Source organism: Geomonas azotofigens (genome assembly GCF_018919395.1).
Classification (GTDB): domain Bacteria; phylum Desulfobacterota; class Desulfuromonadia; order Geobacterales; family Geobacteraceae; genus Geomonas; species Geomonas azotofigens.
Map to the genome: position 1 here is coordinate 115,343 of NZ_JAHLME010000004.1, position 360,298 is coordinate 475,640.

A 360,298-nucleotide genomic window follows, 5' to 3' on the forward strand; every position below is an offset into this window, starting at 1 on the left:
TGGGGAGCTCGGTGTTCTGCTCGAAGAGGAGCGCCGTCGCCTGCTGCTGGAAATGGAGCAGTTCCCACAAGAGCGCCGGCCGCCTCTGTTCCCCCTCCAGGACGTCGAAGCATCCCGCCTTCACGAGCCGCTCCGCATCCGCCCGCTGCACGTTAGCCCGGCGCAGGAAGTCCCGAAACGACGTGAACGCCCCGTGCTCGCGGCGCTCCTTGAGAAGGCGCTGCGCCCCCTCCCGGGTCAGCCCGTCGATCTGCATCAATCCGATGCGCAGCGTTTTCTCGAAGCCGGTGTAGTGGTAGTCGCTCTCGTTGACGTCCGGCGGCAGGATGGCGAGCCCGAGCCTTCGCCCCTCCGAGATGTAGGCGAAGGGGGAGTAGTAGCCACCCTGGTTGGAGATGACCGCGGCGATGAACTGGGCGGGGTGGTTCGCCTTCATGTAGGCGGCCTTGGCGCTCAACAGTGCGTAACTCGCCGAATGCGGCTTGCAGAAGGAATAACCGGCGAACGATAGGATCTGGTCCCAGATCGCGTCCAGCACCGGACCGGTGACGCCGCGCTCCTTCCCTCCCGCCATGAACTTGGCGCGGAAGTCCTCCAGCCGCTTGCCCCGGTGCTTCTTGGTGATCACCTTCCTGAGCTGGTCCCCCTCGCTTGCCGAGAAGCCCGCGAGCTCCATGGCGATCTGGGTGATCTGCTCCTGGTAAATGGCGATCCCCAGCGTCTCCCCCAGGACCGGCTCCAGGAGCGGGTGCAGGTGCGCCCATTTCTTTCCCTGCATGCGGGCGATGTATTCCTGGATGAAGCAGTTCGCGGCCGGCCGGATGATCGAGGAGGCCTGCACCAGCACCTCGAAGAGGTCGATGGCGAAGGTCTCCGCCGGCGCGGTGGAACTCCAGATCTTTCGCAAGAGCAGGCGCACCGAGGGGGATTCCAGGTAGAAGCAGCCGATGGTGAGGCCGCGGCGCATCAGGCTCTGCGTCCTGTCGTCCTCAAGCGGGCGCCAGCTCGCGTAGTCGATCTCTATCCCCTTTTGCTCCTGCACCGCCGCCATCGCGTCGCGGATGACGGCCAGCGAGCGGTTGCCCAGGATGTCGATCTTCACGAGCCCCGCGTCCTCGGCCTGGTCCTTTTCCCACTGGATCAGCGGCAGCCCCTTGTGCGAAATCTCCACCGGGACGTACCTGCGGATCTCGTCGGGGACGATGACGAGCCCCCCGCAATGCAGCGAAAGGTGGCGCAACTGGCCGTTCAGGCGGCGCGCCGTGGCAAGGATCTCCTGCCAGTCCGGCGAGAGCGTTTCCCCCTGGAACAGCGGGTGCGCCGCCATCGCCGCCGCGGTCTGCTCCGCCCGCCAGAAACCCGAGATCCGCTCCGTCATCTCCTTGATCTCGAAGTCCGGCAGCCCGTACACCTTGGCCACCTCGCGCAGGGCCGATCTCCCCTTGAACCCAACCTGGTTCGCCACCATCGCGGCGCGTCTGGCGCCGTAGCGGGCGAAGGCGAAATCGAGGATGGCGTCCCGCTCGTCCCACGGGAAGTCCACGTCGATGTCGGGCGGGTCGCTGCGCCCCTCGTTTAGGAAGCGTTCGAAGAAGAGGTTGTGGCGGATGGGGTCGACGTGGGTGATGCCGAGGCAGTAGGCGACCAGGGACGCCGCCGCGCTCCCCCGGCCGCAGGTGCGTTGGGACTGCTTGGTGATTTCCTCCACCACCAGGAAGTAGTGGGCGAACCCCTTGTCGCGGATGATGGCCAGTTCCTTTTGCAGGCGCGCCTCCACGTTGGGGGCGATCGAGCCGTAGCGCCAGAGCGCACCTTCCCGGGCGCGGCGGTTGAGCGTCGTGAAGGCGTCGTCGTTGCCCAGTCCGCGGAAGGCGGGGAAGATGGTGCGGGAGAAATCCCACTCCCTGCGGCACATCTCAGCTATGCGCCGTGAGTTTGTCAGCGCCTCCGGGCAGTGCGGGAAGAACTCCGCCATCTGCGCCGCGTCGTAGAGCGCGTCCGATTCCGAAGCCGTCTGTTCCGGCGTCAGCCGTGACAGTTTCGTGTTGAGGTCGATGGCCCGCAGCACCCGGTGCAAGTGGAAGTCGCTGAGTAAAGGGGACTGGCTCCGCCAGGTGCCTGTCCCCTTTCCCTCTTGGGCTATGGCGTTGGCGTCGGCAGCATTGGAGTGAGGGGGACAGGCACCTGCGGAGCCAGTCCCCTTCGCAGCGCGCAGCAGTGCCCGTGCCGTCGCCACCGCCGGCAGCCTGAGTTCCCGCGATACCGCCAGTGCCCGGTGCATGTCGTGTCCCGGCGACAGCTCCACGAAGAGCCCCTCCGCGGAGGTCCTCTTGAGGTGCGAGAGCAGGCGCCGGTCGTCGCTCAAGACGATCACGCCGTGCCGGTAGCGGGAAAGCGCGTGGCAGAGGTCGAACGACTTGTCGCAGTGGAGGTCGGACAGAAGCCGCGAGATGTTGGCGTACCCTTCCTGGTCGGCAGCCAGGAGCACCGCGCGGTTTTGCTCCGTCACCGCCTCACAGCCGATGAGGGGCGAGATCCCCGCCTCGCGCGCCGCGTTGAGGAACCGCGGCACCCCGTAGAGCCCGTTGCGGTCGGTTATGGCGAGCGTGTCGAACCCCAGCCGCACCGCCTCCGCGCAAAGCGCCTCCGGCGGCAGCACCCCCCAGTTGGGGGAGAGGGAAGAATGTACGTGGAGATGGACGAACATCAGGAAACCTAATTGACAGGGATAAAAGGGATACAAGGGATGAACACGGGCTCCGCCCCCGGAGGGGGAGGGCCAGGGAGGGGGAGGTTTAAGGACTAGGCCGTTAGGTGTTGACCAGACGTCTGGTTCTTGCCGTTATCCCTTTTATCCCCTTTATCCCTGTTAATGCCTTAGTTTTTAGTGACGGTCATGTACTTATTCTGCTCCGGATCCCATTTCGGCGGCGCCTCGCTGGCGAGGGTCACTTCCCGGCGCGCCGCCAGTCCCTTCCCCCAGCGCACCGCGTTCCGGCCATGCTTATCCCTGAGCTGATCCAGCGTCTCCTGCAGGTCGCTCTCCTTCCTGGACACCTGCGTCGGCTCGGCCGCGAAGAGATCCATCTGCCCCGCATCCTGTGCCACCTCGTCGCAGCTGAGCCGCAACCCCTTGACCCGCTGACGCCTCTTGCAGGTGGCGAAGAACAACTCCTCCACGGCCGCGAGCAGCGGCAGATCCAGTGAGACCGGCACCGGCAATACCTTCTTTCCCTGCTGACTGACCCCGTCCGCGTACATCACCGAGAGCGTGATCTTGCGCGCCCCCTTGCGCAGACGCCGCAACCTCAGGCCGCATCCTTCCACCAGCCGCAGCAGCTCCGAAAGCAAGATGGCGTCGTCGTTCTCCTCCTGCTCCAAAAGCCCTTCCTCGACGATCTCCGTCGACATGCGCGGCGGCTGCACGGGAGAGCGGTCGATGCCGCAGGCCCGGTCGTGCAAGAGGGGCGCGAACGGCCCCACGGCCAGCCGCAGTTGCGGTACCGAGAGCGCCGCGACCTCTTGCACCAGTTTCAGGTTGAGATCGCGAAAGAGGAGCGTCTGCCGCGACTCCCCCACGCCGGGCAACACCGACACCGGGAACGGCGCCAGGAAAGGACGCTCGGCGCCGTGGAAGACGTCATATACTCCCGGCTCCCGCATGGTGTCCGCCGCGACCCGCGACACCAGCTTGTTGCCACCCGCGCCGGCCATGGCCTCCAGCCCCAACTCACCCGCTATCGACTTCTCCAGGCGCGCCGCCACGTCGCGCGCCGGGCCGAAGAGTCTTCTCGACGCGGTCACGTCCAGGAAAACGCGCCCCGCTCCTAGTTCCACGATCGGAGTAAACTCCGCCGATAGCTCCATGAGGGCTTGACTCCCCTTGGCCATCAGGTGCGGATCCGGCGCGATGACGATGAGCGACGGACAGGACCTGCGCGCGTGATAGATCGGCGTCCCCACATGCACCCCTTCGGCGGCAGCTTCCGGCGAGACCGCTTGCAGCAGCGCGCGTTCCGAGTTGAGCGGCGCCACCGCGACCGGGCGCCCGCGCAGCTGCGAATGGATCACCCGTGCCAGCGCGATGGGAAAGGCGGGCACCGTTATGTGGAGGATTTCCCGGTCCACTTGCGATAAAACCTCATGGAGCCCACCAGCACTCCCCTGATATGAAACTCATCCTCTTCGGTAACCGTGATAGGGCTCATGGCCGAGTTGGCCGGCAGCAGCTGGATCGTGTTCCCCTTGCGCAGGTACTTCTTGATGGTGATCGAGCCGTTCACCTCCGCGATCACCGTCTGGCCGTTCTCCGCGACCGCCTGCGGATGCACCGCCACGTAATCGCCGTCCATGATCCCCATCTCCACCATGGAATCCCCGCGCACCTCGTAGACCACGTTTCCCGGTCCCGCCATGGCCGAGGGAACCTCGATGGCGTCCGCCAGTTCGTAGGCGTGCACCGGTTGCCCCGCCGCCACGATCCCGACCAGCGGCAGTTCCATCCGTTCCGACGGCGCAATGGCCGATCCGGCGATTTCCGCCGCCGGATGCGCCGGAGCCGACAGTTGCAATCCTCGTTTCGCGTTCGAGCGGCGCGCCAGGTGCCCGTGTCGCTCCAGCGAGCGGAGGTAATGCTGCACCGTTCCCAGCGACTCGAAGCCGCACCCCTGCGCGATTTCCAACTGCGAAGGCTGGTACCCGTGGCGACTCACGAAATCCAGAATGAAATCAAGCACCCTCTTCTGTTTAGGTGTCATCCCCACCTCCATCCCATTGCACTTATATCAACCTCTTTGAGGGACGATTGCCCCTCGATCAGGAATGGGAGGATACTCGCAAGTTTGTCGTAAGTCAAGGGGCAGCCGAAGGCCAGCAGGAGGAGGAGGGGGGGGAGGAGGAAGAGCAGATGGTAGATGGTAGATAGTAGGAGAGGATGAAACTCCGTACGAGTCGACGCGACTGGGAAGGAGTGAAATGTGTCAGCGGCAACAGAGCGCGGGAAGAAAGCTCATAAGAGGTTGGATACGGCAGTTCAACGCTTTACGGACGCGGGAGCCCGAGCCATTTCCGGATCGCATCCAGTCATCCAGCGGGAGATCATCTACCGCCTCCTGACGGGGGACCAGGGAGAACGGCTGCGCCAGATAGCATCTACCGGCAGCCAGAGCAGTCAAATAGCGCGTGCCATTGATTGGCTAAAGGGCAATTTCAGCAACCCTCTGCGGATCGAAGATCTGGCGAACAAGGTCAACATGAGCACCTCGACATTCCACCATCATTTCCGGACCCTGACCGCCATGAGCCCGCTGCAGTACCAGAAAATGCTGCGCCTGAACGAGGCCCGGCGCCTGATGCTGGCTGAGCGCCTCGATGCTACAACGGCAGCTTTCAACGTGGGGTACGAGAGTGCTTCCCAGTTCTGCCGCGAGTACGGCCGTCTCTTTGGTGCACCTCCCTTGAGGGACATCAACAGGCTGCGGCAGACATCTGCCGCAGCCTGAGAAATTCAGCGGGAGCCGATGCGTCTTTTGTACCTGTAGAGCAGCAGACTCAGCAAGTCTCTATGCTTCCGCGTTGAACACGCAAGCGGTCCCATTCGGCTTGAAACATCTGTTGCAGGAAATGCAAAGCGCGCGACGGCGGTCTCCTCCTTGCCAGCGTTCAACCAGGTTGGGCTCGCGGATCAGCGGCCGGGACAGGGATACTGCGGTGACCCCCGTGCGCTGGATAAATTCGGTCATGGCGTCGAAGTCGCGGTTTCCCCCAACCGCGATCACCGGAACCGGGAGCTCCTGTGCGAGGTGCTCGGCAGACGAGCCAAAGTACCCCTCTTCCTTTCGGCAGGGACCCGCGCTCGGCGGTGACGCCGCATATCCTCCGCTGACCTCAATGGCGTCTATCCCCAGTTCGACGAGCCTTCTGCAGACAAACCGGCACTCATCGAAGGTCATCCCCTGTTCAATAAAGTCTTCGCTGTTGATCTTGATCAGTACTGGGTACGCCGGTCCCACCTTTTCGCGTACCGCGCAGTAGGTTTCGAAGAGCGCCCGCCCCCTGTTCTCGATGGAGCCGCCGTATTCGTCGCTGCGGCGGTTGTAGTAGGGAGTCAGGAACCGGCTCAGCAGATACCCGTGCGCCATGTGCAGCTGAACCCCGTCGAATCCGGCCTGCTTCGCTCTCAGGGCCCCCGTTGCGAAGTCCTCCTGCATGCGGGCGATCTCCTCCCGGCTCATTTCCCGTGGCGTTTTCTCAAAGGCAACATCTTTGACGGCACTGGGACCCCAAATTTTTTTGTCCCCTGCAGGGGAGTAGCACTGTGACCCCAAAAAGGCGAGTTGGAGGATAATTGCGGCTCCGTGGTTGTGCACCGCGTCCGTCATGGTCCGGTACTCGGCGATGAAAGAATCGTCGCGGAAGGACATCTGGCCGCTTTCCAACTGCTCCGCATCGCTCACCGAGGTGAGACCGGTGATGATGGTCCCCACCCCCCCCTTAGCGAGATCCTCGTAAGTCTTGTAGAGTCTTGCAGTGGGGTGCCCCTTGTCGTCGGAGAATCCGTCGTAGGTGGCTGAGCGAAAAAAACGGTTCTTCAGCTTCATTCCGGCAATGGTGATCGGGTCGAACAGAGTCTTCATTTTTCCCTCCTGGGTTCATTGTTCCGTTAACTTTGCCGGCACATGAACCTGGCGTTTAATTTCTGAGGCCAATCGGGCACACCGAGAAGCAGCGAAAGCAGTAATATTGATAGCCAATGGAACCTGCCTGGTACAGGCTTAAGTACTCCGGACTTTGGAGCATCGCCTTCTGCTCGTCGCGGGTCGCATCACCATAGCGGGACCAGAAAGCGATATTGGCCCCCATTCCGAATGGCTGACTCTTTCCTAGACATTTCCGCACATCAGTCTTTCCCGCATCGTTGAGTGCACCTGCAGGGCAGTTGCTCACGCACAGTCCGCAGTCGGTGCAGGAATTGATTTCCACGGGCACATCCGGCGCAAGTTCAAGTTTGGTAAGTATTGCCGTGAAAATCACCCTGGTCCCGAAGCGAGGATGAACAACCAAATTGTGGCGGCCAAAGGTGCCTAGTCCCGCGGCGACAGCGGCATGACGCAACGACACTTCACCTACTCCGATCTTTCCGGGGGTGTTGAAATCCATCGGATATCCGACTGGAACGGTCATTGCGGGGCTGCCGAGCGTACCTTCCACAAAGCGGCCCATACGGTAACAGGCGGAACGGGAAAATTCCATGAGATCGAGCCTGGCGCTCATTGCCATCTGCGGACTTGGGCTTTCACATGCCGCGAGTTCCCGAAACGCCATGACGATCATGGATCTGGCGCCGGGGAATAGAGACTCAATTGAAGGAGAGTTGGGACTGCGATAGTCACAGACCGATGCGAACCCAACATCATCTACACCCCACCCAAGGGCTAAATCGCGTATGCGTTCTTTCATCTCTACTCCTCTCAACTATTTAGACCGGTCTATGTAGTGGTGGGCGCAAAAAAAACTTATTATCCTTCTCGCTGAGAGAGAAAGACATTGAAATATAAGTGGATGAAATCTTTTAATGGCTGTGCGGACTTTTTCACCTTTGAGCGAAGCAGTGCTCCCTGGAATGACGAAATCAGGTTTTCCGCCAGCATTTCAACGTTTATTTCTGCGGGAATGGTATGCGCATCCTGTGCTTGCAGGAGTAATTCTGACAACCCCTTTGTCCAGTTTTGCAGAGATTGCTCAAGGCGTTGCCGAACGTTCTCGAAATGGTCGGACATCTCCAGGCCCAGGTTGCCAAGCAAGCACCCCTTGGAGCAATCATTACTTTCAAATATGGCGATGATGGTTTCGAAGCTCTTTTTGACACGTTCCAGCGGTGGTAAAGAGTCGTCGGCCAAAATGGGATAGAGGACTTCCATCCTGTCCTCGACAAATTTATCGATAATGGCAAGGCCGAATTCTTCTTTGCTGGAGAAGAAGTTGTAAAAAGAACCCTTTGGGATCTTCGCCTGCTTCAGAATCGTCTCAACACCGGTAGCACTAAACCCCTTGCTTAGCACGAGGTCGAGCCCGACCTGGACGATGTCATCTTTGTTGTGAATTCGTTTCATGGCATCGGACTTTAGACCGGTCAGTCTAATGTGTCAAGAAGTTTTCCTCAGGGCGGTTTGACTGTGCCTCACACATCACCTCAAGAAACAGCAATCACCGCCCTTTAGGTCTAGCCGATGGACCGGATTTTCTTTTCCCTCCCCGGTCCAATGAGCAAATATCATTTCCCCGCCCACCGGCAGTGGTATCCATGCCTGCACCAGCGCTCTCGTGGATATTTAGTTGTTTGCCCACAACACACCTCCTATCCGTTGCCGTGGCGCCCCCTTGTCCCGATACACCACTTTTTTGTATATCCAGACGATCAGGCAAAAATAAGACAGGATCTAACTACCTCCTTTTATTGCACGGGTGTACGATTCAATCACCAGCACGCTCCTGCAAACAGTAAACGGAGGACAGTATGAAAAAGCGAAAATTGGGGAACAGCGGTTTGGAGGTATCGGCCATCGGCATGGGTTGCATGAACTTGAGCTTCGGTACCGGCAAAGCGGTCGACATAAGCGAAGGGGTCGAGGTGATCCGGGCCGGCTATGAGCAAGGCATCACCTTCTTTGACACCGCGGAGGCGTACGGCCCTTTCACCAACGAGGAACTGGTCGGCCATGCGCTTGAGCCATTCCGCAAGGAAGTAATCCTCGCCACCAAGTTCGGCATGATTTCCGAGGATGGCGGACTCAACAGCCGTCCTGAACACATCAAAAAGGTCGCGGATGCTTCGTTGAAAAGGCTGAGGACAGACTACATCGACCTGTTCTACCAACACCGGGTCGACCCGAACGTGCCGATCGAGGATGTGGCCGGGGCAGTAAAGGAGCTGATCGACGCAGGGAAGGTCAGGCATTTCGGTCTTTCCGAGGCAGGAGCCGACACGATTCGCCGCGCTCACGCGGTGCAGCCGGTGGCCGCAGTGCAGAATCAGTATTCCATCTGGACCCGGGAGCCGGAAGCCGAGGTGTTGCCGGTGTGCGAGGAGTTGGGGATTGGCTTCGTCCCCTGGGGGCCCCTCGGCACTGGCTTTCTGACCGGTGCCATCACCCCCGACACCGAGTTCGACAGTGCGACCGACCTGCGGGCCACCTTCCCCCGCTTCACACGGGAAGCGATGAAAGCCAACATGCCCCTGGTGGAAATGCTAAATGACATTGCCCGCGGCAAAGGGGTTTCTACGGTGCAAATCGCCCTGGCATGGCTGCTGGCACAAAAGCCGTTCATCGTACCCATTCCGGGCATGGATAAACTCGAATACATCGAGGACAACATAAAATCCGCCTCACTGGAGCTGACGCCGACCGACCTGCAAGAGATCGAGAGGCGGCTTGCGGTGATCGCCATCCAGGGAGACCGACTCTCCAAAGAACTGCTGTCCCTTTCGGAGGAATAGCAGAGGAGTCTCGCAAAGCATTTGATAGGAGCTAGTTATGAGCAACGTAATCGTAGTTATCGGTGCCGGATCGATCGGTCAGGCTATAGCGCGACGGGTCAGCGTCGGCAAGCACGTCCTGCTGGCCGATCTGCGCCGGGATAATGTCGAGGCGGCTGCGAAGGTCCTCGGCGATGCCGGATACAAGGTGAGCACGGCAATCGTCGATGTATCCTCGCGTGACTCGGTTCACACCCTGGTCGAGACGGCCACCGCGATCGGCCCCGTCTCCGGTGTCATTCATGCCGCTGGTGTTTCCCCCTCTCAAGCAGCACCGGCTACCATCCTCAAGGTTGATCTGTACGGCACGGCGCTGGTGCTCGAGGAATTCGGCAACGTGATCGTGCCTGGCGGAGCAGGGGTGGTAATCGCTTCCCAGTCCGGTCACCGCCTCCCGGCTCTGACTCCCGAGCAGGACAAGGCGTTGGCGACAACCCCTACCGAGGAACTGCTCGCTTTGCCGATGCTCCAGCCGGACCAGGTGACTGACCCCCTCCACGCCTACCAGATTTCCAAGCGCGGCAACTCGCTGCGGGTCATGGCTGAGGCCGTGCGGTGGGGCAAGCGTGGCGCACGGGTCAACACGATAAGCCCGGGCATCATTATCACTCCTCTTGCTAATGACGAACTCACCGGTCCGCGTGGCGAGGGCTACCGCCGCATGATCGAGCTCTCTCCGGCCGGGCGTGCCGGAACCCCGGATGAGGTGGGGGCGGTTGCTGCTCTGCTGATGGGGCCGGACGGGACCTTCATCACCGGTAGCGATTTCCTGATGGACGGCGGGGTCACGGCCTCTTACTGGTTCGGCGATCTGGCGCCGAAGTGAGCGCAGGGCTCGCTGCCCTCGCAACCGAACGACATCTTCATTACTGCATCTAAAAAAACTTTCAGGAGAACCAAAGTGAACAATTTCATTTTCAGCATTCCCACCACCGCTTACTTCGGAAAAGGGCAAATTGAGATCCTCGGCGAGACCATCAAGACCCATGGTGGCTCAAAGGTGCTGTTGGCGTATGGCGGCGGGAGCATCAGGCAAAACGGCATCTACGAGGCGATCCTCCAGCAGTTTCGCAAAGCCGGTCTCGCCCATGTGGAGTTGAGCGGGATTCAGCCGAACCCGCGGATTGAAAGCGTGGAAGAAGGGATCGAAATCTATCGTGCAAACCGCTGCGATTTCATCCTGGCGGTGGGAGGCGGATCGACACTGGACGCCTGTAAGGCCATTGCAGCCGGCGTGAAATATGACGGCCCGGTGACCGATCTCTTTGTCGATGAATCAGGTATCTCATCCAAGATCGCTGCCGTAGCTCCCCTGGCGACCATTCTGACCATGGCCGGAACCGGCTCGGAACTGGACATGGGGGGTGTCATCACCGTCGGCAACGACCATAAGAAAAAAGTGGTCCTGCACCCTCTTCTCAATCCCAAGTTCTCGATCCTCGATCCCGAGTACACCTACACCGTCCCGGAATATCACTCCATGGCCGGCGTAGCGGACATCCTCTGCCATCTGATGGAGCAGTACTTTACCCCGGACGTCGCCACCACCGTTCAGGACCGCATGAACGAGGGGGTCATGAAGGCGGTGCTGGAGGAGGCCCCGAAAATTCTGGCCGACCCTAAGGACTACGACGCTCGTGCCAACATCATGTGGGCCAGTTCCATGGCCTTGGCCGGATTCCAGTTTGTGCTCGGTAAGCCGGGATTCCCCTTCCCGCTGCACGGCATGGGGCACGAACTTTCCAGCAAGTACGACATGACCCATGGAGTGACCCTTGCGTTGCTGACGCCTTCCTGGATGCGTCACACCATGGCTTCCGCTCCTGAGCACCTGCCGGTCTTCGCCAGATTTGCTAGAAATGTCATGGAGGTCCGTGAGGGGGACGATGCCAAAGCGGCGGAAGAAGGTGTTAAGAGGCTGGAAGCCTTTTACTCAGCGATCAAGATGCCGGCGAACTTGCGCGAGGCGGGCGTCAAGGAAGATGACCTGGAAGTCATGGCAGAGAAAGCTGTGGAAAACGGGAAACTGGGCATCTTGACCTCCATTGGTAAGGACGAGGCGCTTCAGATCATGCGGATGGCATTTTAAAAACAAGCCAGAGGACAATAGAATGAAAGCAATTGCGATAAACGGCAGCCCAAGGCCGGGCGGCAATACGGAAATCCTTCTTAAGAAAACCCTCGAACCGCTGGAGGCCGCCGGTTGGGACACCGAGTACCTGCGGATAGGCGGGAAACCGCTGCGGGGCTGCGTAGCCTGCATGCAGTGCGTCGAACGGCAAAACGGCAAGTGCGCCATCGAGAGCGACGCCATGAACGAGTATATCGAAAAGATGTTCGCCGCCGACGCTATTATCCTCGGCTCGCCGACCTACTTTGCCGATGTCACTTCGGAGCTGAAGGCACTGATCGATCGGGCCGGCTTTGTAGCGCTGGCAAACGGCGGCGCTTTCAGCGGCAAGATCGGGGCTGCGGTCGTGGCGGTCCGCCGCGGCGGTGCGACCCACGTCTTCGACACCATCAACCATATGTTCCTCACCTCCTCGATGATCGTCCCCGGCTCCCTGTACTGGAACCTGGGTGTGGGGTGTCTCAAAGAGGAAGTGCGAGGTGATGAGGAGGCTCTGCACAACATGGAGCATCTGGGGCGGACCATCGCATGGCTCGGCAAGGGCCTGGCGTCGGCCGACCCCTTTCCCAAAGTTGCCGTTGAACTTCATTAAATACGCGCCAAAAGCCGCAGCGCCTATGACCGCGTCCTGCAGGATCGTGGGGGAGGCCCTCGCGCCTCTCCGGGGGCAGGTGGTGATCGCCACCAAGTTCGGGTTTGAGCTTGGGCGCACTGACAAGCAGCAGGTTCTGTGCATGGCGATAGGTATCCTCCCCATCTGCAGCAGCGGGTGGGGCGCTGAAACAGGGAGAGAGACATGCCTGATACGTCAGGCCGTTAAAGAAAAGGAGCAAGGCATGAGCAAAGACGATTTGAGTAAGAGTGTGATTTTCCCCGTCGGAGAAAAACTGGACAGTGACAAATTCAAAGGCACGGTATGGCTTAATATGCTGACTCCGTTCAATTCGGCCCTCCCCATCGGTAACGTGACCTTCGAGCCCGGATGCCGCAACAATTGGCACAAGCACGCCGGTGGCCAGATCCTGCTGGTGACAGGGGGGCGTGGCTATTACCAGGAGTGGGGCAAGCCGGCCAGGGAGCTAGGTGCCGGAGACGTGGTCGAAATCCCGGCCGACGTCAAACACTGGCATGGCGCGGCCAAAGATAGCTGGTTCGTGCACCTTGCCATCGAGGTCCACCCCGAAAAGGGACCAGCAACCTGGCTGGAGCCGGTAGCGGACGTCGAATACAACAAATTGAGTTAACGAGGATCATATGGCTATCAGCGAGACTGCAGAAAAAAACCATGAGGAACTCTTTCCAAATCACCAGTCGACCCTGAAGGTCACCGACCCGGAACTGATCGAGGTGTTCGACAACTTCGCCTTCGACGAGGTGCTCAGCCACGGGAGCCTCGACTCCAGGAGGCGCCTGATGATCATCCTGGCATCGATGATCGCAAGCCAGGCTTTGGGGGAATACCGGGTGATGGTCGGCGGCGCCCTTAACATCGGGGTCACACCCGTCGAGGTGAAGGAAATCGTGTACCAGGCGGTGCCCTACGTGGGGATCGCGAAGGTTTTCGACGTTCTCTTGGCGACTAACGAGATCCTGCAAAGCAGGGGAATACCGCTGCCGCTGGAGGGCCAGTCGACCACGTCGCCCGAGACGCGATTCGACCGAGGGCTGGCGCTCCAGAAGGAGATCTTCGGAGAGGCCATCGAGACGATGTACCTGCAGGCGCCAGAAGGGCAGCGCCACATTCAGGAGTTCTTGTCGGCGAACTGTTTCGGCGATTATGTCGCCAGGGGCGGGCTCGACATCAACACGCGGGAGCTCCTCACCTTCTCGATGCTGCTGTCACTCGGCGGGTGCGAGCCGCAGTTGAAAGGACACATCCAGGGAAACATGAACATCGGCAACGGTAAGGAACTCCTGCTGGAGGTCATCACCCAGCTCATCCCCTACGTCGGGTATCCCCGCGCCCTTAATGCTTTGCGCTGCCTAAATGAAGTCGGATAGCGAACAGGTGAGACCATCCACGTAAACTGAATACTCCGAGAGAGGGCGAACACAATGAGTCAGACTTGTACTCCGTTACTTTCAGCCTGGCAGAGCTTCTATGTCATGGTCGGTTCTGCTGCGGCAGCGGTCATCGCTATCCAGTTCGTGGTGATTACCCTGATTGCCAATCTGCGCCGATCCGTCCCGTCGGAAACCCTCAGCGCCTTCGCGACCCCCACCGTGGTTCAGTTGGGAAGCGCCCTGCTGGTCTCCGCGATAATGAGCGCTCCGTGGCCGTCTCTATGCTCTGTGGGAATTGTGCTTGCCCTGTTCGGTTTGGCTGGACTCGTTTACAAAGCCACAGTCATCCGTCGGGCACGCAGCCAAACCTACTACCAACCGGAGAGGGAGGATTGGATATGGTATGCGCTGCTTCCCGGCATTGCGTATGTGACCATTGCAATCGCTGCGTTACTCCTGTGGACCTACCCCTGTACCGCGCTCTTCGCAACCGCAGCCGGTGCCCTCGCCCTGCTGCTGATCGGTCTCCACAACGCATGGGACACGGTCATACACATCGTTGTGGTCAGGCTCCCCGGCGAGGCCGAGGAGTGAACCGCTGGGTCTATAATTGGTGGAACAACCATACTTGGATTCTCGCGAAAACAAGTGTAGAATGCGCCAACCTGTAGAGATCCGCAGGCTTCCACTCCAGTACAGTAGGCGGGGGAACCATGAAACTGTTTCGGCAAGTGGCAATCACCCTTGCACTGGCATCGGTGATCTGCGGGCTGACCTATACCGCGGTTTCCACATTCGTGGTGCACAAGGCCGAGGAGAATCTCCGCAGCATCATGCTCTCCCACCGCGGCTTTCATGCCTATATCCAGCGCGTCATGCACCCTACCTACTACAAGGCGCGCGAAAACGGACTTATCGATCAGGATTTCTACGCACCGGAGATCCTTTCTTCCTCTTTCATCACGCGCGTCATGCACGACTTCTTTAACGAGGCACGGGTCAAGGACGGTCTCCCTCCCGTCTATTACAAGCTCGCGTCGAACAACCCGCGCAACCCCGTGAACCGGGCCGATGAGCAGGAAGCGGCGTTGATCAAGCTGTTCAATTCCAACCGTAACCTCAAGGAATACAGCAAGGTGGTCTCCGTGAACGGCCATCGACAGCTTATCTATGCCAAACCCTTCCTGGAAACCAACAACGCCTGCCTGCGCTGTCACGGCAAGCGCGATGATGCCCCGAGCGGACTGCAGGCGCTCTACCCGGGTGAAGGCGGGTTCAACGAGAAGGCCGGCGTCATTCGCGCCATCGAATCGATAAGGATTCCCATCGACGACGATCTTTTGGCCGCACTGGTCGCCGCCACCTTCTCGTTGTCCGTGGTGGTAATCCTTGCATTGCTCTACCTGTTCAACGTGAACTTACGCCAGAAGGTGCGGGCGGGAACGCAAGCGCTCCATGACGAAATCGAAGAGCGCAAAGCGGTACAGGAGGCGCTGGCGATAAGCGAGGAGAATTACCGCCAGTTCTCAAACCTCACCTCGGACTACGTGCACAGGTGCTCGCGCAAACTCGGCACTCCCTACCGGATCCAGTGGATTGGCGGGGCGCTTGGCAGCATATCTGGTTACAGCATCGATGAGGTGTGCCAACTGGGGTGCTGGATGCCCTTGGTCCACCCCGAGGACCGGGAGTCGATCGCGACGGCGCTGGAGAGCCTGCATCCAGGCGATACCAGGAAACTCACCTTCCGGATCATCGCCAAAGACCAGAGCGTGCGCTGGATATCAGACTCCTGCCGCTGCGAGCGTGGAGCAGGCGATGACGAACTGATCCTCTACGGCGCCGCTTCGGATATCACGGAACGGGTGCTGGCCGAAGAGATGCTGCAGTTCACCCGGGTCACCGTAAACGCCGTATCCGACGCCATATTCTGGGCCGCACCGGATGGCCGTCTCGTCGACGTCAACGAAGCGGCCTGCCGTAAACTGGGCTACTCCCGCGACGAGTTGCTCGGCATGACCGTTCCCGACATCGACCCGGGGGAAAGCTCGGAGCGACTACAAGAACAGTTTCAGGTGTTGCGCGAGGTACGGACGGCCTGTTTTGAATCCACCCACCGCGCCAAGGACGGGCGGCTCTTTCCCGTGGAGGTGAGCGCCAACTACGTACGACACGGGAACGTCGAGCGTAACTGCGGCATTGCGCGCGACATCTCGGAGCGCAAGGCGATGGAAGAGGCACTGCGTCAAAGCGAGGAGAATTTCCGCAGCATCGTGGAGTCCTCCCCGCTGGCGATGCATTTCTATCGACTGGAGCCAACCGGCGCACTGGTATTCATCGGTGGCAACCCCAGTGCCGACAAGATGTTAGGGATCTCCCACCACGAACTGGTGGGTAAGACGATCGACGAGGCGTTTCCCTTTTTGGCGGGTACCGACCTGCCTGAGCTCTGCCTCAAGGTGGCAAAGGGCGAGCTGGGGCAGCAGTCGTTCGAGCGCAACTTTGACGACGGCGTCATCAAGGGCAGCTTCAGCGTGCAGATGTACTGCAGCGGCGCCAACACGCTTGCCGTCGACTTCATGGACATAACGGAGCGTAAGCGCAGCGAAGAGGAGCGCTTGAACCTGGAGAAGCAGCTCTTGCATGCCCAGAAGCTTGAGAGCCTTGGTGTTCTCGCCGGGGGGATCGCCCATGATTTCAACAACCTCTTGACCTCCATCATTGGGCATACGGACCTCGCTCTGCTGCGCCTAAACCGTGAGTCGCCGGTGCGCGAGAACCTGCATCAAGTGGAACTGGCGGCCACGCGTGCCGCCGATCTCGCCAAGCAGATGCTGGCCTATTCGGGGAAGGGGAAATTCCTCGTGGAGCCGATCGAGCTGAACCGCCTGGTCGAAGAGATGACCAAAATGCTGGAGATCTCGATCTCGAAGCACTGCGTGCTGCGCTTCAACCTTGCCGCTGCACTTCCCTTGGTGGATGCCGATGCGACCCAATTGCGCCAGATCATCATGAACCTGGTGATAAACGCCTCGGAGGCGATAGGAGAAAAGAGCGGCGTCATCGCGGTCAGCACTGGATGCATGCAGTGCGACCGGCGGTATCTGAACAGCTTTTGGCTCAATGAGCAGATACCGGAAGGACTCTACGTCTGGTTCGAGATCGCCGACACCGGCTGCGGCATGGACAAGGAGACCGTGGCGAAGATCTTCGATCCGTTTTTCACCACCAAGTTTACCGGACGCGGCCTGGGGATGGCGGCCGTGCTGGGGATAGTACGGGGGCACAAGGGGGCCATCAAGGTCTACAGCGAACTGGGACAGGGGACTACCTTCAAGGTGCTCCTCCCCGCAGGGGAGCGGTTTAAGGAGTTTCTGGATTGCAGCGCTAAGCAGGAAGACAGCTGGAAAGGGACCGGAACCGTGCTCCTGGTGGACGACGAGGAGACGGTGATCGGGATCGGTAGTGAGATGTTGAAGGAGCTCGGTTTCGAGGTCCTCACCGCGCTGGACGGCAGGGAGGCCGTGGAGGTTTTCAAGGAAAACCGTGGTCGGATTTCAGCCGTGCTCCTCGACCTCACCATGCCACACCTGGACGGGGAGCAGACCTTCCGGGAACTGCGCCTGCTTGACCCTGAGGTGAAGGTGATCATGTCCAGCGGCTACAACGAACAGGAGGTAACCCAGCGCTTCGCCGGCAAGGGGCTGACCGGCTTCATCCAGAAGCCTTACAAGTTCTCAACGTTAAGAAGCATGATCAGCACGCTGCTCCCGTCGCAGCGTTAGGCTGCGGCGTCTAACCGGTGCGCGCAAGGGCTGCGTCCCGGGAATTTCAGGATCAGGACCCTCCCTCCCGGGTCCTTGACCAAAGCACGCTGTCTCATCCTCAGAAGTAATAGATGTGCCCGCCTTTCATCGGGGCGGCAGACCCCTCAAGGGCGCGCCGCTCCTTTCTTACATGTTTCCTAAGAGCGGTTCCTTCCCCATTGAACGGCATCACGGTGTCCTCCATATCTGCTCCTTTCCGCGCGGCCGTTTTCGGTCCCCAGCGATTTGATTAAACCTTAAAGAGTGGTATATAACCCGGTTGATTAGAATAAGCAAATTATGGAGGTCGGTATGGACGAGAGTACACTTATCATGATCGTGGTAGGCGTCGTCGTAATTGTCCTGGCAATTGCATTGTTCGCCCTGTTTCAGCAGCGGCAGACTGCTGGGCTGCGCGGTCGGTTCGGCTCCGAGTACGACCGTACCCTTAGGGAAACAGGCAGCCGGGCCCGCGCGGAGGCCGATCTGAAACAGCGCGAAAAGCGCGTGGAACGGCTGAATATCCGGCAGCTCAGCTCGGAGGATAGCTTCATATTTTTTCAGCCTCACTTCCGCTCTCCGGCGGCCCCTCCCCATGGTCATGGCAGCTCCTTAGGATAAGTTGTTTTACCCCTAATGACCATTTACACAAAATCCTTTACACGCCCTTTTTTCATCCCCCCACTGGCGGACGTACCGTTTGAATCATCGGACGAACCATTTGAATCGTCCGTCGCACCGTATGATTCATCTGACGCCCTGTTTTAATCATCTGCCGCATCGTATGAATCATCGGTCGCACCGTTTGATTCATCTGACGCACCGTTTGATTCATCTGTCGCATCGTATGAATCATCTGCCGCACCGTTTGATTCATCTGCCGCACCGTATGAATCATCGGACGCACCATTTGAATCATCGGTCACACCATTTGAATCATCGGACGCACCATTTGAATCATCGGTCGCACCGTATGATTAATCTGACGCACCATTTGAATCATCGGACGCACCATTTGAATCATCGGTCGCACCGTATGATTCATCGGTCGCACCGTATGATTCATCGGACGCACCGTATGATTCATCGGTCGCACCGTTTGAATCATCGGTCGCACCGTTTGAATCGTCAGGCAGGTAGGTTGCTTATGTAACTATTAATGTGCGGGGCGCGGAGGAAGGGATTCCTATAAAAAAGTTGGACCGACAACTTCCGGCAGGTGAACTTCCAGCCGTTGTACGGGATAATTAAATCCACTGCAATACGACTCTACCCGGATTAAGACAAAGAGGGCTGGACCATGAAAAACGAACAGGTGGTGCCTGAAACGAAAGGGGTTACGGTGCAGTTGCTTGCTACGGTGGACCTAGGTCCGGAGATCGAGGGGATGTCAGGGCGCCAACTGCGCATGCGCAAGGTGACTATCGAGCCCGGAGGCGTTTTCGGCCCGCTTCACGACCATAAAGACAGGCCAGGCACCGTCTATATCCTGCAAGGAACCATCACCGACCATCGAGATGGAGTCGCTACGGAGTACGGGCCGGGAGTGGGCTGGCCCGAGGACCGGAACACCACGCACTGGCTTGAGAACCGAGGATCGATTCCGGCAGTTGAGATCTCGGTGGATATCGTGAGGCAGGAGTAGGCTTCAGTCAAAATCCGAAGCTTTCGGTCAGCCCGCGCTACCGCACCCGGCACCGCCGCACCCACGGGGCGCAGCCAGAGCCGCTGTCGAGCCAACCGCCAGGACCAGTGCAACCAGAACTGCCGCCCTTTGTACTTTCTGCATGACCTACCTCCATTGTTTAGGGGTTGCGATTGCCCCCGAAGCCGCCAACAGCTCCGAGGTGAAGACACTACATGCTTTTCAGCCTCCCAGCCTCAGGCTGGAGGCGAGGATCTTCCAGGTTACTGCGCCGCTGCAGATAAGCAGTGCCGTCAGCGCAATCAGCGCAAGCCTGTGCTGCAGGGTGGGCAGGAGCTCACGCAGACTGGTACAGTGGCGGAAGGGATGCAAAACCCCGACGCCAATACCAGAGAGTGCCGCTGCCAAGATTACAAGATAAAGCGGGTAGCCGGCGTATCCATACTCCCTTTGCAGCAGGCAAAACGGGCAGTGGTGCGACGGCAATTCGTAAAAGTAGAGCGATATGACGGACACGACAGCCACGAGGGTAATCACGAGGTGGGCCGCGCTCATGCCCGCAAAGAGGTATCCCCCCCTTTTCCTCATGCAAAACCGCACCCCTGCTGCCACGGTTACGCTGGCACTGGTGTAGAACAGCGCCAGCATCGGGAGGGGAGGGGGCGAGGCGACCCCTGGCCCGATGCCGGACGCGCTGCTGTTGAAGAGGCTGCCGCAGCACGAGGTGATGGTGTCGGGCCGCAGCCCCGCGAAATAAGCAGCCTGGGCCACTGTTTCAATCATGATGAGCGGTGCCATCAGCAACAGCAGGAGGTACTTGGGCCTGATCAGTGGGTAGTCGTACCCCTGCTCGTCGGCGTGATTCAGGATCAGCCAGATCCCCCCCAGGAAGAACGAGGTCAGCTTCAACAGGAGGACTGGGTAGCCCAACCAATGGGCGGACAGGGCGCCGGCCGCGCACATGGCCCCCGTGAACAGGGGATAGATGCTGTCCGCCGTCCGTAAATAGAGAAACAAGGATACTGACTGGAAGGCCAGGAGGTAGCGGACCATGGTCGTGATCAGGTAGGTGCTGCGCTCCAAGCCAAGTTGCAATTCGCTGCCGTTGGTGATGTCCCACCGGCGCAGGATGAGGACGCCGTATCCGCACGCGTAGAGGGTGACCAGGCTGATCAGCAGCGAGGAAACCAGTAGCGCCAGGATGCTCGGGTGGAGAATCATGGCGCCGCTCCCCCGGCGACGATACGGCCGTCGCGCAATTCCACCACCTGCCCGGCCAGGCCGGAATCGCAGACGATGGGATCGTGGCTGGCAATGATGATGGTGGTCCCCCTGGACTTGAGTTCCCTCATGATGCCGATGAACTCAAGCGACAGCTTGGTGTCCAGATGCGCGGTCGGTTCATCGGCGATGACAACCGCCGGGTTGTTGATGAGGGCGCGGGCAATCGCCACCCGCTGCGCTTCCCCCCCCGAGAGCCATTCGATCTTTGCCTCCGCGCGTTGTTCGAGACCGAGCATGGCGAGCGTTGCCATCGCTCTGCCGCGGAGCCTGGAAAACTTCTCTCCGGTAGGGTAGGCGGGGAGCATCACGTTTTCCAGGGCCGAGACCCCCTTGATCAGGTTGAACTGCTGGAAGATGAACCCGAACGTGGCGCGGCGGATGTCGGTCAGGAAGCGCTCCGGCAGGCTGGTGATCTCTCGCTCGTTGAGGAATATGCGGCCCGCGCTCGGTCGGGCCATGCAGCCAATCAGTCCGAGCAGCGTGGTTTTCCCGGAGCCGCTCGGTCCCTTGAAAAGGGTGGTTTCCTCCATGCGCACATCAAGGGAAACACCGCCTACCGCGGTGACCGCGTTGGGGCGTCCGGCGTTGAAGACCTTGCTGACGTTGCGTACGGAAATCACACGGCCTCCTTTAGCGCATCACCACGTCGGGATCGATGGTTGCCGCCCTCCAGGAGGGGACGATGGTGGTTATGGTGTAGGGAACCACGGTCAGCAGGAAAAGCGTGGCCACCTGCCGGAAATCGAGCCAGGGCGTGAGGCGGAAGTAAGGGTAGAGGGTGGACCACCCTTTGAGTACCGGTGCAAAAAGGGTCGCTGAGGTGAGGAATACATGCACATAGGCGAGGATGGTGCCGACCATGAAGGCGGTAAGAGATATGGCGGTCCCTTCCCAGAATTTCATCAGGAGGATGTCGGACGACTCCCAGCCCACCGCTTTCAGGATGCCGATCTCTGTGCGCTCGTCGGCCGAAAGTCCGGTCGCCTTGTCCCAGGCAAAGATCAAAAACGCCAGTGCCGCGGCGCTGAAGATGACGATCATCACCCCAGAGCGCCAGTCAAAGACCGCGTCGTAGGTGCGCAGGATCTCGCTGCGCAGGATCGGGCGGGCGTCGTGGTGCATCCTGGCGATCTTCTCGACGATGGTGGCGTACTCCCGTTGATTGCGCACCTGCAGCACGAGGTCCGTGGCCTGGCCAGCCGGAAGACCTGAGAAATCGCGGTAATCGCGTTCCGAGATCAGGATCAAATCAGCCGTCAACAGTTGCGACTCGCTTTCCAGGACTTTCCTGACCGTGAAAGCGCGGGGCGCGCCATCGTGCCCCTGGAGGGCTATGGTGTCCCCGGCCGTGGCGCCCTGAATGCGTGCGACTGCAGAGCCGAGGTCCACGTGGCCTGATTGAGGAGGGGCTTGGGCTGGCACCATGAAGGTGTAGTTGGCACGCCGGGTTCGGTCGAAGTGGTAGCCCCATAGACGTGGTTGTACCGAACTGACTCCCCTGATGCTGCCTATCCCGTCGCACCAGGAAATGGGAACGGTCTGGTAGCGCCCGGCCAGGGTGCGCTGAACGATTATCTCGGGAGAGTCTCGAAGCACCAGCATCGCCTCGCGCTTGATCGCCTCGGTGAAGAAGATAACCGATGCGAGGACGAAGATGATCAGGGTGTAAACCAGCAGCAGCCCGCCATTTTTCCCCTTGCGGCGCAAGAGCGTGGCCAGTGTGAAATCGATGATATGCCGGTGCCGTTCAATCATGTGCGCCATGTCGTGTCACCAAATGCGGAGGAGGTTGGATCACCGCGCCGGTCGGGAAGTGCTCAAATGACATCGGCGCGTCCTGGAAGGGCGTCGGGAAATCCGTCATGCTCGGATGCCGGGTGTAGCTGGCCTCGGTGCAAAGGCAGAGATCGGTGAGATGCAGCTGTCTCACCAGGGCCCCCTTGCGGGCAAGCGCCTGTCGCGCCCCCCGCTCCTGGGCCGCGGCATGCAGGAGCATCCCTGCCAGGCCCAGCGACAGCCCGGCAACCGTCCCCAGGAAAATGGTGGAGCGACGCGGTGCCATCAGTCGAGTTGCTTCAGCAGGATCGGGGTGACGTCGCGGAGGCGGATTGTCCTCTTGCCCCGGTGGTCCTTCCGGAAGTCGCCCGCCTTGGACTCGCTGCCGAAGGGAATGAGCTCACGTCCCATCGGGCCGTAGACATCGCTGCCCACGACGTAATGGGCGGAGAGCCCGTCCACCTTGGCCAGGTCATAGTAGTCGGTGACGAAGACCGCCCCAATGTCGGCCGTTTTCCTGCCGGGTGCGTAGCGGGACAGGTTGAGATAGTACGTGAACATGTCCTTGGCTCCGTCGAAATGTACGACTGCTCCGTCTTTGAACTGGATTTCCGCGGCGAAATCAGGGAATTTCGAAACGAACATGCCGCAAACCGGGCACTTGTCTTTGGGGCCGATTTTGTGGGGCTTCAGGTCGGCGGTACCGGCAAGCGCTGCTCCGGCAGAGATGAGGGCGAGAAGCAAGGCCAGCGTTGACGGGAGCTTGCCAACCATCACTGCCCACCTTTTTGCATCTGCGACCTCTTCATCTTGCGCCGTTCGCGGATCTGCTTGGTGTCGCGGTACATGTCTTCGTACGCTGCCTTTATTGCTTCATCGAAGGTCACCACAGCTCCGCCGTTCTCCTGGATGAACTCCTCCGCGGCGCCTTTTTCCGCGAAGGCCCATTTGGCGTTCCCAGTCATGACTCCCGCTTTCTTGCCGCCAAGGACCCACACGGCTTTTTCCGCATCGATCAGCGTCTTCGTGCGATAGTCCCCGACCGTTATCGTCTTTGGCGCCTTGTCGATCTTGTTGGCAAGGTCCACCGCCGCACAGTGCAGGCTGCAAGCGCCAAACGAGGTGCCGTCGTCGTATTCTATCAGGACCCTGCTGTGGGCGAATTTCCCCCTATCCATACCGCAATAGGCACAGGACGGATGGCTCTCTATATCGAGGTGGGACGCAGAGGCTGCACCGACCAGGTTGAGTAACAGGATGAGAACGAAACTAAGCTTTTTCATGACTGCCTCCATGCAGTTGAGAAGGTCGACAAAAGATGCTGAGCGCAGGGACCGTTAGCCGTTGCGCATCACCGCGGATTGGCCTTGTCATGGCCGGCGTCGACGGCCTTCCGGATACGGAACTGCCGATCGACGAGTTTTTGAAGCGTCTCAGTCCGGACTGCACCCAAAATTTTCTCCCGGATGATACCGTTGCTGTCGAGGATGAAAACTGTCGGAAATCCAAGAACCTGGTACTGCCTCGACATGCCTGCCCCTTCGTCTGCCAGCATAGTGAAGGTAATGGCGTGCTTCTTGGCATAAGCGGCAACTTCTTCTTTCGAACACAACCCGGCGATAGCCACCATTGCGAACCTGTCGTGGGAGTACCGTTGGTAAAGAGGCTCAAGTTGCTTCACGTTGTCGCCGCAGCAGGAATTGGTCCAGAAATAGATGACAACGATCTTGCCCTTGAGCCGGTGGAGGTGCACCGGCTCAGCATTGATGTCAACGCCTGCAATCGCTGGTGCGAATGCTCCGATTTTTGTGTCGACGGTACTCTCGCATCCGGTTAAAAAGGCGAGGCACGCCGCCACTAAAATCACGATTCTCATCAGGGGCCTCCTGCGGAATTATGACGTAAGTCGCCGGCACCTGGACCAACTCCCGGATCTGCTCACGGGACGAACTGGTACAACCAGTGTCTTTGTTGGGGCGTGCGGAGAATGGCGCACCGGTGCCCTGTGGCGCCGTTCCGCGGGTATCAGCGGAGGAGCGGGCATAGCGGGCGGCATACTCAACGGTCAGAAGTACGGTAAGGATTATGCCTGTCGCGGAGGGTGATCGGGCGGGTCAGAAAAACGCGAATAAAATTGCGCGGGGTGGCTCGGGTGTCGGTGCTCTGCCAGGAAAATAACCGAATGCCCGGTGAAGTAATAGGGGAGCACCTCATTGCAGGAAAGGGTCGACTCAGCGACAGCCTGGTCGTCCCCGCAGGGGCAGCCGCATGAGGCTATGAACGTTCTTTTGCTGACGGGCTTTTTTTTGCAGCAGGCGGGGGTGGCATCTTCTTGCGCCTGCAGCTGCCTTTTTTGACTGCAGCAGCAGGTCTGCGCTGCTCTGCTCTCGGGCGAGCATCCGCAGATGGAGCAGTCGCCCGAGCATTCACCGGTACGGGCATGGACCGCTTGATTGGAAAGCATGGCGAGATTGCCAAGCGGACCACAGGCTATCAGCAGGTAGATCACCGACAGGAACGTCGCTAGCAGGCGCCGCGCGCGAGGCATGGAGGTATGTCTCATAACCATTGTCATAACGGTCACGTTCTCTCAGAGGGTAACTCAGTGCACCCCTTGCAATGGTCCTGCAGGTTCGCTCTTCAGGTGGCTCAATATACATTCAGAGGGTTGAATGTCAAATCCTTTTTAGTAACACGTCCTCATGCTGGTTCGTCTGGTGCGGAAGTAATGACAGGGGGCGGTTGAATGTGTGAGCGCGTCGCGCCGGCGTTGACGCTTGCAAACACCTTGGTAATATGACCCCTTGGTGTCAGGGAGGTTCACATGGTAAAGCCAGTGGGGCGATGGGGGGCGGTGACATGGCTGGTGTTGCTGGCGTTGCTCCTGAGCGGATGTGCCGCAGGGAGAAAATGGAACTACCTGCCGGCGACGAGGGGGGAGGAACGCTCCATTTACGTGATCGCCCACGGCTGGCACGCGGGGATCGCGCTCTCCAATGACGACCTGGGCGAGGAGTTGGGCTTCGTCAGGGAGTACCTGCGGCCTGGCCGCTACTACGAGTTCGGCTGGGGGGAGGCGGAGTTCTACCAGGCTGACAAGGTCACGGCCCCCATCTTCCTCAAGGCGGTGTGCTGGAGAAACCCTAGCGTCATGCATGTCTTCTCCATGCCGGCCGAGCCGGCTGGGCAGTTCCCCGGTGCCGACCTAGTCGAACTCAAACTGTCGCCAACCGGGTTGAAGCACCTGAAGGACCAACTGCGCGCCAGCTTCAAACTCGACGCGGCGCGCCGCCCCTACCCGTTGAAGGGAGGGGCGCACCGGGAAAACAGGTTCTTCAAGGGGGAGGGTTCCTACCTCATCACCCATACCTGCAACACCTGGACCGCGAAGGTGCTGGCAAGCGGCGGGGTGCCCATGGACACGGTCTTCACCCTGCGCTCGGCCGGCGTGATGAGGCAGGCGAAAGACGCCAGGAAGGAGTACCTGAGGCTGCGGCCGTCAGAGTAGGGAGGCGGGAAAGTAACCTTTCGAAATTCCACACCTTGTTCTTTAGAGAAATCTGGTAATATTTCTGCAGGCGGCGTCTCCGGAAAACTCTCTGAAAGGCCGGGAGGTAACCCCGAATTCACATGCCATTTAGTCTGAGCGATGGAGCGTTGAATGGCTAAAAGAATCCTGCCGTATCTCACCTTGTGCCTTTGTCTATTGTCTCTTCTGTTTATACCAGTCACCGCCGATGCTACCGCAGTCCAAAAAGTGCTGGTGCTGCATTCGTACGATCCGCACTTCAGGGTAACGGCTGAAGAAACCGAGGGGATGCTGGCGGTATTCAACGCGCATCCCGGCCAGGTCCAGCTCCAGTTCGAATACCTGGACGCGAAGCAGTACTCCGATCCGGTCTACCTCACCGAAATTCTCGACACCGTCTTTCGCCACAAGCTCGCCAACAAAAGGTTCGACCTGGTCCTCGCCGCCGACAACGACGCTCTCAATTTCGTCGAGCGCCACAGGCGCGACTTCTTCGCCGGCCTCCCCGTCGTCTTTTGCGGCATCAACGACTTCACCCCGGACATGATCGCGGGAGATGCCGACATCACCGGCGTCACCGAGCACCCCTCCTTCCTGCAGACCATCGACATCGCGCTCTCCCTCCACAGCGGCGCACGGGAACTGATCTTCGTCGGCAGCCCCCAGAACGAGACCGGCAAAAGCGTCCGCAAGGAGCTGAAACTCCTGGAGCCGGGGTACGCGAAGCGGGCGCGCTTCACGTTCTGGGACGACGTCCCCATCGAGGAACTGACGGCCAGGTTCCAAAAGCTCCCCGCCGACCGCCTCGTGTTCATCTACAGCTTCGTCAAGGACAAAAGCGGCTTCGCGCTCCTCCCCGACGACAGCATCAAGCGGATCCGTGAAGCCACCGCGGCGCCGATCTATTCCTTCTGGTCCTTCTTCATCGGCAAGGGGATCGTCGGCGGTCAGTTGATCAGCAACAAGGCCCAGGGGGAACTGGGGGCGGAGCTGGCGCTGCGGGTGCTGAAAGGGGAAGCGCCGAGATCGATCCCCGTACAGAACCACCAGGCCAACAAGCTGATCTTCGACTATCAACAGCTGGAGAGGTTCGGCATCAGCGAGAAGAAGCTGCCGCCCAACAGCACCGTCATCAACCTCCCCAAGAAGGCGTACTCGATCAACAAGCGGGCCTTCTGGTCCATACTGGGGTTGCTGTTGCTGTTCGCGACCATTTCCGCGCTGCTCGCCAACGCCATCATCGGACGCCGCAGGGCCGAGTCCAGGCAGCACGAGAGTGAGACCCTTTACAAGACGCTGGTCGACAACGTCCCCCTGGGGATCACCCTGATCGGCCCCGACAACCGCATCCGGATGATAAACCGGGCCCAGGCCGAGTTGCTGGGGCAGCCGGCCGAGTGGTACGTGGGGAGGGTCTGCTACGAGGAGTTCGAGCATCGGGACACCAAGTGTCCCCGCTGTCCCGGCAGCATCTCCATCGAGGAGGGTGGCGTCGCCGTCGCTGAGTCGGAAGGGGTGCGGGGTGACGGCAGCCCGGTCACGGTGAGGATCCATACCGTCCCGTTGCGGGGAGGGGGGAAGCAGTCCGGATTCATCGAGGTGGTCGAAGACATCACCAGCGCCAAGCGCGCCGAGGCCGAACGGCAAAAGATGGAGCAGCAGTTGCTGCATGCCCAGAAACTGGAGAGCCTGGGTGTGCTGGCCGGCGGCATCGCCCACGATTTCAACAACATCCTCACCACGATCATCGGCAACGCCGACCTGGCCCTGATGCGGATTGCCCCTGAGTCGGCGGTTTTGGAAAACCTGAAGCGGATCGAGCAGGCCGCGCTCAGGGCGGCGGACCTGGCCCGCCAGATGCTGGCCTACTCCGGCAAAGGGACGTTCGTCATCGAGCCGACCGACCTGAACCACCTGGTCGAGGAGATGGGGCACATGCTGGAGGTCTCCATCTCCAAGAAGGCGTCCCTGCGCTACGACCTGCGCCGCCCCCTGCCGCTGGTGGAGGTGGACGCCACCCAGATCCGCCAGATCATCATGAACCTGGTCATCAACGCCTCCGAGGCCATCGGCGACAACACCGGGGTGATCTCGGTGAGGACCGGCAGCATGGACTGCGGCACGGAGTACCTGCTCGACGCCTGGCTGACCGACCCGGTCCCGGCTGGGCGTTACGTGTTCCTGGAGGTTTCCGATTCGGGCTGCGGCATGGACAAGGAGACCCTCGCCAGGATCTTCGATCCCTTTTTCACCACCAAGTTCACCGGCCGGGGACTCGGCATGGCGGCGGTGCTGGGGATCATCCGCGGCCACCAGGGGGCGATCAAGGTCTACAGCGAGCCGGGCAAGGGGAGCAACTTCAAGGTACTCCTGCCGGCCAGCGCGCGCTCGGTCGGGATGGCCGCCGACCGCGAGTCGTGTGCGACGCGGGACGAGACCTGGCGCGGCGAGGGTATCGCCCTGCTGGTCGACGACGAGGAGACGGTCCGGGGTATCGGCAGCGACATGCTGCGCGAGCTCGGTTTCGAGGTGGTCACCGCCGCGGACGGGCGCGAGGCGGTGCAGCTCTACGCTTCGAGAGACGACATCGACGTGGTGGTGCTCGACCTCACCATGCCGTTAATGGACGGCGAGCAGTGCTTCAGGGAACTGCGCCGGATCGATCCCGACGCCCGCATCATCATGTCCAGCGGCTTCAGCGAGTACGAGGTGACCCGGAAATTCATGGGGCAGGGGGTGGCCGCTTTTGTCCAGAAGCCGTACAAACTCTCGGCCCTGCGCGACGTCCTGAGGACCACGCTGGCCAAGGGGGGTGAGGGGGGCGACCATGTGGGACGAGGCGCGGGCATGAATCACCCCTTTTCCGCCCAGCCGCGATAGGTATATCCAGCCAGCCTGGGCACCCCCTCCATGTAGCGCGCGTCGAGCGCGACCACCCGGAACCCCGACCCTTCGATCAGCTGCGGGATCGGGCGGTCCAGGCGGCAGCCGCCGGCGACGCGCCGCCACCAGGGGGTGATGCGCCGCTGCCAATGCAGCACCCTCGCGTCGGGGGCGGCGCCGTGCTCGCAGAAAAGAAGCCTTCCTCCCGGCGCGAGCACGCGCCGCATCTCCGCCAACGCCCCACGCAGGTCAGCTATGCTGCACAGGGTGAAGGTCGACAGCACCGTGTCGACGCTCTCATCTTCAAGCGGGATGGCGCCGGCCGGCAGGTCGAGCCAGCGCACCGGCATGCCGCTTTGCCGCACGTTGGTCCGCGCCGCCCTGCGCATCCCCGGCGACGGCTCCAGCCCCCACAGGCAAGTCACCCGCTCCCTGTCGTAGAAGGGGAGGTTCAAGGCGGTTCCCATCCCCACCTCCAGCACGCGACCCCGTGCCAGCGGGACGATCAGTTCCCGTTGCCGGTTGAGCGGCTCGAGCCCGCAGACGCAGTTGGTGAGATGCGGCAGACAAAACTCAGTGTAGATGTTCATCATGGCACCTCGCGCCGTGGGGCACAGTGTTGGCGTGTGCCGTTATTGACAACGCGGCCGGCGCAGACTGGTTGATCCCGGCGCGGGGATGACATCTGGCAGCGTCTGCTTCGCAATGTCACATGCGTGGTTGCTTTAATTTCTGCTAAGATAAATACGGCTTTTTCTATTGCTTTGTCAATGACCGTATCCTTGAATGAAGAGAGGCCTGATGTTCCGTCCATCCTCGCTATCGATCCGCTTTTTGCTGCTCCTCATCGTCTTCGTCGTCGCCTTGCCCGCTGCCGGGGTCATCCTCTATTCCGGAATCGAGTTCCGTAACGCCATGCTGGTGGAGGCCCGGCATGAGACCCTGCAGCTGAGCGAGAGGATCGCGGCCGAGCAGCGTAACCTCGTGGTGGCGGCCGAGCAGCTGATGACCTCCCTGGCGCAACTCCCCGAGGTGGGGGACCGGGACAAGGCCAAGGTGGAGCCGATCCTGAGGGAGTTGCTCAAGCTGAACCCGATGTACGGCAACATCACCATCTCCGACGCGCGGGGGAGGGTGTGGGCGACGGCGGTCCCGATGAACCAGCCCCTCGACGTCAGCGCCAGGCGCTTCTTCATGGCGGCCATGGCCAGTGGCAGGCTCTCCTCCGGCGAGTACATCGTGAGCCGGATCATCACCAAGCCCATCTTCAACCTCGGCTACCCGTTGAAGGACAAGGGGGGGAGGGGCGCGGGGGTGATCGGGGTCAGCATCAACATCGGCAACTACCAGCACTTACTGCAGCAGATGAACCTCCCTCCCGGGGCCACCTTCGTGATACTGGACCACAAGGGGATCATCCTGGCCCGGGGGATGGACCACGAGCGTTACGTCGGCAAGCCCTACCCGCCGGCCCCCTTCCGCAAGATCCAGCAGGGACCGGAGAGCGGCACCGAGATCAGGGCGGGTCTCCAGGGGGACCGCAGGATCATCTCCTACTGGAAGCTGCGGCTGCCGGGGGAGGCCACCCCCTACATGTACGTAACCGCCGGCATCCCGGTCGATACCGCGACCCGCCAAGCCAGCCGCGCGCTGACCTACGGCATCGGGTTGCTTTCGTCGGTACTGTTGCTGGCCTGCGGCTGTGCCATCCTGATCGGGAAACGCTGCATCGGGGATCGCATCCGGGTGCTCGAGGACGCCTCGGAACGGCTGGCCGGCGGGGACACCGAGGTCAGGATCGCGACCCTGGTGGTGGGAGGAGAGCTGGGAAGCCTGGCGCGGACCTTCGATGCCATGGCCGAGCAGCTGCGCGCCCGGGAGGACGCCCTTGCCCGCAGCGAAGCGTTTCTGAACACCATCATCCAGACCGAACCCGAATGCGTGAAACTGCTCGACCACGAGGGGCGCCTGCAGATGATGAACAGCGCGGGGCTGGGCATGATCCAGGCGGATTCGTTGGCCCAGGTGCAGGGGGAGTGCATGTATTCGCTGGTCACCCCCGAGTACCGGGAGGCCTTCATCGAGCTGACCCGGAACGTCTTCGCCGGCACCCCGGGGAACCTCGTGTTCGAGGCGACCGGGCTCAAGGGGGGACGGGTCTGGCTGGACACCCATGCCGTTCCCTTCCGTAACGACCGCGGCGAGATCGTGGCGCTGCTCGGGATCACCAGGGACATCACCGAGCACAGAAAGATCGAGGAGGAGCGGCGCGAGAACCTGCTGCTGTTCGAGTCACTGATGCGCTACTCCCCCATGGGGATCCGCATCTTCGACGGCGAGTCGGGGCAGTGCATCCTGTTGAACCAGGCGACGGCTGATATCGCCGGGGGGGACGTGGAGGCGATGCAGGCACAGAATTTCCGCGAGCTCCCCTCGTGGCGGGAAAGTGGCCTGCTTGAGGTTGCCGAACAGGTGCTGGCGGACGGCGCGGCCCGGGTGCGCGAGGTCGACCTGCGCACCAGCTTCGGCAAGGACGTGGCCATGTCCTACAGTCTGTCCCGGCTGCTGATCAAGGAGAAGAGGCACCTGCTGGTGGTGGGGCGCGATGTCAGCGACGAGCGGCGCCTGGGCCAGGAGAAGAAGCAGATGGAGGCGCAGATCCTGCACGTGCAGAAGCTGGAGAGCCTCGGGGTGCTGGCGGGGGGGATCGCCCACGACTTCAACAACATCCTGATGGCCATCATGGGCAACGCGGAGCTCGCGCTGCTCAGGCTGCCGCAGGAATCGCCGCTGCGGACCCACCTGGAGAACATCGAGAAGTCGTCGCGGCGCGCGGCGGACCTGGCCCAGCAGATGCTCGCCTACTCCGGGAAGGGAAGCTTCGTGATCGAGGTGCTGGACGTCAACGCCATCATCAGGGAGATGAGCCACATGCTGGAGGTCTCCATCTCCAAGAAGGCCCAGATGCGCCTGGAGCTCGCCCCCGAACTCCCCCCGCTGGAGGTGGACGCGACCCAGATCCGCCAGGTCATCATGAACCTCGTGATCAACGCATCGGAGGCGATCGGCGACCGCGACGGGGTGATCTCGATTCGGACCGGCAGCAGGGAGCTCGCCGGCGCCGACCTGTCCCGGCTGTGGCTCAACGACCGGCTCCAGGAGGGGGTCTACGTCTTCTTCGAGGTCGCCGACGACGGCTGCGGCATGGACGAGGAGACCCTGGCCAAGATCTTCGACCCCTTCTTCACCACCAAGTTCACCGGGCGCGGCCTGGGGATGGCGGCGGTCCTCGGGATCGTCCGTGGGCACCGGGGGACCATCGAGGTGCACAGCGCGCCCGGGCGCGGCTCCCTGTTCAGGGTGTTCCTCCCCGCGTACCCGGCCAAGACCCGACCGCCCGAGGGACAGGAGCTCGGCCCGGTGCCTGCGTGCGGTTCCGGCACGGTGCTGTTGGTCGACGACGAGGAGGCGATCCGCAGCCTCGGACGGGAGATGCTGGAGAGCCTCGGCTACAGCGTGCTCACCGCCGAGGACGGTTTCGCCGCCGTGGAGCTGTTCCGACAGCGAAAGGACGAGGTGGACTGCGTTATCCTCGACCTCACCATGCCGCACCTGGACGGGGAACAGGCCCTGCAGCTCTTGCGCTCCCTGGACCCGCAGGTGCAGGTGATCCTCTCCAGCGGCTTCAGCGAACAGGAGATCACCGAGAGGTTCACCGGCAGGGGGTTGGCCGGTTTCATCCAGAAACCGTACCGGCTCGTCGATTTGAGCCTGAAACTGCAGCGGATCCGGACCAAGGAGCGGCGCGCCCCCTGACCGGACGGGGTCCGGCGGGAGGCGTGCGGGGGTAAGGGGGGGCAGGCGCGGCCGGCGCGCGGGAATCGGGCGGGTGGGGCGACTAGCGGACCATCTCGGTGATGCTGGTGATGGGGATGGCATCGGCGTGGATCCCCCGCTGGAGGGCGTGGAACTCGTCGACATGCGCGGAGAACAGGCCGAGCAGGTGCGGATCGAACGCCTTGCCGCATTCGTCCATCATGATACTCATGGTCTCCTCGATGCTGAAGGCCCTCTTGTAGACCCGCTCGGTCAGCAGGGCGTCGAAGACGTCCACGATGGAGACCACCCTGGCGAAGATGTGGATCTCCTCCCCCTTGAGTCCGTACGGGTAGCCGGTACCGTCCCATTTCTCGTGGTGGTGCAGCGCGATGATCCTCCCTGCCTCGATGACCGGGTAGTCCCTGGCCCCGGACATGATCTTCCCGCCGATCACGGTGTGCTCCTTCATGGTCGTGAACTCCTCCGGCGACAGCTTGCCCGGCTTGAGCAGTATCGAGTCGGGGATGCCGATCTTCCCCACGTCGTGCAGCAGCGAGGCGAAGTACAGGGTCTCGCACTGCTCCGGCGCTATCCCCGCCAGCTGCCCCAGCCGCTTGGAAAGCTGGCTGATGCACTTCAAGTGCGACCCCGTCTCCTGATCCCTGAACTCCGCCGCCCGCCCCAGGCGCAGCGAGATCTCGTATTCGGTCTGCAGCGCCTTGGCCAGCGCCTGTTGCAGGGCGGCCGTTCTTTTGGCCACCTCCACCTCGAGGACGGCGTTGGTGTCGCTGGCGAAATCGGCGAGCCTTTTGTTGCGGATCTGGTTCATGACCCGGTGGCGCAGTTCGCACAGGTTGAACGGCTTGGGGATGAAATCGTTGGCGCCCAGTTCCAGGACGCTCGCCACCTCCGTGCCGTCCGTGGTCACCACGACCACCGGTATGTCGTGCCAGTGCACGTCCTGCTTGATCCGGCGCAGCACCTCGTAACCGTTCAGCACCGGCATGTTCAGGTCCATGACCACCAGGTCCACCTGCGGGTGGGCGGAGATGGCGTCGATCACCTCCTGGCCGTTGCCGACCTTGATCAGGGTGCACTCGAACTGCTGCAGCATCTTCTCGAGCATGTCGAGGTTGACGGGGTCGTCGTCCGCCAGGATCACCTTCACGTTTTCGAACATCTTCTTCTCCTACCTTCCAGGATGCTGTGCGCCGGATAATGAAGCAAGTTTTCCGCCCATGCACCGTATCGGACGATTTTCATTTCCCTTGAATAGGCATGGCCCCCGCTCGGGCTGGCGAGGGGGGGGGGAGCGCCGTCGTCGTTGATCCTGGCGTCGGCGCCGCCGGCAGGAGGCGGCAATGGGGGTTATAGACCCCATTTCGCCGCTAAGCTCCAGAAAGGACGGCAAATTTTATTGTTTTGCGCATGAATCTGTTTGCCATGGAAACTGTTTTTGTATATAAAGCGATACTCACGATACGTGCGGAGGCCCGCCGTGATGACGGCAAGACTCAAGCGGGAGCCGCGGACCTGCTGTGAATCTTTGAGACGTACTGGTAGTGCTTTTTTGAGAAGCATCATTAAATGAGCGGACGATGAGGAGGGAGTTCGATGTTGAAGCAAGTCGGTAAAATTTCGGTTGTGTTGTCATGTCTGCTTTCATTGGGGTGCGCGAACCATGTCAAGGTGAGCACCATCACGGAGAGCCAGGTGATCCGGGATCTGAAGAACCACACGGTCGATATCGATGCCAACACGGGGTCGCTGGTGACCACGCCGCAGATCAGCGTGGCGGTCCAGGATTCCAAGGCGTTCAGGGTGAAGTCATACGAGATGAAGACCGACTACGATTTCTCGACCCCCTACCAGGGGCTGCGCGAGTTCTACGAGGTGCCCCTCGGGATCGCGCTGCTGCCGGTGGGCGTCACCGTCAACGTGCTGGATTTCGCCCTGCTGGGGTTGATCCCGAACAGCATCACCGACTCCATCCTGGATACGAGCTTCGCCGGCCTCAACCCTTTCATGAACATCGAGTCCGACAGCCGCGTCGAGCGTACCGAGATCAAGTCCGAGAAGAAGCTGCTTGACGAGAAGGACGAGTTCATCAAGCTGCCCCTGGCCAGCAAGGAGATCACCGTCAGCTCCGGCGACGGCGCCTCGATGCCGGTCATGCTGGATGAAAACGGCAAGGCCGAGATCAGCCTGGTGCGCCTGAGCGCCGTCAGCGACGACATCGAGAAGATCATCATCACGGCCAAGTCCGAGGATGTCGTCAGCAAGAGGGACATCGACGTCTCCAGGATGCTGAGAAGCCAGCTGCAGCAGGCGAGTGCCATCACCAAGAAGTACGCGAACCTGGTCAAAAAGGAAATGAAGGGTGACGACGTGAAGCAGATGGACATCGCCATCTTCGCCAACGACCTGATCAAGCTGAACAAGCTTGGCTTCGAAGGGGAGTCCCTGAAGATCGAGCGCAGCGTGATGTCCGTGATGTCGGAGGACCAGAAAAGCCTGCTCAAGAAGGAGATCGACAAGCTCCTGAAGTCGGAGCTGGCCAAGGCGCCGGCCGCCGGTTAAGAGGGCGACCGCGACGGATGTTGAGACGGGCCTTCCCGAACGGGGAGGCCCGTTTTTTTGCGCCCAAAGCTCAGAGCAGCATCCAGATCGTGACCGGGAGCGTGACGAAGGAGAGGCAGGTCTGCGCGGTGATGATGGAGGCCATGCTGTCGTGATCGCCCCCCATCTGGCGGGAGAGGATGTAGGAGGCCGGCGAGGTGGGGACGCTGAAAAGAAGCAGCACCGCTCCCGCCGCCGCGCCGGTCAGGCCGTTGGCCGTCGCGAGCCACCAGGCGAGCGCCGGTTTGCAGAGAAACTGGATGCCGCAACTCACCGCCATGGGGCGCCAGTGCAGGGCCAGGTTGCCGGCCCGGTAGGCCGCTCCCACGGCCATGAGCCCCATCGGGAAGGCCGCTTTCCCCGCCAGGTCGATGGTCCCGTCGATGGCGGCGGGAAGCTGCCAACCCGACGCGTTGATGCCTATACCCAGGACGCAGCCGATGATGAGCGGGTTGCGCGCGAGATCGGCGCCCAGGCGCCTGAGGTCGAGCCGGGCGGTGCCGCCGACGGTCAGGGAGAAGGCGGAGACGCAGAGGACGTTGATGAGCACGATCATGAAGCCCGCGCCCAGGGCCGCCAGGAAGAGTCCCTCCTTGCCGAACAGGCTCTCGGCCAGGGCCAGGGCCACGAAGGTGTTGAAACGGACCCCTCCCTGGAACAGCGAGGTGAAGACGCCGCCTCCCATGCGCCGGTTGGCGGCGCCCCACGCGACGACGAGGATGGCGCTGGCGGCGACGACGCCCTCGACGGTGAGGAGGATGCCGAACCAGGGGAGGGCACCGATCTTCTTTCCCGCCAGGCTGTGGATGAGGGCGGCGGGCATGAGCAGGAAATAGGTGAGCCTCTCCGCGGAGGGCCAAAAGGAAGGGGCGAGGAATTCGCCGCGCCTGATCAGGAAGCCGACGAGGATCAGGGACAGCACGGGGGTGAGGGCGTTCACGATGGTGATCAAGCTACTCTCCTTCTCGTGGTGGTGGGACGAGAGTAGCACGTGGTCACGTGAGTAAAAAGTTCATAATACTGTGGTGACGTTCAAGTATTTTTTACGTATCCGCACTCCCGGCACAACCCGTCCAGCACCAGTTGGGTCAGCGCGAGACGCGGGTGGTGGCGCTTTTGGTACATGCCGACCCTGCGCACCAGCTGGGGGGTCCCAAACGGCGTCAGCAGGAAATACCTGCGCGCCTCCTGGAGCCGTCGTCTGTTGAGCGGCACCACGGCGATCCCGAGCCCCTCGCGCACCAGGGTGGTGGCGGCCTCCAGCGAATCGACCTCCATCACCTCGCGCGGGGCGATCCCCTGCGCCAGCAGCTGCGCGTCGACCAGGGCGCCGGCCCACGCGGTCTTGTCGAAGCGCACGAAGGGGTAGGTCGCGAAGAGTTCCGCTGCCGTGGCGGCTTGGGTCCCCTTGGGGGCGACCACGAAAAAGGGCTCCTCGTCGTAGACCCGCCACTGGTGCTGCGCCGGTACGGCGAAGGGGGGCTCGGTGGTGAGGGCCGCATCGAGGTCCCCCTCCTCCACTTGCCGCACCAGATCCGCCGACAGGCTCGAGACAAGCCGCACCTGCATCTGCCGGTGCTCCTCGCGCAGGCGCCGCAGGACCGGGGGGAGCGCCCCGGTGATCACGGTGGGGACCGCGCCGAGGGTGAGCACTCCCCTGATGGCGCCTGCCGGTGACAGTTCCGTCCTGATGCCGTCGTAGAGGTCGAGGATCTCGCGGGCGCGCTCCACGACCAGCTTGCCGTTCAGGTTCAGCTTGGTCCCCCTGCCGGTGCGCTCGAAGAGGGGGACGCCCAGTTCCTCCTCGAGGTTCTTCATCTGCAGGCTGATGGCGGATTGGGTCAGGCAGAGCTGTTCCGCCGCCGCGGCGAAACTTCCCTTGCTGGCGATGGCGGTGAGGGTGCGAAGGCTGCGCAGGGACATCATTGCCTCATGTGTTTAATTTGATGTGCTTTGTTGTACACGTAATCAACTTTTCCTGCAATACGTGATGGCGGTGGGCATCCGCCTGGGGGAGGTTCACATATTTACATTGATAGTAGTTAACGCCGCGTGGTATGCTGCGCCTGCCGAAGGGCGGTGAACCGTTCCGCGCCAAGCGCGCGATGTCAGGGGGAATCATGGGAAGGTGGATGCTCGACGTTGTGATGGCGATTATGCTTACGCTCGCCTTGTCTCCGTGCGCAGGTGCGGTGACGGCGTGGTGGCTGGAGCCGGGGATTTTAGTGCAGGCGGACCAGGCGGTCACTCCCGCGGCGGCGGGCGGCCAGCCGATGACCGTCACCACCGCCAACAACTCGTTCGGCACCGCCCGTGCCTTGCCGGTGGGAGGAGCGCCCGTGGACGGCGTCATCGTGACCGGCATGAAGAGCTGGTACGTTGTCGCGGCCGGGGACGGCCCCGGCTACATCCGCATCGGGGCGACCGGCCCGCTCCTGATAGAGGACGCCATCGAGCTGCCGGGTAGGGAGGCGGGTCCCTGGTCCCGCAAAAGCGTGTCGCCGCGAAATGGAGCCCAGCTCGTCGAAACGTCCATGATCTCGATAACGGACCTCGCCCGGATCCGGAAGGCTCCACGCGGCTTTATCCGCCTCAGTACCGACAGCACCACGCCGGTCGCGTTCCGGATCTCCTTCGTATCGGAACTTCCGGAGAGCCGGATCGGATCCGCTTACGGACCGGGGAGCGCCGCCAGTCAGTACATCACCGCGCTTGCCAACGGCGGCCCCTTGAACGATCTGTACCGCACCACCCGTATCCGTTACACCAAGGAACAGGCGACGGCGCTTCGGGAAAAGCTGTTTGGCAAACCCGGGCCGGCTGTGCAGTTTTTCCGGGTGCACCAGAAGGATCCGTCCCTCGACCCCAATGTCAGCGACGGCCTTCCCGTCCAGCACATGATCCTTTCCGACGACCAGTCCCGTCACTGGGCCTTCCTGATCACCTGCGAGCAGCGGGATGGCCTTTGGGTGGTGGTCGATGCCCGCAAGGACCCGGAGTTGAGCGATGCGGAGGTTGCGGCCATCGTCCGTCGCGACCAGGAGGCGAACGGCAATTTCAGCACCGGCGAGCCGACAAGGGGTGCCGGCGCTCCCGCCGCCAAGCCGCTGTCGGCAGGGAAGGGGAGAGCGAAGTAACGGCCGGGAGCAGGGAGAGGGGGTCCCGCCACGCCGCGATTCCAATGAACAGGAGGAGTCATGGAACAGCACATGTCCCGTTTCAGCCGCTTCGCCACCTGGGCTTCCCACACCTCCGGGCACCCGTCCTCCTTCATCTTCGCCCTGGCGATCATCGTGGTCTGGGCGGTCACCGGCCCGCTGTTCAAGTTCAGCGACACCTGGCAGTTGGTCATCAATACCGGCACCACCATCATCACCTTCTTGATGGTCTTCGTGATCCAGAACACCCAGAATCGCGACTCGGCGGCGATTCAGCTCAAGCTGGACGAGATCATCCGGTCGCTTGACGGGGCCAACAATGCGCTCCTGAACATGGAGGAGCTGGACGAGAAGGATCTTGAGGTCATCCGGGAGAGCTATCTGAAACTGGCTGAGGATGCGCGCGCCAACCTGCGCAAGGGGAGAAAACAAAAATACGCGAGTCCCCCCGCCGTGTGACGGGTAGCAGTTACCGGCGGCGGACGGACCAATTAACTTGTTGGGAGGGACATTATGTCGACACCACTAATTGCCGTGGCGGCGATCCTGGCGTTCTTCGCCGTCGTCATCATTCCGTTCATGTTCATGAAAAGCGATCAGCAGCCGACCGTCGAGCCGCAGCACGATCATGGCGATCAGGTGAAGAGGGGCCGGAAGAAGAAAAAGAAGCGGTAGTTTCTTCCGAGAAAGGCCGTGGCCGCGGCAATAAACGCCCGGGTCGTCACCTCGCGATGGCGTTGAATTCGACGCGGCTGCGGCTCGCGGTATCTTTCTCCGGTGCCTTGTAGATGTTGTCGCTCGCCTGGAACAGCTTTTCCGGCGGCAGCCCCCCCTTGGCAACCAGGTACTTGATCACGGCGGCGCTGCGCTCCCGCGCCAGCGACTGCAGTTCGTTCTCCCCGACCACCGTGTTGGCGACGATCAGTTTTTTCATCTCGTTGTCAGGCAGGTCCTTGACCATTCCCAGGGCGTTGCGCGGCTTGGGAAACTTCTCCTTCTTGTAGACCGCCTTGAGGAACTTCGAATACTCCTCCGCGGAGAGTTGAACGTTCTCGCTGCTGTCGCCTTCCTTGGTCCGCTGCTCCTTGACCAACTGGAGGAATTTTTCGTTCTTCACCTTGTGGGTCAAAAGTTCCTGCCGATACCCCTCCGGGTCTTTCCCCTTGTCGACGAATCCCTTGATCTCCAGTTTGAGCCCGGGGCGGTCGGCGACGACCTTGGCCAGTTGGGTCAGCTTCTTTTCCTCGTCTGCCGGCAGTTCGCTGGAACCGGGTTGGAAATTGATGACGCTGAAGTCCTGACCGCCGCCGCCAAGCGAGGAGAGCAGGGCGAACGGGGAGGTGGCCGCCTTCACCAGCAGGTTCTTCAGCACCTGTCCGATCAGGCCCCAGATGCTGAACTGCGGGTCATCGGTGCGGCCGGTGACCGGGAGGTCGAGATGGATCTCGCCGTTGCGGTCTTTGAGCAGGGCGACCGCGAGCCGAACCGGAAGGCTGGTGGCCTGGCTGCTCTCCACTTTCTTGCCGAAGGTGAACTGGTCGATGAACACCTTGTTCTCTGAGGTGAGCTGCTTTCTCTCGATCAGGTACTTGAGGTCCAGGAACAGTTTCCCCTTGTCGATGGCGTAGCCGAGGTAGGTGCCGGAGTATGGTGTCACCGGGGAGAGCTCGATGTCGCGGAAGGAAATCTTGAGGTCCACGAAGAGGTCGTCACGCAGCGGGTTGAGCCTCCCCGAGATCTGCATCGGCGAGTGGTTCTCCAGGTTGCCGCGCAGGTCCACGTCGGCGAACTTCGATTCTTCCGACGTCAGCCCGCTGACCCGTCCCCCCAGGTTGTAGAAGGTGGAGTTGAACGTCTGGGGCAGGTGGTTGTCGGTGAAGGCCAGGGTGCCGTTTTGGATGGTGACGCTGCCGACGGAGACCTGACGCTGCGGTGCCGGCGCCTTCGCTGCGGCAACGGTCGCGGCCGGCACCGGTTTCCCCCCGGCTGGGGCGGCCGGTGCTGCTGCCGGGAGGGGTGCCGGAAGCGTGGTTGGTTCCTTCACCAGGTCCTGGAGGTTCAGGGTCCCGTCCCTCCTGATGATGATGCGGGAGTAGACGTCGTTCAACGCCACCTCGCGGATGCTCAGCGTGAAGGGGTCGAAGTTCCCCTGGAACTCGTCGAACTGCAGGCTCTCCCATTTCAGGAGGTCCTGGTCCCCTACGGCGTCGATGCTGTGGAAGTCGCGCACCCCGGCGTTGCCCCGGAAGTTCCCCTTGGCCTTGCCGTCTTTCAGGGCGAGGTCGAGGTTCATGTTCGTGTCCAGCGAGCCTCCGATCACCGAGAAGTTGAAGGTGTCGGGGAAGTAGGGCTCGAAATCGGAGATGGGGAGCCGGGATATGGCGACGCTCCCCCGGTAGCGGAAGGGAGCCGGGGTGACCGTGCCGTTCAGCTTGAGGGCCGCCCCCTTGCCGTAGGTGGCGGAGAAGCGCAGGGGGGCCGGTGCGAATTTCGGGCCCTGCAGGTTGGCAAGGGTGAGGTTCGTGTTGCGCAGGGTGAAGCGCGGCGGCTCCTCGAAGGTCTTGTCGGTGAAGGCGAAGTTCAGCTTTTCCAGTTGGATCTGCTTGAGGTGGTACGTCATCTCCCTTCGCGATACCGCCGCTTTGCTGGGCAGGCTCCCCTTTCGCGGTGCTGCCGCTACGGGTAAGGCCCCCCTTCGGGAGGAGGACGTTACGGGGGAGACCTCCTTTCGCTGTGCGGCGGCTTGATCGACGAACAACGATTGGAGCGACAGCTTGCCGTCGGCTTCCTTGGACAGGGAGAGGGACCCCCGGGACAGGCGGACCTCGCCGATCTCGATGTGGTTGTCGCTTTGGCGGAAGCCGGCGTCGTTCACCTGCAGCGAGGCGAGGTCGAAGCCTTCCTTCTGGCCGTAGCGGGCGGCGAGACCTGCGACCGAGAGGTTGCTTTTCTGGAGCGTCAGCCCGGCGGGCTCGCTGTAGCCGACCTCGCTGGCCAGCGCCACGGTGCCCTGAACCGGCGCGGTCAGGTAGGGGCTCAGGTAGGGCCAGGCGCGCTGGATCCTAAGCCCCGCGAGCTGGATGGTCGAGGTGACGGTCAACGGAGCGGTGGAAAATTTCCCTTCCGTTTTAAGGGTCACCCCGTCGTCCGGCTTGAGGGCAAGCTGGTAGCTCGCCGCCGTTCCCGGTGCGGTGCTGAAATTTCGTACCGTCGCTTCTATGTCGGCAACGGTGGTCTGGAAGCCTCCCTTGGGCAGGTCGTCCCGGAAGTGCACCGCGGCCCCCTTGCAGGCGAAGTAGGGGAGGACGACGGTGGTCTTTTGCGCGGGTTCCGCCGGCTTCTTGGGCTCCTCCGGCTTCTTTTGCGGCGCAACCAACCGGGAGTACATCCATTCCCCCCGCTGGTCGCGCTCGACGAAAAGCTCCAGCCCGTCCGCGGTGATGGACTGGAACTGGAAGTTCCCGGCCAACGCCTCCAGTCGGGCCGCTTTCACCTCCAGGGAGGGGAGGCGGAGCAGCGGCTTGCCGCCCGGGAGATCGACCGCGACGGCATCCAGCCGGGTCAGTCCTTTCAGGGTCAGCTCCGGCTTGCGGTCGGCGGAGATGCGGTAGGCGAGGTCGAGGTCCGCGGTCAGTTTGCCCGAGGTAAGCTCGGCGGGAGGCCTGACCGGGTAGTAGGCCACGTATTGGGGCAGGCTCAGCTGTTTCAGCCCGATGTGCACCGAGGTCTCCAGGGACTTGCTGAGCGGCTTCAGCTTTCCGGCGAAGCTGAAGGGGGCGCCGTTGACCACCGCGGAGATCCGCGGGTCGATGTACTTCTCCGCCAGGTAAGGGCTGTTGCTGATGAACGGCAACGCGATGTCGAGGCTGCGGATGCTGTGTTTCCTGCCCCCGACGACGATGCGGTCATCGAAATCGATCGACCCGTTCTTGAGGCGGATGTTGTTGAGGGAAAAGCGCAGCGGGGCCTTCTGGTCGTTCTCCTTTTCCTTGGGCTGCCTCTCGAGGATGTCGCTGAAGTTGAAGCGGTTGGGGGCGGTCCGGACCAGGTTGACCGTCGGGGTGTCGAGGGTGATCTCCGAGAGGATCAACGCCCTCTTGAAGATGGATGCCGGCGCGACCGAGGCCTCCAGGGTACGAAAGGCGATCAGGGGCGGGCCCGTCTTCTCGGCCACCACGAAGTCCCTGACGGCGACGTGCAGGGTGAGCGGGTTGAGGCTGACCGAGCCGATGCGCGTGGCGCGTCCCGTGGCATCCTCGATCGCCGCGATGGCCTTGTTTTTTACGATGATAGGCAGTACCGCGGCAGTAAAAAGAATGAGGGCGGCAAGTACTGCGATTGAAATGAGGAGATATCTATTGAGCTTTGGCAAGGGAAACCTCGATTACCAGTCTTGTCGTTTCACTTACTATAACTTAGCACGTTTATGACAAAGCGCACGCTGCCTCGGCGCCTGTGCTGCCGACTCGTGAGGATACACACAGACTGAAACAGGCATAACCTGAATAAAATGGGTGGCAATCTATATCTAGTCAGCTAGAATCGTATTCCGGCTGTCATTAGGAAAGAGAAACGTGGACTTGGATGATTGAAAGTTCTGCTTAGAGGTAGAGTATGCCTTGGATAATCATTGCCGCTATAGCGACTGCCAGTTCGGTGACGATACTGGCGCTGGTTAATGTCTACCTTTACTCCCGTTACAAGCAGCGCTTCATGAAACTATGGGCCCTCGCCTGGGGGGTCCATGTCTGCAGGTACCTGTTCCTCATCCTCTCCGTGCTCTGGCCCGCGAGCCTCGTCTTTAAGCAAATCAACCACCTCTTTATCATCGCCAGCGCCGTCATGCTTCTGGCCGGCACCAGGAATTTCATCGGCCGCCCCCCCGCGCACGCGTTCGCCGTCACCGGCGCCACCCTGGCGCTCTGGAGCACGGGCGTGCTCTGGGCGGGGCTGCCGGCGATGTACGCCATCATCCCGATCTTCGCCTTCCTCGCCTTCACCTACATCCGCATCGGCATGGAAGTGCTGAAACAGGTGGAGCCGGGTGAGACCGCAAGCCGCGTGGTGGGGTGGCTCTTCATCGCTTGGGGAATCCACCAGGCAGACTACCCGCTGCTGCGCCCCATCGAGTGGTTCGCCCCCTGGGGCTTTCTCATCGGCAGCGTCCTCGCCACCAGTATCGCCATCGGGATGATCCTCATCTACTTCGAGCGAACCCAGCGGGGGCTGCAGGAAAAGGAGGTCCGTCACCTCAACCTGATCGAGTCGTCGCACAACTGGATCTGGGAGGTCGACGCCGATGCCCGCTACACCTTCGCCAGCCCCCAGGTGCGGGAGCTCCTTGGCTATGCACCGTCGGAGGTGATCGGCAAGACCCCTTTCGACCTGATGCCGGACGAGGAGGCCGCCCGCATCGGCGCCATCTTCGCCGGGGTCAGCTCTCGGCGGGAGTCCTTTCACAGGCTGGAGAACGTCAACCGGCACAAGGACGGTCGCCTGGTCGTGCTGGAGACCAGCGGCGTCCCGTTCTTCGACGCGCAGGGCAATTTTCTGGGTTACCGCGGGATGGACCAGGATATCACGGAACGCAAGCAGGCGGAGACGCGCCGGGAGGTGAGCCGGGAGGTGCTCCAGGTGCTGAACGAACCGGGCGACCTGAAGGGGGCGGTGGACCGGGTCATCGACCTGCTCAAGGCGAAGCTGCATTTCGCCGCCGTCGGTATCCGGCTGCAGGAGGGGGAGGATTACCCGTACTGGTCGGAGGCGGGATTTCCACCGGGGATGCTGGAGACGGAGCGGTCGCTGGTGGATCGCCTCCCCGACGGCGCACTGTGCAGGGACCAGGACGGCAACGTGCGCCTGGAATGCACCTGCGGCATGGTCATCTCGGGCCGGGTTCCCCAGGGGCATCCCAACACCACCCCGGGAGGAAGCTTCTGGACCAACGACTCGTTCCAGCTTCTGGAACTCCCCCCCGGCCAGGACCCGCGCCACAACCCGCGCAACGTCTGCATGCACCGGCAGTTCGCCTCCATCGCGCTGGTCCCCATCCGCTACAAGGACAGGATCGTCGGGCTTATCCAGTGCAACGATTATCACAAGGACCGCTTCACCCCGGAGTCGCTGCAGCACCTGGAAGGGATCGCGGCGTACGTAGGCGCGGCGCTGATGCGCAAGTGGTCCGAGGAGGAGCGGGTCACCCTGGAACACCAGCTGCAACAGGCGCAGCGGATGGAGTCGATAGGGCGCTTGGCGGGGGGCGTGGCGCATGATTTCAACAACATGCTCGGCGTCATCATCGGGCATGCCGGCCTCGCGCTGATGGACACCGCGCCCGGGGAGCCGATCCAGGTCCATCTGCAGGAGATCAGCAAGGCCGCGGAGCGGTCAGCCGACCTGACCCGCCAACTGCTCGCCTTCGCCCGCAAGCAGGCGATCAAGCCACAGGTGTTGGACCTGAACGAGACCATCGCAGGAATGCTGAAGATGCTGCAGCGGCTTATCGGCGAGGAGATACACCTGTGCTGGCAGCCGGGGAGCAGGATCTGGCCGGTCCGGATGGATCCGTCCCAGATCGACCAGATCATGGCCAACCTCTGCGTCAACGCCCGCGACGCCATCGCCCACGTCGGCAACATCACCATCAAGACCGGCATCGTCAACGTCGATGACGCCTACCGCGCCCAGCGCCCGGAGGCGGTCAATGGAGAGTACGTCTGGATCTCGGTGAGCGACGACGGCCAGGGGATGGACAGCGAGACCCTGGGGCACATCTTCGAGCCCTTCTTCACCACCAAGGGGGTCGGCGCCGGAACAGGACTCGGCCTGGCCACCATCTACGGCATCGTCACCCAGAACAAGGGCTTCGTGAACGTCGTCAGCCAGCCGGGACGGGGGGCCACCTTCACCATCCATATCCCCAGATATGCCGGCGCCTTGGAGCCCGCGACGCCCGAAGAAGAACGGGACCTGCCGCACGGCCGGGAAACGATCCTGCTGGTGGAGGATGAAGCGGGCATACTGCGCATGACGTCCCTGCTCCTGGAGCGCCTGGGGTACGCGGTGCTGACGGCGGGTTCCCCGAGCGAGGCGATACGCAGGGCGGCCGACCCGGACGTCTCCATCGACCTGCTCATGACGGACGTGGTGATGCCCGAGATGAACGGCCGGGAGTTGGCGAGCGAACTGATCGTCGGGCGCCCGCGCCTGAAGTGCCTGTTCATGTCCGGTTACACCGCCGACATCATCGCCCACCATGGGGTCATCGACGAGGGGCTCTCCTTCATCCACAAACCCTTTTCGCTGCCGGTTCTGGCCGCGAAGCTGCGCGAGGTACTGGAGCAGGCATGACGGGGCACCGGATCCGTCGTGATCCGGGCTGTAATCGCGGACGTGGGATGTGGGGGGCTCTGGATGCACTTCCTGATAGTACTGCCGGTCGCTTTTTTCGCCTCGCTGCTCAGTTCCATGAGCGGCGCGGGCTCCGCCATGCTCACCACGCCGGTCTGGCTCGCGCTCGGGTTCCCGCTGCCGGTGGCCATCGCCTCCAACCAGTTGAACGGCGCCGGCTGGACCCTCATCGCCGCGCGTAACTACCTCAAGGGGCACCGCATCGACTGGGTGCTGATGCGGGCGATGATCCTGTGCGGTCTCGCCGGCGCCTATGCCGGAACCGTGATCGTGCGGGGCGTCGATCCCCGCCTGCTGCAACGGGTCATCGGAGCCATCATCCTGTCGCTGGTGGTCGTGGTGGCGTTGAACCCTTCCCTGGGGCGTAACGAGAGCGAGCCCGCGCTGTCGCGAACGGTCACGGCGTTGCTCGCCTTTCCCCTGGGCGTCTACGAATCCTTTTTCGGTTCCGGCAACGGGCTCTTCACCTCGCTGCTCCTCGCCAAGGGGCGCGGCCAGACCCTGGTGGTCTCGCTGGGGTGCTACTACCTGGTCGCCTTCTTCTGGAACTGTTTCGCCGTCGCCGTCTATGCCACGGCCGGACTGGCCGATGCCCGGCTCATGATCCCTTCCACGGTCGGCTCGGTGGCCGGCGCTTACCTCGGCTCGAGGATCGGGCGGCACAAGGGGCACGACTGGGTCCGCGCCCTGTTCGTGCTGCTCGGCGGGGTCCTGGGGCTGAAACTGGCGCTCGGGTTGTAGATGACGGCGGCTGGCTGGTTATCCCACCTGGACCGTCAGCATGGAGATGGAGCCGCCGCTCCCCCTCCGTGCCGCTCAGGTCGCCTTGGCGTAATCGATCATCCCCTGGAAGTCGACCACCACGGCCGGTTCGTCTCCGACCACCCAGGCATCGTGCCCGACCGGCAGAAGGGAGACGTCGCCCGGGCCGCAATCGAACTCGCTGCCGTCATCCATCACCACATGCAGCTTGCCGGAGACGTGGTACTGGAAGTGCGGTGCTTCGCAGCTCTTCGTGTGCACCAGCGGCTGCACTGATGTAGACCAGCGCCAGCCGGGAAGGAAGGTGGCTCTGCCCACCAGAGCTCCGCCGATCATGATGACCTCGACCTTGCCGTCGGGAAATTCCCTCACTTCCGAGGGGGTGGTGAAGCTTTTTACCTCTGCTTTGTCGCCCGATATGACTTTCATAGCTGCCTCCTTGTAGGCTGCCTCCAACTTATTGTAAGTCCTATTTTATCCGGCGGTCAATGACGCCTTGCCGACTGTACCTCCCCCTTTTGCCAATCTTAGGGGCACAGCCGTGCCCCCCCCTCGACCTTGATGCTTTTCGAAGTCCTTGCTGCCAAAACAGCCGCGCTCCTCGCTAACCCCTCGTCATGACAAGGGGTATAGCCGCAGGTTATATCGATAACCTGGGGTTATGGTCGATGGTAAGTCTTTGAAACGACGGCCATTTTCTTAATGAGCGATGGTCGCCCGATAACCTGCGGTTATCGTTCATTGTTGTTGTCATGCAACGCCCTGCGGCTAAAGTTATCATTAATTCGGCACCTTGGCCTGTTGCACCGGTATTGGCATCACTCGTGCTCATGGGAAGAGGTCGCGGGAGGGCTTCATGATGCCTTCGTTGTGGCCATTCCGGGAGCGAAAACGGGTTCCACCCGAGACAAAAAGAAAGGAGAAAGATGATGAGTTCGAGGATAGGCGTTGTGTTGGCGGCGCTGCTGGTACTGGTGTCCGCCACGGTCCTGTGGGCAGGCGGCTCGGAGCCGCTGGCGAAGCTGCACCAAGGGAAGGCCACCTGCGCCGACTGCCACGGCAGCGGCAAGAAGATCAGCGTCGACGACAGCGAGCAGGGCGTCAACAAAAACTGCGTTGGCTGTCACGGCACGCTGGCAGAGATGGGGAAGAAGTCGCAGGAGGAGGTTAACCCCCACAAGTCGCACCTGGGCGACATCAACTGTACCGCCTGTCACCACGGCCACACCGCGTCCTGGGCCTACTGCCTGAGCTGCCATCCCTTCGACATGAAGATCGCCGGCGGGGGCGCCACCCCGACCAAGGCGACTCCGGTTGCCAAGGCCAAGAAGCGCGCCGAGAAAGCGGACGTCGTGGTCATCGGCGCCGGTGCTGCCGGCTTTACCGCGGCCATCACCGCGCACGACGCCGGCGCCACGGTGGTCATCATCGAGAAGCAACCGATAACCGGCGGCAACAGCATGCTCGCCGCCGGCGGGATGAACGCGGCCGAGACCTCCTTCCAGAAGGAGAAGGGGATCGCCGACTCGGTCGATCTCATGTACAAGGACACCATGACCGGCGGCGGCAACCTGAATGACCCCGCCCTGGCGATGATTCTCGCCAGGAACTCCGCCGGCTCGGTCGCCTGGCTCACCGGCCTCGGCGCCGACCTGAGCGACGTCGGCCGCATGGGGGGCGCCAGCGTCAACAGGACCCACCGTCCCAAGGGGGGCGCCGCGGTCGGTGCCCACATCACCGAGGTGCTGCGCAGAAACGCGGCCCAGCGCAACATCGACATCCGCGTCAACAGCAAGGTGGTGAAGATCCTCGAGGACAAGAAGGGGCGCGTGACCGGCGTCCGCGTGCTGGGCAAGCACAGCGGCGAGTACACCATCAACGCCAAGGCGGTGATCATCGCGGCCGGCGGCTTCTCGGCCAACCCGGAGCGGGTCGCCTACTATCGCCCCGAGTACAAGGGAATGACCACCTCCAACCAGCCCGGCGCCACCGGTGACGGCATCGACCTCGGCACCGCCGTGGGCGCGGATCTCAAGGACATGAAAGAGATCCAGATCCACCCCACCGTTGCCGCTGGGAGCCGTACCCTCATCACCGAGGCCGTGCGCGGCAACGGCGCCATCCTGGTGAACCACGAAGGGAAGCGCTTCGTGAACGAGCTCACCACCCGCGACAAGGCTTCCGCCGCGATCCTGGCCCAGAAGGGGCAGTCGGCCTACCTCGTCTTCGACGACGGCGTCCGCACGAGCCTCAAGCAGATCGACGGCTACTTCCACCTGAACCTGGTGCAGCAGGGGGCCACCCTCAAGGATCTCGCCGCCGCGATCAAGGTCCCGGCCGATACCCTGGAGGCGACGGTCGCCTCCTACAACAAGGGGGTCGATGAGAAGAACGACGCCGAGTTCAAGCGTCCCGACCTGCCGCGCGCCCTGCGCACCGCCAACTACTACGCTATCGAGGTGAAGCCGGGCGTGCACTACACCATGGGCGGCCTGAAGATCACCACCGCCAGCGAGGTGCTGGCTAAGGACGGCAAAACCATCGACGGGCTGTTCGCGGCGGGCGAGGGTACCGGCGGCGTCCATGGCAAGAACCGGTTGGGCGGTAACTCCATCTCGCAGACCATCACCTTCGGCCGGATTGCCGGCGAGAACGCGGCCAAGCTCGCCAAGGGGACACGGTAGCCGGTGCGCCGAAGCCATTCGGATCACAAGGAGGAGACGCCGGACGGCGTCTCCTCCTTGTTTGCCCCTGGGGCATCGTGTCAACTCCAACGGGCTTTTGAGCACGAGGCGGGTATGTATAACACCAGCTTCACATTGTTGCGCGACGGCAATTACCGCGTCTTTTTCATGGGACAGGGTCTCTCCTGGCTTGGGAGCGTGATGCAGTCGGTGGCCCAGGGATGGCTGGTCTGGTCGCTGACCAGGTCACCGGCGCAACTGGCCCTGGTCGCCATCATGCTCTCCCTGCCGGTGCTGCTGTTGAGCGTGCCGGCAGGGGTGGCCGCCGACCGCTTCGACAAGCGCGCCCTCCTCATGATCACCCAGGGGGGCTCCCTGATCCCGACCCTGTTCCTGGCCATCCTGGCCCTGCGCGGCGAGGTGACCGCTCCGGCCATCATGTTCCTCGCTTTTTGCCAGGGCGGGCTGAACGCCCTCGAGATGCCGGCGCGCCAGGCGCTGCTGGCCGAGCTGGTGCCGCGCACCAGCCTGAGCCAGGCGCTGGCGGCCAACGCCGTTGCCTTCAACGCCACCCGCCTGGTCGGACCGGCCGCCGCGGGCTGTATCATGGCCGCCTTTGGCCCCGCCCCCTGCTTTTTCATCAACGCCCTCAGCTATCTGGCCGCCGTCCTCGCCCTGCTCCGGGTGCGCCTCCCGTACCGGCTGCAGGAGCCGCTACGGCGCCAGGCGCTCCCTGCGGCGGAGCTGCACGAAGGGCTCCTCTTCGTCGCGGCCCGGGGGGAGGTCCGGCACCTCCTCCTCTCCGTGCTCCTGGTGAGCCTTTTTGCCATCCCCTTCGTGCCGCTGCTGCCGGTCTTCGCGGACGGCTTCCACTCGGGCGCGCGTGGACTCGGCCTCATGTCCGCCTGCCTTGGCGGCGGTTCGCTGCTCGCGGCGCTCTGGCTCGCCTGCGGCGAGAAGGCGCCCCGGTCCCCTTCCGATGGCACCGGCGCCGGCATGTTGTTCGCCCTGGCCCTACTGTGGTTCTCGCGGTCGCCCCATTATCCGATGGCGCTTTTGGCCCTGTTCGTTGCCGGGGGAGCTGTGGTGCTCTTTCTGACCCGGGTGAACCGGGCGCTGCAGCAGGCCTGCCCGGACCGGTTGCGGGGGCGCGTGATGGGGGTGTACACCTTGTCACTGCTGGGGATGGCCCCGGTGGGGAGCGCCGTCGTGGGCGGGGCCGCCACGACTGTCGGCGCCTCCTCGGCGGTCGGCCTCGGCTCCATGCTCTGCATCACCGGCCTCTTGTTGCTGCAGGGCACGGCGGGGCGAGTCCCGCGGGGCATACCGGTGCGGGTCGGTTCCCTGTGGGGGCGCGACGCTGTTGGTGATGAAGGCGCTGGTACTGGTAAAGTGGCGATTCCGCGCACTTTGTGACCTGGGTCACGCCTGGGTGATGCCGTGTGCGGTATGGTTACTCCACGTTCGCCATTCCAGCTCCGGGAGCCCATAACTGCATGTCGCACCGCTTGATTGCCTGCGCAGGAGCCGCCCTGCTCTTTCTGACCTCCGCCACCGCTTTGTTTGCTTCGGATACGGCTTCTTGTGAACTGAAGGTGAGAGAAGGCTACCGTTTTTATGACATAAGCGGCAAAACAGTGGACGACCTGGTACAAGAGATCAGGCACAATGGAACTAAGTGGAACGACGGCAAAGTGTACTCCGCCATGACCAACTGGGACATCCACTACAAGTACGAAGTCGCCTGCCAAAACGGCCGTTACTCGGTCAAGTCCGCCGCGACCCGCGTGGACATCCTCTACAACATGCCCCGTTTGAACCTCGCCACCTGCGCCCCCGACCTGGTCGGTGCCTGGAGCAACTACGTGACCCGCCTGCAAAGTCATGAGTTCGGTCACAAGGACCTGGCCGTGAAGGCCGCCTCCGAGGTGAACGAGATGTTCGGCACCCTCCCGAGTTTCGGCAGCGAGGAGGAATTGGCCGCCGAGATCATCAAGCGCACCGAGGAGAAATTCAAGAAGTTGAAAGAGATCCAGGTCGAGTATGATCATGACACCCGGCACGGCGAAACCCAGGGCGCCGTCCTGCTGGCCGGGTCGCAATAAAAAGGGGCTACAGGCCCCGCCCGTAACCCCTTTTCCTCCTGCCTTGCTTCCCTTTTAATTTCCACTACCTGCCGGTTCCGCCGGTCCCGGTGCCGGTGCCCATCGAACCGCCGGCGCCGCCAGTACCGGTGCCGGTGGTTCCGCCGGTGCCGGTGCCCATGTTACCGGTTCCCATGGAGCCCGTGCCGGTTGTGCCGGTGCCCATGTTTCCCGTACCCATGGTGCCGGTACCGGTCGTCCCGGTACCCATTGTTCCCGTACCGGTTCCGGGTCCGTAGTAGCTGCCGCCGGTCCCCTGGTTCAGGGTGCCGCCGGTGCCCCGGTCCATGGTGCCGCCGCTACCCCTGGTGCCCTGGTCATAGTAGCTGCCGCCGGTCCCCTGGTGCAAGGTGCCGCCGGTACCACGGTCCATGGTGCCGCCGGTGCCCTGGTTGTAGTAGCTACCGCCGGTACCCTGGTTCAGCGTGCCGCTCGGGCCGCGGTCAAGGGTGTTGCCCCTCCCCGGGGTCCCCTGTTCGAAGTAGGTGTTACCTGCGCCCGGGTTTAGTGTGCCGCCGGCGCCCCGGTCGGTGGTGCCGCCAGTGCCCCTGGTGCCCTGGTTGTAGTAGGTACCGCCGGTGCCTCTATCCAGAGTGCCACCCATGCCGCTGCCGGCGCCGGTGCCATAGTAACTGCCGCCGCTACCCTGGTTGTAGGTGCCGGTACCTCTCTGGTCGTAGGTCCCGCCGGTGCTGCCACCTACAGCGCCGCCCGCGCCGGTGCCCATGCTGCCACCGGATTCAGGTCCCAACCGTTCCACGGTGAAATCCTGCCGCACCGTGGTCCTGGCACCCACGCCGCTGGGGAGTGCGGTGCTGCTGAAGCTTTCCACTCTACCGCCGCCCGAGGAACCGGATACCGTCCCGCCCCGGTGCGACATTTTCGCTTTGTGGGTAGACCCGGCTTTGTGCGTCCCCGACTTGTGGGTCATCTTGTGGGTCTTGGCGGTGTGTGTGCCTGTGTCTGCCGCATAGCCCATGCCCGTGGTCATTCCCATCATGCCGAGCATGGCGACGACGGTGAATACCAACCTTCTCGCTGTTCTCATAGTCCGACCTCCGTTCCCGGTCTCCAGTCCGGGAGACACCGCCTGCGTCACTTGCAGCAGGGGCCTCGGCTGGGTCCTTACGGTGTCACTTTGGGTTGTATACCGACTTGCTGCTACTGAACCCAACTTAGCACATAACATTAAAAAAAGTCAATTTTGAGCCGTGGCGGCTGGGGTTGCAACGTGCTGAAATCGTGTCTGTTTTTACGAATGCAACCCTTGTCGCATATTTTCAACACCTTGACAATGTGCCCAAAAAGAGGCGCTGCCCAGCGGCGTGAGAGGCTCATGAGGACAGGGTGGACAGGGTGGACAGGGTGGACAGGGTGGACAGGGTGGACAGGGTGGGGCGACCCAACTCAGGGGGCGCGCTCGCGGTCCCTGCCGGAGGAGTGGCCGGTCGGCTATCTGGGAGGGGAGGCGCGCAGGAATGCGAAGAAATGGAACCGGGCTACCGCGCCCCTCGGCCCGCATGCGGTCACGCAACTGACTGTGAGGACGGCGGATCTGTCGGCCGGGGCGCCGGCGCGGGCGAGTTGCACCGGCAGGCCCTGAAGGCGCTGGATGAGCATCAAAGCTCGACCAGGTAGTCCGCCTCGCTCGCGCCGGAATTGCCACTGTTGAGATAGGGGGTCTCGGGGAGGATCACGGTCCACTCCAGCCGGGTCCCCAGGCGGCGCAGCTGGTCCGGAATCCCGTACTTGACCGCGTGCCAGACGCCGGTCAGAACGACCAGCTTGCGCCGCGGCTCTTTGTCGAGGTAGCGGGTGATGGCGACGGCCATGCCGCTGTTGCGGACGGTCTGGGCCTCGCAGTGCTCGGCGCGTCCGGTCGCGATGGAATGTTGGCAGGTGCTAATTCTAGCAGGTGGGGCAGATGGAGCCAGTCCGGGCGGAGATATTTCCGCAGGGGGGGCGGGAGGAGGATGGCGCAGGAGGGGGGAGAGGGAGAATGCGTGCTAGCGCTAGCTGTCGACGCCGGAGCGGCTCAACAGTCTTGCCAGCGACTCGCGCATGAGCCCGGGGTGGTACGGTTTCGCCAGGAAGGCCGCACGGGGGTCGCTGTCGATGAAGGGTGAGACCTCTTTCTTGCCGTAGCCGCTGCAGAAGAGGATGGGAAGCGAGGTGGTCTCCCTGCGCAGTTCCTGGTAGGCCTCGACGCCATCCATCTCGGGCATGGTGAGGTCCATCAGGACCAGGTCGATCTCCTGGGAGTGCTGGCGGTAGACGTCCAGGGCTTCGCGGCCGTTGCGGGCCGTCATCACCCTCAATCCCAGCCCGTTTAGGAGGACGGTGCCGAGCTGGCGCAGTTCCGGCTCGTCGTCAACGAGCAGGATGGTCCCCTGCAAAGGTTCCAGGGACGGCCGCGGCGGCTTTGCATCGCTCACCGCGCCGCGCGGCAGGTCCGTGGCGGGGCAGGTGGGAAAGAAGATCTTGAAGGTGGATCCTGCGCCGGGGGCGCTCGCGAGCTGCAGGGCCCCGCTGTGCCCCTTGATGATGCCCATGGTGGCGGACATCCCCAGGCCGCGCCCGGTGAACTTGGTGGTGAAGAAGGGTTCGAAGAGCCGCTGCCGCGTCTCGTCGCTCATGCCGCAGCCGTCGTCGTTGACCTCCAGACAGACGTAGGATCCAGGGGGGATCTGGTTGCCGAAGACGTCGCGGTCCGCCTCATCAGCGCCTATGGGGTGCTCCGAGAGGGCGATGCCGACGGTTCCTTTCCGGTCGCCGATCGCCTCCACCGCGTTGACCACGAGGTTCATGATGATCTGCTGCACCTGTCCCTGGTCCCCCTTGATCAGGGGAATGTCGGGCTCGATCAGGTACCGGAAGGAGACCTTCTTCTTGAAGGCGGGCTGGAGCATGCTCACCACCTCGCGCACCTGGACGCTCAGGTCTATCTCCGTCTGCACCAGGGGGCTTTTGCCGGCGTAGTTGAGCATCTGTCGGCACAGGTCGGCCGCGCGGTTTCCTGCCAGCTCGATCTGCTCGAGGTGCTGCTTCACCTGGTCGGAGGAGGCGGTGCGGGCCATGGCGCAGTGGCCGAGGATGATGGTCAGGATGTTGTTGAAGTCGTGTGCGATGCCGCCGGAAAGGACCCCCAGGCTCTCCAGTCTCTGGGTCTGCTGGAGCTGCTGTTCGAGCGCGAGCCGGTATTCCTCCGCCTTCTTCCGCTCAGTGACGTCCCGGGCCACGTGGACGCAGGCGGTGATCTCGCCGAGCTCGTTGTACAGGGGGGAAACCGAGATCTCGAAGAACCCGCCCAGGTGCTGTTCCTCCATCTCCACGTTGGGCGCCTCGCCTTCCTGCAGCAGTTTCAGGAAGGGGCAGGTGTCCGGGGCCTGGCCGATCTCGTGGAAAAGGTCGTAGCATTTGCGCCCGGGGAGTTCAGACGGGCGCATGCCGAGGCGGTCCGCCATGGCGCGGTTGGCGCGGGTGATGGTGTGCTGGGTGTCGGTGATGAAAATGAGGTCGGGGACGGCGTCGAAGGTGAGTTCCCATTCCCTCTTGCCGCGGCTGAGCGCTTCGTACAGAAACTGTTTGGTTAGATCGCCGTCGACTAGCATGCCGTCACCCCCAAGGTGCTACTATATCGTTCCGGGAGCGGCCAACCTTCCCGCGCGCCGCGCTGCAGGTGCATGCCGGGTTCCAGCGGTATCCTCAGGCTGTCGCAGGCGATCTCTGGTTTCATGGGGGCTCCCGTGATGTGGCGCCAGCCTGCGAGTGGGGGGGAGGCCGTGACCAACCCCGAAATCAAGCGATGCATGATCTTTCTCTCCTCCGGGGTGCATTGCGGTATTCGCGCCGGACGCAAAAAAGCCGGGTGCTGAATATCGAATGATATTTCGGCAACCCGGCTGTCTCGGAGAGACCCAATAGGCTTTCCGCCCCATCCTCGCGGATGGTTGAGTATTATCGTGTATCTTGTTGATGTATTAAGTTTTAGGTCATTATCCTCTTTGACCCATGTTAAGTCAATGAAATGACGGCACTTGTTCGGTCCTTGCTTGTGAGGTGAATCACTAAAAGACAAGTTTTGTCAGAAATAAAAGTTCCAAAGCAGGCTTTCTTCAGAAAAAGTGTGCCCTGAGACATCGGCGAGGCTCAGGCTGAGCGTCAGGCTTTGCTGCTGTGCCAATCGGAAGTTTTGTGCCACTGTCGCTTTGAGAGAGGTGCGGTCGTCCCCGACGACGTAGAAAAAGGCGGAACCTTCCAGGTGCACCTTCCACCAATCCCGAACCTGTTCCAGCGCCCCCAGGCTCACGCCCGGGGCCGCGGCGACCGTCCCGCGCAGGTGCTTGCCGCCATCCACCGCCACTTCGGCGAACCCGTACAGGATTCCCCCGAGGGGAGACCTGCGGGCCATGCCGCCGCCGCTGTTGAGCCGGAAGACCAGGGAGTCCCTGCCGTCCCGCATGACCTCGGTGTCCCAGCCGGCGGCGACCTTCCAGGAGAAGGGTTTGAAGAAACGGTCGCGCGGGGCCGTGGAGACGATGTCAAGGAGGTGCAGGTCGCGCAGCCTGGGGCGCCCGGTTTCCGGAACATAGTCAACCAGCGTGTCGAAGAACTTGATCTGGGCGCCCTTGAGGTAGCCATGGTCCGGATCGAGCAGGCTGTGGAATTCGGGCTGCAGGTGCAGGGCGGCGTACCACACCTCGCGACGCACCCCTCCTCCCAGACCGGCCATGGAGGTGTGGTGCCCGGCGTCGGGTGGGGCGGGCGGCGTGACGGCGTAGTCGGGTTCGCTCCCCGTGCCGAGGGCGCTCCGCTCGGCGAGGATCTTCAGGTAGAGCTTGGAGTAGGCGTCCTGCTCGAGTTCCTTGCGGGCCAGCCGCAACTGCACGAGCTCCGCGGCGAGGTCCAGCACCTCCCGCTTCTGCTGTTCCGTCGCGGATGCGGTGCCGACGCTCCCGGGGGCGCGCTTCCCCTGGGCCAGTTCCAGGGCCATCTGCTGCCGTTCGTCGTCAAGCAGGGAAGCGATCTTGACGATGCGCGCGCCCTGGGACGGACGGTAGACCGCCTCCTCGAGGATGCCGCTTCGCTGCGCGATCTCGATGGTGTTGGTTGGGTGCACCAGCAGGCCGGTCTGGTCGGAGAGGTGCAGCGTGGGGCGCGCCGCCTCGATCAGGAACAGCAGGTTATAGGAGCAGTTCTCGTCCAGGAAGTAGTAGTCGGAGGCGATCCGCTGCAGTTCCAGGGCGTGCAGCAGCAACCGGTCCACCTCCTCCCTGGAGAGCTTCAGGCGGTACTCCCACATGTCCCGATGCTCCAGGTCGCTGTACTCCTTCACCTTCTGGTAGTACGGCATCAGGGAGTAGTACCCCTTGTACAGACCGGTGAGCCCCTTGAAGGCGTAGAGCACACCGTTGGCGTCGTAGGCGTCGGCCGCGTAGTTCACCGCGTAGGAGATGAGGTTGCTCTTGCTGGGGCCGTCGATCCTGATCAGGGTGTGGCCGAACATGGAGGCGGGGCTGTTGATGTGCCCGACCGGGAACACGAGCACCGCCGAGCGGGCGTCGACGGTCCTGAGCTGCTCCTGCTGTTCCGAGCAGACGGCCACCGTGAGCCGGGCCGGGTCGATGGCGAGTTCCTCGCTGAGCCAGGCCAGGCGCGCCGGGAAGCGGCAGATGGGGTGTTCCCCGTCCGGCGCCTCGGGGCGGAAGAATGACGCGAGCGTCGCGGCAAGCTCGGCAGCCGGATCGGTCCTGCCGGTGGGGGAGAGGAAGAAGTTGGGATCGGAGATGCGGCTTATGGTGCCGCCGGTGAGCGTCCTCTTGTAGTGCAGCAGGATCTGCCAGGGGCGCCGCTCCCAGAGGCGCAGACTTTCAGCCTCCTTGATGAGCTGGTCGCGGTAGGCCAGGTCCGCGGCGGCGGCCGGGAGGCAGGGGAGGGTGAACAGCAGCAGGATGCAGAAGGCGCGGCGCAGCAGGGACATGTTCATTCCAGTGCTCATCACAGGTTGGCGGAGGGGTGCTCCGGACATTAAAAAGGGTGCACAGTTTTCGCTGTGCACCCTTGTAACACACTTCCCGGGAAAAATCAGTTGTTGGTTACGGTGACGACGTTGTCGATGACCTCGGCCATCACGATCTTGTCGGAGGTGAAGATCTTGTTGAAGTTGGCCTGCAGTTTCGCCTTATAGGCGTCGCTCTGGATGGCGGGGACGCCCATCATCTCGACGAAGGTGTCGAGGGTCTCGCCCTTACCCATGGCGATGTCCTTGGCCAGGTTGTCGATGTTGGCGCGTACGAACTGGTTCAGCTTCTCGTTCTGTACGACCTTGCCGGGTTGCTGGCACTCGGAGGTGCCTGAGGTGATGCCGAAGGTCTGGGTGCCGGAGGTGCCGTTGGTGGTGGATTGCAGGATCTCGAACAAGATCGAGCCGTCGGCTTTGTTCTGCCACAGCATGGTGCCGAGACCGCAACCCGTGTTGGTGTGGGCCTGGCCAGCGGCATAGGCGGAACCGGTAATCAAGAGAGTGAGTGCGAATGCCATCAGCAGCTTTTTCATGGTTGTTCTCCTTTTTAAGGAAATTTTCACCTAAGTATAAGATGGCCTTCGTCACTGTCAACCGTAACGCTGAAAAAGATGGAACTGGCGGCTCAAAGTTCCCGAATCTTCGGCAATACTTTCTTCCGGATGGGCGCTGCCAACAGCGCGCGCGAAAGCCAGCCTCCCCTGTGAAAGGGGAGGCTGGCGGGTCTATTTTTACTGGTGGGCGTGACCCAGATCCTGCTGGAGTTTCGGTTTCTGAAGCCGGGCTGCCGGTGCGATGGGGCGGATCTTGGGAGCGGTGGTCGACTATGCCAGTTTGAAGCGCCCCACGATCTGTTGCAGTTCAGTGGCGAGGGCCGACATGTGAGTAGCCGCCTTGGCGGTCTCGTGGGCGCCCCCCGCCGTCTCCGATACCACGTCGGTGATGGTGCCGATGTTGGCCGTGATCTCGCCGGTGACCGCCGTCTGTTGTTCGGCCGCGGTGGCGATCTGGTGGATCTGCGAGGTGAGCTCGCTGATGGCGTTCATGATGTCATCGAGCGCTTCGCCCGAGCGACGCGAGCTTTCCATCCCCGATTCGACCTCCTGCACGCCGAGCCTCATGCTCCCCACGGCGCCACTGGTGTCGCTCTGGATCGCCTTGATCATGGCGCCGATATCCTTGGTCGCCCGCGTGGTCCTCTCCGCCAGCGCGCGGACCTCGTCAGCCACCACCGCGAAGCCCCGCCCCTGGTCTCCGGCCCGGGCCGCCTCTATGGCCGCGTTCAGTGCGAGGAGGTTGGTCTGGTCGGCGATGTCCTCGATGGTCCCGACGATGGCGCCGATCTCATCGGAGCGGGTCCCCAGGTCCTGCACGGTCTGCGCGGATTCTTTCACACGCTCCGCGATCTTCTGCATGCCGACCAGGGTCTGCTGCACCACCTGCGCGCCGCCGCGGGCGGTGTCGCTAGCACGGTTGGAGGATTCCGCCGCCTGGGAGCAGTTGCTCGAGATGTCGTTGGAGGTGGCACTCATCTCCTCGCTGGCCGTCGCCACCGTCCCCGACTGCGCGGCCACCTCCTCGGCGGCGGTCGCGATCTGCACCGCGGTCGCGCTCAACTGCTGGCACGAGACGGAAAGCTGGCCGGTGTTTCGGGAAAGTTGTGAGACGATGCCGTGCACGTTGTCGATGAAGCGGTTGAACCAGGTGCTCACCTCGCCCAGTTCGTCCCTGCGCCCGACCTCGAGCCGCCTGGTCAGGTCTCCCTCCCCCTCGGCGATGTCCTTGAGCATGCCGAGCATGCGGTTGAGCGGGCGGGTGATCCCCAAAGAGATGAAGACGCCGAGAAGGCAGGTGCCGAGGCTCGCGACGCCGGCGAAGACCAGGCTTAGAACCAGGGTGAGCCGCGCGTCGTGGGCCAGCCCGCCGGCGGTCGCCAGGATCTCCTTGGTAAGCACATCCTCGACCTGTTTCATGATGTCGATCTTCTCGGTGATCACCGGGAACCAGCTTTCGGCAGGGATGCCGAAGTGGCCGGAGAGCCCCTTGGAGAGTACGGCGCCCCTGATCTCCTCGACCTTGCCGAATACCGGGGCTTTCGCTTTCTCCTCGTAGGCCGCGACCGCCTGTGGGGAGGCGAATTTGCGGAACAGGTCGAGGTAGTCCTGCTGGGCAGCCAGGATGGTCATGGTCCGCTGCAGTTTCTCCTGGTCGAGGACATCCGCCGCGAGCACCGCGTTCAAGGCCGCCCGCTCCTTCCCGGTCTCCTCCTTGGCCTTCACGAAGCTGTAGTAGGCGGTGGCCTGGCGCATCACCTCGCGCTTTCCGCTGGTGGTGGCGACGGCGGCCACCACGTCCATGTACGAGTTGATCAGGCCGGTGTAGAAGGTGTAGGCCTGGGTCCCGGTGACCTGGAGGGTGTCAATCCCGGCGCGGGTCTCCTTCAGCCTCGCGATGGCGCCTGCCGCCGCGTCAAGGCTCGTCTGCACCACCGTCACCGACCCCTGGTTCTTCTCCAGGAAACCTGCCACCACCTCGATCTCCTGGTCCACCTTGGTGCGCTGGCCGGCGAGTTCCTCCTTGAATTTGCCACCCCTGGCGTTGAGGTAGCCGGAGGTGTAGCCTCTCTCCTTCTGGATCTGGTGCGACAGTTCCCCTACCTGGACCGCGAGGGCGGTCAGCTTCTGGGTCTTGACCAGCCCCTGCAGGGCGGCATAGTCCTTCTTCGCGTTGTACACCGAGAACACCACCATCCCGAGCACCGGGACGGCGATCATCAGCAACAGCTTGGTGCGGATTTTCAGATTCTGAAACATGGTCATTCCTTCCTTCGCGAGGGGTTCTCCAGCCTCTATTCCCGCGCCAGGGCGCGACTGGCGGCGCATTGGGGGGCGGCATGTCTGCCTGCGTTTGATTTTCGTTTTCAACCTATCGACGGGGCGGGCGTGGGACTTTAGCGGAATTTGTCCGGGAGCGGCTACGGCGATGGGAATGATGGGAATGACGGGAGTCGTGGGAATGATGGGAGTCGTGGGAGTCGTGGGAGTCGTGGGAGTCGTGGGAGCTGGAGATGGCCCAGACGGCAGATGGCAGGCGGTTGGCGGTTGGCGGTTGGCGGCAGTAGGGGGGCAGGGGAGGGCAGGGGGGGGCAGGGGAGGGCCGAGTTGGACTGCGGTTGCGGTTGCGGTTGCGGCGGGGCTACAAAAAAAGCCGCTGCTCCCGGTCAGGGGGCAGCGGCTTGATGAGACGGTGGACGGCGGGCTTACTTGGCGCCGAACAGGAAGTAGGAGAGCGAGAGCAGGGCGAGGACCCACATGCCGCCTTTCATCTCCTTGATACGGCCGGTGGCGCCCTTCATGAGCGGATAGGCGATGAAGCCGGCGGTCATCCCCACGCCGATGTTGTAGGTAAAGATCATCAGCACCACGGTCAGGAACGCGGGGATCAGCTCGGTGAAGTCGTCGAAGTCGATCTTCGCCAGCGGGCTGATCATGTAGGAGCCGATCACGATCAGGGCGATGCCGTAGGCGTGCGCCGGGACGATGGTGAACAGCGGCGCGAAGAAGAGCGCCAGCAGGAAGAACAGCGCGGTGACCAGGGCGGTGAAGCCGGTGCGGCCACCTTCCTCGATGCCTGCCGCGGACTCGATGTAAGCGCCGGTGGTGGTGGTGCCGAGCAGCGGGGCGGCGACGGTGGCAAGGGCGTCGGCCAGCATCGGCTTCTCGATCTCGGGGAGGTTGCCGTTCTCATCCAGGAGGTCGGCGCGCATGGAGAGACCGAGCAGGGTGCCGACGGTATCAAGGAACGCCATGATGAAGATGGTCAGGATGATCGGGAAGAAGCTCGGGTTGAGCGCGCCGGCGAAGTCGAGCTTGAACAGGATCGGGGTGATGTCCGGCGGCATGCTCACGAAGGATTGCGGCAGCGGGGTCACCTTGAGGATGATGGAGGCGATGGTGGTGACCACGATGCCGATCATCATGGAGCCGAGCACCTTGCGGGAGATGAGCACCACGGTGAAGAGGAGGCCGAAGACGGCCAGGAGCACGGAGGGCTGGGACAGGTCACCAAGTTTCACCGGCGCGCCGGGAACCCCCAGCACGACGATCCCGGTTTCGTTGAGGCCGATGAAGGTGAGGAACAGGCCGATGCCGGTGGCGAAGGCGCATTTGAGCGACAGCGGGATGGACTCGGCGAGCCAGCTCCGGACCTTGAACAGGGTGAGCAGGGTGAAGATGACGCCGGCGAAGAAGACGGCGGCCAGCGCGGTCTGCCAGGAAAAACCCATGACCTTGACCACGACGAAGGCGATGAAGGCATTCTCGCTCATGTAGGGGGCGATGGCGAAGGGGCGGTTGGCGAAAAAGGCCATCAGCACGGTGCCGAAAACGGCGGCGATGATGGTCGCGGTGGTGGAGGGGCCGCGCGGGATGCCGGCGTTCTCGAGGATGGCCGGATTGACGATGATGATGTACGCCATGGTGAGGAAGGTGGTGAGACCGCCGATGATCTCGCGCTTCATGCTGGTGCCGTAGCGTTGGAACTGGAAGAACGTGGCTATACGGGAGGTCATTGCTCGTTTTGCTCCTTCATTGCGTAGAGTGCGGGCAGATTGCGCCAGTATCCCGCTATGTCCATGCCGCACCCGAACAGGAAGCGGTCTTCAACCTCGAGCCCGACGAAGTCGGCCTTGGCGCCGGGGGCCTTCCTGTCGTGGATCTTGTCCACGAGGACGGCGGTGTAGACCTCGGCGGCCCCCTCCTCCCGGCAGTACTTGGTGATCTCGGCGAGCGTCACCCCTTCGTCGAGGATGTCGTCGATCAAGAGCACCGTGCGCCCCTTCAAGGAGCGTTCCGGCTTCACCTTCCAAAGCAGGTTGCCACCGAACATCTCCGCGCCGTAACGGGTGGCATGGAGGTAATCCAGCTCGAGGGCAAAGGGGAGCTTATCCACCAGTTTGCCGGTCACGAACAGCCCGCCGTTCATGATGCAGAACGCGACCGGGTCGCTCCCCGCCAGGCGCTCCGCGATTTCCCGCGCCATGCGTGACAGCGCCTCCTCGACTTCCTGCTCCGACCTCAGACAATCCGCCTTCTGGCGAATGTCCTCCATGTCTTTGAGTACCATTTCCGCTCCTTCGGAACATTTGTTTAAAGCCGCCGAACCATATCAGATTTGTGCTGTGAAAACAAGTAATTGTGCTTTCATTAGCTGGGCCTGCCCGTATACGGGTTGGGAGGGGGCGCCGCGTGGGCTCGAGGCGGGTTCAGGGGAGAAATTCGCGTTCCAGGGCCTTGCGGTCGATCTTGCTGTTGGAGGTGACCGGGAGGGTCGGGCGGCAGATGATCCGCTCCGGAATCATGTACTTAGGGAGGTGCGCGCCGCACAGGCCGATCAGGTCGGCCGTCTCCAGGGCCGCGCCCTCTGCGTGGGAGACATAGGCCACGATGCGGCTGCCGGTCAACTCGTCCGGGATGGCGATGACCGCCGCCTGCCTGATGCCGGGGTGACTGTTGAGGACAATCTCGATCTCGTCCAGCTCCACCCGGAAGCCCTTGCTCTTCACCATGTGGTCCTTGCGCCCGGCGAAGACGAAGTTGCCCTCGGCGTCCAGGCGCACCAGGTCGCCGGTCCGGTAGACGCGGGCGTGGCTGGCGGGGTTGCGCGGGTCGGGGCTGAAGTGGGCCGCCGTGCGCACGGGATCGTTCCAGTAGCCAAGGGCCACGGTGGCGCCCAGCACGTGCAGTTCTCCCTCGCGCCCCGGCTCGGTCACCACCTCACCCGCCTCGTCGACGGCGAAGACCTCGAAGTTGGGGAAGGGGCTCCCGATCGGGATCTTCCATGCCTCCCGCGGCAGCTGCTCCGGCACCCGGAAGAAAAGCGAGGAGTTGGCCTCGGTCTGGCCGTAGATGTTGTAGAAAGCGGCCGCGGGCATGAAGCGCTTCAGGACCCTCAGGAATTTGACCGGCATGATGTCGCCCGAGAAATGCACCAGGCGGAGCTTCGGGAGGGTGAGCCGGTCCAGCGCCCCCTGGTCGGCGAGCTTGGTGAGTACCGAGGCCACCGAGTTCCATACCGTGATCTCCTCGCGCTCCAGGAATTCGGCCAGCCGCACCGGGAAGGCCGAGAGCGCCTCCGGCACCAGCACCAGGGTGGCTCCCCCCCTGATGGCGCAGAAGATGTCGAATATGGAGAGGTCGAAGTGCAACGGCGCGTGGTTGGCGAGGCGATCCGCCGCTGCGATGGCGAAGAACTCGCTCGCCATCTCGACGAAGGTGAGCGCGTTCAGGTGCGAAATCACGACCCCTTTGGGAGAACCGGTGGAGCCGGAGGTGTGCAGGATGTAGGCGGGGGAGGCGCCGCAGACCTCGGGCGCGGGGGGGGCGCAGCCGTGCCGCTCCAGGTCGTGCCAGGGGATCTGCTCCACCCCGAAAATAGCGTCGCCGGCAAGGGTCACCACCGCCTTTTTCAGCGGCAGGGCGTCACCCCCTTCCGCGAGCAGCCGCTCCAGCTGCGGGCCGGAGGCGATGGCGAGGCGTATGCCGCAGTGGTTGATGATGGAGCGAAGCCGCGAGGCGGGGGAGGCGGGGTCGAGGGGGACGTAGACGCCGCCGGCCTTGAGGATGCCGAAGAGGGCGACGATGCCCTCGATGGACTTGTTCAGCAGGATGCCGACGCGGTCGCCGCGCCTGACGCCGTGGGCCGCCAGAAGGGCCGCCAGGCGGTTGCTCGTTTCCTCCAGCTCGCGATAGGAGAGCCCCCGCTCCTTGCACAGAACCGCCCGCTTGTGCGGGAACGCCGCCGCGCTTTGGGTCAGCAGCTGCTGCAGCAGGTACATGAATCCCTCCGTGTCGCCTCTAGAGCCCGAGGAAGGTCGCGATGATGTTTCTCTGGATCTCGGAGGTGCCCGAGTAGATCTTGCCGGCGATGGCGTCGCGCAGGTTGCGTTCGAAGTCGAATTCGGTGGAGTAGCCGTAGGCGCCGTGTATCTGCAGCGCGTCGGTTGCGTTTTGCACGTAGCTCTCGCTTATGAAGAGCTTGGCCATGGCCGACTCCAGCGGCGCCCGCCGACCGGCGCTCTTCAACCCCGCCACCCGGTGCAGCATGAGGCGGGAGAGCTCGGTACGCAGCTTCATGTCGGCGATCTTGTGCGATACCGATTGGCACTTGCCGATGGCCTGGCCGAACTGGCGCCGTTGCCGGGCGTACTCCACGCATTCCTCGAGGATCTTCTCCATCGCACCCAGGTGGGCGGCGAAAAGGCAGCTTCTCTCCCATTCCATCTCGGCGTTGAAGATGGCGGCGCCGCTCCCCTCGGATCCCAGACGGTTTTCCTCGGGGACCTCGCAATCCGCCAGGAACACCTCGCCCAGAGGGCAGGTCCTAAGCCCCATGGTATCGAGGGGGCGTCCCACCGAGAAGCCGGGCGTCCCCTTCTCCACGATGAAAGCGGAGATGCCGGCGAACCCCTTGCCGGGGTCGGTGACCGCGAAGACCAGCAGGATGTCGGCGATGGGCGCGTTGGTGATGAAGGTCTTGGAGCCGTTGAGGAGGTAGCGGTCCCCACGCTTCTCCGCCCGACAGCGCATGCTGAAGGCGTCCGAACCCGCCTCGGGCTCGGTCATGGCGTGCCCACCCTTGATCTCTCCGGTGATGAGCCTCGGGAGGTACCGCTGTTTTTGCGGCTCCGTTCCAAAGCGGTTGATGGGGGATTCGCAGGTCCAGATGTGGGAGTTGAGCGAGAAGATGAGGCCGCTGTCCCGGCAGGCGTAGCCGAGCCCCTCCATGGTGGCCACCGCGGTCATGGTGTCCAAACCGAGCCCGCCGTACTCCTCGGGCATGGTGATGCCGGGGATGCCGAACTCGGCGCACTTGCGCCACCCCGCCTCGGAGAACTCCCCCCGCCGCTCCCGCTCCTTGGCGCCCGGGTTCAGCTCCCGGCGGGCGAACTCGATGGCCATCCGCTTGAAGTTTTCCTGCTCGGTGGTGAAGGTTGTCGGCTCCATGTGCGCCTCGCAGGGCCGGTGCCGGCCCGCTACAGGGTGAGCAGCAAAGAGGCGGCGCCGTAATGGGAGGGGACGCCCGCCTCGAGTTTCAGCACGTCGAAGGTCAGTATCGAGATGCGCTGCAGATCCTTGACCCCCTCGATGTAGGCCCGCCGGGTCGGCTCGTCCAGGGCCTTTCTCATCCCGGAACAGGCGTAGAAAAGACATTTCAGGGGGCGCTGCTCGGCCGGCAGCAGGCAGCCCCGCTCGCCCAGGTGCCCGCAGCGGGAGTCCGTCGCGCTCGCCGGGGCCGGGGGGGAAGGCCGCGCCGTGGCCAGCCGCCACGCCGAAGCGAGCCTGGCCCCGTAGTAACGGTGCAGCGGCGGCGCGCTCCGCGTGGCGAAGTCGCGGACCTCGTGAGGGGTATGCCGCCGCAGCCAGTAATCTATGGCCGTGAAGTAACGCTCGGAAGGTTCACGACAGCAGGCGCCCCGGCAGTCGAAGCAGCGGGCGAAGCCGGGGAGGTTCAGCGCCACGATCCGCCCCTGGCAGGCGATGCGGTCGCGGTTGAGCCGGTCCAGGGCCTCGCGGGCCCGCTCCGAGAGCTCGTGGTCGCGCTCCAGCAGCGGGTGGCTCAGGCTGGAGACCCGCTGGAAGATCCGGTACCGTCGGGAAAAATGCCAAAAGTCCTCGAGATCCCTGTACATGGCGCGCCCCCGCCGGACGGTCAGGCCCGGTCCCTCTTGCGCTGGGCGACGCCGGAGAGGGCGTAGATCAGGGCCCAGGCTGCCAGGTGCGAGGAGTAACCCTGCGGGTCCTGCCCGGGGTAGACCTCGACGAAGTCCAGCCCGTCGATGCCGGAACGCCCTATGGTCTGCAGCGCCGGCAGGAGCTCGTTGGGCAAAAGCCCGTTGAAATCGGCGGGGCCGCCGGGATTGTAGCCGGCATCGATGCAGTCGCTGCAGATGGTCACGAAGACGTGCCTGGTTTTCTCGTGGGCGATCGCTATCGCCTCCTCGGTCACCTCGGTCATGCCGCGCTGGTGGATTTCCCTGGTGGTGAAGATGCGCGCACCCATGCTGCGGGCATACTCGTACTGCGCCGGGGAGTTGCGCGGCCCCCTGATCCCCATGTGCACGATGCTCTCCTTGCGCACGTGGGGGAGTTGCGCGATCCGGTGCAGCGGTCCGCAGCGCGCGAACATGTCGGCGCCGAAGGACTTGGCGTTGTCGAGGTGGGCGTCGAAGTGGATGATGCCGATTTCCCCCCGGCCCGACTCGCCGAGCGCCTTGACGATCTCGGGCGTGAAGGAGTGGTCGCCGCCCAGGACGAAGGGGATGCTCTGGCTGCGGTAGACCCCGAGCATCGCCCTGTGCACGTTGGCCATGGTCTCCGCCGGGTCGTTCGGGTTGACCGGGATGTCCCCCATGTCCCCCAGTTGCAGGTGGTCGAACAGGTCGATCTCGTACTCGGGGAGGAAGCCGCCGTAGCGCGCCGAGGCGTGCCTGATGCTGCGCGGCGCCAGCTCGCAGCTGCTGAAGGAGCCCCAGGTCACCGTTCCCTCCCAGGGGACCCCGGCCACGATCACGTCACGGCCCGACGGCAGGTTGCGGGCATCGACCACCGGGACGCCGAGGAAGGAAGGGGTATCGCCGTAGACCCTGGGGAGCGAGGCTTTCCGGTTGGGAACCATCGGGATCTCTTTGCTGTTCATGGCGGCTCCTTTGGCCTTTCGCGCCTATGCCGGGCGTTGGCCGGTAACGTGCAATTTCTTTGTCAGCAGCAGGCGGGTAGCCCTGACTCGGTCCAGTTCGCGCCAGCGCAGGGTCCGGTGCACCCAGAGCGCCGGGAGGTTGTCGGCCCAGAAAAAGCCGTAGGCTTTGGTGATTCCCCTTTTTTTCAGCAGGTGCAGCGCGCCGTTTTGCAGCGCCGCGGCCACGTTCCCTCCGCGGTGCGCGGGATCGACGAACATGTCGAAGGTGTAGGCCTCCCCGCAGCGGCACTCGATGCCGAGCCACGCTTCGTCGGGATGGTTGCCGGGTGCCCCGCCCTGCCGGCTGTCGGCGCACCAGATGTCCCCGGCCACCGTGGCCCCCTTCACCAGCGCGAAGCCGCGGTACCCCCGCCCGAGATAGCTGAGCGCCTTCAGGTACCTGCTCTGGAACCGGTACACCAGGCGCCGCTCCGCGAGCAGCTGCGCGCTCAGCTCCACGACCGCCTCGTCGGCCGGACGGTTGAAATCGGACACCGGGCGCAGGGAGTCGAGCGCGATCTCCACCGGCACCGCGACCCGGTTCAGGTAGAACATGTCGCGCAACAGGGTGCGCCACCCGCCGATCTGGACCATGTCGCGGGCCTGGACCAGCCGCATCTTGCAGTACTGAAGCATCGTTCCCCCAGCGCCCGCCCCGCTATACCTTGGCGCCCAGTTTGAAGTTTATGAACTGCGCCACGGCCGATATGGTCTCAAAGTGCTCCGGGACTATCTCGGTGTCCGCGATCTGCAGGTCGAATTCCTTTTCCAGGTAGGCGATCAGTCTCTGCACCCCCAGCGAATCCACGATTCCCTTGTCTATGAGGGAGTCGGATGGGGAAAGGCTGGCTTTGCCGCCGGGACCCGCCATCTCCTTTTCTATGAACGACCTGATGGTGTCGGTGTAATCGGCCATCTTTTCCTCCTTTGTCAGGTGCGTGGGGGCGCCGGCTGTATCGGCGGTGCAGCCGCGCGGCCTGGGAACTGCGCTCGGGGGAGCTCCGGCGCCGAGGTGAATGGTTGGTGTTCAATAATGACAGAATTGTAATTTTTGGCACGCCCCCTAGTGTACAATTGCACCTTTGGCTGTCAAGGGCGCCGCGTCAGGCTTCTTTTTTGTTCCACAGGCGCGGTCAAAGATGCTACCTTGGCGCAATGTCGTGGAAGATCATCGAAAGAAAGCGGACCCTCCTCTCCGGCGAGAGCGGCCCCGGGCGCGCCAAAAGCGGCGGGAGACTCTCCTGCTGCCTGGTCTACCCCAACCGCTATCACTCCGCCATGAGTAACCTCGGTTTCCAGGCCGTTCACGCGATGCTCAACGCGCAGGCCGAAGTCACCTGCGACCGCGCCTACCTGCCGGACCGGGATGAACTCGAGGAACTGCGCCGGACACGGGGGACGCTGCTGTCATTCGAGGGGGAGCGCCCGCTTTCCTCCTTCGACCTGGTCGCCTTCTCCATCTCCTTCGAGAGCGATTACCTGAACCTTCCCGCCATCTTCAGGCTGGCCGGGATCGATCCCTACGCCGCGCAGCGGTCCCCCCTGCAACCGCTGGTCCTGGCCGGTGGCGCCGCCCTTTTTCTCAATCCCGAGCCGGTGGCGCCGTTTCTGGACCTGGTCTGCATCGGCGAGGCGGAGCCGACCCTTCCACCCCTGCTGGAGCTGTTGAAGCGGGGCGCGGCGTCGCGGGAGGAGCTGCTCCTCGAGGCGGCGCGCCTTCCCGGGATCTACGTCCCCTCGCTCTACCGGCCGGAGTATGACGGTGCCCGCCAAGTCGCCTTCACCGCTTCTCCCGGTGCCCCCGCCCGGGTGCGCCGCGTCTGGGACCCCGATCCCGACAGCCGGCCGACCGTCACCGAGATACACACCGATGCCACCGAGTTTTCCGGGATGCACCTGGTGGAGATCTCCCGGGGCTGCCCGCGCGCCTGCCGTTTCTGCGCCGCCGGGTTCATCTATCTCCCCTACCGGACCCGCTCGACCGAACTCGTGCGCAGCGAGGTGCTCAAGGGGGTGGCTCAGGGAAGGAAGGTGGGGCTCGTGGCGGCGGCGGTCTCCGACTACGCCGGCATCGGCGAACTCTGCTGCGACATCGTCGCCGCCGGGGGGAAGTTCTCGGTCTCCTCCTTCCGCATCGACCACCTGGACGGGCGCATGATCGAGGCACTGAAGGCGAGCGGCCAGAAATCGGTGGCGCTCGCGCCCGAGGGGGGCTCGCAGCGGTTGCGGGACCTGGTCAAAAAGGGGATCGACGAGGATCAGATCCTGGCGGCCTGCGACATGCTGGTGAGCCACGACATCCTGAACCTGAAGCTGTACTTCATCATCGGGCTTCCCACCGAAACCGCCGAGGACCTGGAGGAACTGGTGGCGCTGGTGAAGAAGATCCGCGAACGGGTCGTGACCGCGGCCAAGGAGAACCGGCGCCTGGGGGAGATCCAGCTCTCGGTGAACCCCTTCATCCCTAAGCCGTTCACCCCCTTCCAGTGGTGCGCCATGGAACCGGTCAAGTCGCTGGAGAAGAAGTGGAAGTTTCTGCAGAAGGAGCTGGGGCGGCTCTCCAACCTGAAGCTGCAGATGGAGAGCCCGCGCGAGGCGTTCCAGCAGGCGCTCCTGTCTCGCGGCGACCGCAGGCTGGCGGAGCTCTTGGTGGCGGCCGACCGGTTGGAGAACTGGAAGGAGGCGCTGCGGGAGTGGGAGCTTGACGCCGAGGCGCTGGTGAATCGGGATATAGCGCTGGAGGAACTCCTTCCTTGGGACTTCATCGATGGCGGCGATACGGAACGGTTGCGGCGGGAGTACCGGAAGGCGTTGGGGGAAAACGTTGGCGGGTAATACCTCCCTCTCCCTTTGGCAGTGGGCCGGGTGAGGGAGATGGAGACGGCCGTGGAGCGAGGACTTACTTCGTGGCTACGCCCTCCCCCCTGACCCCTCTCCCGGGGGGAGAGGGGAAGGGCGGGAAATTGATCCTGCTTTCGCGTTGGTTTAGTTGAAGAAGAACCTCGCGCCGACCGTGAAGGAAAGGGCCGAGGGGTCGAACTTGCCGGTCCCGTTGGGGCCGTCCACATCCGCCTTGAAGGCCTCGACACCTTTCACCTCGAGGTTCAGGGCCACCTGGCGGTTCATGAAGCAGTCGATACCGCCGCTTACGTGGGCGCCGACGGCGGTGTTGGTGTACTTCTTGTCCAGGTCGTTGATGAGCACGTCGATACCCGCGCCGACGTAGGGGACCACGTGCTGCCGGCCGGGGAAGCGGTACTGCGCCCCGACGGAGACGTCGGTCACGTCGGCGTCGCCGAAGCTGGACGCGTCGAAGGTGGTGCGGCTTACCTCCATCTCGACGGCGACGTTGTCGTCGACGCCGAACAGGAAGCCGAGCCCGCCGGTGAGACCGGCGTCGGTGGAAACCACCATCCTGCCGTTTATGGTGTCCACTTCGGACTCGGCCGGGTTGCTCACGCCGATCTTGCCGCTAACGGCGATCCTGCCTCTGAGATCTTCCGCGGAGGCGTTCCCCGCCAGGGGTGCCGCCAGGAGCAGCGCCGCCGCGCAGAGCAGTAACATCTTACGCATAATCTGTGTTCCCTCCCAAAAAAAGCGTTCATGAAACAGCGGCATCTTAAGTGAAAACGGCGCACTGTTCAAGCCCTAATGAACGCTTCAAAGGGGAGTGATCGCTACTTGATCAGCTCCAGGGTGGCCTTGATGGCCTTCTCGATCCCCTTGCCCGCCTCGGCGATGCCTCCGGCCAGCATGTAGGCGGGGGTCGAGACGATCAGGTTGTCGCGGTCGATGACGCACTCGGTGGCGGCGCAGTCGACGTGGCTGCTGCCGGTGCCGTTGATGGCCTGGGCGGTGCCGGCGTCGTTGCCGATGGTGAGCTTCGGGGCGAGGTCCTTGCCCAGCGCGAGGGCCACCACGGCCGGGGCGATGCAGATGGCGCAGATCGGCTTTTTGGCCGCAGCCATGTCCCGGATGAGCTTGAGCACGTCCGGCTGGACGCTCCCCTTGGAGCCATCGAAGGCGAAGCTGCAGAGGTTCTTGGCGGCGCCGAAACCACCGGGAAGGACGATGGCGTCGAGCTCTTCCGCCTTGGCGGTTTTCACGTCGGCGATGTCACCGCGCGCGATGCGCGCCGCCTCGACCAGCACCCTCCGCTTGGCCCCGGTGTCCTGCATGGTCAGGTGGTTCACCTCGTCCAGCTCGATGTCGGGGGCGAGGCAGACCGCCTTCGCGCCGCTGTTGTCGATGGCGAGCAGGGTCAGCACCGCCTCGTGGATCTCGCTTCCGTCACGCACGCCACAGCCGGAAAGTATTACGCCTATCTTCTTCATGCAGAGGCCTCCTGTCTTGTAGTTTGGGGTTCGATTGCGATATTCTATGCGGGAACTTCGCACTGTGCAAGCGGTTTGAGCGTCCGCTAATAGAGGGCCTGCGTCATAAAGTCACCGTGGCGGCCGCCGGGATCTCGACTCCTCATGCCAGTGCCGTGGCGCCACACAGCCAGTGATGAAACCTGCCTATGACAAAAACGAGAAAACCTGACATAGACGTCGCCCGCTGCACCGGCTGCGGCCGCTGCGTCGCGGCCTGTCCCGGCCGGCTCCTCACCCTGGAGGTCGCCGGTTATCGCAAGCACGCCGTGCTGGTGAGGCCGCGCGATTGCGACGGTTGCCTCGCCTGCCTCCCCGTCTGCCCGGTGCGCGCCCTCTCCTGACCCCGCCTCACTGTCCCAGCTTGTCCACCCGCAGTAGCCTCGGAAAGAACTTCATCCACAACAAAACGACGACCATGGTGCCGATGCCGCCGATCAATACCGCCGGCACCGTGCCGAAGAGCGCCGCCGTGACTCCGGACTCGAACTCCCCCAGTTGGTTCGAGGTGCCGATGAACATCGAGTTGACGGCGCTCACCCTGCCGCGCATTTCGTCCGGTGTCGTGATCTGCACCAGGGAGGCGCGGATCACGACGCTCACGATGTCGGCCGCGCCGAGCACCATCAGGGCCGCCATGGAAACCGGGAAGGAGGTCGAGATGCCGAAGACCACCGTGGCGATGCCGAACAGGAAGACGCTTAGGAACATGGCGCGCCCGACCCGGTGCCGCAGCGGACGGCGGGCCAAAAATAGCGAGACCCCGAGCGCCCCCATGGCGGGTGCCGCGCGCAGGAATCCCAGGCCAAGGGGGCCGGTGTGCAGGATGTCCCGGGCGAAGACGGGGAGCAGGGCGGTCGCGCCCCCAAGGAGCACGGCGAAGAGATCGAGCGAGATGGCCCCCAGAATCTCCTGGCGGCTCTTGATGAAGGCGATCCCCGCGAAGAGGGAGCGCACCGTGGCCGGTTCGCGCGGGGCGGGTGCGCGGTCGAGGCGGATCCGGGAGAGGAGCAGGCTCGCCGCGAAGAAAAGAAGGGCGGCGCTCGCGTAGACCGTGGTGGGGCCAAGGGCGTAGAGAAGGCCGCCCAGGGCCGGGCCGGCAATGCTGGCGGTCTGGTTGGCGGAGGCGGACCAGGCCGAGGCGCGCGGGATCAGTTCCTGCGGCACCAGCCACGGTACCAACGCCAGCATGGTCGGTCCCTCGAAGGCGCGCAGCGCCCCCGCCACGAACACGATGGCCAGGATGGCGTCCTTGCCGAGCCAGCCGCCGTGGGAGCCGAAAGCGAGGAGTGCCAGCGCGAGACCTTCCAGCACCTGGCAGGCGCGGGCGATGCGCCTTCTGTCGTAGCGGTCGGCGACGTGGCCGACGGCCAGGGTCAGCAGGAACATGGGGAGAAACTGGGCGAGGCCGACCAGTCCCAGGTAGAAGACCGAGCCGGTCAGGGCGTAGATCTGCCACCCCACGGCGACCGCCTGCATCTGCAAGGCGATCGAAGAACAGACACGCGCCAGCCAGAAAAACCGGAACGGTCGGTGCCGCAACACCGATTGCTGGAAGTTTGCCGCCTCAACGCTGGATGTCATAGCAAGGGGATCCCATTGGTTACTGGCAGTGCGCCGGGCGCGTGACAATATCTCGTTTCGCACCACTCTTGTAAATGACTTTGGCACTGTTGACAACAGGGTTGTTTACCCTACTCTTCAATTGGTGGCGCTGTCACCGGAAATCTGTTGCAGGCAAAGGAGGAAGGTCATGCTTTACTTCATCAAGCACAATACCATCCACACCTACCCGGTAGCCAAGGGATGTGCAGCTGTCCGCGAGCAGGAGCAGTTGCGCGACACGGTGCCGTACGAGGTGCAGGAGTGCCCCTACTGTATGAAGGTCTGGCCGGGCAAGAAGGAAGAGTGAGGCTGGAAAGGATAGGAGCCGAAGGCAGGAATGAGAAAAGGCCGCTTCCCTTGGGAGAGCGGCCTTTTCCGTTGATGGTGATCCCAAGGGGACTTGAACCCCTGTTACCGACGTGAAAGGCCGGTGTCCTAACCACTAGACGATGGGACCGAATTGTTGCATCCCGTCCCGTCAGGGCTGGGGGGCTGTCGCAAGGCCCAGTCAAGCGACAGTGAAGAAAGGGTGGTGAGCCGCGTTGGGATCGAACCAACGACCACCTGATTAAAAGTCAGGTGCTCTACCAACTGAGCTAGCGGCTCGCTTAAGCTTTGTGCCGAGGCACAAGCGCTGTTTGTTTGAGTGGCGTCCCCAGCCGGATTTGAACCGGCGTCGCCGCCGTGAAAGGGCGGTGTCCTGGGCCGGGCTAGACGATGGGGACGTGGTGAGCCGCGTTGGGATCGAACCAACGACCACCTGATTAAAAGTCAGGTGCTCTACCAACTGAGCTAGCGGCTCAAACAGTGCAGCGAAGCAAGAACAACCTTATAGCAAATCGATTTCTGCCAGTCAACACTTTTTATTAAAAAATCAGACGCGCTCGAACGGGTTCCTGAGCACGATGGTTTCGCTGCGGCGCGGGCCTACCGAAACCAGAACCACCGGGGCGCCGGAGAGCGCCTCGACGCGCTTCACGTAGTCCTGGGCGTTCTTGGGCAGCTCGGCGATGCTCTTGGCGCCGGTGATGTCCTCGCTCCAGCCGGGGAGTTCCTCGTACACCGGGGTGCACTGCTCCATCACCTCGAGGCTGGCCGGGATCTCGTCCAGGATCTGATCCTGGTACTTGTAGCCGGTGCAGACCTTGATGGTGTCAAGGCCGGTGAGGACGTCGAGCTTGGTGATGGCGATGCCGGAGAGGCCGTTCACGCGCACCGCGTAGCGGGCTACCAGGGCGTCGAACCAGCCGCAGCGACGCGGACGGCCGGTGGTGGAGCCGAACTCGCGGCCGGCCTGGCGCAGCGCCTCGCCGGTCTCGTCGAGGAGCTCGGTCGGGAACGGGCCGCTCCCCACGCGGGTGGCGTAGGCCTTGGAGATGCCGATTACCTCGTGGATCTCCCTCGGGGAGACGCCGCTCCCCGTGCAGGCGCCGCCTGAGCAGGTGGAGGAGGAGGTGACGTACGGGTAGGTGCCGTGGTCGACGTCGAGCAGGGTGCCCTGGGCGCCTTCGAATAGCAGGCTCTTGCCCGCCTTGATGTCCTTGTGCAGGATGAGCGAGGTGTCGGCCGCGTACTTTCTCAGCGTCTCCGCGTACCCCATGTACTCGGTATAGATCTCCTCGAAGGTGAAGGGCTGGTCGCCCAGGAGCTGGGTGAGGATCAGGTTCTTCTCGTCGAGCACCTCCTTCACCTTGCGGGTGAAGGCCTTCTCGTCCAGAAGGTCCATGAGGCGGATGCCCCTGCGGCCGATCTTGTCCTCGTAGGCGGGGCCGATGCCGCGGCCGGTGGTGCCGATCTTCTTGGCGCCGGAGTTCCTTTCGCGGGCGATGTCGATCCGCTTGTGGTACGGCATGATGATGTGCAGCGCCTCTGAGAGAAGCAGCATGCTGTCATCTTTCAGGTAGCCGTTGCTCTTGAGACGGGTGATCTCCATGATGAAGACTTCCGGGTCGAGCACGACGCCGTTGCCGATCACGCAGCGCTTCCCCTCGTGCAGGATGCCGGACGGGATCAGGTGCAGGATGACCTTCTCGTCGCCCACCACCAGCGTGTGGCCGGCGTTGTTGCCGCCCTGGTAACGTACCACGTCGTCGGCGTACTCCGTATAGATGTCGACGACCTTGCCTTTGCCCTCATCGCCCCACTGGGCACCAATTACAACGACGTTAGCCATGATTCTCCCCTTGCAGATCGAATTTCAAATCGAGTCCCTTATCGAACAACTCCTGCTTGCCCACGGTTATGGCGCGACGGTCGGCGACCCTGACCAGGTAAAGCTGGTCGGCCGCGCACTGTTCGGCACCGATCACCAAAAGCATCCGGATGTCCATCTTCTTCGCGTACTCAAGCGAGCTCTCGAAGTCGCGCTTGATGATGTCCCTGGCGCAGGTGAAGCCGAGGCTTCTCAGTTTCTGCGCCACTTCCAGCGCCTCGCGGCGCTCGTCTTTCCTGTTGAAGACCAGGAAGTCGCGGCTGCTGGATGCCTCGACCTCCGGCCGCTTGGCCATGCTGGCCAAAAGAGCGAGGATGTTGAAGGCGAACCCGGTGGCGTGCGCCGGGTAGCCGTACTTGGCGGTGAGGTCGTCGTAGCGCCCGCCGCTGCAGACCGCCTCGCCGATACCGGGGACGAACCCCTCGAAGGTGATGCCGGTGTGGTAGTCAAGGCCGCGGATCTCGCCCAGGTCGATGGTGAGGTGGTCCGCGACGCCGTAGATGTCGAGGATCTCCACCACCTGGGTGATGTTCTCCAGGGCCTTGCGCGAACGCTCGTTGCCGGCGATGCGGGCGGCTTCCTTGAGCACCTCGCGGCCGCCGTAGAGCCTCGGGAGGAGCGCGATCTCTTCCTTGACCCGGTCGGGAGCGCCGGCCGCCTCCAGGATGGAGCGCACGGCGGTCACTTCCTTCTTGCTGATCGCTTCCTGCAGCTGCCGCTGCACCTCGCGGGAGAGCCCGGAGGCGTCCATGATGCCGCGGTAGAAATCCACCTGCCCGAGGTCGATCTTGAAACCGGTGAAGCCGAGGTTCTTGAGAACCTCCACGGCCATTGCCACCATCTCGGCGTCCGCCTCGGGCGAATTGAGGCCGATCAGCTCGACGCCGGACTGGAAGATCTCGCGGCTCCTGCCTGACTGCATCTGCGCCTGCCTGAGCACGCGGCCGGAATAATAGATGCGGTGGGGCAGGGGAAGCGAGTGCATCCTGGTGGCGACGATGCGCGCAACCTGCGGCGTGATGTCGGGCGGGATGGCCAACAGTCTTCCGGTCTGGCGGTCGTCGAAGCGGAAGGTCTTGCTGCGCAGTTCGTCGCCCATGCCGAGGGCCAGTACGTCCTCGAACTCGAGCAGCGGGGTGATCATACGCCGGAAGCCCCAGAGTTCGAAGACTCGGTGGATGCTGTCGGCGATGAAGGTGATCTTGTCGGCAGTTTCCGGGAGAAAATCGCTTACCCCTTTGGGGAGGGGCGCTTCAATGCATGCGGGGTTGGTCACGGGTCGTCCTAACGTCCGGGGGTACCGGCAGTCCGGCAAAAGGTGGCAAAAAACGAGGAATCGTAACAGTATGGCGGGGGGAAGTCAAGACATTCCCCCCGCCTTCAGGCTATTCGATGCCGAGCAGCCGCACCACGGAGCCACCCTTGCCCCCGAAGGTATCCTTCTGGGCCACCTCGAGCAGGACCAGTTCCTTGGAGGCCGGGTTGTAGGAGTAGTCGGCCAGGTAGTTCTGGCTCTGCTTGGTGCGCCACTTCTCCTCCAGGGAGGAGCCGTTCCAGGCGAAGTTCACCACGGAGTACTTCGAGTAGGAGCGCAGGTTCCCCAGTACGAAGAAGCCAGAGTTCTGCGGCACCAGGATCTCCCCCTTCTCGGTCACCGTGATGCGCTGCTCGATGAAGCGGGTGCGGAACGGGGTCATGTTGGTTCTCTCGTTCTCCCAGTCCCTGCGCTGGAAGTAGGTCTCGGAGCCGCCGAACTTGTCGGAGCTTCTCCAGAGTTCCTCGCCGGTGTCGGAGTAAACCAGGAGGTAGCCGCTGTCGCTGAAGGTGGCCAGGTAGCTCTTGCCGGACTGGTCGCGGAACAGGTTGAAGTTGAAGATGTTGGCGAAGCGCGGCATCTTGATCGGGTTGCTGAGCTTCACCCCCTTGTCGACGATGCTCGCCTCGTAGACGTCGCCGTAGAAGTCGTCGTTGCGCCCCATCTGCTGGGCGTAGAGTTTCTTGGCGCCGCCGTAGGGGGCGATGGTGCGGAACATGTAGGGGATGTCCTCGGCGACCACCTTCAGCGTGTCGTTCTGCAGGGCATAGATCCTGGAGGAGATGCTCTCGCGGTCCATGATGGTCACGAACACCAGGACCCGTCCGTTGGCCTCCGGTCCCATGGCGTCCAACGCCAGTATCTTCATGCGGTCGGGGAGGATGACCTCGGTGACCAGATCAAGCTTCCCGCCGGGACGGTACAGGTGGATGCCCTTGTCGTCGGCGGTCACGAAGTCCTTGGTGCCCCAGGTGGCGACGCCGCTGTACACGCCGGGAAGGCGCTGGCTGATCCAGCCGGCGGTTGCCTCGCTGCGCACGATCTCGGAGGAAGCAGGCGCCTTGATCACCTCCTGGGCGACCGACGGCCTCACGATGTCGGCGCGCGGGGCCTTGGCGGGCGCCTCGGGGAGCGCTGCCGCTGCGGGCTGGAACTGCTTGACGATGTCCCCCTTTAGTTTGCCGGAAACCTTGCCCACGGCGGGAATGAGCACGTCCATGCTCTCGCCCTGTTCGAAGGCGGTGCCAAGCTGCTTGCCAGCGGCGCTTTTGGCGATGGCGTCCAGGCTGAACATTTTACCCAGCGTGGTGTAGCTGCCCGAGACGATGACATCGGCCTCGGCGGGGGTGTCGACGGTCACGATGCCGTCGCCGGCCAGGCGCGTAGCCAGCAGGCGCTGCAGGGTGTTTTTCAGGTTGCCGTTGTCGGCGGGGGAGACGGTGAATTCGGCGATATAGGCGCGGATGGTTGAGGCTGAGGCCGCAGCGGCCGCCAGCAGCGTGCCCAGGAGAATCAGGGTCGCGACGAGTGATCTTTTCATTGATTGCTCCGCTTTTCGGTGGGGATTTAAGACGCCGAATTATCGCAGAGCGGTCCTCATTAGTCAAACGGTTTCAGCTGCCGCGGAGGCGCTTTCAGCGCAGTTTCCGGCAGGATGCTCCCACAAAAAAAGCGGACCGTCGGTCCGCCTCTTTTTTCGGCTCATCCCGGGCAGGCAGAGGTGTCAGCGCCCGGGTTTTTCCATGTCCCGGAGCATCTCCTGGGTTTCAGCGAGTTTCTGGCGCAGCTGTTTAAGTTCCTGCGGGGTGTAGACCCTGGTTCCCTTTTGGATCTCCTTGTCCAGGCGCTGCATCCGCGTGAAGATGTCGTCGACCTGGTCCTTGCATTTTTGCGACAAGAGCAGGCACTCGTCCTTCTCGGCCGGTGTCTGCTCGGCGTACACGCCCGTGCTGGTCGCCATCAACAAAGCTCCCGTAACTACCAGTATCGCCCTTTTCATGGTCCGCTCCTTTACCGACGGGTCTCTTGTGGCCGTTGCGCTTTGGCGGGACGCTGCCTGTTAGCTGTCAGGCCTTTCCAGGTTGCGCAGGATGTCATCCGCTTCCTTGAGCTTGTCCTGCAGTTTTCTCAGTTCCTGGGGGCTGTAGACCCTGGTTCCCTTCTGGATCTCCTTGTTCAGCTTATGGATGCGCTGCTGAATGTCGTCGACCTGGTTCATGCAGTTTCGCGACGCCAACAGGCATTCGTCCTTCTGGTCCGCCGCTGTCTGGGCGTAAGCCGGTACCGAAGACAGCATAAAAAGGCCTGCAGCCAGCATCATTGCCATCTTTCTCATACGTTAGCTCCTTTTGGTAAGGTGATTAGAAAGGCATAATGATTGAACCATAGAAGGTCTTCTTGTCAACACGGCGGTGAAAAATCCTTTGAAGCAGGCGGGGACTGGCTCAGCTGTTTGATGAGCCATTGCGGGGGGAGGCTCGATGGATGTCACAGAGGCGGAAAGAGGGGCGGGGCGGCACAGGCACCCGAGACGTTGAAAAAAACAAGCCGGAGAGTCGCCCCTCCGGCTTGCTGATTCAGCTGTTTGCGCTCCCGCCATGAGGCGGCGGGACAGGATGTTTAGAACGCGTAGCTCAGCTGCACGTTGAACAGGTACGGGTTGTCAGCGTCGGCGGTCTGAGCGTAGCCTGCGATCCTGTCGGCAGTGGTTTTGCTGCTCAGGGCGTCGCCGAGGAAGACGTAAGCGGCAGCAACGCTGGCGCTCAGGTTGTCGTAGATCTTGTAGCCGACCTGGGCGTTGACCTCGGTGCCGAGGGACTTCTTCTCGGTGCCGCGCGCCTCTGCGGTCCTCAGGTAGCCAACGTTGGCGTTGTAGAAGGTCTTGCCCATGGCGCCCTCGTAGCCGCCGAAGACGCCGATGGCGCCGCGGCCGCCAACGGTCAGGTCGTTGCCGGTGAGGGAGGTGGAGGTGTTGATAGCCTGGTTCGGGCGAACGAGGATCCACATGTTAGCCGGGTTGAAGTAGGTGGTGCTGGCAGCGATGGTCTGGAATGCGTTGTTGTTGGTGCCGCCCTTGTCGCCGGAGAGGTAGAAGCCGGAGAGGTTGACAGCGCCCGGGCCGGTCTTGACCTTGGCTACAGCACCAGCCATGTAAGCGCTGATGTCTTTAGCCGAGTTCTGATCGCCCCACTGATAGGCGGCGAACGGCTTGATGTTGGCCGGACCGACGTTGAGGTCAGCGTTGACGCCGACCATGTGCAGCAGTTCGTATGCCGGAGCGAGGCCGGTGTCGTTCTGCACGTTGTAGTAGGTGGCGCCTACGGTGATGTCCTTGTTGACGGCGAACTTGCCGTCGGCGACGATCAGGTCGGCAGTGAACTGGCCCGGGCCGGTCTTGTCGTTGGCGAGGGTGTTGTCGTCGAAGCGGAACCAGCCGAGCTGGCCGGTGAAGTTGTCGACCTTCTTGGTGCCGATGGCGCCGGTCATGTCGGCGAGCAGGAAGAGGCTGCCGTAGGCATCGGCCCAGGGCTGCATACCAACCTTGAAGTTGGCGCCGGTAGCCGGCTCGTTGAAGTCGAGGTAGATGTTCTTGGTCTCAAGGGTGAGGGAGTCGGCATCGAGCTGGCCGCCGTCGTTGCCGGTGGTGCCCTTGTAGCTGGAGGTACCGGTGTGGCTGTTTGCGATGCCGCCGAAACGGGTGTCGAGTTCGAAGTGGGTGACGAGCTTCAGGTTGTCGTTGGCTTTGGCGATGTACATGATGCGGGCGCGCTGCTCGGCGAAGAAGCCGGAGTGTGCATCCTTACGGAGGATATCCCCAGTGTCGCCGCCGGCGAGGGCGTTGGTCTGGTAGCCCATGAATTTGAACATACCGTGGAACTCGTTCTCCAGCGCCATTGCCGGAACGGCGGTTGCTGCGCTCAGAGCGCTGACTGCTGCGAATGCAAGCAATTTCTTTTGAAAGCTCATCGTCTACCTCCTGGTTTGTTTGTTACAACGCGATTGAAGTTCCTGCTGTACTGTCAATTCGCCACACGGCGAAGGCGCAGTCTCACTATAAAGAAAGAGCTCTTGAGTCAGCCGCTGCTAATGAACAGGGTGAAGTCAAGAGCTCCTCTTCGTGGTCCTCGGGCTGTTTTGAGTCAGCAATGATTGTCTCCTCGACATTTGCGTAGAAGGTCACGCAGATCAGCCTGTACAGCCTATCCCAATGAGCAAACCGGTGTTATATAAATCTGAGGCCACTATATTATTTTTCAAACAAATGTCAACAGAAAAAAACTACACTCATTAGATACAGGAAGGCGCATGTTTTAGTGACTGTCCTCGTGCGATTCACACAGTTCGGTGAGGACGCCGTTGCTGCTCTTGGGATGAAGGAAGGCGATGCGCGCCCCGTGAGCGCCATTTCTGGGGGTGGCGTCGATCATCCTGGTGCCCCCGGCGATGAGTCTGGCGATGGTGGCTTCGATGTCCTTCACTCCGTACGCCACGTGGTGCACCCCCGGGCCGTTTTTCTCGAGGAACTTGGCGACGGGACTGTCCGGGGAAGTCGGTTCCAGAAGTTCTATCTTGGATTCTCCTATGGAGAGAAAGGCGACTTTCACTAACTGGCTAGGTACTTCTTCGATGCCGGAGAAGTTCATCCCCAGCGTGTCCCTATAGAATGGGATTGCTTCTTCGATGGAAGTTACGGCTATACCCAGGTGGTTGATCTTCGTGAGCATGTGCGGTCCTCTGATAGGTGCGTCAAAAGCTATCTGACGGTGACAGATAATATCGAAGAATCATCAAAATGCAAGCAACGGTAATGAAAAAGTTACGTTACGGGCAGGTGACAATTCGTGAAGAAACTCTATGACAAAGTGTAGAGGGATGTGATGCGGCAAGTTGATATGCTGTGACCGAAACAGTACTGCCGTTGAAAAGAACGAAGCTTTGCGATGTTACGGTTCCTGCCGGAACGAACTGCGCCGTTCCGGCAGGAACTTGCCGCGTCGTATTTTAAAGCACCACGGTTTCGCGGTGCACGCCGAAGACGCCGCGCATGACGTTGGCGATCTCGCCCAGGGTGGCGTAGCTTTTCACCGCGTCGAGGATGTACGGCATGAGGTTGTCGGTACCCTTGGCCGCCTGTTCCAGCGCCTTGAGCGTCTTCTCCACCTGGGCGCTGTCGCGCTTGGCCTTCATGGCGGTGAGGGCCTCCTTCTGCTTCACCTCGACCTCGTCGGTGACCTTGAGGAGCCCCTGGGGAGCGCCCTCCTCGACAGTGAACTTGTTCACGCCGACGATGATGGTCTCGTCCTTCTCGATGGAGCGCTGGTAGGCGTAGGCGGAATCCTGGATCTCCTTTTGCTGGAAGCCGCGGGAGATCGCCTCGACCGCGCCGCCCAGCGAGTCGATCTTCTCGATGTAGGCCATCGCCTGTTGCTCGATCTGGTCGGTGAGCGACTCGACCAGGAAGGAACCGGCCAGGGGGTCGATGGAGTCGGCGACGCCGGACTCGTAGGCGATTACCTGCTGGGTCCTGAGCGCGATGCGCACCGACTCCTCGGTGGGAAGCGCCAGCGCCTCGTCGCGGGAGTTGGTGTGCAGCGACTGGGTGCCCCCAAGGACCGCGGCCAGCGCCTGCAGGGTGACGCGCATGATGTTGTTGTCGGGCTGCTGTGCGGTCAGGGTGCAGCCGGCGGTCTGGGTGTGGAAGCGCAGCATCTGGGAACGCGGGTCCTTCGCCTTGAAGCGCTCGCGCATGATGCGGGACCACATGCGGCGGGCGGCGCGGAACTTGGCAACCTCCTCCAGGAGGTTGTTGTGGGCGTTGAAGAAGAAGGCGAGCCGCGGCGCGAACTCGTCCACGTCAAGACCGGCCTTGACCGCCGCCTCGACGTAGGCGATGCCGTCGGCAAGGGTGAAGGCCACTTCCTGCACCGCGGACGAGCCCGCCTCGCGGATGTGGTAGCCGGAGATGGAGATGGTGTTCCACTTGGGGACGTTGTCCTTGCAGTAGGCGAAGATGTCGGTGATGATGCGCATCGACTCCTTGGGGGGGTAGATGTAGGTGCCGCGCGCCATGTACTCCTTGAGGATGTCGTTTTGGATGGTGCCCGAGATCTTGTCCGGGGTCACCCCCTGCTTCTCGGCCACCGCGATGTACATGGCGAGCAGGATGGACGCCGTGGAGTTGATGGTCATCGAGGTGGAGACCTTGTCCAGCGGGATGCCGTCGAAGAGGACTTCCATGTCCGCCAGGGAGTCGATGGCGACCCCGACCTTGCCCACCTCGCCGCGGCTCATGGAGGCGTCGGAGTCGTAGCCCATCTGGGTCGGGAGGTCGAAGGCGATGGAGAGGCCGGTCTGGCCGGCGGAAAGCAGGTACTTGTAGCGCTCGTTGGACTCCGCCGCGTTGCCGAAGCCGGCGTACTGACGCATGGTCCAGAACCTGCCACGGTACATGGTCGGCTGCACCCCGCGGGTGAACGGGAACTGACCCGGGAAGCCCAGGTTCTCCTCGTAGCCCGGGTAGTCGAACTGCGGCGCGTAACAACGCTCGAGTTCGTTGTCGGAGCTTGTTTTAAAAGAGCTCCTGCGCTCCGGCGCCTTGGCCATGCTCTTCTCTACGGTTGCCTGCCATGCCTGTTTCTTTTCAGAAATGCTCATGTTGCTCTCCTGGCGGTACAAAGTTGTGATAACAGAATGAAGCTTGCGAAAGACGTCTTTTGTTTACGCTAAATTTTCGTGAAAGTGAATTATTTTTTCTTAACCGTGCTGCCGAGATGCTGCCGAATGGAGAGTCGGCGTTGTTCTATTTTTATAATGCTGATTTAAATCAAAGCTACTACGTAAAAACAGTATGTTAGTGACGCAGTCTCGCCCCGGGGTGTTTTGCCGTGTTTTATTTTCGCGGCAAATTTTAAAATCCCGATTTGTCATACAAAACAGTAAAAACCGGATAACATAATGTTTTACCAGCGCTTTTGCGGATTTTTCACTTGTAAAACAACTGCGGCGCCCATATATTTCTTGGCGACCAAAAAAATCATGAGCGCCCCGCAGAGGGCAAGAGGAGAACCCCAGATGCAATGCCCGGTATGTAAGAACCACGAACAAAACGCCATGGACCTTCGCTCCGGCGCCTTCAACGAGGACTTGAAGGAATGCCCCACCTGCGGCACCACCTGGTCCGTCAACCACGGCATGATGGCCATCGTCAAGGATCCGCTGGCCGACTCGTTCCTGGAGGCTCTCTCCTCCGACAACATCTGCTTCGCCGCGGCATAGGCGGCCCGAAAAAAAACAACTGACCCTGCCTCGTGGGCGGGGTCAGCGGATGATCAGAGGGCTCCGGATAGCGACATCCGGAGCCCTTTTCGCGTCCTGCCTTAGAGGACCGCCTTCAGGTAGTCGGAGGTGACGGCGCGCTTCTCCTTCTCCACGGCGTTCACGTCGACTTCGACGAACTTCTCGTCCGGGGTGACCTTGAAGAGCGGCTGACCTTTCGAGACGATGGTGCCGTCGCCCGAGGTGACCAGGATCTTGTCGATGGTCCCGGCGAAGGGCGCGTACACCTTGTTGAACATCTTCATGACCTCGATGATGTAGAGCGGCTGCCCCTTCTCGAAGTGCATCCCCTCGCTGACGAAGGGGGGCATGCCCGGGGCTTCCTGCCCGTAGTACATGCCGCCGCAGGCGGCGACGATCTCGTCGGCCTTGGTGGCCGGCGGCGGGACCAGGATCTTCTTCATGCGGGCCTGCAGCTCGGGATCGTTCAGGTACTCGGGGATGGTGATCTCCAGGTCTTCCTCGACGCGCAGATCCCAGAACTTGGTGTTCTGCCCCACCAGGAACAGCATGCCCAGGAGCTCGAGGCCCGCCTCGTAGCCGAAGTGGGCGGAGCGGATCTGCTGCCAGGTGTCGGCGTCGAAGCCACCCTGCGGCTCCTCCTTGTTCACGATCTCGTTCAGCGTGAAGTACTCGTCGCGGGCGAGACCGAAGTGCTCGCGCAGGGTCTTGGAGAAACTAAGCGCCTGCTGCAAGAGCTCGTTGTCGTGGCTCCAGATGATTTCGGCGGCCGGCTTGTGCGGCCTGTGGTTCATGTGCAGGTACTCGTAGGTCTCGTTCAGGACACCCACCGGGTTTCTCAGCCAGACCACCTTGCCGTTGTCGATCCTGAAGTTCTTGGTGTTGATGGAGAGCCAGCCGGAGAGCAGGTGCGGGTCGCCCAGGAGTCGCTCGATGGGACGGATGATCAGGGTCCCCTTGCGGTCCAGAAGCGAAGCCATGTTCTTGGATTCCTTGGCCTGGACCTCGGGCTCGGCGTACGCCTCGGCGACACGCTTGGCGTAGTGCTTCTTCATCTGCAGGAAGGCGTAGACCGGGTCGAGCTTGTTGGCCTCTTCCTTGAGCGTTCCCACCAGGGTCAGGTAGGGAACCACGAAGCGGGTGGTGGGCTTCGCCATCACGTTCCTGCCCAGGAACCAGTTCACCAGGCCGTAGTGGAACTCAAGGTTGGTGGCGAGGTCGGAGCCGCGCAGGGTGGTGGCGCGCAGCACCTCGGACATCTTGTCGTAGCTCGTTTTCCTGTCCTCGCCGGTGGTGAGCAGGAGCGCGATGTTGGAGTCATAGGCGCCGGCCACCTTGTATTTCATGAAGATGCCGGTGTCGGGGTTCAGCATGCTGATCCCCTGGTCGTCGCGGATCTCCCCCTCGATCGGCTTGGACCAGTAGCGGATCATGCCGCCGGCGTGCGGCGAGAGGGAGGCGTCGGTTGCGTTCAGACGCGCCTCGACGGCCGCGTTCATCCGGACGAAACGCTGCGGCTTGGGAACCCGTTTCCGGTGCCGGGCAAGGATGGCCATCGCCTCGACCAGGCTCTCCACCACGAAGAAGTCGTTCGGGTCCTCCGGGTTGACGAACTTGAGCGCGTAGCAGAGCTCGGTGACGCGGTGCTCCACCTGGATCCTCGTGTTGACCTCCATGAAGTAGTGGCGGTCGCGGTCCACGATGCACTCGAAGGTGGAGGCGGAGTCAAGACCTACCGCCTTGCCGAAGCGCTCGGATTCCTCCTCCATCCTCTTCAGGACCTTGAGGTCGCTCTCGAGGGCCTTCACCTCGGCCTTGCGGCCGGCGGCCTTGGCCTCCTCGATGGCGGTCATGAGCCCTTCCTGGGTCACCGACACCTCGAGGAGCTTCTGCTCGTGCATCTGCAGGGAGCAGTCGCGGCCGCCCAGGGCGATGCACCAGTCGCCGTTACCCAAGAGCTGGATCTCGTTGTGCCTGGTCTGCTCGATGTTGAGCTCGACCAGGACGTTCTTGTTGTCGCCCACGCCGTTGGCCTTCACCTCGTTGAGGATCTCGCGCACCAGGCCCGGGGCCTCGGAAGCCGCCTTGGCGATATCGGCATCGGAGGCGTTCTTCTTGTTCAGCAGATCGGCCCCCAAGAGGCGCTGCCCCTTGCCGCCGCCGCCGCCGATGGCTTTGAGGCGGACGCGGGACTGCGGGTGCTTCTTCAGCATGGCGGCGCACTCGGCCTCGACCTGGGCGCAGAGCTCCTCGATGGAGAAGAGGTCGATCCCCTTGTTGTAGGAGGCGTACAGAATGTGGTCGGCGAGGTCCTCCAGGGAGAGCTTCTCGTCGGCGAGCACCTTGGCGTCGCACTCGAGCCCGTCGGAGGCCACCAGGGCCAGGAGCTTCTCGCGGCTGCCGTGCTTTTTCACCAGGGTGCGGGCGGTGACGTTGTCGATACCGGGGGTGACCGAGACGTTGACCGAGAGGGCGGTACGCTTCGCCTCGTCCTTCTTGCCGGCGCCGGTCTGGGTGGCGGCGCAGGGGCCGATGAAATTCAGCCCCGCCTTCTCGATGGCGCCGACGAACTCGTCGTCCTCGGCCATGAAGCCGTAGCCGGCGAAGATGGCGTTGTAGCCGTTATCGAGCGCGATGCCGATGATCTGGTGGATGCGCTCGACGCGCTCCTCCTTGCTGGCGCCGGTGTAGTCGGGCACGCGGTGCACGCGGGTGGAGTCGGTCAGGGTGCGCAGCTCCGGGGCGAGCGCGTTCGGGTAGACGATGGAGTCCTTCTCGGAGAGGAGGATGCCGTAGTGGGTGATCCCCATCTCCTGGTAGACGTCCATGGCCTCCTTGCGGATCGGTCCGCGGCAGACGATGAGCGGCTTGAGATCCTCGCAGGCGAAGGAGCGGACCCAGGCGGAGGGCGACAGGGAAAGCCTGCGGTCCCGGTGGATCATCGGGTTCTTGGTGTATTGGTCGGACGTGTGTGCCATCGATTTCATCTCCGTTACGTTATAAAGCGCGGACGAGGGGCGGGCACCCTGGCGCGCCAGCGCGCCCTGCCCGAATCCAGCCGTCTCGGGAGCCAGGCTCCCCCCCTGCGCGATTCCAATTCCCATATCAGTAGTCGCCATTAGTGGAACTCCCTTTGTACGGACTGCATCGGGCCCGGTTTGTAGTGACGCAGGAAGAAGTTGATGTTCTCACCGAGCACCTTCCTCAGGTCGGTCGGCATGACCAGCGAGGAGATGGAGCCCAGGGAGAGGGCCTCTTTCGGGTTCATCAGCTCTTTCTCGTAGCGGCTGTTGAGGAGCGCCTCCTCGGCCTTGAGCCAGTCGGCGGCCTCCTTCTCGGCGTCGGCCTTGGCGAGCTCCGGCTTGACGCCGGCTTCGACCCTCTCCTGGGTGCCGCGCTTGACGCGCTCGATGACGGCGTTCCTGATCTTTCTCAGTTCGTCCTTGTAGACGAACTCCTTGCCTGCCGGCCCCATGACCGCGAGGCGGGTGGTGGGGAGGGCGAGCACCAGGTCGGCGCCGGTCGGGTAGTTGTTGTAGGAGGCGTAGGCGCCGCCGTAGGCGTTCCTGAGGATCAGCAGGATGCGCGGGGTGCGGATGTCGACGATGGAGTCGAGCATGGCGCGGCCGGCCTGGACGATGCCGCGGGCCTCCTGCTCGCGACCCGGGAGGAAGCCGGTGGTGTCCTCCATGAAGATCATCGGGATGTTGTAGATGTTGCAGAAGCGGTTGAAGCGGGCGATCTTGTAGGCCGCGTCGCAGTCGATCTGGCCGGAGTCGACGGCGGAGTTGTTGGCGACGAAGCCGACCACGTTGCCGCCCAGGCGGCCGAAGGCGGTGACGACGTTGCGGGCGCGGTCCCGCTGCATCTCGAAGTAGTCGCCGTGGTCGCAGATCTGCTGGATGATGATGGAGACGTCGAACGGCGTGTTGAAGCCGGTCGGGGAGTTGAAGGCCTTCTTGAGGAGCGTGTTGATCTCCCAGGTCTTACGGTCCAAAGGATCGCTGGTCTCCTGGTAGGGGGCCATCACGGAGTTGTTGTCCGGGATGTAGTTGAGCAGCATGATCGCGGTCCTGAGCGCCCCGACCTCGTCCTCGACGGTCAGGTCGGCGACGCCGGACTGCCCGTGCACCTTGGGTCCGCCGAGATCTTCCGGGGTGACGTCCTCGCCGAGCACGCTTTTCACGACGCCCGGGCCGGTGAGGCCGAAGAAGGTGTCCTTGGGCTGAATCACGAAGCTCCCCTGGCGCGGCAGGTAGGAGCCGCCGCCGGCGTTGAAGCCGAACATGCACATGATGGAGGGAACCACGCCGGAGATCTTCCTGAGCGCGGTGAAGGCCTCGGCGTAGCCGTCCAGGCCGCCCACGCCCGCCGGAACGAAGGCGCCCGCGGAGTCGTTCATGCCGATGACCGGGATCCCCTTCTCGCCCGCCATGTAGAAGAGGCGGGCCAGCTTGTTGCCGTTGGTGGCGTCCATGGAGCCGGCGCGCACGGTGAAATCGTGGCCGTACACCGCGACGTCGCGGCCGTGGATGTTCAGGATGCCGGTCACCAGCGAGGCGCCGTCCAGGTTCTTGCCCCAGTTCTGGAACAGGATGTTGGGCTCGGCCTCGGTCAGGACGCGGATCCTTTCCCAAACGGTCATGCGCTTTTTAAAGTGCTGTTTCTCGATCTGGTCGATGCTCACCGACTTGATGGGGCGCTGGATCAGGTCGTAACCTTCCTTCATCGCCTCTTCGTAGCCGCCCGTGGCGCGGGAAATCTCGCCGGGGATGTTGAACTCGACCTTCTCCGCTACGTCAAACGGATTCTTCAATGAGGGCTTGATCATTTTATTCGACATTGTTGGCATCCTTCCGGGCTGTGGGATTTTGCATCTGTTTGGGGGGTGCTGCGAAGTTCATCTACTTCCTCCTGGCGTTGATATTAAAAAACTGTTACGAAAGTTCGTCAGTTATCGAAAACGTCAACCTCCGGACGGTGAAAAACGCCGTTCCTTGTGGAGGATTTTTTTAGTCTCCCTTAAAGCGGAGGGCAAGGAGACGGTGTCCGCCGGCTGCCGAGGTATGCGGGGTCCTGGGGGCGCCGGAGGGTAGATGCTGCTCTATTGCAGGTATTTAGCGAATCTGAAGGGGGTGTGACGCTAAGAGAGGTACGTTTTGGCCGGGCAGGTGGATCTTCCTTAGTCTATCGAACAGTTCCCGAAATTTCATTTTGGCTAAATGAGATTTCGGGCTGATTTAACCTGGCCTGGGTGCGCCGCAACGGCTAATGAGACTTAGTAAAACGAACTATTGTTTTACTTTTTAGGCGCGTACCTTTCATAAGGTTTTGCTTGGCTTTTGTCAATAAGAAAAAGAATGTATACAGGCAAACTGTCGGAAATACGTAGGGTTCTAAAGTGGGGCTAAAAAGGAGGGGGGAGGGGGCTGACAGGGGTTTCCTGTCAGCGCCTGATTTTGCGGGCCAGAAGCTCGACGGTATGCAATACCCTCGTTTTATCTCCTGCCTGTTTTAGGCCGTCGGAGAGCTGCATGATGCAGCCGGGGCAGCCGGTGACCACGGCGTCGGCGCCGGTGTCGATGATCGCCTTGCTCTTGCCGGCGTTGATGTCGAGGGAGCTCTCGTAGTGGTAGACGTTGAAGGTGCCGCCCAGTCCGCAGCAGCGGTCGGCCCCTTCCATCTCCACCAGGTCGAGCCCGGGGGTCTCCTTGAGCAGGGCGCGCGGCTGCTTCGCGATGCCGGCGGTCCTGTGGTGGCAGGGGTCGTGGTAGGTGACGCGCAAACGCTGGCCGGTGCCGGTCTCTTCCGGGTGCAGTCCCAGCTTCTGCAAGAGGACCGCCGCATCCACCGTTTTATCCGCGACCGCCTGGAGCCGCGCCTTCAGTTCCGGGTTCCGCTTCCCTATCACCAGCGGGTAGAGCTTGTGCAGCGCGCCGCCGCAGGTGGCGCAGGCGGTCATCACGTAATCCGCCTCATGTTTCTCGATGGCGGCAAGGTTCTGCTCGGCCAGTTCGCGCACCGTCTCCAGGTCGCCGCCGGACATGCCGGGCAGGCCACAGCACTGCTGCCCCTGGGGGATGATCACGGTGCACCCCAGGTGTCGGAACAGCGCGAGCGTCGCTTCGCCGATCTCGGTATAGACGAAGTTGGTCATGCAGCCGACGAAGAAGACTATCGTGGGCTTGCCCGGCTCCCCCTTGATGATTTCGGGATGCCGTTTCATAAACGGCTTCTTGGCGATCTGCGGGATGTGACGGCTGCCGCCGATGAACGGCATCGGGAAACGGAGCCTGAGGCCGGAGGTGCTGGGGACCTTTCTGAAGAAGATGGGGCCGAGCACCGCGGCGGCGAGAGCGCCGAAGTTCATCAGCTTGCGGTTTCTGATCACCTGGCCCACGGCCTTGTGGAAGGTGGTGAGGCCGCGCCGCTGCGCCAGGGCCTCGCGGGCCGCGATGACGATCTCGTCGGTGGGGACCTGGTTCGGGCACTTGTCCACGCAGCTGCCGCACAAAAGGCATTTGGACATGGCCGAGTAGGTGCCGTCGTCGAGGGTGATGTCACCTTTCACCAGGTGCTGGGCCAGGGCCACCTTGCCGCGCGCCGTGGCCGGCTCGCGCTGGAAGGTGCCGAAGGCGGGGCAGTTGGCGCGGCAGGCGCCGCACTTGACGCATTTCTTCATCTCTTGAGCTACCCGCTCGAGCGGGTCGATGTGCTTCTTGGTCATGCCTTGGTCTCTTTCTAAAAGCAATGGGAGCTATGGGAGGTCTGGGAATGATGGGAGCCCCATAGCCGATCGTCCATTGTGGGTTGTCAATTGCCGTTACGGCAGCATCTTGCCGGGGTTCAGGATGTTGTTCGGGTCCAGGGCGGCCTTGATGGATTTCATGGCGGCTATCTGGGCGGCGTTCAACTCCAGGGGAATGTAGGGCTGCTTGGCAAGGCCGACGCCGTGCTCGCCGGACATGGTGCCTCCGAGGTCGAGCGCCGCCTGGAACACTTCCTTGATCGCCTCGTGCGCCTTCTCCAACTGCCCCGGCACGCTCTTGTCGATCATGATGTTGACGTGGATGTTGCCGTCGCCGGCATGACCGAAGTTGACGATGGGGATGTCGTAGCGCTTCTGGATCACCTCGATGCGCCGGATCACGTCGGGCACCTTGCTCCTTGGGACCACGATGTCCTCGTTGAACTTGTCCGGGTTCACGTCGCGCAACGACGGCGACACCAGGCGCCGCACCCGCCAGAGCTCCTCGCTCTCGGCGGCGTCCTTGGCCACCCGGAACTGCACCAGCCCCAGCGGTTCGATCAGCTTGTGGATCTGGCCCGCCTGCTTCTCGATCAGGTCGCGGTCGCCGTCCACCTCGATCAGGAGCACCGCCCGCGCGCTTTCCGGCATGCCGAGGTTGAAGCGGCGCTCGACGCAGGTAAGGGTGGCGTGGTCCATGAACTCAAGGGTGGTCGGGATGATCTTGTTCTTGATGATGGTGGAAACCGCGCGTGCCGCGCCGTCGATGGAATCGAACACGGTGAGCATGGTCTTCTTCGAGTCGGGGTAGGGGAGGAGCTTGAAGATGATCTTGGTGATGATCCCGAGCGTCCCCTCTGAGCCGCACAGGAGCTTGGTCAGGTCGTAGCCGACCACGCCCTTCACGGTCTCGCCCCCGGTGCGGATGATGGCGCCGGTCGGCAGCACCACCTCGAGCCCCATCACGAAGTCCTTGGTGACGCCGTACTTGACCGCACGCGGGCCACCGGCGCACTCGGCGACGTTGCCCCCCAGGGTGGAGAACTTGAGCGACGCGGGATCCGGGGGGTAGAAGAGCCCCAGCTTCTCGACCGCCATCTGGAAGGTCTCGGTCACGACACCCGGCTCCACCTCGGCCACCAGGTTGTCGGTGTCGATCCTGAGGATGCGGTTCATCCGGGTGGTCACCAGCACCACGCCGCCCCCCTTGGGGAGGGCGCCGCCGGTGAAGCCGCTGCCGGCTCCCCGCGGGAAGACCGGGAAGTTCTCCTTGTTGGCGAGCTGCAGGATGCGGGAAACCTGCTCGGCACTGTCCGGGTGTACCACGGCGTCGGGGAGGAACTCCATCTGGGTGGCGTCGTAGCCGTAGCAGATCAGGTCCTGCGCGCCGGTGGCGATATTCTCGGCCCCGACGATGTCGGTGAGTTGCTGAAGGGTGCGTGCGTCTAGCATTCAGTTGTCCTTTCGTTCGTTATCTCTAAGCCTTCATTACCGGCAGCACCGTCCCGCCTTCGGGGATCAGGTAGGCCCGGTAGTCATCGGAAAGCATGGGGGCGGCGAGCGCCAGCGCCTCGTCGAGCGTCGACGCCGGGATCATCCCCATGGTGCGCACCTCTTCCGCCGGGAGCTTGGATACCAGCACGATCCTGAAACGCTCGGCCTTTTCCTTCACCGACCAGGCGGTCTGGCCGTTGATCTCGTAGCGCTTTCGGAGCGCGGACTCCAACTCGGCGCAGGTCTCGTAGCCGAACCAGTTGAAGAAGGTGGCGTTGCCGTAGCCGTCGCGGCATTCGGCGAGGAGGATCATGGCCCCTCCGGGCTTGAGTGCCCGACTGCCGTACTCCATCGACTTGTGGGCCTGGATCAGGTTGATGTCCTTGGGGTACCCCCCGCAGGAGACGATGACCAGGTCCCCCTTCTCGTCGATGGGAGCGGAAAACGTGTCGTTGTAGAAGCGGCACCCGGCCAGGTGCGCGGCCCGCCAATCGCCGGCGAAGGCGGCGATGATCTGCTTGTCCGGGCCGAGCACCGTGTTCAGGATGAAGTCGGGGGCGACCATGCCGCACGCCTCGAGCATCGCTTCGTGCACCGGGTTCCCCTCCAGGCTCCCGGCCACGGCCTTCGGGTGCCTGCCGCTCCCCTCGTCCGGGTTCAACAGCGCGAAGTGGCTCGCCATGCAGCTCTTGCGACTGGAGACGCCGGGGAGGATACTCTTGCGGCCGCCGCCGAAGCCCGCGAAGTAGTGAAAGGTAACGGCGCCGGTGAGGATGACCCGGTCCGCCTCGGTCACCCTGCGGTTCACCTCCACGGGCACGCCGCGCGCGGTGTCGCCGAGGTAGACCAGTGCGCCGGGGTCGTCGCAGTCGTGATCGGTGACCTTGATCCTGCCGTACAGCTCTCCCACGATTTTCTTGTGCTCGGCCGGGGTCTGCTTGCGGTGAATCCCCAGGGCGACGACGATCTCGATGTCCCGGTCCCTGATGCCGATGGAGTTGAGCCGTGAGACCAACAGGGGAAGGTAGACCTCGCTCCCGGTGGGACGGGTGACGTCGGAGGTGACGATGACCACGCGGTCGCCGGGGGCAAAGCTCGCCAGGGAACCGGTGCAGCCGTCGAGCGTGCGCTCGACCAACTCGACCGGCGTTCCCAGCCGCTGGAAGGGGCGGGGGCTCAGCACGGAGAGGAGACGTTCCGGGGGCAGCTGCAGAGGATAGTTGTGATCGCCGCATTTAAGCTCAAGCATCGGGTTATGATACATATTCGACCTCCGATACGCAACTGTTTACCAGATCCTGGTGGCTGGATAAGGAATTGAAGTGACTGGCTTAGATGCTGACATGTCTGCCGGCTGGCACAGAGGAGAGGCGGGCGAATGATTATTCGCCCCTACAGGGATCAGAGGTGCCCCCCCATCGCTCAATAGCGCTGCATCAGGTTCTGTAGGGGGCGACGGATGTACGGCCGTAGCGAAGTATACGGCAGCTTTATAAAAATATTCCAATAAACGGTCTGCCGGAGTATGAATTAGATTGACAAAATGGGGCGTTTTCGATAACAATCACCCGTTTTTATGACTGTGTTGGAAGGCACGCCTTTTTTGAGGCATATCCAAATAGGAGGAATTTTTTCAATGGAACAGTATGCAGTAGTCTTCGCCCTGGTCTGTGCCGCGGCAGCAGTTGCCTACGGCCTCATCTCGGCCCAGTGGATCCTGGGGCTGCCCCAGGGTAACGAGCGGATGAAGCAGATCGCAGCCGCGATCCAGGAAGGCGCCGGCGCCTACATGAAGCGTCAGTACACCATCATCGCGGTGGTGGGCGTTGCCATGTTCGTGGCTCTCTTCGCCTCCCTCGGCTGGATGACCGCAGTCGGCTTCCTGGTCGGCGCCGTGTTCTCCGGTCTCACCGGCTTCATCGGCATGTTCGTGTCGGTGCGCGCCAACGTGAGGACCACCGAGGCTGCCAAGTCCGGCATCCACAAGGCTCTCAACGTCGCCTTCAAGGGCGGCGCCATCACCGGCATGCTGGTCGTCGGTCTGGGCCTTCTGGGCGTGGCTGGCTACTACATGTTCCTGCAGCAGGTTATGCCGGGCGCACCGGTGAAGGATGTTGTCAGCCAGCTGGTCGGCCTCGGCTTCGGCGGCTCGCTGATCTCCATCTTCGCACGTCTGGGCGGCGGTATCTTCACCAAGGGCGCTGACGTCGGCGCCGACCTGGTGGGCAAGGTTGAGGCCGGCATCCCCGAAGACGACCCGCGCAACCCGGCCGTCATCGCGGACAACGTCGGCGACAACGTCGGCGACTGCGCCGGCATGGCCGCCGACCTCTTCGAGACCTACGCCGTGACCCTGATCGCCGCCATGCTGCTGGGCGCCATCAGCTTCGGTAACCCCGGCGCGGTCAGCTACCCGCTGATCCTGGGCGGCATCTCCATCATCGCTTCCATCATCGGTACCTACTTCGTGAAGCTCGGCTCCTCCGGCAAGATCATGGGCGCCCTCTACAAGGGTCTCATCGCTTCCGGCGTGATCGCCTGCATCGCCTTCTACTTCGTGACCGTGCAGATGTTCCCGCAGGGTCTCGCCGAGGCTAACGGCGCGGTGATCTCCTCGACCAACATCTTCATCTCCGCCATCGTCGGTCTGGTCGTTACCGGTGCCATCTTCTGGATCACCGAGTACTACACCTCCACCGAGTTCGCCCCGGTCAAGCACATCGCCGAGGCTTCCAAGACCGGCCACGCCACCAACATCATCGCCGGCCTGGGCATCTCCATGAAGTCCACCGCTCTTCCGGTCATCGTCATCTCCGCGGGCATCATCGTCGCCTCCAACTGCGCCGGTGTGTACGGCATCGCCATCGCCGCCGTCTCCATGCTCTCCCTGACCGGTATCGTCGTCGCCATGGACGCTTACGGCCCGATCACCGACAACGCCGGCGGCATCGCCGAGATGGCCGAGCTGGACGATTCCGTTCGCGCCGTCACCGACCCGCTCGACGCGGTCGGCAACACCACCAAGGCGGTCACCAAGGGCTACGCCATCGGCTCCGCAGGTCTCGCGGCCATCATCCTGTTCACCTCCTATGTCCAGGAGCTGACCATCGCCGACAAGACCTTCTCCCTCTCCGATCCGAAGATCATCGTCGGTCTCTTCATCGGCGGCATGCTCCCCTACTACTTCGCCGCTATGTGCATGGAAGCCGTCGGTAAAGCAGGCGGCGCGGTCGTCGACGAAGTCCGTCGCCAGTTCCGCACCATCGCCGGGATCATGGAAGGCACCGGCAAGCCGGACTACGCTGCCTGCGTCGACATCGTGACCAAGACCGCTCTCAAAGAGATGGTTATCCCGGGCCTCATCCCGATCCTCGCCCCGATCGTCGTCGGCTTCACCCTCGGCCCCAAGGCTCTGGGCGGCGTCATCGTCGGCTCCATCGTCACCGGTATCTTCGTGGCAATCTCCATGACCACCGGCGGCGGCGCTTGGGACAACGCGAAGAAGTACATCGAGGACGGCTACCACGGCGGCAAGGGTAGCGAAGCCCACAAGGCTGCCGTTACCGGCGACACCGTCGGTGACCCGTACAAGGACACCGCCGGCCCGGCGGTCAACCCGATGATCAAGATCATCAACATCGTGTCGCTGCTCATCGTTCCGCTGCTGAACAAGATGTAGCACCGGCTTGTAGCTGAAACGAAAAAGGCGTCCCGGATTTCCGGGGCGCCTTTTTTCATGCCGCTGCCTGTACCCCCTCTGACTTGGGGAGGGGGGAGAGGTCCCTGCCGAGCGAAAAGCCAGTCTCTCCCCACATGCGAGTCCCCCGGTCGGAAATAGCGCTATCGCGCGTGGAAATGGCGAAATTTCATTCCGAACAGTGCAATTCCAGTCGGCTTAGGGGGGGGCATGGCAGCAGGGCGGTGCGGTTACTCGCGATACCGTGCTGCCCGGCAGTTGCCGCGAACGGCTTCCAGCGTGGCGAACGACCCGGGGCTGTTGCGCAATTCGGCGGGAGTTACGACGAAACCGTTTGGTCAGGTCGCTAGGCCTGCGGCTGATATGCCTCGGTTTCCTTGCGGGGCCTTTTTTTTCTTGGCGGGAGTCCTCTCTTCCACCACCTGCCTGAATCTCTCTTCGCCCAGTTTCCTTCTCATCCCCTCCAGGTAGAGCCGCTCGTACTTCTCGGCGGCATCCTCCCAGGTGAAGCGTTTGGCCATGGCGTTTTGACGCAATGCCACGATCGCTTCTGGATCGTGGTACCAGGTGTGCACCGCCCAGCCGACCGTGTCGAAGAGGGCCCCCGCGTCCAGGTTCCAGAACTTGAAGCCGTCTCCGGTGCGTCGGGCGGGGTCGAAGTTCTGCACCGAGTCGTCAAGTCCGCCTGTGGCGCGCACGATGGGGAGGGTCCCGTAGCGCATGCTGTACATCTGGTTCAGGCCGCACGGTTCGAAAGCTGAGGGCATCAGGAAGAAGTCGCAGCCGGCCTCGATGCGGTGGGCCAGGCTGTTGTCGTAGCCGATACGGCAGGCGAAACGATCGGGCCGGTCCGCGGCGATGCCGCCGAAATAGAAGTGGGCCCAGGGCTCGCCGGCCCCGAGGAGCACCAACTGGATGTCGAGTTCCAGCAGCCGCGGCAGCGCCTGGGCGAGGACGTCGATCCCCTTCTGCTTCACCAGGCGCGATACCATGCCGATGAGCGGCACCTCGTCGCGCTCGGGGAGTCCCAGGGCGCGCTGCAACTCCTTCTTGCAGGTCGTCTTTCCGGAGAGATCGCTGGCGCTGTAATTGGCGGGCAGGAGGCGGTCCTCCTCCGGGTTCCATTCGTGGTAATCGACGCCGTTCAGGATGCCGGAAAGAACGTCCGCGCGCTCCCGAACCGCCCCTTCCAGCCCCCAGCCGTACTCCGGCGTCTGGATCTCGCGGGCGTACCCTTCGCTGACCGTGTTCAGCATGGTGGCGTGGTAGATGCCGCCCTTCAAGAGGTTTACCTGGTTGTCCATCTCCAGTTCCAGGAAGTTGAAGTGTTGCCAGCCGATGCCGAGGACGTCCATGGCCCCTTCGTAAAAGCTCCCCTGGTGCTGCATGTTGTGGATGGTGAGCAGCGAGGCGGCCTGGGCGAGGTGGTCGTCGGAGCGGTACCAGGTGTTCATCAGCACCGGGACGGCGGCGGTGTGCCAGTCGTGGGCGTGCACCAGGTCGGGGCTGAACTGGATCATCTTGCACAGTTCGAGACTCGCCTTGGACAGGAAGATGAAGCGGTTGTCGTTGTCGAGGTAGCCCTGGTTGTCCCTCTCGTAGAGGGTGTCACGCCCGTAAAAGTCTTCGTGTTCCAGGAAATAGATGGGGACATCGGAGCCTGGCATGGTGCCCTGGTACACGCCGCAGTACATGTTGCCGATGATCCCCATGGGGACCACCAGGACACCGGGGAGCAGGCGCAACTGGTAGCGCTCGCGGTCCACCTTGTAGTAGCGGGGCATCACCACGCGGACATCGTGGCCGCGTGCCTGGAGGTATTTGGGAAGGGCACCGACCACGTCGGCGAGGCCGCCTTCTTTCGCGAACGGGACTGCTTCCGAGGCTGTTATCAGGATGTTCAGACGCATTTCGATCGGCTCCTGTTGCTGGTCTTGTGACGTTAGGCCTCAGCAAAAATACCAGAACAAGATGTGAGACGCAATGAGGTGGTGTTAATTATTCCGACGCCTCTTTGCTCTTCATGGCGCGCAGTGCCGCGACCCGGTCCACAACCGGAGGATGGCTGTAGTAGAAAGCGGCGTAAAGCGGATGCGGGTGCAGGTTGGAGAGGTTCTCGGTAGAGAGTTTCACTAGGGCCGAGGCAAGGGCCTCCGGGGTGCCCGAGAGGTCGGACGCGAAGCGGTCGGCTTCCCACTCGTTGCGGCGCGACAGCCATGAGCCGATCGGCGTCAGCGGGAAGGAAACGATGGAGAAGAGGAAGCTGACCATGAGGACCTGGGCCAGGAACGAGGCTTCGCGAAGGCCGAAGAGGAGCGGCAGCCCCCCCCACGCGATCACCTGGTGCACCAGGAAGAACAGCGCCAGCGCGGCGACCTCCATAAGGACCAGCCGTTTCCAGATGTGCCCCCTCTTCCAGTGCCCGGCCTCGTGCGCCAGTATGGCCAGGACCTCCGGGCGCCGCATCTGTTTCAGCAGGGTGTCGTAAAGGACGATGCGTTTGACCCGTCCGATGCCGGTGAAATAGGCGTTGGAGTGCAGGCTCCTGCGGGAGGCGTCCATCTGCTGCACGTCCTTCACCTGGAGCCCGGCCTTTTGCAGCATGGCGCGGATCTCCTCTTCCAACTCGGGGTCGCCCAGCGGCTCGAACTTGGAGAAGAGCGGCTCGATAATGTACGGCGAGACGTAGATCATGACGATGGAGAAGAGGGCGAAGAAGGCCCAGACCCAGAGCCACCAAAGGCCGGGCGAGTGCCGCACCAGCAAAAGGGCGGCGCTGATGACGATGGCGGTGAGGGCCGCCGAGATCAAGGTCGACTTGAGGAGATCCGAAAGCCACAGCCCCGGCGTGGTGGTGTTGAAACCGTAGCGGCGCTCCAGCCGGAAGGTGCTGTAGAGCGAGAAGGGGATGTCGAGCACCTCCTGCGCCAGGGTAAGGATCAGCATGAACAGCACGCCCCGGAGCACGAAGGAGTCGGTCAGCGATGCGATCCAGGCATCGTAGAGCGGCAGCAGCGGGGTGAACATGAAGATGAGCAGAAGGGCGCTGTCGTAGATGGAGTCGATGAAGGCGAGCCTGCTTTGCGCCAGGGTGTAGCTCGCCGACTTGGCCAGCGTCTCCGCGTCGACGGCGTCGGCGAACCCTTCGGGCACGGTGGCGCCGTAGCGGCGCAGGTGGCGCAGGTTCAGGTAGCGCAGCAGGCAGACAGCGGCGAAGCGCGCGAGGTAGAGGACGATCAGCAAAATAGTGGTGGACATCTCATCTCCCTCGCGCCGCAGTTGTGAAAACGATTTCCTAGCCGGTCCGGATACTTCATCCCTCGCCCTCCGGGAGAGGTCGGCCGAAGGCCGGGTGAGGGACGTGTCACGTTACTTCCAGGTCGCTTCCTGGCGACTCCCTCACCCCGCCCCTCTCCCCGTGGGAGAGGGAGAGTTCGCCTACTAAAAAAGGCCCTCCGTGTCGACGGAGGGCCTTTGCCTTGTTTAACCGCGGGGCGTGCTACTTCTTCACGCTGCCCTTCTCGATGATGGCGGTGTACTTGTAGCCGCCGCCGAAGTCCTTGTCCTTGGCGAGGGTGCCGGAGACGGTGATGACATCGCCCTCTTCGGCGTTCTCGGTGGTGGTCACCACGAGGTCGTTGGTCTTCTTCTTGGTGTCACCGGTGCCGTCCTGCAGGTGCAGCCAGTTCTTGTTCATGATGCCGTTGGCGACCTTGACCACCTGGCCGCGCACGACGACTTGCTTGCCGTTCAGGGCACCGCGCTTGGCGAAGATCTCCTCGACGGTGTAGGCGTTGGCTCCGCTTGCCTTCTCCACCTTGATCTTCTCGCCGGGAGCGGCCTTCTTGGCCTCCTTGGCGGCGGGCTTGGCCGCGGCACCTTTTACTTCCGGCGCGTTGCAGAACAGGATGGTGTCGAACTTGCGGTTCAGGGTTTTGCTCTGGAAGTTGTTCATCGGCATGCAGCCCTGGAAGGAAAGGGTGTCACCGACACGGGTCTCCAGAACCGGGTAGGCAACCCAGGTCTTGGTGCCGCCGGTCACCTCGAGGTTGGCGTAGGTGTAGCCGCCGCCTTCCATGGTCTCGACGACCTTTCCTGTCGGGTTGGTGTTCACTTCGGCTCCACCTGCTTCTGCGGGAGCCGCGCCACCCATCATCATGGAATGGCTGCTTTTGGACATGCTCTTTTGGATCGCCTCGACCTTCGAGGCGGCTTTTTCGGGCGCCTTGACAGCAGCGTCGGTTTTGGCATCGGCCTTCTCGGCCGCTTTAGGTGCGGTGACCGCTTCGACTTTGGTGTCTGCCTTCTCAGGCGCCTTGGGTGCGTCAGCACAGGTCCCGGCCACCGGCAGCGCCAGCGTGACGAGGACGGACATAATGGTGGAATAACGCTTCATCTAAGACTCTCCCCCACATCGAATTGCCGCCTGGGCGGCGCAAAAGCCTAGCTTTGCGCCGCGTACAATAGCAGCTTAAAGACAAAATATCAATTTGTTAATTTTCGCTTATCGTATTCGTTACTTCCTGGCGATGGCCAGCGAGTTCCCGTCTCCCGCCACGTCGACCTGGACGGTGTCGCCGGGACCGAACTTCCCTTCCAGCAGCATGAGCGCCAGCGGGTCCTGGATCTTGCGCTGCAGGGCGCGCTTCAGGGGACGCGCGCCGTAGGCGGGGTCGTATCCTTCCCGCGCCAGGAACTCGCGCGCCTGCTCGGTGACCTCGAGGCCGATGCTCTTTTCCTCCAGCCGTTTGGTCAGGGAGTGCAACTGTATCGAGACGATCTCCTTGATCCGTTCCAAGGGGAGCGCGTGGTAGATGACGATCTCGTCGACCCGGTTCAGGAACTCAGGCTTGAACGCCTCCCTGAGCGTCTCCATGACCTCGCCCTGCATCTTGGCGTAGTCGGTGGCGCCGTACTGCTGGATCCACTGCGAACCCAGGTTGCTGGTCATGATGATCACCGAGTTCTTGAAGTCGACCGTCCTTCCCTGCCCGTCGGTCAGTCGGCCGTCATCGAGGATCTGCAGGAAGACGTTGAACACCTCGGGATGCGCCTTCTCGATCTCGTCGAAGAGCACGATGCAGTAGGGACGACGCCGCACCGCCTCGGTGAGCTGCCCTCCCTCCTCGTAGCCGACGTACCCCGGGGGGGCGCCGATCAGGCGGGCAACCGTGTGCTTCTCCTGGTACTCGCTCATGTCGATGCGCACGATGGCCTGGTCGTCATCGAACAGGAAGGAGGCGAGGGCGCGGGCCGTTTCGGTCTTGCCGACCCCGGTGGGGCCCAGGAAGATGAAGGAGCCGATGGGACGGTTCGGGTCGGAGAGGCCGCTTCGGGCGCGACGGACCGCGTTGGCCACCAGGGTGAGCGCCTCGTCCTGGCCGACCACCCGGCTTTTCAGGCGCTCTTCCATGCGCACCAGCTTCTCGCTCTCGGTCTCCAGCATCCGGTTCACCGGGATGCCGGTCCACTTGGCGACCACCTCGGCCACCATCTCGGCGTCCACCTCCTCCGGTAGCATCTTCCCTTCTTTCTGGATCTGCTCCAGGGTGAGGCGCTTGTCCTCGATCTCCTTCTCGATGGCGGGTATTTCGCCGTAGCGGATCTCGGCGGTGCGGGCCAAAAGACCGTCCCGCTCTGCGCGCTTGGCCTCCTCGGCCTTGTCCTCCTTGCGCTGCTTAAGCTCGCCCAGTTCGGCCAGGAGGTTCGTTTCCCTCTTCCAGTGGCTGTTCAGTTCATCCGACTGGGCCTTCAGCGTTGCCAGCTCCTCTTCCAGTTTCTTGAGCCTCTCCAGCGCCTTCGGGTCGTGCTCGCGCAGCATGGCCTCCCGCTCGATCTGCAGCTGGATGACGCGCCGGTCGATCTCGTCGATCTCGGTCGGCTTCGAGTCCAGTTCGATCCTGAGCCGGGATGCCGCCTCGTCGATGAGGTCGATCGCCTTGTCGGGGAGGAAGCGGTCCGTGATGTAGCGGTCCGACAGCGTTGCGGCGGCGATGATGGCCGAATCCTTGATCTGGATCTTGTGGTAGTTCTCGTACTTTTCCTTCAGGCCGCGCAGGATGGAGATGGTCTCCTCAACGCTTGGCTCACCCGCGTAGACCTGCTGGAAGCGCCGCTCGAGCGCCGCGTCCTTCTCTATGTGCTTTCGGTACTCGTTGAGCGTCGTGGCGCCGATGCAGTGCAGTTCGCCGCGGGCAAGCGCCGGTTTGAGCATGTTGGAGGCGTCCATGGCGCCCTCCGCCGCGCCCGCGCCGACCAGGGTGTGCATCTCGTCGATGAAGAGGATGATCTTCCCCTCCGAACGCGCCACCTCCTTGATCACCGACTTCAACCGCTCCTCGAATTCACCCCGGTACTTGGCGCCGGCGATGAGGGCCCCCATGTCGAGCGCCATGATGACCTTGTCCTTGAGCGTTTCGGGGACGTCGCCGGAGACGATGCGCTGGGCGAGCCCCTCGGCGATGGCGGTCTTGCCGACCCCGGGCTCGCCGATCACCACCGGGTTGTTCTTGGTGCGGCGCGACAGTACCTGGAGCACGCGACGGATCTCGTCGTCGCGCCCGATGACCGGGTCCAGTTTCCCCTGGCGGGCAAGGTCGGTCAGGTCGCGGCAGTATTTGGCCAGCGCCTGGTATTTCTGTTCCGGGTCCTGCTCGTTGACGGCCTCGCCGCCGCGTAATTCCTTGAGCGCCGAGAGAATGCCGTCGCGGGTCACGCCGTTTTGGCTCAAGAGCCGGCCGCTCGGCGTGTCCTTCGATGCCACCAGCGCCAGCAGCAGGTGCTCCGTGGATACGAACGTGTCGTGCATACCGTCCGCTTCCTTCTGGGCCTGGTCCAGGATGCGGTTCAAAACGGCCGAGAGCCCGACCTGGGCCCCGCCGGTCACCTTGGGCAGGCGCTTGAGCACCTCGTCCACGCTGTCGCGCAGCCGGGGCAGGGGAGCGCCGATCTTCTTGATGAGGTCGGGCACGAAGCCCCCTTCCTGGTCGATAAGCGCGAGCAGCAGGTGTTCGGCTTCGATGGCGGGGGCCGACATGGCGAGGGCGTTTTCGTGCGCCGTCGCTACCGCTTCCTGGGTCTTTACGGTCATTTTCTCAGGTCTGATCATGGCTTACCTCCTAAGTCATAGAAGAAGATAGGGAGGGGAGGAAGGTGTGTCAAGGTGGGGGACGGTTTTTACCTCAAAGGTGGGCGGGCATGTCGCGGTGGTGCCACCGCGGCAAGGCTTGTAGTGCGCGACAAGATATGGCATTATCCGGCAGCGGAATGTGGAGCCGGGGCCCGCACTGGTCGGGACGCGAATCGGTGGCTGTTATAGCCACGTAGTGGGGCTTGCAGGGGAGCTGAGGTTGGCAAAGTTGAAAAGCGACGATAACGGGATCGGTGCCGTAGACCATCCGGATGCCGAGGTCGAGCTCGACCTGGCGGCCGAGGACGATCTGGATGACGACCTCGACCTGGCGGCGGACGAGCATCTTTTCTACGGAGATGATCCGGACGAACCGCTCGATGATGATGCCGATGACGGCGAGGAACTGGTCTGGGACGCCGAGGAACTGTCGAAACCGGTCGTCGCCACGCCGGGATGCGCGGTCAGCTTTTTCGTGGACAACAAGCGCCATCACGCCATCTGCCTCGCCGTGATCGGCGACGAGGTGCTCCTCGAGCACAAGGACGCGACCCGGTGCTTCCTGTTCATCGGCAAGATAACCGAGATAGTTCCGCGCATCCGGCGCGGGGTCGTTTCCGCCACCATCACCGTTGGCGCCCTCAAGCGGTGCCGTTACCGCTCGGTTCCCAAGAAGTGGCTCCAGGAAATGATCAAGGCCGGGCTGTCGTGGAAGGGTGTCGAGGGGCCGGGGAAAGTCGCGCCGGCTCCCGGCGAACTGCTGAGCGGGCAGATGGAATTATTCTGACACTCCGTCGTTGCCTCGGAGCGAAGTGATTGCAGCTGGCGATGCCCTCACCCTTGCCCTCTCCCGGAGGGCGAGGGGATGTGGTGGAAGGTTGCATGTCAGGAACCTGACTTCGTTGCGCACGGGGAGGGGGGACCCCCGGGGAAAAACAGAAGGGGACAGGCACTTTTAAAGTAGCCTGTCCCCTTTTTAGTTCCCTTGTCAGGTTGTATTACTTCACTTTCCTCATCCAGCCGAACTTGTCTTCGATCTTGCCGGTCTGGATGCCGGTCAGGGTGTCGTACAGGGTCTGGGTGTGCTTGCCCACGCCGCCGTTGCCGACCTGGACGGTCTCGCCGGCATAGCAGAGCGTGCCGACCGGGGTGACCACCGCGGCGGTGCCGCTACCGAAGGCCTCCGTGATCTTGCCGCTCTTCAGGTCCTGCATCAGGTCGTTGACGTCGATCTTGCGCTCCTCGACCTTGAGCCCCATGGACTTGGCCAGGGTCAGCACGGAGTCGCGGGTGATGCCGTGCAGGATGCTCCCCTCCAGCGGCGCGGTGACGATGGTGTCGCCGTAGGCGAAAAACATGTTCATCGAGCCGACTTCCTCGATGTAGCGCTTGTGCACGCCGTCCAGCCAGAGCACCTGGTCGTACCCTTTTTTCTTGGCCTCGAGGCCGGCCTTCAAGGAGCTGGCGTAGTTGCCGCCGGTCTTGGCTTCGCCGGTGCCGCCCGGGGTGGCACGGACGTACTTGTCCTCGACCATGATCTTGACCGGGTTGAAGCCGGCGGCGTAATAGGCGCCCACCGGGGAGAGGATCACGTAGAAGTAGTAGTGGTCTGAGGGCTTGATGCCGACGTGCGGCTCAACGGCGATCATGGCGGGGCGGATGTAGAGCGACGTCCCCTCGCTGCCGGGAACCCATGCCTTCTCCTGGGCCACCAACTGCTCGATCCCCTGGACGAAGAGCTCTTCCGGGACCTCGGGCATGCAGAGCCGCTCAGCGGAATGGTTGAAGCGGCGGGCGTTCATCTCCGGGCGGAACAGGGCGATGGTGCCGTCCTCCCACTTGTAGGCTTTCAGCCCCTCGAAGATTTCCTGCGCGTAGTGCAAAACAAGCGCCGCGGGGTCGATCTGGAACGGTTCGTACTTCTTGATGCGCGCGTCGACCCAACCCTGGCCGGCTTTCCACTCGACCAGCAGCATGTAGTCGGTAAAAATCGTGCCAAAGCCAAGCTTCGACTCGTCGGTGTACTTGACCTTCTTTTCCCCCTCGCTAATCGGTATTACCCTGATCTCCATGTGGCAGAACCTCCGGTTATTCGGCGCCAGGCGTCGCTTATTTCGATCTTTTCGTTTACCACATTCGCCGCGGCAGGCGCAAGTAATTTAACCCCCGTAATTTAGGGGGCATCCCCTTGATTTTTTGCGGGCGGCTTGTTATATTTATTAGCGCTCAAGAGTGGAGAGTGCTAACAAGCATGAGGCAAAACCAGCACTCACAAGGGAGAGATCGACATGACGCACGCAATGCCGGTACCTATAGATAGCCTTACCCTGTACCTCACGGAGATCAACCGTTTTCCGCTTCTGTCGGCGGATGAGGAGATGGATCTGGCTTGCAGGTTCCGCGACGAGGGGGACCTGGAGGCGGCCCACAAGCTGATCACCTCGAACCTCAGGTTTGTCGTGAAGATCGCCGGGGAGTACCGCTCCTATGGCATGAAGATGCTGGACCTGATCCAGGAGGGGAACGTGGGACTCATGATGGCGGTGAGGAAGTTCGACCCCGCCAAGGGGGTCCGTCTCATCTCCTACGCCGTGTGGTGGATCCGGGCGTACATTCAGAACCACATCATCTCCGCCTGGAGCCTTTTGAAGATCGGCACCACCCAGGCGCAGAGAAAGCTCTTTTTCAAGCTGAACCAGGCCAAGCAGGCCATCATCAACATGACCGGCGAAGGCGACCTGCACGCGGCGGCGATTTCGCTGGACGTAAAGGACACCGAGGCGCAGGAGATGGAACAGCGCCTGAGGGGCGAGTTGTCGCTGGACGTGGAGATGTTCGAAGGGGAAGGGGCGACCTTCCTGGAAAGCCTGCCCGACCTGCGCCAGAACCAGGAGGAAATGCTGGCCGAGCGCCAGGAGACCACCATTCTGGAGCGGACCGTGGCGAGCGCGCTGGAACAGCTGAACGAGAAAGAGCGCTTCGTCATCGAGCACCGCGTCTCGGCGGACCAGCCGCTTACCCTGCAGGAGATCGCCGACCACTTCTCCATCTCACGGGAGCGGGTACGGCAGATCGAGGAAGGGGCCCTCAAGAAGATGAAGCGCTTCCTGACCCCGCTGGTCCTGGACCAGGCGGCCTGAAACCCAAACCATTGGCCACCGAGAACATCTGAGGACATCTGAGAAAGCAAAGAGCGATAGCAAAGGGCGGCTTCCCTGACGGGAGCCGCCCTTTTTTATACTTCCCCCTCCCCCTGGCGGGTGGGGGAAGGGCCATCGTCACTGCTCGTTGCGGCTTCACTCACCTGCGCCCCCTTCTGGTCAAGGGAGGGGGAGGGGGGAGCACGGGTGTCATCGCCTCACGGCCGGCTCCAAACGGGCCTTGCCGCGCAACTCGGCGACGTACGCCGCGACCAGCGGGGCCATCTTCTCCTTCTTGAGGCAGGCATACACCGCGGGCTTGGCCTCCTGGTAGTTTTCCAGGCGCGGGGCGCGCTTTTCGGTCAGCTTCAAGATGTGGAAGCCGTAGGAGGTCTGCACCAGGTCGCTGATCTCGCCCGGCTTCAGCGCGAAGACCGCCTGTTCCAGGCGCGGGTCGAGTTCGCCGCGGTTGAAGAAGCCGAGGTCGCCTCCGCGGGCTTTGCTGGGACAATCGGAGTGCGACTGCGCCAGGATGCTGAAGCTCTCCCCCTCCCTCACCCGGTGCAGCAGGATTTCCGCCCTTTCCCGCGCCCGCTCCTTGTCCCGCTCTTCCCCGGATCCCGCCACCACGAGGATCTGGCTGGCCCTGGCACTGCATCCCGTCTTGAACCGGTCCCTGTTCGCCGCGAAGAAGCTTTTCGCTTCTGCCGCATCGATCTGGATCCGCCTGCCGAACCTGCTTTCGATGAACGTGTCGATCACCAGTTCTTTGCGGATTAACTGCTCCAGTTGCGGCAGGGTCAGCCCCGCCTCCTCGATGCTACGGTAAAACGCGGCATCGCTCAGGTGCCTGGCGCGGTCGCGGGAAATCACCTGGGCTACCTGCCGCTCCACCCCCTCGGTCGCGGCCACCGTCCCTTGCGCTGCCTGGTACAGCAATTCGGCGGCCACCAGTTGTTCGAGCGCCTCACCGGAAAGCTCGCGCAGCTTCGCGGCCGACAGCGGCGCGCGCAGCAGCCTCTTCTCCATAAGCGCCTTGACGGCGCGATCCAGTTCGGCGCGGGTAATAGTCCTGCCGTTGACCTTTTCAACGGGATCGGTGGGGGAGCCTTGCCGGAGGGGGGGCGGAACCTGCGGTTGTCGCTTTTGGTCTGATTGGTTACAGGCGAACAGGGGTATCAACAGGAGTGGTATCGCGATCGCCAGGGCGACCGCTCTTCTCCGAAGGGACATCCATTTCCTCCAGTGCCGGCGTAAGGGTTCCTCTGCAGCTCCACGTAAACAGCAAGAGATGTACCGTCGCGGTCGCGGTCTGAGGCGAGGTATCGTGATTCCAGGGTGTTACCGGGCGGGGGTGGGGGCAGTGCCGGGGGGGGGCGTGGGAAAGGGAGATGTTACGGTGCAAATGACCCAGTCGCGGAACGGGGCGCAGGGGTATTTACCCCTGCGCCGACGGGGTTGTTGGGGGGCGGTTATCAGGCCTTGAATTTGTTCTCGGTGCCGGCCCGGAGCCTGCCGATGTTCTCGTGGTGCTTGAGGATCACGATGACGGCGATCAGGAGCGCCATGACGACGGTTTCGCGGGGGGCGCAGGTGGCCCAGGCGAGCACGGGGATGCCGGCGGCCGCGGTGATCGAGGCCAGGGAGACGTAACGCCACTTGTAGAGGACACCGGCGAAAATGAGGATGCCGAAGAGCACGGCCAGCGGCGCGGTCCCCAGCAGCACTCCCAGCGCGGTGGCGACCCCTTTTCCTCCCTTGAAGCCGAGAAAGACGGTGTAGACGTGGCCGAGGAAGGCGGCGAGGCCGACGGCGGCGATCCATATCGGGAAGAGCCCGAGCGCCTGCGCGATCAGGACCGGGATCAGTCCCTTGAGGCAGTCCCCGACCAGGGTCATGATGCCGAGCTTCTTACCGGCAGTGCGGTAAACGTTGGTGGCACCGATGTTGCCGCTGCCACATTCCCTGATATTGATGCCCATGCTCCGGGCCAGAAGCAGGCCGGTCGGTACCGAGCCGAGCAGGTACGCGCCGACCAGAAGCAGAATCTCGATCTTCAAAACGTTCTCCCCGTGCTTAATGAAACAACGGCGCATCGTACAGTATTTCGGTCAAAACTGCAAGTCGCCGGCGGCGCGACGCCGGCGGGAACCGCGGGGCATGGGGCAGGTGGGGGCGCTTCGGGGGGGCGGGTTACCGGGCGCGCAGCCGTTCGTGGCGGAGCACGACCACGGTCATGGCGAGGAAGAAGGCGTCACGCAAAAGCGCAACCCAGGGGGAGGTTTTGGCACCTTCCTGGCGGAAACAGCCGCAGTCGATGTCGAGCCCCCGGACCATGGCGGCGGAGAGCGCGGCCATGAAGACGACGTTGAGCGCGCCGATGATCAGGGCGCCGCTTCGGACCCGGATGCCGCAGATGAGCAGCACTCCGCAGGCAAGCTCCAGGAAGGGAAGCACGGCGGCGGTGACATAACTCCAGAAGTAGGGGAGGATCCGGTAGGCGGCCACGCTGCCGGCGAAGGCGACCGGGTCGGCGATCTTTGGGATCGCGGCGTAGATGAAGATGGCGCCGAGGGCGATGCGGAGCGCCAGGGGGATCATGGGGGTGCGCACGGTTTTCATGGCGTGCCTCCCGACGTCGGGAATCCCGCGTCGCGCCATTCGGGGAGTCCTCCCTCGAAGACGTACACGGAACCGTAACCCGCCTTTATCAACAGTTTGCCGAGTTCCATGCTGTCGTGGCAGGAAAAGCCGTTGCAGTAGACGACGATGACGGTGTCCTTGGCGACCCCGTCGAGCCGCGGCGCCGCCTGCCGGCTCGCTTCTTCCAGCGGCAGGGAACGGGCACCGGCGATGTGCTCCTTGGCGAAACTCGCGCCGCTTCTGGCGTCCACCAGCACCGCCTGTCCCGAGTCGTGCAGTTCCTTCACCTGCGCAAGGGCGATCGGCATGGGGAGCGTCTCCGCCTGCTGTGCCGCCTGGCCGGCCGGGCCCACCGTTGCAGCGGATGCAGCGGATGCCGCCGGTGTGGCCGGTGTGGCCGGTGTGGCCGGTGTCGTCGGTCCGGCGGGGGCGCCACGCCAGGCGTCGGCGAGGAGGGTCCTGTTCCAGACGATGCCCAACAGTGCCGACGCGAACACGATCACCGCGATCTCAACCGAGGTTTTGAGCCAGCTTTTTTGTCCCATGTGAAAACCCGGATGCGAGGGAGGCGCTGCGAAGCGGCGGCGCTCCCGGTTGAAATGGATACCAGAGAGATGTTACGCAAAAGCGGCGCCCGGGTCAACGGGCGCCGCTTCGGATGCTAGAACCGTTCGGGGGGGTAGATGTCGTGCTCCTCCAGCCAGTGGGCGGCGCGGTCGGTGAGGAAGGCCTCGCGGATGGCCTGGAAGCGTTCGTGCTCCTCCGGGTAGAAGGCCAGGATCTCGTGCAGTCTGCCGTGGGACTGCTGGCCGCTGAAGGCTCGCGTCAGCATCGCCTTGAGCCCCTCGTTGGTCAGTCGCTGGATGAAGGCGTGCACCAACTGGCGCTCTTGCCCGTAGTCGAAGGGGGGAATCTCGAGGAAGCGCTCCTCCTGGGACGCTACTTCATCCCAGAAACTTTCATCCTCGTACTCGGCCGGAACCGAAAAAACCTCGCCGGTCTCGCGGTCCAGGAAGAAGATGAGATCCTGGTCGCCGTTCTCGAAGGCCTCCATCAGGTCTTCCCAGACGATCTCCAGGTTGCGTAGTGCGTGCATCGGTACCTCTTGGGAACGGGGTTGGTCAAGGTTCCCTTTACCAACCCCGTATTTTTGTATATATTGCGCAAATGCGCAAGATTTTCATCGCCGATGCCCACCTCAGGAACCCGCAGGACAAAAACTACCAGGCCCTGGTCCGTTTCCTGGACATGCTCCCCGTCGACACCGACACCCTCTACCTCCTGGGTGACATCTTCGAGTTCTGGATCGGAAATCCGCAGCCGGTGTACGGGCATTATCGCGAAGTCGTGGAGTGTCTGAAGCGGCTGAGGGCGCGCGGGGTGCGCATCGTCTACTTCGAGGGGAACCACGACTTCCACCTGGGGGGCTTCTTCCGAAACGAGCTACAGGCCGAGGTTCATACCGGTGGCGCCGAAATGGAGATCGGTGGGAGGAGGGTCTGCCTGTGCCACGGGGACCAGGTCAACCGCTCCGATTACCACTACCGGGCCTTGCGGTTTCTGCTGCACGGCCCCCTGGTCAAGGCGCTGGTGCCGGTGATCCCGCGCCGGCTGACCGACCGGATCGCGGCCAAGCTGTCGCAGCGCTCGAGCCGCCAGCACGACTCGCGCAAGAGCCGCTGGGACTACGCCCGCATCCTGGAGGGCTTCGCCCGCGAGCGCTTCGCGGCCGGGTGCGACCTGGTCGTCACCGGCCACTTCCATCTCCCGATGGAGCTAAGGGAGGGCGAGCGGGTTTTCGTCGCCTTGGGGGACTGGATCACCCACTACTCCTACGCCCAGTGGACCGAGGCGGGGCTCACCCTGGAGCGCTTCGACTAGTCCGGCCGCAACCCGAAGAGGGCCAGGTACTTCTCCACCCGCTCCGGCAGGGTCGGCGCCGCGATCATCCCGCAGATCCGGTCCGGTCGGTACCCCCGGCACACGGCCGGCCGCTCCTCGTAGATCTGGCAACGCTGTTCACCGGAGAGGTGGCGGCACCGCTCTCCCACCTTCTTGTTCAAAGAGCTGATGTCCGGCGCGACGCAGCAGGTCCCGCATCCTGAACATTCCATTTCCACCTACCTGAAGAAGGCCTCCAGGGCCTGCTCGCCCACCGAGGTCGCCTTGATGCGCCACTTGTTCTCGTTGATGACCAGGGCGGCCAGGGCGATCTGCGGGTCCTCCATGGGGGCGTAGGCGGCGAACCAGCTGTAGTGCCCGGCGGGGTCGGTGCCGTCGATGGAGCCGGTCTTGGCGGCCACCCGCACCGAGGCGAGCATCCTTCTCCCCCTGCGATCGTGGAAGGCGCGACGCGAGGTGCCGCTCTCCACGGTGGTGGAGAGCATGTGCGCCAGGGCGCTGGCGGTCTGCGGCGTCATCACGGTGCGCAGCACCTGCGGCTTCTGGGTGAACACCACGTTCCCTTTGGCGTCGCGGATCTCGCTGGCGAGGGACGGCGCCATCATGACGCCGCCGTTGGCCACCGTGGCCATGATGCTCGCGGCATGGAAGGGGGAGATCTTCACCTCGCGGTTGAGCCCCGCGCCCATGCGCATCAGCTCGTCCACGGTGCCCGGGACGGGAGCGGTGCTGGCAAGAATCGGCGAGCCGGGAACGATGGGCTGGTTGAAGCCGTACCTCCCCGCGTAAAGAAGCAGCGGGTCGCGTCCCACCACCTCGCCCGCCAACCGCCCGTACACCGGGTTCACCGATTTCCCCATGGCAAGCGACAGCGGCATCTGCTGGTTGCCGCGGCCGGGGCGCACGCGCCAGTATTTCGGGCTCTCCGAGGTGAGCTTGCCGTTGAACGCGAACATGGTGTCCGGTCCCACCTTCTTCTCTTCCAGGGCCGCCGTGGCGGTCACGATCTTGAACAGCGACGCCATGGGGTAGAGGTGGTAGTTGGCTCCCTTTTCCCACCCCGGTTGCGAGGAGGAGTGCGAGACGGCGGCGAGGATGCGCCCGGTCTTGGGCTCGATGGCGACGAAGAGGCCGTAGGGGACCTTGTAATCGCTGAAGAGTTTCTCGATCTTCTTCTGCACCTCTTCATCGATGCCGTAGATCACCTGTCCCCCCTGCGGCAGGGGCGCCGTGAACTTGCCCCCCTGTGCCTGCGCGTTGGAGTAGGCTTCGGCGGCGAGCTTGAAGGCGCTTCCCTGGTCCAGCTTGGAGAGGGACACGGGGGCCGGGACCTCTGCCGCCGGCGCGTTTTTGGCGCGGGGGGATCCGAAGAGGGAGATCAGTGGGTAGGAGGCGAGCAAAAGCGCGATGGCCGGCAGGATGATCTTCAGCCTCCGCTTCTGGGGCTTGGTCTCCTCGATCTGCCGTAAAAAGACGTTGCGTCCTTCCTGTGCCTTTGCCTTGCGGAATCGTCTGCTGCGTTTTTCTTTGTCGATGTCTTTTAAGTCTTGCATATCCCGCTTCTGGCCGTCTGTTGAATCGGGCCACTATATGTCAACTGCGTCCCCTTTGTCAACGCCGCGGGACCGCATTTCCGGGAAGGCGAGATCCTTGAGGGTGACCGCGCCCAGAGCCGCGGTGACGGCCTCTTCCGACTCGTTCAAAAGCCCCTCGGCCAGCTCCTCCCCGGAGATGACCGCTGAGGCGCCGCGCCTTCTCAGGGAAAGGAGCACGTCGGCGATGGAAACCTGGTCCAGGTCGCGTGCGGGATAGTAGCTGCCGCGCCCCTCGACGGCCATCACCACGAAGCCCTGGTCGCGCAGGTGCTCCAGCGTGGTGCGCACGATGCGCAGGGGGACACCGAGCTTCGCCGCCAGGTGGTTCTCTCCCCAGGCGGGCTCGCCGCGGTAAAAGGCGTCGGCTATGTGCCGCAGCGCCGCCAGCGCCACCAGTTCCCGCAGCTCATGGCTGATCTCCCGCCCACGGATGTCGCGCCGGAAGGTGCCGCGGTTCTGGTGCGCCTGGACCACCTCCATGCCGAACAGGACGATGATCCAGCTCACGTAGATCCAGACCATCAGTATGGGGAGCGCAGCCAGGGTGCCGTAGATGGCGTTGTAGTTGCCGGCGCCGACCTGGAAATGGATGTAGGCCCACTGGGCGAACTGCCAGAGCGTGCCCGCGAGCACGGCCCCGATCAGCGCGGAATCGAAGCGGACCCGGGTGTTGGGGATGAATACGTAAAGGAGGAAGATGGCGATCCAGACCACCAGGTACGGGGTGAGCCCCAGGGTGAACAGGAACAGGTCGCCCAGGTAGGTCCACTCCATGATCCAGCCGGTCAGCCACTTGCTGGAGAGCGTGGTGGTGATGCTGGTGGCGGCCAGGAGCAACAGCGGCGCGCTGACCAGGACGCTCAGGTAGTCGCTGAACTTGCGGTAGAAGGTGCGGGTCTCCGGCACCCCCCAGATCACGTTGAAGGCCTCCTCGATGCTCCCCAGCATGCTGATGGCGGTGAACAAAAGCGCGGCGAGGCCGATGGCGCCCACCGATCCCATGTTGGTGTTGCCGATGTAGGAGATGACCCGGTTCACCACCTCCTCGTTGCCGGCGGTGACCTGCTTCAGGATCAGGGGGACCAGGCGGTTCTGCGCGCCCAAACCCTTGAGCACCGAGAAGGCGAGGGCGAGTAGCGGCACCAGGGACAGAAGCGTCGTGAAGGAGAGGGCCGTCGCGCGCAACAGGGCGTTGTTGGCCATGAAGTTGGAGAAGGCGAAGCCCGTGAACTGCAAAAGCGTCAGTCCCTTCCCCTTCCAGCCGCCGACGGCTGCCGGGTCGTACTGCCAGATGAGACCGGGGGAGAACTTCTTTTTACCGTTACCGTTGCTGTCGTTCATATGCTGTGGCACCGCTGCCGCTCGTAAAGAAAAAAAGCCCACCTGCTGGTGGGCTTTCGAAGTGGGGACAATGGCGTTTAGACTTGGGTTTTCTTCTCCCGCTCCCGCTCCATCGCCTCCTTGCCGGCCTCTATGGCGGAGGAGATGATGTTCTTCTTCTCCAGCACCAGGTCCTTGCCATCCTCGTAGCTGGACCTGATCTTGTCCTGCGCCTCGCTGGCGTATTCCTTGATCTTGTCCACGGCGTCGTCGGCCAGGTCCTTGATCTTGCCGCGCAGTTCCTCGCCGGTGTTGGGCGCGAGCAGCAAGGCTGCCCCGATTCCGACGGCAGCACCGGCCAGGAAGGAAAGCAGCATGGTACCGGTTCCGATATCTTTATCTTTTGACATGGCAGTCACCCCCTAATTTTGGTTTTGATTATTCTATCAGCAATGTACTTGCCCGCAACCTTGGCCCCCGTGATCCAGACCGGAGCGTTGGCTACAATCTCGGTGGCGATGCCTAATACCTTGTTGATCATGCGTATGTTGTGTCCGGCGTGGCCGAGCTCGCTCAGAAGCATGTTCACGCCGTCCGCGTTGGCTGCCGCAGCGCCGGTGACTACCTGTACATCGGAGACGGTCTCGCGCAATTCCTTGACCAGCGGGGTCACTTCCTTTTGTAACAGGTCCGCGGCGCCCTGCAGTGCGAGTGCCGCTTTTTTTACTTCAGTGAGGACCGGAATCAGACACAGCGCCAGTATCACGAGGGCCAGCGCCGTCACTGCCGAGGTTATCTGTAGAAAGAGCATGCGATCCTCCTGGTGCTACGCGAACTGGTTTGTCAAAGGCTTGAAAACAGGGGAGGGGTAAAAAGATCGGGGAGGCCGCGCAGGGCCTCCCCGATTCGCTGCGGGTAGTGTTACTTCTTCGCCGGCTTGGCCGGTTTGGCCGGAGCTGCCGGCTTGGCCGGGGCTGCCGGTTTGGCCGGAGCTGCCGGTTTGGCCGGAGCGGCTGCCGGGGCCGCTGCGTCACCCCAACGGTTCAGGTCGTGAGCGATGCTGTGGCACTCGCCGCATTTCGGGAATTTCGCCATGATGGCGGCCGGGTGCGGTTTCACGTGGCACTGGGTGCACTGCGGCACCATCTTGTGCTTGGCCTGGTGGCAGTAGACGCAGGCGAGCTTGCTGTGCTTCGCGGTGCTCGCGGTCAGGAGCTTGAAGGCCTTGCTGTGGCAGGCTGCGCACATCTTGGACGGGGTGTCAGCCTTGTAGGTCACGTCGGCCGGCTTGTGGGCCTGGTGGCAGACCTTGCAATCCTTGGCGACCATGTCGCTGGAGTGGGGCTTGTGGCACTGGGTGCACTCCGGAATGCGGCCGTGGACGTTGTGGCAGAAAGAGCAGTTGAGGGCGGTGTGCTTGCTCTTGAAGGTGCGCAGCTGCTCGATCTGGCCGGTGTGGCAGGTCAGGCACGGATCGGTGACGTTGTTGCCGAACTTGATGACCTTCGGAGTATGGGGGTTGGAGTGGCAGCCGAGGCAGCCCTGGAGCTTGAAGTGCGGCTTGCCTTCGTGGCACTGGCTGCACTGCGGGATCGGCTTCTTAACCTTGGGCGGGTGCCCGACGTGACAGTCCTGGCAGGTCACCTCGGTTTTGTGCTTGCCGCCTGCAGCGGCGATATCCTTGGGCGGCTGCTCATGACACTTCACGCAGTCCGCGCTGGTCAGCACCGCCGTAGGTTGTGCAGGACCGGCAGCGGCAGCGGTTCCCACGAATGCGAACAGCGCCAGGGCCGATACAAGGTTGAAAAGTTTTGCTACTCTCATTGCCCCCTCCTTGGTATTAAAACAGAGTTAATTATAAGCATGGATTTATATAACGTCTTGAGGTGAATTGTCAAGGGTTTAGGCACTAAAACAACCCCCTCGATCCAGCGTCGGCGCCGCACTAACTACAGTCGATCCTGATCGATAACGGCGAAGGTACTGTCGGGGGGAGCGGCGACAAAGAGAGATGCGTGGATAAAGAACCAGCGTAGCGTGCTTTTTACACAGTTTCTTGAGCTGAAGTCGTTGATTTGGCGGCGGGGGCGGCGAGGTTCGGCCTCCCCCGGGGAGGGGGAGGCCGCGGGGGAGGTTACTTGTCAGCCGTGATCTTGAAGGTGCGCTTGAGCGGGGTGGTGGTTTTGGGGCCGAACCACTTCTCGAAGATCTTCTTGGCTTCGCCGTTTTTCTCCATCTCGAGGAGGGTCTTGTTCACGAAGGCGACGAAGTTCTTGTCGTCCTTTCTCATCCCCAGGCCGTAGGGCTCCTCGGAGATCTGCAGGTTGGGGATCTCGAACTTGTTCTTGTTGGGGGCCTTGCCCAGGATCCCGGCGAGGATCGACTCGTCGGTGGTGACGGCGGCAACCTTGCCCTGCTGCAGCGCCAGGAAGGCCTGCGGGTAATCGTCGAAGGAGAGGATGGTGGCGGTGGGGATCGCCTTGGCCACGTTCTGCTCCGAGGTGGAGCCTTTGGCGGTGCCGATCTTCTTCCCTTCCAGGTCCTTCAGGCTCTTCACCGCGCCCTTCTTGGTGATGAACTTCTGCCCGGTCAGGAAGTAGGTGTAGCTGAAGTCGATCTGCTTGGCGCGCTCGGGGTTCTTGGTCATGGTCGCCGCGATGATGTCGATGTTCCCTTCCATGAGCTGCGGCATGCGCGATGCCGAGGTCACCGGTTTCACTTCGAGCTTCACGCCGAGCTTCTTCGCGATGTACTTGCAGAAGTCGATGTCGTACCCCACGATCTCGCGGGTCTTCTCGTCCACGTAGCCAAACGGGGGGAGCGAATCCTTCACCCCGGCGACGAGGACCCCTTTCTTCTTCACCTCGGCCAGGGTGTCCCCGGCCGCAAGGGCGGCGTGAGCCATGATGCCAACCAGGGCGACAGCAGCGAACAGCGTCCACAGTTTCTTCATCAGTGTTCCTCCTTAGGAATAAAATCAGTTCTACGTTCTATGTTCTAGGTTCTACGTTTAAAAGCCTATCGGATTATAGCAGAGGTCATTGACTCCGCATCCTGGGCAGCAAAAAAAGCGGCGCAGCCACAGGCAGAGGGACTGTCAACGTAGAACGTAGAACATAGAACGTAGAACTGCAGTTATGTTTAGTGCATGGGAGAGAGCAGCTGTTTTAGGAACTGCTGCGCCCGTTCGTGTTGCGGGTTCTTGAAGAACTGTTCGGGAGCGGCCTGCTCCAGTATGGTCCCCTGGTCCATGAAGACGACGCGGTGGGAAACCTCGCGGGCGAAGCCCATCTCGTGGGTGACCACGACCATGGTCATGCCGCTTAGGGCCAGCTTCTGCATGACGTCGAGCACCTCGCCGATCATCTCGGGGTCGAGCGCGGAGGTGGGCTCGTCGAAGAGCATGATGCGCGGCTTCATGGCCAGCGCCCGGGCGATGGCGACGCGCTGCTGCTGACCGCCGGAGAGCTGGGCGGGGTAGGCGTCCCGTTTCTCGGCGAGACCGACGCGCTCCAAAAGGGCCATGGCCTGTTCCTGCGCCTCAGCTTTCGAGGTCTTGCGGATCTTGATGGGTGCCAGGGTGATGTTGGCGAGTACGGAGAGGTGAGGGTAGAGGTTGAACTGCTGGAAGACGAAGCCGACTTCGGCTCGCAGCTTGTTGATGTCGAGCTTCTTGTCGCTCAGGTCCTTGCCGTCGACGATCAGCGTCCCCCGGTCGATCGGTTCAAGCTGGTTCACGGTCCGGATCAGGGTGGATTTGCCGCTGCCGGAGGGGCCGCAGACGACCAGCACCTCGCCAGGCTTCACGTGGAGGTTGATGTCGTTCAGCACGTGCAGCTTCTTGAACCACTTGTGGACGCCTCTGAATTCGATCATTGGTTGCTCCCGCTCGGTTAAAACCTGCGCGACCGCGCTCTCATTACCTTCATCTTAAGTAACGAATGCGACAAATGCAACCCAATTTTCGATTTCTTCAAACCGCGTTTTGGGAAAGTTACAGCGATGGGTGGGCGAGGGTGCCGCCGATGGGGATCTTGAAGGCCCCGGGGGAGCTCTGGTACTTGGTGAGCAGTAAAAACACAAACTTCTGGCGCTCCAGGAAGGATGGCTTGGGCATCATCTCCATGGTCAGGTTGAGCGGCGAGGCCCCCACCGGATTGCCGAGGACGGTGTCGCCGGAGAGGCGCACGTAGATGCCGTCGCCGTTTAGGGTAAAGCTTTTTAAAACGGCGCGACCCTTGTCGATCTTCAGGACGCCGCGCACCTCGCGGTAGGCCGCGTCGGGAAGCGGCATGGAGCCGATCTTCACCCCGGCAACCTCGGCGGCGCGCACCTCCAACTGCAGGTCGCCGGTGCCTCCCCCCTTGTTCGCCTCCATTTTGCCGGAAAGCTTCAGCTCCCCCCCCACCTTGGCCTCGGCGACGGTGCTGAAGAAGGGGATGTCCTCGAGCCGCACGCCGCGGCACTGCATGCTCCACCCCTTGGTCTTGCCGAGGTCGAGCTCCCCCAGCGCCTCGCCGGCGCCGATGCCGCAGCGGTAGGCGACGCGGACCTTGCCGGTCAGAAGAGGCAGCAATTCCAACCGCACCTTCACCCGGTTCAGCTTCAAAAGCGCACCCTTCTCGGAACCGAGTTCGACCTTGTCCGCCTTCACGCCCAGCGGGAAGCTCTTGCCGAAGCCGGTGCACTCCAGGGTGTAGCCGGCGTTCTCGGCCGCCCGGACCAGAACCCCCTTGATGGCGTGGTTCGGGGTGAACAGGAGCGTCAGGAGCAGGAACAAAACGACCGCGGCGGGGACGCCGCAGGCAAGGTAGAGGGCGCGTCTGTTCATCTATTTCCCCGCCGGTGCCGGCTTGATGAGGGCAATGGTGAGATTGAGGTCGAGCTTGGACGGATCGTCGAAACGCTGCTTGATCAACGCCTTCTTGACCGTCACCGGCCGCGCTCCCTTTTCCAGCCGGTACATCAGGTTCACCGCTTCATTGGCGGAGAGCCCTTCCATGCGCAGTTCCGCGGCGTCCTCGACGTAGCCGGGGATGTCGTCTCCCTTGACCGACTTGATCTGGTTGGCGCGTCCCTTGATGCCGGTCTCCTCGACGATCTTCGCGGGGGAGTCGTCCGGCTTGGTGGCCATGAGCCGGTTGGCCAGGCGCTGGGCGCCCTGGTTCGCCTCCTGGTAACGGAGCTTCAGGCGCATCATCTCGGCGATGTCGGCCTCGCGGGCGGTGCGCTTCTTCTCCAGGGCGGAGATCCTGCTGTTCACGGCGGAAAGGAGCACCACGATGGCGAGCACGACGGCGATGGCGATGCCGATACGCTGCCGGGTGCGCTGGTCCAGCCCCTGCAGGAGGGTGATCATCTCGTCGCGGTTCATCGGGTCACCCCCTTCATCTTGCCGCTCAGGGTGAAGGTTACGCTGCCGTCGGGGCGGGACTTGGTCTCGCCCACCTCGGCGCCCTCCAGGATGGCGGCGGCTCGCCCCTTGAGGTCGTTGGCGGCCTGCGCGCTCTTCGCATCCCCCTTGAGGCGCACGTCCGAGCCGGTCACCTCGGTTTCGTAGATGCCGAACACGTCTTCCCCCTTGACCATGGCCACATCGCTCAAGAGCTTCAGGACGTTGCTCGAGGTCTTGGCCCCTTCCAGCCGCTTGATCTCCGAGCGGAGTTCCGCCACCTCGTCCACCGCCTTCTTACGGCTCGGGAAGACCTCCTTGTAGATGCCGGTGATGGTGCGGTCCAGCGAGGCGAGGTCGCGCTTCACGAGGTAGTAGCGCACGCCGCTCTCGGCGAGGATGAGGAGCACGAGGGCAGCGGCCAGCATCATGCTCACCCTGAGGCGCTGGTACAGCTTTTCGGTCGCCGCGGTGTAGGCGAGCGGGCCGCGGCGCAGGTTGACCGCGCTATTGTCCGCCACTGCCGCCGCCAGCGCGTAGGCCCCGGCCAGGTCGTGCGCGGCGCGCGGGTCGTCGCCGAAGGCCTCGAAAAGCCCCTTGGTCGAGGGGGCGACGGTGGCTTCTTCTTGCTTGCCGGGATTGTGCGAGATCACCCGTTCCACGTGCAGGTCGCGCGAGAGCTCCAGGGCGGCGACGGTGCGCCGCAGGTCCGCGTCGGTGGCGTTGGGGGGGAGGGCACGGAAGTAGAGGGGGGCTCCGTCGCTGTAGGCCGCCAGCGCCTCGCCGTCGCTCACGGCCACGGTCCCGGCGGCGGGCGCCAGCTTGTCCCAGTGGAACAGGGAGGCCGTCACGATTTCCGGCTCGAGCCCCGCGCCCTTGAGGAGTTCGATTTTCCCGGAGAGTTCCTGGACCCTGCCCCAGACGGCCAGCACCTTGCCGCCGGCGAGGGGGAGGGCGTCGAAGGCCAACTGGTCGGTGTCCAGCGCGGTCTCCCCCTTCAACTCCAGCGGGAGGAGTTCGCGCACCTTGGCGCGGTCGCTGATGGGGAGCTCCAGCTCCCTCATGAACAAGGTGGAGGGGGGGAGGGCGAGGACCACCCGGTGCTCCCCGGTCGCGAGCGAGCTGCCGCCCAGGATGCGGGAGAGTTCCCCCTCCTCACCCAGAAGCGGGTGCCGTTCGGCGGAGAGGAAGGTGGCTCCACCCTTCTTGGCCCTGAAACTGGCCAGGACCAGCTCGGTCCTTTTCAGTTGTACGATCAGCATGTCCATCAATATTCTCTCCAGTAAAGCACTTTAGGACCCGTGATGCTCTGGGTCAGATCAATCACGGCCTCTGCCACGGCAATACTTTCTCCCACCTTGCCCTCGGCATGGATCCGGTAGATGCTCCCTTGGCAGTTAAGCCTGATTTGGACATCGGGGGCGATGTCGAATTCTGCCAGTGACTTGATGGGGCGGGCTTTGCGCGTGTCTAAAATGCTGTCCACCTTGTCCTGGCTTAGCCCTATGGCAAGGAGCACGTCCTTACTTGCCGTGTTGACGTTGATTTTTTGAATGTCACCATACACAGTGACACACGGCTTGAGCTTCGCGACCACCTCGGGGGTGAACCCTTTGACCAGAGCAAGCTCTTCAACTGTTTCCAACGGTGCGTTCTTGGCGGCGTAGGGTGGGGTGAGTGACCGGTAATAGCCGGTTTCCGCGGCCCCGACGTCGCCTTCGTCGATCCAATCCATCAGGGCACTGGTAAGGTCGGTGCCACTGTTCGAGAGTTTCAGGTTCTCAAAGAGTTTACGGGTGATGGGCGTGAACGCGGTCTCTATTCCTGTCGGCAGCACCACCCAGTTGAGGTTCAGCTTTCCGCTTTCCTCCTCGATGATGACGGTGAGGGTGCCGTTTTCGGTCTCAAAGGACTGCGGCTTGGCCCATACCTCCAGGGGAGAGCTGTACTGTTCCGAGCCTCTCTGTAAGCTGGAGAGTTCGAGCAGCTTTCGCCCCCCCTCGATGCCCGACTCGGCGAGCACTCCCGCCTGTTGCGACGCGACGAAGTTGTGGCTGTGCGAGGTGTCGACGTAGACTTCGTTGACGAACTCGGCCAGAAGCGCCACGAGGAGCGTGGTCACGATGAGCGCTATAACGAGGGCAAATCCCTTCTCCCCCCTCATTCGCCGAGCCTCTGTGTCGCGATCGTGCTGAGCACCTCCCCTCCCTTAAGCGTCACGGTCACCCTGACCTGCTTCGGAATGAAGGAGTTCATCGGAATACCGTTAACCTTCCCGGTGTCCCATACCTTTACCCATTTGGCTCCGTCCCAGCATTCCACAAGAAATCCCTCTATCTCGTCGATGACAGGGTAGGGGGGCGACTTCACACTGACATCCAGGTAAGGGGAACGGGCTTCCCGCATCAACGTCAGGCGCTGCCCGTCGTTTTGCTCCCGCACGAAATAGTCCACCAGCATGACATCTGAGACCGGAGCAGGGTCTACCCGGGGAGGAGCCAAGGTCGTGAAAGCCAAACGGGATTTAGGTTTTCCGAAACTGTCCTGGTTCTCGACGACGAAGAGCAGCCGCTCGTTCTTCTTGTTGAAGAAGGCTGAGGCCAGTTCGTTGTGCAGCTTCCCCAGCGTCGTCGAGATTTCCCGGCGCTCCTCCATCCGGATCCCCCCTTTTTCGCGGGCGGCCACAACGGAGAAGTAGGTGCCGTACAGGGCGCCGGCGAGGATCACCAGGAGCGCCAGGGCGACCAGGAGCTCTATGAGCGTGAAGCCCTTGTTATTGGACATCTTGCGGTGCGTATTGCACGAGCGAAAGCCTCTTGCTGTCGTGGGCCCAGGTGACGGTCAGTCGGATCATGTTGAACCCGGGGATCTCGGTCTTGGTGATCTCGCGCTCCCACTTGTGGTCGGGATGGTCGGGGGCGAAGTCCCCCTTCTTTTCGGCTTTCTTGGCGAACTCGGGATCTTCCAGCTTGGCGCGCCCCAGGAGGACCGCCGTGGTCTCCTCGGTGTCGGCCGCGATGCGGGAGAGGTGGTAGTTGACCGAGGAGATCACGGTCAAAAGGACGCCGGCGGTGATGGCGAGCGCGATCATCACCTCGAGCAGGGTGAAACCCCTCACGAACTCACCTCCTGGTAGCCGTCCTGCACCGTCACCTTGCCGCCGGAAGGGTTCGCCGTCACCGTGTAGTGCTTCTCCCCACCCTTCAGGTGGATGGTCACCCCGTCCGCCACCCCGCCCGGGCCAAAGGGAACAATGACCTCCCCCTCCGTCACCACGCCGAGAGTAGGCAGGTTCACGTCTTCGATGTCGATCCCTTCCTCGATCAGGCGCCTCCCCATGAACTGGTCACCCGGTTGCAGCTCCTCGCCTGAGGGGGAGAGTTCGGTGATGCGCGTGGTGTTCTCGCCCAGGTGCAGGTGCAGGCGGTACACCTTCTTGGTGATGATGGCCTGGTCGTTGAGGAACCTGAGCCCGCTGGCCAGGTTGCGCGCCGAGCTCTTCAGGCGGGTGCTCTCCGGCTCGGGGAGCCGGGGGAGCACGATGGCCGCCGCGAGGGCGATGATGAAGATCACCACCATCAGCTCCAGGAGGGTGAAGCCGGCTTGGCCGCGGCCATGGTTTTTGGTGTTATTCATCGATACCAAGTGCGGTCGTTCCTCTTGCGCAGCATGAAGACGGGCGAATGATTATTCGCCCCTACAGTGCGGACACCCCGGGGGGCATTCCGCTCGACCTACTTCATGCTCCAGCTTTCGATGTCGGCATTCTTCCCTTCGCCGCCGCGGGCGCCGTCGGCGCCGTAGGAGGAGAGATCGTAGTCGCCGTGTTCGCCGGGGGAGAGGTAGATGTAGTCGTTGCCCCAGGGATCCTTGGGCACGTTCTTGTTCTCCAGGTATCCTTCGGCCTTGTAGTTGTTGGGGATCTTGCCGGTGGTCGGCTTGGTGACCAGCGCCTGCAGCCCCTGTTCGGTAGTGGGGAAGCTGCCGGTGTCCAGCTTGTAGAGCTTCAGCGCGGTCTCGATGTTGCGGATCTGGACCTTGGCGTCGGCCACCTTGGCGTCGTCGCTGCGGCCGATGATCTTCGGCCCGACCAGGACCGCCAGAAGGCTCAGGATGACGATGACCACCATCAGTTCGATCAGGGTGAAGCCGCGGCTGTCTTTCATTGTCTTCAGCATGGATGGACCTCCCAAAATATGGAATGGATCATTGCAGTTATTTGACCAACTGGTTCAGTTGCATGATGGGGAGCAGCACGGCGATGACCATGAAGCCGATGGTGAGACCCATGCCGAGGATCAGCATCGGCTCGAGGAGCGCCATGGAGCGGGTCACCTGCGCGTTGAACTCCTTCTGGAAGGCGTCGCCGGCCTTGATCAGCATGGCGTCCAGCTCGCCGCTCTTCTCCCCCACGGCGGTCATGTGGGTCAAAAGCGGCGGGAAGAGCGGGCTCGCCTTCAGCGCTGCGGAGAGGCTGCCGCCCTGGATCAGCGATTCGCGCGCCTCGGAGAGAAACGACTTGTACTCGCGGTTGACCACGGCCTCGCCGGTGATCTCCATCGCCTTGATGATGGGGACGCCGCTTTGCAGCAAGAGGCCGAGCACCTTGGCGAAGCGCGACAGCACCAGGCGTCGCCAGAGCTGGCCGGCCATGGGGAGCCCCAGCAGGAACCGGTCGCGCTTGTGCAGGAACTCCTCGTTCGTTTTCGCCCGCTTCCAGGCCGCGACGGCGCCGAAGGCCAGCGCGCCCATGACCCACCACCCCTTCCTGACCGCGGTGCTCGCCTTGATGAGAAGGACCGTCACCAGCGGGAGGGTCGCCTTGTTGCTCTCGAAGACGGCGGAAATCTTGGGTACCACGAAACCCAGAAGCACCATCATGACGGCGATACCCACCACCACCATGATGGCGGGGTAGATGAGCGCCGTGATGACCCGGCTTCTCACCTCGGCCTGGTCCTCCTGGAACTCGGCCAGGCGCTCCAGCACCACCTCGAGCGCGCCGCTGGCCTCGCCGGCGGAGACCATGCCGACGTAGCTCTCGGAAAAGACCTGCGGCTCCGCGGCGAGCGCCTGCGCGAGCCCCTGGCCTTCGGCGAGACGATCCCGTACCCGCCCGAGCACCCGCTTCAACTCGCCCGGCGCCTCCTGTTCCCACAGGGTCGCGACCGCCTCGTAGACGGGCACCGCGCTTCCTAAGAGGGTGGCGAGCCTCCTCGTGGCGAGGGAAAGGTCGGGGACGCTGACCCCGGACTTGAACGCCCAGCGCGAACCGGCGTCGGCGGCGGGGGCGATCTCCTTGGCGAAGAGCCCCTTCTGCTTCAGCTGGAGCCGCGCCTCGTTCTCGGTGGCGGCGTCAACCGTCCCGGCGACCTCGGCCCCCTTCTGGTTGAACGCGCTATAGCGAAAGGTCGGCATAGTCGTCCTGGGTCACCCTCAGGACCTCCTCGATGGTGGTCAGCCCCTGGGCCGCCTTCATCAGGCCGTCCTCGCGCAGGGTGCGCATCCCCTTGGATACGGCGTATTCCTTGATGGCGCCCGACGAGGCCTGGCGGATGATCATGGAGCAGAGCTCGGCGTCGATGGGGAGGAGTTCGTAGATCCCCATCCGCCCCATGGTCCCGAGGTTGAAGCACTTGTCGCAGCCGCGGCCGCGGTAGAGGACCGGCGGCAGTTCGACGCCCGGGTAGCTCCGGTCCGGAGTGTAGGATTCCTTGCAGTGCGGGCAGATGACGCGCACCAGGCGCTGCGCCAGCACCGCGGAAAGCGACGAGGCGACCATGAACGGCTCGATCCCCATGTCGATGAGGCGGGTCACCGCGGTGGCGGCGTCGTTGGTGTGCAGGGTCGAGAGCACCAGGTGGCCGGTGAGCGAGGCCTGCATGGCGATCTCGGCGGTCTCGGCGTCGCGGATCTCGCCGATCATGACGATGTCCGGGTCCTGCCTGAGGATGGAGCGCAGGCCGTTGGCGAAGGTCAGGTCGATCTTCGGGTTCACCTGGATCTGGCCCACCCCCTTCAGCTGGTACTCGATCGGGTCCTCGACGGTGATGATGTTCTTCTCCGGCGAGTTGATCTGGGAGAGCGCCGCGTAGAGCGTGGTGGTCTTGCCGCTGCCGGTCGGGCCGGTGACCAGGATGATGCCGCTGGTGCGGGATAAAAGCCGCTCCATGAGGAGGTCGTTCTTGTCGGAGAGCCCGATCTCCTTCAGGGAGAGGACGCCGCGCTGTTTGTCCAGAAGCCTCAAAACCACGCGCTCGCCGAAGAAGGTCGGGATCAGCGACACGCGGATGTCCACGTCGCGGCCGGCGACCTTGACCCGGATGCGGCCGTCCTGGGGGAGCCTCTTCTCGGCGATGTTGAGGCCCGACATGATCTTGACGCGGGAGGTGAGCGCCTCCTGGATCACCTTCGGGGGGGAGAGCATCTTGTAGAGCAGGCCGTCGATCCGGAAGCGGACCTCGAGCTCGCGCTCGAACGGCTCGATGTGGATGTCGCTGGCCCGCTCCTTGACCGCCTGGAACAGGATCGAGTTCAAAAGCCGGATCACCGGCGCCTCGTCGGTCAGCTCCATCAGGTCGCGCGGTTCGTTGAACGAGGTGGCCAGGGTGGAGAGTTCCTCCCCCTCGAGCTCCTCGACCACCTCCTGCGCCGACCCGGAAAGGCGGGAGTAGAGGCGGTTCACCGCGTCGATCAGGACCGGCTGGGGCACCACCACGGTGGCGACCGGGAGCTGGAACAGTCCCGCCATCTCGTCCACCGCGAGCAGGTTGGCCGGGTCGGCGCTGGCCGCGATCACGGTGCCACCCTCCTCGCGCAGCGGCAGGAGCAGGTTGTTGCGGGCGAAGTTGAGCGGCACCCGGTTCACCAGCGCGCCGTCCACCTTGGAGTCGTCGATCTCGGCCTGGAAGGGGAGGCCGAGCCGTTCCGCTATGCTTTCTATGTCAAGCGTTTCTGCCATGGGAGTCTGTCCGCCGTTACTGGTTGCGAATTTCGGGTTTGTCCGCGGTTACCGACTTCGGCTTCTCCTCGAGCGCGCGCTCCAGGTTGAAGGGGGCGTCGTTCTTGACGGCTTCCGAGAAGTTGTTCCTCTGGGTCACCGAGACCTCGGCCAGGTCGCGCGCGTCCTTGATGATGCGCGGGGTGAGCATGATCAGGAGGTTGGTCTTGTCCCTTTTGGTGGTTCTGGTCTTGAAGAGCCAGCCGAGCCCCGGGATGTCGCCAAGGAATGGAACCTTGCTCTCGGTCACCTGGTCGGTGTCCTGGATCAGGCCGCCGATCAGCACGGTGTCGGTGTTCTTCACCACCACCGAGGTCTTTGCGGAGCGCTTGGTGCTCCCCAGGTTCGGGGTGGTAGCGGTGCCGAAATCCTTCACCGCCGAGATTTCCTGGTAGATGTCCAGCTTGACGTATTCACCCTCGCTGATCTGGGGCTTGATCTTCAGGATGATACCGGTGTCCTTCCTCTCGATGGACTGCTGGGAAAGTCCGGTGGAGGTGAGGTTGGTGCCGGAAAGGAAGGGGACGTTTTCGCCCACGAAGATCTCGGCTTCCTTGTTGTCGCTGGTCATGATGTTGGGAGTGGAGAGGACGTTCAGGGCGCCGTTGGTCTGCAGCGCCTGCAAGACGACCGGGATGTTGATCTTGCTGAGGGTCACGTCCATCCCCAGGGTCTTGGCCGCCGCGGCCGTGGTGGAGAGGCCGGCTACGGTGCCGAAGGGGTCGAAGGTGCCGATGGTGCTCACGGTGCCGTTGGACGCGGCGCCGATGACGCCGATCTGCACCCCGAGGTCCTTGGCCCGGTTCACCGACACCTCGGCGATCATCGCCTGCACGAACACCTGGCGGCTCCTGCGGTCCAGCTTCTGGATCACCTGCAGCAGGTTCTGGTAATCGGTCGGGGAGGCCATCACCACCAGCGAGTTGGTGGCCTTGTCCGGGGTGATGGTGATCTTGCCACCTTCGAACACCGCCTGTTGCGGCGCCGCCGCGGCGCCCGGAGCGCCGGGAGTCGCGGTGCTAGTACCCTTCACCAGCCCTTCCAGTACCTTGGCCACCTCGGTCGCATCGGCGTTTTCCAGGTAGTAGACGTTCACCTTGCTGCTGGTGGTGGGGGGGACCACGTCGACCAGCGCGATCAGTTTCTTGATGTCGGCCTTGTCCTTGTCAGAGCCGAAGATGATCAGGGCGTTGAGCCTCGCGTCGGCGACCACGGGGACGTTGCCGGTGGAGGGGGCGGCGCCCGCGCCGGCCTTGCCGCTTTGCTTGCCGGAGAGCCAGTCCTTGACCATGGTGGCGACGCTGTCGGCGGCGGCGTTTTTCAGGAACACCAGCTCGGCCCCCTCGCGCACCTGGTCGGTGTCGATGTGCTTGAGGAGCCCCAGGATCTTCTGGATGTTGTAGGCGGAGTCGACCACGAGGATCAGGTTGGCGGCGCCGAAGGCGGAGATCTGCCCGTCCTTGGAGACCAGCGGCTGCAGGAAGGTGACCGCGTCCTGGGGGGCGACGTGCTCGAGCTGGATCACGCGCGCCTGGTAGCTGTCGTTCACCACCCCCTTCTCGCCGTCGCTGAAGACCTTCATCCCCGCCTGCTTGGCGGCCGCGGTCGGGACGATCTTCATCACCTTGCCCGCCGGCACCACGGTGAACCCTTTCAGCTCCAACACCGACGTGAAGACGTTGTAGGCCTCCTCGTTGGAGAGCTTGGCCGGGGAGAAGACGGAGATCTTCCCCTTGACCCGGTCGTCCATGATGAAGTTCTTGCCGGTGAGGTCGCTGATGAATTTCACCATGGTGGCGATGTCCACGTCGGTGAAGTTGAGCACCACCCCTTTGGCGAAGACCAGGGTCGGAGCGGCGACCAGGAACATGAGCAAAGCGGCGATGCGGGCGATTCTAATTTTCAAGGAAAAACCCTCCAGGAGGCAGATTGAAATCGAACTGCTTCACCTTATGTCATACGTGAATGTCGTCGGGCGGCCGTCGCGGATCAGGTCGAGCTTGATCCGGCTCTGCCCCTTGAGCGAGGCGAAGGATTGGATCGCCTTCTCGGGCGAGTCGATGGGGAAGTCGTTCATCCTCAGGAGAACGTCGCCGTTTCTGATGCCGACGGTGCCGAAGATTCCCTGCGGCTTCACCTCGGAGGCGCGGAACCCCTCGACCTTGCCCTCCTTCATGCTGGGAAGCAGGCGCGCGTCGGTCATGGCCTGCCCGATGTTGTCCAGCGCGGCGTTCAAGGCGCGCTGGTCGATGACGAAGTTGCCTGCACCGGCGGGGGCGGCCAGGCCTGCGCCGGCGACAGCGGCCGGCGCCGCCGCGGGAGCGGCCGCCGCCTCGGCTTGGGCCGCCATCGGCGTGAGGATCTTCACCCGCTTCCCGCCGATGAGGATCTCGGCCACGTCCTTCTTCACGGCGACCAGCGGGCCCGCGGAGAAGACCGTATCCCCCAGCTTGAAGACCCGCTCCTCGTGGGTGGAGTTCTTCAGCACCAGGGCGAAGGTCTCACGGAAGGAGCCGACCGCCGTTCCCAAAAGGACCAGGTCGCCGACCGCCACCGGTGGGGGCGCCGCCGCCGCGGGGCCAGCGGCCGCCTGCTGTTGCTGCAGCGGGGTGAGTTTCCCCTGGGTTGCCTTGCCGAACAGTCCCCGCTCCAGGATCGGGGCGAAACTCATGAGGTCCTGGCTCCCTGCCGGCGCCGCCGCGGTCTGTGCCGCGACCTGTTTCTGGGCGTTTCTCGGGTACAGCGCGGCGATCTTGACGCTCAAGAGGTCCGCAGCGATGAGCGCCGCGACCGCGGTGATGGCGAGGCCAAGGGTTATGTTCAAGGGGAGAATCCAGCGCGGCATGAAAGACCCTTCTTTGCGAGTAGTTGGAACTGAGCGAATATATTAGATGCCTTTGTGTTATGCAACAAAAAAGGGGGTGCGGGCGGCGCCGGTTCTGGCATCCCGGCGGCTCTCCTTTTCCCCCTTCTCGTCCCGGTCTCGACATGGATTCCGGTGCGGGCACAACCGTCGCGACGGCTCACGTGGGGAAGACTGGATAATGAGAGCCTGCGGTACCCGTGCCTTAACCAAGCGCCACTGTATCAGCAAAAGCTGTGCCGCCGCTTCTGGAGCGAGAGTACGGGTACCCAAGTGTACCAAGTGGGGCTTGATTTGCCGCAGTTTTTCCAATGAGGAGCCTCGCCGGGCCCGAAGCTGCCGTCGGCCGTGGCCGGAAACGGCCCCGCTCCCGGCACCGTTATTTTGACGTGTGACGGTAATTTGACGCCGGGGTGGCGCTAGGCGTTGAAGTCGGCTTCCCTGCTGTGCTACACTCGCGCACCAACCTTCGCAGGGAGTAGCGCATGAGCCGCATCATCGTCACCGCATCGACCCCCATGGAACTCTCCGAACTGCTGGCCGCCACCTCGGCCCGTCCGGTGCCGGGGGGAGCCCACCTGCCGCTGCACCGCGCCGAGATGGGGACGACCGAGATCCTCTTCGCCCAGACCGGGATCGGCAAGGTGAACGCGGCCTGCGCCGCCACCCTGCTTTGCGAGCGCTACGCCCCGGATCTCATCGTCAACACCGGTTGCGGCGGCGCCTTCGCCGGTTCCGGGCTGGCCGTTGGCGACCTCGCCGTCGCCGACAGCGAGTGCCTCGCCGACGAGGGGGTAGAGACCCCCTCAGGGTGGCGCGGGCTCGACCTGATCGGCATCCCCGTCTACGAGGGAAGGGGCGAGCGGCTCTTCAACCGGATCCCCCTGGACGAGGAACTCGCCCGCCGCGCTTTTCATCGCGCGACCGCCGCCGGCTTCAAGGCGGTCGTCGGCCCCTTCCTCACCGTCTCCACCTGCTCCGGCACGGCCCAGCGGGGGGAGGAACTGCTGCGGCGCTTCCCGGGGGTGTGCGAGAACATGGAGGGGGGCGCCGTGGCGCAGGTCGCCCTCGTGTACGGCGTCCCCTGCCTGGAAGTGCGCGGCATCAGCAACATGGTCGAGGACCGGGACCTGTCGCGTTGGGACCTGAAGCGCGCCCTGGGCGAGGTGCAGCGCTTCCTGGCCCTTCATCTCGAACAGGCCGCGGTCAATCGCCCCGGCATGCTCTGAAGAAGTTTCCGCTCCTCTTTTCCCGGCTCTTCTAAGGCATCTTCCCTCCAGAAGTTCTAATTGTACTATGAGAATCACGTGAGGTTTTCTTGCACGGCAGGCGTGCTGGTAGTATATTGGTGAGTCCTAAACTTGCACGCCGTGCCGCCAGATTCAGGCAGCGGCGCGGCTATGGCTGTAGAGCGGGAGTCAAAGCGACACATGGATGCGGTAATGTCAGTTACACATGATCAAGAGTCGGCATCGGTGCTGACCCTGGGGTTTTCACCCTGTCCCAACGATACGTTCATCTTTGACGCCCTGATCCACGGGCGCGTCGACTGCGGTTTTTCGTTTCAGGAGCGGCTCGAGGACGTGGAGACCCTGAACCGGATGGCGCTGGCATCGGTGCTGGACGTCTCCAAGGTCTCCTACCACCTCCTGGGGCACATCCTCAAGGACTACCTCCTCTTGAGAAGCGGGGGCGCCCTCGGGCGCGGCTGCGGTCCGCTGGTGGTGGCGCGCGACCGGATCGAACCGGACGCCCTGGCCGGCAAGCGGGTCGCCCTTCCGGGGCGGTACACCACGGCGGCGCTGCTGCTGCGGCTCTTCAACCCGTCCCTGACCGACTTCGTCTACCTCCCCTTCCACGAGATCATGGCCGCGGTGGCCGACGGCTCGGTGGCGGCGGGGGTGATCATCCACGAGTCCCGTTTCACCTACCAGGGGTACGGCCTGCACAAGGTGGTCGACCTCGGGGAGTGGTGGGAGCGTGAGACGGGACACCCTATCCCCCTGGGTGGCATCGCGGCCAAAAGGTCCCTGGGGAGGGAGGCGCTGCTGCGGCTCGAGCAGGGGATAGCGGCCAGCGTCGATTACGCCTTTCGGCACCCCGGCGCGGCCCGCCCCTACATCCGCGCCCACTCCCAGGAGATGAGCGACGAGGTGTGCGACGCCCACATCGGGCTCTACGTGAACGATTTCTCCCGCGGTCTGGGGAGCGAAGGGGAGGCGGCGGTGCGCCTGCTGCTTGGCCGCGCGGCGGCGGCGGGGATCATCCCCCCCTGGCTGGAGCCCCTGCTCATTTTCTGAACAGGAACTCTCAAGTTATCTCTTTTTTCGCCGAAAGGTGCAGAAGCTGTCCTAGCATCGTGGAGGATCCTGGATGACCAAGCCGTTCAACTGGAAGCGGCATATAGGGGTGGCCCTCGCCTTCATCGCCACCTTCTGGCTCGGCGACGCCCTGCTGGACGCCACCATCATGGGGCGGGACCCCTTTCTGCATCAGCTCCACCATCCCAATACCTATGAAATCTGGATGCGGACCTTCTACGCCTGTCTGCTGGGCGCCTTCTTCGCGTCCCTTTCCGTGGTGTGCGAGCGCGGCCGCAGGGTCGAGGCCGCGCTGCGCCATTCCGACGATCTCTCCCAGATCTTCCTTGATTCATCCCGTGACGCCATCTGCGTGGTCAGAACCACCGATTACACCATCACCAACTGCAACAGCGTCTTTCTCGCCGATTACTCCCTGACCGAAGAGGGGGCGCCGGGGGCGAGCTTCGCGGAACTGGTGGCGCGCCAGGGGCTCGCCGACCAGATCATGAGCCTCATCTCCGACTGCGCCTGCAGCGGGACCTCGGTCAGCAGCGAGATCTGCTACCGTGCCGATGACGGCAGGAACCGGTACGAGGATATCTCCGTGCACCCCATCGGCGACCTGGAGCAGGGGGTGCGCAGGGTGCTCTTCGTCGCGCGCGACATCACGGTGCGCCGCACGTCGCAGGAGCGGCTGGAAGAGTCCGAGGCGAGGTACCGTGCCATCTTCGAGGACACCGGCACCGCCATGGCCATCATCCTTTCCGACGGGACGCTGCAGATGGTTAACCGCGGCTTCGAGGCGGTGGTGGGACTCTCCCGCGAGGAGCTCGAGGGGAAGCGGCTATGGACCGAGTTCATCGGCCGCTGCGACAGCGACGGGGTCTCCGTGCCCGACGACGACGCCCTCCCCGGGTCCCCGCGCCGCAGCTTCGAGGTGCGGCTTGCCGCCAAGGACGGCACCCGGACCATGGCCGGCAACTGGGCCGTCATCGAGGGGACCGACCGCTCGGTGCTCTCCTTGGTGGACATCAGCGCCCACAAGGAGGTCGAGGAGGCGCTCAGGGAAAGCCGGGCCACCCTCGCCGTGGCGCAGCGCATCGCGCGCCTGGGCAACTGGGACTGGGACCTCGGCAGCGACACGCTCGCCTGGTCCGACGAGATGTACCGCATCTACGACGTCGATCCCGCCTCGTTCGTGCCGACCCACGAGTTCGTGCTGCAGGCGGTGCACCCCGAGGACCGGGAGCAGGTGATCCGCTCGGTGAACGACGCCATCTACAACCGCAGGGCCTACCACATGGACTACCGGATCGTGCTCCCCAACGGTTCGCTGCGCACCCTTTCCGCCCGCGCGGAAGTCACCTACGACGCCCAGGGACGGCCGCTGCACATGGTCGGCACCGCCCAGGACATCACCTGGCGCCTTGAGGCGGAAGAGGCCCTCAGGACCTCCGAGGAAAAGTTCTCCAAGGCCTTCCATGCCTCCCCCGACTCCATCGTCATCACCCGCGCCGAGGATGGCACCTACATCGACGTCAACGAGGCCTTCCAGGAGATCACCGGGTACACCAGGGAGGAGGTGATCGGCAAGACCTCCACCGAGCTGCTGCTCTGGGCCGACCCGGACGCGCGCATGGTGATGCTGAAGCTGTTGAACGAGCACGGGCACGTGCGCAACCTGGATGTCCGCTTCCGGGTGAAGTCGGGCGAGATCCGCGAGCTGCTGTGGTCCGCCGACGTGATCGAGTACCAGGGGGAGGCGTGCCTGATCGCCATCTCCCGCGACGTCACCGACCAGCGCCAGATGGAGCGGGAACTGCTGGAAAGCGACGCCCGCCTCTACATGAAGCACGAGGAGCTGAAGAACGTCTTCCACCAGATGGAGGGGATCCGTCGCGAGTGGGAGGAGATCATGGACTGCATCTCCGACATGTTCATCCTGGCCGACCAGTTCGGCAAGATCCGGCGCTTCAACCGCGCCGTGGAGACCTTCACCGGCATGGCGCACCGCGACATCGTCGGCAGGGACTGCCTCGCCTTCCTGGAGCAGCACGGCCTCAAGGAGCACCTGGAGTCCCCGGGGATCGAACTGCTGCACAAGCCCAGCGGCAAATGGTTCGTGGTCAAGCGGCACGCCTTCCCCCCCGAGGTGGACGGCTCGGCGCGCGAGGTGGTTATCATTAACGACACGACCACCATCGGCAGGCGTCAGCGAGGGCCGCAACCCGTCGATGACGTGCCGGCGCAGGTCCAGACGGCGGGGTGACAAACCCTCGGCAGATTAAAGGGTTACCTCCGTTCGGGCTCATTGGAACTTGACTTTGGAGGTGGGGCATGTTATACGAATGCCTCGCCCAACAAAGGAGGTGCGCATGGCATCATCCGAGCGGAGCCGCAGGCTGGTGCGCGTAGTCGTGCTGGCCCTGATGCTCCTCCCGATCCACACGCTTCCCCTGCTGGCTGCAGAACAAGTAGCAAAACCGGTAACACCCGCAGTAGAAAAGGCAGAATCGCAAGAAAAATCGGTGGTGAAAAAGCTGGTCGGCATAGCCTCATACTATGCCAAGAAGTTCCACGGAAGAGCGACCACCTCGGGAGAGCGGTATCATCCGGAAAAGATGACCGCCGCCCATCAGAGTCTTCCGCTGGGGACCAAGGTTCTGGTCCGGAACCTCGCCAACGATAAGGAAGTCACGGTTGTCGTCAACGACCGTTGCCGCAAGAAGGGGTTCCCCTTCATCGACCTGTCTCGGGCCGCGGCAAGGAAACTGGGTTTCCTCGGGGAAGGCAAGGCCAAGGTGGCCATCATCCCGCTGACCGAGGACGAATCCTAGCAAAATCCAAATACAATCTGGGCGAACAGAGAAAAAGGCCGGGGGCATTCCCCCGGCCTTTTTTCTTTGCTCACGACGCGGCCCGTTCCTGGCTCCTGGTCTTGCCGCCTCGTCGCCTGGCCAGCACCGGGGCGAAGGGCAGGAGCATGGCGGCGATGATTGCCGTGCCCGGAACGCGGAGCGCAAGCCAGGCGCATAAGACCAGGGGGGACAGTAAAAGACGCACCGGCGTCTTGAGCCAGGTGTGCTTTTCAATGAGTGCCGCCGCCTTCGGCGACTCGCGGTAGTACCAAGAGACGAAGCTGCGGCCGGCGGCATTGGTGAGGAGGTAGCGATCACGGAACTCGCGCAGCAGCCCGACCTGTGGCGCGAAAGGAGTGCCGTAGGCTGCGGTGGCGATGAAGCAGCCGCCACCCTTTAGGGAGACGTAGGGTTGGGGCGCAACCGGTGTCCCGGTCTGACGATTCGAGAGCGCGCTCAGTTGCAGGGGGCCCACCCCCTGGTGCACCTCCTCCGAGTAGTCGCTCTCGTTGAGGCTGCCGGGAGAGGAGGCGATGTTGGGGTCGACCACCGCGGTGACGACTATATAGTAGGTACGCTGTGCCATTGCGGATACGGCGACCGTGTAGCGGACCCCCGGGGTCAGGCCGGTGGCTTCACTGAGAATTCCTGACGAGGCGATCACGAATGGGGTCGCCAAGGTGTCGACGAAGGTAGGGGGGCGGTTGTCGTCCGCGAAATCGTAGGGGCTGTAATAGAGGCGGTAGCCGGTGGCGCCGGGCACCGTGCTGAAACCGACCATCAGGGCGCCGGCCAGCGGGTCGATCCCCTGGAGCACCGGGGCGACTGGCACCGGCAGTGCGGTGGTGGGGAGCCCGCTCAGGGTCGCGGTAACAACGCTTGCCGGCACGGTCAGCGGCGAAGTGCCTTCACCCGCATCAGTGCCGTCGTAGGTTCCGGAGAGGAGACCGTAGTAGATGCGGTAGGCCGTTATCCAGGTCGTCGGGGAGGGATCCCACCTGAGGGTGATGGTGTCGGGGGCGCTCAGGGTCGCGCTCAAGCCGGTGACCCTGTAGGGGGGACTCCCCGCGGCAAATGAGGTCGTGGGGGGGAGAAGGAGAGACAGGGCCAACAGTGCCGCTGAAAAAAAGGACGTCCGGGGAAGCTTCATGATCCCTCCTTCGCCTCGTCACTCCAGCTGCCTACCAATGAGAAAGAGAACGCGCCCTCCTTAATACTAGGCGAATCCCCGTTCGGCGCAAGCAACAGGACCCGCCCAAACAAAATAAGGCAGCCCGGAGGCTGCCTTATTGCTTTATACGACCTGCCAGGTAGGCGGGCTATTCTTCCTTGTGCTTCTTCTTGGAGGCGGACTTCTTCTTCGAGGAACCCTTTTTGGAGGACTTCTTCGAGGACTTCTCCTCCTTATCCTTGGACTTCTTCCCTTTCTTCCCCTTCTTGGACTTGCTCCCGCTCGATCCCTTGTGCTTGCGGAAGCTCCTTGGCTCGGGGTTGAACTCGTCCTTGATGTTGCTCAGAAGAACCTGCGCCTCTTCCAGTTCCGGGTCGGCCTTTCTGGCCGCCTCCAGGGATTCCTTGGCCTCGGCGATGTGGCCGTCCTTCATCTGCACGCGCCCCATGGCGTTCAGGGCCTTGGCGTGGTCGGGTTTCAGCTTCACCGCCTCCTTGTACTCGTCGGTGGCGGCGGTGTAGTTCTTCTGGAACTCGTAGACCAGCCCCAGCTTGTAGTGGGCGTTGGCGTCGTTGGGGGAGAGCTCCACCCCTTCCTTCAAGAGCTTGGCCAGGGAGTCGTAATTCTTGTTCTTGACGTAGATGGCGGTGAGGGCGGTGCGGGCCTCCTGGTCGTCCTTCTTAAGGCGCAGCACCTCCTGGTACTCGTTGGCCGCCTGGTCCATCTCGTTACGCTTGCGCAGGAGGTTGGCCAGCTCGCGGTGGGCTTCCAGCGACTCCGGGTCCAGCTTGATCGCGCCCTGGTAGGCGCTGATGGCGGAGTCGAGGTCCTTGGTGTTCACGAAGGCGCGGGCCAGTTTGAGCTGAGTCGCGGCGTCGCCGGGGTTCGCCTTGATGAGCGCCTGGTACTGCTCCAGCGCCTGCGGGAAGCTCCCCCTCAGCGTGTAGATCTCGGCCAGGCGCTGGCGTGCCTGCTGGTTGTCCGGCGTGCTGGCGAGCACCTGGCGGTATTCCACCACCGCCTCGTCAAGGAGCGCCTTGCGCTCGTAGATGCCGGCCAGGTTCAGGTGCAGCTGCGGGTTCTCACCCTTGTTCCGGATGGCGTCGCGGTAGTAGGACATCGCCTCGTCCTCGCGTCCCACCGACAGCAGGCAGTCGCCCAGGCGCTGCTGCGCCGCGGCATCGGCCGGCTCCTCGGCGATCCTCAGGCGATACTCGCTGATCGCCATCTCGTAGTCCTTGGCGTTCTTGTACTGGTCGGCGAGGGCCATGTGGTCGACCTTGGGCGTCTCCTTCACCTTGGGGGCGATGCCGGCCAGCACCCGCTCGTACTCGGCGCTCTTCTGGTCACCCTTGCGAAGGTACCCCTCGGCGAGCAGGCGGTGCACCTCCTTGTTGCCCGGCTCGGCGATGGCGGCCTGCTTCAGCTCGGTCACCGCCTTGTCGACCTCGCCCCGGGCGAGGAGCAGCGCCCCGAGCCCCAGGCGGGCCCTGGCGCTGCCGGGCTGGATGGCGAGCGCCTTTCTGTATTCGTCCTCGGCCTTTTGCTTCTGTCCCACCGCGTCGTAGGAAACGGCCAGGTCGTTGTGCAGGGAGGCATCCTCGGGGAAGGCGGCGAGCGCCTCGGTATAGTGGAAGATGGCGAGCTGGTGCAGCTCCTTCTGGGCCAGGATGCGGGCCAGTCCCCCGTGGTAGCGCGGGTCGCCGGTCTTGAGCCCCTGCGAGAGCTCCACGGCGGCCTCCTCGCTGGCACCCTTCTGCAGGTGCAGGAGCCCCAGGTTGCCGCTGGCGGGGTAGAACTCCGGGTCCAGCGCCAGGGTCTCGCGGTACTCCTGGATGGCGGCGTCAATGTTGCCGCTGCGCTCGAAGGCGAGGGCCTTGAGGTATCGGCCGGGGGCGCCGGTGGGGCAAAGCTCCGCCACGCGCTTTTCGGCATCCTTTTTCTTTTGCTCGCTCGCCTGCGGGGGGAGTTCCAGGATGATCTTCTTCGCTTCCAGGCAGCTGTTGGTCGCGGGAAACGGCCAGCTGAAGCCGGTGCTGAACAGGGTCACCGCGAGAAGCGACGACAGTGCTGCGTATCTTTTCATGTAGGGCCCTTTTGCTTCGAGAGAACGTGTGGTGGGGGGCGCACGGCGCGGCGCCGGTGACTCGGCCCGGTGCAGCCGGGCACTGCCGGACACAGCGGCCCGGTGAGGTTGCCGGATTATACACATCGGAACTAATAAATTCAATTCCAAAACGATAATCATTAAGGATCCCGAGATCTTGAGGCCGCGAAGCCGCACGGGAAGAGGGGGGCTCCAAGGTTAAGGCGGATTACCTTGACTTTCATGATAAAGATGGTTAAATCATCTGCACCGGCCACGGGGCCGGTTTTTCATTAAAAGCAGGGTAACAGAGGGGCGCGATGGCGGTAATTCCCAAGGAACCTTTGGAATGGCTGAACCTGTTCCGCCAGCAGATGGACGAGATTTTCCGATTTCTCTCCACGCTGGAGGGGCGGGAGGGCTTCACCGACAAGGAACAGTCCCCGCTGGTCGACATCTACGAAACGGACCGCACGTTCGTGGTGGAGGTGGAACTTCCCGGCTGCGCCCGCGGCGATATCACCCTGAGTCTATGCTGCTCCACCCTGGTGGTGGAGGGGACGGCACGGGATGAAACCGACCCCGGCGCCACCTACACCTGCCTTGAGCGCGGCACCGGCCGCTTTTGCCGGGCCATCGAGGTTCCTCCCGGCGTCGACCTGGAGGGGGTACGGGCGCAGTACCGGCGCGGTCTGCTCACGGTGGAGTTCCCCTGGTGCAAGGGGGAGAAGCCGCACATCCGCGAGATCCCGATTCAGTAAGGAGAGGTAAATGGAAAACAGGCAGGAGACTGAAGAACTTAATATACCGGATATTCTGCCGCTGCTCCCGGTACGGGACGTGGTTGTCTATCCCTACATGATTCTGCCGCTTTTCGTCGGGCGCGAGATCTCCATCGCGGCCGTTGATCACGCCCTTTCCAAAGACCGCATGATCTTTCTGGCGACGCAAAGGGACGTGGGGGACGAGGACCCCGCTCCCGAGGCGATCTACGAGGTCGGCACGGTCGCCATGATCATGCGCATGCTGAAGCTTCCCGACGGCAGGGTGAAGATCCTCGTGCAGGGGCTCACCAAGGGACGCATCACCGAGTACCTGGCCGAGAAGCCCTTCTACTCGGTGCGCATCGACCGGATCATCGAGCCGGCGGCCCCGGAGAACACGCTGGAGTCCGAGGCGCTGATCCGCACCGTGAAGGAGGAGCTGGCGAAGATCGTGGCGCTTGGCAAGGCCGTTTCCCCCGAGGTCATGGTCATCGTCGAGAACATGCAGGAGCCCGGTGCGCTCGCCGACCTGGTGGCTAGCAACATCGGCCTGAAGGTCGAGGAGGCGCAGGGGCTGCTCGAGGTGATCGATCCGCTGGAGCGCCTGAAGAAGGTGAACGACCTCCTCAACAAGGAGAGCGAGCTCCTCAACATGCAGGCCCGCATCCAGTCCGCCGCCAAGGAGGAGATGGGCAAAAGCCAGCGCGAGTACTACCTGCGCGAGCAGCTGCGCGCCATCCAGCAGGAGCTGGGCGAGACCGACGCCAGAAGCGAGGAGATGGCCGAACTGAGAAAGGCCATCGAAAACGCCAAGATGCCCCAGAACGTCGAGAAGGAGGCCCTGAAGCAGCTCGGGCGCCTGGAGCAGATGCACCCCGACGCCGCCGAGGCGGGGATGCTGCGCACCTTCCTGGACTGGATGGTGGACATCCCCTGGGGCAAATCGACCAAGGACGCCCTGGAGATCAACCGCGCCTCCGAGATCCTCAACGAGGACCACTACTTCCTGGAGAAGGTGAAGGAGCGCATCCTCGAGTTCCTGGCGGTGAGAAAGCTCAAGAAGAAGATGAAGGGGCCCATCCTCTGCTTCGTCGGACCTCCCGGCGTCGGCAAGACCAGCCTGGGCAAGTCCATCGCCCGCGCCATGGGGAGGAAGTTCGTGCGCATCTCGCTGGGCGGCGTGCGCGACGAGGCCGAGATCCGCGGCCACCGGCGCACCTACGTGGGGGCGCTGCCGGGCCGGATCATCCAGGGGCTCAAGCAGGCGGGCTCCAACAACCCGGTCTTCATGCTGGACGAGCTGGACAAGCTCGGTTCCGACTTCAGGGGCGATCCCTCCTCGGCGCTTCTCGAGGTGCTCGACCCGGAGCAGAACAACAGCTTCTCGGACCACTACATCAACCTCCCCTTCAACCTGTCCAACGTGATGTTCATCGCCACGGCGAACCAGATGGACACTATCCCGGGGCCCTTGCGCGACAGGATGGAGGTGATCAACCTCTCAGGCTATACCGAGGAGGAGAAGCTCGGCATCGCCAAGCGCTACCTGGTGCCGCGCCAGGTGAAGGAAAACGGCATCACCGAGGAGACCGTGCAGTTCTCCGAGGAGGCGCTCAGGACCGTCATCGCCAAGTACACCCGCGAGGCGGGCTTGAGGAACCTCGAGCGCGAGATCGGCTCCATCTGCCGCAAGGTGGCCAGGAAAGTCGCCGAGGGGAAGGGGGAGAAGTTCGTCATCAGCGCCGGCACCGTCGCCAAGTACCTCGGGCCTCCCAAGTTCCTGCGCGAGGAGGAGATGGACAAGAACGAGGTCGGCGTGGTCACCGGTCTCGCCTGGACCCCGGTCGGCGGCGAGGTGCTCTTCGTCGAGGCGACGGTCATGAAAGGGAAGGGGGGACTCACCCTCACCGGACAGCTGGGCGACGTCATGAAGGAGTCGGTGCAGGCGGCGCTCTCCTACATCCGCTCCCGTACCGCCGAGTTCCAGATCCCGGAGGACTTCAACTCCACCACCGACATCCACGTCCACGTCCCGGCCGGCGCCATCCCCAAGGACGGCCCCTCGGCCGGCGTCACCATGGCGACCGCGCTGGTCTCGGCGCTGACCAGGATCCCGGTGCGCAAGGAAGTCGCCATGACCGGCGAGATCACCCTGCGCGGCAAGGTGCTCCCCATCGGCGGGCTGAAGGAGAAGATCCTCGCCGCGGCGCGCCTGGGCGTCACCACGGTCATCATTCCGATCCAGAACAAGAAGGACCTCGAGGACGTCCCCAAGACCATCCTCAAGAAGTTGAAGATCGTCACCGCCGCCAACATCGACGACGTGCTGGCGGTCGCCCTGGAAAACTACCCGCCTCCGGCCCCCAAGCAGGCCAAGCCGGAGCCCCCTAAGAGCAAGGTCAGGACCCGGGTCCCGGTCCCGGCCCCGGTGAGGGGCAAGGCTTGAAACTAGCCGAACTGGGCGAATTCGGCCTGATAGACAGGATCAAGGCAAACGTCGCCGCGTCCCCCTCGGTGCTTCTCGGCATCGGGGATGACGCGGCGGCGCTGTCTCCCACCCCCGGGCAGGTCACCCTGATCACCTCCGACATGCTGCTGGAGGGGGTCCACTTCGACCTCTCCTTCTGCGACCCGCACACCCTGGGCAGAAAATCCCTCTCCGTGAACCTTTCCGATGTCGCCGCCATGGGCGCCCGCCCGCGCCACTTCCTGCTCGGCGTGGCGCTCCCCAAGGATGTCCCGCTTGAATTCATGGACGGCTTCATGGCCGGAATGCTGGAACAGGCGCAGCGCTACGGCGCGACCCTGGTGGGGGGGGACACCTGCGCCTCCAAGGGGGGGGTCGCCATCTCGGTGACCGCACTCGGCGAGCAGCGCCCGGAGCTGGTAGTGACGCGAAGCGGCGCGAGGCCCGGGGATCTCGTCTGCGTGACCGGAACGGTCGGGGACGCGGCGGCGGGACTGAAGCAGTTGTTTCAAGGGGTGCGGGACGGTTTCCTGGTGGCGCGGCAGCTGGATCCGACGCCGAGGGTGGAGGCGGGGGTGGCGCTCGCCGAGGCGGGCGTGGTTACCGCCATGATCGACGTGAGCGACGGGGTGCTGCAGGACCTGGGGCACATCTGCGAGATGTCGGGGGTGGGGGCGCGCCTGGAATTGGCCCGGCTGCCGCTTTCCGAGCACTACCTGGCCTACTGCGAGGGCAGTCATGCCCCCCTTGCCCCTTGGGAGAGGGACGGGGGTGAGGGCGCTGCTACCGGCAAGGAGTCTCCCGGTGACGATCCTTTCGCGCTGGCGCTGTCCGGCGGCGAGGACTACGAACTCCTCTTCTGCATACCCGCCGACAAGGAGGCCGAGGTGGCGGCGCTCTGCGCGAAGGTCGACCTCCCGGTCTCCGTGATCGGCGCGATCACGGCGGAAAGCGGGATACAACTTGCCGCGCCGGACGGCTCACCCTACACGCCGCCGCGGCGCGGCTTCGATCACTTCGGCGCCGACTAGCTAGTCCGCGCTGATCCTCACCGCCACCTTCCTCTCCCTCGGCCCATCGAACTCGCAGAAGTAGAGCGCCTGCCAGGTGCCCAAAAGGAGCCTGCCCCGGTCGATCAGGAGCCGCTGGCAGCTCCCCACCAGGGTCGACTTGACGTGGGCCGCCGAGTTCCCCTCGGCGTGGGTGAAGTAGTGCGCGTCCGGCACCAGCTGGTCCAGGCAGTTGGCGATGTCCCTTTTGACCGCCGGGTCCGCCCCCTCGTTCACCGTGACCCCCGCCGTCGTGTGCAGCACGAAGACATCGCAGCAGCCGCTCCCCACCATGCTGGCCGCGATCAGCTCCTCCACCCGCGCGGTGATGTCGATCAGCTCCGTTCTCTCCCTGCTTTTCAATGTCAGGTACTGGATCATCCTTCCCCCCCCCCCACGTCAAATTCGCAATCCACCAACCACGCCACGGGGACTGGCTCCGCAGCTGCCTGTCCCCTTACCCCTGCTGACTATTTTCTAAAGAGGCTGTTCCGGATCTTGCCCAGGTACTTGTTGAGCGGGTTGCCCCTGGAAAGGAACGGGATGACCGGGGATTCGCGGTGTCCGAGCGTCTGCAGCAGCTTCATGATCGCCTGGTTCTTGCCGACCCTGAGCCCGAGGTTGAGCGCCCTGATGGCCTCCTTCTTCCGACCGGCCACCAGGTACACCGTGCCCAGGCGCAGGAAATGCTCGGAATTGCGCGGCTCCCGCTTGATCGCTTCCTGGCACATGGCTACCGCCGTCCTCACGTTGCCCGTCGCCTGGACCAGGGCCAGGGCGTAGAGCGAAAGGTGGTCCGGGGTGCGCTGCCGCTCCAGGGCGGCCTGCAGGTAGCGCATCGCGGACGGGAAGCGCCGGGCGTCCAGCTCCTCCTGGCCGATGTGCACCAGTTCGCTTGTTTCCATTTGGGCAAGTTCGGGATTCACAGGGCTCTCCTGTCTGCTGCGTCAACATTAAGATGGGATACTATACCATTTAATTTGTGGCATGGGAAACGCGCAAGTTGCACCGGTGGTGGCTATGTACGCGTTATCCTTGGCTGCGGGCGACTGCGCCGCCGCGGCGGGCAGGGTTGAAAAAAAAAGGGATTTGTGTTCTAATCTGCGGCTGTGGAACATATCGCGTACATAGGGCTTGGGAGCAACATCGGCGACCGCGAGCTGAAGCTCCTGATGGCGATAGCCGAGCTCGGCAAGCTGCCGCAAACCAAGGTCACCGCCGTTTCCCCCTTCTACGAGACCGAGCCGGTCGGAGGGGTGCCCCAGGACAACTTCTACAACGCGGTGGTGCGCCTCAACACGGAACTGGCGCCGCTGGAGCTCCTGGATCGGCTGAAAAAGCTTGAGACGGAGGTGTTTCGGCGGGTGCCGTCGCAACGCTGGGGCGCACGCAGCATGGACCTCGATATCCTCCTCTACGGCGAGCTGGTCTTTGACTGCGCCGAGCTCACCGTCCCGCACTCGCGCCTGGCCGAGCGTCGTTTCGCCCTCCAGCCGCTGTCCGACATCGCACCCGACCTGGTGCACCCGACCCTGGGCAAACGCATCATAGAACTGTTGACCGAGCTGACCTCCCCCGAGACGGTGGTCAGGATCTAGGGGGACGAGTGAAGTTTCTGATCTGGGCGTTGCTGGCGTACCTCGTGTACCGCATGTTCGTCGGCAAGTCGCCCCAAAAGATAGCGAAGCAGGAACCCGCCGCCGCCGAGACCTTCCAGGATCCGGTCTGCGGCGTGTACATAGCCGAGGCCGACGCGGTGGTCGGCAGGCTGGAGGGGAAGCGCTACCACTTCTGCTCCATGGACTGTCTGAAAAAATTCGAAGAGATGCAGCAGCGGCACTAACAACTCAACCGGAGGAAAGATGAAGTTTTTTATCGACACAGCGGACGTTAAAGAGATTCGGGAGGCCAACGAACTGGGACTGGTGGACGGCGTCACCACCAACCCCTCCCTGATCGCCAAGAGCGGCCGGCGTTTTGAGGAAGTGATCAAGGAGATCACCGAGATCGTGGACGGTCCGATCTCCGCGGAGGTCATCTCGCTCGAGCACGACGGCATGATCGCCGAGGCGGCCGAACTGGCCAAGATCCACCCCAACATCGTCATCAAGCTCCCGATGACCCCGGAAGGGCTCAAGGCGACCAAGACCCTGCACAAGCAGGGGATCAAGACCAACGTCACGCTGATCTTCACCCCGATGCAGGCCCTGCTCGCCGCCAAGGCCGGCGCCACCTACGTCTCCCCGTTCGTCGGCCGCCTGGACGACATCTCCCAGGACGGCATGGGGATCATCGAAGAGATCAGGACCATCTTCGACAACTACGGCATGGACGCCCAGATCATCGTGGCCAGCATCAGGAACCCGGTGCACGTGCTCAACTCGGCACTGATCGGCGCCGACGTCTGCACCATCCCCTACTCGGTCATGCTGCAGCTCGCCAAGCATCCGCTCACCGATGCCGGCATCAAGAAGTTCCTGGAAGACTGGGAGAAGGTTCCCAAGTAGACCGCGGCGCGGGAGGCTCTCTCCCCGCGCAGTTCGGGTAACAAAGGCGTTACTGAGGGCGGGTCCTGGACCCGCCCTTGCTTTATTGGTGGGGGTTATTCGACGGGGTCCGCGTTCTTGCCGCGCTGCAGGCGGACGTAGACGGCGATGATCACCGCGCTGACGGCGAGGACGCCGATGACCGCCTGGTGCGAGTAGCGCATGATCAGCTCCTGGTTGGAGCCGATGAAGTAGCCGATGAAGGTGAGCACGGTGACCCAGATGCCGGCGCCAAGCAACGTGTAGAGCGAGAACTTGACGTGGTTCATGCCGGCCAGGCCGGCCGGGAGCGAGATCAGGTGGCGCACCACCGGCAGGAGCCTCCCGATGAAGGTCGAGATCTCGCCGTGGTCCTTGAAGAAGCGCTCCACCTTGGCGAATTTCTCCTCGGTGATGAAGACGTATTTGCCGTATTTGAGGACCAGCGGGCGGCCCAGGTAGTGCGCCGCGAAGTAGTTGGCGTAGGCGCCGATCAGGCTCCCCACGGTGCCGCAGACGATGGCCACGACCATGCTCATCTGCCCCTGCTGGGCCAGGTACCCGGCCGGCGGCATCACCAGCTCGCTGGGAATGGGGAAGACGGAACTCTCCAGGGCCATCAGGAGAAAGATCCCGGGGTACCCCAACGCTCCTATGGTTTCGACCAGCCACTGTACCGCTGCATGCATGCCTTACTCTCCTTTATCGCTTTCTTTGCCGGCGCCATTCTATACGGCGCGCGCCAAAAAAACGACTAATTTAATTTTTTTCCGTCTCGCGCTGAGGCGTCAGGGGTGAGCCCCGGGCCGCGCGGGACGCGCATGAAAGGAACCATGGACAAACAGATTTTCGTTATCGGCCACAGAAACCCGGACACCGACTCGATCGCCTCGGCTCTCGCCTACGCCCACCTGAAGCGGGCGCTGGGAGACGAGCGGGTCACTGCCGCCATGGCCGGCAACTTGAACCCCCAGACCACCTGGCTCTTGGGACGGCTCGGCATCGAGGCGCCCTTGTACCTGGCCGACGTGCACCCCAAGGTGCGCGACGTGATCCACCGCACCCCGGTCACCGTCGCCGCGGACGCGCCGCTTTTGACCGCGCTGGAACAGTTCCACCACAACTCGATCAGGGTGCTCCCCGTGCTCGACGCCGCCGGCGTTCCCAAAGGGGTCATTCCGCTGAGAAAGATCGCCGAACGCTCGCTGGTGACCGGCGCCGACTCGCTGCGCCTGGTCTCCGCCTCGCTCGCCTCCTTGGCCGCCTGCCTCTCCGGGAGCTTTCTCTCCGGCAGCGCCGATACCGCCGTGGAAAGCCTGCACCTCTTCGTCGGGGCCATGGCCGAGGAATCGTTCGTGGACCGCATCTCCGGTTTCGATCCCGCGACGCTGGTGGTGGTGACCGGCGATCGCACCTCGATCCAGACGGCCTCCATCGAGCGCGGCGTGCGCCTCTTGGTGGTTACCGGCGGGCTGCCCGTGGCCGGGGACGTGGTGCGCCTGGCGCAGGCTCGCGGGGTCGCGCTCCTCTCCACGCCGCTGGACACCGCCGCCACCGTTTCCCGCTCCCGCCTGGCCGCTCCGGCGCTGGAGCTGGCCGTCCCGAACTTCGAGAGCGTCTCGGTGGGGGAGCCGCTGGGACGGCTGCGGGACAAGCTCCTGCACTCGGGAGAGAGCGCGGTGCTGGCGCTCGAGGAGGACGGCACCCTGGCGGGCGTCGCCACCAAGTCCTCGCTGTTCGCGCCGCTCCCCTATGCCTTGATCCTCGTGGATCACAACGAGCTTTCCCAGTCGGTGCCGGGCGCCGAGGACCTGGAGATCCTCGAGGTGATCGACCACCACAAGCTGGGGAACCCTCCCACCAGCAACCCGATTCCCTTCATCACCGCGCCGGTCGGGAGCACCTGCACCATCGTCGCCTCGCTCTACGAGGATCACGAGGTGGAGCCCCCCGCGCAGATCGCGGCGCTCCTCTTGGCGGGGATACTCTCCGATACCGTGATCCTCAAGTCCCCGACCACCACGGCCAGGGACCGTGCCACCGTGGCGCGGCTGGCCGCCGTCGCGGGGGTGGACTGGGAGTCCTTCGGCGCAGAGATCTTCGCCGCATCGGGGGCGCTTTCCGGGTACGGCAGCCCCGAGCGGGTGGTCGGTTCCGACTTCAAGCTCTTCAGCCAGGGCGAGCTGACCTTCGGCGTGGGCCAGGTCGAGGTGTTCGGCTTCGGCGAGTTCAACGAGATGAAGGCCGAACTGCGCAAGGCCCTCGCGGCGCGGCGCGAGAAGGAGGGGCTGGAACTGGCCGGGCTCATGGTCACCGACATCTCCAGCGAGAGCACCATGTTCATGATGGAGGGAGGTCAGGCCTTCACCCGTTTCATGGGGTACCCGCAGCCCGAGCCGCACATCTTCGAGATGAAGGGCGTCATGTCGCGCAAGAAGCAGCTGGTGCCGCACATGATCAAGGTCCTGGGAGGTCGCTAGATGAAGAAGTTCCTGGATCGGATCGCGCACGGGGTGCTGATCGGCGACGGTGCCATCGGGACCATGCTCTACGCCAAGGGGGTGGCCCCGGAGGCGAACTTCGAGCACCTGAACCTGGTGCGCCCGGAGCTGGTGCTGGAGCTGCACCGCGAGTACCTCTCCGCCGGCGCGCAGGTCATCGAGACCAACACCTTCGGCGCCAACTGCGCCAAGCTCTCCGCCATCGGCCTGGGCGCCAAGGTTGCCGAGATCAACCGCAAGGGCGCGCAACTCGCCAGGAGCGCCGCCGACGGGCAGGACGTGTTCGTGGCAGGCTCCATCGGGCCGCTCGGGCGCGGCAAGAGCGAACTGTCGCCCGAGCAGATAGCCGAGTGCTTCCGGGTGCAATCGGCCGCCTTGGCCGAGGGTGGCGTTGACCTCCTGATCCTGGAGACCTTCTCGGAGCTGGACGAGCTCCTGGCCGCGCTGGCGGCAGCCAAGGAGACCGGGCTGCCGGTGGTGGCGAACCTTGCCTTTGGCGAGGGGGGGCGGCTGCCGGGAGGCACCTCCGCCGAGGGGGCCGCGCGTGCGCTCGCCGCCGCCGGTGCCGATGTCGTGGGTGCCAACTGCGGCGCCGGTCCGCTGGAACTGCTTGCCACCGTGAAGCGCATCGCCGCCGCCTGCTCCCTGCCGGTGGCCGCCTACCCCAACAGCGGCTTCCCAGAGTACATCGACGGTCGCTATATCTACCGCACCACCCCCGAATACTTCGCCGATCGCGCCGAAGAGCTGGTTGCCGCCGGCGCGACCCTGGTGGGCGGCTGTTGCGGCACCACCCCGGAGCACATCCGGGTCATGGCCGCCAGGCTGCAGGACGCCGTCAGCGTACCGGCTCCCCCCCGGCAGCCAGTGTCCGAAGCGGGACGTGAGGAACTTCCGGTTCGACCTCTGCCGCAACCCGCGGTCAGCTTCCTGGATCGTTGGGGGACAGAGCCCGTGATCACCGTGGAGCTCGATCCCCCCAAGGGGCTCGACTGCGCCAAGGTGCTGGCCGGGAGCCGCGCGCTCAAGGAGGCCGGCGCCCACGCCATCAACCTGGCCGAGAACCCGCTGGCCCGCGTGCGCATGGGTAACCTGGCGCTCGCCTCGCTGATCCGCCGCGAGGCCGGCATCGAGGTGATCGCCCACGTCACCTGCCGCGACCGCAACCTGATCGGCATGCAGTCCGAGCTGATGGGGGCGAGCCTTTTGGGGGTAACTTCCATCCTGGCCGTCACCGGCGACCCGGCGAGCCTCGGCGACGAGGCGGGCGCGTCATCGGTCTTCGATCTCAACTCCTTCACGCTGATCAAGCTCCTGAGCGACCTGAACAGCGGGGTGAACGCCCTGGGCAACCCCATCGGATCCGGCACCGGTTTCACCATCGGCGCCGCCTTCAACCCGAACACCCAGAGCATGGAGGTGCAGGTCCGGCGGCTGGCGAAGAAGGTGGGGAACGGCGCCCGCTTCGCCCAGACCCAGCCCATCTACGACATCGCCCGTTTCCATGACATGATGGAGCAGACCGCGCACCTGGGCATCCCGGTTCTCCCCGGCGTGCTGCCGCTCGTTTCCGGCAGGAACGCCGAATTCCTGCACAACGAGGTCCCCGGCATCGTCATCCCGGATGAGATAAGGAAGCGCATGGCAGGCAAGAGCGGCGACGAAGGTGTCGCCGAAGGTCTCGCTATCGCCAAGGAATTCATCGATGCCGCCAGTACCCGGGCCGGTGGTTTCTACATCATGCCGCCCTTTGGCAAATACGAGATCGCGGTAGAGCTGGTGCGTTACATCAAGGATCGGCGCACGCCGCGCCCATAGTTCCCATAATTCCCATAATCAAAGCTTTTTGACCTGTATCAATTTCAATGGAGACAAAGGAGCAGAAGATGAACACCAAGGACATCCTGGAAAAAGGCGCCATCCTGCAGCGTGACCGCGAGACCTACGCCATCGCCCCGCACATCCCGGGCGGCTTCACGGACACCGCCACCCTGAGAAAGATCTGCGACGTGGCCGACAAGTACAGCCTGGAAGTGAAGCTGACCTCGGCCCAGCGCATCGCCATGTTCGGCGTCAAGGAAGAGGATATCGACGCGGTCTGGGCCGATCTCGCCCAGACCCCCGGCGCGGCCATCGGCCTGTGCGTCAGGAGCATCAAGATCTGCCCGGGCACCCAGTGGTGCAAGCGGGCGGTGCTCGATTCCGCGTCGCTCGGGCTCAAGCTGGACAAGATCTACCACGCCATGGAACTCCCCAACAAGATGAAGATGGGCGTTTCTGGCTGCCTCCTCGCCTGCTCCGAATCCGGCGTCAAGGACATCGGCATCGTCGGCCACAACAAGGGGTGGCGCATCCTGGTGGGGGGCAACTCCGGCCCCAGGCCCCGCCTGGCAGAGCTGTTGGTGGACAACATCCAGACCGAGGAAGAGGTGCTGGAGATCGTGGCCAAGGTGGTGGAAGTCTACAAGAACGACCCGCAGCAGGGACGTCTGGGCAGGCTGATCGAGGAGAAGGGGATCGAAGCGTTCAGGGCAGCCGTGCTCGGCACCCAGGACGCCGCGGTCGGGAAGTGATATGAACGCGGTATTTTTGAATGAAACAGGACTGCGCGCGGGAGGTACCCGTGGCGCTTATTGAGGACGCGCTCTTCACGCGCATCAAGAACCGGGTCGGCAGGGCCATCCACGACTTCGACCTGATCTCGGAGGGGGACCGCATCGCCGTCGCGGTCTCGGGGGGCAAGGACTCCTACTCCATGCTGCACATGCTGGACACGCTGCGCCGGCGCGCCCCGATCCGTTACGAACTGGTCGCCATCAACATCGACTCCGGCTACCGCGGCTACCGCGCCGATATCATCGAGGAGCACCTGAAGGAGCACGGCTTCACCTATCACATGGAGAAGACCGAGCACTACGACATCATCTCGGAGAAGCGGCGCCCCAACTCCTCCTACTGCTCCATCTGCGCAAGGCTCAAACGCGGCACGCTCTACACCCTGGCCCAGCAGATGGGGTGCAACAAGCTGGCCCTTGGTCACCACATGGACGACTTCATCGAGACGCTGCTTTTGAACCAGTTCTTCGTCGGCTCTCTGAAAGCGATGGCCCCGAGCATGCTGGCCGACAACGGCGTCACCACGGTGATCAGGCCCCTGGTCTACGTCCCGGAGAAGGAGATTATCCCGTTCTCCCGCAACAACCGCTTCCCCGTGGTCTGCTGCTGTTGTCCGGTCTGCGGCACGGCGGACTTGCAGCGCAAGAAGATGAAGGAGTTGTTGGAGACCTTGGAGCGGGACAACCCCCTGGTGAAGAAGAGCCTTTTGAAGGCCTTGTCCAACGTCCACCCGCGCCACTTGCTGGACAAGGGCTTGACCAGGATACCTTCCTGACGCAGATCGGCGATGATGTCCTTCACCGTCAGGTGTCCGCAGTAGACGACGATTCCCACAGCTCCTATGACCATCGGTTCCATATGCTACCTCCGCTTTCCTTGATGATACGACGGTAGCATGTGGTCGCGACAAAATAAGTCGCAACATATACGCAAGGCGAAACAGGTGAGGTTCATGGCGGAAAAAAAAGTGCAGCAGGTCAGGATGGCAGTACAGTGGGGCTTTCTTCTTTTCTCTCTCTACCTGGGAGTGACCTTCTACCGCTTCGTGCTCCATTTCAGAAGCGGCGGCGCCACCCCGTTCGTGGCGCGTCCCGACGGTGTGGAGGCGTTTCTCCCCATTTCCGGTCTGGTGAGTCTCAAGGGGTGGATGACCCTCGGGAGCATCAATGACGTGCACCCGGCGGCGCTGGTGGTGCTCCTGACCGTGATCGCCGTGTCGCTGTTGTTGAAGCGTTCCTTCTGCTCCTGGGTCTGCCCCGTGTCCACCATCACCGAGGTGTGCTGGAAGGTGGGGACCAAGCTGTTCGGCAAGAACTTCAAGGTCTGGCTCTGGCTGGACTGGCTGCTGCGTCCCATCAAGTACCTGCTGCTCGCCTTCTTCCTGTTCTCGATCCTGGTGATCATGGCGCCCGACAGCGTCGCCTCCTTCATCACCGGCGACTACAACAAGATGGCCGACGTGAAGATGCTCGACTTCTTCGTGAACCTGTCCGGTACGCCGCTCGTGGTGATCGGCGTGTTGCTGGCCCTTTCGTTTCTGTTCAAGAACCCGTTCTGTCGTTTCCTCTGCCCGTACGGTGCGCTGCTCGGCCTGGTGTCGCGCCTGTCACCGGTCAAGGTGCAGCGCAACCAGAGCGCCTGCATCAACTGCGGCGGCTGCACCAAGGCCTGCCCCTCCTACATCGACGTCATGCACCAGGAGAGGGTCTGCTCCGAGGAGTGTGTCGGCTGCCTGCGCTGCGTGAGCGCCTGCCCGAAACCCGAGGCGCTGCAGATGAAGGCGAAGAACGGCAAGGTGATACCGGGCATGGTCTACGCCGCCCTGGTAGTGGCAGTGTTCATCGGCGGCACCCTCATCGGCCGGGCCACCGGCCACTGGCACAGTTCGATCACGAAAAGCGACTACCAGCGTCTCATCACCGCGCCGCCGGTGGACCACCCGTAAGGTAGATCCAAGAGAGAGCGGGAGCGTTCGCCCCCGCGGAGCACAAGGTACCCTCCCCCGGAGGGGGAGGGACAGGGAGGGGGACGCGCAGCGGCTCTTACAGTCTTCCCCCCTCCCAACCTCCCCCCTCCAGGGGGAGGAGCTGGAACAACAAAAAGAGGGGACGGTATCTCTACCGTCCCCTCTTGGTATTTCTAGCACCGGCCGGGTAAAAAAGGCTAATGCCCGATTAACCCGCCGCTGTTACTGTCTTGCCTGTTACCCTTCCTCTTCCTCGCCCAGCGCGATCTCGCGGTAGGCGCGGTCCTCTTCGAAGCGCTTGGTCTGTGCCTGCTGCTTCTCCAGGTCCGCCTTGCACTTGACGCAGTGGCGGGCAAAGGGGACGATCTTCAGCCTCCCGATGGGGATTTCTTCCTCGCACTCCTCGCAGATGCCGTACTCGCCTTCTTCCAGACGCAGTAAAGCCTCGTCGATATTGCGCAATTTCTCGCGCTCCCGGTCGCCCAGCAAAAGACCGAGTTCACGGTCGCGCTCGCTGGAAGCCTGGTCATAGATGTCGCCGCTCGGCTCGTTGATCGGTGCATCGGAACCGGACTTGACAGTCTTGTTAATCTCTTTAAGCGTCTCCTCTTTCATTTTGAGGAGCATCGCTTTCATTTCTTCGGGTTTTTCGGTCATGTATAAACTATCTCCGTTTGAGTCATTGTCCCGCAAAGCGACGCAATAATACAGCAATAGCGGTCGGTGTCAAGACTAAAAGCCTAGTCGATGATCTCCCCAATCAGGTCGTAATCAGAGGAATCAGTGATCTTCAATCTCACTATGTCACCGACGTTGGCGTTGCCTGCGGTGATGTACACTTGGCCGTCCACATCGGGCGCCTGACGGGAGGAACGTCCCTTCAGGAGCAGTTCGGTTTCCTCGCTGTACCCCTCGACCAGCACGTCCTCCTCGCTGTCGACCAGGGTGCGGTTGTGCTTGAAGGAGACCCGGGCCTGGGTGCGCATCAGCTTCTTGTGCCGCTCGCGCTTGACCCGCTCGGAGACCTGCTCCGGCATGTCCGCCGCCGGGGTCCCCTCCTCGCGGGAGTAGCAGAACACGCCGAGACGGTCGAAGCGGGTCTCCTCGACGAACTGCAAAAGCTTCTTGAAGTCGTCGTTGGTCTCGCCGGGGAAACCGACGATGAGCGAGGTGCGGATGGCGATGTCCGGGATCTCGCGGCGCAGCTTGGCGATCAGGGTGCGGATCTCCTCCTCGCCGCTTCTCCGTTTCATGTTCTTCAGCACCGGGTCGGAGATGTGCTGGATGGGGAGGTCCAGGTACTTGCACACCTTGGGCTCGTTCTTGATCAGCTCGATCAGCGAGTCCCTGACCCCGTCCGGGTAGGCGTAGAGGAGCCTGATCCACTTGAGCCCTTCCAGCTTGGCCAGTTCCTGGACCAGGAGCTCGAGGCTCGGCTGTTCCGGGAGGTCGCGGCCGTAGGCGGTGATGTCCTGGGCGATCAGGTTCAGTTCCTTCACCCCGCCGGCCACGAGCGTCTTGGCCTCGGCCATGAGCGTCGCGAAGGGGCGGGAGCGGTGCGCGCCGCGCAGGGACGGGATCACGCAGTAGGAGCAGTTGTTGGAGCACCCTTCCGCGATCTTCAGGTAGGCCGTGTAGTGGGGCGAGGACTGCAGGCGCGGCAGTTCGTCGTTGTAGACGAAGTTGGGGTCGCCGGTGTAGCAGAGCTGGGTGTCGGTCCCTTTCTTCTCGGCGATGATTTCCGCGATGCGCGGGTAGTCGCCGGTGCCGATGAAGATGTCCACCTCGGGGAGTTCCTTGGCGAGCTCCTCCTGGTAGCGCTGCGGCAGGCAGCCGGTCACGATCAGGAGCTTGCAGCGCGCGTCGTGCTTTCGGTCCGCCAGGTCGAGGATGGTGTCGATGCTCTCCTGCTTGGCCTCCTTGATGAAGGAGCAGGTGTTCACCACGATGATGTCCGCCTGCATCTCATCGGTGGTGACCTCGTACTCGTCCCTGGAGAGGTAGCCCAGCATCACCTCGGCGTCCACCAGGTTCTTCGGGCAGCCCAGGCTCACCAGGCTCACTTTTTCCTTAATCTTCTGGTTCAAAAAATTCCCCTCTTGATCAGCTTCTGAAGTTGACGAACTGCATGTCGATGTCGAGATCCTTCCCTTTGAGAATCCGGATCACTTCCTGGAGGTCGTCGATGTTCTTGCCGGTGACCCGGACCTGGTCGTCCTGGATCTGGCTTTGTACCTTGAGCTTGGTTTCCTTGATGACGGCGCCGATCTCCTTGGCCTTCTCCTTGGAAATCCCCATCTGCAGGGTGATGATCTGGCGCACCATGCCGCCGGAGGCCTGCTCCACCTTGCCGTACTGCAGCGCCTTGGGCGAGATGTTGCGCTTGACGAACTTGGACTGCAGGATGTCGATCACCGCCTTCAGCTTGAAGTCGTCCTCGGACAGGACCTTGATGCTTTCCTTCTCCAGGGTCACCTCGCTCTTGGACCCCTTGAAGTCGTAGCGCTGCCCGATCTCCTTCACGGTCTGGTTGATGGCGTTGTCGACCTCCTGCAGGTCGACCTTGGAAACGATGTCGAATGACGGCATAAAACCCCCTATCTCTTTATAACCTGGACCCCCGAGGGGATCTTGAAGCTGAACTTGCCGCTGGAGATGCCGCGGTTGGTCTTCACGTTGCTGAAATCCATCCGGGTGGTGTTGCCGGTCTGGTCCACCACGGTGGAGGAGAGCACCGGGAACGGCGTGCCGGGGTGCCCCTTGGCGACGAAGCTCTCCACCGCGTCGCCGGAAATGGTCAAAAGGAGCTTGGCCATGGCCGGGCTCTTCTTGTGCGGGGTGAGCTCCAGCTGATAGTTGCCGTTCTTGTCCTTTTGCTCCGCGGCGAAAGCGATGCTGAAATCCTTGGAAACCTGCCCCAGGCCGGAGAGGTAGTTCATGGCGATGCCGTTACTCGCCTCCATGAGCTGCGCCAGGTCCATCACCATGACCTGCTTCTGGTCCGGGATGTAGTACCAGACGGTCTTGCCGTTGGAGACGATCTGCTGCTTGGGCTTTGAGTAGTTGAAGCGGAACATGGACTCCTTGCCCCCGCCCTTCTTCAGCAGGAGCTCGCCGGCACCCTTCTCCTCGCGCTTCATGACCTTTATGCCGCTTCTCTGGCTGAAGTCGGCCTGCAGGTCGTTGAGCGAGCCGTACCCCTGCTCGATGGTGCGCACCACCTGGGCGAGTTCGGCGCAAAGGGCGGCGCCGGCGTTGAGGGCGATCAGGGCGAGACACAGGACGGCGGTTCTGGCGATTTTCATATCTTCGACCTCTGAAAGTAGTGAAGGTCTCGGGCTTGGTGCTCGGGACCCTCAAGGTGCCTAAGTGGCGGCAGTTTGACCGGGCATTCTGACATACAACCGGGTAAGGTGCAACCTTTTCATTGCTCCAGCGCGCCCAGCAGCGCCCCCAGCGACGCGGGCGCGGGAATGAGGAAGATGCTCCCGCCGCACAGGGAATCGGAGACCGAGAACATGGCGTCGATCATCACCACCGCATCGTCGCCGTCGGCGCGGTCCAGGGCGTGGGTCAGGACGTCGCTGCCCAGGCCGTTACTCAGCGCGGGGACCGAGGGGAGCAGGGTCATCTTGAGCGAGTTGCCCAGCGCGTTCAGGCAGGCCGATGCCAGGATGTTGCCCACCTCCATCAGGGTGGCCCGCTCCATCTCGGAAAGCGGTTCCCCCTCCTTGGGCCCTTTCCCCAGCAACAGCTCCAGGATGCGCTGCGCGTTCTCCCGGATGAGCAGGATCAGGATGCTGCCGCGCACGTTGCCCAGGATCTGCAGCTGCAGCGCGATCACCTCCTGCGAGCCGAGCAGGTGGGAGACGCCTGAGCCTTCCAGCACCTGGATGCGGGGCACCTGGATGCTCACCCCCTTGCCCATCAACTGGGACAGGGCGACGGCGGCGTGCTGCATGCCGGTGCTGCACACGTGGGTGAGGGCGGCCATTGCGCCGTCGTGCAAGTCGTGATGGGCCATGCTAGCCTCCGCAGGTAAGCCGTTGCCGGTGCGGGCGACGGCGGCTAAGAGTCGGGAAACGGTTCACAGCAATCCGGCCAGGTCGAGTATGGCGACGATCTCGCCGTCGCCCAGGGTGGCGCCGCCGGCGACGCCGGCCATCTTGGCGAGCGGCCGCCCCAGTTGCTTCACGAACAGCTCGTGCTGGCCGAGGAGCCGATCCACCACGATGCCGACCCGGCGTCCGCGCGCCTCGGTGACGAAGAGGGGGAGGATGCCGTCCGGGAAGCGCCCCAGCGGCAGCCCCAGCACGCGGTTCAGCGACAACAGCGGGATCGCCTCGTCGTCGAGCTGGAATATCTGCCGCTTGCCCATGGTCTCGATCTGGCGCCGGGACAGCTCCACGGTGCGCTGCACCGCGTTCACCGGAATCGCCGCCTTCACCTGGCCGACCTGCACCACGAGCGCGTGGATGATGGCGATGGTGAGCGGGAGCCTGAGCGTGATGGTGGTGCCCACGCCCGGCTCGGACTCGATGCCCAGGGTCCCCCCGAGCTTCTGGATGGCGGCGTTGACCGCGTCCATCCCCACCCCGCGGCCGGAGATGTCGGTCACCTCCTTGGCGGTGGAGAAGCCGGGGATGCAGGAGAGCATGAGCGCCTGGCGCGGCGACAGGAGCTCTCCCTCTTCCGGCGTCAGGATACCCTTGGCGATGGCGGCCGCGATCATGGTCGCGGGCTCCATGCCCCGGCCGTCGTCGCGCACGGTGATCTGGATGCGGTCGCGGTCCCGGCTCACGGCGAGCCGCACCGTGCCGCGGACCGGCTTGCCGGCCCGCTCCCGCTCGCCGCTCTCCTCGATGCCGTGGTCCACGGCGTTTCTCAGGATGTGGTTCAGGGGATCGACGAGCTGCTCCAGCATACCGCGGTCCAGGCCGATCTCGCGGCCGGTCAGTTCGAAATGGATCTCCTTGCCGCTTTTCTTGGCCACCGAGCGCACCGAACGCTGGAAGCGGTCGCTGATCGCCTCGAAGGGCATCAGGCGCACCTTCATCACCTCGTCGTGCAGGGAGCGCAAAAGCTTCGCGGTCTCGGAGATGGCGTCGTTGAGCGCCGGGGAGGCGAGCTCGCCGGCTATGTTCAAGAGACGCTGCTTGTTGGTGACCAGTTCGCCGGTCAGGTTGATCAGGTGGTCCAAAAGCTCCGTCTTCACCCGCACCGTGCCCCCCGCCTCGCCGGCAGGTTCCTTGGCCCGTTCCGCCTCGGCGGCGGGGGGAGGGGGGAGGTCGGGGGCGGGGGGAGACGGCTCCGACCGGGCGCCCCGCTTCTCCTTGGGGGGCGCGGGGGTGTAGATCGCCAGACGCTGGGCGTAATCGTCGGTGGGAAGGGCGGAGGGGCGCTCCTGCTCCACGTCCTTAAGCAGCACGTCGATCAGGTCGACCCCCTCAAGGAGCAGGTCGGCCACGCCGGCGTCGAAGGCGACGGCGCCGTCACGCACCCGGGCCATCAGGTCCTCCATGCTGTGGGCCACCACCACCACGTCGCCGTACTCCATGGAGGCCGCCATCCCCTTCAGCGAGTGCGCGCCGCGGAACAACGCGTCCACGGCGCTGCGCTCCCCGGGGGACTGCTCGAGGGCCACCACCTGCTCCGCGATGGTACGCAGGTACTCCCGGGATTCCGAGAGAAACAGCGCCTTGTACTGCGACATGTCCATTCGGTTACCCCTGGGCCACTTCCCTGAGTACCCGGGTCACCAGCTCCGGGTTGAACGGCTTCAGTATGAAGGCCTTGGCGCCGGCCTCGGTAGCGGCGGCGGTGAGCGCCTCCTGGCCGATGGCCGAGCACATCACCACGCGGGCGGCGGCGTCGTAGGCCATGATCTCCTGCAGCGCCTCGATCCCCGTCTTGTTGGGCATCACGATGTCCAGGGTGACCAGGTCGGGGAGGCACTCCTTGTATTTCTGCACCGCCTCCACGCCGTCTGATGCCTCGTCGGCTATCTCGTAACCCTCCTCCACGAGGATGTCGCGCAGCATTTTCCTCATGAAAAGGGAATCGTCAACTATCATGACCTTCAAGGCCATCAGGTACCTCCTGGTTTGGCATTGTTGGGGGCGCATTCCTGCAGTTCCTGCTCCAGGCCGCTTAACAGCGTCTCCAGCCTGAGCAGCCGCACGTTCCCCTGCGGCGTCTCCAAAAGCGCCTCGGTGAGCGGATCGTCGTGGCTGCTGGCGCCGGTGATACTGCTGGCGTCAAGGATGGACCCTACCGCGTCCACCTTGAGGGCAAGGTGGGCGAGCCTGGTGTCGATCACCAGGAGTTTGCCCGGCAGCGGGCGGCTCTTAAGGCGCAGGTACCCGGCCAGGTCGACCAGCGCGGTCAGGTTGCCGTGGAAGTTGATCAACCCCAGGTAGTGCGGCGGGGCGCCGGCGACGGGGTAGCACTGCTGCGGCTCCATCACCTCGCAGACCTCCTGCAGGTTCAGGGCGAAGAGTTCCCGCGCCACGCTGAAGAGGAGCAGGCGCTGGGCGGTCACGCCTCGGGCTCCGGTGCCGGTTCCGGCCCGACCTGGAAGCGCTCCACCGAGCGCAGCAGCTCGTCGGCGAGTTTCGCCAGTTCCTGGGTCTGGTACACCATCTCCTGCATCGCCGAGTGCTGCTCCTCGGTGGCGGCGGAGACCTCCTCGGTGGAGGCCGCGTTGTCCTCGGCCACCTTGGCGATCTCGTCCACCATGCTCACCATCTTGGCGGCGCCGGTGGTCTGCATCTGCGACAGGTCGGCGATGGAGTTCGCCTTCCGCTCGGTTTCGACGACGGTGGCCAGGATCTCCTTGAAGGCGTCCGCGGTGGTGTCCAGGTTCTTCTTGCCGACGATGATGCCGCGCGAGCTGTCGGTGATGGTCTCCTGCACGCGGCGGCTCTCCACCTTCACCAGGTCGATCAGTTCTACGATGTCGGTGGCGCTTTTCGCGCTGCCGTCGGCGAGCTTTCTCACCTCCTCGGCCACCACGCCGAACCCCTTGCCGTACTCACCGGCGCGGGCCGCCTCGATGGAGGCGTTCAGGGCGAGCAGGTTGGTCTGGCGGGACATCTCCACGATGAAGTCGGCGATCTTCCCCACCTGCTGCAGCTTCCCGTTCAGGTCCATGAACTGCATGCTGATCAGCTCGACGGAATCGAAGAAGCTCTTCAGCCGCTCCACCGAGTCGTTGGCGAGCTCGCCCCCTTTTTGCGCGGTGAGGCTCGTCTCCCGCGCCGCCTTGGCGGTCTCCTTGGCCCGGCGCGCCACCAGGTCGACCGAGATCGCCATCTCGTGGATCACCTTCGCGCTCTTGGAGAGCATTTCCGCCTGGTTCTCGGCCCCTCCCGAGATGCTCTCGATGGCCTGCGCCACCTCCTCGGTGGAGGCGTTGATCTCGAGGGCGCTGGAAGAGAGGGTGCGTGACGACTCGGAGACCTGCTCGGAGGTATGCCGGATCTGGCGCACCAGGGTGCGCAGGTTCTCCTGCATGGTGTTGATGGAGAGCGCCATGGAGTGGGTCTCGTCGGGGAAGCGGGTGGCCGGGAAGTCCAGGTCGCGGGAGAGGTCCCCCTGGCTGATCGACTCGGTGGCCCCGGTCAAAAGCGAGATGTTCTTGGTGAAGCTCTTGGAGAAGAAGGAACCCAGGATGAGCCCCACCGTGAGCGCCACCACGTAGGAGAGGACGCTGCTCAGTTCGGGGGAGTATTGCAGGTGCTGCACCGCGGAGGGAACGAAGGCGACGGCGGCGACCACGGCCAGAAAGCCGAGGATGAACTTGTAGCCGATCTGGATGTACATGGGGGATTGCTCCTTTTCCTGCTCGAAAAATCGGTGGGGCTATAGGGCCCGGTAGATCCGTTCCACCGGACAGATGGTCCGGAAGCGCTTGCGGGCCGTGCCGAAAAGGGTCTCGGCCTTGCCCAGCACCAGGTAGCCTCCGGGGGAGAGGGCGTCGGCGAAGCCGTTCAGGATGGTCTCCTGCCGCTCCCTCTCGAAATAGATCAGCACGTTGCGGCACAGGATCAGCTCGCACGGGTCCCACCCCTGCCGGTGGTTCAGGTCCGCGTGCTCGAAAAGGACCTGGCCGCGGATCTCGTCGCACAGACGGTAGCGCCCCCCTTCCGGCGCGAAACAGCGCTCCCGGATCCCCGGGGGGACCTCGGCCAGCCGGTCCGGGTGGTACAGCCCTTCCCGCGCCTGCTCCAGGATGGCGTTGTCCACGTCCACACCCACGATGGAGACGCGACCCGCGGCGACCGCGTTGGCGAAGCGATCCTTCATGAGCAGCGCCAGGGTGTAGGGTTCCTCTCCGCCGGCGCACCCGACGCTCAGCGCCCGCAGCCGTTCGCGCTCATCGAGGAGCTGCGGCAGGATTTCCTCGCCCAGCTTTGCGAAGACCGTGGGATTTCTGAAGAAGTGGGAGACGTGGATGGTGAGCACCCGGAGCAGGTGGTCCTGTTCAGCCGTGCTCTGGGTGAGGAGTTCGCCGTAGGCCTCGGGGGAGGGGGAGTGGGTGGCGCGCACGCGGATGTGAATGCGGCGCTTGACGCATTTGTCCTTGTAGCCGTCCAGGGTAAACCCCGAGCGAGCCTTGAGGATGCGCCCAATGACCTCGAAAGTGTCAGGGGCGATATCCGGTTCGACGCTGCCGGTTATGCCGCTAAGCATGTGCCGCGCCGCGGGCGTTTGCCGCCGACCGCCTTCTTTCCGGTGCAACCGAGGCCATCTGAACCCCTAAGGTGATGAGGATGCTGCCCAAATGGAGAATGGATAGCATAAGTGCGGCTCAACAGTCAATGAGGACGTCCACTTGCGCTAAAAAAGGAGTGCGCCGAAGGGGCGAAGGGCAGGTGAAGGTGAAGGTGAAGGTGAAGGTGAAGGTGAAGGTGAAGGTGAAGGTGAAGGATGCCACCTGCGCCGCCGAGGGGGGCGCGACAACGTTCCCTCCCCCCGGAGGGGGAGGGACAGGGAGGGGGGCGCCGACCCCGCTAGGAGGCGAGGTAGGCGGCGATGTTCTCGGTCAGGGTGCGGTAGATCTTGCGGCACTCCTCCTCGTCGCGCTCGAGGAGCGTCACGCGGAAGCCCAAAAGCTCGGTGTTGAAGGAGGAGAGCGGCACCACGCAGATGCCGGTGTGGGCGAGGATGTAGTAGACGAAGCGCTTGTCGGGCGCGACGCCCGGCTGGTTCACGATCCCCTCCACCAGGGCCTTAATCTCCGGGTTCTGGATCGGCAGGCTCTGGGTGTGGTTCAAGACGCCCGGCTTGAAGGGGACCGCCATGTAGAAGGCGCCGTTGGTGCGGTTCACCGACAGCTCGGGGACCTTGGACAGCGCGTCGTACATGATGTTGCTCATCTTCTCGTAGCGGCCGATGCGCTCCTTGAGGTAGTTGTGGTACTCCGGGTGCTTCATCACGGCGGGGAGGCAGCGCTGCGGCAGCGTGGTGGAGCAGACCTCGTTCATCTTGGAGGAGAGGATGGAGTTGACGAACTTCTTGAAGCGCGGGTCGCGCTCGCCGTTGTAGACCTCGATCCAGCCGCAGCGCGAGCCGGGCCAGGGGAGTTCCTTGGAGATCCCCTTCATGGCGATGGCCGGCACGTCGCCGATCACGTCGGAGATGGGGACGGTGTGCTCGCCGTTGTAGACGATGTTGCTGTAGACCTCGTCGGCGATCAGGAACAGGTCGTACTTCTTGGCGATGGCCACGATCTGCTTGAGCACCTCGGGGGGGTAGACCATGCCGGTCGGGTTGTCCGGGTTGATGATCATGACGCCCGAGATCTGCGGGTTGTACTTCACGTGGCATTCCAGGTCTTCCATGTCCGGGTACCAGTTGTCCTCGGGCTTCAGGCGGTAGCAGACCGGGACCGCGTTGGCGTGGGCCGCTTCGCCGATGGAGTGGGTGGTGTAGGTCGGCGACGGCATCAGCACGCGGCTCTCGGCCCTGAGGTTGCCGTACACCTTGGCGATGGCGTCGCCCAGGCCGTTGAAGAAGATGATGTCGTCCGGGGTGATCTGCGCACCGCCCCGCTTGTTGGTGATGCTGCAGATGAACTCGCGGGTCTCCAGGACGCCGCGGGTCGGGCAGTAGGCGTAGCTTTCGTCGTGCATCGCCTCGGCCGCAACGATCTCCTTCATCCAGAGCGGGATGGTCTCTCCCTTGACGATGGGGTCCCCGATGTTCTCCCAGTTGATCTTCACCCCGAGGCGCTGCACTTTTTCAGCCACGGTGACGATGTTTCGGATTTCGTAGGTAAGTTCTCCCGCGCCGGGAGTGACTATCTCGTTGCGCATTCTTTTCCCCCTGATGTGTATGTATCTGCCGGACTAAAGCGAATTTTGTATAAAAAAAGGCCGTGGGGGTCCCCCACGGCCTTCAGTAGAAATCTAATTTTCTAATCAGCAGTGGCGGCTCTAGAAGTGTCTGGCCGCTGCTGCCGCGTGGACGGTGCCACGTGATGTAACGTTGTTAGTATACATGACGCCTCAAATAACATGCAGGGATTTCAATGTCAATGCTTTTTCTGTTTGGCGACCTACTTGAGCGACACGGTGAGCCTGCCGTCGGGGTCGCGCCAGCGCAGCCACCCTGCCGGCGCCTCGATCCTGGCCCACTCCTTTTCCACCTCCACCACCCTGACCTCCCGGTCCCGGGACAGCGGCGCCAAGGTGCTCGCCTCGCCGCCGGGGGAGAGCCGAAGCTGGTACCATTCCTTCTTCAGCCCGGGGAGGAGCCGCACGGTCCGTCCGGGGAGAAAATCGCGCCACTCGCGGTATTCCCAGCCGCGCGCCTGCGCGAGCCACCCCTGGCGTCCCGCCTCGTCCAGCGCCACCCTGACCCAGGCGCCGCGCCGCTCGTTCGCCGCCAAAAGCGGCTCCGCGTCGTCCCCGGCGAGCCGCGGCAGCGCCTGCGGCGTCGTGTCGGCCACCCGCTGTACCCCCGGCTCCTGGTACAGGGCCAGGCTCTCCGGCTGCCACCCCGCCCCCTGCTTGAGGATCAAGACGCCGCACCCGCTGTAGGGGCGCGGCACGGGGAGGGCGGCCAGGGCCGCCGTCGCGGCGCCGGCCAGAAAGAGGGCGCAGATCAAAAATGCTTTCACATCTCCACCAGGGCGAACTCGTTGCCGTCCGGGTCGGCGACAACCGCCATTTTGCCCCACGGGCTCTTCTCCAGCGGCTCGGTGAAGCGTACCCCCTCCCGGGTGAGCCGGGCGTAGAGCTCCTCCAGCCCCTTCACCGTGAAGGTGATGCCGGTGTGGCGCCCGACCAGTTTCTGCGCCGCCTCGTGCATGGCCAGCGACACGCCCAGGGCGGTCCCCTCCGTGGGGAGGAACTCCATCATGTACTCGGTCTCCTGCCCGGCGGGAAGCCCCAGCTGCTCCCGATAAAAACGGCGCGCGGCCTTGATGTCCTTGACAAATACAACAATATTCTTAATTTTTTCTACCATGAAAACCGCCTTGAGTGATATGTTGTGACAGCGTTCTAATACATAGCAGAGTGGGCGGGCGCTGGCAAGGCTATTCAATGCCGCACGGCGGCGGGACGCCCCTTGCAGGAGGGATCCGTGACGCAGCAATTCAAACCCAGGGAGGTCTACGTCGCCTCCTCGTACGCGGCGCCGGTGGGGCGCTACAACGGCCGGGAGCGCGAGGCGCTGAGCTTCCTGGAGATGGCCGAGAAGGCCGGCGAGGTCTTCGCCGGGAGCCGGATCCGCCGCTCCGAGGTGGGCGCCGTCGTGGTCGGCTGCCAGAACCCGGTCGCCTTCTCCGGCGTGGACAACACCGCCGCCAAGATCGCCGGTGTGCTCGGCATCTCCGGGGCCAAGTCGGTACTGATCGATACCGCCTCCTCCTCCGGCGCGTCGGCGCTTGAGTACGCCTACCTGCAGATCGCCTCCGGGCGCTGCGACCACGTGCTCGCCATCGGCATCCAGAAGATGAGCGACGTCTCCACCGGCCAGGCGACCCGCATCGTCGCCGGGGTGATCGACAGGGAGGAGGCCGAGTTCGGGCTCTCCATGCCCGCCTGCGGCGCCCTGGTGGCGCGCTCGCTGATCGAGCGGCTCAAGCTCTCCACCGAGGAGTGGACCGCCTTCTCCGCGCTGTTGACCCAGCGGGCGCACCGCTTCGCCGCCAGAAACCCCGACGCCCACCTCAATTTCGAGATCCCGCTCGAGGAGTACTACCGCCAGATCGTCACCGGCAAGAACTACCGCTACTGGTGGCCCCTGCGCTACCACGACTTCTGCCCCATGTCCGACGGGGTGGCCGCGGTGCTCCTCTCCGCGACGCCGCACGAGGTGATCGTCTCCGGGGTGGGGAGCGCCACCGACATCCCCACCATCGCCGACCGCCCCTACTTCCACAGCTTCCCCGCCACGGTGCGCGCCGCCGCCGAGGCCTACGCCATGGCCGGCATCAGGAAGATCACCGACTTCGCCGGCAAGATCCACGTCAACATGCACGACCCCTTCAATGGCTTCGGCCCGATCAACATGGTGGACCTGGGCTTCGTCCCCCGGCGCCGCATCCTCGAGGCGCTCCTGAACGACGAACTGACCGGCGAGTTCGGCAGTTTCCCCACCAACATCACCGGCGGCCTCAAGGGGCGCGGCCATCCGCTGGGGGCCACCGGCATGATCCAAATCGTGGAGAACCACCGCCTGATCACCGGCGGCCGCTTCCAGATGGGGCTCGCCCACTCCATCGGCGGGCCGATCAACAACAACGTGGTGACGCTTCTGGAGCGCACCAGCCATTACCGCCAGCGCTCCCGCCCCGAGCTCTCCCCCTGGGGACTCCCCCCGCTGGGGCGCATGAAGCCCAAGAACCTGAGCGTCAACGAGCTTTTAAACGGCGAGCCGGTGCAGGGGCGCTTCGTCGCCGCCACCACCCGCTTCGACTTCAAGACCGGCGACCCGGAAGGGATCATCCTGATCGTCTCCTGCCTGGCCTACGGCCAGCGCTACTCCTTCCTGTTCGGCGTGGGGGGGGAGCACTACGCCGAGATCGTGCAGCTGAAGTCGGGCGAGCCGGTGAGCCTGGAGCGAAGCGGCGAGGAGATCCTGGTGAACCGCATCCCGGTCAAGAAGTTCTACCGGCGCACCATGGACGGGGTGCTGGAGCTGGCCGGCAGCGGCTGGAAGAAGCTCACCGGCAACGGCTAGCGGGTTTGCCTTGACACCCTGATCCGGATCGGTATAGTAGCCAGCCGGTCCGGCTCCCCGGGCGACCGCAAAAGGTAAGGAGCACCTGCAACATGACCCTGCTGTTCAAGATCCTGGGCGTAATCTTCGCCCTTTTCATCGTGCTGTTCGTTTTCATCGTGATCGAGGAGTCCTTCCTGGGTGGTCGCCGCAGAAGGAAACTGGAGCGCAAGGCGCGGGCCGAACAGGCCGCGCGGGACGAGGAAGTAAAGTAACTAGTACCCGTAGCCGGTCCCATTTCCCCTCGCCCTCCGGGAGAGGGGCAGGGGGGAGGGCGCTGCCGTGAGCGGGATGTCACGCGTGGCACCTCCCTCACCCGCACTTCGGGCGCCCTCTTTCGGGGGGAGAGTGAACACGCTGGCCTTTCTCCCTTCTTCTGGGGCGTGCTGCGCTGGAGTGGTTCGGGGACGCAGGCTTTCCGGGCTGTCGGAGGCGTTATGGGTGACGCGGTGAAGGTGGTCGCCATCGTGGGGAGCTACCGCAAGGGAGGGATGGTCGACCAGGTCGTGGACGAAGTCCTCGCCGGTGCGGCCCAGGCCGGCGCGGAGGTCGAGAAGGTCTACCTCCTCGATACCCATGTCGAGTTCTGCACCAACTGCCGGCTCTGCACCCAGACGCCGGGAGGCGCGCGCGGCATCTGCCCGATCGCCGACGAGATGGCGCGGGTACTCGACCTGGTGGAGGGGTGCCAGGCGCTGGTGCTCGCCTCGCCGACCAACTTCGGCTCGGTCACCGCGCTGACCAAGCGCTTCGTGGAGCGTCTGGTCTGCTACGCCTACTGGCCCTGGGGCGTGCCCGCTCCCACGGTGCGCAGCAAGGAGAAACCCAGGCGTGCGGTGCTGGTTGCGGCGAGCGCGGCGCCTGGCTTACTGGCGCGGCTCTTCACGCCGGTCGTGAAGACGCTCAGGCAGAGCGCGGAACTGCTGGGGGCGAGTTGCGTGGGGACCGTCTTCGTGGGGCTCGCGGCGAAGGAAGAGCGCCAGGGGGCGGGGCGGCGGACGCTGGAGAAGGCGCGCCTGCTCGGACAAAGGCTGGTGACGCGGCGCTAGCGCACGGGGTTGTCTCGGGAGGGACTAGCGGGGAGCGGACATGGTGAAGCCGTCCGCGCGTCCCCAGAGGTGGCGCGGGCGCCTGGCCTGCACGCGGGACGGCGAATCGGCGCGCCCCCGGGCCAAAAGGTGCGGCAAGGCGGCTGCGGCTGCAAGAAGGGGTGCCGGGGCTGCGGCTGTTGCCGGGTTCAAAAATGTCGATGCTGCCACTGTTTTCTGCCTCATGTCTTCCTCCCGCTACGGCCTGTCGAACCTTGGGACAAGCAAGAGGCGTTCCCTGCCGCTAACCGCTTGAAATAGTTGCATCGGACTCGGCGGGAGCGGCTTTTTTGACCGTCGTTTTTTTGACTTTTGGTCCCCGGGAGGCGGAAAATTGACGCGCGGAGGCTCCGGTCGGTGCGTCGGGAACGCCTCCTCCCTCATGAGTATCTCGTTGATTTTTTCCCGACAACTTTAGTATAGTGACCCGGATAGCCCCCAAGCCAAAGGAAGGACATATGGTACGAAAAATATTGACCTATCCGGACCCGGAGCTGAAGAAACGCTCCCTGCCGGTTGCCGTGATCACTGACAAGACCCGCGAACTGGTGCGGGACATGGCCGAGACCATGTACGACGCCCCCGGCGTAGGCCTGGCCGCTCCGCAGATCGGGGTGCACCAGCGCATCGTGGTGATCGACGTCTCGAGCCAGGAAGAGGACCCCGAACTGATCGTCGCCATCAACCCCGAGATCGTCCACGCCGAAGGCGAGGCCTACGAGGAGGAGGGGTGCCTGTCGGTCCCCAAATTCTCGGCCAACGTGCGCCGCCACGCCCGCGTGGTGGTGAAGATGCTGAACCTCGACGGCGAGGAGGTGGTGATCCGCGCCGATGACCTCTTGGCTATCGCCTTCCAGCACGAGATCGACCACCTGGACGGCGTCCTCTTCATAGACCACCTCTCCCCGCTCAAGAAGGGGCTTTTCCGCAAGCGCTACCAGCGCGCCCTGGAAGAGGCAAAGGAGCAGCTTCGATGACCGGTTTGCGCATCATCTTCATGGGAACTCCCGAATTCGCCTGCCCGACCCTGCGCACCCTGATCGAGCGCGGTGAGAACGTCGTGGCCGTGGTCACCCAGCCCGACCGTCCCAAGGGGAGGGGACAGCAGACCCTGCCGCCGCCGGTGAAGGTGGTGGCCCAGGAGCACGGCATCCCGGTGCTGCAGCCGGTCAAGGTGCGCCTGCCCGAGTCCATCGAGGAGATCCGCGCCCTTGAGCCGGACCTGATCGTCGTGGTCGCCTTCGGGCAGATCCTCCCCAAGGCGCTTTTGGACATCCCCAAGCACGGCTGCATCAACGTGCACGCCTCGCTTTTGCCGCGCTACCGTGGCGCCGCGCCGCTCAACTGGTGCATCATCAACGGCGAGGACGAGACCGGGGTGACCACCATGATGATGGACGTCGGCCTCGACACCGGCGACATGCTCTTGAAGAGCGCCACCCCGATCGACCCGGACGAGGACACCCAGAGCCTGCACGACCGCATGTCGCAGCTGGGCGCCAAGCTCCTCGCGGAGACCCTGGACCGCCTGGTCGCCGGCGAGCTGACCCCGGAGAAGCAGGACGACTCGCTCACCTGCTACGCCCCGATGATGAAGAAGGAGGACGGCCTCATCGACTGGACCAGGAGCGCCCGTGACATCAAGAACCAGGTGCGCGGCATGACCCCCTGGCCCGGCGCCTTCAGCTTCCTCGACGACAAGCTCTTGAAGGTGTACAAGGTGCAGACCGCCGCCGGAACGGGCAACCCGGGCGAGGTGGTCGCCGCCGGCCGCGACGGCATCGAGGTCGCCTGCGGCGAGGGGAGCCTCCTGATCCGCGAACTGCAGCTGGAAGGGAAGAAACGGATGGCGGCCGGGGATTTCCTCGCCGGCTACAAGGTGCCGGCGGGCTCGCTGCTGGGCAGGAAGGACTGCGCAGTTGGGGCGTAAGGGGTCTTACCAGAAGCCGCCCCAGAAGCGGCTCTTCGTGGCCCTGATGGGGGTGACCTGCCTGTTGGTGGTCGGGCTCATCTACCTCGGGTGGTACATCCCGACCATGGGACTCGCCAACATCCACCCGGACCTGCCGCGCGTGGTGGGGACCATCTTCGCGGTCCTCTCCGGCATTGCGGTCCTAGGGACCGCCCTCTTGGTGCTCACCACGGCCCTTGGCAAGGACATCCTCGGCACCAGGTTCATGCGCGGGGTGGTGATCAAGTTCCTGCTCCCGCTCATCGAGCAGATCGGCAAGCTGTGCGGCATCTCCAAGGACACCATCCGCCAGTCCTTCGTGGCCATGAACAACTCCCTGGTCATCTCGCAGCGCCTGAAGATCAAGGCGGACCGGATCCTGATCCTGCTCCCCCACTGCCTGCAGCTCGCGGAGTGCGAGATCAAGGTCACCGGCGAAATCGACAAGTGCCTGCGCTGCGGCCGCTGCGACATCATGGGGCTCGCCGACCTGGCCCGCAAGTACCATGTCGACATCTCCGTGGCGACCGGCGGCACGCTGGCGCGCAAGGTGATCATCGAGAAGCGCCCCAAGCTGGTCCTGGCGGTCGCCTGCGAGCGCGACCTCACCTCCGGCATCAAGGACTGCTACCCCCTCCCGGTGATCGGGGTGCTCAACGATCGCCCCTTCGGCCCCTGCTTCAACACCCGCGTCGACGTCGACAAGATCGACGCCGCGCTCCGCTCGGTGCTGGCCTAGCCGCCGCCCCGGCGGCCACCGCACTGAGCCCAGAGTCCGCCATGCGTCTTTTCCGCTTCCTGCTTATTTTCCTCCCGCTGCTCACTGCCGCTCCGCGCGCCGCCAACGCCCAGCAGATCACCGAGTACCGCGCGCTGCGCGAGCCGGTCGCCGACCGCTCGGGGCGCCCGCTTTGGGCCGTGCGAAGCTTCAAGGAGGATGGGGTGCCGCACCGCCTGGTGGCGGATCCGGCCACCCTGCAGAACTACGATATCCCGGCGGCGGAACTGGTTGCCAGGAGAGACGGCGATGCCGGCTTCTCTGCCACCCGGCTGGGACGGGCGGTGCAGCGTTATACCGCTCCCCCGTACCGGCTGCAAAACGGCGGTGCCACCCGCGCCGATACCGGCGCCGACGGCTTTTTCCTCACCGTCGATCTCTGCCCCTCGAAGCGCCCCTTCGAGCGCGAGCTGTTCGAGGCGGCCGAGGCGCTCGTGAAGGGGAAGGCGGTCCCGGTGGCGGTGATGGTCTCCGGTCTCTGGCTCGAGAGCCACCCCGAGGAGGTCGCCTATCTTAAGGGGGAGGTCGCCGCGGAACGGTTGGCGGTCACCTGGGTGAACCACTCCTGGCATCACCACTACGACCCGAAGGTCCCCCTGGCCGGGAACTTCCTGCTCGCCCCCGGAACCGACCTGCGCGCCGAGGTGCTGCAGGTGGAGCAGGAGCTGCTCTCGCGCGGCCTCGTCCCCTCCCCCTTCTTCCGCTTTCCCGGGCTCGTTTCCGACGGCGCCGCCATGAAGCTCTTGGCCGAGCTCTCGCTGGTGCCGGTCGGTGCCGATGCCTGGCTCGCCAAGGGAGAGCCGCCCCGGCGCGGCAGCTTCATCCTGGTGCACGGCAACGGCAACGAGCCCAAAGGGATCAAGCTGGCGCTGCCGCTCTTGAAGGGGACGGGGGTGCACCTTTTGCCGCTTGCCGCCGCCTTCGCCGACTGATCGCGCTCCCGCTCGGCGCCATAACCCGCGGCCCCCGCCGCACTTCCGCCGGCCGGCCCCGGCCTTGACGCCGCTCCAGCCGGTCCTGACACGAGGTAGGTCATGAAGACTCTTCTTCTTGCAGTCATAGCCCTCGCCCTGGTCGTCATCCCGCTCTCCCCCCGCTACGCCGCCGGCGCCTCCCCCAAACGGGCGGTCGCCGTCTCCTTCGCCCCCGTGCTCAATACCCCTGATTTCGCCGGCAGCTTCGGCGGCAAGATCCAGCTCGATCCCTGCCGCGGGGTGCGCCCCATAGAGTTCATCGCCCTGCCGGGCACGCTCTTCACCGTGGAGGGGGAGCTGGAGCAAAACGGCGTCAAGGTGCTGCGGGTGACCAGCAGCGATTACCCCTACCCCTCCAAAACAGGGTTGTTCGTGGACGCCCGCTTTGTTGAGATGGCGGGGGGCGACGCCAAGGAGCGCCGTCCTCACCTCCCGGAGTTGGCGGAAATCCAGAAACGCCTGTTGGCTGCGCTGGGCAAGCCCTACGTCTGGGGCGGCAACGTGAAGGACGGCGTTCCGCTTGTGCGCACGTACTACCCGCAGGGGGACCCGCTGGCGGGGGTGGACTGCTCGGGTCTTCTCTACCAGGCTACCGACGGCTTCACCCCCAGGAATACCTCCACCCTGATCGGCTACGGCGAGGCGGTCCCGGTGGCGGGGCTCTCCGCCGAGGCGATCGCGCGCAAGCTCAAGCCACTGGACCTCCTGGTCTGGAACGGACACGTGATGGTGGTGCTCGACGACGAATCGATCATCGAAAGCAGGATGGGGTGCGGCGGGAAGCCGAGCGGGGTGATGATCACGCCCAGGCAGGAGCTCGTCAGGCAGATCATGAAAACGAGAAAGCCCGCGGACAGCTTCCCGAAAGGGAGCGCCGGGGCGAAGAGTTTCGTGGTGCGGAGATGGTTCCCCGCCGGGGGGAGATGAGGCGCCCTAGGCCAGGGCGCGCACGAGGTTGAGGTCGATCCGCTTCGGGTCGGGATGAGCGAGCGGGGCGTCCCCGAGTACTTCCTCGGAAGAGGGGAGGGGGCCCTGCGGGACCACCTGGAGGAAGACCTCCACGATGCCCGGGTCGAGCGCTGCGCCGCTCATGGAGCGGACCATCTCCCGGGCCTCGGCCAGGGGGTAGCGCTTGCGGTAGGAGCGGTCCATGGTGAGCGCGTCGTAGATGTCCGCCACGGAGACGATGCGCGCCTCCAGGGGGATCTCCTCCCCTTTCAGTCCCAAGGGGTAGCCGGTGCCGTCGTACTTCTCGTGGTGGTGGCGGATGATGTTCTTGGCCAGCTCCGAGAGCCTCGCCTTCTCGGCAAGGTCGGCGCCCCAGTCCGTGTGCAGCTTCATGGTCTCGAACTCGTCGTCGTTCAGGCGCCCGCTGCCGTTTAGGATCACCTCGGAGATGCCGATCTTGCCGCAGTCGTGCAGCCAGCTGCCGTACTTGATCTGGCGCAGGGTGTCCTTGGAGAGCCCCATCGCGTCGGCGATCAGGAGGGCGTAGACCGCCACCCGGTCGCAGTGCCCCTTGGTGCTGGGGTCCTTGAGCTCGATGGTCTGGGCGAGGGAGCGCAGCACCGCCTCGTCCTCCCGCCTCATGGCCTGCACGGTCCGGTAGCGCCTGAGCCCCTCCCGTACCACGTCCAGGATCTCCTGCTCCTTCCACGGCTTCAAGAGGTAGCGGAACACCTCCGAGTTGTTGATGGCGGCAAGCGCGGTGGCGAGGTCGACGTAGGAGGAGATGAGCACCTTGACGGTGTCCGGGGAAAGCTGGCGCAGTTCGGAGAGAAAGTCGAGGCCGGACATGCCCGGCATGCGGTTGTCCGAGACCACCACGGCGATCTCGTGCTCCCGGAACAGCTCCAGGGCCTCAGCCGCGTCGCCGGCGGTGAGCAGCTCGATCCCCTGTGCCTTGAACAGGTCGACGGAGGCCTGCAGTATCAGCTTGTTGTCATCCACGAATAGTACTTCAGCCGCCATCGACATATCCCTCGCTCACAAGTCATCGCACAAAAGCAGGTCCACCGGCAGGTCGCGCCACGAAGGCGTCGTCCAAAGCCGATGCATGGTATTCCTTCATGAATTTCTTGTCAAGGGGCGTCGCAGGCGGAGCGGTTCATCGAGCGGTTCCACCCTGGCTCCACGTGGGCCGGCTCCGACGACAGGCGGCTTCTGCTTGAGAAGGATGCGGCTGGCCCGAGGCGGGCACCGTGAGCGGGTTACTCCGAAGCATCCATGTTCATCCGGTACGTCCCGTATTTGATCCGGGTCAGCACGTTCTTTTCCAGCATGATCTGGAACGTCGCGACGACGGTCGGCTTGCTGGCGCTCAAGGCCTCCGCCACCTCGTCGTAGGTGCCATGGAACGTGTTGTCAGCGTCAAGATGGTTGAGCACGTACTCCATGATTTCGGCACGCCTGCCGCCGAGGGTATCGAGGATCTTGAGGACGAACTCCTTCTTTTCCACCCCGTTGTTCGACTCTTTGCCCTCGGTCACCTTCTTGGTAGCTATGTCGGAGAGGAGTTCCAGCATGTCGTGGAAGTTGAACGGCTTCAAAAGGTAGCCGTCAGCCTTGTAGCGAAAGGCGTCGAGCAGGTACTCCGACTCCGAATGGGCCGAAACCATGACTACCGCAACGGCTGGGTCTTTCTGCTTTATGGTGCTGAGCAGATCAATCCCGGACAGGCCGGGCATGCGGATGTCGGTGAGCACGATGTCCGGGTGATGCTCTTCCAGCGCATGCAGGGCCTCATCGGCGCTGCCGACACAGACCGTGTTTTTGCAGAAACTGCTCAACACCATTTTCATCTGCTCCCTGGCAGTCTCCTCGTCGTCCACAAAAAGAATCGTCATTTCCTGCAACGCGGTTACGTTCACACTATCCCCCTTCGGTTATTCTGGCGAATTGAACACAGATGCAGGCTCCCTGCAGCACGTTACCCTGCAGTTCAAAGGAGCGATTCTCCGCCCAGACCTTGCCCTGGTCAAGATTGCTGACAATCTGGTGGCACAGGTAGAGCCCGAGCCCGGTGCCGTCGCCCTTGTCCTTGGTTGTCACGTACGGCTCGAAAACACGCTTGAGCAGATGCTCCGGAATCCCCCCACCGTTGTCCTGGAAGGTTACCGTCACCAGGCCCCCCGCCTCCTCCCGGCAGGAAAGCAGGATGAACCGCTCACCCGTCACCAGGGATAGCTGGTCCCGGGCATTCAGCAGCACATTGATGGTCAGCTGCACCAGGTCGTTGACGAATCCCATGGTCTGCACCGGCGTGGTGATCCGGTTTTCGATGGTGATCTTGCTTTGTTCCATGACGGGTGCCACCATCGAGATGGCCCGCTCGACCGAGGCTTGAAGTTCGATCACGGTCCGGCTGCTGCCCGACATCAGCAGGGAGCGCCAGTCATCTATGATGTTGGACATGTACTGAATGTTCTGGTTCGCCAGGGTGATCTGGCTGGCGAGCAGGGCGTCGTCCAGTTTCCCGAACTGGTTCTGCAGCCCGATGTTCTGGACGATCAGCGAAAGGTTGTAGAGTGGTTGCCGCCACTGATGTCCGATATGTCCCAGCATCTCGCCGAGGGCGCACTGTTTCGAGCGTTGGGCCAGCATGGTACCCTGCTCGGTGATGATGCGTTCGTACTTTCTGAACCCGACCATGTTGATACACAGCATCACGCATGCGGTGATGGCGAAGAACAGCAGCCAGACGTAGAAATAGCCCCAGTGCCGAAGCCGCAGTTCGGTCATGTCGTAGGCGACCAGGTACTTGCCGACTTCGCGGCCTGCGTTGTCGCGCAGGACCTGAGACGTACTGACCAGGTAATACCGGTCTCCGATTTGTATGTCGTTTCTGGTTCGCCTGAAATCGATCCTGTCTTTGAACTGGCTGAAGAACTCGGCGTCGTTGGCCTTCAGCCTCCGGTAGTAGTCATACACGAACTCGGCAGAATTTGTCTTATATCCGTTGCTGGAGTCGAGTAGTTTCCCCTTGGAAAAGATGGCCGTCCTGACGTCGTTGAAGAACCATTTGAGGTTGTAGTGGAAAAATGACACGTCCACCCCTACCTCGATGGTGCCGACCACGTTGGCAAGGGCGTCCCTCACCGGAAGCACCGTGCAGAAGTAGAGGGGGACGATATTCGTCTCATACCCGTACGAGTATTTCTTAGTGGTGAAGACTTCCTTGCCGACGCTCGGATGGAATTTGGTCGGGTCATGGGAGATCGATGGCGGTGTCATGTGAAATCTGAGGTTTCCGTTGCCGTCATAGATAAGCACTGAAATGACGGGGACGTACCGTTTGCCGAAATCTTGAAACACCGGCTCGGCCGCCTTTTGGAGGGACTCCTCGTCGCCTGCTTTCAACAGTTCGGCAAAGTGCTTCTCCTGTGCGATCGCGGTTACGTAGTTGACCAGCCGCGAGCAGAGGTACTCGGACTCGCTGTCGTGCGCATTCTTGATGAAACTGTTGATCTTGTTGGCGAAGTAGGCGTAGTCGGAAGTCCTTTTGTGCAGATCCATGAGGGAAAAGAAGCAGAACATGCAGAAGAGCAGGACGTAGGTGACGATCACGATGCGCTTCTTGCTGGCTTCCAGAAACCTTTTCACTGTGGCGTCCCCCCTTTACTCCCGAGCGCGACCCGGTCCCCCTGGCGTGCAACCCGGATTTCCAGTCGCAGCACCCCGCCTCAAAATCGGTTTAGTTTACTTCAGTATTACAAACGATGTAAACCAAAAAGTAGGCAAAGGTTCACCTCTCCCTGAAAGCCCCCCCTTCCCGGCTATTTTGACCCATCCACGGTGCTGGAAGAGTGTCATAGCCATATTTCATCCCACTCATAGCCACACCATGCCGCCTTCACAATTCTTTGTTTTTACTGGGCTGAGACAGGGCTTTCAGCCCCGTTGCCAGTAGGGATAGGCCCTGTGAGACACGGTGTCGCGGTCTGTGCGAAAATAATTTTACAAAACTGCTTGACAGCGTGCTTTTGGTTTTGTTAAATAAACTAAAAACGTGTTTATGACTTTAATCAAAACCAAATCCAGGGTAAAAGCGTACTTTGCGCGGACAAATCAGCTTTAGGTGTATTTAACGAAACCAAAAGCGACAACACACCAGCCAGCATGCAGAGAAAGGAGGGACGCTACGGATCGGATGTCACACGAGAGGAAACGGGGCCAGGATCAGCAGTAACAACCATACGCTACAAAGGAGAGAGATCATGTTCAAGTTCGCAAAAACCATCGTCAAGAGTTTCGCGCTGGTAGCCCTTCTCGCCGGCACCAGCTTCGCCTTCACCGAGGGGACCGACTACGTCAAGCTGGCCAAGCCGATCCCGAACGCCCAGGGGACCCTGATCAAGGTGTTCAGCTACGACTGCCCCTTCTGCTACAAGTACGACAAGAAGATCACTCCGAACCTGGTTCCCAAGCTGCCGGGCGATCTGAAGTTCCGCCCCTTCCACCTGAAAACCAAGGGCAAGTACGGCGTCCAGGGGAGCGAGCTCTTCGCCGTGCTGCTGCTCAAGGATCAGAAGGCCGGCCTCTCCGACCGCGATCTTTACACCGAAAAGTCCCTCCTAAAAAAGGCCAAGATGGCCTACTACACCGCCTACCACGACAAGAAGGAGCGCTGGGATGCGGGCCCCGACGCCTACCTTAAGACCGGTCTCGACGCAGTCGGCATGACCAGGGCCGATTTCGACAAGGCGAAGAACGACCCCCAGGTCAAGGCGCTGCTCAAAGAGTGGGACCAGTCCTATGACGTCGCCAAGGTTCAGGGCGTACCGGGCTTCGTCGTCAACGGAAAGTACCTCATCATGACCAAGAGCATCACCTCGATAGACGGCATGGTTAAGCTCATCAACGAGTTGAAGACCAAATAAGGAGACTCGTCGTGAAACTCTCAGAAATGATAGGCAACTTGAGGTCGGACCCGGTACGAACCATCAGCCAGTGGCAGGACAGGCGGTTTCTCTGGGTGTTCATGGCGGTGCTCAGCCTGTTCATGGTCATCCTGGCCCACTCCGTGTTCCAGATCTGGCTCTACATGAGACCCTGCGAACAGTGCGTCTACATAAGGCTCGCCTTCTTCGCCATGGCCTTCGGCGGCATCGTTGCCGCCATCAACCCCTCGAACCCGGGCTTGAAGATCGTCGGCTACCTGTGCGCCATCTGGGGGAGCTTCAAAGGGGTCCTCTACAGCATAAAGCTCAACAAGATCCACCATGCCGCCCACAGCGACGACCTCTTCGGCGTGCAGGGGTGCTCCCCGGAGCCGACCTTCCCGTTCCACCTGCCGCTGGACAAGTGGTCTCCGGAATGGTTCAAGCCGACGGGCGACTGCGGTTACGACAATCCCATCATTCCCGACGGAGTCCAACTGAGCTCCATGCAGAAGGCGATCACCGACTTCTATGCCGACGGGTGGTACCTCTGGCCCCCCGCCCACTTCGGGAACATGGCGCAGTGCACCGTCATCACCTTCGGCGTCATCCTCCTCTTCCTGGTGGTGGCGGCGGCCTGCTGGGTCGTGACACTGGTGCGCAAGCGCCAGGCTGCAACGCAGGATGCAAGCTCCACATGCCCCGGCAGATTGGCATAACGACAAAGTTCCCGGAAAGGCGGCATGTCCGCCTCACCCAACGACAAAAGGAGAACAGTATGAACTGTCGAAAAGCAGCAGCAGTGAAAACCGGAAGAATGGCGCGACTCGTTTTGTGCTCTGCGATGCTCGGAGCTGCAATCCCGACCATGGCTTTCGCAATCGGTGGGGCGAGCGGCGCGAAAGTCGACTACCAGGTACAGGGGAAACTGGGCGAGGTGGTCATGAACCCCTATGACCTCGCCCCGTTGACCGCGGTCATCAAAAATGGCGGCTACGTCATCAAGGATGTCACGGTCCGCATCGTCCCGAAAAAAGACGGGCAGGAAATCAAGTACCAGGTCGCCAACAAGCACCTGCTGACCCACGGCGGTATCCCGGTATTTGGCCTCTACGCCGACTATGTCAACACGGTGGAGATCGAATACTCAAAGCTGTTCAACGGGAAATGGGAGCAGGCCAAGGAAAGCTACACCCTCTACGCCCCTCCCGTGTACTCGGAGCCGAACGCGACCAAGACGCTGAAGGCCGCCCTCTTCTCCGGGGCCGAGGTCAAGAAGGTCGACAAGAAGTTCAGCGACCGGCTCTATTTCGTGAACAACTTCCTGCACAAGGCGGGCAAAGGGACCAGGGCGGTCTGGAACAACCCCACGGGCGGCGCCCTGGAGTGGAACTACTATCCGCAGAACTTCATCGTCGACACCAAGGGTGAAGTCCGCTGGTACATGAAGGCCGATACCATCTATGACCTAAAATCGATCTACAACGCTGGCGTCATGATGGGCTTCAAGCAGAACAACGACGGCGCCATGAGCTGGGGCTTCGGCCAGCGCTACGTGAAGTACGACATCATGGGCAAGGAAGTCTTCAACCGTGAGCTGCCCGCCGGTTACAACGACTTCTCCCACTCCATGGACAACTCCCCCAACGGCAACTACTTCCTCCGCGTGGCGAGCTCCAACCTGAAGCGGGCCGACGGCAGAAACGTCCGCACCGTGCGCGACGTTATCATCGAGGTGGAACCGGCAACCGGCCTGGTCAAGGACGAGTGGCGCCTCTTCGACATCCTCGACCCATATCGCGACGTCAACATGAAGGTTCTCGACCAGGGGGCTGTGTGCCTCAACATCGACGCCAGCAAGGCAGGCCACACCATGACCGCCGAGGAACTCGCCAAGCAGGACGCAAGCGACAAGTTCGGCGACATCGTCGGCGTCGGACCGGGCAGGAACTGGGCGCACGTGAACAGCGTCGACCATGACGCCGAGGACGACTCCATCATCATCAGCTCCCGCCACCAGTCGGCGGTCGTGAAGATCGGCCGCGACAAGCAGGTGAAGTGGATTCTCGGCAGCCCCGAGGGGTGGAAGAAGGAATACCAGGGCAAGTTCCTGACCCCGGTTGACTCCAAGGGGAACAAGATCGTATGCGAGGCCGGCGGCTCCAAGTGCCCCGGTTACGAGAACGACGAGGGTGGTTTCGACTGGACCTGGACGCAGCACACCGCGTTCAAGATCGACAGCAAGTCCAAGGGCGACATCCTCTACCTGAGCGTCTTCGACAACGGCGACAGCCGCGGCATGGAGCAGCCGGCCCTGCCGAGCATGAAGTACTCGCGCGCCGTCATCTACAAGATCGACCAGAAGAAGATGACCATCGAGCAGGTCTGGGAGTTCGGCAAAGAACGCGGCAACGGCTGGTACAGCCCGGTGACCTCACTCACCGAATACCAGACCGACAAGGACTCCGTGTTCGTCTACTCGGCAACAGCCGGCGCCGATTTCGACATCACCACCGGTGCGTTCAAGAGCGACCCGAACCCCTACATCATGGAGTTCAACTACGGCTCCAAAGAGCCTGCCGTTGAGATCCAGCTGAAGGACACCACCGGCTACCAGGCCATGCCGTTCAGCGTGGACAAGGCCTTCACCAAGTAACCGTCCTGCAAAAACGCCTCAGGTTGAAGGATCTCCTTCAGCCTGAGGCGCCGCACGATTCCACCGCCCGGGAAAACGCATCAGAGAGGTTGTCACCATGAAACGATTGGTCCGCTACATCTGCGCCTGCCTTATGACCCTGATGGTACTTGCCGTGTCGGCGCCGGGCAAAGCCCAGGATGATACCGCCCCGGTCCGGATCGGCGCGCCGGCCCCGGAGTTCAGGCTGCCCGCGCTCGCGGGCGAAGGCAAAAGTCTCGCCCAGTACCGCGGCAAGATCGTCCTCGTGAACTTCTGGGCTTCCTGGTGCCCCTACTGCCGCGACGAGATGCCCTCCATGGACCGGCTGGTCAAGGCCTTCCCCAAGGGGGACCTGGTGGTCCTCGCGGTGAACGTCGAGAAAAAGCTCCCGGAAAGGTTTCGCAAGCTCCCGTTCACCTTCGATTTTCTCAGCGACGCCAACGGGTTCGTGCAGCAGCGGTACGGGGCAAACCGCCTGCCCGACACCTTCATCGTGGACCGCAAGGGAGTCCTGCGGCAAAGGGTGACCGGCGGGATCGCGTGGGATTCCCCACAAATTGTCAGTTATCTGAAGTCGCTGTAGCGGAGGGACCGTCATGACCTTTTTCGGCTCGGACATCACCTTCTGGATCGCATTCTCGGCGGGCTTTCTCTCCTTCTTTTCTCCTTGCGTGCTGCCGCTGATCCCCTCCTACATCACCTACATCACGGGGCTCTCCTTCGGACAGTTACAGGACGCCCATCCGGCGAGGAAGGTGCGCCTGACCGTCCTCATCCATTCGGTCGCCTTCGTCCTCGGATTCTCCGTGGTCTTCATCGGCATGGGGGCCCTCGCCGGGGTTGCCTCCTCCACCTTCCAGTCGGTCATGAAGGACGGACTGGTCTGGCTGCAGCGCGCGGGCGGGGTGCTGATCTTCCTCTTCGGCGTCCACATGTCCGGCCTATTCCATTTCGGGCTCCTGCTCGGGGACAAAAGAATCCAGCTGCATAGCAAACCGGGCGGAGTTGCGGGGACCTTCCTCGTCGGGATCGCCTTCGCCGCCGGCTGGACCCCTTGCATCGGCCCGATCCTCGGTGCCATCCTCGCCATGGCTGCCGGCACTTCCGGTTCCGCCGGCAAGAGCATGTTCCTCTTGGGGAGCTACGCGGCGGGACTGGGTATTCCCTTCATCGTCTCGGGCCTGCTCTTTCATGGTTTTCTCGATTTCTTCAAACGCTTCAGGGTTCATATCAGGAAGATGGAGTTCTTCACCGGTCTGCTGCTCATGGTCGTGGGGAGCCTGCTCTTCTTCGGCCTCTTCAATGCCATGAGCACCGCGCTCTACCAATGGCTCCCGGTCGGCGCCTGAATTGATACGCGAAAAGGTACATCACCATGAAAATTCTGATACTTACCGTCTCCCTCCTTATCCTCGGCAGCCTGGCTGCCCTAGCCGCCAGCCAGGTTCGCTACGCCCCGCTGACTCCGGAGCTTGTTTCGTCAGGGGTGAAAATCATCGACATCCGCACGGAAAAGGAGTGGCGGGAAACCGGCGTCGTGAAGGGCACCCTCGGCCTCACCTTTTTCCGGGAGGACAAGAGTTACGATGCCGACGCCTTTCTGGCGACGCTGAAGCGACACGTCACCCCCAACGAGAGGATCGCCATACTCTGCAGGACTGGGAATCGTTCCGACAAGGTCAGCCGGTACCTGGTGCAGCACGGCTTCACCTCCGTAACGAACCTCGGCGGCGGGGTGACCAGGGCGAAAGAGGCAGGCATCAGGCTGGTGCCTTATACGCAGGACAACGTCTTATTCACCGCGGTTCGGTAAGCAACCGACGCGACACAGATCAAAGGAGCACGTCATGAATTTCAGCAAGCGTATCATTCCGCTTTCCCTCGCGGCACTTTGCACCTGCGCCGGTCTTTCCTGGGGTGCTGATGCCCCTGCCGTCCCCCAGCCCTTCGGGCCGGCCATCTCCGCCTTCGGTCCCGCCGGCACCGGTTTTCCGGTGGGGAAGCTTGGTCTCCTGCTCAACTATCAATACTGCGAGACGGACGGTGTGCGTAAGGGGGGGAGCGAGGTAAACGAAAATGTCAGGCTGACCAAGAATGTCGGGGTGGTGAAACTCCGCTACGGCATCACCGAGGGGCTCGACGTCCGTACGGCGACCCCCCTCTATGACGTCTATAAAAAGAGCCTGGTTACCGGCAGGGGGGAGCACCTGGGCTGGATCGGCGATACCGCGATCGCCCTGCACAAGGTGCTCTTGAATCAGGCTAAGGGCGCACCGTTCGACCTGGCGGTGGACGTCGGCCTCGTGGTGCCGACGACTGATGTCAGCAGCAAGAGCGTCGATTTCGTCGGCAACGGCGCCTGGGGTACCGGCGGTGCCGTCGGTCTCACCTACTCGACAGGTTCGCACCGCATCGACCAGGAGGTCCATGTCTACACCTTCACCGAGGGGGCTCACGACTACCGTAAGCCCATGTACGTCCGGAGTACGACCGCCTGGGGCTACGCCGTGAACAACAATTTCGACATGGGGGCTGAATCCCAGTTCGACTGGAATGACCAGAGCGAGAAGAACGGCAAGAACCAGAAGGATTCGAAGAACGAGTGGTACGCAGGCCCGAAGGTGGCGTTCAAGTACAAGCCGGCCGGGTTCGCGGCGGGCTTGGCGGCCATGTTCCCCATGGCGCGCTGGTACGAGGCCAATACCCCCTCCGAGGGGTTCCGGATCGAGTTGAAGTTGAGCAAGACCTTCGACCTGTTGTAGAGGGGTACCTGGTGATGGCGTCGCGCAGCGGTGGGCAAATGGTGACGGGAAACGTGAGCGAACAGGAGTGGCAACCGAGTCGGAACATCGAGTGCGGACATGACAGCAGGTACGTCAAGGTCGTGGCCGTGCTGGACCGTCTGCTCACCGACGCCGACCATGGCCGGATGCAAAACGTCGGGAAGGGGCTCCAGCATCTCCTTGCCAACACACTTGACTTGGCCGAGTCGGAAAACAGGGCTATGCGCGAGATCGGCTACCCCGAGTGGGTGGAGCACGAACAGGATCATCATCTGCTTTGCACGACCATCGCCAGTCTTTGCTGGCGATGGTCCCGATCCCGCCACTGTGGGCAAGGCCTCCATGAACTGCGTGCTCTCGTGCTCCGTCACATCCGTAGTCATGACCAGAGGTTTGAGCGGTACCTGCGTGGCAACGCAGCTCCCGGCGAGAGCCGTCCACGCGGAGCCGCGGCATCGGACCCGGGTATGACGGCAAGGGCGTGACCGGCGCCAGGCCCGTGCCGTATCCCGCCGTGGTAAATCGCAGCTGTGGTATTACTCGGCGCAGCAGGAGAGTTGGGTCAGGTCGCGGTTGAAGGCCTGGGCGCACAGGCGCAGTCCTTCGCCCATGGAGGGGTAGACGTGCAGGGTGTCGGCGAGTTCGGCGACGGTCATGCGGCAACGGATGGCCAGCGCCGCCTCGTTGATGATGTCGGCGCCGCGATGCAGGCAGAGATGGACGCCGAGGATGCGGTCGGTGCCGCGGTCGGCGACGATCTTCACCACGCCGTCCAGTGCCCCGGTGACGTGGGCCTTGGGGATGGCGGAGGCGGGTATGGTCTGGCTCTCGACATCGAAGCCGGCCTGCCGCGCCGCCTCCTCGCCGTACCCCACCATGGCCACCTCGGGGTCGGTGAAGATGGCCATGGGGAGGCTCTGGTAGTCGAGCCGGCAGTGGCAGCCGGTTTCCAGCATGTTGTCCACCGCGGCGATCCCCTCGCGCGCCCCGACCGTGGCGATCTGCATACCGCCGGTTACGTCGCCGGCCGCCCAGATGCCCGGCGCGGAGGTGCGCATCTCGCCGTCTACCTTGATGAAGCCGCGCGGGTCGAGTTCCACCCCGGCCCGCTCAAGGCCGATCCCTTCGGTGGCGGGGGCGGTGCCCACCGCCAGGAGGAGCTGCTGCGAGAAGAACTGGTGCGGCTCGCCGTCGATGAGCGCCTCGATCCGGACCCCTTCGCCCTCGCGCGCCACCGAGCAGATGGCGGCGCCCACCACCACGCGCATCCCCTCGGTCTCAAGTGCCTGTTGCAGCGCCAGTGCCGGCTCCGGCTCCACGGCGGGAAGCACGCGGGCGCCGTGCTCCAGGATCGTGACCGGAACCCCCAGCCGGTGAAACATCTGCCCCAGTTCCAGCGCGATGACGCCGCCGCCGATCACGATGAGCGACTGCGGCAGGGTCTTCAAGAGGAGCGCGCTCTTGCTGGTCAGGTGCGGGGTGCGCTCCAGCCCCGGGATCTTCGGCACGCGGGGGTGCCCGCCGGTGGCGACCAGGATGCGGTCGCTCTCGATGACCCGATCCTCCACCTGCACCTTGCCCGGCGCGACGAAGACCGCCTTCCCCTTAATGAGCGACAGTTCCGGGAGCTGCGCCAGCACGTCCAGGTATTTCTTCTGCCTAAGTTCCTGCACCACGGCGAACTTGTGCCCGTCGAGGGTGGTGTAGTCGACGCCGTCGCGCCTGACACCGAGCCCCAGGCGTTCGCCCAGCTCTGCCTCGTGCCGGAACAGGGCGCAGTGGATCAGGGTCTTGGACGGGATGCAGCCCCAGTTGATGCAGGTCCCCCCCAGCACGCTACGCTCGATCATGATGGAGCGCGCCCCCCGCTCCTTGGCCCTCAGCGCCGCGGCGAAAGCGGTGGAACCCGATCCTAATATGACAATCTCCCCTGTCGTACTCATGTGAATCACCCCACTGCTTAGTTTACCGTTCCGGGGGCGACCGGTAAACAGAAGAATTCACCGGTTTTTTCCAGCCCCCCATTCCGGCGTCCCCGCCGTGAGCCTCCTCCGCACGCCCGTTTTTTCCCGTTTTTACGGGTGATATTCCTTGACAGCGCCGTGCGCGCTGTTGTAATCTGGCGAGCCTAACTGTTTGGATACAGTAAACTTTTTTATCCAAAAAGCTGCACCACTTGAAATATACGATTTGATCGGAGGCGGCGTGTTGACATTTCAGGATCTGATCCTCTCCCTGCAGGGGTATTGGGCGGGACAGGGGTGCGTCATCCAGCAACCCTATGATACGGAAAAAGGGGCGGGCACCTTCAACCCGGCCACCTTCCTGCGCGTGCTCGGGCCCGAGCCGTGGAAAGTTGCCTACGTGGAGCCCTCCCGGCGTCCCACCGACGGGCGCTACGGCGAGAACCCGAACCGCCTGCAGCACTACTACCAGTTCCAGGTGATCATGAAGCCTTCGCCCATGAACATCCTGGACCTCTATCTCGATTCCCTGCGCGCCTTCGGCATCGACCCGAACAAGCACGACATCCGCTTCGTCGAGGACGACTGGGAGTCGCCGACCCTGGGCGCCTGGGGGCTTGGCTGGGAGGTCTGGCTGGACGGCATGGAGATCACCCAGTTCACCTACTTCCAGCAGGCCGGCGGCATCGACCTGAAACCGGTCTCCGCCGAGATCACCTACGGCTGCGAGCGGATCGCCATGTACCTGCAGGGCGTGGACAACGTCTACGATCTCGAGTGGGTCAAGGGGGTCAAGTACGGCGACATCCACCACGAAAGCGAGGTCGAGTTCTCCACCTACAACTTCGAGGAGGCCGACGTCGACATGCTGCTCGCCCTCTTCAAGATGTACGAGAAGGAGTGCGTCCGCCTGGTCGAGAAGGGGCTGGTGCTCCCGGCCTACGACTACGTCATGAAATGCTCCCATACCTTCAACCTCCTGGACGCCCGCGGCGCCATCTCGGTCACCGAGCGCGCCTCCTACATCGGCAAGGTGAGGAACGTGGCGCGTCTGTGCGCGGAAGGGTACCTGCAGATGCGCGAGCGGCTCGGCTTCCCGCTCCTGAAAGGAGGTCGCTAATGGCTAAGGATCTGTTCCTTGAGATAGGTTGCGAGGAGATTCCGGCCGGCTTCGTCCCCAAGGCGATGGCCGACATGGAAGCCCTCATGAAACGCGAGCTGGAGACGGCCCGCATCGAGTTCGCCGAGATCGTGACGCTGGGCACCCCGCGCCGCCTGGTGCTGGCGGTGAAGGGTATCGCCGAGCGCCAGCCCGACGCGGAACTGACCGCGATGGGGCCGGCCAAAAGCGCCGCCTACGACGCCGACGGCAACCCGACCAAGGCCGCCCAGGGCTTCGCCCGCGGCCAGGGTGTCGAGGTCGCCGACCTGAAGGTGGTCATGACCCCGAAAGGGGAGTACTTGGCCGCGGTGAAGAGCGAGGTCGGCCGCGACACCGCCGAACTCCTCCCCGAGATGCTGCCGCGCCTGATCGGCAACATCCCCTTCAAGAAGTCCATGCGTTGGGCCGACTTCGACGTCCGCTTCGCCCGTCCGATCCACTGGATCGTGGCGCTCTACGGCGGCACCGTGGTTCCCTTCGCCTTCGGCAACATCGAAAGCGGGAGCGCCTCGCGCGGCCACCGCTTCATGGCCAATACCACCTTCCCGGTGCGCGACTTCGCCCACTACCTGGAGGAGTGCGAGCGCCACTTCGTGATCCCCGATCCGGAGAAGAGAAAGGCCATCATCCGCCAGGAGATCGACCGGGTGGCGCGCCAGGCCAAGGGTAACGTGCTCCCCGACGAGGCGCTCCTCGAGCAGGTCTCCTTCCTGGTCGAGTACCCCTCCGCGGTGCACGGCACCTTCTCCCCCGACTTCCTGGTGGTGCCGCGCGAGGTCTTGATCACCTCGATGCGCGAGCACCAGCGTTACTTCTCCCTGGTGGACGACCAGGGGCGGCTCCTCCCCGGGTTCATCACCATCAACAACACCCTGACCGAGGACCCGCAGGTGGTGGTGAAGGGGAACGAGCGCGTGCTCCGGGCCCGCCTCTCCGACGCCCGCTTCTTCTTCGACGAGGACCACAAGGTGAAGCTCGAGACCCGCGTGGAGAGCCTCAAGAGCGTGGTCTACCAGGCGAAGCTCGGCACCTCCTACGAGAAGATGGAGCGTTTCCGCGAACTGGCCAAGGGGCTCGCGCAGCGGCACAACCCGGCGGTTGCCGACAAAGCCGCCCGCGCCGCCACCCTGTGCAAGGCCGACCTCGTCTCCGGCATGGTAGGCGAGTTCCCCGAGGTGCAGGGGATCATGGGGCGCGAGTACGCCCTGCATGACGGCGAGGACGCCGCGGTCGCCAACGCCATCGCGGAGCACTACCTGCCGACCCAGGCTGGCGGCGAGCTCCCCGCTTCCGACATCGGCGCCTTCGTGTCGCTGGCGGACAAGACCGACACCATCTGCGGCTGCTTCAGCGTGGGGCTCATCCCCACCGGTTCCGCCGATCCCTACGCCCTGCGCCGCTCGGCGCTGGGGATCATCAACATCATCCTGGACAAGAAGTATCGCGAGCCCCTTTCCGGGCTGATCAAGGCGTCCCTGGACCTCTTGGCCGGCAAGGCCAACCGTCCCGTGGAGCAGGTCTACCAGGACGTGCTCGACTTCTTCCGCGGCCGTTTCGTGAACCTGATGGCGGACCGCTACCCCTCCGATGTGGTGGACGCGGTGGTCTCGGTCTCCTTCGACGACCTGGTCGAGGCGGCGGCCAAGATCCAGGCGCTCGCCGAGTTCAGAAAGCGCGACGACTTCGCCGCGCTGGCAGGCGCCTTCAAGCGCGTCGGCAACATCGTCAAGGAGGGGGTCGATACGCAGGTCTCCACCGCCCTGTTCCAGGAGTCGGCCGAGGGTGCGCTCTACGAGGCGCAGCAGCAGGTAAAGCAGAAGGTTGACGCGGCGCTTTCCGGCGCGGACTACCTCGCCGCACTGACCGAGATCGCCACCCTGAAGCCGGCGGTCGACCTCTTCTTCGACAAGGTCATGGTCATGGCGGAGGACGAGAAGGTGCGCGGCAACCGGCTGGCCCTGTTGACCTCGATCGCGCGGCTCTTCGGGAGCCTGGCCGACTTCGCGAGGTTGTCGGCATGAAACGACTGCGACAGCTGAACCCGGGATGCAGCACCCTGGAGCAGGCCGTCGCGGCGAAACCACGCAAAATCTGACGCTCACGTAAACAGCCGTCCGGGTGCAACTCCCGGCGGCTGTTTGCCTTTTTCGGTTTATGTGTATACTTTAAGCTCCAAATTTATTAACAACATCTAAGGAGGGTGCACATGGGAACGCAGTACGTCTACTTTTTTGGCGCGGGCAAGGCTGACGGCAACGCCAAAATGAAGGAACTTCTGGGGGGCAAGGGGGCCAACCTGGCCGAGATGACCGCCATCGGTCTTCCGGTTCCGGCCGGCTTCACCATCACCACGGAAGTCTGCACCGAGTACTACAAGAACAACCAGCAGTACCCGGCCGCGCTGGCCGCCGAGGTGGAGGCGAACCTGGCCCGCGTCGAGGGGCTCATGGGCAAGAAGTTCGGCGACCCCCAAAACCCCCTTCTGGTCTCGGTCCGCTCCGGCGCCCGCGCCTCCATGCCCGGCATGATGGACACCATCCTGAACCTCGGCCTGAACGACACCACCGTGCAGGGGATCATCGCCCAGTCCGGCGACGAGCGCTTCGCCTACGACGCCTACCGCCGCTTCGTGCAGATGTACTCCGACGTGGTCATGGGGATGCACAAGGACGAGCTGGAGCACCTTTTGGAGCACAAGAAGGAGGCGCGCGGCGTGCACCTCGACACCGATCTGAAGGCGTCGGACTGGAAGGAGCTGGTCGGCGAGTTCAAGGTGAAAATCAAGGAGCGGCTGGGGGTCAGTTTCCCCGAGGACCCGAAAGAGCAGCTCTGGGGCGCCATCGGCGCCGTGTTCGGCTCCTGGATGAACCAGCGCGCCATCACCTATAGAAAACTCAACAATATACCGGCCGAGTGGGGCACCGCGGTCAACGTACAGTCCATGGTGTTCGGCAACATGGGCGACGACTGCGCCACCGGCGTCGCCTTCACCCGCGACCCCTCCACCGGCGAGAACTACTTCTACGGCGAGTACCTGGTCAACGCCCAGGGCGAGGACGTGGTGGCCGGCATCCGTACCCCCCAGCCGATCAACCGCGCCAAGTACAAGCCGGGCGACCTCCCCTCCATGGAGGAGGTGCTCCCCGAGTGCTACCAGCAGCTGGTAGGGATCCGGGACATCCTGGAGCGCCACTACAAGGACATGCAGGACATCGAGTTCACCATCGAGAAGGGGATCCTCTACATGCTGCAGTGCAGAAGCGGCAAGAGGACCGCGAAGGCGGCCCTGAAGATCGCCGTGGACATGGTGGCGGAAGGGTTGATCGACGAGAAGACCGCCGTCCTGCGCGTGGCCCCCTCTCAGCTCGACCAGTTGCTGCACCCCTCGCTCGACCCCAAAGCGCCGAGGACCGTGATCGCCAAGGGGCTCCCCGCCTCCCCGGGCGCCGCTTCCGGCGAGGTGGTGTTCACCGCCGACGAGGCGGAGAGCGCCGCGAAGCTCGGTCACCGGGTGATCCTGGTGCGCGTCGAGACCTCACCTGAGGACATCCACGGCATGCACGCCGCCCAGGGCATCCTCACCGCCCGCGGCGGCATGACCTCGCACGCGGCGGTGGTCGCCCGCGGCATGGGCAAGTGCTGCGTCGCCGGCTGCGGCGACATCAAGGTCGACTACCACGCCGGCCAGTTCGTCGCCAAGGACGGCACCGTCATCAAGAAGGGTGACGTGATCACCCTGGACGGCTCCACCGGCGAGGTGATGAAAGGGGCGGTTCCCATGGTCGCGGCCGGCGTCGGCGGCGACTTCGCCACCGTCATGGCCTGGGTCGACAAGTTCCGCAGGATGAAGGTCAGGGCCAACGCGGACACCCCGCACGACGCCAAGACCGCCCGCGAGTTCGGCGCCGAGGGTATCGGCCTGTGCCGCACCGAGCACATGTTCTTCGAGGCCGACCGCATCGCGGCCGTGCGCGAGATGATCCTTTCCGCCGACCTGGAAGGGAGGAAGAAGGCGCTCGCCAAGATCCTCCCCATGCAGAAGGGTGACTTCAAGGGGCTCTTCCGCGAGATGAAGGGGCTGCCGGTCACCATCCGCCTCCTCGACCCGCCGCTGCACGAGTTCCTCCCCCAGGAGGACAAGGACATCGAGGCGCTTTCCGCCACCATGGGTGTCTCGGTGCAGACCCTGAAGCACAAGGTCGAGTTCCTGCACGAGTTCAACCCGATGCTCGGCCACCGCGGCTGCCGCCTGGGCGTCACCTTCCCCGAGATCTACGACATGCAGGTCCAGGCCATCATGGAGGCCGCCTGCGAGCTGGTGAAGGACGAAGGGTTCCAGATCGTCCCCGAGATCATGATCCCGCTGGTCGCCGTCACCAAGGAACTCGCCATCATGCGCGCCAACGCGGTCGCGGTCTGCGAGGACGTGCAGAAGCGCTACGGCGTCAAGGTCGACTACCTGATCGGCACCATGATCGAGCTGCCGCGCGCGGCCATCACCGCCGACAGCATCGCCACCGAGGCGGACTTCTTCTCCTTCGGTACCAACGACCTGACCCAGACCACCTTCGGCCTCTCCCGCGACGACGCCGGCAAGTTCCTCCCCTTCTACGTGGAGAACGGCATCCTCGAGGACGACCCGTTCGTCACCCTGGACCAAAACGGCGTCGGCGCCCTGGTCCGGATGGGTTGCGAGAAGGGGCGCCAGACCCGCCCCAACATCAAGCTCGGCATCTGCGGCGAGCACGGCGGCGACCCGGCCTCGGTCATCTTCTGCGACTCGGTCGGGCTCGACTACGTCTCCTGCTCGCCGTTCCGGGTGCCCATCGCGCGTCTTGCGGCGGCCCACGCCACGCTCAACGCGCAGGCGGCCGCCCCGGCCAAAGGTCCCGCTGCGGGAAAGGGGAGTGACGTCCTGGAGCAGCCCGTGGCCAGCGCCTAGTCCGGCAGGCGCCACGGCAGGGGCGTCGCAAGGCAGCCGGAGAAGCCTTGACACGCTGAATGTAAACGTGTAATAGCGAATAGCGCGTTCTTAAGACGCCAAGAGGGGCGGCCGGGACCCCGGCCGCCCTGAACAAGACAACGAGCGGTACAGGAGAAAAGTAATGGCAAACGGTGTGGTGAAATGGTTCAACGACGCTAAGGGGTTTGGCTTCATCGAGCAGGAGAACGGTGCGGATGTCTTCGTGCACTTCTCCGCCATCCAGGGGGACGGCTTCAAGTCCCTGGCCGAGGGAGACTCGGTGAGCTTTGACGTGGTCCAGGGCGCCAAGGGGCCCCAGGCCGCCAATGTGGTCAGGAACTAGCTTCCCTGCCGAGCTTTGATCCGGCCCCGAATCCGTTCGGGGCCTTTTTAATTCCGCCCCCCGGGGCGACCGGTGCCAGCGCATGCGTATCAACGAAAAATCGGACTCCCGCAGCATAGCCAAGAAGGAGAAGGGACCGGCGCCCAAGAGCGTCGCCGGAGCCGGCGCACCGCTGTTCGCCGGCCGGCTGACCGCCGTCGCCAAGGCGAGCGCCGAGTACCAGGGCGAACTGCAGCGCCTGAAGGACGAGATCGACAAGGCGGGGGACGTCCTGGAGCAGGAACCGACCATCGCCAACTTCAAGGTGTTCCGGGAACTGATCGGCACCATGGCCCGCAAGGTCTCCGCCGAGGCCTACCGCATCGAGATGCTGAGCGGCGGGGTTACCGGGCGCAGCCACGAGGTGATCGCCGTCGTCGACAAGGAGGCCGACCTCCTCTACCACCTGGTGATGCGGGAGCAGAAGGACCACATCCGCATCGTGGCCCAGATCATCAAGATCAAGGGGCTGGTGGTCGACTTCCTGCTCTAGCACCGGTCCGTTCGATCCCCCGTAGCTACCCGTTTTCCGCCGTACCCCCGCTCCCGCTTTTACCGATAAAGTACTCAAGATCACACCCCGAAAACCGATAAAACAGTAGGGTTGACGGTGGCCGTTTCGCCACCCCTCTCGCATTCCCGTGCAGGTCCCCCACTTCCATCTAGTTTGACAGGAGAGCAACCATGGCATCTTTCGTCAAGGCAGTTTTGGCCGTCGCGGCCGTCCTCGCCACCCTCGTGTCCCCCCCGACTGCCTCCGCAGCGGAAACCCTCAGGATCAACGGCACCGGCAGCGGTTTGGTGGTGATAAAGCCGCTGGCTGAGGCGTTCCAGAAGGAAAACCGCGGCATCGTGATCGAAATGGAGAAGAGCCTCGGGAGTTCCGCCGCCATCAAGGCGGTATCCCACCACGCGCTGGACCTCGCCGTCTCGGGACGCGCGCTCAAGCCGGCCGAGAGCGCCGAAGGGCTCATCCAGCAGGAGTGGGGCAAGACCCCGCTGGCGGTGCTCGCCAACCGCGGGGTGCGCTCGAAGGATGTGACGCTGAAGGAACTGGCGGCGATGTATGCCGGCAGCACCCCCAAGTGGCCCGGCGGCGAACTGGTCCGGGTGGTGCTGCGCCCCAACGAGGACACCGACACCAAGCTGGCCCGCTCCATGTCGCCGGAGATGGACCGTGGCCTCAGCGCTGCCCAGGGTCGCAAGGACATGCTCCTCGGCATCACCGACAACGAGGCCTACGACTTCGTCAAGAAGACCGAAGGGGCGGTGGCGTTGATGGCGCTGACGCTGGCGCTCGCCGAGCCGAACTCGGTGAACGTCCTAAAGCTCGACGGGGTGCAGCCGAGCGTCGCCAGCGTCTCCTCGGGCAAGTACCGCTTCGTCAAGGAGATGCACCTGGTCACCCGGAAAGATGCCCCTGCCGCGGTCGCCAAGTTCGTCAAGTTCCTCAACTCGAAGAAGGGGCGTTCCATCGCCGCTAGACACGGCCTGCACGTCACCGGGGTGAAATGATCAGGCACAGCCAGTCCATACGCCGCAGCACCACCCTGACCGCGGGGATCCTCTCCGCGGTGCTGACCGTGGTGCCGCCTGCGATCTACTTCGTGATGGCCTTCTCGCACATGACCGGGGTCATCGAGACGGAGGGGGAGATCAATGCGCGCGTGGTGGGGACGCTGGTGGTGGCCAACCCGAGGATGTGGGAGTTCGAGGAACTGCGCCTGAATGAGCTCCTGGCGCGGCGCTCCACGGAGACCGCGGAGAAGCGGGTCCTGTACAACCTGAAAGGGCAGGTGATCGCGGAGAGCTCGGACAAGATGCTGCCGCCGCTTCTTTCCAAGACCTTCCCGGTGCACGATGCGGGGCACCAGGTGGCCAACCTGGTGGTGTCGCGCTCGCTGGCCCCGACCCTCATGGTGACCGCGCTGCTCTTCTGCCTGGGGGCTCTTGCCGCCGGCTTCACCTTCTTCCGGCTGCGTACCGTGCCGCTGCGGGCCATCGAGAATGCCTACCGCAGCCTGAAACAAAGCGAGGAGAAGTACCGCTCGGTGTACGAGTCCCTCAACGAGGGGCTGGCCCTGTACCGGACCGTCCCCGGCAGCGGAACCGACATCGACCTGGTCCTGGCGGACATGAACCCGGCCGCCTCCTCCGTCTTCGGCTTCGGACGGGACGACATCGGCAAGAGCATCCTGCAGGTGCAGGGGGGGCTTTTCGCGCCGGTCCGGGAGGCGCTTCAGGGGGCGCCGGCCGAGGTGAGCCTGGAGCTGACACAGGAAGGGGCGGGTCGGGTCTTTGTCGTGAACGCCTTCCCGATGGGGGATGGCATGGTGGCGACCCTTTTGGAGGACGTCACCGAGAAGAAGCGGAGCGCGGAACAGCTCGAGCATCTCGCCTACTACGACAGCCTCACCGGGCTCTTGAACCGGCGCATGCTGCTGGACCGGATGGAGCACACCATCGGCATCGCGCAGCGCGAGGGGCTCAAGATGGCAACCCTCTTCTTCGACTTGAACGGCTTCAAGCCGATCAACGACACCATGGGGCACGAGGCGGGAGACCAGATCCTGATCGAGGTCGGGCGGCGCCTGAAGAGCTCGGTGCGCAAGAAGGACACCCTGGCGCGGCTGGGGGGGGACGAGTTCGTGGTGGTGGCGACCCTCGACACGGAGGACAACGCGAGCTGCATCGCGCAGAACCTGCTCAGGAAACTCTCCCCGGTGTACGAGGTTGGCGGGCGGGAGGTCTACGTTGGCGCCAGCATCGGCATCTCGGTCTACCCCGACGACGGCACCACCCCGGAGACCCTGCTCAAAAATGCCGACATCGCCATGTACAACGCCAAGAAACCGGGCGTCGAATTCTGCTTCTACAGCGCCCAGATGAACCAGAAGCTGCAGGAACGGACGCGGCTTGAGTTCGAGCTCTGGATGGCGCTGGAACGGGAGGAGTTCTTCCTGGAGTACCAGCCCATCATGGATGCCCGTACCGGCAGGATCGCCGCGGTGGAGGCGCTGGTGCGCTGGATGAGCCCGGAAAAGGGGCGGGTGATGCCCGATTCCTTCATCCCGCTCGCCGAGGCCACCGGGATCATCATCCCGCTGGGGGAGTGGGTGCTGAAGACCGCCTGTACCAAGCTCAGGCAATGGCTCGATGCGGGGTGCCTGCCGCTCAGGATGTCGGTGAACATCTCGGGGTGTCAATTCATGCGCAGCGAGCTGTGCCGGCTGGTCGAGGAGGCGGCAGAGCAAACAGGCGTGGACCTGGCCCTCCTGGAACTGGAACTCACCGAGACCTGCCTGGTCAAGGACGTGGAGGAGACGGCCGCCAAGCTCTGGCACCTGAAGGGGCTCAACGTCTCCATCGGCATCGACGATTTCGGCACCGGCTATTCCTCGCTGCAATACTTGAAGAACTTCCCCATCGATCACCTGAAGATCGACCGCGCCTTCATCAGGAACGTCTGCGAGCTACCGGACGAGCGCGCCATCGTGGACGCCATCATCGGCATCGCCAAGGCGATGGAACTGCACGTGATCGCCGAGGGGGTTGAGACCCTGGACCAGGCAGAGTACCTGGCGCACCGGGGCTGCGACGAACTGCAGGGGTACTACTACCACCGCCCGCTCTCCGAGGAGCGGCTGCTCGAGGTGCTGCGGCAGGAGCGGGAACGTTTCGAGCAGGGATCGGGGGCGGGTGATGCCGTCATCGTCGGGGCGGTGCCGACGCAGCCGGTGTGAGCCGGCGGAGGGGAAAACGAAAAAAGGGGGCTCGCAAGAGTCCCCTTTTTTTTTCTGGTTAAGGCTGATCTCACGCCACCCCCTCTCCCGGGAGAGGGGAGGTGGGAGGTGTGTGGTGGGATCTTCCTTTACTTGCAGCCGCACCCTTTGGAGTTGTCTCCGCTCAGGGGAAGCTTCTTGCCGCACTTCTGGCACCGCCAGAAGAGGCCACCTCAACCGGGCATGAGGATCATGAGCCCCTGGCAATCGGGGCAGCTTTTCTCGTTGCTCATATGCAAACCTCCTTTGTTGGCTAAAGCCTCTCTAGCGGACCGAAACGGCGATGCTCCCCACCCCGGCGATCTCGGCCACGACGCGGTCGCCGCTCTTGATCGGGCCGACCCCCGCGGGCGTGCCGGTCAGCACCAGGTCCCCCGGCTCCAGCGTGAAGATGGAGGAGAGGTAGCTCAACAGCTCGGGGATGCGGTGGATCATGAGATCCGTACCGCCATCCTGGCGCTTCTCGCCGTTCACGGTGAGCGTGATGCGCAACTGGTGCGGGTCGGCCACCTGCGCTGCCGGGACGAACGGGGAGAGGGGGCAGGCGGTGTCGAACCCCTTGGCGATGTCCCAGGGAAGCCCCTTCTTCTTGAGCTCCGCCTGCACGTCCCTGAGGGTCAGGTCGATGGCGACGGCGTAACCCGCCAGGTAGGAGAGGGCGTCGGCGGCGGGAATGTCGCGTCCCTTCCTGCCGATCAAAAGCGCCAGCTCGGCCTCGTGGTGGCAGTCGCTGGAATAGGCGGGGATCACGATCTCTTCCCCCGCGCCGATGACGCTGGTGGCGGGCTTGGTGAAGATCACCGGGCGTTCCGGGGTCTCGTTGCCGAGCTCCTTGATGTGGTCCGCGTAGTTGCGCCCGATGCAGAGGATCTTGCCGATCCGTACCGGCTCCGCGCTTCCGATCAGTTGTGCCGTCTTCATGGTTCTCCTCTTCAGGCCGCCCTGACCTCGCTGGCAAGCCGGCATCCCTGCCAGCTGCCGCGCCTTCTCAGCTCGTTGATCACGGCGTACCACATCTGGTTGTTTTTCAGGTTCCAATTGGGGGCGACCCGGATGGAAAGCGGCGCCGACCCGTACAGCCTTTGCACCGCGACCCGCGCCGGGAGCTCCTCCAGGAAGTCGCAGGCGGTCGCCACGTACTCGTCGATGCCGATCGGCTGCCAGCTCCCGTCCCGGTACATCTCGGCGAGCCTCGTGTTCTCCACCGCGTGCAGCTGGTGCAGCTTGACGGAGTTGACCGGCAGCGACGCGATCAGGCGCGCGGTCTTCAAAAAGCCGCTCCTGGTCTCCCCGGGGAAGCCGTAGATCAGGTGGGTGCAGATCTCCAGGCCGCGGCCGGAAAGCCGCTCCACCGCGTCCAGGTACTCGGCCAGGGTGTGCCCGCGGTTGATCCGGGAGAGGATGGCGTCATCCATCGACTGCAGCCCGAGCTCCACGCAGACGTAGTGCTCGCGCGCCAGGTCGGTCAGAAGCTCGATGGCGCCGGGGGAGAGCGAGTCGGGGCGGGTCCCCACCGAGATGCCGAGCACGTCGGGGTGGGCCAGGGCGCGCCGGTACAGCTCCGCGAGCTTCTCCACCGGCCCGTAGGTGTTGGTGTACTTCTGGAAATAGACGATGAACTTGTCGCTGCCGAGGCGTTCGCGGTGGTAGGCCATCCCCGCGGCCATCTGCTCCTCGACCGGGATCAGGGCCTGGGTCTCCTTGGGGGAGAAGGAACTGTTGTCGCAGTAGATGCACCCGCCGGTGCCGCGGCTGCCGTCGCGGTTGGGGCAGGTGAAGCCGCCGTCGACGTTCACCTTGCTGACGCGGCAGCCGAAGCGGCGCCTGAGGTAGGAGCCGTAGGAGTTGATGCGCAGTTCGCTATGGATCGGTTCGCCGACGGTCATCTAGTCGTTGTGCTCCTCGAGCGGGGGGAGCAGGGCCAGGAGCTTCTTGGCGGCCTCGCGCGGCTCCGGCGCGGAGAGTATGGCGGAGATGAGGGCGATGCCGCGCACATCGCCGGCGACGGCCTCGGCACAGTTGTCCAGGTTCACCCCCCCCAGGGCGAACACCGGGATCTGCAGCATCTGCGCCACCTTGTTCAGTTTCTCGATCCCCACCGGCTCGCCGTACTCGGCCTTGCTGGGGGTGTAGTAGACCGGGCCGAAGGTGATGAAATCGGCGCCCATCTCCTGGGCGGTGATGGCCTGGGTCTGGTTGTGGCAGGATACCCCGATCAGCTTGCGCTCGCCCAGAAGCCGCCGCACCTTGTACAGCGGCAGGCTGGAGCTCCCGATGTGGACGCCGTCGGCGTCGACCGCCAGCGCCACGTCCACCCGGTCGTTCACGAAGAGCTTGGCGCCGTAGCGCGAGGTGAGGCGGCGCAGCTCCTGGGCCGTCTCGTAGAGTTCCTTGGTGCTGGTCCCCTTGTCCCTCAGCTGCACGGCGCGCACGCCCCCCCTCAAGGCCTCCTCGACCACGAACTCCAGGTTGCGCCCGAGGGTCTCGCCGCGCCCGGTGATCAGGTAGAGGTTGAAGTCTATCCAGGGGGAGTCGAGTCCTCTCACGCGATCAGCCCCGCCAGCGGGGAGGATGCGGTGGCGTAGAGCTTCCTCGGGATGCGGCCGGCGCGGTAGGCGAGCCTGCCTGCCCTGACCGCGAGGTTCATCGCCTCGGCCATGGCGACCGGGTCCTGGGCACCGGCGATGGCGGTGTTCATGAGTACGCCGTCGCAGCCAAGCTCCATGGCGATGGCCGCGTCCGATGCGGTGCCGACGCCGGCATCCACGATCACCGGGACCTTGACGGTCTCCAGGATGATCTGGATGTTGTACGGGTTGCGGATGCCGAGGCCCGAGCCGATGGGGGCCCCCAGCGGCATCACCGCGGCGCACCCCATGTCCTCCAGCTTCTTGCAGATGATGGGGTCGTCGCTCGTGTAGGGGAGCACGGTGAATCCCTCGGCGATCAGCACCTTGGCCGCCTTCAGGAGCTCCTCGTTGTTGGGGAAGAGCGTTTTCTCGTCACCGAGCACCTCGAGCTTGACGAAGTCGGAGAGCCCCGCCTCGCGGGCGAGCCGGCAGGTGCGGATGGCGTCCTCGGCGGTGTAGCAGCCGGCGGTGTTGGGGAGCAGGGTGTATTTCTTCAGGTCGATGTGGTCTAGGAGGGATTCCTTGCTCCGGTCCGAGATGTTCACCCTTCTCACCGCCACGGTGATGATCTGGGCGCCGGAGACCTCGATGGCGCGCACCATCTGCTGGAAGTCGGCGTACTTGCCGGTCCCCACCATGAGGCGGGAGTCGAATTCGCGTCCTGCGATGACGAGCTTGTCACTTGTTAAAGGCATCACTGTTCTCCAATCGGTAGCGTCTTGTCAGATGGTCGGCTCGGTCCGGCGGCAGCGGGACCGGAAGGTGAGCGGGAGACGAGCGGACGGCCCGCGGCGGGAGATCTCTAGCCGCGGACGGCGCCCCCTCCCACGAAATGGACGATCTCCAGGGCGTCCCCCTCCTTGAGCCGGGTGGTCTCGTACTGCGCCTTGGGGAGGATGTCCAGGTTCAGCTCGACCGCGACGCGGCGCGGGTCGATGCCGAGGGAGACCAGGTACTGCTGAACCGTGAGGGGATCGATCGATACGGCTTCGCCGTTGGTGGTGATGTTCACTGCGGCTCCGGTACTGCGTGACGTTGAGGCTGGCCGGGCCGGACCGCGGTAAGAGCCGGGCCTGACCCGACCGTAAACTAACAATACGGCCCCTCGCTGTCAATCGTTTTCTTCCGCGCAGTTAAGCTCCGTGCGGGGTCCCGGGAGGGGGAGGGGGGAGGGGAGGGGGGAGGGGAAATGCCGGGTTTGTATACGGCTTCAGGCGCTTGCCGGTCCGGCCGGGTGTTGCCCCGTCGCCGGGGTCGGCGGGGAGGACGCGGCGGCTTCCGCCTCCGGCATGGGAAGCAGGATGGTGAAGGTGGTCCCGGCCCCCTCCTGGCTTTGCACCTCGATATGTCCGCCGTGCTCCTGGATGATGCCGTAGGATACCGACAGCCCGAGGCCGGTCCCCTTGTTGGACTTGGTGGTGAAGAAGGGGTCGAAAATCCGGTCCAGGTTGGCCTCCGGGATGCCGCAGCCGTTGTCGCTGATCTTGATGAAGGCCTGCCCCTGCACCGGGTCGATACCGGTCACCACCATGACCATCCCCTCGCCGCGCAGGGCGTGCCCGGCGTTGACCAGCATATTCACCAGGACCTGCTCAATCTGGTTCGGGTCGATCAGAAGCGACGGGATGCGCCCCGAGTAGTTGCGGGCGATGGTGACGTCCTGGAAGAGGATCTGGTGCCGGACCAGTTCGAGCGCGGCGTCCGAGATCTCGTTGAGCGAGCAGGGGGTCTTCTGGGGCGGTGCGCAGCGGGCGAACTCCAGGAGCCCCTTGACGATGCCGGCACAGCGCTTGGTTTCCCTGAGCACGGTCTCGATGTCGTTTTTGAGGACCGGGTCGAGCTTCGGGTTGCTCTGGATCAGGGAGGCGAACACGAGGATCCCGGTCAGGGGGTTGTTGATCTCGTGGGCGATGCCCGCCACCAGCTCCCCCAGCGAGGCGAGCTTTTCCGAGCGGATCAGCTGCGCCTGCATGCGCGTGATCTCCTGGGTCCTTTGCTGCACCATCAGCTCAAGGTCGCGTCCCCACCCCTCCAGTTCCTCCCTCGCCTTCTTTAGGTTCACGGTCATGGCGTTGAACGAGTCGGCCAGCTCGCCCAACTCGTCGTGGGCGAAGCTGTGCACCAGGCCGTCCAGTTCCCCCCGCGCCAGCATCTGGGTGTGCTCCAGGAGCTCCCGCACCGGACGGTTCACCAGCTTCTGGGTGAAATAGGTGAGGCTCAGCGAGGTGAGGGTGATCAGGAGCAGGGTCAGGAGCAGCATGCGACCGCGGTAGGCGTCCAGGAGGGAGTGCATCCGGTCCAGCGGGACCACCACGTCCAGCACGCCGAGCACCTTGAATTTTTCCGGGTGAAAGTGGCAGCTCGCCGTGTAGCAGCTCTCCTCGTTGTAGATGGCATTGGTGATGCCGAGGAACTCGGCGCCGGATTTGCCGTAGAAGCGGCGGCTGCGGTTCTTGGAGGGGGCGGTCAGGAGCAGTTCGGGGCCGCCGTGGCAGACGGCGCAGACCTCGGAGCGCTTGCCGAGCACGGTCCCGGTCTCGGCGTCGTCGGTGGAGAAGATGATGCGGCCGGTCTTGTTGATCAGGCGGATCCGCTCCACCCCCTGCTGGTTGCCGATCTCCTCGATGGTTTTGTAGAACAGGGGACGGTCGTCCCGCAGCATCTGGTTGTGGGTGGTGCGGATGATGGTCTCGGTGATGCGGTCGGCCTCGGAGATCGCCTCCTGCAGCAGGAGCCCCTTGAGGCTTCTCAGGTTCAGGTAGGCGAACAGGGCCATGGTGCACAAAAGCACGAGCCCCGTGGCAAGGGCAAGCTTGGAAATCAGGTTGAGGCGCACAGTCGCTCTCCGCCGATTCGCCGGCGCCGATGCCCCGGCGCCAGACCATCAAGATCGCATCGCTGCGAACGTCTTGTTGCTTGACATTTCTAGAACATAATTCTATATTTTTCGTGTATGACACTATCTGCAGCCGCATCCTGCCGACTTTACCAGTGGAAGCTGTTTTACCGCTTCTCTCATGGGGCGGGTTTCGGGGCGGAAGCGGTACGGCGAGTTTAAACACATTAAAAGGGTTTATCAAGAGATTAATTTTCTTGACACGGCTTATCAAATGGCCTAGTTAATATTGTTTGAAATTTTTCCTGATATTTATAGGTGCAGCCAATGGCGAAAAAAGAGAAATCTGAGTACATCATTCAGGCCGTCTCCCATGCACTCGACCTCCTGGAGCAGTTCCACGACGAGGTGGACGAACTGGGTGTGACCGAGCTGAGCAAGAGGCTGAAGCTTCACAAGAACAACGTTTTCCGCCTCCTGGCTACCCTGGAGTCCCGGAACTACATAGAGCAGAACAAGGTAACGGAGAACTACCGGCTTGGGCTCAAGACCCTGGAGCTGGGGCAGACCTTCATCAAGCAGATGGGTCTCTTGCGTCAGTCCCGCCCGGTGCTCGAGGCGCTGGTCAAGGAGTGCAACGAGACCACCTACGTCGCCATCCTCAAGGAGTTCCACATCGTCTACCTGGACGTGGTGGAGACCGACCTGACCGTCAGGGTCGTGCCGCGCGTCGGCGCCCGTCTGCCGGCCTACTGCACCGCCGCCGGCAAGGTCCAGATCGCTTACATGACCGACGAGGAACTTGAGAACTACCTCCCCACCAAGGAGATGAAGCGGTACACCCCGAAGACCGTCACCGACCGCGAGGAGCTCAAGAAGCACCTCAAGGTGATCGCCGAGCAGGGATACGCCATCGACGACGAGGAGATGGATGTCGGCGTCAAGTGCGTGGGCGCCCCGATCCGCGACTACACCCGCCGCATCATCGGCGCGGTGAGCATCTCCGGCCCCTCGATGCGCTTCACCGACGAGCGGCTCGAGAAGGAGCTGATCCCGCTGGTGATCCGCTCCGGCGAGGAGATCTCCCACAAGCTCGGCTACCACAAGTAGCGATTAGAAAAGGCCCCCGCCGCAAGCGGGGGCCTTTTTCGTCGTACCTCTTTTTTAGATCTTCCCGCAGCTCTTGCCTGCCGACCTGGCTCACCTCTCGGTGCGGTCCACTATCTCCTCACGCCACAGCTTGCGCACCTGCGCCTCCAGGTCCTCCTTGCTGCCGCGGTTGTCGATGACGACCTTCCCCAGTTTCTTCTTCTCCTCCATGGGCATCTGCGACGCGATGCGCGACAGCGCCGCCTCCCGGGAGAGGCCGTCGCGTGCCATCAGGCGCTGGAGCTGGGTCTCCCGGTCCAGGTAGACCACCCACACCTCGTGCACGCGGGAGGTGATCCCCGCCTCGAAGAGCAGGGGGGCCACGTAGAAGGCGGTGCCGGTCCCCGCCTCCCGAAGCCGCTCCAGCTTCTCCTCCGCCCGCTTTCTGATGGCGGGGTGGGTGATTTCCTCAAGGGTGCGCCTGGCCGACGGGTCGGCGAACACGATCTCGCCGAGGGCGGCGCGGTTCAGGGTGCCGTCGGGGTTGAGCACCTGCTCCCCGAAGCTCGCCGCGATCCGCGCCAGGGCCTCCTCGCCCGGCTGCACCACTTCCCGTGCCAGTTGGTCGGCGTCGATCACGGCCGCTCCCAACTCTTCGAAGAGCTGCGCCGCGCTGGTCTTGCCCGAGGCGATCCCCCCGGTGAGTCCTATGATGCGCATGCCGTTTCCTTGTTTTTCAATATGCGATGCCCTCCTCGCCCAGGGTGAAGGTCGGGTTGGTGAGGTCCTCCTCGACGAGAAGGGTGCTGGAGCCGATCCTGATCTGCGCGCCCAGGAAGGCGTCGCGCTCCACCTCGACCCGGGCCAGGGCATTGATCTCCATCCTCTTTTGCAGCCGTTTCTTTTCGCCGGTCAGCTCGGCCAGTTCTCCCTGGCACTTGGTGTAGATGCGCTGCTTCAGGTTCAAAAGCCCCGCCTCCATGCTGCCGGGGTTCTCCTTGACGTAGGCCAGCGTCTTGGTGAGCTCATCCAGCTGGCGCTGCTTCTCGGTCAGGTTTTCCTGCACCATCTCGAGTTTCCGGTTCAGTGCGGGGTCGACGCCGACCTCGATCACGGTGGGGACCCCGGCGTGGGAGCCGATGACGACGGCGTGCACCAGGGAGATGGCGCGGCATACCCCGCCGATGATGTGTCCCTTGCGCCCACCTTTCTCGCCGACCAGGATGCTCCCGCCGGAGGTGAGGTCGCTCTGCATGGCCAGTTCGCGGATGACGATGTCTCCGCCGGCGCTGATGGCCGCGTTCTCGGCGAACTGCACCGTCACGGTCCCCCCCGCCTCCAGCTGGGCCATCTCCTGGCGGCTCACCATCTTGCCCGGCTGGCTGGCGTGGCCGTGGCCGATCACTCCCCCCTGGATCACGATGTTCCCTCCGGCCTTGACCCGGGCGGCCTCGACGATCCCTCCCACCGTGATGTCCTCGGTGGCGGTCACCTCCATCCCCTCGCTGACGTCGCCGGCGATCTCCAGCGATCCCTTGAAGCGGAGGTTGCCGGTGGAGAGGTCGACCCGCTTCACCTTGAAGACGGGATCGACGTTGACGCCGCGCGGCACGATCGACGGGTAGCCGGAAATGGCGGCGACCAGCAGGTCCGGGTCGGTCAGGTCGCAGGCGATGCCGGTCAGGTTGTCCGCGAAGGGGAGATCGACCCCGTCGGTGGTGGGGAGTTCCACCCCGAGGAGGTTGATCCCGGGGACGCCGGTGGTGGGGCGGGTGCGCCGCAAGAGCGGGTCGCCCAGGCTCACGCTGACGATATCCCCAAGGTTGCGGTAGTCGGCGGTGTCGTCGTCGGAGAGTTGCGGCATCTGGGTCGCCATCTCCGGGATCAGGCTGATGAACTGGCTGTCCTCCCCGGGGACGGGCGGGGTTCCCTGGGCGATCGCCACCTTGCTGGCCTCCCCCGCCTCCAGCGCGGCCTTGATCTCGTCATAGAGGATGCCGCAGACCACGCCCTCGCGGGAAAGCGCCTGCTCCACCTCTTCGAGCGTGATGCGGTGCCCGCCATGGGCCGGCTGGATGGTCATGGTGGCGGTCATCATGTCGTCGGAGAGCTGCAGGGCGAGGGTGGCGTCGCGCCGTTCGCCGATCTGCAGGGTGAACGTCACCGGGGAGACGGCACAGCGGGCGAGCACCTGCGCCAGTGCGTCTTCGGACAGGAACAGGTCGCCGTATCCCAGCGCCTCGATCGCCTCGCGCAACTGCGGGACGTCCAGCGCGCGCCGCTGGGTGACCGGGGTGTACTGTGCCAGCAGGGACTTCTGGTCCGGGCTCAGTTGCAGTTTTAGGCCGGTGCCGTCGAGAATGTCGGTCTCCATGACCCCTCCGGTGACGCCCACAGGGTCTTCATGGGCGCGTCCCTATTAAGTATCGGCGTCTCCGGGGAAAAGTTGAATTCTTTGAGAGGGCGCGTCGCGTCGTGCCGCAGCGATGTTAGGGCCTGTCGCCGACAAAAACAACCATTAATTGCAGCTATGCGGAGGAGCGCCGCGCGCCGCGGTCGGTGCTTGCTGTATACGCCCTACCACAGCGATAATCCGCATGATTTTTCGCTTGATTAGAGCTGAGTGATGTGGTAAAAACTGGATACTGTATACAATGTGCACCGGACAATTTACTTAATAAATGTAAATATTTAGCCGATAATGCGGCCAATTTTACAGCTATTTCGGAGGCCTAAGTGGCAGAGGTAGTTTTTTCCAGCTGGGGCAGAAACATAGTTGATAACCGCAAGGGGGGCGAGAAGAAGGATGTCTCCTTCAAGCTGCCCGCCACCTACGACGGAGAGCGGCCGCTTTCGGCTTTCATCGGCTGGGATGGCATCATTTTGTACAACAAGGATGTCGATATCCCCGCCATGGTCGCCGAGTACATGAAGCGGGTGCAGACCAAGTACGTCTGCGGCAAGTGCACCCCGGGCAAGAAGGGGACCCGCGTCATCATGGACGCCCTCTCCGGGATCATGGAGGGGCGCGGCAAGGAGGAGGATCTCGACACCATCCTCGACGTCGGGAGCGTGCTGTCGCACTGCAAGTGCACGCTCTGCCCGAGCTCGGCGGTGCCGGTCATCGACGCGGTCACCCACTTCCGCGACGCCTTCGTGAACTACATCCGCGGCGCCAAGAGCCTCTCCTCGGAATTCCGGTACATCGAGAAGTACACCGCGCCCTGCATGGACAAGTGCCCGGCCCACATCGATATCCCCGCCTACATCGAGTCGGTGAAGGATTACCGTTTCGGCGATTCTCTGGAGACCATCCGCGAATCGATGCCGCTTCCCTCGGTCTGCGGCCGCGTCTGCCCGCACCCGTGTGAGACCGCCTGCCGCAGGAAGAACGTGGACGAGCCGATCAACATCATGGTGCTCAAACGCAGCGCCTCCGATTACGAATGGCAGCACGGTCACCTCCCGCCGATGGCTCCCAAGGGGAAGCAGTCCAAGAAGATCGCCGTGGTGGGAGCGGGGCCGGCAGGTCTCGCCGCCGCCTACTACCTGGCCCTGGAAGGGTACCCCGTCACCATCTACGAGGCGCTTCCCTTAGGCGGCGGCATGGTCGCCGTGGGCATCCCCCCCTACCGCCAGCCGCGTCACCTGCTGCAGCGCGACATCGACATCATCCAGGGACTGGGCGTCGAGATCATCTACAACACCCGGGTGGGCAAGGACATCACCCTCGACGAGCTGAGGAAGAAGTTCGACGCCGTGCTCCTCGCGCCGGGCGCACACCGCTCAAAGCCGATGGGGGTCGAGGGGGAGGACAAGGGGTACAAGGGCTTCCTGACCGGCGGTATCGACTTCCTGAGAAACGTCTACCTGGGCCTTCCCACCGGGATGGGCAAGAAGGTCTTCGTGGTTGGCGGCGGCAACACCGCCATCGACTGCGTCAGGGTGGCGCTGCGCGAGGGGGCCGAGGAGTCGGTGCTCGTCTACCGCCGCTCCCGCAACGAGATGCCGGCGGATGTGTGGGAGGTCGACGGGGCGGACGAGGAAGGGGTACGCTTCGAGTTCCAGGTGCTCCCGACCAAGGTCATCGCCAACGAGAACAACGAGGTCACCGGGGTCGAGCTGATCAGGATGGCCCTGGGCGAACCGGACGCTTCCGGGCGTCGCCGTCCGGAACCGGTGCCGGGCTCCGAGTTCATCATCGAGTGCGACACCATCATCCCGGCCATCGGCCAGGACGCGGACCTCTCCTTCATCCCGGCCGACGCGGGGATCGACACCACCAAGTGGAGCACCATCGTCACCAAGTACGTGCCGCTCAAGGGGCACGACGGCAAGGACCTGAAGGACGGCATGGGCAACATGCTCTCCAGGACCCTGATCACCGACTGCGACGGCGTCTTCGCCTCCGGTGACGCCGAGATCGGCCCGCTCACCGTCGTGGCCTGCGTCGGCAACGGCCACCGCGCCGCCAAGGTGATCCAGCGCTACCTCGAAGGGAAGGGGGTCGAGCTCTCCGACGACGAGCGGATGGAGGACATCCTCACCTACTTCGGCGTCTACGACAAGAACGAGGACGTGCAGTGGCTGGACAGCGCCTCGCGCGAGCACCAGAAGGAGGTGCACGGCAAGGAGAGGGCGAGCTTCAAGAACTACTGCGAGGTGGAGCTGGGGTACGCCAACAGCCAGGCGGTGCGGGAGGCCGAGAGGTGCCTGCGCTGCTACCGGGTCGCCATGGTCGCCGTCTAGGGCGGCAGCGCCGGGACCTATTGCAATTCATTACACCGAATACTGAGGGTTTTATATGGTCAGCTTAACCATTGATGGCAAAAGCGTGCAGGTCGAGAAAGGTACCACCATACTGGAGGCCGCAGCCACGGTAGGGATCACGATCCCGACGCTGTGCTGGCTCAAGAAGGTCTCCCCCACCGGCGCCTGCCGCGTCTGCGCGGTAGAGGTCGCGGGTGTGGAGCGTACCATGACCGCCTGCAACACCCCGGTCAAGGAGGGGATCGAGGTCACCACGGACACGCCCGCCCTGAGGGAAGCCCGCCGCAAGATCATGGAGCTCATGCTGGTGAACCACCCGCTGGACTGCCCGGTCTGCGACGCCGGCGGCGAGTGCGACCTGCAGGATTCCTGCTACGCGCTCAACGCGACCAAGCAGGATTACTCGGCGATCCTGGAGCGCAAGGAGATCCGCTACGACTGGCCGCTCATCGAAAGCGACCCCAACCGCTGCATCCTGTGCGAGAAGTGCGTCAAGGTGGACCACGAGGTGGTCGGCTGCGACGCCATCATGGTGGTCAACAAGGGCGAGGACGCCATCATCGACACGGTGGACGGCAAGCCGCTCAACTGCGAGTTCTGCGGCAACTGCGTCGCGGCCTGTCCGACCGGCGCGCTGATCACCAAGCCCTTCAAGTTCAAGGGGCGCCCCTGGACCTTCAACCGCATCCCCAGCGTCTGCGCCTTCTGCGGCGCCGGCTGCCAGATCGAGTACCACGCCAAGGACGGGCGCGTGGAGCGGGTCACCAGCGAGGACGACAGCTACAACAACGGCAACCTCTGCATCAACGGCCGCTTCGGCTACCGCTACCTGCACTCCCAGGAGAGGCTCTCCGAGCCGCTTTTGCGCGGGGACTCCGGGACCCTCGCCAAGGCCGACTGGGACACCGCCCTGGCCACCGTGGCCTCCAGGCTCAAGGAGATCGTGGCGCGTGACGGCGGCAAGGCGGTGGCGGGTCTGGGCTCACCCAGGCTCACCAACGAGGAGAGCTTCCTGTTCCGCAAGATCTTCAGCGAGGGGCTCGGCAGCTCCAACCTCGACTCCGAGGCGGGGCTCGGCTTCGCCCAGGCCCAGGCCCAGATGCAGCGGCGTTTCGGTTTCACCGGCGCCAGCAAGCAGCTGGACGCTCTCGACGAGGCGCAGGCGATCCTGGTCTTTGGCTGCGACCTGAACGCCGAGGCGACCGGCGCCGAGTACCGGGTCATCAAGGCCGCCACCAAGAAGGACGCCCGCCTGGTGCTCGTGAACATGCGCGACGTGAAACTCCGGAAGTTCTCCAACGCGCACCTGAAGCACCTGCCCGGCGCCGAGCTCCAGGTGATCTACGCCCTGATGAAGGGGCTCCTCGACGCGGGTGTGGCGCTTCCCGCCGGGGCCGAGAACATCAAGGACGGCCTCGCGCAGCTCTCCATGGACGAACTCTGCCAGCAGGCCGGCGTCACCGTGGCCGCTGTCGAGAACGCGGTGCGGCAGCTTGCCGGCATGACCCGCGTCGCCATCGTCTTCGGCGCCGACCTGATCAGGAGCGCCGACGCTTCCGCCAAGGTCGCCGCACTGGCCGACCTCGCCGTCCTCACCGGTTCGGCGAGCGAGCAGGGGGGCGGCATCTTCCCCGTCGACGCCAAGAACAACACCGTGGGGCTCTTGGACATGGGGGTCACCCCCGGTGCCGACGGCAAGGACATCTGGGGCATCGTCGAGGGGATCGAGCAGGGGAGCATCAAAGCCCTCTACCTCCTGGGATGCGACCTGGCCGGCTTCCCGGACAACCAGCGCATCCGCAAGGCGCTCGGCAAGCTTGAGCTCTTGGTGGTGCAGGACGTCTTCCAGGGGGATTCCCTCGATTACGCCCACGTCGTGCTTCCCGCAGGCGCCGCCGCCGAGAAGAGCGGTTCCTTCACCTCGCTCGACAACCGCGTTCAGGCCATCTTCAAGGCGGTGGACGCGCCCGGGCAGGCCAAGGAGGATTGGGCCATCCTGGCCGGCCTGTATGACAGGCTGACCGGCAACGTCCAGAGGATCACCCCGGCGAGCCTCATGGAGGAGATCAAGGGCGCGGCCAAGGGGTACCAGCCTTTCGACGGATCCCGCGGCGGCGCCATCAAGGGGGGGAGCGCGGTGCGTACGGATGCCCCGCTGGCACCGATCGCCAAGCCCGCGGCGCCCGCGCAGCCGAAGTTCCAACTCCTGGTCGGCCCCATCGGGTTCCATAACGGCACCTCCACCACCCGTTCCGACGCCAACCTCGACGTGGCGCCGGCCGGCTTCGTGGAACTGCACCCCGCCGACGCGGCCGCGCTCGGCATCGCCCAAGGCGGCAGCGTGAAGCTTTCCTCGGGCAACGGTACCCTCACCGCGGCGGCCAAGGTCAGCGCCAGCGTCCAGCCCGGGCTGCTCTTCGCCCCGTCCCACTTCCGCGACCTCAACGCCAACGCGCTCCTCAAGGGGAACTGCAACCTGGTCGAGGTGAAGGTGGAAAAAGCGTAACCCGCCGTCACGGCGTGACTGACGAAGAGGCCCCGTCCACCGGCACGGGGCCTTTTTTTTATGGCGGGCCGAAGCGTATGATGCTAGTCTTCTGGCTCAGCGGCGGTCCAATAACCAGCTACTTCTCAAGGGGAGATGCCCATGGACGATAAACTTGCGCAGATAGCGGCGCTGGCGGGAAAGAACGACAAGATCGCCGAGAAGCTGGACCAGATGCTCACCGGTCCCAACGACCGTGCCTACGTGGTCTGCAGTTTCGAGGACTGCAAGCTGCACCAGAAGGGGCGCTGCACCATCTACACGGTGCTCGATGTGCCGCGCATGAAGACCGGGCAGCCCTGCAGCGGCTATGAAAAGGTGAGCGCGGCGGAGAACTGAGGCGGGAGGTTAGTAGAGGGATTCTTCGTTTTCCTCGGGAGGCATCCTGCCGTTTCGTTCCAGGAAGGCGAGTTGCTCGCTGCGCTTGCCGATCTGGTCGTTGCAGAAGGTCCAGATCCGGTAGCTTTCCAGGCATAGGATGGTGAAGCCGGCGCCGAAGACGGCCCAGTAGTTGTCCTGGAGCCCCTCGGCGAAATAGTAGAAGAGGTAGAAGCCGGCCAGGTAGCCGACGTGGCAGAAGCTGCTTGGATGGCGCACGCCGCTCATCATGCGCGACAGGCTCAGTATGATGGCGGAGAAGGTGTAGAGCACCAGCACCAGGCTGATCATGAGCGGCTTGGGCGCCGCCCCCAGCGTCGCCACCACCTCCTGCGGCCTGGGCAGAAACCAGAAGTCGCGCCAGGCGACGGTACTCAAAAGCAGAAACAGGGAAAGCGCCCACAGTCCCCGGTTCGAGAACCGTTTCAGGCGCCCTATCTCGTCCAGAAGTCCCTGGCGCAACTGTCCCTGCGCGTCCCGCGCCACGTTCCCCATGGTCCCCGTCTCGTTGTTTTCCGCCTGCTCCATCGCTCGCTCGATTCTCTGAAGGGGCGGGCACCTGCGGAGCCAGTCCCCCATCTAACGAAAAAAGTCACTTGTGCTGGCAGACGGGATCATGCTCCGTCGCCTGGAAAGGCTTTTGCTCAATTTCGTTTAATTTGGCCCTGATAAAGTAGTAAGATTGTGCGATCTTGTCAAGCTCATAGGGAAGGTTCGGCGGCCGCGAAGTGCCGTTTTCTTCCTCGCCCCTCTCAGTGTACTCCTGCAGCTTCCTCATCGGAACCAGTACGATCATCTTTAACAGCGTGATAACGCCGGCGATGGTGAGGAACAGGGTCAGGATGGAAAAGATCAGCATCTGCATCTTGATCAGTGCCAGAGAGTGCAGCGTCGCTTCCTGTGACAGTCCGATGTCCAGCGTTCCCAGCACCCGCTGTTCGGCCGGGTGGAAGTGGCAGGCTGCGTTGGCGCATTCCGGCTCGTTGTAGATGGGCGCCGTTATGGCGAGGATCTCGTCGCCTGAGGCGTTCTTGAAGGTGCGCGCCTTCTGCATGGTCCCAAGCGTGGTGATCGGCGCCGCCTTCTCGTGGCAGACCACGCACCCCTCCGCCTTCTTGTCCACCTGGCGGTTCACCTCCTCGGGCTTCGAGGAGAAGGCCACCACCCCACGCTTGTTGAAGATGCGCACGTGCTGCACCCCGTTTTGGGCGCTGATGTTGCGGATGATGGCGCGGTTGAGTTCCGAGTCCGATTTCATCATCGCGTAACGGGTGGATTTGAGCACGATGCCGGCCAGGTTGTTGGCCTGCGTGATGGAATCCCGGATCACCACCTGCTTGATGGCCCCGTACAGGAGCACGAAGCAGACCACCAGAAATCCGGTAACCACTATCCCTACGGGAACCAAGGCCCTTCCTGCGATCTTGTCGAACATGGCTCCATCTCCAATCTGGGTCGCCGGCTTACCGCCGCCGTCAGCCCCGCTGTGCTGCATCTTACTTCCCTTGAAAGACCCTGCGAGGGCGCCGGCCTCGCGGGGACTGGCTCCGTCAGGTGCCTGTCCCCTTGAGAACCGGCTCGCCCCCTGCACCTGCTAATCGAGCTTGGTCATGCTGCTGTAGCTTGCCACCGGTACGCTGCTCGCCTCGCGCCGGCCCAGCGCCGCTGCCGGCACCGCCTCGGGCACGGTCTCCTCCTGCTCCTGACGGCGCCATTTATAGAGGATCGGGAGCCGGTACAGGATGAAGCGGTAGACCACGATGTAGGTGGCGAAGATGGTCAGGCTGATGATCACCTCGCGCCAGGGCGGGATCTCGCGGTGCGGCAGTTTCCAGTTGAAGGTGATCATGGCGGTGTTGACCCGGTTCAGCACCACGCCGAACACGGTCATGAAGGCGCCCATGCGGACGATGGCCATCTTCCTCGTGTGCACCCCGTAGGTCATCAGGGTGAGCGGAAGCATGAAGCCGACGATGATCTCGAACATGAACCACTGCCCCCAGCCGGTGTCCAGGTAGGCCCACTTGTTGTCGTGCGCGATGCCGATCAGCTTGATGGTGATGTAGGTGGCGATCCCCATGCAGGCGCCCTTGGCGAGCGACACGGTCACCTTGTCCAGTTTCTCGTGGAAGCGGCTGTCGCCGCGCCACGCCATGGTCTTGGCCACGATGGTGCTCACCGTGATCACCATGCACAGGCCGCCCGGCAGCGAGGATACGAAGAAGTGCAGCCACTGGAACGAGGAGGAGTACCAAAGCGGGTGTACCTTGCCCGGCGCGTAGGTGAAAAGCGCGCCCAGCGCCCCCTGGTGCAGGGTCGACAGGATGATGCCGGAAACGGTGAGCCCCAGGGTGATCTTGCGGACGGCGCGCTTGCCAGCCGGGAAGCCGATCCATTCGAAGAAGGCGGTCGACACTTCGGCGACCTGCACCGAGAGGTAGGTGGCGACGTGCCAGGCCACCAGGAAGAGCACCGCGGCGGGACCGAAGGAGACCACCATCGGGTAGGGGAGGCGCCAGGGCTGCCCCAGGTCGGCCAACAGGTACATGACCGCGAAGAAGTATCCTAAAAGCCCGTTCAAAAGCGCCAGCCGCTCGATCGGCTCCAGGTCATGCCTGCCGAAGATCTCGCAGGCGGTACCAAGCTGGAAGCCCGAGGAGGAGAGCGGCACCATGGCGAAGAGGCCGAAACCCAGGAACAGCCCCCAGGGGTAGTCGTTGGAGCCGCTGGTGGCCCAGGCCAACCCGAAGAAGAACCGGCCGATCAGGATCGGGATGCCGACAGCGAAGATCGCCGCCAGGATCCAGTTGAAGGGGTTCCGGAAGGCCTGCAGCAGGTACTGGCTCGGGGTGAGCCCCAAAAGGAGCTTGTTGACCAGCGTGCGCTTCTTGCCGTCATCGTCGTAGGGTGAGTCCACTATTGCCAAACCGTGCTGGATCATTTTTTTCATGGCTTGGTATCCTCCTGGTTGGAATCGGTATCATGCCCATGCTCACCGTGCTCCTGGTTCTTGCAGAGCAGGTGGATGCCGGAGAACAGCGCCGGCCAGATGGAAAGCACCATCGGCACCATGCCGAGGAAATCCTTCACGTTGGAGATGATGGGATCGTTCGAGAGCGTGGTGTCGAAGCCGAGCTTGTCGAACCCGACCGGGGCCAGGTAGAGCCAGCTGGTGCCGCCGACTTCCTTCTCGCCGTAGACGTGGTCCACGTAGCGGTCGGGGGTGGCGCGGATGCGCTCGTGTGCCAGCTTGAGCAGGTCGGCGCGGTGCCCGAAGGTGAGCGCTTCCTGGGGACAGATCTCGACGCAGGCCGGCGGTTTGCCGTACTTGAGCCTGGTGTCGTAGCACAGGATGCATTTCTTGACGACCGGGTTGGTCGCGCTGTCGTAGTCGTAGCCCGGCGCGTTGAACGGGCACGCGATCATGCAGTTGCGGCAGCCGACGCAGACCTTGGAGTTGTAGATCACCGCCCCTTCCTGGGTCTTCGTATAGGCGTTCACGAAGCAGGAGGTGAGGCAGGCGGGCTCGTTGCAGTGGTTGCACTGCACCTTGCGGTACACGGGGCCCGACGGTTGCCCCTTCTGGTAGCTGTTCACCACCGTGTAGGCCTTCGCGGTCGGGCGCCGGTCGTGTTGGAATACCGACGGATCGTCGAAGGAGGTATCCGGTTCCGGCAGTTTCTGTTCCTTGTTGCAGGCAGCCTCGCAGCTGCGGCAGCCGATGCAGCGGGTGGTGTCGACCAGGACGCCCATGGCTTCGGGGTATCCCTCAAAGGAACCGCTGGCCCAACCCTTGTTGGTCTTGCCCAGCGCTATCGTGGTCCCGCCTATCAGGCACGCCTTCAGGAAGTTTCTTCGTTTCATCAGCGTTCCTCCTCAATTCATGATGAGCTGCTGTAGTTGGTGCATCTCATTCCTCTTCTGCATGGGCGGGTTTGGCTCCCTTGCGGTTCGTACTGTAGAAGGCGGCGCCCTCTTTTGTGCGCGGATGGCAGTCCTGGCACCCGGTCGGGCCGTTGCCCACCTTGGCGTGGCAGCCGATGCAGTTTTGGTGCATGGCCCCCTTGAGCCCCATCTTGTCGAGGTGGTAGCGCTGCTTGTCGGCGCGCTTGGCGGCCAGGGTCTCCGGGGAGAACGGGGTGGCCGAATGGCAACCCTTGCAGGAGACCACGGCGGTCGGGCTCGAGTTCTGATGGCAGCGGGCGCAGTTGGGGTCGAGGACCAGGGTGCCGGTGGTGTGGTGGTGGCAGTCGGCGCACTCCTTGATGGACTGGATGTGCTTTGCGTGGTTGAAGGTGAACGGGCTGAACAGCTTGCCGCTCTGGTTCAAGGTGATGGAGTCCGGCACCGGCGCGCACTGCAGCGCAGCAGGGGAGGACACCGATATGGCGCCTATGGAAAGCGCGGCAACTATAAGATGTTTGTAAGAGGACATGTCATGTTCTCCTGGCTCTGTAGTAGTGGGGAGTCGGACTCCCTTGCTGCTCGATTCGATGCTAGTGGCGCGCCGCTTCCTTGGTTTCATCCTGTTCTCTTTTGTGCAGGTAGCGGTAGAACATGGGGAAACCGATGAAGAAGGCTACGCAGATCAGGTATTCCACCCCTTTGATGTACTGGTAGAAATCCACCAGCGTGAAGACTTCCTTTATCTGTCCTATGGCGTCCAGTGTCATGGCTTGGCTCCTTTGCGATCAGGTTGAATTCCATCGCCCCTAGTGGCTCTTGACGCGGGAGGGGGCCTTTTCCTGTTCCTTGCCGATCCCCTTGAGCATGCCGTAGAGCGTGATCATGGCCGGGATCAGCTGGACCACCAGCACCAGGGCGCAGAAGCCGAGGAAAAGCAGGATGCCGAGCTTGCTGACGAATACCTTGCTGGTCGAGGCGGCGAAAGCATTGGCCGTCGTCATGAGAAAGACAATACCCGTGTTCGCTAAAGCTGACAGACGCATCGTGGTTTTCATAATCTCCTCCTTTTGGGCTTTGATGTGAAAGACTCGGTCGTTTTATCTTCGGGGCCTCCCGGTGCCTGCCCCCTTTGTTACCCTTAGGCCATCTGCAACTTGAGGCTCTCGAAGGCACACTGCACTGCCTGTCTGATCTCGGCGCGGTCCTCGGCGTTGACCGGTTTCAGCGCGTGATAGAAGATCCCCTCGCTCCTGAGCTTTCTGGAGAGCGGCAGCGAGGTGCCGGCGGCTATGAGGATGATGGACAGCTTGCGGTTGCACTGTTTCAGCAGCGGGATGATCTCCGATGCCGAGAACTCGTCGAACTTGGTCCCCAGGAGCACCACCTGCGCGGTTCTTTTCAGGATCCCGGAAAGGGCGCTTTCTATGGAGTTGGTGACGATCACGTTGTAGCCGGACTCGATGAACATCTCGGCCATCTGTTTTCTGCAGTCCATGTCTTCGTCCACGATGAGAAGTCCTTGCATAGCTTTACCCTCACACGGCTGGGAGCATCGGTTCCGCTGTAGCCTGGCTGCGCACCGCCGACACCGGGGGCGCGCCGGCGGAAGTCCCGCCCCGCCAGCCGGCCAGCGGTCATAGGCTGGTCCTGTTGGTCTTGGCAGCCTCTTTCGCGCGCCGCTCGGCTTCGGTGGAAAAGATCCCTTTGAAGATACGGAAAAACATCGTGAGGCCGGGGACCAGCTGAAACAGGATCACCATGGCTACGAATGCGATAAAGACGATCGCGCCCAGCCCGAGCCCCGCGGGTTCCGTTGCGGCGGGAGATGCCATAGCCTGGGTTCCGTCCATCACCAGCGAGGCTGTCGTTACGGTTAGAACCTTCATGATAGTCTCCTTTCCTTTGGTGTGCCTGCGAACCTGGTCAGCTAACCTGCCTGATGACCTTACTAAGCATCCAACGTGCCATCCGTGAGAAAAAGTTATAAGTTGCTGGTTTTCCGTATGTTTGTTGGCGGATGCGTTTCCTCTTGGGGGCGTCCGGGGCGGTCCAATGTATAGCCGCCCTATACATGCCGCGGCTCCCCCGTGAGCGGGCTTGTTGCGGCGGTCAGGAAAAACGCAATGATTTCGGCGTACAAGGGGGCGGGGCGCGGTGTATTGTTCCGGCATACACCAATAAATTCGGGTGCATTGGCGCGCTCAAGGTCGGTCGTCGGCCGCAGTCGGAGCCGAAACGGCAGGTCAGTCACAGGCAATGCAGTGAAAGTATTTTCATGTCTTTTTGTTGACAGAGGACCCTTTGTGGGCTATTGATACAGCGGGCGGACTCCGTCGTGGGAGCCTCCCAATGGCAGAGGATGACGCGTGGGGCCGTCCTGCTTCAGCGGGCTCGAAAAACCGATAGGCACGGTGCATCTATAGCTGGATTTAACATGGTGATTCTATGCATATTCTTGTCGTTGATGATGAGTCTGTTATTAGGGATGGCCTGGCACGAATTCTCGAAGGAGATTCCTTCACCGTAGATGCCGCCAAGAACGGGCATGCTGCCATAGAGCTTTTGCAGCAGAAACAGTTCGATCTGATAATCACCGACCTCAAGATGCCGGGCATGAGCGGGTTCGAGGTGCTGAACGCGGTCAAGATACTGCAGCCGGACACTCCGGTGATCATGATCACGGGGTTCGCCACGGTGGAGACCGCCGTCGAGGCGATGAAAAACGGCACCGTCGATTACATCGTCAAGCCCTTCACGCCTGAGCAGATCCTGGAGAAGGTGCATCTCGCGCTGGAACAGAAGAAGACCACGGTGGAAGATATCGTGGTGAAGAAGGAGATTGACTGCCACCACGGCTTCGACGAGTTCGTCGGGGAAAGCCGGGAGATGCAGAAGGTCTACCGCCGCATCATCCAGGTCGCCTCCACCGACAGCACCGTCCTCATTACCGGCGAGAGCGGCACCGGCAAGGAGCTCGCCGCCCGCGCCATCCACAAGCACAGTTCCAGGCGCGACCAGCCCTTCGTCGCCGTCGACTGCACCGCCCTCGCCGAAAACCTCCTGGAAAGCGAACTTTTCGGCCATGTCAAAGGCTCCTTCACCGGCGCCGTCCAGACCAAGATGGGCCTGTTGATGGTTGCCGACGGGGGGACGCTCTTTCTCGACGAGGTCTCCAACATCAGCCTCTCCACCCAGGCGAAACTCCTGCGCGTGCTGCAGGAGCGCCAGGTCACCCCGATCGGCGGCACCCAGCCGGTCTCCTTCAACATCCACCTCGTCGCCGCCACCAACCGCAACCTGAAGACCATGGTGGCCGAGGGGAAGTTCCGGGAAGACCTCTTTTTCCGTCTCAACATCATCCCCCTGGAACTCCCCCCGCTGCGCGAGCGTAAAGGGGACATTCCGCTCCTGATCCGCCATTTCATGCACAAGTTCGTCGAGGAGGTCGGCAAGGACCTGCGGGGCATCTCCCCGGAGGCGATGCACTTTCTGGAGAACTACGCCTACCCGGGCAACGTCCGCGAACTGGTGAACACCATCGAGCGCGCGGTGGTCCTGTGCGAGGGGGACGTGATCCAGAAGGAAAATCTGGAACTGGGCGAGGCGGCCGAGGTCTGCAGCACCGGGTTCGACGGCTTCGTCCCGACCAGCGCCGAGGCCCTCAAGGAGATGAAGCGCCACATCCGCGACCGCTCCGTCGAGAACGTCGAGAAAGCGTTCGTGATCCAGGCCTTGAAGCGCAACAACTGGAACATCTCCCGCGCTGCCGAGGAAACCGGCATGCTGCGCCCCAATTTCCAGACCATGTTGAAGCGGTTGGGCATCTCGGTTAAGGATTATTTCGGGCGGTAGGGTAGCCCCGCCGGTCTCCCGTCGCTGCACGAGTCGCTCCCCCCGACGGCGACCACCGCGGCCGATACTGTTTCTGCGTCGCCCTTTTTCCCCTGACTTCCTCACAACTCCTCTCTTTAATTCTGCGCAGACTCATGGCGAGCTTTTTCCAATGTGTTAAACTCAATGCGGGTTTCTCTTAACGGCCGCGAACGGCAGGGGAGAGCGTGCATGAAACAGATCAACAGTGAAAGAAAGCTGACCCCCCTCAATATCTCGATCGTCTATGCCGTGGTCGGTGTCCTCTGGGGCGCCGCCTCTTGTCTGTTCCCCGCCGTCCTGGCCCATAAAAGCTTCATGTACACCTCAGTGGAGACCTTGAACCACGCCTTCTTCATACTTGCCACGGCTGCGCTTTTGTACCTCCTGATCAGTCGCAGCGAAGGGGACGTGGTGCGCGGCAGGGAGTCGCTGTTCAGGGTGAACCGGGCCTTGAAGACCTTCAGCGGCTGCAACCAGGCCCTGGTGCGGGCCACGGATGAGCTGCAGCTGATGAAGGACGTCTGCCGCACCATTGTCGAGACCGGGGGGTACAAGCTGGCCTGGGTGGGGATGGCCGAGCATGACGACTGGAAGACGGTGCGCCCCGTGGCGCAGTGGGGCGACCGCGGGGGCTACCTCACCAAGCTGGACATGAGTTGGGCGGACATCGACCGGGGGCGCGGCCCCACCGGCACCGCCATCAGGACCGGCACCACGCGCATCGCCCAGAATATCCGCTACGATGCCAGTTGGACCCTGTGGCGGGAGGAGGCGCTGAAACATGGCTTCGCCGCGTCGATATCTCTGCCGTTGATAAACGAAGGGCGCCCCCTGGGAGCGCTGGTGATCTTCGCAGGGGAAAAGCGGGCCTTCGGCAAACAGGAGGTCAAGCTCCTGGAGCAACTGGCGGACGATCTCTCCTTTGGGATCGCGACCTTGCGCATGAACGTGGAGCGCAAGAAGGCGGAACAGGAAATCATGCTGCTCGCCTCGGTGATCGAACAGTCCAAGGAAGGGCTCATCCTTTTCGACAGCGACGGGCTGATACAGTACGTGAACCCGGCCATCGAGACCATCACCGGGCACGACGCCCAGTGCGTGGTCGGGCGCAACGTCGCTGCTCTGGGCGACGGCGACGGCGGCGTGGAGCTCTATCGTTTCGTGTGGGCCGACCTGACCAAGGGGGAGCGGCGGACGGGGGGGCACTTTATCCAGAAGGGCAAAGATGGGGAGTGCTACGAGATCGACATTACCTTCTGGTCCATCTCCGATACCGACGGCGCGGTGAAAAACCACGCCGCGCTGGTCCGCGACGTGACCCACGAACTGCAACTGGAGCGGCAACTGCGCCAGGCCCAGAGGATGGAGGCCATCGCCACGCTCGCCGGCGGCATCGCCCACGATTTCAACAACAACCTGGCTTCCATCATCACCTGCACCGAGATGGCGCGGGATGACGTGCCTCTGGAAAGCCCCCTGCGCGAGCTTCTGGACGTGGTGCTGAAGTCGAGTTACCGGGGGCGCAAGCTCGTGAAGCAGATCCTCACCTTCTGCTGCAAGGGGGAGCAGGAGCGGCAACCGGTCCAGGTCGAGTCGATCATGAGCGAGTGCCTGAACCTGATGCGCCCGTCGATCCCTTCCTCGATAACGGTGCACGCGCATCTGGAACCGGATCTCGGCATGATCATGGCCGACCCGACCCAGATTCACCAGATCATAATGAACCTGGTGACCAACGCGAGCCATGCCATGAGGCTCAAGGGGGGGACCCTCGAGCTGGCGCTGGAAAACGCCAACCTCGACGCCGATTCCCTCGGCGCGCCCGATCTCCCTCCCGGACCGTACTTGAAGTTGACGGTCAAGGACTCGGGGCACGGCATGGACCAGAAGACCATGGAGCAGATCTTCGATCCTTTCTTCACCACCAAGGGGCACAACGAGGGTACCGGGCTCGGCCTGTCGGTGGTGCACGGCATCGTCAGGAACCACGGCGGGGGGATCACGGTAAGCAGCAGGCCAGGGCTTGGAGCCACCTTCGAGGTGTTTCTGCCCCGGACCGCCGCCGTTCAGAAGGATTGCCTGCTGCAGCCGGAGGAAGTTTCGGTGGCCGGCAGTGGCAGGATCCTCTTTGTCGACGATGAGGAAGACGTCGTCTTTGCCGGGAAGAAGATGTTGGAGCGGCTTGGGTACCAGGTGGTTACCGGCCGCGACGGCATGGAGGCGCTGGAAATTTTCCGCGCGGACCCGGGAGGTGTGGACCTGGTCATCACCGACCAGACCATGCCGCGCATGACGGGGATCGAGCTGTCCCGCGAGCTCGTCGCCGTCCGCTCCGACCTGCCGGTCATTCTCTGCACCGGGTTGGGATCGGGGGTGGACCGTACCGCACAGCGCGAGGAGGCGGAGCAGGCGGGGGTCCGCGAGGTGGCCTACAAGCCGCTGGACCGCGAGGAGATGACGGCGATGATACACCGGGTAATGGCACCGGCCGGGGAGGCATGAGGAGATGGCGAAGATCCTGATCATCGACGACGAGGAGACTGTCTGCCAGTCCATGTCCCTGGTGGGCAAGCGTGCCGGGCACGAAACGAGCTGCGCTATGACGCTCGTCGCCGGCTGTCAGCTGGCGGCCGAAGGGGAGTTTGACCTCGTGTTCCTCGATGTGCGGCTTCCCGACGGCAACGGCCTGGAGATGCTGCCGCGCCTGGCGCAGGCGCCGTCCAAGCCGGAGATCGTCATCATGACCGGCTACGGCGACCCGGCCGGCGCCGAATTGGCCATCAACAGCGGCGCGTGGGACTACATCGAGAAGGGATCCTCGGTGAAGGACATCACCCTTTCGCTGGTGCGGGCCCTGGAGTACCGCAAGCAGAAGCTCTCCCTCTCCGGGCGCCAGGAGGTGGTTGCCCTGAAGCGGGAGAACATCATCGGCAACAGCCCCGCCCTGACCGCCTGTCTCGATGCCGTGGCGCGCGCGGCGGTGAGCGACGCGGGTGTTCTCATCCTGGGGGAAACGGGGTCGGGCAAGGAGCTTTTCGCCCGGGCGGTGCACCAGAACAGCAAGCGCAGCGACAAGCCATTCGTGGTGGTGGACTGCGCCAGCCTGCCGGAGACGCTGGTGGAGAGCCTTTTGTTCGGGCACGAGAAGGGGGCCTTCACCGGCGCGGAAAAGGCGCGCGACGGCCTGATCAGCCAGGCCCATGGCGGGACCCTATTTCTGGACGAGGTGGGCGAGCTCCCCTTCGCCACGCAAAAGGCTTTCCTCAGGGTGCTGCAGGAGAGGCGTTATCGTCCGGTGGGGGGGCAGCGCGAACTGGAGAGCGATTTCCGTCTGGTGGCGGCCACCAACCGCAAGCTGAACCAGATGGCGGAGGAGGGGACCTTCCGCAGCGACCTCCTCTTCAGGTTGAGCACCTTTGTCATCGAGCTCCCCCCGTTGCGGGAGCGCAGCGAGGACATCAAGGAGCTGGCCCGCTATTACATGGACAAGTTCTGTGAGAATAACGGCCTGTCGCCCAAGGGGAGCTGCCCGGAATTCATGGAGACCCTGCAGGCCTACAGCTGGCCCGGCAACGTGCGCGAGTTCATCAACACCATGGAGCGCACCGTGCTGACCGCCCGGGAGCAACCGGTCCTTTTCGCCCAGCACCTGCCTACGCAGATCCGGGTACAGGTTACCCAAAGCGCCGTCAACCGCCACGAGACCGCAGCCGCGCCCCCCGCCCAACTGGCGCCGCCTACCCGACTCCCCAAGTTGACCGACTTCCGCGACAGCATCTATACCCAGGCCGAAAAGCAGTACCTCTGCGACCTGATGGTACTGGCCCAAAATGACATCGCCACCGCCTGCAACCTCTCCGGCCTTTCGCAGTCCCGCCTCTACGCCCTCTTGAAGATCCACGACCTGCACCGCTTGACCTAGCCCCCCGTATCGCTTCCCTGTCGCCCTCCCCCTTTTTTCCTGTCCCGCAAGAACGTTCCTGCCCGGCAGGAAATTAATTCGATGATCCGCCTAAATAATCCTGTGGTGTAAACAGTTGTAATGAAAAGAGATTATCCGTGCGGCACGCTGGTTCTCTTGTCCGGAAGGGTGTTGCCCCTCAAACCCATTTTTTGGCCGACTCTCTTTGTAAATGTCTGTTTTTGTTATGTTTTTCGGTTTTATGCGCGTTTCGGCACCGTGGTTGCTAAGTATGGGTAACCCTTCGGGGAATAATGCGGAAAAAGGAGAGGGCCATGACAAAGGAAACGCGCGAATCATTGTCCGGGAAAGTGACAAGTTGGTCGATCATCGGGGTGGTAGTGGCCGGGACGCTCCTCATATCCGGCATTGCCGACGTCTCCGAGGGGAGCGGGCTGATGGCGAAGATATTCCTTCTCTTCATCGGCGCCATCATCGTCGTGCAGGTCATCCCTGGCATCATGCTCTTCAGCGCGATGCTCAAGGGTATTTACGGGCTGTTCGGCAAGAAGGTAAAGGTCCCTCTGGAAGATGACAAAAAGTAGCTGTTCGTGAGACGCGAGGTGGCTTATGGACGAACGGGGAATCATCATAGCGGACCGCGACGCGGATTTCCGCAGGCAGGTAGCCGAATACTTCCGCAAGGCGGGGTATGAGGTTGAGACCACTGATTCAACAGTCCACGTGCTCTGCAGCATCCTGCAGAAGAAGACACCGGTGTTGTTGTTGGGAAGTGACTTCGACCAGAAGGTTTCGTCTTCCGACCTGATTCACCTGCTGAAAAAGTGCAACCGCCATCTGAACGTCATCATGGTCTCCGACGACCTGCCGCTGAGCCAGGCGAGGCAAGTACGCAAGGAAGGGATCTTCTACCAGGCCATGAAGCCGGTGGAAAACGGTGATACCGAGGAACTTGGGCTCGCCGTCGAATGCGCCTTCAAGACCTACCGCGCGAGCCGGCAGCAGGAGCGCATGGAGGCCGCGATGCGGCGCCGGGCACATCGGCGGGAGTCGGTGGAAAAGCAACCCGCCAGTGTGCCCAGGCGCTTCTCCTGGCTGATCGCGCTCTCCGTTCTCGTCTTCGGCACCAGTTTCCTGGCACTTTCGGCCGCCCAGAGCACCGATCGTGGCGGCAACCTGGGTATGTGGCTCTTCCTCGGATTCTGTGCGCTTTTGCTCGTGGCGCAGTTCTTCCCGGTGTTCAGGATCAAGTTGCCGCATCGCATCTCGGCGCAGCATGCCGCCAAAGAGCAGGCTGCCTCATTCGACAAAAAATCATCCTAAAGGACGTGCTCCTTGAAAGGAGGGATACGTGAAACCAGCCGACCTACAAAAGATGAGTTTGCTCGCCAAGCTGGCGTTGTGCGCCTGGGCCCTTGCCGGGCTTATCGCTCAAGCCAACGCCTGGGGCTTCTCTTACGGGGACCAGACCGCCAACAACCAGGCCTGCCTGTCCTGTCATGGTAAAACCGGCGAGGTGCCCAAGGGGACCTACATCGACCCGCAACGCTTCACACAGACCGCCCACGCCAACCTCGGGTGTGAAGCCTGCCACGCGACCGTCCCCGCCAACCACCCCGACGGTAACAAGGTGCCTAAGGCCGACTGCCGCGAATGCCACTCCGGCATCAGCGAGGAGTACGCCAGGGGGCTGCACGCCTCCAAGACCGCCTGCAATGGCTGCCATAACCCGCACCTGGTGCAGAACCCCAAGGACGTTTCCGGACAGGAGATCAACATGATCTGCTCCAACTGCCACAACTCCTTGGAGATGACCGCGAAGCATGGCGAATGGCTACCCCAGTCGGAACTGCACCTGCGCATGCTGCCGTGCATCACCTGCCATACCGGTGCCCGGGACTACTACATCAGCATGTACATCGTCAAGAGCAAGGGTGACAGCCGGTTCGGCAAGCGGGAAGTCGCCGAGTACGACGAACTGAAAACCATGGCCGGTGGCCGCCCCATCGTGTCCCTCATCGACACCAACCGGGACAACTACGTTTCTCTCGAGGAATTGCGCGTCTTCAACCGGACCCAGACGTCGCTCCACCTGTACGGGATGATGACCCCCGCGACGGTCTCACACAAGTTCGAGATTCTCGACAGCAGGCGTAACTGCAGTTTCTGCCATACCTCGGGCTCCGGGCCGATGCAGACGAGTTTCATAGCCGTGCCGGAAGCAGATGGCACCTTCCTGAGAGTGCCGGTGGAAAAGGGGGCGGTCCTCGATGCCCTCTACGCCGCTCCGGATTTCTACATGATGGGGTCCACCAAGAACGCGAAGCTGAATCAGATCGGGCTCGCCATCATCTGCTGCGGTCTCATCATGCCGGTGGGACACGGGTTCGTACGGTTCCTGACCCGTAAAAATAGGAAACAAAAGGAGCATCAGTCATGAGCGAGAAAACGAGGATCTACCTACAGCCCTGGCCCATACGCATCTGGCACTGGATCAACGCCTCGGGCATCATCATCCTGATCCTGTCCGGCGCCCAGATCCGCTTTCCTGAGACACTGAGCATCTTCAGCAGCTACAAGAGCGCCATCGAGGTGCACAACACCGCCGGGATCATCGTTGCCATCTCCTTCTCGTTCTGGTTCTTCTACTACAAGATGGTGAAGAACACGCTGGACAAGCTGTACATCCCGGACGAGGAGGACATCAAGCACGGCCTGGTACGCCAGCTCCTTTATTACTGCTTCTGGTACTTCCTGGGGCGCCCGAGCCCGTATCATGCCACGCCTGATCACAAGTTCAACCCGATGCAGAAATCGGCCTACCTGGCAGTCATGTTCGTACTCATGCCGCTGGTGGGGCTCACGGGTATCCTGCTGCTGAACGTGACCCCCCTGCGTGTGCTGGTTCTCATGTGGGGCGGCATCAAGGTCATCGTCGCGCTCCATTTCCTCCTGGCCTGTTCGCTGCTCGCCTTCCTCTGCACGCACGTCTACCTGGCGACCCTGGGGGACTACATCAAGCCGATGCTGATCGGGTGGGAGGACGTGGAAGAGCATGAGGAAGCTGAGCCGGCACCGGAGGTGGTCATACCCGGCTACCGCCCGGTACGTCACTACCCGGAATACGAGCGGGAACTACTTGAGCAGCGTCACAGCTGAGGGGACAGGGTTGCTAATTCCGGGAAAGGAGAACGGCCATGTCAGGACATCATCTTATCGAGCATATCAAGGCGAAACCGATACGGGAATCCGCCCAGGTCGCAACGGGAAGCGAACTTCCCTGGAGCCGCGAACAGGTGGCCAAAAATGTCGAGCAGCTTCATGTCCTTTCCCGTCGCGGGCTGTGGGGGGTGGTGCTTTTCCTGGGGCTGAGCAGCGTTGCGCTGGCACTTAGCCAGGGGACCTTGCCGTGCGTTGCCCAGACGGAGCTTGAGCAAATCATCGGCCCTCTGCCGTCCGCCGACCTGCTCAACCTGGTGCTCGGTGTCTCGTGGCTGTCCGCCCTGGTGTTGATCGTGGGGCGGCGCGGGAGCGACGGCAGACCCGGGTACCGTTGGCACAACGTCGGCCTTCCCGCCGTTTTCTACCCGCTCTATGCCTTCTGTGACACGACCGGCAGCTACTTCCCCGTCGTTTTTCTCGCCGGCCTCGTTTTACTGCTGTTGGAACACGCTTTCGTCGTATGCTACACCGCCAAGGCGATCAAGGAGGAAACGACCCGCCTGGAACGCCTGCGCGATTGATCTTTCTGTGCAGGAACGGCCCTCCATGCACAACCGGCCACTCGATCTCGAGTGGCCGGTTTTTTTGTTTTAGGGACTGGAGCGGGGCTTCGTTAGCCGTGCGAGTGGCAGGAATCACAGTTGCCGTTTACCGTGAACGCGGACTTGCCGTCGTGGCAGGCCCCGCACGATTTGGCCTTTTTCATCTCGTCCATGGAGACGGCCTTGCCGCCGCGCTTGGTCGGGAAGGTGCCGGTGTGGCAATCCTTGCACTTGTACATGCCCAGATGGTTGCTGTGGCTGAACTTCACGTCACCGACGTCCGCCACCTTGAACTTGATCTCCTGGACCGGATGGCACTTGTCGCATTGCGAAACAGCAAACGCTTCCTTGGCGTTGTGGCAGGCCCCGCAGGATTTCCCCTTCTCCATCGCCGCCATGGTGACCGGCTTACTCGACCCCAGCGGGAACAGCTTGGTGTGGCAGGAACTGCAGCTGTAGATCTCGACATGCTTGCTGTGGCTGAAGACGGTGGGGCCGGTCTCCTTCACCTTGAAGACCACCTGCTTGGGCGAGGGATGGCAGCCGTCGCACTTGGCGACGCTGAACGCCTTCTTCCCGTTGTGGCAGGCGCCGCACGATTTCCCTTTCTCCATCTCGGCCATCGACACCGACTTGTTGGGACCGGTCTTGTAGAGGGAGTTGTGGCAGGCGTTGCACTGCATCGTTTTCAGGTGCTTGTTGTGGCTGAAGAGGACCGGCCCGGTCTCCTTCACCTTGAAGGTGATGTTCTTCACCTGGTGACAGGCCGTGCATTTGGCGACGCTGAAGGCTTTTTTCCCGTTATGGCACCTGCCGCAGGATTTCCCCTTCTCCATGTCGGCCATGGTGTATTTCGCTTTGGCCGCGCGCGGATTCTCGTGGCACGACTTGCAGCTCACGTTCGGACTCTTCTCCGATTTCTTCTTCAGGTGCACTTTGTGGCTGAAGACGACCTTGCCTCCCCCGTCGGTCTGGTAGGTGATGTCCTTCAGCTCGAGGGCGTTTGCTGCGGAAGATCCTACGGCTAGCGCGGCCAGGACGATGAACGCCGATTTGAATCTCATGGTTTCCTCCTTTGACGGTGTAGTGGTTTGGCTTGCTTATGATCGCCTCTTTGAGGTGCGTTCTTGTGTGTTGGACGACTCCGGCCGGCATGCCGCTGACTGCCACGGATAAACCGGCACGTGATCTCTTTAGCATTAGCCGTGCCTGATTTTTGATGATCACTTAAGTGGTCGAAATTCATTAGGTTTGTGTGGGTGCGCTCCCGGGTCGCGGCGGGCGACTGTATAAAGCTGCTATACAGCGCGTCGGGGCTTTTGCTAGCAAGTCATCGAAAAGACATATGTTTCTGACGAGGACCTGGCGACGCCTGATGGCGGTTGCTGTATAGCAAACATATACGAACCGAGGCGGTCCACCGTAGCTTGAAGAGGCGACAAAAAAGGCCGCGGGTGCAAAGCCCGCGGCCCCCATTCACGGTTGGGGAGGTGGTGTCAAAGCTGTCCCGTGGCGACGAGGATGATGTGCACCAGGATGATCTTGCCAATGGTGGCGAACGGGAACACGCAGGCATAGCCCTGGTCGGAAAGGTCGTTGCCGGTCTGCTCCTTGATGTAGCCCAACCCGGGCGTCGAGGTATGCATCCCGGCGACGATGCCGACCGCCAGGGTCATCGGGAGCTTCATGATCTTGTGCGCGATGAACAGGCCGAGAAAGGCGGTGACCGAGGTGACGCATACGCCGGTGATGAAGATGCTGCCGCCGCCACCGTGGCTTAAGGTGGTGAGCAGGCTGTAGCCGGAACGGGTACCGATGCCGGCCAGGAACAGCACCAGCCCCACCTGTTTCAGGACCATGCTGGCGCTGTAGGGGAGGCTCCAGACCATCTTCCCGGTCCTTCCGAAGGTGCCGAGCAGGATGCCGACGATGAGCGGGCCTCCGGCAAAGCCCAGCTGCATGCTGCCGCCGCCGGGGAAGGGGAAGGGGATGAGCCCCAGGACCAGCCCGATCACGAGCCCCAGGCTGAAGGTCATCACGTCGACCTCGCTCACCCTGCGGTAGGAGTTGCCGAAGAAGGCGGTGACGTCGTCCATGCAGGTCTTGTGGGCGAGGACCCTGACCACGTCCCCGAGTTCCAGGACCATCTCGGCCTCGGGCAGGAACTCGTTGTCGCCGCGGCGCACCAGCGTGATCACCTCGCCGAAGCGCTGGTCCTGGTGCAGTTCCCCGATGGTCCGGCCGATAGCCTGGGGACTGGAGACGAAGACCCTGCGGTACTCGTACTCGGTGCGGTCCAGCCCGAGACGCTCCTTGCTCCTTCTTTCCCCGAGCACCGTCGCGATCTTCTCGATCTCGTGGGGTGCCCCGGCCACCATCGCCAGGTCCCCAGGCTGCAGCACGGTTGTGGGGCCGGCATAGAAGAACTCGTCCCCCCGTTTGATCCGGCTGAAGATGACGTCGCAGTTGTTGGACTCGTTCAGCTTCTGAACGGTGGTTTCCGGCGGCTCCACGTGCTGGACCTTGATGGTGCAGTGCACCAGCGAGTTGCGGTCCTCGGGTTTGCGCAGCACCTTGAACTCGGCCTGGTAGTCCACCTTCCAGATCTTCTGGCAGACGTTGATGGTGAGCATGAGGCCGATGACGCCGATCGGGTAGGCGACCGAGAAGCCGACCACGGGCTCGGCGAGCAGCGCCTCCAGCATGTCCGCCGGTGCGGTCTGGCGGATCGATTCCAGCGCGCCCCCCAGCGCGGGCGAGGCGGTCATGCTGCCGCAGAAGATGCCGGCCGCGATGCCGGGCTTGATGGCGAAGTACCTCTGCATGGCGACGCAGAGCGCGGCCGAGGCACAGAGGACCCCACCGGCGAGGACGTTGTTCATCACGCCGTTTCTGCGGAAGGTCGAGATGAAGGAGGGGCCGGCGGAAAGTCCGACGGTGTAGACGAAGAGCGCCTGCCCCATGATGTACACGATGGCCGGCGCCTTCATGTCGGGGTGGAGCATTCCGAAGGCGAGCCCGACGAAGAGGACGGCACCGACGCCGAGGGTGATGCCGTACACCTTGATCTTGCCCAGTGGATAGCCCAGTGCCGCGACCATGAGCAGAAGCATCAACGGGTTCTCGAGGAGTATCTTGATCATGATTGCCACCTCTGTCGCCGGCAGGCGCCGCCGCACCCGCCCCAGATGAACCTCACGCCGCCATGATGAGTCCCACGCGTCCCTCTATTCGCTCAGCTTGAACTGTCCCACGAGTTTTTTTTGCTCTTCCGCCAGCCGAGACAGCAGCAGCGCCGACGAGGCCGATTCCTGCGCGTTCTTCGCGGTGTCCTGCACCACCTCGTTGATGCTCTGGATGTTGTTGCTGATCTCCACGGTGGTGGCGGTCTGCTCCTCAGCCGCCGTGGCGATCTGGTTCACCTGCAGGGTGACGGAACCGATCTGCTGCAGGATCTCCTCGAGCGCCGCGCCGGATTTCGCCGCCTCGACCGTGCCCGCCTCGACCCGGGTCACTCCCGACTGCATCACGCCGATGGCCCCCTTGGTCTGCTGCTGCACCGCCTTGATCATCTCCCCGATCTCGCGGGTGGCGCTGGCCGTCCTCTGCGCCAGTGCGCGCACCTCGTCGGCCACCACGGCGAAGCCGCGTCCCTGTTCTCCCGCGCGCGCCGCCTCGATGGCCGCGTTCAAGGCCAACAGGTTGGTCTGGTCGGCGATGTCGTTGATGGTGTTGACGATGGCGCCGATCTGCTCCGACTTTTGTCCCAGGTCCCCGATGGTGACCGCGGAGGCGCGCACCTGTTCGGCGATCTGGTTCATGCCCCGGACCGTCCCCTTCACCACGTCCGCGCCGGCTACGGCGGCGTCGTTGGCCTGCTTGGAGCCGGCCGCGGCCTGGGTGCAGCTGACCGCGATGTCGTTGGAGGTGGCGGCCATCTCCTCGCTGGCGGTCGCGACCGTGGCCGCCTGCTCCGCGACCCGCGCCGCGCCCGCGGCCATCTGTTCGGCGGCGCAGGAGAGCTCGGTCGAGGTCGAGGCGACCTGGGTGGTGTTGTGCGACACCCGCGAGATCACCTCGTGGAAGTGCACCACGATGTTGTTGATGCTGTTGCAGATGTCGCCGATCTCGTCACGGGAGCCGATCTTGATCCTCCTGGTGAGGTTGCCGTCGGCGATCTCGGCCGTGACCAGCTTGGCGTGGGAGAGGGGCTTGGTGATGGAAGCGATGATGCGCAGGCTGATCACCAGCGAGATCACTACGACGGCGATGGAAACCGCGATCATGACGTAGGAGAGGAGGGTGGCGTTGTCGACCGCGTTGCGCACGCCGGTCAGGATCTGCTGCTGGTTCTCGCCGATGCTCTTCACCTGCTCCTCGCTTCGTTGCGCCTGCTCCCGCGAGATGCCGCGCGCCGACTCCAGCGCCCTCTGCATGGCCCCGTTGCTCCTGATCACGCCGAGCTTGGTGGTTTCTATCTTCTGGATCGAGGACGAGGCGCGCCGCACCGTTTCCGAGACGTCGGAGATCTTCTGGGCGAGTTCCTTCTGGCCTGACTCGAGCAGCACCTTGCGAGCCAGGGCGATGTTGGTGTCGATCCTCTTGCGGGTCGCCGATAGGGTGGCGGCAAGCCTCCCCACCTCCGCGTCGGTGGAGCTCAGCATGATCTGGCGCACCCCGGAGTTCAGCTCCTTCACGTCGACGCTGATGTTGCTTCCCGCCTCCATGACGCTGTTGGCCGCGTTCTGGAAGCCCAGCGACGAGACCACTTTGCTGCGATCCTTCACGATCTGCAGTTCCAGTGCGTCGATGGTGTTGAAGATCTTCTTGCTGTTCTCTTCCAGCGGCTTCAGGATGTCGCGCGCCTTGTTGGCGTACTGTTCGGCGTCCGCCTTTTCCGGGTTGTTGAGCATCTCCAGCTTGAGTGCCACCAGCCCTCCCTCCTCGGCGCCGATCTGGTTCAGGATGTCGGCGGCCACCCCCTTGACCTCCTTGATGGCCGGGTTGTCCCCCTGGTCCACCTCGATGTTGCGGGTCAGCTCCACCGTGTTCTTCAGGCGCTCCCTGAGGGGGGCCACCTTGAACTTGTTCTTGACCAGCTCCAGGTCGCTCAGGATGATGTTGATGTCCTTGAGCCGGCTTTGCAGGGTGAGGAGCTTCTTGATCGAGCTGTTCACCTGGAGGTTGGCGGCCTGGGACGAGTTGATGTTGGAGAGGGCGCTGCTCCCCATCGCACTGATCTGCTTGCGCAACCCCGCGACACTCGCCTCGGCCTTTTGCAGCTCCGAATTCACTGTGGCGATCTCGTTTTTGAAGAGCGTCATGTCCTTGAGCCGTTGCGAGGCGACCTGGACCACGGTCTTCTCGATGTCGCGCAGCACCGCCGTGTCCACCCCGCTGGAGGCGGCTCCCCCCTGGACGATCTGGTCGTTCAGCTCCTCCATCCTCTTGATGCGGGTGGTGATCGCCTCCGAGAGATGGGCTACCTCGGCCGGCTCAGTGGTCATCTCCAGCCGCATGAAATCCGCGGAGACCTTTTCCACCGTCTGCTGCAGCTCCAGCATCTTCAGGTGCAGCGGCGTCGATTTGCCGGTCAGGATCTCGATGCTCGACTTCACCTTGGCGATGGAAAAGAGCCCGATGCCGGCCAGGACGGAAATGCCGACGATGGTCAGCGCGATGTTGCCCAAAAGCTTGCTCTTGACGGTCATTGCCACCCCCCGAGTCAGGTTGCGGTACCAACAAAACCGGCGCCGCGCGGGGCACGGCACCGGTCATCGGCTCTTCACGGCCCTGCGCCTACTTCAGGGAGACGAGCTTGTCGCCCTTCACCACTTGCAGGTAGACGTTGTCCTGCCCCTGGTGGTTGTTCGGGGAGAAGGAGAGCTTGATCCCCCCCATGTCGGCCCCTTTCATGCTCTCGTAGGCCTGGATGAAGCCGGCCTGGGTCGGCGGGTTGCCCGCCTTCTCGAGGGCCATGATCATCGATTTGGCCGCCATGCACCCCTCCATGCTCACCGAGTTGAAGCCGACGTCCTCCGGGTTCTTCTCGATGGCCTCCTTGCATTCTTTGGTGATGGGAAGGGACAGGTCATCCAGTTCCGGCACCACCTGGCTCATGATGACCCCCTCCGCGGTCCCCGGGCCCACCGCCTTCACGAGGTTCATGCCGCCGGCGAACGAGCCGGAGGCGAGGTAGGCGCTGACCCCTTCCTTGCGTGCCAGCTTGATGAATTCCGCGCCCGGCTTGTAGACGGCGCCGACGATGATGGCGTCGGGCTTGCCGGCCATGATGCTCGCCAGACCGGCGGTGACCGCCACCGTGTTCCTCTCGAAGGAACCCTTGGAGACGAGGCTCAGTCCGTGGCGTTTGACGGCGTTCTCGGTCGAGGCGAGGATGTCGGTCCCGAGACCGTCGTTCTGGTAGAAGACCGCGAAACGCTTCGCCCCCTGCTTGACCAGCTGGTCGACGATGCGGTCCACCTCCTGCTGGTAGCTCGCCCTGATGTGGAACACCTCCCGGACCACCGGCGTGCGCAGCTCGGTAGCGCCCGTCCTCGGGTTGATGTAGGGGAGCCTGTACTCCTTGACCACCGGGAGGCTCGCCACGCAGTTGGAGGTGCCCACGGAGCCGACCACGGCGAAGACCTTCTGCTCGTCGGCGAGCTTCAGGAGGCAGTCGATGGTCTTGTCCGTCACCATCTGGTCGTCCAGGGAGACCAGTTCCACCTTCCTGCCGTTGACCCCCCCCTTGGCGTTGACCGCCTTGAAATAGGCTTCCACCCCTACCTTCATCCCCCTCCCGGACCCCTTGTTGGCGCCGGTCTGGTCGTTCACCATGCCGATCTTGATCACGTCGCCCACCGGCCCCGCGGCATGCGCCGTCGGAGCGAGCATCATCAGCACCACGGTCAGGAACATCATCCTTTTCATGACATCCTCCTTCACTCGGGTAGGGCCTGCCGGGGGACGAGCGGGGCGGCGGACGGGACCAAATTCCCAGCTGGCTTGCCGCCTTAGCCGCGCGGTTCCCCGGAGCGGGGCCGTATTAAAAAACTTTAAAATAATATCCGCTAATGATTGCTTGGCAAGCCGATCTCTTAGCCGGGATCAGTCATTGTCCCGGTGCAGTCATGGCGAGGAGCGGGAGTGGTCGGCGCGGGGCGGGAAACACATGAGGGAAAAAAAGAAAAGGCCTCATGTGACTGAGGCCCCGGACGTGGTCAGGATGGTGGAGGACGGCGGTGTGTCAGCCGAAGATGCGTTTGAAGAGTCCCTTCTTCTCCGCTTCCCGGCGTTCCTTGATCAGGCGCATCCCCCCCATGGCGTGCGGCTGGTGCGGGTTGAGCTTGAGGGCCTTCTGGAATTCGCCCTCGGCCAGCCCGTCCCTCCCCTCGTCGAGCAGCATCCAGCCGCGGAAGGCGAAGGCGTCGGCGTTGCGCTCGGCCTGCAGGCTCTTGGAGAGAAGCATGCGGCACTTCTCAAGGGCGCCCTGGGAGCGCTGGTTGCCCGGGTTCTTGTAGATGGACCAGGCCAGGAAGGCGCTGGTCTGGGCGTCGTTGGGGTCGAGGGTGTAGGCGTCCTGCAGGGCCCGCTCGGCGTTGCCGTAATCCTCCATCTCCAGGAACACCTTGCCGGACTGGAACTGGATGCGCGCCTGCAGTTCGTCCTCGCGCTTGCCCCCAAGGCCCACGGTGTCGGCGTTGAGCATCTCGTCGTAGCGCTCCTTGGCGATGACGCTGGAGAGGGTGTTGTAGGCGTTAGCGTAGTGGGAGAGGACGTCTTGGGCCCGCCCCAGGGTGTCCCCGGAGAGCTGCATGAACTTTTCCGGCGAGTACTCCCGGGTCTTGGCGAAGTACGCCTCCTTGAGCGTGGCGAAGCTGAAGGTGCCGGGCGTCATGCCGAAGATCTCGTAGTAGTTCTTGTTCTGGATCGCCGCGTAGTCCCGCTGCACCTCCTGCTCGAAATCGATCTCGGAGGGGGACAGCGGAGCCGCCATCCCCTTCTTGCCGACCACCAGCTCGATCGAATCCGACACCTCGTCCACCAGGTCGTCGAAGTTGACCGCGTCGGCCCGCCGCTCGGCGACCTCCTCGATGGGGCGGTTGAAAAGGAGTTTCTGCGGGAAATCCGGCTGCTGGTCGGCAACCGGCGCGGCGGACAGGGACAGCATCCCCATGCGCACCATGAGGTCGATGAGGGCGGCGCCCCGGGCCGGGGTGCCACAGTCGGAGAGGATCGCCTGCACCGTTTTGCCCTGGCCCAGCTGCTGCAGCAGGTCGACCTCATCCGGCCCCATGTTGAGCAGGTTCACCATCCGGAAGTAGTCGGTGGTGCGCACCGGGCAGAGGGTGCCGCGGCTGGTGAGGTAGGGGGCGAGGTCGAAACTGGCGGCTCCGGCTGCCTGGTGCAACAGGCGCGGGACGGGGATGGGGGTAAGGGGGAGCTCCATGCCGGCGAGGTCGGGGACGAACCGGGGGGACTGGTTCTGCAGCAGCGCCTCGACGAGGGAGCGGAACAGGAACGACCGGGACTGCTCCAGCAGGTCGTCGTAGCCGATCAGACCGGCTTCCACGAGTGGCAGGCGCCCCGGGCGGGCCGGCGGGAACTCCTGCAGGTCGCCGCGCTGCAGGTGGTTGGTGGCGACGAGGAACGGTACGAAGCCGGGCGAGGAGAAGCTGGCGGGTTCCCCGCCGACCACGAAGGTCCTGGTCCCGCCGCGCAGCTCCAGCGTGCCGCTTCTGCCGTCGCGGTACAGCTCCAGGAGGAGCCGGGAGATGTCCTTGCGGGCCGGGCCCTGTTCCAGGGCGCTCTGGACCGCCTTCAGGAACTCCTCCTTGCCGAAGGGCTTCTCGAGGTAGGCCATGACCCCCAGCTTGGCGGCGGCGCGGGCGTACGCTTCGCCCCGGAACACGCCGGTCATGATCACCACCGGGAGTTCCTTCAGCGCGGCGCTGCGGCGCACCCGCTGCAGCAGGTCCACCCCGTTCATGCCGGGCAGTTTCAGGTCGAGCACCAGGAGATCGAAGCGCTGCGCCTGCAACAGCGCCAGCGCGGCCTCCCCGCTGCCGGCGCTCTTCACCTGGTGCCCACGCGCTTCCAGTACCGTGCGCAGCATCACGGCGAGCCGCTCGTTGTCCTCAACCAGCAGGATGCTGCCTGTCATCTAGCTTCCCCCTTGCGACGTCGTCGCGGGTGTCTTCAGATACTTGCGCACCGCCTCGTTGTGAGCCGCGAGATCCTTGGAGAACTGGTGGCTGCCGTCACCGCGCCCCACGAAGTAGAGGTAGGGGACGGCGGCGGGATTGAGCACCGCCTCGATGGCGTCCTTGCCGGGGTTGCCGATCGGCCCCGGCGGCAGTGCCGGAATCAGGTAGGTGTTGTACGGGGTGGGCTTCAGGATGTCCTCCCGCCGCACCTTGCCGGCGAAGGCGCGCACCCCGTACAGCGCGGTGGGGTCGCTCTGCAGCCGCATGCCGAGCCTCAGGCGATTCTGGAACACGGCGGCGATGAGGGGCTTCTCCGCGGGGAGCACCGCCTCCTTCTCGACCATCGAGGCGAGGGTGAGGAGCGTACGCACCGGGACCCCCTTGGCCTTGGCCCGGCTGTCCACCGACTCCTTCAGGTACGCCTGCTGGCGCAGCACCATCTCGCGCACCACCTCGCGCTCCGTCTTGCCCGGCAGGATGTTATAACTCCCGGGGAAGAGGTATCCCTCGGCGCTGGCGGCGTCGATGCCCAGCTCCCTGAGCAGCGCCTGGTCCCGGCACGCGGCCAGGAAATTCTCCTTCGGGTAAATGGCGCGTTTCTCAAGCATCTCCGCCACCTGGTAGCTCGAGTACCCCTCCGGCAGCGCGAACATGCGCTGGTAGACATCGCCGTTGATCATCTTGGCGAGGATCTGGCTCGGGCGCATGCCGTCGTCGAACTGGTAGTAACCGGCCTTCAGCCGCGCGTCGCCCCCCTTGAGGCGCGCGTAGAGGGTGAAGAGGCGGGCGCTGGAGAGGATGTGACGCGCCTCGAGGTCCGTCGCCAGCGCTTTGAGCGGGCGACCCTTGCCTAGTTCGACGATCTCCACGCGCTTGCCGTCGCCGGGGGGAGACAGCAGGAAGCGGGAAAAGCGGGTGATGGGTACCAGGGTGACTATCAGCAGCAGCGCGAGGAAGAGTTTGCGCTGTCGCCGGAAGATATCTTTGAGGCTGGAAGCTACGATGGCACTATCCTATGGGAAACGGTGCTTTTGCTAACTCTGCACTAGGTTTAGGTGAAATCGGCAACTGTGTCAAGGCCAAATGCCAGAGCGGGCGGAGGTAGTGAAACCGGTTGGCTTAGTTTAATAATATTTTTTTTAAAGACAGTGGGGCAATTCCAATGTATCATATTTAGCCGTGCCGCTCGGCCCGGAGCGGTCCACCACTACAGTTGGGCAGACGAGGTGCTTGATGAAGCAGAGGTTTATTAACTCCGACTACTTCCCGTTTCAGATCCAGATTTCCGCCGCCTGCGGCGACCGGATCGCCCTGCGCGACATCCTCGAGGAGCTCGGGGACGTGCCCGGCATCATCTACGCGCGCCGGGTCGCCACCAAGCTGAACAAGCAGCTCTCGCCGCACGAGACCGCCATCATGCCGGGGCTGCTGCACCTTTATTCCATCCTGAGCCGCGTCTACCGCTACGTGATGGGGCAGTACTGCGCCAAGCAGCAGCCCGGCGTGATCGCCGCGCTCATGGCCCAGGCCGGTTATCCCGACTTCGGCGGGGACGCCGTGGCCACGCTGCAGCGTTTCATGGAGCTGTTCCCCTCTCAGCGGATGGTGCTGGGCAACGACACGCCGCTTGCGTTCCTGGCCGGTGACGACGATGACCGGACCCGCCGCCAGGCGCTTTCGGCGGAACTGCTGCTCATGCTGTTAAACGGTGAGAACCGGGCCCTGGACCAGTTCCGCCGCCTCTTCGACGCCACGCCACTGGCCGAATCGTCCCCGTACCTCAAGGTGACCTCGGAGCTGGACCGTCGCCTGGCCCAGGCCCCCCCCTTCGAGCCGATGGGCATTTCGCTGCCGGAGCTCTTGCGGGCGCCGATCAAGGCCTCTCCGGACTCGCTGGCCGGGCAGATCGCCTACATCAGGGCGCACTGGGCCGCCATTCTCCCCCCTGAGCTGCTCACCGAACTGGTCACCGCGCTGGACATCGTCTCCCAGGAGGGGCGCGCCTTCTTCGGCGGCCCCGGCGAGCCCAAGGTGCTCCGCTTCGGCCGGGGCGCCCGTGGCGGCGACGAATATCCCGAATACGAGCGCTTCTCTCAGGACGCGGACTGGATGGCCAACGTGGTGATGATCGCCAAGATGGTGTACGTCTGGCTGGGACAGCTCGCCAAGACCTACCAGACCGAGGTGCGCACCCTGGACCAGATCCCGGATGCGGAGCTGGACCGCCTGGCCCGCTACGGCTTCAGCGCGCTCTGGCTGATCGGCATCTGGGAGCGCTCCCCCTCCTCTCAACAGATAAAACGCATCGCCGGCAACCAGGAGGCGATCTCCTCGGCCTACTCGCTCTACGACTACGTGATCGCCAACGACCTGGGGGGCGAATGGGCCCTGGACAACCTGCGCCAGCGCTGCGCCGCCCGCGGCATTCGCCTGGCGAGCGACATGGTCCCCAACCACACCGGCCTCTACTCCAAGTGGACCGTGGAGCACCCGGACTGGTTCATCCAGCTCGACTACCCGCCGTACCCCGACTACCAGTTCAACGGTCCCGACCTCTCGCCGGACGGGCGCATCGGCCTGTTCATCGAGGACGGCTACTGGGACAAGCGGGACGCGGCGGTCGTCTTCAAGCACCTGGACCGCGACAACGGCCGGGTGCGCTACATCTACCACGGTAACGACGGCACCTCGACCCCCTGGAACGACACCGCGCAGCTGAACTACCTGATCCCGCAGGTGCGCGAGGCGGTCATCGGCACCATCCTCCACGTGGCGCGCCAGTTCCCCATCATCCGTTTCGACGCAGCCATGACGCTCGCCAAGAAGCATTACCAGCGCCTGTGGTACCCGCTGCCGGGCCACGGCTCCGGCGTCCCCTCCCGCGCCGAGTACGGCATGGACCGCGCCAGCTTCGACGAAGTCTTCCCGACCGAGTTCTGGCGCGAGGTGGTCGACCGCGTGGCTGCGGAAGCGCCCGATACCCTTCTTTTGGCGGAGGCGTTCTGGCTCATGGAAGGGTACTTCGTCAGGACCCTCGGCATGCACCGCGTCTACAACTCCGCTTTCATGAACATGCTGAAGATGGAGGAGAACGCCAAGTACCGGCAGACGGTGAAGAACGTGCTCGAATTCGAGCCGGAGATCCTCAAGCGCTTCGTGAATTTCATGAACAACCCGGACGAGCGCACCGCCGTGGAGCAGTTCGGCAAGGAGGGGAAATACTTCGGCGCCACCGTGCTCCTGGTCACCATGCCCGGCCTCCCCATGTTCGGCCACGGGCAGATCGAGGGGTTCCACGAGAAGTACGGCATGGAGTACCGGCGCGCCTACTGGGACGAGCCGGTGGACCCGCACCTGGTCGCCCGCCACGAGAGCGACATCTTCCCGCTCATGCGCCGGCGCCACATCTTCTCGGGGAGCGAGCAGTTCACCCTGTACGACTTCTACGCGGGGCACAGCGTCAACGAGAACGTCTTCGCCTATTCCAACAGAAATGACGGCGAGCGCGGCCTCATCCTGTTCCACAATGCCTTCGCCTCCACCGCCGGCTGGATCCGCACCTCCTGCGCCGTGCTCAGGAAGAACGCCTCCGGCGGCACCACGCTCGCGCAGACCACCCTGGGGGATGCGCTGGGCTTCAAGGGTGACGGGCGCCACTACTACAGCTTCCGCGACTACGCCTCGGGCCTTTGCTACCTGAGAAATGGCCGCGACCTGTGCGACAAGGGGATCTACGTCGAGATGGGCGCCTACGAGTACCACGCCTTCCTCGACTTCCACGAGATCTACGATGACGACTACGGCACCTGGGGAACGCTCTGCCACCGGTTGAACGGCGCCGGAGTGGAGAACCTGGATGAAGAGGTCAAGAAGGTGCGCTATGGCGCCCTGCACGAGTCGTTCAGGTTGTTCCTCTCCAAGGCCGCCGTGGTGCTGCAGGAGCCGGACGTTCTCTCGCGGACCCGCGTTGAGCCGCTGGAACCGCTGCTCGCCTCCTTCTACAAGGCATTGGCGCCGCAGGCGCCGGAAAAGGCCCAGCGCGCCCTGCTCGGCGTCTTCGGCACCGAGTTGCCGCGGGCCCTGCAATCGGTCGGGGAAGGGGGCCTGCTTCCCGCCGAATGGCTTGTTTTCACCGCGTTCTTCGCGCTGCACAAGGCGGGCGGGCTGAAGGAGAGCGAGAGCGCGCAGCTCTTCGAGGAGTTGGGGCTGGTGCACCCGCTGGTGCAGGTCCTCCAGGGCCTTCCGCCGGCGGACCCGGAACAGGTCGTCGATCTCCCCCCGCGCGCTTTCGGGAAGCTGCTCGGGCTACTGCTACGGCACGAGGCTTTCCTGACCGATTGCCGCGCCATCGGGGCGACCCGCTGCTCGGCCGCCCTCTTCTCCGATCCGGCGGCGGCCAAGTTCCTGCTCCTGCACGAAAGCGACGGCGCGCAGTGGTTCAACAAGGAACGCTTCGAGCTGCTGGTGGACTGGCTGGCGCAGGTGGAGCCGTACGGGGCGCCTAGCACCGAAGTCAAGGCCGCCAAGGGACGGGAGCTCTCCGCTGAGGCCGTGGCCAGGCTGATGAAGGAGAGCGCCGCGGCCGCCGGTTACCGGCTCGACCAGCTAATGAATGTTTTGCAGACCGGCTTCTGATTTTTCCGAGTTACCTGTTAGAATCAGAGCTGGCGCTTGATCATCCGGAGCGCCCGTATCTATCGAATCATGAAAGAGAGGGGGAAGCAATGGCGGTCATCAATACGGCACTGCAGGACAACGTAGGGACCATCACCTTCAACGACCCCGAGCACCGCAACATGCTGAGCGGCGCCCTCATCGACGAGATGCTGCAGTCGATCGGCGCTCTGCAGAAGGGGAGGATGAGGGTTTTGGTGATCAGGGCCCCCAAGGGGTCCAAGGTGTGGTCGGCCGGGCACGACGTGCACGAGCTGCCGCTGCCGGGACGCGATCCCCTTTCCTACCACGACCCGCTGGTCACCGTGCTCCGTTCCATCCAGAGCCTCCCCATTCCGGTCATCGCCATGATCGAGGGGAGCGTCTGGGGGGGCGCCTGCGACCTCGCCCTTTCCTGCGACATCCTGATCGGCTGCCCGACCTCCTCGTTCTGCATGACCCCGGCGAAGATCGGCGTCCCTTACAACGTCTCGGGGATCCTGCATTTCATGAACATCATGGGGGTGAACTTCGCCAAGGAGATGTTCTTCACGGCGGAGCCCCTCTCGGCCGAGCAGGCGAGCAAGGCGGGGCTTTTGAACCACCTGGTCGAGGCGGAGGAGCTGGAAGAGTTCACCTACAACATGGCCCACAAGATCACCAGGAACAGCCCGCTTTCCATCGGCGTCATCAAGGAGCAGATCCGGCTTCTGGCCAGCGCCCATCCCCTTTCGCCGCTCACCTTCGAGCGGGTGCAGGGGCTCAGGCGCACCGTCTACGACAGCAAGGACTACGCGGAGGGGATCAAGGCCTTCCTGGAAAAGCGCCCGCCCGTCTTCACCGGCGACTAGCCCGCCTCACTCCGGCCAGCCTGCTGTCACTCCCTCCAGCGAGGTTTCCCTCCCTCTCCCGGAGGGAGAGGGCAGGGGTAAGGGCGCTGCACCGGGCGAATCCTTCGTGGCGCGCCCCTCACCCGGCCTTCGGCCACCCTCTCCCGGAGGGCGAGGGGACGTACCTGCAAAAACGCCCGACCGGCTGCAGCCGGTCGGGCGTTTGGGTTGATGCTGTAGGGGCGAATAATCGTTCGCCCGCCTCTGGCTATTCCTCAGCCTTCTCGAAGTTCCCCTTCTCCTGGCACTGCGGGCACTTCTGCGGCTTGCAGCGTCCTTCCTTGGTGAATCCACAGCTCTTGCATTTCCATGTCGCCATAACTTCCTCCTATTTGTTGTTGTTCAGCTTTATTTCGCGCACCTCGCCGAAGACGGAGAGCGGCTGGTCGAACTTCTTCTCGTCCCCGACCACCACGAGCTTCATCGCGTCGGGGCGAAGGTACTGCTTGGCCACGCGCAGCACGTCGGCGCGGGTGACGCGGGCGATGTTGTCGCGGTAGTTCTCCAGGTACCCCTTGGGATACCCGTAGAATTCCAGGCGCGCCTGCTGCGCCACCACCGAACTGCTCCGCTCGAAGGCGAAGATGAAGGAATTGATGATGGACTCCTTGGCGAGCTGCAGCTCGGCCTCGGAGACCTCGGCCTGGGTCATGCCGGTGATGATCGATTCCAACAGCGTAATGGTGCGCGCCGTCGACGCCACCTTGGTCTCGGTCTCGGCTATGAAGGTTCCCTTGAAGCGGCGCCCCGGATCGAAGTAGGCGTCCACGTTGTAGGCGAGCCCCTGGTTGGAGCGGATCTCCTGGGTGAGCCGCGAGGTGAAGCCGCCGCCGAGGATGTAGTCCATCACCTTGATGGCGTAGAGGTCCGGGTTGTTTTTGTCGATGCCCAGGTGCCCCATGCGGATGACCGACTGGTTCACCTCCTTCTGCACGTGCAGCACCGCCGGGGTCATCTCCTCGCCCGGCTTGGGCACCACCGGGAAGGGGGCGCTCTGGTTGGGCCAGTCGCCGAACAGCGCCTCGAGCTTCTTGAGCAGCTCCGCCCGATCGAAGTCGCCGGAGACGGCGAGGATCATGTTGGCCGGGTAGAAATAGCGCTTGTGGAATGCGATCAGGTCGTCGCGGGTGATAGCGTTCACGGTGGCGACGGTCGGGATGCGCCCCAGCGGGTGCCCGGCGTAGATGGCGCGGGTGAGCTCACGCCCGGCCACCGCTTTCGGGTCGTCGTTCTGGCGCCGGATCCCTTCGATGGCGTGGCTCTTGGCCAGCTCGAAGCGTGCCGGATCGAAGGCCGGCTCACGGACCACCTCGGCGAAGAGGGTGAGGGTGCGGTCCAGGTTCCTGGACAGCGTGGAGAAGGAGATGTTGGCGTTGTCCGCGTTCATGCCGGACTCGATGGAGGAGGCCATGAACTCCAGCTCCCGGTCCAGCTTCTCGGCGGGGGTCTTCACGGTGCCGCCGCTTCTCAGGGTGGCGCCGGTCAGGGAGGCGAGCCCCACCTTCGCGTCCGGCTCGTAGAGGCTGCCGACGTTCAGGTAGCTGGTCAGGTTCACTATGGGGAGCTCGCGGTCCTGGAGGAGATAGACCACCATGCCGTTTTTAAGCTGTACGCGCTCGCTCTTGGGAAGCTGGAATTTGAGCGGCGGGAAGGTCATGGTGCGCGGATTTGGGGGTGCCGCCGCCTGCACTCCAGGGATCGCGTCGAGCTTGGCTTCTGCAATGGCGCTGGACCTGAAGGCGTAGGCCTCGGGTATGGCGAAGGCGAGCAGGAAGCCGAAAGTGGCCAGGCGGGCCAGGCCGGATTTGCTGAACAACCGTTTGCTGATTGAAATCATTACTTACTGTCCCCCTTCAGCCTTGGTGAGGTAGCCGACGTTGCGGTTTTGGCGCGTGAAGTACTGCTTGGCCACGCGCATCACATCCTCGGGCGTGATCTTCGCCACCTTCTGGCGGTGTTCGATCAGGTAACGCCAGGTCCCCGCTATCGCCTCGTACTCGGTGAGGTTGCGGGCCAGGCCGCCGTTGGATGCCATCTGGCGGGACTCTTCGAACTCGAGCTGGTTCAGGATCTGCTGCAGCTCCTCGTGGGTCATCGGCTCGGTCTTCAGGCGCTCCAACTCCTTGTAGATCGCCTGCTCCACCTCGGCCACGGTGTGCGGCGCGCGCGGCGTCGCGTTGATGATGAAGAGGTTGGGGTAGCGGCTCCCGGGCGCCCCGAACGAGGAGACCGAGGTGACCAGCTTCTGCTCCAGGACGAGCTTCTTGTACAGCCGCGAGGTGCGGCCGCTGGTGAGCAGCATGTCGATCACGTCGAAGACGTAGTCGTCCGCCGACGGGAGCGTCGGCTTGTGGTAGCCGATCATCAGTTCCGGCTCCGCGTCGCCGATCACCTCGGTCCGCTTCTCGCCCCCCTGCTCGGGTTCGGTGACCGCCACCGGCGGCACCGGGGTTCCCGGCTTGATGTCGCCGAAGTACCTCTCGACCAGGGCGATGGTCTTGTTGGGATCGATGTCACCGACGATGGCCACGATGGCATTGTTCGGCGCGTAGTACTTGTGCAGGAAGTTCTCCGCCTTGGTCCGGGTCAGGTTCTCGATGTCGGACATCCAGCCGATGGTGGGCTGGCCGTTGGGGTGCGCGTTGAAGGCGTCTGCCAGGAAGGTCTCCCAGAGTTTCCCTTCCGGTTCCGCGTCATAGGAGCGGCGCCGCTCCTCCATGACCACGCTCCGCTCCGTGTAGAACTCCCTGAGCACCGCGTTCTGCATCCGGTCCGACTCGATGGCCGCCCAGAGCTCCAGCTTGTTGGCCGGGATGTTGATCAGGTAGGTGGTGCCGTCCTTGCTGGTGAAGGCGTTGTAGCCGGAGCCGCCGTTACGCGAGTAGATGTCCGCGAACTCCTCCTTGACCACGTACGTCTCCGCCTCCTTCTCGAGGGCGGCCAGTTCGGCCGTCAGCTTCTCGACCAGCTTGGCATCGGCCTGCTCGCGCTTGATCTTCTCGGCCATGAGCTTTTGGGCGGTCGCCTCGATCTTGTCCAGGATCGGTTTCTCCGCTGCGTAGTCCCTGGTCCCCAGGGTCTTGGTTCCCTTGAAAAGCATGTGCTCCAGGAGGTGGGCGAGGCCCCGCTCGTCGCTTCTCTCGTCCACGCTTCCTACCTTGAAGCGGATCCAGGCCGCGACGGTGGGCGAGTTGTGGCGCTCCACCATCAAAAGCTTCATCCCGTTTTTCAGGGTGTGCTCGTGCACCCGTTCGGCCAGCCCCTGGGCGAAGCAGGTGGCGGCGTTGACGAGGATGGCGATGGCGACGACGCATCTTGCTACTGACTTCATGACTACCTCGGCTCGATGGTTTTAATGTGAAACGAGGAAAAAGGATAACATTTGTCCTTTTGAAGCGCAAGGGGGTGGAGACAAGAAACCCCGCGGGGAGGAACTCCCGCGGGGATCTGGGGATACGGCGACCGGTGCGGCGTGACGCGGCAAGCTACTTGAGGGCCTGGGCGAACACCTCGCGGATGTCATCGACGAAGAAGAACTGCAGCTCCTCTTTCACGTTTTCCGGGATGTCGTCCAGGTCCTTCTTGTTCTTGGCCGGCGCCAGCACCTTCTTCACCCCGGCGCGCCTCGCCGCGAGGACCTTTTCCTTGAGCCCGCCGATGGCGAGCACCCGTCCGGTGAGGCTCATCTCGCCGGTCATGGCGACGTCCCGCCGGGCCGGGCGCCCGGAGAAGAGCGAAACGATGGTGGTGGCCATGGTGATCCCGGCGGAGGGGCCGTCCTTGGGGATGCTCCCCGCGGGGACGTGGATGTGCAGCGTGGTGTCGTCGAAGGCCTTCTTTTCGATGCCGAGTTCGGTGCAGTTCGCCTTGACGAAGGAGAGGGCGGCGCGGGCGGATTCCTTCATCACCTCCCCCAACGACCCGGTCAGGATCAGGTCCTCCTTCCCTTTCATCTTGGTCGCCTCGACGAAAATGATGTCGCCGCCGCTCTCGGTCCAGGCGAGCCCTGTGGCCACGCCGATGCGGTCCTTCTCGGAAGCGACCTCGTCAAAGAACTTGGGCGGACCGAGGAGCTCCGCCACCGTGTTCGGGTCGACCATGGTGCGTACCGGTTTACCCTGCGCCACTTCCTTGGCGATCTTTCGGCAGACCGATGCGACGTTGCGCTGGAGGTTTCTGACCCCGGCCTCGCGGGTGTAATCGTGGGTGATCCGGTAGATGGCCTCGTCGGTGAATTCGGGCGCCATCTTGGCCAGGCCGTTCTCCTCCACCTCCCGGGCGACCAGGTACTTCTTGGCGATGTTGAGCTTCTCCTCGTCGGTGTAGCCGGAGAGGATGATCACCTCCATGCGGTCCTTAAGGGGCGCCGGGATCGGGTCGAGCTGGTTGGCCGTGGTGATGAACATCACGTTGGTCAGGTCGAAGGGGACGTCGAGGTAGTGGTCGGTGAAGGAGAAGTTCTGCTCGGGGTCCAGCACCTCCAAAAGGGCGCTGGCGGGGTCGCCGCGGAAGTCGGCGCCGATCTTGTCCACCTCGTCCAGCATGAAGACCGGGTTGTTGGAGCCGGCGCGGTTGATCTCCTGGATGATGCGGCCGGGGAGGGCGCCGATGTAGGTGCGCCGGTGACCGCGGATCTCGGCCTCGTCGCGCATGCCGCCCAGCGAGATGCGGATGAACTTGCGCCCCAGCGTGCGGGCGATGGACTTGCCCAGGCTGGTCTTGCCGACGCCCGGAGGCCCCACGAAGCAGAGGATCGGGCCCTTCATCTTGTCTTTCAGGGTCCGCACCGCCAGGTACTCGAGGATCCGCTCCTTCACCTTCTTCAGGTCGTAGTGGTCCTCGTTCAGTACCGATTCGGCCTGGTTGATGTCCTTGTTGTCGGGGGTGCTGGTCTGCCACGGGATGGTGGTCAGATAGTCGAGGTAGGTGCGGGAGACCGTGTACTCGGGGGACGCCGGATTGATCCGCTCCAGCCGCCTCATCTCCTTCTCGGCGATCTTGCGGACGTCGTCCGGCATCTTGGCGCTCTCGATCTTGCTCCTGAGCTCGTTGGTCTCGCCCTGGCGCGAATCCTCCTCGCCCAGCTCCTCCTGGATCTGCTTCATCTGCTCGCGCAGCAGGAATTCCTTCTGGCTCTTGCCGACCTTCTTGGTGACCTCCGCCTGCACCTCACCCTTGATCTGCAGCCGCTGCACCTCGTTGGTGAGGTGCATGTAGACCTTCTTCAACCGCTCGAGCGGGTCGATGGTCTCCAGGAGCTTTTGCAGCTCGTCGATGGGGAGGTTCAGGTAGAGCGCCACCAGGTCGGAGAGGCGCGCGGGGTTGTCGATGAAGTCGATCATCTTCATGACGTCGTCGGGAAGGGGGCGGCCGTAGGAGAGGGCGATTTTCAGAAGGGCGTTCAGGCTCCCCACCAGCGCCTCCGAGACCATGGACTTCTCGGCGAACTCGCGTACCGGCTCGAGGCGGGACAGCGCCACTGGCGTCTGCTGCACGATGGCCAGCACCCGGACCCTGATAACGCCTTCGAGGACCACCTTGGCGCCGCCTCCGGCCAGCTTGTTGATCTGCATCACCTTGCACAGGGTGCCGATCTCGTGCAGCGCCGAGTGCAACTCCCCGGTCGGTTCCTGTTTCAACTTCACCAGGGCCACCAGGTTGTTGAAGAGCACCGCCTCCTCGAAGGGGGGCATATCTTCCTGTTTCAGGAAGATGGTGAAGACCATGTACGGGAAGGCAATGATCTCCCGCAGGGGATACAGCGGGACGATCTCCGGCATGTTGATGGTGATGTTCTCTGTCATGGCAGTATTTCCAGATACTTGGTTGAGGGCGCGAATTTAGAAAGATTACTGGAGAAGCGCCCCCTGTCAACCTGGAGCTGCCTGTTTAGATGGCCTCCCATGCTTGGTACAACGCGGCGATTTCCGCGCTGAGCTCGGCGTGACGTTCGCCGGCGACGCGGGCGGCCTCGTGGTTGGCGAAGAACTCGGGCGCCGCCATTTCCTCCTCCAGCTTGGCGAGTTCCCCTTCCTTCACCCCGATCTTTTCCTCGATCTCTGCCAGCTTGCGCTCCCGGGCCCGTTCCTCCTTCTGGCGCTGCTTGTCCATGTCGCGCTGCTGCTGGCGGGAAAGGCGCTGATCCGGTTGCTCGTCAGCCGGCGCGGACGGCTTTTCCTCCCCCTTGGCGGGGGTGAGCCGCCCCAGCCCGTCCTGTCCCGGCGCTCCGGCCGCTCCCGCGGTCTTCTCCAGGTAGTATTCGTAGTCGCCGTAGAAGCTCTCCAGCTTGCCGCCGCCGACCTCGACCACCCGGGTGGCCAGGCCGTCGATGAAATGCCGGTCGTGCGAGACGAAGACCACGGTGCCGCCGAAATTCTTGAGCGCCTCGAGGAGGACGTCCTTGCTGAACAGGTCGAGGTGGTTGGTAGGCTCGTCCATCAACAGCAGGTTGGTGGGCCGCAGTAACAGCTTGGCGAGCGCCAGGCGGTTTCTCTCGCCGCCGGAGAGGACGCCGACCTTCTTGTGGATGTCATCGCCGGAGAAGAGGAAGGCACCCAGTATGTCGCGCAACTGCGGCACCATGTCGTAGGGCGCGTCGGCCAGCAGTTCGTCGTAGACCGAACGGGAGGCATCCAGTTCCTGGGCCTGGTCCTGGGCGAAGTAGTCCTTGATGACGTTGTGCCCGTCCTTGACGCTGCCGGAGGTGACGTCGGCGTTGGCCAAGACGCGCATCAGGGTCGATTTGCCGGCGCCGTTGTGACCGACCAGCGCGATTCTCTCTCCGCTTTCCACGGTAAGGTCGACCTGGTTCAGCACCACGTTGCTGCCGTAGGCCTTGACCACGCCGGAAAGCTCCATCACGGTCTTGCCGCTTTTGGGAGCGCTCGGGAAGCGGAAATGGATCTTCTTGCGCTCCGGCGGGAGCACGATGCGCTCGATCTTTTCCAACTGTTTGATGCGCGACTGCACCATAGCCGCCTTGTCCGCCTTGTAGCGGAAGCGGGAGATGAAATCCTCCATCTTCTCGACTTCCTCGTCCTGGCGCCGCTTGGCCTCGCGCAGCGCCGAGACCCGCTCCTCGCGCTGCACCAGGTAATTGCTGTAGTTGCAGTGGTAGTCGGTGATGGCGTGGTTCCAGACCTCGGCGATCCGCGAACAGACCTGGTCCAGGAAGAAGCGGTCGTGGGAAACCAGCATGACGGAGTAGGGGTAGCCCTGCAGGTACCCTTCCAGCCAGTTGCGCGCCTCGATGTCCAGGTGGTTGGTGGGTTCGTCCAAAAGGAGCACGTTCGGTTTTTTCAGGAGCAGCTTGGCGAGGGCGATGCGCATCTGCCACCCCCCCGAGAACTCGCCGCATTCCTTTTCCCAGTCAGCGGGGGAGAAGCCGAGACCGGTGAGGACGTTGCCCACCTCGCTCTCCATGGCGTAGCCACCCTTCAAGCGGAACTCCTCCTGGAGGTGGCCGAAGCGGTCCAGGAGCTGGTCGTGCCCCGGTGCGTCGTGCGGTTCGTGCTCCAGGCGGGCCGTCAACTCCGCGATCTCCCGCTCGATATCCTGCAGCTCGGACAGCGCCGTCATCACCTCGGCGAAGAGCGGTTGCCCCTTGGCGACGATGCCGTCCTGCGGCAGGTAGCCGACCGTGCCGCCGCGGGTGATCTGGATCTCGCCGCTGCTACTCTCGACCTCGCCGGCGATGATGCGCATGAGCGTTGATTTGCCGGCGCCGTTTTCGCCGACGAGGCCCACGCGCTCGCCCTTTTTCAGGTGCCAGCTGATCTCGGTGAAAAGCGGTTTACCCGCGAAATCCTTGGACAGTTTCTTCAGGTGCAGCATGAGTATTTCCTTCCTTCTAAAACCGTCAGCCACGGAGAAAATCCGAGGACATCTGAGAAAGTCAAAAACAATAAGTCCCGGTTTTCTCCGAAGTCCTCAGATGTTCTCCGTGGCCAATGGTTTGGTTTTACTTCTTGTCCTTCCCCTCGAGGTAGTCCGCGAGGATGGTGCGGCTGTGCTCGTCGTCGTGGCAGTAGACGCAGAGGTTTTCCCAGTTGCTGCCGTCGGGCGGGTTGTAGTTGTGGTTGCCGTCCTTGTGGTGCACGGTCAACAGGTGCAGGTTGGAGAGCTCGAACTCGCGCCCGCACTTGGCGCAGATCCAGCCATGCAGCTTGAGCGATTTCTCCCGGTAGTTCTCGGGGCGCTGCTGCTCGCCACGCATCTTGCGCACCAACTCGTCGATCTCCTCGGCGCTCTTGGGCGGGACGTTTCTTGGGCCGCGCGGGCGAAATGCAGACATGGGTGATCCTCCTGTTGTTAGTGCGGCGAATTGCCAGCGCTCCCCCCTCCGCGGCACGGGACCTGTAGGGGCAAATATATTTGCCCGGCGCTCTGGCCCTGACCACCGCCGGGGCGAGAGCACAGGGGGGCGGCAAAGGGGGGCGAATGATTATTCGCCCCTACAGGTGCCGGCCGGTGATTCCCTCCGCAGGGTAACTTAAAGGTTCCCCTTGAGCCCGATGGCTTCCGCCTCGGTCTTCATCCCCTCGATGGTGTCGGCGATCAACTCGTTCAACTCCACTCCCATCATGGCCGCTCCCTTCTCGATGATGGAACGGTCGGCGCCGGCGGCGAACGCCTTGTCCTTCCACTTCTTGGTAACGCTCTTCACCGGGAGGTCCAGGATGCTCCTGGAGGGACGCACTAGCGCGGAGGCGGCCACGAGGCCGGTCAGTTCATCGATGGTGAAGAGGGTCTTCTCCAGGTTGGAGAGGGGCTCGACGTCGCTGCAGATCCCCCAGCCGTGGGAAACCACCGCCCGGATATACTCCTCCGGCCATCCGGCACTTTTCAGGATCTCCGGCGCCTTGTGGCAGTGCTCCTCGGGATGGCGCTCGTAGTCGATGTCGTGTGCCAGGCCGATCAGGCCCCACATCTCCTCATCCTCGCCGTACTTCTTCGCCATGTGGCGCATCACCGCCTCCACCGCGAGGGAGTGTCTTCTCATCTGGTCGCTGGGCAGGTATTCCTCGACAAGTTTCCAGGTCGCTTCCCTGGTCGGTTTACTACTCATAAACGCGTGCCTCCCTGATGATTGATACAGCCTTGGGATCGTAGTCAAAACAGCCAACGATGTCAATTAGCTAAGCCTTGGGCTCCAGGCGTGCGATCTTGGGTTCGTGCCCCTTCTTGTACACCATCAGCGTCCGCTTGAAGCTAATCACGATGTCGCCGCCCTGGGTGAAGCCGGTGGTCTTCACCGTCACGATGCCGATGTTCGGCCGCGACTTCGATTCCCGCTTGGCAAGGACCTCCGACTGTGAGTAGAGGGTATCCCCCTCGAAAACCGGGTTGGGCAGGGTGACCTCGTCCCAGCCGAGGTTCGCGAACACGTTCTGGGATATATCGGTGACGCTCTGACCGGTGACGATGGCCAGGGTGAGGGTCGAGTCGACCAGCGGCTTGCCGAACTCGGTCTGCGCCGAGTAGTGCTGGTCGAAGTGGATCGGCGCCGTGTTCTGGGTCAGCAGCGTGAACCATATGTTGTCCGTCTTGGTGATGGTGCGCCCCAGCGGGTGCGGATAGACGTCGCCTACTTCAAAATCCTCGAAGAACCTGCCGCGCCAACCTTCCTTGATTGCCATCTCGACCTCCGGTCTATAGTAGGAGCGGCGTCCGCCGCGGATCATCTCAATCGGCTGCCGTCTGGGAGCTCACGTAGAGGACCAGCCCGACCAGCGAAAGCGTTATGCCGATCATCCCCGCCGCGCCCGGCCAGGCTCCGCCAAGGAACACGATCTCGCCCAGCAAGGAGAAGATCACCTCGGTGGACTGGGTGGCGTCGACGGCGGAAAGCTCGAAAGGCGTCGCGGCGATGTGGCGCGCCTTGTAGAAAAGTGTGGTGGCTATGACGCCGGAGAATACGGCGACCACGGCGGTGTTGAGCAACTGCCCGCCCGAAGGCGCGGGAGGCTGCACGCAGAGCGTCAGCACGATCCAGAACGGGATCGAGCCGAGCACCATGATCAGCACCCGCGCCACGCTGTCGTCGAGGATTGCCGTGCTGGCTTCCGGGATCCTGGCGATCTTGCCGTGACGCGCTTCCCAGATCAGCTGGTTCCCCAGCGGGTAGGCTGCCGCCGCCACCAGCACGGGCACCACACCCAAGATCGTTTCCCGCATGGATGCGGCCGACGCCTGTTCGCAGGTGACCAGCACGATGCCGATAAAGATCAGGGCGGTGAACATGATGCCGCGCATCGGGACGCGCTTGCCGAACAGCAGCAATACCAGCGGCGTCGCGAGGATGGTGGACTGCCAGGTGGTCGCCACCACCCAGCCGGGGGCGAAGGAGGAGCTGAAGGTAAGCAGCGAATAGAAGACGCCGAATCCTGTGCTGCCGGCCATGGTCCAGAAAAACCAGTTGCTCCGGAACGCGGTGAATACTCCCTTGAGCAGGCGGGACTTGCCCGCGAGTACCAGCCAAAGGCTCAGCATGAAGAACATGTAGAAGTAGCGCAGACTGGCCGTCCAGATCCAGTGACCGCCCTGCAGGCTCATGGCGCGGTTGAGAACGAAGGTGCTGCTGAAAAATAGGGCGGAACAAATGCCGATGAGAATAAGACGTGTCATTGGTACCCGGACTGGATGAGTTATCCCTGCTGCTGGATTGGCTAGATCTCTGTAGCTGAAATCGTCTTACAGGTAAAGCGAAAACGGTTCAGCTCAAAGCCTGTCATCATCCTCTCGTCACCTCCGGAGGGGGCTGTCTCTCTGCACATGGTAAACGGTCCAAAGTAGCGCAAACACAGGTTTGACAGGGATTCGGAGTGGGGCCATTCTGCGTTGACAATAGTTGTCTATGATGATACTTTCCGACACGTTCAACGCTTTATACCTTATGCCCGGAAAGGTTCAACACGTGCATCTTTATAAGATTTTCCGTGCCTCATTCTCGAAAATTCCAGCAGTCCTGCTTCTCATAGCGCTCCTTCTGCCCGCGCCCGCCTTTTCTCTCGATTCTGACGACTCACAAATCTTCATCACCGGGTTCAACGCCTATCAGAAAAGAGACTATAAGACCGCGATCGACAACATGTCGGGGCTGCTCAAGAAGTATCCGGAAACGCCGCTCAAAGACATGGCGATTTTCTGGCTCGCCAGGGCCCACTACAAGGTCGGCAACAACGCCGAGGCCGGCAAGTACATGGCGCAGTTCCTCCATGACTATCCCGAGAGCCCGCTGAAAGCGACCGTCGAAGACGAGTTGCTCCAGCTCGCTGATAAATATCAGAAGGGTCAGCCTATCGCTGCCGCGCCGAAACCCGCTGCGCAACCGGCGATAGACAAAGCCGTCATAGAGAAAGCAGCCGCTGAAAAGGCCGCAGCAGCGAAAGCCGCAGCCGACAAAGCCGCAGCCGACAAAGCCGCCGCCGACAAAGCCGCCGCCGACAAGGCTGCTGCAGAGAAGGCTGCTGCAGAGAAGGCTGCTGCAGAGAAGGCTGCTGCAGAGAAGGCTGTCGCAGAGAAGGCTGTCGCAGAGAAGGCTGTCGCAGAGAAGGCTGTCGCAGAGAAGGCTGTCGCAGAGAAGGCTGTCGCCCAGAAGACCGAGGTGAAGAAAAACGCAAAGGCGAAGAAGGCCTCTGCCGAGAAAGGGAAGTCGGCCGCTCTTCGCAAGAAGGCCATCGCAGCTTACAAGGACGTCATCGATCGCTATCCCGGCACCCCGGCCGCGTCCAACGCATCGGCGAAACTGCTGCAGATGGGGATTCAGTATCCGGTAGTCAAGGGGACGGGCGCGACCGCATCGTCGGGAGAAGTGACCCAGGTCTTCGAAATCGAGGTGGCCCAGTTCGCCGATCTCGATGTCGAGCTCGGAGCTGCCGCGGAGACGCTGGAGGCAGGCAAGCAGTTTGCCATTCCCATGGTGGTCGTCAATACCGGGAACGGCAGCGACAGCTTCAATCTTGAATCCGGCTTCCCGCCGGAGTACGGCTTCCACTTCGCCGCCGCGTCCACTCCGGATGTCGCCATCGCCAAGACTCCCACCCTCGCCGTCGGGGAGAAGTTCCGGTTGCTCGGAGTCGGCACCGTCCCGCGCGCCAATATCGACGGACAGAAGAACAGCTACCCCGTGAAGGTCACCTCCTCCTTCGCCAGGGAGGCGTCGCAGACCCGGGAGATCGCTATGACCACCTCCGCGCCGCTGCTCAGGGGCGTGGTGAAGACCGATAAGACCAGGCTGTTGCCGGGCGAGAAGGTTTCCTACCGCGTCTCCCTGCTCAACATAGGCAGCGCGGCGGCTCGCGGCGTAACCTTCCGCCTCAACTACCCGTCGCAGTACGAGCCGGTGGCATTGCCGTCGGGATTCAAGCAGGAAGAGGGCGCCCTGGTCATGGACGCCATGCGGCTCAAGTCGGGCGAGAGCCAGGACCTCAACGTCACCTTCCGTCTCAAGGACGAGGCGCTCGCGGACCAGGAGCTGCTCGTCAGGGCGGACCTCCTCAATGGCGAACTGGACAAGAAGGAATCCTTCGTATCCGCCACCACCGTCGTGCAGAGGGTGAGCGGCGTCACCGCCAGGGCCGGCGCCGGCAAGCTGGTCGTCATCCCCGGCCAGACCGTCTCGGTGCCGCTGGTCGTCACCAACACCGGCAACGTCCGCGAAGTGTTCTCCATCAAGGCGAACGCTCCCGCCAATGCCACCTACAACTTCTACGAGGACGTGAACCGGGACGGCAAACGCCAGACCAGCGAACCCATCATCAACCACGTCGGCCCCCTCTCTCCCAAGGAAGAGGCGTATGTCGTCCTCGAGATCGAGACACCGGTCAGCGCGGCCGATGGTGGTGCGGCTTCCGCTTCGGTCCGGTTCGAGTCGGAGAATGCACCGGACCGCTCCGCCGCCGTCCACCTGCAACTGGCCTACTCCCGCCCGGTGCTGGAATTGAGCCTGGCCGCGCGCGGCGGCAAACTGAAGCCGGGCGAGGTCTCCTCGCTGGAAATCAACTGCGTCAACCGCGGCTCCAACCTGGCCAAGCAGGTCACCCTGCAGAGCGTCCTTCCGGCGCAGCTCGAACTGGTCGCGGCGGATCCGTCCTTCAGCAGGTTCGACAACGGTGTCTATGTCTGGCGCTTCGACGAGCTCGGCGCTGGCGAAAAGCGCAACATCAAGGTAACCTATCGCGTGAAGCCGGGCATCGCCGTCGGCACCAGCGTGCAGATGAAGAACTCGCTGACCTACCAGGATCTTCTCGGGAACAGGTACTAAGATGGCTAACCGCCGCATCGTCATCCTTGGCAGCCTCGTTTTGCTTGTCTGCGGCACCGCCGGGCATGCCGAAGAGATGCTGCTCTACACGCCGAAGGAGGCCACGAGTGCTGAGGCACCGGCGTCTCCCAAGGATGGTGTCCTGGTTCGCACGGTGACGGTCAAGCGCGGCGACACGCTCGCCAAGCTCTCCAGGAAGCACATCGGGGTATCCGACTACTTCCCGCAGATGCTCGTCTTCAACAAGATAAAGAATCCCGACCTGATCCATCCCGGCGAGAAGCTGCTGGTTCCGGTGCCGGCGGGACAGGCGGTCAAGCCAGCCAGGTCGGCGAAGTCGGCGAAGTCGGTGCCGGCCGGGGAGGCCAAGCCCCGAACTGCGGCACGCCGGTCGGCGACCCGGAAGCATGCCGCCTCCGTGGAAAGCACGTCCGTCAAGCCGGGCGAACAGGACCTGTTCCAGAGGAGCCAGCGCTCCTATCTCGACCGTGATTACCGCGAGGCCCTGGCCCGCTTCAACGATTTTTTACGCAAGTTTCCCCGTTCCAGGTTCGCCGCGGATGCCTCCCTGTACCGCGCGGACTGCCTCCTGCACTTATCCGGGGAGTAACTACCACCTCTTCCGCCCGCTTCCAGACCCACACCGACACCGCGACACGCGCGCGGGGGCACCAGTAGCCGAAGCGCCAAGCTCCGCTACAGACCCTGCCGCTACAGGTGCGAACTGGACGGGCAGAGGTGAAACCTTTTGTAATGATATGTATTTATGACGTTTTTTGAATAGGAGGGTTTTGAAATGCAAGAAGCGATGGCGTTCCGTGTGGCGGCAGGTGCGGGGCAGGTCTTGGGGGTATGCGAGAGGGCGGAGTTCACCTGCGCCGAGCTCTATCACTATTTCGCCAACCTGTTCAAGGACGAGCGGGAGATCTTTTACATCTGGCTGAAGAGCGCCCTGGAGCGGGAAAACCGGGCCAGGCTGCTGACCCTGGTCGGCAAGCTCGCGCTGGACGATGTGATCGCGGGGGTGCACCTGGAGTTGGCGGAGGCCGAAGAGATCCTCGCCAAGGTGCGCGCCTCGCTCGAGCTGGCAAAAGAAGAGCCCCCCGAGGTCCGGGAGGCTCTCCAACTCGCCATGGATCTGGAACGGACCCTGGACCGCATCACCATGGAAAAGGTGGTGCAGTTCACCGAGTCGTACCAGAAGTGGTTCTTGGCCATCATGAATCGCGACCAGATGGAGCTTCTGCAAAACGCCTACAAGCAGCTCGGCCGGGACTAGCCCGGCTACTGAGAAGTCACCACGCGGCTACCGGGTTTCCTGACGGTAGCCGTTCAATTTCGCCAGCTCCCGCACCAGCGGATCGACCTTGCGGTCGGTGATGAAGATCCTCCCCCCCTTGGCGTCGTTGAGCATGACGCCAGGCATGCGCACCCCGTATCCCTTCTCCCAAAGCGACCACAGTTCCTGCTCGCCATAGCGCCCGGCGACGTCCAGCCGGTTCAGCAGCTTGTCGGACAGGCTCTGCAAATCGTCGTGGTCCTGCACCGGGATCACCTGGTAACCCTTCCCCTCCAAGAGGTTGGTGAGCGAGTCGCCGAGCGGGTCTCCCTGGAAACGCGCCAGCACGTAGCGCTTGCCGTTCTTCTCGAAGTAGCGGTACACGGGGATCTCCAGCCGCACGCCGTTGTTGTCGTCGGCGTAGAGGTCGATGCTCTTGTCGGCCTGGAACCGGATGCCGAGGGCTTCCAGGAGCGCGTCCGCGATCCCCCTGGGATCCTTCTCCGGGATCTGGTACAGCACGCTGTCGTCCGGCCTCCCCGTGATGATGGGGGCGGTCGAGGGCGTCTCCACCAGCTTGAAGCCGTGCGAGGCGAGCAGGCGTACCAGAGCCTGCGGCGTGGCCGGGCGCTTGCCCGGGACCTTGAGCAGGGTGATGTCCTGGCGCAGCAGGCTGTCCTGGCTCTTCTCGATCTTGAAGTCGGCCTGGACGATCACCTTGCAGTCGGTGCCGAAGTCGACCAGGAAGTCCTCCTCGAAGGAATAGAAGCGGGCGGCGTTCAGCAGGGCGCGGTAAAAGGCGCGCGGATTGTCGGGACGCTCGGAGACCACGGTCAACTGCGGGTTTTTCTCCTGGAGCAGCGACTTGATCAGCGGCGGCAGCGACGCGCCGGCATCGACCAGGATGGTGCCGCCGTCCTGCGCCGCCAGCACCGGGTACCGCTGCGGATCGAGCGAGAGGGAGAAGGCGCTGGAAAGGTAATCGAGCTGGGCCTTGCTGGAGGGGGCGTTCGGGACCAGCTGCGGCCAGACTTTCGCCGCGTCCTGCACCGTTTCGGGGTTGTACGTCGCGCTCTGCAGACCCTCCGGCCGCGACACCGGGGCCTTGAAGAACATCATGGTGCCGCCCTTGCCTTTCGCCTCCGGCGCGGCACCCCGGCCCGACTTGGCGGCGACCTTGACTGCACGACGGGGCTTCGACTTGCCGATATGCTCGGTCGCGTCCAGCGGGATCAACAGCGTGGTCCCCACCCGCAGCCTGCGGATGTCCGTGAGGTGGTTGGCCGACTTGACCCGGTAGGCCACCGCGTCGGCGCGGTCGCCGGTGATGCCGTACTCCCTGGCCAGCACCCGGTACAGGAAGTCGCCGCGCTTCACCTTGTACGTCACCGTGCCGGACGGCTTTGGCGCCGGCTTCGCTTTCTGGGCGGGAGGCGCCGGCATGGGGTACTTCTTGGCCAGCGCCGCAGGTTCGATCTCGAACTTCTTGTCGATGGAGTAGGAGGTTAACGGAAAAGCGCCCAGCAGGATAAGGGCCAGGCCCAGTTGTTTCTTGTCGAGACTAACCAGCATGCAAACTCCCAAAATGGTTACCGCCGTAGGCGATAGCATGACACTACAAAGTGAGGTGGATGTTTTAAAAGCGTTCGATGCGCCTACTTGTGACCGCTGTCCGGCAACTGCAGCACGAGGCCGCGGATGCGCCGCTCCGAGGCGTCCCGGTAGATCGCGATTTCGGCACCGTTGCCGGCCTTTCTGGTCTCGATGACGAGCCCCTTTCCTTCGCGCGCCTCGCCCTTGCCCGGGAGGTTGGCTCCGGTCGCTTCCTTGAAGTAGCTCCCCATCAGGCTCTCGTCGAGCTCGCGTCCCCCCTCGGCCAGCACCTGGATGGCCCTGAGCTTGCCCTGCTCCCGGTAGATCCTGAATTGCTTCCCGTCCCCCCGGTACAGCTCCCACCCCGGGTGGGCGGCGGCGTAGGCGGCGTCGGCGGGAACGGCGGGGACAAAATGGGGCAGGCTGTCGCGTCCCTGCCGCGCAGTCGGTGCGGGTTGGGCTGTCGCCGGTGCCGGTTGGGGCGTCGCAGCGGGTCGGGGCGTCGCGGCGGTCGGGGGGGGCGCTGCCGGTGCGGGTGCCGTGGCCGCCGTGGTGGTCCCGGGCGAAGGCCGCGCCGGTTCCGGCTTCGATCGCTGCCAGACCACCACGCCCAGGGCGAGCGCCACGACGCCGAAGATCGCGAGCCCCTTGACGAGGGTGCCGCTGTTCCTGCCGTCGGCCGCCTCGGGGGCTGGCTCGGTGTCATCTTCTTCCAGGGCTTCCCCGCAGAGTTCGGGCGGCTTACGGTAGATCTGGTCGGGGGTCGGGTACAGAGACTTCGGGTGTTTGGACGCTTTGGCGGGGGGCTCAGCGGTCGCTTCCTGACCCGCCTGCGGCTCCTCGGCTGCCGGGATGACCGGCGCCGTCGGAGCTTCCTGCCGCGACGGCCGCGCAGGCGGGGGGGGCGGTGCCGGCTCCGATACGAAGAAGCCGATCTCCTCGGTGGGAGCGGCGTCCGCCTCTTTGGCCGCACGCGGGGCTGCCGTCGACCCCTTTGCCGCGTCACTCACCGGTCGGGTCTCGGGTTGGACCGGCCACAGCGGGGCGAGATGCGGCTCGAAGGCGCCGTCGTCGAAGTCGGGTATCTCGAACTCGGGCCTTTCCTCCATGGTGAAAAGGTCGGGGATGTCGGCAAGGTCGGAGAGGTCGGAAAAATCGGTTGGGGACTTGGGTGATATTTCGGCGACGACTTCCATCGTCAGCAGCTGCAGCACCTCGGCGCTCAGGCGCGAGGTGGGGAGGGCGAGGCTGAAAGAGCGGTCAAAGCCGGCGGGGAGGCGCCCCGGCGTCCCGTTCTCGTCGAGAAGGATCAACTGCACGGAGGGGTCGGTCACCAGCTCCCGGGTCTGGGTCGCGATCTCCTCGCAAGGGATCCCGTCCAGGCTGCTCTGGATGAAAACGTAGCGGGGGTGCTCCTTGGGCAGCCTCCTGATGGCACTAGGAAGGTCCGTCTCAAAGGTGAGGCTTTTCGGAGACTGGATCCGCAGGCTCTCGATAAGATCAAGTGCACGTTCATCACTGGCAATGAAGAAGATCTCGGCCATTCAATATCCATGTTTATGAATGAGGGTCAATATATCATGTTTCAAAAAACTGGATGTAGCCATACCGCCTGAATCTGAAGTGTTGGACGCTGTTTGTTTTTAATACAAATTCCTGCAAACGTCAAAATTATTTTGGACTAATACGGTAAAGAAGGGTTAATTATTCGGCGCCGCTTTACTGGAAGCGGGGCGATAGAACTCGATCGCGTTTTGGCAAAGAACCTTCCGGGCCTGATCGATGTCGAGCGTGTCGAGTATGAGACGCAGGTCCTGGTCCTGGTAGGGGCGCGGCGCCCGGGTGGAGGGGAGGTCGGTGCCGAACATGAGGGCGTCGGGGTTGACGCGGCAGATGTCCCGGAGGGCGCCGGCGACGCCGAAGTCGACCCTGCCAAAGCCCGTGGCTTTGACGCGGACCCCGCGCTCCACCAGTGCCAGCAGGGCGGGGAGGCCGCTCCCGGAGAGCCCGAGGTGATCGATGCTGACCGCGGGAAGCGCCGCCAGGATGGGGGCGAGCCCGGGGAGCTGCCGGGAGTCGACGTAGAGCTCGACGTGCCACCCTGCCAGTTCATGGACCCGGCGCGCCATCCGGTCCAGGTGCTCCACCTTTTCCGATCCGCCGCGCTTGATGTTGAAGCGCACCGCGCGCACCCCGAGGTTGTCCAGGCGCAGTATTTCTTCGTTGCTGACGCCGGCGGGGAGCTGGGTCACCCCCACGAAGCGCGGTCCCAGCGTGGCCAGGGCGTCTTCCAGGTAGGTTTGGTCAAGGGCCTGGAAGGAGCCGGAGACGATGGCGCCGCCAGCGAGGTTCATGGCCGCCGTGCGGCGCAGGTAGTCATGGCAGGTGAAGTCGTCGGGGAGGTAGCCCTGGTTCTCCACCAGGGGAAAGCGGCGGTCGATGATATGGAAGTGGCTGTCGAAGACGGGAAGGTCCATCTGCTCCCTCCTCCGGCGCTTTCAGTGGCGCCGGCTGATATCCTGGTTCGGGCCGATCTGGAGGCTCGCCTTGGCGATGAAGATCTCGCGCAGGAAGCAGACCAGCCCCGACACCATGAGGATCATACCAATGATGAAAAAAAGCGCGACCGGAAGCGAGATGTCGTAGCGCAGGTAGTCGCCGATGAAGAGCATGGCGATGACGGTGCAGACCAAGACGGCGGTGGCGGTGCACAAAAAGATCGCGTGGCCGATCAGGTCGGCGCGGCGCTTGAGGACGGCGAGGGCGGCATGCAGCCGGGGGGCCGCCTCGGGCTCGGCGTGCTCCAGTTTCCCCTCGTGGAAACGGGCGCGGTCGATGACCCGCGCCAGCCGGTTGGTCATCACGCTCAGCATGGTGCCGATCGCGGTGAGCAAAAACACGGGGGCGACCGAGAGCTGGATGACGTGGGCCATGGTGCCGATGGTTTGGGAATCGCGCAGCATCAATCTTCTCCTTGTGAATCCTCTTCAGGTCTCGAATCGTTGTTCCAGCTCCGTCCTGACCTGGTCCATGTCTATCCCCTTCAACCTGATCAGGTCCTTCATCACCGGATCGAGCATGGCGTTGGCGGTGTTGAGCTGCGACCTCTTGGCGCGGATCTCCCGGAGCGCCTTTTCGCGCCCCTCGTTGGTCAAAAGCAGGTCGGAGCGCTCGTTGTAGAAGCGGTGGATCAGGAAGTTCCTCGCCTTCAAGGCCCTTCGGAGCGCGTGCACCGAATCGTCGGTGAAACCGACCTTCTGCTTGATCTCCTCCATGAGGCGCCCCATGGTCTGGGCCCCGAGCGACTCCATGGAGCCGCGGAACTCCTCCTCGGTAAGGTCGCCGTCGCTCAGATCGATCAGGAGCGTGACGATGAAGGAGATGTAGAGCTCGATCCTCTGGCAATCCTGGACCGCGGCACCCATTTCCAGGTAGATCGGGTTGAGCGCTGTGGCGTCGATTCTGGTTTCCTGCATGGCGCTACCTCGGCGTGATCAGGCCGGCAGTGGCCGGCAGAGGAATCCATAACACAATTCTTGAGCGCCATAAACAGGTAAATGCGGGAGGCGGTCCCGTGATGTGGCATGGGGGCGCGTTCGCGGCGGAGGTGTGCGGCGCCGCGTGCCCCTCCTTTTTCGCACACCGCGGCCGGCGTCGCATTCCTTCGCGGCCGCTCCGCCGGGTGGCCGCACCCGAAGGGGCCGGTCGCGCTAAGGGGTTGAAACGGCGGAGTATTTCATGTGCGCCGCCGCTTCCGCGTCCTCATGGGCAAAGGGGCGTCAGGGCGCTAAGGCGCGCGGGGACGGACCGGCGCGGTACAATGCCGCGTGGTCACTATGCTTTTTTATGGTGCGGGAGAAAAAAACTCTGCTATAATCACTCGGTTTTCATTAATCTTGCCAGCCCCGGCTCCTTATCGGGGATGCATATAAGAGAAGACACGACCGGCCCTGCCGGCGTGATCACAAACTGGGCGTGATGGGTGCCGTGGTCCTGATGGGACCGGCTCCCGCGACCCCTAAAGGAAAGGGAACAACGTATATATGTCAAAGAAGATGCTGATCAATGCGCTTCACGCAGAAGAGGCGCGGGTGGCGATCGTCGAGGACGGTCGCCTTGTGGACCTGGATGTCGAGATTGCCGGCAACGAACAGACGCGCGGCAACATCTACAAGGGGGTGGTGGTCCGCGTTGAGCCGGGACTGCAGGCCGCCTTCGTGGATATCGGGCTCAAGAAGCTCGGCTTTTTGCAGATGGGCGAGCTGCACCCGGAGAACTGGAAGTGGCGTGAGGACATCCCCGAGGAACAGCGCCATCGCCGCCCGCGCATCCAGGAGGTGCTCAGGAGGGGGCAGGAACTGATCGTCCAGGTGGAGAAGGGAGAGCGCGACAACAAGGGCTCGGCCCTCACCACCTACATCTCGCTGCCGGGGCGCTACATGGTGCTCATGCCGGGGAGCGATTCCTCCGGCATCTCCCGCAAGGTGGAAGCCGAGGGTGAGCGCAAGAAGCTCAAGGAAATCATCGCCGAGATGACCATCCCCGAGGGGTACGGCTACATCATCCGCACCGAGGCGATGGGGCGCACCCGCGACGAGCTGCAAAAGGACCTGGACAGCCTGATCGCCCTGTACGAGGGGATCCGGGCGCAAGGGGCGGGGATGAAGGGGGCCGGCATGGTCTACCAGGAGTCCGCGCTGATCATCCGCACCATCCGCGACTACTTCTCCGCCGACATCGACGAGGTCCTGGTCGACAGCAAGGACGTCTTCAAGGACGTGCGCGACGCCTTGAAGGAGATCGATCCCGCCTTCGAGAAGCTGGTCAAGATGCACCAGGAGAAGCGCCCCATCTTCTCGCGCTACCAGTTGGAGGAGCAGATCGACCTGATCTACGAGAAGAAGGTGCCGCTCAAATCCGGGGGCTCCATCTTCATCGAGCCGACCGAGGCGCTGGTCTCCATCGACGTCAACTCGGGCAAGTCCACCGGCGAGAAGGGGGTCGAGGACACCGCCTTCAAGACCAACCTGGAGGCCGCCGAGGAGGCGGCGCGCCAGCTCAGGCTGCGCGACCTGGGGGGGCTCATCGTCATCGACTTCATCGACATGCGCGACAGAAAGCACAACGCCGAGGTGGAGAAGACCCTCAAGAACGCCCTCAAGGCGGACAAGGCGCGGGTGAACGTGGCGCGCATCTCGGAGTTCGGGCTCCTGGAGATGTCCCGCCAGCGCATCCGCCAGACCCTGAACCAGGCCAGCACGCTGGAGTGTCCGCACTGCGACGGCAGGGGCAAGGTGAAGTCGGTCGAGGCGATGGCCCTTTCCTTCCTGAGGAAGGTGCACGCCGCCGCCGCCAAGGGAACCATCGGCGAGGTGGTGGGGAGCCTGCCGCTCGAGGTGGCCTACTACCTCCTGAACCGCAAGCGTCACGAACTTTCCCAGATCGAGAACGACTACGACATCGAGGTGACGGTGAAGGGGAAGCCGTCCTACCTGTTGAACCAGATGGAGCTCGAACTGGTCAAGCGGGAGAAAGTGTCGCAGGAGGAACTGCCGCAGGAAAAACCGCACCAGGTGAAGGCCCTGGCCAAGGAGGAGCAGCCGGCCGCGGAGCCCGCCGACGGGCGCAAGAAAAAGAAGAAGGGGAAAAAGGCCCAGGAGCCGGAGGCCGTAGCGCACGCCGCCGAGGCGGTGCCGGTCGCGCTGATCGAGGAGCCCACCGGCGCGTCGCAGGTGGTGACGCTGGAGGCGGAGCCGGAGGAGCACAAGAAGAAGCGCCGGCGCAAGCGCAAGCGGGGCAAGGGTGGAGCCGCCGAGGGGGGTGCCGAGCACGCCGCGGAGGCGACCGTCGAGCTTCACGGCGGAGCTCCCGCCGAACTGCCCGAAGAGGGCGCGGTGGTGGAGCAGGCTGCGGCGCAGGGCGCAGATCATGAGCATCATGAGCATCATGAGCCGGGCGAAGAGGTGAAGAAGAAGCGCCGCCGCAAGAGACGGCGCGGCAAGGGTGGCCACGAGGCGCTGGCGGGCGAGCAGAAGCAGGGCGAGTTCCCGCAGGACGCCGGCGAGGTGCCGGCGGCCGCCGCACCGGTGCAGGCCGTGCCGGTCGCCGAGGCTGGCGAGGCCGCCGAGAAGAAGCCCGCGCGCAAGAGAAGGGGCCGTGGCAAGGGTGCCGCGACCGAGGGCGCGCCCGAGGTGGTTGCCGCCAGCGTGGCGGCCGCGACCGCTCCGACCGAGGCGGCCGCATCGCACCACTCGCAGCCGGGCCAATCCGCGCCAGTCGAGGCGGCCAAGCCCGAGAAGAAGGCCCGTGCTCCACGCAAGGCGAAGAGCGCCGTGGAGGCCACCGCGGCACCGGCGGCACCCGCCGCCACACCGGCCGCCGAGCCGGCAGCGCCGCAGGAAAAACCGGTCCAGGCGAAAAGGAAGAAGAGCGCCAAGCCTGCGGCGAGCGAGGCGACGGCAGCGGCCGCCGAAACACCGGCTGCGAAACCCAAGGCCGCCAAGGCCGCCGGGAAACCAAAGGCGGCGAAAGAGGTGAAAGAGGCGGAGCCCAAGGCCGCGCCGGCGCCCAGGGAGGCGCAAGAGGAGAAAGCGGCCAAGGCGCCGAAAGTGGCCATGGAAGCCAAGGACGCCAAGACAACCAAGACGGCCAAGGAACCGAAGCAGCCAAGGGCCGTCAAGGCGTCCAAGGAAACCGGCGCCGGCGCCCCCGTTGCCGAGTCGAAGCCCGCCCCGGCGGCAAAGGACAAGGAGAAGGCTCCCGCCAAGCGCGCCAGGAAAGCGGCTGAACCCGCCGCGGCGACAGAGGAGAAGCCCAAGAAGACCAGGGCTCCGCGCAAGAAAAAAGAAGAGACACCCGCCTGACCGTGAGGATGCAATGAGGACACTCCTGTTCGTCGTCATCGTCCTTTGCTGCGCCCTGCCAGCCGCTGCGGCAACGCTGGAAGAACTGACGCCGTATTTTTCCACGCAGTACTTCACCTGGCAGGAGCGCATCAACGGCAGGAGGCTGTTGAAGGAAGAGGGACCGCTCTTCTCCGTGGGCGCGCGGGTCGGGTCCGTGACCGATGCCTCCCTCACCCTGAGAGGGAAGGGGGAGCTCTTCGGGGCGGAGGTCGGCTATCGCGGCGAGACGCAGGCGCCCGATCCGGCCCCGGTGCGCACCCATGTCACCTACCTCGGCGCCAACGCGGAGGTGGATGTCGGCTACCGCCTGCGCTCCGCGGCCCTGGTCGTCGAGCCCTTCGGCGGCCTCGGCTATCGCTATTGGCTGAGGGACCTGCAGGATTCCAGCACCCCCGACGGCACACCGGTCTCCGGCTATACCGAGGCCTGGACCATGGGGTACGGCCGGGTGGGAGCCCGTGCCGCGACCACCGCGGCCGGGGTGAAAATGACCGCCTGTGGCGGCGCCAAGTACCCCTTTTACGTGGGCAACACCGTCGACTTCGCCGGCAGCGGCGAAACCACCTTCCGTCCCAAGGGGAGGTGGAGCGGGTTCGCCGAGGCTGGCGCCTCCTATCGCTCCTTGAGCCTCAACCTTTACTACGAGGGGTTCCGTTTCCACCAGTCCGATCTCAAGATGGTGCAGGGGACCGCGTACTTCCAGCCCGACTCCTCCTCCGACATCTTCGGGATGAGGCTGGGCTGGACCTTCTAGCCTACGGCACTACGGTTTTTCAATGGAGCAGGTGATCTACATAGCCCTTCTGGGCGCGCTCGGCTGTCTGTCTCGCTATTTTCTCTCCGGCTTCGTGTACCGGGTCTGCGGCAACGCCTTCCCCTATGGCACCCTTGCCGTCAACGTGATCGGCGCCTTCCTGATCGGACTCATCATGGAGTTTTCCATCAGGAGCGCCCTCGTCCCCCCCACGCTCCGTTTCGCCCTCACCGTGGGCTTCCTCGGCGGGCTTACCACCTTTTCGACATTCAGCCTGGAAACCTTCCGTCTCATCGAGGAGGGAGCGCTGCTGCTGGCCTTTGCCAACATCATGCTGAGCGTGCTGTCCTGCCTTCTCTGCACCTGGCTGGGCATCATGGTGGCGCGCTGGCTGTAGCTTCAGGCCAAGAAAGCCAAGCCTTAGGCCGCCTGTGCGGCCCCCAACACCACCGGCATCTCGCGCGGGGCCGCGCTGCGGAGCTCCTCCCGGCGCAGCTGCCGTGAAGCACCGCTTTGAAACATACTATTCCCCAAGGAGCGACATATGAAGGACAGGGACATGAGCCAGGAGAGTGACAGAAAAGGGATGCTCGGTGAGCAGGTGCTGCTGAGGATCTTCATTGGAGAGCGGGACAAGTACAAGCACATCCCGCTGTACGAGGCGCTGGTGGAACTGTTCCGCACCGAGGGCTTCGCCGGGGCCACCGTGCTGCGCGGCGTGGCCGGGTTCGGGGCGCACAGCATGTACCACACGGACCGCCTGTTGCGGCTCTCCACCGACCTCCCCATGGTGATCGAGGTGGTCGACGCGAGGGCGCGCGTGGAGGCGGTTCTCCCGACCGTGGAGACGATGATGGACGGCGGCATGATCACCCTGGAGAAGGTACAGGTCTGGCGCTACGCCAAGAAGCGCTCGGCTTGAAACGAGGACCCCATCTGCTACACTCTCACCTTGTTCATGAAAAGGAGCGGATAGATGGGCATATTAGAAAACCTGACCCCCCAGTGGATCGAGAGCCAGTACGAGCTGTGGAGGCGCGACCCGCAGCAGCTTTCCGAGGAGTGGCGCGCATTCTTCACCGGCTTTGAACTGGCCGAGGCGCGGCCTGCCGGCGCCTCGGTGGCCCCCGGGGGGGACGAGGCGCTGAAACAGTCCGCCGTCCAGTCTCTCATTTACCGTTACCGGGACATCGGGCACCTCCTCGCCTGTACCGATCCGCTTTCCCCCTGCCAGATCGAGCATCCTCTGCTTTCCCTTTCCGCCTTCGGGCTGGAGCCCGCCGACCTCGACACGACCTTCGTCACCAGGCGCTTCATGAGACGCAGCGCCACGCTCAAGGAGATCCTGCAGGTGCTGCGCAGCACCTACTGCGGTTCGGTCGGCGTCGAATTCATGCACATCCAGGACCCGGACGAGCGCCAATGGCTCATCGACCGCATGGAGCCGGGCGGCAACCGCGGCTTCTTCACGCCCGAGCAGCGGCTGCTCTTGCTCAAAAAGCTCAAGGAAGCCGCGCTCTTCGAGCGTGAGCTGCACAAGAGGTTCCCCGGCCAGACCCGGTTCTCCCTGGAAGGCGGCGACATCCTCATTCCGCTGCTCGATGCCGCCGTCGCCAAGGCCGCCTCGCTCGGCGTCACCGACGTCATCTTCGGCATGCCGCACCGCGGCCGCCTGAACGTCCTGTGCAACATCTTCGGGATGCCCTACGAGAACATGTTCGCCGAGTTCTCCGACAACGCGGAGTACGGCGTGGTGGGCGAGGGGGACGTCAAGTACCACAAGGGCTTCTCGGTCGACCTCCCCGTCGAGGGGGGCGGCACCGTACATCTCACGCTCACCTCCAACCCGAGCCACCTGGAGGCGATCGATCCGGTGGTGCAGGGGAAATGCCGCGCCCGCCAGGACCGCATCGGCGACGAGGGGGAGGGGAGGGTGCTGCCGCTGCTGATCCACGGCGACGCCGCCTTCTCAGGGCAGGGGGTGGTCGCGGAGACGCTGAACCTCTCCCAGTTGGCCGGGTACCGGACCGGCGGCACCCTGCATATCGTGCTCAACAACCAGATCGGCTTCACCACCAGCGCCGCCGATGCCCGCTCCACCCACTACGCCACCGACGTCGCCAAGATGGTCCAGGCCCCCGTGTTCCACGTCTACGGGGACGACGCCGAGTCGGTGGTGCACGTCACCGAGCTGGCGGTCGCCTACCGGGATCGTTACCGCAAGGACGTGGTGGTCGAGGTGATCTGCTACCGCAGGCACGGGCACAACGAAGGGGACGAGCCCTACTTCACCCAGCCGCTCATGTACCAGCAGATCAAGCTCCGTCCGCAGCTGCACTCGCTCTACGAGATGGAGCTCCTCGCCGAAGGGGTCCCCGAGGAGGAGCTGAAGGCGATCGAGAACGAGGTGGTGCAGCGCCTGGCGCAGGCCGGCGAGCGGCAGGCCGCACCGGTCGAGTCCGCCTTCCTGGCCCGCTGGAGCGGGATGAAGCCCGGAGTCGCCAAGGTGGCCGTTCCCACCGCCGTTGCCGCCGCCACCCTCCTGGAGCTTGCCGAGCAACTGGCGCGGATCCCCGAGGGGTTCCAGCCGCACCCCAAGGTCGCCGCGGTGCTGCAAAAGCGCCAGGACGCCGCCATCAAGGGGGGACCGCTGGACTGGGGTAACGTCGAGACCCTCGCCTACGCCTCGCTTCTTTCCTCGGGCGTCTCGATCAGGCTTTCCGGCCAGGACGTCCGTCGCGGCACCTTCAGCCACCGTCACTCAACCCTTTTCGACCAGCAGACCGGGGAGACCTACCTGCCCCTTTGCAGCGTGCTGGAGAAGGGGGCGCGCTTCTGCGCCTTTGACAGCATGCTCGCCGAGTTCTCGGTGCTCGGTTTCGAGTACGGCTATTCCCTCGAGGCCCCCGACGCGCTCACCATCTGGGAGGCCCAGTACGGCGACTTCGCCAACGGCGCGCAGGTCATCATCGATCAGTTCCTGGTGAGCGGCGAGGCCAAGTGGGAGCGCTCCAGCGGATTGGTGCTGATGCTGCCGCACGGTTACGAGGGGCAGGGGGCGGAGCATTCCAGTGCCCGCATCGAGCGCTTCCTCGAGCTCGCCGCGGCGGGGAACATTCAGGTGGTCTACCCCACCACGCCGGCGCAACTTTTCCACGTGCTGCGCCGCCAGATGCTGCAGCCCTTTCGCAAGCCGCTGGTCCTCTTCACCCCGAAGAGCCTGTTGCGTCATCCCGATTGCGTCTCCCGGCTCGAGGAGCTCAGCTCCGGCAGCTTCCGGGAAGTGATCGCGGAGCCTGCCGTGGGCGAGGCGGTGCGGCAGGTGCTGATCTGCAGCGGCAAGATCTACTACGACCTCCTGGGGCGGATCAGGAAGGACCAGTTGCAGGGACACGCGCTCTTGCGGATCGAGCAGCTCTATCCGCTTCCCGTCGAGCAGTTGCGCGACGAGCTGCAGCGTTACCCCTCCGGCGCCCGGTTCACCTGGGTCCAGGAGGAACCGCGCAACATGGGTGCGTGGCGTTTCATTCACGAGCCCCTCTACGAGCTTTTGGGGACCGTGCCGAGGTACGTCGGCCGTCCCGATGCCGCAGCGCCCGCCTCCGGCTCGCACCGTCTGGACCGCGTCGAGCAGGAGCGCATCGTGGACGAAGCTCTCAAAATCTGAAACACGTTCTATGTTCTACGTTCTAAGTTCTACGTTAACCCCGCAAACCATGACTGTGCGGTGTCTTTCAATGTAGTACCGCGACACGCAGAACGCCAACGAGTTAAAGCCGTCAACGTAGAACATAGAACATAGAACGTAGAACGGCTTTTAAAGAGAAGGGAGAAGCGCATGGATATCAAGGTGCCCGCGGTTGGCGAGTCGGTGTACGAGGCGGTCATCGCCAGGTGGCTCAAGAAGACGGGGGACGTCGTCTCCAAGGACGAGCCGCTCTGCGAGATCGAGACCGACAAGATCACCCTCGAAGTGACCTCGGAGGCGGACGGCGTGCTGAACATCACCGCGGCGGAAGGCGAGACGGTTAAGATCGGCGCCGTCATCGGCACTGTCGACGCGCGCGGCCAGGCCGCCGAATCGGCGCAGGCGGAAGGAAAGGGCGCCGCTGCCGTGAAACCCGCCGGCAAGCCCGCCGCCACCGCCAAGGCCGAGGCGAAGCCGGGGACGGCCGCACCCATGTCACCCTCGGGAAGAAAGCTCGCGCGCGAGTTGGGGGTCGAGCCGGGCGCGGTCCAGGGGAGCGGGCGCGGCGGCCGCATCACCAACGAGGATGTCATCAAGGCCCAGGGCGCACGGGCTGAGGCCGCCGAGCCCGAGGCTCCGGCTGCGCCGGTCGCCCCGGCCGCACCCGTCGCGGCGCCCAAACCGGCCGCGATCCCCGAACCCGCCCAGCAGGCCACGGCTGCCGTGCCACCCGCAGACCAATCCGGGCGCGTCGTGCGCAAGCCGATGTCGCAGATCAGGAAGCGGATCGCCGAGCGCCTGGTCTCGGTGCGCCAGCACACCGCCATGCTCACCACCTTCAACGAGGTCGACATGAGCGAGGTGATCAAGCTCAGGAAGAAGCACGGGGAGCACTTCCAGAAGCGCCACAACGTGAAGCTCGGCTTCATGTCCCTCTTCGTGCGCGCCTGTTGCGCCGCGCTGCAGGAGTTCCCCGACGTCAACGCCAGCATCGACGGCGGCGACATCGTCTACCACAACTACTGCGACGTCGGCATCGCGGTGGGGAGCGAGCGCGGACTGGTGGTGCCGGTAGTGCGGAGCGCCGAAAAACTGAGCCTGGCGCAGATCGAGCAGGCCATCGCCGGCTTCGCGGAAAAGGTCCGCACCAACCGCATCGCCCTTGCCGACCTCGAGGGGGGGACCTTCACCATCTCCAACGGCGGCATCTACGGCTCCATGCTCTCCACCCCCATTCTCAACCCGCCCCAGTCCGGCGTGCTCGGCATGCACAACATCCAGGAGCGCGCGGTGGTGGTGGATGGCCAGGTGGTGGTCCGCCCCATGATGTATGTTGCCCTTTCCTACGATCACCGCATCGTCGACGGCCAGGGCGCCGTCGGTTTCCTGAAGCGGGTCAAGGAATACATCGAGGACCCGGAGGAGATGCTGCTGGAATGCTAGCGGCAACGGATTTGATTCAACATCTGGAGGGAAAAGATGTCAGAAGAAACCTTTGATCTCATCGTCATCGGCGCCGGCCCCGGCGGATACGTCGCCGCCATCAGGGGCGCACAGCTCGGCATGAAGGTGGCCGTGGTGGAAAAACGCGACTCCATGGGTGGCGTCTGCCTGAACGAGGGGTGCATTCCCAGCAAGGCGCTCCTCGACTCCAGCGAGCTCTATCACCTGGCCAGGGACCGCTTCGCCGCCCACGGCATCGAGGTGCAGCCGCCAACGCTCAACCTCGGCCAGATGATGGCCCGCAAGGACGACGTGGTGAAGAAGCTCACCGACGGCATCGCCTTCCTGTTCAAGAAAAACAAGATCGTCAGCTTCCTCGGCACCGGGACGCTGCTCTCCCCCGAGAACGGCACGCACCGGGTCGAAGTGAAGGGCGAGGAGACCAGGGTGATCAGCGCGAAGAAGGTGATCCTTGCCACCGGCAGCGAAGCGGTGCAGATCCCGACCCTTCCCTTTGACGGCGAATCGGTGGTCAGCGCCCGCGAGGCGCTCTCCTTCCCGGCGGTCCCGGAGCATCTCCTGGTGGTGGGTGGCGGCTACATCGGCTTGGAGCTCGGCTCGGTCTGGCTGCGCCTGGGGGCCAAGGTGACCGTGGTGGAACTTCTCCCCCGGCTGGTCGCCGGCAGCGACGGGCAGGTGGCCGAGGCCCTGCTGCGTTCCCTGAAGAAGCAGGGGATGACCTTCATGCTGGGCGCCAAGGTGGCCGCGGTCGAAAAGAAAGACGGCAAGCTCGTGGCGCGCGTCGAGGCCGAGGGGGAGACCCGGGAGATCTCGTGCGACAAGGTCCTCGTGGCGGTGGGACGCAGGCCGCTCACGGCAGGGTTGAACCTCGAGGGGCTGGGCATCGCCATGGACGGCAGCCGCATCCGCGTCGATGCCGATTACGCCACCAATGTCGCCGGGATCTACGCCATCGGCGACCTCATCGCCGGTCCCATGCTGGCGCACAAGGCGATGGAAGAGGGGGCGGTCTGCGTTGAAAGGATGCACGGCGAGCCGAGCCAGGTCGATTACGGCTGCATCCCCGGCGTCTGCTATACCTGGCCCGAGGCGGCCTCGGTGGGCAAGACCGAGGAGGCCCTCAAGGAAGAGGGAATCGCCTACAAGACCGGCAAGTTCAGCTTCATCGCCAACGGCCGCGCCAAGTGCATGGACGAGACCGAAGGGTTCGTGAAACTCCTCACCGAGGCGGAAGGGGGACGGCTCTTGGGCGTGCATATCCTGGGGCCGCGCGCCTCGGACATGATCGCCGAGGCGGTCACCGTGATGGCTTTCGGCGGCAGCGGCGAAGACATCGCCCTCACCGTGCACGGCCATCCCACCCTCTCCGAGGTGATGAAGGAGGCGGCGCTCGATCTGGACAAGCGCGCCATCCACGGCTGACATGGTCGTCCGCGATGCCGGCCTGATCGAGTACCGGGAGGCGCTCGCGCTGCAGGATCACCTGGTGCTCGAGGTACAAAAAGGAGGGGCGGAGACGCTGCTCCTGCTGGAACACCACCCCGTCTATACCATCGGCGCCGGAGGCAATCCCGGCAACGTGCTCGACCCGGCGATAGAGGCGCACCGCGTCAACCGCGGCGGCGACGTCACCTACCACGGGCCGGGGCAGCTGGTGGGTTATCCCATTCTCGACCTGGGGCGGCGCGGGCGCGACCTGCACCGCTACCTTCGTTTCTTGGAACAATTCCTGGTGGAGCTTTGTGCCAGCCTCGGCGTCGCGGGCTTCACCGTTCCGGGCAAGACCGGCGTCTGGACCCCCCACGGCAAGATCGCCGCCATCGGCGTCGGCGTCAGACACTGGGTCTCCATGCACGGCTTCTCGCTCAACGCCGCTGCAGACGTGTCAGCGTTTGGTAATATCAACCCCTGCGGCATGCCCGAGTGCCGCATCACCTCGCTCACCCTTGAGCGTCGGCAGGAGATCACCGTAAAGGAACTGAAAGCCTTGGCCGGGGAACGATTCGCAGCGCTGCTCGAATCGCACCTGCCGCGCAGTTAATCGTTGCCGTTGCTCGCAAGGAGGCTCCCGTGTCCGAAACCGATTGCCGAGTCCCCGTAGAGAAGCTCCGCTGGGTCTGCGATCCCGCCCTCTTCAATTTCAAGACCACCGAAGACATAGCCGGCCTGGAAGGGAACATCCGCCAGGACCGGGCTCTCGCCGCCATCGAGTTCGGCCTGGGCATGTCCAACAACGGCTTCAACATCTATCTCGCCGGCGACCCCGGTACCGGAAGGACCTCCACCATCCGGCAGATACTGAAGAAGTTCGTCAAGGGCACCTGCCCCCCAAGCGACTGGTGCTACGTCAACAATTTCCACACCCCGGACGCGCCCCTGGCCATCGCCCTCCCCGCCGGGATGGGGCGCGGCTTCGCGGCGGACATGCGCGAGCTTTTGGACTACATGCGCGCCAACGTCCCCACCGCCCTGGAAAGCAAGGAGTACGAGACCAACCGCGTCTCCATCATCGAGCGCTTCCAGGAACGAAACGGCGAGATCTTCTCCGACCTGGAGCAGGAGGCGGGCGAGAAAGGGTTCGCCCTGCAGCGTACCGTCTCGGGCCTGGTGATCGTGCCGCAGAAGGAGGGGCGCAACTTCACCCAGGAGGAGTACGAGGCGCTCGAGAAGGAGGAGCGGGAAAAGCTGGACACGATGGGGCGCGAGCTGACCGAGAAGTTGAACGACGCGCTGCGCCAGGTGCGCGAGAACGAGAAGGCGCTCAGGGACGCCCTGGCGCTGCTGGACCGCGAGCTCGGGCTCTCCGCGGTCGGGCACCACCTGAATCCGCTCAAGGAGAAGTACCAGGGCTTCGCCAAGATCCTGCAGTACCTGGAGGACGTCCAGGAGGATCTGCTCCTGAACCTCGAGGACTTCAAGCCGCAGGTCGCCCCGCCGCAGATCCCCGGATTGAAGATCCCCAAGCAGGAGCCGACCTTCGAGCGCTACGAGGTGAACGTCCTGGTGGAGAACAACCCGGACAACGGCGCCCCCATCGTCTTCGAGTCCAACCCCACCTACAACAACCTGTTCGGGCGCATCGAGAACATCATGCAGATGGGAGGGGTGGCCACCACCAACTTCACCCTGATCAAACCGGGCGCCCTGCACCGCGCCAACGGCGGCTACCTGATCCTCGACGCGCGCGAGGTGCTGATCAACCCCTTCGCCTGGGAATCGCTCAAGCGCTGCATCAGGAACATGGAGATCAAGATCGAGGACGTCCTGGAGCAGTACCGCTTCATGACCGTGGTCTCGCTCAAGCCCGAACCGATCCCGCTCAACGCCAAGATCGTCATGATCGGCTCGCTCTGGATCTACTACCTGCTCTACTACCTGGAGCCCGACTACCGCAAGTTCTTCAAGGTCAAGGCGGACTTCGACAGCCAGATCAACCGCACCCCCGAGGTGATGCAGGATTACGCCCTGTTCGTCGCCGCCCATTGCTGCAAGGAGGGGCTGCTCCCCTTCGATCCCACCGGCGTCGCGGCGCTCTTGGAGCACGCCTCGCGCCTGGTGGAGGACCAGGAGCGGCTTTCCTCCCAGTTCATGGAGCTCTCCGACCTGATCCGCGAGTCGAGCTTCTGGGCCAAGCGGGAAGGGGCGCAGGTGGTGGACCGCGCCTGGGTCAAGCGGGCGATCCACGAGAAGACCTACCGCTCCAACCGCATCGAGGAACGGATCCAGGAGTACCTGGCCCAGGGGATCATCCTGTGCGACACCAAGGGGAGCGTGGTGGGGCAGATCAACGGCCTCTCCGTGATCACCATGGGTGACTACACCTTCGGCAGGCCCTCGCGTCTCACCATCCGCGTTTCCCAGGGGCGCGCCGGCATGGTCAACATCGAGCGCGAGGTGAAGCTCTCCGGCCCGATCCACGACAAGGGGGTGCTGATCCTGACCGGTTACCTGGCCGGCAAGTTCGGGCAGGATCAGCCGCTCTCCTTCTCCGCCCACATCTGTTTCGAGCAGTCCTACGAGGGGGTCGAGGGGGACAGCGCCTCCTCGGCCGAGCTCTACGGGCTCCTCTCCGCCTTCTCCGGGCTTCCCGTCAAACAGGGGATCGCCGTCACCGGCAGCGTCAACCAGCACGGCCAGATCCAGCCCATCGGCGGGGTGAACTACAAGATCGAGGGGTTCTTCGCGGTCTGCAAGGCCAAGGGGCTGACCGGGGAGCAGGGGGTGATCATTCCCAAGATCAACGAGCACAACCTGATGCTGAGCGACGAGGTGGTGCAGGCGGTCTCCGAGGGGATGTTCCACATCTGGAGCGTGTCCCGGGTCGAGGAGGGGATCGAGATCCTGACCGGCGTCCCGGCCGGCAACCCGGGCGAGGACGGCAGCTATCCCGAGGGGAGCGTCAACTTCCTGGTGCAGAAGAAGCTCAAGACCATGCTGGACAACATGCGCCGGCTGCAGATGCAGGACAAGGACGGCAAAGACGAGCCGGCGAAGATGCTGGAATAGCGTGCGGCGAACTGCCGGGCTTCCCCTGGGCCTGCCAACTCCTCCCCCCGGAGGGGGGACGCCTGCCGGGCCGCGGAAGGAACTCCCCCTCCCTAGCCCTCCCCCTCCGGGGGAGGGGACGAGGCTAAAACTGTTGTAACCTTTGCGCCTTTTTGCTACCTTCCGAGGGCCGCGACCGCGGCCCTTGCCATTTCCGCATTTCCGCACCGCCGCAACGAGGTGACCTCTTGTCCAGACGCTGTTTCCTGATCGTGAACCCTACCTCGGGGACCTACTCGCAGCAAAAAGTCGAACGCATCATGACCGGGCTCGCCGGGCGGGGCCTCGCCCCGGAGCTCCTCCCCACCCAAAGCGCCGCCGACCCGGCCCGCTTCGCCGCGCGCATCTGCGCCGAAGAGAGCGATCCCCTGATCGTGGTGGCGGGGGGGGATGGCACCATCAACGGTGTCCTAAACGGCCTCACCCCCGGAGCGGCCACCCTCGGCGTGGTCCCCCTTGGTACCTCGAACGTGCTGGCGCGCGAGCTGGAGATCGACTCCGTCGACGATGCCCTTAACCGCCTGGCCCGTGGCGAGGCGCGCCCCATATCCGTCGGCGAGATCGTGCGCGGCGGGGAGCGCCGCCGCTTTTTGCTCATGGCCGGTGCCGGTTTCGACGGGGCGGTGGTGCGCGACGTGCGGCTGTCGGAGAAAAGGACGCTGGGGAAGGGGGCCTACGTGTTGTCGGCGCTGCGTACCCTCTGGAACTGGGACGGCTCGCTCCTGTCGGTGACCGGAGGCGGCAAAAGCGTCTCCTGCCACGGCGTGATCGTCTGCAACGCCTCCAAGTACGGCGGCAACTTCGTGCTCGCCCCGAAGGCCGACCTCTTCGCCCCCGGCTTCGAGGTGCTCTGCATCTCAGGGGGGCGGCTGGCCTACCTGGGGCTCGCCCTGGGACTTTTGAACGGCACCGCCGTCTTCAGCAGCCACGTCACCTCCTTCAGCGCCGCGTCCCTGGAGATCACCGGTGAGAAGGCCGTGCAACTGGATGGAGACTACGTCTGCCCCACGCCGCTTGCCGTCCGGACCGTGCCGGACCTGGTGCGGCTGGTGGTGTGACATACCCGACTTTTTCCGTTGACAAAGCTGAGGCGATATTGATTAATGTGCGAGTGTGACCCGTTCGGCATCATCCCGCGTGAACCATCTATTACTACCTGAGTGGGGGAAGTGGCGTGGCTAAAGCTAAGATCATGTTGGTGGACGATACCAGGCTGATTCTTGAACTGGAGAAGAGCTTTCTCAAGGTCTCCCATGTTGACGTCATCACCGCCGGCGACGGCGTCCAGGCGCTGGAGCTGGTCCGCAAGGATCCTCCCGACCTGATTTTCATGGACGTGAACATGCCGCTCATGGACGGCATAACCTGCTGCAGGCTGTTGAAGAGCGATCCCTTCCTCTGCACCATCCCCGTCGTCATGCTCACCACCGCCGGCAACGATGAGGACCGCCAGCGCGCGCAGCAGGCCGGTTGCGACAACTTCCTCACCAAGCCGATCGATCGCCGCCTCTTCCTCGATATGGCCCACAAGTACACCGATGTCGTCGACCGGCGCGACGTGCGCGTCCCCTGCCAGTTTCCCGTGCTGTTCCTGTTGCGGCAAAGCTCGGTCGCGGCCCACGCCCTCGACATCGGCGACGGCGGGCTTTTCCTCGCCAGCCGCGAGGAGGTGCACCCCAACCAGGAGCTGAGGCTCGCCTTCTTCCTCGAGACTGAACCGGCGCGCTTACTGGAGATAAAGGGGAAGGTGGCCTGGGTCAACCAGGAGGGGAAACGGGTGCACGGCGGTCTTCCCACCGGCTTCGGGGTGGAATTCCTCGACCTCGAGCAGTCCCAAAAGGACGAGCTGTCCCGCTTCGTCGAGGCGGCGCGCGCGGAGCGCGGCTAGGGCCAGGGCGCGGCCAGAAGCGTCAATCGGAACCAGAGCCAGGTCAGCAGGGCGGCCGCCAGGTCGCCCGCTTTGTTGTCGATGAGCCGCCCCAGAAAGCGGTCGTAAAGGTCCAGAAACCTCCCCCCCCTCCCGTCTTCCCGTATCCCGCCGCTCACCACATCCAAAAAGAAGGGGATCTGCCAGGCGTTGCCCCGCACGTAGGCGCCGGTGCGGTACCACAAGGAGCGCCGTTGTCCCGCGTCGAGGTCGCCGATCGCCCGGTGCAGCGGTACCAGAAAGGGGGCGAGCTTCAGCTTCCCCGTGGCATCCTGGCTGCGGTAGCTGCCGCGCAGGCGGGCGATCAGGGGCAGCTGCCCGATGTGGGCCAGGTTCATCAGGATGGCGTTCAACGTTTGCCTGGGGAGGAGCCCTTCGGCCAGGAAGCGCCGGGGCGACGTGGTGATGGTGGCCGGCAGGAGGAGCCAGCGTCCCTCCCGTCGCACCCGCTCCGCCAGGAAGGTGTCTTCCATGAGCGGCAGCGAAGTGTCGTAGGGGCCGACCTGTGCGAAGAAGTCGCGCCGGATCAGGAAGCCCTGGTCGCCGTGGGTGCATCCGGGGCGGTCCAGTGAGGCCTTGGCGCCGTAGAAACGGTACGGGAGCGGGATGGTGCCGGGGAAGTCGAAGCGCAGGGCGAAGCGCCCCGCCGCCCGGTCTCCGGCGCGAAGGGCGGAACCGAGCGCGTCGAGCGCTTTCCTGAGTGCAAGCGGATCGTCGAAGCCGGAATCGATGTGCAGAAAGAGAAGGGTTTCGGCGCGGGCGGCGTCGGCGCCGCGGTTCAGCTGTCCCCCTCTCCCCTTGGCCCCCTCGAGGAGGATAAGCGGGAAGGGGAGCCCGGCGCGCATTCGCTGCGCGATCTGCAGGCTGTGGTCGCTGGATGCGCCGTCGGAGAGGATGACTTCCAGGCGTACCCCCTGCTGCCGGGCGAGTGCCGTGAGGAAGGGAGTCACGTTCCCCTCCTCGTTGTGGATCGGCACTACGACCGAAAGCTCGGGGTACGACTCATAGGGCAAGGGTATCCGCCTTCTCGACCAGGTTGGGGAGGTCCGGCTTGGTGAGGATGTCGCTGGCGCCCAGGTTGCGCCATTTCATCTTGTTGTCGTCGCTGGCGAGCGACGAGAAGATTACCACCGGCAGGCCGCCCAGGTCCGCCTCTTTCCTGATCAGCGCGGTGAGGTGCAGCCCGTCCATGCGGGGCATCTCGATGTCGGTGATCACGAGGCTCAGCAAATCCTTGAGCGGCTGCCCGCTCTCCGCGCATTTCTGACGTACCGCCTGCACGTGCTCCCACGCCTCCTCGCCGTTCTCCGCTTCCACCACCTGGTACCCCGCTTCGCGCAGGGATCCGCACATGGTCCTCCTGATAAAGGCCGAGTCGTCGGCGACCAGGATGGTCCTGGTGCCGCGGTTCAAGGCGGAGTTGGCCTGCATGAGCTCTTCGCCCGGTGCCGCCAGCGCCATGGTCGAGGAGAGTTCCCCGATGATCTTCTCGAAGTCGAGGATGAGGATGATCCTGTCCTCCATCTTCACCACGCCGGTGATGTTGGCGTCGTGGATCGCCTTGACAGGGGGCTCCACGTTTTCCCAGGAGATGCGGTAGATGCGGGAGACGGAGTGGACCTGGATGCCGACCACGATCCTGTTGAACTCGAGCACGATGACCCGGTCCGCCGGGATTCCGTCCGTGTTCTTGTTCAGCGAGCGGGAGAGGTCGATCAGGGTGATCACCTGGTCGCGCAGTTTGATCATGCCGCTCACGCAGGGGTGGGAGTTCACCACCTTGCGGGTTTCGGGCAGTCTGATGATCTCGCGCACCTTGGCCACGTTGACGCCGAAGTAGCAGGGGACCACGTTCCCTTTGCCGTCCACCTCGTCGATCCTGAATTCGACTATTTCCAGTTCGTTGGTGCCGCTTTCCAGCAGAATCTTGTTGTTCGGTTCCATACGCCCCCCGATTGTTTAATGCCGTTGCTTCTCATTACATCGGCAGCCGGTGGGAAATCATGAGGCAAAAACTGCAGGGCGGCTCCGCATCGGACCCGGATTAAAACCCTAACGCCAAGGCGCCAAGGCGCTAAGGCGCAAAGAGAATCTTCCCGGGACTTCCACGTGTTTCAGTTTTTCTTTGCGCCTCCGCGGCTCCGCGTCTTTGCGTTAAAGCTTTTGTTGTTAACGCAAAGACGCAAAGGCGCTAAGAAACCTAGTTGGGGGACCGACAAAGGCAACCCTAACGGACTCTTTGCGCCTTTGCGGCTTTGCGTTGAGTGCGGGGGGGTGTCCATTGTCAATTATCAATCGGCCAAGCGCACATCGACCCTGTTGTCGTAGAACGTGCTCCCGCCCCCCTGGTCGGTCAGGCGCTGCGAGGTGAGGGCGTTCACCGAGCGCTGTCCCGGCGCGTAGGCGAGCCACCACACCCCCTCGGCCACCACCACGCCCCGCGGCACCTTGGGCGTCACCTGCAGGGCGAAGGTCACCTCCCCGAGCTCATTCCAGGCGACCACCTCCGCGCCGTCGCCAAGCCCCTTGTCCGCAGCGTCCTGCGGGTTCATCTTGAGCTGCATCCCCCCTTGGCTCTGGCGCAACTCCTCCCGCTCGTAAAAGGTCGCGTTCAGCGCGTACGGGTTGGGCGCCGTCATGAGCCGGAAGGGAAGTCGCCCCTGCTCCTCGTGGGTGGGGAGGTAGCGCGGCAGCCGGTGCTCGAGCCGATCGTTCAGGATCTCGATCTTGCCCGACGGCGTCAGGATCCCTCCCGGCCTTGGTGCCAGGGTGACCGGGCGGCCCTCGGCGAGCGCCTCCTCGTCGATCCCCTGGCGCAGCGGCTTGGGAACCGCCAGCAACCGGTCGATCATCTGGTCCGCGCTGAGGGTGAAGATCTCCTCCGCAAAGCCCATCGCTTTCGCCAGCAGGGAAAAGACCTCCCAGTTGGACTTGCTCTCCCCCACCGGGTCGACCACCGCCTGGGCCCGCTGGATGCAGTAGGTGCCGTAGGAGCGGTAGATGTCGCTGTGCTCAAGCGACGAGGTGGCGGGGAGCACGATGTCGGCGTGGCGCGCGGTGTCGGTCAGGAAACGCTCGTGCACCACGGTGAAAAGGTCCTCGCGGCAAAGCCCCTTGAGCACCGCGTTCTGGTCCGGGGTTACCGCGGCGGGGTTGGAGTGGTAGACGTAGAGCCCCATGACCCGTGGGGAGTCGAGCTGGTTCAGCGCGTGCCCCAGTTGGTTCATGTTGACGAGCCGGGTGCTCTCCGGGCTCAGGTCCTCCCTGGTGAGGATCTCCATCGGAAAGGCCGCTCCGGTGGCGGTATCAGGGAAGCATCCTCCCCCCTCCTTGCCGTAGGCGCCGACCAGGGCCGGCAAGCAGCAGACGCAGCGCACGGTCATGGCGCCGTTGCCGTAGCGCGACAGGGCGCTCCCGAGCCGGATGAAGGGTGCTTGCGCGGCGGCGTAGGCCCGCGCCATCTCCTCGATGGTCCCGGCGTGAAGCCCGGTGATCTCGCCGCAGCGCTCGGGGGTGAATTCCGGCAGCACCTCGGCCGCGATTTCCTCGAATCCCAGCACCTGTGCGGCAATGAACTCCCGGTCCACGAGACCCTCGCGCGCCAGGACGTGCATCATCCCCAGCGCCAGGGCCCCGTCGCTCCCCGGGCGCACCAGGAAGGTGCGGTCGGCGGCGGAGGCGGTCGGGGTCTCGTAGGTGTCGATCAGCCACACCTTGCCCCCCTTTTGCCGCACCTCCTGCGCCTGGTTCAGGAAGTGGATGCTGGTCGCGGCGGCGTTGATGCCCCACAGGATCAGCAGGTCGCTCTTTCCCGCCGATTCCGGCGGCGGGGTGGCCGTCTTGCCCATCACCGCCTCCCACCCCGCTCCCTTGGCCGGGGAGCAGATGGTGCGGTCCAACCTAGAGGCACCCATGCGGTGGAAGAAGGGGTGCCCGGCGTTTCTCTGCACGATACCCATGGTCCCGGCGTAGGAGTAGGGGAGGATGGCCTGCGCCCCGTGTTCGGCGATGATGGCGCGCCAGCGCTCGGCGATGGCGGCGATGGCCTCGTCCCAGGAGATGGGGGTGAACTCTCCGCTTCCCTTCGCGCCGCTTCTCTTGAGCGGCGTGGTGAGGCGCAGCGGCGAGTGGACGCTTTTCTCGTAGTGGCGCATCTTCGGGCAGAGGGTGCCGCGGCTGAAAGGATGGAGGGGATCCCCCTGCACTGCCACGGCCTTGCCGTCTTCCACCTGCACCAGCATGCTGCAGGTGTCCGGGCAGTCGAAGGGGCAGACCGATCTCCTGGTTACGACGCTCATCGTGCTCTCCTGGGTTCGTGGAAACGGGTGGGGCAATCGGTGCGGCTGCTTCTTTTTAAATTTTTTGGCGGCTTAGATCAACAGAAAACGAGCGGGGGGAGAGCGGGGCCGCGCCCCGGGGATGGAGCGCGGCCCGGAAAAGCGGTGCCGCTACTTCTTGTGGCACTTGGCGCAGTTGCCGGCAGGCTTGAAGGCCTTCTTGCCGTTATGGCACTCGCCGCAGTACTTGCCGGCGTTGATGTCGGCCATCTTCATGGAGGCGGCGCCCTTCTTCATCTTGAAGATCTTGGTGTGGCACTCGTTACATTTGAGCCCCTTACCGGCGTGGTCAGCACCCTTGAAGGTCACCTTGCCCATCGAGGTCGGCCATTCCAACGTCTTCCCGGCCGGAACCGCCATCACCTGTGCCGCCGTCATCACCACCGCCAAAGCCGTCGCTGCAATCGCAATACGTTTCATATTCGCTCCTTCTTCATTAGTAAAAACCCTTTCTGTGATAGCACAGGTGAGGGCGATGTCAAGAAGTCACCACGGCGCCTGCCGAAAAGACCCATGCTTTCCGGCGGGGTTCCCCCTTGCAATTCTGCGGAGTTGCAGTTTAATGTGATGGTCGGCATCTTTTCTTATTAAAGCGGGCACGGACTGAGATGGAAGACGACTACAGCGAATACCGAGCGGCCCTCGCGCCGGGGATGCGCATCGAGATCGGGATACCGCTCTCCGGCGGCGGCGTGTTCCGGGACTGGGGCGTCATCAGCGAGTCCCAGGGGGACCAGCTGCAGGTGCAGATCTCCCGAGACGTTCTGCCCGCCAACGTGCGGGTCGACGTAGGCTTCATCCTGGACGTGAGCATCCGGCTCGGCAAGGACAGCTATACCTGCAGCGGGATCGTCACCGACAGGCTGGGGGGACGGGTACTGCTGATCCGGCTTTTCGGCAGGTTCACCCTGAGCGAACGGCGCCAGTTCTTCAGGGCGGACATGGCCTTGAAGGTCCGCTACGACATCGTGGACGAATCCAACAGCAGGGAGGTGGAACGGGACTGGGAGGTGCGCAAGGAACGCGAGCAGATGAAGTTCCAGGGCTACGACGATTTCGTCATCGCGGCCCAGATGGCCCGCTTCCAGCCGGCCAAGCCGATCGCCTGGCAGGATCTGCTCAGGGCCCAGTTGAACCTTGGCGGCGGGGGGATCTGCCTGCGCATGCCGACCACCGCCCGCCCCGAGCAGCTGGTCAACATGGAACTGTACCTTCCCCTCGAACCGCCGCGACTGGTGCACGTGGTCGGGCAGGTGATCCACATAAAGCCTCCCCTGACGCTGCGCGACGGCTCCAGCCGTTACGACGTCGGCATGGAGTTCCTCTTCCTGGACGAGCGGGACCGCGACCTCATCTTCAAGCAGATCTCCTCGGTCCAGATCGCCCACCTGCGCAAGATTGCCGACAAGCGCGAGGTCGAGGAGCGGGAGGAAACGCAACCGGGTTTCCCCTCCAGGAAAAAGCTCATCACCCGCCTGGCCTGGACCCTGTTATTCCTGCTGCTGGCCGGCCTCGTCGGCCGCTACCTCATCTCCTACAGCAAGGCCCCCCCGGAGAACGAGATCCAGAAAACCTACGAAGAGTCCATCCGAAAGTACCGCCACCTGGATAAGAACCCCTGACCCACGCTACCGTATTGCCTTGGGGGGCAAAGTCTACTATGATGCGCTCTCCCAGAGATCCGCCCCGTCGATGCCGGGAGGGGATCATGGGTGAGGAGCGAACTATGACCAACATGATCAGCGCCGAAGGGCGTAGAAAATTGCAGGAACGCTACGACTTTCTCTGGGAAACGGAGCGGCCGCGCATGGTGAAGAACATGGCGGACGCCGCCGCCGAGGGTGACCGCTCCGAGAACGCGGAATACATCTACTCCAAAAAGAGGCTGCGCGAGATCGACCGCGAACTGAAACACCTCGGGGACCGCCTGAAGGTCCTCAAGGTGGTCTACCCGCCGCTGAACCCCACCTCGGTCAGTTTCGGCTGCTGGGTCAGCTACGAGGACGAGGATGGGGAGGAGCGCTGTTACCAGTTGGTCGGGCCCGACGAGTTCGACGTGAGTCTGGGGAAGATCAGTATCGACTCCCCGGTGGGCAAGGCGCTGCTCGGCAAGAAGGTCGACGACGAAGTTACCATAAAGAGGCCGGCGGGCGACCTTACCGTCACCGTGCTCGCCATTACCTCCAGGAAACCGGAGTAGCCCAAGTCACAGGGGACTCGAAAACCGTTTGACCTTCTTTGGCGAGCGGTTATAGTGTAGCAGACCCGTCTCCGAAGCGATTTCCATTGAGTCAAGGACCGTCCCAAGTATACATGTCAGACGTCAAGATCCTTATAGTGGTAAAAGATGATGAAGCAGGTGCCGCCTATTCCCATGCCGTGACCGAAGTCGGGGTGGCCTGTGACATCGCGCGGTCGTTCGCCGAGATGTCGCAGATGGCCACCGACAACCGCTACAACGGTTTTCTGGTGGACATCCTGACGCTGGTACGTTGCAGCAAGGAAGAGAAGGTGATCGCCTATGAGTGCATCAACCTCTTCCCCGTGCTGCGGGTGAAGTGGGAGGCACGGCAGAAGAAGATCAAGCTGAGCCCGCTGGAACAGAGCTTTTCCCCCGATACCGGCTCGGCGCTGCGCTTCTTCATCGAAAACCGTTGCCGCAACTTCCCCGCGCGATCGTTGCGCCGATCGCCGCGCCGGCAGATCAACCTGAACCTCTACTACAGCACCGACCCCGACTTCCCGGCCGATAACACCCACAAGTCCTTTACCATCAACCTCGGCAGCCACGGGCTCTTCCTGCATACCATGCACGACTTCCTGCAGGGGGAAACCATATGGATCCGCTTCCTCGAGTTCGCCGATCAGACCCCGATTCGCGCCACCGTGCGCTGGTCGCAGCCTTGGGGGGTGACCCGCTGCATTCCCGGCGCAGGGGTGATGTTCGAAGCGATGACCAAGAAACAGGAGCAGGAGATCGCCAAGCTGCTCGATCTCTAGCCCCCTTGCCAGGAAATCCCCATGTGCACGCTGTTACTCGCCTACCGGGCCCACCCCGAATACCGGCTCGTCATCGCCGCCAACCGTGATGAGTATTACCAGCGTCCGACGCGTCCCGCCCATTTCTGGGAAGACGCGCCGCACATCTTCGCCGGGCGGGACCTGGTGCACGGCGGCACCTGGTTCGGCGTCACCGCGACCGGCCGCTTAGCCGCGCTCACCAACTACCGCGATCCCAGCGATCTGCACCGGCACGGTCCTTCATCACGCGGGCAGCTGGTGAGCGGCTTCCTGGCGGACGAGGCGGGCGCCGAGGAGTACCTGGCCCGGCTGCGGGAGTCCGGCATCCCCTACGGCGGCTATAACCTCCTGGTCGGCGACAGCGAGCGGCTGTTCTGCTACTCCAACAAGAGTGACCGGGTGCTCCCGATCGAGCCGGGCATCCACGGTCTCAGCAACCACCTGCTCGACACCCCCTGGCCCAAGGTGTGCCGCGGCAAGTCAGGCCTCGCCCGCATCCTTGCCCGTGGGGAGGCCGTGCCGGAGGGGCTTTTCGCACTCCTCGCTGACGAGACGCACCCCCCGGACCGGGAACTGCCGGACACGGGCGTTGGGCTCGAGCTGGAGCGGATGTTGTCGCCGGTCTTCATCAGGAGCGCGCAGTACGGAACGCGCTCATCTACCGTTTTGCTGGTGGATCACGGGGGGAAGGCGACCTTCATCGAGCGCAGTTTCGACATGGGCGCCAGGGAGAGTCAGGCGCAATTCCAGTGGTGAGAGGCTGATTCCCCCCTCGCCCCCCGGGAGAGGGCGGGGTGAGGGCGCTTTGCAACGGGAAACATGAAAGGGGCGAACCATGCTGGTTCGCCCCTTCTCTTGTTCCTACGGACGGGGTCCGTAGGGGCGAATAACCATTCGCCCGGACCTTGCCCGCTCCTCTATGCCCGCGTCTACTGGTACTGGATGTACAGCGGTTTCGGGTTCAGCATGAGCACCTCTTTCGGGGTGAGCAGCGGATCACCCTTCTTGGTGTCGTTGTGGTAGAAGAGCTTGAACCCGGTGAACTCGACCGGTTCGGCCACGACGTAGTCCTTGTAGGAGTCGCGCTTGAGCCAGGGAGCGCCCCAGCCGTCCATGTTCATCACGATCTGCACCTCGGGGCGAAGCTGGATGTTCTTCGCGTTGGTCACACCGTTGCGGGTGAAGCGGTGCACGATGAACACCTTCGGCGGGAGGTTGTACTTCTTCACCAGATCCTTCAGGTAGTTCGAGGCGTAGTTGATGTCGGCCGCGTCGTAGGTGCCGATCTTGGTGCCGGGCTTCTTGCCGCTCTTGATCAGGTTGAACTCGGGGTCGATGCCCAGGTGCACGTCGGGGTTCTTGAGGATCCACTCGAAGCGGGGCAGCACGTTGCGGATGTTGTCATGCCCGGTCTGGATGTCGATGAACATGATGGCGTTGATCGACCTGGCCCAGCTGTAGACGTCGTTGATGATCTTGTCGGGCATCACCATGCGGTAGAGCCCGGCCTTGCCCGGCTCACCCTGGGCCACGACGGCGATCAGGTGCAGCGCGGGCTGTACCGGGTGGGACGGATCCGCAGCCTGCCACTTGGCGGCTTCCCGCTTCAGGCGCTGCAGCATGTCGTCCTTCTGGTACTCTCCAAGAGCCCCCATCCTCTTGGAGAGCGGGTTGCCGTAGTAGGCCACGATCCTCTTCTGGGGCAGGATGGAGCCCGGCAGCGGCGCGGGATATTTCACCGGCCAACCCTTCTTGGCGGCGAAGTCCGGGTCTTCACCGGCGCGGTAATTCACCTTGGGGGCGGCTGCCTCTGTTCCTTTGGCCCCTTTGCCCTTCCCCTTTTTCCCGGCGCTGGAGTGCGCGTCGAACTTGGCGGCGCCGGCCGGTGCGGCCGCTTCGGTTGCCGCTACGGGTGCCGCCGGGGTGGCGGTTGCGGGTGTGGTGGCTGCAGGGGTAGCGGCCGCCGGTGCGGCCTGCGCCGACGAGGGCTGCCCTTGCTGCACGGTTGTGGACACCGTGGTGGCGGAGGCCTTTTTATCCTTGCATCCCATGAGCGCCAGCGGCATGGCCAGCAGGGCGATCAGCAGCAGGGCAGGGCGGTGGTTCGAGTACAGGTGCTTCACGTTGACGTTCTCCTTATGGTGGTGCAGCCTGGACCGGCCTTGGCCTATGCGGCAGCTTGAAACGGGCGGCGCCGGGCGTGCTTATTTCCTGATTGTGCGGAGTCTGGTTTTGGCGGTAACGGGGGAGATATCGGGGCGGGCCTTAGTGCCTTACACCTGTGACAAAACCGACAAGCTCGTCCGTACTTATACCTTTTTTGCATTTGCGGTGTCAACAACCTGTGACCGGTTTTGGTGAGAAAAGTTTAAGTTGTGATTCTTTTTGCCCCTTAGACCCGGTATTTTTTCGTTTCTTCAAAGAATTGTTCCTATTTAGCGCCACTATGGCGTTGACGATAGCTCTTTGCCGGTGGTATGCTCGGCGGTCGAAAATAGGTCCGACCTTTTCACCGGTCGGCGGCGATAGATTACAGCTTGGCAGTACCAGCAGCAGAAATTCAATTCAATGTTAACCGGAGGTATCTGTGCGCAAGAAGATCGGTATTCTGTTGGCTCTCGCTTTGTCCCTGTTGTCCGCGGCAACCGCTTTCGCGGCGGCTCCCGCCAAGCCGGTGACGATCGGCATCTCCAAGATCGTTTCCCACCCGGCGCTGGATGCTGTCGTGAAGGGCATTCAGGATGAACTGAAGGACTCCAAGATGAACGCCACCTTCGACGTGCAGAACGCCAACGGCGACATCAACACCGCGGCGTCCATCGCCACCAAGTTCCAGAGCCAGAAGGTCGACCTCGCCGTCGGCGTCGCCACCCCGACCGCCCAGGCGCTGGTGAACACCCTGAAAGGGATCCCGATCGTCTTCTCCGCCGTTACCGATCCGGTCAAGGCGGGCCTGGTTCCCTCCCTCGCCAAGGGGGGCAAGAACGTCACCGGCGTTTCCGACATGACCCCGGTGAAGCAGCAGATCGAGATGCTGCTCAAGATCAAGCCGAAGACCAAGCGTATCGGCCACATCTACACCAGCTCCGAGGAGAACGCCGTGGTGCTGGCCGGCATGGTGAAGCAGGTTTGCAAGGAGAAGCACCTCGAGTTCGTTGAGACCACCGTCACCAAGTCCGCCGAGGTGAAGCAGGCCGCCCAGACCATCGCCAACCGTGTCGACGCCATCTACATCTCCACCGACAACACCGTCGTCTCCGCCATGAGCGCCGTAGCCGAGGTGGCCGCCAAGGCCAAGATTCCGGTCATGTCCGCGGACCCGAGCTCCTCCGAGACCTATGACGTCCTCGCCGCCTGGGGCTTCGACTACTACAAGATGGGCCGCGCCACCGGCAAGATGATCATCGAGATTCTCAAGGGAAAGAAGCCGGAGCAGATCCCGACCCGCTTCATGACCAAGGCTAGCGACGTCGACCTTCTGATCAACCTCGACGTAGCCAAGAAGCTCGGCCTGACCGTCCCGGCCGACATCGTCAAAGCCGCCAAGACCGTCCGTCAGAACGGCAAGATCACCAAGAAGTAGATAAAGCGAAAAAACCAGAAACCATTGGCCACGGAGAAAATCTGAGAACTTCTGAGAAAGGCTAGAAGCGAGCTTTTGGCTTTAAACCTTTAAAAGATTCTGGTTCTCTCCGATTTCCTCAGATTTTCTCCGTGGCCAATGGTTTTGACTATGGGTGTAAGAAGGGTCTTATGATCGAAGGTATTTTTGTCGAAGGCTTGATCTATGGCATCATGGTCCTGGGCGTGTTCATCTCGTTCAGGATCCTTGATTTTCCGGACCTGACGGTTGACGGGTCCTTCCCTTTGGGCGCCGCACTCATGGTGCAGTGCCTCCTGTTAGGCATGAACGGCTGGCTCGCGCTCCTCGTCGCCTTTGCCGGCGGCGTGCTGGCCGGCGTGGTCACCGCGCTCATCCACAACCACTTGAGGGTGCCGAACCTCCTGGCCGGTATCCTCACCATGACCATGCTCTACTCGATCAACATCCGCATCCTGGGTAACCGCGCCAACGTCCCGATCCTGGATCAGACCACTCTCCTGAAGCAGGTCACCGAAAAGTTCACCGGCATCATCCCGGACGAGTACATCCTGCTGGTGTTCTTCCTGATTGTCGCCCTGGTGGTGAAGGTGCTGTTAGACCTCTTCTTCCGCACCGACCTCGGCATGACCATGGGGGCCATGGGGAACAACGAGCAGATGGTCATCTCGCAGGGTGTCAACCCGAAGACTCTGAAGACCATCGGCGTCGGCCTCTCCAACGGCCTGGTAGCCATCTCCGGCGCCTTCGCCGCGCAGTATCTCGGCTTCGCCGACGTGGGCCTTGGCCAGGGAATCATCGTTTCCGGCCTCGCTTCCGTGATGATCGGCGAGTTCCTCGTGCTGAAAAGCAACAGGATCGGCGTCCTCACCCTCTGTGCCCTGGCCGGTTCCGTGTGCTTCTACGCGGTCATGTACGTCGGGCGCTTCTACGGCTACGTGATCCACATGACCCCGAGCGACCTGAACCTGATCAAGGGGGTGCTGATTATCGCCCTTCTCATCGCGACACAGGCCAAGAAACTGAAGGTCCCGTTTAAGGTGGCAAAATGATAGAGCTTAAAAACGTTTCCATCGTCTTTGGCCAGGGGACCGTGAACGAGAACAAGGCCCTTAACAACATCAACCTCAAGGTGAAGGAAGGCGACTTCATCACCATCATCGGCTCCAACGGCGCCGGCAAGTCGACCCTGTTCAACACCATCGCCGGGACCTATCTCCCGAGCGAGGGGGCCATCTTCGCCAACGACAAGAACGTGACCCGGGATCCCGAGTACAAGAGGGCGAAGTACATCGGCAGGATCTTCCAGAACCCGCTGCTCGGCACCGCCGGCAACATGAGCCTGGAAGACAACATGACCATCACCCACAAAAAGGGGATGAAGTGGTTGCGCCGCAGCCTGAACAGCAAGACCCGCGAGATGTTCAGGCAGCAGCTGGTGCAGCTCAAGATGGGGCTCGAGCACCGCATGAAGGAGAACCTGGTCATGTTCTCCGGCGGTCAGCGCCAGGCGCTCACCCTGCTCATGATGGTCCTCTCCAAGCCGTCCCTGATCCTTCTGGACGAGCACACCGCGGCGCTCGACCCGAAGAACGCGGAGATCGTGCTGGAGCTGACCAACAAGTTCATCAGCGAGTACAACCTGACCGCCATGATGATCACCCACAACATGACCCACGCCATCGAGTTCGGCAACCGTCTGCTCATGATGGACGGCGGCGAGATCATCTTCGACATCGAGGGCGAGGAGAAGAAGGCCCTCACCGTGGAGAAGCTGATCCAGAAGTTCCACGAACTGCGTCACAAGACCTTCGAGAACGACAGGACCCTGCTCGCCGAAGACTAAGCGACGGAGAAGAGAAGAGACACGGGAAGGCCCGGCAGAGAATCCTGCCGGGCCTTTTTGTTTAAAGTCTAAAGGCTCTAACGCAAAGGCGCGAAGCCGCTGAGACGCAGAGGTAGGCCATAGTCTTTTTTGGGGGGGTACGGTTTTCTTAGCTCCCTTGCTGCTTGGCTTTGCGTTGGGGTCTTACGTTTTTGTCGTTTCACCCCCAAAAGCCTTCCTTGCGTCTTTGCGCCTTTGCGTTACCAATGGTTTTCGTGTTTAGAATCCGTTTGTCTCAACTGCCCTCAGGTGTTCGGGTTTTGCTGTTCTTGGCGACTTGGCGGCTTTGCGCCTTTGCGTTAAAGCCTTTGGGGTTCCGCGTATCCCGTCTACATAATCATTGACACAACTCGCACGAGGGGTGTATTAAAAGACACTTTTTTATCACTAACCGCAGTAGAAGGACTGAGAGAAGCCATGATAAAGATCGATTTCGAGAAGATGGGTGGACTGATCCCTGCTGTCATCCAGGACAATGAAAGCGGGGAAGTGTTGATGGTCGCGTTCATGGACGAGAAGACCCTGAACCTGACCCTGGAAACCGGCAAGACCTGGTTCTTCAGCCGCACCAGGAACAAGTACTGGATGAAGGGCGAGGAGTCCGGTAACACCCAGGAAGTGATCGAGGTGTTGACCGACTGCGATGCCGACACCGTGGTGATCAAGGTGAAGCAGAACGGCCCCGCCGCCTGCCACACCGGCAACCGGAGCTGCTTCTACGTCAAATACGAAAACGGCACCTGGGTCGAGCACTCCAACCCGCTTTTCGATCCCAACACCGTTTATAAAAAGTAAAAAATCAACCATTGGCCACGGAGAAAATCTGAGAACTTCTGAGAAAGTCATGAACCAAAAGCTTTTGGTTTTGACCCCTTCAAGCTTTTTAGGTTCTCTCAGATTTCCTCAGTTTTTCTCCGTGGCCAATGGTTTTTGTTTTATGTTTTTGCCTTTATCTCATTCTTAGTCGTTACAGGGAGGAATCATGGAAAAGTTGAAACTCGGCATTCCCAAGGGAAGCCTTGAAAACGCCACCGTCGACCTGTTCAAGAAAGCCGGCTGGCAGATATCGATCTCTTCGCGCAGCTACTTCCCCGGTATCGATGACGATGAGATCAAGTGCTCCCTCATCCGTCCGCAGGAGATGGGCAAGTATGTCGAGCGCGGCACCATCGACGTCGGCATCGCCGGCCGCGACTGGATCCGCGAGAACGAGTCCGACGTCGTTGAAGTCTGCGAGATGGTCTACTCCAAGGTCTCCCGCCGCCCGGCCCGCTGGGTGCTGGTCGTCAACGGCGACTCCAAGATCCAGGGCCCCGAGGACCTGAGCGGCGCTACGATTTCCACCGAACTGGTCGGCTTCACCAAGCGTTACTTCGCCGAGAGGAACATCCCTGTCACCGTCGAGTTCTCCTGGGGTGCCACCGAGGCGAAGGTCGTCGAGGGGCTGTGCGACGCCATCGTTGAAGTCACCGAGACCGGCTCCACCATCAAGGCCAACGGTCTTCGGATCGTCACCGAGCTGATGGAGTCCGTCCCGGTCATGGTCGTCAACAAGGCCGCCTGGGAAGATCCCTGGAAGCGTGCCAAGATCGAGCAGATCGCGACGCTGTTGCAGTCCTCGCTGCGCGCCGAAGGGATGGTTGGTCTCAAGATGAACGCGCCGAAAGAAAAGGTTGCCGAGATCACCGCCGTCATCCCGAGTCTCAAGAGCCCCACCGTTGCCAACCACTACAACTCCGAATGGGTATCCATCGAGAGCATCATGCCCGAACAGGAAGTCCGCCGCATCGTCCCCGAACTCATCAAACTCGGCGCCGAAGGCATCGTGGAGTACTCGCTCAACAAGATAATCTGAAGCTCGAGGATTAGCACATGCGGCTGGGAGCAATGGGCTGAGGAGGTTCGACCCTCTCGTTGCGACCTTATAGAAAAGGCCCTTGGCGTTGCCAAGGGCCTTTGTCGTCTGCTTAACCGGGTCCATGCCGGGTAACCACCTTCCGCTTCATTGGGAATGATTTCGGACCAGCCGAAAAATGTCACTTCGAGGGGCGAACTGTCATTTCCGACGTGCACGCCACCCGTGGCAGCGTTATTGGAGAGCACCTCCAGAGAGGGGGATGGCGGTGAGAACCCTGTATGTCTTCATCTTCTCTCGTGGGCCTTCTTCCCGTGCACCCGTTCGTAGGCGCGGCAAAAGGGGCAGACGTCCTCCTCTATCTTGTTGACGAAGTTATAGACGAGGCCTTTTTGGTGATAGCGGGCGTGAAGGCACACGGGGCAGAGCTCGCATGCCTTTGCCATGGCTCTGTCGAGTGCGGTGAGGTTCTCCGTTGGGGACATGATCAGGTCCTTTCCACGTTTTCGATAGGTCTACAGCTAGGGGCGTCAAGGGGGAGGCAGGCCACTATTCACTGCTCTCCGGGAATGTATGCGGATTCACATCCTTTGTCAATGACGGCCCCTTGTCTTTGCCGACGACATCTTCTCCCTTCATGATTCGTCGCAGAGGGTCAACCAGGTTTTTGCGGGGTAATTTTTTGACATCGGCTAACCTCATCACCTCCTCCCACTGCAAAAGACCGTCGATTTCGCCCGTGATGTCCTTTAGCCGTATGGAGGAGGTTTGTTGACAATACTCCATGTAATACCATCTGCTGGGAATGTCGGGGCATATTACCGAGCTCACGTTGAACTGGCTGCTAAACTGGTTGGTCTCCAGGTTGTAGAAAAGACCGCGCCCCTTTTTGAACGTCAAAAGAAGAGTTGAGGTTTCAGGGCAGATGCCGCGGACGGCGCTTCCGGAATACATGCCGATGCTGAGGGCATGGGTGTAATCCTTGACCAGGCCCCACTTGAAGTCGCACGCTTTTAACCTGGGGGTGTCAATAAAATAGATCATCCTGTTGCGCTGGTCGAAACCGAAAACGTGCCAGGGTCTCGGGAACTTGTTGGGTGTCCTCAGGTTCCGGTTGCTCAGCCACATATCCGTTTGGGTCCCGAGCGCAAAATAGTCAGGATCGGACGAAGCCCGTGCGATCCCCTCGATAGTCTCCGTGCGAAAGTTGCAGGCAGGGCCGCTATTCCTGCCCAGCCCAACGGTCATCCTGCCCATGCACAGGACCTTGTCGTTGTCGACATTCTTCAAGGCGTAGAAGTACTCCGTTTCCTTGCTGGAAGAGAGATATGCCCGGGGAACCGTGGTGTTCTCCGGTAGGCACAGGGCCTGGGAAAAATCGATGAACGCCGTGAACCTGCTTTCCCTGCCTTTTATGATGGCGCGCCAGTACCTGCTGGTGCCGACCTCGAGAAACAGAAAGAGGTGCCGGTCGGCAATCGCATCGGCCAAGCACAGTCCATGAAATCTCGGGCTTCGCAGCCGCCAGGCCGTCATCTCCACAAAATCGATAAAAAGGACCGATGTCTCGGTTTCATACAGGAAAAGGTGGCGCTCGGTGGAACCGACCGGCTTCAGTCCGGCATTGTCCCTGGTCATGTCGACTTCCATCTCGGGTGAGAGCGACAGGGCCACGGGTACCACATCGATGCTCATCAACACGTTTATTTCCGCTTCGACTGCCGCTACGGCTGCCGGGTCGACCACCAGTTCTCTCAGCGCTGCCGCCCTGGCCGTCTGGCCCGTCATCAGCGCTTCCCGATACTCCTCGAGAAGGGCCTCGCCCCCCTTGTGCGGCCTCAGTTGCTCCAGCAGTTTGTCCATGGCTGCTACATACGTGGATCGCTGTCGTTCCGTCAGGATGTCCAGGGTTGCACGAGCGCTATTCCAGCGGGTGAGAGCCTCGCCATATGCCAGTGCACCTGTCCCAACATCCGCCAGTAATCTGTCAGTCTCTTCGGTTGCCTCGGCTCGAAGTGCTGTGAGTACCGCTTCGTATTCCCGTCCGAAGCTGAGGGCGGTGCGAAAGACTGGCCTCACCTTCTGCAACAGGAGAAACGCCTCGCGGTCACGACCGGCGGCCAACAAAGACTTGGCTTCGACATAGGAAAGCCATGCCTCCTGAGCGTCATGGCGCGAGAGTCTGTCGATCTGGCTGTTGCGATACAGTACCGTAAATAGCGGCGACATGGAGACCGCGTTACGGTACTCCTGGGCGGCGTCCTTCTGGCGCGAGAGCCACAGGATTGCCTCCAGGCACTCCGGCCACTTTTCGTCTCGCAGAGCCTGTTTCAGTGCCTGCAGTCTGTTGTCAATGGTCTCGCGCCTTTCTCTGCTCCTCTCCAGCTGTAAAAGGGCGTTGATTCTCGCGCTGCTGCTTTTATCCTGCTCAAGAAGCTTCGTCAGCAGCCTCTGCCGCTCCTTTGATTCACTGCTGCGTTCGAATGCCTGCCACAACGCGGTTACCTCGGCCTTCTCCTTCATATCTTCGACCAGAGCGATGATCCTGCGCGCCTTTGGGAGGTCCACGCGTGCTGTCAAAGCCTCGCGCGCAAGCGTCAATGCCCGATCCAATTCCCCTCGGGAAAGTTCGGCCTCCGCCCGTTGCAGTACCGGCTCAACCTTGCGGCTTAGCACCTCTTCGATCTCCTTACGAAGGACGTCGAGTCCGGGAATGAGGCCATCTTTTCCTTCGGCCATCCCGACCAGGTGCAATGCGAACGAGGGGTTGCCGTCCTTGAAGGAGAGGCAGGCGTAGGCGTGGAGTGCCTCCTTACCAAGGTCCGAGGGATGCAGAGAATCAAAAACCGCCCCGGCTTCGGCGGGCATCGCATTGCGGTGATAGGCGAGTGCGAGCAGTTCCCGGACCCCTTTCTCTTTCAGTATGTGGGGAGGTTGTGCGAGCAAGGTATCGATGGCAGTCTGGTAGGCGCCAATATGGTGGCACAGGATCAGGATTCCGCTGCAAAGGGTGGGGACATCTCTGCTGGTGTTGGCCCGCATCGCTGCGACTTCCAGCTCCGCGCCGATGTAGTCGTAGTCGTCGAGCAATTGCTGGGCACGCTTTAGACAATCCCTTGGCGAGGTCGGCGAGGCTGTGGTGGCAGATCCCTTGTGCGCCCGTTTGCGCTTGCCGCTCGTCTCCGACACTACCGGACCCAATGTCGCGACCGTGTCAAGAGCCGGAGCCGACAATGCGCCGAGATCGGCATGGCAGGCGTCGACGGTAGGGAGAAACAGGTGTTTGATAAGGACCACGTTCGGAGAACAGGGGTGCGGGATGAGTTGGAACACCTCCCCATAATGCTCCAGCAGCAGGTTTTGCAACTGACTCTTGAGGCGATATCCCTGCTTCTTCTCCGGATCGGGCAGGCAAAGACGGGTGGGGTTAACTTTTTTGATCGCAGTAATGATCCTCTCAGAGGATGGGATTACGGTAGACCGCAAAAGCAGCTCCGCGTTATTCACCTCAAGTTCCCACTCCATAGGGCACCCCTTTCACGAGACTGCAAAGCGAGTTGAATTGCCATTGAATATAGTATTAGATTTTACAAATAATTCAATTGAGGAGTGGAGGCATGTTGACCATTCACCGCCGCGGTTGGTAGTGAATGGTTAGGCCGATGATTGCTGTCCGGAACGTGTTGTGCGGGGTGGTGAAAGGCGGCTGTTCAGCCGGCAGGAGCGTGGGTGGGACATGCGGCTGCAGCAGGGACCTGCAGCCGCGTCAGCTATAGGTTAACTCAAGGCCAAAAGAAGCCTCGTCTTTAGGTTGGTTGCCGGCCGTGGCCTGGTTCCTTTTCTCAGTCGGCAATCAGGATGGTCGAGCCGGTGGTCTGGCGCGCCTCCAGCTCACGGTGGGCCTGGGCCGCGTCCTTTAGCGGAAAGCTCCGGTTGATCTCTATCTTCACCTTGCCGGAGGTGACCATCTCGAACAGTTCAGCGGCAGCCTCCTCCAACTCGGTGCGCTTGGCGATGTAGGTGGCGAGCCCGGTGCGGGTAAGATACAGGGAGCCAAGCTGCGAGAGGAGCAAAAGATCCACCGGCGGCACCGGGCCGGAAGCATTGCCGAAGCTCACCATCAGGCCGCGGGGGCGCAGGCACTTCAGGGAAGTCTCGAAGGTGTCCTTGCCCACCGAGTCGTACACCACCGCTGCGCCGTCTCCGCCGGTGATTTCCTTCACCCTCTCCAGGATGTTTTCGGTGCGGTAGTTGATGCAATAGTCGGCGCCGTGCTGCCGCGCCAGCGCGCATTTCTCCTCCGAACCAGCCGTGCCGATCACCTTCGCTCCCAGCGCCCTCAGCCACTGGCAGGCGATGGTGCCGACGCCGCCGGCCGCGGCATGAAACACGACCGTCTCCCCGGCCTGCACCCGGTAGGTCCTCCGGACCAGGTACTGTACGGTGAGGCCCTTGAGCATCATCCCGGCGGCCTGTTCGAAGGAGACGGCATCGGGGAGCAGGCAGAGCCGGTCCGCCTTGATGATGCGTGACTCGCAGTAGCCGCCGCCGGAAGTGCCGGCATACGCCACGCGGTCTCCTGGCGTAAACAGAGTAACCCCCTCGCCTACGGCCTCGACCACGCCGGCACCTTCGTTGCCGGCGATGGCCGGCAGCGGCATCTTGTAGAGGCCGCTGCGCTGGTACACGTCGACGAAGTTGACCCCGACCGCCTTGTGACGTATCCGGACCTCGCCCGGTCCCGGCTCCGGGACCTCGACCTCCATCCACTTCAGCACCTCGGGCCCGCCGAATTGTTCAAAGCAGATTGCTTTTGACATGGATTGCCTCCCGCGGCGTCATTTGCCGCTAACAAAAAGGCCGCCCATCACAGGACGGCCCTTCATGTTTATGCTTGCTGCCACGGCGGTTGCCGGAGTCGGCGAAGGTTTCGCGTTTCTGCCAGCCGCCCCGTGACAATGGGTTACGAAATCATCTCGCAGTCGTCTTCGGGCCAGCTGTCCAGGCTTCCGTCGGAGAGTTCCACCTGCACGGTGTCCCCCTCGATGGTGCAGCCGTAGCTCAAGCCGATCTCGCCGGTCTTGGTGTTTTTCACCTGGACCCGCTGCTCCTTCCTCTCGGTCGTGTCACATATCTCTGAATGTACCCTTTTCATGGTAACCTCCTGAGCTCTGCATTAATGATAGCAGCGTCGTTTTCCAGCGCAACTAGAGAACTGCGGCGATCTCCGGCGATGCGGTGTCCTTGAACTGCTCGAAGTTCTTGCGGAACATCTCGACGAGCCTTCGGGCCGCCGCGTCGTAGGCGGCCTTGTCGCTCCAGGCGTTTCTCGCGTTCAGGATCTCCGCCGGGACTCCGGGGCAACTGGTGGGGATGTCCAGGCCGAATACGGGGTCCTTGACGAAGCTGCCGGCGCTCAGCATCCCGTCCAGCGCCGCGTTAACCAGGGCGCGCGAGTAGGCGATCTTCATCCTCGCGCCAACGCCGGGACCGCCGCCGCTCCAGCCGGTGTTCACCAGCCAGCAATCGACCTTGTTGGAGCCGATCTTCTTGCCGAGGAGGTCGGCGTACAGGGAAGGCCTGAGCGCCATGAAGGGGGCACCGAAGCAGGCGGAGAAGGTGGCCTGCGGCTCGGTAACGCCCGCCTCGGTCCCGGCCACCTTGGCGGTGTATCCGGACAGGAAGTGGTACATGGCCTGCTCGGCGGTGAGTCGCGCGATCGGCGGCAAAACCCCGAAGGCGTCGCAGGTGAGCATGATCACGTTAGTCGGGTGGCCGCCGGTGCCGCCGGGGATGATGTTGGGGATGTGGGTGATCGGGTAGGAGGCCCGGGTGTTCTCGGTGAAGGAGGCGTCATCGAGATCGATGCGGCGCGAGATGGTGTCGATGGCGACGTTCTCCAGGATGGTGCCGAACCTCCGGGTGCACTGGTAGATCTCCGGCTCACTCTCGGCGGAGAGGTTGATCACCTTGGCGTAGCACCCTCCCTCGAAGTTGAAGACGCCGGCCTCGTCCCAGCCATGCTCGTCGTCGCCGATCAGCAGGCGGTTCGGGGCCGCGGAGAGCGTGGTCTTGCCGGTGCCGGAAAGGCCGAAGAAGATGGCCACGTCGCCGTCGGGGCCGGTGTTGGCCGAGCAGTGCATCGACATCACGTTCTTTTGCGGCAGGAGGTAGTTGAGCACGGTGAAGATCGACTTCTTGATCTCGCCGGCGTAGCTGGTGCCGCCGATGATCACCATCTTCCTGGCGAAGTTGATGATGATGAAGGCTTCCGAGTTGGTGCCGTCGACGCTGGGCTGGGCATGGAAGGCGGGGAGGTCGATGACGGTGAACTCGGTCTGGTGGGTGAGGAGTTCCTCCTGGGTCGCGCGCAGGAACATGTTGCGGGCGAACAGGGAGTGCCAGGCGCGTTCCGTTATGATGCGCACCGGGATGCGGTGGTCAGGGCTCGCCCCGGCGAAGCAGTCCTGGACGAAGAGGTCGCGCCCCTGCATGTAGTTGCACATCTTCTGGTAGAGCGCATCGAACTTGTCGGCGGGGAAGGGGCGGTTCACCTTGCCCCAGTTGATGTGGGCGCTCGAGGAGGGCTCGTCGACGATGAACTTGTCGTTGGCCGCGCGCCCGGTGTAGTGCCCGGTCTTGACCGCGAGCGCGCCCAGGTGCGAGATGAGCCCTTCGCCGCGGCGCACCACCTGTTCGTAGAGGACGGAGGTGGGGGAGGTCCAGTAGATCAGGTTCGCGTTGTGTATGCCATGCTGCTCCAGCCCGTTGCCCCTGGTGATATCGTTTAATCTCACTGCTCCCTCCCTCTCTCATTGGATCCGCGCCAAGTGTAAAAGATATCAGGGGCAGGTAGCTTTGCAACCGGCGCGGCAAAGCAAAAGGGCCCCGGTCATTAAGACCGGGGCCCTTGCTTGTTTCATTGGTACAAAAGCGACTCGTTAGTCGTTGAACCCTTCGGCGGAGGCCGGGTTGTACTGCTCCCAGTGCTCCGGGGAGCGCCACAGGCCGGAAAGGATCATCTCGCGGATGTGGAGGAACTCCTTCGGGAGACGGTCGTACATCTTCACGAACAGCTCCTCGTGGGAGAGGATCTCTTCCTTCCAGACGTCGCGGTCGATGGACATGAGCTCCTGGTACTGCTCGCGGGAGACCTCGTTCAAGCCGGTCCAGTCGAGGTCCTCGTAGCGCGGCATCCACCCAAGCGGGCTCTCCACGGAGGCGCCGCGGCCGTTGGCGCGGTCGGCGATCCACTTCAGGACGCGCATGTTCTCGCCAAAGCCCGGCCAGAGGAACTTGCCGTTGGCGTCCTTGCGGAACCAGTTGACCGAGAAGATGCGCGGCGGGTTCGGAGTGGTGCGGCCGACCTGGAGCCAGTGGTTGAAGTAGTCGGCGACGTGGTAGCCGGTGAAGGGGAGCATCGCGAACGGGTCGCGACGGACGTTGCCGATGGCGCCCACGGCGGCCGCGGTGGTCTCGCTCCCCATGGTGGCGGCGAGGTAGACGCCGTAGCTCCAGTTGAAGGACTGGTACACCAGCGGGATCACGTTGTTGCGGCGGCCACCGAACACGAACGCCTTCATGGGCACGCCCTTCGGGTCTTCCCAGGCCGGGTCGATGGAGGGGCACTGCGAGGCCGGGGAGGTGAAGCGGGAGTTCGGGTGCGCGGCGTTGCGGCCGCAGCCCGGGGTCCACTCGTTACCCTGCCAGTCGGTCAGCTTCGCCGGGAGCTCGTCGGTCATCCCTTCCCACCAGACGTCGCCGTCCGGGGTGAGCGCCACGTTGGTGAAGATGGTGTTCTTGGCGCAGGAGTGCATCGCGTTCGGGTTGGACTTGAACGAGGTGCCCGGGGCCACGCCGAAGAAGCCGGCTTCCGGGTTGATGGCGTAGAGCTGGCCGTCGGGGCCGGGCTTGATCCAGGCGATGTCGTCGCCCACGGTGGAGATCTTGTAGCCGCTCTTCGCGAAGTGGTCGGGCGGGACCAGCATGGAGAGGTTGGTCTTGCCGCAGGCGCTCGGGAAGGCGGCGCCCAGGTAGGTCTTCTCACCTTCCGGGGTCTCGATGCCGAGGATCAGCATGTGCTCGGCCAGCCACCCCTCGTCCTTGGCGATCTTGGACGCGATCCTGAGCGCGAGGCACTTCTTGCCCAGGAGGGCGTTGCCGCCGTAGCCGGAGCCGAAGGACCAGATGGAGCGCTCCTCGGGGAAGTGGACGATGTACTTCTCCTTGTTGCACGGCCAGGGCACGTCTTTCTGGCCCGGGGCGAGCGGTGCGCCGACCGAGTGCAGGCAGGGGACGAACTCGCCGTTCTCGCCGAGGATGTCGACGACCTTCTTGCCCATGCGGGTCATGATCTTCATGTTGACCGCGACGTACGGGGAGTCGGAGATCTCGACGCCGATCTTGGCGATGTTGGAGCCCAGGGGACCCATGGAGAAGGGAATGACGTACATGGTGCGCCCCTTCATGCAGCCGGTGAAGAGGCCGGTCAGGGTCTTCTTCATCTCTTTCGGGTGCACCCAGTTGTTGGTCGGGCCGGCATCCTGCTTGGCGATGGAGCAGATGAAGGTGCGGTCCTCGACGCGCGCTACGTCGCCGGGATCGGACAGGGCCAGGTAGCTGTTCGGGCGCTTCTCCGGGTTCAGCTTCCGGAAGGTGCCGCCTTTGACCAGCAGTTCGCAGAGGCTGTTGTACTCCGCCTCGGTCCCGTCGCACCAGTGGATCTGGTCCGGCTGGCACATCTCGGCCACTTCCTTAACCCAGGCCAGCAGCTGCTTGTTCTTCACTTCGTAATTCATGGATATTCCCTCCTTTGGGTATTGCTTCATCGCATTTTTAGAAGAGACCAACCCCTCCGCGGTGCTGCTAATCTCACAGGTTTCCATAGTTGTCCTCTCTGCCGTGATGGCGGTGGACCGGAACAGGACCGACGAGACCCATGCTGGGCCGCTCGATGCGGTGCCGGCCTACGGTTGATGTTTCGTTAGCGTCGGTTAGATGGGTTTATGTTGCCGTGCCTTGGTTATTTGGGTACGTCGTACGCGGGGTGCTGGGAAGTGAGGCCCTCGCCCTGACTGACGATTCGCTCTGTGAGATCGTGGCGTGTGTTCTTTGAGAGACATGCACCAACTGATGTCATCGAACGACTCTCCGCTCTCCTCTCTGAGCCATGATTTTAATGATCACAAAATAACACAAGGGCTTTTAAAAGCAAGAGCAAATGTATACAGCCGCCCAATTGACACGCAGTGTCAGTCTGTTAGACTTTTGCCGGACTTCAGGCTGTCTGTCGTTCCTGCCGAGTCAGTCCCGCCGAACATTAAACAGTCAGACTCTTCGCCGACCGAGCATCGGCCTCACCTTGAAAGCACAGGGGGTATTCAATGGAGCCTTACATCTGCACCGTCTGCCAGTACGTCTACGACCCCTACCTGGGGGACCCGGAGAACGGGGTGCCGCCCGGAACCCCCTTCGCCGACCTGCCCGACGACTGGGTCTGCCCCATCTGCGGGGTGGGCAAGGAGGCGTTCGAGCCGGAGTAGCGCATGCAAAAAGGGGGGGAGCTGAACTGCTCCCCCCCTTCGCCTTTAGAGACCCTGCAGCAGTCCCTCCAATTCGGTTGTGATCTGTTCGAGATCTTCCAGCCTCATGTCGCCCATGTGCGCGACGCGGAAAGTCTTCCCTTTCAGTTTCCCGTAACCGTCGTCGAACGCGATGCCGCGCTCGCCCAGCTGTTTCTTGATCAGGGCCAGGTCCACGCCGCGGTCGTTGGTGGCGCAGGTAAGGGTCACCGAGCGGTACGGCTCGGCCGGCAGGATGCCGAAGCCGTGCTGTCCAACCCAGGCGCGCATGAAGTCCGCCATCTCCTGGTGACGCTGGAAGCGCCGCTCGAGCCCTTCCGCGAAGATGCGCTCCAACTGCAGGTTCATGGCATAGATGAGCGAGATGCACGGCGTGGACGGGGTGTTGTCCTTCTCGTCGGCCGCAAGGAATTCCAGGAAGTCGAAGTAGTAGCCGCGACCGGGGACGGTCTTGGCGCGCTCGAGCGCTTTTTCACTGGCGGTGAAGACGGCGAGACCCGGCGGGAGCGCGAAGGCCTTCTGCACGCCGAAGACGCAGCAGTCGATGCCCAGCTCGTCGATGGGGATGTCGAGTGCGCTCATCGAGGAGACGGTGTCGATGATCGAGACGACGTCCGGGTACTTCTTGAGCACCGCCCCGATCTCGGGAAGCGGGCTCATGGTGCCGGTGGAGGTCTCGTTGTGGATCAGGGTGATGGCGTCGTACTTGCCGGTGGCAAGCGCCGCGTCCACCATCTCGGCGGTGATGGGCTGGCCCCACTCGGCCTTGAAGGGGTCGGCCTCCTTGCCGCAGGAGAGGGTGACCTTGTGCCACTTGTCGGAGAAGGCGCCGTTGCAGAAGTTGGCGCAGCGCTTGCCGACCAGGTTCCTCACCGCACCCTCCATGGCGCCGAAGGCGCTCGAGGTGGAGAGGAAGACCTTCTCCTTGGTGGACATGAGTTGCTTCAGCTTGTCGGTCACGCCCTTGTGCAGGCGCGCGTACTCCGGCATGCGGTGGCCGATCATCGGCGTAGCCATGGCCTCGAGGATCTCCGGGCTCACTTCGATCGGCCCGGGGATATACAGCTTCTTGTGCATGTAGGCTCCGTATCAAGCTTTTTTTGCCGGCAGCGTGCGGCGGGGAGGGGGTGGGAAAGGGGCGCGGCGCCAAGGTGCGAGCGGTCCGCAAGCCTGCTGCAGGCGGATCGCCAACCTAGCAGATTACGCCTTCGATGTCAATTCTCACGTCCCTGGTTTGCAAGACAAAATGGGCGGGTCAGGCCGCGCGGGGAAAGGTGGCGGGGCGCTCCTTCCTGCAGACGGTATATGTTGCTTATTATGAAGCAAAATGTTACACATACCGGTTAGCTGTCAAATACATTAAAACGGAAAGCTGCGCCATTTTAGCCGGTTACGCTTGGCCCCTTCCCGCTAGGAAATCATGAAACCTATTATTGCCATCGTCGGACGCCCCAACGTGGGTAAATCCACCCTTTTCAACAGGCTGGTCGGGCGCCGCAAGGCGATGGTCGACGACATGCCCGGGGTGACCCGGGACCGCAACTACGCCGAGGTGAACCGCTTCGACATCCCCTTCATCCTGGTCGACACCGGCGGCTTCGAGCCGGAGACATCGGACAAGCTGTTGCAGCAGATGCGCGAGCAGTCCCGCTTCGCCATGGAGGAGGCCGATCTCATCCTGTTCCTCATGGACGCCCGCGGCGGACTGACCCCCGCCGACCGCGACGTGGTGGAGATGCTCAGGCGCATCAACAAGCCGGTCTTCTACATCATCAACAAGGTGGACGGCGAGAAGCAGGAGGCCGACGCGGGGGACTTCTACTCGCTGGGGGTGGACCACATCCACACCATCTCCGCCGAGCACAACCGCGGCGTGGGCGACCTGATGGACGAGGTGCTGGCCGCGCTCCCCTACAACCGGGACAAGGACGAGGACGAGGAAATCACCAAGATCGCGGTCGTGGGGCGCCCGAACGTGGGCAAGTCCACCCTGGTGAACCGTCTTTTGGGCTACGAGCGCGTGGTGGCCAACCCCACCGCCGGCACCACCCGGGACGCGGTCGACACCCGCTTCACCGTCAACAAGAAGCCCTACCTGTTGATCGATACCGCCGGCATCCGCAGGAAGGGGAAGACGGTCCAGAAGATCGAGAAGTATTCCGTGGTGGATGCGCTGCGCTCCATCGACCGCGCCGACGTCGTGCTCATCGTTTTGAACGCCGAGGACGGGGTCACCGAGCAGGACACCAAGATCGCCGGCTACGCCTACGAGGCGGGGCGCGGCTGCATCTTCGTGGTCAACAAGTGGGACACGGTGCAAAAGGACAACTCCACCATCGGGAAGTTCACCGACGATATCCGCCGCAACTTCAAGTACCTTCCCTTCGCGCCGATCCTGTTCGTGTCGGCCCAGAGCGGGCAGCGCACCGGCAAGATCGTCGCCGAGGTGGACCAGGTGATGGAGCAGTACTGCAAAAGGGTGAGTACCGGCGAGTTGAACCGCATCTTCAACCAGGCCGTGGATGAGAACCACGCTCCGCTGGACGGCGGCAGGCGGGTGAAATTTTACTATGCGACGCAGGTGGGTATCAAACCTCCTTCCTTTGTCGTCTTTACCAATCGCCCGGAGGGGATTCATTTTTCCTATGAGCGGTACATCATGAACCGTTTTAGAGAGGCGTTCGGCTTCAGCGGTACTCCTTTAAAGCTTATTTTCCGCGGCAGAGACAAGAAAGATACCTAAATCATTCTTTACTTGGCCGATACGATGGTTTAGTATGATGCCTATTTCTAACCCACCCCCTACCAACAGCGAGCGGCATCAATGAGTCTAGTCGGCAATTTGGAAGATCTCGGCTTAGGCGAGATCCTGCAGATCGTAAGCCTGAGCAGGAGGTCCGGCGTGCTCGCCCTGCAAAGCAGGGGGCGGGAGGCGCGGGTGATCTTCCGCAACGGGCAGGTGATCCGCGCCACATCCTCGACCTTCCAGCAGAATCTGGGCGAGGTGCTGATCCAGCAGGGGGTCATCGACCTGGGGGTCCTCAAGCGGGCGCTCAGCATACAGGCCGACGAGGGGTACACCCAGCTTCTGGGCGTGATCATGGTGGAGCGCTTCGGGGTGAGCGCGGACGCCATCGAAGCCGTGGTGCGCGAGCAGATCGAGAACGTGGTCTATTCGCTCTTCGCCTGGGCCGAGGGGACCTTCGAATTCGAGCTGCAGGAGATTGGGGACGGCGACAACGCCCGCCTGGACCCGGTGCAGTTCATGCTGAAACAGGGGCTCAACCCGCAGTACCTCGCCATGGAAGGCTCCCGCATCATCGACGAACAGCGCCACCGCGGCGAGGGGGAAGACGAACAGGGCGCCCACCACGACGACTCGGTCGACTTCGCCTTCGACCTGCTGCAGGAGCCCTCCGCCGCAGCACCGGCCACTCCCCCCCCCGCACCCGATACTCCATCTCTTTCCGCCCATGCACAACCCGAGGCCTTCCCGACTCCGTCGCCCGCCGCGGCCGCGCCCGCGGGCTCGGCGCAAGGCAAGCCGCTGGTGCTCGTGGACGACGACCCGACCACGCTCACGGCCCTGACCTCGCTCCTTGCCGGACAGGGGTACCGCTTGGAGCCCATGGAGCGCGGCGAGGACGCGCTGATCCGGGTCGATTCGCTCTACCGCGACGGCGTGCGCCCGACGGTGCTGGTCGACCTGATCATGCCGCGCATGGACGGCACCGGCCTCCTGGGCGGTCTCGAGCTCATGGAGCTTGTACGCAACAATTTCCCGGAGTTGCCGCTTCTGGGGCTCTCGGACTTCGAAAACGAGGATGCGCAGCGCAAGATGCGCGCCTTGGGCATCCCGCTGCTCATGAAACCTCTGAAGAGCGAGATCCACGATTCCCTCGACAGCTTCGGGCCGAGGCTGCTCGGTGCGCTGGAGAGCGTGGCCGCCGGCGAGGATGCGGGTTTCACCAGCGTCAACATCGGCGACGAGTTGAGGCTGGAGATGGGCGAGGAACCGGCCCTCTCCGCGCCGCACCTGAACCAGAGCACGGGGATCTCGCAGTTGCGCGGCATGCTCGAGGAGCTCAACAACCCGCAGCTTGGCGGTGGCATCATCCTGCTGGTGCTCCGCTTCGCGGCCGAGTTCGTGAACCGCGCGGTGGTGCTGCTGGTCAAGAAGGAAAGTGTCCAGGGGCTGGGGCAGTTCGGACTTCAGGATGGACGGGCCGACTCGCGGGTCCGCAACCTCTCCATTCCCAGGGGGGAGCCGTCGCTGTTCACCCAGGTGCTCGAGAGCCGTTTCCCGGTGAAAGGGGAGGTCGACGCCTCGGTGTGGACCCACTACTTCCTGGAGCAGTTGGGCGGCGGGCGTCCCGCGGAGTATTTCGTGGGGCCGATAGTGAGCGAAGGCAAGGTGGTCGCGATCCTCTACGGCGACAACCTGCCCGAGGACCAGCCGATCGGCGACACCGATTCGCTGGAGATATTCCTGTGCCAGGCCGGCATAGCCATGGAAAAAGCCCTGTTGCAGCGCAGGCTGCAGGAGCAGGGACGGGGAGAAATGTGACGTGAAGAGGATACTGATTGCGGAAGATTCCAACACCATGCGTTCCATGCTGGTTTCCACCATAGACGAACTGGAAAAATACACCATCGTCGAGGCCGCCAGCGGCTTCGAGGCGTTGCGCCTTTTGCCGCGGGAGCAGGTGGACCTCATCATCACCGACATCAACATGCCCGACATCAACGGGCTCGAACTGATCAGCTACGTGCGCAACAACCCCAACTACCAGTCCATCCCCCTTTTCATCGTATCCACCGAGAGCGGCGAGAAGGATCTCGAGAAGGGGCTCGCCCTGGGCGCCAACGAGTACCTGGTCAAGCCCTTCGACCCGGTGAAGCTGCAGGAGCTGGTCTCCAAGTACCTGGGGGACTAGGAACCGGTTCTACGTTCTGTGTTCTACGTTGACCCACAAGTAGGGAACTAGGAGTCGGAACATAGAACTTGAGAACTTAAAACTAGAGCTTTGAACGTAGAACGTAGAACGTCTTCTTAAAAAAGAGAGTCTATGAGCGTCGAGGATAACATAGGGAAAGCGTTGAAGGACTTTTTGGCCGAGGCCGAGGAGATCCTGGACCAGTTGAGTCTTGACCTGGTCTCGTTGAGTGACTGCGCCGACGGCGGTGAATGCAGCCCGGACCTCGTGAACTCCGTGTTCCGCGGGGCGCACTCCCTCAAGGGGCTTGCCGGGATGTTCGGTCTCTCCGACATCGCGGAACTGGGGCACCACCTGGAGAACCTGCTCGACGCCCTGAGGCTGGGCAAGGTGGAGTTGGACCAGGCGGTGGTGAGCACCCTGTTCGAGTCCACCGAGCTCTTGGCGCACCTGGTGCGCAGCGCCGGCGAGACCGGCGGCGAGGGGACCGACCTTTCCGGCGCCATGCAGCGCATCAACGATTGCCTGACCCGCGGCCCCAAGGCGAACCAGGATTCCCCCCTGGCACGGCTCAACATCCCCGAACGGGTGCTCTCCTCGATGACCGAGTACGAGGAGCATCGCCTGCTGGAAAACGTGAAGAAGGGGCGCCACATCCACTCGATCCGGGTGTCGCTGCTTCTTGCAAGCTTCGACTCCGACCTCATGGAGCTGACCGACGCGCTGAAGCAGGCGGGCGAGGTGATCAGCACGCTTCCCTCCGCCTCCAGCGGGCTCGACGCCGGCATCGACTTCGAGATCCTCTTCGGCTCCGAGCTCTCCGCCGGCGCACTCACCCCCATCATCGACCGCGAGCACCTGAGCATCACCACCTTCGGCGAGCCGGCGCGGGAAGAGGGCGCGGGCGGCGGCGCTGAGGCTGCGCCGGTCGCGGAACCTGCCGGTGCGGAAGGGGACTTCCCGGCCCCGGCTGCCGGCGAGGCGGGCGCCATCAGCGCCAAGAGCATGAGCCGCACCGTGCGCGTCGACATCGGCAAGCTCGACCTTTTGATGAACATCGTGGGGGAACTGGTGCTCTCCCACTCCATGATCGCCGACGTCGCCGCGCGCATGCGCCGCGACGGCCTCATCGTCCCCTCACAGGAGCTGAACAAGGCGGCCAAGGGGCTCGAGAAGAAGCTCTCGGAACTGCAGAAGGGGGTCATGGAGATCAGGATGATCCCGGTCGGGCAGCTCTTCGACAAGATGACCCGCATCATCAGGAAGATCGCCCGCGAGCAGGGAAAGAAGGTCGAGCTGAAGCTCTACGGGGTGGACACGGAGCTGGACAAGCTCATCATCGAGGACATCTCCGACCCGGTCATGCACATCGTCAGAAACAGCATCGACCACGGCATCGAGACCCCCGAAGAGCGGCGGGCGGCGGGCAAGGACGAGAAGGGGACCATCACCCTCTCCTCCTACCAGAAGGGAAACCACGTCGTCATCCAGATCGACGACGACGGCGGCGGCATCGACGTGGCGCGCGTGAAGCAGAAGGCGGTGAAACTCGGCATCATCTCCTCCGTCGACGAGGTGAGCGACCGCGACGCGCTCGACTTCATCTTCCGCCCCGGGTTCTCCACTACCGAGACCGTGAGCGAGATCTCCGGGCGCGGCGTGGGCATGGACGTGGTGCGCACCAACATCGCCGCCCTGTCCGGCCTCATCGACGTCGAGAACTTCCCGGGGCAGGGGGCGCGCTTCATCATCACCCTCCCCATCACGCTGGCCATCATCAAGGCGCTCATCATCTCCACCGCCGGGCGCACCTACGCGCTCCCCATCACCTCGGTGCTCGAGAGCATCATCGTGGAGCAAAAGGAGATCAAGACGGTCGAGCGCAAGGAAGTGATCCAGCTGCGCGAGTCGACCCTGCCCCTGTTGCGCCTCTCCGAGCTCTTCGAACTGAAGGGGGCGACGGTACCGGAGAGCTGCTACGTGGTCGTGGTCGGGGTCGCCGAGAAGAGGCTGGGACTCGTGGTGGATGACCTCCTGGGACAGCAGGACATCGTCATCAAGTCCATCGGCGACACCTTCGCCGGTTTCCGCGGCATCTCCGGGGCCGCGGACCTGGGCGACCAGCGCACCATCCTCGTTCTCGACGTCGGTAGCGTCATCGCCGAGGCCACCCGAGGGAGCGCCTGATGTACAAGGAATTTTACGGCCTCACCGAAAAGCCCTTCAGCAAGACCCCCGATCCCCGCTTCCTCTACATGAGCTCGGGGCACCAGGAGGCGCTGGCGCGGCTGGAGTACGCGGTCGAGGAGAGCGAGATCGCCCTCCTGACCGGTGACATCGGTTGCGGCAAGACCACCATCTCGCGCGCCCTCATGGACCGGATGGGGGACGGTTACCATTTCATGTTCGTGTTCAATCCGCGCCTGACCGCCGACGAGCTGCTGCGGGTGATCGCGTCCGGGCTGCAGGTGAACGAGCCGTCGTTGCAGAAGGACCAGCTCCTGAAGGAGATCACCACGGCGCTGTACCGGCTGCACGGCGAGGGGCGGGTCCCGGTGGTGGTGATCGACGAGGCGCAGATGATCCCGGACCGGGAGCTCTTCGACGAACTGCGTCTTTTGACCAACTTCCAGCTCGACGACCGCAACCTGGTGAGCGTGATCATCATGGGGCAGCCTGAGCTGCGCGAGATGCTGGCCTCCCCGGTGTACGAGCCGTTCCGGCAGCGCATATCGCTCAACTTCCACCTGGCGCCCCTGGGACTGGAGGAGACGCTGGAATACCTCGACTTCAGGATCGTGGCGGCCGGCGGCGAACCGGGCCTTTTTTCGCCGGACGCCGTGCAGCGGATCTACGAGCTCTCCGGCGGGGTGCCGCGCCGCATCAACGCGGTGGCCACCAACGCGCTCCTGATCGGCTACGGCAGGGACGCCGCCCTGATCGACGCCTCGATCATCGAGGAGACCGCGGCGGAGTTGCTGGCTTAGGACCGGTTCTCTGTTCTACGTTCCAGGTTCTACGTTAACTGACAGAACCGCCTTTGCGCTTGCCGCGTCGCTGGGATTGCCTGGAGAGCGGACACCGGAAACAAACGTAGGACATAGAACATAGAACGTAGAACGGATGTTGAGGTTTTATGAATCTTGCAGAGATCAGAAAGAAGGCGGCCCGGGGAGACGCGCAGGTACCGACGCCCCGCGAAGCGGCTCCCGAGCGGGACGTGCAGGCGCCGGATGCGGCATCCTGGCCGGCGCCGGCGGAGCCCGAGGTGGTCGCCCCCGTCGAGGAGTTCACCGCTCCCCAGCCCGTGGTGCCCGAGCCCTTCGCGGCCGTGCCCGTTGATCCCGACCCGCTGCCGCGGGCCTCGACGCCGGCCTGGCAGGCCGAGCAGTTCGACGCCCCGTTCGAGGATCCGCAGGATCCCGAAGGGTTCGACCCCGTCGCCGTGATCCTGCGGGGACGCGAGTCCGCCTCCTTCGAGGCCGAGACCTTGCAACAGGAAGTGGTCGAGGCGGCCAGCGTCGAACTCCTCTGCTTCCGGGTGGCCAGCGAGGAATACGCCATCAGCATCATGGACATCAAGGAGATCATCAAGCCGCGCGAGGTGACCGAGGTCCCCCGGGTCCCGTCCTTTGTGCGCGGCATTCTCTCGTTGCGTGGCAACATCATCCCCGTCTTCGACATGAAGACCAGGCTCGGCCTCGCCGACGGGGCCGTCTCGGAGCGCGAGCGCATCGTGGTGGTCAAGCGCCAGGGTGGCTACGCCGGCGTCCTGGTGGACGAGGTGGTGCAGGTGGTCCGCATCGCCGAGGGGGGGATCGAGCCTCCGCCGGTGGTCCTCGAGGGGATCGATCGCGAGTTCGTGCTGGGAATCGGCCGGGTCAGCGGCAGGATGCTGATCCTGCTCGACATGGAAAAAGTCTTGGACGTGGGTCTCTTGTAGAGTCGGGGCGCAGGGGGGGGAGCATGGAGAAGAACAGGATCCTCGTGGTCGAGGATGAAGAGAGCCTACTGAAGCTGGAGAGCATCCTCTTCACCTCGAAGGGGTACCAGGTCACCGGCGTGCGCGGTGGCAACGACGCCCTGAAGGCGATCGCGCAGGACGCACCGGACCTCGTGGTCCTGGACCTCATGCTGCCGGACATGGACGGCTTCGAGGTCTGCCGCAGCATCAAGGAGAATCCGGCCACCAGCGCCATCCCCGTGGTGATGCTGACGGCCAAGAAGAGCAGCCGCGACCTGGAGCACGGCAGGCAGGTCGGCGCCGACGCCTACATCACCAAGCCCTTCAAGTCGGTCAAGGTGCTCGAGGTGATCGAGGGACTTTTGGGCAATGACGCCGCGGCCAAGGGGGACGCTGTCTGATGACGCAGGAGTTGCAGGAAATTCAGGTTGCCTGCCTGCGCATGGATGACGGGCTCTATGCCGTCGACATCATGCGCATCAGGGAGATCATCAGGGTCCCCAAACTCGCCCCGCTGCCCAGGGCGCTCCCCTTCGTCGAGGGGGTGATCAACCTGCGCGGTTCCGTGATACCGGTGGTGGACTTGAGGAAGCGCTTCGGGCTTCCCGCCGCCCCGAACAAGGAGAGCGCGCGTCTTCTCATACTCTCCATTTCCGGGCAGCCGCTGGCCCTCATGGTCGACGAGGTGACCGAGATGATCACCATTCCGCTTCGGGAGCTGAAGGCGCCGCCGCGCGGGGTGCGCATCGTGGGAGGGGAGTACATGGTGGGGCTGTGCCTGGTGCGCGACGTCCCGGTGATGCTGCTCAACATCGACGCCCTGCTCACCTTCCAGGAGAAGGCCCAGTTGGGCTACCTTACCCCGCAGGGGGAGACCACTACCACGACCAAAAAGAGCCAAGCATGCTGATAGTCTGTCCTAACTGCAAGAAACGATTCAACGTTACCGCCAGCAGCTCCGACGAGCCGAAGAAACTGCGCTGCTCGAGCTGCAAGGCGGTGTTCCGGCTGGTGCGCAAGAGCGAGCGCCAGGCCGCGCCGCCGACCAAGGTGAAGGTCGTGGTGGCCAACGAGAGCGCCGCCTTTTGCAAGGCGGTCGAGAAGGTGCTCGCGGCCGAGCCGTTCGAGCTCTTCCTCTGCACCGACGGCAAGCAGGCCCTGGAGACCGTGCAGCGGGTGACCCCCGATGTGCTGCTCCTGGACGTGGCGCTGCCGACCATGTTCGGCTTCGAGGTCTGCGAGCGGGTGCGCCAGGAACCGGCCCTCGCCAAGGTGAAGATCGTGCTGATCGCCTCGATCTACGACAAGACCCGCTACAAGCGCTCCCCCAATTCGCTGTACGGAGCCGACGACTACATCGAGAAGCACCACATCCCGGACTCCCTGGTCGCGATGATCTACCGGCTGACTTCCGGCGACGTCCCCCCCGTGGTGCGCCCGACCGACAGCGAGCTCGCCGCCCAGGAGGAGAGCCGCAGCGAGATCAGGCAGGTGGAAGTGGACGAGACCTCGATGCCGGAGGCCGCCGTCCCTGCGCCCGCCGCGCCGGCACCCGAGGCGCCGGCGCCGCTCATGACCGCCGCCGAGCCCCCGGTCGCACCGGCCGCCGAGCCCGCCGTCGTGGCGCCCCCGGAGGCCCCGGTAGCTGCGGCCCCGGTGGTCGAGGCGCCCAAGGCCCCGGCATTGATGGCCGAGGCGCCGGCGCAGGCCCTGGAGGCACCGGTCAGCGAGGCGGTCGAGGCGCAGGTCCCCGCGGCGGCTGCGCCAGCTCCCGCCGCTCCCGTGGCCGCCGCCGAGCCCGCCGCCGCTGCCCCGGCCCAGCTCCCCGAGGAGCAGGTGAAGGCGAGGCGCCTGGCCAGGATCATCGTTTCCGACATCGTCCTCTACAACCAGGCCAAGGTGGAGCAGGGGGTGCGCGAGGGGAGCTTCTACGAACTCCTCGCCGACGACATCCGCGAAGGGGAATACCTGTACCAGCAGCGGGTGTCGCAGCAGGTGCGCGACACCACCTCGTTCCTGAAGGATGCCTTCGAGGAGCTCCTCGCCAAGAAGCGGGCCGAACTGAGCGTTTAGGAGAAAGACCCTGTCCAACGATCTGCTTGAAATCTCAGAGAGACTTGCCGCCGATGACGAGGAGCAACGCCGCCTCGCCGTCATGTCCCTGCGCCGCCGTCCCTTCCCCGAGGTGATGGAACTGCTGTTCCGCGCCATGGGGGATGACAGCTGGCGCGTGCGCAAGGAGGCGGTGAGCGTGGTGCTGCAGGCGCAGCCGCTTCAGGCCGGCGAGCTCGAGGCCCTGATCGCGCTGCTTCGTTCCGCCGACAACGCCGGCTTGCGCAACTCGGCCGTCGAGTCCCTGGAGCGGATCGGCGTTCCCGCCGTCGAGCAGCTCTGCGCGCACCTGGGCGATCCGGATCACGACTTCCGCAAGTTCATCATCGACATCCTGGGCAACATCCGCTGCGCCACCTGTCTCCCCCTTTTGGTGCAGGCGCTGGACGACGAGGACATGAACGTCCGCGTCGCCGCCGCGGAGAACCTCGGCAAGATCGGCGACGGCCGCGCGCTGCCGCACCTGCTCAAGGTGCTGGACGGCGGCGAGGTCTGGCTGAAGTTCACCGTGCTGGACGCCCTCGCCTCCATCGGCGCGCCGGTGCCGCTCGCCAAGCTCGAACCGCTGTTGCAGGAGGGGCTGCTGCGGCGGGCCACCTACGACTGCCTGGGGGTGCTCGGCGACCTGAAATCCTTGCCGCTGCTGCTGGAGGGGCTGCACGACAAGGCCAAGAACGCCCGCGAGGCCGCCGCCATCGCGCTGATGCGTCTGCGGGGGCGCCTGAACCCGCGGCAGCAGGAAGAGCTGGTGGATCTCCCCCTGAGGGAGCTGGCCGGCGGTGCCACCGCCAAGAAGCTGATCGATTCGCTGCACGGCGAGGAGCCGGTGATGATCTCCGCGCTGGCCCAGCTTTGCGGCATCATGGGGGACGAACGTGCCGCCTTGCCGCTGGTGCGCGTGGCGCGTGCCGAGCGCCTGCGCGGGATCTGCCTGGAGGCGTTGCGCCGCATCGGCGAGCCCGTGATCCCCATACTCCTGGAGCACTTCCCCTTCGCCATCGCCGCCGAGCGCGCCGTGATCGTGCACCTCATCGCGGAAACCGGGCGCCCCGGCAACGACGATCTCCTCTTCGCCGCCTTGGAGGACGAGGGGGCCGAGGTGAGGCGCTGCGCGGCGCTCGCCCTGGGGCGGTTGGCGCCGGAGGGGGCCGCGGCACGCGTGGCGCGGCTGCTGGACGATGATGATGCGCAGGTGCGCGAGGGGGGGCTGGAGGGGCTGCAGCGCCTGGCCGCCGCGGACCCGGCGGGGGTGGGCTCGATCTGCTCCGAGCTTTTGCGCGGCCGCGAAGCGCGCAAGCGGCGGGACGCCGCCATTATCCTCGGCGCGCTGGCCGACGGCGAACGGCTCGCCCGGTTGGTGAAGGACGAGGACGCCTCGGTGCGCCGGGCGGCGGTCGCATCCCTGGCGCGCGTCGACCTGCCCCAGGCCTTGGGCGCGCTGACCCTGTCGCTCTCCGACGAGGAGCCGGAAGTGCGCGTGGCGGCGGCGCAGGCCCTTGCCGAAAGGGGAGGTCACGAGGTGCTGGCGCCGCTTTGCCTGGCGTTGAGCGACGCCGATCCCTGGGTCCAGACTGCGGCCCTCAAGGGGCTCTGCTCGGTGGGTGACCCCGAGGCGCTCCCCGGGGTCACCGCGCTCCTCGGGCAGGCGCAGGGGCCGGTCCTGATCGCGGCCCTGTCGACCCTCGCGGCCCTGGGGGGGGAGCAGGCGCTCGGTCCGGTGCGGCAGGCGCTTTATCACGCCGACGAGGAAGTGGTGGAGGCCGCCATCGGGATCCTCGCCGCTCACGGCGGGGACTGGATCGACGAGCACGGCCAGGCGCTGCTGGAACACCCGCACTGGATGGTGCGGCGCTCCTTCGTGCGCGCCCTCGCCCAACTGCAGGGCGCCGACTCGTTGGCGGTGTTGGATCAGGCGCTGGCCCGGGAGTCGGACCCGCTGGTCAAAGGCGAGATTGTTGAACTGCTCGACAGGCTGCGCTAATGCCATACTTCGAACCTGAATTGCAACTGACGGCAGAGGAATTCCGCCTGATCAGGGAGCTGATCTACAACCACTGCGGCCTCTTCTTCGACGACGACAGCAAGTACCTGCTCGACCGTCGGCTCGGGCAGCGGGTGACCCATCACAACCTGTCCGGCTTCCGCGAGTACTACCAGTTCCTGAAGTACGATCGCAGGAGGGACGAGGAGATCGCCGACATCATGGATCTCCTCACCACCAACGAGACCTACTTCTTCCGCGAGGCCTTCCAGTTGCGCGCGTTCACCGACGAGATCGTGCCGGAACTCATGAAGGCGAAGCAGCGCGAGCGGACCCTGCGCATCTGGAGCGCGGGATGTTCCACCGGCGAGGAGCCCTACACCATCGCCATGCTCCTGCTGGAGATGGGGTGTCTGCACGGCTGGCGCGTTGAGATCGTCGGCTCCGATATCAGCCATCGCGTGGTGCAGCACGCCCGCAAGGGGATCTACACCAAGGCCTCCTTCCGCGCCACCGAAGAGCGTTACCTGAAGCGGTTCTTCACCGAGACCGACGAGGGGTACCGCATCTGCGACGAGGTGCGGGAGCTGGTCACCATCAGCCAGATGAACCTGTTCGACGCCAATCGGCTGGCGCTTTTGGGCAAGATGGACGTGATCTTTTGCCGCAACGTGATCATCTATTTTGACCAGACCTCGAAGAAGCGGGTGATCGAGTCGTTTCACAACACGCTGCGCGGCGGCGGTTACCTCCTTTTGGGGCACTCGGAGTCCCTGATGAACCTGTCCACCGCCTTTGCGCTGAGACACCTGAAAAACGACATGGTCTACCAGAAAACGGATACGACCGGCGGCGGAGTGGCCACGTGAAAAAGATACGGGTAGTAGTCGTAGACGATTCGGCCTATAATCGGCGCGCCATCACCAGGATGCTGGAGGAGCTCCCGGGGGTCCAGGTGATCGGGTACGCCACCAACGGCGAGGAGGGGATCCGGCGGGTGATTGATCTCACCCCCGACCTGGTGACGCTCGACCTCGAGATGCCGCGCATGGACGGTTTCACCATGCTGCGCATCCTGATGGCGACCACGCCGGTCCCGGTGATCGTGATCAGCTCCACCTCCGGCGACGAGAAGGTCTTCAAGGCGCTTGAGCTTGGTGCCGTCGATTTCATCGCCAAGCCGACCAGCGTCATCTCCGACGAGCTTTTGAAGATCCAGCAGGACCTGCACCAGAAGGTCCAGGCGGTGTTCAAGCTGAACATGGCACGGGTGCAGAAGCAGGCGGAGCCTGCCCCTCCCGCGGCCGAGGTCGCCGTTCCCGCGGCTCCGGCCGGCGCGCCCAGCAACATAGACATCGTGGCCATCGGCTCCTCGACGGGTGGACCGCCGGCCCTGCAACGGATCTTCGCCTCCTTTAAGGAGGCGCCCCCCTTCGCCATGGTGATTTCCCAGCATATGCCGGCCGGGTTCACCACCGCCTTCGCCGAGAGGTTGAACCGCAGCACCGGCTTCGAGGTGCGCGAGGCGAAGGATGGTGACGAGGTGGTTCCGGGGCGGGCGCTCATCGCTCCCGGCGGGCACAACCTGGTCTTCGCCCGCGTCGGCGAGAAGGTGGTGGCCCGCATCGTCCCCCCCGGGCCGAAGGACCGTTACGTCCCGTCGGTGGACGTGATGTTCCGGTCCTGCGCGGAACTGTACCGTAGCCGTATGCTGGCCGTCGTCTTGACCGGCATGGGCAACGACGGGGCTCTTGGGGTGCGCGAGGCGAAGAAGGTGGGAGCCCAGGTCGTGGCGGAGTCCGAGGAATCCGCCGTGGTCTTCGGCATGCCGCGCGAGGCGATCGCCACGGGCGTGGTGGATCGGGTGGTGCCCATGGACGGCATGGTGCGTGAAATAGTGCTTCGTTGCGGCCTGTTGCCGCGATTCGGTTGATCAACTAGACGTAAATTCGGGGTGCGCATGCAAAAGGACGATGAACGACTGGTTCATAGCAGGGGTGAGGAGTTCCTGCAGGTTTTCAAGAAGGGGGCGGAGTTCACCCAGGAGCTGTTGAGGGAGAACGAGCGTCTGCGGTTCCGTCTGCTGGAACTGGAGAAGTCCCAGATTTCGGGCGAGCCGGCGCCGGCCGCGGAGCTGAAAAAGCTCAACGAGCGGATCGCCGATCTCGAGCAGGAGAAGCAGGAGATCCTGGACCGCATCAGGCACGTCGAGGAGGAAAACCAGGATTTCGCGGCACGCTACCTGGAGATCGAGGATGAGAACAACAACCTCGCCAACCTCTACATAGCGAGCTACCAGCTCCACTCCACGCTCGACTTCAAGGAAGTGCTCCAGATCATCACGGAGATCATCATCAACCTGATCGGTGCCGAGGAGTTCGCCATCATGCTGCTCGACGAGAAGAGTGACGAGTTGCAGGCCGTCTCCACCGAAGGGATCGACCGCAGCGAGATTCCCGCCTTCCGTCTCGGCAAGGGGATTATCGGGACCGTGGCGCAGTCCGGCGAGAACCACTTCGCCAGCGACTTCGACAGCTACGAGCGCGATTTCAGCGCGCCGATGGTCTGCATTCCGCTGAAGATCAAGGAGCACGTCATCGGCGTGCTGGCCATCTACAAGCTGTTGATGCAGAAAAAGGAATTTGCCGCCGTCGACTACGAGCTTTTCACCCTGCTGGCCGGTCATGCCGCCACCGCCATCTTCAGCTCGCGGCTTTACAGCGACTCCGAGCGCAAGCTCTCGACCATCCAGGGGTTCATCGATCTATTGACGAAATAGTCAGCTGTTGCAATGGGGGATACAGGTCAGATGTCAGATTACAACGTATTGATAGTTGAAGATTCACCCACCATGAGGCAGCTCATCGCGTTTGCGCTGAAGCGGATCAGGGGGGTGCGGATAGTCGAGGCCAACGATGGTGTTGACGGGTTGAAGAAGCTCTCCTCGGAGCGTTTCGATCTGATCCTGACCGACATCAACATGCCGATCATGGACGGTCTGAAGTTGGTCAGTCTGGTGCGCAACGATGCCAACTACAAGGCTATACCGATCGTGGTCATCACCACCGAAGGTGCGCAGGAAGACCGGGAACGTGCCTTGGCGTTGGGAGCCAACGACTACATCACCAAGCCGATTCAGCCGACCAAGATTCTGGACGTGGCCAAGAACCTGCTTCGGATCGTCTGACCGGTTTCCGGTTGTGCTCCTCCCCTTGAGGGGGGAGGCAGGGGGGGGCGGTGCCTGCGGGCGCCCCGGTGCTGAACCGTCCCATGCGTCCCTGAGTCTCCAGTTCACGACCGTGGCCTCCACCGGGCCCGCCGGGTCCACCAGGTCCACCGTGTCCACCGTGTCCACCGTGTCCACCGTGTCCACCGTGTCCACCGTGTCCACCGTGTCCACCGGGTCCACCGGGTCCACCGGGTCCACCGGGTCCACCGGGTCCACCAGGTCCACCGGGTCCACCAGGTCCACCGGGTCCACCAGGTCCACCAGGTCCACCAGGTGGTGCCGTTCAAACACACCATCCGCAACCGCAGCGTTGCCGACATTAAAATATTGCGCGTCCCGTTTGGGGCGCTGGAAGGCGGGGTTTAATGGAAGAAAAATACGTTCCCTCAGCAGTAGAGGGCAAATGGCAGCAATTCTGGGCTACGCACAACAGCTTCAAGGCGACTGAAGACGCCGCTCGCAAGAAGTACTACCTCCTGGAGATGTTCCCCTATCCCTCCGGCAAGATCCACATGGGGCACGTCAGGAACTACTCCATCGGTGACGTCATCGCCCGCTTCAAGAGGATGCAGGGGTACAACGTGCTGCACCCGATGGGTTGGGACGCCTTCGGCATGCCGGCGGAAAACGCCGCCATCCAGAACAAGAGCCATCCCGCCAAGTGGACCTACGAGAACATCGCCTACATGCGCGGCCAGCTGAAGCGCCTGGGCCTTTCCTACGACTGGGACCGCGAGCTCGCCACCTGCGACCTCGACTACTACAAGTGGGAGCAGAAGATCTTCCTGGAGATGTACCGCAAGGGGCTCGCCTACAAGAAGTCCTCCGCCGTCAACTGGTGCCCCAAGTGCGAGACCGTTCTTGCCAACGAGCAGGTCGAGGACGGCTGCTGCTGGCGCTGCGATTCCATGGTCCAGCAGAAGGAGCTGGAGCAGTGGTCCTTCCGCATCACCAACTACGCGCAGGAACTCCTGGACGACACCTACAAGCTCACCGGCTGGCCGGAGCGCGTGCTGACCATGCAGCGCAACTGGATCGGCCGCTCGGTCGGCTGCGAGATCGACTTCCCGCTCGAGAACGGTCTCGGCAAGATCAAGGTCTTCACCACCCGTCAGGACACCGTGTTCGGCGCGACCTTCATGTCGCTGGCCGCCGAGCACCCGCTGGCGCTCGACCTGGCGACCGCCGGGCAGCGCGCCGCCGTCGAGGCCTTCATCGACAAGGTGAAGAAGACTGACCGCATCAAGCGCTCCGCCGAGGACCAGGAGAAGGAAGGCGTCTTCACCGGCTCCTACTGCGTCAACCCGGTCACCAACGTGAAGATGCCGATCTATCTGGCCAACTTCGTCCTCATGGACTACGGCACCGGCGCTGTCATGGCCGTTCCGACCCACGACCAGCGCGACTTCGAGTTCGCCAAAAAGTACGACCTGCCGCTCAAGGTCGTGATCCAGCCCGAAGGGGAAACCCTCGATCCCGCCACCATGACCGAGGCCTACACCGCCGACGGGATCATGGTCAACTCCGGCCGCTTCGACGGCATGGGCAACGCCGACGCCAAGGAAGCCATCGCCGACTTCCTTGAGAAGGAAGGGATCGGCAAGAAGACCGTCAACTTCCGCCTGCGCGACTGGGGCATCTCCCGCCAGCGCTACTGGGGCAACCCGATCCCGGTGATCAACTGCGATCTCTGCGGCGTGGTCCCGGTCCCGGAAGCGGACCTTCCCGTCGTGCTCCCGATGGATGCCGAGTTCACCGGGGAGGGGGGCAACCCGCTGGCGCGCGTGGACAGCTTCACCACCTGCACCTGTCCGCAGTGTGGCGAGGCCGCCCGCCGCGAGACCGACACCATGGACACCTTCGTGCAATCCTCCTGGTATTTCCTGCGCTACTGCTCCCCGAAGTTCACCTCCGGTCCGCTGGACCGCGAGCAGGTCGAGCACTGGATGCCGGTGGACCAGTATATCGGCGGCATCGAGCATGCCGTTTTGCACCTGCTCTACGCCCGCTTCTTCACCAAGGTGCTCAGGGACCTCGGCTACTGCAACGTCGACGAGCCCTTCTCCAACCTCCTGACCCAGGGGATGGTGATCAAGGACGGCGCCAAGATGTCCAAGTCCAAGGGGAACGTGGTCGATCCCAACGCACTCATCGAGCGTTACGGCGCCGATACCGCCAGGCTCTTCTCCCTCTTCGCGGCACCCCCGGAGAAGGACCTCGACTGGAGCGACCAGGGCGTGGACGGCAGCTACCGCTTCCTGAACCGCGTCTGGCGCCTGGTGTACGACGTGCTCCCGGCGATCAAGCAAGCCGGCAGCGTGCAGGTGGACAAGCTCTCCGCGGACGGGAAGAAGCTGCGCCGCGCGGTGCACAAGACCATCAAGAAGGTTTCCGAGGACGTCGAGGACCGCTTCCACTTCAATACCGCCATCGCCGCGGTCATGGAACTGGTCAACGCCATCCAGGGCTTCGCCGGCAAGGACGCCCCGGAGAACGTGGCCGTGGTGCGCGAGGCGGTGGAGTCGGTGGTCCGCCTCTTGGCCCCCTTCGTGCCGCACTTCGCCGAAGAACTCTGGGCCGAACTCGGCCACGAGGTGGCTCTCGAGCAGGCCGGCTGGCCCGGTTATGACGCCGACGCCGTGGTCGACGAGGAGATCACCGTGGTGATCCAGGTGAACGGCAAGCTGAGAAGCAAGCTCACCGTCGCCCCCGACGCCAAGGAGGACGATGTCCGCGCCGCCGCGCTGGCGGATGACAAGATCCTTCCCTACCTGGAAGGGAAGAGCGTCAAGAAGGTCGTCTACGTCCCCGGCAAGCTGGTCAGCATCGTCGTCGCCTAAGCCCGTGAGGAAACGTCCCATGACAGCCACCAGGCTCTTCACAACACTCCGCATGCTGGCCCTGCTCGCGGCACTTCTCGGCGGCGGCTGCAGCTACAGCCCCGTCATCCAGCACGGCCCGCTGGCCGGCGCCAACGGTGTCAACGTGGTTCTTTTCGCCAACAAGAGCTACCGCGCGGGGGTGGAGGCGGTGCTCGCCCGGGAGATGATCGACGAGTTCGCCTTCCGGACCGGCGGCAAGGTCCTTCCTGCTGACCGGGCGGAACTGGAGCTCTCCGGCGTGGTCCTCTCCTACAACAGCGTGCCGGTCTCCTATAGCGCCGCCGACGCCATCAGGGAGTACAACGCCATCCTCGCCGTCCAGGCCACCCTGCGCGATCAGAAGTCGCAGAGGGTGCTCTGGAAGGGAGATGTCACCGAACAGCAGGTCTACCCCGTCAACGCGAACATCGCCCTGCAGCAGGATGCCGAGGAAGCCGCCATCGAGAAAATCAGCCGGCGCATTTCCGAGCGGATCTGGCAGAAGCTTGGCGAGCGCTTCTAGCGTCACGACGACAATTGCGAGCAATGACGCCGCCCATTCAGCATCAGGCTGGTGGGCGGTTTTTTTGAGACGAGGTCACAGATGAAACCGGAAGAGTTCAACAAGGCTGTGGAAAAGGGAGAGCTGGCATCGCTGTACCTTCTGTTCGGCGACGAGCCATATCTCGTGGAGCGGGCGGTCAAGAAGCTGCTGGACCGGGCCGTGGATCCAGGCTTTCGCGACTTCAACCTCGATGTCTTCTACGGCAACGAATGCAAGGGAGAAGAGGTTTTCGGCGCAGCCCAGACCCTCCCCATGTTCGCCGAGCGCCGCGTCGTGCTGGTGAAAAAGGGAGGGGATCTTTCCGCCCACGCCATGGAGGTGCTGCTCCCCTACCTGCAGGACCCCTCGCCCGGCACCTGTCTCGTCCTGCAGGCCGAGAAGGTGGATGGTCGCAAGAAGTTCTACGCCGAGTTGAAAAAACGTGGCGAAGCTGTCGAGTTCAAGCGTCCCTACGAGAACCAGCTCGGGCCCTACGTGCGCGACGAGGTGCGCGCCGCCGGGAAGAAGATCGAGCCCGCCGCGGCCGAACTGCTCGCCTACCTGGTGGGGAACAACCTGCAGGAGCTCGTCTCGCAGATCGAGAAGCTGTGCATCTACTGCGGCAAGAAGGAGACCGTGGCGGTCGCCGACGTCAAGGCCATCGTCTCCGACACCAAGGTCGAGAGCGTCTTCGAGTTCACCGATGCCCTTGGCAGCAAGGATCTCCCCCGTGCCCTGAAGATGCTCACCTCGCTGTTGCAGGACGGCGAGGTCCCGTTGCGCATGCTGGGTGCCGTGGCGCGGCACTTCCGCCAGCTCTGGCAGGTGCGTGAGCTTTTGGACCGGAAGGTGCCCCAGTCCGAACTGGCCAAGGCGTCCGGGATCAACCCGTACTTCCTGGGCAAGGTGACGGCGCAGGCGAGGAACTACACGGTAGCGGAGCTGAAGCTGATTTTCGAAGGGATGTTGGAGCTGGACCTGGCCTTCAAGTCCGGCGGGTTGGAAGAGCCGCTCTTCGAGCGTTTCGTGATGGAGGCGTGCCGGCGCTAGGCGTCCCGGTTCCCTCCCCCCCGGGGAGGTGAGGGCTTGGAAGGGGAGATGGGTGCAAACTAGAAAAGGGAATCCCCTGGTGGGAATTCCCTTTTTGCTTTCATGTAATCCGCTACCGACTAGGCCAGGGTGTTGACCAGTTTGGTGAGGCGGGAAACGTTCCTGGAAGCGTTGGAGGAGTGGATGATCCCCTTGGTTGCGGCACCGTCGATGACCGGGATGGCGGCAGCCAGAGCGGCCTTTGCAGCATCCTGATCCTTGGTGGCAACCGCTTCGCGGACGCGCTTGATGAAAGTGCGCAGGGTAGAACGCTCGTGCTTGTTGCGCTCAGTCCTCTTTGCGGTCTGCTTGATCCTCTTCATTGCCGATTTATGATTTGCCAAACTGCACCTCCGGTATTTTAAATGTAGCTTTTAGGTTTTTTTGAAAGAGGGATTATATAACACCCAGGCGGAGTAGAGTCAAGCATAAAACCGCCCGTAGCCGAAAATATCTCCCGCCACGCGAACAGGTGACCATACCATTGTTTCATGCGCAAGGCCAGTAAAAACTCACCCTGGTCACCCCGTGTCCATCGTGTCCATCGTGTCCATCGTGTCCATCGTGTCCCCGTGTCCACCGTGTCCACCGTGTCTGTCCACAGCACAGGGTCCCCCAGTCCTCCAAGTCCCCGTGTCCACCCTAGCGTAGTCGCTTGACATTCTACTATCTGAATATTATGCTGCCGTACACCCAGGGCGCAGCCCCATCAGGAGGAAAAGCCATGTCCGCCGAGAACAAGCGTGACTTCGATGCCGTAGCCGACCAATGGGACCAGGAACCGCGCCGTCTGAAGCTGGCGCAGGATGTCGTTGCGGCCATGCGCAAAGCCCTCCCCCTTGGCCCCGACATGGATGCCCTGGACTACGGTTGCGGCAGCGGCCTGGTCACCCTGGGCCTGCGCCCCTTCGTCCGCCGCATCACCGGTGCCGACAGCTCACCCGGGATGCTGGAAGTTCTCAACAAGAAGATCCACGCGCGAGGGTTGACCAATGTCGTCACCCTGCCGCTCGACCTTGAGCAGCAGCGCCTGGAAGGAAGCTTCGACCTTATCGTCAGCAGCATGACCCTGCACCACGTCCGGGACGTCCCCCCCCTCATCGGGGCCCTCGCCAAGGCCTTGAAGCCCGGCGGTTGGCTCGCCCTGGCCGACCTCGAGACCGAGGACGGCCGCTTCCATGACGATCCTACCGGCGTTTTGCATCACGGCTTCTCCCGCGAGTTCCTCACCGGCGAGTTCACCAGAAACGGCCTTGCCGATGTGGCCGTCATCACCGCGGCCTCCATCGAAAAGCAGGGGGGCGACGGCGCCCCCCGCCGCTATCCCGTCCTCCTCTGCGTCGGCCACAAGTAGTCCGCAGGCCGCCATACGTCGCAATGTCTCGGGGGAACTCGGTGAGCGGCCAAACGACATCGCCCACCTAAGCCCCGCACCTGAAGCCGCGTCTCCCTTTGTGATGCTTCAACAAAGAACCATGGGAAGGTAGAGTGCTGTGCCCACGCAGCGTCGCACTCGAACCCTTACTCCCCCTTCGCGAAGGGGGAGCAAGGGGGATTTGTCTGTAGTAAATGCCTAAAAAAAGCCCCCCTCGAGAGAGGGGGGCTTTCCTGTGTCAACATCCTGTAGCAGCGGCTGTCGCCGCTACCAATCTTCCTTCTGCTTCTTGGCCAGCTTCTCCATGAAAAGCTCCGGAGAGGTCAGCTTCAGGATCTCCTTGTCGGTGTAGCCCAGGTCCTTGAAGTTCAGCACCCCGTTGGGTGCGTGGCAGTTGGCGCAGTAGAGTGCCTTGGTCTTGGTGACCAGGTGGTTGCTGCCGAAATAAATGGTCTGCCACCCCGGCACCGCCTCCTTGGCGATCTTCTCGGGGTTCTTGAGCCCCAGCGTCTTGGCCGCCGAAAGAACGCCGGCGCGGGTGTCGCCGTCGGACATCGGCTGGGCGAAATCCATGGAGAGGAGCTCGCCGGTCTGCTTGTTGTAGTAGGCCTTGCCCTGGAAGATCTTGAACGGCGTGATCTTGCTCTTGCCGTCCTTCTTGCTCCCCTTGGGGCCGATGAAGTGCGGGGTGTTCTTCACGGTGCCGTTGTACCAGGCGTAGACCGGCGCGGTCTCGTTGGCCTCCTTCTTCAGCGTGGTCGGCTCGTAGAATTTGTCCGGCGTCTGCTCCCACACCGTGAAGTCCTTGGCGAAGGCGCCGCCGGTGCGCGGGATGTGGCAGGTCTGGCAGGCGATCTTGGCACAGTGGCGGTTCAAGTCGGCGTCCTTGTGCGGCTTGACACCGTGGCAGGAGGTGTCGGCGCAGGAGACGAAAACGCCGTCGTTGGCCCAGTTGTTGGGATCGTGGCCGGTCGGCATCTTGTGGTTCTTCGCCTTGTGGCAATCGACGCAGACGAGGCCCTTGGCGGCGTGGGCATCGGTCTCCCTGGTGAAGGTGAAGCCGCGCTTGACGATGACGCCGCCGCCGGCCGCCTCGTGACAGACCATGCAGTTCTTGACCGTCGGCTTGCCGATGGCGAGGGCTGCCTTGACGCTACGGTCCTGCCCCATGACCACCTCGCCCTTCTCGTTCTTGAAGGGCTTTCTCTGGCGGAAATCGTAGTCGGTGGAGTGGCAGACCAGGCAGTCGACGGCGGCCTCGGCCGCGGCGCCGGTACTGCCGACGTCGGAGAGGTGATTGCCGGGGTGGCAGGTGTTGCAGCCGGAGAACTTGCTCTTGCCCGTCACCGGGCTCTTGGGGATCTCCTTCAGGTTGTTGACGATGTCGTTGCCGTTGCACATGACGTAGATGCGGTTCTTCATCCCGTACTCTTCCTTGGGATTGAGCCCATCGACGTTGGTCACCTTGGATGCGTGCTTCCAGTGCACGGTATCCAGGAACCCCTTGGCGCTGCCGGGGTGGCACTCCTCGCAGGTCTCCGGCCCCTTGTAGCCGCTTTTCTCGATCGATTCCTTGCCCGGATGCGCGCCTGCCGCCAAGGCGGTCGTGGCCGCCAAGGCGAGGCAGAACACTGCCGCTGTCACACGTATCTTACTCATCGAAGCCCCTCCTGTTGTCTTTGGTGGCTGTCCCTTACTCATTCATCGTTATCGGCACACCAGGATAATAGTTTAGTGTTTTGCCGAGGTATGTCGAGCACTTCGTCGCGACAATTTTCCGGCTCGTCTTGTGTCAATGCGCCTGCCGCTGAGACAACGGCATCAACGGCTGATTCACGCCGGTCCGCGTTACCATCCCCGTGGCGACTCAAAAGGAAAGAGGGACGGAAAATACTCCGCCCCTCTCTTGATGCCATCGCGCTTACTTTTTGGCCACCTTCTGCGCCCTGGAGAACCTGCCGCCAGTTTGCATCGGGTCGCCCTTGTAGCCGAGCGCCTTCCAGTCCAGGCGGTTGCCGCCCATGTGACACTCGCCGCACTGCAGCGCCTCTTCCTTGGGTGACACCTCGTGCTGCGCCGCGATGTAGGCCTCGGTGTTGACGAACTGGTACTTCCCGCTGTAGGGGAGGCCGCACCCCTCGGCGCCCAGGCGGCATGCCTTATCCCAGTCGTAGTCGACCCACAGGGACTTGTACTGCTGGAAGATGATCAGGTGCTTGTACTTGGCGTCCATCGGCTGGTCGCCCTTGTAGAGCTTGTACGGGTAGATCTTGGCCTTCTGGTCCTTGATGTCTCCCACCGGACGCATCATCATCACCGGTTTCTTGGGGTCCTTGATCTTGTCGCCCACCATGTAGCGCTCGACCATGCCGTTGCTCCAGGCGTAGACGGGCTTCACGTTCATGCCCCAGACGAAGGTCCCCTTGTGCTTGGCGTAGGTCTCCTTGTCGAACTGCTCTTCGGCGGTGATGTTCTTCCCCACGTCGGACCATTTCCACGCCATCTTGGTGGCCTGTCCCTTGGCGAAGAAGGGGATGTGGCAGGTCTGGCAGGCGACGGTGGCGAGGTGCCGGTTGATGAGCGCGCCGTTTTTCGCCTTCTGGTGCGGGGCCTTGGCGCCGGAGTGGCACTGCTCGCAGTTCACGCGGGTGTCGTAGTGGGCCATCATGCTCGACGCACCGCCGATCTTGTGGTTCTTGGTGACGTGGCAGCTCTGGCAGCTCATGTCCTGGCCGCCGCTTTCCTTGCTCCCCATGTGCACGTCCTGGGACTTCTTGGTCTTCTCGAGGGTGGAATCAAGCCCCGCGTTCTTCACCGCATCGCCCCCGCCGCCGTAGAAGTGGCAGGCGCCGCAGTTCTTACGGGTGGGAAGGCCGACGCTCTGGGCGGCGACGTTCAGATCCATGCTCTTTTTGTCGATGCTCTTCTTGTCGATATCGCAACCAACCGTGGCCCTGGTGTAGTTCCCTTTCTGGGCATGGCAGATGAGGCAGTCGACCTTGCTCTTGTCGGTGAAGTCGAAGTCGGTGCGGGTCCAGCCGTACCCTGCATGGCACTTGCCGCAGGACTCGTGCACCACGCCATCCTTGCCCCCCTGGATCGAGGTGCAGAAGGAGTTGATCATGTTGGACTTGCCGTACTTCTTGGTGCTCTTCTCCATCCCCTTGACCATGTTCGGGGTGCCGGCCCAGGTCCAGTGCGTAGTCTTCATGAAATCAGCCGCCTGCTGCTCGTGGCACTCGAGACAGACCTTGGTCACCTCGCTGCCGTTCTTGAACGGCCCCTTGACGAACTCGGCGTGGTCGACCGCCGCCATCCCCTGCGCGGCCATCGCCAAAAGCGCGACCCCCGCCAAAATTCCCAGCATACCTTTCATTCAACAACCTCCGTAGTAAATCGGCTCGCGCCGTCACAGCTATATCCAGCCCTTCATATATACTAAAAATGCGATATTAAAAGGCAAAAAGAAGCGCTGCAATCGTGATAACTACAGCGCCACCTACGAGGAACGGCCCCGGCTTAGCAGCCGGCGGTCTTCCTGAACAGTTTGGAGACGTTCTTGCCGTCGATAACCTCGTACTTGCAGCGGATCTCGTCGCCTTCCACGATCCTGTGGTCCTTGAACTTGTCCAGGGTCAGATCGTCTTCCACGGTGATCACCACGAGCTGCTCGGTCTTGTTGTCCTTCAAGGTGGCGGTGGCGGTTTTGGCGTCCTTGCCGGCGATGTCGATCTTGGTGATGACCCCCACCATTTTGATCTCTTCACCTGCACTGGCGACGCTGCCGAAGCAGAAGATGGTGAGCGCTGCGACTGCTACCAGGACCATTACCGAAACTGCTTTTTTCATCTTCGTTCTCCTTTTGGGGGTGGGGTGGCGGCTCATGCCGCCACCCCGGTTTTCGCTGTACCGCGTCTGCGGTACGGGTTCTAGAACTTCACTTCGAAGGTGGCGTAGATGTCCTGCGCGCTCTTAAGCGGCTGGAGCAGCATCAGGTCGGTGGACTTGATGTCGGAGATCTTCTGCGGTGCGCCTACCCAGTTGTTGCTCCCGGTGTACGCGAAGTCGTAGTACTGGTAGCCGATCTTGAAGAATGCCTTGGACAGGTGCGAGGAGACCGGTTTCAGGTTGAGCTCCTGGATCAGGTAGGCCTCGTAGACGTCGCCGCGGGTGCCAAGCTTGGAGGTCCACATGTCGTCGGCGGCAGGGGCGAAGGTGATCCAGTTCTTGGAGCCGTGGTTGTACTCGACGCCGAACTTGGTCTTGGTCGGCTCGTAGTCGTAGCGCGCGCCGGCGTAGGCGGCCCAGCCGGTCTTGTCGGAGGGGGCCTCCTGGTTGAAGAAGGAACCGGTCATGAGACCCTGGAAGCCCGCGTTGTTGGAGACGTTGCCGTTGGGGTGGGTGACGCTGAGACCCGCATCGGCGAAGAAGTTCAGTTTGCCCGGGCCGATGTTCTTCAGGGTGCTCATGAAGCCGGCGCCGTACCAGTCGATGTCGCCCAGCGAGGTGGCCGGGCCGGTGTTGCCGAAGGCGGTGTTGGACATGACCGGGAAGTCGAAGATCTCGAAGCCGCGGTTCCACTGCAGCCAGACGCGCAGCGGGTCGGTGTCGACCGGGATGATGGCCACACCCAGCATGTCGGTGTCTTTCAGGCTGTTGCTCGGAGTCTCGAAGCCGGACTCGAAGCCGCGGCCGTAGCAGACCTTGGCGTAGGCGCCGGGGAGCCCTTCGATGTCCGGGGCCCAGCCGATGGTCATGCCGTCGAAGGCGTAATCGACCAGCAGGGCGGGGGTGCCGCCGTTGCCCGGGCGCTCGTTGTTCAGGCGCAGGTTACTGGGCGCGCCGTTGGTGGAGGGCCTGCGGCCGACGGAGAACCAGACCGGCTGGTCGGCGATGTTGGACCAGGTGGCGTAGGCGCGGTCGACGTCGAGGAGGCTGGACGTGGGGACGTGCCCGAGGGTGCCGTCGAAGGCGCCGACGCGGTCGGCGAAGAACGGGGTGTTGCCGTTGTTGGTGACCGCGGAGTCATCCTGCGAGCCGAAGGTCTTGTAGGCGACCAGGCGGACGTTGACGGTCACGTCCTTGGTGGCCTTGGCGTGCATGTCGATGCCGAGACGGTTGGTGTACAGGAGGTCGTTCTTGGCCTTGTAGGACTGGGTGGTGGCCAGGTTGCCGCTGCCGGCGCCCAGGAAGCCCTGCATTGCCATCACCATGGCGGCCTGCTGGTAGGCCGGCGGCAGGGAGGCGAAGGCGGCCTGGTTGGCCGGGGTCATCATGCCCATCACCTTGTCCATGATCCCCTTCTGGGTCAGGGTGGCGAGGATGCCCTGCTGCTGCGCGGTGAGGCGGTTGGCGGCCAGGTAGTTGTTCACGTCGGTCGGGGTCATCCCCCCGAGTGCCGGCATGATCTGGCCGATGAAGGCGTTGTACATTGCGGAGGGCATGTAGCTGTTCAGGATGGTGTTGAACTGGGCGGGGGTGAACAGGGAGCCTGCCTTGCCCTGGAACATGAAGGCGGTACCGGAGGGGTTGACGATCTGGGCGTTGTCACCGACGGTCAGCCCCGCGACTGCGTTTGGGCCGACCACGAAGGCGCCCACCAGGTTGTTCATGGTGCCGATGGCATCGGAGTGGGCAGCGACGTCGCCCCTCAGGGAATCGACCCGGAAGCGGTAGTCGCCGCCGATGGTGAGCCACTTGCCCAGCGACTTCTCTTCGATCCGGTCTACCTTGCGGGTCAGGTCCTCGATCTTCTTCTGCTCGGGGGCCTTCTGCTGCTCCTCGAGCTTCTGCACCTTCTTGGTCAGTTCCTCGATCTTCTTCTGCATTTCCTGGTCGTCTGCCTGCGCCACGACAGGGGCAGCCAGGGCACAGACGGCTGCGCCAATCAACAGCTTCTCCAGTTTTCTCATTCACTTCTCCTTTTTGTTTCGCTGGTTTTTACACCAACCTTTGGGTCGAAGGTATTTCAGTGGTACCGTGCGGTCCGGTCCTAACTCATTAAATCCTGGGCGTTACTGTTTTAATCGGAAGATACACCGGTAGATTTAGAGGAAATGTGCATGCTTGGAAATTTATAATCGAAATGAAGGGTCCCAATAATTAGTAATGTTTGCTTGGGGAGGTGACCGTATCGTGGCAGAACGGCAGGCCGGCCCCGGGCCGCCACGCTAATGAGTCTTATAGATCTTCGCGGTGTTATATGTCAATATATTTTATTGCATATATCGTTAGGACAATGATTTAGCTATGTTAATGTGTCGTTGCCGCTTCGGGGAAAGAACCGGCGTGGCAGCTAATAGATGTTGACTGCGTGCGCCCAATTTTCGTACTATCCATGCATTTAACCATCAGGATATAGACGTGAATAAGGCAAAAATGCTTTACCTGGAAACGTTCGGCTGCCAGATGAACGTGAGCGATTCCGAGAAGATAGTGACCCTGATGAAGGGAATCGGGTACCAGCGGACCGCCGATCCGGTGGAAGCGGACCTGGTCCTTTTGAACACCTGCAGCATCCGGGCGACCGCGGAGCAGCGCGTTTACGGCCACCTGGGCAAGTTCAAATCGATGAAGAAGCAAAAGCCGGGGCTGATCATCGGCGTCGGCGGTTGCGTGGCCCAGCAGGAAGGGGAGCGGCTCTTGAAGAAGGCCCCCTTCGTGAACCTGGTCTTTGGCACCCACAACCTGCACCTGTTGCAGAAGATGGTCACCGGCGCCGAGCAGGGGAAGCAGAGCGTCGCCACGGATTTCCTGGATGACGAGAAGCGTTTCGACCTCTTCCCGCACGCCGAAAACGAGGGGGGCGTCTCCCGGTTCGTCACGGTCATGCAGGGGTGCGACAACTTCTGCGCCTACTGTATCGTGCCGCACGTGCGCGGCCGCGAGATCAGCAGGAGCGCGGCCAAGGTGGTCGAGGAGGTGGAGGCCCTGGCGGCCGCCGGCGTCACCGAGGTGACCCTCCTTGGGCAAAACGTCAACTCCTACGGCTTCAAGGAGCCCGGCTCTCCCGATTTCGCCGACCTCTTGCGCCTGGTCGCGCAGGTGGAGGGGATTCAGAGGTTGCGCTTCACCACCTCGCACCCAAAGGATATCTCCCCGAGGCTGATCGCCTGCTTCGCGGAGATCCCGAAACTCGCGCAGCACATCCACCTGCCGGCCCAGTCAGGGAGCGACTCCGTGCTGAAGAGGATGAACCGCGGCTACACCCGCGCCCAGTACCTGGACAAGGTGCGCGCGCTCAGGGAGGCCTGCCCGGAGATCCAGTTCACCGGCGACATGATCGTCGGCTTCCCGGGCGAGGACGACGCCTGTTTCGAGCAGACCATGGAGTTGATCGAGGAGGTCCAGTACGCCGACCTCTTCTCCTTCATCTACTCGGCCCGTCCCGGCACCACGGCGGCCGAGTTCCCGGACGAGGTGAGGCGGGCCGAGAAGCAGGCGCGCCTGGAGCGCCTGCAGGCCGCGCAGAAAAAGATCACGCTCGCCCGCAACGAGAGTTTCGTGGGGGGCGTGCAGCGCGTGCTGGTGGAAGGTCCCAGCAGCACCGGCGACGCGCTCTTCGGCAGAACCGGCGGCAACCGCGCCACCGTCATGGACGGTGATCCCGCCCTGGCCGGGCGCCTGGTCGAGGTGCGCATCCGGGAAGGGCTGCAGACCCTGCTCAAGGGAGAGATCCTCGATGTCTGAGAACGGGAGGGACGAGGCAGACATGTACGTTGAGATGAAGGTATTCGGCTTCGCCCTGGACGCCATCGCCCAGATGCCGGTCGTCATACTGAAGGACGCCGAGGAGAAACACGCCGTCCCGGTATGGATCAACGCCTCCGAATCGGTCTCGTTTGCCGCCCAGTTCGTCGGGCGCGAGATGAGCGCGCGCAACAGCCGCAAGGACGTGTTCACCACCCTCATCGAGCGGCTGGACATGGCCGTTTCCGGGATCTACGTCGAGAGCCTGCAGGACGGCGTCTTCACCGCCTCGGTGCGCCTCCAGCCCGGGGAAGGGGAAGAACTCCGGCTCGAGGTCCACGTGGCCGAGGCCATGCTCATGTCCCTGAAGTACCATCTCCCGGTGCAGGTGAACAGCGAGGTGCTGACCCGCGCCTCCAGTCTCGACATGAACGAGGAAGGCTTCGCCCAGGAAAACAACGCCCGCCGCTTCGTCGACTTCCTCGACCACATGGACCCCGCAGCCATGGGCAAGTACCCGATGTAACCGGGCCGCATATTGAAAAAAGAAATCATAAAGGGTAGGGTGAGAATGGGCTCTGCCCTTTTTTAATCTTTCAGCATAACCTTCCGGAGGATCAGACATGCGCGACGCATCCTTTGAATTTCTGCAGCAGCTTCTGGCCGCGCCCAGCCCCTCGGGGTACGAACAGCCGGCCCAGCGGGTATTCCGCTCCTATATAGAGCCGTTTTGCCAGGTGGCCACCGACGTCATGGGCAACGTCTTCGGGATGATCCAGGGGGAAGGGAAGACCCGCCCCCGCGTCATGGTGGTCGGCCACTCCGACGAGATCGGCCTCCAGGTGCGCTACCTTGACGACAACGGTTTCATCTACTTCTCCGCCATCGGCGGCGTCGATCCGCACATCACACCGGGCATGCGGGTGCACGTGCACACCTCCCGCGGCAGGCTGAACGGCGTCATCGGCAAGCGCCCCATTCATCTCATCGAGCCCAAGGAGCGCGACACGGTCATAAAGCTCGACGCCCAGTACATCGACATCGGCGCCGCCAGCAAGAAGGAGGCGCAGGAGTGGGTGCGCGTGGGGGATCCCATCACCTTCGCCAGCAGCCTCGAGTGCCTCTTCGGCGACCGGGTCAGCTCGCGCGGCCTCGACGACAAGGCGGGGAGCTTCGTGGTGGCCGAGGTGCTCAGGCGGGTCGCCGAGCTCCCGGATAGGCTCCCGGTGGACCTCTACGGCGTCTCCTCGGTCCAGGAGGAGGTGGGGCTGCGCGGCGGCACCACCAGCTCCTACTCGGTGAACCCCGACGTCGGCATCTGCGTCGAGGTCGACTTCGCCACCGACCAGCCGGACGTGGACAAGAAGCACAACGGCGAGGTGGGGCTTGGCAAGGGGCCGATCCTGCCGCGCGGCGCCAACATCAACCCGGTGCTCTTCGATCTCCTCTCCGACACGGCGACCGCCAACAACATAGCGGTCCAGTACACCGGCATCGCCCGCGCCACCGGCACCGACGCCAACGTCATGCAGATCTCCCGCGGCGGCGTCGCCACGGCGCTGGTCAAGCTGCCGCTGCGGTACATGCACACCCCGGTGGAGACCATGTCGCTCTCCGACCTGGACAATGCCGTCGAGCTGATCGTCGCCTCGCTGGGGCGGATGGGGAGCAAGGACGCCTTCATCCCGATGTAAAGGAAACGCCCCCTCCCGCCCTGCCGGAGGGGGCGACTTCGTTTCGGTCCTGCCGCTGCCCCCCGAGGCTCGCATCAGCCTTGCAGCCTCCTCCCCCCGGAGGGGGGAGGTCGGGAGGGGGGAAGGGGTGGTCTCGCCCGGAGTTGGGTGAGGGCCGGGGGCGAGGGAGGGCGCGCATTAGCCCGGGTACTGTAGACGCTAAGGCTGGAAAACCGCTACGGTTTTATCATTTGTCATTAGCCTAATTTTAGTTGACTTGCCTTTCCCCTTGTAATAAGTTTTCCGGTTAAAACCTGCCTCGAAACAACAAAAGGAGTTTCCCTAATGTTAGAAAGCAGCCTTCCCGAAGGTCTTACGTTTGACGACGTCCTGCTTCTCCCTGCCCACTCACTCATCCTCCCCCGCGATACCGATCTGACCACCCGACTGACCAACAACATACAGCTGAACATCCCGCTGGTGAGTGCCGCCATGGACACGGTCACCGAGTCGAGGGCCGCTATCTGCATGGCGCGTGAAGGGGGCATCGGCTTCATCCACAAGAACCTCACCATCGCCGAGCAGGCCATGGAAGTGGACAAGGTGAAGAAGAGCGAGTCCGGGATGATCGTCGACCCGATCACCATGCGCCCCAACCAGCGCATCCGGGAAGCGCTGGAGATGATGGCGAAGTACCGCATCTCCGGGGTACCGATCACCAAGGCCAACGGGAAGCTGGTCGGCATCCTGACCAACAGGGACCTCCGTTTCGAGACCGACCTCGACCTCCCCATCGCCGACCGCATGACCAAGAGGAACCTGGTCACCGTGCCGGTGGGGACCACCCTGGAGCAGGCCAAGGAACACCTGAAGCACACCCGGGTCGAGAAGCTCCTGGTGGTGGACGAGGAGAAGAACCTCAAGGGTCTCATCACCATCAAGGACATCGAGAAGATCAAGAAGTACCCCAACGCCTGCAAGGACTCCCTCGGGCGCCTGAGGGTCGGCGCGGCCGTAGGCCCAACCCCGGACGTCGATGACCGCATCGAGGCACTCATGAAAGCCGGCGTGGACGTCGTGGTCATCGACACCGCCCACGGCCACTCCCAGGGCGTACTGGAAGCCATCGCCCGCATCAAGAAAACCTACCCGACCCTCGAGCTCGTGGCCGGCAACATCGCCACCGCCGCGGCCGCCGAGGCGCTCATAAAGGCCGGCGTCGACGCCATCAAGGTCGGCATCGGACCGGGCTCCATCTGCACCACCCGCGTGGTCGCCGGTATCGGCGTCCCGCAGATCACCGCCATCGCCGAGTGCTCCAGGATTGCCAAGAAACACAACATCCCGCTCATCGCCGACGGCGGCATCAAGTACTCCGGCGACCTCACCAAGGCCGTCGCGGCCGGCGCCGACGTCATCATGATCGGCTCCCTCTTCGCCGGCACCGAGGAATCCCCTGGCGACACCATCCTGTACCAGGGGCGCGCCTACAAGAGCTACCGCGGCATGGGCTCCATCGGCGCCATGAAAGAGGGGAGCAAGGACCGCTACTTCCAAAGCGACGTCGATGCCGACGTGAAGCTGGTCCCGGAAGGGATCGAGGGGATGGTGCCGCTCAGGGGACCGCTCTCCGCCAACGTGCACCAGCTCATGGGGGGACTCCGGGCCGGCATGGGCTACACCGGCAGCCGCACCATCGTCGACCTGCAGCAAAACGGCCGTTTCGTCAGGATCACCGGCGCGGGCCTGAAAGAATCCCACGTCCACGACGTCATGATCACCAAGGAAGCCCCGAACTACCGGGTGGAGAAGTAAAGAGCCAAACCCTTAACGCAAAGCCGCGGAGGCGCCGAGACGCAAAGAAAATCCTTTTCTTGTCTCTCTTTCTCCGCGGCTTTGCGACTTTGCGCCTTTGCGTTACAGCCTTTGACTTTCAATAGATAAGGAACAAGACAATGACCGTAGATATCCACTCAGAAAAGGTGCTGATCCTCGACTTCGGCTCCCAGGTGACCCAACTCATCGCGCGCCGGGTCAGGGAGCAGAGCGTGTACTGCGAAATACACCCCTACAACATGGCGCTCGAGAAGATCAAGGCCTTCGCCCCCAAGGGGATCATCCTCTCCGGCGGCCCCTCCAGCGTCTACGACAAGGACGCCCCGCACTCCGACCTCGGCATCTACGACCTCGGCATCCCGGTCCTGGGTATCTGCTACGGCATGCAGCTCATGACCCAGCAGCTGGGCGGGCGCGTCGAGCGCTGCGACAAGCGCGAGTTCGGCCGCGCTACGTTGGTGCTGGACGGCGAGAGCGAGATCTTCGCCGGCTTCGAAGGGGGCGCCGAAGTCTGGATGTCCCACGGCGACCGCATCGAGCAGATGCCCGCCGGCTTCAAGCTGATGGCGCACACCACCGGCTGCCCGGTGGCCGCCATGAAGGACGAGAAGAAGAACTTCTACGGCGTGCAGTTCCACCCCGAGGTGGTGCACACCCCGCGCGGCGACGAGATGATCGGCAACTTCCTGTTCAACGTCTGCGGCTCCAAGCCGACCTGGACCATGGCCAACTTCATCGAGACCGAGATCGCAGAGATCCGCAGGAAGGTCGGCACCGGCAAGGTGCTCTGCGCCCTCTCCGGCGGGGTCGACTCCTCCGTCGTCGCCGTCCTCATCCACAAGGCGATCGGCGACCAGCTCCAGTGCGTCTTCGTGAACAACGGCCTCCTGCGCAAGGGCGAGGCAGAGAAGGTGGTGAACCTCTTCACCAAGCACTTCAAGATCAACCTCGACTACGTCGACGCCACCGACCGCTTCCTCAACATGCTCGACGGCATCTCCGACCCCGAGCAGAAGCGCAAGATCATCGGCAACGAGTTCATCTACCTCTTCGAGGAGGAGGCCAAGAAGCTGGGCCAGGTCGACTACCTGGCGCAGGGGACCCTCTACCCCGACGTGATCGAGTCCGTTTCCACCAAGGGCCCCTCCGCCGTCATCAAGAGCCACCACAACGTGGGCGGCCTCCCCGAGAAGATGAACCTGAAGCTCCTCGAGCCGGTGCGCGAGCTCTTCAAGGACGAGGTAAGGCTCCTGGGCAAGGAACTCGGCATGCCCGACGAGGTGGTCTACCGCCAGCCCTTCCCGGGCCCGGGGCTTGCCATCCGCTGCATCGGCGAGCTCTCCGTGGAGAAACTCGACATCCTGCGCGAGGCCGACGCCATCGTCATCGAGGAAATCCGCAAGGCTGGGTTATATCGCGACATCTGGCAGTCCTTTGCCGTGCTGCTGCCGGTGAAAACCGTCGGCGTCATGGGGGATGCCCGCACCTACGAGTGGACCGTGGCCCTGCGCGCGGTGAACTCCCTGGACGGCATGACCGCCGACTGGGTCAAGCTCCCCTACGAGCTTTTAGGGAGCATATCCTCGCGAATCATCAACGAAGTGAAGGGTGTCAACCGCGTGGTGTACGACATCAGCCAGAAGCCCCCCGCAACCATCGAGTGGGAATAATCCCCGCGCTCTACTTCTAGAAGGTTCGTTTATTGCACAAAACACCGCGGTGACCGGCGAACAAGCCGGTTGCCGCGGTTCTTTCGTATCAGGGGAGGGGGGCTGGCGCCGCAGGTGCCTGTCCCCTTTGCCTCTAACCGTCACAACTGGAGCGACAACATGGATTCCATCCGGCTGCTCATCTTCGACCTGGACGGCACGCTGATCGATTCCCTGCCCGACCTGACCGACGCCACCAACCTGATCCGCGTGCGGAACGGTCTGCCGAGCATCGGCATCAGCGACGTGCGGAAGCTGGTGGGGCAGGGGGCGCGTTCCCTGGTGGAGCGTGCGCTCCCCGGCGTGGCCGAACCCGAGGTCGAGCGGGCGCTGGAAGATTTCCTGGCCTACAACCTGGCGCACATAGCCGACAAGACCCGTCCCTATCCCGGTGTTCCCGAAACCCTGGATGAGCTTGCCGGGCTCGCCATCCCGATGGTGGTCCTGTCCAACAAGAACGTGGCCCTGTGCCGGGAAGTGCTGGTGAAACTGGAACTGGAGCGGCATTTCGCCGACATCTTCGGCGCCGATTCCTTCCCGTACCGGAAACCCTCCCCCGAGCCCGTTCTCGCCGTGCTGAAGGAATTCGGCGTTGCCGCCGGTCAATGCGTCATGGTGGGCGACAGCGTCAACGACATCGCCGCCGGTGGCGGTGCGGGAGTCTGGACCGTGGGGTGCAGCTACGGCTACGGTGAGCAGAGCGAGCTGGACGCCGCAACGTACCGGGTCAGCGCATTTCCGGCGCTGCTTCAGCTCCCCTTTGTAAGAAATATCGACGAGTGATGAAAAAAAGCTAAAGTTATCGCGAAGGGCGTCGAAACGGAAGTAAACCTAATTCTACCTGACCTACTGGGGGCGAAATCCGATGAAAGTAGAAGACCTCAATTCCAACCCGGCCGTTTCCCATCTTGCCGTCGTGCGTAACGACAAGCCCGATACTGGCGAGGCGCAAGCGGAAGCAGCCAAGCAGCAGGCGGCCGCCGACAAAGTCGAGCTGTCCAGCTACATACCCGTGGTTCCCACCTCCAAGCAGAGGCGCGATGACATCCGGGTGGACCGGGTCGAGGAGTTACGTACGCAGATCAAGAGTGGCACCTATGAAGTGTCCAGCAAAGATCTGGCCGAGAAGATGCTGTCCAAGCTCGTGGTGAAGTAGTTTTCAGCGGGCATGCGGGCCTATCCAGCCCAAAAGGCTGTCCCCCGACTCAGTCCCCCGACTCAGTCCCCCGACTCAGTCCCCCGACTCAGTCCACCGACTCAGTCCCCCGACTCAGTCCACCGACTCAGTCCACCGACTCAGTCCACCGACTCAGTCCACCGGTTCAGTCCACCGGTTCAGTCCACCGGTTCAGTCCACCGGTTCAGTCCACCGAAGCGGCAAGTGCATCGGTGGAACCCAATAAAACCATTGACAAGATCGGCCCGATGCGGTAAAAGTTTTCTTCCACCAAGCGGGAATAACTCAGTGGTAGAGTGTCAGCTTCCCAAGCTGAAGGTCGCGGGTTCGAATCCCGTTTCCCGCTCCAAAGAAAATCAAAGGGCTTAGCCAATCACGGCTAAGCCCTTTTTCGTTGATTTTGCCCTCGTGTATCCGTTTTTGTATCCGTTTGGCGGTTGCTATCCCTCCTTTTCGTCGGCTGTCTGGCGCGATTGTTTTTATCCAATAATGACCGTCGGATCAGATCTTCTTTTTTAGGTGAGGGGTTGAAGGTAAAGCCGCTTATTGGGGTGTTTCAGTTTTGGATCTTACGATCCTGGTCGGGGGCAGCAAGTTCTCGAATTTTTGCAGTGTCCCTTGACAATAATCCATATACACTTCACAACATCATTTCATATGGATTGTAGCGCAATAAGTCATATGGTTTGTACAGCCGCAATTCATATGGATAGGGCGTTGCAGAACATAGAGGAAGCGAGGCCAGGGAAGATCCCCTTTAACCTTGAAACGGGATGGCGATGCGCGATGCTATCCAAAAGAAATCAAGGGCGTAGCCGATTAAGGCTACGCCCTTTTCATTTTCTCGTGTTACCCGTTGCACCACATTGCAATGTACGCGCAAGATTTGGGCGGTCAGTTTCTTCAGAATGATGTGCCGAGCTGAACGTGAAGATCTGAAAACGGTTCGACTGCCATTGGTTCTAAAGGCTTCAGTACCGCATTCGATCCTGGTGACACCGAGGGGGCTTCAGAGTGATAAAGGAAAAGACCACTATGCCGGCCTGTTTCAGGCACCAGTTGACAAAGGCGGAACACCACGCCACCTCATCACTTGTTGCTCGGAGAGATGTCGCACCATGGTACATTATTATTCTTGGGTTAGCTGGTGAGCCAGGAAACTCTCGTTGTCCGACTTCAGCAGCAGCTATTTTCAGCCAGATGGCATCATGAAAAGGTACGGGACTTACATCAGATGTAGTGGTTACTCCATGATCCAGAGCCCGCCAAGTCTTAATCCCAACGGTCCCGTCTACTGAGATTCCAGCAAATGATTGGAATTGCCGGACGGCAGCTTCTGTTCTGGGGCCGATAACTTCCGCCCCCGAACTTCCAATCTTCAGCTCTAGCATCTTATTTTCCCTCATTTGCCGGTGGTGTTGCTGCCCGCCTGTCAAGGGTGATTCCTTTGCTGATACCATTGCCCAAGGGATCAGGGCACGAAGGGAAGGTTGCCACGCCACTGATACATTAGCAAGTACGGTTCCTTGCCCTACTTCCTTGAGGAAACTATTTCGGGGGGACCTTGCAAAGTTCCACAAGATGGGTTACCTTCCCCATCTTCATGCTGAATACCAAGGGGACGTTGCTGTTTTTGCTATTGAGGATGGCAGCATCCTTGATGGCTCGCTTCCTCCCGCAAAGCGAAAGCTCGTGGAAGCTTGGATGGTAATTCACAAAGACGAGCTGCTGGCCGACTGGCGTTTAGCTGTGTAGAAGGTGAAACTGTCTTTAAGGTAAAAGGACTTGAGTGAATGAGAAGGATTAACTATATCAGCACAAACGAAGACTGGACACTTGATGTCTGCTTTACCAACGGGGAAGTGCGTAAATATGATGTAAGACCGTTGCTGCAAAGTGAAGCGTTCAGGGAGCTGGAAGATGTCGCTATCTTCAAGACCGCCCGTAACGGCGGCTACTTCGTGGCGTGGGACAACGATGCCGACCTAAGTGCCGACACCCTCTACCTGGAAGGCATACCCGTTACGCCCGCGAGCGAATCGAACTGATTTCCTCCCGCCGAGCTCTCTTTTTGCATTTCTCAGATGTCCTCAGATTTTCTCCGTGGCCAATGGTTTGACCTCTTCCCCCTCCTCCCTCTTCAATCCTACCTGCTGGCAACATGGTTTCCTCAACACAGGCTATGGATTGACATCTCCAATGGTGTTGATAATTTTTAATTTTCATGTTCCTGCGCACTGACGGGGGAAACGATGAATGGGGTACTTCAGACAGGAAGTCGTGGTCCAGACGTCATCCAGTTACAGGAGCTTCTGAATAAGCTCCTCAGACCTCAGCCACCATTGAAAGCTGACGGCATTTTTGGGGCGCGCACGGAGAATGCGCTGAGGAGATATCAAGCGGCTGTTGGTCTTGGAATTGACGGTGTTGTGGGACCACAATCGTGGGCGGCCCTTCAACAGGGCATGGTCCCGCAGGTTGCAACATTACGGGAACCGGTCGCTCTCAATCTTAGCGGTGCGCCATGGGTCAAGATTGCGATTGGGGAGATTGGCCAGGCGCAAGTTGAAGGCCAGTTGCACAACCCTCGTATTCTCCAATATCACGCAGCAACCAAATATGGTGCGACAGATGACGAGACGGCTTGGTGCTCTTCATTTGTTAACTGGTGCCTAAAAGAGGCGGGAATTGTCGGTACCAAGTCCGCTGCTGCAACAAGCTGGCTGCATTGGGGACGGATCTGCGGGCCAACCGTTGGTGCAATTACGGTAATTTATGAATTTAATAGACCGCGCACCCGGTCCGGCTATCATGTTGGCTTTTGGATTGAAGAAAGCCGGTCCCACTTCAAACTCTTGGGAGGCAACCAAAGCAGAACGGTTAGAATCTCAAGATTTCCGAAATCAGGGTATGGATCGGTCGGATATCGATGGCCTCTTCAAATAATTGAAAAGGAGCGCTGATGCGACTGTCACTTATATTTTGTCTAGTGATATCAATGCAGACCCTCTGCTTGGGAGCTGAAAACGTTGACAGTGCTGGTAACTTTTGGACTGCTTTTCGGAAGGCGGTGCTCATTAATGATCAGACAAGGCTTCTGGAAATGACGAGCTTACCACTAGAGGTTCGTGGCGTCAGCGGCGATACGCCTTCGCGATATTATAGTAGACAGGAGTTTCCAGCAGTTTTCCGAAAACTTTTAATGCAGTCTGAGGACCTGCCAGTTCAAGGACACCTAGTAACTAAGACAATGCTCGCCCTGATTTACGACAAAAGACAACTTACGCCAAATGACCTTGGCAGTGCGACTTTTTTCCGCTTCCACCAGTTTGTGTTCGAGAGGAGAAAAGGGCGATGGCTTCTTACTCATGCCTACCTTGAAGAGTGATCGATACGGAGAAACAGGTCGCAGGGCTAAAAGTCCTTTACGCCGGCAACTTGCACACCCTTCTCCCATGCTGTTGGGAGCTCAAAAGGGTTGACAACTATGCCACCAGGTGGTAGGTCTTGAGATGACGTTTATAGGGAAAACAAGGCACTTCGCGAAATGGGCTAAGCAAGTAGGAGTGTCTGATGCGGGCTTGCGGAGCGCGGTCAATGAGATGCGGAAGGGGCTGATTGACGCCGATCTTGGTGGCGGTGTCATCAAGAAAAGGCTGGGCTTTCCTGGTCGCGGCAAGAGCGGTAGTACCCGGACCTTACTGGCAACCAACAAGAGAAACCGGTGGATTTTTATCTTCGGGTTTGAGAAAAACGTTCGGAGCAATATCAGCAAAAAGGAACTTGAGGCCTTGCAAGCGCTTGCCAAAGACCTGCTCGGTATTAACGAGGTAGACTTTCAGGTGTACAAGGAGTCAGGGAGACTGATTGAGGTTCCATATGAGTAAGAAAGTACCGAGAAGTCCCATTTTCGAAGCTGTGCACGAAACCGCTCAGGACTTGCATGAGCTGGGATTCATCGATAAACGAGCAATGCAGAAATATGATGCCCTGTGCATCGCACCGGTTCCGGAGTACACCCCGGAGCAGATCAGAAGTATTCGCAACCGCTACCATATCAGTCAAGCCGTAATGGCATCGCTACTGAACACCAGCGTTTCCTCAGTGCGCAAGTGGGAGGTAGGCGACAAGCACCCGGGCGGGCTTGCTCTTAAGTTGATAAACATATTGGATCGCAAGGGCATGGACGCTTTCGTCTGAACCTAGTCCTTTGCTCTCAGATTTCCTCAGATTTTCTCCGTGGCCAATGGTTTTGGCGTTTACAACTTGCCACCGCCCGCATCTTTCTGCTACAACATCCACCTGTTTCATTTCTCAGGGCGGGTTCCTTAGGAACCCGCCCTTGCTTTTTGGGAGCATGCATGAAGGTAGTATTCGGCATCGATTTTGGGACCACCAACTCCGCCCTCTCCATTTACCGAGACGGCAAGGTCGAAGTGGTCGACATCGACGAATCAGGCGCCAACCGCTCGCTGATGCGCTCGGTCCTCTACTTCAACGAAGACGACGAGATCTTCGCCGGCCAGGAGGCAATCAGCCATTACGTCGGCGAGGGGGCTGCCGGGCGTTTCATGCAGTCCATAAAGACCTTCCTCCCCAACCGGAGCTTCGAGGGAACCGAGGTGTTCGGCAAGAAGTACGGCATCGACGACCTGGTCGCCATCATCCTGAGAAGGATCAAGGCCAAGGGGGAAGCGTACGTCGGCTCGCCCGTGGACAGCGTGGTCCTGGGGCGACCGGTCGTTTTCTCCGAGGACGCGGAAAAGGACGCCCTGGCGCAAAAAAGGCTGGAGCAGGCCGCCCGCAAGGCCGGTTTCCGTCATATCCATTTCCAGTTTGAACCCGTTGCCGCCGCCCTCGCGTATGAAGAGACGCTTCCCGCCGGGGGGGAGAAGCTGGTGTTCATCGGTGACTTCGGGGGCGGCACCTCCGACTTTACGGTGATCCGGGTCAAGGGGGGAGACTTTGCCAGGGCCGACCGGCGCGCCGACGTCCTCTCCATCGGAGGCGTCTATACGGCCGGCGACAAGTTCGACTCGCAGATCATGTGGGAGAAGGTGGCCAAGTATTTCGGCCGCGGCGTCAAGTACAAGGGGATGGGGAAGGAGGAGCTGTTCGACATCCCGCACAGCATCATCTACACCCTGTGCCAGTGGCACAGGATCCCGCTTTTGAGGGCCAGAAAGACCCGCGAGCAGATCCGGCTCATCAAGAACGCCGCCACCGACAGGCAGGCCCTGGAAAACCTCGAGCACCTCATCAGCGACAACTACGGTTTCTTCCTGTTCCAGTGCATCGAGAAGGCGAAATGCGAGCTGTCGCAGCAGGACGCTACACAAATCAGCTTCAAGGAGCGCGGTCTGATCCTAGAGGAAGGGATCACGAGAGAGGAGTTCGAAGCGATCAACCGGGAGAACTTGAGCCGGATCTCCAACTGCATAGATGAAGTGATCAGCAGGTCGGGAGTCGGGCGCGATCAGATCGACACCGTGTTCCTCACCGGCGGCACGTCGCGGATCCCAATGATCCGGCGCCTCTTCGAGGAGCGTTTCGGCGAGGACAAGCTCGAGAACCGCAACGCCTTCACCAGCGTCGTCCACGGCCTGGGCGCCAGCGTCCCTCTCTTTTACGAAGCCGATTGAGGCATCTAGCGATGTGACACCATTCCATACCAGATTCGAAGCCACTTTTAACGCACGACCAGCCCCTCCTGCTCTCAACTCTGAACCCTGCGATTTTGCATACCTTGCACCCCATCGCCCTCGATACCTTGCGCGGCAATTGCCGATCTGCCAGTTCGGCCCCGGATTAATTTGCGGGTAAGGTTGACATAGTTAACCTTGATTGGCATTTTTTAACTATCTGCGCCGGCAACAGGAGGGAGTCATGGGATTCGAACTGGAGTCGTTATACCATGCAATGACATTCGCGTTGGTCGAACTGGCGGCTGGAAATGACCAGGAGTATCGTGTCGACGTCGGGACCCGCGGCGAAGCGGCGCGGATCAGGGTGCTGGAGCCGACAGACGATGTGATGATGACGGTGTACGGCAAAGGGTACTGTGAGGTCGGTGAGCAGTTTGTGCTTTCCTGCCTGAAAAGGATCACCGTGCAGCGTCTAAAGGAACTGCACAAGACGCCGCTTAGGAAGGCGGCGACGCTCACCCTTGTGAAAGGATAGGGAGGGTTATGGAAACCGGAGAATTCGAGATCGCAAAGCTATGGGAAAGCGTGGCACTAAACCTTTTGCAGCTCTGCATGCGCGATTTTGGCGACAAGGATTTCGACGTGGTGTTTTTGGGCAACGACCTTCACCTGAAGGTGACCGGTCTCACTACCAACACGGAAATCAATGTCGTAGGGAGCCTGGAGTATGCCGACCTGGGGAGGCAGCTGGCACTTGCGTGCCTGCAAAAGCTAAGCGCCGGAGACTTGGTTGAGCTGAGCCTGAAAGAGCTGAACAGCGAAGCCGACGTGCTGAAGCAGGCATAGCTCAAGCTCAAGCTGGTGCGAGAAAAACGATTCCCTTCATTTCCCTCTGAAAACGTTGGGCAAGCATGCCACCAAGTGGTCGGTGTTGCCGATAAAGCCTGCGATCTCAGATTTCCTCTTGCCCCCCGCTTTCGGCCTTCAGAGGGCTGGAAGATGCCGCTATGTTCAAAACCTGCCCGTAAGGGGGGCTACTTCGTTGCCTGGGACAACGACGCGAACCTGAGTGCCGACACACTCTACCTGTAAGGCTTACCCCCTCCGCCCACCATTCATCCCACCTGATTCCCGCCTGCCGCAGCACATAGATGCAACCTCAGAATTCTTCGTGGCCTCCCCCAATCCACGTGGCACCTTATACTTCAAGACCTGGCACCCAGATCCTGGAGCCAAATTGAGCCAGGATCCAGTGGGAGTTAAGGAATGGCTCGTGGTTCGCCAGGCCTTGGGTAGATCGATAACTGTTCCAAGGCCATTGCTCCGGATGTGCCACCATTCCAGCGCGGATGGGGTTCAGTACCACGTAGCGTGACAATTCCAGAAGATGCGAGTCCTGTTGAACCACAACAGCGCGGAACCGTCCCTGAAAGATATGGCCTACTCGGCCGTGCCTTTTGTTGAAAGGTTTGTGTGTAGGCACCATTTAGCTGGCGCATGCCTTGGGAGAGATTGGCATCTGGTTTTTCAATAATGAGGTGGTAGTGGTTGCCCATGAGACAGTAGGCATGGCAGATCCAGTTATATCGAATTACGACCGAAGACAGAGTGTTCCGGAAGGTCCGGCGGTCGGTATCGTCAAGGAAGATATCCGCGCGTGCGTTACCGCGGGAGGTAATGTGATAGACCGCGAACGGGAATTCGACTCGAAGGGGGCGCGCCAGGGTGTCGGAATGGTAGCAGTAAAACCTTACATTTCAAGACCTGGCACCGAGACCCCGCATTAAAAACATTCGAAGATGATGATGCTGTACTTGCAGAAAGGCGCGTAGCAATGGAGGCTAAATCCTGCACGTATTCAAGCCCGCTCTCTGCCCCAGTATGTGGATCAGTCGCGTGACAACTGATAATTTTATTGAATTGCCTCTCTTTTGGGTACCTACACAATCCTATTTCCTGCAATCACTAGTTCATTGACCTTTTCAAACGATTGGCCAGTCACATATTCACACCAACGCTTATCTTGATGTATCTCGGAAAGACAGAAAATATCATCTGTCTGTGCTTGTGGGATATCTTGATTGAAAGACTCATCATTACAATCCAAGCCTGTGCCTAAGGAAACACTGCCAATATCTGTCAACAGATAACGGTTGTGGAGCTTCTGTCCCCTCAATTTCTCCTTCCAGACAACTATCCTGACATCGTGGCCGCGAGGAATTAACATAGGCAACGCCTTCCCCAACCTGGCCAGGACCTGATTTGCTTGGTGAAGTTCTAAGGCCGGATTGAGTTGGTTTACGACGGCAACATGAAGTTGTATTTGGGGGCTCGAGATGCTGACACGATTAACCACAAGCTCATCCATGAAGAGCCTGAAGGGGGCAAGAAATCTTTGTACCGCGTCGAAATGTGGATCTACAAATACAGCCACCTCACAGCAACGCAACAGTGGGGCAAGCGCGGAGGACATTTCATTGGCCGTTCGTGCAACTTCTCTGGTCCCTTGGGGTAATTGGTCAAACTTTTCAAGAATATCGTCTGCAGAACAAACAACAACGACAGCATTGTTACGCCTTGGATTCGAAGAAGCAACAATGCCACCGAAGGGTCGATGAGTATGTTCAACTTCAGCATTCTCTAGCCAAGAAATATCGTTCTTGAAATTTGTAGAACCACGCCTCACCATTCGTTTCGTGAGATAGCTGATTATCTGCGTTTTACGCTGTTTCTGGGCAAAGCTTGGTGAGGGATATTTTTGCAGAAAGGCATCTTCTACGCTCCGTTCCCATCTTTTAGGGAACCGTGAAACAATTCTCCGAGCATCGATACCAAATCGTTGCATAAACGCAGCAAAACTGGTGCGGTCACACCATTGAGCTACCAGTTCAGGTTCCAGAGCATATTCAAAAAACATGATTAATACAACTCCCCGGCCCGCTCTTCGAAGAAGCCCTTTGGCCAATCACCGAGAGAATCCCCCTCGGGAGAAACCTGCAACTGGCGAACCCAAAGAATTCTTTGGGACATATCAATATAATTAACGCTCAATTGTTCTGGCTGAAGTGGTGCAACCCCTGGTGGCAAGTCGTCTTCACTAGTCTCTCGGACCCGGCGTAGGAACCTCAACAACAGATGCTCACTATGCGTTTCAATCAAAAACATCTTATCTTGATCCTGAATCTGACTGATGAACAAATCGCCAAGGCTTACCTGTAAACCAGGATGGATATGTAGTTCAGGCTGCTCGACAGCCACAATACTTGACCTGCTGTCCAGGGAAGCGACAACAACAGGAAGAATTTGTGAGATACCAATGCCGATATCCTGAGGCATCACATCCAGCCTTCTTTGCTCGTCAACCAGCACCAGCTGCCGTTCTTCAGGTAGTTGTGCAATCTGCCGTGAAACCGCTTGGTCCTCTTCTAAAAGGTCATTGCTAATCAATGTGCCATATAGCGGGCCATCCATGTCGAGCCTCTTATAGCGGAGCATGCGCAGGCTATAGCCCGTATTCAGTTTATCTTCTTTATGCAGCCAATCGCTTACTTCTTGGCAAAATGCAGTTGGGGAATTGTAAAGGAGATCCCATGCCGCAAGACCGCTTGACCAGCGCGCCTCGTCATCGGATCGGAGCGGTTTGTGGTTCCGGGGCGGTGTTTCCCGAATCGGCCCAAGATATCGGAATTGCCTCAAAGCATCTCGAAGAACTTCTCCCGGCCCGACAAAGAGCTGGCTCAAGATAGATGCAAATTCATCAAGATATTCGGCAAACTGATCCTCACCGTGAAGTTTCGGATCAATCAGGCAACTCTCTTCAATCCAGAGAGGCTTTCCCCAAGTCGGCAGCGCCGACTGCAGGTCAACAAGATCCATCTCATGCTCTGAAACTATTAACTCGACCAACTCAGCAGATATTTCACAATTTTCAGATGCGAGTGTTCTAGTTTTTTCGCCTACGAAGCCCTCTTGAGATGCCTTTGTAACTATTTGATAGAGTTGCTCAAACTCAGAGACAGGCCGAGAATAGTCTTCAAAACTTTCCGGATCAGAAATAGGAGGAAAAAGGGAATGTCCAAAATTGATATAAGGTGGAATCCATACACGGCGTGAGTCAGCTGCTGCATTAATTTCACCGAATTTCTCGCCATTAATTCCAACCTCATATCTCGAAATGAACGGCCGGTTCCGCCATTCGCTCCAGGAGACAGATATTTCGACCCAAGCTGAGGTTACTTTTCGACTAAGATTCCACGCATGGCGTTTTTGTTCGCTACTGGAAAGTAAATCGCTCTGGCGATATCCGGTTATGTATTCAGGTAAATCCTCATTGCTAAGATCAAGGTCGAATCGCAGCCGAACCACCTTATCCCGATCATGGCCATGAACCAGGTTTTCGAATCCCCCCAGATCAACGAACTCGCCACCTTGCAAGGTTAAATCCGCGTCTACATTCTGGCGTTCCAGTAATTCTCTTGCGTAATGCAGCGCCTGCACAATGGTGCTTTTGCCGGCGCTATTGGGGCCGAAGAGCAAGGTGATCGGCTTGAACTCCACCCGTACCGGTTCGCGGATACCTTTGAAGTTCTCTATAGTAAGGGCTCTGATAATCATTGGGTGCCTCATTTATATGTTGGAAATGGGAAACTGATACCTGGCATGGATATATTCCAGCCAGCCCCGCCACCTTTTTGTTGAATCATTATCGGCGATGAATTGCACCCACTGCTGATGGGTGAAGGTTCTGAACTGTGCCTTTCCGGCAAAAATATCTCCCCAACGCTCGATGCTTTCAATACCGGTTGTTTTCAGGCACCCCTGCAACGTCTCGTTACGGACATCGTAGGCGACGCAGGAGATCGCCTGAGAAAACCTGCCAGAGCGGATAAATGCTTCTGCTAGGGCTTGTTGGCGAAATAGTTGGTATCCGGCCACTGCGGCGGGACACTTCTTCAAGATACGTTTACCGGTCTCGCTTATGGTGATGTAATCCCAGTATTTCCGGTTCTCCCGACCTGTGGCCTGCCAGTTACGCAAATAGCATTGGCGATTAAGGTCCTCGTGCACAGCATGAAAGTCCAGGCAGCGGCGGGCGTCCGGGTTGCCGTACTGTGGCTTTCGGCCGGAGCACGGATAAAAGGAATGCTCGATGTACTTGTTTTCCACCAAGACGATGCCGCCCTTGCCATCAGTTGCCTTGTAGATGAATGCCACGTCAGGCGATGTCTGGTTCTTTCCCCGCGTCCCTTCCGGCTCTCCGAGGAGGGTTTTGGGGTCATAGGGGGGTGCGGCGGCGTATTCCAGTTGAATATCAACGACTTCGACAATATCAGCAGATACATTCTTTCTCAGGAAGTTGGCAGCTAATGCCTTGTCCTCCCGGAACGGGAAATAGAGATTGGCGCAGAGCGCCCACGAGCTCCTGAGGTTGTGAACGCCGGTGTGGTGGTCAATGTTGTTATCATTAAGGTAAGGAACTAGAGGGTTTGATGAGCTGGCCTGAATTCCCTCCCACAAACAATAATGCCAATCCTTTCTCGGCAAGATGAAGGGATACCTTTTCTTGTTGTGTTCGCCCGGCGTCTGGTTTTCCAGGTGTTCTCTGCGCCATGAGGTCTGCTGATTGCGGGTGTACTGGTCAAAGTTTTTCATGAGTATTGTCCCAAATAATATTCAGCAAAACACGAGACTGAACAACTCACGTCTGAGCGGGCATATCCCTTCTCTCGCGATTACGACCCAACAACAATCAAGTCTGCTTGAGCCGTGTTCTTAAGATAGAGAACTGTGCTCCCAAGAACGCGTAACATATCATGGGAGACAGCATCTTTTCGTAAGCCTGGCTGCACAACGTAAACTTGAAGCTTAACAGCTGCTGTTCGTGAGCGACGCTTTATATTCGCAAGATCCGCCAGATTCCCCTTCAAGAACCGACTGGCAGATGATTGCATCCATATTTCTTCCCGATCTTTAAGATGCTTATAAAGGTAGCCTATCCCGGAATGTTTCCAGCGTATCGATTTCTGGGCTTGCCCGCAAACTTCGTAAACATCTTTAACTCTGGAACCGGGGTTTGCTTCACTAGAATATTTACAGTGAACTAATCCAAGGTAAATCTGGTCATCAGTTACTCTGAGTCCCACCAGATCTGCAGCTTCTCCAGAACCATCGTCATTCACAATTACATCATAGAGATCCTTGAATCTCTCGAATGCACGCCACTGGACGGTGGAAGAGTTACGATTCTTGCCCATTGATTCTTTCGTGATGTCTATGCCGCTCCAGTCCCAGCAGTCAATCTGCTCGGATGCAAATTCCCCTATGGTCTGCGGCAGTTCGATGAGGAACCGGTTGTAGGAATATGATCCATTTGCATACTGAATTATCCACGGGTCAGTAGTGAGATGTTCGATTATCGGCTTTGGATTTCCATTTCCTCTTTTTATCAAAACCGGGTTCCCGGAAACCAGCGAGTAACTATAGCCAGCCGGGAGTTCGCCATCGATTGCGAATGCATATACGGACTGCCGATTTTCATCGCTGATGGCGATGTGGTATGGCAAGCCAGATCCCTGGCTGACGATTTTCAAATCCACAAGATAAAGGGGTACTTCTGTTTCACCGAAGACGATCATTACTCCGTCTTCAGGATCAGCCTGGATGTGTTCACCCCATTGAACGGCGATGGCATACTCGGAATATGGCGAAGTGATCTTTTTGGGCCTGAGAAAATCACGAGTAATGTTGGTTTCGTCAACATCACCGTCTGTAACCTTATCCCATGCGGTCTTTACCCATGACATCCAATCAGAAATCGACCCGCTGTTGACCGACCAGATTTTCCCCTTTCTCTGCGAGCAGCCCCAAATAACTTTCTCACCATTGTCGTAGCCCAATCCGGCAAGGTTGCTGAGGTAGCACTGCGCAGATTCGATTGCTGAGAGCCCTTCAGTGACATTCGGGCCAAAGTATTGAGTAAAACTGATGGCACCGATCTGAGAAGCGCCAAGATTTCTTACGAGAGGATACTTCAACCCATTGAACACGTTAAAGACTTTCGACCCGGAAAGGAGTTCACACTGTTCGCAGCACAACAACTCTGCCAACCTTTCGACTCGAAACCACTTATAATCGTTAGCAAAAACGAATAAACCTGCCCGTTCCTTATCCCAATGAACAATCAGCAGCTTGTACACACTGTCACGAAGATCTTTATACTTCCCCCATTTGACAGGAGTCTGGGAAACAGCCAACACAACAACCAATTTTTCCTCTTCGTTGATGGCATACCAATGATCCGTTGATTGTGGAAGAATCTCCTCAAAGCGCTCCGGCTGCCAAGTTTCACAACTGGTTCTGAAAAGCATTGATGAAAACGATGGGTGCAGGTTCCACAAAGACAATTGATGGTGCAGGTCTCCCTTGCTTTTTAAACCCTCCACTACTTCCTGCAGTCGAATTTCCCTGCTGATCCGATCTTCTGAAATGCGCCGCAACACATTGTCCCAGTCCGCGCCTTGGGCATACAGATGCTGCAAGCCAGATTCGACTTCCGGTTCCGCAATATTGACCACTACCGAAGCGTCACCAACGTTTTGGCTTTGCCGTGTAAACCGGCCGATAAATTGAAGGGTAATTGCCAGACTCTTGTGGATGTCATGGATCGCTGCGATTTTCAGGTTGGGAAGATCAAAGCCTTCCCCCAGCATATCCACACACACAATTATCCGAGACTGACGGGAAAACAGAGCAGTCAAAGCATCTTTAACCGTCCCTTTGCCCATATCAGAATGAACAATGATCGGATTGAATTCAGGGGCCAACCGCTCATAAAGGGTAAGTACCTCGGAAGCTCGTTTTTTGGTCTCGCAGCGTGCCATCACCAGATGGTCATATCCATCGGCAAGATTGCCACGAAGCCGCTCAACAGCCTTGCAGGCAATTGCGTGATCACCTCTACCTTCAAAATATTCTTCCACGGGAATAAGGTCTATGTTGCGGAAATACTGTGCCTGTTGCGCCTCTCCCATGGTGAAGTTATAGATGATTCGCCCGCCCAACGAACTGCCGTCATTTCTGAATGGTGTAGCCGTAAACTGCACAATTCTTTTTCCTGCGAACCGATCCCTGACTCTTGTCCATGTCGCCGCTGACACATGATGTGCCTCATCGATAAAAAGGTCTGTAGTTCCATCACACAGTCGATCAATTGCATCTTGATCGCTGGAGTTCAGAACGCTGGCTGTAGCGATCAGCACATTTGAATGGAGCAACAGGTCATCAGCTTCAGCAACAGATCTAATGCCTGTCCTAATGGGGGTGACAGAAGGCAGCGCAATGTCGAACGGAACAACACCGAGCCCGGGAAGACATCCCAACCCTTGAAACTTGCCAGTTATCTGGTCTCGCAGAGAGTTTGAGGGCAATAGCACAAGAAGTTTGGGAATCTGCCGGTAAACCATTGTCGCCAACATTGCTTCGGTTTTCCCGGTGCCTGTTGGCAGCACTACAGTGATTGGTTCCGACTCCCGGTTTACCGAAAAAAGAGCGGATATCGCATGAAGTGCCCCGAGTTGGGGTTTACGCAGTCCAGAACGATTCAGATCTGGTCTCTCTTCACGAAAACAGAACTGATCCATCCAGGAGGACACAACCTCACTAGGGCTGCGCTGATCATTCATGGACGGATGCTGTAACCAGCGGAAGGACGCCTCTGCACCAATTTCATTAATAGGGCACGATTTTGTCAATTCGAGACAAATTTCCCGATTTGGGATAGAACTTCTCTTTGATGGCTTGCGAAGGTACAAACAATCATATGGTCTTGGTAAGCCAGTTTGCAGAAGGTACCAGCCAACTCGTTCCGACTCGAAAACAGTCACTGCCACCCGCTGAGCAACGAACGCATGACGCGTAACTTTGTTGCCGCCGATCTTGAGTTCCTTCAAAATCAAGTCGGGCAGAGTTATTTCCGTAGTATGGAGCGGAATAAGTGTCATAGTATTCTCAATAGAGCCTACAACTCTCCCCGAAAAGCCCGTTGGACAAGAGAGTTGAAGAGATTCGTACTTTGCTGGTTTGAAGCGTCTGCTTTCTGAATCGTGTTGTGGAAATGGATAAAGATCTTCCCGAAATCTTTTTGCAGGTTGGCTGGCGGTCTAAGAAATGGAATATTCTCGAACTTGCCCTTGCTCACCATACCTTTCATACTCTCTGTGGACTGTCCCTGAATCAGTTTTTTTGCGACTAGAATCTGTACATACAGGAAATATGGGTCTGTTCCCTCAAAAGGGGATACTGCATTTATTTGTTGATTGAAGGCAACTGGTCTATTTGCTAGTGCTGCGTTTCCTATGCATTCAGGGCTTCCTGCAATACAGGTTACCAATGTTGAACCATCTGGGACTATTCGCCCTACTTTTTGTCCAAGCAGCGTTAAATTTTCCTTGGCTTCAGTCAAAAAATGAAAAGGGGTATTAATGTTATCCGATTTGATCCACTCAATGCCTTCGCCGTAATATTCAGAATGCTCTCGCGAAGGTGTATTCCCGGTTGTAACGTCACCGAGTTCTTTGATCGGAACTTTGTCCCACCTCTTCGGATTCGACGCCGGGTCGCCAAACATCTGCAGGAAAGTGGAACGGAGGAATTCATCCAATAGGCGGATGGACTCCTGCCGCTTGCTGTGAATGACGTCAGCCTTGTCTAGAATCGCTGAGATGCGGCACTGTTCGTCGTGAGGGGGCAGAGGGATTTTTGAGCTTTTTATTATGCTATCAGATACCGCAGGATAGCTTGCACCAGTTGCCCTCTTAACCATCTCTTCAATAAATTCTGAAGTTCTAACCCAGAAATACAAATAACGTGAATCTACGATATGCTTTTTTGGTCTAAGAACGCAAAACCCTGTAGATGCTGTTGCGCCGTCAAATTCATCTTGAATTTGTGCAACCGCATTAAGGTTTGGTCTGACGGTTGACACCAGAATATCTTGAGCTTTAACTAGTTGACGAGCGCGACTTGGAGCATCTTTAGGTAAAATTGCCGGTGTAGGGAGCACGATTTTTGTTTCACGATCAACAGAACTAATGTCTATATAAAAAAAAGGCTTGTCAGACGCAGAACTGGCTGGGTCCCAAGTCTGTATTTTCTCCACTATATCACCAATTGGAACTAAAAGAGGTTTTTTACTCATCCCAACAGCCCTCTCAACGCTCTCATCTCACGAATAATATCAAGTTCATTCTTTCTCAGCTTCTTCAGAATCTCCTTTGGCGGTTCGTACTGCACATCTTCAAAAACCTTTTCCTTGTACCGGTTAAGAGACAGATCGTAGTTCTTCTCCCGGATCTCGCTAGCATTGACGAAGAACGCTTTGGCGGTGCGGTCGGTGTCCTGCTTCGGGTCTTTTCCTTTCCACCGGGTGAGGCAGTCCGGCAGATCGCCGGCAAAGGTGCTGTCGTACAACTGAGTTCGCTTGTCGTCCAGGGAGAAACCGTCATCCTGCATGTCATAGAAAAAGACATCCCCGGTATCGCCACCCTTTGTGAAGATCAGTACTCCAGTGGAGACCCCGGCATAGGGGCGGAATACGCCGGATGGCAGGGAGATGACAGCCTCAAGCTGGTTCTTCTCCACCAGCATCTCCCGTAAGGCCACGTGGGCCTTGGACGATCCAAACAGCACGCCATCAGGAACGATAGTAGCAGAGCGACCGCCATTCTTGAGCATCCGCAGGATCAAGGCCACAAAGAGCAGCTCCGTTTTCTTGGTCTTCACCTGGGCCAGCAGGGAAGAGTGAACATCTTCAAAATCTAGGCTCCCTTTGAACGGCGGATTGGCCAGGATGACGTCGAAAAAGTTCTGGGCATGCTGCGGAAACTTGTCTGGGAAGCCGCTACTCAGGGTGTCCTGATAGTGAATATCCGGTGCATCAATACCGTGCAGAAGCAGGTTCATTGCTGCGATCCGGAGCATGGTCACATCGAAGTCGAAACCGTGGATCAGGTTGTTCTGGATATGCTCTCGGTGCGGCTCCAGCAGGTCGCCGGAGTAAATGTTTTTCCCTTCGTGGTCGATGATTCCCTCAGGTGAGGTGTACTTTCGTTGCAGGTAGTGCATCGCCTCCACCAGGAAGCCGCCGGTGCCGCAGGCCGGATCGCCGATTACCTCGTTGTGTTCCAGGGAGGGATCAAGCAATTCAACCATCAGGCGGATTATATGCCGGGGGGTGCGGAACTGTCCGTTGATGCCGGCAGTGGTCAGCTTGGAGAGGAGGTATTCGTACAGGTCTCCCTTAGTGTCCCCTTCGGTGAGCGGCAGGGCGTCGATCACATTAATTGCCGATACAAGCAGGGTCGGCTTCTGAACCATGAGCTGCGCGTCCTTCATGTACTCGCCGAGTTTGGCGCCGTCCACGGCCACGCTCTTGAAATGCGGGAACACTTTGTCCCGCACATGGGGGAGCATAAGGTCGGCCCCGAGGTGCTTGAACTTGTGCCAACGCAGATCTTGCTCATTATCGCTGAACATCCGGCGGCTCAACGGCTTGCCGGTCCTTTGGGCCTTTTTCTCATTGCGGGTTTCGTTGATGTCCATTAGACGACTGAACATGAGAAAAGAGATCTGTTCGATAACAGTCAGCGGATTGGTTACCCCACCGGTCCAGAATTCTTCCCACAGTTTATCAATGCTACTTTTAAGCGGTCCGGTAATCATGCTTGTGCAAACTCCTTGTTGTTCGGTAGCTGAAAGGTTTGAATGATGGTCAGCAGGTCATCGATCTGCTGTTCGTCGGTAAATACGCCATCCAGGCCGTCACTATTGATGTTGGTAAAAGGAGGCTCATAAAGCCTTGCAAGCTCGATGGTGCCATATTTGGCAATATGGTTCTGTAGCAGGTTAAGGAACAGGGTCTGATTGGCCGTGATCTTCGGGTAGCGTTGGACAAACAGTGCAAAGTGGCGCTTGACCACTTCTGGGTCCATGCCAATCAAGGAGCGGATGATGAAGTCAAGCGGGACTGCGGTCTCGGCATAAAATTCCTTGAGTAGTTCAAGATTCACCCCCGGGTGCTGGGTGAGTACCAATGACGTGAGGGCGTTCAGGTCGCCAGCGGATACCGGTTCGCCGGCTCGGATCTTCTGCAGGGTGGGGCAGTTCGTGAACAGCTCCTTCAATGCCTCCTCAACCCGGCGTTTGTAGGCAGCCATGTCCACTTCCTTCAGGTTAGCCTTGCGTTGGCTGAACTCAATATCACCATCAGTCACATCCACGATCTTGGGCTGGCTGGGATCAACATCCCCTTTCTGCCGATGGTGCATGATTGTGCGCAGTTCCTGGCGGGCCTCCTCCAATTGTGGAACACGGACCCCTTCCCAGAAGGCGGGTTGCTGGACCTTTTTGATAGTGTCAGCCTTGGCCCGTACCGGATTAAGGTGCATCAGCAATGATGCAACCCGGTTGATCAGGTCACCCTTGAGATCGTCAAAAAGGCCACTCCCGCGCAGAAGTTCAGTTTGCATGGTGGCCACCAACAAATCGAGTTCGTAGGCATCCGCATGGTCACGGATCGACACCCACTGCATGAGCGGGGCCATTGTCTGTTTGAGGACCTGCACTGTGGGCGGTGAAAACTGGTTAAGCACGTCTGGTCTAGAAACGCTCCGCTTCTCCTGCCACTTTTCACGCACGGCAATGGTTTGCTCAGGCAAGGAAGCAAGGTCTTTGCCGATGAGGGTCACGGCCTTCTCGAAGATTGCCAACTCTGCCTTGGCGAGGGCAGTCTCGGCTAACTCTATCCTGGCCTCGAAAACTCGCTGCATGAGCGGTTTTCCTTGGACCGGCTCCGCCTCGGGGCGGTTCTGCTCGAAATATTCGAAGTTGCCCCAATGGTCGAAGATTCGGAAAACGGTCTTGGGGCGGTCGGGACCGAATAGGTTTTTGCAGAGGCGGGTCCCGCGCCCGATCATCTGCCAGAACTTGACCTTGGATTTGACCGGTTTGGCAAAGACCAGGTTTACAAGTTCGGGAACGTCAATGCCGGTGTCGAGCATATCCACCGAGATGGCAATGGTCAGTTCCTTGTTGCTCCCGTCCCCCTTGAAATCATCGATTAGTTGCTCGGCCCGAGGGTCGTAGTTGTCAATCACTTGGCAGAAGTTACCGCCATACTGGGGGTACATCTCGTCAAACAACTGAGAGAGCAGGAGAGCGTGCTGATGGCTGCGGGCAAAAATTATAGTCTTCCCCACCTGCTGGCCAGAGGTGTCGCGGATTCCATGCTCCATCAGGTTGCGTAGAATAGCCCGGTTAGTCTCCTTGTTGAAAATTTGCTTGTCCACCTCTGCCGCATTGTAGTCAAAGGTTTCAGGGTCTTCGCCGTCATCTTCCAACTGCTGCCGTTGCTCGTCCGTAAGCTGGCTATACTTGATGCCGCTACGCAGGAAATTAGTTGTGTGGGTATAAACCTCGTAGGGGACCAGATATCCCTCTTCGACAGCCCGTTCAAGCGGATAGTAGGCCGTCGGATCCTGTTCCTCACAGTCAAAGAGGCGGAAGGTGTTGCGGCTAATAAAATCCACCGGCGTGGCGGTCAAGCCCACCTGAAAGGAATCGAAATACTGAAACAAATCGCGATAACGGTTGTAAATACTGCGATGCGATTCATCTGCAATGATCAGGTCAAAGAAACCCACGTCAAAGGTCTGGAAGATCCTCATCATGGCTGGATAAGTGGCGAGGTAGATTCGCTTGGTGCGGTCCTTGGCGGTGCCAGCCCGGACGATGGTCATCGGCTCGTTGATGAATTCATTGAAAACGTTCTTGGCCTGCTTACGTAACTCCTTACGGTCACAGAGGAACAACACTCGCTTGGCCCAGCCGGCACGCAATAACAGGTCAACAAGAGAGATGGCAACGCGAGTTTTCCCGGTACCGGTGGCTTGAACGATAAGGGTTTTGCGATAACCGGCGGTGAACCGCTCGCCCACACGCTTGATCGCCTCAAGCTGGTAGAGACGTCCGGCGATGTCGGCATTGGGGATTACGTTGTCGAGTTGCTTGCGGGACTCTCGCTGGTAGTTGACTAGATACTGAAGGCTGTCTTTAGAGTAGAAGCCGTACAGCTTGCGTGGCGGATATCCCCCTTTGTCGTCCCACATCCAGACATCAAAACCGTTGGTGTAAAAGATGACTGGCCTTTGACCATGCATTTTTTCCAAACCATTGGCATAGATCTGGGCCTGTTTGCGGCCAATGTTGGCATCCTTGGCGGTCTTCTTCGCTTCGACCACCGCCAACGGACGCCCGTTGTCGTCCCTCAGGACATAATCGGCATAACCGATCCCGGTATTCGTCGGCTGATATTGAACCTCTTCTTCCTGGACGACAAACTCGGTTGTAGCCCCATTGATGCCGACATCCCAACCGGCCTCGGCCAACATGCTGTCGATCAGGCGTAGCCGGGTGGTCTCTTCATCAAAGGCAAGGGCGTCGGCAACCTGTTTGCCGGTCTTGGCAATGCTCTGCAACTCGGTAGCTTGTTTCTGGGCTACCTGGATGGCCGCTTGCTTGGCTTCCAGCTCCTGCAACAGCTCATGCATTCGAGCTTCCTGGGTAGCCAGTTTTTCGAGGATGGCTTTCTTCTCTTTGACCGCGTTCCACCCAAAATCACCTGTAGGTGCCGATATTTCCTGGAAACTCGGGCAGTCGGATTTGTTGCCGCCACATTGAGTTATGAAAAACCAGCAACCGAGGTCAAATGCTTCGCGAAGCAGAAAACGGGCCTTCTCGGGGGACTGTGGCTCACCGTGGGCCGCTTTGTTTCCGTGGTAACGGATGGCGTGAAGCTTGTCGAGAATTACAGTGGGAACAACATCACGAAATGATTGATTGTTGATGAGGTCATTGAGGCCTGGCTGATAAGGACGAGGCAGACCATAGGCGGAGTAGAGGTTTCCAACAATTGTTTCGATATAAGCGCGGAGCTTTACCAGGGCGCTGGAAGGGTCCGGCCATGCGTATTGCTCGGCAAAGCCACCTAGGTCAGCCAGGATAGGATTGCTTGAGCGAAGTATTTCAAAATTTATGGATTGCATAGTCTTGCTCATGCCTCCCTTTAGAGCAACGTATATGCCACTATATTTCGACGCCGTATTTTTCACACCAATTGCTGAATGTCTGGTAGTTAGGCAGCCCTAGCAGCTTAGCGGCTTTGGTCTTGTTGCCACCGGTAATTTCCAAGGCTTTTTTTAAATGCAGTCGTATAAAATTAGCAAGCAACTCCGGGAGGTTGACTCCTTCGCCTAACGTCAAGGGACTTGTCGTTTCTGGGGGTGATACCTGAAGTGGCTGAATGATTTCACGCAGGTCCTGGTCGGTGATATTTTTTTCAGATGACCAGATTGCCGCCCGATAAATTACGTTGAAAAGCTCTCGCGCATTTCCCGGCCAAGTGTGCGTAAGCATAATATTTCTTGCATTAGCAGAAATATTTTTATGTACATATCCAGGTTCGTTTTTGCTTTCTGTGTTGATCTGCTCCAGAAAATGATCGATCAACAGGGATACATCACCATCCCGCTTTCGCAACGGCGGCAACTGAAGCACCGCGACCGCCAACCGGTAATATAAATCCACCCTGAAACGATGCTCAGCCACTTCCTTTAGGAGATTACGGTTGGTGGCTGCAATGATACGCACATCAACCGGAATGGGACTGGTTTCACCAACCCGAGAAACTTCCTTTTCTTGAAGTGCCCTTAGGATCTTCACTTGCGCCTTTAGGGGAAGCTCGCCGATTTCATCGAGGAATAGTGTGCCGCCATTGGCTGCCTCGAAATACCCTTTCCTGTCCTCTACCGCACCAGTGAATGATCCTTTTTTATGACCGAAGAATTCCGATTCAACTAACTCTGACGGGATTGCCCCGCAGTTCACTGCCACAAAAGGCTTTGCACCACGAGGACTGGCTCCATGGATTGCCCGTGCCAGCAATTCTTTGCCCGTCCCGGATTCTCCCTCTATAAGCACCGGCACGGAACGGATGGAAATTCTTCGGGCCATAGCAACTACATGCTGCATGGGGAGGCTACGGTGTATTATCTGGTCGAACTCGGGCGCTTCTGGCGGTAGGCCGGCGCTGAGTCGTTGAAGGCGATCATCGGATTTTTGCAGGAGAGAGGGAATATAGTCGGCAGAAATGTCAAACGGAACGTTTGCCGTCTTTACACCTTGCTCAACAGACGATTCGAGTAGCTCAGCTTGGTAGCGGGTCTTGGCCAGCAGAATCCATACTGCGGCCATGGCCGGCGTACCGGGGCTTAGGTGAAACGTCAATTCCAAATCAGAACCAAACTTGGTGATGCTTTGATCCACGCATGCAACTGCGGCTTCGTAGATCTCCCCAAAATTGGTAGGGCTGGTAAGCGTGACATTGTGAATGGTGATGGGAACGGAAGTGCGGAATTTCAACCAGTCAGTGTATGCTGTTACTTCTTCAGGGGGATAGTTATTGAGAAAGCAAGCCTGGTCGAACGTTCGGACATCAAGTGCGTTGGCAATCGGCCCGAGGCCGTCGTTACCCTTGCTGACGGCTGACTTAAGGTCGGTACGCCCAATCCAAGCAAAAAGGAGCTTTCTCATGGCGGGAGGATACAGGGGACGCCCTAGCAAGGCAAGAAAATTTATGTTATCCAAATAATTTTATGCAGTGCGGCGAGAGGCTCTATAGGCGTTTACGGTGGGGGATTTGCGGAAAATACTTGTGGATGTTGCGAGAGGGCACATCGACAATATTGAAACAAAGATTAAATTACTTTGCACTGCCTGAAGACTGAGCTATGTTGATAGCAGCTTGTAAATATAAGCAGGGATTAAGGTGCTGGGAAAAGCTCTTTTAGCGTTCCTTTGGGTTTGTTCTGCGGCATCTTTTTGCAGCGAAGCAGAGAATTGGTAACACGTACTGCCATAGTAACGGAACCAACTCAGAGCAGATCGGCGGTACCACGTACAACAGTAATAGCACTAGCACTCAACGAGTTGGCGACTCTTACTATCATAGCGACCGGGTGAGCTCTCAGCAGATTGGAGTCCAGATGTACAACAGTAACGCGCGAACTAGGACGTATGGCTGGTGACTGCCATTAATAAACCCCACAAGGGAGTAGCAAATGGGATTAAATCTTATTCCTTCAGTAGTGACCTGTTTACAGAATCGGCCCGAGGAACGTTTTACTGCCCGACAGGTTGCCCAACTGATCTTTGAGGAATTTCGTGAAGCCTGCGAAGGAAAACGTGCACAAAGCCGGCAGGATCTCAGCGAGGATGATGCCTTGCTGCAACAACTTGCAGCGGAAGTGAGCTCCAACAGGCTAGAGATTTTGCGCCGGAATCCACAGATTAAGACTACCGAGGGGCGACCGCGGCATTATTTCTATACGTCTGTAAGTGATGAAGCAGAGGTCGCGCGCCTTGAAGGTGGAGAGCGGCCTCCTGGCACAGCCCCATCCACGAGATCTGAGCAAGATCTTTATCCCTTATTGTGTAAGTTTATTTACTCGGAATGGCGGATTTACCCGAAGTGCATCGATGAACGAAGATCCTCGAACCGACGTGGACCAAACGGCAATAAGTGGTTATTTCCTGACGCGGTGGGGATGGAAGACCTTAGCGCTGATTGGGAGGGAGAGGTCCGAGATTGCGTTAGTCAATACGGCGATAAACGTGCGCGCCTGTGGTCATTTGAGGTCAAGATCCTCCTCAACCGTTCTAATGTGAGGGAGGCATGGTTCCAAGCAGTGTCGAACTCGTCATGGGCGAACTTTGGGTATCTTGTCGCCCAAGATGTTGAGGGTGATGACACAATGAAGGAACTTAGGATGCTCTCTGCCGCACATGGCATAGGCCTCATCCGGCTGAATGCCGATAATCCCAGTGAAAGCGAGATTATAATACCTGCACGTGAGCGTTTTGACATAGATTGGGATGCATGCAATCGGTTAGCAAAAGAGAATGTCGATTTCTTGTTTTTCATCAAACTGGTGAGGCAGTTCCATCAGACAGGAGATCCACGTAGAAAGGATTGGGACATACCTAAGGCCACTGAATGAGACGTCAACAGGGAGAGCGCGCCGTGCAAAACGAGGAACTCGAAAGCAATTTCGAGAAGGAAACGTACGTATTTATAAGGATTCATTTAATAAGTGTAAATACAGGGCACAGGTCTTTCACAATTTGCTGCAGGAGTATGGTGGACTGGTAACAGCGAAAAGACTTTTGAGCCAGCATGGTCTACAACACGGCTTCGAGAAGTAATCACAGTACGGATACCCGCACATTACGATGGAATCCCTCGTGCTGCGCGATCCCTGGTGGCATCTTTTTACCGAAAAGGAGAAGGAAGTTGCTGTGGCAAGGCTGAAAACCTTCAAGTACACCTTTGACCACGGTGAGTACATTGATGATATGGATGTCAGCAAATAACTTTACTAGGAGCGGATTGTAGCGCCAAGTAAACTCTAGGACCTCTCGCACATCCCTTGCGATGGCTGGCTTCTTATGAGGATGCAAGTGAGGGTGCTCCGGTGTGCCGGCGGCTTGTCGACGGCATCGCCGTCGATGTCACTGGGACCTGTCTGGGCAAAATTGTTGCGCTGTTGAGGAAATAATAGTAGAATGAAAGGCTATAACATTGCAAGGACCTAATGAATGGCAATGACGACCTCTGATGAAACGCTTGCTTCGCCTCTTTTTTCCCAGTATCGAAATGATTGGCAAGAGCGTGCCCCCAACCTGGAACGCCAACAATACGAAGATGAAATCAAGTTAGTCGAAGGGTTGCCTGATATGAAGGTTGCACCCACGGCTGGTGTTGTTCATGGTTCCCCCCCCACGAATATGGGTGAAGATCATCTTTCATCATCCTCGAAGTATCTTTGGGTTATCACGGGTGACGCTATCCCGTACATTCTAGAGACTGGTGACGATGGCGCAAAGTGTGCCAGGGGCCGTCTTTCGCACACTAACCTCACCGGCGGTGCGACTGCACATTCAGGTGGCGAAATGTGGTTTGAAAGTGAATCCAAAGTATACATATCTGGCGCGTCCTCAAGGTATACCCCTAGGAATCAACAGGAACTGAATGCGGTCGTTGATGGCTTTAAACGAGCAGGTTACAATGCCATATCTTTAGGTTGGGATGAGGGCATCAACAAACCGGCGAGGAACCTTAGAAAATGAACCATCCTGAGTTAGATTTTATTTTTGGTGATGGGAGTTCTGGTGATACACCAGACGCAAGAGCGATTTCTAGCAGCCTGGAGTTCGTGCGTAGCCAGGACCATCTCGCCCTTTTCTCAGAAGGCGCAACAGGGCGAAAACTTACTGCTTGGCAAGCATATCACTCTTTTGGGTTGAATGTATTAAAACAAGTTGCAGAGGACGGTGTCGCAATAATAGTTTGCGATGAAAGTGAACCCGGGGCTACAATTAAACAACAACGGGAGAAAATTGGCCTAAGTTTAAAGGACCTTTCAAAAGAAGCTGGCATTACGGAACGCCAAGTTAAAGATGCAGAAAGTGGACATACACGATCTCCTATTCAAGTTCTTGAAAAGATTTGTACTATTCTAGGTCTTGATGAACAACTGATTTCTTTTGTGTCAGGTTCTGGCGGTGATGAAGCCCTTGCTGCACGACTGCGAAAAAAGCCAGGGAACGATGTAGTTTTTACAGCACATACCGTAGCTGCTCTGCATGAGGCTTCTTGGGTAATCAGAGCTACTCACAAGTTAGCGAGTTGGCTTGGGCATGGTGAATCTAAATACTTACCTCAATTCGTACAAAATTCAAACTATGGGCATCCAGGCTATCCTGCCTGGAACCACGGATATTATCTCGCAAGTAAAGCGAGAGAAATCCTTGGCTTGGACTCTATCGAACCAATTAAGAGTTTAAGAAGCCTATGTGCAGAACTTTTGAATATCCCCTTAATACAATTAGATTTAGGGCAAAGAATTGCGGGAGCTACAATATCCAACAATGCTATCCGAGGGATTGTTGTAAATGTCACCGGAAGTAATGATAATGTGTGGGTACAGAGGATGACCATCGCACATGAGCTAGGGCACTTGCTGTGGGATCCCGATAGCCGCTTGCAATCCGTTAAGGTTGATACTTATGATGAACTGAATAATGCAGGAGCGTTTACAGATTTTGTTGAACAACGTGCTAATGCTTTTGCCGTTGAGTTCCTGGCACCCAGAGTTGGTGTGCGCGATATTTTTCATAGTTTTACCTCTCCATCGGAAGGTGTAAAAGGTGTGATGGCGCACTTTGGTATAAGCTACACCACCGCATGTCATCATATAAAAAATTCTACATATGGGGAGTTCTTTCCTCCTGAAATAGGTGATTTTAATCCTGATGATGAGTGGCAAGGACGAGAGTTGTTTACAAATGTTTATTTCCCAATCAAAAGTACCCCCTCTTCCAGAAGAGGGCTTTTTGCACAATATGTCGTTGAGTCTGAACAAAAGCGCTTTATTTCAGATGATACTGCTGCTGCATATTTGGGTTGTGATGACATCGGGGAGTATGCTGAGGCACGAGATGCTGTTTTGAGCGCATTCTCGTGAGGGCGATGAGGCTAACTCAGCCATCAAAACTGCCTCCACTGGGGCTCTCTGAAGTGCTCTTTGCGAACTCCCCCCCCCACACACACGCGCAGCTTGCGGCTGGTGGAGATAATCTCCTGGCATTCTCTTCAACGCCATCTTTTCTTCGGCTTGGGACTTTGACCAAGCTTTGACCAAACCCTTGTTAAACGGTGTGATCGGTTGAACATTTGCAAACGAAATCGACCGAAAGGCTGAGCGTAAGTGGTTTAAATTACAACGACTGCTAGTGCTGAGATGCCCCGAAGCCGAGTGGACGGGGTGGATTCGAATCCCGTTTCCCGCTCCAGCAATTTCAAGCCCCGGTAGCGAAAAGCTGCCGGGGCGTTTTCTTTTCGGAGCGACTCTTATCATGTGATCGTAAGCTTCTGTTTATAAAGTTGGTTTGTCAGCGAGAGTAACTGGTTAAAAAAACCTACGTAGCCATACTTAGACCGCTTGGCACGTCCGACACAGAATCTTTCCCTCAAATCGCTTCTTATTCATCCGACAGAAGTAGATCCGTAAGCTTCCCCGTCAAGTAGACATTTCATAAGTAGAGTTTCTGGTGTAGCGATTCATGCAATCAGCGGGTGTCAGATCCCCGAGGGCATCATGCGGGCGTAGCTCGTTGTAGTCGTTCATCCACCAGTAAGTGATCTCCCGGACCTGGCTCAGGCTCTGGAAAACATACAGGCTGAGGATTTCTTCCCTGTAGGTGCGATTGAACCGCTCGATGTACGCGTTCTGGTTCGGCTCTCCAGGTTGGATGTAGTGGATCATCATTCCAGCAGCCTCAGCCCAGGCAACGAAGTCACCACTGAGGAACTCAGGCCCATTATCGGTTCTCAGCACGTGAGGAAGGCCACGCTCCTGCTTCAACCGCTCGAAGACGCGGATTAGACGCCTGCCGGTAATCGAGGTATCGATCTCAATGCTAAGACACTCGCGGTTGAAATCGTCGATGACGTTGAAGGTGCGAAACGTTTTCCCACAGTAGAGCGTATCGCTCATAAAATCTGCCGACCACACCTGGTTCGGTTGCTGAGGTACCCAAAGAGGTTGCT

Annotated in this window: 312 protein-coding genes, 5 tRNA genes, 1 pseudogene and 1 riboswitch (1 of these 319 only partly in view); of the genes and pseudogenes, 144 read left to right on the forward strand and 174 right to left on the reverse strand. The window is 62.2% G+C overall.

Going from position 1 to position 360,298, the window contains the following annotated elements; all coding sequences use genetic code 11:
• The 3 genes from KOL99_RS14650 to lexA all read right to left on the reverse strand — a co-directional run.
• A protein-coding gene (locus tag KOL99_RS14650; RefSeq protein WP_216511221.1) for a DNA polymerase III subunit alpha crosses the window boundary here: on the reverse strand, window positions 1-2,707 show its 5' portion. The gene continues 398 nt to the left of window position 1, outside the view; only the first 2,707 of its 3,105 coding nucleotides appear in the window; the start codon lies at window positions 2,705-2,707; its stop codon lies off the left edge, out of view.
• 170 nt (window positions 2,708-2,877) lie between these two features.
• Window positions 2,878-4,128 (reverse strand): DNA polymerase Y family protein, encoded by a 1,251-nt coding sequence (locus tag KOL99_RS21920; protein ID WP_216511222.1) that lies wholly within the window; start codon window positions 4,126-4,128, stop codon window positions 2,878-2,880.
• Window positions 4,104-4,757, reverse strand: a complete 654-nt coding sequence (lexA, locus tag KOL99_RS14660) for a transcriptional repressor LexA (RefSeq protein WP_216511223.1) — start codon at window positions 4,755-4,757, stop codon at window positions 4,104-4,106. The genes KOL99_RS21920 and lexA overlap by 25 nt, the downstream gene beginning before the upstream one ends.
• 321 nt (window positions 4,758-5,078) lie before the next feature.
• Here lexA and KOL99_RS14665 point away from each other — a divergent pair.
• Window positions 5,079-5,501: pseudogene (locus KOL99_RS14665) on the forward strand (helix-turn-helix domain-containing protein); the annotation flags it as partial.
• Between the two features lie 60 nt (window positions 5,502-5,561).
• On the opposite strand, the gene KOL99_RS14670 reads toward KOL99_RS14665, so the two are convergent.
• The 3 genes from KOL99_RS14670 to KOL99_RS14680 are packed head-to-tail and all read right to left on the reverse strand — an operon-like array spanning window position 5,562 to window position 8,111.
• On the reverse strand, window positions 5,562-6,635 hold the full coding sequence (locus tag KOL99_RS14670) for an NADH:flavin oxidoreductase (protein WP_216511224.1): 1,074 nt from the start codon (window positions 6,633-6,635) through the stop codon (window positions 5,562-5,564).
• Between the two features lie 55 nt (window positions 6,636-6,690).
• A complete protein-coding gene (locus tag KOL99_RS14675) occupies window positions 6,691-7,458 on the reverse strand; it encodes a 4Fe-4S binding protein (RefSeq protein WP_216511225.1) in 768 nt (255 codons plus the stop codon).
• A 59-nt stretch (window positions 7,459-7,517) separates the two neighbouring features.
• Window positions 7,518-8,111 (reverse strand): TetR/AcrR family transcriptional regulator, encoded by a 594-nt coding sequence (locus KOL99_RS14680; RefSeq protein ID WP_216511226.1) that lies wholly within the window; start codon window positions 8,109-8,111, stop codon window positions 7,518-7,520.
• Between the two features lie 404 nt (window positions 8,112-8,515).
• On the opposite strand from KOL99_RS14680, the gene KOL99_RS14685 reads away from it, so the two are divergent.
• From KOL99_RS14685 to KOL99_RS14725, 9 genes are all read left to right on the forward strand, one after another.
• Window positions 8,516-9,496 carry an aldo/keto reductase gene (locus KOL99_RS14685; RefSeq protein ID WP_216511227.1) on the forward strand — a complete coding sequence of 327 codons (981 nt, stop codon included), beginning with the start codon at window positions 8,516-8,518 and terminating at the stop codon, window positions 9,494-9,496.
• 37 nt (window positions 9,497-9,533) lie between these two features.
• Window positions 9,534-10,361: an SDR family oxidoreductase gene (locus KOL99_RS14690; protein WP_216511228.1), complete on the forward strand. Its 828-nt coding sequence runs from the start codon at window positions 9,534-9,536 to the stop codon at window positions 10,359-10,361.
• A 75-nt stretch (window positions 10,362-10,436) separates the two neighbouring features.
• Window positions 10,437-11,624, forward strand: coding sequence for an iron-containing alcohol dehydrogenase (locus KOL99_RS14695; RefSeq protein ID WP_216511229.1), 1,188 nt, complete (start codon window positions 10,437-10,439; stop codon window positions 11,622-11,624).
• Between the two features lie 22 nt (window positions 11,625-11,646).
• Entirely contained in the window at window positions 11,647-12,258 is a 612-nt protein-coding gene (locus KOL99_RS14700; protein ID WP_216511230.1) for a flavodoxin family protein, read from the forward strand.
• Between the two features lie 244 nt (window positions 12,259-12,502).
• On the forward strand, window positions 12,503-12,910 hold the full coding sequence (locus KOL99_RS14705; protein WP_216511231.1) for a cupin domain-containing protein: 408 nt from the start codon (window positions 12,503-12,505) through the stop codon (window positions 12,908-12,910).
• Between the two features lie 10 nt (window positions 12,911-12,920).
• The gene (locus KOL99_RS14710; RefSeq protein ID WP_216511232.1) at window positions 12,921-13,667 is read left to right on the forward strand and encodes a carboxymuconolactone decarboxylase family protein; all 747 of its coding nucleotides are present in this window, start codon (window positions 12,921-12,923) and stop codon (window positions 13,665-13,667) included.
• Window positions 13,668-13,772: 105 nt separating this feature from the next.
• Complete coding sequence (locus KOL99_RS14715) at window positions 13,773-14,264, forward strand: hypothetical protein (RefSeq protein ID WP_216511233.1); 492 nt, start codon at window positions 13,773-13,775, stop codon at window positions 14,262-14,264.
• Between the two features lie 119 nt (window positions 14,265-14,383).
• Window positions 14,384-17,455, forward strand: coding sequence for a hybrid sensor histidine kinase/response regulator (locus KOL99_RS14720; RefSeq protein WP_216511234.1), 3,072 nt, complete (start codon window positions 14,384-14,386; stop codon window positions 17,453-17,455).
• A gap of 333 nt (window positions 17,456-17,788) precedes the next feature.
• Window positions 17,789-18,097, forward strand: coding sequence for a hypothetical protein (locus KOL99_RS14725; RefSeq protein WP_216511235.1), 309 nt, complete (start codon window positions 17,789-17,791; stop codon window positions 18,095-18,097).
• 52 nt (window positions 18,098-18,149) lie between these two features.
• Here the strand turns inward: KOL99_RS14725 and KOL99_RS14730 are convergent, their stop codons facing one another.
• Both KOL99_RS14730 and KOL99_RS14735 read right to left on the reverse strand, forming a co-directional pair.
• Window positions 18,150-18,395 (reverse strand): hypothetical protein, encoded by a 246-nt coding sequence (locus tag KOL99_RS14730; protein WP_216511236.1) that lies wholly within the window; start codon window positions 18,393-18,395, stop codon window positions 18,150-18,152.
• 3 nt (window positions 18,396-18,398) lie between these two features.
• Window positions 18,399-18,563 carry a hypothetical protein gene (locus KOL99_RS14735; RefSeq protein WP_216511237.1) on the reverse strand — a complete coding sequence of 55 codons (165 nt, stop codon included), beginning with the start codon at window positions 18,561-18,563 and terminating at the stop codon, window positions 18,399-18,401.
• Between the two features lie 213 nt (window positions 18,564-18,776).
• Here KOL99_RS14735 and KOL99_RS14740 point away from each other — a divergent pair, with 213 nt between their 5' ends.
• Window positions 18,777-19,121, forward strand: coding sequence for a cupin domain-containing protein (locus KOL99_RS14740; RefSeq protein WP_216511238.1), 345 nt, complete (start codon window positions 18,777-18,779; stop codon window positions 19,119-19,121).
• A gap of 222 nt (window positions 19,122-19,343) precedes the next feature.
• On the opposite strand, the gene KOL99_RS14745 is transcribed toward KOL99_RS14740, so the two are convergent.
• From KOL99_RS14745 to KOL99_RS14775, 7 genes are all read right to left on the reverse strand, one after another.
• Complete coding sequence (locus KOL99_RS14745) at window positions 19,344-20,342, reverse strand: hypothetical protein (RefSeq protein ID WP_216511239.1); 999 nt, start codon at window positions 20,340-20,342, stop codon at window positions 19,344-19,346.
• The gene (locus tag KOL99_RS14750; protein ID WP_216511240.1) at window positions 20,339-21,025 is read right to left on the reverse strand and encodes an ABC transporter ATP-binding protein; all 687 of its coding nucleotides are present in this window, start codon (window positions 21,023-21,025) and stop codon (window positions 20,339-20,341) included. Before KOL99_RS14750 ends, KOL99_RS14745 begins: the two co-directional genes overlap by 4 nt.
• Window positions 21,026-21,035: 10 nt before the next feature.
• Window positions 21,036-22,169, reverse strand: a complete 1,134-nt coding sequence (locus KOL99_RS14755) for an ABC transporter permease (protein WP_216511241.1) — start codon at window positions 22,167-22,169, stop codon at window positions 21,036-21,038.
• Complete coding sequence (locus KOL99_RS14760; RefSeq protein ID WP_216511242.1) at window positions 22,153-22,467, reverse strand: hypothetical protein; 315 nt, start codon at window positions 22,465-22,467, stop codon at window positions 22,153-22,155. The genes KOL99_RS14755 and KOL99_RS14760 overlap by 17 nt, the downstream gene beginning before the upstream one ends.
• Complete coding sequence (locus KOL99_RS14765) at window positions 22,467-22,955, reverse strand: nitrous oxide reductase accessory protein NosL (RefSeq protein WP_216511243.1); 489 nt, start codon at window positions 22,953-22,955, stop codon at window positions 22,467-22,469. The genes KOL99_RS14760 and KOL99_RS14765 overlap by 1 nt, the downstream gene beginning before the upstream one ends.
• A complete protein-coding gene (locus KOL99_RS14770) occupies window positions 22,955-23,464 on the reverse strand; it encodes a nitrous oxide reductase accessory protein NosL (RefSeq protein ID WP_216511244.1) in 510 nt (169 codons plus the stop codon). Before KOL99_RS14770 ends, KOL99_RS14765 begins: the two co-directional genes overlap by 1 nt.
• 68 nt (window positions 23,465-23,532) lie before the next feature.
• On the reverse strand, window positions 23,533-24,057 hold the full coding sequence (locus KOL99_RS14775; protein ID WP_216511245.1) for a peroxiredoxin family protein: 525 nt from the start codon (window positions 24,055-24,057) through the stop codon (window positions 23,533-23,535).
• Window positions 24,058-25,005: 948 nt separating this feature from the next.
• Between KOL99_RS14775 and KOL99_RS14780 the strand changes: the two genes are divergently transcribed.
• Window positions 25,006-25,689: a DUF2459 domain-containing protein gene (locus KOL99_RS14780; protein WP_216511246.1), complete on the forward strand. Its 684-nt coding sequence runs from the start codon at window positions 25,006-25,008 to the stop codon at window positions 25,687-25,689.
• 153 nt (window positions 25,690-25,842) lie between these two features.
• Entirely contained in the window at window positions 25,843-28,590 is a 2,748-nt protein-coding gene (locus tag KOL99_RS14785; protein ID WP_216511247.1) for a hybrid sensor histidine kinase/response regulator, read from the forward strand.
• Here KOL99_RS14785 and KOL99_RS14790 read toward each other — a convergent pair.
• Entirely contained in the window at window positions 28,563-29,183 is a 621-nt protein-coding gene (locus tag KOL99_RS14790) for a class I SAM-dependent methyltransferase (RefSeq protein WP_216511248.1), read from the reverse strand. The genes KOL99_RS14785 and KOL99_RS14790 overlap by 28 nt on opposite strands.
• Window positions 29,184-29,394: 211 nt before the next feature.
• On the opposite strand from KOL99_RS14790, the gene KOL99_RS14795 reads away from it, so the two are divergent.
• Entirely contained in the window at window positions 29,395-32,409 is a 3,015-nt protein-coding gene (locus KOL99_RS14795; RefSeq protein WP_216511249.1) for a response regulator, read from the forward strand.
• An 82-nt stretch (window positions 32,410-32,491) separates the two neighbouring features.
• Here the strand turns inward: KOL99_RS14795 and KOL99_RS14800 are convergent, their stop codons facing one another.
• Window positions 32,492-33,592 carry an HD domain-containing phosphohydrolase gene (locus KOL99_RS14800; protein ID WP_216511250.1) on the reverse strand — a complete coding sequence of 367 codons (1,101 nt, stop codon included), beginning with the start codon at window positions 33,590-33,592 and terminating at the stop codon, window positions 32,492-32,494.
• Between the two features lie 434 nt (window positions 33,593-34,026).
• Here KOL99_RS14800 and KOL99_RS14805 point away from each other — a divergent pair, with 434 nt between their 5' ends.
• A complete protein-coding gene (locus KOL99_RS14805) occupies window positions 34,027-34,992 on the forward strand; it encodes a hypothetical protein (protein WP_216511251.1) in 966 nt (321 codons plus the stop codon).
• Between the two features lie 70 nt (window positions 34,993-35,062).
• On the opposite strand, the gene KOL99_RS14810 is transcribed toward KOL99_RS14805, so the two are convergent.
• Both KOL99_RS14810 and KOL99_RS14815 read right to left on the reverse strand, forming a co-directional pair.
• Window positions 35,063-35,983, reverse strand: coding sequence for an AEC family transporter (locus tag KOL99_RS14810; RefSeq protein ID WP_216511252.1), 921 nt, complete (start codon window positions 35,981-35,983; stop codon window positions 35,063-35,065).
• An 80-nt stretch (window positions 35,984-36,063) separates the two neighbouring features.
• On the reverse strand, window positions 36,064-36,954 hold the full coding sequence (locus KOL99_RS14815) for a LysR family transcriptional regulator (protein ID WP_216511253.1): 891 nt from the start codon (window positions 36,952-36,954) through the stop codon (window positions 36,064-36,066).
• A 197-nt stretch (window positions 36,955-37,151) separates the two neighbouring features.
• On the opposite strand from KOL99_RS14815, the gene KOL99_RS14820 reads away from it, so the two are divergent.
• Genes KOL99_RS14820 through KOL99_RS14830 form a run of 3 tightly spaced genes read left to right on the forward strand, consistent with a single transcriptional unit; the run spans window position 37,152 to window position 38,864 of the window.
• Complete coding sequence (locus tag KOL99_RS14820) at window positions 37,152-38,168, forward strand: hypothetical protein (RefSeq protein WP_216511254.1); 1,017 nt, start codon at window positions 37,152-37,154, stop codon at window positions 38,166-38,168.
• Between the two features lie 60 nt (window positions 38,169-38,228).
• Window positions 38,229-38,648, forward strand: a complete 420-nt coding sequence (locus KOL99_RS14825; RefSeq protein ID WP_216511255.1) for a low affinity iron permease family protein — start codon at window positions 38,229-38,231, stop codon at window positions 38,646-38,648.
• A gap of 54 nt (window positions 38,649-38,702) precedes the next feature.
• Window positions 38,703-38,864: a hypothetical protein gene (locus tag KOL99_RS14830; RefSeq protein ID WP_216511256.1), complete on the forward strand. Its 162-nt coding sequence runs from the start codon at window positions 38,703-38,705 to the stop codon at window positions 38,862-38,864.
• Between the two features lie 46 nt (window positions 38,865-38,910).
• Here KOL99_RS14830 and KOL99_RS14835 read toward each other — a convergent pair whose 3' ends face one another.
• Window positions 38,911-42,561 (reverse strand): DUF748 domain-containing protein, encoded by a 3,651-nt coding sequence (locus KOL99_RS14835; RefSeq protein WP_216511257.1) that lies wholly within the window; start codon window positions 42,559-42,561, stop codon window positions 38,911-38,913.
• 242 nt (window positions 42,562-42,803) lie between these two features.
• Here KOL99_RS14835 and KOL99_RS14840 point away from each other — a divergent pair, with 242 nt between their 5' ends.
• Complete coding sequence (locus tag KOL99_RS14840; RefSeq protein WP_216511258.1) at window positions 42,804-45,539, forward strand: PAS domain S-box protein; 2,736 nt, start codon at window positions 42,804-42,806, stop codon at window positions 45,537-45,539.
• Between the two features lie 63 nt (window positions 45,540-45,602).
• Window positions 45,603-46,340, forward strand: coding sequence for a sulfite exporter TauE/SafE family protein (locus KOL99_RS14845; protein WP_216511259.1), 738 nt, complete (start codon window positions 45,603-45,605; stop codon window positions 46,338-46,340).
• Window positions 46,341-46,415: 75 nt separating this feature from the next.
• Here the strand turns inward: KOL99_RS14845 and KOL99_RS14850 are convergent, their stop codons facing one another.
• Window positions 46,416-46,790, reverse strand: a complete 375-nt coding sequence (locus KOL99_RS14850; RefSeq protein WP_216511260.1) for a cupin domain-containing protein — start codon at window positions 46,788-46,790, stop codon at window positions 46,416-46,418.
• 500 nt (window positions 46,791-47,290) lie between these two features.
• Between KOL99_RS14850 and KOL99_RS14855 the strand changes: the two genes are divergently transcribed.
• The 3 genes from KOL99_RS14855 (at window position 47,291) to KOL99_RS14865 (ending at window position 51,150) form a co-directional block, all read left to right on the forward strand.
• On the forward strand, window positions 47,291-49,045 hold the full coding sequence (locus KOL99_RS14855) for a flavocytochrome c (RefSeq protein ID WP_236026262.1): 1,755 nt from the start codon (window positions 47,291-47,293) through the stop codon (window positions 49,043-49,045).
• A 114-nt stretch (window positions 49,046-49,159) separates the two neighbouring features.
• Entirely contained in the window at window positions 49,160-50,461 is a 1,302-nt protein-coding gene (locus tag KOL99_RS14860) for an MFS transporter (protein ID WP_216511262.1), read from the forward strand.
• Window positions 50,462-50,541: 80 nt separating this feature from the next.
• Window positions 50,542-51,150 (forward strand): DUF922 domain-containing protein, encoded by a 609-nt coding sequence (locus KOL99_RS14865; RefSeq protein WP_216511263.1) that lies wholly within the window; start codon window positions 50,542-50,544, stop codon window positions 51,148-51,150.
• 64 nt (window positions 51,151-51,214) lie between these two features.
• Here KOL99_RS14865 and KOL99_RS14870 read toward each other — a convergent pair whose 3' ends face one another.
• The 15 genes from KOL99_RS14870 to KOL99_RS14935 all read right to left on the reverse strand — a co-directional run bounded on the left by KOL99_RS14870 (window position 51,215) and on the right by KOL99_RS14935 (window position 67,862).
• Window positions 51,215-52,237 carry a hypothetical protein gene (locus KOL99_RS14870; RefSeq protein ID WP_216511264.1) on the reverse strand — a complete coding sequence of 341 codons (1,023 nt, stop codon included), beginning with the start codon at window positions 52,235-52,237 and terminating at the stop codon, window positions 51,215-51,217.
• 571 nt (window positions 52,238-52,808) lie between these two features.
• A complete protein-coding gene (locus KOL99_RS14875; RefSeq protein ID WP_328760677.1) occupies window positions 52,809-53,171 on the reverse strand; it encodes a ChaN family lipoprotein in 363 nt (120 codons plus the stop codon).
• Window positions 53,172-53,201: 30 nt separating this feature from the next.
• Window positions 53,202-54,800 (reverse strand): hybrid sensor histidine kinase/response regulator, encoded by a 1,599-nt coding sequence (locus tag KOL99_RS14880; RefSeq protein WP_216511265.1) that lies wholly within the window; start codon window positions 54,798-54,800, stop codon window positions 53,202-53,204.
• Window positions 54,794-54,925 carry a hypothetical protein gene (locus KOL99_RS21840; RefSeq protein ID WP_268898943.1) on the reverse strand — a complete coding sequence of 44 codons (132 nt, stop codon included), beginning with the start codon at window positions 54,923-54,925 and terminating at the stop codon, window positions 54,794-54,796. Before KOL99_RS21840 ends, KOL99_RS14880 begins: the two co-directional genes overlap by 7 nt.
• 153 nt (window positions 54,926-55,078) lie before the next feature.
• Window positions 55,079-55,155, reverse strand: a riboswitch (cyclic di-GMP riboswitch).
• Window positions 55,156-55,273: 118 nt separating this feature from the next.
• Window positions 55,274-57,175 (reverse strand): Lnb N-terminal periplasmic domain-containing protein, encoded by a 1,902-nt coding sequence (locus KOL99_RS14885; RefSeq protein WP_236026265.1) that lies wholly within the window; start codon window positions 57,173-57,175, stop codon window positions 55,274-55,276.
• A 98-nt stretch (window positions 57,176-57,273) separates the two neighbouring features.
• Complete coding sequence (locus KOL99_RS14890; protein ID WP_216511266.1) at window positions 57,274-57,744, reverse strand: DUF3015 family protein; 471 nt, start codon at window positions 57,742-57,744, stop codon at window positions 57,274-57,276.
• A 291-nt stretch (window positions 57,745-58,035) separates the two neighbouring features.
• On the reverse strand, window positions 58,036-60,024 hold the full coding sequence (locus tag KOL99_RS14895; protein ID WP_216511267.1) for a methyl-accepting chemotaxis protein: 1,989 nt from the start codon (window positions 60,022-60,024) through the stop codon (window positions 58,036-58,038).
• Window positions 60,025-60,470: 446 nt separating this feature from the next.
• Complete coding sequence (locus KOL99_RS14900) at window positions 60,471-61,781, reverse strand: NCS2 family permease (protein WP_216511268.1); 1,311 nt, start codon at window positions 61,779-61,781, stop codon at window positions 60,471-60,473.
• Window positions 61,778-62,335, reverse strand: a complete 558-nt coding sequence (locus tag KOL99_RS14905) for a hypoxanthine-guanine phosphoribosyltransferase (RefSeq protein ID WP_216511269.1) — start codon at window positions 62,333-62,335, stop codon at window positions 61,778-61,780. Before KOL99_RS14905 ends, KOL99_RS14900 begins: the two co-directional genes overlap by 4 nt.
• A 139-nt stretch (window positions 62,336-62,474) precedes the next feature.
• Window positions 62,475-64,046, reverse strand: a complete 1,572-nt coding sequence (locus tag KOL99_RS14910) for an amino acid adenylation domain-containing protein (protein ID WP_216511270.1) — start codon at window positions 64,044-64,046, stop codon at window positions 62,475-62,477.
• Window positions 64,047-64,065: 19 nt separating this feature from the next.
• Window positions 64,066-65,214, reverse strand: a complete 1,149-nt coding sequence (locus tag KOL99_RS14915) for an acyl-CoA dehydrogenase family protein (RefSeq protein WP_216511271.1) — start codon at window positions 65,212-65,214, stop codon at window positions 64,066-64,068.
• A gap of 29 nt (window positions 65,215-65,243) precedes the next feature.
• Window positions 65,244-65,900 (reverse strand): hypothetical protein, encoded by a 657-nt coding sequence (locus KOL99_RS14920; RefSeq protein ID WP_216511272.1) that lies wholly within the window; start codon window positions 65,898-65,900, stop codon window positions 65,244-65,246.
• 20 nt (window positions 65,901-65,920) lie between these two features.
• A complete protein-coding gene (locus tag KOL99_RS14925) occupies window positions 65,921-66,907 on the reverse strand; it encodes an agmatinase family protein (protein WP_216511273.1) in 987 nt (328 codons plus the stop codon).
• 24 nt (window positions 66,908-66,931) lie between these two features.
• Window positions 66,932-67,582 carry a GNAT family N-acetyltransferase gene (locus KOL99_RS14930; RefSeq protein WP_216511274.1) on the reverse strand — a complete coding sequence of 217 codons (651 nt, stop codon included), beginning with the start codon at window positions 67,580-67,582 and terminating at the stop codon, window positions 66,932-66,934.
• A 22-nt stretch (window positions 67,583-67,604) separates the two neighbouring features.
• Window positions 67,605-67,862 (reverse strand): acyl carrier protein, encoded by a 258-nt coding sequence (locus KOL99_RS14935; protein WP_216511275.1) that lies wholly within the window; start codon window positions 67,860-67,862, stop codon window positions 67,605-67,607.
• 239 nt (window positions 67,863-68,101) lie between these two features.
• Here KOL99_RS14935 and KOL99_RS14940 point away from each other — a divergent pair, with 239 nt between their 5' ends.
• Window positions 68,102-69,781 carry a radical SAM protein gene (locus tag KOL99_RS14940; protein ID WP_216511276.1) on the forward strand — a complete coding sequence of 560 codons (1,680 nt, stop codon included), beginning with the start codon at window positions 68,102-68,104 and terminating at the stop codon, window positions 69,779-69,781.
• A gap of 150 nt (window positions 69,782-69,931) precedes the next feature.
• Here KOL99_RS14940 and KOL99_RS14945 read toward each other — a convergent pair whose 3' ends face one another.
• Together KOL99_RS14945 and elbB are read right to left on the reverse strand one after the other, a co-directional pair.
• Window positions 69,932-70,519, reverse strand: a complete 588-nt coding sequence (locus KOL99_RS14945; RefSeq protein ID WP_216511277.1) for an outer membrane beta-barrel protein — start codon at window positions 70,517-70,519, stop codon at window positions 69,932-69,934.
• A 104-nt stretch (window positions 70,520-70,623) separates the two neighbouring features.
• On the reverse strand, window positions 70,624-71,280 hold the full coding sequence (gene elbB, locus KOL99_RS14950) for an isoprenoid biosynthesis glyoxalase ElbB (RefSeq protein WP_216511278.1): 657 nt from the start codon (window positions 71,278-71,280) through the stop codon (window positions 70,624-70,626).
• 188 nt (window positions 71,281-71,468) lie between these two features.
• Here elbB and KOL99_RS14955 point away from each other — a divergent pair, with 188 nt between their 5' ends.
• Window positions 71,469-71,663: a 4Fe-4S dicluster domain-containing protein gene (locus KOL99_RS14955; protein WP_216511279.1), complete on the forward strand. Its 195-nt coding sequence runs from the start codon at window positions 71,469-71,471 to the stop codon at window positions 71,661-71,663.
• Between the two features lie 7 nt (window positions 71,664-71,670).
• Here KOL99_RS14955 and KOL99_RS14960 read toward each other — a convergent pair whose 3' ends face one another.
• Window positions 71,671-72,903, reverse strand: coding sequence for an MFS transporter (locus KOL99_RS14960; protein ID WP_236026268.1), 1,233 nt, complete (start codon window positions 72,901-72,903; stop codon window positions 71,671-71,673).
• Between the two features lie 169 nt (window positions 72,904-73,072).
• Between KOL99_RS14960 and KOL99_RS14965 the strand changes: the two genes are divergently transcribed.
• On the forward strand, window positions 73,073-73,231 hold the full coding sequence (locus tag KOL99_RS14965; protein WP_216511280.1) for a hypothetical protein: 159 nt from the start codon (window positions 73,073-73,075) through the stop codon (window positions 73,229-73,231).
• Between the two features lie 75 nt (window positions 73,232-73,306).
• Here the strand turns inward: KOL99_RS14965 and KOL99_RS14970 are convergent.
• The 12 genes from KOL99_RS14970 to KOL99_RS15025 all read right to left on the reverse strand — a co-directional run bounded on the left by KOL99_RS14970 (window position 73,307) and on the right by KOL99_RS15025 (window position 83,105).
• Window positions 73,307-73,381, reverse strand: a tRNA-Glu gene (locus KOL99_RS14970).
• A gap of 73 nt (window positions 73,382-73,454) precedes the next feature.
• Window positions 73,455-73,530: transfer RNA gene (locus KOL99_RS14975), tRNA-Lys, on the reverse strand.
• A 41-nt stretch (window positions 73,531-73,571) separates the two neighbouring features.
• A tRNA-Glu gene (locus KOL99_RS14980) sits at window positions 73,572-73,649 on the reverse strand.
• A 1-nt stretch (window position 73,650) separates the two neighbouring features.
• Window positions 73,651-73,726, reverse strand: a tRNA-Lys gene (locus KOL99_RS14985).
• 72 nt (window positions 73,727-73,798) lie between these two features.
• Complete coding sequence (locus KOL99_RS14990; protein ID WP_216511281.1) at window positions 73,799-75,097, reverse strand: adenylosuccinate synthase; 1,299 nt, start codon at window positions 75,095-75,097, stop codon at window positions 73,799-73,801.
• On the reverse strand, window positions 75,090-76,412 hold the full coding sequence (locus tag KOL99_RS14995) for an ATP phosphoribosyltransferase regulatory subunit (RefSeq protein ID WP_216511282.1): 1,323 nt from the start codon (window positions 76,410-76,412) through the stop codon (window positions 75,090-75,092). The genes KOL99_RS14990 and KOL99_RS14995 overlap by 8 nt, the downstream gene beginning before the upstream one ends.
• Window positions 76,413-76,521: 109 nt before the next feature.
• The gene (locus KOL99_RS15000; RefSeq protein ID WP_216511283.1) at window positions 76,522-77,991 is read right to left on the reverse strand and encodes a hypothetical protein; all 1,470 of its coding nucleotides are present in this window, start codon (window positions 77,989-77,991) and stop codon (window positions 76,522-76,524) included.
• A 183-nt stretch (window positions 77,992-78,174) separates the two neighbouring features.
• A complete protein-coding gene (locus KOL99_RS15005; protein ID WP_216511284.1) occupies window positions 78,175-78,450 on the reverse strand; it encodes a hypothetical protein in 276 nt (91 codons plus the stop codon).
• 60 nt (window positions 78,451-78,510) lie between these two features.
• Window positions 78,511-78,786, reverse strand: a complete 276-nt coding sequence (locus KOL99_RS15010) for a hypothetical protein (RefSeq protein ID WP_216511285.1) — start codon at window positions 78,784-78,786, stop codon at window positions 78,511-78,513.
• Between the two features lie 284 nt (window positions 78,787-79,070).
• Window positions 79,071-80,417, reverse strand: coding sequence for a porin (locus tag KOL99_RS15015; protein ID WP_216511286.1), 1,347 nt, complete (start codon window positions 80,415-80,417; stop codon window positions 79,071-79,073).
• A 344-nt stretch (window positions 80,418-80,761) separates the two neighbouring features.
• Complete coding sequence (gene mce, locus KOL99_RS15020) at window positions 80,762-81,175, reverse strand: methylmalonyl-CoA epimerase (protein ID WP_216511287.1); 414 nt, start codon at window positions 81,173-81,175, stop codon at window positions 80,762-80,764.
• Between the two features lie 277 nt (window positions 81,176-81,452).
• Entirely contained in the window at window positions 81,453-83,105 is a 1,653-nt protein-coding gene (locus tag KOL99_RS15025; protein ID WP_216511288.1) for an acyl-CoA mutase large subunit family protein, read from the reverse strand.
• 417 nt (window positions 83,106-83,522) lie between these two features.
• Between KOL99_RS15025 and KOL99_RS15030 the strand changes: the two genes are divergently transcribed.
• Window positions 83,523-83,726: a hypothetical protein gene (locus KOL99_RS15030; RefSeq protein WP_216511289.1), complete on the forward strand. Its 204-nt coding sequence runs from the start codon at window positions 83,523-83,525 to the stop codon at window positions 83,724-83,726.
• Between the two features lie 101 nt (window positions 83,727-83,827).
• Here KOL99_RS15030 and KOL99_RS15035 read toward each other — a convergent pair whose 3' ends face one another.
• The 5 genes from KOL99_RS15035 to KOL99_RS15055 form a co-directional block, all read right to left on the reverse strand.
• Complete coding sequence (locus KOL99_RS15035; protein ID WP_216511511.1) at window positions 83,828-86,725, reverse strand: ATP-binding protein; 2,898 nt, start codon at window positions 86,723-86,725, stop codon at window positions 83,828-83,830.
• Window positions 86,726-86,865: 140 nt separating this feature from the next.
• Window positions 86,866-88,590 (reverse strand): acyl-CoA carboxylase subunit beta, encoded by a 1,725-nt coding sequence (locus KOL99_RS15040; protein WP_216511290.1) that lies wholly within the window; start codon window positions 88,588-88,590, stop codon window positions 86,866-86,868.
• Window positions 88,591-89,193: 603 nt separating this feature from the next.
• Window positions 89,194-90,474, reverse strand: a complete 1,281-nt coding sequence (locus tag KOL99_RS15045) for a (Fe-S)-binding protein (RefSeq protein ID WP_216511291.1) — start codon at window positions 90,472-90,474, stop codon at window positions 89,194-89,196.
• A gap of 96 nt (window positions 90,475-90,570) precedes the next feature.
• Window positions 90,571-91,947, reverse strand: a complete 1,377-nt coding sequence (locus KOL99_RS15050; RefSeq protein WP_216511292.1) for an FAD-binding oxidoreductase — start codon at window positions 91,945-91,947, stop codon at window positions 90,571-90,573.
• Between the two features lie 25 nt (window positions 91,948-91,972).
• On the reverse strand, window positions 91,973-93,253 hold the full coding sequence (locus KOL99_RS15055; RefSeq protein WP_216511293.1) for a nickel-dependent lactate racemase family protein: 1,281 nt from the start codon (window positions 93,251-93,253) through the stop codon (window positions 91,973-91,975).
• 372 nt (window positions 93,254-93,625) lie between these two features.
• Here KOL99_RS15055 and KOL99_RS15060 point away from each other — a divergent pair, with 372 nt between their 5' ends.
• Complete coding sequence (locus KOL99_RS15060) at window positions 93,626-95,668, forward strand: sodium-translocating pyrophosphatase (protein ID WP_216511294.1); 2,043 nt, start codon at window positions 93,626-93,628, stop codon at window positions 95,666-95,668.
• A 356-nt stretch (window positions 95,669-96,024) separates the two neighbouring features.
• Here the strand turns inward: KOL99_RS15060 and glgA are convergent, their stop codons facing one another.
• The 4 genes from glgA to clpB form a co-directional block, all read right to left on the reverse strand.
• The gene (glgA, locus tag KOL99_RS15065) at window positions 96,025-97,596 is read right to left on the reverse strand and encodes a glycogen synthase GlgA (RefSeq protein WP_216511295.1); all 1,572 of its coding nucleotides are present in this window, start codon (window positions 97,594-97,596) and stop codon (window positions 96,025-96,027) included.
• A gap of 88 nt (window positions 97,597-97,684) precedes the next feature.
• Window positions 97,685-98,944, reverse strand: a complete 1,260-nt coding sequence (locus KOL99_RS15070; RefSeq protein WP_216511296.1) for a M48 family metallopeptidase — start codon at window positions 98,942-98,944, stop codon at window positions 97,685-97,687.
• Between the two features lie 241 nt (window positions 98,945-99,185).
• Window positions 99,186-100,082: a DNA-binding protein gene (locus KOL99_RS15075; protein WP_216511297.1), complete on the reverse strand. Its 897-nt coding sequence runs from the start codon at window positions 100,080-100,082 to the stop codon at window positions 99,186-99,188.
• 120 nt (window positions 100,083-100,202) lie between these two features.
• Window positions 100,203-102,794, reverse strand: a complete 2,592-nt coding sequence (clpB, locus tag KOL99_RS15080) for an ATP-dependent chaperone ClpB (protein WP_216511298.1) — start codon at window positions 102,792-102,794, stop codon at window positions 100,203-100,205.
• A gap of 241 nt (window positions 102,795-103,035) precedes the next feature.
• On the opposite strand from clpB, the gene KOL99_RS15085 reads away from it, so the two are divergent.
• Window positions 103,036-103,602: a hypothetical protein gene (locus tag KOL99_RS15085; RefSeq protein WP_236026272.1), complete on the forward strand. Its 567-nt coding sequence runs from the start codon at window positions 103,036-103,038 to the stop codon at window positions 103,600-103,602.
• Window positions 103,603-103,813: 211 nt separating this feature from the next.
• On the opposite strand, the gene KOL99_RS15090 is transcribed toward KOL99_RS15085, so the two are convergent.
• On the reverse strand, window positions 103,814-104,887 hold the full coding sequence (locus KOL99_RS15090) for a branched-chain amino acid aminotransferase (protein WP_216511299.1): 1,074 nt from the start codon (window positions 104,885-104,887) through the stop codon (window positions 103,814-103,816).
• A 216-nt stretch (window positions 104,888-105,103) separates the two neighbouring features.
• Here KOL99_RS15090 and rpoH point away from each other — a divergent pair, with 216 nt between their 5' ends.
• Window positions 105,104-105,955 (forward strand): RNA polymerase sigma factor RpoH, encoded by an 852-nt coding sequence (rpoH, locus tag KOL99_RS15095; RefSeq protein WP_216511300.1) that lies wholly within the window; start codon window positions 105,104-105,106, stop codon window positions 105,953-105,955.
• A 210-nt stretch (window positions 105,956-106,165) separates the two neighbouring features.
• Here the strand turns inward: rpoH and KOL99_RS15100 are convergent, their stop codons facing one another.
• The 5 genes from KOL99_RS15100 to KOL99_RS15120 form a co-directional block, all read right to left on the reverse strand.
• Window positions 106,166-107,188, reverse strand: a complete 1,023-nt coding sequence (locus tag KOL99_RS15100) for a peptidylprolyl isomerase (protein ID WP_216511301.1) — start codon at window positions 107,186-107,188, stop codon at window positions 106,166-106,168.
• A gap of 242 nt (window positions 107,189-107,430) precedes the next feature.
• Entirely contained in the window at window positions 107,431-108,015 is a 585-nt protein-coding gene (gene plsY, locus KOL99_RS15105; RefSeq protein ID WP_216511302.1) for a glycerol-3-phosphate 1-O-acyltransferase PlsY, read from the reverse strand.
• A 133-nt stretch (window positions 108,016-108,148) separates the two neighbouring features.
• The gene (locus KOL99_RS15110) at window positions 108,149-108,577 is read right to left on the reverse strand and encodes a MauE/DoxX family redox-associated membrane protein (RefSeq protein ID WP_216511303.1); all 429 of its coding nucleotides are present in this window, start codon (window positions 108,575-108,577) and stop codon (window positions 108,149-108,151) included.
• A complete protein-coding gene (locus KOL99_RS15115; protein WP_216511304.1) occupies window positions 108,574-109,143 on the reverse strand; it encodes a rhodanese-like domain-containing protein in 570 nt (189 codons plus the stop codon). Before KOL99_RS15115 ends, KOL99_RS15110 begins: the two co-directional genes overlap by 4 nt.
• A gap of 116 nt (window positions 109,144-109,259) precedes the next feature.
• Window positions 109,260-109,694, reverse strand: coding sequence for a UPF0158 family protein (locus tag KOL99_RS15120; RefSeq protein ID WP_216511305.1), 435 nt, complete (start codon window positions 109,692-109,694; stop codon window positions 109,260-109,262).
• 71 nt (window positions 109,695-109,765) lie between these two features.
• On the opposite strand from KOL99_RS15120, the gene KOL99_RS15125 reads away from it, so the two are divergent.
• Window positions 109,766-110,479, forward strand: a complete 714-nt coding sequence (locus KOL99_RS15125; protein WP_216511306.1) for a UDP-2,3-diacylglucosamine diphosphatase — start codon at window positions 109,766-109,768, stop codon at window positions 110,477-110,479.
• Here KOL99_RS15125 and KOL99_RS15130 read toward each other — a convergent pair.
• The 20 genes from KOL99_RS15130 to gspC all read right to left on the reverse strand — a co-directional run bounded on the left by KOL99_RS15130 (window position 110,476) and on the right by gspC (window position 128,652).
• A complete protein-coding gene (locus tag KOL99_RS15130; RefSeq protein ID WP_216511307.1) occupies window positions 110,476-110,712 on the reverse strand; it encodes a YkgJ family cysteine cluster protein in 237 nt (78 codons plus the stop codon). The two genes, KOL99_RS15125 and KOL99_RS15130, sit on opposite strands and share 4 nt — an antisense overlap.
• Window positions 110,713-110,718: 6 nt before the next feature.
• The gene (locus tag KOL99_RS15135) at window positions 110,719-112,053 is read right to left on the reverse strand and encodes a penicillin-binding transpeptidase domain-containing protein (protein ID WP_216511308.1); all 1,335 of its coding nucleotides are present in this window, start codon (window positions 112,051-112,053) and stop codon (window positions 110,719-110,721) included.
• 33 nt (window positions 112,054-112,086) lie between these two features.
• A complete protein-coding gene (locus tag KOL99_RS15140) occupies window positions 112,087-113,436 on the reverse strand; it encodes a YhjD/YihY/BrkB family envelope integrity protein (RefSeq protein WP_216511309.1) in 1,350 nt (449 codons plus the stop codon).
• A 77-nt stretch (window positions 113,437-113,513) separates the two neighbouring features.
• On the reverse strand, window positions 113,514-113,825 hold the full coding sequence (locus KOL99_RS15145; protein WP_183345484.1) for a YtxH domain-containing protein: 312 nt from the start codon (window positions 113,823-113,825) through the stop codon (window positions 113,514-113,516).
• 5 nt (window positions 113,826-113,830) lie between these two features.
• Window positions 113,831-114,226, reverse strand: a complete 396-nt coding sequence (locus KOL99_RS15150; RefSeq protein ID WP_216511310.1) for a DUF948 domain-containing protein — start codon at window positions 114,224-114,226, stop codon at window positions 113,831-113,833.
• 110 nt (window positions 114,227-114,336) lie between these two features.
• Window positions 114,337-115,239, reverse strand: coding sequence for a cytochrome C (locus KOL99_RS15155; protein ID WP_216511311.1), 903 nt, complete (start codon window positions 115,237-115,239; stop codon window positions 114,337-114,339).
• A 310-nt stretch (window positions 115,240-115,549) separates the two neighbouring features.
• On the reverse strand, window positions 115,550-116,368 hold the full coding sequence (locus tag KOL99_RS15160) for an ABC transporter substrate-binding protein (RefSeq protein ID WP_216511312.1): 819 nt from the start codon (window positions 116,366-116,368) through the stop codon (window positions 115,550-115,552).
• Window positions 116,369-116,556: 188 nt separating this feature from the next.
• Window positions 116,557-117,291: an amino acid ABC transporter ATP-binding protein gene (locus tag KOL99_RS15165; RefSeq protein ID WP_216511313.1), complete on the reverse strand. Its 735-nt coding sequence runs from the start codon at window positions 117,289-117,291 to the stop codon at window positions 116,557-116,559.
• 118 nt (window positions 117,292-117,409) lie between these two features.
• Window positions 117,410-118,246: a type II secretion system protein GspN gene (gene gspN / locus KOL99_RS15170; RefSeq protein WP_216511314.1), complete on the reverse strand. Its 837-nt coding sequence runs from the start codon at window positions 118,244-118,246 to the stop codon at window positions 117,410-117,412.
• Window positions 118,247-118,789, reverse strand: a complete 543-nt coding sequence (locus tag KOL99_RS15175) for a general secretion pathway protein GspM (protein ID WP_216511315.1) — start codon at window positions 118,787-118,789, stop codon at window positions 118,247-118,249.
• Entirely contained in the window at window positions 118,786-120,075 is a 1,290-nt protein-coding gene (gene gspL / locus KOL99_RS15180; RefSeq protein WP_216511316.1) for a type II secretion system protein GspL, read from the reverse strand. Before gspL ends, KOL99_RS15175 begins: the two co-directional genes overlap by 4 nt.
• Window positions 120,075-120,971 carry a type II secretion system minor pseudopilin GspK gene (gene gspK, locus KOL99_RS15185; protein ID WP_216511317.1) on the reverse strand — a complete coding sequence of 299 codons (897 nt, stop codon included), beginning with the start codon at window positions 120,969-120,971 and terminating at the stop codon, window positions 120,075-120,077. The genes gspL and gspK overlap by 1 nt, the downstream gene beginning before the upstream one ends.
• The gene (locus tag KOL99_RS15190; RefSeq protein ID WP_216511318.1) at window positions 120,968-121,591 is read right to left on the reverse strand and encodes a type II secretion system protein GspJ; all 624 of its coding nucleotides are present in this window, start codon (window positions 121,589-121,591) and stop codon (window positions 120,968-120,970) included. The genes gspK and KOL99_RS15190 overlap by 4 nt, the downstream gene beginning before the upstream one ends.
• The gene (locus KOL99_RS15195; protein WP_216511319.1) at window positions 121,581-121,925 is read right to left on the reverse strand and encodes a type IV pilus modification PilV family protein; all 345 of its coding nucleotides are present in this window, start codon (window positions 121,923-121,925) and stop codon (window positions 121,581-121,583) included. Before KOL99_RS15195 ends, KOL99_RS15190 begins: the two co-directional genes overlap by 11 nt.
• Complete coding sequence (locus KOL99_RS15200; protein WP_216511320.1) at window positions 121,922-122,443, reverse strand: pilus assembly FimT family protein; 522 nt, start codon at window positions 122,441-122,443, stop codon at window positions 121,922-121,924. The genes KOL99_RS15195 and KOL99_RS15200 overlap by 4 nt, the downstream gene beginning before the upstream one ends.
• Window positions 122,444-122,541: 98 nt before the next feature.
• Window positions 122,542-122,985 (reverse strand): type II secretion system major pseudopilin GspG, encoded by a 444-nt coding sequence (gene gspG / locus KOL99_RS15205; RefSeq protein ID WP_328760565.1) that lies wholly within the window; start codon window positions 122,983-122,985, stop codon window positions 122,542-122,544.
• 37 nt (window positions 122,986-123,022) lie between these two features.
• Entirely contained in the window at window positions 123,023-124,225 is a 1,203-nt protein-coding gene (gene gspF / locus KOL99_RS15210; protein ID WP_216511321.1) for a type II secretion system inner membrane protein GspF, read from the reverse strand.
• Window positions 124,206-125,768 (reverse strand): type II secretion system ATPase GspE, encoded by a 1,563-nt coding sequence (gene gspE / locus KOL99_RS15215; protein ID WP_216511322.1) that lies wholly within the window; start codon window positions 125,766-125,768, stop codon window positions 124,206-124,208. The genes gspF and gspE overlap by 20 nt, the downstream gene beginning before the upstream one ends.
• 16 nt (window positions 125,769-125,784) lie before the next feature.
• Window positions 125,785-127,677 carry a type II secretion system secretin GspD gene (gene gspD, locus KOL99_RS15220; protein ID WP_216511514.1) on the reverse strand — a complete coding sequence of 631 codons (1,893 nt, stop codon included), beginning with the start codon at window positions 127,675-127,677 and terminating at the stop codon, window positions 125,785-125,787.
• A gap of 75 nt (window positions 127,678-127,752) precedes the next feature.
• Window positions 127,753-128,652 (reverse strand): type II secretion system protein GspC, encoded by a 900-nt coding sequence (gene gspC / locus KOL99_RS15225; RefSeq protein WP_216511323.1) that lies wholly within the window; start codon window positions 128,650-128,652, stop codon window positions 127,753-127,755.
• A gap of 503 nt (window positions 128,653-129,155) precedes the next feature.
• Here gspC and mqnB point away from each other — a divergent pair.
• The 4 genes from mqnB (at window position 129,156) to KOL99_RS15245 (ending at window position 133,810) form a co-directional block, all read left to right on the forward strand.
• Entirely contained in the window at window positions 129,156-129,899 is a 744-nt protein-coding gene (mqnB, locus tag KOL99_RS15230) for a futalosine hydrolase (protein WP_216511324.1), read from the forward strand.
• Window positions 129,900-130,112: 213 nt separating this feature from the next.
• Window positions 130,113-130,970, forward strand: a complete 858-nt coding sequence (locus tag KOL99_RS15235; protein WP_216511325.1) for a 1,4-dihydroxy-6-naphthoate synthase — start codon at window positions 130,113-130,115, stop codon at window positions 130,968-130,970.
• A 73-nt stretch (window positions 130,971-131,043) separates the two neighbouring features.
• Window positions 131,044-133,242: a PAS domain S-box protein gene (locus KOL99_RS15240; RefSeq protein WP_216511326.1), complete on the forward strand. Its 2,199-nt coding sequence runs from the start codon at window positions 131,044-131,046 to the stop codon at window positions 133,240-133,242.
• 106 nt (window positions 133,243-133,348) lie between these two features.
• On the forward strand, window positions 133,349-133,810 hold the full coding sequence (locus KOL99_RS15245; protein ID WP_216511327.1) for a septal ring lytic transglycosylase RlpA family protein: 462 nt from the start codon (window positions 133,349-133,351) through the stop codon (window positions 133,808-133,810).
• 70 nt (window positions 133,811-133,880) lie between these two features.
• On the opposite strand, the gene KOL99_RS15250 is transcribed toward KOL99_RS15245, so the two are convergent.
• Both KOL99_RS15250 and KOL99_RS15255 read right to left on the reverse strand, forming a co-directional pair.
• Window positions 133,881-134,981, reverse strand: a complete 1,101-nt coding sequence (locus tag KOL99_RS15250) for a CFI-box-CTERM domain-containing protein (protein WP_216511328.1) — start codon at window positions 134,979-134,981, stop codon at window positions 133,881-133,883.
• A 169-nt stretch (window positions 134,982-135,150) separates the two neighbouring features.
• Window positions 135,151-137,088, reverse strand: a complete 1,938-nt coding sequence (locus KOL99_RS15255) for a tetratricopeptide repeat protein (RefSeq protein WP_216511329.1) — start codon at window positions 137,086-137,088, stop codon at window positions 135,151-135,153.
• 320 nt (window positions 137,089-137,408) lie between these two features.
• On the opposite strand from KOL99_RS15255, the gene KOL99_RS15260 reads away from it, so the two are divergent.
• The 3 genes from KOL99_RS15260 to thiL are packed head-to-tail and all read left to right on the forward strand — an operon-like array spanning window position 137,409 to window position 141,350.
• Entirely contained in the window at window positions 137,409-137,849 is a 441-nt protein-coding gene (locus tag KOL99_RS15260) for an Hsp20/alpha crystallin family protein (protein ID WP_216511330.1), read from the forward strand.
• Between the two features lie 10 nt (window positions 137,850-137,859).
• Window positions 137,860-140,298: an endopeptidase La gene (gene lon, locus KOL99_RS15265; RefSeq protein WP_216511331.1), complete on the forward strand. Its 2,439-nt coding sequence runs from the start codon at window positions 137,860-137,862 to the stop codon at window positions 140,296-140,298.
• Entirely contained in the window at window positions 140,295-141,350 is a 1,056-nt protein-coding gene (gene thiL / locus KOL99_RS15270) for a thiamine-phosphate kinase (protein ID WP_216511332.1), read from the forward strand. Before lon (KOL99_RS15265) ends, thiL begins: the two co-directional genes overlap by 4 nt.
• Here thiL and KOL99_RS15275 read toward each other — a convergent pair whose 3' ends face one another.
• Window positions 141,351-141,749: a secondary thiamine-phosphate synthase enzyme YjbQ gene (locus tag KOL99_RS15275; protein ID WP_216511333.1), complete on the reverse strand. Its 399-nt coding sequence runs from the start codon at window positions 141,747-141,749 to the stop codon at window positions 141,351-141,353. It lies immediately after the preceding gene.
• 89 nt (window positions 141,750-141,838) lie between these two features.
• Window positions 141,839-142,294 (reverse strand): tetratricopeptide repeat protein, encoded by a 456-nt coding sequence (locus tag KOL99_RS15280; RefSeq protein ID WP_328760574.1) that lies wholly within the window; start codon window positions 142,292-142,294, stop codon window positions 141,839-141,841.
• 183 nt (window positions 142,295-142,477) lie between these two features.
• On the opposite strand from KOL99_RS15280, the gene folK reads away from it, so the two are divergent.
• The 3 genes from folK to fsa are packed head-to-tail and all read left to right on the forward strand — an operon-like array spanning window position 142,478 to window position 143,875.
• Window positions 142,478-142,966: a 2-amino-4-hydroxy-6-hydroxymethyldihydropteridine diphosphokinase gene (gene folK, locus KOL99_RS15285; protein WP_216511334.1), complete on the forward strand. Its 489-nt coding sequence runs from the start codon at window positions 142,478-142,480 to the stop codon at window positions 142,964-142,966.
• Between the two features lie 8 nt (window positions 142,967-142,974).
• Window positions 142,975-143,211, forward strand: coding sequence for a YHS domain-containing protein (locus tag KOL99_RS15290; RefSeq protein WP_216511335.1), 237 nt, complete (start codon window positions 142,975-142,977; stop codon window positions 143,209-143,211).
• Window positions 143,212-143,230: 19 nt separating this feature from the next.
• The gene (gene fsa / locus KOL99_RS15295) at window positions 143,231-143,875 is read left to right on the forward strand and encodes a fructose-6-phosphate aldolase (protein WP_216511336.1); all 645 of its coding nucleotides are present in this window, start codon (window positions 143,231-143,233) and stop codon (window positions 143,873-143,875) included.
• A gap of 95 nt (window positions 143,876-143,970) precedes the next feature.
• Here fsa and KOL99_RS15300 read toward each other — a convergent pair whose 3' ends face one another.
• Complete coding sequence (locus KOL99_RS15300) at window positions 143,971-144,582, reverse strand: DedA family protein (protein WP_216511337.1); 612 nt, start codon at window positions 144,580-144,582, stop codon at window positions 143,971-143,973.
• Between the two features lie 144 nt (window positions 144,583-144,726).
• Here KOL99_RS15300 and KOL99_RS15305 point away from each other — a divergent pair, with 144 nt between their 5' ends.
• From KOL99_RS15305 to KOL99_RS15325, 5 genes are all read left to right on the forward strand, one after another.
• Window positions 144,727-146,373, forward strand: coding sequence for a putative manganese-dependent inorganic diphosphatase (locus tag KOL99_RS15305; protein ID WP_216511338.1), 1,647 nt, complete (start codon window positions 144,727-144,729; stop codon window positions 146,371-146,373).
• Window positions 146,374-148,212 carry a bifunctional homocysteine S-methyltransferase/methylenetetrahydrofolate reductase gene (locus KOL99_RS15310; protein ID WP_216511339.1) on the forward strand — a complete coding sequence of 613 codons (1,839 nt, stop codon included), beginning with the start codon at window positions 146,374-146,376 and terminating at the stop codon, window positions 148,210-148,212. It abuts the gene before it with no gap.
• A 68-nt stretch (window positions 148,213-148,280) separates the two neighbouring features.
• Window positions 148,281-148,967, forward strand: coding sequence for a nitrite/sulfite reductase domain-containing protein (locus KOL99_RS15315; protein WP_216511340.1), 687 nt, complete (start codon window positions 148,281-148,283; stop codon window positions 148,965-148,967).
• Window positions 148,968-149,017: 50 nt separating this feature from the next.
• On the forward strand, window positions 149,018-149,785 hold the full coding sequence (ttcA, locus tag KOL99_RS15320; protein WP_216511341.1) for a tRNA 2-thiocytidine(32) synthetase TtcA: 768 nt from the start codon (window positions 149,018-149,020) through the stop codon (window positions 149,783-149,785).
• A gap of 177 nt (window positions 149,786-149,962) precedes the next feature.
• The gene (locus tag KOL99_RS15325) at window positions 149,963-150,955 is read left to right on the forward strand and encodes a 4Fe-4S binding protein (RefSeq protein ID WP_216511342.1); all 993 of its coding nucleotides are present in this window, start codon (window positions 149,963-149,965) and stop codon (window positions 150,953-150,955) included.
• A gap of 258 nt (window positions 150,956-151,213) precedes the next feature.
• Here the strand turns inward: KOL99_RS15325 and KOL99_RS15330 are convergent, their stop codons facing one another.
• The 14 genes from KOL99_RS15330 to KOL99_RS15390 all read right to left on the reverse strand — a co-directional run bounded on the left by KOL99_RS15330 (window position 151,214) and on the right by KOL99_RS15390 (window position 162,451).
• On the reverse strand, window positions 151,214-151,633 hold the full coding sequence (locus KOL99_RS15330) for a TraR/DksA family transcriptional regulator (protein WP_183345553.1): 420 nt from the start codon (window positions 151,631-151,633) through the stop codon (window positions 151,214-151,216).
• An 83-nt stretch (window positions 151,634-151,716) separates the two neighbouring features.
• Entirely contained in the window at window positions 151,717-153,063 is a 1,347-nt protein-coding gene (gene rimO, locus KOL99_RS15335) for a 30S ribosomal protein S12 methylthiotransferase RimO (protein WP_216511343.1), read from the reverse strand.
• 16 nt (window positions 153,064-153,079) lie between these two features.
• Window positions 153,080-153,565: a YajQ family cyclic di-GMP-binding protein gene (locus KOL99_RS15340; protein ID WP_216511344.1), complete on the reverse strand. Its 486-nt coding sequence runs from the start codon at window positions 153,563-153,565 to the stop codon at window positions 153,080-153,082.
• 8 nt (window positions 153,566-153,573) lie between these two features.
• On the reverse strand, window positions 153,574-154,281 hold the full coding sequence (locus KOL99_RS15345) for a LolA family protein (RefSeq protein ID WP_216511345.1): 708 nt from the start codon (window positions 154,279-154,281) through the stop codon (window positions 153,574-153,576).
• Between the two features lie 119 nt (window positions 154,282-154,400).
• Window positions 154,401-155,000, reverse strand: coding sequence for a chemotaxis protein CheC (locus KOL99_RS15350; protein WP_216511346.1), 600 nt, complete (start codon window positions 154,998-155,000; stop codon window positions 154,401-154,403).
• A gap of 63 nt (window positions 155,001-155,063) precedes the next feature.
• The gene (locus KOL99_RS15355; protein ID WP_216511347.1) at window positions 155,064-156,695 is read right to left on the reverse strand and encodes a chemotaxis protein CheA; all 1,632 of its coding nucleotides are present in this window, start codon (window positions 156,693-156,695) and stop codon (window positions 155,064-155,066) included.
• Window positions 156,696-156,699: 4 nt separating this feature from the next.
• On the reverse strand, window positions 156,700-157,065 hold the full coding sequence (locus KOL99_RS15360) for a response regulator (protein WP_216511348.1): 366 nt from the start codon (window positions 157,063-157,065) through the stop codon (window positions 156,700-156,702).
• Complete coding sequence (locus tag KOL99_RS15365) at window positions 157,065-157,517, reverse strand: chemotaxis protein CheW (RefSeq protein ID WP_216511349.1); 453 nt, start codon at window positions 157,515-157,517, stop codon at window positions 157,065-157,067. The genes KOL99_RS15360 and KOL99_RS15365 overlap by 1 nt, the downstream gene beginning before the upstream one ends.
• A complete protein-coding gene (locus KOL99_RS15370; protein ID WP_216511350.1) occupies window positions 157,514-158,800 on the reverse strand; it encodes a methyl-accepting chemotaxis protein in 1,287 nt (428 codons plus the stop codon). Before KOL99_RS15370 ends, KOL99_RS15365 begins: the two co-directional genes overlap by 4 nt.
• 39 nt (window positions 158,801-158,839) lie before the next feature.
• Window positions 158,840-159,670 (reverse strand): CheR family methyltransferase, encoded by an 831-nt coding sequence (locus KOL99_RS15375; RefSeq protein ID WP_216511351.1) that lies wholly within the window; start codon window positions 159,668-159,670, stop codon window positions 158,840-158,842.
• A gap of 118 nt (window positions 159,671-159,788) precedes the next feature.
• Window positions 159,789-159,914, reverse strand: coding sequence for a hypothetical protein (locus KOL99_RS21845; protein ID WP_268898944.1), 126 nt, complete (start codon window positions 159,912-159,914; stop codon window positions 159,789-159,791).
• 76 nt (window positions 159,915-159,990) lie between these two features.
• Window positions 159,991-161,295, reverse strand: a complete 1,305-nt coding sequence (locus KOL99_RS15380) for a pyridoxal phosphate-dependent aminotransferase (RefSeq protein ID WP_216511352.1) — start codon at window positions 161,293-161,295, stop codon at window positions 159,991-159,993.
• A gap of 242 nt (window positions 161,296-161,537) precedes the next feature.
• The gene (locus KOL99_RS15385) at window positions 161,538-162,101 is read right to left on the reverse strand and encodes an SH3 domain-containing protein (RefSeq protein WP_216511353.1); all 564 of its coding nucleotides are present in this window, start codon (window positions 162,099-162,101) and stop codon (window positions 161,538-161,540) included.
• Window positions 162,098-162,451, reverse strand: coding sequence for a VOC family protein (locus tag KOL99_RS15390; RefSeq protein WP_216511354.1), 354 nt, complete (start codon window positions 162,449-162,451; stop codon window positions 162,098-162,100). Before KOL99_RS15390 ends, KOL99_RS15385 begins: the two co-directional genes overlap by 4 nt.
• Window positions 162,452-162,568: 117 nt before the next feature.
• Here KOL99_RS15390 and KOL99_RS15395 point away from each other — a divergent pair, with 117 nt between their 5' ends.
• From KOL99_RS15395 to KOL99_RS15405, 3 genes are all read left to right on the forward strand, one after another.
• On the forward strand, window positions 162,569-164,170 hold the full coding sequence (locus KOL99_RS15395) for a thiolase family protein (protein WP_216511355.1): 1,602 nt from the start codon (window positions 162,569-162,571) through the stop codon (window positions 164,168-164,170).
• Between the two features lie 92 nt (window positions 164,171-164,262).
• Window positions 164,263-164,424 (forward strand): hypothetical protein, encoded by a 162-nt coding sequence (locus KOL99_RS15400; protein WP_216511356.1) that lies wholly within the window; start codon window positions 164,263-164,265, stop codon window positions 164,422-164,424.
• Between the two features lie 222 nt (window positions 164,425-164,646).
• Entirely contained in the window at window positions 164,647-165,258 is a 612-nt protein-coding gene (locus tag KOL99_RS15405) for a flavodoxin family protein (RefSeq protein ID WP_216511357.1), read from the forward strand.
• A gap of 24 nt (window positions 165,259-165,282) precedes the next feature.
• On the opposite strand, the gene KOL99_RS15410 is transcribed toward KOL99_RS15405, so the two are convergent.
• Window positions 165,283-165,483 (reverse strand): hypothetical protein, encoded by a 201-nt coding sequence (locus KOL99_RS15410; RefSeq protein ID WP_216511358.1) that lies wholly within the window; start codon window positions 165,481-165,483, stop codon window positions 165,283-165,285.
• A gap of 272 nt (window positions 165,484-165,755) precedes the next feature.
• On the opposite strand from KOL99_RS15410, the gene def reads away from it, so the two are divergent.
• The 5 genes from def to KOL99_RS15435 all read left to right on the forward strand — a co-directional run bounded on the left by def (window position 165,756) and on the right by KOL99_RS15435 (window position 169,927).
• On the forward strand, window positions 165,756-166,274 hold the full coding sequence (def, locus tag KOL99_RS15415; protein ID WP_216511359.1) for a peptide deformylase: 519 nt from the start codon (window positions 165,756-165,758) through the stop codon (window positions 166,272-166,274).
• Window positions 166,271-167,227, forward strand: a complete 957-nt coding sequence (gene fmt / locus KOL99_RS15420) for a methionyl-tRNA formyltransferase (protein ID WP_216511360.1) — start codon at window positions 166,271-166,273, stop codon at window positions 167,225-167,227. Before def ends, fmt begins: the two co-directional genes overlap by 4 nt.
• Window positions 167,217-167,987, forward strand: a complete 771-nt coding sequence (locus KOL99_RS15425) for a DUF116 domain-containing protein (RefSeq protein ID WP_236026276.1) — start codon at window positions 167,217-167,219, stop codon at window positions 167,985-167,987. Before fmt ends, KOL99_RS15425 begins: the two co-directional genes overlap by 11 nt.
• A gap of 41 nt (window positions 167,988-168,028) precedes the next feature.
• A complete protein-coding gene (locus KOL99_RS15430) occupies window positions 168,029-168,958 on the forward strand; it encodes a polysaccharide deacetylase family protein (protein ID WP_216511361.1) in 930 nt (309 codons plus the stop codon).
• Between the two features lie 102 nt (window positions 168,959-169,060).
• Window positions 169,061-169,927, forward strand: coding sequence for an NlpC/P60 family protein (locus KOL99_RS15435; protein ID WP_216511362.1), 867 nt, complete (start codon window positions 169,061-169,063; stop codon window positions 169,925-169,927).
• Between the two features lie 6 nt (window positions 169,928-169,933).
• On the opposite strand, the gene KOL99_RS15440 is transcribed toward KOL99_RS15435, so the two are convergent.
• The 3 genes from KOL99_RS15440 to KOL99_RS15450 all read right to left on the reverse strand — a co-directional run bounded on the left by KOL99_RS15440 (window position 169,934) and on the right by KOL99_RS15450 (window position 173,602).
• Window positions 169,934-170,971, reverse strand: a complete 1,038-nt coding sequence (locus KOL99_RS15440) for an HD-GYP domain-containing protein (RefSeq protein WP_216497329.1) — start codon at window positions 170,969-170,971, stop codon at window positions 169,934-169,936.
• Between the two features lie 239 nt (window positions 170,972-171,210).
• Complete coding sequence (locus KOL99_RS15445; protein ID WP_216511363.1) at window positions 171,211-171,870, reverse strand: response regulator; 660 nt, start codon at window positions 171,868-171,870, stop codon at window positions 171,211-171,213.
• A 1-nt stretch (window position 171,871) separates the two neighbouring features.
• A complete protein-coding gene (locus KOL99_RS15450; protein WP_216511364.1) occupies window positions 171,872-173,602 on the reverse strand; it encodes a sensor histidine kinase in 1,731 nt (576 codons plus the stop codon).
• 614 nt (window positions 173,603-174,216) lie between these two features.
• Between KOL99_RS15450 and KOL99_RS15455 the strand changes: the two genes are divergently transcribed.
• From KOL99_RS15455 to KOL99_RS15485, 7 genes are all read left to right on the forward strand, one after another.
• The gene (locus KOL99_RS15455; protein WP_236026278.1) at window positions 174,217-174,879 is read left to right on the forward strand and encodes a thiol:disulfide interchange protein DsbA/DsbL; all 663 of its coding nucleotides are present in this window, start codon (window positions 174,217-174,219) and stop codon (window positions 174,877-174,879) included.
• A gap of 11 nt (window positions 174,880-174,890) precedes the next feature.
• A complete protein-coding gene (dsbI, locus tag KOL99_RS15460) occupies window positions 174,891-175,598 on the forward strand; it encodes a protein-disulfide oxidoreductase DsbI (protein WP_216511365.1) in 708 nt (235 codons plus the stop codon).
• Between the two features lie 149 nt (window positions 175,599-175,747).
• Complete coding sequence (locus KOL99_RS15465; protein WP_224961398.1) at window positions 175,748-177,535, forward strand: aryl-sulfate sulfotransferase; 1,788 nt, start codon at window positions 175,748-175,750, stop codon at window positions 177,533-177,535.
• 97 nt (window positions 177,536-177,632) lie between these two features.
• Window positions 177,633-178,139 (forward strand): TlpA disulfide reductase family protein, encoded by a 507-nt coding sequence (locus KOL99_RS15470; RefSeq protein ID WP_216511367.1) that lies wholly within the window; start codon window positions 177,633-177,635, stop codon window positions 178,137-178,139.
• A gap of 13 nt (window positions 178,140-178,152) precedes the next feature.
• Entirely contained in the window at window positions 178,153-178,905 is a 753-nt protein-coding gene (locus KOL99_RS15475) for a cytochrome c biogenesis CcdA family protein (RefSeq protein ID WP_216511368.1), read from the forward strand.
• A 26-nt stretch (window positions 178,906-178,931) separates the two neighbouring features.
• Window positions 178,932-179,369, forward strand: a complete 438-nt coding sequence (locus tag KOL99_RS15480; protein WP_216511369.1) for a rhodanese-like domain-containing protein — start codon at window positions 178,932-178,934, stop codon at window positions 179,367-179,369.
• Window positions 179,370-179,403: 34 nt separating this feature from the next.
• Window positions 179,404-180,318 (forward strand): transporter, encoded by a 915-nt coding sequence (locus tag KOL99_RS15485; RefSeq protein WP_216511370.1) that lies wholly within the window; start codon window positions 179,404-179,406, stop codon window positions 180,316-180,318.
• A 557-nt stretch (window positions 180,319-180,875) separates the two neighbouring features.
• Here the strand turns inward: KOL99_RS15485 and merA are convergent.
• Complete coding sequence (gene merA, locus KOL99_RS15490) at window positions 180,876-182,282, reverse strand: mercury(II) reductase (RefSeq protein ID WP_216511371.1); 1,407 nt, start codon at window positions 182,280-182,282, stop codon at window positions 180,876-180,878.
• 265 nt (window positions 182,283-182,547) lie between these two features.
• On the opposite strand from merA, the gene glyQ reads away from it, so the two are divergent.
• The 7 genes from glyQ to KOL99_RS15525 all read left to right on the forward strand — a co-directional run bounded on the left by glyQ (window position 182,548) and on the right by KOL99_RS15525 (window position 192,553).
• A complete protein-coding gene (glyQ, locus tag KOL99_RS15495; protein WP_236026318.1) occupies window positions 182,548-183,423 on the forward strand; it encodes a glycine--tRNA ligase subunit alpha in 876 nt (291 codons plus the stop codon).
• Window positions 183,423-185,486 (forward strand): glycine--tRNA ligase subunit beta, encoded by a 2,064-nt coding sequence (gene glyS / locus KOL99_RS15500; RefSeq protein WP_216511373.1) that lies wholly within the window; start codon window positions 183,423-183,425, stop codon window positions 185,484-185,486. Before glyQ ends, glyS begins: the two co-directional genes overlap by 1 nt.
• Window positions 185,487-185,671: 185 nt before the next feature.
• Complete coding sequence (gene ppdK / locus KOL99_RS15505; protein WP_216511374.1) at window positions 185,672-188,407, forward strand: pyruvate, phosphate dikinase; 2,736 nt, start codon at window positions 185,672-185,674, stop codon at window positions 188,405-188,407.
• A 163-nt stretch (window positions 188,408-188,570) separates the two neighbouring features.
• Entirely contained in the window at window positions 188,571-188,771 is a 201-nt protein-coding gene (locus tag KOL99_RS15510) for a cold-shock protein (RefSeq protein WP_216511375.1), read from the forward strand.
• An 82-nt stretch (window positions 188,772-188,853) separates the two neighbouring features.
• A complete protein-coding gene (locus KOL99_RS15515; RefSeq protein ID WP_216511376.1) occupies window positions 188,854-189,303 on the forward strand; it encodes a YaaR family protein in 450 nt (149 codons plus the stop codon).
• 191 nt (window positions 189,304-189,494) lie between these two features.
• Window positions 189,495-190,325: a PstS family phosphate ABC transporter substrate-binding protein gene (locus KOL99_RS15520; RefSeq protein WP_216511377.1), complete on the forward strand. Its 831-nt coding sequence runs from the start codon at window positions 189,495-189,497 to the stop codon at window positions 190,323-190,325.
• Window positions 190,322-192,553, forward strand: a complete 2,232-nt coding sequence (locus KOL99_RS15525; protein WP_216511378.1) for a putative bifunctional diguanylate cyclase/phosphodiesterase — start codon at window positions 190,322-190,324, stop codon at window positions 192,551-192,553. The genes KOL99_RS15520 and KOL99_RS15525 overlap by 4 nt, the downstream gene beginning before the upstream one ends.
• Before the next feature lie 303 nt (window positions 192,554-192,856).
• Here the strand turns inward: KOL99_RS15525 and KOL99_RS15530 are convergent, their stop codons facing one another.
• From KOL99_RS15530 to KOL99_RS15555, 6 genes are all read right to left on the reverse strand, one after another.
• A complete protein-coding gene (locus KOL99_RS15530; RefSeq protein ID WP_216511379.1) occupies window positions 192,857-193,513 on the reverse strand; it encodes a fumarylacetoacetate hydrolase family protein in 657 nt (218 codons plus the stop codon).
• An 11-nt stretch (window positions 193,514-193,524) separates the two neighbouring features.
• On the reverse strand, window positions 193,525-194,478 hold the full coding sequence (locus tag KOL99_RS15535) for a TIGR01212 family radical SAM protein (protein ID WP_216511380.1): 954 nt from the start codon (window positions 194,476-194,478) through the stop codon (window positions 193,525-193,527).
• The gene (gene thiE / locus KOL99_RS15540) at window positions 194,479-195,138 is read right to left on the reverse strand and encodes a thiamine phosphate synthase (RefSeq protein WP_216511381.1); all 660 of its coding nucleotides are present in this window, start codon (window positions 195,136-195,138) and stop codon (window positions 194,479-194,481) included. It abuts the gene before it with no gap.
• Window positions 195,135-195,917 carry a thiazole synthase gene (locus KOL99_RS15545; RefSeq protein WP_216511382.1) on the reverse strand — a complete coding sequence of 261 codons (783 nt, stop codon included), beginning with the start codon at window positions 195,915-195,917 and terminating at the stop codon, window positions 195,135-195,137. Before KOL99_RS15545 ends, thiE begins: the two co-directional genes overlap by 4 nt.
• A gap of 107 nt (window positions 195,918-196,024) precedes the next feature.
• Window positions 196,025-196,234, reverse strand: coding sequence for a sulfur carrier protein ThiS (gene thiS, locus KOL99_RS15550; RefSeq protein ID WP_216511383.1), 210 nt, complete (start codon window positions 196,232-196,234; stop codon window positions 196,025-196,027).
• 198 nt (window positions 196,235-196,432) lie between these two features.
• Window positions 196,433-198,058, reverse strand: a complete 1,626-nt coding sequence (locus KOL99_RS15555; protein ID WP_216511384.1) for a sensor histidine kinase — start codon at window positions 198,056-198,058, stop codon at window positions 196,433-196,435.
• Window positions 198,059-198,385: 327 nt separating this feature from the next.
• Here KOL99_RS15555 and KOL99_RS15560 point away from each other — a divergent pair, with 327 nt between their 5' ends.
• Window positions 198,386-199,168, forward strand: coding sequence for an IclR family transcriptional regulator (locus KOL99_RS15560; protein WP_183345626.1), 783 nt, complete (start codon window positions 198,386-198,388; stop codon window positions 199,166-199,168).
• Window positions 199,169-199,258: 90 nt separating this feature from the next.
• Here the strand turns inward: KOL99_RS15560 and coaE are convergent, their stop codons facing one another.
• Both coaE and KOL99_RS15570 read right to left on the reverse strand, forming a co-directional pair.
• Window positions 199,259-199,867, reverse strand: coding sequence for a dephospho-CoA kinase (gene coaE / locus KOL99_RS15565; protein ID WP_216511385.1), 609 nt, complete (start codon window positions 199,865-199,867; stop codon window positions 199,259-199,261).
• A gap of 16 nt (window positions 199,868-199,883) precedes the next feature.
• Window positions 199,884-201,521: a DUF342 domain-containing protein gene (locus KOL99_RS15570; RefSeq protein WP_216511386.1), complete on the reverse strand. Its 1,638-nt coding sequence runs from the start codon at window positions 201,519-201,521 to the stop codon at window positions 199,884-199,886.
• Window positions 201,522-201,883: 362 nt separating this feature from the next.
• Between KOL99_RS15570 and KOL99_RS15575 the strand changes: the two genes are divergently transcribed.
• From KOL99_RS15575 to KOL99_RS15585, 3 genes are all read left to right on the forward strand, one after another.
• Window positions 201,884-203,896, forward strand: a complete 2,013-nt coding sequence (locus KOL99_RS15575) for an FAD-dependent oxidoreductase (RefSeq protein ID WP_216511387.1) — start codon at window positions 201,884-201,886, stop codon at window positions 203,894-203,896.
• A 55-nt stretch (window positions 203,897-203,951) separates the two neighbouring features.
• Window positions 203,952-206,423 (forward strand): molybdopterin-dependent oxidoreductase, encoded by a 2,472-nt coding sequence (locus KOL99_RS15580; protein WP_216511388.1) that lies wholly within the window; start codon window positions 203,952-203,954, stop codon window positions 206,421-206,423.
• A gap of 141 nt (window positions 206,424-206,564) precedes the next feature.
• Window positions 206,565-206,801, forward strand: a complete 237-nt coding sequence (locus tag KOL99_RS15585; protein ID WP_216511389.1) for a hypothetical protein — start codon at window positions 206,565-206,567, stop codon at window positions 206,799-206,801.
• Between the two features lie 9 nt (window positions 206,802-206,810).
• Here the strand turns inward: KOL99_RS15585 and KOL99_RS15590 are convergent, their stop codons facing one another.
• The 9 genes from KOL99_RS15590 to KOL99_RS15630 form a co-directional block, all read right to left on the reverse strand.
• Window positions 206,811-207,368: a menaquinol oxidoreductase gene (locus KOL99_RS15590; RefSeq protein WP_216511390.1), complete on the reverse strand. Its 558-nt coding sequence runs from the start codon at window positions 207,366-207,368 to the stop codon at window positions 206,811-206,813.
• A gap of 64 nt (window positions 207,369-207,432) precedes the next feature.
• Entirely contained in the window at window positions 207,433-208,275 is an 843-nt protein-coding gene (locus tag KOL99_RS15595) for a cytochrome C (RefSeq protein WP_216511391.1), read from the reverse strand.
• Window positions 208,276-208,434: 159 nt separating this feature from the next.
• Window positions 208,435-209,790: a polysulfide reductase NrfD family protein gene (locus tag KOL99_RS15600; protein WP_216511392.1), complete on the reverse strand. Its 1,356-nt coding sequence runs from the start codon at window positions 209,788-209,790 to the stop codon at window positions 208,435-208,437.
• Window positions 209,787-210,704 carry a 4Fe-4S dicluster domain-containing protein gene (locus KOL99_RS15605; protein WP_216511393.1) on the reverse strand — a complete coding sequence of 306 codons (918 nt, stop codon included), beginning with the start codon at window positions 210,702-210,704 and terminating at the stop codon, window positions 209,787-209,789. Before KOL99_RS15605 ends, KOL99_RS15600 begins: the two co-directional genes overlap by 4 nt.
• Window positions 210,705-210,750: 46 nt before the next feature.
• On the reverse strand, window positions 210,751-211,275 hold the full coding sequence (locus tag KOL99_RS15610; protein WP_216511394.1) for a cytochrome c3 family protein: 525 nt from the start codon (window positions 211,273-211,275) through the stop codon (window positions 210,751-210,753).
• A gap of 61 nt (window positions 211,276-211,336) precedes the next feature.
• Window positions 211,337-211,513, reverse strand: a complete 177-nt coding sequence (locus KOL99_RS15615; RefSeq protein ID WP_216511395.1) for a hypothetical protein — start codon at window positions 211,511-211,513, stop codon at window positions 211,337-211,339.
• A gap of 39 nt (window positions 211,514-211,552) precedes the next feature.
• Complete coding sequence (locus KOL99_RS15620; RefSeq protein WP_216511396.1) at window positions 211,553-211,801, reverse strand: hypothetical protein; 249 nt, start codon at window positions 211,799-211,801, stop codon at window positions 211,553-211,555.
• 83 nt (window positions 211,802-211,884) lie between these two features.
• On the reverse strand, window positions 211,885-212,271 hold the full coding sequence (locus KOL99_RS15625) for a response regulator (protein WP_216511397.1): 387 nt from the start codon (window positions 212,269-212,271) through the stop codon (window positions 211,885-211,887).
• A gap of 109 nt (window positions 212,272-212,380) precedes the next feature.
• Window positions 212,381-212,632: a hypothetical protein gene (locus tag KOL99_RS15630; RefSeq protein WP_216511398.1), complete on the reverse strand. Its 252-nt coding sequence runs from the start codon at window positions 212,630-212,632 to the stop codon at window positions 212,381-212,383.
• 559 nt (window positions 212,633-213,191) lie between these two features.
• On the opposite strand from KOL99_RS15630, the gene KOL99_RS15635 reads away from it, so the two are divergent.
• The 8 genes from KOL99_RS15635 (at window position 213,192) to KOL99_RS15670 (ending at window position 222,284) form a co-directional block, all read left to right on the forward strand.
• The gene (locus KOL99_RS15635) at window positions 213,192-214,598 is read left to right on the forward strand and encodes a sigma-54-dependent transcriptional regulator (protein WP_216511399.1); all 1,407 of its coding nucleotides are present in this window, start codon (window positions 213,192-213,194) and stop codon (window positions 214,596-214,598) included.
• A 210-nt stretch (window positions 214,599-214,808) separates the two neighbouring features.
• Window positions 214,809-217,121 (forward strand): hybrid sensor histidine kinase/response regulator, encoded by a 2,313-nt coding sequence (locus KOL99_RS15640; RefSeq protein WP_216511400.1) that lies wholly within the window; start codon window positions 214,809-214,811, stop codon window positions 217,119-217,121.
• A gap of 4 nt (window positions 217,122-217,125) precedes the next feature.
• Window positions 217,126-218,541 carry a sigma-54-dependent transcriptional regulator gene (locus tag KOL99_RS15645; RefSeq protein ID WP_216511401.1) on the forward strand — a complete coding sequence of 472 codons (1,416 nt, stop codon included), beginning with the start codon at window positions 217,126-217,128 and terminating at the stop codon, window positions 218,539-218,541.
• 314 nt (window positions 218,542-218,855) lie between these two features.
• Window positions 218,856-219,125 carry a hypothetical protein gene (locus tag KOL99_RS15650; RefSeq protein WP_216511402.1) on the forward strand — a complete coding sequence of 90 codons (270 nt, stop codon included), beginning with the start codon at window positions 218,856-218,858 and terminating at the stop codon, window positions 219,123-219,125.
• 25 nt (window positions 219,126-219,150) lie between these two features.
• Window positions 219,151-219,864, forward strand: coding sequence for a response regulator (locus KOL99_RS15655; RefSeq protein WP_216511403.1), 714 nt, complete (start codon window positions 219,151-219,153; stop codon window positions 219,862-219,864).
• A gap of 28 nt (window positions 219,865-219,892) precedes the next feature.
• On the forward strand, window positions 219,893-220,981 hold the full coding sequence (locus KOL99_RS15660) for a multiheme c-type cytochrome (protein ID WP_328760627.1): 1,089 nt from the start codon (window positions 219,893-219,895) through the stop codon (window positions 220,979-220,981).
• Complete coding sequence (locus tag KOL99_RS15665; RefSeq protein ID WP_216511404.1) at window positions 220,978-221,700, forward strand: cytochrome b/b6 domain-containing protein; 723 nt, start codon at window positions 220,978-220,980, stop codon at window positions 221,698-221,700. The genes KOL99_RS15660 and KOL99_RS15665 overlap by 4 nt, the downstream gene beginning before the upstream one ends.
• Window positions 221,701-221,738: 38 nt before the next feature.
• Entirely contained in the window at window positions 221,739-222,284 is a 546-nt protein-coding gene (locus KOL99_RS15670; protein WP_216511405.1) for a hypothetical protein, read from the forward strand.
• A gap of 92 nt (window positions 222,285-222,376) precedes the next feature.
• Here KOL99_RS15670 and KOL99_RS15675 read toward each other — a convergent pair whose 3' ends face one another.
• From KOL99_RS15675 to mltG, 6 genes are all read right to left on the reverse strand, one after another.
• Window positions 222,377-223,369: a cytochrome c3 family protein gene (locus KOL99_RS15675; RefSeq protein WP_216511406.1), complete on the reverse strand. Its 993-nt coding sequence runs from the start codon at window positions 223,367-223,369 to the stop codon at window positions 222,377-222,379.
• A gap of 432 nt (window positions 223,370-223,801) precedes the next feature.
• Window positions 223,802-225,448, reverse strand: a complete 1,647-nt coding sequence (locus tag KOL99_RS15680; protein ID WP_216511407.1) for an aspartate:alanine exchanger family transporter — start codon at window positions 225,446-225,448, stop codon at window positions 223,802-223,804.
• Window positions 225,449-225,532: 84 nt separating this feature from the next.
• Window positions 225,533-228,016, reverse strand: a complete 2,484-nt coding sequence (locus tag KOL99_RS15685; protein ID WP_216511408.1) for a methyl-accepting chemotaxis protein — start codon at window positions 228,014-228,016, stop codon at window positions 225,533-225,535.
• Window positions 228,017-228,104: 88 nt separating this feature from the next.
• Entirely contained in the window at window positions 228,105-229,238 is a 1,134-nt protein-coding gene (locus tag KOL99_RS15690) for an ABC transporter substrate-binding protein (protein ID WP_216511409.1), read from the reverse strand.
• A gap of 316 nt (window positions 229,239-229,554) precedes the next feature.
• Window positions 229,555-231,471, reverse strand: a complete 1,917-nt coding sequence (locus tag KOL99_RS15695) for a response regulator (protein ID WP_216511410.1) — start codon at window positions 231,469-231,471, stop codon at window positions 229,555-229,557.
• Entirely contained in the window at window positions 231,472-232,518 is a 1,047-nt protein-coding gene (mltG, locus tag KOL99_RS15700; protein WP_328760679.1) for an endolytic transglycosylase MltG, read from the reverse strand.
• A 229-nt stretch (window positions 232,519-232,747) separates the two neighbouring features.
• Here mltG and KOL99_RS15705 point away from each other — a divergent pair, with 229 nt between their 5' ends.
• Window positions 232,748-236,149, forward strand: coding sequence for an alpha-amylase family glycosyl hydrolase (locus tag KOL99_RS15705; protein WP_216511411.1), 3,402 nt, complete (start codon window positions 232,748-232,750; stop codon window positions 236,147-236,149).
• A gap of 89 nt (window positions 236,150-236,238) precedes the next feature.
• Window positions 236,239-237,018 carry a methylmalonyl-CoA decarboxylase gene (gene scpB, locus KOL99_RS15710; RefSeq protein WP_216511412.1) on the forward strand — a complete coding sequence of 260 codons (780 nt, stop codon included), beginning with the start codon at window positions 236,239-236,241 and terminating at the stop codon, window positions 237,016-237,018.
• Between the two features lie 247 nt (window positions 237,019-237,265).
• On the opposite strand, the gene KOL99_RS15715 is transcribed toward scpB, so the two are convergent.
• The 9 genes from KOL99_RS15715 to KOL99_RS15755 all read right to left on the reverse strand — a co-directional run bounded on the left by KOL99_RS15715 (window position 237,266) and on the right by KOL99_RS15755 (window position 247,683).
• Window positions 237,266-237,376 carry an RCKP-type rubredoxin-like domain-containing protein gene (locus tag KOL99_RS15715; RefSeq protein WP_129127189.1) on the reverse strand — a complete coding sequence of 37 codons (111 nt, stop codon included), beginning with the start codon at window positions 237,374-237,376 and terminating at the stop codon, window positions 237,266-237,268.
• A 9-nt stretch (window positions 237,377-237,385) separates the two neighbouring features.
• Window positions 237,386-238,894, reverse strand: coding sequence for a M16 family metallopeptidase (locus KOL99_RS15720; protein ID WP_216511413.1), 1,509 nt, complete (start codon window positions 238,892-238,894; stop codon window positions 237,386-237,388).
• A gap of 3 nt (window positions 238,895-238,897) precedes the next feature.
• Window positions 238,898-240,388, reverse strand: a complete 1,491-nt coding sequence (locus KOL99_RS15725) for a M16 family metallopeptidase (RefSeq protein ID WP_216511414.1) — start codon at window positions 240,386-240,388, stop codon at window positions 238,898-238,900.
• 154 nt (window positions 240,389-240,542) lie between these two features.
• Window positions 240,543-242,861, reverse strand: coding sequence for an endopeptidase La (gene lon, locus KOL99_RS15730; protein WP_216511415.1), 2,319 nt, complete (start codon window positions 242,859-242,861; stop codon window positions 240,543-240,545).
• A gap of 85 nt (window positions 242,862-242,946) precedes the next feature.
• Entirely contained in the window at window positions 242,947-244,890 is a 1,944-nt protein-coding gene (locus KOL99_RS15735) for an ABC-F family ATP-binding cassette domain-containing protein (RefSeq protein ID WP_216511416.1), read from the reverse strand.
• 127 nt (window positions 244,891-245,017) lie between these two features.
• Window positions 245,018-245,350: a YajD family HNH nuclease gene (locus tag KOL99_RS15740; protein WP_216511417.1), complete on the reverse strand. Its 333-nt coding sequence runs from the start codon at window positions 245,348-245,350 to the stop codon at window positions 245,018-245,020.
• Window positions 245,351-245,548: 198 nt separating this feature from the next.
• The gene (locus KOL99_RS15745) at window positions 245,549-246,124 is read right to left on the reverse strand and encodes an HDIG domain-containing metalloprotein (protein WP_216511418.1); all 576 of its coding nucleotides are present in this window, start codon (window positions 246,122-246,124) and stop codon (window positions 245,549-245,551) included.
• A 70-nt stretch (window positions 246,125-246,194) separates the two neighbouring features.
• A complete protein-coding gene (locus KOL99_RS15750; RefSeq protein WP_216511419.1) occupies window positions 246,195-246,695 on the reverse strand; it encodes a MaoC family dehydratase in 501 nt (166 codons plus the stop codon).
• A 46-nt stretch (window positions 246,696-246,741) separates the two neighbouring features.
• Complete coding sequence (locus KOL99_RS15755) at window positions 246,742-247,683, reverse strand: DMT family transporter (protein ID WP_216511420.1); 942 nt, start codon at window positions 247,681-247,683, stop codon at window positions 246,742-246,744.
• Window positions 247,684-247,951: 268 nt separating this feature from the next.
• Here KOL99_RS15755 and KOL99_RS15760 point away from each other — a divergent pair, with 268 nt between their 5' ends.
• The 3 genes from KOL99_RS15760 (at window position 247,952) to KOL99_RS15770 (ending at window position 251,600) form a co-directional block, all read left to right on the forward strand.
• A complete protein-coding gene (locus tag KOL99_RS15760; RefSeq protein ID WP_407931858.1) occupies window positions 247,952-250,321 on the forward strand; it encodes a histone H1-like repetitive region-containing protein in 2,370 nt (789 codons plus the stop codon).
• A gap of 1 nt (window position 250,322) precedes the next feature.
• Window positions 250,323-250,931 carry a LysM peptidoglycan-binding domain-containing protein gene (locus KOL99_RS15765; protein ID WP_216511422.1) on the forward strand — a complete coding sequence of 203 codons (609 nt, stop codon included), beginning with the start codon at window positions 250,323-250,325 and terminating at the stop codon, window positions 250,929-250,931.
• Window positions 250,932-251,117: 186 nt separating this feature from the next.
• Window positions 251,118-251,600: a rubrerythrin gene (locus KOL99_RS15770; protein WP_216511423.1), complete on the forward strand. Its 483-nt coding sequence runs from the start codon at window positions 251,118-251,120 to the stop codon at window positions 251,598-251,600.
• Window positions 251,601-251,627: 27 nt separating this feature from the next.
• Here KOL99_RS15770 and KOL99_RS15775 read toward each other — a convergent pair whose 3' ends face one another.
• From KOL99_RS15775 to KOL99_RS15795, 5 genes are all read right to left on the reverse strand, one after another.
• Window positions 251,628-253,172, reverse strand: a complete 1,545-nt coding sequence (locus KOL99_RS15775; protein ID WP_216511424.1) for a LysM peptidoglycan-binding domain-containing protein — start codon at window positions 253,170-253,172, stop codon at window positions 251,628-251,630.
• Between the two features lie 83 nt (window positions 253,173-253,255).
• Complete coding sequence (locus tag KOL99_RS15780; protein ID WP_216511425.1) at window positions 253,256-254,737, reverse strand: hypothetical protein; 1,482 nt, start codon at window positions 254,735-254,737, stop codon at window positions 253,256-253,258.
• 156 nt (window positions 254,738-254,893) lie between these two features.
• Window positions 254,894-255,670 (reverse strand): amidohydrolase family protein, encoded by a 777-nt coding sequence (locus KOL99_RS15785; RefSeq protein ID WP_216511426.1) that lies wholly within the window; start codon window positions 255,668-255,670, stop codon window positions 254,894-254,896.
• Window positions 255,671-255,691: 21 nt separating this feature from the next.
• Complete coding sequence (locus KOL99_RS15790) at window positions 255,692-256,156, reverse strand: DUF2721 domain-containing protein (protein WP_216511427.1); 465 nt, start codon at window positions 256,154-256,156, stop codon at window positions 255,692-255,694.
• A gap of 24 nt (window positions 256,157-256,180) precedes the next feature.
• Window positions 256,181-256,669 carry a hypothetical protein gene (locus tag KOL99_RS15795; protein WP_216511428.1) on the reverse strand — a complete coding sequence of 163 codons (489 nt, stop codon included), beginning with the start codon at window positions 256,667-256,669 and terminating at the stop codon, window positions 256,181-256,183.
• Between the two features lie 567 nt (window positions 256,670-257,236).
• Between KOL99_RS15795 and KOL99_RS15800 the strand changes: the two genes are divergently transcribed.
• The 11 genes from KOL99_RS15800 to KOL99_RS15850 all read left to right on the forward strand — a co-directional run bounded on the left by KOL99_RS15800 (window position 257,237) and on the right by KOL99_RS15850 (window position 272,437).
• Window positions 257,237-260,056 (forward strand): Rne/Rng family ribonuclease, encoded by a 2,820-nt coding sequence (locus KOL99_RS15800; RefSeq protein ID WP_216511429.1) that lies wholly within the window; start codon window positions 257,237-257,239, stop codon window positions 260,054-260,056.
• A gap of 13 nt (window positions 260,057-260,069) precedes the next feature.
• On the forward strand, window positions 260,070-260,852 hold the full coding sequence (locus tag KOL99_RS15805; protein WP_216511430.1) for a hypothetical protein: 783 nt from the start codon (window positions 260,070-260,072) through the stop codon (window positions 260,850-260,852).
• Between the two features lie 22 nt (window positions 260,853-260,874).
• Window positions 260,875-261,249 (forward strand): fluoride efflux transporter CrcB, encoded by a 375-nt coding sequence (crcB, locus tag KOL99_RS15810; protein ID WP_216511431.1) that lies wholly within the window; start codon window positions 260,875-260,877, stop codon window positions 261,247-261,249.
• 147 nt (window positions 261,250-261,396) lie between these two features.
• Complete coding sequence (locus KOL99_RS15815) at window positions 261,397-261,774, forward strand: DUF190 domain-containing protein (RefSeq protein WP_216511432.1); 378 nt, start codon at window positions 261,397-261,399, stop codon at window positions 261,772-261,774.
• A gap of 54 nt (window positions 261,775-261,828) precedes the next feature.
• Window positions 261,829-264,519, forward strand: coding sequence for a 2-oxoglutarate dehydrogenase E1 component (locus KOL99_RS15820; protein ID WP_216511433.1), 2,691 nt, complete (start codon window positions 261,829-261,831; stop codon window positions 264,517-264,519).
• A 171-nt stretch (window positions 264,520-264,690) separates the two neighbouring features.
• Window positions 264,691-265,983 (forward strand): 2-oxoglutarate dehydrogenase complex dihydrolipoyllysine-residue succinyltransferase, encoded by a 1,293-nt coding sequence (odhB, locus tag KOL99_RS15825; RefSeq protein WP_216511434.1) that lies wholly within the window; start codon window positions 264,691-264,693, stop codon window positions 265,981-265,983.
• 36 nt (window positions 265,984-266,019) lie between these two features.
• On the forward strand, window positions 266,020-267,426 hold the full coding sequence (gene lpdA / locus KOL99_RS15830; RefSeq protein WP_216511435.1) for a dihydrolipoyl dehydrogenase: 1,407 nt from the start codon (window positions 266,020-266,022) through the stop codon (window positions 267,424-267,426).
• A 1-nt stretch (window position 267,427) separates the two neighbouring features.
• Window positions 267,428-268,045, forward strand: a complete 618-nt coding sequence (lipB, locus tag KOL99_RS15835) for a lipoyl(octanoyl) transferase LipB (protein WP_216511436.1) — start codon at window positions 267,428-267,430, stop codon at window positions 268,043-268,045.
• 29 nt (window positions 268,046-268,074) lie between these two features.
• Window positions 268,075-270,510: a Lon protease family protein gene (locus tag KOL99_RS15840; protein WP_216511437.1), complete on the forward strand. Its 2,436-nt coding sequence runs from the start codon at window positions 268,075-268,077 to the stop codon at window positions 270,508-270,510.
• A 227-nt stretch (window positions 270,511-270,737) separates the two neighbouring features.
• Entirely contained in the window at window positions 270,738-271,607 is an 870-nt protein-coding gene (locus KOL99_RS15845; RefSeq protein WP_216511438.1) for a diacylglycerol/lipid kinase family protein, read from the forward strand.
• A 116-nt stretch (window positions 271,608-271,723) separates the two neighbouring features.
• Window positions 271,724-272,437, forward strand: a complete 714-nt coding sequence (locus KOL99_RS15850; protein ID WP_216511439.1) for a response regulator — start codon at window positions 271,724-271,726, stop codon at window positions 272,435-272,437.
• On the opposite strand, the gene KOL99_RS15855 is transcribed toward KOL99_RS15850, so the two are convergent.
• From KOL99_RS15855 to KOL99_RS15870, 4 genes are all read right to left on the reverse strand, one after another.
• The gene (locus KOL99_RS15855) at window positions 272,434-273,489 is read right to left on the reverse strand and encodes a TIGR04283 family arsenosugar biosynthesis glycosyltransferase (RefSeq protein ID WP_216511440.1); all 1,056 of its coding nucleotides are present in this window, start codon (window positions 273,487-273,489) and stop codon (window positions 272,434-272,436) included. The genes KOL99_RS15850 and KOL99_RS15855 overlap by 4 nt on opposite strands.
• Entirely contained in the window at window positions 273,479-274,420 is a 942-nt protein-coding gene (locus KOL99_RS15860) for a chemotaxis protein CheV (RefSeq protein ID WP_216511441.1), read from the reverse strand. The genes KOL99_RS15855 and KOL99_RS15860 overlap by 11 nt, the downstream gene beginning before the upstream one ends.
• 347 nt (window positions 274,421-274,767) lie before the next feature.
• The gene (locus KOL99_RS15865) at window positions 274,768-276,774 is read right to left on the reverse strand and encodes a molybdopterin oxidoreductase family protein (RefSeq protein ID WP_216511442.1); all 2,007 of its coding nucleotides are present in this window, start codon (window positions 276,772-276,774) and stop codon (window positions 274,768-274,770) included.
• A 150-nt stretch (window positions 276,775-276,924) separates the two neighbouring features.
• Window positions 276,925-277,233 carry a cytochrome c3 family protein gene (locus tag KOL99_RS15870; RefSeq protein ID WP_216511443.1) on the reverse strand — a complete coding sequence of 103 codons (309 nt, stop codon included), beginning with the start codon at window positions 277,231-277,233 and terminating at the stop codon, window positions 276,925-276,927.
• A gap of 188 nt (window positions 277,234-277,421) precedes the next feature.
• On the opposite strand from KOL99_RS15870, the gene KOL99_RS15875 reads away from it, so the two are divergent.
• From KOL99_RS15875 to KOL99_RS15890, 4 genes are all read left to right on the forward strand, one after another.
• Window positions 277,422-278,435, forward strand: a complete 1,014-nt coding sequence (locus KOL99_RS15875; RefSeq protein ID WP_216511444.1) for a PilZ-like domain-containing protein — start codon at window positions 277,422-277,424, stop codon at window positions 278,433-278,435.
• 104 nt (window positions 278,436-278,539) lie between these two features.
• Entirely contained in the window at window positions 278,540-279,013 is a 474-nt protein-coding gene (locus KOL99_RS15880) for a GreA/GreB family elongation factor (protein ID WP_216511445.1), read from the forward strand.
• Window positions 279,014-279,126: 113 nt separating this feature from the next.
• Window positions 279,127-279,813 carry a PilZ domain-containing protein gene (locus tag KOL99_RS15885; protein WP_216511446.1) on the forward strand — a complete coding sequence of 229 codons (687 nt, stop codon included), beginning with the start codon at window positions 279,127-279,129 and terminating at the stop codon, window positions 279,811-279,813.
• 21 nt (window positions 279,814-279,834) lie between these two features.
• Window positions 279,835-280,590: an NRDE family protein gene (locus KOL99_RS15890; RefSeq protein WP_216511447.1), complete on the forward strand. Its 756-nt coding sequence runs from the start codon at window positions 279,835-279,837 to the stop codon at window positions 280,588-280,590.
• Between the two features lie 173 nt (window positions 280,591-280,763).
• On the opposite strand, the gene KOL99_RS15895 is transcribed toward KOL99_RS15890, so the two are convergent.
• A complete protein-coding gene (locus tag KOL99_RS15895) occupies window positions 280,764-281,900 on the reverse strand; it encodes a hypothetical protein (RefSeq protein ID WP_236026329.1) in 1,137 nt (378 codons plus the stop codon).
• 521 nt (window positions 281,901-282,421) lie between these two features.
• Here KOL99_RS15895 and KOL99_RS15900 point away from each other — a divergent pair.
• The 5 genes from KOL99_RS15900 to hisG all read left to right on the forward strand — a co-directional run bounded on the left by KOL99_RS15900 (window position 282,422) and on the right by hisG (window position 287,175).
• The gene (locus tag KOL99_RS15900) at window positions 282,422-283,417 is read left to right on the forward strand and encodes an ABC transporter substrate-binding protein (protein WP_216511449.1); all 996 of its coding nucleotides are present in this window, start codon (window positions 282,422-282,424) and stop codon (window positions 283,415-283,417) included.
• A gap of 170 nt (window positions 283,418-283,587) precedes the next feature.
• A complete protein-coding gene (locus tag KOL99_RS15905; RefSeq protein ID WP_216511450.1) occupies window positions 283,588-284,487 on the forward strand; it encodes an ABC transporter permease in 900 nt (299 codons plus the stop codon).
• Window positions 284,484-285,281, forward strand: coding sequence for an ABC transporter ATP-binding protein (locus KOL99_RS15910; RefSeq protein ID WP_216511451.1), 798 nt, complete (start codon window positions 284,484-284,486; stop codon window positions 285,279-285,281). Before KOL99_RS15905 ends, KOL99_RS15910 begins: the two co-directional genes overlap by 4 nt.
• 456 nt (window positions 285,282-285,737) lie before the next feature.
• A complete protein-coding gene (gene hisI, locus KOL99_RS15915) occupies window positions 285,738-286,115 on the forward strand; it encodes a phosphoribosyl-AMP cyclohydrolase (protein ID WP_135868296.1) in 378 nt (125 codons plus the stop codon).
• A 187-nt stretch (window positions 286,116-286,302) separates the two neighbouring features.
• The gene (hisG, locus tag KOL99_RS15920) at window positions 286,303-287,175 is read left to right on the forward strand and encodes an ATP phosphoribosyltransferase (protein WP_216511452.1); all 873 of its coding nucleotides are present in this window, start codon (window positions 286,303-286,305) and stop codon (window positions 287,173-287,175) included.
• Window positions 287,176-287,724: 549 nt separating this feature from the next.
• Here the strand turns inward: hisG and KOL99_RS15925 are convergent.
• The 5 genes from KOL99_RS15925 to KOL99_RS15945 all read right to left on the reverse strand — a co-directional run bounded on the left by KOL99_RS15925 (window position 287,725) and on the right by KOL99_RS15945 (window position 296,003).
• Window positions 287,725-290,700: a coiled-coil domain-containing protein gene (locus tag KOL99_RS15925; protein ID WP_216511453.1), complete on the reverse strand. Its 2,976-nt coding sequence runs from the start codon at window positions 290,698-290,700 to the stop codon at window positions 287,725-287,727.
• 317 nt (window positions 290,701-291,017) lie between these two features.
• Window positions 291,018-291,995 carry a quinone oxidoreductase family protein gene (locus KOL99_RS15930; RefSeq protein ID WP_216511454.1) on the reverse strand — a complete coding sequence of 326 codons (978 nt, stop codon included), beginning with the start codon at window positions 291,993-291,995 and terminating at the stop codon, window positions 291,018-291,020.
• A gap of 143 nt (window positions 291,996-292,138) precedes the next feature.
• Window positions 292,139-292,330 carry a hypothetical protein gene (locus tag KOL99_RS15935; protein ID WP_216511455.1) on the reverse strand — a complete coding sequence of 64 codons (192 nt, stop codon included), beginning with the start codon at window positions 292,328-292,330 and terminating at the stop codon, window positions 292,139-292,141.
• A 52-nt stretch (window positions 292,331-292,382) separates the two neighbouring features.
• Window positions 292,383-293,972, reverse strand: a complete 1,590-nt coding sequence (gene pckA, locus KOL99_RS15940) for a phosphoenolpyruvate carboxykinase (ATP) (protein WP_216511456.1) — start codon at window positions 293,970-293,972, stop codon at window positions 292,383-292,385.
• A 144-nt stretch (window positions 293,973-294,116) separates the two neighbouring features.
• The gene (locus KOL99_RS15945) at window positions 294,117-296,003 is read right to left on the reverse strand and encodes a phosphoenolpyruvate carboxykinase (GTP) (protein WP_216511520.1); all 1,887 of its coding nucleotides are present in this window, start codon (window positions 296,001-296,003) and stop codon (window positions 294,117-294,119) included.
• A 555-nt stretch (window positions 296,004-296,558) separates the two neighbouring features.
• On the opposite strand from KOL99_RS15945, the gene rd reads away from it, so the two are divergent.
• Complete coding sequence (rd, locus tag KOL99_RS15950) at window positions 296,559-296,717, forward strand: rubredoxin (RefSeq protein WP_199394171.1); 159 nt, start codon at window positions 296,559-296,561, stop codon at window positions 296,715-296,717.
• Window positions 296,718-296,762: 45 nt separating this feature from the next.
• On the opposite strand, the gene KOL99_RS15955 is transcribed toward rd, so the two are convergent.
• Window positions 296,763-297,833 carry a pyridoxal-phosphate-dependent aminotransferase family protein gene (locus KOL99_RS15955; protein ID WP_216511457.1) on the reverse strand — a complete coding sequence of 357 codons (1,071 nt, stop codon included), beginning with the start codon at window positions 297,831-297,833 and terminating at the stop codon, window positions 296,763-296,765.
• 343 nt (window positions 297,834-298,176) lie between these two features.
• On the opposite strand from KOL99_RS15955, the gene der reads away from it, so the two are divergent.
• From der to holA, 17 genes are all read left to right on the forward strand, one after another.
• Window positions 298,177-299,499, forward strand: coding sequence for a ribosome biogenesis GTPase Der (gene der, locus KOL99_RS15960; protein ID WP_216511458.1), 1,323 nt, complete (start codon window positions 298,177-298,179; stop codon window positions 299,497-299,499).
• A gap of 81 nt (window positions 299,500-299,580) precedes the next feature.
• Entirely contained in the window at window positions 299,581-301,323 is a 1,743-nt protein-coding gene (locus KOL99_RS15965; protein ID WP_216511459.1) for a DUF4388 domain-containing protein, read from the forward strand.
• A gap of 1 nt (window position 301,324) precedes the next feature.
• Window positions 301,325-301,693, forward strand: coding sequence for a response regulator (locus KOL99_RS15970; protein WP_216511460.1), 369 nt, complete (start codon window positions 301,325-301,327; stop codon window positions 301,691-301,693).
• 132 nt (window positions 301,694-301,825) lie between these two features.
• Window positions 301,826-303,880: a chemotaxis protein CheA gene (locus KOL99_RS15975; protein ID WP_216511461.1), complete on the forward strand. Its 2,055-nt coding sequence runs from the start codon at window positions 301,826-301,828 to the stop codon at window positions 303,878-303,880.
• Window positions 303,880-304,680: an ExeA family protein gene (locus tag KOL99_RS15980; protein WP_216511462.1), complete on the forward strand. Its 801-nt coding sequence runs from the start codon at window positions 303,880-303,882 to the stop codon at window positions 304,678-304,680. Before KOL99_RS15975 ends, KOL99_RS15980 begins: the two co-directional genes overlap by 1 nt.
• A 149-nt stretch (window positions 304,681-304,829) precedes the next feature.
• A complete protein-coding gene (locus KOL99_RS15985) occupies window positions 304,830-305,636 on the forward strand; it encodes a chemotaxis protein CheW (RefSeq protein WP_216511463.1) in 807 nt (268 codons plus the stop codon).
• A gap of 23 nt (window positions 305,637-305,659) precedes the next feature.
• Window positions 305,660-306,058, forward strand: coding sequence for a response regulator transcription factor (locus tag KOL99_RS15990; RefSeq protein WP_216511464.1), 399 nt, complete (start codon window positions 305,660-305,662; stop codon window positions 306,056-306,058).
• Window positions 306,058-306,567 (forward strand): chemotaxis protein CheW, encoded by a 510-nt coding sequence (locus KOL99_RS15995; RefSeq protein ID WP_216511465.1) that lies wholly within the window; start codon window positions 306,058-306,060, stop codon window positions 306,565-306,567. The genes KOL99_RS15990 and KOL99_RS15995 overlap by 1 nt, the downstream gene beginning before the upstream one ends.
• The gene (locus KOL99_RS16000; RefSeq protein ID WP_216511466.1) at window positions 306,561-307,730 is read left to right on the forward strand and encodes a response regulator; all 1,170 of its coding nucleotides are present in this window, start codon (window positions 306,561-306,563) and stop codon (window positions 307,728-307,730) included. Before KOL99_RS15995 ends, KOL99_RS16000 begins: the two co-directional genes overlap by 7 nt.
• 31 nt (window positions 307,731-307,761) lie before the next feature.
• Entirely contained in the window at window positions 307,762-309,750 is a 1,989-nt protein-coding gene (locus KOL99_RS16005; RefSeq protein ID WP_328760680.1) for a HEAT repeat domain-containing protein, read from the forward strand.
• Window positions 309,750-310,619 (forward strand): CheR family methyltransferase, encoded by an 870-nt coding sequence (locus KOL99_RS16010; protein ID WP_216511468.1) that lies wholly within the window; start codon window positions 309,750-309,752, stop codon window positions 310,617-310,619. Before KOL99_RS16005 ends, KOL99_RS16010 begins: the two co-directional genes overlap by 1 nt.
• Complete coding sequence (locus KOL99_RS16015; protein ID WP_216511469.1) at window positions 310,616-311,683, forward strand: protein-glutamate methylesterase/protein-glutamine glutaminase; 1,068 nt, start codon at window positions 310,616-310,618, stop codon at window positions 311,681-311,683. The genes KOL99_RS16010 and KOL99_RS16015 overlap by 4 nt, the downstream gene beginning before the upstream one ends.
• A 27-nt stretch (window positions 311,684-311,710) precedes the next feature.
• Window positions 311,711-312,529 carry a GAF domain-containing protein gene (locus KOL99_RS16020; protein WP_216511470.1) on the forward strand — a complete coding sequence of 273 codons (819 nt, stop codon included), beginning with the start codon at window positions 311,711-311,713 and terminating at the stop codon, window positions 312,527-312,529.
• A 30-nt stretch (window positions 312,530-312,559) separates the two neighbouring features.
• The gene (locus KOL99_RS16025; protein WP_216497222.1) at window positions 312,560-312,937 is read left to right on the forward strand and encodes a response regulator; all 378 of its coding nucleotides are present in this window, start codon (window positions 312,560-312,562) and stop codon (window positions 312,935-312,937) included.
• Between the two features lie 407 nt (window positions 312,938-313,344).
• Window positions 313,345-315,819, forward strand: a complete 2,475-nt coding sequence (gene leuS, locus KOL99_RS16030; protein ID WP_216511471.1) for a leucine--tRNA ligase — start codon at window positions 313,345-313,347, stop codon at window positions 315,817-315,819.
• Between the two features lie 19 nt (window positions 315,820-315,838).
• Window positions 315,839-316,363: an LPS assembly lipoprotein LptE gene (gene lptE, locus KOL99_RS16035; RefSeq protein WP_216511472.1), complete on the forward strand. Its 525-nt coding sequence runs from the start codon at window positions 315,839-315,841 to the stop codon at window positions 316,361-316,363.
• An 81-nt stretch (window positions 316,364-316,444) separates the two neighbouring features.
• Window positions 316,445-317,434, forward strand: a complete 990-nt coding sequence (gene holA / locus KOL99_RS16040; protein ID WP_216511473.1) for a DNA polymerase III subunit delta — start codon at window positions 316,445-316,447, stop codon at window positions 317,432-317,434.
• Window positions 317,435-317,553: 119 nt separating this feature from the next.
• Here holA and rpsT read toward each other — a convergent pair whose 3' ends face one another.
• Window positions 317,554-317,817 carry a 30S ribosomal protein S20 gene (rpsT, locus tag KOL99_RS16045; RefSeq protein WP_199389438.1) on the reverse strand — a complete coding sequence of 88 codons (264 nt, stop codon included), beginning with the start codon at window positions 317,815-317,817 and terminating at the stop codon, window positions 317,554-317,556.
• 380 nt (window positions 317,818-318,197) lie between these two features.
• Between rpsT and KOL99_RS16050 the strand changes: the two genes are divergently transcribed.
• A complete protein-coding gene (locus KOL99_RS16050; RefSeq protein WP_216511474.1) occupies window positions 318,198-318,827 on the forward strand; it encodes a class I SAM-dependent DNA methyltransferase in 630 nt (209 codons plus the stop codon).
• A 288-nt stretch (window positions 318,828-319,115) separates the two neighbouring features.
• Here the strand turns inward: KOL99_RS16050 and KOL99_RS16055 are convergent, their stop codons facing one another.
• The 4 genes from KOL99_RS16055 to KOL99_RS21670 all read right to left on the reverse strand — a co-directional run bounded on the left by KOL99_RS16055 (window position 319,116) and on the right by KOL99_RS21670 (window position 324,760).
• The gene (locus KOL99_RS16055; RefSeq protein WP_216511475.1) at window positions 319,116-320,507 is read right to left on the reverse strand and encodes a cytochrome C; all 1,392 of its coding nucleotides are present in this window, start codon (window positions 320,505-320,507) and stop codon (window positions 319,116-319,118) included.
• A gap of 262 nt (window positions 320,508-320,769) precedes the next feature.
• Entirely contained in the window at window positions 320,770-322,224 is a 1,455-nt protein-coding gene (locus KOL99_RS16060; RefSeq protein WP_216511476.1) for a tetrathionate reductase family octaheme c-type cytochrome, read from the reverse strand.
• A gap of 143 nt (window positions 322,225-322,367) precedes the next feature.
• A complete protein-coding gene (locus KOL99_RS16065) occupies window positions 322,368-322,697 on the reverse strand; it encodes a hypothetical protein (protein ID WP_183345828.1) in 330 nt (109 codons plus the stop codon).
• Window positions 322,698-322,777: 80 nt separating this feature from the next.
• Window positions 322,778-324,760 (reverse strand): DUF3373 family protein, encoded by a 1,983-nt coding sequence (locus KOL99_RS21670; protein ID WP_236026283.1) that lies wholly within the window; start codon window positions 324,758-324,760, stop codon window positions 322,778-322,780.
• A 451-nt stretch (window positions 324,761-325,211) separates the two neighbouring features.
• On the opposite strand from KOL99_RS21670, the gene miaB reads away from it, so the two are divergent.
• From miaB to KOL99_RS16115, 8 genes are all read left to right on the forward strand, one after another.
• Window positions 325,212-326,537, forward strand: a complete 1,326-nt coding sequence (gene miaB / locus KOL99_RS16080; protein ID WP_216511477.1) for a tRNA (N6-isopentenyl adenosine(37)-C2)-methylthiotransferase MiaB — start codon at window positions 325,212-325,214, stop codon at window positions 326,535-326,537.
• Between the two features lie 22 nt (window positions 326,538-326,559).
• The gene (locus tag KOL99_RS16085) at window positions 326,560-327,063 is read left to right on the forward strand and encodes a bifunctional nuclease domain-containing protein (protein WP_236026285.1); all 504 of its coding nucleotides are present in this window, start codon (window positions 326,560-326,562) and stop codon (window positions 327,061-327,063) included.
• Between the two features lie 97 nt (window positions 327,064-327,160).
• Complete coding sequence (locus tag KOL99_RS16090; RefSeq protein WP_216511479.1) at window positions 327,161-328,231, forward strand: M42 family metallopeptidase; 1,071 nt, start codon at window positions 327,161-327,163, stop codon at window positions 328,229-328,231.
• Window positions 328,232-328,555: 324 nt separating this feature from the next.
• Window positions 328,556-330,025, forward strand: coding sequence for an IMP dehydrogenase (gene guaB / locus KOL99_RS16095; RefSeq protein WP_216511480.1), 1,470 nt, complete (start codon window positions 328,556-328,558; stop codon window positions 330,023-330,025).
• Window positions 330,026-330,165: 140 nt separating this feature from the next.
• The gene (gene guaA, locus KOL99_RS16100; RefSeq protein ID WP_216511481.1) at window positions 330,166-331,716 is read left to right on the forward strand and encodes a glutamine-hydrolyzing GMP synthase; all 1,551 of its coding nucleotides are present in this window, start codon (window positions 330,166-330,168) and stop codon (window positions 331,714-331,716) included.
• Between the two features lie 159 nt (window positions 331,717-331,875).
• Window positions 331,876-332,538 (forward strand): HAD family hydrolase, encoded by a 663-nt coding sequence (locus tag KOL99_RS16105; protein WP_216511482.1) that lies wholly within the window; start codon window positions 331,876-331,878, stop codon window positions 332,536-332,538.
• An 82-nt stretch (window positions 332,539-332,620) separates the two neighbouring features.
• On the forward strand, window positions 332,621-332,911 hold the full coding sequence (gene flgM, locus KOL99_RS16110; RefSeq protein ID WP_216511483.1) for a flagellar biosynthesis anti-sigma factor FlgM: 291 nt from the start codon (window positions 332,621-332,623) through the stop codon (window positions 332,909-332,911).
• 295 nt (window positions 332,912-333,206) lie between these two features.
• Window positions 333,207-333,281, forward strand: a tRNA-Gly gene (locus KOL99_RS16115).
• A gap of 622 nt (window positions 333,282-333,903) precedes the next feature.
• Here KOL99_RS16115 and KOL99_RS22010 read toward each other — a convergent pair.
• Window positions 333,904-334,392 carry an NlpC/P60 family protein gene (locus KOL99_RS22010; protein WP_407931859.1) on the reverse strand — a complete coding sequence of 163 codons (489 nt, stop codon included), beginning with the start codon at window positions 334,390-334,392 and terminating at the stop codon, window positions 333,904-333,906.
• 121 nt (window positions 334,393-334,513) lie between these two features.
• On the opposite strand from KOL99_RS22010, the gene KOL99_RS22015 reads away from it, so the two are divergent.
• The 8 genes from KOL99_RS22015 to KOL99_RS16160 all read left to right on the forward strand — a co-directional run bounded on the left by KOL99_RS22015 (window position 334,514) and on the right by KOL99_RS16160 (window position 339,423).
• On the forward strand, window positions 334,514-334,687 hold the full coding sequence (locus KOL99_RS22015) for a DUF4160 domain-containing protein (protein WP_216511485.1): 174 nt from the start codon (window positions 334,514-334,516) through the stop codon (window positions 334,685-334,687).
• Window positions 334,688-334,725: 38 nt separating this feature from the next.
• Window positions 334,726-334,980: a DUF2442 domain-containing protein gene (locus KOL99_RS16130; protein WP_216511486.1), complete on the forward strand. Its 255-nt coding sequence runs from the start codon at window positions 334,726-334,728 to the stop codon at window positions 334,978-334,980.
• A 204-nt stretch (window positions 334,981-335,184) separates the two neighbouring features.
• Complete coding sequence (locus tag KOL99_RS16135) at window positions 335,185-335,895, forward strand: NlpC/P60 family protein (RefSeq protein WP_216511487.1); 711 nt, start codon at window positions 335,185-335,187, stop codon at window positions 335,893-335,895.
• A gap of 549 nt (window positions 335,896-336,444) precedes the next feature.
• Complete coding sequence (locus KOL99_RS16140) at window positions 336,445-336,819, forward strand: type II toxin-antitoxin system RelE/ParE family toxin (RefSeq protein WP_216511488.1); 375 nt, start codon at window positions 336,445-336,447, stop codon at window positions 336,817-336,819.
• Window positions 336,812-337,132 (forward strand): helix-turn-helix domain-containing protein, encoded by a 321-nt coding sequence (locus KOL99_RS16145; RefSeq protein ID WP_216511489.1) that lies wholly within the window; start codon window positions 336,812-336,814, stop codon window positions 337,130-337,132. The genes KOL99_RS16140 and KOL99_RS16145 overlap by 8 nt, the downstream gene beginning before the upstream one ends.
• Window positions 337,133-337,293: 161 nt before the next feature.
• A complete protein-coding gene (locus KOL99_RS16150; protein WP_216511490.1) occupies window positions 337,294-338,574 on the forward strand; it encodes an Hsp70 family protein in 1,281 nt (426 codons plus the stop codon).
• Window positions 338,575-338,851: 277 nt separating this feature from the next.
• A complete protein-coding gene (locus tag KOL99_RS16155) occupies window positions 338,852-339,112 on the forward strand; it encodes a hypothetical protein (protein ID WP_216511491.1) in 261 nt (86 codons plus the stop codon).
• An 8-nt stretch (window positions 339,113-339,120) separates the two neighbouring features.
• Window positions 339,121-339,423 carry a hypothetical protein gene (locus KOL99_RS16160; protein WP_216511492.1) on the forward strand — a complete coding sequence of 101 codons (303 nt, stop codon included), beginning with the start codon at window positions 339,121-339,123 and terminating at the stop codon, window positions 339,421-339,423.
• A gap of 413 nt (window positions 339,424-339,836) precedes the next feature.
• Here KOL99_RS16160 and KOL99_RS16165 read toward each other — a convergent pair whose 3' ends face one another.
• From KOL99_RS16165 to KOL99_RS16205, 9 genes are all read right to left on the reverse strand, one after another.
• Window positions 339,837-340,301, reverse strand: coding sequence for a transposase (locus KOL99_RS16165; RefSeq protein WP_236026338.1), 465 nt, complete (start codon window positions 340,299-340,301; stop codon window positions 339,837-339,839).
• Window positions 340,302-340,516: 215 nt separating this feature from the next.
• The gene (locus tag KOL99_RS16170) at window positions 340,517-341,494 is read right to left on the reverse strand and encodes a hypothetical protein (RefSeq protein WP_216511493.1); all 978 of its coding nucleotides are present in this window, start codon (window positions 341,492-341,494) and stop codon (window positions 340,517-340,519) included.
• Between the two features lie 2 nt (window positions 341,495-341,496).
• Complete coding sequence (locus tag KOL99_RS16175; protein WP_216511494.1) at window positions 341,497-343,191, reverse strand: AAA family ATPase; 1,695 nt, start codon at window positions 343,189-343,191, stop codon at window positions 341,497-341,499.
• 12 nt (window positions 343,192-343,203) lie between these two features.
• Window positions 343,204-344,229, reverse strand: coding sequence for a PGN_0703 family putative restriction endonuclease (locus KOL99_RS16180; protein WP_216511495.1), 1,026 nt, complete (start codon window positions 344,227-344,229; stop codon window positions 343,204-343,206).
• Between the two features lie 80 nt (window positions 344,230-344,309).
• On the reverse strand, window positions 344,310-347,576 hold the full coding sequence (locus KOL99_RS16185) for a DEAD/DEAH box helicase (protein ID WP_216511496.1): 3,267 nt from the start codon (window positions 347,574-347,576) through the stop codon (window positions 344,310-344,312).
• Window positions 347,577-347,593: 17 nt separating this feature from the next.
• A complete protein-coding gene (locus KOL99_RS16190) occupies window positions 347,594-348,772 on the reverse strand; it encodes a restriction endonuclease subunit S (protein WP_216511497.1) in 1,179 nt (392 codons plus the stop codon).
• Window positions 348,769-350,295: a type I restriction-modification system subunit M gene (locus KOL99_RS16195; RefSeq protein WP_216511498.1), complete on the reverse strand. Its 1,527-nt coding sequence runs from the start codon at window positions 350,293-350,295 to the stop codon at window positions 348,769-348,771. Before KOL99_RS16195 ends, KOL99_RS16190 begins: the two co-directional genes overlap by 4 nt.
• Window positions 350,292-353,687 carry a DEAD/DEAH box helicase family protein gene (locus KOL99_RS16200; RefSeq protein ID WP_216511499.1) on the reverse strand — a complete coding sequence of 1,132 codons (3,396 nt, stop codon included), beginning with the start codon at window positions 353,685-353,687 and terminating at the stop codon, window positions 350,292-350,294. Before KOL99_RS16200 ends, KOL99_RS16195 begins: the two co-directional genes overlap by 4 nt.
• Window positions 353,688-353,715: 28 nt before the next feature.
• The gene (locus tag KOL99_RS16205) at window positions 353,716-355,221 is read right to left on the reverse strand and encodes a sigma-54 interaction domain-containing protein (RefSeq protein ID WP_216511500.1); all 1,506 of its coding nucleotides are present in this window, start codon (window positions 355,219-355,221) and stop codon (window positions 353,716-353,718) included.
• 527 nt (window positions 355,222-355,748) lie between these two features.
• Here KOL99_RS16205 and KOL99_RS16210 point away from each other — a divergent pair.
• The 4 genes from KOL99_RS16210 (at window position 355,749) to KOL99_RS16225 (ending at window position 359,213) form a co-directional block, all read left to right on the forward strand.
• On the forward strand, window positions 355,749-356,687 hold the full coding sequence (locus KOL99_RS16210) for a COG2958 family protein (protein ID WP_216511501.1): 939 nt from the start codon (window positions 355,749-355,751) through the stop codon (window positions 356,685-356,687).
• 232 nt (window positions 356,688-356,919) lie between these two features.
• Window positions 356,920-357,060: a hypothetical protein gene (locus tag KOL99_RS16215; RefSeq protein WP_216511502.1), complete on the forward strand. Its 141-nt coding sequence runs from the start codon at window positions 356,920-356,922 to the stop codon at window positions 357,058-357,060.
• Window positions 357,061-357,285: 225 nt separating this feature from the next.
• Window positions 357,286-357,816 (forward strand): hypothetical protein, encoded by a 531-nt coding sequence (locus KOL99_RS16220; protein ID WP_216511503.1) that lies wholly within the window; start codon window positions 357,286-357,288, stop codon window positions 357,814-357,816.
• Window positions 357,813-359,213, forward strand: coding sequence for an ImmA/IrrE family metallo-endopeptidase (locus KOL99_RS16225; RefSeq protein ID WP_216511504.1), 1,401 nt, complete (start codon window positions 357,813-357,815; stop codon window positions 359,211-359,213). Before KOL99_RS16220 ends, KOL99_RS16225 begins: the two co-directional genes overlap by 4 nt.
• A 555-nt stretch (window positions 359,214-359,768) precedes the next feature.
• Here KOL99_RS16225 and KOL99_RS16230 read toward each other — a convergent pair.
• Window positions 359,769-360,298, reverse strand: a 530-nt coding sequence (locus KOL99_RS16230) for an integrase core domain-containing protein (RefSeq protein WP_216511505.1), incomplete at its 5' end; no start/stop codon positions are given.

Bases quoted from the DNA above. Each gene is read 5' to 3' on its own strand.
- KOL99_RS14880 (WP_216511265.1), bottom strand. From the start codon at position 54,800: ATGCTAGTCGACGGCGATCTAACCAAACAGTTTCTGTACGAAGCGCTC.
- KOL99_RS15645 (WP_216511401.1), top strand. From the start codon at position 217,126: ATGGCGAAGATCCTGATCATCGACGACGAGGAGACTGTCTGCCAGTCC.
- KOL99_RS14670 (WP_216511224.1), bottom strand. From the start codon at position 6,635: ATGAAGACTCTGTTCGACCCGATCACCATTGCCGGAATGAAGCTGAAG.
- der (WP_216511458.1), top strand. From the start codon at position 298,177: ATGAAACCTATTATTGCCATCGTCGGACGCCCCAACGTGGGTAAATCC.
- KOL99_RS16050 (WP_216511474.1), top strand. From the start codon at position 318,198: ATGTCCGCCGAGAACAAGCGTGACTTCGATGCCGTAGCCGACCAATGG.
- KOL99_RS15160 (WP_216511312.1), bottom strand. From the start codon at position 116,368: ATGAAGAAACTGTGGACGCTGTTCGCTGCTGTCGCCCTGGTTGGCATC.
- KOL99_RS16225 (WP_216511504.1), top strand. From the start codon at position 357,813: ATGAACCATCCTGAGTTAGATTTTATTTTTGGTGATGGGAGTTCTGGT.
- KOL99_RS15030 (WP_216511289.1), top strand. From the start codon at position 83,523: ATGCAATGCCCGGTATGTAAGAACCACGAACAAAACGCCATGGACCTT.
- KOL99_RS15955 (WP_216511457.1), bottom strand. From the start codon at position 297,833: ATGCACAAGAAGCTGTATATCCCCGGGCCGATCGAAGTGAGCCCGGAG.
- fmt (WP_216511360.1), top strand. From the start codon at position 166,271: ATGACCGGTTTGCGCATCATCTTCATGGGAACTCCCGAATTCGCCTGC.
- KOL99_RS15800 (WP_216511429.1), top strand. From the start codon at position 257,237: ATGTCAAAGAAGATGCTGATCAATGCGCTTCACGCAGAAGAGGCGCGG.
- KOL99_RS14795 (WP_216511249.1), top strand. From the start codon at position 29,395: ATGTTCCGTCCATCCTCGCTATCGATCCGCTTTTTGCTGCTCCTCATC.
- KOL99_RS15055 (WP_216511293.1), bottom strand. From the start codon at position 93,253: ATGTATCATAACCCGATGCTTGAGCTTAAATGCGGCGATCACAACTAT.
- KOL99_RS14910 (WP_216511270.1), bottom strand. From the start codon at position 64,046: ATGTACCTGCTGCAGCAGCTGCTGACCCAAAGCGCGGCGGCGTTCCCG.
- KOL99_RS14845 (WP_216511259.1), top strand. From the start codon at position 45,603: ATGCACTTCCTGATAGTACTGCCGGTCGCTTTTTTCGCCTCGCTGCTC.
- KOL99_RS14800 (WP_216511250.1), bottom strand. From the start codon at position 33,592: ATGTTCGAAAACGTGAAGGTGATCCTGGCGGACGACGACCCCGTCAAC.
- KOL99_RS21840 (WP_268898943.1), bottom strand. From the start codon at position 54,925: ATGAAACCAGAGATCGCCTGCGACAGCCTGAGGATACCGCTGGAACCC.
- KOL99_RS15255 (WP_216511329.1), bottom strand. From the start codon at position 137,088: ATGAAAAGATACGCAGCACTGTCGTCGCTTCTCGCGGTGACCCTGTTC.
- KOL99_RS15370 (WP_216511350.1), bottom strand. From the start codon at position 158,800: ATGTACATCCAGATCGGCTACAAGTTCATCCTCGGCTTTCTGGCCGTG.
- KOL99_RS15130 (WP_216511307.1), bottom strand. From the start codon at position 110,712: ATGGAATGTTCAGGATGCGGGACCTGCTGCGTCGCGCCGGACATCAGC.
- lptE (WP_216511472.1), top strand. From the start codon at position 315,839: ATGACAGCCACCAGGCTCTTCACAACACTCCGCATGCTGGCCCTGCTC.
- holA (WP_216511473.1), top strand. From the start codon at position 316,445: ATGAAACCGGAAGAGTTCAACAAGGCTGTGGAAAAGGGAGAGCTGGCA.
- KOL99_RS15930 (WP_216511454.1), bottom strand. From the start codon at position 291,995: ATGTCAAAAGCAATCTGCTTTGAACAATTCGGCGGGCCCGAGGTGCTG.
- KOL99_RS15025 (WP_216511288.1), bottom strand. From the start codon at position 83,105: ATGAGCATTTCTGAAAAGAAACAGGCATGGCAGGCAACCGTAGAGAAG.
- KOL99_RS15405 (WP_216511357.1), top strand. From the start codon at position 164,647: ATGGGTGACGCGGTGAAGGTGGTCGCCATCGTGGGGAGCTACCGCAAG.
- KOL99_RS14755 (WP_216511241.1), bottom strand. From the start codon at position 22,169: ATGGCGCACATGATTGAACGGCACCGGCATATCATCGATTTCACACTG.
- KOL99_RS14700 (WP_216511230.1), top strand. From the start codon at position 11,647: ATGAAAGCAATTGCGATAAACGGCAGCCCAAGGCCGGGCGGCAATACG.
- KOL99_RS15630 (WP_216511398.1), bottom strand. From the start codon at position 212,632: ATGAAGGTTCTAACCGTAACGACAGCCTCGCTGGTGATGGACGGAACC.
- KOL99_RS15890 (WP_216511447.1), top strand. From the start codon at position 279,835: ATGTGCACGCTGTTACTCGCCTACCGGGCCCACCCCGAATACCGGCTC.
- KOL99_RS15985 (WP_216511463.1), top strand. From the start codon at position 304,830: ATGAATCTTGCAGAGATCAGAAAGAAGGCGGCCCGGGGAGACGCGCAG.
- KOL99_RS15695 (WP_216511410.1), bottom strand. From the start codon at position 231,471: ATGACAGGCAGCATCCTGCTGGTTGAGGACAACGAGCGGCTCGCCGTG.
- KOL99_RS15735 (WP_216511416.1), bottom strand. From the start codon at position 244,890: ATGCTGCACCTGAAGAAACTGTCCAAGGATTTCGCGGGTAAACCGCTT.
- KOL99_RS14790 (WP_216511248.1), bottom strand. From the start codon at position 29,183: ATGAACATCTACACTGAGTTTTGTCTGCCGCATCTCACCAACTGCGTC.
- KOL99_RS14990 (WP_216511281.1), bottom strand. From the start codon at position 75,097: ATGGCTAACGTCGTTGTAATTGGTGCCCAGTGGGGCGATGAGGGCAAA.
- KOL99_RS14785 (WP_216511247.1), top strand. From the start codon at position 25,843: ATGGCTAAAAGAATCCTGCCGTATCTCACCTTGTGCCTTTGTCTATTG.
- KOL99_RS15815 (WP_216511432.1), top strand. From the start codon at position 261,397: ATGAAGGACAGGGACATGAGCCAGGAGAGTGACAGAAAAGGGATGCTC.
- KOL99_RS15005 (WP_216511284.1), bottom strand. From the start codon at position 78,450: ATGAAAAGGGCGATACTGGTAGTTACGGGAGCTTTGTTGATGGCGACC.
- KOL99_RS15605 (WP_216511393.1), bottom strand. From the start codon at position 210,704: ATGAAACGAAGAAACTTCCTGAAGGCGTGCCTGATAGGCGGGACCACG.
- KOL99_RS15580 (WP_216511388.1), top strand. From the start codon at position 203,952: ATGGTCAGCTTAACCATTGATGGCAAAAGCGTGCAGGTCGAGAAAGGT.
- KOL99_RS15945 (WP_216511520.1), bottom strand. From the start codon at position 296,003: ATGAAGCAATACCCAAAGGAGGGAATATCCATGAATTACGAAGTGAAG.
- KOL99_RS15980 (WP_216511462.1), top strand. From the start codon at position 303,880: ATGTACAAGGAATTTTACGGCCTCACCGAAAAGCCCTTCAGCAAGACC.
- KOL99_RS15315 (WP_216511340.1), top strand. From the start codon at position 148,281: ATGAACACCAAGGACATCCTGGAAAAAGGCGCCATCCTGCAGCGTGAC.
- KOL99_RS15470 (WP_216511367.1), top strand. From the start codon at position 177,633: ATGAAACGATTGGTCCGCTACATCTGCGCCTGCCTTATGACCCTGATG.
- KOL99_RS14865 (WP_216511263.1), top strand. From the start codon at position 50,542: ATGTCGCACCGCTTGATTGCCTGCGCAGGAGCCGCCCTGCTCTTTCTG.
- KOL99_RS14735 (WP_216511237.1), bottom strand. From the start codon at position 18,563: ATGAATCATACGGTGCGTCCGATGAATCATACGGTGCGACCGATGAAT.
- KOL99_RS15135 (WP_216511308.1), bottom strand. From the start codon at position 112,053: ATGCAAGACTTAAAAGACATCGACAAAGAAAAACGCAGCAGACGATTC.
- KOL99_RS16190 (WP_216511497.1), bottom strand. From the start codon at position 348,772: ATGAGTAAAAAACCTCTTTTAGTTCCAATTGGTGATATAGTGGAGAAA.
- KOL99_RS15720 (WP_216511413.1), bottom strand. From the start codon at position 238,894: ATGATTTCAATCAGCAAACGGTTGTTCAGCAAATCCGGCCTGGCCCGC.
- KOL99_RS15090 (WP_216511299.1), bottom strand. From the start codon at position 104,887: ATGGAGATCAGGGTAATACCGATTAGCGAGGGGGAAAAGAAGGTCAAG.
- KOL99_RS15725 (WP_216511414.1), bottom strand. From the start codon at position 240,388: ATGAAGTCAGTAGCAAGATGCGTCGTCGCCATCGCCATCCTCGTCAAC.
- guaA (WP_216511481.1), top strand. From the start codon at position 330,166: ATGACCGTAGATATCCACTCAGAAAAGGTGCTGATCCTCGACTTCGGC.
- KOL99_RS15570 (WP_216511386.1), bottom strand. From the start codon at position 201,521: ATGGAGACCGACATTCTCGACGGCACCGGCCTAAAACTGCAACTGAGC.
- KOL99_RS15770 (WP_216511423.1), top strand. From the start codon at position 251,118: ATGCAAGAAGCGATGGCGTTCCGTGTGGCGGCAGGTGCGGGGCAGGTC.
- KOL99_RS14900 (WP_216511268.1), bottom strand. From the start codon at position 61,781: ATGACCTCCCGTATAGCCACGTTCTTCCAGTTCCAACGCTACGGCACC.
- KOL99_RS15785 (WP_216511426.1), bottom strand. From the start codon at position 255,670: ATGGACCTTCCCGTCTTCGACAGCCACTTCCATATCATCGACCGCCGC.
- KOL99_RS14815 (WP_216511253.1), bottom strand. From the start codon at position 36,954: ATGTCCCTGCGCAGCCTTCGCACCCTCACCGCCATCGCCAGCAAGGGA.
- KOL99_RS14890 (WP_216511266.1), bottom strand. From the start codon at position 57,744: ATGAAAAAGCTGCTGATGGCATTCGCACTCACTCTCTTGATTACCGGT.
- KOL99_RS15665 (WP_216511404.1), top strand. From the start codon at position 220,978: ATGAGCGAGAAAACGAGGATCTACCTACAGCCCTGGCCCATACGCATC.
- KOL99_RS14905 (WP_216511269.1), bottom strand. From the start codon at position 62,335: ATGGTACTCAAAGACATGGAGGACATTCGCCAGAAGGCGGATTGTCTG.
- KOL99_RS16000 (WP_216511466.1), top strand. From the start codon at position 306,561: ATGCTGATAGTCTGTCCTAACTGCAAGAAACGATTCAACGTTACCGCC.
- KOL99_RS15805 (WP_216511430.1), top strand. From the start codon at position 260,070: ATGAGGACACTCCTGTTCGTCGTCATCGTCCTTTGCTGCGCCCTGCCA.
- lpdA (WP_216511435.1), top strand. From the start codon at position 266,020: ATGTCAGAAGAAACCTTTGATCTCATCGTCATCGGCGCCGGCCCCGGC.
- lipB (WP_216511436.1), top strand. From the start codon at position 267,428: ATGGTCGTCCGCGATGCCGGCCTGATCGAGTACCGGGAGGCGCTCGCG.
- KOL99_RS15240 (WP_216511326.1), top strand. From the start codon at position 131,044: ATGACCAAGCCGTTCAACTGGAAGCGGCATATAGGGGTGGCCCTCGCC.
- KOL99_RS15520 (WP_216511377.1), top strand. From the start codon at position 189,495: ATGGCATCTTTCGTCAAGGCAGTTTTGGCCGTCGCGGCCGTCCTCGCC.
- KOL99_RS14780 (WP_216511246.1), top strand. From the start codon at position 25,006: ATGGTAAAGCCAGTGGGGCGATGGGGGGCGGTGACATGGCTGGTGTTG.
- KOL99_RS15100 (WP_216511301.1), bottom strand. From the start codon at position 107,188: ATGTCCCTTCGGAGAAGAGCGGTCGCCCTGGCGATCGCGATACCACTC.
- gspF (WP_216511321.1), bottom strand. From the start codon at position 124,225: ATGCCGACCTTTCGCTATAGCGCGTTCAACCAGAAGGGGGCCGAGGTC.
- KOL99_RS15340 (WP_216511344.1), bottom strand. From the start codon at position 153,565: ATGCCGTCATTCGACATCGTTTCCAAGGTCGACCTGCAGGAGGTCGAC.
- KOL99_RS15410 (WP_216511358.1), bottom strand. From the start codon at position 165,483: ATGAGGCAGAAAACAGTGGCAGCATCGACATTTTTGAACCCGGCAACA.
- mqnB (WP_216511324.1), top strand. From the start codon at position 129,156: ATGAGCCGCATCATCGTCACCGCATCGACCCCCATGGAACTCTCCGAA.
- KOL99_RS16010 (WP_216511468.1), top strand. From the start codon at position 309,750: ATGCCATACTTCGAACCTGAATTGCAACTGACGGCAGAGGAATTCCGC.
- KOL99_RS15895 (WP_236026329.1), bottom strand. From the start codon at position 281,900: ATGCCGCTGGCGCTCATGGGATGCAAGGATAAAAAGGCCTCCGCCACC.
- crcB (WP_216511431.1), top strand. From the start codon at position 260,875: ATGGAGCAGGTGATCTACATAGCCCTTCTGGGCGCGCTCGGCTGTCTG.
- KOL99_RS15350 (WP_216511346.1), bottom strand. From the start codon at position 155,000: ATGGCCCATCACGACTTGCACGACGGCGCAATGGCCGCCCTCACCCAC.
- leuS (WP_216511471.1), top strand. From the start codon at position 313,345: ATGGAAGAAAAATACGTTCCCTCAGCAGTAGAGGGCAAATGGCAGCAA.
- KOL99_RS16130 (WP_216511486.1), top strand. From the start codon at position 334,726: ATGAGAAGGATTAACTATATCAGCACAAACGAAGACTGGACACTTGAT.
- rd (WP_199394171.1), top strand. From the start codon at position 296,559: ATGGAGCCTTACATCTGCACCGTCTGCCAGTACGTCTACGACCCCTAC.
- KOL99_RS15870 (WP_216511443.1), bottom strand. From the start codon at position 277,233: ATGAAACGTATTGCGATTGCAGCGACGGCTTTGGCGGTGGTGATGACG.
- gspN (WP_216511314.1), bottom strand. From the start codon at position 118,246: ATGAACAGACGCGCCCTCTACCTTGCCTGCGGCGTCCCCGCCGCGGTC.
- KOL99_RS15155 (WP_216511311.1), bottom strand. From the start codon at position 115,239: ATGAGAGTAGCAAAACTTTTCAACCTTGTATCGGCCCTGGCGCTGTTC.
- elbB (WP_216511278.1), bottom strand. From the start codon at position 71,280: ATGAAGAAGATAGGCGTAATACTTTCCGGCTGTGGCGTGCGTGACGGA.
- KOL99_RS15430 (WP_216511361.1), top strand. From the start codon at position 168,029: ATGCGTCTTTTCCGCTTCCTGCTTATTTTCCTCCCGCTGCTCACTGCC.
- KOL99_RS15935 (WP_216511455.1), bottom strand. From the start codon at position 292,330: ATGAAAAGGGTACATTCAGAGATATGTGACACGACCGAGAGGAAGGAG.
- gspE (WP_216511322.1), bottom strand. From the start codon at position 125,768: ATGGCAGAAACGCTTGACATAGAAAGCATAGCGGAACGGCTCGGCCTC.
- KOL99_RS14920 (WP_216511272.1), bottom strand. From the start codon at position 65,900: ATGTACAGGGATCTCGAGGACTTTTGGCATTTTTCCCGACGGTACCGG.
- KOL99_RS15310 (WP_216511339.1), top strand. From the start codon at position 146,374: ATGAAGAAGTTCCTGGATCGGATCGCGCACGGGGTGCTGATCGGCGAC.
- KOL99_RS15535 (WP_216511380.1), bottom strand. From the start codon at position 194,478: ATGACCGTCGGCGAACCGATCCATAGCGAACTGCGCATCAACTCCTAC.
- KOL99_RS15530 (WP_216511379.1), bottom strand. From the start codon at position 193,513: ATGAAGACGGCACAACTGATCGGAAGCGCGGAGCCGGTACGGATCGGC.
- def (WP_216511359.1), top strand. From the start codon at position 165,756: ATGGTACGAAAAATATTGACCTATCCGGACCCGGAGCTGAAGAAACGC.
- KOL99_RS15705 (WP_216511411.1), top strand. From the start codon at position 232,748: ATGAAGCAGAGGTTTATTAACTCCGACTACTTCCCGTTTCAGATCCAG.
- KOL99_RS14935 (WP_216511275.1), bottom strand. From the start codon at position 67,862: ATGGCCGATTACACCGACACCATCAGGTCGTTCATAGAAAAGGAGATG.
- KOL99_RS15070 (WP_216511296.1), bottom strand. From the start codon at position 98,944: ATGTCCACCACTATTTTGCTGATCGTCCTCTACCTCGCGCGCTTCGCC.
- KOL99_RS15440 (WP_216497329.1), bottom strand. From the start codon at position 170,971: ATGGCGGCTGAAGTACTATTCGTGGATGACAACAAGCTGATACTGCAG.
- KOL99_RS16170 (WP_216511493.1), bottom strand. From the start codon at position 341,494: ATGTTTTTTGAATATGCTCTGGAACCTGAACTGGTAGCTCAATGGTGT.
- KOL99_RS15925 (WP_216511453.1), bottom strand. From the start codon at position 290,700: ATGGAGTGGGAACTTGAGGTGAATAACGCGGAGCTGCTTTTGCGGTCT.
- KOL99_RS21670 (WP_236026283.1), bottom strand. From the start codon at position 324,760: ATGAGAAAACTGGAGAAGCTGTTGATTGGCGCAGCCGTCTGTGCCCTG.
- KOL99_RS15775 (WP_216511424.1), bottom strand. From the start codon at position 253,172: ATGCTGGTTAGTCTCGACAAGAAACAACTGGGCCTGGCCCTTATCCTG.
- glyS (WP_216511373.1), top strand. From the start codon at position 183,423: ATGGCTAAGGATCTGTTCCTTGAGATAGGTTGCGAGGAGATTCCGGCC.
- KOL99_RS16020 (WP_216511470.1), top strand. From the start codon at position 311,711: ATGCAAAAGGACGATGAACGACTGGTTCATAGCAGGGGTGAGGAGTTC.
- gspK (WP_216511317.1), bottom strand. From the start codon at position 120,971: ATGAGGGGGGAGAAGGGATTTGCCCTCGTTATAGCGCTCATCGTGACC.
- KOL99_RS15715 (WP_129127189.1), bottom strand. From the start codon at position 237,376: ATGGCGACATGGAAATGCAAGAGCTGTGGATTCACCAAGGAAGGACGC.
- KOL99_RS15795 (WP_216511428.1), bottom strand. From the start codon at position 256,669: ATGCAGGAAACCAGAATCGACGCCACAGCGCTCAACCCGATCTACCTG.
- KOL99_RS16175 (WP_216511494.1), bottom strand. From the start codon at position 343,191: ATGATTATCAGAGCCCTTACTATAGAGAACTTCAAAGGTATCCGCGAA.
- fsa (WP_216511336.1), top strand. From the start codon at position 143,231: ATGAAGTTTTTTATCGACACAGCGGACGTTAAAGAGATTCGGGAGGCC.
- KOL99_RS16090 (WP_216511479.1), top strand. From the start codon at position 327,161: ATGCGCGACGCATCCTTTGAATTTCTGCAGCAGCTTCTGGCCGCGCCC.
- lon (WP_216511331.1), top strand. From the start codon at position 137,860: ATGGAAAACAGGCAGGAGACTGAAGAACTTAATATACCGGATATTCTG.
- KOL99_RS15640 (WP_216511400.1), top strand. From the start codon at position 214,809: ATGAAACAGATCAACAGTGAAAGAAAGCTGACCCCCCTCAATATCTCG.
- KOL99_RS15965 (WP_216511459.1), top strand. From the start codon at position 299,581: ATGAGTCTAGTCGGCAATTTGGAAGATCTCGGCTTAGGCGAGATCCTG.
- KOL99_RS22010 (WP_407931859.1), bottom strand. From the start codon at position 334,392: ATGGTATCAGCAAAGGAATCACCCTTGACAGGCGGGCAGCAACACCAC.
- KOL99_RS15435 (WP_216511362.1), top strand. From the start codon at position 169,061: ATGAAGACTCTTCTTCTTGCAGTCATAGCCCTCGCCCTGGTCGTCATC.
- KOL99_RS15975 (WP_216511461.1), top strand. From the start codon at position 301,826: ATGAGCGTCGAGGATAACATAGGGAAAGCGTTGAAGGACTTTTTGGCC.
- KOL99_RS15590 (WP_216511390.1), bottom strand. From the start codon at position 207,368: ATGGAGCAGGCGGAAAACAACGAGACGGGGACCATGGGGAACGTGGCG.
- KOL99_RS15200 (WP_216511320.1), bottom strand. From the start codon at position 122,443: ATGAATAACACCAAAAACCATGGCCGCGGCCAAGCCGGCTTCACCCTC.
- KOL99_RS15690 (WP_216511409.1), bottom strand. From the start codon at position 229,238: ATGAAAAGGATGATGTTCCTGACCGTGGTGCTGATGATGCTCGCTCCG.
- KOL99_RS15905 (WP_216511450.1), top strand. From the start codon at position 283,588: ATGATCGAAGGTATTTTTGTCGAAGGCTTGATCTATGGCATCATGGTC.
- gspL (WP_216511316.1), bottom strand. From the start codon at position 120,075: ATGGACATGCTGATCGTACAACTGAAAAGGACCGAGCTGGTCCTGGCC.
- KOL99_RS14855 (WP_236026262.1), top strand. From the start codon at position 47,291: ATGAGTTCGAGGATAGGCGTTGTGTTGGCGGCGCTGCTGGTACTGGTG.
- KOL99_RS15000 (WP_216511283.1), bottom strand. From the start codon at position 77,991: ATGAAAAGATCACTCGTCGCGACCCTGATTCTCCTGGGCACGCTGCTG.
- lexA (WP_216511223.1), bottom strand. From the start codon at position 4,757: ATGACACCTAAACAGAAGAGGGTGCTTGATTTCATTCTGGATTTCGTG.
- KOL99_RS14705 (WP_216511231.1), top strand. From the start codon at position 12,503: ATGAGCAAAGACGATTTGAGTAAGAGTGTGATTTTCCCCGTCGGAGAA.
- KOL99_RS16145 (WP_216511489.1), top strand. From the start codon at position 336,812: ATGAGTAAGAAAGTACCGAGAAGTCCCATTTTCGAAGCTGTGCACGAA.
- KOL99_RS16140 (WP_216511488.1), top strand. From the start codon at position 336,445: ATGACGTTTATAGGGAAAACAAGGCACTTCGCGAAATGGGCTAAGCAA.
- KOL99_RS14850 (WP_216511260.1), bottom strand. From the start codon at position 46,790: ATGAAAGTCATATCGGGCGACAAAGCAGAGGTAAAAAGCTTCACCACC.
- KOL99_RS15760 (WP_407931858.1), top strand. From the start codon at position 247,952: ATGCCCGGAAAGGTTCAACACGTGCATCTTTATAAGATTTTCCGTGCC.
- KOL99_RS14715 (WP_216511233.1), top strand. From the start codon at position 13,773: ATGGTCGGTTCTGCTGCGGCAGCGGTCATCGCTATCCAGTTCGTGGTG.
- KOL99_RS16135 (WP_216511487.1), top strand. From the start codon at position 335,185: ATGAATGGGGTACTTCAGACAGGAAGTCGTGGTCCAGACGTCATCCAG.
- gspC (WP_216511323.1), bottom strand. From the start codon at position 128,652: ATGCCGCGCTGGATTCTCCCCTTGAACATAACCCTTGGCCTCGCCATC.
- KOL99_RS15990 (WP_216511464.1), top strand. From the start codon at position 305,660: ATGGAGAAGAACAGGATCCTCGTGGTCGAGGATGAAGAGAGCCTACTG.
- KOL99_RS15610 (WP_216511394.1), bottom strand. From the start codon at position 211,275: ATGTCCTCTTACAAACATCTTATAGTTGCCGCGCTTTCCATAGGCGCC.
- KOL99_RS15865 (WP_216511442.1), bottom strand. From the start codon at position 276,774: ATGAGCGTCGTAACCAGGAGATCGGTCTGCCCCTTCGACTGCCCGGAC.
- KOL99_RS16180 (WP_216511495.1), bottom strand. From the start codon at position 344,229: ATGAAAAACTTTGACCAGTACACCCGCAATCAGCAGACCTCATGGCGC.
- KOL99_RS14885 (WP_236026265.1), bottom strand. From the start codon at position 57,175: ATGAACATGTCCCTGCTGCGCCGCGCCTTCTGCATCCTGCTGCTGTTC.
- KOL99_RS14960 (WP_236026268.1), bottom strand. From the start codon at position 72,903: ATGACATCCAGCGTTGAGGCGGCAAACTTCCAGCAATCGGTGTTGCGG.
- KOL99_RS14745 (WP_216511239.1), bottom strand. From the start codon at position 20,342: ATGATTCTCCACCCGAGCATCCTGGCGCTACTGGTTTCCTCGCTGCTG.
- gspG (WP_328760565.1), bottom strand. From the start codon at position 122,985: ATGCTGAAGACAATGAAAGACAGCCGCGGCTTCACCCTGATCGAACTG.
- KOL99_RS14725 (WP_216511235.1), top strand. From the start codon at position 17,789: ATGGACGAGAGTACACTTATCATGATCGTGGTAGGCGTCGTCGTAATT.
- lon (WP_216511415.1), bottom strand. From the start codon at position 242,861: ATGACAGAGAACATCACCATCAACATGCCGGAGATCGTCCCGCTGTAT.
- KOL99_RS15750 (WP_216511419.1), bottom strand. From the start codon at position 246,695: ATGGCAATCAAGGAAGGTTGGCGCGGCAGGTTCTTCGAGGATTTTGAA.
- KOL99_RS15455 (WP_236026278.1), top strand. From the start codon at position 174,217: ATGTTCAAGTTCGCAAAAACCATCGTCAAGAGTTTCGCGCTGGTAGCC.
- KOL99_RS15475 (WP_216511368.1), top strand. From the start codon at position 178,153: ATGACCTTTTTCGGCTCGGACATCACCTTCTGGATCGCATTCTCGGCG.
- KOL99_RS15145 (WP_183345484.1), bottom strand. From the start codon at position 113,825: ATGTCAAAAGATAAAGATATCGGAACCGGTACCATGCTGCTTTCCTTC.
- KOL99_RS14840 (WP_216511258.1), top strand. From the start codon at position 42,804: ATGCCTTGGATAATCATTGCCGCTATAGCGACTGCCAGTTCGGTGACG.
- KOL99_RS15615 (WP_216511395.1), bottom strand. From the start codon at position 211,513: ATGACACTGGACGCCATAGGACAGATAAAGGAAGTCTTCACGCTGGTG.
- KOL99_RS14690 (WP_216511228.1), top strand. From the start codon at position 9,534: ATGAGCAACGTAATCGTAGTTATCGGTGCCGGATCGATCGGTCAGGCT.
- mce (WP_216511287.1), bottom strand. From the start codon at position 81,175: ATGCTCACGAAGATCAACCACCTGGGTATAGCCGTAACTTCCATCGAA.
- KOL99_RS15245 (WP_216511327.1), top strand. From the start codon at position 133,349: ATGGCATCATCCGAGCGGAGCCGCAGGCTGGTGCGCGTAGTCGTGCTG.
- KOL99_RS14825 (WP_216511255.1), top strand. From the start codon at position 38,229: ATGGAACAGCACATGTCCCGTTTCAGCCGCTTCGCCACCTGGGCTTCC.
- hisI (WP_135868296.1), top strand. From the start codon at position 285,738: ATGATAAAGATCGATTTCGAGAAGATGGGTGGACTGATCCCTGCTGTC.
- KOL99_RS15060 (WP_216511294.1), top strand. From the start codon at position 93,626: ATGGAACAGTATGCAGTAGTCTTCGCCCTGGTCTGTGCCGCGGCAGCA.
- KOL99_RS15260 (WP_216511330.1), top strand. From the start codon at position 137,409: ATGGCGGTAATTCCCAAGGAACCTTTGGAATGGCTGAACCTGTTCCGC.
- KOL99_RS15650 (WP_216511402.1), top strand. From the start codon at position 218,856: ATGACAAAGGAAACGCGCGAATCATTGTCCGGGAAAGTGACAAGTTGG.
- KOL99_RS15250 (WP_216511328.1), bottom strand. From the start codon at position 134,981: ATGAAGCTTCCCCGGACGTCCTTTTTTTCAGCGGCACTGTTGGCCCTG.
- KOL99_RS14730 (WP_216511236.1), bottom strand. From the start codon at position 18,395: ATGATTCAAATGGTGCGTCCGATGATTCATACGGTGCGGCAGATGAAT.
- KOL99_RS15680 (WP_216511407.1), bottom strand. From the start codon at position 225,448: ATGATCAAGATACTCCTCGAGAACCCGTTGATGCTTCTGCTCATGGTC.
- KOL99_RS15820 (WP_216511433.1), top strand. From the start codon at position 261,829: ATGGGCATATTAGAAAACCTGACCCCCCAGTGGATCGAGAGCCAGTAC.
- KOL99_RS14680 (WP_216511226.1), bottom strand. From the start codon at position 8,111: ATGAAACGAATTCACAACAAAGATGACATCGTCCAGGTCGGGCTCGAC.
- KOL99_RS14870 (WP_216511264.1), bottom strand. From the start codon at position 52,237: ATGAGAACAGCGAGAAGGTTGGTATTCACCGTCGTCGCCATGCTCGGC.
- glgA (WP_216511295.1), bottom strand. From the start codon at position 97,596: ATGCGTCTGAACATCCTGATAACAGCCTCGGAAGCAGTCCCGTTCGCG.
- KOL99_RS15685 (WP_216511408.1), bottom strand. From the start codon at position 228,016: ATGACCGTCAAGAGCAAGCTTTTGGGCAACATCGCGCTGACCATCGTC.
- KOL99_RS15390 (WP_216511354.1), bottom strand. From the start codon at position 162,451: ATGGTAGAAAAAATTAAGAATATTGTTGTATTTGTCAAGGACATCAAG.
- KOL99_RS15675 (WP_216511406.1), bottom strand. From the start codon at position 223,369: ATGAGATTCAAATCGGCGTTCATCGTCCTGGCCGCGCTAGCCGTAGGA.
- KOL99_RS15010 (WP_216511285.1), bottom strand. From the start codon at position 78,786: ATGAGAAAGATGGCAATGATGCTGGCTGCAGGCCTTTTTATGCTGTCT.
- KOL99_RS15380 (WP_216511352.1), bottom strand. From the start codon at position 161,295: ATGCGCAACGAGATAGTCACTCCCGGCGCGGGAGAACTTACCTACGAA.
- gspD (WP_216511514.1), bottom strand. From the start codon at position 127,677: ATGTTCCTGGTCGCCGCTCCGACCCTGGTCTTCGCCAAAGGGGTGGTG.
- KOL99_RS14915 (WP_216511271.1), bottom strand. From the start codon at position 65,214: ATGGAGCCGACAACCTTCACCACCGAGCAGGAAAACTTCAAGCGGATG.
- KOL99_RS15150 (WP_216511310.1), bottom strand. From the start codon at position 114,226: ATGCTCTTTCTACAGATAACCTCGGCAGTGACGGCGCTGGCCCTCGTG.
- KOL99_RS14830 (WP_216511256.1), top strand. From the start codon at position 38,703: ATGTCGACACCACTAATTGCCGTGGCGGCGATCCTGGCGTTCTTCGCC.
- KOL99_RS14740 (WP_216511238.1), top strand. From the start codon at position 18,777: ATGAAAAACGAACAGGTGGTGCCTGAAACGAAAGGGGTTACGGTGCAG.
- KOL99_RS15165 (WP_216511313.1), bottom strand. From the start codon at position 117,291: ATGATCGAATTCAGAGGCGTCCACAAGTGGTTCAAGAAGCTGCACGTG.
- scpB (WP_216511412.1), top strand. From the start codon at position 236,239: ATGGCGGTCATCAATACGGCACTGCAGGACAACGTAGGGACCATCACC.
- KOL99_RS15275 (WP_216511333.1), bottom strand. From the start codon at position 141,749: ATGATCCAGTACCTGACATTGAAAAGCAGGGAGAGAACGGAGCTGATC.
- merA (WP_216511371.1), bottom strand. From the start codon at position 182,282: ATGAGTACGACAGGGGAGATTGTCATATTAGGATCGGGTTCCACCGCT.
- KOL99_RS14955 (WP_216511279.1), top strand. From the start codon at position 71,469: ATGACAAAAACGAGAAAACCTGACATAGACGTCGCCCGCTGCACCGGC.
- KOL99_RS16215 (WP_216511502.1), top strand. From the start codon at position 356,920: ATGGAATCCCTCGTGCTGCGCGATCCCTGGTGGCATCTTTTTACCGAA.
- KOL99_RS14860 (WP_216511262.1), top strand. From the start codon at position 49,160: ATGTATAACACCAGCTTCACATTGTTGCGCGACGGCAATTACCGCGTC.
- KOL99_RS14760 (WP_216511242.1), bottom strand. From the start codon at position 22,467: ATGGCACCGCGTCGCTCCACCATTTTCCTGGGGACGGTTGCCGGGCTG.
- KOL99_RS14930 (WP_216511274.1), bottom strand. From the start codon at position 67,582: ATGCTTCAGTACTGCAAGATGCGGCTGGTCCAGGCCCGCGACATGGTC.
- clpB (WP_216511298.1), bottom strand. From the start codon at position 102,794: ATGATCAGACCTGAGAAAATGACCGTAAAGACCCAGGAAGCGGTAGCG.
- KOL99_RS14720 (WP_216511234.1), top strand. From the start codon at position 14,384: ATGAAACTGTTTCGGCAAGTGGCAATCACCCTTGCACTGGCATCGGTG.
- KOL99_RS15050 (WP_216511292.1), bottom strand. From the start codon at position 91,947: ATGCTAGACGCACGCACCCTTCAGCAACTCACCGACATCGTCGGGGCC.
- KOL99_RS15885 (WP_216511446.1), top strand. From the start codon at position 279,127: ATGTCAGACGTCAAGATCCTTATAGTGGTAAAAGATGATGAAGCAGGT.
- KOL99_RS16155 (WP_216511491.1), top strand. From the start codon at position 338,852: ATGACATTCGCGTTGGTCGAACTGGCGGCTGGAAATGACCAGGAGTAT.
- KOL99_RS15400 (WP_216511356.1), top strand. From the start codon at position 164,263: ATGACCCTGCTGTTCAAGATCCTGGGCGTAATCTTCGCCCTTTTCATC.
- KOL99_RS14685 (WP_216511227.1), top strand. From the start codon at position 8,516: ATGAAAAAGCGAAAATTGGGGAACAGCGGTTTGGAGGTATCGGCCATC.
- KOL99_RS15235 (WP_216511325.1), top strand. From the start codon at position 130,113: ATGTCAGTTACACATGATCAAGAGTCGGCATCGGTGCTGACCCTGGGG.
- KOL99_RS15625 (WP_216511397.1), bottom strand. From the start codon at position 212,271: ATGCAAGGACTTCTCATCGTGGACGAAGACATGGACTGCAGAAAACAG.
- coaE (WP_216511385.1), bottom strand. From the start codon at position 199,867: ATGCGCATCATAGGACTCACCGGGGGGATCGCCTCGGGCAAGACCAGC.
- KOL99_RS15115 (WP_216511304.1), bottom strand. From the start codon at position 109,143: ATGGGACAAAAAAGCTGGCTCAAAACCTCGGTTGAGATCGCGGTGATC.
- KOL99_RS16195 (WP_216511498.1), bottom strand. From the start codon at position 350,295: ATGATTACCGGACCGCTTAAAAGTAGCATTGATAAACTGTGGGAAGAA.
- KOL99_RS15910 (WP_216511451.1), top strand. From the start codon at position 284,484: ATGATAGAGCTTAAAAACGTTTCCATCGTCTTTGGCCAGGGGACCGTG.
- KOL99_RS15330 (WP_183345553.1), bottom strand. From the start codon at position 151,633: ATGACCGAAAAACCCGAAGAAATGAAAGCGATGCTCCTCAAAATGAAA.
- KOL99_RS15655 (WP_216511403.1), top strand. From the start codon at position 219,151: ATGGACGAACGGGGAATCATCATAGCGGACCGCGACGCGGATTTCCGC.
- KOL99_RS16055 (WP_216511475.1), bottom strand. From the start codon at position 320,507: ATGAGTAAGATACGTGTGACAGCGGCAGTGTTCTGCCTCGCCTTGGCG.
- KOL99_RS15545 (WP_216511382.1), bottom strand. From the start codon at position 195,917: ATGCCTTTAACAAGTGACAAGCTCGTCATCGCAGGACGCGAATTCGAC.
- KOL99_RS15015 (WP_216511286.1), bottom strand. From the start codon at position 80,417: ATGAGCTTTCAAAAGAAATTGCTTGCATTCGCAGCAGTCAGCGCTCTG.
- KOL99_RS15485 (WP_216511370.1), top strand. From the start codon at position 179,404: ATGAATTTCAGCAAGCGTATCATTCCGCTTTCCCTCGCGGCACTTTGC.
- KOL99_RS15755 (WP_216511420.1), bottom strand. From the start codon at position 247,683: ATGACACGTCTTATTCTCATCGGCATTTGTTCCGCCCTATTTTTCAGC.
- KOL99_RS15325 (WP_216511342.1), top strand. From the start codon at position 149,963: ATGGCGGAAAAAAAAGTGCAGCAGGTCAGGATGGCAGTACAGTGGGGC.
- KOL99_RS15995 (WP_216511465.1), top strand. From the start codon at position 306,058: ATGACGCAGGAGTTGCAGGAAATTCAGGTTGCCTGCCTGCGCATGGAT.
- KOL99_RS16200 (WP_216511499.1), bottom strand. From the start codon at position 353,687: ATGAGCAAGACTATGCAATCCATAAATTTTGAAATACTTCGCTCAAGC.
- KOL99_RS15875 (WP_216511444.1), top strand. From the start codon at position 277,422: ATGGAAGACGACTACAGCGAATACCGAGCGGCCCTCGCGCCGGGGATG.
- KOL99_RS15790 (WP_216511427.1), bottom strand. From the start codon at position 256,156: ATGCTGCGCGATTCCCAAACCATCGGCACCATGGCCCACGTCATCCAG.
- KOL99_RS15175 (WP_216511315.1), bottom strand. From the start codon at position 118,789: ATGAACCGCGACGAGATGATCACCCTCCTGCAGGGGCTGGACCAGCGC.
- KOL99_RS15860 (WP_216511441.1), bottom strand. From the start codon at position 274,420: ATGGAACCGAACAACAAGATTCTGCTGGAAAGCGGCACCAACGAACTG.
- ppdK (WP_216511374.1), top strand. From the start codon at position 185,672: ATGGGAACGCAGTACGTCTACTTTTTTGGCGCGGGCAAGGCTGACGGC.
- KOL99_RS16210 (WP_216511501.1), top strand. From the start codon at position 355,749: ATGGGATTAAATCTTATTCCTTCAGTAGTGACCTGTTTACAGAATCGG.
- KOL99_RS15125 (WP_216511306.1), top strand. From the start codon at position 109,766: ATGCGCAAGATTTTCATCGCCGATGCCCACCTCAGGAACCCGCAGGAC.
- KOL99_RS14925 (WP_216511273.1), bottom strand. From the start codon at position 66,907: ATGAACAGCAAAGAGATCCCGATGGTTCCCAACCGGAAAGCCTCGCTC.
- KOL99_RS15140 (WP_216511309.1), bottom strand. From the start codon at position 113,436: ATGAACGACAGCAACGGTAACGGTAAAAAGAAGTTCTCCCCCGGTCTC.
- KOL99_RS15765 (WP_216511422.1), top strand. From the start codon at position 250,323: ATGGCTAACCGCCGCATCGTCATCCTTGGCAGCCTCGTTTTGCTTGTC.
- KOL99_RS15300 (WP_216511337.1), bottom strand. From the start codon at position 144,582: ATGCATGCAGCGGTACAGTGGCTGGTCGAAACCATAGGAGCGTTGGGG.
- KOL99_RS15355 (WP_216511347.1), bottom strand. From the start codon at position 156,695: ATGGACATGTCGCAGTACAAGGCGCTGTTTCTCTCGGAATCCCGGGAG.
- KOL99_RS16150 (WP_216511490.1), top strand. From the start codon at position 337,294: ATGAAGGTAGTATTCGGCATCGATTTTGGGACCACCAACTCCGCCCTC.
- KOL99_RS16160 (WP_216511492.1), top strand. From the start codon at position 339,121: ATGGAAACCGGAGAATTCGAGATCGCAAAGCTATGGGAAAGCGTGGCA.
- KOL99_RS14710 (WP_216511232.1), top strand. From the start codon at position 12,921: ATGGCTATCAGCGAGACTGCAGAAAAAAACCATGAGGAACTCTTTCCA.
- KOL99_RS15375 (WP_216511351.1), bottom strand. From the start codon at position 159,670: ATGCTTAGCGGCATAACCGGCAGCGTCGAACCGGATATCGCCCCTGAC.
- KOL99_RS15635 (WP_216511399.1), top strand. From the start codon at position 213,192: ATGCATATTCTTGTCGTTGATGATGAGTCTGTTATTAGGGATGGCCTG.
- KOL99_RS16205 (WP_216511500.1), bottom strand. From the start codon at position 355,221: ATGAGAAAGCTCCTTTTTGCTTGGATTGGGCGTACCGACCTTAAGTCA.
- odhB (WP_216511434.1), top strand. From the start codon at position 264,691: ATGGATATCAAGGTGCCCGCGGTTGGCGAGTCGGTGTACGAGGCGGTC.
- KOL99_RS15515 (WP_216511376.1), top strand. From the start codon at position 188,854: ATGCGTATCAACGAAAAATCGGACTCCCGCAGCATAGCCAAGAAGGAG.
- KOL99_RS15305 (WP_216511338.1), top strand. From the start codon at position 144,727: ATGGACAAACAGATTTTCGTTATCGGCCACAGAAACCCGGACACCGAC.
- KOL99_RS15600 (WP_216511392.1), bottom strand. From the start codon at position 209,790: ATGAAAAAAATGATCCAGCACGGTTTGGCAATAGTGGACTCACCCTAC.
- KOL99_RS15560 (WP_183345626.1), top strand. From the start codon at position 198,386: ATGGCGAAAAAAGAGAAATCTGAGTACATCATTCAGGCCGTCTCCCAT.
- KOL99_RS14895 (WP_216511267.1), bottom strand. From the start codon at position 60,024: ATGTTTCAGAATCTGAAAATCCGCACCAAGCTGTTGCTGATGATCGCC.
- guaB (WP_216511480.1), top strand. From the start codon at position 328,556: ATGTTAGAAAGCAGCCTTCCCGAAGGTCTTACGTTTGACGACGTCCTG.
- KOL99_RS16185 (WP_216511496.1), bottom strand. From the start codon at position 347,576: ATGACACTTATTCCGCTCCATACTACGGAAATAACTCTGCCCGACTTG.
- rpoH (WP_216511300.1), top strand. From the start codon at position 105,104: ATGACGCACGCAATGCCGGTACCTATAGATAGCCTTACCCTGTACCTC.
- KOL99_RS15510 (WP_216511375.1), top strand. From the start codon at position 188,571: ATGGCAAACGGTGTGGTGAAATGGTTCAACGACGCTAAGGGGTTTGGC.
- KOL99_RS15345 (WP_216511345.1), bottom strand. From the start codon at position 154,281: ATGAAAATCGCCAGAACCGCCGTCCTGTGTCTCGCCCTGATCGCCCTC.
- KOL99_RS15040 (WP_216511290.1), bottom strand. From the start codon at position 88,590: ATGTCGAATAAAATGATCAAGCCCTCATTGAAGAATCCGTTTGACGTA.
- KOL99_RS14940 (WP_216511276.1), top strand. From the start codon at position 68,102: ATGTCGTGGAAGATCATCGAAAGAAAGCGGACCCTCCTCTCCGGCGAG.
- KOL99_RS15670 (WP_216511405.1), top strand. From the start codon at position 221,739: ATGTCAGGACATCATCTTATCGAGCATATCAAGGCGAAACCGATACGG.
- KOL99_RS15620 (WP_216511396.1), bottom strand. From the start codon at position 211,801: ATGAAAACCACGATGCGTCTGTCAGCTTTAGCGAACACGGGTATTGTC.
- KOL99_RS15190 (WP_216511318.1), bottom strand. From the start codon at position 121,591: ATGTCCAATAACAAGGGCTTCACGCTCATAGAGCTCCTGGTCGCCCTG.
- KOL99_RS16060 (WP_216511476.1), bottom strand. From the start codon at position 322,224: ATGAAAGGTATGCTGGGAATTTTGGCGGGGGTCGCGCTTTTGGCGATG.
- KOL99_RS15525 (WP_216511378.1), top strand. From the start codon at position 190,322: ATGATCAGGCACAGCCAGTCCATACGCCGCAGCACCACCCTGACCGCG.
- flgM (WP_216511483.1), top strand. From the start codon at position 332,621: ATGAAAGTAGAAGACCTCAATTCCAACCCGGCCGTTTCCCATCTTGCC.
- KOL99_RS14965 (WP_216511280.1), top strand. From the start codon at position 73,073: ATGCTTTACTTCATCAAGCACAATACCATCCACACCTACCCGGTAGCC.
- KOL99_RS15740 (WP_216511417.1), bottom strand. From the start codon at position 245,350: ATGTCTGCATTTCGCCCGCGCGGCCCAAGAAACGTCCCGCCCAAGAGC.
- KOL99_RS15745 (WP_216511418.1), bottom strand. From the start codon at position 246,124: ATGAGTAGTAAACCGACCAGGGAAGCGACCTGGAAACTTGTCGAGGAA.
- KOL99_RS16220 (WP_216511503.1), top strand. From the start codon at position 357,286: ATGGCAATGACGACCTCTGATGAAACGCTTGCTTCGCCTCTTTTTTCC.
- KOL99_RS16025 (WP_216497222.1), top strand. From the start codon at position 312,560: ATGTCAGATTACAACGTATTGATAGTTGAAGATTCACCCACCATGAGG.
- KOL99_RS16105 (WP_216511482.1), top strand. From the start codon at position 331,876: ATGGATTCCATCCGGCTGCTCATCTTCGACCTGGACGGCACGCTGATC.
- KOL99_RS14765 (WP_216511243.1), bottom strand. From the start codon at position 22,955: ATGGTTGGCAAGCTCCCGTCAACGCTGGCCTTGCTTCTCGCCCTCATC.
- KOL99_RS15360 (WP_216511348.1), bottom strand. From the start codon at position 157,065: ATGGCCTTGAAGGTCATGATAGTTGACGATTCCCTTTTCATGAGGAAA.
- KOL99_RS15595 (WP_216511391.1), bottom strand. From the start codon at position 208,275: ATGTTCGACAAGATCGCAGGAAGGGCCTTGGTTCCCGTAGGGATAGTG.
- KOL99_RS15035 (WP_216511511.1), bottom strand. From the start codon at position 86,725: ATGGCACACACGTCCGACCAATACACCAAGAACCCGATGATCCACCGG.
- KOL99_RS15480 (WP_216511369.1), top strand. From the start codon at position 178,932: ATGAAAATTCTGATACTTACCGTCTCCCTCCTTATCCTCGGCAGCCTG.
- KOL99_RS22015 (WP_216511485.1), top strand. From the start codon at position 334,514: ATGGGTTACCTTCCCCATCTTCATGCTGAATACCAAGGGGACGTTGCT.
- KOL99_RS14775 (WP_216511245.1), bottom strand. From the start codon at position 24,057: ATGAGAATCGTGATTTTAGTGGCGGCGTGCCTCGCCTTTTTAACCGGA.
- KOL99_RS16085 (WP_236026285.1), top strand. From the start codon at position 326,560: ATGTACGTTGAGATGAAGGTATTCGGCTTCGCCCTGGACGCCATCGCC.
- KOL99_RS15110 (WP_216511303.1), bottom strand. From the start codon at position 108,577: ATGAAAACCGTGCGCACCCCCATGATCCCCCTGGCGCTCCGCATCGCC.
- KOL99_RS14820 (WP_216511254.1), top strand. From the start codon at position 37,152: ATGGGAAGGTGGATGCTCGACGTTGTGATGGCGATTATGCTTACGCTC.
- KOL99_RS15120 (WP_216511305.1), bottom strand. From the start codon at position 109,694: ATGCACGCACTACGCAACCTGGAGATCGTCTGGGAAGACCTGATGGAG.
- KOL99_RS14805 (WP_216511251.1), top strand. From the start codon at position 34,027: ATGTTGAAGCAAGTCGGTAAAATTTCGGTTGTGTTGTCATGTCTGCTT.
- hisG (WP_216511452.1), top strand. From the start codon at position 286,303: ATGGAAAAGTTGAAACTCGGCATTCCCAAGGGAAGCCTTGAAAACGCC.
- KOL99_RS15075 (WP_216511297.1), bottom strand. From the start codon at position 100,082: ATGAAGCGTTATTCCACCATTATGTCCGTCCTCGTCACGCTGGCGCTG.
- KOL99_RS15045 (WP_216511291.1), bottom strand. From the start codon at position 90,474: ATGACCAAGAAGCACATCGACCCGCTCGAGCGGGTAGCTCAAGAGATG.
- KOL99_RS14770 (WP_216511244.1), bottom strand. From the start codon at position 23,464: ATGAAAAAGCTTAGTTTCGTTCTCATCCTGTTACTCAACCTGGTCGGT.
- KOL99_RS15880 (WP_216511445.1), top strand. From the start codon at position 278,540: ATGACCAACATGATCAGCGCCGAAGGGCGTAGAAAATTGCAGGAACGC.
- KOL99_RS15465 (WP_224961398.1), top strand. From the start codon at position 175,748: ATGGCTTTCGCAATCGGTGGGGCGAGCGGCGCGAAAGTCGACTACCAG.
- KOL99_RS14945 (WP_216511277.1), bottom strand. From the start codon at position 70,519: ATGCGTAAGATGTTACTGCTCTGCGCGGCGGCGCTGCTCCTGGCGGCA.
- KOL99_RS14675 (WP_216511225.1), bottom strand. From the start codon at position 7,458: ATGAAAGAACGCATACGCGATTTAGCCCTTGGGTGGGGTGTAGATGAT.
- KOL99_RS16065 (WP_183345828.1), bottom strand. From the start codon at position 322,697: ATGAAAAAAGCAGTTTCGGTAATGGTCCTGGTAGCAGTCGCAGCGCTC.
- KOL99_RS15585 (WP_216511389.1), top strand. From the start codon at position 206,565: ATGGACGATAAACTTGCGCAGATAGCGGCGCTGGCGGGAAAGAACGAC.
- KOL99_RS15780 (WP_216511425.1), bottom strand. From the start codon at position 254,737: ATGGCCGAGATCTTCTTCATTGCCAGTGATGAACGTGCACTTGATCTT.